This window comes from Sphingomonas sp. IC081 (assembly GCF_006874585.1).
Taxonomy (GTDB): domain Bacteria; phylum Pseudomonadota; class Alphaproteobacteria; order Sphingomonadales; family Sphingomonadaceae; genus Novosphingobium.
In genome coordinates, this window is the sequence record NZ_CP029761.1 from 754,568 (window position 1) to 1,204,492 (window position 449,925).

Annotated in this window: 405 protein-coding genes and 11 tRNA genes (2 of these 416 only partly in view); 213 read left to right on the forward strand and 203 right to left on the reverse strand. The window is 66.6% G+C overall.

Going from position 1 to position 449,925, the window contains the following annotated elements; all coding sequences use genetic code 11:
* Positions 1 to 703, reverse strand: the 5' portion of a protein-coding gene (locus tag DM450_RS03710; RefSeq protein ID WP_142632654.1) for an IS5 family transposase. Its footprint begins 131 nt before the window's first position; 703 of the gene's 834 nt are visible here — the first part of the coding sequence; it begins with the start codon at positions 701 to 703; the stop codon falls past the left edge of the window.
* A gap of 643 nt (positions 704 to 1,346) precedes the next feature.
* On the opposite strand from DM450_RS03710, the gene DM450_RS25700 reads away from it, so the two are divergent.
* From DM450_RS25700 to DM450_RS03735, 4 genes are all read left to right on the forward strand, one after another.
* Positions 1,347 to 2,135, forward strand: coding sequence for a hypothetical protein (locus DM450_RS25700; RefSeq protein WP_185928699.1), 789 nt, complete (start codon positions 1,347 to 1,349; stop codon positions 2,133 to 2,135).
* 93 nt (positions 2,136 to 2,228) lie between these two features.
* Positions 2,229 to 2,618 (forward strand): hypothetical protein, encoded by a 390-nt coding sequence (locus DM450_RS03725; protein WP_142632657.1) that lies wholly within the window; start codon positions 2,229 to 2,231, stop codon positions 2,616 to 2,618.
* 258 nt (positions 2,619 to 2,876) lie between these two features.
* Complete coding sequence (locus DM450_RS03730; protein WP_142632658.1) at positions 2,877 to 3,596, forward strand: TorF family putative porin; 720 nt, start codon at positions 2,877 to 2,879, stop codon at positions 3,594 to 3,596.
* A gap of 24 nt (positions 3,597 to 3,620) precedes the next feature.
* The gene (locus tag DM450_RS03735) at positions 3,621 to 5,768 is read left to right on the forward strand and encodes a methyl-accepting chemotaxis protein (protein WP_142632659.1); all 2,148 of its coding nucleotides are present in this window, start codon (positions 3,621 to 3,623) and stop codon (positions 5,766 to 5,768) included.
* A gap of 75 nt (positions 5,769 to 5,843) precedes the next feature.
* Here DM450_RS03735 and DM450_RS03740 read toward each other — a convergent pair whose 3' ends face one another.
* The 7 genes from DM450_RS03740 to DM450_RS03770 form a co-directional block, all read right to left on the reverse strand.
* Positions 5,844 to 8,048 carry a penicillin acylase family protein gene (locus tag DM450_RS03740; RefSeq protein WP_142632660.1) on the reverse strand — a complete coding sequence of 735 codons (2,205 nt, stop codon included), beginning with the start codon at positions 8,046 to 8,048 and terminating at the stop codon, positions 5,844 to 5,846.
* Positions 8,049 to 8,110: 62 nt separating this feature from the next.
* Entirely contained in the window at positions 8,111 to 9,895 is a 1,785-nt protein-coding gene (locus DM450_RS03745) for a methyl-accepting chemotaxis protein (RefSeq protein ID WP_260610152.1), read from the reverse strand.
* 99 nt (positions 9,896 to 9,994) lie between these two features.
* Positions 9,995 to 10,852, reverse strand: a complete 858-nt coding sequence (locus DM450_RS03750) for a CheR family methyltransferase (protein WP_142632661.1) — start codon at positions 10,850 to 10,852, stop codon at positions 9,995 to 9,997.
* On the reverse strand, positions 10,843 to 11,949 hold the full coding sequence (cheB, locus tag DM450_RS03755) for a chemotaxis-specific protein-glutamate methyltransferase CheB (protein ID WP_142632662.1): 1,107 nt from the start codon (positions 11,947 to 11,949) through the stop codon (positions 10,843 to 10,845). Before cheB ends, DM450_RS03750 begins: the two co-directional genes overlap by 10 nt.
* Before the next feature lie 11 nt (positions 11,950 to 11,960).
* Positions 11,961 to 12,326: a response regulator gene (locus DM450_RS03760; RefSeq protein WP_142632663.1), complete on the reverse strand. Its 366-nt coding sequence runs from the start codon at positions 12,324 to 12,326 to the stop codon at positions 11,961 to 11,963.
* A gap of 55 nt (positions 12,327 to 12,381) precedes the next feature.
* Positions 12,382 to 12,837: a chemotaxis protein CheW gene (locus tag DM450_RS03765; protein ID WP_142632664.1), complete on the reverse strand. Its 456-nt coding sequence runs from the start codon at positions 12,835 to 12,837 to the stop codon at positions 12,382 to 12,384.
* 2 nt (positions 12,838 to 12,839) lie between these two features.
* Positions 12,840 to 15,179, reverse strand: a complete 2,340-nt coding sequence (locus DM450_RS03770; RefSeq protein ID WP_142632665.1) for a chemotaxis protein CheA — start codon at positions 15,177 to 15,179, stop codon at positions 12,840 to 12,842.
* A gap of 239 nt (positions 15,180 to 15,418) precedes the next feature.
* On the opposite strand from DM450_RS03770, the gene DM450_RS26135 reads away from it, so the two are divergent.
* Both DM450_RS26135 and DM450_RS03780 read left to right on the forward strand, forming a co-directional pair.
* Entirely contained in the window at positions 15,419 to 15,736 is a 318-nt protein-coding gene (locus DM450_RS26135) for a hypothetical protein (RefSeq protein ID WP_242526210.1), read from the forward strand.
* Between the two features lie 125 nt (positions 15,737 to 15,861).
* The gene (locus tag DM450_RS03780) at positions 15,862 to 16,227 is read left to right on the forward strand and encodes a response regulator (RefSeq protein WP_142637458.1); all 366 of its coding nucleotides are present in this window, start codon (positions 15,862 to 15,864) and stop codon (positions 16,225 to 16,227) included.
* A gap of 46 nt (positions 16,228 to 16,273) precedes the next feature.
* On the opposite strand, the gene DM450_RS03785 is transcribed toward DM450_RS03780, so the two are convergent.
* Positions 16,274 to 17,197, reverse strand: a complete 924-nt coding sequence (locus tag DM450_RS03785; protein WP_142637460.1) for a formylglycine-generating enzyme family protein — start codon at positions 17,195 to 17,197, stop codon at positions 16,274 to 16,276.
* A gap of 158 nt (positions 17,198 to 17,355) precedes the next feature.
* Positions 17,356 to 18,678, reverse strand: a complete 1,323-nt coding sequence (gene rlmN, locus DM450_RS03790; protein ID WP_185928700.1) for a 23S rRNA (adenine(2503)-C(2))-methyltransferase RlmN — start codon at positions 18,676 to 18,678, stop codon at positions 17,356 to 17,358.
* Positions 18,679 to 18,954: 276 nt separating this feature from the next.
* On the opposite strand from rlmN, the gene DM450_RS03795 reads away from it, so the two are divergent.
* A complete protein-coding gene (locus tag DM450_RS03795; protein ID WP_142632666.1) occupies positions 18,955 to 19,623 on the forward strand; it encodes an outer membrane protein in 669 nt (222 codons plus the stop codon).
* Positions 19,624 to 19,675: 52 nt separating this feature from the next.
* On the opposite strand, the gene DM450_RS03800 is transcribed toward DM450_RS03795, so the two are convergent.
* The 3 genes from DM450_RS03800 to greB all read right to left on the reverse strand — a co-directional run bounded on the left by DM450_RS03800 (position 19,676) and on the right by greB (position 21,488).
* Entirely contained in the window at positions 19,676 to 20,200 is a 525-nt protein-coding gene (locus DM450_RS03800) for a hypothetical protein (RefSeq protein ID WP_242526209.1), read from the reverse strand.
* A gap of 42 nt (positions 20,201 to 20,242) precedes the next feature.
* On the reverse strand, positions 20,243 to 20,755 hold the full coding sequence (locus DM450_RS03805; protein ID WP_142632667.1) for a TPM domain-containing protein: 513 nt from the start codon (positions 20,753 to 20,755) through the stop codon (positions 20,243 to 20,245).
* 247 nt (positions 20,756 to 21,002) lie between these two features.
* A complete protein-coding gene (greB, locus tag DM450_RS03810; protein ID WP_142632668.1) occupies positions 21,003 to 21,488 on the reverse strand; it encodes a transcription elongation factor GreB in 486 nt (161 codons plus the stop codon).
* Between the two features lie 130 nt (positions 21,489 to 21,618).
* On the opposite strand from greB, the gene DM450_RS03815 reads away from it, so the two are divergent.
* On the forward strand, positions 21,619 to 22,983 hold the full coding sequence (locus DM450_RS03815) for a glycoside hydrolase family 27 protein (RefSeq protein WP_142632669.1): 1,365 nt from the start codon (positions 21,619 to 21,621) through the stop codon (positions 22,981 to 22,983).
* A 105-nt stretch (positions 22,984 to 23,088) separates the two neighbouring features.
* Here the strand turns inward: DM450_RS03815 and DM450_RS03820 are convergent, their stop codons facing one another.
* Complete coding sequence (locus tag DM450_RS03820) at positions 23,089 to 25,053, reverse strand: lytic transglycosylase domain-containing protein (RefSeq protein ID WP_142632670.1); 1,965 nt, start codon at positions 25,051 to 25,053, stop codon at positions 23,089 to 23,091.
* Positions 25,054 to 25,145: 92 nt separating this feature from the next.
* Between DM450_RS03820 and dapA the strand changes: the two genes are divergently transcribed.
* On the forward strand, positions 25,146 to 26,027 hold the full coding sequence (gene dapA / locus DM450_RS03825) for a 4-hydroxy-tetrahydrodipicolinate synthase (RefSeq protein WP_142632671.1): 882 nt from the start codon (positions 25,146 to 25,148) through the stop codon (positions 26,025 to 26,027).
* A gap of 141 nt (positions 26,028 to 26,168) precedes the next feature.
* Positions 26,169 to 26,756, forward strand: a complete 588-nt coding sequence (locus DM450_RS03830; RefSeq protein WP_142632672.1) for an energy transducer TonB — start codon at positions 26,169 to 26,171, stop codon at positions 26,754 to 26,756.
* 102 nt (positions 26,757 to 26,858) lie between these two features.
* On the opposite strand, the gene DM450_RS03835 is transcribed toward DM450_RS03830, so the two are convergent.
* Positions 26,859 to 28,865 carry a S9 family peptidase gene (locus DM450_RS03835; protein WP_142637466.1) on the reverse strand — a complete coding sequence of 669 codons (2,007 nt, stop codon included), beginning with the start codon at positions 28,863 to 28,865 and terminating at the stop codon, positions 26,859 to 26,861.
* A gap of 539 nt (positions 28,866 to 29,404) precedes the next feature.
* Between DM450_RS03835 and smpB the strand changes: the two genes are divergently transcribed.
* From smpB to recA, 4 genes are all read left to right on the forward strand, one after another.
* Positions 29,405 to 29,887 carry an SsrA-binding protein SmpB gene (smpB, locus tag DM450_RS03840; protein WP_142632673.1) on the forward strand — a complete coding sequence of 161 codons (483 nt, stop codon included), beginning with the start codon at positions 29,405 to 29,407 and terminating at the stop codon, positions 29,885 to 29,887.
* Positions 29,884 to 30,492 carry a DUF2062 domain-containing protein gene (locus DM450_RS03845; protein ID WP_142632674.1) on the forward strand — a complete coding sequence of 203 codons (609 nt, stop codon included), beginning with the start codon at positions 29,884 to 29,886 and terminating at the stop codon, positions 30,490 to 30,492. Before smpB ends, DM450_RS03845 begins: the two co-directional genes overlap by 4 nt.
* Positions 30,489 to 32,996: an ATP-binding protein gene (locus DM450_RS03850; protein WP_260610153.1), complete on the forward strand. Its 2,508-nt coding sequence runs from the start codon at positions 30,489 to 30,491 to the stop codon at positions 32,994 to 32,996. Before DM450_RS03845 ends, DM450_RS03850 begins: the two co-directional genes overlap by 4 nt.
* Positions 32,997 to 33,106: 110 nt before the next feature.
* The gene (recA, locus tag DM450_RS03855; RefSeq protein ID WP_142632675.1) at positions 33,107 to 34,183 is read left to right on the forward strand and encodes a recombinase RecA; all 1,077 of its coding nucleotides are present in this window, start codon (positions 33,107 to 33,109) and stop codon (positions 34,181 to 34,183) included.
* A 160-nt stretch (positions 34,184 to 34,343) separates the two neighbouring features.
* Here the strand turns inward: recA and DM450_RS03860 are convergent, their stop codons facing one another.
* Complete coding sequence (locus DM450_RS03860; protein ID WP_142632676.1) at positions 34,344 to 36,158, reverse strand: DUF885 domain-containing protein; 1,815 nt, start codon at positions 36,156 to 36,158, stop codon at positions 34,344 to 34,346.
* A 243-nt stretch (positions 36,159 to 36,401) separates the two neighbouring features.
* Between DM450_RS03860 and alaS the strand changes: the two genes are divergently transcribed.
* The 5 genes from alaS (at position 36,402) to DM450_RS03885 (ending at position 43,012) form a co-directional block, all read left to right on the forward strand.
* Positions 36,402 to 39,062 carry an alanine--tRNA ligase gene (gene alaS / locus DM450_RS03865; protein WP_142632677.1) on the forward strand — a complete coding sequence of 887 codons (2,661 nt, stop codon included), beginning with the start codon at positions 36,402 to 36,404 and terminating at the stop codon, positions 39,060 to 39,062.
* 131 nt (positions 39,063 to 39,193) lie between these two features.
* Positions 39,194 to 39,607 (forward strand): hypothetical protein, encoded by a 414-nt coding sequence (locus DM450_RS03870; RefSeq protein ID WP_142632678.1) that lies wholly within the window; start codon positions 39,194 to 39,196, stop codon positions 39,605 to 39,607.
* A complete protein-coding gene (locus tag DM450_RS03875; protein WP_142632679.1) occupies positions 39,604 to 40,545 on the forward strand; it encodes a glutaminase in 942 nt (313 codons plus the stop codon). The genes DM450_RS03870 and DM450_RS03875 overlap by 4 nt, the downstream gene beginning before the upstream one ends.
* An 80-nt stretch (positions 40,546 to 40,625) precedes the next feature.
* Positions 40,626 to 42,455, forward strand: coding sequence for a DUF885 family protein (locus tag DM450_RS03880; protein WP_260610155.1), 1,830 nt, complete (start codon positions 40,626 to 40,628; stop codon positions 42,453 to 42,455).
* A gap of 47 nt (positions 42,456 to 42,502) precedes the next feature.
* A complete protein-coding gene (locus DM450_RS03885; RefSeq protein WP_142632680.1) occupies positions 42,503 to 43,012 on the forward strand; it encodes a DNA-deoxyinosine glycosylase in 510 nt (169 codons plus the stop codon).
* Between the two features lie 603 nt (positions 43,013 to 43,615).
* On the opposite strand, the gene DM450_RS03890 is transcribed toward DM450_RS03885, so the two are convergent.
* From DM450_RS03890 to DM450_RS03900, 3 genes are all read right to left on the reverse strand, one after another.
* Positions 43,616 to 43,864, reverse strand: coding sequence for a hypothetical protein (locus DM450_RS03890; RefSeq protein ID WP_260610157.1), 249 nt, complete (start codon positions 43,862 to 43,864; stop codon positions 43,616 to 43,618).
* A 47-nt stretch (positions 43,865 to 43,911) separates the two neighbouring features.
* Positions 43,912 to 44,943, reverse strand: a complete 1,032-nt coding sequence (locus tag DM450_RS03895) for a hypothetical protein (protein WP_142632681.1) — start codon at positions 44,941 to 44,943, stop codon at positions 43,912 to 43,914.
* A 108-nt stretch (positions 44,944 to 45,051) separates the two neighbouring features.
* The gene (locus DM450_RS03900) at positions 45,052 to 46,833 is read right to left on the reverse strand and encodes a cation:proton antiporter (RefSeq protein WP_142632682.1); all 1,782 of its coding nucleotides are present in this window, start codon (positions 46,831 to 46,833) and stop codon (positions 45,052 to 45,054) included.
* A gap of 205 nt (positions 46,834 to 47,038) precedes the next feature.
* On the opposite strand from DM450_RS03900, the gene DM450_RS03905 reads away from it, so the two are divergent.
* On the forward strand, positions 47,039 to 47,836 hold the full coding sequence (locus DM450_RS03905) for an outer membrane protein assembly factor BamD (RefSeq protein ID WP_142632683.1): 798 nt from the start codon (positions 47,039 to 47,041) through the stop codon (positions 47,834 to 47,836).
* A 122-nt stretch (positions 47,837 to 47,958) separates the two neighbouring features.
* A complete protein-coding gene (gene recN, locus DM450_RS03910) occupies positions 47,959 to 49,656 on the forward strand; it encodes a DNA repair protein RecN (RefSeq protein ID WP_142632684.1) in 1,698 nt (565 codons plus the stop codon).
* 88 nt (positions 49,657 to 49,744) lie between these two features.
* On the opposite strand, the gene DM450_RS03915 is transcribed toward recN, so the two are convergent.
* The 3 genes from DM450_RS03915 to DM450_RS03920 form a co-directional block, all read right to left on the reverse strand.
* Entirely contained in the window at positions 49,745 to 51,922 is a 2,178-nt protein-coding gene (locus DM450_RS03915; protein WP_142632685.1) for a M3 family metallopeptidase, read from the reverse strand.
* A 331-nt stretch (positions 51,923 to 52,253) separates the two neighbouring features.
* Positions 52,254 to 52,415, reverse strand: coding sequence for a hypothetical protein (locus tag DM450_RS25705; RefSeq protein ID WP_185928701.1), 162 nt, complete (start codon positions 52,413 to 52,415; stop codon positions 52,254 to 52,256).
* Positions 52,416 to 52,478: 63 nt separating this feature from the next.
* Positions 52,479 to 52,898, reverse strand: coding sequence for an Rrf2 family transcriptional regulator (locus DM450_RS03920; protein ID WP_142632686.1), 420 nt, complete (start codon positions 52,896 to 52,898; stop codon positions 52,479 to 52,481).
* A gap of 100 nt (positions 52,899 to 52,998) precedes the next feature.
* On the opposite strand from DM450_RS03920, the gene DM450_RS03925 reads away from it, so the two are divergent.
* The 3 genes from DM450_RS03925 (at position 52,999) to DM450_RS03935 (ending at position 56,793) form a co-directional block, all read left to right on the forward strand.
* Positions 52,999 to 53,448 carry a globin domain-containing protein gene (locus tag DM450_RS03925; protein WP_142632687.1) on the forward strand — a complete coding sequence of 150 codons (450 nt, stop codon included), beginning with the start codon at positions 52,999 to 53,001 and terminating at the stop codon, positions 53,446 to 53,448.
* 208 nt (positions 53,449 to 53,656) lie between these two features.
* Positions 53,657 to 55,012: a surface lipoprotein assembly modifier gene (locus DM450_RS03930; protein WP_260610159.1), complete on the forward strand. Its 1,356-nt coding sequence runs from the start codon at positions 53,657 to 53,659 to the stop codon at positions 55,010 to 55,012.
* A gap of 53 nt (positions 55,013 to 55,065) precedes the next feature.
* A complete protein-coding gene (locus tag DM450_RS03935) occupies positions 55,066 to 56,793 on the forward strand; it encodes a transferrin-binding protein-like solute binding protein (protein WP_185928702.1) in 1,728 nt (575 codons plus the stop codon).
* A gap of 20 nt (positions 56,794 to 56,813) precedes the next feature.
* Here the strand turns inward: DM450_RS03935 and DM450_RS03940 are convergent, their stop codons facing one another.
* Positions 56,814 to 57,407 carry a septal ring lytic transglycosylase RlpA family protein gene (locus DM450_RS03940; RefSeq protein ID WP_142632690.1) on the reverse strand — a complete coding sequence of 198 codons (594 nt, stop codon included), beginning with the start codon at positions 57,405 to 57,407 and terminating at the stop codon, positions 56,814 to 56,816.
* Between the two features lie 153 nt (positions 57,408 to 57,560).
* On the opposite strand from DM450_RS03940, the gene DM450_RS03945 reads away from it, so the two are divergent.
* Positions 57,561 to 59,105, forward strand: coding sequence for an ABC1 kinase family protein (locus DM450_RS03945; protein ID WP_142632691.1), 1,545 nt, complete (start codon positions 57,561 to 57,563; stop codon positions 59,103 to 59,105).
* Between the two features lies 1 nt (position 59,106).
* Here the strand turns inward: DM450_RS03945 and DM450_RS03950 are convergent, their stop codons facing one another.
* Entirely contained in the window at positions 59,107 to 60,768 is a 1,662-nt protein-coding gene (locus DM450_RS03950; RefSeq protein WP_142632692.1) for a M28 family metallopeptidase, read from the reverse strand.
* 183 nt (positions 60,769 to 60,951) lie between these two features.
* Here DM450_RS03950 and DM450_RS03955 point away from each other — a divergent pair, with 183 nt between their 5' ends.
* Positions 60,952 to 62,028 (forward strand): sensor histidine kinase, encoded by a 1,077-nt coding sequence (locus DM450_RS03955; protein ID WP_185928703.1) that lies wholly within the window; start codon positions 60,952 to 60,954, stop codon positions 62,026 to 62,028.
* Positions 62,029 to 62,328: 300 nt separating this feature from the next.
* Here the strand turns inward: DM450_RS03955 and DM450_RS03960 are convergent, their stop codons facing one another.
* Together DM450_RS03960 and DM450_RS03965 are read right to left on the reverse strand one after the other, a co-directional pair.
* Complete coding sequence (locus tag DM450_RS03960) at positions 62,329 to 62,742, reverse strand: hypothetical protein (RefSeq protein ID WP_242526203.1); 414 nt, start codon at positions 62,740 to 62,742, stop codon at positions 62,329 to 62,331.
* Between the two features lie 450 nt (positions 62,743 to 63,192).
* Positions 63,193 to 63,609: a UrcA family protein gene (locus DM450_RS03965; RefSeq protein ID WP_185928704.1), complete on the reverse strand. Its 417-nt coding sequence runs from the start codon at positions 63,607 to 63,609 to the stop codon at positions 63,193 to 63,195.
* A gap of 518 nt (positions 63,610 to 64,127) precedes the next feature.
* Here DM450_RS03965 and uvrA point away from each other — a divergent pair.
* Positions 64,128 to 67,034, forward strand: a complete 2,907-nt coding sequence (gene uvrA, locus DM450_RS03970; RefSeq protein WP_142632695.1) for an excinuclease ABC subunit UvrA — start codon at positions 64,128 to 64,130, stop codon at positions 67,032 to 67,034.
* A gap of 10 nt (positions 67,035 to 67,044) precedes the next feature.
* On the forward strand, positions 67,045 to 67,617 hold the full coding sequence (locus DM450_RS03975) for a hypothetical protein (protein ID WP_142632696.1): 573 nt from the start codon (positions 67,045 to 67,047) through the stop codon (positions 67,615 to 67,617).
* Between the two features lie 173 nt (positions 67,618 to 67,790).
* Here the strand turns inward: DM450_RS03975 and DM450_RS03980 are convergent, their stop codons facing one another.
* The 9 genes from DM450_RS03980 to DM450_RS04020 all read right to left on the reverse strand — a co-directional run bounded on the left by DM450_RS03980 (position 67,791) and on the right by DM450_RS04020 (position 75,799).
* The gene (locus tag DM450_RS03980) at positions 67,791 to 68,372 is read right to left on the reverse strand and encodes a DUF6680 family protein (RefSeq protein ID WP_142632697.1); all 582 of its coding nucleotides are present in this window, start codon (positions 68,370 to 68,372) and stop codon (positions 67,791 to 67,793) included.
* Positions 68,373 to 68,390: 18 nt separating this feature from the next.
* On the reverse strand, positions 68,391 to 68,735 hold the full coding sequence (locus tag DM450_RS03985) for a hypothetical protein (protein WP_142632698.1): 345 nt from the start codon (positions 68,733 to 68,735) through the stop codon (positions 68,391 to 68,393).
* Between the two features lie 957 nt (positions 68,736 to 69,692).
* A complete protein-coding gene (locus DM450_RS03990; RefSeq protein ID WP_142632699.1) occupies positions 69,693 to 69,905 on the reverse strand; it encodes a hypothetical protein in 213 nt (70 codons plus the stop codon).
* Positions 69,906 to 70,113: 208 nt separating this feature from the next.
* Positions 70,114 to 70,656, reverse strand: a complete 543-nt coding sequence (locus tag DM450_RS03995; protein WP_260610163.1) for a septal ring lytic transglycosylase RlpA family protein — start codon at positions 70,654 to 70,656, stop codon at positions 70,114 to 70,116.
* A gap of 131 nt (positions 70,657 to 70,787) precedes the next feature.
* Complete coding sequence (locus DM450_RS04000; protein WP_142632700.1) at positions 70,788 to 72,008, reverse strand: argininosuccinate synthase; 1,221 nt, start codon at positions 72,006 to 72,008, stop codon at positions 70,788 to 70,790.
* A gap of 89 nt (positions 72,009 to 72,097) precedes the next feature.
* Complete coding sequence (locus DM450_RS04005; RefSeq protein ID WP_370584585.1) at positions 72,098 to 73,342, reverse strand: class I SAM-dependent methyltransferase; 1,245 nt, start codon at positions 73,340 to 73,342, stop codon at positions 72,098 to 72,100.
* 98 nt (positions 73,343 to 73,440) lie between these two features.
* Positions 73,441 to 74,196, reverse strand: coding sequence for an SDR family oxidoreductase (locus tag DM450_RS04010; RefSeq protein WP_142632702.1), 756 nt, complete (start codon positions 74,194 to 74,196; stop codon positions 73,441 to 73,443).
* 353 nt (positions 74,197 to 74,549) lie between these two features.
* Complete coding sequence (locus tag DM450_RS04015) at positions 74,550 to 74,837, reverse strand: glycine zipper 2TM domain-containing protein (RefSeq protein WP_142632703.1); 288 nt, start codon at positions 74,835 to 74,837, stop codon at positions 74,550 to 74,552.
* Positions 74,838 to 75,022: 185 nt separating this feature from the next.
* Positions 75,023 to 75,799 (reverse strand): hypothetical protein, encoded by a 777-nt coding sequence (locus DM450_RS04020; protein ID WP_260610164.1) that lies wholly within the window; start codon positions 75,797 to 75,799, stop codon positions 75,023 to 75,025.
* A gap of 249 nt (positions 75,800 to 76,048) precedes the next feature.
* Here DM450_RS04020 and ligA point away from each other — a divergent pair, with 249 nt between their 5' ends.
* Positions 76,049 to 78,208, forward strand: coding sequence for an NAD-dependent DNA ligase LigA (gene ligA / locus DM450_RS04025; RefSeq protein WP_142632704.1), 2,160 nt, complete (start codon positions 76,049 to 76,051; stop codon positions 78,206 to 78,208).
* A gap of 106 nt (positions 78,209 to 78,314) precedes the next feature.
* Here ligA and DM450_RS04030 read toward each other — a convergent pair whose 3' ends face one another.
* Positions 78,315 to 78,617, reverse strand: coding sequence for a DUF1153 domain-containing protein (locus tag DM450_RS04030; protein WP_142632705.1), 303 nt, complete (start codon positions 78,615 to 78,617; stop codon positions 78,315 to 78,317).
* A gap of 233 nt (positions 78,618 to 78,850) precedes the next feature.
* Between DM450_RS04030 and DM450_RS04035 the strand changes: the two genes are divergently transcribed.
* The gene (locus tag DM450_RS04035; RefSeq protein ID WP_260610165.1) at positions 78,851 to 79,126 is read left to right on the forward strand and encodes a PilZ domain-containing protein; all 276 of its coding nucleotides are present in this window, start codon (positions 78,851 to 78,853) and stop codon (positions 79,124 to 79,126) included.
* A gap of 40 nt (positions 79,127 to 79,166) precedes the next feature.
* On the opposite strand, the gene DM450_RS04040 is transcribed toward DM450_RS04035, so the two are convergent.
* From DM450_RS04040 to DM450_RS26140, 3 genes are read right to left on the reverse strand one after another with little or no spacing between them, the layout of a single operon-like run.
* Entirely contained in the window at positions 79,167 to 80,075 is a 909-nt protein-coding gene (locus tag DM450_RS04040; RefSeq protein ID WP_142632706.1) for a 50S ribosomal protein L11 methyltransferase, read from the reverse strand.
* Entirely contained in the window at positions 80,072 to 81,031 is a 960-nt protein-coding gene (gene bla / locus DM450_RS04045) for a subclass B3 metallo-beta-lactamase (RefSeq protein ID WP_142632707.1), read from the reverse strand. Before bla ends, DM450_RS04040 begins: the two co-directional genes overlap by 4 nt.
* Before the next feature lie 11 nt (positions 81,032 to 81,042).
* A complete protein-coding gene (locus tag DM450_RS26140) occupies positions 81,043 to 81,171 on the reverse strand; it encodes a hypothetical protein (protein WP_260610166.1) in 129 nt (42 codons plus the stop codon).
* Positions 81,172 to 81,279: 108 nt separating this feature from the next.
* Here DM450_RS26140 and sdhC point away from each other — a divergent pair, with 108 nt between their 5' ends.
* From sdhC to DM450_RS26455, 7 genes are all read left to right on the forward strand, one after another.
* Positions 81,280 to 81,675, forward strand: a complete 396-nt coding sequence (sdhC, locus tag DM450_RS04050) for a succinate dehydrogenase, cytochrome b556 subunit (protein ID WP_142632708.1) — start codon at positions 81,280 to 81,282, stop codon at positions 81,673 to 81,675.
* Between the two features lie 10 nt (positions 81,676 to 81,685).
* Positions 81,686 to 82,072 carry a succinate dehydrogenase, hydrophobic membrane anchor protein gene (sdhD, locus tag DM450_RS04055; protein WP_142632709.1) on the forward strand — a complete coding sequence of 129 codons (387 nt, stop codon included), beginning with the start codon at positions 81,686 to 81,688 and terminating at the stop codon, positions 82,070 to 82,072.
* A complete protein-coding gene (sdhA, locus tag DM450_RS04060) occupies positions 82,072 to 83,880 on the forward strand; it encodes a succinate dehydrogenase flavoprotein subunit (RefSeq protein ID WP_142632710.1) in 1,809 nt (602 codons plus the stop codon). Before sdhD ends, sdhA begins: the two co-directional genes overlap by 1 nt.
* 180 nt (positions 83,881 to 84,060) lie before the next feature.
* Complete coding sequence (locus DM450_RS04065) at positions 84,061 to 84,651, forward strand: HdeD family acid-resistance protein (RefSeq protein ID WP_142632711.1); 591 nt, start codon at positions 84,061 to 84,063, stop codon at positions 84,649 to 84,651.
* A 24-nt stretch (positions 84,652 to 84,675) separates the two neighbouring features.
* Positions 84,676 to 85,107, forward strand: coding sequence for a YidH family protein (locus DM450_RS04070; protein WP_142632712.1), 432 nt, complete (start codon positions 84,676 to 84,678; stop codon positions 85,105 to 85,107).
* A 65-nt stretch (positions 85,108 to 85,172) separates the two neighbouring features.
* Positions 85,173 to 85,568 carry a BlaI/MecI/CopY family transcriptional regulator gene (locus DM450_RS04075; RefSeq protein WP_142632713.1) on the forward strand — a complete coding sequence of 132 codons (396 nt, stop codon included), beginning with the start codon at positions 85,173 to 85,175 and terminating at the stop codon, positions 85,566 to 85,568.
* Positions 85,569 to 85,582: 14 nt separating this feature from the next.
* Positions 85,583 to 87,340 (forward strand): M56 family metallopeptidase, encoded by a 1,758-nt coding sequence (locus DM450_RS26455; RefSeq protein WP_142632714.1) that lies wholly within the window; start codon positions 85,583 to 85,585, stop codon positions 87,338 to 87,340.
* A 67-nt stretch (positions 87,341 to 87,407) separates the two neighbouring features.
* Here the strand turns inward: DM450_RS26455 and DM450_RS04085 are convergent, their stop codons facing one another.
* Entirely contained in the window at positions 87,408 to 88,091 is a 684-nt protein-coding gene (locus DM450_RS04085) for a hypothetical protein (protein ID WP_260610168.1), read from the reverse strand.
* A gap of 103 nt (positions 88,092 to 88,194) precedes the next feature.
* Positions 88,195 to 89,067 carry a neutral zinc metallopeptidase gene (locus tag DM450_RS04090; RefSeq protein ID WP_142632715.1) on the reverse strand — a complete coding sequence of 291 codons (873 nt, stop codon included), beginning with the start codon at positions 89,065 to 89,067 and terminating at the stop codon, positions 88,195 to 88,197.
* A gap of 274 nt (positions 89,068 to 89,341) precedes the next feature.
* Between DM450_RS04090 and DM450_RS04095 the strand changes: the two genes are divergently transcribed.
* From DM450_RS04095 to DM450_RS04110, 4 genes are all read left to right on the forward strand, one after another.
* Positions 89,342 to 90,949: a M28 family peptidase gene (locus DM450_RS04095; RefSeq protein ID WP_142632716.1), complete on the forward strand. Its 1,608-nt coding sequence runs from the start codon at positions 89,342 to 89,344 to the stop codon at positions 90,947 to 90,949.
* Between the two features lie 74 nt (positions 90,950 to 91,023).
* Positions 91,024 to 92,481, forward strand: a complete 1,458-nt coding sequence (gene guaB / locus DM450_RS04100; RefSeq protein WP_142632717.1) for an IMP dehydrogenase — start codon at positions 91,024 to 91,026, stop codon at positions 92,479 to 92,481.
* Positions 92,482 to 92,506: 25 nt separating this feature from the next.
* Positions 92,507 to 93,679: an RsmB/NOP family class I SAM-dependent RNA methyltransferase gene (locus DM450_RS04105; RefSeq protein WP_142632718.1), complete on the forward strand. Its 1,173-nt coding sequence runs from the start codon at positions 92,507 to 92,509 to the stop codon at positions 93,677 to 93,679.
* A gap of 13 nt (positions 93,680 to 93,692) precedes the next feature.
* A complete protein-coding gene (locus tag DM450_RS04110; protein WP_142632719.1) occupies positions 93,693 to 94,235 on the forward strand; it encodes a tetratricopeptide repeat protein in 543 nt (180 codons plus the stop codon).
* 151 nt (positions 94,236 to 94,386) lie between these two features.
* Here DM450_RS04110 and DM450_RS04115 read toward each other — a convergent pair whose 3' ends face one another.
* The gene (locus DM450_RS04115; RefSeq protein ID WP_142632720.1) at positions 94,387 to 94,869 is read right to left on the reverse strand and encodes an RNA pyrophosphohydrolase; all 483 of its coding nucleotides are present in this window, start codon (positions 94,867 to 94,869) and stop codon (positions 94,387 to 94,389) included.
* 256 nt (positions 94,870 to 95,125) lie between these two features.
* On the opposite strand from DM450_RS04115, the gene DM450_RS04120 reads away from it, so the two are divergent.
* The 3 genes from DM450_RS04120 (at position 95,126) to DM450_RS04130 (ending at position 99,196) form a co-directional block, all read left to right on the forward strand.
* Positions 95,126 to 97,081 (forward strand): 2-oxoacid:acceptor oxidoreductase subunit alpha, encoded by a 1,956-nt coding sequence (locus DM450_RS04120; RefSeq protein WP_142632721.1) that lies wholly within the window; start codon positions 95,126 to 95,128, stop codon positions 97,079 to 97,081.
* A 27-nt stretch (positions 97,082 to 97,108) separates the two neighbouring features.
* Positions 97,109 to 98,134 (forward strand): 2-oxoacid:ferredoxin oxidoreductase subunit beta, encoded by a 1,026-nt coding sequence (locus tag DM450_RS04125; protein WP_142632722.1) that lies wholly within the window; start codon positions 97,109 to 97,111, stop codon positions 98,132 to 98,134.
* 84 nt (positions 98,135 to 98,218) lie between these two features.
* The gene (locus DM450_RS04130; RefSeq protein WP_142632723.1) at positions 98,219 to 99,196 is read left to right on the forward strand and encodes a metal-dependent hydrolase; all 978 of its coding nucleotides are present in this window, start codon (positions 98,219 to 98,221) and stop codon (positions 99,194 to 99,196) included.
* On the opposite strand, the gene DM450_RS04135 is transcribed toward DM450_RS04130, so the two are convergent.
* Positions 99,165 to 99,881, reverse strand: coding sequence for a phosphatase PAP2 family protein (locus tag DM450_RS04135; protein WP_142632724.1), 717 nt, complete (start codon positions 99,879 to 99,881; stop codon positions 99,165 to 99,167). The genes DM450_RS04130 and DM450_RS04135 overlap by 32 nt on opposite strands.
* A 41-nt stretch (positions 99,882 to 99,922) precedes the next feature.
* Between DM450_RS04135 and DM450_RS04140 the strand changes: the two genes are divergently transcribed.
* Both DM450_RS04140 and DM450_RS04145 read left to right on the forward strand, forming a co-directional pair.
* A complete protein-coding gene (locus DM450_RS04140; protein ID WP_142637481.1) occupies positions 99,923 to 101,302 on the forward strand; it encodes a cryptochrome/photolyase family protein in 1,380 nt (459 codons plus the stop codon).
* 72 nt (positions 101,303 to 101,374) lie between these two features.
* On the forward strand, positions 101,375 to 102,667 hold the full coding sequence (locus tag DM450_RS04145; RefSeq protein ID WP_142632725.1) for an SAM-dependent methyltransferase: 1,293 nt from the start codon (positions 101,375 to 101,377) through the stop codon (positions 102,665 to 102,667).
* Between the two features lie 15 nt (positions 102,668 to 102,682).
* Here DM450_RS04145 and DM450_RS04150 read toward each other — a convergent pair whose 3' ends face one another.
* The 3 genes from DM450_RS04150 to purF all read right to left on the reverse strand — a co-directional run bounded on the left by DM450_RS04150 (position 102,683) and on the right by purF (position 105,291).
* Positions 102,683 to 103,021 carry a PilZ domain-containing protein gene (locus tag DM450_RS04150; RefSeq protein WP_142632726.1) on the reverse strand — a complete coding sequence of 113 codons (339 nt, stop codon included), beginning with the start codon at positions 103,019 to 103,021 and terminating at the stop codon, positions 102,683 to 102,685.
* Between the two features lie 93 nt (positions 103,022 to 103,114).
* The gene (locus DM450_RS04155; RefSeq protein ID WP_142637483.1) at positions 103,115 to 103,837 is read right to left on the reverse strand and encodes an SDR family NAD(P)-dependent oxidoreductase; all 723 of its coding nucleotides are present in this window, start codon (positions 103,835 to 103,837) and stop codon (positions 103,115 to 103,117) included.
* Between the two features lie 5 nt (positions 103,838 to 103,842).
* Entirely contained in the window at positions 103,843 to 105,291 is a 1,449-nt protein-coding gene (purF, locus tag DM450_RS04160) for an amidophosphoribosyltransferase (protein WP_142632727.1), read from the reverse strand.
* Positions 105,292 to 105,694: 403 nt separating this feature from the next.
* Between purF and DM450_RS04165 the strand changes: the two genes are divergently transcribed.
* The 4 genes from DM450_RS04165 (at position 105,695) to DM450_RS04180 (ending at position 108,482) form a co-directional block, all read left to right on the forward strand.
* Positions 105,695 to 106,936, forward strand: coding sequence for a lipoprotein-releasing ABC transporter permease subunit (locus DM450_RS04165; protein ID WP_142632728.1), 1,242 nt, complete (start codon positions 105,695 to 105,697; stop codon positions 106,934 to 106,936).
* On the forward strand, positions 106,929 to 107,603 hold the full coding sequence (locus DM450_RS04170; protein WP_142632729.1) for an ABC transporter ATP-binding protein: 675 nt from the start codon (positions 106,929 to 106,931) through the stop codon (positions 107,601 to 107,603). Before DM450_RS04165 ends, DM450_RS04170 begins: the two co-directional genes overlap by 8 nt.
* 92 nt (positions 107,604 to 107,695) lie before the next feature.
* Positions 107,696 to 107,980, forward strand: coding sequence for a hypothetical protein (locus DM450_RS04175; RefSeq protein ID WP_142632730.1), 285 nt, complete (start codon positions 107,696 to 107,698; stop codon positions 107,978 to 107,980).
* Positions 107,981 to 107,990: 10 nt separating this feature from the next.
* Positions 107,991 to 108,482 (forward strand): glutathione peroxidase, encoded by a 492-nt coding sequence (locus tag DM450_RS04180; protein WP_142632731.1) that lies wholly within the window; start codon positions 107,991 to 107,993, stop codon positions 108,480 to 108,482.
* Positions 108,483 to 108,549: 67 nt separating this feature from the next.
* Here the strand turns inward: DM450_RS04180 and DM450_RS04185 are convergent, their stop codons facing one another.
* Both DM450_RS04185 and DM450_RS04190 read right to left on the reverse strand, forming a co-directional pair.
* Complete coding sequence (locus DM450_RS04185) at positions 108,550 to 109,191, reverse strand: RcnB family protein (protein WP_142632732.1); 642 nt, start codon at positions 109,189 to 109,191, stop codon at positions 108,550 to 108,552.
* Entirely contained in the window at positions 109,192 to 109,449 is a 258-nt protein-coding gene (locus tag DM450_RS04190; RefSeq protein WP_142632733.1) for a hypothetical protein, read from the reverse strand.
* A 24-nt stretch (positions 109,450 to 109,473) separates the two neighbouring features.
* Here DM450_RS04190 and dnaE point away from each other — a divergent pair, with 24 nt between their 5' ends.
* Positions 109,474 to 113,076 (forward strand): DNA polymerase III subunit alpha, encoded by a 3,603-nt coding sequence (dnaE, locus tag DM450_RS04195; protein ID WP_142632734.1) that lies wholly within the window; start codon positions 109,474 to 109,476, stop codon positions 113,074 to 113,076.
* A 119-nt stretch (positions 113,077 to 113,195) separates the two neighbouring features.
* Complete coding sequence (locus DM450_RS04200; protein ID WP_142637485.1) at positions 113,196 to 114,794, forward strand: long-chain fatty acid--CoA ligase; 1,599 nt, start codon at positions 113,196 to 113,198, stop codon at positions 114,792 to 114,794.
* Between the two features lie 54 nt (positions 114,795 to 114,848).
* Here DM450_RS04200 and DM450_RS04205 read toward each other — a convergent pair whose 3' ends face one another.
* The gene (locus DM450_RS04205; protein ID WP_142632735.1) at positions 114,849 to 115,133 is read right to left on the reverse strand and encodes a hypothetical protein; all 285 of its coding nucleotides are present in this window, start codon (positions 115,131 to 115,133) and stop codon (positions 114,849 to 114,851) included.
* Positions 115,134 to 115,605: 472 nt separating this feature from the next.
* Positions 115,606 to 116,676: a PA0069 family radical SAM protein gene (locus DM450_RS04210; protein WP_142632736.1), complete on the reverse strand. Its 1,071-nt coding sequence runs from the start codon at positions 116,674 to 116,676 to the stop codon at positions 115,606 to 115,608.
* Positions 116,677 to 116,778: 102 nt separating this feature from the next.
* Here DM450_RS04210 and DM450_RS04215 point away from each other — a divergent pair, with 102 nt between their 5' ends.
* Together DM450_RS04215 and DM450_RS04220 are read left to right on the forward strand one after the other, a co-directional pair.
* Positions 116,779 to 117,387 (forward strand): TetR/AcrR family transcriptional regulator, encoded by a 609-nt coding sequence (locus DM450_RS04215; protein ID WP_142632737.1) that lies wholly within the window; start codon positions 116,779 to 116,781, stop codon positions 117,385 to 117,387.
* Between the two features lie 122 nt (positions 117,388 to 117,509).
* Positions 117,510 to 118,355 (forward strand): TauD/TfdA family dioxygenase, encoded by an 846-nt coding sequence (locus DM450_RS04220; RefSeq protein WP_142632738.1) that lies wholly within the window; start codon positions 117,510 to 117,512, stop codon positions 118,353 to 118,355.
* A gap of 185 nt (positions 118,356 to 118,540) precedes the next feature.
* Here DM450_RS04220 and DM450_RS04225 read toward each other — a convergent pair whose 3' ends face one another.
* The 4 genes from DM450_RS04225 to cpdR form a co-directional block, all read right to left on the reverse strand.
* Complete coding sequence (locus DM450_RS04225) at positions 118,541 to 119,764, reverse strand: NADP-dependent isocitrate dehydrogenase (RefSeq protein WP_142632739.1); 1,224 nt, start codon at positions 119,762 to 119,764, stop codon at positions 118,541 to 118,543.
* A gap of 132 nt (positions 119,765 to 119,896) precedes the next feature.
* On the reverse strand, positions 119,897 to 121,150 hold the full coding sequence (locus DM450_RS04230; RefSeq protein WP_185928705.1) for a DUF3422 family protein: 1,254 nt from the start codon (positions 121,148 to 121,150) through the stop codon (positions 119,897 to 119,899).
* A 206-nt stretch (positions 121,151 to 121,356) separates the two neighbouring features.
* Positions 121,357 to 121,431, reverse strand: a tRNA-Val gene (locus DM450_RS04235).
* Positions 121,432 to 121,580: 149 nt separating this feature from the next.
* Positions 121,581 to 121,955 carry a cell cycle two-component system response regulator CpdR gene (gene cpdR, locus DM450_RS04240; RefSeq protein WP_142637487.1) on the reverse strand — a complete coding sequence of 125 codons (375 nt, stop codon included), beginning with the start codon at positions 121,953 to 121,955 and terminating at the stop codon, positions 121,581 to 121,583.
* A gap of 167 nt (positions 121,956 to 122,122) precedes the next feature.
* Between cpdR and DM450_RS04245 the strand changes: the two genes are divergently transcribed.
* Entirely contained in the window at positions 122,123 to 123,061 is a 939-nt protein-coding gene (locus DM450_RS04245; RefSeq protein ID WP_142632741.1) for an N-formylglutamate amidohydrolase, read from the forward strand.
* A 416-nt stretch (positions 123,062 to 123,477) separates the two neighbouring features.
* Here the strand turns inward: DM450_RS04245 and DM450_RS04250 are convergent, their stop codons facing one another.
* Entirely contained in the window at positions 123,478 to 124,248 is a 771-nt protein-coding gene (locus DM450_RS04250) for a SapC family protein (RefSeq protein WP_142632742.1), read from the reverse strand.
* A gap of 129 nt (positions 124,249 to 124,377) precedes the next feature.
* On the reverse strand, positions 124,378 to 125,844 hold the full coding sequence (locus DM450_RS04255) for an FAD-binding oxidoreductase (protein WP_142637489.1): 1,467 nt from the start codon (positions 125,842 to 125,844) through the stop codon (positions 124,378 to 124,380).
* Positions 125,845 to 125,993: 149 nt separating this feature from the next.
* Between DM450_RS04255 and DM450_RS04260 the strand changes: the two genes are divergently transcribed.
* The 3 genes from DM450_RS04260 (at position 125,994) to DM450_RS04270 (ending at position 129,823) form a co-directional block, all read left to right on the forward strand.
* Positions 125,994 to 126,620, forward strand: coding sequence for a hypothetical protein (locus tag DM450_RS04260; protein ID WP_142632743.1), 627 nt, complete (start codon positions 125,994 to 125,996; stop codon positions 126,618 to 126,620).
* 183 nt (positions 126,621 to 126,803) lie between these two features.
* The gene (locus tag DM450_RS04265; RefSeq protein ID WP_142632744.1) at positions 126,804 to 128,255 is read left to right on the forward strand and encodes a DEAD/DEAH box helicase; all 1,452 of its coding nucleotides are present in this window, start codon (positions 126,804 to 126,806) and stop codon (positions 128,253 to 128,255) included.
* A gap of 104 nt (positions 128,256 to 128,359) precedes the next feature.
* Positions 128,360 to 129,823 carry a carboxylesterase/lipase family protein gene (locus DM450_RS04270; protein WP_260610173.1) on the forward strand — a complete coding sequence of 488 codons (1,464 nt, stop codon included), beginning with the start codon at positions 128,360 to 128,362 and terminating at the stop codon, positions 129,821 to 129,823.
* Here DM450_RS04270 and DM450_RS04275 read toward each other — a convergent pair.
* Positions 129,817 to 130,614: a sterol desaturase family protein gene (locus DM450_RS04275; protein WP_142632745.1), complete on the reverse strand. Its 798-nt coding sequence runs from the start codon at positions 130,612 to 130,614 to the stop codon at positions 129,817 to 129,819. The two genes, DM450_RS04270 and DM450_RS04275, sit on opposite strands and share 7 nt — an antisense overlap.
* A gap of 172 nt (positions 130,615 to 130,786) precedes the next feature.
* Between DM450_RS04275 and DM450_RS04280 the strand changes: the two genes are divergently transcribed.
* The gene (locus tag DM450_RS04280; RefSeq protein ID WP_142632746.1) at positions 130,787 to 131,371 is read left to right on the forward strand and encodes a methyltransferase family protein; all 585 of its coding nucleotides are present in this window, start codon (positions 130,787 to 130,789) and stop codon (positions 131,369 to 131,371) included.
* A gap of 7 nt (positions 131,372 to 131,378) precedes the next feature.
* Here DM450_RS04280 and DM450_RS04285 read toward each other — a convergent pair whose 3' ends face one another.
* Complete coding sequence (locus DM450_RS04285) at positions 131,379 to 133,685, reverse strand: ATP-dependent helicase (RefSeq protein ID WP_260610174.1); 2,307 nt, start codon at positions 133,683 to 133,685, stop codon at positions 131,379 to 131,381.
* A 146-nt stretch (positions 133,686 to 133,831) separates the two neighbouring features.
* Here DM450_RS04285 and DM450_RS04290 point away from each other — a divergent pair, with 146 nt between their 5' ends.
* Complete coding sequence (locus DM450_RS04290; protein ID WP_142632747.1) at positions 133,832 to 134,104, forward strand: hypothetical protein; 273 nt, start codon at positions 133,832 to 133,834, stop codon at positions 134,102 to 134,104.
* Positions 134,105 to 134,220: 116 nt separating this feature from the next.
* Here the strand turns inward: DM450_RS04290 and rsmD are convergent, their stop codons facing one another.
* On the reverse strand, positions 134,221 to 134,808 hold the full coding sequence (gene rsmD, locus DM450_RS04295) for a 16S rRNA (guanine(966)-N(2))-methyltransferase RsmD (protein ID WP_142632748.1): 588 nt from the start codon (positions 134,806 to 134,808) through the stop codon (positions 134,221 to 134,223).
* Positions 134,805 to 136,349, reverse strand: coding sequence for a pseudouridine synthase (locus DM450_RS25710; RefSeq protein ID WP_185928706.1), 1,545 nt, complete (start codon positions 136,347 to 136,349; stop codon positions 134,805 to 134,807). The genes rsmD and DM450_RS25710 overlap by 4 nt, the downstream gene beginning before the upstream one ends.
* Positions 136,350 to 136,460: 111 nt before the next feature.
* Here DM450_RS25710 and DM450_RS04305 point away from each other — a divergent pair, with 111 nt between their 5' ends.
* The gene (locus tag DM450_RS04305; protein WP_142632749.1) at positions 136,461 to 137,798 is read left to right on the forward strand and encodes an MFS transporter; all 1,338 of its coding nucleotides are present in this window, start codon (positions 136,461 to 136,463) and stop codon (positions 137,796 to 137,798) included.
* Positions 137,799 to 137,943: 145 nt separating this feature from the next.
* Positions 137,944 to 138,570: a hypothetical protein gene (locus DM450_RS04310; protein ID WP_142637495.1), complete on the forward strand. Its 627-nt coding sequence runs from the start codon at positions 137,944 to 137,946 to the stop codon at positions 138,568 to 138,570.
* A gap of 7 nt (positions 138,571 to 138,577) precedes the next feature.
* Here the strand turns inward: DM450_RS04310 and DM450_RS04315 are convergent, their stop codons facing one another.
* The 4 genes from DM450_RS04315 to trpB all read right to left on the reverse strand — a co-directional run bounded on the left by DM450_RS04315 (position 138,578) and on the right by trpB (position 142,270).
* Complete coding sequence (locus DM450_RS04315) at positions 138,578 to 139,873, reverse strand: bifunctional folylpolyglutamate synthase/dihydrofolate synthase (protein WP_142632750.1); 1,296 nt, start codon at positions 139,871 to 139,873, stop codon at positions 138,578 to 138,580.
* A 126-nt stretch (positions 139,874 to 139,999) separates the two neighbouring features.
* On the reverse strand, positions 140,000 to 140,776 hold the full coding sequence (gene trpA, locus DM450_RS04320) for a tryptophan synthase subunit alpha (protein ID WP_142632751.1): 777 nt from the start codon (positions 140,774 to 140,776) through the stop codon (positions 140,000 to 140,002).
* Positions 140,777 to 140,801: 25 nt separating this feature from the next.
* On the reverse strand, positions 140,802 to 141,014 hold the full coding sequence (locus tag DM450_RS04325; protein ID WP_142632752.1) for a hypothetical protein: 213 nt from the start codon (positions 141,012 to 141,014) through the stop codon (positions 140,802 to 140,804).
* Positions 141,014 to 142,270 (reverse strand): tryptophan synthase subunit beta, encoded by a 1,257-nt coding sequence (gene trpB, locus DM450_RS04330; protein WP_142637497.1) that lies wholly within the window; start codon positions 142,268 to 142,270, stop codon positions 141,014 to 141,016. Before trpB ends, DM450_RS04325 begins: the two co-directional genes overlap by 1 nt.
* Positions 142,271 to 142,526: 256 nt before the next feature.
* Here trpB and DM450_RS04335 point away from each other — a divergent pair, with 256 nt between their 5' ends.
* The gene (locus tag DM450_RS04335; protein ID WP_142632753.1) at positions 142,527 to 142,994 is read left to right on the forward strand and encodes an outer membrane protein; all 468 of its coding nucleotides are present in this window, start codon (positions 142,527 to 142,529) and stop codon (positions 142,992 to 142,994) included.
* Positions 142,995 to 143,166: 172 nt separating this feature from the next.
* Here the strand turns inward: DM450_RS04335 and DM450_RS04340 are convergent, their stop codons facing one another.
* The gene (locus tag DM450_RS04340) at positions 143,167 to 143,808 is read right to left on the reverse strand and encodes a phosphoribosylanthranilate isomerase (protein ID WP_142632754.1); all 642 of its coding nucleotides are present in this window, start codon (positions 143,806 to 143,808) and stop codon (positions 143,167 to 143,169) included.
* Between the two features lie 110 nt (positions 143,809 to 143,918).
* Here DM450_RS04340 and DM450_RS04345 point away from each other — a divergent pair, with 110 nt between their 5' ends.
* A complete protein-coding gene (locus DM450_RS04345; protein ID WP_242526194.1) occupies positions 143,919 to 144,278 on the forward strand; it encodes a DUF4019 domain-containing protein in 360 nt (119 codons plus the stop codon).
* Positions 144,279 to 144,475: 197 nt separating this feature from the next.
* Here the strand turns inward: DM450_RS04345 and DM450_RS04350 are convergent, their stop codons facing one another.
* From DM450_RS04350 to radC, 8 genes are all read right to left on the reverse strand, one after another.
* The gene (locus tag DM450_RS04350) at positions 144,476 to 145,231 is read right to left on the reverse strand and encodes an SIMPL domain-containing protein (protein WP_142632756.1); all 756 of its coding nucleotides are present in this window, start codon (positions 145,229 to 145,231) and stop codon (positions 144,476 to 144,478) included.
* A gap of 156 nt (positions 145,232 to 145,387) precedes the next feature.
* Positions 145,388 to 146,065, reverse strand: coding sequence for an orotidine-5'-phosphate decarboxylase (pyrF, locus tag DM450_RS04355; RefSeq protein ID WP_142632757.1), 678 nt, complete (start codon positions 146,063 to 146,065; stop codon positions 145,388 to 145,390).
* A 4-nt stretch (positions 146,066 to 146,069) separates the two neighbouring features.
* Complete coding sequence (locus DM450_RS04360) at positions 146,070 to 146,414, reverse strand: LapA family protein (protein WP_142632758.1); 345 nt, start codon at positions 146,412 to 146,414, stop codon at positions 146,070 to 146,072.
* Between the two features lie 101 nt (positions 146,415 to 146,515).
* The gene (gene purB, locus DM450_RS04365; protein WP_142632759.1) at positions 146,516 to 147,829 is read right to left on the reverse strand and encodes an adenylosuccinate lyase; all 1,314 of its coding nucleotides are present in this window, start codon (positions 147,827 to 147,829) and stop codon (positions 146,516 to 146,518) included.
* Positions 147,830 to 147,965: 136 nt separating this feature from the next.
* Positions 147,966 to 149,258, reverse strand: a complete 1,293-nt coding sequence (locus DM450_RS04370; protein WP_142632760.1) for a phospholipase A — start codon at positions 149,256 to 149,258, stop codon at positions 147,966 to 147,968.
* Positions 149,259 to 149,363: 105 nt separating this feature from the next.
* Entirely contained in the window at positions 149,364 to 150,455 is a 1,092-nt protein-coding gene (locus DM450_RS04375; protein ID WP_142632761.1) for an endonuclease/exonuclease/phosphatase family protein, read from the reverse strand.
* Between the two features lie 101 nt (positions 150,456 to 150,556).
* On the reverse strand, positions 150,557 to 151,318 hold the full coding sequence (locus DM450_RS04380; RefSeq protein ID WP_142632762.1) for an NRDE family protein: 762 nt from the start codon (positions 151,316 to 151,318) through the stop codon (positions 150,557 to 150,559).
* Positions 151,318 to 152,049, reverse strand: a complete 732-nt coding sequence (radC, locus tag DM450_RS04385) for a RadC family protein (RefSeq protein ID WP_142637500.1) — start codon at positions 152,047 to 152,049, stop codon at positions 151,318 to 151,320. The genes DM450_RS04380 and radC overlap by 1 nt, the downstream gene beginning before the upstream one ends.
* 147 nt (positions 152,050 to 152,196) lie before the next feature.
* Here radC and DM450_RS04390 point away from each other — a divergent pair, with 147 nt between their 5' ends.
* From DM450_RS04390 to purT, 10 genes are all read left to right on the forward strand, one after another.
* Positions 152,197 to 155,385, forward strand: coding sequence for a YdbH domain-containing protein (locus tag DM450_RS04390; RefSeq protein WP_260610176.1), 3,189 nt, complete (start codon positions 152,197 to 152,199; stop codon positions 155,383 to 155,385).
* Between the two features lie 47 nt (positions 155,386 to 155,432).
* On the forward strand, positions 155,433 to 155,669 hold the full coding sequence (locus DM450_RS04395) for a YnbE family lipoprotein (protein ID WP_260610177.1): 237 nt from the start codon (positions 155,433 to 155,435) through the stop codon (positions 155,667 to 155,669).
* Entirely contained in the window at positions 155,669 to 156,064 is a 396-nt protein-coding gene (locus DM450_RS04400; protein ID WP_142637504.1) for a YdbL family protein, read from the forward strand. The genes DM450_RS04395 and DM450_RS04400 overlap by 1 nt, the downstream gene beginning before the upstream one ends.
* A gap of 579 nt (positions 156,065 to 156,643) precedes the next feature.
* A complete protein-coding gene (locus DM450_RS04405; RefSeq protein WP_142632763.1) occupies positions 156,644 to 156,964 on the forward strand; it encodes an AtpZ/AtpI family protein in 321 nt (106 codons plus the stop codon).
* A 52-nt stretch (positions 156,965 to 157,016) separates the two neighbouring features.
* Positions 157,017 to 157,799 (forward strand): F0F1 ATP synthase subunit A, encoded by a 783-nt coding sequence (locus tag DM450_RS04410; RefSeq protein ID WP_142632764.1) that lies wholly within the window; start codon positions 157,017 to 157,019, stop codon positions 157,797 to 157,799.
* 42 nt (positions 157,800 to 157,841) lie between these two features.
* Positions 157,842 to 158,066: a F0F1 ATP synthase subunit C gene (locus DM450_RS04415; protein ID WP_142632765.1), complete on the forward strand. Its 225-nt coding sequence runs from the start codon at positions 157,842 to 157,844 to the stop codon at positions 158,064 to 158,066.
* A 105-nt stretch (positions 158,067 to 158,171) separates the two neighbouring features.
* The gene (locus tag DM450_RS04420) at positions 158,172 to 158,666 is read left to right on the forward strand and encodes an ATPase (protein ID WP_142632766.1); all 495 of its coding nucleotides are present in this window, start codon (positions 158,172 to 158,174) and stop codon (positions 158,664 to 158,666) included.
* Positions 158,659 to 159,261 carry a hypothetical protein gene (locus DM450_RS04425; protein WP_142632767.1) on the forward strand — a complete coding sequence of 201 codons (603 nt, stop codon included), beginning with the start codon at positions 158,659 to 158,661 and terminating at the stop codon, positions 159,259 to 159,261. The genes DM450_RS04420 and DM450_RS04425 overlap by 8 nt, the downstream gene beginning before the upstream one ends.
* A gap of 295 nt (positions 159,262 to 159,556) precedes the next feature.
* Entirely contained in the window at positions 159,557 to 160,915 is a 1,359-nt protein-coding gene (gene mgtE / locus DM450_RS04430; RefSeq protein WP_142632768.1) for a magnesium transporter, read from the forward strand.
* A 37-nt stretch (positions 160,916 to 160,952) separates the two neighbouring features.
* A complete protein-coding gene (gene purT / locus DM450_RS04435; protein ID WP_142632769.1) occupies positions 160,953 to 162,119 on the forward strand; it encodes a formate-dependent phosphoribosylglycinamide formyltransferase in 1,167 nt (388 codons plus the stop codon).
* 79 nt (positions 162,120 to 162,198) lie between these two features.
* On the opposite strand, the gene DM450_RS04440 is transcribed toward purT, so the two are convergent.
* From DM450_RS04440 to aroA, 6 genes are all read right to left on the reverse strand, one after another.
* Positions 162,199 to 162,747: a nucleoside 2-deoxyribosyltransferase domain-containing protein gene (locus DM450_RS04440; protein ID WP_260610179.1), complete on the reverse strand. Its 549-nt coding sequence runs from the start codon at positions 162,745 to 162,747 to the stop codon at positions 162,199 to 162,201.
* A gap of 5 nt (positions 162,748 to 162,752) precedes the next feature.
* On the reverse strand, positions 162,753 to 163,511 hold the full coding sequence (gene gloB, locus DM450_RS04445) for a hydroxyacylglutathione hydrolase (protein WP_142632770.1): 759 nt from the start codon (positions 163,509 to 163,511) through the stop codon (positions 162,753 to 162,755).
* A gap of 242 nt (positions 163,512 to 163,753) precedes the next feature.
* Entirely contained in the window at positions 163,754 to 165,469 is a 1,716-nt protein-coding gene (gene rpsA, locus DM450_RS04450) for a 30S ribosomal protein S1 (RefSeq protein ID WP_142632771.1), read from the reverse strand.
* A gap of 240 nt (positions 165,470 to 165,709) precedes the next feature.
* Positions 165,710 to 166,333, reverse strand: a complete 624-nt coding sequence (locus tag DM450_RS04455) for a (d)CMP kinase (protein ID WP_142632772.1) — start codon at positions 166,331 to 166,333, stop codon at positions 165,710 to 165,712.
* A gap of 67 nt (positions 166,334 to 166,400) precedes the next feature.
* On the reverse strand, positions 166,401 to 166,646 hold the full coding sequence (locus DM450_RS04460; protein WP_142632773.1) for a hypothetical protein: 246 nt from the start codon (positions 166,644 to 166,646) through the stop codon (positions 166,401 to 166,403).
* A 185-nt stretch (positions 166,647 to 166,831) separates the two neighbouring features.
* A complete protein-coding gene (gene aroA / locus DM450_RS04465) occupies positions 166,832 to 168,166 on the reverse strand; it encodes a 3-phosphoshikimate 1-carboxyvinyltransferase (protein ID WP_142637507.1) in 1,335 nt (444 codons plus the stop codon).
* Between the two features lie 204 nt (positions 168,167 to 168,370).
* Between aroA and DM450_RS04470 the strand changes: the two genes are divergently transcribed.
* The 9 genes from DM450_RS04470 to DM450_RS04510 all read left to right on the forward strand — a co-directional run bounded on the left by DM450_RS04470 (position 168,371) and on the right by DM450_RS04510 (position 174,037).
* A complete protein-coding gene (locus DM450_RS04470) occupies positions 168,371 to 168,691 on the forward strand; it encodes a TIGR02300 family protein (RefSeq protein WP_142632774.1) in 321 nt (106 codons plus the stop codon).
* 379 nt (positions 168,692 to 169,070) lie between these two features.
* Positions 169,071 to 169,146, forward strand: a tRNA-Ala gene (locus DM450_RS04475).
* A gap of 206 nt (positions 169,147 to 169,352) precedes the next feature.
* Positions 169,353 to 170,789 (forward strand): signal recognition particle protein, encoded by a 1,437-nt coding sequence (ffh, locus tag DM450_RS04480; RefSeq protein WP_142632775.1) that lies wholly within the window; start codon positions 169,353 to 169,355, stop codon positions 170,787 to 170,789.
* Between the two features lie 30 nt (positions 170,790 to 170,819).
* Positions 170,820 to 171,248: a 30S ribosomal protein S16 gene (rpsP, locus tag DM450_RS04485; protein WP_086493416.1), complete on the forward strand. Its 429-nt coding sequence runs from the start codon at positions 170,820 to 170,822 to the stop codon at positions 171,246 to 171,248.
* An 18-nt stretch (positions 171,249 to 171,266) separates the two neighbouring features.
* Positions 171,267 to 171,791, forward strand: coding sequence for a ribosome maturation factor RimM (gene rimM / locus DM450_RS04490; RefSeq protein WP_142632776.1), 525 nt, complete (start codon positions 171,267 to 171,269; stop codon positions 171,789 to 171,791).
* Positions 171,792 to 171,881: 90 nt separating this feature from the next.
* Positions 171,882 to 172,223, forward strand: coding sequence for a hypothetical protein (locus DM450_RS04495; RefSeq protein WP_142632777.1), 342 nt, complete (start codon positions 171,882 to 171,884; stop codon positions 172,221 to 172,223).
* Positions 172,220 to 172,966, forward strand: coding sequence for a tRNA (guanosine(37)-N1)-methyltransferase TrmD (trmD, locus tag DM450_RS04500; protein WP_142632778.1), 747 nt, complete (start codon positions 172,220 to 172,222; stop codon positions 172,964 to 172,966). The genes DM450_RS04495 and trmD overlap by 4 nt, the downstream gene beginning before the upstream one ends.
* Positions 172,963 to 173,331, forward strand: a complete 369-nt coding sequence (rplS, locus tag DM450_RS04505; protein WP_142632780.1) for a 50S ribosomal protein L19 — start codon at positions 172,963 to 172,965, stop codon at positions 173,329 to 173,331. Before trmD ends, rplS begins: the two co-directional genes overlap by 4 nt.
* Before the next feature lie 433 nt (positions 173,332 to 173,764).
* Positions 173,765 to 174,037: an HU family DNA-binding protein gene (locus tag DM450_RS04510; RefSeq protein ID WP_142632782.1), complete on the forward strand. Its 273-nt coding sequence runs from the start codon at positions 173,765 to 173,767 to the stop codon at positions 174,035 to 174,037.
* 140 nt (positions 174,038 to 174,177) lie between these two features.
* Here the strand turns inward: DM450_RS04510 and DM450_RS04515 are convergent, their stop codons facing one another.
* Positions 174,178 to 175,071 (reverse strand): hypothetical protein, encoded by an 894-nt coding sequence (locus DM450_RS04515; protein ID WP_260610182.1) that lies wholly within the window; start codon positions 175,069 to 175,071, stop codon positions 174,178 to 174,180.
* Positions 175,072 to 175,103: 32 nt separating this feature from the next.
* Positions 175,104 to 175,919 carry a TrmH family RNA methyltransferase gene (locus DM450_RS04520; RefSeq protein ID WP_142632784.1) on the reverse strand — a complete coding sequence of 272 codons (816 nt, stop codon included), beginning with the start codon at positions 175,917 to 175,919 and terminating at the stop codon, positions 175,104 to 175,106.
* A 173-nt stretch (positions 175,920 to 176,092) separates the two neighbouring features.
* On the opposite strand from DM450_RS04520, the gene DM450_RS04525 reads away from it, so the two are divergent.
* The 3 genes from DM450_RS04525 (at position 176,093) to DM450_RS04535 (ending at position 177,956) form a co-directional block, all read left to right on the forward strand.
* Positions 176,093 to 176,178: transfer RNA gene (locus tag DM450_RS04525), tRNA-Tyr, on the forward strand.
* Between the two features lie 192 nt (positions 176,179 to 176,370).
* Positions 176,371 to 177,120 (forward strand): phosphatidylserine decarboxylase, encoded by a 750-nt coding sequence (locus DM450_RS04530; RefSeq protein WP_142632786.1) that lies wholly within the window; start codon positions 176,371 to 176,373, stop codon positions 177,118 to 177,120.
* A 20-nt stretch (positions 177,121 to 177,140) separates the two neighbouring features.
* On the forward strand, positions 177,141 to 177,956 hold the full coding sequence (locus DM450_RS04535) for a phosphatidylcholine/phosphatidylserine synthase (protein WP_142637511.1): 816 nt from the start codon (positions 177,141 to 177,143) through the stop codon (positions 177,954 to 177,956).
* Here the strand turns inward: DM450_RS04535 and DM450_RS04540 are convergent.
* On the reverse strand, positions 177,886 to 178,158 hold the full coding sequence (locus tag DM450_RS04540) for a hypothetical protein (RefSeq protein WP_142632788.1): 273 nt from the start codon (positions 178,156 to 178,158) through the stop codon (positions 177,886 to 177,888). The genes DM450_RS04535 and DM450_RS04540 overlap by 71 nt on opposite strands.
* Positions 178,159 to 178,739: 581 nt before the next feature.
* On the opposite strand from DM450_RS04540, the gene rpsB reads away from it, so the two are divergent.
* Together rpsB and tsf are read left to right on the forward strand one after the other, a co-directional pair.
* Complete coding sequence (rpsB, locus tag DM450_RS04545; RefSeq protein ID WP_142632790.1) at positions 178,740 to 179,492, forward strand: 30S ribosomal protein S2; 753 nt, start codon at positions 178,740 to 178,742, stop codon at positions 179,490 to 179,492.
* Positions 179,493 to 179,637: 145 nt separating this feature from the next.
* Complete coding sequence (gene tsf, locus DM450_RS04550) at positions 179,638 to 180,561, forward strand: translation elongation factor Ts (protein WP_142632792.1); 924 nt, start codon at positions 179,638 to 179,640, stop codon at positions 180,559 to 180,561.
* A 90-nt stretch (positions 180,562 to 180,651) separates the two neighbouring features.
* Here tsf and DM450_RS04555 read toward each other — a convergent pair whose 3' ends face one another.
* On the reverse strand, positions 180,652 to 181,260 hold the full coding sequence (locus DM450_RS04555) for an NAD(P)-dependent oxidoreductase (RefSeq protein WP_185928707.1): 609 nt from the start codon (positions 181,258 to 181,260) through the stop codon (positions 180,652 to 180,654).
* 54 nt (positions 181,261 to 181,314) lie between these two features.
* Between DM450_RS04555 and DM450_RS04560 the strand changes: the two genes are divergently transcribed.
* The 11 genes from DM450_RS04560 (at position 181,315) to rpmE (ending at position 191,633) form a co-directional block, all read left to right on the forward strand.
* On the forward strand, positions 181,315 to 181,749 hold the full coding sequence (locus DM450_RS04560) for a winged helix-turn-helix transcriptional regulator (protein ID WP_142632796.1): 435 nt from the start codon (positions 181,315 to 181,317) through the stop codon (positions 181,747 to 181,749).
* A 278-nt stretch (positions 181,750 to 182,027) separates the two neighbouring features.
* On the forward strand, positions 182,028 to 182,750 hold the full coding sequence (gene pyrH / locus DM450_RS04565; protein ID WP_142632798.1) for a UMP kinase: 723 nt from the start codon (positions 182,028 to 182,030) through the stop codon (positions 182,748 to 182,750).
* Positions 182,751 to 182,753: 3 nt separating this feature from the next.
* A complete protein-coding gene (frr, locus tag DM450_RS04570; RefSeq protein WP_142632800.1) occupies positions 182,754 to 183,311 on the forward strand; it encodes a ribosome recycling factor in 558 nt (185 codons plus the stop codon).
* 35 nt (positions 183,312 to 183,346) lie between these two features.
* Positions 183,347 to 184,036, forward strand: a complete 690-nt coding sequence (gene uppS, locus DM450_RS04575; protein ID WP_142632802.1) for a polyprenyl diphosphate synthase — start codon at positions 183,347 to 183,349, stop codon at positions 184,034 to 184,036.
* Positions 184,023 to 184,796 carry a phosphatidate cytidylyltransferase gene (locus tag DM450_RS04580; RefSeq protein WP_142632804.1) on the forward strand — a complete coding sequence of 258 codons (774 nt, stop codon included), beginning with the start codon at positions 184,023 to 184,025 and terminating at the stop codon, positions 184,794 to 184,796. Before uppS ends, DM450_RS04580 begins: the two co-directional genes overlap by 14 nt.
* A gap of 7 nt (positions 184,797 to 184,803) precedes the next feature.
* Complete coding sequence (locus DM450_RS04585; RefSeq protein ID WP_142632806.1) at positions 184,804 to 185,964, forward strand: 1-deoxy-D-xylulose-5-phosphate reductoisomerase; 1,161 nt, start codon at positions 184,804 to 184,806, stop codon at positions 185,962 to 185,964.
* A gap of 48 nt (positions 185,965 to 186,012) precedes the next feature.
* On the forward strand, positions 186,013 to 187,398 hold the full coding sequence (gene rseP, locus DM450_RS04590) for an RIP metalloprotease RseP (protein WP_142632808.1): 1,386 nt from the start codon (positions 186,013 to 186,015) through the stop codon (positions 187,396 to 187,398).
* A 173-nt stretch (positions 187,399 to 187,571) separates the two neighbouring features.
* Positions 187,572 to 190,196, forward strand: a complete 2,625-nt coding sequence (gene bamA / locus DM450_RS04595; RefSeq protein WP_242526189.1) for an outer membrane protein assembly factor BamA — start codon at positions 187,572 to 187,574, stop codon at positions 190,194 to 190,196.
* On the forward strand, positions 190,196 to 190,801 hold the full coding sequence (locus DM450_RS04600; protein ID WP_142632812.1) for an OmpH family outer membrane protein: 606 nt from the start codon (positions 190,196 to 190,198) through the stop codon (positions 190,799 to 190,801). The genes bamA and DM450_RS04600 overlap by 1 nt, the downstream gene beginning before the upstream one ends.
* Positions 190,802 to 190,820: 19 nt before the next feature.
* Positions 190,821 to 191,273 carry a 3-hydroxyacyl-ACP dehydratase FabZ gene (gene fabZ / locus DM450_RS04605; protein WP_142632814.1) on the forward strand — a complete coding sequence of 151 codons (453 nt, stop codon included), beginning with the start codon at positions 190,821 to 190,823 and terminating at the stop codon, positions 191,271 to 191,273.
* A 132-nt stretch (positions 191,274 to 191,405) separates the two neighbouring features.
* Positions 191,406 to 191,633, forward strand: a complete 228-nt coding sequence (gene rpmE, locus DM450_RS04610) for a 50S ribosomal protein L31 (RefSeq protein ID WP_142632816.1) — start codon at positions 191,406 to 191,408, stop codon at positions 191,631 to 191,633.
* A 135-nt stretch (positions 191,634 to 191,768) separates the two neighbouring features.
* Here rpmE and DM450_RS04615 read toward each other — a convergent pair whose 3' ends face one another.
* Positions 191,769 to 192,137 carry a PilZ domain-containing protein gene (locus DM450_RS04615; RefSeq protein ID WP_142632818.1) on the reverse strand — a complete coding sequence of 123 codons (369 nt, stop codon included), beginning with the start codon at positions 192,135 to 192,137 and terminating at the stop codon, positions 191,769 to 191,771.
* Positions 192,138 to 192,387: 250 nt separating this feature from the next.
* Between DM450_RS04615 and DM450_RS04620 the strand changes: the two genes are divergently transcribed.
* Positions 192,388 to 192,924, forward strand: a complete 537-nt coding sequence (locus tag DM450_RS04620; protein ID WP_142632820.1) for a superoxide dismutase family protein — start codon at positions 192,388 to 192,390, stop codon at positions 192,922 to 192,924.
* Positions 192,925 to 192,959: 35 nt separating this feature from the next.
* Here the strand turns inward: DM450_RS04620 and DM450_RS04625 are convergent, their stop codons facing one another.
* Positions 192,960 to 193,592 carry a prolyl hydroxylase family protein gene (locus tag DM450_RS04625; RefSeq protein ID WP_142632822.1) on the reverse strand — a complete coding sequence of 211 codons (633 nt, stop codon included), beginning with the start codon at positions 193,590 to 193,592 and terminating at the stop codon, positions 192,960 to 192,962.
* A 199-nt stretch (positions 193,593 to 193,791) separates the two neighbouring features.
* Here DM450_RS04625 and DM450_RS04630 point away from each other — a divergent pair.
* The 9 genes from DM450_RS04630 (at position 193,792) to DM450_RS04665 (ending at position 201,084) form a co-directional block, all read left to right on the forward strand.
* Positions 193,792 to 193,868: transfer RNA gene (locus DM450_RS04630), tRNA-His, on the forward strand.
* Between the two features lie 122 nt (positions 193,869 to 193,990).
* Positions 193,991 to 194,719 (forward strand): heme ABC transporter permease CcmC, encoded by a 729-nt coding sequence (gene ccmC / locus DM450_RS04635; protein ID WP_142637513.1) that lies wholly within the window; start codon positions 193,991 to 193,993, stop codon positions 194,717 to 194,719.
* A 4-nt stretch (positions 194,720 to 194,723) separates the two neighbouring features.
* On the forward strand, positions 194,724 to 194,864 hold the full coding sequence (locus DM450_RS25715; protein ID WP_185928709.1) for a hypothetical protein: 141 nt from the start codon (positions 194,724 to 194,726) through the stop codon (positions 194,862 to 194,864).
* Positions 194,865 to 194,866: 2 nt separating this feature from the next.
* Positions 194,867 to 195,331, forward strand: coding sequence for a cytochrome c maturation protein CcmE (ccmE, locus tag DM450_RS04640; protein WP_142632824.1), 465 nt, complete (start codon positions 194,867 to 194,869; stop codon positions 195,329 to 195,331).
* A complete protein-coding gene (locus DM450_RS04645) occupies positions 195,328 to 197,292 on the forward strand; it encodes a heme lyase CcmF/NrfE family subunit (RefSeq protein WP_142632826.1) in 1,965 nt (654 codons plus the stop codon). Before ccmE ends, DM450_RS04645 begins: the two co-directional genes overlap by 4 nt.
* Positions 197,289 to 197,855 (forward strand): DsbE family thiol:disulfide interchange protein, encoded by a 567-nt coding sequence (locus tag DM450_RS04650; protein ID WP_142632828.1) that lies wholly within the window; start codon positions 197,289 to 197,291, stop codon positions 197,853 to 197,855. Before DM450_RS04645 ends, DM450_RS04650 begins: the two co-directional genes overlap by 4 nt.
* 56 nt (positions 197,856 to 197,911) lie before the next feature.
* On the forward strand, positions 197,912 to 198,274 hold the full coding sequence (locus DM450_RS04655; RefSeq protein ID WP_142637515.1) for a cytochrome c-type biogenesis protein: 363 nt from the start codon (positions 197,912 to 197,914) through the stop codon (positions 198,272 to 198,274).
* On the forward strand, positions 198,271 to 199,011 hold the full coding sequence (locus DM450_RS04660) for a tetratricopeptide repeat protein (protein ID WP_260610191.1): 741 nt from the start codon (positions 198,271 to 198,273) through the stop codon (positions 199,009 to 199,011). Before DM450_RS04655 ends, DM450_RS04660 begins: the two co-directional genes overlap by 4 nt.
* A gap of 117 nt (positions 199,012 to 199,128) precedes the next feature.
* A complete protein-coding gene (locus DM450_RS04665; RefSeq protein WP_142632830.1) occupies positions 199,129 to 201,084 on the forward strand; it encodes a potassium transporter Kup in 1,956 nt (651 codons plus the stop codon).
* A 128-nt stretch (positions 201,085 to 201,212) separates the two neighbouring features.
* Here the strand turns inward: DM450_RS04665 and DM450_RS04670 are convergent, their stop codons facing one another.
* The 7 genes from DM450_RS04670 to DM450_RS04700 form a co-directional block, all read right to left on the reverse strand.
* A complete protein-coding gene (locus DM450_RS04670; protein WP_142632832.1) occupies positions 201,213 to 201,929 on the reverse strand; it encodes an alpha/beta family hydrolase in 717 nt (238 codons plus the stop codon).
* A gap of 114 nt (positions 201,930 to 202,043) precedes the next feature.
* Complete coding sequence (locus tag DM450_RS04675; RefSeq protein WP_142632835.1) at positions 202,044 to 202,697, reverse strand: inner membrane-spanning protein YciB; 654 nt, start codon at positions 202,695 to 202,697, stop codon at positions 202,044 to 202,046.
* Positions 202,697 to 203,653 (reverse strand): signal recognition particle-docking protein FtsY, encoded by a 957-nt coding sequence (ftsY, locus tag DM450_RS04680; protein ID WP_142632837.1) that lies wholly within the window; start codon positions 203,651 to 203,653, stop codon positions 202,697 to 202,699. Before ftsY ends, DM450_RS04675 begins: the two co-directional genes overlap by 1 nt.
* The gene (locus DM450_RS04685) at positions 203,650 to 204,828 is read right to left on the reverse strand and encodes a MiaB/RimO family radical SAM methylthiotransferase (protein ID WP_142632839.1); all 1,179 of its coding nucleotides are present in this window, start codon (positions 204,826 to 204,828) and stop codon (positions 203,650 to 203,652) included. Before DM450_RS04685 ends, ftsY begins: the two co-directional genes overlap by 4 nt.
* On the reverse strand, positions 204,825 to 205,655 hold the full coding sequence (gene dapF, locus DM450_RS04690; RefSeq protein WP_142632841.1) for a diaminopimelate epimerase: 831 nt from the start codon (positions 205,653 to 205,655) through the stop codon (positions 204,825 to 204,827). The genes DM450_RS04685 and dapF overlap by 4 nt, the downstream gene beginning before the upstream one ends.
* Positions 205,656 to 205,702: 47 nt before the next feature.
* Positions 205,703 to 207,370 (reverse strand): putative bifunctional diguanylate cyclase/phosphodiesterase, encoded by a 1,668-nt coding sequence (locus DM450_RS04695; protein ID WP_260610194.1) that lies wholly within the window; start codon positions 207,368 to 207,370, stop codon positions 205,703 to 205,705.
* A gap of 209 nt (positions 207,371 to 207,579) precedes the next feature.
* On the reverse strand, positions 207,580 to 208,515 hold the full coding sequence (locus DM450_RS04700) for an isopenicillin N synthase family oxygenase (protein ID WP_142632845.1): 936 nt from the start codon (positions 208,513 to 208,515) through the stop codon (positions 207,580 to 207,582).
* Between the two features lie 145 nt (positions 208,516 to 208,660).
* Between DM450_RS04700 and DM450_RS04705 the strand changes: the two genes are divergently transcribed.
* The 3 genes from DM450_RS04705 (at position 208,661) to DM450_RS04715 (ending at position 209,771) form a co-directional block, all read left to right on the forward strand.
* The gene (locus tag DM450_RS04705; protein WP_142632847.1) at positions 208,661 to 209,074 is read left to right on the forward strand and encodes an EVE domain-containing protein; all 414 of its coding nucleotides are present in this window, start codon (positions 208,661 to 208,663) and stop codon (positions 209,072 to 209,074) included.
* A 111-nt stretch (positions 209,075 to 209,185) separates the two neighbouring features.
* A complete protein-coding gene (locus tag DM450_RS04710; protein ID WP_142632849.1) occupies positions 209,186 to 209,368 on the forward strand; it encodes a CsbD family protein in 183 nt (60 codons plus the stop codon).
* A gap of 175 nt (positions 209,369 to 209,543) precedes the next feature.
* A complete protein-coding gene (locus tag DM450_RS04715) occupies positions 209,544 to 209,771 on the forward strand; it encodes a hypothetical protein (RefSeq protein WP_142632851.1) in 228 nt (75 codons plus the stop codon).
* A 41-nt stretch (positions 209,772 to 209,812) separates the two neighbouring features.
* On the opposite strand, the gene DM450_RS04720 is transcribed toward DM450_RS04715, so the two are convergent.
* A complete protein-coding gene (locus DM450_RS04720) occupies positions 209,813 to 211,126 on the reverse strand; it encodes an MFS transporter (RefSeq protein ID WP_142632853.1) in 1,314 nt (437 codons plus the stop codon).
* Positions 211,127 to 211,364: 238 nt separating this feature from the next.
* Here DM450_RS04720 and pgsA point away from each other — a divergent pair, with 238 nt between their 5' ends.
* Positions 211,365 to 211,958, forward strand: coding sequence for a CDP-diacylglycerol--glycerol-3-phosphate 3-phosphatidyltransferase (gene pgsA / locus DM450_RS04725; protein WP_142632855.1), 594 nt, complete (start codon positions 211,365 to 211,367; stop codon positions 211,956 to 211,958).
* A 167-nt stretch (positions 211,959 to 212,125) separates the two neighbouring features.
* Positions 212,126 to 213,340: an MFS transporter gene (locus tag DM450_RS04730; protein WP_142632857.1), complete on the forward strand. Its 1,215-nt coding sequence runs from the start codon at positions 212,126 to 212,128 to the stop codon at positions 213,338 to 213,340.
* Here the strand turns inward: DM450_RS04730 and DM450_RS04735 are convergent.
* The 3 genes from DM450_RS04735 to DM450_RS04745 all read right to left on the reverse strand — a co-directional run bounded on the left by DM450_RS04735 (position 213,337) and on the right by DM450_RS04745 (position 217,010).
* Positions 213,337 to 214,233 carry a hydrogen peroxide-inducible genes activator gene (locus DM450_RS04735; protein WP_142632859.1) on the reverse strand — a complete coding sequence of 299 codons (897 nt, stop codon included), beginning with the start codon at positions 214,231 to 214,233 and terminating at the stop codon, positions 213,337 to 213,339. The two genes, DM450_RS04730 and DM450_RS04735, sit on opposite strands and share 4 nt — an antisense overlap.
* Before the next feature lie 73 nt (positions 214,234 to 214,306).
* Positions 214,307 to 215,500 carry a ribonuclease D gene (gene rnd, locus DM450_RS04740; protein ID WP_142632861.1) on the reverse strand — a complete coding sequence of 398 codons (1,194 nt, stop codon included), beginning with the start codon at positions 215,498 to 215,500 and terminating at the stop codon, positions 214,307 to 214,309.
* Positions 215,501 to 215,591: 91 nt separating this feature from the next.
* Positions 215,592 to 217,010 carry a hypothetical protein gene (locus DM450_RS04745; RefSeq protein WP_142632863.1) on the reverse strand — a complete coding sequence of 473 codons (1,419 nt, stop codon included), beginning with the start codon at positions 217,008 to 217,010 and terminating at the stop codon, positions 215,592 to 215,594.
* Positions 217,011 to 217,264: 254 nt separating this feature from the next.
* On the opposite strand from DM450_RS04745, the gene aspS reads away from it, so the two are divergent.
* The 4 genes from aspS (at position 217,265) to mltG (ending at position 221,950) form a co-directional block, all read left to right on the forward strand.
* A complete protein-coding gene (gene aspS, locus DM450_RS04750; RefSeq protein WP_142632865.1) occupies positions 217,265 to 219,055 on the forward strand; it encodes an aspartate--tRNA ligase in 1,791 nt (596 codons plus the stop codon).
* Between the two features lie 233 nt (positions 219,056 to 219,288).
* Positions 219,289 to 219,525, forward strand: coding sequence for an acyl carrier protein (locus DM450_RS04755; RefSeq protein WP_007013838.1), 237 nt, complete (start codon positions 219,289 to 219,291; stop codon positions 219,523 to 219,525).
* A 169-nt stretch (positions 219,526 to 219,694) separates the two neighbouring features.
* Positions 219,695 to 220,954: a beta-ketoacyl-ACP synthase II gene (gene fabF, locus DM450_RS04760; protein WP_142632867.1), complete on the forward strand. Its 1,260-nt coding sequence runs from the start codon at positions 219,695 to 219,697 to the stop codon at positions 220,952 to 220,954.
* Positions 220,955 to 220,975: 21 nt separating this feature from the next.
* Entirely contained in the window at positions 220,976 to 221,950 is a 975-nt protein-coding gene (gene mltG, locus DM450_RS04765) for an endolytic transglycosylase MltG (protein ID WP_142632869.1), read from the forward strand.
* A 136-nt stretch (positions 221,951 to 222,086) separates the two neighbouring features.
* On the opposite strand, the gene DM450_RS04770 is transcribed toward mltG, so the two are convergent.
* Positions 222,087 to 222,497 (reverse strand): sugar transporter, encoded by a 411-nt coding sequence (locus tag DM450_RS04770; RefSeq protein WP_142632871.1) that lies wholly within the window; start codon positions 222,495 to 222,497, stop codon positions 222,087 to 222,089.
* Positions 222,498 to 222,623: 126 nt separating this feature from the next.
* On the opposite strand from DM450_RS04770, the gene DM450_RS04775 reads away from it, so the two are divergent.
* From DM450_RS04775 to DM450_RS04785, 3 genes are all read left to right on the forward strand, one after another.
* Positions 222,624 to 223,166, forward strand: coding sequence for a 2'-5' RNA ligase family protein (locus DM450_RS04775; RefSeq protein WP_142632873.1), 543 nt, complete (start codon positions 222,624 to 222,626; stop codon positions 223,164 to 223,166).
* Between the two features lie 109 nt (positions 223,167 to 223,275).
* A tRNA-Met gene (locus DM450_RS04780) sits at positions 223,276 to 223,352 on the forward strand.
* 178 nt (positions 223,353 to 223,530) lie between these two features.
* On the forward strand, positions 223,531 to 224,727 hold the full coding sequence (locus tag DM450_RS04785) for a phage integrase central domain-containing protein (protein WP_260610199.1): 1,197 nt from the start codon (positions 223,531 to 223,533) through the stop codon (positions 224,725 to 224,727).
* Here the strand turns inward: DM450_RS04785 and DM450_RS04790 are convergent.
* The 4 genes from DM450_RS04790 to DM450_RS04800 all read right to left on the reverse strand — a co-directional run bounded on the left by DM450_RS04790 (position 224,643) and on the right by DM450_RS04800 (position 228,619).
* Positions 224,643 to 225,575: an IS5 family transposase gene (locus tag DM450_RS04790; RefSeq protein WP_142637381.1), complete on the reverse strand. Its 933-nt coding sequence runs from the start codon at positions 225,573 to 225,575 to the stop codon at positions 224,643 to 224,645. The genes DM450_RS04785 and DM450_RS04790 overlap by 85 nt on opposite strands.
* Before the next feature lie 47 nt (positions 225,576 to 225,622).
* The gene (locus tag DM450_RS25720) at positions 225,623 to 225,817 is read right to left on the reverse strand and encodes a hypothetical protein (RefSeq protein WP_185928712.1); all 195 of its coding nucleotides are present in this window, start codon (positions 225,815 to 225,817) and stop codon (positions 225,623 to 225,625) included.
* Positions 225,818 to 225,919: 102 nt separating this feature from the next.
* Complete coding sequence (locus DM450_RS04795; protein WP_260610200.1) at positions 225,920 to 226,786, reverse strand: hypothetical protein; 867 nt, start codon at positions 226,784 to 226,786, stop codon at positions 225,920 to 225,922.
* 144 nt (positions 226,787 to 226,930) lie between these two features.
* A complete protein-coding gene (locus tag DM450_RS04800; protein ID WP_142632875.1) occupies positions 226,931 to 228,619 on the reverse strand; it encodes a mechanosensitive ion channel family protein in 1,689 nt (562 codons plus the stop codon).
* Positions 228,620 to 228,935: 316 nt separating this feature from the next.
* Here DM450_RS04800 and DM450_RS04805 point away from each other — a divergent pair, with 316 nt between their 5' ends.
* The gene (locus tag DM450_RS04805) at positions 228,936 to 230,453 is read left to right on the forward strand and encodes an arylsulfatase (protein WP_142632877.1); all 1,518 of its coding nucleotides are present in this window, start codon (positions 228,936 to 228,938) and stop codon (positions 230,451 to 230,453) included.
* A 95-nt stretch (positions 230,454 to 230,548) separates the two neighbouring features.
* On the opposite strand, the gene DM450_RS04810 is transcribed toward DM450_RS04805, so the two are convergent.
* Together DM450_RS04810 and DM450_RS04815 are read right to left on the reverse strand one after the other, a co-directional pair.
* Positions 230,549 to 230,920, reverse strand: a complete 372-nt coding sequence (locus DM450_RS04810; protein ID WP_142632879.1) for an ArsR/SmtB family transcription factor — start codon at positions 230,918 to 230,920, stop codon at positions 230,549 to 230,551.
* Positions 230,917 to 231,576, reverse strand: coding sequence for a peroxiredoxin (locus DM450_RS04815; RefSeq protein ID WP_142632881.1), 660 nt, complete (start codon positions 231,574 to 231,576; stop codon positions 230,917 to 230,919). The genes DM450_RS04810 and DM450_RS04815 overlap by 4 nt, the downstream gene beginning before the upstream one ends.
* 79 nt (positions 231,577 to 231,655) lie before the next feature.
* Between DM450_RS04815 and DM450_RS04820 the strand changes: the two genes are divergently transcribed.
* The 5 genes from DM450_RS04820 to DM450_RS04840 are packed head-to-tail and all read left to right on the forward strand — an operon-like array spanning position 231,656 to position 235,870.
* A complete protein-coding gene (locus DM450_RS04820) occupies positions 231,656 to 232,597 on the forward strand; it encodes an MBL fold metallo-hydrolase (RefSeq protein ID WP_409529351.1) in 942 nt (313 codons plus the stop codon).
* A 29-nt stretch (positions 232,598 to 232,626) separates the two neighbouring features.
* Positions 232,627 to 233,079 carry a YeeE/YedE family protein gene (locus DM450_RS04825; protein WP_142632883.1) on the forward strand — a complete coding sequence of 151 codons (453 nt, stop codon included), beginning with the start codon at positions 232,627 to 232,629 and terminating at the stop codon, positions 233,077 to 233,079.
* On the forward strand, positions 233,073 to 233,492 hold the full coding sequence (locus tag DM450_RS04830) for a DUF6691 family protein (RefSeq protein WP_409529360.1): 420 nt from the start codon (positions 233,073 to 233,075) through the stop codon (positions 233,490 to 233,492). Before DM450_RS04825 ends, DM450_RS04830 begins: the two co-directional genes overlap by 7 nt.
* A 32-nt stretch (positions 233,493 to 233,524) precedes the next feature.
* A complete protein-coding gene (locus tag DM450_RS04835; protein ID WP_142632887.1) occupies positions 233,525 to 235,075 on the forward strand; it encodes a bifunctional protein tyrosine phosphatase family protein/NAD(P)/FAD-dependent oxidoreductase in 1,551 nt (516 codons plus the stop codon).
* Positions 235,076 to 235,090: 15 nt separating this feature from the next.
* Positions 235,091 to 235,870, forward strand: coding sequence for a sulfite exporter TauE/SafE family protein (locus DM450_RS04840; protein WP_142632889.1), 780 nt, complete (start codon positions 235,091 to 235,093; stop codon positions 235,868 to 235,870).
* Positions 235,871 to 235,926: 56 nt separating this feature from the next.
* On the opposite strand, the gene DM450_RS26155 is transcribed toward DM450_RS04840, so the two are convergent.
* Both DM450_RS26155 and DM450_RS04845 read right to left on the reverse strand, forming a co-directional pair.
* Complete coding sequence (locus tag DM450_RS26155; protein WP_255535844.1) at positions 235,927 to 236,058, reverse strand: hypothetical protein; 132 nt, start codon at positions 236,056 to 236,058, stop codon at positions 235,927 to 235,929.
* Positions 236,059 to 236,077: 19 nt separating this feature from the next.
* Positions 236,078 to 236,713: a hypothetical protein gene (locus tag DM450_RS04845; RefSeq protein ID WP_142632891.1), complete on the reverse strand. Its 636-nt coding sequence runs from the start codon at positions 236,711 to 236,713 to the stop codon at positions 236,078 to 236,080.
* A 206-nt stretch (positions 236,714 to 236,919) separates the two neighbouring features.
* Between DM450_RS04845 and DM450_RS04850 the strand changes: the two genes are divergently transcribed.
* Positions 236,920 to 237,606: a pentapeptide repeat-containing protein gene (locus DM450_RS04850; RefSeq protein WP_142632893.1), complete on the forward strand. Its 687-nt coding sequence runs from the start codon at positions 236,920 to 236,922 to the stop codon at positions 237,604 to 237,606.
* 30 nt (positions 237,607 to 237,636) lie between these two features.
* On the opposite strand, the gene DM450_RS04855 is transcribed toward DM450_RS04850, so the two are convergent.
* From DM450_RS04855 to DM450_RS04905, 11 genes are all read right to left on the reverse strand, one after another.
* On the reverse strand, positions 237,637 to 238,317 hold the full coding sequence (locus DM450_RS04855) for a Fe2+-dependent dioxygenase (protein WP_142632895.1): 681 nt from the start codon (positions 238,315 to 238,317) through the stop codon (positions 237,637 to 237,639).
* A 114-nt stretch (positions 238,318 to 238,431) separates the two neighbouring features.
* Positions 238,432 to 240,801, reverse strand: a complete 2,370-nt coding sequence (locus DM450_RS04860) for a TonB-dependent receptor (RefSeq protein ID WP_142632897.1) — start codon at positions 240,799 to 240,801, stop codon at positions 238,432 to 238,434.
* A gap of 350 nt (positions 240,802 to 241,151) precedes the next feature.
* On the reverse strand, positions 241,152 to 243,371 hold the full coding sequence (locus DM450_RS04865) for a TonB-dependent receptor (protein WP_142632899.1): 2,220 nt from the start codon (positions 243,369 to 243,371) through the stop codon (positions 241,152 to 241,154).
* 153 nt (positions 243,372 to 243,524) lie between these two features.
* Entirely contained in the window at positions 243,525 to 244,229 is a 705-nt protein-coding gene (locus DM450_RS04870) for a glutamine amidotransferase (protein WP_142632901.1), read from the reverse strand.
* Positions 244,230 to 244,246: 17 nt separating this feature from the next.
* Positions 244,247 to 244,420, reverse strand: a complete 174-nt coding sequence (locus DM450_RS04875) for a YezD family protein (RefSeq protein WP_142632903.1) — start codon at positions 244,418 to 244,420, stop codon at positions 244,247 to 244,249.
* Between the two features lie 11 nt (positions 244,421 to 244,431).
* Complete coding sequence (locus DM450_RS04880; RefSeq protein ID WP_260610202.1) at positions 244,432 to 245,385, reverse strand: sulfate/molybdate ABC transporter ATP-binding protein; 954 nt, start codon at positions 245,383 to 245,385, stop codon at positions 244,432 to 244,434.
* Positions 245,382 to 246,221, reverse strand: a complete 840-nt coding sequence (gene cysW, locus DM450_RS04885; RefSeq protein WP_142632907.1) for a sulfate ABC transporter permease subunit CysW — start codon at positions 246,219 to 246,221, stop codon at positions 245,382 to 245,384. The genes DM450_RS04880 and cysW overlap by 4 nt, the downstream gene beginning before the upstream one ends.
* Positions 246,218 to 247,069 carry a sulfate ABC transporter permease subunit CysT gene (gene cysT / locus DM450_RS04890; protein ID WP_142632909.1) on the reverse strand — a complete coding sequence of 284 codons (852 nt, stop codon included), beginning with the start codon at positions 247,067 to 247,069 and terminating at the stop codon, positions 246,218 to 246,220. Before cysT ends, cysW begins: the two co-directional genes overlap by 4 nt.
* 56 nt (positions 247,070 to 247,125) lie before the next feature.
* Positions 247,126 to 248,178 carry a sulfate ABC transporter substrate-binding protein gene (locus DM450_RS04895; protein ID WP_142632911.1) on the reverse strand — a complete coding sequence of 351 codons (1,053 nt, stop codon included), beginning with the start codon at positions 248,176 to 248,178 and terminating at the stop codon, positions 247,126 to 247,128.
* A gap of 198 nt (positions 248,179 to 248,376) precedes the next feature.
* Positions 248,377 to 249,342 carry an FAD:protein FMN transferase gene (locus tag DM450_RS04900; protein WP_260610203.1) on the reverse strand — a complete coding sequence of 322 codons (966 nt, stop codon included), beginning with the start codon at positions 249,340 to 249,342 and terminating at the stop codon, positions 248,377 to 248,379.
* The gene (locus DM450_RS04905) at positions 249,342 to 249,986 is read right to left on the reverse strand and encodes a PepSY-associated TM helix domain-containing protein (RefSeq protein ID WP_260610204.1); all 645 of its coding nucleotides are present in this window, start codon (positions 249,984 to 249,986) and stop codon (positions 249,342 to 249,344) included. Before DM450_RS04905 ends, DM450_RS04900 begins: the two co-directional genes overlap by 1 nt.
* Positions 249,987 to 250,461: 475 nt before the next feature.
* Between DM450_RS04905 and DM450_RS04910 the strand changes: the two genes are divergently transcribed.
* Complete coding sequence (locus tag DM450_RS04910; protein WP_242526401.1) at positions 250,462 to 251,163, forward strand: energy transducer TonB; 702 nt, start codon at positions 250,462 to 250,464, stop codon at positions 251,161 to 251,163.
* A gap of 57 nt (positions 251,164 to 251,220) precedes the next feature.
* The gene (locus DM450_RS04915) at positions 251,221 to 252,291 is read left to right on the forward strand and encodes an alpha-hydroxy acid oxidase (RefSeq protein WP_260610205.1); all 1,071 of its coding nucleotides are present in this window, start codon (positions 251,221 to 251,223) and stop codon (positions 252,289 to 252,291) included.
* Positions 252,292 to 252,333: 42 nt separating this feature from the next.
* On the opposite strand, the gene DM450_RS04920 is transcribed toward DM450_RS04915, so the two are convergent.
* From DM450_RS04920 to DM450_RS04945, 6 genes are all read right to left on the reverse strand, one after another.
* The gene (locus DM450_RS04920; protein ID WP_142632917.1) at positions 252,334 to 253,716 is read right to left on the reverse strand and encodes an amino acid permease; all 1,383 of its coding nucleotides are present in this window, start codon (positions 253,714 to 253,716) and stop codon (positions 252,334 to 252,336) included.
* A gap of 131 nt (positions 253,717 to 253,847) precedes the next feature.
* Positions 253,848 to 254,633: an SDR family oxidoreductase gene (locus DM450_RS04925; protein WP_142632919.1), complete on the reverse strand. Its 786-nt coding sequence runs from the start codon at positions 254,631 to 254,633 to the stop codon at positions 253,848 to 253,850.
* A gap of 15 nt (positions 254,634 to 254,648) precedes the next feature.
* A complete protein-coding gene (locus DM450_RS04930; RefSeq protein ID WP_142632921.1) occupies positions 254,649 to 255,431 on the reverse strand; it encodes an SDR family NAD(P)-dependent oxidoreductase in 783 nt (260 codons plus the stop codon).
* A complete protein-coding gene (locus DM450_RS04935; RefSeq protein ID WP_142632923.1) occupies positions 255,428 to 256,234 on the reverse strand; it encodes an NAD(P)-dependent oxidoreductase in 807 nt (268 codons plus the stop codon). Before DM450_RS04935 ends, DM450_RS04930 begins: the two co-directional genes overlap by 4 nt.
* Positions 256,227 to 257,009 (reverse strand): carboxymuconolactone decarboxylase family protein, encoded by a 783-nt coding sequence (locus DM450_RS04940; protein ID WP_142632925.1) that lies wholly within the window; start codon positions 257,007 to 257,009, stop codon positions 256,227 to 256,229. The genes DM450_RS04935 and DM450_RS04940 overlap by 8 nt, the downstream gene beginning before the upstream one ends.
* Before the next feature lie 11 nt (positions 257,010 to 257,020).
* On the reverse strand, positions 257,021 to 258,493 hold the full coding sequence (locus DM450_RS04945; RefSeq protein ID WP_142632927.1) for an aldehyde dehydrogenase: 1,473 nt from the start codon (positions 258,491 to 258,493) through the stop codon (positions 257,021 to 257,023).
* A gap of 157 nt (positions 258,494 to 258,650) precedes the next feature.
* Here DM450_RS04945 and DM450_RS04950 point away from each other — a divergent pair, with 157 nt between their 5' ends.
* The 4 genes from DM450_RS04950 (at position 258,651) to DM450_RS04965 (ending at position 262,419) form a co-directional block, all read left to right on the forward strand.
* Positions 258,651 to 259,358 (forward strand): FCD domain-containing protein, encoded by a 708-nt coding sequence (locus DM450_RS04950; protein ID WP_142632929.1) that lies wholly within the window; start codon positions 258,651 to 258,653, stop codon positions 259,356 to 259,358.
* A 176-nt stretch (positions 259,359 to 259,534) separates the two neighbouring features.
* Positions 259,535 to 259,846: a hypothetical protein gene (locus DM450_RS04955; protein WP_242526178.1), complete on the forward strand. Its 312-nt coding sequence runs from the start codon at positions 259,535 to 259,537 to the stop codon at positions 259,844 to 259,846.
* Positions 259,847 to 260,289: 443 nt separating this feature from the next.
* Positions 260,290 to 261,135 carry a hypothetical protein gene (locus tag DM450_RS04960; RefSeq protein WP_142632931.1) on the forward strand — a complete coding sequence of 282 codons (846 nt, stop codon included), beginning with the start codon at positions 260,290 to 260,292 and terminating at the stop codon, positions 261,133 to 261,135.
* Positions 261,136 to 261,408: 273 nt separating this feature from the next.
* The gene (locus DM450_RS04965; protein ID WP_142632933.1) at positions 261,409 to 262,419 is read left to right on the forward strand and encodes an endonuclease/exonuclease/phosphatase family protein; all 1,011 of its coding nucleotides are present in this window, start codon (positions 261,409 to 261,411) and stop codon (positions 262,417 to 262,419) included.
* A 2-nt stretch (positions 262,420 to 262,421) separates the two neighbouring features.
* Here the strand turns inward: DM450_RS04965 and DM450_RS04970 are convergent, their stop codons facing one another.
* A complete protein-coding gene (locus DM450_RS04970) occupies positions 262,422 to 263,549 on the reverse strand; it encodes an aminotransferase class V-fold PLP-dependent enzyme (RefSeq protein WP_142632935.1) in 1,128 nt (375 codons plus the stop codon).
* Positions 263,546 to 264,289, reverse strand: a complete 744-nt coding sequence (locus DM450_RS04975; protein WP_142632937.1) for a tryptophan 2,3-dioxygenase family protein — start codon at positions 264,287 to 264,289, stop codon at positions 263,546 to 263,548. The genes DM450_RS04970 and DM450_RS04975 overlap by 4 nt, the downstream gene beginning before the upstream one ends.
* Positions 264,290 to 264,427: 138 nt before the next feature.
* On the opposite strand from DM450_RS04975, the gene DM450_RS04980 reads away from it, so the two are divergent.
* Positions 264,428 to 264,889, forward strand: coding sequence for an Lrp/AsnC family transcriptional regulator (locus DM450_RS04980; RefSeq protein WP_142632939.1), 462 nt, complete (start codon positions 264,428 to 264,430; stop codon positions 264,887 to 264,889).
* Here the strand turns inward: DM450_RS04980 and DM450_RS04985 are convergent, their stop codons facing one another.
* The 9 genes from DM450_RS04985 to DM450_RS05025 form a co-directional block, all read right to left on the reverse strand.
* Positions 264,890 to 265,861: a glutathione S-transferase family protein gene (locus DM450_RS04985; protein ID WP_142632941.1), complete on the reverse strand. Its 972-nt coding sequence runs from the start codon at positions 265,859 to 265,861 to the stop codon at positions 264,890 to 264,892.
* Positions 265,862 to 266,167: 306 nt separating this feature from the next.
* Positions 266,168 to 269,374, reverse strand: a complete 3,207-nt coding sequence (locus DM450_RS04990) for an autotransporter outer membrane beta-barrel domain-containing protein (protein ID WP_142632943.1) — start codon at positions 269,372 to 269,374, stop codon at positions 266,168 to 266,170.
* 121 nt (positions 269,375 to 269,495) lie between these two features.
* The gene (locus DM450_RS04995) at positions 269,496 to 270,023 is read right to left on the reverse strand and encodes a hypothetical protein (RefSeq protein ID WP_142632945.1); all 528 of its coding nucleotides are present in this window, start codon (positions 270,021 to 270,023) and stop codon (positions 269,496 to 269,498) included.
* A gap of 366 nt (positions 270,024 to 270,389) precedes the next feature.
* Positions 270,390 to 272,798: a TonB-dependent receptor gene (locus DM450_RS05000; protein ID WP_142632947.1), complete on the reverse strand. Its 2,409-nt coding sequence runs from the start codon at positions 272,796 to 272,798 to the stop codon at positions 270,390 to 270,392.
* A 4-nt stretch (positions 272,799 to 272,802) separates the two neighbouring features.
* Entirely contained in the window at positions 272,803 to 273,744 is a 942-nt protein-coding gene (locus tag DM450_RS05005; protein WP_260610208.1) for a FecR family protein, read from the reverse strand.
* A gap of 38 nt (positions 273,745 to 273,782) precedes the next feature.
* Positions 273,783 to 274,307 carry an RNA polymerase sigma factor gene (locus tag DM450_RS05010; RefSeq protein ID WP_142632949.1) on the reverse strand — a complete coding sequence of 175 codons (525 nt, stop codon included), beginning with the start codon at positions 274,305 to 274,307 and terminating at the stop codon, positions 273,783 to 273,785.
* Positions 274,308 to 274,455: 148 nt separating this feature from the next.
* Positions 274,456 to 274,860, reverse strand: a complete 405-nt coding sequence (locus DM450_RS05015) for a DoxX family protein (RefSeq protein ID WP_142632951.1) — start codon at positions 274,858 to 274,860, stop codon at positions 274,456 to 274,458.
* 310 nt (positions 274,861 to 275,170) lie between these two features.
* Complete coding sequence (locus tag DM450_RS05020) at positions 275,171 to 275,635, reverse strand: helix-turn-helix domain-containing protein (protein ID WP_142632953.1); 465 nt, start codon at positions 275,633 to 275,635, stop codon at positions 275,171 to 275,173.
* 214 nt (positions 275,636 to 275,849) lie between these two features.
* Entirely contained in the window at positions 275,850 to 276,779 is a 930-nt protein-coding gene (locus tag DM450_RS05025; RefSeq protein ID WP_142632954.1) for a LysR family transcriptional regulator, read from the reverse strand.
* Between the two features lie 149 nt (positions 276,780 to 276,928).
* Between DM450_RS05025 and DM450_RS05030 the strand changes: the two genes are divergently transcribed.
* The 7 genes from DM450_RS05030 (at position 276,929) to DM450_RS05060 (ending at position 283,880) form a co-directional block, all read left to right on the forward strand.
* Positions 276,929 to 277,627, forward strand: coding sequence for a pirin family protein (locus DM450_RS05030; protein WP_142632956.1), 699 nt, complete (start codon positions 276,929 to 276,931; stop codon positions 277,625 to 277,627).
* 71 nt (positions 277,628 to 277,698) lie between these two features.
* Positions 277,699 to 278,595, forward strand: coding sequence for a pirin family protein (locus DM450_RS05035; protein WP_142632958.1), 897 nt, complete (start codon positions 277,699 to 277,701; stop codon positions 278,593 to 278,595).
* A gap of 11 nt (positions 278,596 to 278,606) precedes the next feature.
* Entirely contained in the window at positions 278,607 to 278,990 is a 384-nt protein-coding gene (locus DM450_RS05040; protein ID WP_142632959.1) for an OsmC family protein, read from the forward strand.
* Positions 278,991 to 279,039: 49 nt separating this feature from the next.
* Positions 279,040 to 279,372, forward strand: coding sequence for a hypothetical protein (locus tag DM450_RS05045; RefSeq protein ID WP_142632961.1), 333 nt, complete (start codon positions 279,040 to 279,042; stop codon positions 279,370 to 279,372).
* 256 nt (positions 279,373 to 279,628) lie between these two features.
* On the forward strand, positions 279,629 to 280,963 hold the full coding sequence (locus DM450_RS05050; RefSeq protein WP_142632963.1) for a dicarboxylate/amino acid:cation symporter: 1,335 nt from the start codon (positions 279,629 to 279,631) through the stop codon (positions 280,961 to 280,963).
* Between the two features lie 179 nt (positions 280,964 to 281,142).
* Positions 281,143 to 282,774 carry an NAD-dependent malic enzyme gene (locus tag DM450_RS05055; RefSeq protein ID WP_142632965.1) on the forward strand — a complete coding sequence of 544 codons (1,632 nt, stop codon included), beginning with the start codon at positions 281,143 to 281,145 and terminating at the stop codon, positions 282,772 to 282,774.
* 26 nt (positions 282,775 to 282,800) lie between these two features.
* Positions 282,801 to 283,880: an oxidoreductase gene (locus tag DM450_RS05060; RefSeq protein WP_142632967.1), complete on the forward strand. Its 1,080-nt coding sequence runs from the start codon at positions 282,801 to 282,803 to the stop codon at positions 283,878 to 283,880.
* Positions 283,881 to 284,076: 196 nt separating this feature from the next.
* Here the strand turns inward: DM450_RS05060 and hutU are convergent, their stop codons facing one another.
* From hutU to hutI, 4 genes are read right to left on the reverse strand one after another with little or no spacing between them, the layout of a single operon-like run.
* Positions 284,077 to 285,741, reverse strand: a complete 1,665-nt coding sequence (gene hutU, locus DM450_RS05065) for a urocanate hydratase (protein WP_142632969.1) — start codon at positions 285,739 to 285,741, stop codon at positions 284,077 to 284,079.
* Positions 285,742 to 285,757: 16 nt separating this feature from the next.
* Positions 285,758 to 286,558 carry an N-formylglutamate deformylase gene (hutG, locus tag DM450_RS05070; RefSeq protein WP_142632972.1) on the reverse strand — a complete coding sequence of 267 codons (801 nt, stop codon included), beginning with the start codon at positions 286,556 to 286,558 and terminating at the stop codon, positions 285,758 to 285,760.
* Positions 286,559 to 286,571: 13 nt separating this feature from the next.
* Positions 286,572 to 288,101, reverse strand: coding sequence for a histidine ammonia-lyase (hutH, locus tag DM450_RS05075; RefSeq protein ID WP_142632975.1), 1,530 nt, complete (start codon positions 288,099 to 288,101; stop codon positions 286,572 to 286,574).
* A complete protein-coding gene (gene hutI, locus DM450_RS05080) occupies positions 288,098 to 289,300 on the reverse strand; it encodes an imidazolonepropionase (RefSeq protein ID WP_142632977.1) in 1,203 nt (400 codons plus the stop codon). The genes hutH and hutI overlap by 4 nt, the downstream gene beginning before the upstream one ends.
* A 95-nt stretch (positions 289,301 to 289,395) precedes the next feature.
* Here hutI and DM450_RS05085 point away from each other — a divergent pair, with 95 nt between their 5' ends.
* The 3 genes from DM450_RS05085 (at position 289,396) to DM450_RS05095 (ending at position 293,118) form a co-directional block, all read left to right on the forward strand.
* Positions 289,396 to 290,787, forward strand: a complete 1,392-nt coding sequence (locus DM450_RS05085; RefSeq protein ID WP_142632980.1) for a formimidoylglutamate deiminase — start codon at positions 289,396 to 289,398, stop codon at positions 290,785 to 290,787.
* On the forward strand, positions 290,778 to 291,485 hold the full coding sequence (locus DM450_RS05090) for a UTRA domain-containing protein (RefSeq protein WP_142632983.1): 708 nt from the start codon (positions 290,778 to 290,780) through the stop codon (positions 291,483 to 291,485). The genes DM450_RS05085 and DM450_RS05090 overlap by 10 nt, the downstream gene beginning before the upstream one ends.
* 109 nt (positions 291,486 to 291,594) lie before the next feature.
* Positions 291,595 to 293,118 carry a tryptophan halogenase family protein gene (locus DM450_RS05095; protein ID WP_142632985.1) on the forward strand — a complete coding sequence of 508 codons (1,524 nt, stop codon included), beginning with the start codon at positions 291,595 to 291,597 and terminating at the stop codon, positions 293,116 to 293,118.
* Between the two features lie 17 nt (positions 293,119 to 293,135).
* On the opposite strand, the gene DM450_RS05100 is transcribed toward DM450_RS05095, so the two are convergent.
* The 5 genes from DM450_RS05100 to DM450_RS05120 all read right to left on the reverse strand — a co-directional run bounded on the left by DM450_RS05100 (position 293,136) and on the right by DM450_RS05120 (position 302,964).
* A complete protein-coding gene (locus DM450_RS05100) occupies positions 293,136 to 295,217 on the reverse strand; it encodes a DUF11 domain-containing protein (protein WP_221889453.1) in 2,082 nt (693 codons plus the stop codon).
* Complete coding sequence (locus tag DM450_RS05105; protein WP_260610211.1) at positions 295,214 to 300,310, reverse strand: hypothetical protein; 5,097 nt, start codon at positions 300,308 to 300,310, stop codon at positions 295,214 to 295,216. Before DM450_RS05105 ends, DM450_RS05100 begins: the two co-directional genes overlap by 4 nt.
* 55 nt (positions 300,311 to 300,365) lie before the next feature.
* Entirely contained in the window at positions 300,366 to 301,412 is a 1,047-nt protein-coding gene (locus DM450_RS05110; protein ID WP_142632988.1) for a DUF11 domain-containing protein, read from the reverse strand.
* Between the two features lie 80 nt (positions 301,413 to 301,492).
* A complete protein-coding gene (locus tag DM450_RS05115; protein WP_142632990.1) occupies positions 301,493 to 301,963 on the reverse strand; it encodes a hypothetical protein in 471 nt (156 codons plus the stop codon).
* A gap of 14 nt (positions 301,964 to 301,977) precedes the next feature.
* Positions 301,978 to 302,964: a DUF11 domain-containing protein gene (locus tag DM450_RS05120; RefSeq protein ID WP_142632993.1), complete on the reverse strand. Its 987-nt coding sequence runs from the start codon at positions 302,962 to 302,964 to the stop codon at positions 301,978 to 301,980.
* 174 nt (positions 302,965 to 303,138) lie between these two features.
* Between DM450_RS05120 and DM450_RS05125 the strand changes: the two genes are divergently transcribed.
* Positions 303,139 to 303,750 (forward strand): response regulator transcription factor, encoded by a 612-nt coding sequence (locus DM450_RS05125; protein ID WP_142632995.1) that lies wholly within the window; start codon positions 303,139 to 303,141, stop codon positions 303,748 to 303,750.
* A 21-nt stretch (positions 303,751 to 303,771) separates the two neighbouring features.
* Here the strand turns inward: DM450_RS05125 and DM450_RS25725 are convergent, their stop codons facing one another.
* The gene (locus DM450_RS25725) at positions 303,772 to 304,122 is read right to left on the reverse strand and encodes an Hpt domain-containing protein (protein WP_185928713.1); all 351 of its coding nucleotides are present in this window, start codon (positions 304,120 to 304,122) and stop codon (positions 303,772 to 303,774) included.
* 158 nt (positions 304,123 to 304,280) lie between these two features.
* Here DM450_RS25725 and DM450_RS05135 point away from each other — a divergent pair, with 158 nt between their 5' ends.
* A complete protein-coding gene (locus DM450_RS05135; RefSeq protein WP_142632999.1) occupies positions 304,281 to 307,607 on the forward strand; it encodes a CHASE domain-containing protein in 3,327 nt (1,108 codons plus the stop codon).
* Positions 307,608 to 307,679: 72 nt separating this feature from the next.
* On the opposite strand, the gene DM450_RS05140 is transcribed toward DM450_RS05135, so the two are convergent.
* Positions 307,680 to 308,573, reverse strand: coding sequence for a LysR family transcriptional regulator (locus tag DM450_RS05140; protein WP_142633001.1), 894 nt, complete (start codon positions 308,571 to 308,573; stop codon positions 307,680 to 307,682).
* A gap of 122 nt (positions 308,574 to 308,695) precedes the next feature.
* On the opposite strand from DM450_RS05140, the gene DM450_RS05145 reads away from it, so the two are divergent.
* The 7 genes from DM450_RS05145 to DM450_RS05175 all read left to right on the forward strand — a co-directional run bounded on the left by DM450_RS05145 (position 308,696) and on the right by DM450_RS05175 (position 316,456).
* Positions 308,696 to 309,751 (forward strand): NAD(P)-dependent alcohol dehydrogenase, encoded by a 1,056-nt coding sequence (locus DM450_RS05145; RefSeq protein WP_142633003.1) that lies wholly within the window; start codon positions 308,696 to 308,698, stop codon positions 309,749 to 309,751.
* A gap of 212 nt (positions 309,752 to 309,963) precedes the next feature.
* Positions 309,964 to 311,472: an efflux transporter outer membrane subunit gene (locus tag DM450_RS05150; protein ID WP_409529361.1), complete on the forward strand. Its 1,509-nt coding sequence runs from the start codon at positions 309,964 to 309,966 to the stop codon at positions 311,470 to 311,472.
* Positions 311,473 to 311,474: 2 nt separating this feature from the next.
* Positions 311,475 to 312,803: an efflux RND transporter periplasmic adaptor subunit gene (locus DM450_RS05155; RefSeq protein WP_142633005.1), complete on the forward strand. Its 1,329-nt coding sequence runs from the start codon at positions 311,475 to 311,477 to the stop codon at positions 312,801 to 312,803.
* A gap of 11 nt (positions 312,804 to 312,814) precedes the next feature.
* Positions 312,815 to 313,531 (forward strand): ABC transporter ATP-binding protein, encoded by a 717-nt coding sequence (locus DM450_RS05160; protein WP_142633007.1) that lies wholly within the window; start codon positions 312,815 to 312,817, stop codon positions 313,529 to 313,531.
* Positions 313,531 to 314,739, forward strand: coding sequence for an ABC transporter permease (locus DM450_RS05165; RefSeq protein ID WP_142633009.1), 1,209 nt, complete (start codon positions 313,531 to 313,533; stop codon positions 314,737 to 314,739). The genes DM450_RS05160 and DM450_RS05165 overlap by 1 nt, the downstream gene beginning before the upstream one ends.
* A gap of 50 nt (positions 314,740 to 314,789) precedes the next feature.
* Positions 314,790 to 315,539: an enoyl-ACP reductase FabI gene (gene fabI / locus DM450_RS05170; RefSeq protein WP_142633011.1), complete on the forward strand. Its 750-nt coding sequence runs from the start codon at positions 314,790 to 314,792 to the stop codon at positions 315,537 to 315,539.
* A 101-nt stretch (positions 315,540 to 315,640) separates the two neighbouring features.
* A complete protein-coding gene (locus tag DM450_RS05175) occupies positions 315,641 to 316,456 on the forward strand; it encodes a universal stress protein (RefSeq protein ID WP_185928714.1) in 816 nt (271 codons plus the stop codon).
* A gap of 3 nt (positions 316,457 to 316,459) precedes the next feature.
* On the opposite strand, the gene DM450_RS05180 is transcribed toward DM450_RS05175, so the two are convergent.
* Positions 316,460 to 319,138 carry an HAD-IC family P-type ATPase gene (locus DM450_RS05180; protein ID WP_142633015.1) on the reverse strand — a complete coding sequence of 893 codons (2,679 nt, stop codon included), beginning with the start codon at positions 319,136 to 319,138 and terminating at the stop codon, positions 316,460 to 316,462.
* Positions 319,139 to 319,431: 293 nt separating this feature from the next.
* Here DM450_RS05180 and DM450_RS05185 point away from each other — a divergent pair, with 293 nt between their 5' ends.
* The 13 genes from DM450_RS05185 to DM450_RS05245 all read left to right on the forward strand — a co-directional run bounded on the left by DM450_RS05185 (position 319,432) and on the right by DM450_RS05245 (position 340,287).
* Positions 319,432 to 320,439, forward strand: a complete 1,008-nt coding sequence (locus DM450_RS05185; protein WP_142633017.1) for a L,D-transpeptidase — start codon at positions 319,432 to 319,434, stop codon at positions 320,437 to 320,439.
* Positions 320,440 to 320,610: 171 nt separating this feature from the next.
* Entirely contained in the window at positions 320,611 to 321,621 is a 1,011-nt protein-coding gene (locus DM450_RS05190) for a 2-hydroxyacid dehydrogenase (protein WP_142633019.1), read from the forward strand.
* A gap of 3 nt (positions 321,622 to 321,624) precedes the next feature.
* Positions 321,625 to 323,133, forward strand: coding sequence for an L-lactate permease (locus DM450_RS05195; protein ID WP_142633021.1), 1,509 nt, complete (start codon positions 321,625 to 321,627; stop codon positions 323,131 to 323,133).
* A gap of 795 nt (positions 323,134 to 323,928) precedes the next feature.
* On the forward strand, positions 323,929 to 326,121 hold the full coding sequence (gene katG / locus DM450_RS05200; RefSeq protein WP_142633023.1) for a catalase/peroxidase HPI: 2,193 nt from the start codon (positions 323,929 to 323,931) through the stop codon (positions 326,119 to 326,121).
* A gap of 207 nt (positions 326,122 to 326,328) precedes the next feature.
* Positions 326,329 to 327,744 carry an adenosylhomocysteinase gene (gene ahcY, locus DM450_RS05205; protein WP_142633024.1) on the forward strand — a complete coding sequence of 472 codons (1,416 nt, stop codon included), beginning with the start codon at positions 326,329 to 326,331 and terminating at the stop codon, positions 327,742 to 327,744.
* A 286-nt stretch (positions 327,745 to 328,030) separates the two neighbouring features.
* The gene (locus tag DM450_RS05210) at positions 328,031 to 330,391 is read left to right on the forward strand and encodes a PAS domain-containing sensor histidine kinase (RefSeq protein ID WP_142633026.1); all 2,361 of its coding nucleotides are present in this window, start codon (positions 328,031 to 328,033) and stop codon (positions 330,389 to 330,391) included.
* Entirely contained in the window at positions 330,388 to 330,834 is a 447-nt protein-coding gene (tsaE, locus tag DM450_RS05215; protein WP_142633028.1) for a tRNA (adenosine(37)-N6)-threonylcarbamoyltransferase complex ATPase subunit type 1 TsaE, read from the forward strand. Before DM450_RS05210 ends, tsaE begins: the two co-directional genes overlap by 4 nt.
* Positions 330,831 to 331,829, forward strand: coding sequence for an aminoglycoside phosphotransferase family protein (locus DM450_RS05220; protein ID WP_185928715.1), 999 nt, complete (start codon positions 330,831 to 330,833; stop codon positions 331,827 to 331,829). The genes tsaE and DM450_RS05220 overlap by 4 nt, the downstream gene beginning before the upstream one ends.
* Positions 331,826 to 332,551, forward strand: coding sequence for a nucleotidyltransferase family protein (locus DM450_RS05225; protein ID WP_142633030.1), 726 nt, complete (start codon positions 331,826 to 331,828; stop codon positions 332,549 to 332,551). The genes DM450_RS05220 and DM450_RS05225 overlap by 4 nt, the downstream gene beginning before the upstream one ends.
* A complete protein-coding gene (gene addB / locus DM450_RS05230) occupies positions 332,544 to 335,573 on the forward strand; it encodes a double-strand break repair protein AddB (RefSeq protein ID WP_142633032.1) in 3,030 nt (1,009 codons plus the stop codon). The genes DM450_RS05225 and addB overlap by 8 nt, the downstream gene beginning before the upstream one ends.
* Positions 335,570 to 339,064 carry a double-strand break repair helicase AddA gene (gene addA, locus DM450_RS05235; protein ID WP_142633034.1) on the forward strand — a complete coding sequence of 1,165 codons (3,495 nt, stop codon included), beginning with the start codon at positions 335,570 to 335,572 and terminating at the stop codon, positions 339,062 to 339,064. The genes addB and addA overlap by 4 nt, the downstream gene beginning before the upstream one ends.
* Before the next feature lie 84 nt (positions 339,065 to 339,148).
* Complete coding sequence (gene trxA / locus DM450_RS05240) at positions 339,149 to 339,469, forward strand: thioredoxin (RefSeq protein WP_142633036.1); 321 nt, start codon at positions 339,149 to 339,151, stop codon at positions 339,467 to 339,469.
* Between the two features lie 230 nt (positions 339,470 to 339,699).
* Positions 339,700 to 340,287 (forward strand): hypothetical protein, encoded by a 588-nt coding sequence (locus tag DM450_RS05245; RefSeq protein ID WP_142633038.1) that lies wholly within the window; start codon positions 339,700 to 339,702, stop codon positions 340,285 to 340,287.
* Between the two features lie 14 nt (positions 340,288 to 340,301).
* Here the strand turns inward: DM450_RS05245 and DM450_RS05250 are convergent, their stop codons facing one another.
* From DM450_RS05250 to argJ, 4 genes are all read right to left on the reverse strand, one after another.
* A complete protein-coding gene (locus tag DM450_RS05250; protein ID WP_142633039.1) occupies positions 340,302 to 341,063 on the reverse strand; it encodes a hypothetical protein in 762 nt (253 codons plus the stop codon).
* Positions 341,064 to 341,388: 325 nt separating this feature from the next.
* Positions 341,389 to 342,201, reverse strand: a complete 813-nt coding sequence (locus DM450_RS05255; RefSeq protein ID WP_142633041.1) for an inositol monophosphatase family protein — start codon at positions 342,199 to 342,201, stop codon at positions 341,389 to 341,391.
* A 23-nt stretch (positions 342,202 to 342,224) separates the two neighbouring features.
* Complete coding sequence (locus DM450_RS05260) at positions 342,225 to 342,848, reverse strand: glutathione S-transferase family protein (protein WP_142633043.1); 624 nt, start codon at positions 342,846 to 342,848, stop codon at positions 342,225 to 342,227.
* Positions 342,849 to 342,850: 2 nt separating this feature from the next.
* Complete coding sequence (argJ, locus tag DM450_RS05265; protein ID WP_142633045.1) at positions 342,851 to 344,077, reverse strand: bifunctional glutamate N-acetyltransferase/amino-acid acetyltransferase ArgJ; 1,227 nt, start codon at positions 344,075 to 344,077, stop codon at positions 342,851 to 342,853.
* Positions 344,078 to 344,204: 127 nt separating this feature from the next.
* On the opposite strand from argJ, the gene DM450_RS05270 reads away from it, so the two are divergent.
* Both DM450_RS05270 and secA read left to right on the forward strand, forming a co-directional pair.
* Positions 344,205 to 344,483 carry a hypothetical protein gene (locus DM450_RS05270; protein ID WP_142633047.1) on the forward strand — a complete coding sequence of 93 codons (279 nt, stop codon included), beginning with the start codon at positions 344,205 to 344,207 and terminating at the stop codon, positions 344,481 to 344,483.
* A gap of 109 nt (positions 344,484 to 344,592) precedes the next feature.
* Entirely contained in the window at positions 344,593 to 347,331 is a 2,739-nt protein-coding gene (secA, locus tag DM450_RS05275; protein WP_142633049.1) for a preprotein translocase subunit SecA, read from the forward strand.
* 193 nt (positions 347,332 to 347,524) lie between these two features.
* Here the strand turns inward: secA and DM450_RS05280 are convergent.
* The 3 genes from DM450_RS05280 to DM450_RS05290 form a co-directional block, all read right to left on the reverse strand.
* Positions 347,525 to 347,599: transfer RNA gene (locus DM450_RS05280), tRNA-Asn, on the reverse strand.
* An 83-nt stretch (positions 347,600 to 347,682) separates the two neighbouring features.
* Positions 347,683 to 347,757, reverse strand: a tRNA-Asn gene (locus DM450_RS05285).
* 146 nt (positions 347,758 to 347,903) lie between these two features.
* Positions 347,904 to 348,683: an NAD kinase gene (locus DM450_RS05290; protein ID WP_142633051.1), complete on the reverse strand. Its 780-nt coding sequence runs from the start codon at positions 348,681 to 348,683 to the stop codon at positions 347,904 to 347,906.
* A gap of 149 nt (positions 348,684 to 348,832) precedes the next feature.
* Between DM450_RS05290 and DM450_RS05295 the strand changes: the two genes are divergently transcribed.
* Positions 348,833 to 350,158, forward strand: a complete 1,326-nt coding sequence (locus tag DM450_RS05295) for an EAL domain-containing protein (RefSeq protein ID WP_142633053.1) — start codon at positions 348,833 to 348,835, stop codon at positions 350,156 to 350,158.
* Between the two features lie 30 nt (positions 350,159 to 350,188).
* Here the strand turns inward: DM450_RS05295 and mfd are convergent, their stop codons facing one another.
* From mfd to DM450_RS05310, 3 genes are read right to left on the reverse strand one after another with little or no spacing between them, the layout of a single operon-like run.
* A complete protein-coding gene (gene mfd, locus DM450_RS05300; RefSeq protein ID WP_142633055.1) occupies positions 350,189 to 353,674 on the reverse strand; it encodes a transcription-repair coupling factor in 3,486 nt (1,161 codons plus the stop codon).
* A gap of 25 nt (positions 353,675 to 353,699) precedes the next feature.
* The gene (locus DM450_RS05305; protein WP_260610214.1) at positions 353,700 to 354,011 is read right to left on the reverse strand and encodes a succinate dehydrogenase assembly factor 2; all 312 of its coding nucleotides are present in this window, start codon (positions 354,009 to 354,011) and stop codon (positions 353,700 to 353,702) included.
* Positions 354,012 to 354,026: 15 nt separating this feature from the next.
* Complete coding sequence (locus DM450_RS05310) at positions 354,027 to 354,449, reverse strand: host attachment protein (protein ID WP_142633057.1); 423 nt, start codon at positions 354,447 to 354,449, stop codon at positions 354,027 to 354,029.
* A gap of 107 nt (positions 354,450 to 354,556) precedes the next feature.
* Between DM450_RS05310 and recG the strand changes: the two genes are divergently transcribed.
* Both recG and DM450_RS05320 read left to right on the forward strand, forming a co-directional pair.
* Positions 354,557 to 356,614, forward strand: a complete 2,058-nt coding sequence (recG, locus tag DM450_RS05315; protein WP_142633059.1) for an ATP-dependent DNA helicase RecG — start codon at positions 354,557 to 354,559, stop codon at positions 356,612 to 356,614.
* Positions 356,615 to 356,682: 68 nt separating this feature from the next.
* The gene (locus DM450_RS05320) at positions 356,683 to 356,988 is read left to right on the forward strand and encodes a helix-turn-helix domain-containing protein (RefSeq protein ID WP_142633061.1); all 306 of its coding nucleotides are present in this window, start codon (positions 356,683 to 356,685) and stop codon (positions 356,986 to 356,988) included.
* Between the two features lie 146 nt (positions 356,989 to 357,134).
* On the opposite strand, the gene DM450_RS05325 is transcribed toward DM450_RS05320, so the two are convergent.
* From DM450_RS05325 to DM450_RS05335, 3 genes are all read right to left on the reverse strand, one after another.
* Positions 357,135 to 357,211 (reverse strand) — tRNA-Pro (locus tag DM450_RS05325).
* 86 nt (positions 357,212 to 357,297) lie between these two features.
* On the reverse strand, positions 357,298 to 358,845 hold the full coding sequence (locus DM450_RS05330; RefSeq protein ID WP_142633063.1) for a methyl-accepting chemotaxis protein: 1,548 nt from the start codon (positions 358,843 to 358,845) through the stop codon (positions 357,298 to 357,300).
* Entirely contained in the window at positions 358,842 to 359,189 is a 348-nt protein-coding gene (locus DM450_RS05335; protein ID WP_142633065.1) for a hypothetical protein, read from the reverse strand. The genes DM450_RS05330 and DM450_RS05335 overlap by 4 nt, the downstream gene beginning before the upstream one ends.
* A 126-nt stretch (positions 359,190 to 359,315) precedes the next feature.
* Here DM450_RS05335 and thyA point away from each other — a divergent pair, with 126 nt between their 5' ends.
* The 5 genes from thyA to DM450_RS05360 all read left to right on the forward strand — a co-directional run bounded on the left by thyA (position 359,316) and on the right by DM450_RS05360 (position 364,724).
* Entirely contained in the window at positions 359,316 to 360,293 is a 978-nt protein-coding gene (thyA, locus tag DM450_RS05340; protein WP_142633067.1) for a thymidylate synthase, read from the forward strand.
* A gap of 155 nt (positions 360,294 to 360,448) precedes the next feature.
* Entirely contained in the window at positions 360,449 to 361,762 is a 1,314-nt protein-coding gene (locus tag DM450_RS05345) for a 3-methyl-2-oxobutanoate dehydrogenase (2-methylpropanoyl-transferring) subunit alpha (RefSeq protein WP_142633069.1), read from the forward strand.
* A gap of 5 nt (positions 361,763 to 361,767) precedes the next feature.
* Positions 361,768 to 362,820 (forward strand): alpha-ketoacid dehydrogenase subunit beta, encoded by a 1,053-nt coding sequence (locus DM450_RS05350; RefSeq protein WP_142637538.1) that lies wholly within the window; start codon positions 361,768 to 361,770, stop codon positions 362,818 to 362,820.
* 4 nt (positions 362,821 to 362,824) lie between these two features.
* Complete coding sequence (locus DM450_RS05355) at positions 362,825 to 364,123, forward strand: dihydrolipoamide acetyltransferase family protein (RefSeq protein ID WP_142633071.1); 1,299 nt, start codon at positions 362,825 to 362,827, stop codon at positions 364,121 to 364,123.
* A 16-nt stretch (positions 364,124 to 364,139) separates the two neighbouring features.
* Positions 364,140 to 364,724, forward strand: a complete 585-nt coding sequence (locus DM450_RS05360) for a YdeI family protein (protein WP_142633073.1) — start codon at positions 364,140 to 364,142, stop codon at positions 364,722 to 364,724.
* A gap of 7 nt (positions 364,725 to 364,731) precedes the next feature.
* On the opposite strand, the gene DM450_RS05365 is transcribed toward DM450_RS05360, so the two are convergent.
* Complete coding sequence (locus DM450_RS05365; protein ID WP_260610218.1) at positions 364,732 to 365,190, reverse strand: hypothetical protein; 459 nt, start codon at positions 365,188 to 365,190, stop codon at positions 364,732 to 364,734.
* Positions 365,191 to 365,432: 242 nt separating this feature from the next.
* Between DM450_RS05365 and DM450_RS05370 the strand changes: the two genes are divergently transcribed.
* Together DM450_RS05370 and DM450_RS05375 are read left to right on the forward strand one after the other, a co-directional pair.
* Positions 365,433 to 365,509: transfer RNA gene (locus DM450_RS05370), tRNA-Asp, on the forward strand.
* Between the two features lie 63 nt (positions 365,510 to 365,572).
* Positions 365,573 to 365,649 (forward strand) — tRNA-Asp (locus DM450_RS05375).
* 143 nt (positions 365,650 to 365,792) lie between these two features.
* Here the strand turns inward: DM450_RS05375 and DM450_RS05380 are convergent.
* From DM450_RS05380 to DM450_RS25730, 4 genes are all read right to left on the reverse strand, one after another.
* A complete protein-coding gene (locus DM450_RS05380) occupies positions 365,793 to 366,008 on the reverse strand; it encodes a DUF2842 domain-containing protein (protein ID WP_142633075.1) in 216 nt (71 codons plus the stop codon).
* 2 nt (positions 366,009 to 366,010) lie between these two features.
* Complete coding sequence (locus DM450_RS05385; protein WP_142633077.1) at positions 366,011 to 366,625, reverse strand: 5-formyltetrahydrofolate cyclo-ligase; 615 nt, start codon at positions 366,623 to 366,625, stop codon at positions 366,011 to 366,013.
* Between the two features lie 308 nt (positions 366,626 to 366,933).
* On the reverse strand, positions 366,934 to 367,299 hold the full coding sequence (locus DM450_RS05390) for a cell division protein ZapA (protein WP_142633079.1): 366 nt from the start codon (positions 367,297 to 367,299) through the stop codon (positions 366,934 to 366,936).
* On the reverse strand, positions 367,296 to 367,469 hold the full coding sequence (locus DM450_RS25730) for a hypothetical protein (RefSeq protein ID WP_185928716.1): 174 nt from the start codon (positions 367,467 to 367,469) through the stop codon (positions 367,296 to 367,298). Before DM450_RS25730 ends, DM450_RS05390 begins: the two co-directional genes overlap by 4 nt.
* 213 nt (positions 367,470 to 367,682) lie before the next feature.
* Here DM450_RS25730 and tkt point away from each other — a divergent pair, with 213 nt between their 5' ends.
* The 5 genes from tkt (at position 367,683) to DM450_RS05415 (ending at position 374,264) form a co-directional block, all read left to right on the forward strand.
* Complete coding sequence (gene tkt, locus DM450_RS05395) at positions 367,683 to 369,671, forward strand: transketolase (protein ID WP_142633081.1); 1,989 nt, start codon at positions 367,683 to 367,685, stop codon at positions 369,669 to 369,671.
* A gap of 16 nt (positions 369,672 to 369,687) precedes the next feature.
* A complete protein-coding gene (gap, locus tag DM450_RS05400) occupies positions 369,688 to 370,695 on the forward strand; it encodes a type I glyceraldehyde-3-phosphate dehydrogenase (protein ID WP_142633083.1) in 1,008 nt (335 codons plus the stop codon).
* Positions 370,696 to 370,962: 267 nt separating this feature from the next.
* Positions 370,963 to 372,162: a phosphoglycerate kinase gene (locus DM450_RS05405; RefSeq protein WP_142633085.1), complete on the forward strand. Its 1,200-nt coding sequence runs from the start codon at positions 370,963 to 370,965 to the stop codon at positions 372,160 to 372,162.
* A gap of 23 nt (positions 372,163 to 372,185) precedes the next feature.
* Positions 372,186 to 373,298: an acyltransferase gene (locus DM450_RS05410; RefSeq protein WP_142633087.1), complete on the forward strand. Its 1,113-nt coding sequence runs from the start codon at positions 372,186 to 372,188 to the stop codon at positions 373,296 to 373,298.
* Positions 373,299 to 373,352: 54 nt separating this feature from the next.
* On the forward strand, positions 373,353 to 374,264 hold the full coding sequence (locus DM450_RS05415; RefSeq protein ID WP_142633089.1) for a fructose bisphosphate aldolase: 912 nt from the start codon (positions 373,353 to 373,355) through the stop codon (positions 374,262 to 374,264).
* A 57-nt stretch (positions 374,265 to 374,321) separates the two neighbouring features.
* Here the strand turns inward: DM450_RS05415 and DM450_RS05420 are convergent, their stop codons facing one another.
* Entirely contained in the window at positions 374,322 to 374,915 is a 594-nt protein-coding gene (locus DM450_RS05420; RefSeq protein ID WP_260610430.1) for a hypothetical protein, read from the reverse strand.
* Positions 374,916 to 375,061: 146 nt separating this feature from the next.
* Between DM450_RS05420 and DM450_RS05425 the strand changes: the two genes are divergently transcribed.
* The gene (locus DM450_RS05425; protein ID WP_142633091.1) at positions 375,062 to 375,610 is read left to right on the forward strand and encodes a hypothetical protein; all 549 of its coding nucleotides are present in this window, start codon (positions 375,062 to 375,064) and stop codon (positions 375,608 to 375,610) included.
* Positions 375,611 to 375,637: 27 nt separating this feature from the next.
* Positions 375,638 to 376,276, forward strand: coding sequence for a thiamine phosphate synthase (thiE, locus tag DM450_RS05430; protein WP_142633093.1), 639 nt, complete (start codon positions 375,638 to 375,640; stop codon positions 376,274 to 376,276).
* Positions 376,277 to 376,421: 145 nt separating this feature from the next.
* On the opposite strand, the gene DM450_RS05435 is transcribed toward thiE, so the two are convergent.
* Genes DM450_RS05435 through npdG form a run of 4 tightly spaced genes read right to left on the reverse strand, consistent with a single transcriptional unit; the run spans position 376,422 to position 379,522 of the window.
* Positions 376,422 to 377,342, reverse strand: coding sequence for an LLM class F420-dependent oxidoreductase (locus tag DM450_RS05435; RefSeq protein WP_142633095.1), 921 nt, complete (start codon positions 377,340 to 377,342; stop codon positions 376,422 to 376,424).
* A 17-nt stretch (positions 377,343 to 377,359) separates the two neighbouring features.
* Positions 377,360 to 378,217 (reverse strand): SDR family NAD(P)-dependent oxidoreductase, encoded by an 858-nt coding sequence (locus DM450_RS05440; protein ID WP_142633097.1) that lies wholly within the window; start codon positions 378,215 to 378,217, stop codon positions 377,360 to 377,362.
* Between the two features lie 13 nt (positions 378,218 to 378,230).
* A complete protein-coding gene (gene cofC / locus DM450_RS05445; RefSeq protein ID WP_142633099.1) occupies positions 378,231 to 378,875 on the reverse strand; it encodes a 2-phospho-L-lactate guanylyltransferase in 645 nt (214 codons plus the stop codon).
* Complete coding sequence (npdG, locus tag DM450_RS05450; RefSeq protein ID WP_142633101.1) at positions 378,872 to 379,522, reverse strand: NADPH-dependent F420 reductase; 651 nt, start codon at positions 379,520 to 379,522, stop codon at positions 378,872 to 378,874. The genes cofC and npdG overlap by 4 nt, the downstream gene beginning before the upstream one ends.
* Positions 379,523 to 379,655: 133 nt before the next feature.
* Between npdG and cofE the strand changes: the two genes are divergently transcribed.
* The 3 genes from cofE to cofH are packed head-to-tail and all read left to right on the forward strand — an operon-like array spanning position 379,656 to position 383,676.
* On the forward strand, positions 379,656 to 380,390 hold the full coding sequence (gene cofE / locus DM450_RS05455) for a coenzyme F420-0:L-glutamate ligase (RefSeq protein ID WP_260610384.1): 735 nt from the start codon (positions 379,656 to 379,658) through the stop codon (positions 380,388 to 380,390).
* Positions 380,387 to 381,346 (forward strand): 2-phospho-L-lactate transferase, encoded by a 960-nt coding sequence (gene cofD / locus DM450_RS05460; RefSeq protein ID WP_142633105.1) that lies wholly within the window; start codon positions 380,387 to 380,389, stop codon positions 381,344 to 381,346. Before cofE ends, cofD begins: the two co-directional genes overlap by 4 nt.
* An 11-nt stretch (positions 381,347 to 381,357) precedes the next feature.
* Positions 381,358 to 383,676: a 5-amino-6-(D-ribitylamino)uracil--L-tyrosine 4-hydroxyphenyl transferase CofH gene (gene cofH, locus DM450_RS05465; protein WP_142633107.1), complete on the forward strand. Its 2,319-nt coding sequence runs from the start codon at positions 381,358 to 381,360 to the stop codon at positions 383,674 to 383,676.
* Positions 383,677 to 383,685: 9 nt separating this feature from the next.
* On the opposite strand, the gene DM450_RS05470 is transcribed toward cofH, so the two are convergent.
* The 3 genes from DM450_RS05470 to DM450_RS05480 all read right to left on the reverse strand — a co-directional run bounded on the left by DM450_RS05470 (position 383,686) and on the right by DM450_RS05480 (position 386,465).
* Positions 383,686 to 384,159: a VOC family protein gene (locus DM450_RS05470; RefSeq protein ID WP_142633109.1), complete on the reverse strand. Its 474-nt coding sequence runs from the start codon at positions 384,157 to 384,159 to the stop codon at positions 383,686 to 383,688.
* An 80-nt stretch (positions 384,160 to 384,239) separates the two neighbouring features.
* On the reverse strand, positions 384,240 to 385,421 hold the full coding sequence (locus DM450_RS05475) for a sulfotransferase (protein ID WP_185928717.1): 1,182 nt from the start codon (positions 385,419 to 385,421) through the stop codon (positions 384,240 to 384,242).
* 147 nt (positions 385,422 to 385,568) lie between these two features.
* Positions 385,569 to 386,465: a helix-turn-helix transcriptional regulator gene (locus tag DM450_RS05480; RefSeq protein WP_142633111.1), complete on the reverse strand. Its 897-nt coding sequence runs from the start codon at positions 386,463 to 386,465 to the stop codon at positions 385,569 to 385,571.
* Positions 386,466 to 386,635: 170 nt separating this feature from the next.
* On the opposite strand from DM450_RS05480, the gene DM450_RS05485 reads away from it, so the two are divergent.
* Genes DM450_RS05485 through DM450_RS05495 form a run of 3 tightly spaced genes read left to right on the forward strand, consistent with a single transcriptional unit; the run spans position 386,636 to position 389,706 of the window.
* Positions 386,636 to 387,427, forward strand: a complete 792-nt coding sequence (locus DM450_RS05485) for an SDR family NAD(P)-dependent oxidoreductase (protein ID WP_142633113.1) — start codon at positions 386,636 to 386,638, stop codon at positions 387,425 to 387,427.
* Between the two features lie 22 nt (positions 387,428 to 387,449).
* Positions 387,450 to 388,457: a zinc-dependent alcohol dehydrogenase gene (locus DM450_RS05490; RefSeq protein ID WP_142633115.1), complete on the forward strand. Its 1,008-nt coding sequence runs from the start codon at positions 387,450 to 387,452 to the stop codon at positions 388,455 to 388,457.
* Between the two features lies 1 nt (position 388,458).
* Positions 388,459 to 389,706: an MBL fold metallo-hydrolase gene (locus tag DM450_RS05495; protein ID WP_142633117.1), complete on the forward strand. Its 1,248-nt coding sequence runs from the start codon at positions 388,459 to 388,461 to the stop codon at positions 389,704 to 389,706.
* Between the two features lie 161 nt (positions 389,707 to 389,867).
* On the opposite strand, the gene DM450_RS05500 is transcribed toward DM450_RS05495, so the two are convergent.
* Positions 389,868 to 390,965 (reverse strand): helix-turn-helix transcriptional regulator, encoded by a 1,098-nt coding sequence (locus DM450_RS05500; RefSeq protein ID WP_142633119.1) that lies wholly within the window; start codon positions 390,963 to 390,965, stop codon positions 389,868 to 389,870.
* 79 nt (positions 390,966 to 391,044) lie between these two features.
* Here DM450_RS05500 and cysD point away from each other — a divergent pair, with 79 nt between their 5' ends.
* The 10 genes from cysD to DM450_RS05550 all read left to right on the forward strand — a co-directional run bounded on the left by cysD (position 391,045) and on the right by DM450_RS05550 (position 402,062).
* A complete protein-coding gene (gene cysD, locus DM450_RS05505) occupies positions 391,045 to 391,974 on the forward strand; it encodes a sulfate adenylyltransferase subunit CysD (RefSeq protein ID WP_409529352.1) in 930 nt (309 codons plus the stop codon).
* The gene (gene cysN, locus DM450_RS05510) at positions 391,974 to 393,932 is read left to right on the forward strand and encodes a sulfate adenylyltransferase subunit CysN (RefSeq protein ID WP_142633121.1); all 1,959 of its coding nucleotides are present in this window, start codon (positions 391,974 to 391,976) and stop codon (positions 393,930 to 393,932) included. The genes cysD and cysN overlap by 1 nt, the downstream gene beginning before the upstream one ends.
* Positions 393,932 to 394,681 (forward strand): 3'(2'),5'-bisphosphate nucleotidase CysQ, encoded by a 750-nt coding sequence (locus tag DM450_RS05515; protein WP_142633123.1) that lies wholly within the window; start codon positions 393,932 to 393,934, stop codon positions 394,679 to 394,681. Before cysN ends, DM450_RS05515 begins: the two co-directional genes overlap by 1 nt.
* A 74-nt stretch (positions 394,682 to 394,755) precedes the next feature.
* The gene (locus DM450_RS05520) at positions 394,756 to 395,424 is read left to right on the forward strand and encodes a TetR/AcrR family transcriptional regulator (protein WP_142633124.1); all 669 of its coding nucleotides are present in this window, start codon (positions 394,756 to 394,758) and stop codon (positions 395,422 to 395,424) included.
* Between the two features lie 150 nt (positions 395,425 to 395,574).
* Positions 395,575 to 396,558: an MDR family oxidoreductase gene (locus DM450_RS05525; protein WP_142633126.1), complete on the forward strand. Its 984-nt coding sequence runs from the start codon at positions 395,575 to 395,577 to the stop codon at positions 396,556 to 396,558.
* Between the two features lie 99 nt (positions 396,559 to 396,657).
* Positions 396,658 to 398,376, forward strand: a complete 1,719-nt coding sequence (locus DM450_RS05530; RefSeq protein WP_142633128.1) for a class I adenylate-forming enzyme family protein — start codon at positions 396,658 to 396,660, stop codon at positions 398,374 to 398,376.
* Positions 398,373 to 398,795 carry a nuclear transport factor 2 family protein gene (locus DM450_RS05535; protein WP_142633130.1) on the forward strand — a complete coding sequence of 141 codons (423 nt, stop codon included), beginning with the start codon at positions 398,373 to 398,375 and terminating at the stop codon, positions 398,793 to 398,795. Before DM450_RS05530 ends, DM450_RS05535 begins: the two co-directional genes overlap by 4 nt.
* A gap of 228 nt (positions 398,796 to 399,023) precedes the next feature.
* Positions 399,024 to 399,761, forward strand: a complete 738-nt coding sequence (locus DM450_RS05540; RefSeq protein WP_142633132.1) for an SDR family oxidoreductase — start codon at positions 399,024 to 399,026, stop codon at positions 399,759 to 399,761.
* A gap of 47 nt (positions 399,762 to 399,808) precedes the next feature.
* Entirely contained in the window at positions 399,809 to 401,290 is a 1,482-nt protein-coding gene (locus DM450_RS05545; RefSeq protein WP_142637548.1) for an aldehyde dehydrogenase family protein, read from the forward strand.
* Positions 401,259 to 402,062, forward strand: a complete 804-nt coding sequence (locus tag DM450_RS05550; RefSeq protein ID WP_185928718.1) for a TetR/AcrR family transcriptional regulator — start codon at positions 401,259 to 401,261, stop codon at positions 402,060 to 402,062. The genes DM450_RS05545 and DM450_RS05550 overlap by 32 nt, the downstream gene beginning before the upstream one ends.
* A gap of 177 nt (positions 402,063 to 402,239) precedes the next feature.
* Here the strand turns inward: DM450_RS05550 and DM450_RS05555 are convergent, their stop codons facing one another.
* Positions 402,240 to 403,058, reverse strand: a complete 819-nt coding sequence (locus DM450_RS05555; RefSeq protein WP_142633134.1) for an enoyl-CoA hydratase/isomerase family protein — start codon at positions 403,056 to 403,058, stop codon at positions 402,240 to 402,242.
* 26 nt (positions 403,059 to 403,084) lie between these two features.
* Positions 403,085 to 405,295, reverse strand: coding sequence for an acyl-CoA dehydrogenase family protein (locus DM450_RS05560; RefSeq protein ID WP_142633136.1), 2,211 nt, complete (start codon positions 405,293 to 405,295; stop codon positions 403,085 to 403,087).
* 218 nt (positions 405,296 to 405,513) lie between these two features.
* Between DM450_RS05560 and DM450_RS05565 the strand changes: the two genes are divergently transcribed.
* On the forward strand, positions 405,514 to 406,854 hold the full coding sequence (locus tag DM450_RS05565) for an amidohydrolase family protein (protein ID WP_142633138.1): 1,341 nt from the start codon (positions 405,514 to 405,516) through the stop codon (positions 406,852 to 406,854).
* Positions 406,855 to 406,923: 69 nt separating this feature from the next.
* Here DM450_RS05565 and DM450_RS05570 read toward each other — a convergent pair whose 3' ends face one another.
* Positions 406,924 to 407,727, reverse strand: coding sequence for a helix-turn-helix domain-containing protein (locus DM450_RS05570; protein ID WP_142633140.1), 804 nt, complete (start codon positions 407,725 to 407,727; stop codon positions 406,924 to 406,926).
* 318 nt (positions 407,728 to 408,045) lie between these two features.
* Between DM450_RS05570 and DM450_RS05575 the strand changes: the two genes are divergently transcribed.
* Positions 408,046 to 409,002 carry an enoyl-CoA hydratase/isomerase family protein gene (locus DM450_RS05575; protein WP_185928719.1) on the forward strand — a complete coding sequence of 319 codons (957 nt, stop codon included), beginning with the start codon at positions 408,046 to 408,048 and terminating at the stop codon, positions 409,000 to 409,002.
* On the opposite strand, the gene DM450_RS05580 is transcribed toward DM450_RS05575, so the two are convergent.
* Genes DM450_RS05580 through DM450_RS05600 form a run of 5 tightly spaced genes read right to left on the reverse strand, consistent with a single transcriptional unit; the run spans position 408,928 to position 414,618 of the window.
* The gene (locus DM450_RS05580) at positions 408,928 to 410,355 is read right to left on the reverse strand and encodes an amidohydrolase family protein (protein ID WP_142633143.1); all 1,428 of its coding nucleotides are present in this window, start codon (positions 410,353 to 410,355) and stop codon (positions 408,928 to 408,930) included. The two genes, DM450_RS05575 and DM450_RS05580, sit on opposite strands and share 75 nt — an antisense overlap.
* The gene (locus tag DM450_RS05585; protein ID WP_142633145.1) at positions 410,349 to 411,548 is read right to left on the reverse strand and encodes a CoA transferase; all 1,200 of its coding nucleotides are present in this window, start codon (positions 411,546 to 411,548) and stop codon (positions 410,349 to 410,351) included. Before DM450_RS05585 ends, DM450_RS05580 begins: the two co-directional genes overlap by 7 nt.
* The gene (locus tag DM450_RS05590) at positions 411,538 to 413,052 is read right to left on the reverse strand and encodes a class I adenylate-forming enzyme family protein (RefSeq protein WP_142633147.1); all 1,515 of its coding nucleotides are present in this window, start codon (positions 413,050 to 413,052) and stop codon (positions 411,538 to 411,540) included. Before DM450_RS05590 ends, DM450_RS05585 begins: the two co-directional genes overlap by 11 nt.
* A gap of 6 nt (positions 413,053 to 413,058) precedes the next feature.
* Positions 413,059 to 413,349, reverse strand: coding sequence for a hypothetical protein (locus DM450_RS05595; protein ID WP_142633149.1), 291 nt, complete (start codon positions 413,347 to 413,349; stop codon positions 413,059 to 413,061).
* A gap of 39 nt (positions 413,350 to 413,388) precedes the next feature.
* On the reverse strand, positions 413,389 to 414,618 hold the full coding sequence (locus tag DM450_RS05600) for a CaiB/BaiF CoA-transferase family protein (RefSeq protein WP_260610226.1): 1,230 nt from the start codon (positions 414,616 to 414,618) through the stop codon (positions 413,389 to 413,391).
* Between DM450_RS05600 and DM450_RS05605 the strand changes: the two genes are divergently transcribed.
* Positions 414,602 to 414,871, forward strand: a complete 270-nt coding sequence (locus DM450_RS05605; RefSeq protein ID WP_142633151.1) for a hypothetical protein — start codon at positions 414,602 to 414,604, stop codon at positions 414,869 to 414,871. The genes DM450_RS05600 and DM450_RS05605 overlap by 17 nt on opposite strands.
* A gap of 77 nt (positions 414,872 to 414,948) precedes the next feature.
* Entirely contained in the window at positions 414,949 to 415,266 is a 318-nt protein-coding gene (locus DM450_RS05610; protein ID WP_142633153.1) for a hypothetical protein, read from the forward strand.
* Positions 415,267 to 415,467: 201 nt separating this feature from the next.
* Here DM450_RS05610 and DM450_RS05615 read toward each other — a convergent pair whose 3' ends face one another.
* On the reverse strand, positions 415,468 to 415,956 hold the full coding sequence (locus DM450_RS05615; protein WP_142633155.1) for a MarR family winged helix-turn-helix transcriptional regulator: 489 nt from the start codon (positions 415,954 to 415,956) through the stop codon (positions 415,468 to 415,470).
* Positions 415,957 to 415,976: 20 nt separating this feature from the next.
* Positions 415,977 to 417,230, reverse strand: a complete 1,254-nt coding sequence (locus DM450_RS05620; protein WP_142633157.1) for an acetyl-CoA C-acetyltransferase — start codon at positions 417,228 to 417,230, stop codon at positions 415,977 to 415,979.
* A gap of 270 nt (positions 417,231 to 417,500) precedes the next feature.
* Here DM450_RS05620 and DM450_RS05625 point away from each other — a divergent pair, with 270 nt between their 5' ends.
* Positions 417,501 to 419,198 (forward strand): MFS transporter, encoded by a 1,698-nt coding sequence (locus DM450_RS05625; RefSeq protein WP_142633159.1) that lies wholly within the window; start codon positions 417,501 to 417,503, stop codon positions 419,196 to 419,198.
* Between the two features lie 71 nt (positions 419,199 to 419,269).
* Positions 419,270 to 420,307, forward strand: a complete 1,038-nt coding sequence (locus DM450_RS05630; protein WP_142633161.1) for a dihydrodipicolinate reductase — start codon at positions 419,270 to 419,272, stop codon at positions 420,305 to 420,307.
* Between the two features lies 1 nt (position 420,308).
* Here the strand turns inward: DM450_RS05630 and DM450_RS05635 are convergent, their stop codons facing one another.
* The 3 genes from DM450_RS05635 to DM450_RS05645 are packed head-to-tail and all read right to left on the reverse strand — an operon-like array spanning position 420,309 to position 426,119.
* Positions 420,309 to 421,718 carry an efflux transporter outer membrane subunit gene (locus tag DM450_RS05635; RefSeq protein ID WP_260610227.1) on the reverse strand — a complete coding sequence of 470 codons (1,410 nt, stop codon included), beginning with the start codon at positions 421,716 to 421,718 and terminating at the stop codon, positions 420,309 to 420,311.
* Positions 421,715 to 424,912: a multidrug efflux RND transporter permease subunit gene (locus DM450_RS05640; protein ID WP_142633163.1), complete on the reverse strand. Its 3,198-nt coding sequence runs from the start codon at positions 424,910 to 424,912 to the stop codon at positions 421,715 to 421,717. The genes DM450_RS05635 and DM450_RS05640 overlap by 4 nt, the downstream gene beginning before the upstream one ends.
* A gap of 7 nt (positions 424,913 to 424,919) precedes the next feature.
* Positions 424,920 to 426,119, reverse strand: coding sequence for an efflux RND transporter periplasmic adaptor subunit (locus tag DM450_RS05645; RefSeq protein ID WP_142633165.1), 1,200 nt, complete (start codon positions 426,117 to 426,119; stop codon positions 424,920 to 424,922).
* A 303-nt stretch (positions 426,120 to 426,422) separates the two neighbouring features.
* Here DM450_RS05645 and DM450_RS05650 point away from each other — a divergent pair, with 303 nt between their 5' ends.
* Positions 426,423 to 427,715 carry a sensor histidine kinase gene (locus tag DM450_RS05650; RefSeq protein WP_242526165.1) on the forward strand — a complete coding sequence of 431 codons (1,293 nt, stop codon included), beginning with the start codon at positions 426,423 to 426,425 and terminating at the stop codon, positions 427,713 to 427,715.
* 61 nt (positions 427,716 to 427,776) lie between these two features.
* Here the strand turns inward: DM450_RS05650 and DM450_RS05655 are convergent.
* From DM450_RS05655 to infA, 5 genes are all read right to left on the reverse strand, one after another.
* Positions 427,777 to 427,852, reverse strand: a tRNA-Phe gene (locus tag DM450_RS05655).
* A 99-nt stretch (positions 427,853 to 427,951) separates the two neighbouring features.
* A complete protein-coding gene (locus DM450_RS05660; RefSeq protein WP_142633168.1) occupies positions 427,952 to 428,146 on the reverse strand; it encodes a DNA gyrase inhibitor YacG in 195 nt (64 codons plus the stop codon).
* The gene (locus tag DM450_RS05665) at positions 428,143 to 429,117 is read right to left on the reverse strand and encodes a ribonuclease E/G (protein WP_142633170.1); all 975 of its coding nucleotides are present in this window, start codon (positions 429,115 to 429,117) and stop codon (positions 428,143 to 428,145) included. The genes DM450_RS05660 and DM450_RS05665 overlap by 4 nt, the downstream gene beginning before the upstream one ends.
* Positions 429,110 to 429,766 (reverse strand): Maf family protein, encoded by a 657-nt coding sequence (locus DM450_RS05670; RefSeq protein ID WP_142633172.1) that lies wholly within the window; start codon positions 429,764 to 429,766, stop codon positions 429,110 to 429,112. The genes DM450_RS05665 and DM450_RS05670 overlap by 8 nt, the downstream gene beginning before the upstream one ends.
* The gene (infA, locus tag DM450_RS05675; RefSeq protein WP_007014967.1) at positions 429,747 to 429,992 is read right to left on the reverse strand and encodes a translation initiation factor IF-1; all 246 of its coding nucleotides are present in this window, start codon (positions 429,990 to 429,992) and stop codon (positions 429,747 to 429,749) included. The genes DM450_RS05670 and infA overlap by 20 nt, the downstream gene beginning before the upstream one ends.
* A gap of 223 nt (positions 429,993 to 430,215) precedes the next feature.
* Between infA and DM450_RS05680 the strand changes: the two genes are divergently transcribed.
* The gene (locus DM450_RS05680; protein WP_185928720.1) at positions 430,216 to 432,825 is read left to right on the forward strand and encodes a TonB-dependent receptor; all 2,610 of its coding nucleotides are present in this window, start codon (positions 430,216 to 430,218) and stop codon (positions 432,823 to 432,825) included.
* A gap of 211 nt (positions 432,826 to 433,036) precedes the next feature.
* Positions 433,037 to 434,980, forward strand: a complete 1,944-nt coding sequence (gene uvrC, locus DM450_RS05685; protein ID WP_185928759.1) for an excinuclease ABC subunit UvrC — start codon at positions 433,037 to 433,039, stop codon at positions 434,978 to 434,980.
* Between the two features lie 4 nt (positions 434,981 to 434,984).
* Here uvrC and DM450_RS05690 read toward each other — a convergent pair whose 3' ends face one another.
* Positions 434,985 to 435,686 carry a hypothetical protein gene (locus tag DM450_RS05690; protein WP_142633174.1) on the reverse strand — a complete coding sequence of 234 codons (702 nt, stop codon included), beginning with the start codon at positions 435,684 to 435,686 and terminating at the stop codon, positions 434,985 to 434,987.
* Between the two features lie 212 nt (positions 435,687 to 435,898).
* On the opposite strand from DM450_RS05690, the gene DM450_RS05695 reads away from it, so the two are divergent.
* Positions 435,899 to 438,583 (forward strand): M1 family metallopeptidase, encoded by a 2,685-nt coding sequence (locus DM450_RS05695; RefSeq protein ID WP_142633176.1) that lies wholly within the window; start codon positions 435,899 to 435,901, stop codon positions 438,581 to 438,583.
* Between the two features lie 215 nt (positions 438,584 to 438,798).
* On the opposite strand, the gene DM450_RS05700 is transcribed toward DM450_RS05695, so the two are convergent.
* The 9 genes from DM450_RS05700 to DM450_RS05740 form a co-directional block, all read right to left on the reverse strand.
* Positions 438,799 to 439,647 (reverse strand): transcriptional regulator, encoded by an 849-nt coding sequence (locus tag DM450_RS05700; RefSeq protein WP_142633178.1) that lies wholly within the window; start codon positions 439,645 to 439,647, stop codon positions 438,799 to 438,801.
* Complete coding sequence (locus DM450_RS05705; RefSeq protein WP_142633180.1) at positions 439,644 to 440,783, reverse strand: GNAT family N-acetyltransferase; 1,140 nt, start codon at positions 440,781 to 440,783, stop codon at positions 439,644 to 439,646. The genes DM450_RS05700 and DM450_RS05705 overlap by 4 nt, the downstream gene beginning before the upstream one ends.
* 105 nt (positions 440,784 to 440,888) lie before the next feature.
* Complete coding sequence (locus DM450_RS05710; protein ID WP_142633181.1) at positions 440,889 to 442,982, reverse strand: sodium-translocating pyrophosphatase; 2,094 nt, start codon at positions 442,980 to 442,982, stop codon at positions 440,889 to 440,891.
* 280 nt (positions 442,983 to 443,262) lie between these two features.
* Positions 443,263 to 443,820 carry a hypothetical protein gene (locus tag DM450_RS05715; RefSeq protein WP_142633183.1) on the reverse strand — a complete coding sequence of 186 codons (558 nt, stop codon included), beginning with the start codon at positions 443,818 to 443,820 and terminating at the stop codon, positions 443,263 to 443,265.
* Between the two features lie 118 nt (positions 443,821 to 443,938).
* The gene (thiL, locus tag DM450_RS05720) at positions 443,939 to 444,898 is read right to left on the reverse strand and encodes a thiamine-phosphate kinase (protein WP_142633185.1); all 960 of its coding nucleotides are present in this window, start codon (positions 444,896 to 444,898) and stop codon (positions 443,939 to 443,941) included.
* 70 nt (positions 444,899 to 444,968) lie between these two features.
* Entirely contained in the window at positions 444,969 to 445,424 is a 456-nt protein-coding gene (gene nusB / locus DM450_RS05725) for a transcription antitermination factor NusB (protein WP_142633187.1), read from the reverse strand.
* Positions 445,421 to 446,710: a histidinol dehydrogenase gene (hisD, locus tag DM450_RS05730; RefSeq protein WP_142633189.1), complete on the reverse strand. Its 1,290-nt coding sequence runs from the start codon at positions 446,708 to 446,710 to the stop codon at positions 445,421 to 445,423. Before hisD ends, nusB begins: the two co-directional genes overlap by 4 nt.
* A complete protein-coding gene (gene hisG / locus DM450_RS05735; protein WP_142633191.1) occupies positions 446,710 to 447,366 on the reverse strand; it encodes an ATP phosphoribosyltransferase in 657 nt (218 codons plus the stop codon). Before hisG ends, hisD begins: the two co-directional genes overlap by 1 nt.
* Before the next feature lie 174 nt (positions 447,367 to 447,540).
* Positions 447,541 to 447,813, reverse strand: coding sequence for a BolA family protein (locus DM450_RS05740; protein ID WP_185928721.1), 273 nt, complete (start codon positions 447,811 to 447,813; stop codon positions 447,541 to 447,543).
* Between the two features lie 39 nt (positions 447,814 to 447,852).
* Between DM450_RS05740 and DM450_RS05745 the strand changes: the two genes are divergently transcribed.
* Positions 447,853 to 448,455, forward strand: a complete 603-nt coding sequence (locus DM450_RS05745; RefSeq protein ID WP_142633195.1) for a DnaJ domain-containing protein — start codon at positions 447,853 to 447,855, stop codon at positions 448,453 to 448,455.
* Here the strand turns inward: DM450_RS05745 and DM450_RS05750 are convergent, their stop codons facing one another.
* The 3 genes in view from DM450_RS05750 to DM450_RS05760 are tightly spaced (at most 22 nt apart) and all read right to left on the reverse strand, a layout consistent with a single transcriptional unit that may run on beyond the window.
* A complete protein-coding gene (locus tag DM450_RS05750) occupies positions 448,456 to 448,941 on the reverse strand; it encodes a GFA family protein (RefSeq protein WP_142633197.1) in 486 nt (161 codons plus the stop codon).
* Positions 448,938 to 449,396, reverse strand: coding sequence for an SRPBCC family protein (locus tag DM450_RS05755; RefSeq protein ID WP_142633199.1), 459 nt, complete (start codon positions 449,394 to 449,396; stop codon positions 448,938 to 448,940). The genes DM450_RS05750 and DM450_RS05755 overlap by 4 nt, the downstream gene beginning before the upstream one ends.
* A gap of 22 nt (positions 449,397 to 449,418) precedes the next feature.
* Positions 449,419 to 449,925, reverse strand: the 3' portion of a protein-coding gene (locus tag DM450_RS05760) for a glutathione S-transferase family protein (protein WP_142633201.1). It continues 159 nt past the right edge of the window; only the last 507 of its 666 coding nucleotides appear in the window; its start codon lies beyond the right edge, outside the window; it ends in the stop codon at positions 449,419 to 449,421.

The window sequence follows — 449,925 nt, forward strand, 5'->3', positions numbered from 1 at the left end:
ACGTGCGCTCGACGACCCAGCGGCGCGGGAGGACTTCGAAGCCCTCGGCCTTGTCGGAACGCTTGATGATCTCGATTACCCAATTCCCGACTTTGGCGAGTGCTCTCCTGAGCTTGTCTCCGGCGTAGCCACCATCGGCGAAGATATGGCGCAGCCAGGGGAAGCGCTGGCATATGCCTTTGAGCACGTCGACGGCGCCATCACGGTCCTGAATATCGGCGGTGTGCACGAGGATGGAGATCAGAAAACCGGAGGTGTCGGTCAGGATATGACGCTTGCGGCCTTTGACTTTCTTGCCCGCGTCATATCCACTCGGGCCGCCGCTTTCGGTCGTTTTCACGCTCTGGCTATCGATGATGCCCGCACTGGGAGAGGCTTCGCGCCCCTCGATCTCTCGCAGGTTCATGACCAGCAGCGTGTTCATCACCTCGAACAATCCCGCGTTACGCCAGGCGTAGAAATAGCGCCGAACCGTCGAGACCGGTGGAAAGCACTTGGGCAGCAGGCGCCAGGCACACCCGGCCGAAGCCAGATAGAGCAGCGCGTTGGCCACTTCGCGCATATTCGTGCTGCGCCGCCGACCGCCTTGCTTTGCCGGGGGAATGAACGGGGCCACCAGCGCCCACTCCTTATCCGTCATGTCGCTTGGATAACGCAGTCCCTTGCGGCTATGCTCCTCTCGAGCAATGCCAGTCCATGCCATTGATCACTCCATCTCTCGCAAGGACGGCGTGAATCATAACATGCTGGTATTGCTCAACAACTTTTGGATCGGGCTCTGAAACTGTCCACCATTGACCGCAGTGAATGGACTGTCCTGGCCAGGGGCAGGGGGTTTTCTATTTCATAACATCGAGATGCGCCCGAATGATACTTAGGTATTGGTGCGTATTGTGCTGTTAAATTGACCCATTTGACATCGGGGGCTTTCGGGAACAACTTATGCCTCGCAGTTTCGGGCTGTGCCAAGAAACAGGGCAAATCCAAAAATAGAATATTCGGAGTGTTATGTAATCACTCGGGATATTCATGTGCTCGGACACTCCGTGCCAGGGAAATTCGCACTTAATACACCATGCTGTGCGGCGCGTTTCGTGCTTGTCAGCTGGGGTGTAGGCGGTGCCTTACGACCCGGACACCCGGTGCCTTGAACACTCTCTGTGCCGTTTGATGGTTCTGATTTTCCGAATTTTTCGGAGCGGATCAGTGCGTCCAGTGGATATCAAGTGAGTTCTTTTCACCGCCCGGGAGGGCTTGGAATAGGGGTTACGGTCATGAAAAGGAACGTGCACTCGCACATTGTTGCAGTCTCGATAGTACTTGCGGCAACTGTATCGCCGCAGGTCATGGCTCAGACGACGACTTCAGAAAGCGGAAGTAATTCTGCAGCAAACTCTGGATCTTCGTCGGGAGCAACGTCGTCGAGCAATCCGACCAACATCAATGCGCCGGTTAACGAGCAGGGGAACCTGACCTCGACCAGTTCCTCGGGATCGAACGCCGTTTCCGGTTCCACGTCGGGCTCGAATTCGAACCAGACGCAGGGTCAGGAAGCCAACAACTCCCAGACGCAGGGGCAGATCCAGGGGCAGACGGCAACGTCGACGAACCAGCAAGGGGTTGCCGTCACGTTCAATTCGACCAACCATCGCACCCAGAAGGTCTACACCAACAACGCCGTGCCGCTGGCCGCATCGAGCAGCTTCAGCAGCGACTATTGCGGCGGCACGGCCAGTGGCGGTGCCAGTGCGGCGCCGATCGGCATCAGCATCGGCGGATCAGGTCCGGTCTTCGACAAGTCCTGCCAATCGCTGCGCCGCGCCGAAAAGTTCGGCATGGCTGCGGCCAATGCCTCCAACCTGGGGCAGCCGGAACTGGCAGGGCGGCTGATGTCGATGATGATCTGGTCGATCTGCACCTCCGATAGCGCCGGTCCCAAGCCCGACAAGTCCACCGCGCAGGCTTGTTCCGCGCTGGGCCTCATGGGCAGCGGCGTCTCGGAACAGGCCATGCCAGGGCCGGTGCCGGAAGCCGCCGTGCAGACGCCGGCGGGCTATCCCACGCCCGAGGCGGCATCGCGCCAGCCTGCGGACGCCACCGGCGATCCCCGTCTGAACGTGGCGATCGCCCGGTAAAAATCACCAAGTTTTCGCCTTTTTACAGTCCCATGGTGGGGCGCGGACTGTGAAACTCATTCTTTTTACGCCCCCTGAGAATGGAGAAGGATCATGATGAAGAAGGCTCTTGTTTCGGTCGTCGCCAGCATGGCTCTCGTTTCCCCGGCCATGGCGGCCCAGGCTGGTATCGCCGTTGGCGGCGCCACCTCCTCGTCCACCAGCGGTGCCAGCGCATCGAGCGTGGGCAGCAGCGGATCGCTGCTGTTCGGCACCACCACGCAGCAGTCCACTGCCGGTGCCAATTCGAACGGCTCGGGTGTTGCCGTGATCAACGGCAACAACACCGGCAGCGCCAGCAACCAGACCTCGACCACCGGTCAGCAGGGCAGCTCGACCTCGCTGGGCTTTGCCGGTTCGCAAAATGGCAACACGGCTGGCGCTTCGGGCGGCTCGTCGGCTTCGACCGGCCTGCTGGGCGGCTGGATCTTCGTTCTCCCCTGACCGCGAGACGGGAGCTTCGGCTCCCTGTCCGGGCCCATCCAGTAACCCCGGTTGGCCCGAAGGGTGCGGCGGACATTCGTGTCCGCCGCACTTTTCGCGTTTGCTGGCGGCTACATCGGCCCGGGCTATCGGCGGCGCGGACAAGTAGTGCGCACATTCGCAGCGGCTGCCGCGGCTGTTTCCGCCGCCTTCGGCGCGGGGAGGGGGAAGCCATCCTATAATGGCAAGGTCTGTCAACGTCCCGGGAAGAGGACTTTCATGCGTCTTGCCGTTCTTTCGGGGTTCGCCCCGATTGCCATGCTATTTTCCGCAATCGCCCCATCTCAAGCGCAGGCCCAGGAGGAAGTACCGGCCATCACCGTTTCCGGCGGTATCACGCTGATCAGTGACTACCGCTTTCGCGGCATATCGCTGACCGGCAAGGATCCCGCCGTGCAAGGCACCATCAACCTTTCGCACAAGAGCGGGGCCTACCTGGGTACCTGGTCGTCGTCGCTCGGCATGGGTGACCGCTACGGCCCGACCGAGGTCGACTTCTACGGCGGCTGGGCCGGTTCCGTCGCCAAGCGGACCAGCCTTGACGTTGCGCTGGCCTACTACAGCTATCCTGGCGGGGAAGGCAGCGGGAAGATCGAGTACTTCGAGACCACCGCCAAGCTGACTCATGACTTTGGCCTGCTGCGCGCCACGCTGGGCAGCGGCTACAGCTGGGACCAGGCCGCGCTCGGCGGCGATCATCTCTATCTTTACGGCGAGACGGCGGTCCCGGTTCCCGGCACGCCGATCACTTTCAAGGCCCATGGCGGCCGCAGCAAGGGCGCGATCAGCCCCAAGTCCGGCGGCTACTATGACTGGCAACTGGGCGCCGACGTCGCGCTCGGCAAGCTGACTTTCGGCCTGTCCTATATCGATACCGACCTCAGCCGCGGCGCGCAGGCCGACGGCGCCGCGCTGCTGTCCCTCAGCGCCGCATTCTGATCCCGTTTCCGCTGGAGCTTCATGATGACTGACCTGTTCAACCGCCTGCACATAGCGGGCAAGCTGATGACGGTCGCCGGCCTGGCGATCGCTGTCCTGCTGGTGCTCGGCTTCTCCGCCGTCGTGTTCGAGACCGGCACCGCCGTCGGCAAGCTTTCCGACGATGCCGCGATCGCCCAGGCCGATGCCGAGGGCAATCAGGTCAAGGCCGATATCGCCACGTTCGAGGCAACCGCGCGGGCGGAGGCCTCGGCGCTCGGCAAGATGCACGCTTCCGGCGCGCGCGATCGCGGCACTGCGCTGGCGGTTCTCAAGACCGACCTGCTCGAATCCAAGGCCGCTCTGGGTAGCTGGGTGATGATCGTGCCCGATCAGTGGGACGGTCCCGACGCGGGCAAGGGCGGACGTCCCGGCTCGTCGCCGAACGGCAACTTCACTCCTTATTGGGTGAAGAGCAACGGCGTTCTCACCCAGCAGCCCAACAACGAGGAGGGGGCATACGAAAAGCCCTACTTCAAGGCCGCCTTCGACAGCGGCAAGGGCGCCATCGTCGATCCTTATGCTTATGAACTCGACGGCAAGCAGGTGCTGATGACCTCGATCACCCAGCCGGTGCGCTCGGGCGACAAGGTGATCGGCGTTGCCGGTGTCGACATGGAACTGGGCTCGATCGCGGAGCGTCTCGGCGCGCTGAAGCCATTCGGCACGGGCCGGGTCATGCTGCTGTCGTCCTCGGCGATGTGGGTGTCGAACCCTGATGCCGCCTTGCTGGGCAAGGCCTATGAAGGCGCGGGGCTCGACGAAGTGAAGGCGGCGCTGGCATCGGGTGAGACCCGGGTCCTGCCGAACCTCGACGTTGCCGGCGTGCCGACCCGCCGCGTGGTTCGTCCGATCCATCTCGACAACCTCAACACCACCTGGGCGCTGGTGCTCGACGTTCCCGAGGCGACCGTGGCCGCTCCGGCGCGCACGATCGCCTGGCAACTGGTGCTGGGCGGCCTGGTCATCGTGGCCGCCGTGCTTGCCAGTCTGTTCTTTGCCGCCGGCGGCATCATCGGCCGTCCGATGGCGAGGCTGAGCGATGCGGTCGACCGCCTTGCCGGCGGTGAGAACTGCGCGATCCCCGAACTCGACCGTCAGGACGAGATCGGCACGATGGCGCGTGCTGCCGACGTGTTCCGCCAGGCTGCCGCCGACCGCGCCGAGGCCGACCACCGCGCTGCCGAAGAGCAGAAGATCGTCACCACCGCCATCGGCGCCGGGCTCGACGCACTGACGCGGGGCGATCTGACTGCCGAGATCACGGCGGCGTTCCCGGCCGGTTATGCCGCGCTCAAGGCCAACTTCAACGCCGCGCTCGGCGAACTGCGCCGGATGATCGGCGCCGTCGCGCTCAGCGCCGGGGGCATCCGTTCGGGCTCGATGGAAATCGCGCAGGCCTCCGAAGACCTGGCGCGCCGTACCGAAGCCAATGCCGCCAGCCTGGAAGAGACCTCGGCCGCGCTGGTGCAGATCGACCAGCGCCTCAAGGCCTCGGCCACGGCTTCGGCGCAGACCGTCAGCCGCGCCGACGAAGCCCTTGCGACCGTTACCAGCGGCCGTTCCGTCGCCGGGGAGGCCGTCGCAGCGATGGACCGTGTCAGCCGGAGCGCCAAGGGCATCGACCAGGTGATCGAGGGGGTCGACAAGATCGCCTTCCAGACCCGTGTTCTCGCCATGAATGCCGCGGTCGAGGCGGGCCGCGCCGGGGATGCCGGTCGCGGCTTCGCGGTGGTGGCCGATCTTGTCTCGGCGCTCGCGATGCGGGCCGAGGAAGAGGCCAAGCGTGCGCGTGACCAGCTTACCGTGACGCAGACCGACATCGTCACTGCGGTCGATGCGGTGCAGCGCGTCGATGGTGCCTTCGAGCATATCTCGGGCGGTGTCGGCGAAGTGCACAAGCTGCTCGGCCAGATGGCCGAGGACAACCAGGCGCAGTCCACCGCGATCAGCCAGATCAGCGTGGCGGTCTCGACCATGGACCAATCGACCCAGCAGAACGCGGCGATGGTGGAGGAAACCTCCGCCGCCGCCCGCAACCTGACGACCGAGGCGGGTTCGCTCAACGATCAGGCGGCGCGTTTCGATACCGGCGAGATGCGTGGCCCGACCCGGCTGGCCTACGTGGCCTGACGGGCGCCGAGCCAGTGTTCGGGTAAAAGAGAAGGCCCGCGGATCGCAAGGATCCGCGGGCCTTTTTGCATTGGCTCATTCGCCCGGCGTGTAGGCCCGGGTCACGTGTCCGCTGAGATCCTCGGGATAGAAGTAGACCGGCCGCAGCGCGCCGTCTGCATAGCGCTGGGCCTGATCGCGGAAATGCGGCGAGGCCGGATCGCCGCTCTCGCCGCCTGCACTCACGGCCCAGGCGCGCACCTTGGGACCGAATTCGACTACGGCGACAAAGCTGTTGCCGCTGGTGCCGTAATACTTCTTCGTGTTCGGATAGGGCTTGGCCCCGAACGAGGCGAGCGAGCCCCAGATTGCCGAGGTGAACGGCACCGGGATTGACGCCTGCGCATCGTCGAAATGAGGTTTGATGGCGGCGTCGAGGCGCTGGAAGCGATTGACCTCGCCCCAGGCCACTTGCCAGCCGCCGAAGTCCCGCGTCAGCCGCGCCGCCGCTTCGGACAGTGCGGCAAGGCGCTGTTCGGGGGTGGTGCGGCGGGCGATGTAGTCGGGCAGGTTGAGCCGGGCTTTCTTCGCATCGGCGTTGAACTTGCCGCCCAGCGTATCGCCCCAGAACACCGCCAGCGTGGTCTCCTTCGACTGGGCGCTCCAGCGGCAATCCCATGCCCGCAGCAGGGTGATCGGCGCGGCAAGGGCGGCTTTGAGCGGATCGCTGGCGGGAAGGGCGTCGTAATCGGCAGCAAGCTGCGGCAGCAGCACCGCGAAGGCGGGCAGGTGGCTGTCATAGGCGGCGGCGATCAGGCGCTGGGGCGTGAAGTCGTGCTTGCCGGTCAGCACTTCGTCGGCGTGGACGCCGCGATAGTTGGGACCGACCTGATCCATGTAGCGGGGAAAATCAGCCGCCTTGGGGCTGTCCGGCCCGGCTGCGTCCCAGGGCCAGTCATTGGTGTTGTGGACCCAGCCGACCTTGGGATCGAGCACGTTGGGCAGGGTCTTGACGGCGTGCAGGCCCTTCCAGTCGGTGGCCGGATCGGCGCCGTCGACCGGCTCGCGATAGTCGAAGCGATTGTCGCGCAGGGGAACGAACTGCGGGTGCAGGTAGGCGATCTCGCCCTTGGCGTCGGCCAGCAGGGTGTCGTTGGAGGAATTGGCCTGCGCCTCGGCGACCTTCATGTAGGAGGCAAGGTCGCTGGTCTTGGTGCGCAGCCAGCTTTGCTGAAGCGCCGGGATCGGCTTCCACATCAGCGCCTCGGCAATCCACTTGCCCTCCGCCTCCGCCACGATCGGGCCGTGGTGGGTGCGATAGGTGGTGAAGCTGCGCGCGGCCAGGGTGCCGTCCGCCTGGCGGAAGGAGAGCGTGACCTCGCGGGTTTCCACCGGGCGCAGTTCCTTGCCGTAGCGGTAGACGGTGCGGCCGTCCTTGCTCTCGATGGTCTCGGCGAACTGGTCGATGTTGTCGACGGTCGAGGAGGTGTGCATCCAGCCGATCTTCGGGTTGAAACCCTGATAGATGAAGAACTGGCCCCAGGTGGAGGCGCCATAGGCATTGAGCCCGGCATCGCTGGTCATCTGCAGTTCGGCGCGGAAATAGAAGCTGGTGTGCGGGTTGATCAGCAGCAGCGCATGGCCGTTGGCGGTGTTGGCCGGGGCGATGGCGATGCCGTTGGAGCCGCTCGGCTCCTTCACCAGCGCGCCGGTTTCCAGCGCGGTGCGGGGCACGCGGCGATGCTCATAGAAGCCCTGGAGCTGGGTCAGCGAGATCTGCTCGATGTCGCCGCCGATGCTGCCTTCGGTGAAGGAAAGCGCCATCCACGGCTCGAACCGGGTGAGCACCCTGGGTTTCACCGCGGCATGGGTGGCGAGGTAGTAGTTGAGCCCGTCCGCCCAGCTGTCCATCAGCGCGCGCAGCCATTGCGGGCTCTGGCGATACTGTGCCTTCAGGTCCTCGGGGTCGACGAAGAGGCGCTGGCGCAAGTCCTGCCAGATCGCGCTTTCACCTTCGGCTTCCGCCGTGCGGCCGAGCGCGGTGAGGTAATTGGCCTCGATGCGGGGAAAATCGTCTTCCGCCTGGGCATAGATCGCGCCGAACACCGCATCGGCGTCGCTCTTGCCGTGGACGTGGGCGATGCCCCAGTCATCGCGGGTGATCGTGACGCGCGCGGCCTCTGCCTTCCAGCGCGCCAGCTCCTGCGGAGTTGCGGCCTGAGCTGCGAAAGGAACGGTAAGCGCGGCGAGAATGGTGCCGGTAGCGAGAACCCTGCGAGCGGGGCGAAATTTGCGATCCATGCCTCTGAGCTATCGCCCGAAAGGCCGCCGGGCAAGCCTGTAGGGCAGGCCCGGCCCATTGCCTATTCGGCGGCTTCGACCTCGCGTTCCCAGTCGTGCTGGACGGGATAGGTCGAGATGCGTTCCTGCGGCATTTCCGGGCTGCGGATCGATCCGAGGAAGCGTTCGACCTGACTCTTCAGGATCGCGGCCTGTAGCTGGAGTTCGGTGGAGGAGGTGAGCACTTGCGAGGCGGCCGCGCCGGTCGCCAGCGAGGTCTCGCGCACGTCCTCCACGCGGCCCGTGACATCGTCGGTGCTGCGTGCGGCAAGGTCAATGCTGCGGGCCAGATCCTGTCCGGCCACCGATTGCTGGTCGACGGCGGCGGCGATGGAAACCGAAGTCGCCTCGAGCTGCGCGACGTCCTCGGCGATGGCGCGCAGCGCCGCGACGCTGCCGGTGGTCGAGGCCTGGATCTCGCCGATCTGCGCGGCCACTTCGTCGGTCGCCTTGCTGGTCTGCGCGGCCAGTTCCTTGACCTCGGCGGCGACGACCGCAAAGCCGCGCCCGGCCTCGCCCCCGCGCGCCGCCTCGATCGAGGCATTGAGTGCGAGCAGGTTGGTTCGCTGCGCGATCGAGTGGATCAGCTTGACGATCTGGCCGACCTGTTCGGCCGAGACGGCCAGCTTGGCTATCGTGGCATCGGCATTGGCAGTGGTCTCGCTGGCCTGCCGCGCCAGTTCGGCGGAGGTCGCGGCCTGACGGCTGATCTCGTGGATCGACATGGCGAACTCGTCGCTGGCGGCAGCGGCGGCGGTGACGCCGGCGGAGGCCTCACCCATCGCGGTGGAGACTTCGCTGGTGGTGGCGGCGGCGTGTTCGGCGGACTTTGCCATCGACGAGGCGGTCGTCTGCAACTGGCTGGAGGCGGAAGCGACGCCGGTGACGATCTCGCCCACGCTCTGTTCGAACTTCTCGGCGAGGTCGAGCACGATGCGCTTGCGCTGGTCGCGCGCCATCTCGCGTTCGCGGCGCAGGTCTTCCTGGCGGGCGATCTCGGCCTCGGCGGTGAGGGCAGCTTCCTTGCGCAGCTTGTCGAGGCGCAAGTAGCCGCGCCGGAAGGTTTCGAGCGAGCGGGCCATGTCGCCGATCTCGTTGACCTGATCGGTGCCGGGCACGTCGATCTCGCGGTCGCCCTCGGCCAGCTTGACCATGGCGTCGGCCATGTCGGCGAGCGGGCCGGTGATGTTGCGGCGGGTGGTGACGAGGGCAAAGACGCCGTTGAGCGCGGCGAGCAGGGCAAAGGCGAACATCGTCGCCTCGGTCCAGCCGATGAAGTGATCGCGGCTCTGCTCCACCGCCTGGGTGCGCTGGGCGAGCACGTCCTTGATCTGCGCGACCTGGCCCGAGATCGTGTTCATCGCCAGCGCCGGATCGGCGGCGGGGCCGGCGGCGGCAAGCTGGCCGTTGAATTCGTTCAGGGCGGGGGTGAGCCGGTCGAACAGCAGGTCGATGCCCGGATCGGCATTGTCCAGCGCGACGCGGGCCCGGGCCAGCTTGTCGCTGGCGGATTTTACCAGCGCCTTCGTGGCATTGGCGCGCAGGGTGTTGTCGCCTGCCGCATGGACGGCGTCGAGCTGCTGCATGGCCTGGGCGATGTCGCTCCAGGCATCGGCGGCGGCGAGGGCGGAATCGTGCAGCTTCGCGGTCAGCGCGGCATCGTCCTGCACTTTGGTCAGCGCCGCGCAGGCGAGACCTGCAATGACCACCGACATGGCCAGGAAGATGCAGATGATGATGCGGATCTTGGTGACGATCGACCGGCGCCAGAACCAGTCGCGCTTCGAAGCAGGAGCTTCTTCGCTCATTGCAGCTTTTCCCCTGAAGCGCCGCGGTCCTTTGCGAATGTTGCCGGACCTTGGCGAACCCATGGGGCAAATGCCTAGGCAGTTACGCTTAAATAAGACTTAAGCGGCGCGCGTGCGGCGCAGGCCCCGGGCGTGGCGGAAGAAGCCCGGCGCGCCGCGTTCGGGGGCGAGCCGGTCAGTCAGGCCATGCGTCGTCTCGCCCGCGCCCAGCATCAGCCAGCCATCGGGGGCGAGCACCGAGGCGATGCGGGCAAAGGCGCGCTCGCGCGTTTCCGCATCGAAGTAGAGCAGGACATTGCGGCACAGCACGATGTCGAAGGTCTGCATCTGGCCGCCGGGCAGCGGCGGCAGCGGATCGAGCAGGTTGTGCTCCTCGAAGCGGATCATCCGGCGCAGCCGCTCGCGCACGCGCCAGCCTTGCGCGGTCTCCTCGAACCAGGCGATCATCTCGCCCATGGCCAGGCCGCGCTGGACCTGGAACGGGGTGTAGCAGCCCTTGCGCGCAACCTCGATCACCGAGCCGGACACATCGGTGCCCAGGATCGAGATCGTCCAGCCTGCCCAGCGCGCTTCCTGGCTGGCCAGCAGCATCGCCAGCGTCAGCGGCTCCTGCCCGGTCGAGCAGCCGACCGACCAGATCGTCAGCGTGCGGGTCTCGGCGCGGGCCTGTGCGAGGGCGGGCAGGATCCGCTGGTCCAGCGTTTCGAAGAAGGCGCGGTCCCGGAAGAAGTAGGTCTCGTTGTTGAGCAGCGCCTCGACCATCTGGCGCGCAAGCGTGGTCTGGCGCGAGGGCGAGAAAGTGGCGACCAGCTGGTCCACGCTCTTGATGCCATATTCGCGGCAGAGGGCGGAAAGGGCGGAGCCGATGCGCCAGCGGCGGTTGTCGGGCAGTTCCTGTCCGGTGCGCGCCTTGAGCAGTTCGGCGAGCAGCCGTTCGGATGCGAGGCTCACTTGCATGGGAGCATTCCCGTCGCGGCGACCACCCGCTGGGCGAGTTGTTCGGGCGGCAGCACGGCGCTGGCGAGACCGGCCTCGGCGACGGCGCGCGGCATGCCCCAGACGGCAGAGCTGGCCTCGTCCTGCGCGAGGATGGTGCCGCCTGCCGCAACCAGCCGCGCGGCGCCGAGCACGCCGTCGCGGCCCATGCCGGACAGCACGATGCCGAGCGTGCGGTCGCCCGCGTGCTCGGCGAGCGAGGCCAGCATCGTGTCGAGCGAGGGCAGGCAGCCGCTGGGCGCCGGCGTGCGGTCGAGGCGGACAAGCAGCCTGTCGTCCTCGCGGCGCAAGGCCATATGCGCGTCGCCCGGAGCGATCAGCACGCAGCCGGGGCGCAGCGGCATGTCGTCTTCGGCGAGCAGCGTTTCGCAGCCTGAAGCGGCGCGGATCTGCCGGGCAAAATAGGGGATGATCGCCGGGGGCAGGTGCTGGGTGATGAGCACCGGCACGTGGGATTGTCGCGGCATGGCCGCGAACAGGCTGGCGAGCGCATGGACACCGCCGGTGGAGGCGCCGATGGCGATGACTTCGGCGGGTTTGCGGTTGAAGCTGGCGGCAGGGGCGCGGGGCGGCGGGGCTGCCACGATCGGGCGCGGGGCCTCGCTGGCGCGGGGCGAGGGTTGGCCCAATTCGCGGACCTTGGCGATCAGCATGTCGCGGTAGTCGCCGTGGAAGCCGCGCGCGGCGGGCTTGGGCAGGGTGTCCGTCGCGCCAAGCGCGAGCGCGGCCAGGGCATGTTCGCCGCCGTCGAGGGTGAGCGAGGAGACCACCAGGATACGCGCGCCGCGGGCACGCGCGATGATCCGGGGCAGGGCTTCGAGGCCGCCGATGCCGGGCATGTCGAGATCGAGCAGGATCACGTCGACGCGGTTGGCGGCAAGCACCTCCAGCGCAGCCTCGGCGCCATTGGCGGCGGCCACGACTTCCAGCCCGTCGGCGCCGCCGATCATGCGGGTGAGGGCGGTGCGCGCGACCAGCGAATCGTCGACGATCAGCAGGCGTACCGGGGGGAGAAGGCTGGGGCGAACCACGCGGCAGCGCAGGGACGTGGCGGGCATCGCGGCAGGGCTCAGGCGACGCCGACCAGTTGCAGTTTCATGTGCAGCGTTTCGTGGTCGAACGGCTTCATCACGTATTCGTCGGCCCCGGCCGCGATGGCGGCCTCGATATGCGCGGTGTCGCTTTCGGTGGTGCAGAACACCACCTTGGGCTGGTTGGCATGGCCGGTCCGGCGCAGCAGGCGCAGGAACTCGATCCCGCTCATCACCGGCATGTTCCAGTCGAGCAGGATCACGTCGGGCATCTGGCTTTCGCAGCGGACCATGGCTTCCTGTCCGTCGCAGGCCTCGCTGACGGTAAAGCCGAGCGCCTCCATCGACTGGCGCGAGAACTTGCGGATCATCCGCGAGTCGTCGACGATGAGGCAGGTTTTCATGGCTGGTTTCCTTGTCCCGGACTTGAGACCCTAGGTGTTTTACGTAACCAAGAACTTAAGCGGCCTCTGCGCCGGCGGAATTGTCAGCCGGACCGCCGGCGATCAGCGCGGCGACGTCGGCCACCAGCAGCGGCCCCAACGCCGTCTCGACCAGACCGTGCGACATTGCCGCCCAGTTGCCGTCCATCCGCGCGCGCACCGGTTCGGGTGTGCTCCAGGCCTCGGTCACGTCTTCCACTTCGTCCACGAGCAGCGCGTAGGAATGGCCTTCGTGCACGATCACCGCAGCGGGCGCGCCGGCCTCGATCCGGGCGCTGTCGCCAAGACCCAGCGCGCGGCGAGCGTCGATCACCGTCAGCACCCGGCTGCGCAGGCCCGAGAGCCCGGCGATGTGCGGCGGCGCACAGGGCACCGGCGTCAGCAGTTCCAGCGTGATGACCGACTGCACGTCACGCGAACGCAGCGCCGCGCGGCGACCGGCGAGAGTGACGACGACAAGCAGTTCCTTCATGGTCAGCCCCTCCCGGCATGGCGGCGCAGCGCGCCCATCAGGGCGGCCTGGTCGTAGCGGTAGATGCTGGCCTCGCTGCCGGTGCAGTCGGTCTCGTCCGGCTCGGTGCGCAGGCGAATGACCTCGCGGGCCGGGGAGGCCGCCTCATTACCGGCAAGGATGGCAAGATCGGCTTCCTCCGGCGCATCGTCGGCGATCACGCGGTAACCCGCGGCCTCGACCATCGGGCGCACGAAGTTCTGGATCCAGGCATCGCCAGCGGGCAGGCGGCAGACCGGCTGCACCGCGCGCGGCGGGCTGCCTGAATGGCGGGCGAAGAGTTGGTAGGGGGCGACGATCCGGGTCGCGACACCGTCGATCAGCACGATCGGGTCTTCGTCCTCGGCCCCGCCCGCAGCGATCACGGCGGCATCGACATCACGGATGTCCAGTGCCTCGGTGACGGCATAGGCCAGTTCGCGGTGGCCATCGGTAAGGCGCAGCAGCCGCAGGGTCTCGCCGGCCTCGCCCAGCGAGGCGAGCCCGGCGAGGGGCAGGATAGTCTCGCGGATGGTCACCAGCGTGCGTTTGCCCTCGATCGTCACGGCACTGCGCGCGACTTCCTCCAGCCGGTCGAGCACGCCCACCGGCATCGCGCGGCGGGTGCCGTCGAGCGCGTCGAACAGCAGCACCTGCATCGTGCGGCGGGGCAGGGCAGGTCCGCTATCGGGCAGCCGCGCGCGCCGTTCGAGCGCATCGACGGCCAGCCCGCCGACGCGGGCAAGACCGCTCACTTCGAGCAGCAGGATCGGATGGCCGTCGTCGGTCAGTGTCGTGCCGGCATAGAGGCCGGTGGCGATGATCGCGGGCGCGGCGGGCTTGATGACCAGTTCCTCGTGACCGAACACTTCGTCGACGATCAGCGCGAAGTAGCCGCCGCCGGCATGGCGCAGGACGATGACCGGGCGCGAGGCGTCGGCAGCCTTGTCCGAGAGCCGCAGCACCTTCGTAGCGGCAAGGCAGGGCAGGCGGCGGTCGCGGATGCGGGCCAGCATGGCGCCGCCCACTTCGTCGATCTCCAGCGTGCCTTCGGCCAGGTGGACGATCTCTTCTACCGAACTGCGCGGGATCGCGAAGCGCTGGCCGCCGATGCCGACGGTGACGGCGGGAATGATCGTCAGCGTCAGCGGCACGCGCATGGTGACGCGGGTGCCCGTGCCGGGCGTCGAATCGATCTCGATGGAGCCGCCGATGCGTTCGATGTTGGCGCGCACCACGTCCATGCCGACGCCGCGCCCGGAAATGGCGGTGACGGTTTCGGCGGTGGAAAGCCCGGCCTCGAACATCAGTTCGTAAGCCTGCGCGCGTGAGAGCTGTGCGGCTTCGGCCGGGCTGACGATACCGGCGGCGACGGCCTTTTCGACAAGGCGGGCCTCGTCGATGCCGCGGCCGTCGTCGACCACGTCGATCAGGATCTTGTTGCCGGTCTGGCGGGCGGAGACCGAAAGCCGTCCGACTTCGCTCTTGCCGATGGCGCGGCGGGTGGCGGCGCTTTCGAGGCCGTGGTCGATGGCATTGCGCACGATATGGGTGAGCGGGTCGCGGATGATCTCGACCATCTCGCGGTCGAGTTCGACCTCGTGGCCGGCAATCTCGACATGGGCCAGCTTGCCGAGTTCGCCGGTAAGATCGCGGACCATGCGCGGCAGGCCGGAAAACAGGCTCTCGATCCGCTGCATGCGGGTGCGGGTCATCGCGTCGCGCACCTCGGCGATGATTGCGGAGAGGCGCTCGAACGGTTCGTGGACTTGCGGTTCGACCACGCCTTCGCGCAGGCGGCGGGCGAGTTCGTTGCGCGCCAGCACCATGTCGGAGACGCCGCTCATCACCTTGTCGAGCAGTTCGACCGGGATGCGGATCGTGCGCTGGGGCTGGGCGGTGCGGGGGGTGTTCTGCGTAGCGGGAGCCGTCGGCGCGAGCGCGGTGACGGGGGCGACCGCGGGTTGCAGCGCGGCGGTCAGTGCCTCGTCACCGCCGTCGGGGAAGATCTCGCCCGCCTCGATGGCGTCCACCATGTCGCCGATGCGGTCGACCACGGCGAGCACCGCGCTGACGAGGGCGGCATCGGCGCCGCGCCGACCGGCGCGCACATCCGACAGCGCGTCCTCGGCCGCATGGCTCAGCGCGCCGAGGCGGGGCAGGTCGACGAAGCCGCAATTGCCCTTCACGGTGTGGACGAAGCGGAAGATCGAATCGAGGCGCGCGCGGTCGCCCGGATTCTCTTCCCAGGAAATCAGTTCGCCGCCCAGCGCTTCCAGCATTTCGCGGGTTTCGGCGACGAAGTCTTCGAGCAGTTCGTCCATATTGCCCCCAGTGCCCCTTGGCGTGCCCTTCGGCGTGCCCCTCGGCACCATACTTGGGGCTTATGCGGCGGAAGAAATTAACCAAGCGTATAGGGCCAGTGCATTCGTTCGAGCCCGGAAACGCGGGCCGGGGCGGCGAACCGGTGCGGTCCGGCCGGGACGGCGCGAGAGATTGGTAAAATTTCCTTTTCAGCAAGGATTTCCCCCTAGCTTGCCGGACAAGCGAAGGAGACCGTTCGTTGATCGAGATCGAAGTCCAGAACGAGACACGCCAGACGCAGGAGACCGTCCGGTTCGCCGCCGTGCCCCGCATCGGCGAGGGCGTGCGGCTGCAGGATCCCGATGGATTCTGGGTTTCCTACGATGTCGTCGACTTGTGGTACCAGAAAGCCGAGTTCGGCGAGATCTGGGTGCCGTTCATTCACGTGCGGATGACGCCTTCGGAAATCGTGCCCGAATCGCTTCCGCACCCGCCGGTACTGGCCGAGGACAAGCAGGAAGTGATCGAGACCGCCAAGAAGGTCGCCCGGATCCTGCAGGCCAACGAGAACGCATGAGCAGGGGAGTCAATGTCATGCTGGAAGGTCTGATCAAGCGCTCCCAGGGGTCGGCCCCGCGTGCAGTTGAATCGGCGCCTGCGCTCGAGGCACCTGCCGCTACCGAAGCACCACGGGCACCTGGCGTGCGGCGCGGGCTGATCGTCGACGATTCGCGGGTGATCCGCAAGGTCTCGCGCCGCATCCTGGAGGCGCTGGGCTACAGCGTGACCGAGGCCGAGAACGGCGAGGAAGCACTGGCCAAGTGTGTGCAGGCCATGCCCGACCTGATCCTGCTGGACTGGAACATGCCGCTCATGGGCGGCCTTGAATTCGTGACCGCCCTTCGCGGCATGCAGGCGGCCTGCCAGCCCAAGGTGGTGTTCTGCACCACCAATTCGGACAATGGCGATATCCGCAAGGGCATCGAGGCGGGCGCCGACGAATACGTCATCAAGCCGTTCGATCATCACACCCTGCACCGCAAGCTTCAGGGCATCGGCGCAGCGTGAGATCCGGTGCCGTGAAATTCGCCGGTGGCGAATGTTCCAACGGACTTCACGCCTGTGCGCGCACCACGCAGCGAAAGCCGATGTGGCTGGTGGCGGTGTCGATCATCTCGGGATGGCGGGCAGCCGGGCGGTAGCGCTGGCAGTAGTTCGCGGCGCAGAGGTGCGAACCGCCCTTCAGCACCTTGCGGCCGATGCGCACCTGCGGCTGCGCGGGGTCGAAGCTGTCCTTCAGCTTGCCGCCGCGCGGATTGCTGAGCGCGCAGCACGAGCCGCCTTTCTTGACCTCGGGACGCTCCGACCACCAGTCGCGCGTCCATTCCCAGGTGTTGCCGATCATGTCGTAGAGGCCGTAGCCGTTGGCGGGAAAGCTGCGCACCGGGGAGGTGCGTTCCCAGCCGTCGAGGCACTGGTTGGCGAAAGGGAACAGGCCCTGCCAGTAATTGGCGAGCATCTGCCCTTCGGGCGCCAGTTCGTCGCCCCAGGCAAATTCGGCGCCGTCCAGCCCGCCGCGCGCCGCGAATTCCCATTCCGCCTCGGTCGGCAGGTCCTTGCCTGCCCACCCGGCATAGGCCTCGGCATCGGCGTGGCTGACCTGGACGACGGGATGGTCCCAGAGGTCCAGCGTGTCGAGATCGCTGCCGGGGCCATGGGGATGACGCCAGGACGTGCCGAAATCGAAGCGCCACCAGTTGGCGGGATTGGCGGTGTCCACCGGTCCGCAGGTCTTGTGGAACACCAGCGATCCGGGCTGGGCCATTTCCGGGAGCATGCCCGGGTAGTCCCTGGGATCGGGCGCGATCTCGGCGACGGTGACATGGCCGGTCGCCTCCACGAAACGGGCGAACTGACGGTTGGTGACAGGCGTTTCGTCGATCCAGAAGGCATCGACCGACACGCGCCGCAGCGGTGCCTCTTCGGGGTAGAAACGCTCCGACCCCATGGTGAAGGTGCCGCCGGGCAGATGGATCATGCCGCGCAGGGCTTCGCTGCCTTGGGTCAGGGTTTCGGTCATTGCGGTTCTCTCCGGATGTCGCATCCGGTCTAGGGCCGCATCGAACTTACGCCAATCGCGTATTTCCGTTGCGGCCCCAAGCGAGGAACCGAGAGAGCCCGGAGACCGGCAGGCTCTCAGCCGAGCGCCACTTCCTTCTCGGCGTAGAGCCGTTCCAGTTCGGCGCGGCTCTTCTTTTCGGCGGCGGTCTTGAGCTGGCCGCAGGCGGCATCGATGTCGCGCCCGCGCGGGGTGCGCACCGGGGCCGAGATGCCGCCCTTGAACACGATGTCCGAGAACGCCTTGATCCGCTCCGGCGTCGAGCATTCGTACTGCGCGCCGGGCCAGGGGTTGAACGGGATCAGGTTGACCTTGGCGGGCAGGTTGAACTGCTTGAGCAGGCGCACCAGTTCGCGCGCGTCCTCGTCGCTGTCGTTCTTGTCCTTGAGCATCACGTATTCGAAGGTGATCCGGCGCGCGTTCGAGGCGCCCGGATAGTCGGCACAGGCCTGCAGCAGGTCCTCGATGCCGTACTTCTTGTTGATCGGCACGATCTCGTCGCGCACGTCCTTGGTCACCGCGTGGAGCGAGACGGCCAGGTTCACGCCGATTTCCTCGCCGCAGCGGGCCATCTGCGGGATCACGCCCGAGGTCGAGAGGGTGATGCGGCGCTTCGACAGGGCGAGGCCGTCCCCGTCCATGACCAGCTTCAGCGCGTCACGCACGTTGTCGAAATTGTAGAGCGGCTCGCCCATGCCCATCATCACGATGTTGGTGAGCAGGCGTCCGTCCGACGAGTAACCGCCGTCCTCGTCGTCGATCTCGGCGCCCCCGGATTCCGCACCGTCAACGCCGTCGCCGAAAGCGAAGTCCATGCGGCCCTTGGGCCATTCGCCCAGCGCGTCACGCGCCAGCATGACCTGGCCGACGATCTCGCCGACGGTCAGGTTGCGCACGAGGCGCATGGTGCCGGTGTGGCAGAAGCGGCAATTGAGCGTGCAGCCGACCTGCGAGGAGACGCAGAGGGTGCCGCGATCGGCGTCGGGGATGAACACCATCTCGAAATCGTGGGCGTCGGCGGTGCGCAGCAGCCACTTGCGGGTGCCGTCGCTGGAGTGCTGTGCCTCGACGATTTCGGGGCGGCCGATCACGAAACGCTCGGCCAGCCAGGGGCGCATGGTCTTGGCGATATCGGTCATCGCCTCGAACTCGGTCACGCCGCGGTGGTAGATCCAGTGGTAGACCTGCTTGGCGCGCAGCTTGGCGGCCTTGAGGTCCAGCCCGGCGCTTTCGAACAGGTCGGCAATGCGCTTCCTGGGCAGGCCCATGAGGTCGACGCGGCCGTCCTCGCGCGGGGTCACGCCTTCGACGATGCCGGGGCGCGGCACCGGAACGGGATCGATGTGCCCGGGGATCGGCATGGGGCCGGCCCCGGCGGAGCTGGAAATGGTGTCTGTCATGATTGCCGCGCCATATAGGGCAATTTGCGCGAAAGCGGAAGATACAGCGCAACACGATTGGCGGCAGGGGCGCGGCGGGGCGGTCGCGCGAACGCGCATGGCGCCCGGCCGGTTCCGCCCGGCCGACCCGCCACAGGCTCCGTCCATCGCACCAGTGTTGCTGAAAAACATCAATGATTTCGTTGTGTTATGTTCAGGAAACCGGCCCCGCCCGACAGGCATTTGACCAGTCCAGGCAGGCGAGACCTGCTCAAGAACAAGGACTGGAGTGACAACATGAAGAAGGCTCTTCTCTGCCTTACCTCGGGCGCAGCGATGATTTCGGTTCCGGCGATGGCGCAGGATGTCGCCCCCGTGCAGCCGTTCGAACAGTTCCACGTCGAGGCGCTGGCCGGTTACGATGTGACCCGCGCCGGTAGCAGCATCGACGACGATTCCAGCATCGACAACGACCAGTCGATCGACGGCCTGTCCTACGGCGTCGGCGCGGGCTACGATTTCCGCATGAACAACTTCGTCTTCGGTCCCGAGGCGGAAGTGACCTGGTCGACCGCCAAGACCAAGTTCGACAACGGCGATTTCGAAGGTTTCGGCATCGGCAACGTCAAGGCCAACCGCGACGTCTATGTCGGCGCGCGCCTCGGGTATGTCGTCGCGCCCAAGACGATGGTCTACGTCAAGGGCGGCTATACCAACGCCAAGTTCGACGTGCGCAATGCGGTCGGCACCGTCGATACCAAGCGTGACATCGATGCCGACGGCTGGCGGATCGGCGCCGGTGTCGAGCAGGCGATCAGCCACAACACTTTCGTGAAGCTGGAATACCGCTACTCGAACTACGGCAAGGGCGAGATCGACTATACCGGCGACATTCCCGACAGCCAGCGTTTCAACCTCGACCTTGACCGTCACCAGGTCATGGCCGGCGTCGGCGTGCGCTTCTGATCGTTGGCTGATGCCGGGAAAGGCGGTGGCTCCGGCTGCCGCCCTTTTCTGGCTATTGCGCCTTCGCGCAGCCGATCAGGGCGGCGTCCATCGCCGAAGCCGCGCCTGCCAGCGGCCAGGCGTTGACGAAGCGGTTGCCCTTCAGGTCGGTGGCGGTGACGGTCATGCGCGGGGCGGAGCGCATGGCCGCGACGATCGCGGCGTTGTCGCCCTCGTTGCGGGGCCATGCATCGCCGCCGCCGGCGATGAGCGGCCAGCGCTGCCCGCCGACATTGAGCGTGACGGTCGAGGGCTGCATGATCCGGCGCGAGAGGCGTACGTGCAACTGCCCGCGCGCCCCCCGGCGCGGCCAGGTGCCGATGGCGGCAAACGGCTGGTATTCACGCGCGGCCTGGCTGGGCTCGGCCATGGCGATGGCATAGCAGCGCGGCACCAGCGGATCGCGGAACGCGCCCCATGTGGCGTAGAGCCCCAGGCTCTCGCGTGCGCGCACGGGGGCCGAGCCGACAGCGCTGGCGGCGATGCAGGCGGCAAGCAGGGTGATGAGGCGGAACGGGCGACCGGATAGGCGTTTCATCGAGGCGCGCTCATGGCATGGTTTTGAAGGCATGCGAAGCGGTCAGTGCACCTGGCGGGAAAGGGCGGCGACACCTCTTTCAAGCCCTGCGCCAAAATCCCCGGCCCTGAAGCTGGGCAGCATGTCCCGGTCGATGATGGCCTGGCAGCGTTCGTCGGGAAGCTGTGCGGTCAGCCCGTCGCCCACGGCGATGCGCACCTTGCGTTCGTTGGGCGCGACCAGCACGACCACGCCGTCGTTGATGCCCTTGCGGCCGATGCCCCGGCGATTGCCCCATGCGCGGGCATAGGCGGCGATGTCCTTGCCGCCGAGCGACGGGGTCGTGACGACGACCATCTGGTGACGGGTTCGGTGTTCGAACGCCTTCAGGCTCTTGGCAAGACGCGCCTTGCTCGCCGGTGGCAGGACATGGGCCATGTCGCTCACGTAATCCCGCAGGTGGCTGGAAGCGGGCGCCGCGGCGGCACCGGCCGACATCGCCGCCGAGGGGTGCTGGCCGCCGGCAAGCAGGAGCGAAGCGCTGCAAAGCGCGATCAGTAACGGACGAACCCCCATGCACCGGTTCTGGCCGCGCGGCCGGGCCCGGGTCAAGCGGTTCACGCGACCTCGCGCAGGCCTTCGCCGACTTTCTTGCCATGCTTGCAATAGCCGTGGCCGTAGTCGCCCTTTTTACTGGGCCGGTCCTGCATGTCGATCACGCCCTCGGCAATCTCGCCGGTTTCCTGATTGCGCGGGTGGTCCGGGTGGGGGAATGGGCTGATGCCGCATCAAAATGCCTTGCAGGCATTTTGCAGACACACTCTCAGCCAGCCGGGTAGGTGATCTCCATCACTTCCCATTCCTTCTCGCCGGACGGCAGGCGCACCATGCGCAAGTCCCCCACCGCGGCGCCGCGCAGCGCCCGGGTCATGGGGGCGCTCCAGCCGATCAGGCCCTTTGCCGCATCCTGCTCGTCATCGCCGACGATGGTGACGGTCTTGTGGGTGTCGTCCTCGTCCGCGATCGTGACGGTGGCGCCGAAAAACACCTTGCCGCGTTCGGTCTGTTCGCGTGGATCGACCACGCGCAGGGCCTTCATGCGGCGGGCGAGGAAGGCGAGTTCGCGGTCGATCTCGCGCATCCGTTTGCGGCCGTAGAGATAGTCGCCGTTTTCGGAGCGATCGCCATTGCCGGCCGCCCACGAGACGATCTCGACGATCTCCGGCCGCTCCTTGCCAAGCAGATGGTCGTAGCGGGCGCGCAATTTCGCCATTCCGGCGGGCGTGATCGGAGGACCTGCGGGTTTCATCGCCAGAGCTTTATCGGGCGCGTTCGGTGCGGCCAAGGGGCAGGGGCGCTTCTCCACGGTCTTGCACTGCAGGAATTAGTCCGACAAAAAGAATGCAAGGCCATTTGGACCATCACGGATCGAGGACATCATGGAACTTTCACGCCGCTCCGCGCTCATTGCTGCCGCCGCAGCGCCGCTTGCCGGGATGGCGGCTCGCGCCGTCGCCGCTGAAGCTTCGGGTGCGCTTCCGACCGCGCCAGGAGCCGCACTGGCGCCGCGTCCGCCGATGGGCTGGAATTCGTGGAACAGCTTTGCCGGCACCATCACCGAGGCGCAGGCGCTCGAAACCGCGGCGATCATGCGCGACAGGCTGCTGCCCTTCGGCTACGACGTCTTCACCGTCGACATCCAGTGGTACGAGCCCGAGGCCAGGAGCTATACCTACAACGCCCATCCGGTGCCCGCGCTGGATGCCAACGGGCGGCTGATCCCGGCGCCCAACCGCTTTCCCTCCTCCAAGGGCGGCAAGGGTTTTGCACCCTTGGCGGCCAAGGTCCACGCGATGGGCATGAAGTTCGGCATCCACGTGATGCGCGGCATCGCGCGGCTGGCGGTGGAGCAGAACCTGCCGATCCTGGGCACGCCCTACCGCGCGCGCGACATTGCCGACACCAACAGCATCTGCCCGTGGAACCCGGACATGTACGGCGTCGACATGAGCAAGCCCGGCGCGCAGGCCTATTACGACAGCCTGTTCCGCCTCTATGCCTCGTGGGGCGTGGACTTCGTGAAGATGGACGACATGAGCCGTCCCTACGATGCCCATGCTCCGGAAATCGAGGCGGCCGCCAGCGCCATTGCGCGCTGCGGCCGGCCGATCGTGCTCAGCCTCTCGCCCGGCGAGACCCCGGTCCCGCGCGGGGCCGACGTGCGCAAGCATGCGCAGATGTGGCGGATTTCCGACGATTTCTGGGACGAATGGCCGCAGCTCCTGGCCCAGTTCACACGCTTGGAGAACTGGTCGCCGTTTGCCGGACCCGGCTCCTGGCCCGATGCCGACATGCTGCCGTTGGGCCGCATTGCCCTTGGCGACCGCGCCAGCCGCTTCACCCCGGACGAGCAGCAGACGCTGATGTCATTGTGGTCCATCGCCCGCTCGCCGCTGATCATGGGCGGGGATCTGCGCGGCATCGACGATGCGACCCTGGCGCTGCTCACCAACCGCGAGGTCCTGGCGGTGAACCAGCACAGCACCGCCAATCGCCCGCATTTCCTGGCCGACAACACCCGCGTCTGGTCGGCGCGGGCAGAGGGCAGCGAGGACCGCTATCTGGCGCTGTTCAACACCGGCGAGGCGCCGCTGGAGGTTGCCGTGCCCTTGCGCGAACTCGGCCTCAGCCGCGCGACGGTGCGCGATCTGTGGCAGGGCGCGGACCTTGGAGTGAGCGAGGGCCGGGTGCGCGTAAACCTGCGCCCGCACGCCTCCGCGCTCTACCGACTGAAAGCGGGTTGAACGGCCCCTAGGCGTACCAGAACAACCCTGAACCGACGCCGGGCTAAGTTTTTGTTTGTCGCATTTTCCGAGTCATCAGGTGATTCCACCTGATTGGAAAATGCTCTAGCCCGGCGTATTCTTGCCCATCATCCGGCTGAGCGGACGGCTGCTCTGCACACCCGATTTGTCCGGGTAAATCGCCTGATAGACGACCGCGTTCTCGAGCACGCGCTGGATGTAGTTCTTGGTCTCGTAGATCGGGATCTGCTCGATCCACGTCACCCAGTCGACCGAGCCCATGCGCGGATCGCCATTGGCGGCGAGCCGCTTGTTCACATTGCCCGCGCCTGCATTGTAGGCACCGATCGCCAGCGGGTAGGAGCCGCCGAAGTAATTGCGCATCCGCGCGAAGTAGGCATCGCCGAGCTGGATGTTGTAGCTCGCGTCGCTGACGAGACGGGCACTGTCGTAGGAGAGGCCGAGCTTGCCGGCCTGCTCGCGCGCGGTGGCCGGCATCAGCTGCATCAGCCCGCGCGCCCCGGCATGGCTGAGCGCGTTCTGCGCGAACTGGCTTTCCTGCCGGGTCAGGGCATGGACCATCGTCCAGTCCGCGCCCGGCGGCGTCGGGATCAGCGGATAGGCGATCTTGCCGAAATCGCCGTAGCCATCGGCATGGGCGCTCTGGCCGAGGATCACCGCGAGGTCACGCCGGCCGATCTCGCGCGCGAGGTCCGCGACCAGCACGTGGTCCGCCTCGCTCTGCGCCTGGTCGGAGATCTCCTTGTAGAACTGCACCCCGGTGCGCCAGTCGGCATCGCGGGCGACGTCGCGCACGGCCCGGGTGATCGGCTTTGCCATGAAGGCGCTGCGTTCGGCGGGCGTGGGCATGGCGCGCGGCTTGCTGTCCATGTCGGGCAGCGGACGGCCCAGCCGTTCGAGCGAGAGCTGGCCGTAGAAGTACTGCGGATAGGCGGCCGCCATCTCGAAATAGCGGCTGGCCCCGGCGCTGTCGCCCGCCTGCGCCAGCGCGCGTCCGGCCCAGTAGAAGCCCTTGGAGCGCGTGCCGGGCGTCTGCGCCGCGGCGCCGTAGCGATAGAACAGCGGCGCCGCGCGGCGGGCATCGCCCAGCGACCACAGCGCCTTGGTGCCGCCCAGCCAGACCAGCGTCGTGTAATCGTCGCGCAGGCGGTAGGAGAGCTTCGAGATGTCCGTCCCCGGCGCGAAGGCATCGTCGATCGAACCGGCGATGCGCACGGCGGCATCGGCCCCGGCCCCGCGCGCGGCGGTGAGCAGTTCGCGCACCCACTTTTCCGGTTCCGGCACCGGCTTCGACAGCGGCGGGCGGTTCGCCAGCAGGGCGATCTCGGCGGGCAGGTTGCCCGACTTTCGCGCCTGCACCGCACGGGCATAGACATAGCCCGGGTCCGCGTTCATCTGCGGCGTCAGCGTCAGCCCCATGGAGCCCGGCGCCGCGCCCTGCAGGATCGACAGCCGCTCCATGAACAGCGCTCGATTGGCGGGGGAGACGAAGGAAATCTGCCGCTCGGCCTGCGCGGTCTGGCCCTGCCACAGCAGCTCGTCCATGCGGGCGTCGTGATCGGCAGCCGAGAACCGGGCGCCGTAGAGCGACAGCAGCCGCGCCTCGTCATCGGGCGAAAGGCTGCCGCCGCGCCATGCCGCCAGCGCCTTCTGCGCGGCATCGGGGCGCTGCAGCGTCGCCAGCGCCACCGCATAGCGCCCGGCGGCCTCGTTCGAGAGCGGCGGGAACCGCGTGAAGAAGGCGGCGGTGGCATTGGCGTCGGCCGGATAGCGCTGCAGCGCCTGTTCGGCATAACCGCGAATGCGCTCTTCCAGCGGATAGCCCGGGAAGGTCATCAGGAAGCCGGAATAAGTGCCGAAATCGAGCTGGCTGCTGGCCGAAAGCTGCCGCCAGCGGTCGATCGACTGGTGCACGCTCATGTCGTGCGACTGCATCTGCTGCGCTTTGGCGAGATCCCATTCGCGCCCGTCCTGCGCGAGGGCGGGGCTTGAGAAAAGGGCCGTGGAAGCAAGCAGGATGAGGGGGGCGGCACGCTGCATGCTGGACATTTGGGGGAAAGGCTCCTTATCAGGCGCTGAACGTCGGGACCGGTTACCCGATGCCAGTCCGTCATTGATGACGATCAGCAGAGGTAAAGTCCATGTTCTCGGGGTCCATTCCTGCTCTTGTTACACCGTTTCGCGACGGAGCGTTCGATGAACAGGCTTTTCGGCGGCTGGTGGACTGGCAGATCGATTCGGGTTCCTCCGCGCTCGTGCCCTGCGGCACCACGGGTGAAAACTCGACGCTGTCGAACGCCGAACACCACCGCGTGATCGAGGTCTGCGTCGAGCAGGCGGCGGGCCGCGTGCCGGTGATCGCCGGCTGCGGCAGCAACGACACGATGAACGCGCTGCTGCACATGAACTTCTCGAAGAAGTGCGGCGCCTCGGCCGCGCTGCTGGTCGCGCCTTATTACAACCGTCCCAGCCAGGACGGGTTGCTGGCCCACTTCAGCTACCTGGCCGAGCACAACGACCTGCCGATCGTGCTCTACAACGTGCCGGGCCGCACGGTGACCGACCTGCTGCCCGAAACCGTGATCGAACTGGCGCGGCGCTTCCCCGATCGCATCATCGCCATCAAGGACGCCAGCGGCGACCTCAGCCGCGTGACCGACCACCGCATGGGCATCGGCAAGGACTTCTGCCAGCTTTCGGGGGACGACGAACTGGCCCTGCCGTTCAACGCGGCGGGCGGCGTCGGCTGCATTTCGGTGACCGCGAACGTCGCGCCCAGGCTCTGCGCCGAGTTCCAGGCCGCCTGCGCCGCCAACGACCTTGAAGAAGCGCGCCGCCTCAACGACCTGCTCTACCCGCTGCACTACGCCATGTTCGAGGACAGCTCGCCGGGGCCGTGCAAGTACGCGCTGGCGCAAGTCCACGACTGGATCGAGAACGAACTGCGCCTGCCGCTGGTGCCCTGCGGCGAGAAGGCCCGGGTGGCGGTGGACGAGGCACTGGTCCACGCCGGTCTGGTCTGAGCGGCGCGCCATTCGTTACAAGTCGGGACAGGCAAGGGGCGTCGGTGCGAACCGGCGCCCTCCTTGCATCTCCCGGCACCTGCGGTAGATTTCGTGCCGTAAGATACGTGTTCGAACCGGGTTCAGGTCATAGGGGGTCAGGTGTTCTTAATCGCGATGGCATTGGCGGCACAGCAGGCCAGTATCGAGGACGTGAAAGTCGATTTGCAGGCCTCGCCGCAGGCGACGGCGAGCGTGGCGGACGGCGTGGAAATTGTCCGCCTGGTGATCGCGCCGGATGGCCGCGCCGCCGGTTGCAGTGCGCGAATTCTGGGCGTCGGCCCGGTGGAGGACCGCGCGAATTGCAAGAAGCTGGCGAAGATGACGGCAACCCCGGCGATCGACCATAGGGGCTCGCGGGTCTACGGGGCCGTCGAATTCAGGCTCATCTGGGTGACCGATCGTCTCACCGGTTCGCGGGCTTCGCCGCCGGCGGGCGCGGCGGACCTCTACCTGCCGCTGCAGCGCATCCCCGACGGGCTGCGCCGCCGGGTTGTCGAGCTGCGGCTGGTGGTGGCGTCCGACGGCAAGGTGGAAAACTGCGAGACGGTGACCGGCAGCGGCCGTGCGGCCCTCGACAAGGCGGCCTGCGATGCCGCCGTCTCGGGCGGCGTGGCGCCCTTGAAGGACGCGTCCGGAACGCCGGTTCGCGGTGTCCAGAACCTTTCCATCGGCTTCGTGAAACAATAGACGGCAAAAGCCGCCCCGCCGGCAGGCCGCAACGATGCGCAGCCTGCCGGCGGGGTGTTGCGCGGGCCCGTTGATCCGCCGGCCCGTTAATCCGCCGGCCCGTCAATCCGCCGGGTTGTACTTCTGCACGAAACGCATCGTTTCCGAGAGCATGCGCTTGCGTGTCTCCTCGCGCGAGAGCCAGTGGTCCTCGCTGGCCAGCGTCACCATCTCGTAGGGCTTGCCCGCGTCCTTCAGGGCATCGGCCATGACCAGGCTCTGGCGATAGGGGACCACGGTGTCGTCCTTGCCATGGATCAGCAGCACCGGCGCGTCGGCCTTGGCGGCAAAGCGGCGCGGCGAGATAGCGTCAAAGCCCGAGGGATCGCCAAGCTGCTGGCGCAGCACCTTGCGGGTCATCTGCGAATCGCCGTCCTCGCGGATGTCGGTATCGTACATCAGCCTGACGTCGGCCACGCCCGCCACCGCCACGGCGCACTTGTAGAGCCCCTGTTGCAGCGTCACCCCCGCCAGCGCCGCATAGCCGCCATAGCTGGCGCCGACGATGCAGGCGCGCCGGGGGTCGGCGATGCCGCGCTTCACCAGTTCGGCAAGGCCGTCCGAGATGTCGGTCTGCATCTTGCGGCCCCACTGGCCGTCTCCGGCATGGCGGAAGGCATCGGTGCGGCCGGTCGAGCCGCGGAAATTGGGCTGGAACACCGCGTAGCCGCGTGACGCAAAGGCCTGCGCCCACCAGTCGAACCCGGGCTTGTCCTCGCTCGCCGGGCCGCCGTGGGGCAGGACGACGACCGGCAGGTTCCTGGCCGGGCGGCCCGGCGGCAGGGTCAGCACGCCGTCCATCTTGAGGCCGTCGGCGGCGGTATAGTCCACCATCGAGATCGGCCCGACCTGTTCGGGGGCGATCAGCGGGCGTTCGTCGCCGATCGGGCTGGCGCGGCGGGCGGCCACGTCGACGAGGTACCAGGTGCCGCTGTCCTGGTTGCCGCTGGTGCTCAGCAGCACTTTCGAGAAGTCCGGCGTCCAGTCCACCAGATGCGGATCACGCCCGGCGAAGGCCCTGAAGATCTTGTCGAGCGCGGTCTGCTTGGCAGGATCGTACATAACCGTCTTCGACACTTCGGCATCGATCCGGTAGCCGAGCAGGCGCGCGTTCGCGCGGTCGACGAAGATGCGCTCGATCTTGTCTTCGCCGAAGATCTCGTGCGCCTCGCCGCCCGCCAGCGGCACTTCGTACCAGTGCGAGGCGCCTTCGCTGTCGTCGATGGCGTAGATCGCGGTGGTGCCGTCCTTGCCGAAGCAGATCAGGCTGACGTGGCCGGTGGGGTCGATCCCGCGCGCCAGTTCCGCGCCCCTGGGCACGGTGATCTTCCAGACGCCCTTGTTCTCGTCGATGTCGAGCAGCACGGCGACCTGCCCGCTGCCGTCCACCAGCCAGTCACGCCAGTGATCCTCGGCCGGCGCGGGGGCGACCATGCGCGGGCGGTTGCTCCTGATGTCGACGGCGTAGAGCGTCGTGCGGCCATGGACAAAATGCGCCTCGGGGCCCGATGTCTCCAGCGCGATCCCGCCGAAGAAGCCCACCGTCTTGCCGTCGACCGTGCGGATGCCGTAGCGCCCGCGGGTGGTGTCGGCGATGCCGTTGGTCTTGCCGAACACCATGCCTGCCTTGCCGCCCTTGATCGGGATCAGGTAGGTCCCGGTCAGTTCGTACTTGGCCGCCGCGAACCCGTTGAGCGACACCGTGGAACTGGTGGTGAGCAGCATCGTCTCGTTGTCCGCCCATTCGATCGCGCGGACCTTGCCGGTGCCGGTCGAGGCGTTGAACAGCACGTCACCGTTGGCGTTGACCATGAGCAGCCGGCGCTGCCCGTCGACCTGGCTGATGCTGGCGATGTTGGTCCCGTCAGGCGACAGCGCGGCATCCTCGACCCTGGGCAGTTCGCCATAGGCGTCGAGCGGCGGCGGTGCGGAAACGGCAGGCTGGGCCGCGGGCTGGGCGGCAGGCGGTAATGCCGCGCTGCCGTCCGCGGCCAGCGCGGGCTGGGCGGCCAGAATCGGCGTGATGATCGAAGTGAGCGCCGCCAGCGCCCATCTGCCCCGTGTCGTCATTTTCAAGAATATTCCCCTGGCCGGACCTTGTTTCCGGATGGCCGCATTGTTTCCGCAAGCCGCCCGGAACAGCAAGCGCCCCAATTCGCGATTGCACGATTAGGTCGTAAACTCAGCAACGGCGCCATCGAGGCGCCCAAATGGCGAACAGCTCGGGCCGAAGTTGCCGCCGGGCGGGCTGGTTGCCCGTCCAAGGCAGCTTCGGTTCGAGATGGAAGCCATTTGGGCGTCCCTGCGGGATTTGACCAAAATGGCCCCGCGCTGCGTCGGGAAGTCTTGAAATATGGACATATTCCAGCGCCTTCCCTCCTGCCGCTGAGCCATTTTGCTTCAAACCTCGATGGCGCTGTTGCTGAGTTTACGACCTAAATAGCTGTTACAGGGCGACTTTTAGCGTTTCGGCGAGACCTGACAGTGATTTTCATCACGGCTGGGGCGGGATTTGCGGGGTCATCCATGGGCTTTACCGTCCGCACGGTCGCAAATCGCGCAAACGGGCGTTTCCTTTTGCCGCGTGAATCCCTAAATGCCGCTTCGATATGGCACGTCCGCAGCACCCCACATTCGACAAGAAGAAGTCCGTCGCCGAGAACCGCCGCGCGCGCTTCGAGTACCACATCGACGAGGTCTTCGAGGCCGGCATCGTCCTGACCGGTACCGAGGTGAAGTCGCTGCGCTTCGGCGAAGGCTCGATTGCCGAGGCCTATGCCGAGATCAGGGGCGGCGAGTGCTGGCTGGTCAATTCCAACGTGCCCGAATTCAGCCACGGCAACCGCTTCAACCATACGCCCAAGCGGCCCCGCAAGCTGCTGCTCAAGGAGCGCGAGATCGCCCGCCTGCAAGGCTCGGTGGAGCGCAAGGGCATGACCCTGGTGCCGCTCTCGGTCTATTTCAACGGACGCGGGCGCGCCAAGGTCGAACTGGCGCTGGCCAAGGGCAAGAACGCGGCCGACAAGCGCAATACGATCAAGGAGCGCGACTGGAAGCGGGAACAGGGCCGCATCCTGCGCGAGCACGGGTGAGCGCGCTGCTCCACCGCCTCGGCGCCTGGCTTCACCGCCAGATGCCGACGCACGCGCAGCTGGAGGCGAACCGCTTCACCGCGCCCTTCACGCGGCGCCCGGAACTGTTCCGCTTCACCCGCCGCTCGGTGCCGCGCGGGGTGGCGGTGGGCATGTTCATCGGCATCTTCGCGCTGATCCCGGGCGTCCAGATCGTCGGCGCGGCGCTGATGTGCGTGCCGCTGCGCGGCAATATCCCGCTCGCCGCCGCGATCACGTTCGTCTCCAATCCGGTGACGACCCTGCTCATCATCCTGCCGCTGGCCGTGGCGATCGGCAACAGCTTCGGTTACCATGCCGATATCGCGACCGTGGAGGTGATGGTGCGGGAAGGCGCAAGTCTGGCGCAGTGGCGGGGCTGGATGCTGTCGGACACCGCGCCGGCAGTGGTGATCGGCCTGTTCATCCAGTCGGTGGTCGCCGCCGTGGTCAGCTATTTCCTCACCATCTGGTTCTGGCGCTACTGGATCGGCCACAAGCACCGCGCCCGTCGCCACCGCTCGCTGTTCCGCGACGCCTTGCCGGAGGATGCGGCGGGCGAGGGTGACCGGGAAGGCATCGTATGACCGCAGGCCGGAAGCGCATCGGCGCAGGTTCCGGCATGCCGCGCAGCCCGCTCGGCGACGTGGGCGTGGTCGGCGCGGCGCTTGCGATCAGTGTCCTGCTGGTCTGGCTGGTGAGCGGGGACGGGCTGCTGGCGGCGGTGCTGGCCGGTGCCCTGCTGGTCTTTGCCGCGCTCGCCTGGTCGCTGGCGCGGCGCCGGGTGGCCGAGGCCGAAGTCGAGTTCGCGCTGCCCGACTGGTCGGTGACGGTCGCCGCGATCGACCGCGAGGATGTGGCCATCGCGCTGACCGATCGGGCAGGGCGGCTCACTTGCGCCAATTCCGCCTACGAAAGCTGGTTCGGGGTCGGCCACGATCCCTCGCGGCTGCCGATCGGCGAGGCGGCGAAGGAGCCGATCGCCGAACTCGTCCGCACCGTCTGGCGCGACGGACAGGCCAGCACCCTGGTGCGCGGCGGGATGGCGGGCTCGGGGGCAGGTGCGGGCACGGGGGCAGGTGCGGGCTCGGGCACGGGCGCGACCGAGGCCGACTGGCGCATCGACGTGCGCCGTGCGGGGCGCGGCGAGGATTTCCTGGTCTGGCGCATCCAGTCGGTCAACGCGGTCGATCTGGTCGGCGACGTCGCCCGCCAGATCGGCGGCAAGCTGGGCGAGGGGCTGGCCCGCTCGGGCATCTGCGCGGCGCTGGTCGATCCCGACGGCACGATCCGCGCCGCCAGCACCGGCTTCGCGCAGCGCGCGGCGGGTGATCCGCAGGCCGACCTGACCGGGCAGGACTTTGTGGCGATGCTCAGCCAGGAAGAGGGCGAGCGGATCGGCTGGGCCCGCGATGGCGGGCGCGGCGGGCCGCTGGTGCTCTATCACGTGCCGGTGGCCGATCCCGATCTTCCCGGCGAACCCGATCCCGATACGACGCCATCGCTGATGCTGGTGGTCGATGCCGCCCAGGGCATCGGCACGGGCAGCAGCAGCAGCGCGGCCTCGCCCCATCTCGAGGCGCTGATGAGCCAGCTGCCGCTGGGCCTCGCCATGGCCGACCGCGACGGCCGCCTGCTGTTCGCCAACCCCGCCTTCATGCGCGCGGCGGGGCGCGAGGGGCAGCATCCGCCGACTTATCCGATCGACCTGGTCACCCGCGAGGACAAGCGCGCGCTGTCCGAGGCGATCCGCCGTTATGCGCAGGGGCCCGCCGCTGCCGGCGACATCGCCGTGCGGCTGGCCGCGCTGCCCGAGGATCCGGTCTCGCTCAGCCTTGCCGGGGTGCGCGGCCTTGGCGAGGCGGCGGTGCTGCTGGGCCTGACCGACACTTCGGAGGAGACCCGCCTCAAGCGGCAGGTGGCGCAGGCCACCAAGATGCAGGCGGTGGGCCAGCTTGCCGGCGGCGTCGCGCATGACTTCAACAATGTGCTGACCGCGATCCTGGGCACCTGCGATCTCATGCTGATGCGCCATACGCCGGGCGATTCCGACTATGACGACATCCAGCAGATCCGCGCCAACTCCAACCGCGCCGCCTCGCTGACCCGCCAGCTGCTGGCCTTCTCGCGCCAGCAGACGCTGCGCCCCGAAGTGCTCCAGTTGCCGGACGTGGTGGCCGACGTCTCGCAGATGCTGCGCCGCCTGATCGGCGAGAAGATCCAGCTGGTGGTCACCCACGACCGCGATCTCGGGCCGGTGCGCGCCGACCCGACGCAGCTGGAACAGGTGATCGTCAACCTGGCCGTCAACGCCCGCGACGCCATGCAGATGAAGAAGGGCAGCGACGGCTCGGGCACGCTGACGCTGGCCACCCACCGGGTGACCACCACCGACGTGCGGGCGATGCGCAGCGAGATCATCCCGGCGGGCGACTATACCGCACTGATCGTGGAAGACACCGGCGGCGGCATCCCGCCCGAGCATCTCGGCAAGATCTTCGAGCCGTTCTTCACCACCAAGGAACAGGGCAAGGGTACCGGCCTCGGCCTTTCCACCGTCTACGGCATCGTCAAGCAGTCGGGCGGCTTCATCTTCGCGGAAAGCGAAGTGGGGCAGGGCACGCGCTTCGTGGTCTACCTGCCGGTCCATCACATGGCCCCGGGGGAGATCGCCTTGCCCGCCGCCAAGGACGAACCGGCGCCCAGCAAATGGGCGGGCGGCGGCTCGATCCTGCTGGTCGAGGACGAGGATCCGGTGCGGGTGGTCGCCGAACGCGCGCTGACTCGGCAGGGTTATCAGGTCACCTGCGCGCGCGACGGCGAGGAAGGCCTCGAGTGCGTGCAGCAGGGCGGGCGCTTCGATCTGGTCGTCTCCGATGTCGTCATGCCGACGCTGGACGGCCCGGCGATGGCGCGCGAGATCCGCAGAATCGCGCCGGGGCTGCCGGTGCTGTTCATGTCGGGCTATGCCGAGGAGCAATTGCGCAAGGAAATCGGCATCGCCAACGCCTGGTTCATGCCCAAGCCCTTCTCGGTTCAGCAGCTTTCCGAAAAAGTCGGGGATGTTCTGGCGCGAACGGCCTCTCATTAAAAAACGGAAAACTGCCAAAGTTCCCCTCTTGTTCTACGTGAACAAAAGCGATACATCCCCTCGCGTGACGTTGACCTTTCCGGTGATGCCGGTAGCAAAGGGGAAGTGAAATGGCTGCTCAGCTCAAGCTGATCCAGGAAGGCAAGGAAAAGGAAGCGATGGACCGTCAGAAGGCGCTCGAAGCCGCCCTCGCGCAGATCGACAAGGCATTCGGCAAGGGTTCGGCGATGAAGCTGGGCTCCAAGGAAGCGATGCAGGTCGAGGCGATCTCCACCGGTTCGCTCGGCCTCGACATCGCGCTTGGCGTCGGCGGCCTGCCGCGTGGCCGCGTGATCGAGATCTATGGCCCGGAAAGCTCGGGCAAGACCACGCTGGCGCTGCACTGCATCGCCGAAGCGCAGAAGATGGGCGGCACCGCCGCCTTCATCGACGCCGAACACGCGCTCGATCCGGTCTATGCCAAGAAGCTGGGCGTCAATATCGACGAACTGATCGTCTCGCAGCCCGATACCGGCGAGCAGGCGCTGGAAATCACCGATACGCTGGTCCGTTCGAACGCGATCGACGTGCTGGTGGTGGACTCGGTCGCCGCGCTGGTTCCCCGCGCCGAAATCGAAGGCGAGATGGGCGATAGCCACGTCGGCCTCCAGGCCCGCCTGATGAGCCAGTCGCTGCGCAAGCTGACCGGCTCGATCAGCCGCTCGCGCTGCCTGGTGATCTTCATCAACCAGCTGCGCATGAAGATCGGCGTGATGTACGGCAACCCGGAGACGACCACGGGCGGCAATGCGCTGAAGTTCTACGCCTCGGTCCGTCTCGACATCCGCCGCACCGGCGCGATCAAGGACCGCGACGAAGTGGTCGGCAACGCCACCCGCGTGAAGATCGTCAAGAACAAGGTCGCCCCGCCGTTCAAGCAGGTCGAATTCGACATCATGTACGGCGAAGGCGTCTCGAAGATCGGCGAGATTCTCGACCTCGGCGTCAAGGCCGGCATCGTCGAGAAGTCCGGCGCGTGGTTCAGCTACGATTCGATCCGCATCGGCCAGGGCCGCGAGAACGCGAAGACCTACCTCAAGCAGAACCCCGAAGTCTGCGACCGCCTCGAAAAGGCGATCCGCGCCCGCACCGAAGGCCTTGCCGAGGAAATGATGGTCGGTCCCTCGGCGGAAGACGACGCCGAATAAGCCCGGCGGTCTTCTCAGGCATGAAAATGCCCCGGTCCCGCAAGGGCCGGGGCATTTTCGTTTAAAAATTGGAGTTGAACGTAAAAATCACCGTCGCCCTCGCGAAGGCGGGGGCCCCGCTTCCTTCTCGCGACATCGCCGAAGAAAGCAGGGCAAGCACTCAGGCGTAACGCGAACGCACCAGCTTCTCGAGCACGGCGAGCGGCAGGGCGCCCTTCAGCAGCACCGAGTGGAACGCCCTGGGGTCCCACTTGTCGCCCGCCTTGGCGCGGGCCTCGTCGCGCAGCTTCACCCACATGGTATGGCCGATCTTGTAGCTGCAGGCCTGGCCCGGCCAGACGGTGTAGCGGTCGATCTCGCCCTGGCTGCGGCCGCGGGCGATGCCGGTGGTGGCGATCAGGAAGTCGGTCGCCTTCTCGCGGCTCCAGCGCTTGGCGTGCATGCCGGAATCGACGACGAGGCGGGTCGCGCGGAACAGCAGCGATTGCAGGTAGCCGACCTGGCCCAGCGGATCGCCGTCGAACATGCCCATCTCGTCGGCCAGCTGCTCCGAATAGAGCGCCCAGCCTTCGCTGTAGCCGCTGAAGCCGCCGCGGCGGCGGATCATCGGGATGTCCTGCGATTCGAGCGCGAGCATGACCTGCAGGTGATGGCCCGGCACCGCCTCGTGGTGCGTCAGCGTGGCGAGGCCGAACTTCGGCCGGTCGAAGGTATCGCGCAAGTTGATGTAGTAGATCGCCGGGCGTGAACCATCGAGCGAGGCGTTCTGGTAATAGCCGCCCGGGGCGCCGGCCTGAATGGCGGGCGGCACGCGGCGCACTTCCACCGGGGCCTTGGGCAGGACTGCGAACTGCTCGGGCAGGCGGGGCTGCATCTTGAGGATCTGCGCGTTGAGTTCGGCCAGCAGGGCGGCGCGGCCCTCGTCGGTATTGGGGAAAAGCTGGTCCGGCCGCTGGTTGAGCGCCACAAGCCGCTCGCCGACGGTGCCCTGGCTCATGCCCTGTGCCTTGAGGATACCGTCGATCCGGCCGCTGATCTCAGCCACCTGATCGAGACCCATCTGGTGGATCTCGTCCCCGCTGAGGCGCACCGTCGTTGCCGCTTCGGCGGCCGAGGCGTAATAGGCATCGCCATCGGGCAGGCGCCACACACCGGCCTCATGCGTGGCCTTGGCGCGCAGCTGGGTGACGAGCGCGCGCTGGCGGTCGAGCGCCGGGAACACCTTCTCTGCCACGACTTTCGCCGCATCGGCCGCGCGGTCCGCAGGCAGGCCCGCCTTGGCCAGCTTGGCGGCAAAGCCGGTGACAAGGCCGGTTTCGCCGGCCGGCTTGTCGCGCAGGGCGGCGAACTGCTTGAGCGCCGTGTCGAGGATATAGTCCGGCGCGAAGACACCGCGCGCGGCATCGGCGCCCTGGCGTTCGGTTTCCTGATCCAGAACGGTGGCGAAAGCGCCGAGGCGCGCCACATAGGCATCGGCGTCAGAGGCGTCCTTCACCCGGTGCTGGGTGTCGAGGAAGTCCGGCACGTCCTGATAGGCGCCGGAGAGCTGGCTGATCAGGTACGGCGCGAAGCGGCCGCCGCTGGAGCCGTAGGTGAAGGTCTCCTGCCCGGCGATCGAGCGTTCGAGCTGGTAGGTGACGACATCGTAGTCGAGCGCGGCATCCTCGCCGAGACCCGTGCGGCCGATCGCCTTGATCGAGGCCAGTTCCTGCCGCGAACGGGCAAGGTCCTTCGCGCTGTCGGCGGCACTGCGGCCGGAAAGCTGCGATTTCAGAGCCGCGTTCTTGCCGGTGTCGAGACCGAGGCGGGTCGCGCCTTCGGGGCTTTGCGTCAGGCGGTCATTGAAGATCGTGTCGAGCAGCGTGCGCAGTTTCTGGTCTGCGGGTTTGGCCGAAGCGGCGGCAAAGGCGGCGGACGGAAGCCCGGCGGCCAGTGCGGCCACGCTGGCCTGCCCCAGGAATGAGCGGCGATCCATGAAATTTCCCCTTGTTGAGGCGTGTCTTGACGGTGGTGCGACCCTTGTCGCGCGCACCCTAGGACGGGGCCGGGAGCAAAGGCAATCCTGAGGGTATACGATTTTGCGCCGCTTTCCGGGCGGCGCGCAAGGCCGCGCTCAGGGTGGCGTTCCCGCCACGGCGGGCGGGATATCGCAATTCCCGAACAGTCTGACTGCGGTATCCCGCTTGCCGAGCCTGCGCGGCTGCATTATCGGCGCCTCATGCACACGACCAACGAGATCCGCCGGTCCTTCCTCGACTACTTCGCCCAGAACGGCCATGAGGCCGTTCCGTCAGCGCCGCTCGTGCCGTACAACGACCCGACGCTGATGTTCGTGAACGCGGGCATGGTGCCGTTCAAGAACGTGTTCACGGGCCTTGAAACCCGTGCCACGCCGCGCGCCACCTCCTCGCAGAAGTGCGTCCGCGCCGGCGGCAAGCACAACGATCTCGACAACGTCGGCTACACCGCGCGCCACCACACCTTCTTCGAGATGCTGGGCAACTTCTCGTTCGGCGACTATTTCAAGGAACAGGCGATCACCCACGCCTGGACCCTGCTGACCAGGGAATGGGGCCTCCCGGTCGAGAAGCTGCTGGTCACCGTCTATCACACCGACGATGAAGCCTTCGACCTGTGGAAGAAGATCGCCGGCCTGCCGGAATCCAAGATCATCCGCATCCCCACCAAGGACAACTTCTGGGCGATGGGCGACGAGGGCCCGTGCGGCCCGTGCTCGGAGATCTTCTTCGACCACGGCGACCACATCTGGGGCGGCCCTCCGGGATCGCCGGAAGAGGACGGCGACCGCTTCATCGAGATCTGGAACCTCGTGTTCATGCAGTTCGAGCAGTCGGCCGGCGAGATCGTCGGCAACCTGCCCAAGCCCTCGATCGATACCGGCATGGGGCTGGAGCGCATCTCGGCGGTCATGCAGGGCGTGCATGACAACTACGACATCGACACCTTCAAGGCGCTGATCGCCGCGTCGGAAAGCCTGACCGGGGTTGCCGCCGAGGGCGACAGCCGCGCCAGCCACCGCGTCATCGCCGATCACTTGCGCTCGACCTCGTTCCTGCTGGCCGACGGCGTGCTGCCCTCGAACGAGGGCCGCGGCTACGTGCTGCGCCGCATCATGCGCCGCGCCATGCGCCACGCGCACCTGCTGGGCGCCAAGGAGCCGCTGATGCACCGTCTGGTGCCCGCGCTGGTGGCCGAGATGGGCCAGGCCTATCCGGAACTCGGCCGCGCCCAGCCGCTGATCCAGGAAACGCTGGAGCGCGAGGAAGTGCAGTTCCGCCGCACGCTGGCCAACGGCCTCAAGCTGCTCGACGAAGCCACCGGCACCATGGGCGAGGGCGGCGAGCTGCCGGGCGAAACCGCGTTCAAGCTCTACGATACCTACGGCTTCCCTTACGACCTCACCGAAGACGCGCTGCGTTCGCGCGGCATCGCGGTGGACCGTGCCGGTTTCGACGCGGCGATGGCGCAGCAGAAGGCTGCCGCGCGCGCCGCATGGAAGGGTTCGGGCCAGGCCGCCGACAGCGAAGTCTGGTTCGACATTGCCGAGCGCGAAGGTGCGAGCGAGTTCACCGGCTATACCTCTACCCTTGGCGAAGGCCAGGTGGTGGCGCTGGTGAAGGACGGCAAGGAAGTCGCCTCCGCCGCTGCCGGTGACGAAGTGACCGTGCTGACCAACCAGACGCCGTTCTACGGCGAATCGGGCGGTCAGGTCGGCGATGCCGGTACGATCACCACCAATGCGGGCCTGAAGATCGCGGTTGCCGATACGGCCAAGCCGCTGGGCCGCCTGCACGCGATGACCGGCACGGTCGAGGCGGGCACGATCAAGGTCGGCGATGCCGTCAACCTCACCGTCGATGTGGCGCGCCGCGATGCCGTGCGCGCCAACCACTCGGCGACGCACCTGCTGCATGCGGCGCTGCGCGGCCGTCTGGGCGGCCACGTCACCCAGAAGGGCTCGCTGGTCGCGGCCGAGCGGCTGCGCTTCGACTTCTCGCACCCGACCGCGCTCTCCGCCGAGGACATTGCCGCGATCGAGGCGGAAGTGAACGCCGAGATCCGCGCCAACGACCCCGTGCTCACCCGCCTGATGACGCCCGAAGACGCCATCGAGGCCGGCGCCATGGCGCTGTTCGGCGAGAAGTACGGCGATGAAGTGCGCGTGCTGTCGATGGGCACCACCTCGAAGGACGCCTCGGGCGAGCATACTTATTCGGTCGAGCTTTGCGGCGGCACCCACGTGCGCGCCACCGGCGACATCGGCATTTTCCGCATCGTTTCGGAAAGCGCGGTGTCCTCGGGCGTGCGCCGCATCGAGGCGCTGACCGGCGAAGGTGCGCGCCAGTGGCTGGTCGCCCGCGAGGACGCGCTCAAGAGCACCGCCAGCGTGCTGCGCACGACGCCGGAAGAAGTCGAGGCCCGCGTCACCGCGCTGATGGACGAGCGCAAGAAGCTGGAGCGTGAACTCGCCGAGGCGAAGAAGGCGCTGGCGCTGGGCGGCGGCTCGGCCAGGGCGGAAAACGCCGACGAGACGATCAACGGCGTGACCTTCTCCGGGCAGGTGCTCGAAGGGCTCGACCCCAAGGACCTGCGCGGCCTGCTCGATCAGGCCAAGCAGCGCATCGGCTCGGGCGTGGCGGCGATCGTCGCGGTCAACGAGGGCAAGGCGGCGATCGCCGCTGCCGTCACCGATGACCTCACCGGCACGATCAGCGCGGTCGAACTCGTGCGCAAGGGCGTGGAAGCGCTCGGCGGCAAGGGCGGCGGCGGCCGCGCCGACATGGCGCAGGGCGGCGGCCCCGACGGCGACAAGGCTGCCGAGGCCATCGCCGCGGTCAAGGCGGCGCTGGCGGGGTGAGCTTGCATATGCCGAGGCGTGGGCCGGGGCGAAATCGGCCCGGCGCGGCCCGCCCCGGCTTTCGCCCCGGCTTTCGCCTTGTCTTTGGCCTTGTCTTTTACGCTGCCTTCTTCTGCTCCGCGCCGCCCTGTGTGGCGGCGCAGGCGACCGCGTTTCCGGAAGGCATCTTCAGTTCGGTCCATGAATCGCGCGAGACCGGCGATCTTGGTGGGTTGGAGCTTCGGCTGTTTCGCAGTGACGAAAGGCTGATGGCCGAAGTCGTGCTGTGCGAGGGCTGGTGCAACGTGTCGCACATCGTGCCGGTCAGGCTTGTGGATGGGCGGTATCGGCTCCGGTTTGTCGAGCATTATGAAGGCTCGGGCGGCGGCGATGATCTCATTACCGAGGTTGAACTGCTACCGGCCGGGAACGCGTTTCGGGCACGGCTGTCATCGCCGGGGCAGGCGGAGGCATCGTCCTGGGATGACGCATTCCGGCTGCGTCCCCTGAAGCAGCCTTACGGCCTTGCCGTGGCGCATCACGGCGGCGAACCCGGTACCCCATGACCCCGATCCCCACCCTGATCGCCGGGATCGCCGAGGAACTGCGTTTTGCCGACAATCGCGGCAAGGTGGCGAACTATATCCCGCCGCTGGCCTTGGTGCCCGACACCCGGTTCGGGATCGCGGTGGTCATGGCCGACGGCACCGTGCACACCGCTGGGGATGCCGAGGAGCCGTTCTCGATCCAGTCGATCTCGAAAGTCTTTGCGCTGACGCTGGCGCTCGGCGCGGTGGGCGACCAGCTCTGGCAGCGGGTCGGGCGCGAGCCTTCGGGCAGTGCGTTCAACTCCATCGTCCAGCTCGAGACCGAGCACGGCATCCCGCGCAACCCCTTCATCAACGCGGGCGCCATCGTCGTGTGCGACGTGCTGCTCGGGCGGCTGCAGCCGCGCGAGGCGATCGGGCAGATGCTGCGATTCGTGCGCGAACTGGCGGGCGACGATACCATCGCCATCGACGAGACCGTGGCCCGCGCCGAGCAGGACAGCGGCTTCCGCAACAAGGCGCTGGCCAACTACATGCGCGCCTTCGGCAATATCGAGGGCGAGGTCGACCTGGTGCTGGGCACCTATTTCCACTTCTGCGCGCTCGCCATGTCGTGCCGCCAGCTGGCGATGGCGGGGCGCTTCCTGATGGGCGGCGGGGTGTCCGACGGTCACCGCGTCATCACCGAGAAGCGCGCGCGGCGCATCAATGCGCTGATGATGTCCTGCGGCCACTACGACAACTCGGGCGACTTCGCCTACCGCATCGGCCTGCCGGGCAAGTCGGGGGTGGGCGGCGGCATCCTCGCGGTGGCGCCGGGGATCGCCAGCATCGCGGTCTGGTCGCCCGGGCTCAACGCCAGCGGCAATTCGCAGCTTGGCCAGCTCGCGCTGGAGCGGCTGGTGCAGCGCACCGGCTGGTCGGTGTTCGAGCCGCGCGTTTCGGAAGGTCTGTAAAAAGCCGGGCGCCGCCCTTGCCAAGCCTTTGGCGAGATTGCAGGTTCCGCGCCATCTTTTGAGATCCCCGGGGGACTACCATGATCGATCGCATGTCTACCGCGCGCCGTGTGCGCGGCTCGCTGGCGCTGGCGCTGCTGCTTTGCACGAGCGGTCTGGCCACGAGCGCACTGGCCGCGCCTGCACAAGCCCAGACGCCCGTCGCCGCAGCGCCCTCCGCGGCGGAAACGCAGCTTCAGGCGGTGCTGGACGCGCACTGGACGTGGACGCTGACGATCAATCCCTTCCTTGCCTCGACGCTGGGCGACCACGGCGCCGACGGCAAGATGCCCGACATGAGCCTTGCCGCCGCCGACCGCAACGCGGCGCAGGAGCAGCGCTTCTACGACCAGCTCGCCGCCATTCCCGATGCGCAGCTGTCGGAAGGTGGCCGCACCAACAAGGGCGTGCTGATGCGCATGCTCAAGGACGACATCGACGGCAACCGCTTCGGCGAGCGGATGATGCTGTTCACCACCTATTCGAACTGGGCGCAGGGTTTTGCCGATCTGGCGAACTCGCTGCCGCTCAACGACAAGGCGGACTACCAGTCCTATCTCGACCGTCTTGCCCAGTTCCCCAGGTACAACGCGCAGGCGCTGGAGATCAGCAACCGCGCCATTGCGGAGGGCTATGTGCTGCCGTGCGCGGTGCTGGGCAATACCGCGCAGACGCTCTCCGGCCCGGTGGAGGGCAGGCCCGAGGACACCCGCTTCTACGCGCCCTTCACCCGCACCCGTCCGGCCTCGATCAGCGAGGCGGAGTGGAGCGCGATGCAGGCCCGTGCGGTCACCATCATCCGCGACACCCTGACGCCCGAATACCGGGGGCTGCGCAAGTGGTTCGAGGCGAAATACCAGCCCGCCTGCCGCAAGAACGACAGCGCCTCCACGCTGCCGCAGGGCAAGGAATGGTACGCGCTGCAGGCCCGCATCCACACCACCACCGACCTCACGCCCGACCAGATCCACCAGATCGGCCTCGACGAAGTGAAGCGCATCACCGCGCGCATGGACGCGGTGGCGGGCAAGGCGGGCTATGCCAACCGCGCCGATTTCATTCGCAAGATCCAGAGCGATCCGCAGTACTTCGCCAAGTCTCCCGAGGACCTGCTGGCGGTCGCCGCGCTGCAGGCCAAGCGCATCGACGGCATGATGCCGCGCTATTTCGGCAAGCTGCCGCGCCTGCCTTACGGCATCAAGCCGATCCCGGCCGAAACCGCCGAGGGCACGACCACCGCCTATTATTTCCCCGGCTCGCCCGAGGCGGGGATCGCGGGCAATTACTATGTCAACACCTCGAAGCTGGACCAGCGCCCGCTCTGGGAACTGCCCGCGCTCACCGCGCATGAGGCGGTGCCGGGGCACCACAACCAGATCGCGCTCCAGCAGGAGCAGGACCTGCCGCCGGTCCGCAAGTACGCGGCCGGTTTCACCGCCTTTGTCGAGGGCTGGGGCCTCTATTCCGAGTATCTCGGCGAGGAGATGGGCCTCTACGATACCAACGAGAAGATGATGGGCCGACTGTCCTACGAGTTGTGGCGCGCCTGCCGTCTGGTCGTGGATACCGGCATCCACGCCAAGGGCTGGGACAAGGCCCGCGCGGTCGCCTTCATGAAGGCCAACACCGCGCTGACCGACGCCAATATCGATGCCGAGGTGAACCGCTACATCTCCTGGCCGGGTCAGGCGCTGGGCTACAAGATCGGCGAGATCCGCATCCGCGAACTGCGCGGCAAGGCGGAAAAGGCGCTGGGCGACAAGTTCGACTTGCGCGCCTTCCACGATCTGGTGCTGTCGCAGGGGCCGGTGCCGCTCGACGTGCTCTCGGCCTCGGTCGACCGCTGGATCGCGGCGAAGAAGGCGGCGTGACGGAAAGGAGAGGGCGGGTCCAGACCCGCCCTTTGTGTTGAAAGGCCATGGCCGATACCCCGCTCAAGACCGCCTTTGCGCCGGTAACCGACGCGGATACCCGCGTGCTGCTGCTGGGCAGCCTGCCCGGCGAGAAATCGCTGGCGGCGGGCGAGTATTACGCCAATCGCGGCAATGCCTTCTGGTGGCTGCTGGGCGAAGTGCTGGGCGAACAGGACCTTGCCGCCGCCCCTTATGCCGAGCGGCTCGCGCGGCTGCTGCGCCGTCATGTCGGCCTGTGGGACGTGATCGAGAGCGCGCGGCGGCAGGGCAGTCTCGACACCGCCATTCGTGAGGCGACGCACCGCGATCTGGCCGCCTTCGCCGCAACGCTGCCGTCCCTGCGCCTGATCGGTTTCAACGGCGGCAAGGCGGCCAGGGACGGGCGGCGGCAGCTATCCGGTAGCGAAAGCCGCTGGGCGCTGCTCGACCTGCCGTCATCCAGCGGGGCCCATGCCAGTATGTCGAAAGCGGCCAAGCTGGCGGCGTGGCGGCAGATCGAGGGGTATTTGACTTAGGGCGAATGTGGTGTTTGGGGCGGCTTTTTGCGCCACCATTGCGGTTAACGGTATCCAGACGGGAGAGGCTTGGCTGGAGGAGCCTGCAACGAACATCGGCGCTCCGCGTCCTCAACCCGATTATAAGAACCTGCAGAATTACGTCGAAGCCTCCAGGTGCGTGGCTCAGACGGCTCCGCCATGTGTTGAATGGACCTGACAGCCAACCGAGAAGATTTTACCGTTCCTTCAAGGACTTTTTTGACCTCGATTTCAAGGGCGTAGGGAAACGTAAAATTTATGAAGCCCTTGCGTTCACGGACTTCGCCCCTGTGTTGACTGACGATACTTCCTACAATCTTTACGTCGTAACACTCCGCATGGGCATTGGCAGTTCCTGCGGCCAGAAGAAACGCCGCCAGCGGCGCGGCGGATGAAAAGCGGACTAGGGATAGCATCTTGGCAACGTACCCGACCTCATGTCCGTTTCGCATCCAAAATCGACATCGCCACCCGCTCAGGCTGGGCCTGTCAAAGCCCCCGGCGGGCGTGGCGCAGCGCCTCCCCATGTTTCGACAAGCTCGGCATGGGCGGGGTGACGGCAACGCACCCCATCCCGGCCGATCAATCGCCTGCTTTGCGGTCGGCATAGGGCTTCATCACTGCGTAGGCCGCATCCATCGCCTCCTGCGGCAGCGTTTCGAGGTAACGCAGCGCTTCCTTGTAGGTGAGGAACGGCTGGTCATCGACCACGACCGGCGTGGTGCGTCCATTGAAGATGCGGCGCAGCAGCCGTTTCTGGGTGCGCCCCAGCGTGCCGGGTTCGACGGGGGCTTCTGCCGGAGTTTCGGCGGGGTTTTCGTCTTCGCTCATCGTATGTTCCGAAAAAGGAGCGCCTCTGGACCAATTGGCCGGGCTTGTTAACGGGTTTCTTGGGAAAGGCGCGCGGCAAGCGCGGCATGGAAGGCGGCGGGATCGTCGACCCGGAAGGCGAGCGCGCGGATCGGCGGGCGTTCCCGCAGCAGGGGTTTTCGCGCGATGGGGCGGGCGAGGCGGACGATCACGTTGGGCCAGGCCAGCAGCGCCATGTTGCGCGTTGTGGCGGCTTTCACTTCCGCGGCGGTGACTTCGGATGCGAGCTGCGCGATCTCGGCAAAGGCGATGCGCTGCTCGGCCAGCACGCCGCTGCGGACCGTCAGGCCGTCCGCGGTCAGCAGGATCGGGCGCAGGCGCAGCGAGCGGATCAGGCCGACGAAATAAAGCAGCGCCACGATGCCCAGTTCCAGCAGCAGGTTGGCCACGCGCGGGCTCCACAGCCGCAGCACCACGTCCATCACGCCGATCTCGATCGCCTGCAGGGCCAGCAGCACGCCCATCATCGGCGCGAGATGGCGGTGGTAGGCAAAGGGCAGGGCGGCCGCAGGTACGTCCGGTTTTGCGCGCCAGCCGGTCAGCGCCAGGCGCAGCACGGTCACTTCGGCCATGGCCAGGCGCCATAGCGGCTCGGGCACGATCTGCATTGCCGCGCGGTGCCAGCGCTCGCCGGGAGCGCCGCCGCGCCATGCTTGCCCCGCGCGCAGCAGCGACCAGCCGGTGTGGAGCAGGACCGTCAGGATCAGCGCCACCCAGATCGCGGGCATCGCGCCAAGCCCCATGCGCACCGCAGGCGGCGCGCCGAGCAGGACCACCAGCGCCGCTGCCGCCAGCCGCGCCAGCACGGCTTGCCGCGAGGGGTGATGATCCGTGCTGCGCGCCATCAGCGAGAGCACCAGCGTATCGGCGGCGATCCACACGAACAGCAGCGCGGCGATGCGGGGGTGGCGCCAGGCAATTTCGCTGTGTCCGGCCAGTTTCGCCAGCGCTATGGCGAGGAGCGGAAACGCCAGCCATGCAAGATTCTGCGCAAGATTCTGCAAGGGCTTGTGTGCGGCTGCGGTCCTCATCGCTGGCATCGGCGTTCTCCTGAAAGTTCAGCGTCCGTTTGAAAAATGCCAAATGGGCATTTTGGGGAGAGGGCCGGAGCCGCTAAATTCGCGTTTCGCGAATTTTCAAACGGACTTTCAGGCCTTCTCCGCCTCGCGCAGTTGCCCCGACCGCAGCGCCGGTTTCTGCGCAAGGCCGCCCTGTTCCATGATCTGCTCGCGGAATTCGTCGCGCATTTCGTGGATCGAGGCGATCACCGGGCCCATCGCCACGCCGATCTCGACCAGCGCCGCCTCGGACAGTTGCAGCGAGCTTTCCAGCGTCTCGGGCACCGCATGGGTGGCGCCGGCGCGGTAGAGCACGCCGGCATGGTCGGTATCGCGGGCGCGGGCGATGATCGGCAGGTGCGGGAAATCGGCGCGCAGCTTGCGGACGATGCGCTGGGCGGAGACCGGCTCGTCCATCGTCACGATCACCGCCGCCGCGCTGGCGACGCCGAGGCGGAGCATGGCATCGCCGCGCGCGGCATCGGCAAAGGCGACGGTATAGCCCCGGCGGCGGCCCTCGGTGATGATGTCGGTATTGCTGTCCACCGCCAGATAGGGGCGGCCATGGCGGGTCAGCATGTCGGCGACGAGATGGCCGACGCGGCCGAAGCCGACGATCAGCGTCGGCGGCTTGTCGGGCGCCTCGACCGGCTGGTGCGGGGCCTCCACGCCTTCCACGCGCCGCGCCATGATCTTGCCGATCTTGGCGAGCGCCGGGGTGACGGTGAGGCCGAGCGCGGTGACGATCTGCCAGAACATCGCGGTGCCGGGCTGGATCAGCTGCGCCGCACCTGCCGCGCTCAGCACGATCAGCGTGGTTTCCGAAGGGCTCGACATCAGGATGCCGGTCTCCGCCGCCGTGCCGCGCCGCGCGCCCATCAGGCGCAGCAGCAGGCTGGTGACGATCGCCTTCAGCACGATCACCCCCGCCGTCGCGATCAGGATCGAGCCGAGGTTCTCCCACACCACCCACAAGTCGATCCGCATGCCCACGGTGATGAGGAACACGCCGAGGGCGAGGCCCTTGAACGGCTCGGTCATCTCCTCGACCTCGGTGTGGTACTCGGTCTCGGCGATCAGCAGCCCGGCGACCAGCGCGCCGACGATGGGCGAGAGGCCGGTCGCCGCCGTCGCCAGCGAGGCGAGGATGACCACCAGCAGGCTGGCGCTGAGGAACAGTTCCGGGCTCTTGGTGCGCGCCGCCTGCGCGAACAGCGGCGGCAGCAGGAAACGTCCCGCCACCAGCAACACTGCGACGACCCCGGTGCCCCAGACGAGGGTGTGGATGAGGCCGTCCATGCCCGCGCCCTTGGCATGGGGCGCCAGCGCGCCGAGCAGGAAGACGATGGGGACAAGGGCGATGTCCTCGAACAGCAGCATCGACAGCGCCGCGCGGCCGACCGGGGTGCCCGTATTGGTGATCTTGAGCACCAGCGCGGTGGAGGACAGCGCCAGCGCGAGGCCCAGCGCCATCGCGCCGGTCAGGCTCTGGCCCAGCGTGGCGAAGACGAAAGTCAGCGAACCGCAGATCAGCAGCAGTTCCAGCGAGCCCAGCCCGAACACGAATCGCCGCATCGCCCAGAGCCTTGCGAACGAGAGTTCGAGGCCGATCGAGAACAGCAGCAGGATGATGCCGAACTCGGCAAAGATCTCCAGCCCGTCGGGATCGGTGATCGTCACCCAGGACAGCCAGGGATGGTCGAACACCAGCCGGCCGAGCCCGAACGGCCCGACCAGCAGGCCGACAAGGATGAACCCGATCACCGGGGTGATGCGGTAGCGGTTGAACACGGGGATGACGATGCCCGCCGCGCCCAGGATGACGAGCGCGTCGGACATGACGGGGGAGGAAAGTGCGTTGGTACCGGCCATTGTCCATTCACTATGGCAGGGCCGCAGGCGCAGACAATGCGGTTGCCCGGATATATTTCCGGCCGCCGGCCCGCTCCCCCGCCCGCTGCCCGCTCGGTCCGCGAAATCCGCTGGTCGCGAATTTCCAGGCGGTCGCTCACGCCAAAGTGTAAAGGCGCGTAACTTCACTTGGCGTTCAGCAAAGCGCTGTCTATAGACCGGCCCCATGTTCGAACGCTCGCGCTTCAAGATCGCTCTCCTTGCCGCCGCTACCGGGGCTCTCGTTCTCACTGCCGGCTGTGCCGGGCGGGGGGGCAAGAACAAGGACACTGCCTATGTCGCGCGCGACGTCGACACGCTCTACGCCGCCGCGCAGGACCGCCTGAACAAGGGCCAGACCCGCGCCGCCGCCGCGCTGTTCGACGAAGTCGAGCGTCAGCATCCCTATTCGCCCTGGGCCCGCCGCGCCCAGCTGATGAGCGCTTTCAGCTATTACGCCTCGCGCGATTACAACAAGGCGATCCAGTCGGCGCAGCGCTTCCTCTCGATCCACCCGGGCAACAAGGACGCGCCTTACGCCTACTACCTCGTGGCGATCTCGTACTACGAGCAGATCAGCGACGTGACGCGCGACCAGAAGACCACCGAACAGGCCAAGCAGGCGCTGACCGACGTGATGCGCCGCTATCCGAACTCGCCTTATGCCTCGGACGCCAAGCTCAAGATCGACCTGGTGAACGATCACCTCGCCGGCAAGGAAATGACCATCGGCCGCTCCTACGAGGACAGCGGCAAGTGGCTGGCGGCAACGCTGCGCTTCCGCAATGTCGTCGACAATTTCCAGACCACCAGCCACACGCCCGAGGCGCTGTTCCGTCTGGTCGAGGGTTACCTCGCCCTCGGCATCCCGGACGAGGCGCAGAAGGCCGCGGCGGTGCTGGAAAACAACTACCCGCAGTCGAAGTGGTACCAGCGCGCCTATCGCCTGATGCGCCGCCACGCGCCGGGTAACCTCGCCGCCTGAGGCGGGATTCCCGCGAACCCGTTGGGCGCCGGTCGCTCCTGGGAGTGGCCGGTGTTTTCGTGTGCGGATGTGCGATAGGGGCGTGACGGGCGAAAATCTTTTCGCTAGAACGCAACGCGAACATGCTGACCCGGCTCGCCATTCGCAACATCGTGCTGATCGAAGCGCTCGACCTTGATTTCGGGCGCGGTCTCGGCGTTCTCACCGGTGAAACGGGGGCGGGCAAGTCGATCCTGCTCGACGCGCTGGGGCTTGTCATCGGCAACCGCGCCGACAGCGGCCTCGTCCGCGCCGGGGAGGACCGCGCCAGCGTCACCGCCAGTTTCGAGTTTGCGGCGCTGCCTGCCGCGGTGCGCGGCCTGCTCGACGAGGCGGACCTCGAGATCGAGCCGGGCGAACCGCTGATCCTCAAGCGCCAGCTCAAGGCCGACGGCGGCAGCCGCGCCTTCCTCAACGACCAGCCGGTCAGCGTTGCCCTGCTGCGCGAGATCGCCCCCGCGCTGGTCGAGATCCACGGCCAGCACGACGATCGCGGCCTCGTGAACCCCAGGGGCCACCGCGCGCTGCTGGACCGGTTCGCCGGCGGTGACGCGGCGGTCGTGGAAACGGCGTGGAAGACCTGGCGCAGCGCCCAGGGCGCGCTCGATGCCGCCCGCGCGCAAGTGGCCAAGGCGGCCGAGGACCAGGACCTGCTGCTGGCCCACCTTGCCGAACTCACCGCGCTGGCCCCGCAGGAGGGCGAGGAAGAGGAACTCGCCCATGCCCGTGCGGACATGCAGAAGGGCGAGAAGCTCACCGACGATCTCACCGCGCTCCAGCACTTGTGGAGCGGGTCCGATTCGGCGCTGGCGAAGCTGCGCACCGGCGCCCGGCGGCTCGACCGGATCGCCGGCGAGCATCCGCTGCTGGGCGATGCGCTTGCCGCGCTCGACCGCGCGGTGATCGAGGCGAGCGAGGCGGAGGACAAGCTCGAACGCGCGGCGGAGGCACTGGCGTTCGATCCCAACGAACTCGACCGGATCGAGACCCGGCTGTTCGATCTGCGCGCCGCGGCCCGCAAGCAGCTCTGCGCGGTGGACGAATTGCCCGCCAGGATGCGCGAGATGCGCGAGGCGCTCGACGCCATCGAGGGCGGCGAGGAGCATCTGGCCGGGCTCGAGGCGGCGGCGCAGAAGGCGGCGCTGGCGTACCGCAAGCACGCCGAGGCGCTGCACGACGTGCGCCGAGCGGCGGCGAAGCGGCTCGACAAGGCGGTCGCCGCCGAACTCGCCCCGCTCAAGCTCGATGCCGCGCGGTTCCAGACTTCGGTGGTCAAGCTGGGCGAGGACCGCTGGGGCGCGCACGGCATGGACGCGGTGGAATTCCTCATCAGCACCAACCCCGGGGCGGACTTCGCCCCGCTCGCCAAGATCGCCTCGGGCGGCGAGCTTTCGCGCTTCATCCTCGCGCTCAAGGTGGCGCTGGCCGAAGAAGGCGGCGCCGCCACGGTGATCTTCGACGAGATCGACCGCGGTGTCGGCGGCGCGGTGGCCGATGCCATCGGCGAGCGTCTGGCACGCCTGGCGAACGGCGGCGGGGCCGGCCGGGATGGCGAAGGGCAGGGCGGGCAGCTGCTGGCGGTCACCCACAGCCCGCAAGTCGCGGCGCGCGGTGACCGGCATTTCATGATCGCCAAGTCCTCGCAAGGCACGGTGACGCGTACGTCGGTGACCCCGCTCAGCGATGCCGAGCGGCAGGAAGAGATCGCCCGCATGCTCTCGGGCGCGGAAGTGACCGAGGAAGCGCGCGCGCAGGCAAACCGGCTGCTCGAACGCGCCTAGGGCGTTTCCCAATCAGGCGGGATCACCTGACGATTCGGAAAACCGCATGAAAAAACGGGCAGGTTCCGGCCTGGCCGTTTGTTCGTTCCTACTTCTGGCCGGCGGTCAGGCCGCGGGCTTCGAGCATCGGCTCGACGCTCGGGTCGTGGCCGGTGAAGTCGCGGTACATCACCGCAAAGTCCTTCGAGTGGCCCTGGCCAAGGAAGCTGGCGCGGATGTGGTCGCCATTGGCGCGGGTCATGCCGCCGTTCTTCACCACCCAGGCCCAGCCGTCGTGCGCCAGCACTTCGGTCCAGATGTAGGCGTAGTAGCCCGCCGCATAGCCGTTGTCCCAGATATGGCGGAAGTACGGGGTCTTGTAGCGCGGCGGGATGAGGTCGGTGCGCAGGCCGGTTTCGGCCAGCGCCTTGGCCTCGAAGGCCATCGGCGGCTGCGCGGCCTCCTCGGGCGTCAGCGTATGCCACGACATGTCGAGCATCGCCGAAGTCAGCGTCTCGCCCAGCGCCACGCTCTGGTTGAACTTGCCCGCCGCCTCGATCTTGTCGAGCAGGCCGTCCGGCAGCGGTGCGCCGGTCTGGTAGTGCCTGGCATAGTGCTGCAGCACTTGCGGCACGGTGGCGAAGTTCTCGTTGAACTGGCTGGGGAACTCCACGAAGTCGCGCGCGGTGCTGGTGCCCGAGAGCGAGGGGTACTTCTGGCTGGCGAAGAAGCCGTGGAGGGCGTGGCCGAATTCGTGGAACATCGTCGTCACGTTGTCCCAGCTGGCGAGCGGCGGCTGGCCGTCGGCAGGCGGGTCGATGTTCAGCGTGTTGACGATGACCGGCTTGTTGCCGGTGAGGTAGGACTGGTCGACGAAGTTGTTCATCCAGGCGCCGCCCTTCTTGTTGGGGCGCGAGAACGGGTCATAGTAGAACAGCGCCAGCGACGAGCCGTCCTTGTCGAACACTTCGTAGACACGCATCGAGGGGTGGTAGCCCGAAAGGTCGGTGCGGCGCTTGAAGGTGATGCCGTACGTCTGCGTGGCGGCGTAGAAAACGCCGTTTTCCAGCACGTTCCACACTTCGAAGTACGGCTTGATGGCGCTTTCGTCGAGGTCGTACTTCGCCTTGCGCACCTTCTCGGCGTAGTAGCTCCAGTCCCAGGGCTGGAGATCGCCGGTCACGCCGTCGGCCCTGGCGGCCGCGGTGAGCAGCGCCGCCTCGCTGTCCTGGCGGGCGCGCAGGGCGGGGACAAAGCCCTTCATGAAGTCCATCGCCTGCTTTGGCGAGGTGACCATGCTGCTGTACATCTGCAGCGTGGCGAAGTCGGGCTTGCCGAGCAGCCGGGCCTTCTTGGCGCGCGCCACCGCCAGCTGGCTGACGATGCCGGTGGTGTCGAACTGGTCGCCCGAGCTGGTACGGGTCACGCTGGCCTCGAACAGCTTCTTGCGCGCATCGCGGTTCTGAAGCTCGGTCAGCGCCGGCTGCTGGGTGAAGTTGAGCAGCGGGATCACGTACTTGCCGGGCTTGCCCAGATCGGCGGCACGCTTGGCGGCCGCGGCGATGGCGTCCGCGCTCATGCCCTTGAGTTCGGCGGCACTGTCAAACACCGCCGCATGGGCGGCGGTGCCGTTGGTCAGCGTCTGCGAGAACTTGGTCTCCAGCGTCGCGATTTCGAGGTTGAGCTCCTTGAGCTGCGCCTTCTGCGCGGGCGCCAGCAGCGCGCCGCGATTGACGAAGCGCGCGTACGTGGTGGACAGCAGCATCGCGTCCTCGCCCTTCAGCGCCTTGCCGGCGGCGCTGTCGTGCACCGCCTTGACGCGGGCGAACAGGGCGTCGTTGAGGTAGATGTCGTCGTTGAGCGCGGAAATCTGCGGGCTCAGCGCGGTTTCGGCGGCGTCCAGCGTGTCATTGGTATTGGCCGAGGTGAGCTGGCCGAACACGTTGGAGACGCGGTCGTACATGCCGCCGGCGCGTTCCATGGCAACGACGGTGTTCTGGAAGCTGGGCTTGGCCTTGCTACCGGCGATCGCGGCGATCTCGGCGCGCTTCTGGGCAATCGCGGCCTCGATGGCGGGCTGCCAGTCGCTGTCCTTGTACTGGGCGAAGTCCGGGGCGTGGAAGGGCAGGGTGCTCGGCTGCGCGAAGGGGCCGCTGTAGGCGGGGGCGGCAGCGGCGGCAGCATCCTTGGCCGGAGCATCCTTGGCAAGGGCAGTCATGGGCATGCCTCCAAGCAGGCCGGCGCCGAGTACGAGCGGGGCGGCGGCGGCCATAAGCCGGGTCTTCATCGATCAGTTCTCCTGACGGCGGCACCGGGCGGGGCGCGAGGGATCGCGCCGGGGGTGCGGGGTGCCGCGATTGGTCGGTGAACGGGTTGAAGCGCAGAAAACCGGGGCTTGCAAGCGCTTGCCGGGGTGGGCGCGCGTGATTGCGCAACATGCCATTCGGGCTTTTGCATATGCCAAGCATGGCAACGCCGGAGCGCAAGCTTGTTGCGCTCCGGCGCGTCGACGGTCACCCGTTCCTGTCATCAAGGCCCTGAAGCCAGGCGCCTTCATTCAGGACTTGCGCCGCCGCCGGGGGATCTCGGCCAGGTCGGTGCCTTGTGCGGGTGCGCCGTCAGTTCGGCCGGAAGCGACCGTTCGACCAGATCCGCATCGGGGCCTGTTCACCCTCGGTGCTCTGGCGCAGGCGGTCTTCACGCTGGCGGTCGAAAATGAGCGAGCCCGTACGCCGCGCAAAATGGCTGCGGCGAAACGGAATCTCGGCACCGATATTCATGGCATTCTCTCCTCTTTATCGTGAAACGCACGGGGATGCCGAAGGTTCCCGGTGAGGATTATTTCATGCGCGCGGCGTTAGCATGAACGGCAGGCGGGTGCCCGCGGCGGCATCGGCCAGCGTGTGGCGATCCAGTTCGGCGAGAAAAGCGCCGACCGCCTGACGCAGCAGGCCGGTCAGCCCGCAGGCCGCCTGCAGCAGGCAGTTGCCGCAATCGGCCGGCTGCAGATGGGGTTCGGTCAGCCGCACCACTTCGCCCAGCGTGATGTCCCCCGCCGCGCGGCCGAGGCGAAAGCCGCCGCCGCGCCCGCGCACCGTCTCCAGGAGGCCGGCATTGCCCAGCACATTCACCACTTTCATCGCATGGTTGCGCGAGATCGCATGGGCCTGCGCCACCTGGGCGATCGACAGCAGCTGCTCGGGATCCATCGCGGCATGGAGCAGGATGCGCAGGGCGTAGTCGGTATGCGCGGTGAGGCGCACGGGCTTCTCCTTAAATGATGCCCCCTATTTACATCTTTCTGCCGCCACGTATAGATGCATCCAGTTTGCATCTTTTAGCAGGACAAGGACGAGTCGGACCATGGCAGCTCCTCTCAGCGAAACCACGATCGCCACGATCAAGGCCACCGCGCCCGCGCTCCAGGAGCACGGCGTGACGATCACCACCCGCATGTACGAGCGATTGTTCCAGAACGAGGGCGTGCGCGCGATGTTCGACCAGGCCGCGCAGGAATCGGGCGAGCAGCCGCGCCGTCTCGCCGCCGCGATCCTTGGTTATGCGCAGAACGTCGACAAGCTGCAGAACCTTACCGGCGCGGTTGCCCGCATGGTCCAGCGCCATGTCGACACCGGCGTCAGGGCCGAGCACTATCCGCTGGTGGCCGAGGCGCTGCTGCCCGCGATCCGCGACGTGCTGGGCGAGGCGGCGAGCGACGAGGTGCTGGCCGCCTGGAGCGAGGCCTACTGGTTCCTGGCCGATATCCTGATCGGCAAGGAAGCCGAGCTTTATGCGGAGCAGGCAGCCCCATAACCGGGCGTGTAACCGGGGGCGTAACCGGGGCGCGTAACCGGGCGCGTTACCTGCCTCGGCGGAATGTAACGGTGACAATTGCTGTTGGCACCGCTGTATCCGGGGCCATTTTCCTGCATACATATGGACAAGTACTTGGTTTTTATCGTAATGCCCTGACAAACAGGGGTGCGATATTTCCATTCGACATTGGCTGGTTGCGGCGGTCTTGGCGGGCCTCGCAACCGGCGCGTGTGCGCAGGATCCGGGTGACGGGGCGGCAGCACCTGCCGATACCGGACCCGCGCGTGCCGCAGGGCTGGCGACCGGCCCGCAAGCCGCCACCGGAAACTTTTCCGCCGCGCAAGTCTTTGCGCTGGCTGACGAGGCGCGCGCGCGTGGGGACTTCGCCACGGCCGAGGCCGCCTACCGCGCGCTGACCCAGGACCCCGACCTCGAAATCCGCACCGAGGCGCGTTTCCGCCTGGCCATGATGCTGGGCGACCAGCAGCGCCGCTACGGCGACGCCGCGCTCGAACTCCGGCGGATTCTCGACGACAAGCCGGGCGCGGCGCGCGTGCGTCTCGAACTGGCGCGCATGCAGGCGCAGATGGGCAACCTGGCTGCCGCCCGCCGCGAACTGCGCGCCGCCTCGGCCTCGGGCCTGCCGCCCGAAGTCGAGCAGCTGGTCCGCTTCTACAGCCGCGCGCTCACCGCGAACAAGCCGTTTGGCGGCTCGGTCGAGTTTGCGCTGGCGCCCGACAGCAACATCAACCGCGCGACCCGGGGCGACAAGCTGGGCACCGTGATCGGCGATTTCACGCTCGACGAGGATGCCCAGGCCAGGTCCGGGCTCGGCGTCAACTTGCGCGGGCAGGGCTATGTCCGGCTGGGGCTGACCCGGGGCGCCGAACTGATGACGCGGCTGTCGACCAGCGCGACGCTCTACCGGCAAAGCCGCTTCGACGACATCTCGCTGGCGCTGCAGAGCGGGCCGCAGTTCACCTCGGGCCGCGATCTGGTGACGCTGTCGGCCGGGCCGACCTGGCGCTGGTACGGGCTCGATCCCTATTCGCTGGGCCTGGGCGGCACGGCGGCGATCCAGCACCCGATGGGCAAGCGCGGGCAACTGCGGGTCGAGGGCGGGGCCAGCCATGTCGACAACCGCCGCAATCCCTTGCAGACCGGCTGGGACTACACGCTCTCGGTCAGCCTCGACCGCGCCTTCTCGGCGCGGCTCGGCGGCGGCCTGCAGGTCTACGGGTTCCGCGAGGCGGTGCGCGATCCGGGCTACTCGCTGGCGAGCGGCGGCGTCTCGGCCTACCTGTTCCGCGAACTGGGCCGCACGACGCTGGTCGGCACCCTGGGCTACAGCCGGCTGGAAGCGGACGAGCGGCTGTTCCTCTATCCGAAACGGCGGATGGAGGATCGCTACTCGGCCAGCATCGCGGCGACCTTGCGCGCGCTCCACGTCGGCACTTTCGCGCCGCTGGTGCGCCTGCGCTGGGAGCGCAACCGCTCGACCATCGAAATCTACGACTACCGCCGCGTGGCTGCCGAATTCGGCATCACTTCGGCATTCTGATCGCAACAGGGGAAGAGTTCATGACGAGGGTGCGACCTCTTAAGCTTGCCACGATGACTTCGCTGACGACGCTGAGCCTGATGCTGGCCGCCTGCGGTGGCGGCGGCGGCGACGTCAACAGCACGCCGGCGCCCACTCCGGCGCCGACACCTACGCCCACTCCGGCGCCTACGCCCACGAACGAAGATCTCGTCGCTCCGCTTGTCAGCGAGAGTTTTACAAACAACGCGGCCACCGGCACTGGCAGCTATCCGTTGAACGGCGATGCACCGAAAGTGACGGCTGCTAAAGCCAGCCTCACTTTCGGGTATGACGCGAAGACCGGGGGGTATACGGTATCGACGGCGGGGAGATCACAGACTTTCACGAATGCGGATATCGATAACCAGAACGCCGATCAGGTTACCTACTCGCGCAAGAAGGGGGACACCCAAGACAGCCTTCTGCTGACGAAGCCCGGTACCTCGGGTGCCCTGAATTACCAATATGTCGGCTCCGGCTTCTGGGAGCGGACCCGACAGGACAGCAGCAAGGTCGACGGCACGATCGACGCTTTCACTTATGGCGTCGAAACCCCGGATGCGAACCTTCCGCGCAGTGGGGCCGGGACTTACGATGTCGTTCTATTGGGATCGGCGGGACTTACCTCCTACGCCGGGGCAGGCAATCTCTCGGTCGACTTCGGTTCCGGGCAGATGCTGGTCGATGTCGGGGTTAGCGAGAACTGGTCTGATGGCTCGTCCTGGTTCTATCCTTCAGCCTTCCGGGGATCCGGGGCAATGGCGTCGGGCAATGCGTTTAGCGGCAATTTCTCGCTTGCCACGACGACGGGCTTTAGCGGTACCTTCGATGGGCGCTTCTACGGACCCGAGAGCGAAGAAGTCGGCGCTGCCTTTTATGGTAAAGGCACGTCCGGAAATGGTGGGATTGTCGGGACCGTGATGGGGCGCAAGGGAACCACCGGGGTCAACACCAATCTCGTCAACCTGAACGTCAGTCAGGATTTTGTCCTCTATGCTGCGCAAATGTGGGTCCACGAGTCCACTGCCGATGGTACGTTGATGGGATATTCGTGGCCGGCTCGCGATGGTGCCGACCTGCGATACGAGGCGGATGGGCCTAGCTGGAGCTACTCCGATTCCTACGATCGTACGGTGCGCTTTCTGGCGAGCCAGGCGGCCACAAGTGCGGACGGACGCTTCACGACTTACGACAATGGCGCAGGTGCGTCTCTCAATCTCTATCGGGTCGGCTCGGCCAACCCCGAAATCAAGCTCACCTATGCGTCGTTCGGCTACTACCAACAAGCGAACCCCGATGGTGCCGTAAACGGATGGGGAACCTATCGAGAGTATTTCCACTTTGGGGTGCCCACCGTGTCGTTCCCGTCATCCGGCAGGGCGACGTACACGGCCACGCTTATCGGCATTGGCGCCAACACCACCGATGGGTTCGATCTGGGTGGCACTGCCCACATGTCGGTCGACTTTGGCAATGCTGCCTCCCCGGTCGGAACGCTGGACATCAGCGGCGTCAACCGCGCCAACGGTCGCATCGTCGATTTCGGAAGTTACGGCTTCTCGGCGACCCAGTTCGGGGCGAAGTTTACGGGTAACATCGAGTTTGATCGCTTCCGTGGCTCGGCCTGGCTCGACGGTTCATTTTACGGACCCGATGCTGCCGAGATGGCGGCGATGTTCGGCGGCGTGCAGGGGGTCGATCCCAATCATCCGCTCGACCCGGTCTATATGGCGGGGGCGTTCGGCGGCAAGCGCGACTGACGGGCATGGCTGATCCCGGTTCAGCGCGTGCCCACGCCGGGGCCGACACCCCGTTCGAACTGCGATTGCAGGTTCGCCAGTGTCTGCGGGCTGATCGGGGGTAGTTCCTGCGCCGCCTTGCCCTTGCGCAGGGCGGCGCGGTCCTTTTCGGGGGGCTCGACCAGGCGCACGCGCACGGCGGCCTTGCCCTTGCCGCGCACGCCGAGCGCCTCCGCCGCCCCGCGCGAGAGGTCGATCACGCGCGCGCTTTCGCCGAAAGGGCCGCGGTCGTTGATGCGCACCAGGATGCGGCGGCCGGTGTCGAGCGCGGTGACTTCGACATAACTCGGCAGCGGCAGGGTCTTGTGGGCGCCGGTGATCCAGCCCGGGCGGAAGCGTTCGCCATTGGCGGCGCGGTTGCCGGACTCGCTGCCGTACCAGGTCGCATAGCCGAGCACGTCGTAGCCCGGCTGGCGGGCGGGGGTGTAGGTGACGCCGCGCACCGTGTAGGGCGGGCCGACCCGCACCGGGGTGTCGCTGACCGGGCGGTAGCGGGCGCCGCCGCAGGCCGCCAGCGCCGAAATCAGGACTATCGCGAGGAGGGGCCTCAGCGCCCCGGTTAAACTGCCGCTCATGCGCGGGTTCCTAACCCCGCGCGGGGGGCGCTGTCCAATCGGCGTCCAATCGCTGTCCAATCGGCTGGGCGCCGGGGGAGGGCGGGCAGGCGGAGCGGGAGGCGGAACCGGGCGGGGCGGCCGCAGGTTGTCCACCGCGAAAAGGAGCGACGCATGTTCAAGTCGATAGCCGTGGCCGCGCGTGATCGGGGGCGGATGGCCGAAGTCTCGGCGGTGATCGTCCGGTTCGGCCTTGAGGCGCTGGCGATGCGGCTGGGTCTGGGGCCGGGACTGGGTCTGGGTCTGGGGCCGGGGCGGGGCGGCGGGGCCGCCGACGAGGGCGTGGAAGCGCGCGACCTGCCGGCCCGCACGCGCGCGGCGCTGGAGGCGCTCGGCCCGACTTACGTGAAGCTCGGCCAGATCCTCGCCACCCGGCGCGACTTGCTGCCCGATCCGTGGATCGCGGCTTTCGAGCAGCTCCAGAGCGATGCACCGCGCATTCCTTTCGCGATGCTGCGCGGCGACGTCGAGGCCGCGCTGGGCGGGCCGCCGGAAAGCGTCTTTGCGCATTTCGATCCTGAACCGCTGGCCGCCGCCTCGATCGCGCAGGTCCACCGCGCGCGGCTGGAGGATGGCACCGAGGTGGTCGTGAAGATCCGCCGCCCCGGCATTCGCGCGCGCATGGAGGCGGACCTGCGGCTGATGCGCCATCTTGCCGCCATCGCCGAGGCGCGCAGCGCGGCGGTGCGCCGGATGCGGCCCGCCGCGATGATCGAAGAGCTTGGCCGCGAAATCCTCGCCGAACTCGATTTTACGGGTGAGGGGCGCAATGCCGACCTGCTGCGCGCCGATCTTGCCGCGCTGGAGCGGGTCACGGTGCCGCGCATCCACTGGCAATGGACCGGCGAGCAGGTGCTGGTGATGGACTATGTCGAGGGTGTGCCGCCCCGCGATCCGGCGGCGCTCAGGGCGGCGGGCATCGACCCCGCGCGCATCGCCGCGCTCGGCGCGCAGCTGGTGCTGGAGATGGTGCTGGTGAGCGGCCGGTTCCATGCCGATCCGCATCCGGGGAACCTCTTATGCCTGCCCGGAGACGGGCTGGCGCTGCTCGATCTCGGTTCGGTGGGCTATGTCAGCCCGCGCCGCCAGCACGAGTTCCTGACCTTCATCCTTGCCTTGCGCAGCGGCGACCCCGGCGGCGTGGCGGACATGCTGGCGGCCTGGTCGCAGAGCGGCGAGGTCCCGCGTGAAAGGCTGCTTGCCGCTTCCGAGCGCCTCGTGGCGCGCCACGGCACGGGATCGCTGGTGCTCAGCGCGATGGTCGCGGACTTCTTCCCGCTGCTGCGGCAGCAGGGGCTGGTGCTGCCGCCCGACCTCGTGCTGATCTTCAAGGCGATGGTGACGATGGACGGGGTCTTGTCGGGCATCGCGCCGGACTTCGACTTGTCCGAGGCGCTGGAGCGGATGCGCGGCAAGCTCGTCGCCTCGCGCCTGCAGCGCCTTGCCGCGCCGGACAGGCTGGAGGCGGCATTGCTCGAACTTTCGCGCGTGGCGGAAGAAGTGCCGCGTTTCCTGCGCGCGGCCTCGGCGCGGCTGGAAGCCTCGCCGCAGCCTGCCCGGGATGAGGGCACGGCGGGGGCCGTGAAGCTGGCCGGATGGCTGGTCGGCGGCGCCGTGGTACTCCACGCCGCCGCCGACCTGCTGATCCACTGGACCTGAGTTATCGGCGAACCGCGTCCGACGTGTCGCGCGCGGCCTTGAACTCGGAGCCCGGCTTCCACTGCGGCCACTTGGCGGAACCTGCCAGTTCCTCGCCGATGGTGCGGATCAGTTCGACGTCCTGCACCGCGCCTTCCATCTTCCACTCGGGCGACCAGGCGTCGCAGGCCTGGTGGTAGCACTGGCCGGTATAGGCATCGATCCAGGCCTGCCCCGCCTTGACGCCGCCGTCCTTCAGGTCGGCCGCCCCGGCAAGGCCCATCATCAGCATGACCGGCACGCCGCGCTTGGCGAAGGAGAAGTGGTCGGCGCGGTAGAACAGCCCGCGCTCGGGCAGGCTCTCGACCGTCACGCGGCGGCCCTGGGTCGCGGCGACGCGCGCCATGTCGTCCTCCAGCGTGTCCTGGCCCTTGCCGATCACCGTCACGTCGTTCGCCGCGCCCGCGGTCTGGAGCACGTCGATGGTGAGGTTGGCGACGGTCTTTTCCATCGGGAACACCGGGTTGGCGGCGTAGTATTCGGAGCCGAGCAGCCCGCGCTCCTCCGCCGTCCAGGCCGCGAAGACCACCGTGCGCTGCGGCGCCGGCTCGCTTTTCATGACGCGGGCGATGTCGAGGATGCCGGCGATGCCGATGCCGTCGTCATTGGCGCCGGCGCGGTAGATGCGGCCCTGGGCGTCGGGCGCACCCTTGCCGTAGGCGTCCCAGTGGGCGCCGAACATCACCGTCTCGTCCTTGCGGGTGGTGCCGGGGATCTGCGCCAGCACGTTGTGGCTCATGACTTCCTCGTGGGCGACCGGGACCTCGGCATCGAAGGTCACGCCCTTGAGGTCCACCGGCCTGAAGTCCGGACGGCGCGCGGCGACCGAAAGCTTTGCAAGGTCCAGCCCGGCCGAGGCGAACAGACGCGTCGCCGCGTCGGCGGAGAGCCAGCCCTGCAGCGCCAGGCTGGTGAGCTTGTCCTTGCTGCGCACGATGTCGTAGTTCTCGCCGCCCGGACTGGTGACGACGTTCCAGCCATAGCCCGCACCCGCCGTGTCATGCACGATCAGCGCACCGATCGCGCCCTGCCGCGCGGCTTCCTCGAACTTGTAGGTCCAGCGGCCGTAGTAGGTCATCGTCCGGTCGCCGAACTTGCCGGCGGCGGGCTCGCCCTTCTTCGCGTAGAAGTCGGGATCGTTGATGAGGAAGACAACGACCTTGCCCTTGAGGTCCATGCCCTTGAAGTCGTCCCAGCCGCGCTCGGGCGCATGCACGCCGTAGCCGACAAAGACCACCGGCGCGCCGGCGATCCGGGCGGTATCCTCGGGGCGCAGGGTGGAGATGTAGATGTCCTTGGCGACCGTCACCGGCATCGGCCCCTTGGGCCCTGCGAAGGCGAGCGTCCTGGGCGCGCCCAGCTTGGTGTGCAGCAGCGGCACTTTCTGCACCCACTGGCCGTCCGGCCCGGCCGGCTGGAGGCCGATGTCCTGGAAGCGCGCGATCAGGTAGCCGATGGTGCGTTCCTCCCCAACGGTGCCCGGCGCGCGGCCCTCGAAGGTATCGGACGAGAGCGTCTTGACGTCGGCGACCATGCGGTCGGCATCGATGGCCTCGCGCGCGATGGCAGGGTGGCAGACAGAGGCGAGCAGCGCTGTGACGGGCGCAAGGAGGGATTTTTTCATGGCCCCCGCTTTTAGGCAGCGGGGCAGGGGAGGCAAGCCTGCTCTGGTCCGGCGCGGCGCCGGTGGAAGCAGGGGCGGGGAGGCGAAGCGAAGCGAAGCAGAATGTCTTGGACAAGCGACGGATTTTATCCGAAATGCTGTGAACTACCTTGGATCGCTAGGGAGAACAGAGATCCGCCTTTCATGACCGCCGCCCCTCTTGCGGGACTGCCTTGCGCATCGGCGGGCGAGCCGCATGCCGTCCCCGGCATGCGCGAGCAGGTTGCCGCCTTCGACTGGAGCACGACCCCGCTGGGTCCGCGTGAGGACTGGCCGGTCGAACTGCGTCTGGTGGTCCAGCAGATGCTCGATTCCCGTTTCCCCAAGGCGGTCATCTGGGGCGCCGGGCTGACGACGCTCTACAACGATGCCTTCGTGCCGATCCTGGGCGACAAGCCGGCCCCGCTCGGGCGCTCGTTTGCCGATATATGGTCCGAGGCATGGGAAATCATCGGCCCGATCGCCGATCGCGCCTTTGCCGGCGAGCCCACCTACATCGAGGATTTCCCGCTGGAGGTCGAGCGTTTCGGCTACCGCGAGCAGGCCTGGTTCACGTTCTGCTACAGTCCGCTCAGGCTGGCCGACGGTTCCATCGGCGGCATGCTCGACACCGTGGTCGAGACCACCGGCAAGATGCGCGCGCAGGCCGCGCTGGCGCTCGCCAACCAGGAACTGGGGCACCGCCTCAAGAACACGCTCGCCCTCGTCCAGGCGATCGCGCGCCAGAGCCTGCGCGGCTCGGCGGAGCCGGGGGCGCTGGACGCCTTTTCGTCGCGGCTGGCGGCGATGGGCAAGGCCCATGACGTCCTGATCCATCAGGACTGGTCGGAGGCCTCGCTGGAACAGGTGGTGCATTCCTCGATCGCGATGCATGTCGCCCGCGAGCGCGTGTCGATTGCCGGGCCGGAGTTGCAGATCGGCTCGCGTGCGGTGGTGGCGCTCACGCTCATGCTGCACGAACTGGCGACCAATGCGATCAAGTATGGCGCCCTGTCGAACGAGACGGGCCGCGTCGGCTTCTGGTGGGAGCTTGATGGCGAGAGCCTGACCCTGCACTGGCAGGAGCAAGGCGGCCCGCCGGTCTGCGCGCCGCAGCGCAAGGGCTTCGGTTCGCGGTTGATCGACATGGGATTCGGTTTCCGCAGCGCGGTCGAGCAGCGCTACGAGGCCGACGGGTTCAGCCTGAAGATCACGGCGCCGCTGAGCGAACTGGTGACGTGAGATGACCGTAGCTAGGTTAAGCGCCGCGCGGCGCCCGGGCGTTCCAAGCTGCTGATGCGTCAGCATCATCGCACCTTGGTATAAGGTACAAAAAAGCGGGCCGGACGCTGTGTCCGGCCCGCTTTTTCGCGAATTTCGCGGCACCGGCCCACTCCCCCACCCGACCACCCATCGGCAGTATTCTGTGGGTGGTCGGCCCCCTCAGCAAAAAGGTCCCCCGGACCTTTTTGTGTTCTTCGGGACGGGAGTGGGCTGGTGCCGCCCTCAAAATGCCCTTTAGGGCATTTTTCAAACAGTCTCTCAGCGGCAGCGCGAATAATTCCCCGCGCGGCAGGCGGCGACGTCGCGGCGCCACTGCGCGAGATCGGCCTCGTAGTCGCGGCGGGCCTGGGCATAGTCGCGCGACTGGCGGGCGTAGTCGGCCCGGCCGGACTGGTAGTCGCCTTCCTCGAAATCGCCGTCGTCATCGCCCGACTGGCGATAGGCCTTCCAGCCCTTGGCGTACTGTGCATCGCGCTGGCGCACGTAGGCGAGCTGGTCCTGGTTGAGCTTGCGGATGATGGCCCGGTCGCGGGCGATGGCCTCGGGCGTCATCGTCGGATCGCGCGGATCGTCGGCGAGCGCCGGGCTGGCGAATGCGGTGGCCAGCGTTGCCGCGGACACCATTGCGAAAGCCGGCGCGCCCAGTGCGCGCAGGAAAAGCGACCCCCTCATCATTGTACTCCGTCCCTGAAGGTGTTTGCGCGCATCTCTGGCGGTCTTCGCGGCGCCGCGCAAAGCCAATGCGACGAATTGCGCGGCGCGGAGACGGAGCGTGCCGAGCCTGCGGCGGGCTGCCGTGCTGCGGGGGAACCCGATACGGGGTGGGGCTGGGGGATGGCTGGGTGGGGGCTGGGTAGGGACGGGCGGCCGATGCGGTGCCGCGTCCTGACCGCTTTGGGCCCGGCCTGGCGGATTTGATTTCCGCGAATAATAATAGTGATAAACGTTAAAAATAGTTCGTTTCGCTCTATTTTTATAACTACACGCGCTTTTGCAAGTATGTTTCAGGTGATGTTGGTGGGTTTATTTCGGAAACGTTCTGAAATTGCGTGGGGGTGTATTTATGGATCACGCACCGGCCTCGCGCAAGCGGCGGGGCCGGTGCGAAATCCCACATTTTTCCTAGCGTTGCGCAAAGACGGCCAGGGAGCCGCCGCCGCTGCCGGCGAGCGCGAGGGTTTCGCCGCGTTCGCGGGCGGCCATGCGCTGGGCGAAGAGTTCGTCACGCGCTGCATAGGCGCGGCCGGTGGATTCGTCGCGGCAGCTGATCATGTTGCTGTATTCCGGAATATCACGGTAATCCGCGAAGCCGCAGACCTTCTTGACGGCGGAATCGAGGCGAACGGTCAGGCGATCGCGGCCGTACGGGCTGTCGAGATCGAGGTCGCCGTAGCGCACCACGACCCGCGGGACGTTCCGGTCGATCTGATGCTTGACGACCACCTCCTCGGCGGCTGCCGGCGGCGTGAGCGCGATCATGGAGGCCGCGGTCAGGGCGGTGGCGGCGGCCATGGCGAACGTGGAATGGATCTTGTGCATCTTGGGTACTCCTCCTGAGTGTGCAGCTCCCATCGCCCGCGAAGCCTCCCTGCTGCGCGAACCTGCAAACTGCCTGCGGCCCGGACGAATTCCGAAAAAAGCAAAGTTGTGCAGATGCTTGTTCCGCCGGCTCGATGGCTCGCCGGAAGGTACTGCATGGACTGCTGTTCGCCCGTGTTGCGACGATCCTGGCCAAGCGATTGTTATGCTGCCTTTACTTATTTTAACGAGGCAGAAAACACGGCAAAGCGTGAGTCGATACTATATTCGGGCAGGGACTCTATTATGCATCATCGCGGGGCTTTCAAGTCCGCAAACCCCCGGATCGGCAAACGGCATCCGTGCTTCGATGGAGTGCATTGAATCGCCGACGAATGACGCGGCGATAAATTTGCAGGCGCTTTGCGGCGGGGTGGGGCATGCGTTGATTTCCTCAAGCGCGTTCCCAAATGACGCCGGACCGGTCCTGCTGCGGCATGGCTTGCGTGTCGCGAACAAATCTGGAACATACCGCCCCCATGAGTCTCTCCCACATCACCGTCCGCGGCGCCCGTGAGCATAACCTCAAGGGTTTCGACATCGAACTCCCGCGCGAGAAGCTGATCGTCATCACCGGCCTGTCGGGTTCGGGGAAATCCAGCCTCGCGTTCGACACGATCTATGCCGAGGGCCAGCGCCGCTATGTCGAGAGCCTCTCGGCCTATGCGCGCCAGTTCCTGGAGATGATGCAGAAGCCCGACGTCGAGCATATCGACGGCCTCAGCCCGGCGATCTCGATCGAGCAGAAGACCACCAGCCGCAACCCGCGCTCGACGGTGGCGACGGTGACCGAGATCTGGGACTACATGCGCCTGCTCTGGGCGCGCGTGGGCATTCCCTATTCGCCCGCCACCGGCCTGCCGATCGAGGCGCAGACGGTTTCCAACATGGTCGACCGGGTGATGGAACTGCCCGAAGGCACCCGCGCCTACCTGCTCGCGCCGGTTGTACGCGGCCGCAAGGGTGAATACCGCAAGGAACTGGCCGAGTGGCAGAAGGCGGGCTACACCCGCGTGCGCATCGACGGCGAGCTCTACGCCATCGAGGACGCCCCCGCGCTCGACAAGAAGTACAAGCACGACATCGAGGTCGTGGTGGACCGCATCGCGGTCAAGGACGGCATCCAGACGCGCCTAGCCGACAGCTTCGAACAGGCGCTCAAGCTGGCCGAGGGGCTGGCCTACATCGACCTTGCGGACGGCGTCGTGCCGGGGCGCGAGGAAGAGGGTAAGGGCAAGAAGAACCTCAAGGGCGCCGGGCTTCCCGCCAATCGCATCGTGTTCAGCGAAAAGTTCGCCTGCCCGGTCAGCGGCTTCACCATCGAGGAGATCGAGCCGCGCCTGTTCTCGTTCAACGCCCCGCAGGGGGCCTGCCCGGCCTGCGACGGGCTGGGCGAGAAGCTGCTGTTCGACCCGCAGCTGGTTGTCCCGAACGAGCATCTCAGCCTCAAGCAGGGCGCCATCGTGCCCTGGGCCAAGTCGAACCCGCCTTCGCCTTATTACATGCAGGTGCTCTCCAGCCTGGCCGAGCACTTCGGGTTCGACCTCACCACGCCGTGGGACGCGCTGCAGACCGAGCTGAAGATCGTCATCCTCTACGGCACCGGGGGCAAGGCCGTGCCGCTGACGTTCAAGGACGGCAAGAAGGAATACACGGTCAACAAGCCGTTCGAGGGCGTGATCGGCAACCTCAACCGCCGCATGATCCAGACCGACTCTGCCTGGATGCGCGAGGAACTGTCCAAGTTCCAGACCGCGCAGCCCTGCGAGACCTGCGATGGCAAGCGCCTCAAGCCCGAGGCGCTGTCGGTGAAGATCGCGGGCAGCGACATTGCCGATGCCGCGCGCCTTTCGGTGGCGGACGGCTTCGCGTGGTTCGGTGCGCTGGAGGAGAAGCTCACCAGCCAGCAGCAGCAGATTGCCAGGGCCATCCTCAAGGAAATCAACGAGCGGCTCGGCTTCCTCAACAACGTCGGGCTCGACTACCTCAACCTCGACCGTACCAGCGGCACGCTGTCCGGCGGCGAGAGCCAGCGCATCCGCCTTGCCAGCCAGATCGGCTCGGGCCTCTCGGGCGTGCTCTATGTGCTCGACGAACCCTCGATCGGCCTCCACCAGCGCGACAACGACATGCTGCTGGAAACGCTCAAGCGTCTGCGCGACCTTGGCAACACCGTGATCGTTGTCGAGCATGACGAGGACGCGATCCGCACCGCCGACCATATCGTCGACCTTGGCCCCGGCGCCGGTGTCCACGGCGGGCAGGTGGTGGCCGAGGGCACGCTCAAGCAGGTGCTCAAGAGCAAGAACAGCCTCACCGCCCAGTACCTCAACGGCACCCGCAGGATCGAGGTGCCGATCACGCGCCGCAAGGGCAATGGCAAGCAGATCGTCGTCGAGAACGCCCGCGCCAACAACCTGAAGAACGTGACGGCGCAGTTCCCGCTCGGCACGTTCTGCTGCGTCACCGGCGTGTCCGGCTCGGGCAAGAGCTCGCTCACCATCGACACGCTGCAGGCGGGCGCCTCGCGCCAGCTCAACGGCGCGCGGGTGGTGGCGGGCGCGCATGACCGGATCACCGGGCTCGAACACTGCGACAAGGTGATCGAGATCGACCAGTCCCCCATCGGCCGCACCCCGCGCTCCAACCCCGCCACCTACACCGGCGCCTTCACCCAGATCCGCGACTGGTTCGCCGGGCTCCCCGAATCCGAAGCGCGCGGCTACAAGGCCGGGCGCTTCAGCTTCAACGTCAAGGGCGGCCGCTGCGAGGCGTGCCAGGGCGACGGCCTCATCAAGATCGAGATGCACTTCCTGCCCGACGTCTACGTCACCTGCGAGGAATGCCACGGCAAGCGCTACAACCGCGAAACGCTGGAAGTGAAGTTCAAGGGCCACTCCATCGCCGACGTGCTCGACATGACGATCGAGGACGCGGAGGAGTTCTTCAAGGCGGTGCCGCCGATCCGCGACAAGATGCACATGCTGAACGAGGTGGGCCTGGGCTACGTCAAGGTCGGCCAGCAGGCGACCACGCTGTCCGGCGGCGAGGCGCAGCGCGTCAAGCTCGCCAAGGAACTCGCCCGCCGCTCCACCGGCCAGACGCTCTACGTGCTGGACGAGCCGACCACCGGCCTCCACTTCGAGGACGTGCGCAAGCTGCTCGAAGTGCTCCACCGCCTTGTCGAGCAGGGCAATTCGGTGGTGGTGATCGAGCACAACCTCGACGTCATCAAGACCGCCGACTGGATCATCGACATGGGCCCGGAAGGCGGCGTGCGCGGCGGCGAGGTGATCGCGGCCGGTACGCCGGAGGATATTGTGAAGGTCAAGAAGTCCTTCACCGGGCACTATTTGAAGCCGCTGCTGGGAGGCGGGGCAAAGTGAGCAAGCCCAAGTGAGCGGGAGACGCGACGTTAACTCCGGCTATCGGCCCGAGTTCGTCGCTGCCCTCCAGCTTTTCGCGCGCGTCAGCGAGGCCATGCACCTGCGCGGCCTGCAAAGGCCCATTCTGGTCGGCGGGGCGGCGGCGGAACTATGGTCGCTCAGCGCGGTCACCACCGGCGACTTCGACATCTGCACCACCCGCCAGCCGGAACTCGAAGAGGAGATGGAGCGGGCGGGGCTCGTCCGCCCGCGCGGCGCGGGCGCCATGCTCAAGGGCTGGGTTCACCCGGAATTACGGCTCGGCTTCGAGGTCGTTGCCGAAGTGCCGATGGATGGCAACATCGAGCCTGCCCGCTTGCGCCTGATCCGGCCGGTCGGTGAAACGGCTTTGTTCCGCGTGATCAGCGTCGAAGACCTGATTGCGGATCGCATGGGCCAGTACGCCTCACGCAGCGCGCCGGACCGTATCGATCAGGCGCGTATTCTGCTATCCCTTCACCCCGATGCGGATCTGGACTATCTTGAACGTCGCATCCGTGAGGAAAGCATGGGCGATTATGGCGTCGAAGACATCATCGACTGAACCCGCAGAGACGGTCATGGACATGGCCGATCTCGGCGCGCGCCTTGCTGCCCGGCGGAAGGCCGCGGGCATACTCGACCTACCGCGTAATGCAGGGGCGGATCGCACAACTGCAAAACAGGCTCTGTTGGACGAAATCGTGAAGAGCGGCGCGGCTTGGTAGCTTATGCAAATTATATTTGTTTGGTGTCTAAGTTATTTGGCTTTGGGGGCCATATCGATTCGGTGATATTCGAATCTTCTATCTGATCTTCTTGTTGCCCTAAGAGTTGTTTCATAGCCGCTTCGCGTTGGAGGGACTTCATTTCTCGGTCTTGCGCCAGAGCGTTGGGGAAATAGATGCGACCAAAATCATCGAGGCGCAAAGTGTCCCCGAGGCCGAGTTCCTTTGTCATCTCCCTTAAAAGCTTTCTCATTCGTTCATCGACGACGTGTGCTTGCCAGGGCGATTGATTGAGGGATTGATATAGCTCCGCCCAAGATTCTCTAACTCTGACAGATTTGTTGAAAGCAACGTCTATTGAGTTCAAGGCGCGCACATTTTCTTCAGACGCCAATTCTGCGCGATTTTGCATTAACTGCGAGAAAACATTTAACTGGAAACGTCGTGATTCAGTTTCACTCTCGCCTTCTCGCCGTAGTTTTTCGGCCATTTTCGCCGCGGTTAACGGTGCTCTCCACGTCGCGACAGCTGCTGCGATCGCTGCTATTGCGCTCAAGCCCGCTGTAACTGTGCCAGTATCAATATCCCACATAATGCCCCCTGAAGTACACTAAATATCTCTGATCTTATTCATCTTTATATTGATTTGACCGAGTGGTGTTTCCAATTTGATGTAGTCGAGATTGAAATCTTGGGCGCCAAACTTGATTGGAATGTCGTAGGTCATTCCTGTCGGTCCAGCCGAAGCGCCTTGTATAACAGTTCTGCCACTTGGCACTTTAACAGTTACAACGCCGTCAATTGAGCCATCATCAGATGCTGTGTAGGTCCCATCAAATTGAACTCCGAGAGGGTCGGCGCCGACGATTTTTCCTCCAAAGAAAATGAACATCGCGAAGCCTTGTCCTTCGCTACCGGTCATGTAGCTCGCGTAAAATCCGTCCCATCCTGCCATAGTGTATCTCTTTTTGAGTAGCGGCGCGCGGAGTCACGCTGGCTTCGAATAGAGCGTATCACGTTATTACTCTTGGCTTAATAGTGGCGTCTCACTTTCCTACACCTCCCCCCATGCGATAAATGATCCGGTTCACCCCGGCGCGGCGGCGCCGGGGCTTTGGCTCCAGTCCTGGGGGTGAACCATGTCCGACCATTCAAACTCTTCGTATCCCACCGCTGCCGGGCGGGGGTGGATTCCGGGCTCTCGGGATATCGGGTTGCCGGGGGAGTCCTTTCCGCGCGGGCGGGGTGGGCGCCCGGCTGAGGGCGATCCCGGCTCTTGCCGGGACGACGGGGAGGGGCTTGGCGGCGCTGCCGGGCCGGGCGCTTCGGCTTTGCCGGGCGCAAGGGAAAGGTTCGGGGAGCGCGAGGGCGATAGTCCTCGCATCTTGACGTGTTCTTCTCCTGCGGGCGGCGGCGACCTCGCTCTCGACCGGACGTCGCAAGGGGCCGATCTCTCCTCCCGCAATGCGTGGACGGCGGAGCGCAAGGTGCGGTTCCTGCACCGGCTGGCGGAGAAGGGCGACGTGCGCTCGGCCTGCGCGGGGGTGGGGCTGTCGCGGCAGTCGGCCTATGTGCTGCGGCGGCGGGACGCTCTGTTTGCGCTCGGGTGGGATGCGGCGCTGGTGCTGGCGCGGCGGCATGTCGAGGAGGTGCTGGCGGTGCGGGCGCTCGACGGGGTGGAGGAGGCCGTGTTCTACCACGGCGAGCAGGTGGCGGTGCGGCGGCGCTTTGATGCGCGGCTGCTGCTCGCGCATCTGGCGCGGCTCGACCGGGCGGCGGCGGAGACGGCGGCGGGGGCGCATGCCGACCGGTTCGACGAAGTGCTGGCGCTGGTGGCGGGCGAGGTGCCGGAGGAGCTGGTGCTGCTCGGCGGCGAGGAGGAGGGCGCGGGTTTGCCGCCGGAGCGGTCGCGCTACGTGGCGGAGCTGGGCGCGGCGATGGCGGCGGCCGAGCGCGAGGCCTGGCTCGATGCGGTAGATGCCGGGGAGGAGGCCGGTGATGGGCCCGCGCCCGATCCCGAGGCGTGCCGCGCGCTGGCGGCGGGCGAGTGGGATGCGTGGCAGGGCCGGGCGGCGGCGCGGGTGGACGGGGTGCTGGCCGAAGCCTCGGCGCCGATGGAGTTCAAGTCCGCGAATGGGGCTGGACTATCTTGCGCAGGACCGTGTCAACTGTGTCAACCGGACGGCGCGGCGGGTGCGCGAAAAAATATCGGCGTCCGGGAACTCTATGCTGGTGGCGGTGTTTCTATGGGTGAAGGCCGGCGCGGTGCTTCCCCCACCCCCCTCCGTTACCGCGTCGGCCTAACCTTTTTCCAGATCAGGCAGGACGGGCGATCAGTCGTCTTCGAGGACGGCGAGTTCGACTTTCCCGGAGCCGGCGCGCGAGATGCCGATCTTGTCGGCGGCGGCCTTGCTGAGGTCGATCAGGCGGTTCGAGTGGAACGGGCCGCGGTCGTTGACGGTGACGATCACCGACTGGCCGTTGGCGGGATTGGTGACACGGACCTGCGAGCCGAGCGGCAGGGTGCGATGCGCGGCGGTGAGGCGGGCCGGGTCGAAACGCTCGCCGCTGGCGGTGCGGTTGCCGGCGAGTTCGCGGCCGTAGAAGCTGGCCATGCCCGAACCGATGGTCTCGAACTGCGGCTCTTCGGGCTCGATGGCGTCGGTAAGCGGCGTGGTCGCTACCGGTGCGACGGGCAGGGCGACCATGGCGGTCGGCGCCTTGATGGCCGCAACCGGCTCGGCGCCGGGCAGCGCGACCAGCCGGCCTTCGGCGATGGCCGAAGAGGCAGGAGCTGCGATGAGCGCCGCGGTCGCCAGAGCGAAGCCGATGCGCTTTGCGAGAGCCTTAGGCGGTTGGTTTTGCTTCCCCGTCATAGGCAGGGACTCCTACAGGCAGTTCGTCGCTGTGGGCACCCATGCAAAAGCGGCCCGTCGCACTTTGGCAACGGGCCGCCGGATGTCGTTAAGACGTTGAAAGGATTCGGAAGGCCGAATCCGGGGGGATCTTACTTGGAGTCGCGCTGGGCGAGCAGGCGCAGGCGCAGGGCGTTCAGCTTGATGAAACCGGCCGCGTCCTTCTGGTCGTAGGCGCCGGCATCGTCCTCGAACGTGACGTGGCGTTCGGAGTAGAGCGAGTCCGCCGACTTGCGGCCGACGACCGAGGCATTGCCCTTGTAGAGCTTGAGGCGGACGGTGCCGTTCACCCGCTGCTGCGAGTGATCGATGGCGGCCTGCAGCATCTCGCGCTCCGGTGCGAACCAGAAGCCGTTGTAGATGAGCTCCGCGTACTTCGGCATCAGCTCGTCCTTGAGGTGCGCGGCGCCGCGGTCGAGCGTGATCTGCTCGATGCCGCGGTGGGCACGGGCGTAGATCTCGCCGCCCGGCGTCTCGTACATGCCGCGCGACTTCATGCCGACGAAGCGGTTCTCGACGAGGTCGAGGCGGCCGATGCCGTGCTTGCGGCCAAGCTCGTTGAGCGCGGTGAGCAGCGAGGCGGGGCTCATCGCCACGCCGTTGAGCGCGACGCCGTCACCCTTCTCGAAGTCGATGGTGATGTATTCCGGCGCGTCCGGCGCGTCTTCCGGGTTGACGGTGCGCGAGTAGACGTAGTCGGGGGTCTCTTCCCACGGATCTTCCAGGACCTTGCCTTCGGACGAGGTGTGGAGGAGGTTGGCGTCGGTCGAGAACGGGCTTTCGCCGCGCTTGTCCTTGGGGACGGGGATCTGGTGCTGCTCGGCCCAGGCGATGAGCGAGGTGCGGCTGGTGAGGTCCCACTCGCGCCAGGGGGCGATGACCTTGATGCTGGGATCGAGCGCGTAGGCCGAGAGTTCGAAGCGGACCTGGTCGTTGCCCTTGCCGGTGGCGCCGTGGGCGACCGCGTCGGCGCCGGTCTCGTGGGCGATCTCGATCAGGCGCTTGGAGATCAGCGGGCGGGCGATCGAGGTGCCGAGGAGATAGTCGCCTTCATAGCGGGCGTTGGCGCGCATCATCGGGAAGACGAAGTCGCGCACGAATTCCTCGCGCAGGTCGTCGATGTAGATGTTCTCGTCCGGCAGGCCCATCAGCTTGGCCTTGGCGCGGGCGGGTTCGAGTTCCTCACCCTGGCCGAGGTCGGCGGTGAAGGTCACCACTTCGCAGTTGTAGGTGACCTGAAGCCACTTGAGGATGACGCTGGTGTCGAGGCCGCCGGAGTAGGCGAGGACGACCTTCTTGATGCTGTCGGACATGGGCGCGGGCTCCGCAGGAATGGGCATTGGATTCGGGACGCGCGCCTAACAGCACGCGCCCCCTTGCGCAATGAAGGAAAGGTATGGGTCTATGCGCCGAGCAGCGCGCCTTCCGCCGCCGCCATGTAGTCGCGCGTGAACGGCAGTGTCTTGCGGGTACGGGCATACTGGATCTGGTAGTTGCACATGCTGCCGCTTTCGAAGGCGGCGGTGGCGCCGGCGAGGTAGAAGATCCACATGCGGTAGAACCGCTCGTCCATCATCGCGATGATCGCCGCCTTGTTGGCAACGCAGCGCTTGTACCATTCACGCAAGGTGAAGGCGTAGTGGAGGCGCAGGTTCTCGACGTCGGTGGCGATCAGGCGGAACTTCTCGCTGGCTGCCACCGTCTCGCTGAGCGCCGGGATGTAGCCGCCGGGGAAGATGTACTTGCGGGTGAAGGCGTCGGTCGAGCCGGGCCCGCCCATGCGACCGATGGTGTGAAGCAGCATCACGCCGTCATCGGGCAGAAGCTGACCGCAGGCCTTGAAGAACTGCGCGAACTGCGCCTGCCCCACGTGCTCGAACATGCCGACCGAAACGATGCGGTCGAACTTCTCTCCGCGCGCTGCAAGGTCGCGGTAATCGACGAGCTGGAACGTGCACTTGTCCGCCACGCCCGCCTGCTCGGCGCGTTCGCGGGCAAGTTCGAGCTGCTCCTCGCTGAGCGTGATGCCCAGCACCGAGACATCTGCGTGCCTGGCGAGGTAGATCGCCATGCCGCCCCAGCCGCAGCCGATGTCGAGCACGCGTTGGCCCGGTTCGAGCGCAAGCTTGGCGGCGATATGCGCGAGCTTGGCGGTCTGTGCTTGCTCCAGCGTCATGCCTTCGGGATCGGGCCAGTAGGCGCAGGAATATTGCATGTGCTCGATATCGAGGAACAGCTTATAAAGCTCGTTGCCGATGTCGTAGTGGTGGGCGATGTTCTTCTTGGCGCTGGCGGCCTTGTTGATGCCGTCGACCAGCGTGACGAGCTTGCCGGTGACTTTTTTCAGCGCCGACTGTTCGTGCAGTTCGCCGCCCTTGTCCCACTTGGCATTGGCGCGCAGCAGTTCGACAAGCCCCATGATGTCGTCGCCTTCGACGACAAGCTTGCCGTCCATGTAGGCTTCCGCCGCGCCGAGGCGGGGGTCGGTGAGGATCTGGCGCTCGGCCTTGCTGTCGGTGAAGCGGATGCGCACATCCGGGAAGCCGGGAGTTGCCGTGCCGACACGCTTTACGCTGCCGTCGGGGCGGGTGAGTTCAAGCGTGCCCTGTCGGACGCCGCGTTCGAGGAAGCGATCGAGAATTCCCATTGCCATCAGCCGTTTGTGAAGGGCGCGGAGGCCCGGAACAAGAGGGTTTCACGTGCGAAGGTCGCAAGCGAAGGCGAGAAATCCGGCAGCTTCTCTCCCTACTGCCGGGCGAGAAACAGGACGTCGCGCGGCTGCGCGAGGAGGTGCTGGCCTGAATCTACAAATAGCGTCTCCCCGCTCGCCAGCCAGCCGCTGCCCAGGAACAGCGCGGCTTCGGCGACATCTTCCGGAGTGGTCTTGCGGTGGAGCAGGTTCATGCGGTGCGAAATTTCGGTTTCGGCCTCGCTCTGGTCGTGGCTGGCGAGGATGGCGCCCGGCGCAAGGGCGTAGATCCGGTCTTCCTCGCGCTCCCGCGCCATCGAGAGCATCGGCACCGTCGCGGCAAGGGCGTGCTTGCTCATCGTGTAGGAGAAGAAGTCCGGATTGGGATTGAGCAGCTTCTGGTCGGTGACGTGGATCACCCGGCGGCCATGCGGGCTGCGTGACTGGGCGAGGAAGGCCTGCGCCAGCCGTACCGGGGTGGCGGCATTCACCCGCATCGCCTTTTCGTATGTCGCGGGATCGAGCTTTTGCGCGGTGTCGAGGTCGAACATCCCGGCGCAGTTCACCAGCACGCGCCAGTCCGCCAGTCGCTCAGCCAGCTGCGCGACCATGGCCAGGGGCGCGCCCCAGTCATCCAGCTCGCAGCTGACGATCTCGGCGCTGGGCAGTTCGGCGGCGAGGTCCTCGGCCTGCGCGCGCGAGCGGCCATAGTGGATCACCACGTGCCAGCCCGCGGCGCCATAGGCACGGGCGATCGCCGCGCCGATCCGCTTGGCCCCGCCGGTGACGAGCATGGTTGGCCGTTCGCTCATGCCTGCACTCACCTGTCACCTTGCGGTTGACACAGTTGACACGGTTCAGGGGAAATTGCTGCCCCTCGATCGGCCCGGGCGGGACGGCGCTGGAGGGGCGATTGCCGGAGCATGAGGGGGAGGGGGCTTCGCGCGACCATTGCCGGCATAGGAGCATAGTCGGGCGGCTTAGGAAAGGCCCCTATGCACAGACGGATAGATTGGCTGGCGGCGTGGGAGGCCTGAGCTGGGGTGGGAAGGGGGCGGGGAGGGGCGCATGGGGCGCCGCTGTCCGGCATGGCGGCCCCCGGCAAGAAAAAAGGCGCGCCGCATGCAGCGGCGCGCCTTTTTGTGTCCGGCCATGCCGGCCGCGATCAGCGGCAGCGCGGGCGGCTGTTGTTGCGGTCGACCTCGCGGCCGAGCAGGGCGCCGGCGCCGGCGCCCAGGATCGTGCCGGTGGCGCGGTCGCCGCGGGTGTCGATGGCGCGGCCAACCAGTGCGCCGGCCACGCCGCCGACCAGCAGGCCGGTGGTGCCGTTCGACTTGCGGCAGCGGTAACGGCCGTCATTGCCGCGCCAGTAGCGGATACCGTTGTCGGTGTGGTGATATTCCGGGCCACGACCACGACCGCGTCCATGGGCTTCGGCGGCTTCGGTCAGCAGGCCGGTGGAAACCGTGAGGGTGGCCGAGAGTGGCTGCGATCAGTGCTTTACGCATTTGTGTCCTCCATGTGGCTTGTCTGTTGCGACCTGGAGGCGCTCTTTCCAGCCTGCGGTTCAACGCAGGATGAACAAAGCGTTGTACGGGCATTCAAGCGACAGGACGTGCTGCAGCGGCGGCGAGCTTCCTAGAATTCGTGCTGATAGGAAATGCCGATGCGTTTCCTGGTGCCGAAGCTGTTGTTCACGTAGCTGCCGCGCAGCGCCACCGTGTCCTGTTTGGTCAGGTGGTAGGACAGGCCGCCGCCTGCCGCGACGCCCGAATAGTCGTGCGTGCCGCGGGTATAGTTGGCGCCGGCCATCAGGGTCAGGCGCGGGGTCAGCGGCCGGATCGTGAACAGCCCGAGATAACCGCTGCTGCTGCTCATCGTCATGGGAATGCCGTCCTGCTGGTCGAGGTCGGTCACCGCGCCTTGCCGGCTATTGGTGTAAGTATAGCCGAACGGGACAAACACCAGCCACTTGCCGGTTTTCAGGCCGAGCTGGCTGAGCGGGACGAAGCCGCCGATCGAATAGCGGGTCTGCTTGACCCCGGTGTCGAGCTCGCTCCTGCCGGCCGTGAAGGTGACGATGGCAACCGGCAGGAGATAGGATGCGCCGAGCGACCATTGGCCCGACCTGGCGATCCTTGCATTGAATTTCAGCTTGGGGCCGATCGCCATCGAGCCGGACATGGAAAGCTCGTCCGCACAGGCGACACCCAGCTTGGTGGCGATCTTGGTGGGATCCTCGGCGGCCTTCTCGGCCTCCGGCGAAGGGGCGGGCCGGTCGTCCTGCGCTTCCTGCTGTTGCGATTCCTGCTCCTGGGCGAGTGCCGGGCACGCGCAGGCAAAGGTGGCGAGGGCTGCACCCAGCGCGGCGAGACGCCCCGGTGGCCGGCCTCGGGATACTATCTGCCTTCGCATCGACCGGCTTGTGCCTCCTCCCTGAGTTTACCGCCTGGCACCGGCAGGCAGAATGAGCAGGGGGAGCGAAGCGCCGCAACAGGGGGTATACCCGTGTTTTTCCGGGAATATCTACCTAGGTTGTAAACGGCTTCGGTCGCCGCGGGGGCGGGCGTGGTCTGCCTTCACCCGTCTTTCCCGGGGAGCGCTGCGAGCGTGAGGCGTGCTTCGCCTTGCCGTCCGGGGCGGGCTTGCGGCATAGGCTGGGCCATGACTGACACTCCCGATCTGTTTGCCCGGCCCGCGCTTCCGGGCGAGGCCGAAGCCGCCAACGAACTCATGCGTCTGGCGCGTCAGATCAACCGCGCCAACCGGCTCTATCATGCCGAGGACGCGCCCGAGATCGCGGATGCCGAATACGACGCGCTGGTGCGCCGCAATGCCGAGCTGGAAGCAGCCTACCCGCATCTGGTCAGGCCCGATTCGCCCGCGAACAAGGTCGGCCACGACGTCGCCGCCTCGCCGCTCGGCAAGGTGCGGCACGAGGTGCGCATGATGAGCCTCGACAATGCCTTCAGCGACGAGGAAGTGGAGGACTTCGTGGGCCGCGTGCGCCGGTTCCTCTCGCTCTCGGCAGACGAGCCGGTGCTGGTCACGGCGGAGGACAAGATCGACGGCCTCTCCTGCTCGCTGCGCTACGAGAACGGCAGGCTGGTGCGCGCCGCCACGCGCGGCGACGGGCAGGTGGGCGAGGACGTGACGCCCAACGTCGCCTACATCGCCGACATCGTGCAGGAACTGGTCGGCGACGACATTCCGGACGTGTTCGAGGTGCGCGGCGAAGTCTACATGGAAAAGGCCGCCTTCCACGCGCTCAACGAGACGCTGATGGCCGAGGCACGCGCCTTGGCCGAGGAAAAGGGCGAGCCGTTCGACGAGAGCAAGGTCCGCCAGTTCGCCAATCCGCGTAATGCTGCCGCCGGATCGCTGCGCCAGAAGGATGCCGCGGTGACCGCCAAGCGCCCCTTGCGCTTCTGGGCGCACGGCTGGGGCGCGGCCAGCCACGTGCCGGGGGCGAGCCAGCATGAGGTGATCCGCCGGATCGAAAGCTGGGGCCTGCCGGTCTCGCCGCAGTTCCGGCTCTGCCACTCGGTCGAGGACATGCTCGCCGCCTACCGCGCGATCCGCGACGGGCGGCCCGATCTTCCGTTCGAGATCGACGGCGTGGTCTACAAGATCGACCGCCTCGACTGGCAGCAGCGCCTCGGCTTTGTCGCCAAGGCGCCGCGCTGGGGCCTGGCGCACAAGTTCCCGGCGGAACGGGCGGAAACCACGCTGGAATCGATCGACATCCAGGTCGGCCGCACCGGCAAGCTGACGCCGGTGGGGCGGTTGAAGCCGGTGCTGGTGGGCGGCGTCACCGTTACCAACGTCACGCTCCACAACCGCGACGAGATCGGCCGCCTCGGCGTGCGTCCCGGCGATACCGTGGTGCTCCAGCGCGCGGGCGACGTGATCCCGCAGATCGTCGACAACCTGACCCGCGAGGTGGAGCGGCCGGTTTTCCCGTTCCCCGATCACTGTCCCGAGTGCGGCTCGGAAGCCGTGGCGGAGGAGGGCGAGGTCGACGTGCGCTGCACCGGCGGGCTGATCTGCCCGGCGCAGCGGACCGAGCGGCTCAAGCACTTCGTCAGCCGCGGCGCGCTCGACATAGAGGGGCTGGGCGAGAAGACCATCGACGAGTTCTTCGCGAAGGGCTGGCTCGAAAGCCCGGCGGACATCTTCCGTCTCCGCAAGCGGCGCGAGGAGATCCTCGCGCTGGACGGGTGGAAGGACAAGTCTGTGGATAATCTGTTGGCGGCGGTGGAAGCCAAGCGCCGTCCCGATGCCGCGCGGCTGCTGTTCGGGCTCGGCATCCGCCACGTCGGCGCGGTGACGGCGCGCGACCTGATGAAGCGGTTCGAGACACTGCCGGCGCTGCGCGCGATTGCCGAGCAGGCGCACGCAAAACAGGGCGAGGAAGCCGCGCAGGCGGGGAGTGATGCCTATTCCGAGCTGGTCTCGATCGACGGCATCGGCCCGGCGGTGGTCGAGGCGCTGGGTGATTTCTTCCACGAAGAGCACAACCGCGCGGTCTGGGGCGATCTGCTCTCCGAAGTATCGCCGCCGCCTTACGTGGTGGAAACGGTCGAGAGCGAAGTCGCGGGCAAGACCGTGGTCTTTACCGGCAAGCTGGAGACGATGAGCCGCGACGAGGCCAAGGCGCAGGCCGAACGGCTGGGCGCCAAGGCGGCGGGCTCGATCTCGGCCAAGACCGACATTCTGGTCGCCGGGCCGGGCGCGGGCTCGAAGCTGAAGAAGGCCGCCGACCTTGGCATCAGGGTCATCGATGAAGCGGAATGGGCCCGGATCGTCGAAGCCGCCGGCTGAGGGGTCGCAGTTTCAGCCGCCGGTTCTCGGACCGGGCCCATTGGTGGGCGCCGGAAGGGACACACCCAGTCTCGCCCGGCGCGATGGTGCCGCAGCACCAGCCCGTTCAGGAGAAGCGGGACTGGCGTTCGTGCACCTGACGGTAGTGCTGCACGCGGGTGGCGCGCAGCCCTGCCATTCCTTCGCGCTCGACGGCGCGCTGCCACGAGGCAAGTTCCTCGAGCGTGAGATCGTAGCGGTCGCAGGCCTCGGCGATCGTCAACAGGCCCCCATTGACGGCAGCCACGACTTCGGCCTTGCGGCGCGCGACCCAGCGTCGGGTATCGCGCGGCGGCAGGGCCTTGCGGTCGAGAGCTTCACCCAGGGGTCCCACGACGACCGCGGGGCGGTCGATTTCGGTACGAAGCATAGTTGGCCTCATGAGCTGTTGTCACCAGCCCCCCTTGAGGCTCAATTCTTGTTTGGAATCCTTAATTCCGTCTTGTTTTATGTGGTTAATTTTGTTTTTCGGTAAATCCGATACAGCGTTGAAATACGTACGGAAATCCGCCATGAAAAAGTTGACGAATTATTTACAGCGCGTTTACCTTTGTTAATTAGTCATCCGGTCATCAACGCGAGACCGACGAGGGAGGTGTCCTGGTGTTGCCCGCAGTCCACGCGGTTACCCCTTTTGCCACGGCCTTGGCCCGCCATATCTCGCCCGAAGGGTGTCAGCTCGTGATCGAGAGCAGCCTGCTGGAAAAGGGGCTGCGGCTGGTCATGGCGATGTCGGGCTTTGCCCGCGTCACCGGGACGGTGCGCTGGGTGGTGGGCGACCGGGTGGGTTTTGCCTTCGATGCGCCGATCGCGGGCGAGTTCATGCAGGCCATGAAGCTGGGGCCGCATGGTCCGGGGCTGGAGCTTTATCGGGCCTGAAAGATGCCCGCCGCGAGCACGTCCCGCGGCGGGATCCGGTTCATGCCTGCTTGCGGCGCGCGCGCATCCACAGGATCGACCAGTCGCCCTTCACCAGCCTTGCGGCGAGCCGCAGGCCGGCGCGGCGGCAGGCGCTGCGCACGGCGGCTTCCTGGGTTTCCAGCAGGCCCGCCAGCACGAGGCTGCCACCCGGCGCCAGCGCCTTGGCGAAGTGGGGGGCGAGGCTCACCAGCGGTCCGGCGAGGATGTTGGCCATGATGAGGTCGTAAGGACCGCGCGCTTCGAGCAGCGGGTGCTCCATGCCGTCGGCGATCGTCATCGCCAGTTCGCCCTGACGCGCGCCGAGCGGCACGCCGTTGGCCTCGGCATTGTCGGCGACGACGGTGGCGCAGACGGCGTCGATGTCGCTGGCGGTGGCCAGCGCGCGGGGCCAGAGCGTCATCGCCGCAAAGGCCAGCAGGCCGGTGCCGGTGCCGATGTCCGCATGGTTGCGCACGACAAGGCCCTGCGCCTTCATGTGGGTCAGCATCTCGAGGCAACCGGCGGTGGTGGCATGCTGGCCGGTGCCGAAGGCCTGGCTGGCGGGGATCACGAAATCGGTGACGCCGGGCGCGCTCAGCGCCGGATATTCAGGGGTATGCACGTAGAAACGCCCGGCGCGGATCGGTTCGAGGCCTTCCTGGCTGGCGACCAGCCAGTCGGTCTCGGGCAGTTCCTCGACGGTGAACTTCGGCGCGCCGCCGGTGAACAGCGCGGCGAGGGCGTCCTTGTCCGCCTTTTTCGGCTTGTGCGCGAGCCAGGCTTCGAGTTGCCAGTCGTCCGGCTTGTCCTCGGCGATCTCGCTGCCGGAGATGACGATGTCGGGATCCCAGTCGAAAGCGTCCTCATGGGCGAGCAGCGCACCCTCGATGACGGAGCGCGGTGCAAAGGCGGTGATTTTCCAGCTCACGAACGGGTCTCCTTCGCTTGCGAGCCGGCCTCTTGGGAAAGGCGCTGGTCGAAGCGGGTAGTGGCGGCGGCCGCATAGGCGCGGCAGGCGGTGGGATCGACCAGCGGGGCGGTACCCGCCAGGCGCGCGAACAGGTCGCTCGCGCCGGGATGCGGGGTGACCAGCAGGTCGCAGGGAAGTTCGGCGATTCGCGTGTAGCCCTGGCGGACGGCGGCGATGCGCTCGGGGTGATCGGTGAAGCGGTAGCCCTTGGCGGAGATCGCGCTGGCGCTGTCGGCATAGGCGATCGTCAGGCACTTGCCCTGATCGTCGCACGATTGCCAGGTCCAGCTGGTCGATCCGGCGGCATGGGCAAGGGTGGCGCGGGCGGTGAGGGTGATGTTGCCCAGCGTCAGTTTCTCGCCATCGGTCAGGCGCTTGTCGACATGAACGGCGGGGAAGGCGTCGAGCCCGCCGTACTGCGGATCGGCGGGATCGGCCTTGCCGCTTTCCAGCACCTGCGCGGCGGCGGGCAGGGCCGCCACTTTCGCGCCGATTGCGCGGCTAAGAGCGGCGAGGGCACCGGCATGGTCGAAATGCTCATGGCTGGAGAGGATCCAGCGCACGTCCTTGGGATCGAAACCCGCCGCCTTGATATTGGCGAGCACCAGCGGCGCCGCTTCCGGAATGCCGCCGTCGATCAGCACGTGGCCCGCTGCGCCGGTGATGAGGATCGCGCTGATGCCGCAGGTGCCGACATAATAGGTGTTGCCGTATAGCTGCGCAGGCGGTGCCGGATCGCCCCAGCCGTCATGGTCCTTGCAGGCCGCGACGAGCCTGGCGGGCGCCAGTGCCTGCCGTGCGAGTCGCGCCGAAGCGGTCTCGGCGGGGCGTTCGGAAGGCGCGGCTGTACCGGGCGCGGAGGAACAGGCCGCGAGCAGGAACGCGGGGGGCAGAAGGAAGGGAAGGCGATTCATCGACCTGCGCTTTAGGCCGGGCGGGCCGCCAAGGCCAGTGCGCCGGGGCTGGCCTTGGCGGCGGGGCGGTTGCGGTTCTCGATGTGCCGTTGATGGGCGGGGTGATGGGCGGGGCGGGGAGTCGCTTGTGTGCGATGCATCTGCGATGTGCTTCGCGGAACTTGCGCCAAGCCGTGATTTGTCTAAGGGGACTTCTCGACAGGGGCAGCTTGACGCTGCTGCAAAGGCAAAAGGGATTCGAAAGAGCCATGGCCAAAGACGGCACCAGGAACCGTCCGCTTTCGCCCCATCTCCAGATTTGGCGTTGGGGCCCACACATGTTCGTCTCGATTTTGCACCGCGTGACGGGCGATGGCATGGCGTTTGCCGGCCTCGGCCTGCTGCTGTGGTGGCTCGGGGCACTGGCCAGCGGACCCGAAGCTTACGCATTGCTCACCAAGTGCATGACCTCGCCGCTCGGCTATGTCGTGCTCGTGGGCATCTCCTGGGCGTTCTTCAGCCACATGATGAGCGGCCTGCGCCACTTCGTGCTCGACATCGGCGCCGGTTTCGAACTGAAGGCCAACAAGACCTTCTCGATCCTCGCCCCGATCATGGGTGTTGTCGTCACTGCCGCCTTCTGGGCGCTCCTGCTGCTTCGCTGAGGGACGGAACATGGGTAACGGAACTTCCATCGGCCGCGTGCGCGGCCTCGGCTCGGCCAAGACCGGCGTTCATCACTGGCTGCTGCAGCGCTTCACCGCCATCGGCAACCTGCTGACCGGCCTTTTCCTTGCCGCCTCCTTCGTGATGCTGCCGGACCTGACTTATGCGTCGGTCGTCGAATGGCTGGCCCGTCCGATCCCGGCCGTGGCGATGATCCTGCTGGTCGTCACCACGTTCTGGCACGCGCGCCTCGGCCTGCAGGTCCTCGTCGAGGACTATGTGCATGAGCACGCCAACAAGTTCGCCTGCATCGCGGCGCTGAACCTTGCCGCCTGCGGTGGCATCGCCTTCGGCGTCTTCTGCGTCATCCGCCTCGCGCTGGGAGCACACGCCTGATGTCCGCGCCTGCCTACAAGATCATCGACCATACCTATGACACCGTCGTTGTCGGCGCCGGTGGCTCGGGTCTGCGCGCCACCATGGGCTCGGCCGAAGCCGGCCTGAAGACCGCGTGCATCACCAAGGTCTTCCCGACCCGCTCGCACACCGTGGCGGCACAGGGCGGCATCGCCGCCTCGCTCTGCAACAACACGCCGGACCACTGGACCTGGCACATGTACGACACCGTCAAGGGGTCGGACTGGCTGGGCGACCAGGACGCCATCGAATACATGGTGCGCGAAGCCCCGGCCGCGGTCTATGAACTGGAGCACGCCGGCGTGCCCTTCAGCCGCAATGCCGACGGCACGATCTACCAGCGCCCGTTCGGCGGCCACATGCAGAACATGGGCGAAGGCCCGCCGGTGCAGCGCACTTGCGCCGCGGCGGACCGTACCGGCCACGCCATGCTGCACGCGCTCTATCAGCAGTCGCTGAAGTACGACGCGGACTTCTTCATCGAATACTTCGCCATCGACCTGATCATGGACGGCGGCAAGTGCGTCGGCGTGATCGCGCTGTGCATGGATGACGGTTCGATCCACCGCTTCCGCGCGCAGGCCGTGGTGCTGGCGACCGGCGGCTATGGCCGCAGCTACTTCACCGCCACTTCGGCCCATACCTGCACCGGCGACGGCGGCGGCATGGTCCTGCGCGCCGGCCTGCCCCTGCAGGACATGGAATTCGTGCAGTTCCACCCCACCGGCATCTACGGCGCGGGCGTGCTCATCACCGAAGGCGCGCGCGGCGAGGGCGGCTACCTCACCAACTCCGAAGGCGAGCGCTTCATGGAGCGTTACGCGCCTTCCGCGAAGGACCTCGCCTCGCGCGACGTCGTCTCGCGCTCGATGGCGCTGGAAATCCGCGAAGGCCGCGGCGTCGGCCCGCACAAGGACCACATCTACCTGCACCTCGATCACATCGATCCCAAGGTGCTGGGCGAGCGTCTGCCGGGCATCACCGAGAGCGGCAAGATCTTCGCGGGCGTCGACCTTACCCGCCAGCCGCTTCCTGTGGTTCCCACGGTTCACTACAACATGGGCGGCATTCCCTGTAACTACCACGGCGAAGTCGTCACCATCGGTGCCGACGGCAACCCGGACACGGTCGTCCCCGGCCTGTTCGCGGTGGGCGAGGCGGCCTGCGTCTCGGTCCACGGCGCCAACCGCCTGGGCTCGAACTCGCTGATCGACCTCGTGGTGTTTGGCCGTGCCACCGGCCACCGCCTCAAGGAAATCGTCAAGCCGGGCGCGGCGCAGCAGGAACTGCCGAAGGATTCGGCCGACCTCGCGCTGACCCGCCTCGACCACTTCCGCAACGCCAACGGCAGCACGCCGACGGCCGAAGTCCGCACCGAGATGCAGCGCACCATGTCGGCCCACGCCGCCGTGTTCCGCACCGATGAACTCATGGTCGAAGGCAAGGAAAAGCTCGCCAAGACCTACGAGCGCTTCCAGGACGTCAAGGTCACCGATCGCGGCCTGATCTGGAACTCGGATCTGGTCGAGACGATGGAACTCGACAACCTGATCTCGCAGGCCTCGGTCACGCTGCACGGCGCCCAGGCGCGCAAGGAAAGCCGCGGCGCCCACGCGCACGAGGGCTTCCCGAACCGCGACGATGCGAACTGGATGAAGCACACCGTGGGCTGGTTCAACGGCTGGGGCGGCAAGGGCGGCGAAATCCGTCTCGATTACCGTCCGGTCCACGAATACACGCTGACCGACGACGCACAGTACATCAAGCCCAAGGCCCGCGTGTACTGATCCTCGCGCCGGTATCGGCAAGACAAACAGGCGGCGCTCCGGAAACGGAGCGCCGCCTTTTGCTTTTTCGGGTTCCGAAATGACCGGCGGGCGCCGTATCGATTCAAGTATTTGCATTGCAACCGAAACCAACCCGTCGCATTACTTAGGTATTATCACGCGGGAACAGGAGTCGATTGCATGACGACCTCACAGACCGACCCGAGTGCCTTCACCGATCCGCTTGCCCCTCCCTATCTCGGCTCGCCGCCGCTCGGCTGGGGCTGGGTGCTCGCTTATGGGCTGCTGCTGATCGCGGTAGCGGTGGTGGTGATCGCCAATCCTCTGGTGGCGAGCTTCACGACCGGCCTGCTGATCGGCTTTGTCCTGTGCGTCTACGGCGTCGCCGCGATTGCGGCGGGCATCCATTCGCTGTCCACGCGTGCGCGCTGGACCGAGATCCTGCTCGGCGCGATCGGCCTGCTGGCAGGGCTCTACGTGCTGTTCAACCCGGTGGCCGGCGCGATCACGCTGGTCTGGGCGATCGGCGCCTGGCTGCTGATCTCCGGCGGGTTCGAGATCGCCTTTGCCCTCAAGGCCCGGCACGACAAGGGCTGGCGCCTGTTCCTCGGCGTGCTCGACCTGGTGCTGGGCGCGCTGCTGCTGGTGTCGAGCGTGCCGACCGCCATCGGTTTCCTCGCCATCATGGTCGCCATCAGCTTTTTCATGCGCGGCGTGTTCATGATCGCGGTCGCCTTCGGGCTTCGTAAACTGGGCAAGCTGGCGGGCTGATCCGCGCCGCACGGGAGACCTGCGATGGACGAGAAATCCGGCCAGGGCGAAAGCGCGGACGAACTGGCGGGCGAAATAGCCGGCAACGTCGCCAGGCAGACCGACACCGCCGACCGGCGCACCGTTCTTGCCGCCGACCGCACCATTCTCGCCGCCGAGCGAACCTATGCGGCCTGGGTGCGCACGGGGCTCGGCGCGCTGGCCTCGGGCATCGGGGCAAGGGCGCTGCTGCAGGGGCTGGTGGCCGAGTGGCTGGTCATGACCACCACCATGATGCTGCTGCTGTTCGCCGAGTTCTGCTTCGTGGCGGGGATCTGGCGCCAGCTGCGCCCGGTGCTGGCCCCGCCGGAAACCGATACGCCGCGTCTGCCCGGCTCGCTGCTGGTCACGTTCAACGGCTTTCTGGTCCTGCTGGGCGCGGCGGTGATGATCGGGATCCTGACGGGCAAGTCCTGAGGGGAGGGCGTGTGCGTTCATCCGGCGTTCATGTTTACAAACGTAGTCGATTACGTGTGTAAACGATGGAGGACGACGTGGCCGAAGAGCCCGACACGCCGGAACGGATCTCGGAAGCGGAACATGCGGTGATGGAGGCGCTGTGGCAGCGCAGTCCGCTCACCGCCACCGAAGTCTGCGAGCAGGTCTGCGCACCGCGCGGCTGGAGCCTGGCGACGGTGAAGACGCTGCTCTCGCGGCTGGTCGCCAAGCAGGCGGTCGCCACCGAGCCCGATGGCAAGCGTTTCCTCTATTCGCCGCGCATCGCCCGCGAGGCCTATGTCGGCACCGAAAGCCGCCGCCTGGTCGACCGCCTGTTCGGCGGCCGCGCCGCGCCGCTTTTTGCTCATCTTGCCGAGGCCGACGCGCTGAGCGAAGATGACATCGCGGAAATCGAAGCCCTGCTCAAAGCGCTCAAGTGAGGGGAGCTGACGTCATGATCGAGTGGCTGACCGATACGCTTGCAATGACCGCGCTGCTGATGGCGCTGATCCTGCTGGCCCGCCGTCCGGTGACGCGCTGGTTCGGGCCGGCCGCGGCCTATGCGCTCTGGGCGCTGCCGATGATCCGGCTGGTCCTGCCGCCGCTGGCCCTGCCACGCGGCCTGCTGCCGGAACTCTCCGTCGATATAGAGCCGATCACCGCGGCGGCGGGGCCGGCGCTGCCGCCGGTTGCCACCGCGGTCTCGCAGGTTTCGCCGCAGGCACTGCCGCTGGCTCAGCCGCTGGCTTCATCGCAGGCGGTGCCGACGATGGCGCCGGGCCTGGCCCCGGACCTGGCGCCGGACCCAGCCACTTTCGATGCGGGTCTGCTCAGCCATGTGCCCTGGGGCACGGTGCTGCTGGCGGTCTGGCTCGGCGGGGCGGTCTGTTTCCTGGCTTCGCGGATCTGGAACTACCAGGCGATGCGCCGGGACATCCTTGCCGAGGCGCGGGTTGTCGCGCGTTCCGGGGACATCCGCATCGTCGAGAGCCCGGCGGCGAGCGCGCCGCTGGCCTTCGGGGTGTTCGACAAGGTGGTGGCGCTGCCGCGCGGGTTCCTGGCTTCGGCGGATTCGGAAGCCTCGGACTTCGCGATCGCCCACGAACTCCAGCACCACGCGGGCAACGACCTGCTGGCGATCATGGCCCTGCAGCCGCTGTTTGCGCTGCACTGGTTCAATCCGCTCGGCTGGGCGGCCTGGCGGGCACTGCGGGCCGATCAGGAGGCCGCCTGCGACGCGCGGGTCATGGCCGGCTGCGGGCGCGAGATGCGCGCGCGCTATGGCCGGCTCATCGCCAGCTTCGCGGCAGGTAGCCGCCTCACGCTGGCAGCACCGATCGCGGGCGCTCTGGCAGGCGAGAAGCCGATCATCCTGCGCCTCAAGGCGCTGGCGCAGGCGGACGTCTCGCCGGCCCGGACCGTCGCGGCACGCGGTCTGTTTGCACTCGCCATCGTTTCGGTGCCGTTCACGGCGACGGTAACTTATGCGGCCATGGACAGGCCCGAGGTGCCCGACGCGCCCGCTACCCCCGCGCCTGCTATCCCAGCGCCTGCTGCCACGGCGGCGCCCGCGATCCGCGCGGTCGATCCGGACGCACCCGACCTCGCGCCCGAATTTGCGGCGCCGCCGGTTGCACCGCCGGTTCCGGCAGCACATACGGCCCATGCCGGGCCGGTCCACTACGCGCCAGCGGTTCCCTCGTCCGTGCCGCCGATGCCGCCAGTCCCGCCCGCCCCGCCGACCCCGCCGGAAGCGCTTGACTGGGCGGACTATGGTCGCAGCATCGCCCGTCACGTCGATGTCGCGGTCGCGCAGGCCATGCGCAGCGTGCCCGAAGTGCGCGAGACGGTCTCGTCGGACGGCAAGGTCCAGACCATTCGCATCGTCCGCAAGGACCAGGGCGGGCGTTCGCGCATCGAGCAGGAAATGACGCTCGACAGCCGGTGCCCGGCCGACAGCCGCCGCAGCGCGGCGCGTTCGAGCCGGGGCGGCAGGTCCGAGGTCACGGTGATCTGCACCGGCGCCCCGGAGCAGGCGATGAAGGAGGCCGCCAAGGCGGTCGCCTCGGCCCGCGACGCGGTTGCGGCAAACCGGCATCTTTCTGCCGAGATCCGCCGCGAGATCATGTCGCAGCTCGATGACGAAATGGCCCGTGCCCGTGCCGATCTTGCCCGCGAGCGGGCCGAGGCGGCCGCATCGCAGGACGACTGATCGCGTCGCCGGATGGCACGACAACAGGAAGAAAGGGGGAGGAAGGCGCGGCTTTTCCTCCCCTTTTCTATCGGCTGGCGCCGTCCTTCCGGTCGTCGTTGTCCTTCTTGTCCTTCGCGGCCTGGATCTCGTTCAGACGGGCCTGGACGATCGCGGGCGTTGCCGGGGAAGCGGGGTACTTGCAGCCCTTGGCATGGCCCATGCCCTTGAGGAAGGAGCGCCGAGCATAGCCGGCGCGCACCGCCGCCAGCACCGCGCGGTCATGCGCGCTGGCCCCGGAAATTTCGCGGATCAGGCCGCGAAAGGGAATGAACGAGCTGACCGCCCACTTGGCGATGCGGCCTGCATTGACCCCGTCCCGGTCTTCGGGCGGCAGGTCGACGTCGTCGCCGAGCACCTCATCGAGCTCTTCCACGGCTGCCGCATACTGGCTGCAGCTCCTGATGCCCTTGAGCGTGTAGGGCGCATCGATCGCGGCGACCAGCACCGGCGGGATGTCCTTCTTGTCGAGGTTGAGATCGGTCACCGGGGTCTTGGCGACGTCCACCGCGTCGGGGGTGGTGTCGGTGACCGGGCGCTGCCGCGCCGCAGCGGGGGCGGCGGCCAGCAGGGCGGCGCATGCCGTGGCAGCCAGGGCGGCGCGGGCAAGCGGCGCGCGGGTAAGGGGGGCGCGGGTAAGGGGGACGGGGGGGAGGGCCGCGGGGGTGCGGGCCGCGGGGGTGCGGGAAGGCGTGGTCCAGGCGTGACGCATGGTCTTCTCCTGTCGGCGGGAAGGGCGCGGCAGCCCATCGGCCCCGCGCGCAGACGCGCGGCAGCTGGCCCCGGAACGGTCGCACCCGCCCGAAATTATTGGATCATTCCATGGTCTTGAACGTATCGCAAGCGTCCTCGTTCCCACTTTCGAGACCTTGTTTCAGCCAATGCATGCGCTGCTCGCTCGACCCGTGGGTGAAGCTTTCCGGGCTTACGCGCTGCCCGGCATTCTTCATCAAGGTATCGTCACCGATGGCGCTGGCGGCGGTCATGCCTTCCTCCATGTCGCCGGGCTCGATCCGGGCCTTGTTCTTGCCTGCCCAGACCCCGGCATAGCAGTCCGCCTGAAGTTCCATGCGGACCTGCAGGGCGTTGGCCTGGGACGGGCTCTGCTGCTGGGCGCGGCGAACCTTGCCGTCGAGCCCGAGCAAGTGCTGGATATGATGCCCGTATTCATGGGCGACCACATAGTAGCGCGCGAAATCGCCCTTGGCGCCGAGCTTGTGGTCCATCTCGTCGTAGAAGCTGGTGTCGATGTAGATGCCCTGGTCGGCGGGGCAGTAGAACGGCCCCATGGCCGCCTGCGCAGCGCCGCAGCCGGAGCGGTCGCTGCCGTTGTAGAAGTGCAGTTCGGGCTGCTGGAAGGGCACGTTGGCCTGCCGGAACAACGGCTCCCAGGTCTGGTTCAGCGAACTGAGCGCATTGCACGCCTCGGTGGCATAGGCGTTCTGGCCGCAGATCTGCTGCGGGTTCTGCATCGGGGCGGTCTGGTCCGGGGCGCTCTGCTCGGGCACCTGCTGCTGGACGTTCTCGATGGTGCCGAGCATCTGCTGCGGGTCGATGCCGAACACGAACATGCCGATCAGCAGGATGACCAGCGTGCCGCAGCCCAGCTTGCCGCCGCCGCCGCCGGGAAAGCGGCTGCCGCCCTGCGAGACGCGGATATCGTCGGGGTTGAAATCGTCTAGCCGCATCCGTGTCCCTTTCGTGCAAACCGGGTATCAGAGCCGGAACCGCCGCCCGGGAGCGAGGCGGTCCCGAAACGAAATCCGTCTTTTCACGAATTTACGATCACGCTCTTAGTTCCAGCCTATGCGTCCGTTATGCTGCTGTTCAATCGAAAAGACTTAAGGCAGCGCCGGTTTGTGGTTCTTGCAGCACGGATTCGCGAAAAAGCGCCGTTGCCGCGGGTCTCGCAGCGAGATTTGCTAACCGCGCGGGGATTTCCGCCTTATAGGCTGCGGCACGATGAACAGGGGTTTGAAGGCGAACAGGGCCCGCGCGGCCGCGATCGGTGTCGCCGGAGCATTGGCTCTGGGGACCGTCCTGATGTGGTCGGGCAATGCCCAGTCGGCTTCCTCACGCGCGGATCAGGACATCATCGCCCGCCTGCGCGCGCAGATCGCCATCCTTGCCAGCGACGATTTCGACGGGCGCGAGCCGGGCACCGAGGGCGAGGCGAAGACGCTGCGCTATCTCGGCAAGCAGTGGTTCGACATGGGGCTGACCTCGGGCACCAACGATCCGGGCCACGAGTGGTTTGCGCCGGTCACCCTGGTGGCGCGCGATCCGGCCGCCTCGTCCGCGCAGTTCCAGCGCAAGGGCTGGCGCACCGTGCTGTCGCCGAGCGGGGTGCTGGTGCTGACTTCGGGCAAGCGCAGCCTGGTGCGCAACGTGCCGCTGCTGTTTGTCGGCAAGGGGCGCGGGCGCGACTATTCGCGCACCGAACTGGCGGGCCGCATCGCCGTTGTCCTTGACGGCGACACGCCCGACAGCCAGCGCCAGAACCAGTTGCTGGCGATGGGCGCCTCGGCGGTGCTCACCGTGCTCGACGGCGCGCGCAGCCTCGACGACGTGGCGGCGCGGCGCAAGCGCTCGGGTTATGCGCTGTCCGACGATGCCGTGGGCGGCGATCTCGAGGCCTTCATCACCCGCGATGCCATGGCGATGCTGCTCAAGGGCACCTCGCAGAGCCTGCCGGCGCTGGAGACGCAGGCCGCCAGCGCCGACTTCGCGCCGGTCCCGCTCGACCTCACCGCCTCGCTGGAAGCCACCACGCGCGAGACGACGATCCGCACCCACAATCTCATCGGCAAGCTGCCGGGGCGCCATCCCGAGGCGGGCGCGGTGCTGTTCCTGGCCCATTGGGACCATTTCGGCGATTGTGCCGCGCCGCCGGCCACCGACGTGATCTGCAACGGGGCGATCGACAATGCCAGCGGGGTCGCGACGCTGACCGAAGTGGCGCGCCGTCTCACGCGTGGGGGCCAGCTCGACCGCGACGTCTATTTCCTTGCCACCACCGGCGAGGAACTGGGCCTGCTCGGCGCCCATGCCTTTGCCGAGAACCCGCCGCTGCCGCTGCGCCAGATCGTTGCCGCCTTCAACATCGATTCCAACGCCATCGCCCCGCGCGGCACCCCGTTTGCCATCGTCGGGCGCGGCATGACCGGGCTCGATGCCACCATCACCCAGGTCGCCAGGGCCGAGAAGCTCAAGATTTCCGCCACCGAGGAAGGCAACGACTATGTCCGCCGCCAGGACGGCTGGGCCTTGATGCAGCACGATATTCCCGCTGTGCTGGTGTCCACGGCCTATGGTGACATGCCCCGCATGCGCGCCTTTTTCGAGGGCGACTATCACCGGCCGAGCGACGACCTGCAGCACATGTCCCATCCCATCGAGCTGGGCGGCGCGGCGGATGACGTGAAGCTGCTCTCGGCGCTGGGGCGCTGGTACGGCGATCTCAGGCGGGTTCCCGCCGATGGCGGCGCGAACGGGGGCGCCGCGCCGCAGAAGGCGGCGCCGCCGCTGCCCGCGACACCGCCGCCGGCCGTCTCGCCGGCGATAAAATGAGGCCTAGCACTATCGGCCCCACTTGATTACATGGGCCGCCACGATTCTCCCCTGACACGACAATGGTGGCGCACATGGACATTCCCCTCGGACTTACTTTCGATGACGTACTTCTGCGTCCTGCAAAGTCCGACATCGTCCCCACCCAGGCCGACACCCGCACGCGCCTGACGCGCGACATCTGCCTCAACATCCCGGTCATCTCCTCGGCCATGGATACCGTGACGGAAGCCGACATGGCGATCGTGATGGCCCAGCTCGGCGGCATCGGCGTGCTCCACCGCAACCTCACCATCGAGGAACAGTGCGCTGCCGTGCGTGCCGTGAAGCGCTTCGAGAGCGGCATGGTCGTCAACCCGATCACCATCACGCCCGACGCCACGCTGGGGGAAGCGCAGGCGATCATGCTCGCCAACAAGATCAGCGGCATTCCCGTGGTCGAGGCTTCGGGCAAGCTGGTCGGCATCCTCACCAACCGCGACGTGCGTTTCGCCGCCAACCCGGCCCAGCCGGTGCGTGAGCTGATGACGCACGAGAACCTCGCCACCGTGCAGCTGGGCGTCGATCAGGAAGAAGCGCGCCGCCTGCTGCACGCCCGCCGGATCGAGAAGCTGCTGGTGGTCGACAACGACTTCCGCTGCGTCGGCCTCATCACCGTAAAGGACATCGAGAAGGCCGTCACCTACCCCGACGCCACCAAGGACGCCGCCGGCCGCCTGCGCGTCGCCGCGGCGACCACCGTGGGCGACAAGGGCTTCGCCCGCACCGAGGCGCTGCTGGCGGCCGAGTGCGACGTGGTCGTCATCGACACCGCCCACGGCCATAACAAGGACGTGGCGCTGGCGGTCGAGCGCGTGAAGAAGCTGTCGAACTCGGCACAGGTCATCGCCGGCAACATCGCCACCGCCGAAGCGGCGCGCGCGCTGATCGACGCCGGTGCGGACTGCGTCAAGGTCGGCATCGGCCCGGGCTCGATCTGCACCACGCGCATCGTCGCCGGTGTCGGCGTGCCGCAGCTGACCGCGATCATGGATGCCGCCGAAGAGGCCGACAAGTCGGGCGTGCCGGTGATCGCCGACGGCGGTCTGCGCACTTCGGGTGACGCCGCCAAGGCGCTTGCCGCCGGTGCCTCGACCATCATGGTCGGCTCGATGCTGGCGGGTACCGAGGAAGCGCCGGGCGAGACCTTCCTCTACCAGGGCCGCGCCTACAAGTCGTACCGCGGCATGGGTTCGGTAGGCGCGATGGGCCGTGGTTCGGCCGACCGCTACTTCCAGGGCGACATCAAGGACCAGATGAAGCTGGTTCCCGAAGGCATCGAAGGCCAGGTCGCCTACAAGGGCCCGGCCAAGGACGTCATCCACCAGCTGGTCGGCGGCATCAAGGCGGCCATGGGCTACACTGGCTCGGCCACGGTCGACGACTTGCGCAAGAACGCCCAGTTCGTGCGCATCACCAATGCCGGCCTGCGCGAGAGCCACGTCCATGACGTGACCATCACGCGCGAGGCGCCGAACTACCCGACGCGCTGATTTCAGCGAGCCGGGGGGTGGGAGCATGACGCCGGGTGCGCGCGTTCAGGCAGCGATCGAGGTTCTGGATCTCGTGATCGCGGCGGCGCGCGCCAATGGTGCGCCTGCCGACCGGCTGATCGGGGACTGGTTCCGCACCCGCCGCTTTGCCGGCAGCAAGGACCGGCGCGCGATCCGTGAACTGACCTACCGTGCGATCCGGGCTTGCGGCGAAGTGCCCGAGACCGGCCGTGCGGCCATGCTGCGCGTTGCCGCCGAGGACCCGCAGATTGCGGCCCAGTTCGGCGGCACCGGCCATTCGCCCGCCACCATCGTTGCCGGTGAGCCGGTTGCCCCGGCCGGCCTTGCGCCGCGCTGGCTGGTCGAGCGATTCGCCAGGAGCGAGGTGGCCGAAGCGGATGCCATGGCGCTGCTCGACCGTGCGCCGCTCGATATTCGCGTCAATACGCTGCGCGGCGGGCGCGTGGAGCTGCCCGAGGGCGGAGAGCGGTCGCTGGCCGCGCAAGGTTGGCGCTATCCGCCCGAAACCAGCATCGAGCAGACCGACGCCTATGTCCACGGCGCCATCGAGGTGCAGGACACCGGCTCGCAGCTGACCTGCGAAGTGGTCGGCGCGCGTCCGGGCGAGACGGTGATCGATCTGTGCGCCGGGGCCGGGGGCAAGACCCTCGCGCTGGCCGCGGCGATGGAGAACGGTGGCACCCTGGTCGCCTGCGATGTCGACCGTGCGCGCCTGTCGCGCCTTGCCCCGCGTGCCGAGCGGGCCGGAGCGACCAATGTCGAGACCGTGCTGCTCGATCCCAACAAGGAAGCGCAGGCGCTCCAGCGTTTTGCCGGGCTGGCCGATGCCGTGCTGGTCGATGCGCCGTGCTCGGGCACCGGCACCTGGCGTCGTAATCCGGAAGCGCGCTGGCGGCTGACCGAGGCGCAACTGGCGCGCTATTCGGCGATCCAGTCGCGGCTGCTCGATGTGGCGGCCGGACTGGTGCGGCCCGGCGGGCGGCTGGTGTTTGTCACCTGTTCGTTGCTCGACGAGGAAGGGGCGGACCGGGCGGCGGCGTTCCTGCGCGGTCATCCCGGCTGGCAGGCGGACCTGCCGGAACTGCCGGCCGGCACCGCGCGCGGGGCGGGGCTGCGCCTTTCGCCGTGGCATGACGGCACCGACGGCTTTTTCGTCGCGCGCTTCCATCGGCTGTGATAGCGTCGGCGTCATGATGAGGACCAAGCCCTCGGCCAAGGACCTGTTGATGCGTTATACGCCTGTTGCGATTGCCCTTTCTCTAGTTGCTGCCGTTTCTTCCAGCGCGATCTTCTCGCAGCCTGCCGCAGCCCTCGATCCGCGTGCGGCCACCCTGCTCGGTGAAGGGCGGGCCGCGGTTGCCGCCGGTAACATCAACGGCGCCATCGATGCCTATGAAGCGGCGCTGACGGTGGCGCCGGGTAATGTCTCGGTGCTGCTGGCGCTGGCCGATGCCACGCGCCGTCAGGGGCTTCAGGGCAAGGCCTTGCATTATTACCGTGTGGCGCTGGTATCCGATCCGCGCAACCTGGAGGCGATCGCGGGTGAAGGCATCGCGCTGGCCGAAAAGGGTGCGACCGACAAGGCCGGACGCAATCTCGCCCGTTTGCAGACCTTGTGCGGCAAGGATTGCGCTCAGGCGCAGCAACTGGCGGCCGAGATCTCGAAGGCCGGGGCGCCGCGTGTCGTCAGCGCCGATGCGCTTGCGCCCAAGCCGGTGGTTTCGGAAAACTGATCCTTCGCAAGCTCAGGCCCTTCGACAGGCTGAGGATGAGCGCAAGGCGGTTTCAGGCACGCATAAAAACAGGCTCAGGACGAGTGGAACTGCATAAAGTCCGCTCATCCTGAGCCCTGTCGAAGGATCTCGGTCCAGCCTGAGGCGCGCCTCAGATCAGCGCGCGGAATTCTTCCAGGACGGCGCGGTAGACGCGCTTCTTGAAGGGGATGATGAGGTCGGGCAGCTGTTCGGCGTCGACCCACTTCCAGTCGTTGAATTCGGCCGGCTTGTGGGCTTCCAGATCGACGTCGTTGTCATTGCCGTCGTAGCGCAGCAGGAACCAGGTCTGGCGCTGGCCGCGATACTTGCCCTTCCACAGCTTGCCGATCAGGTCTTCGGGCAGGTCGTAGAGCAGTTCCTCGCGCGTGCGCGACAGCACGGTGACGTTGTGTTCGCGGACGCCGGTCTCTTCCCAAAGCTCGCGCAGGGCTGCGTCCTTGAGGTCTTCGCCGTCGTCGACGCCGCCCTGGGGCATCTGCCACCAGTCGCCTTCCTTGGTGTCGATTCGCTTGCCGACGAAGACCTTGCCGTCAGGATTGACCAGCATGACTCCGACACAGGGGCGGTAGGGCAGGGACGCGAAATCGTTCATCGTCGAGAGAAATTCCAGATTGTGGAGAAGGGGCGCGTCGGAAAGGTCTGATCGGGGATCGCCGTGTCGAAGCGCATGCCCGGCACAATGGCGCAAGGGCGCCGCCATTGCCAGCGCGATTTATGCTTACCTAAACGGAAACGGGCGCTTCCTTGCGGATTGCCGATGTTTTTCCGTTTTGTGTCTGCGGCAAGCGGGCATAGTCTGCGCTCAGGGAGAGACGGCGGCAGACCGGCCCTCCCGGCGGAGGACGGTGATGGCGACAATCTCATCGGTTACGGATTCGCAGGCGGGCCCGGGGAAGCAGGCGGCAGAGGCGGTGGTGGTCCGCTTTGCCGGTGATTCCGGCGACGGCATGCAACTCACCGGCGGGCAGTTCACGCTCTCCACCGCGCTTGCCGGAAACGATCTGGCGACATTTCCCGATTTTCCCGCTGAAATCCGCGCGCCGCAGGGCACGCTGTTCGGTGTCTCGGCGTTCCAGATCAACTTCGGCTCCAGCGAGATCACCACGGCGGGCGATGCGCCGGACGTGCTGGTGGCGATGAACCCGGCGGCGCTGAAGACCAACATCCAGGCGCTGAAGCCCGGTGGTCTCGTCATCGTCGACACCGGGGAGTTCAACAAGCGCAACCTCGAAAAGGCGAAGTACGAGGCCGATCCGGTGGAGGATGGCAGTCTCGCCCGGTGGGACGTGCTGGCCTTCGACATTTCCGCGCTGACGATGGAGGCGGTGAAGCCCTTCGGCCTCGGCAACAAGGAGGCGCTGCGCTGCAAGAACATGTGGACGCTGGGGCTGGCGCTGTGGATGTTCGACCGGGACCGGCAGCCGCTGGTGGACTGGTTGAACGCCAGGTTCGCGCAGCATCCGGTGCTGGCACAGGCCAATGTCGCCGCGCTCAATGCGGGGCACGCCTATGGCGAGACGGCGGAACTGGCGGGTCCCTTGCGCAAGCAGCATATCGATCCGGTGCCCGCCGAACCCGGCCTCTACCGCACGATCACCGGGGCTGAGGCCGTGTCGCTGGGGCTGGTGGCGGGGGCGCAGCTTGCGGACCTGCCGATGTTTTTCGGCGGCTATCCGATCACCCCGGCCTCGGCGATCCTGCACCATCTGGTGAAGATGAAGGAGTTCGGCGTCACCACCTTCCAGGCCGAGGACGAGATCGCCGCGATCTGCGCCGCCATCGGGGCCAGCTATGCGGGGCAACTGGGCGTCACGTCGTCCTCGGGCCCGGGTCTTGCGCTCAAGGGCGAGGCGATGGGGCTGGCGATCATGACCGAACTGCCGCTGGTCATCGTCAATTCGCAGCGCGGAGGGCCGTCGACCGGCCTGCCGACCAAGACCGAGCAGTCCGATCTCTATCAGGCGGTCTATGGCCGCAACGGCGATGCGCCGCTGCCGGTGATCGCGGCGCGCTCGCCCGCCGATGCCTTCGCATGCGCGATAGAGGCCTGCCGCATCGCCACGCAGTTCATGACGCCGGTGATCCTGCTGACCGATGGCTATATCGGCAATGCCTCCGAACCGTGGAAAGTGCCCGACCCGGCCACCTTCACCCCGTTCCCGGCGCATTTCCTTGAGGGTCCGAACGGCCCCGACGAGACGGTGCTGCCCTACAAGCGCGACGCGCGCGGGGTACGTCCGTGGATCAGGCCCGGTACGGAAGGGTTGATGCACCGCATCGGCGGCATCGAAAAGGCGCTGGGTTCCGGCAATATCGACTATTCGCCGACAGCCCATCAGGCGCAGACCGATGCCCGCAAGGCGCGGATCGACGGCGTGGCCAGGACCATCCCGGCGCAGGACGTATGCCTTGGCACGGACGGCGGCACGCTGGCGGTGGTCGGCTGGGGATCGACGTTCGGACCGATCCATCAGGCCGTGCGCCGCGCGCGCCGGCGGGGGCTGGACGTCAGCCATGTCCACGTTCGCCATGTCTGGCCCTTGCCCGAGAATCTCGGCGACCTGCTGGCGCGGTTCGACAAGGTGCTCGTGCCGGAAATGAACACCGGCCAGTTCAAGACCGTGCTGCGCGACCGGTTCCTGATCGATGCGGTGCCGCTGTCGAAGACCAGCGGCCAGCCCTTTGCCATCGCCGAGCTGGAAGAGGCGATAGGCAGGTTCTTCGACGGCATCCCCGACAACGAGGGCGGCGAGGTTCCCGTCAACGATACCCAGCTGCCCGCGCCCGAGAGCGAGCAGCCCTGAGTTTCTGGCTCAAGCCTGGAGACGATCATGAACGACATGACCCCCGTGACCACGCTGAAAGACTGGGAAACCGATCAGGAAGTACGCTGGTGCCCCGGCTGCGGCGACTATGCGATCCTGAAGGCGGTGCAGCGCACTTTGCCGATGCTCGGTGCCGATCCCAGGAACACCGTTTTCGTGTCCGGCATCGGCTGTTCGAGCCGCTTTCCCTACTATGTCGAAAGCTATGGCTTCCACACGATCCACGGCCGCGCGCCGGCGGTGGCGACCGGGATCAAGCTGGCCAACCCGGACCTCGACGTCTGGCTGGTGACGGGCGACGGCGATGGCATGTCGATTGGCGGCAACCACACGATGCACGTGCTGCGCCGGAACCTCGATTGCCAGATCCTCTTGTTCAACAACGAGATCTACGGCCTCACCAAAGGCCAGTATTCGCCGACGAGCCGGGTGGGTACGCCTTCGCCCACTTCCCCGGCGGGCTCGGTGGACCGCCCCGCCAGCCCCTGCGCCTTCGCGCTTGGCTCCGGCGCGCGGTTCGTGGCGCGGGGCTACGATGTGTCCAAGGACCTGCCCGACGTGCTGCAAGCCGCTTACCGGCATCGCGGCGCGGCCTTCGTCGAGATTTTCCAGAACTGCATCGTCTACAACAAGGACCGCTTCGACGACTTCACCGCCAAGGCGGTGGCGGCCGACAACCAGATTCAGCTCCGTCATGGCGAGCCGCTGCTCTTCGCGAAGGAAACCAAGGGTTTGGCGCTCGATCTTGAAACGCTTTCGCTGAAGGTGGTCGATGTGGTGGATGGGGACTGGCAGGCGGAGGGCGTGGCGGTTCACAATGTGCGCAACCGGGGCCTTGCGCATATGCTGGTGGAGATGCCCTTCGGGGCGTTCCCGATGGCGCTCGGCGTGATCTACGACGATCCGGCGCCGACGTTCGAAAGCGCCGTGGTGGAGGAACGCGCGCGGCTGACGGCGGGCAAGACCGCCGATCTCGCGAGGCTGCTGGGCAAGGGACAGACCTGGGTGGTGGAGGACAGGCCCGCAGAATAGCAAACGACGCTGGTCGAACGGCACCCCTTGCCGGACGGATAATCGCTTCCGATATGCCGCAGTCGATGCAAGACACTGCGGTTCATGGATAATCTTACACATAGTCTGGTCGGTTGGGCGCTCGGTGAAACCGGGCTGAAACACCGTACGCGCAAGGGGCTGGCGGCGCTGGTCCTGGCCGCCAACATGCCGGATATCGACGTATTCTTCGGCTGGTCGCCCTGGGCGCCGCTGGCGATGCACCGCGGTTTCACCCACGGGCTTGTGGGCGGTGTCCTGCTGATGCCGCCCTTGCTGGCGGGGCTGCTCTGGCTCTTAGACCGCTGGCAGCAGGGGCGGGGAGCGGTGTTCCGCAGCGGCTTGCCGATGCGGGCCGGCTGGTTGCTGGCGCTCTGCTATCTGGGCGCGCTGACCCATCCCTTGCTCGACTTGCAGAACGTCTATGCGATCCAGTTGCTCTCGCCGATGAGCGCGGAGTGGTTCCATACCGACGGCCTGTTCATCGTCTCGCCGTGGCTGCTGGCCATGCTGGGGGCCGGGATATGGGCAAGCCGGAGGCGGGCCAAACGGGGCGCGGCAAGGGCGGGGCGTCCTGCAAAGGCTGCCCTTGCCGGCGCATTGGGCTTCATTGCCGCCAACATCGGCATTTCGGTCCTCGCCGGCCATGCACCGTCGCAAGGCGCGCCTTATGCCGTGCCCGACCGTGTCTATGCCTCGCCCGAGCCGCTGGCGTTCTGGCGCCGCGACGTGATCTGGCGGCAGAACGGCCAGATCGGCTTCGGGCGTTACGATCCGATGCGGAGCCTGTTCACGCTGGTGGACAGCCAGCCGCCGGTTGCGGACAACATGGGCAGTGCGCCGGTGGCGAAAGCCGCGCATGCGACCCCGGAGGCGGAAAAATTCCTCGCGTGGTCGCAGCTCCCCATGGCGCGGATAGAACCGCATGGCTGCACCGCCAGGGTGACATTCGGCGATGCCCGTTTCACCGGGCCTGCGGTGCGGCGCGGCTTCAACACCTCGGTCGAGGTGCCTACGGGCGGTGCGGGATGTCGTGCTCCCTGATGTCTTCGGCGGTTTCCAGCATGACTTCGGCGGGGCGGTAGAGCACGGCGCTGGCGGTAAAGGCCCAGGCCGCGCCGCCCAGCCATCCGGCCATGACGTCGCTCGGCCAGTGAACGCCGAGCCAGACCCGGCTCCAGGCAATGGTCAGGCTGATCAGCACGGCGCCGGCAATCAGCGTGTGGCGCACGCCCGCGCGCGGGCTGAGCGCTGCGAAGGCGAGGGCCAGCGCGATATAGGTCGAGGCGGAATTGAAACTGTGGCCGCTGGGGAAGCTGGCGCCGCCCGCTTCGGTCAGGTGCGGCACGATTTCGGGGCGAGGGCGGCCGACCACCGCTTTGAGCAGTGTGTTGACGATGCTGCCGCTGATCACCGTCAGCGCCAGCAGCACGGCTTCCCTGCGGCAGCGCAGCCAGATCAGCGCCACGACGGCGAGGGTGGTGAACAGCGTGATCAGCAGGCTGCCGCCCATCGCGGTGAGATCGCGTACCCATTCCAGCAGCTTGACCGGGCCGAGCGGCCGGAGGTCTCCGGCCCGCCAGAACAGCAGGCCGATCCGGTCGAAATGCTGGGTGCGTCCGGTGGGAACCGCCCAGACGAACGCTGCGAAGCCGGCCCAGCAGAGCGTGGCGGCCATCGCGGCTTTGCGGGGATCGATGCGGTGGGGGGCTTTGGGTATCGTGTTCATGAGGCTAGGAAACCGTGATGACTGACAAGCGTTCCGGCACCATGAATACTCCCGTGATCGTCTGGCTGCGGCGCGACCTGCGCCTGTCAGACCAGCCTGCCATTGTCGAGGCCGCAAGCAAAGGGCCGGTGATTCCGGTCTATGTGCTGGACGACGAGACGCCGAAACACCGCCGCATGGGCGGCGCCTCGCGCTGGTGGCTGCACCATTCGCTCGCCAGCCTCGATGCTGCCTTGCGCGAGAAAGGAGCGCGGCTGATCCTGCGGCGGGGCAAGTGCGAGGACGTGCTGGCCGATCTCGTGAAGGAGACCGGCGCGGCCGAGGTCCATGCGCTCCACCACTACGAACCGTGGTGGCGCAATGCCGAGAAAGCGGTGGGCAAGGTGGCGGACCTGCATCTCCACCATGGCAACTACCTCGCGCCGCCGGGATCGGTGCTGAACGGCTCGGGCAATCCCTACCGCATCTATACGCCGTTCTGGCGGGCCTTGAACGAGCGCATGCCGCCGCACGATCCGCTGGAATGCCCGCAGAAGTTCGACGCGCCCGAGGCATGGCCGCGGTCCGACCGGCTGGAGGACTGGAACCTCCTGCCCAGCAAGCCCGACTGGGCTGGCGGCATGCGCGACATGTGGCAGCCGGGCGAGGAGGGCGCGCGCCAGCGGCTTGAGGACTTCGTCGAGGAGGCCGCGCGTTATGAAGCGCAGCGTAACCTGCCGTCGATCGAGGGCACCTCGTTCCTCTCGCCGCATCTGCACTTCGGCGAGATTTCGCCCGCGCAGATCTGGCATGCGGTGGCGGATGCGGGCGGTTCGGTCGGCACGTTCCTCGGCGAACTGGGCTGGCGCGACTATGCGCAGAACGTGCTGCTGATCCTGCCCGATTACGGCAGTCGCTCCGCCAAGGAGGACTTCTCGTTCCTGCAATGGCGCACGGGCAAAGGCGCCGAGGAAGACCTCAAGGCCTGGCAGCAGGGCAGGACCGGCTATCCCATCGTCGATGCCGGGATGCGCCAGCTCTGGCACACCGGCTGGATGCACAACCGGGTGCGGATGATCGCCGCCAGCTTCCTCATCAAGCACCTGCTGATCGACTGGCGCGAGGGCGAGCAGTGGTTCTGGGATACGCTGGTCGATGCCGATTACGGGTCCAACGCGGTGAACTGGCAGTGGAGCGCGGGCTCGGGCGTCGATGCACAGATGTTCGTGCGGATCATGGCGCCGCTCAGCCAGTCGGAGAAGTTCGATGCGGCCGCCTATATCCGCGAATGGGTACCTGAACTTGCCGATCTCCCCGACGGCGAGATCCACGATCCCGCACCGATGGTCCGTCCCAAGGGGTATCCGGCCAAGATCGTCGAACACCGAGACGGTCGCGAGCGGGCTCTGGCGGCCTGGCAGCACGTCAAGACAAGCGGCTAGGCGGAATGTGTCCACGCCGCCTAGTCCGTATGGGCAATTGCCCGGAGGCACCATAGGGTTCATACTTATGCGATGAACGCGCAGGCGCCCGCACGCGGAGAGGAGCTGGTCGACGGCGGCCGTGCCATCGGCGCGGGGCCGCAGTGGCTGGCAAAGGTGTGGTCGGGCGGCGTCGCCAAGGTGCTGGACCGGATCGATGCCGGTCTGGCGCGCGGTTCGATCGAGACCAGGCTGCCTTCGGGCGAGACCCGGCTGCTCGGTGGCCGGGAGCCCGGGTTCGCGGCCCATGTCGAGATCCGCAACTGGCGGGCGCTGCTGCGGCTGGCAACGGCAGGCTCGGTCGGCTGGTATCAGGCCTGGGAGGCGGGCGAGTGGGACAGCCCCGATCCCGTGGCGATCTTTGCCCTGTTCATGAACAATGCCTTGAGCCTGGGCAACACGGCCCGCGCGCACGGCCCCTGGCGGCTGGTGAGCCGGTTCGTGCACTGGCTGCATCGCAACAGCCGCTCGGGATCCTTGCGCAACATCCACGCGCACTACGATCTCGGCAACGATTTCTACGAGGCCTGGCTGGGCGGCACGATGCTCTATTCGAGCGCGATCTACCCGCGCGAGGGCGGGCGGCCCAATGCCCTTTCGCAGTTCGTGACGCCGCTGGACGCGGCGCAGTCCACCAAGATCGCGGCGATGGCGGAGCGGCTGGCGCTGGAGGCGGGACAGAGCGTATTGGAGATCGGTTGCGGTTGGGGCACGCTGGCGGCGTTTCTGGCCGAAAGCAAATGCGTTTCGGTGGAGGCGATCAGCCTGTCTGACCAGCAGCTTGCCTATGCCCGGGCGCGCTGGGCGCCGGGCAAGGGCGGCGTGACATTCCGCAAGCAGGACTATCGCGACGTCAGCGGGCAGTACGACGCCATCGCCTCGGTGGAGATGGTGGAGGCGGTGGGGCGCCAATACTGGCCCGATTTCCTCGACTGCATCGCCCGCAACCTCAAGCCGGGCGGGCGGGCGGCGATCCAGTTCATCGCCATGGATGAGCGAATCTTCGAGCCTTATGCGCGCAGTGCCGACTTCATCCAGACCTTCATCTTCCCCGGCGGCATGCTCATCAAGGAACCCGAGTTCCAGCGCCTTGCGGCCGAACGCGGGCTATCGTGGGAGAAGCGTCATGGCTTCGCGCGGGACTATGCGCGCACGCTTCGCGAATGGCGCGACAATTTCGACGCGGCGGTCGCGGCGGGGCGGCTGCCGCCCGGCTTCGACGACCGCTTCATCCGCCTCTGGCGTTTCTACCTGATGTATTGCGAGGGCGGGTTCCTGGGCGGCGGCATCGACGTTGCGCAGGTCACCCTGGTGAAGCGCGGGTAGAGGAAAAGCGCGCGCTCAGCTTCCCGAGCCGCTCCAGCGGGCAAGGATGGTCTCGAGGATGATCGGGCTGAGCAACTGTTCGAAGGAGCAGCCGACCAGCCCGTCCTGCCACCAGACCACGCGACTGGGCAGCGATTCCATGCCGGGCAGGGTCAGCCAGCAATAGGTACCGGGATGCAGGCGGCTGATCGCGGTGGCCGAGAAGCCGGAGAGCGAGAGATCGCGCACCGCGGTCTGGTAACCCTTGGTGCCCGAGGCGCGAAAGCCGGCCGGGATGGCGATCCGCACGCGCGGCGCGCTGCGGTCTTCCTGGGCGGCGACTTCGTAGCGTTGCGGCGGCTGTGTCCTGATCATCGTGGCGGTACCCGTCCCGTTGGAACGGCGCCCCTGCTTGGGGGCAAGGGGCGCCGTCCGGACGAAAGATCGCGCCGCGCGGTTACCGCCGGGTTACGAGGTCTGGTTAACGTCTTCGTGGTGTCCGCTCTCGAAGGGTTCGCCAAGCAGCGCCACGAGGCGCGCGGCAACGACTTGCGGCGGCTTGACCGAGGCAGGGGCCTCGCCCGGATAGGCGCGGGCGCGCATCGCGGTGCGGGTGGCGCCGGGATTGACCACGGCAACGCGCACTTTTGAGGTGTTGCGGGTTTCCTCGGCATAACATTCGAGCAGCATGTCGCTGGCGGCCTTGGACGCGGCATAGGCGCCCCAGAAGGCACGCGGCTTGCTGGCGACGGTGCTGGTCATGCCGATCACGCGGGCATCCTGGCTCTTGCGCAGCAGCGGATCGAAGTTGGCGATCAGCGCCTGCGTGGCGAGGACATTGGTGGTGAGCGCCTTGTTGAAGGCGCGCTGGTCGATGTCGGCCACACTGGTCAGTTCGGGCAGGATCGCCGCGTTGACGACGAGGATGTCGAGCTTGCCCCAGCGCTGCGAGACGGCGGTGGCGAGGCGGGCGATGCCGTCGGGCTCCACCAGGTCGACCGGCGCGATGGTGGCCGCGCCGCCCGACTGGTAGATCTGTTCCTCGATTCCCTCGAGCGCCTTGGTATCGCGCCCGGTCAGCAGCACGTGCGCGCCGGCCTGCGCCAGCGCGATGGCCGTGGCCGCACCGATGCCGCGGCTCGAACCGGTGACAAGCGCCACCTGTCCGTCGAACGGCTTTGCCCCCGCCACTTCGCTCACGCCGCGGTCAGCTCGGTGCTGAAACGGTCGGTGAAGTCGGTCAGCTTGGTCGGATATTCGCCCGAGAAGCAGGCGTCGCAGAACTGCGGGCACTTCTTGATGCGCTTTTCCTCGCCGACCGCGCGGTAGAGACCGTCGATCGAGACGAAGGCCAGGCTGTCGGCCTTGATGAAGTCCGCCATGGCCTGGATGTCCATGTTGGCGGCCAGCAGCTTCGAACGCTCCGGCGTGTCGACGCCGTAGAAGCACGAATGCTCGGTCGGCGGGCTGGCGATGCGCATGTGCACTTCGGCAGCGCCGGCGTCGCGCATCATCTCGACGATCTTCATCGAGGTGGTGCCGCGCACGATCGAATCGTCGATCAGGATGATCTTCTTGCCTTCGACGACCGCGCGGTTGGCGTTGTGCTTGCGCTTCACGTCGGCATGGCGGGCCGCGTCACCCGGCTGGATGAAAGTGCGGCCGACATAGTGCGAACGCACGATGCCCAGCTCGAAGGGAATGCCCGATTGCTGGGCATAACCGATGGCGGCGGGCACGCCGCTGTCGGGAACCGGGATCACGACGTCGGCGGCGGCAGGCGCTTCCTTGGCCAGTTCCATGCCGATCTGCTTGCGTACGCCGTAGACCGAGCGGCCATCCATCACCGAGTCGGGACGGCTGAAGTAGACGTGCTCGAAGATGCAGGGGCGCGGGGCCGGGTTGCCGAAGGGGCGGTGGCTGGAGATCGTGCCCTTGTGGTCGACCTGGACCATCTCACCCGGCTCGATCGAGCGGATGAATTCGGCGCCGATCACGTCGAAGGCCACGGTTTCCGAGGCAAACACGGTGGCATCGCCGATGCGGCCCATGACCAGCGGACGGATGCCCAGCGGATCGCGGCAGGCGATCATGCCTTCCGCGGTCATGCAGATCAGCGAATAGGCGCCTTCCACCATGCGCAGCGCGTCGACGAAACGATCGAGCAGCGTGGGGTAGCGGCTGGTGGCGACGAGGTGGATGATCACCTCGGTGTCCGAGGTCGACTGGAAGATCGAACCCTTCGACACCAGATCGCGCTTCAGCGTCATCGCGTTGGAGATGTTGCCGTTGTGGGCGATCGCGAAACCGCCGTCGGCAAGGTCGGCAAAGAGCGGCTGCACGTTGCGCAGGCCCGAACCGCCGGTGGTGGCGTAACGCACGTGGCCCGAGGCCATGGTGCCGGGCAGGGTATCGAGCTCGCGCTGCGAGAACACCTGCGCCACGTGGCCGAGGCCGCGGTAGGAGTGGAACTCCTGGCCCGAGAAGCTGGTGATGCCCACCGCTTCCTGCCCGCGATGCTGGAGCGAGTGAAGCCCGGCGGCAGCGATATTCGCCGCCTCACGAGCACCGATTACGCCGAAGATGCCGCACTCTTCGCGCAGCTTGTCCCCGTCGGCGTCAAGGAAGGGGTTAGTCAGGTTCATGGGTGTTTTTTCCGGCCCGGTGGCACGTCAGTGGCTGGCGCGCATTTGGATCGGATCGGGCGGAAATGCAAGGGGAGAAGCCAGCATCTTGGCAAGGCGCCCGGATGGCAGGGCTCTGGGGGCGCTTCGCCACGGGCTCGTGCAGGCTGATGCACCGTCCGGATGACCGGATGATGACAGCGGGGGAGCCCGTTTCGGGGCGAATCATCCCCGGCGGCGAGCGGCAGGCGATGCGGGAACCCTCCGGCGCTTCACGTATTGTTCAGCCACGCAGATCCACCCCGGCACCGGCTTGCGGTCCCGCTGGCCCGTGCGCTGAACAGTGCGTTTACCCGTGCGCTTGCCAGTATCGGCGCATAGCCTTAATGCCGCCTCATCCCTCGATCTCAGACGGACCCGTCGCTTGATCCTTTCCCCTTTCGAATGGACCATTGCCAAGCGCTACATGCTGCCCGGAAAGGGCGAGCGCTTCATCGCACTGGTTGCCGGCATCAGCCTTGTCGCCGTCATGCTCGGCGTCGCCGCGCTGGTCATCGTCATGAGCGTCATGAACGGTTTCCGCGCCGAACTCTTCGACAAGATCGTCGGCCTCAACGGCCATGCGATCGTCCAGGGCTACGGCGGGCGCATCGACAACTGGCAGGGCGTGCTCAAGGACGTCCGGGATACGCCCGGCGTCGTGCGCGCCTCGCCGCTGATCGAGCAGCCGCTCATGACCACCTTCAACGGACGGGTCGAGGGCGTGCAGGTGCGCGGCAATACCGCCGAGGACATCGCCCGGCTCAAGGACAAGGTGAAGGACGGCAGCCTTGCCGCCCTGCGGCCCGGCAGCGATACGGTGGCGATCGGCACCGAGCTTGCCAAGAATCTCGGCGCGCAAGTGGGGGACACGATCACCGTGATCAACCCGTTCGGCCGTTCCACCCCGTTCGGCACGGTGCCGCGTCAGGTCGCCTACCGGGTCGGCGCGATCTTCGAGATCGGCATCTACGATTATGACAGCGGCTTTGTGGTCATGCCGATGCAGGATGCGCAGACGCTGCTGCTGACCGGCGATACCGTGGGCATGATCGAGGTGACCACCACCGATCCCGACCGCGTCGAGACGATCCTGGCCCCGGTCCAGCGCAAGCTGGCCGGCCGCGCCGTGATCACCGACTGGAAGACCCTCAACGCCTCGCTGTTCGAGGCGCTGGCGGTGGAGCGGGTGGCGATGTTCGTGGTGCTCTCGATCATCGTGCTGGTGGCGGTGTTCAACATCCTGTCCTCGCTGATCATGCTGGTGCGCGCCAAGACCCGCGACATCGCGATCCTGCGCACGATGGGGGCGACGCGTCGCTCGCTGCTGAAGGTCTTCGTGACGACGGGCTTCTGCATCGGCGCGCTGGGGACGGTGGCCGGCGTGATCATCGGCTTCATCTTCCTCCATTTCCGCCAGCCCATCGTCCATGGGGTGGAGATCGTCACCGGCCAGAACCTTTGGGATCCCTCGATCCGCTTCCTGACCGAACTGCCGTCGCGTTCGGACCCGGTGGAGATCGCGGTGATCTGCGTGATGGCGCTGGTCTTCAGTTTCCTTGCCACGCTCTACCCGGCCTACAAGGCGGCGAGCACCGATCCCGTGCAGGTCCTGCGTTATGAATGATCCGGTAGTTCGCCTCAAGGCGCTGACCCGCAGCTTCGAGCAGGGCGGCGTCACCATCGACGTGCTGCGCGGCGTCGATCTCGACGTCCAGCCCGGCGAGATCGTGGCGCTGCTGGGCCCCTCGGGCTCGGGCAAGTCGACGATGCTCCAGGCCATCGGCCTTCTGGAAGGCGGTTTCGGCGGGCTCATCGAGATCGCCGGCATCAACGCCTCGAAGCTCGGCAAGGACGAGCGCGCGGCGGTGCGGCGCGATCACATCGGCTTTGTCTACCAGTTCCACCACCTGCTGCCCGATTTCAACGCGATCGAGAACGTGGTGCTGCCGCAGCTCATCACCGGCAAGCCGCGCGCGGAGTGCGAGGAGCGGGCGAAGGAACTGCTGGGCGCGCTGGGCCTCGGCCAGCGCCTCGATCACCGGCCGAGCAAGCTTTCCGGCGGCGAGCAGCAGCGCGTGGCGGTCGCCCGCGCTTTGGCCAATCGCCCGCGCCTGGTGCTGGCGGACGAGCCCACCGGCAATCTCGACGAGGCGACCGCGGACAAGGTCTTTGCGCAGTTCCTCGAACTCGTGCGCGGGCAGGGCAGCGCGGCGCTGGTCGCCACCCACAACGAGCGGCTGGCAGCGGCGATGGACCGCGTGGTGCGGCTCCATGAGGGCGTACTGGCCTGAGGGAACCGGCAAGCGCATCGCTCGTTGAATTCCGTGATTTCGCATACCAGATACAGTAGAACAGCAGATACTTGAGGAAAGGATCGCAGGACATGAGCGACATTCCGTCCACCATCCGGGCAGAGAGCGCCGGACCCGAACGGTTCCATTGGGAAGACTCGGCGGAACTGCACAAGTGCGCGGACGGCGGCGGCCTGTTCCACAACCTCAAGGTCATTCGCCGGGGCAGCGTGTCCGAACTCGTGCGGTTCGTGATGAGCCTGCCCGAGGACGAGCAGGACGACTACGCGATCCAGAAGGACGGCGACCGCACTTTCCGCATCGGCGAGATCCGCGCGCTGTCCCGCCGCGCCGACTTTCCTGCCACCGGCGCGTGAGTTCGCCGGCTTGAGCAAGGATCCGCGCACGATCGCCGACTTCACCGCGGCCCTGCCCAGCGGCGAGACGGTCAGTCTTGCCGACCGGGCGGGCAAGGTGCTGCTTGTCGTCAATACCGCCAGCAAGTGCGGGTTCACGCCGCAGTACGCGGGGCTGGAGCAACTCTGGCGCATGCACGGGGCACAGGGTTTCGAGGTCATCGCTTTTCCCTGCAACCAGTTCGGCGGCCAGGAACCGGGTGATGCCGACGAAATCGCCGGCTTCTGCGAGGTGAACTTCGGCCTCTCCTTCCCGCTGATGGGCAAGGTGGAGGTCAACGGGGACAATGCGCCGCCGCTCTGGCAATGGCTCAAGGCCGAGGCGCCGGGGGTGCTGGGCAGCAAGTCGATCAAGTGGAACTTCACCAAGTTCCTGATCGGCCGCGACGGCAAGGTCGTGCGCCGCTATGCGCCGACCGACAAGCCCGAGACCATCGAGCAGGACATCGTCAAGCTGCTCTGATCCGCCCGCATGGGCGCGATCGGCAAAAGGGGCGCGGCCGCCATGGCCGCGCCCCTTTTCCGTCGGCTCAATAGAAGGCGCCGTAGATCACGTCGACGACGGCGCGGGTGCGACGGTCGACCAGCAGCAGGTCGGGGCCATAGCGTACCCAGTAGTAGCCCGGAGGCGGCGGTCCGACGCCGATCATCGCGTAGTTCTGGAACAGGTAGGTCGAGGACAGGAAGATCGCGGGCAGGATCATGTGAACATGCCAGCGGCGATAGCCGTAGCCGCGGGGATAGCGGTACGGCGGCGCATGCATGGGCCGGAACGTGCTCGGGCGGCCCATGCCGGGGCGGTGCGGCTGATGGACGGCCGGCGGGCGGCCGTGGTCCGGCGGCGGACGGTGGCTGCTGCCGCCGTGCCCGTTGCCGTGCCCGTTGCCATGACCGTTGTCCGGGGGGCGATGGGCGTTGCCGCCGCCACTGGGCGGGCGTTGGTTGTTACCACCCCCGCCACCCGGCGGGCGCTGGTTGTTGCCGCCGCCCGAGGGCGGACGGGTCACGTTTCCGCCACCGCCGCTCGGCGGGCGGTTGGCATTGCCGCCTCCGCCCGGTGGCCGCGATGCTCCGGGGCGCTGGTGCTGCTGCGCCAGTGCCGCGAATTCGTCGGGCAGCAGTCCGTCCGGCGCCAGCAGCAGGGGGATGAGGGCAAGATAGGCGTACCTCATTCAGAGTTCTCCCAGTACGGCCATGACAATCCGGCGATCTTCGGAGCGATCCGCATTCGTGGCCCGTCGAGGTTGGACATCGCGCAAGCGGGGCAAACCGGACTCGATGAAGTTTTTCGGGACGATGCTCCTGTTTTCAGTCGCTTTCAAGGCTCGGCTGACGATCCTGTCCGGGTTGCCGGGGCGTCCGTCCGCACGTCTGTCCACGGGCTTATCCCCAGCCCCCATGTTGATCGCGCGGCCCTCTTGATCGCGCATGGGGGCAGCGCCTAAATTCCCGCGATGGCCTATGCACCCTTTGTCCCGCTGCGCATCTTTTCGAGCTTCACGATGCTGGACGGGGCAATCGATCCCAAGGCCGCGGCCAAGCTGGCGAAGGAGCGCAAGTTCCCTGCCGCCGCGATCTGCGACCGCAACGGTCTTTACGGCGCGCCGATGTATGCCGGTGCCTGCAAGGGCGTGGGCGTGCAGCCGATCGTCGGCACGTTCCTCGCCATCGGCCGTCCCGGCGCCGTCGCGCAGGGGCAGGAGCGGCCGATCGACTGGCTGGCTCTGTTGGCGCAGAACGAGGCGGGCTGGCTCAACTTGTGCGATCTGGTCAGCCGCGCGCATCTTGACCGTCCGCTCGAACTCGACGCCCATGTCGAACTCGAAAGCCTGCGCGGTCATACCGACGGCCTGATCTGCCTGACCGGCGGCGACGAGGGCGCGCTGGCGCGGCTCTACGCGGCGGGCAAGGCCGAGGCGGCGGAACGCTATTGCGACACCCTGCAATCGCTGTTTGGCGACCGTCTCTACATCGAGATCACCCGCACCGGCGAGGCCGTGGAGGACGAGAGCGAGGAAGACCTGATCGCGCTCGCCTATGAACGCGACATCCCGCTGGTCGGCACCAACCCGGCGCAATATGCCGAGGCCAAGTTCCACCCGGCGCATGATGCACTGCTCTGCATCGCCAACTCGACGCAGGTCGACGCCGCCGACCGTCCGCGTTCCTCCTCGGAACGCTGGGTCAAGCCGGTCGAGATGATGCAGGAGCTGTTCGCGGATCTGCCCGAGGCGCTGGCGAACACGCTCGTCGTCGCGCAGCGCTGTGCCTACATGCCGCCGCGCCGCAAGCCGCTGCTGCCCAGCCTCGCCGGTGACCTCGAGGGCGAGGCGCGGATGCTGGCGGACAATTCGCGCGCGGGCCTTGCCCGCCGTCTCGCGCCGTACTGGCCGGACGTGACCGAGGCGGAACTCGACGCCGCCATGGCGCTCCAGGGCGAGGAGCGCGAGGCCGCCTACAAGGAACTCGCCCAACGCGGCGTCACCGAGGATTTCCTCGACTACGCCAGGCGCCTCGATTTCGAGGTGCAGATCATCGTCGGCATGGGTTTCCCCGGCTACTTCCTGATCGTGGCCGACTTCATCAAGTGGGCCAAGGACAACGACATTCCAGTGGGGCCGGGCCGTGGTTCGGGCGCCGGCTCGCTGGTCGCCTGGGCGCTCACCGTCACTGACCTCGATCCGCTCAAGCTGGGCCTGCTGTTCGAACGCTTCCTGAACCCGGAACGCGTCTCGATGCCGGACTTCGATATCGACTTCTGCGAAACCCGGCGCGGCGAGGTGATCCGCTACGTCCAGCGCAAGTACGGTGACGATCACGTGGCGCAGATCATCACGTTCGGCAAGATGAAGGCCCGCGCGGTGCTGCGCGACTGCGGGCGCATCCTGCAGATGGGCTACGGCCGCGTCGACAGCCTCTGCAAGATGGTGCCCAACCATCCGACCGATCCCTGGACGCTGACCGAGGCGCTGCACGGCCGCAAGAAGCACGGCGTCACGTCCGATCCGCCGGTCGCCGAATTCCGCCGCGAATACGATGTCGACCATGAGGTGAAGCGCCTCGTTGACCTCGCCGTGCAGCTCGAAGGCCTGCCGCGCAACTCGTCCACCCACGCGGCGGGCGTGGTGATCGGCGATCGTCCGCTGGCGCAGCTGGTGCCGCTCTACCGCGATCCGCGCTCGGACATGCCGGTGACGCAGTTCGACATGAAGTCGGTGGAAGACACCGGCCTCGTGAAGTTCGACTTCCTCGGCCTCAAGACTCTCTCGGTGCTCAAGAAGGCCTGCGACCTGCTGGCCCGGCGCGGGATCACCATCAACCTGTCGACGCTCGGCTGGGACGATCCGGCGGTCTACGAACTGCTCAAGCGCGGCGATACGGTCGGCGTGTTCCAGCTCGAATCGGAAGGCATGCGCCGCACGCTGGCGGCGGTGAAGCCGACCAACTTCGGCGACATCATCGCGCTCGTCTCGCTCTACCGCCCGGGCCCGATGGACAACATTCCGCTGTTCGGCAGGCGCAAGAACGGGCTGGAATCGATCGAATACCCGCACGACAAGCTGGCGGGCATCCTGGGCGAGACATACGGGATCTTCGTCTACCAGGAACAGGTCATGCAGGCCGCGCAGATCCTGGCGGGCTACTCGCTGGGCGACGCCGACCTTCTGCGCCGCGCGATGGGCAAGAAGGTCCAGGCGGAAATGGACAAGCAGCGCCAGCGCTTCGTCGATGGCTGCAAGGACGTGTCCGGCATCGATGCGGCCAAGGCCAACGAACTGTTCGACTTGATCGACAAGTTCGCCGGCTACGGCTTCAACAAGTCGCACGCCGCCGCCTACGCGCTGCTCGCCTACCACACCGCCTGGTTCAAGGCGCATTACCCGCACGAATTCTACGCCGCCTCGATGTGCTTCGACATGCACCAGTCGGAAAAGCTGGCGATTTTCGTGGACGACGCGCGCCGCAATGGCATCGAACTGGCCCCGCCCGACATCAACATGTCCGAGGCCGAGTTCTGCGTCGAGGAAACGCATGACAGCCACGCGGTGCGTTACGCGCTCGCAGGCATCCGCAATGTCGGCGAGAAGGCGATGGAGGCGATCGTTGCCGAGCGCGAGGCGAACGGCAAGTTCGTCAGCCTCGACGACGTGTTCCGCCGTGCGCCTGCCGGATCGATGAACCGCCGCCAATTGGAAAGCCTCGCCGCGGCAGGCGGGTTCGATGCCCTCGAGCCCAACCGCGCCAAGGTGCTTGCCAATGCGGATACCCTGCTGGCCGAGGCGGACCGGTCCTCGCGCGAGCGCAATTCGGACCAGAACAGCCTGTTCGGCGGCGACGACCATGTCGAGCAGGACCTGCGTCTCGTCGATGCCCAGCCCTGGAGCCGCATGGACCAGATGGCCAAGGAGCGCGAGACGTTCGGCTTCTACTTCGCGGCCCATCCGGTCGAGCAGTACCGCGCGGTGGCATCGGCCAACGGCGCGCGGACTTTCTCCAGCCTGATGGCGGGCGGCAGCGGCGGCGGCCGGGCCGGGGCTGTCATGGCGGCGATGGTCGAGAACGTGCAGAAGCGAAAGACCAAGCGGGGCAAAGACTTCGTCATGGTCGACTACTCGGATTCGTCGGGCAACTTCTCGGCCTGCTGCTTCGAGGAAAGCATGGTCGAGAGCTTCGTGAAATGGGGCAAGGAGAGCGCCTGCGTGTTGCTCACCGTCGAGCTGGACAGCCCCAATCCCGACGAGCCGCCGCGCGTGACCGTGCGCGGGGCACGCCCGCTTGCCGAAGTGAAGGCGGATGCGCGCATGTTCCTGACCCTCGACATCGACCGCATCGAGGCGGTGCAGGAACTGGCCATGCTGGTGCGCACCGGCGCGCCCGGCTGCGGCGAGATCATGGCGACACTGCATCTGGGCGGCGGCAAGACGCAGAAAGTGCGCCTTGGCCGTGATTTTGCGCTGGATGGCGATTTTGCCGAGCACCTTGCCAGCGTCGCGGGGCTGTCCAACATCTCGCTCGTCGCCCGGCGCGGTCCCGAGGGGCTGCGGCAGGCGGCGTAAGAGTGCGCGGAATCCCGGATTGATACAGGGCTGTCGGAATTTTCCGCCGGGCCGAGGCGCGCATGTCTTGCGTCCTGCGAATGAACGTTCATACCTTCGCAGCATAGCGGGAGATGGCTATGCCGGGAGACATGCAGGACTGGGAACTGCGGGTATCGGGTTTGCTCGATCACGCGGCGTTTCAGCATGGACCGCGCGAGATCGTGACGCGCTGGGCGGATGGCTCGCAGTCCCGCACCAGCTGGGCCGGGGTGCGCCATGATGCGCTGAGAATGGTGCAGGCGCTGCGGCGGATGGACGTCTATCCGGGCGAGCGGGTGGCGACGCTGGCGATGAACCACGGGCGCCATCTGGCCGCCTGGTTCGGCGCCACCGGCGCGGGCTGTGTGCTCCATACCCTCAACCCGCGCCTGTTCGACGAGCAACTCGCCTGGATCGTCAATCACGCCGAGGATACGGTGCTGATCTATGACGCGGCGTTTCGCCCGCTGGTCGAGCGGATCCTGCCGTCTTGCCCGACCATCCGGCGCACCATCTGTTTCGACGCGCGGTCCTGGGGGCCGGACTTCGAGGACTGGCTGGCGGCCGAGGACGGCGAGGCGGACTGGACCTCCGGCTGCGAACTGGCGCCCTGCATGCTATGCTACACCAGCGGCACGACGGGCGATCCCAAGGGGGTGCTCTATTCCCATCGCTCGCAGGTCCTGCATACGCTGGCGATGATCGCGCCTTCGGCGCTCGACCTGGCGCCGCGATCGGTGGTCCTGCCGGTGGTGCCGATGTTCCATGCCAACAACTGGGGCCTGCCCTGGGCCTGCGCGGCGACCGGCGCCAAGATGGTCTGGAGCCAGACCAACGAGGCCGAGGCGCTGTGCGCGCTCATGGACCAGGAATTGGTGACGCATGTCGCGGGCGTGCCGGCGGTATGGTTTGCGATGTTCGAGCATCTTGACCGCACCGGTGCGGCGCTGCCGCCGATCCGGCAGGCGCTGTCGGGGGGATCGGCGGTGCCGCGCAGTGTCGTCGAGCGGCTGATGCGCGCGGGCGTTCGTGTGGCGCAGGCCTGGGGAATGACCGAGACCTCGCCCATCGCCACCGTCGCCTATGAGCCTGCCGGGTGGGATGACATGTCCTTCGACGAACAGGTCACCTGCAAGAGCAGCCAGGGACGGCCGCTCTACGGGGTCGAAGTGCGGGTGGTCGGCCTGGAGGGGCAGGGCGCTCCCCTGCCGCACGACGGGATCTCCGCCGGGGCGTTGCAAGTGCGCGGGCCGTGGACGGTGAAGCGCTATTTTCGCGCCGAGGACGATGCGGTGGATCATGACCAGTGGTTCGATACCGGCGATGTCGCCACCATCGCCCCCGACGGCACCCTGCATCTGACCGACCGGACCAAGGACCTCATCAAGTCGGGCGGGGAGTGGATCAGTTCGGTCGAGCTGGAAAACGCCGCGGTCGGCCATCCCGAGGTCATCGAGGCGGCGGCGATCGGCGTGCCCCATCCGCGCTGGGACGAAAGGCCGCTGCTGGTCGCCGTGCGCAAGCCGGGCAGCGTGCTTGGCGCGCAAGACTTGCGGAACTATCTCGCCGGGAAAGTGGCGCGGTGGTGGCTGCCGGATGCCATCGAGTTTGTCGGCAACCTGCCTCATACCGGCAGCGGAAAGCTCGACAAGAAGGCGCTGCGCCTGCTTTTTGCCGATTACACGCTGCCGGTCTGAGAACTTGTGCCCGGGAAATGCGCGTCTCGCGCGTTTTCAAACGGGCTCAGATGCTTACTTGTCCTTGTTGGCGAGGTCGCCGGCGGCACTCTCGGCCGCGTCGCCAACCTTGTCGGCGGCTTTGCCGATGTCGTTTGCCGCATTGGTCACGGCATTGTCGCGCAGGGCCTCGCTCTCGTTCTGGCGGCTGAACAGGTAGAGCCCGCCGACGACGGCGACGAGCAGGACGAGCGCCATGACGATGCCGGTCCCGCCGGACGATCCGCGCTCTCGGATCACGGTGGTGGTGTGGGTGGGGGTTTCCGGCCTGCGCTCGGTTTCGACTATCCTCTCGTCCATTGCGGTTCTCCTGTCCTGTCTTGTCAGTGACTGTCGATGGAGAGGGGAACACGCGGGAGGCGCTTCGGTTTCATCAGTCACGGTATTCCCGCCGGCGTTTCATCCCCAATGCCGCGCCTCTCTCGGTAAAATCCTCGCTTATCAGCATCATGGTCTGCGGGCAGTCCCCGATGGCCATGGCGCAGCGGCGTTTATGCGTTTACGGCTTAGGCGGCGCGGACAAATTCCGCGTTGCCACGGCTGGAGACAAAAGCCGTCAATTCCAGAAGGCGAGGCGCAGGAGTATGTCGATACTTCCAGCCGAGCCGACGCCGAAGGGACGGCTTTTGCCTCCAGCCCCTTAGGGGTTGCCCTGCAAGCTGCGCCAGCAGCGTTGCTCCGCCTTGAAAGAGGCCCGCTCTTCCTGCGGCTTCGCGCCTTGCTGGCGCAGCTTGCAGGGCAACCGTGGCAATGCGGAATTTGTCCGCGCCGCCTAGAACAGCGCGAGTTGTCCGTCGCGGCTGGGAGGCCGGAATTGTGAGCAGTCCAGCGCGACCTGGGGTTTGCCGAAGCCCAGGCGCCGCATCGTGATGGCGAAGCGTTGCCGGAACACTTGTGCCCAGACGCCCTCGGGGCGGAAGCGGGAAAAGAACGCGGGATCGTTGTCGCGCCCCGCGCGCATGGCCTGGATGGTTGCCATGACCTTGCCGGCGCGGTCCGGGAAATGCGTCTGGAGCCATTCGCGGAACAGCGGCGCGACTTCGTGGGGCAGGCGCACGATGATCCATGAGGCGCTGCGGATTCCTTGCGCGGCGGCGGCTTCGAGGATCTCCTCGATGTGGTGGTCGGTGATTGCCGGGATCACCGGCGCTACCGAGACATGCGTGGGCACCCCGGCCGCCGCCAGCTTGCCCAGCGCGGCAAGGCGCTTGGCCGGAGCCGCCGCGCGCGGCTCCAGCAGGCGCGACAGGGCCGGGTCCATGCTGGTCACCGATATTGCGACATGGGTCAGGTTGTGCCGCGCCAGTTCGGCCAGCAGGTCGAGATCGTGCAACACGCGGTCGGACTTTGTGGTGATCGTTACCGGATGGCGCACTTCCAGGCAGAGTTCGAGGATCTGCCGGGTAATCCGGTAACGCGCCTCGATCGGCTGGTAGGGATCGGTGTTGGTGCCCATGGCGATCGGGGCAGGGCGGTAACCCGGCTTTGCCAGCGTTTCGCGCAGCAGCCTTGCCGCCTGCGGTTTCACGAAAAGCCTGGTTTCGAAATCGAGGCCGGGGGACAGGTCGTGATAGGCATGGGTCGGCCGGGCAAAGCAATAGATGCAGCCGTGCTCGCAGCCATTGTAGGCATTGATCGAACGGTCGAACGGCACGTCGGGAGACGTGTTGAACGACAGGATGGTGCGCGGGCTCAGTTCGCTCACCTGCGTGCGCAGCGGTGCGGGCTCGCCGTCGACCTCGCGCGAGGCGTCAAGCCAGTCGCCATCGGCCTCCCGCCGGGGAAGATTGAAGCGGGTGCTGGCCTGCCCGGAGACGGCGCCTCTGCCCTTGTGGATCTGCATTCGGGCATTTTGAACATAACAAGAACAAAAGGCAAGCGAGTCGGGCTTGGTTGATCTCTCGCGCGGCACGCCTTAGGCAATCCGATCTTGTATGGAGGTCGAATGGCAGGCGCGGAGCAGAAGTCGGGTGGACGCAGGATCGGGGCGGAGACCTCGGCCACACGGGCACGCATCGTCGAGGCTACCGTCGACCTGATCCGCGACGAGGGCTATGCCGCCGCCAGCACCCGCCGCGTTGCGGCCCGTGCGGGGCTCAAGCCTTCGCTGGTGCACTACTATTTCCCGACCACCGACGACCTGCTGCTGGAAGTGTGCCGTCAGGGCGCGGCGGACAGCGATGCCATGATCGCGCAGGCGCTGGCGAGCGAGGATCCGGTGCGCGCACTCTGGGGCTTTTTTGTCGACACCAGTCGCACCGCGATGTCGCTCGAATTCATGGCGCTGGCCAACCACCGCCCGGCCGTGCGCGAGAAGATGGCCGAGCACAGTGTCGCCATGCGCCAGCGGCAGGTGGAGATCATCGAGCAGCTGTTCGGCGATCGGCTCAAGGTTCTGGACGGCTTCGATCCGGCCGGCCTCGCGGTCATGCTGGCGGGTATCGGCCGCTGCATCGTCATGGAGGAAAACCTGGGCGTCACCGCCGGACACGCGCAGGCGAGGGCGACGGTGGAATCCTGGCTCGACCGGCTGGAGGCGAAGGCGCTCGCCTGATCACGCACCGGCGATTGATTGCAGGCGCAATCCGCGAGGAATTTGAACAGGCGTTCAGTCCGTGGTACCACCCTCTTCAAGCATGGCTTCGGCGATGAAGCGGACAATGGAGAGTGTGCACGATGTCGCTCGCGACAAAGACGGAGTTCAAGGCCGAGGCGATCAAGCCGAAGATCGGCAGCCGCGTTCTCAACAGCCGGGAAGAACTGCTTTCGGGCGAATTCGCGGCCGAGATCCGCGAACTGCTGGAAGCGCGCGGGGTGCTGGTGTTCCCGCAGGTGAACTTCACCGACGAGGAGCAGGTGGCCTTCACCAAGACGCTCGGCACCTTCGCGCCGGAGCGCAAGGGCGGCGAGGAAGTGATCTCGAAGATCACCCTCGACGCCCGGGAAAACCCGATGGCGGCCGAGTACCTCAAGGGCTCGCTCTACTGGCACATCGACGGCACCCGCAACGACGTGCCGATCCTGGCCTCGCTGCTCTCCTGCCGGGTGCCGAGCCCCAAGGGCACCGGCAACACCGGTTTTGCCAACACTTACGCGGCGTTCGACGATCTGCCGGAAGACAAGAAGGCCGAATACGAGCAGTACCGCGTCGTGCATGGCCCCTGGGCCAGCCTGTTCTACTATGAAGCCGAACCCAGCCTCGCCAAGCTGCAGGGCTATGCCCAGATCGGCGAACAGGAACTGCCGCTGGTGTGGAAGCACCAGTCCGGCCGCAAGAGCCTCGTCATCGGTTGCACGGCGGCACAGGTGATCGGCAAGTCGGCGCTCGACAGCGCGATGATCATCCATGGTCTGCGCGAATGGGCGACGGGTGAAGAGTTCACCTACAGCCACGAATGGGAAGTCGGCGATCTCGTCATGTGGGACAACACCGGCACGATGCACCGCGCCGAGGCCTATGACCCGACGTGCGGCCGCATGATGCACCGCACCAAGCTCGAAGGCGAAGAACCTTTCGAATAAGGCGAAGAGGCGGAAAGGCGCTGGGGGCGCGGTTCAGCCAGACTTAGAGACTTGCAGGACCAGACTTGCAGGGCTCGCCGGACTTCGGTTCGGCGGGCCTTTTCGTGGGCCGAACTGGCCAAAGAAAAACCCCCCGCCTTGCGGCGGAGGGTCTTGCTTGAACCGAGGTCCGGTCAGGCGGAGGCTCAGCCCCAGCTTGCCATCTTGGCTTCGAGGTTCTTCACGATTTCCTCGAAGAACTGCTCGGTGGTCATCCAGTTCTGGTCCGGGCCGATCAGCAGCGCGAGGTCCTTGGTCATCTTGCCGCTTTCGACGGTTTCGATGCAGACCTGTTCCAGCGTCTCGGCGAACTTCACCACTTCCGGGGTCTCGTCGAACTTGCCGCGATAGGCGATGCCGCGGGTCCAGGCGAAGATCGAGGCGATCGGGTTGGTCGAGGTCGCCTTGCCCTGCTGGTGCTGGCGGTAGTGACGGGTCACGGTGCCGTGGGCGGCTTCCGCTTCAACGGTCTTGCCGTCGGGCGAGAGCAGGACCGAGGTCATCAGGCCGAGCGAGCCGAAGCCCTGGGCAACGGTGTCCGACTGCACGTCGCCGTCGTAGTTCTTGCAGGCCCAGACGAACTTGCCCGACCACTTGAGCGCCGAGGCGACCATGTCGTCGATCAGGCGGTGTTCGTAGACGATCTTGGCTTCGGCGAACTTTTCCTTGAAGCCTTCGGTGTCGAACACTTCCTGGAACAGGTCCTTGAAGCGGCCGTCATAGGCCTTGAGGATGGTGTTCTTGGTCGAGAGGTACACCGGCCAGCCGAGGTTGAGGCCGTAGTTGAACGAGGCGCGTGCGAAGTCGCGGATCGATTCGTCGAGGTTGTACATCGCCATGGCGACGCCCGGAGCCGGGAAGTCGAACACGTCGAGGTCGATCTTGTCGCCGTTCTCGCCGTCCCACACCAGGCGCAGCTTGCCGGCGCCCGGGATCAGGGTGTCGGTGGCCTTGTACTGGTCGCCGAAAGCGTGACGGCCGACGACGATCGGGTCGGTCCAGCCCGGAACCAGACGGGGCACGTTCGAGATCACGATCGGCTCGCGGAACACGACGCCGCCCAGGATGTTGCGGATGGTGCCGTTGGGCGACTTCCACATCTTCTTGAGGTCGAATTCGGTGACGCGCGCTTCGTCAGGCGTGATGGTGGCGCACTTGACGGCCACACCGCATTCCTTGGTGGCGTTGGCGGCGTCGATGGTGATCTGGTCGTTGGTCTCGTCGCGCTTCTGCACCGAGAGGTCGTAGTACTTGAGATCGATGTCGAGGTAGGGGAGGATCAGCCGTTCGCGGATCCATTCCCAGATGATCCGCGTCATTTCATCGCCGTCCATCTCGACGATGGGATTCTTGACCTTGATTTTCGCCATTCGTGAAACTCCCCTGGGGATGAGATTTGGGGGTCTCTTAGGCAGCAGCGAAGCGCTTAGCAAGGCAGGTATCGGCCCGGCGACGCGCAATGCGCGGCAGTCGGCTTGCGCGGTACGGCATGGTCGGTCGTCTCATGCCTTCCCGTGATCGTCGTGCGCGGCGTGGGCCTTGCGAACGCGGTGGGTGGTCCAGGCGACGATGGCCACGACGAAAGGCACGCTGATGCCGGTTGCCAGTTCGTAGTTCGGCCAGTGCCATGCCGCGTGCGAGGCCTTGGCGAGATAACCGACGAGGCTCACCGCATAATAGGAAATCGCCGCCACGGAGAGGCCTTCGACCGTCTGCTGGAGCCTGAGCTGCATGGCATTTCGCCGGTCGAGCGAGGCGAGCAGGTCGCGGTTCTGGGCGGCGATCTCGGTATCGATCCGCGTGCGCAGCAATTCGGCGGTCCAGGTGACGCGCCCGGCAAGATCGTCGAGGCGCTGGACAAAGCTGGCGCAGGTCTGGACGGCGGGATGGAGGCGGCGCTGGGTGAAGCCGACGAGCGTGGGGCCGCCGTTGACCGCGCTGACCGCCAGCGTGCGCACGCGGTCGTCGCAGATCGCGGCGTAGGCGGCGGTGGCGCTCATCCGGTAGCGGGTCGTCGCCGCGATCTGGGCAATGCGCGAGCCGAGTTCGCCGATGGCGTGGAGCAGTTGCTCGCGCGGGCGGGCCTCGCGGTCGATGTCACCGCTGAGCTGGGCCAGGTCTTCCTCGATGCGGCGCAGCTCCGGGCCGTGTTTCTGGGCTTCGGGCAGGCCGAGCAGGGCGAGCTTGCGGTAGTTGCCCAGTTCCAGCAGCGATTGCACGAGCGCCGGGATCCGGCGGGTGTCGTCGTCGCGCATGGCGATGAACATGCGGCCGAAACCGCCGTGGAGGCGGAAGTCGGACCAGATCCGGGCGCGGCCTTCCTGCACGTCGCAGACGACCAGGTCGTTGGCGTCGAACCAGGCCTCGAGATGTTCGGGGTGGGTGCCGGGCATGCCGGCGCGGCCGATGGCAAGGAAGCTGGAGCGGATGATGGCGCCCGGCATGCGGTCCAGCCAGGGCGCGACGAAGGGAGCAAAGGCTTCCTCGTCGAAAGGCGCGTCGAACTGGCCGGGGACGATGAAGTTGTAGGTCGCGAACTCGCTGTGGCGTTCCCACACGAGCGTCGCGCCGCCGAGATCGACAACCGCGTGACGGGCCGCTCCGGCACCGAAATGGGCGGCGGCCGCCTCGAGTTCGGCATCGCTGGCGAGCAGGACGATCTGCATGAGCCGGGCCGGCGCGGTGAAGGGCGGCAGCTTGCGGCTGTGCATCTCGGCGGTGAGGCTGGCGCGCTCCGGCCGGCTGCGCTGGGCCATCTTTGTGCGTATCTCGTCGAACAAGGCTGGTTCATTCCCCACGGTGATTCGGCCGATGGCCGGGCGGGCCCGGCGCGGCATGCACAATAGAGCGAAGATGGGGGCTGGGGAGGCCTGATTCGCCCTGTGGTCGGGGCGATTGTTCCGAAGATGCTACAGGCAAAGAAAAACCCCGCGAAATCCGAAGATTTCCGGGGTTTCTCGAATGGTGGGCGTAGCAAGGATTGAACTTGCGACCCCTACGATGTCAACATAGTGCTCTACCACTGAGCTATACGCCCACACCATTCGGTTGGTCCGTGGCGGCGTTTGCAGCGCCGCTCGGTGGAGTGGGCCTCTAACGGTGACCCTTCCGGTTGGCAAGGCGCTTTTTCAAAAAAGTTCGCCGCGGGATTTTTCAGGCTGTGGAAGACCTGTGGATGAAGAGGCGTTAAAGCTGCGCGTGTTCGGACAGGCCGAAGATGCGCTGCACTTCCATCACGATGTCGCGCAGATGGAAGGGCTTCGAAAGCACCTTGGCGTGCGGGGCTTCACGGCTGGCGCGCAGGGTCACGGCGGCAAAACCGGTGATGAACATGACCTTGGTGCTGGGCGAGACTTCTGCGCAGCGCTGCGCCAGTTCGATGCCGTCCATTTCCGGCATGACGATGTCCGAAAGCAGCAGGTCGAAATGTTCGCGTTCCAGCAAGGGCAGGGCGGTGGTGCCGCGATCGACGTCGGTAACGTGGTAGCCGGCATTCTGCAGTGCCCGCGCCAGATATGTACGCATTGCCTGATCGTCTTCGGCAAGCAGGATGCGGATCATCGGTGTCATGTCCTGAGTCGTTGGCCCGAAATTGGCGGTTCCCAGCTTATCACACTGGTTAAGGCCTCCGGCATAGCGCCTAACGGGTTAAAATTCTCGCCTTGAATACGCGGTGACCGGTTACGGGACGCTTTGACACGCGGGGGCTAACGGGCCAGCGTCGATCCATGATTGCAGGCAAGGGCGAGAGCGATTCGCAGAGGCATTCGGGAGGATCGATTCCGGGGGCTCCGGGGATCCCGGCCTATAGTTTCGAGGCGCCCGACCCTTCGGTGATCCCGGTGCTGATCGCCGCTCCGCATGGCGGGCGGGCCTATCCGCGCGCGCTGCTGGACGATTTGCGGCATCCCGATTCGGTTGCCCTGCGGCTCGAGGACCGTTACGTCGACCGGCTGGCGCAGGCTGTTGCGCGGGAAACCGGGGCGGGTCTGCTGATGGCGCAGGCGCCGCGCGCGATGATCGATCTCAACCGGGCGCCGGACGATGTCGACTGGGACATGTTCGCGCGGTCCTCGCGTCCCGAATCGATCGGTCTGCCGAGCCGGCGTGCGCGCAGCGGGCTGGGTCTCATTCCGCGGCGCCTGCCCGGGGTGGGGGAGCTGTGGCGGCGGCGGCACGAAAGCGCCGATCTGGCCGCTCGGATCGAGGGTATTCACCGGCCCTATCACGAGGCGCTGGCTGCGGCTCTGGCCTCGCTGCGGGATCGGTGGGGCGTGGCCCTGCTGGTCGATCTCCATTCGATGCCGCCCCTGCAGGCGCGTCCGGGCATGGAGGCGCCGCATTTTGTGGTGGGAGACCGGTTCGGAACCACCTGCCATGGCAGCCTGGTGGCCTGTGCGTTTTCCTGGTTCGCGGCGAATCGCCAGCTTGCCGCGCACAATCGCCCTTATGCGGGCGGTTATGTGCTGGAACGTCATGCGGCGCCGGCGGCGGGGATCCATGCCCTGCAGCTGGAAGTCGATCGGCGGTGCTATCTCGATTCGCGGCTGTCGGAGCCGGGAGAAGGCATGGGGCAGACGGTGGACCTGCTGGCAGGACTGGTGCGCCGGCTGGCGGCTGCCGTCAGCGAACTGGCCGGAAAGGGCTGGGCCCAGGCGGCCGAGTGAGCGTGGCGCCTGAAGGTGCTTGCGTGATGATCTAGGGCACGAGTTGCCCGGATGTGGCTGCGTCTATCGCCCCGGCAATGGCGCTGGGCCGGTGTGGAGCGTGCCGGAAGCCTTGGTGCTGGGAGGGCCGCGATTTCGGCCAATAAAAAACCACCTCGCGCGGTGCGCGAGGTGGCCAAGGTTCAGGGAGGAGGTGCACGATGTGCACCAGCCCGACCGGGCCATGAGGGTAGCGCCGATCAGGTGCACCCAACATAGCAAGACCTTGGCGACATTCAACCCTTAGAATGAAGCAAAGTGTAACAGCTTTGCAAGCCTGTGGAGAAGAGTTGATGCAGAATGGGGTGAGAGTGTGACAAAAATGTCAAAAAACTCTCACCCCTTCATGTGTCTGCGACCTGAAACAGGCCGCTGAATCAGGCGTTTACGGGAATCTGCGGGCCCTTGCCCTGGGCAACCTGGCGGCCGAAGATGTCACGCACGAGATCCAGCGAGAACAGGTGTGCGTAGATCAGCGGCAGCATGCCGTTCTGGTTCCACTGGCGCAGCACGTCGCCGCGCACTTCGCGCAGCTTCGATTCGTCGACCATCTGGAAGCCGCGATACGTGAAGGGCTGGCCGGTGCCGATGTCGATGTTCAGCTCGCCTTCCATCAGCAGGTTGTGCTTCTGGAGCTCGGCCATGAAGTTGGCGGTCTTGGTGCCGGCGATCTCGAAGTTCTCGCAGAACTTGAGCATGTTGGTGGTCGCTTCGGTGGGCTGGCCATCCGCGAACAGGGCTTCGCCTTCTTCCAGTTCGCCGACGAGATCGCTCGAGGGATCGACGCAGAGCGACAGCTCTTCGCTGTCCGGGCGCAGGCGGGCGAGCATGAAGGGGTAGCGGCGCGCATAGGCCGGGATGTAGACCGGCTGATCGACCGAACCTTCATCGTCGACAAAGACGTTCACGCCGTCGTTCATGCCCATGAGGATCAGCGGAACCGGATTCTCGCCCGAGGTGAAGATGATCGGGTAGTTGCGCTGGGCCTGCGGAAATTCCTCGACGGTGAGCGGCACCGAGTTGACGCCGACCAGCCAGGTCGCCTTGTTGGTCGAACGGGTCTTCCAGCTGGCGTGCTGCTGCGAATTGAGCGGCACGAGGTCCTTGTAGAACAGGGGCAGGGCAGGATTCTGCGGCGCGGTGGCCATTGCGATACTCTCCGCAAGTCTGGGAAATTTCCAAGAGCGTGGCTTTAGAAGCCCGAAAGCACGGGCGCAAGCGCGCTTCCGGGGCAAAACGGGGATATCCGGCGAGTCGGGGCAGGTGCCCCGCTGCGGTCAGATCAGCTTGCCGGGATTCATCAGGCCCCGCGGGTCGAGGGCCTGCTTCACCGCGCGCAGAACCGAAAGCGCGACCGGATCGCCCAGGCGTGCCAGTTCGTCCTTCTTGAGCTGGCCGATGCCGTGCTCGGCCGAGATTGATCCGCCCCATTCCGTAACAAGATCATGGACATAACGGCTGATTTCCTTGCCCGTTCCGGCCTGCCAGGCGGCCCCGTCGGTCACGCTGGGGGCGATCACGTGGTAGTGGACGTTGCCGTCTCCGAGATGACCGAAGGCGATCGCCTCGGTTCCGGGCCATTTGGCCTCGATCATCGGCGCGGTGGTCTCCACGAAGTCGGGCATCTTCTCGACCGGCACCGAAATGTCGTGCTGGACCGCGGGGCCGCGCGCGCGTTCGGCGGGGGAGATCGATTCGCGGATCAGCCACATGGCTTCGGCCTGGGCTTCGTTGGCGGACATCGCGGCGTCTTCCAGCAGTTCGGCCTCGAAAGCGTCGGCCATCATCGTCTCGCAGCGTTCGCGCAGGGTGTCGGCGCCGGTGCGATCGGCCACCACTTCGATCAGGACGTGCCAGCCATGCCTGCCTTCGAGCGGGGCGCGGGCGTCGGGCAGATAGTCCAGCACCGCCTCGAGGCAGGCCTGCGGCAGCACTTCGAAGCCTTCGAGCGCATCGCCCGCGGCAGCCTCGCAATGCAGCAGCAGCTTGCGCGCCATACCCAGCGTGGGCACGCCCGCCCAGACCACCACGCGCTCGGCCACCGCGGGCGAGAGGGCGAGGGTGGCGGCGGTGACGATGCCCATCGTGCCTTCGGAGCCGATGAAGACCTGCTTGAGATCGAAGCCGCGATTGTCCTTCTTGAGCGGGGTGAGCATCGAGAACACCTGCCCGTCCGGAAGTACGGCCTCCAGTCCCAGCACCAGCGCCCGCATCGAGCCATGGCGCAGGACCTGGGTGCCGCCGGCATTGGTAGCGATCAATCCGCCGACGGTTGCCGAACCCTTGCCGCCGAGCGAGAGCGGGAAGCGCAGGCCCTTGGCTTCGGCGGTCTCGTGCAGGGTCTGGAGCACGAATCCGGCTTCGCAGGTGATCTGGCGGGCCTCGACGTCAAACTGGCGCACCGCAGTCATGCGGCGCAGCGAGAGCAGCAGGGCCTCGCCGCTGTCGTCGGGCGTGGCGCCGCCCGACATGCCGCTGTTGCCGCCCTGGGGGACGATGGCGATGCCGTGCTGCGCGCAGAGCGCCACCACGGCGGCGACTTCCTGCGTGGTGGCGGGCGAGGCGAGGGCGAGGGCCTTGCCGGTATAACGCCCGCGCCAGTCGGTCAGCCAGGGTTCCAGCAGGTCCGGGTCGACAGTGAAGCCGCGGGGGCCAAGCAATTCGGCGGCTTCTTCAAGGAAGCGCGTGGAGGCGGCGGATCGGGCGGCGGATCGGGGGGCGGAGCTGTCGGTGAGCGTCGTCATGCCGGCGATATGGCACAGCCCATTGCCGGTTTCACCCAATTTGCGTCGTCAGGATGCTTGCCGTTTGGGTTAAGCGGTGGTTCAAGCTCTTGCCCTAAGGGAGGGGGACGGTCCGGTCCGCCTGGGCTGTTCGGGGATCTGCTCTTTCGATGAATCTTGCGTCCATTCTGCTCTATCCGTTCATGCTGCTGTTGCCGGCGGCAGGGGGCGGCGATTCGGGCAAGGCGGATGCGGGCAAGTCGGATCGCGGCGTGGTGCAGGATCCGATGCGCGCCGATGCCGGGGCCGCGCCCGGCTATGCGGTGCCCGAGGATGCCTGGCCGGACGAACGCTCCGATTCCGCGGCGCGGGGGATCATCTCGGTCTTCGCGTTCCAGCACCCGGAGCCGGAGGATGCCTGGCAGGTGCGCATCGAACAGCGCATGACCATCCGCATCACCCCGCGTGCCCAGTTGCCGGTCGATCCGGATGGCCCGATGGACCGCGACCCGCGGCCGCGTTTCACCGAGCGCAAGATCGGCAAGTGCCTGCCGATCGCGGGGATCGCCGGGGTGGAGCCGGACGGCCAGCACAATCTCCTGCTGTTCATGCGCGATCGCCGGATCATCAGCGCGGAACTCGAACGCTCCTGCCGGGCGGGCTCGTTCTATTCGGGTTTCCTGCTCTCCCGCTCGCCGGACGGCCAGCTCTGCGTCGAGCGCGATTCGCTGCTTTCGCGCAGCGGATCGAACTGCAAGCTGGTGCGCATCCGCCAGATGGTGGCGTCCGGTCGCTGACCCCGGGCATGCACGAAGGCGGCGAATCAGGCCTCTGCGCGGATTTCCTTGACTTTCGGGGGCATTCGCGCCTAGGGCCCGCGCAGATATACGTTGGACACGCGAAGGGGCTCGCCCCGTACTCACTCGCGATACTCGGCGGATATCCTTGTTTCCCTGAACTCCGGATAAACCATTCTGCCTATGAGCTTTGCCGATCTCGGCCTGTCTGACGAATTGCTGCACGCGGTTGAAACCGCGGGTTACAGCGAGCCGACTCCGATCCAGGCGCAAGCCATCCCGCCGGTCCTCATGATGAAGGACATCATCGGCATCGCGCAGACCGGGACGGGCAAGACCGCCAGCTTCGTGCTGCCGATGATCGACATCCTTGCTCACGGCCGCCGCCGCGCGCTGATGCCGCGCTCGCTGATCCTGGAGCCGACTCGCGAACTGGCGGCCCAGGTCGCCGAGAATTTCGAGAAGTACGGCAAGAACCACGATCTCAAGATGGCGCTGCTGATCGGCGGCGTGCAGATGGGCGACCAGGTCAAGGCCCTGCAGGACGGTGTCGACGTGCTGATCGCCACGCCGGGCCGCCTGATGGACCTGTTCGAGCGCGGCAAGATCCTGCTCACGGGCTGCGAATTGCTGGTGATCGACGAGGCCGACCGCATGCTCGACATGGGCTTCATCCCCGACATCGAGACGATCTGCTCGAAGCTGCCGACCAACCGCCAGACGCTGCTGTTCTCGGCAACGATGCCGCCGGTCATCAAGAAGCTGGCGGATCGTTTCCTGTCGAACCCCAAGTACATCGAAGTCGCGCGTCCGGCCTCGACCAACACCAACATCGCCCAGCACAAGGTCACGGTCTCCTCGCGCAAGAAGCGCGACGTGCTGCGCCATCTGTTGCGCACCGACAACGTGTCCACCGCGATCATCTTCGCCAACCGTAAGACGACCGTGCGTGAACTGGCCAAGAGCCTGAAACGCCATGGCTTTGCGGCCGGCGAAATCCACGGCGACATGGACCAGCCGGCCCGTCTGGCCGAGTTGCAGCGCTTCAAGGACGGGGTGGTCAACATCCTCGTCGCCTCCGACGTTGCCGCGCGCGGTCTCGACGTGAAGGGCGTGAGCCACGTGTTCAACTTCGATACGCCCTGGCATCCGGACGACTACGTCCACCGCATTGGCCGTACCGGCCGCGGCGGCGCCACGGGCCGTGCCTTCACGCTGGTCGCGCCGGAAGATGCCGAAGCGATCGAGGGCGTCGAGAAACTCACCGGCGGCAAGATCCCGCTGTTCGACGTGACGCTCGACGATGCGGAATCGGCTCCGGCGCGCGGCGCCGAGCGTGACGACAAGCCGCGCCGCGAAAAGCGCGAGCGTCCCGAACGTGCCGAGCGCAGCGAACGCCGTCCTGCGCGGGAACGTGCACCGGAAAAGGCGTCCGGGCGGGGCGCGGAACGCGAGGTGGAGCGTGAGGCTCGGCCAGCAGTCGAAGCCAAGCCGGTTCGCGAAGCCATGCCGGTGCGCGATGCCAAGCCCGTGCGCGGCGATGCCCGCCGCTCTCGCCGCCGCGAGGAAGAACCCGCGGATATGGGCTGGAACGGGCCGATCCCGGAATTCCTCGGCGTTTCCGCGCTGGCCTGACACGATACGACGGGGAGCCATCTGGCTCCCCGTTTTCGTTTGGCTATAAGGGCTTGTGAGTGGTTCGGGCGTTGGCTCCCGAGCGGCAACAAGGAGCGGCGTTGATGCGAGCTGAGCGTCTTGGGGGAATGAGGCGGGCGCTGGCCGTTTCGCTGGGTCTGGGGATGGCGATCGGCCTGGGGACGGGCTGTGCGGCTACGGCCGATCCCGGGGCGTTGGTGCATGAGGAAAACGGCGCGCTTCAGGGCCATGCCGAAGGCGGCGTGATCAGCTGGAAGGGCATCCCCTTCGCCGCGCCGCCAGTGGGCAACTTGCGCTGGCGGGCGCCGCAGCCGGCGGCTTCGTGGCAGGGCGTGCGCGATGCGGGCGAATATGGCCATGACTGCATGCAGAAGCCGTTCGACGGCGATGCCGCGCCGCTCGGCACGCCGCCTGCGGAAGACTGCCTCTACGCCAACGTCTGGCGCCCGGAGCGGGCCGGGGGCAAGCTGCCGGTGGTGGTGTGGATCTATGGCGGCGGCTTCGTCAATGGCGGGGCCTCGCCGCCGACGTATTCGGGGGCCGAACTCGCGCGGCAGGGCGTGCTGTTCTTCAGCTTCAACTACCGGGTCGGCCGGTTCGGCACGTTTGCCCATCCGGCGTTGACGCAGGCGCAGGAGGATGGCGGCCTGCTCGGCAATTACGGCTATCTCGACCAGATCGCGGCGCTTTCCTGGGTCCAGCGCAATATCGAGGCGTTCGGCGGCGATCCCGACAACGTGACGATCGTGGGCGAGAGCGCGGGCGGCATGTCGGTGCACAATCTCGTCACGTCGCCGCTGGCGAACGGGCTGTTCGACAAGGCGGTGGTGATGTCGGGCGGTGACGGGCAGATGCTGGTCGATGCCGATCTTGCATCGGCGGAGGCGGCGGGGCTGCGCTTTGCGGCAGGCAAGGGCATTGCCGCAGACGATCCCGAAAGCCTTGCGAAACTACGGGCACTTCCGGGCGATGCCGTGGTCGATGGGCTGAACCTGGCGGCGCTGTTCGCGCCGTCGAGCGCGCCGCGCACCTTTGCAAGCCCGTTCGCGGATGGCCGCATCGCCGTCGATCAGCGCAAGGCGTACGCTTCCGGCACGTTCCATCAGGTGCCGATGATCATCGGCGCGACAAGCGATGACATCGGCGGCGTTGCCGGCGGGATGATCGCGGGTGCACGCCAGTTGTCGGGCCTGATTGCCGAACAGGGCGTGCCGGTCTGGGAATATCGCTTCGGTTATGTCGCCAGCTCACTGCCGCAGGACGGCAAGGGCGCGGGCCATGCGACCGACATTCCCTATTTTCTCGGCACCGTGGCGATCAAGTATGGTGCGGGGGCGAGCGATCGGGATGCCGGCATGGCGCGGATCGCCAGCGGCTATCTGGTGAACTTCGCGAAGACGGGCGATCCCAACGGTGCGGACCTGCCGGTCTGGCAGCCGCGTTCACGGCAGGGCGAGGCGATCCTCGATCTTGCCCCGGATGGCACGGCGGCAAACATTCCCGATCCTCTGCTGCCGCAGATCGACGCCGCATCGCAGGGTCAGTGAGCGCTTTCGGCCACGGCGCCGCCGCTATCCGATCGTAGCTCGGGCTGCGCACGGAACGGCGCGGCGAGGTGGTCGACGAAGTTTTCCGGCGGCGCCTGTTCGACGCCGAAGCGGGAAGGGCGCTCGGCTTCGGGGCGATAGGCCGTGCCGAACAGCTTGTCCCAGATCACCAGTTGCGAACCGAAATTGCTGTCATAGGCGTGCTCTTCGTCGGCATGGTGCCAGTGGTGCACGCGCGGCGGCGTGAACACGGCGTCGAGCGGCCCGAACGAGAGCCGGGTATCGGCATGCAGCAGGTTCGCGTGCAGCGTGTAGAACCCCATGTAGATCGCCACGGCCGTGGGCGAGAAGGCGGCGATGCACATCGGCAGCGCCATGGCGGTGGCAAAGACGATCTGTTCGACCGGATGGACGCGGGCGGTGGCCAGCCAGTCGAGGTGCGGGCTGGAATGGTGGATGCGGTGAAAGCGCCAGAGCAAGGGCGAGGCGTGGAAGCTGCGGTGCGCGCACCAGATGATGAAGTCGCAGACCAGCAGCAAAATGATCGCCTGCAGCCAGACCGGAATCGTCCCGGACAGATGCACGAGCGGGTCGAAGGGCGCGATCAGCGCCAGCAGCAGCATGGCGCCGAACCGGATCATGAGCGTGCCCACCGTTGCATGGAGAATGTCCGCGACTACCCCCGCGCGGGTGCGGCGATCGGGGCCGCGTGCGGGCAGCAGCCACTCGAGCGGGACGAGCAGCAGCGCGACGAAGAACAGGGGCCGCAGGACGGCAAGGATTTCATGCATCAGGATGAGGCCCGTCGAAAGGAACTGGCGGCGATCCTAGGGCATCATGGTTTCCCGATCCTAAACGCCTGGCAATGAGTTGGGCGCTGGTCGCCGCTTAAATGCCTGTTTACCAATGTGGCGCTAGCTGTTCCGTGTGCCCGGCCGTTGCGGCGGGGGACGGGGGACTTCGATGACTTTGCCTCGCCTGCTTCATCTTGCCGAATGCGCGTTCATGATCCTGCTGGCCTACATGGTGGTCTGGCGCCTGCTTCCGGCCATGCCGCAGCACCCGCAGCTGGTGGTGTTCCTGGTGGCCGAATTGCTTGGCGTGGTGCTGATCCTGCTGCAGCGGCCCGGCGACGTGGCGACCGGGGTCAAGCCGGTGCTGGTGGGTTTCGGCGGTACGGCGGCGGGCCTGCTGATCGTACCCAGGGGTGTCCAGCTGGTGCCGGATCTGGCCTCGACCTCGATGATCCTGGGCGGCGTTGCCCTGTCGATCCTCGCCAAGCTGTCGCTGCGCCGCAGCTTCGGGGTGGTGGCGGCCAATCGCGGCGTGTACCGTCTGGTGCGCCATCCGATGTACATGGCCTACATCATCAACCACATCGGCTATCTGATGCTCTATCTTTCGGCCTGGAACCTGGCGGTCTATGCGCTGGCGTGGATCCTGCTGTGGATGCGCACGGACGAGGAGGAGAAGGTCCTGCGCGCCGATCCGGCTTACCGTGCATATGCCGAGAAGGTTCGTTCGCGGTTGATCCCGGGGCTCGTCTGAGCCGGCTTCAGACGTCGCTGGCAGGCTTCACGAAGCTGTCGAGCACACGCTTGGCGCCGGCCTGTTCGAAGTCGATCTCCAGCTTGTTGCCTTCCTGCCCGGTGACCTTGCCGTAGCCGAACTTCTCGTGGAACACGCGGGCGCCGACTTCGATGTCGGTGCGCGGTTTCGAGGCGAAGCTGGCGGCGCTGCGGGTCGATTCGGCGATGCGGCGCGGCTTGGGATCGTAGTCCTGCGCCGCGGCGCGCTGCCAGCCGGGCCCGCGCGTCATCGTGCGGGCAGGCTGCGCGCGGGCGACTTCGGCGAAGGGATCGGCATGTTCGCTCCACTGCGCCCTCCACAGCGAAGCGCCGCCCGATAGCGTGGTTTCGCTGTCGACGTGATCCTCGGGCAGTTCGGCAATGAAGCGCGAGGGGATGGAACTGGTCCACTGGCCATAGATGCGCCGATTGGCGGCGTGGAGGATCGTGCACTTGCGCCGTGCCCGCGTGATCGCGACGTAGGCAAGCCGGCGCTCTTCCTCGAGGCTGGCGAGGCCGCCTTCGTCCATCGAGCGCTGCGAGGGGAACACGCCTTCCTCCCAGCCCGGCAGGAACACGTTGTCGAATTCCAGCCCCTTGGCGGCGTGCATGGTCATGATCGTGACCTTCTCCTCGTCCGAGGCGGCCTCGTTGTCCATCACCAGGCTCACGTGTTCGAGGAAATCGCCGAGGCTTTCATACTCTTCCATGGCGCGCGCGAGTTCGACGAGGTTTTCCAGCCGTCCGTTCGCCTCGGGCGTCTTTTCCGCCTGCAGCGCGTCGGTATAGCCGCTCTCGTCGAGCACGGTGCGCATGAGGTCGGCCGGGTTCTCGGTGGCGGAAAGATCGCGCCAGCGGGCGAAGTCGCGCATCAGCGAGAGGAAGGTGTTGCGGGCGCGGGCGGGCAGTTCGTCGGTATCGGCGATTTCGATCGCGGCCATGGCGAGCGGAATCGCGCGCCGGCGGGCAAGCGTGTGCAGCGCCTCCAGCGCCTTGGCCCCGAGACCGCGCTTGGGGGCGTTGTAGATGCGCTCGAAGGCAAGGTCGTCCGCCGGCTGGGCGATGACGCGCAAGTAGGCGAGGGCGTCGCGGATTTCGGCGCGCTCGTAGAAGCGGAAGCCGCCGACGATGCGGTACTTCATGCCGATCGCGATGAAGCGGTCCTCGAACTCGCGCGTCTGGTACTGCGCGCGCACGAGGATGGCGATCTGGTCGAGCGCGGCGCCTTCGCGTTCCAGCCGCTCGATCTCGTCGCCGACACGGCGGGCTTCCTCGGGGGCGTCCCAGACACCGATCACGCGCACCTTGTCGCCCGCGTGGCGCTCGGTCCACAGCGTCTTGCCGAGGCGCTGGGTATTCTCGCCGATCAGGCCCGAGGCGGCGGCAAGGATCTGCGGGGTGGAGCGGTAGTTCTGCTCCAGCCGGATCACTTTCGCGCCGGGGAAGTCCTTCTCGAACTTGAGGATATTGGCCACTTCCGCGCCGCGCCAGGAGTAGATCGACTGGTCGTCATCGCCCACCACGCAGATGTTCTTGCGGACTTGCGCGATGAGGCGCAGCCAGAGGTACTGGACCTGGTTGGTGTCCTGATACTCGTCCACCATCACGTATTTGAAGCGCTGCTGGTATTGCTCCAGCACTTCGCGGTGGGTGCGCAGGATGTTGAGCATGTGCAGCAGAAGATCGCCGAAATCGCAGGCGTTCAGCGTCTTCAGGCGGTCCTGATAGAGTTGGTAGAACTTCTGCCCGCGCCCGTTGGCGTAGGATTCGTTCTCTCCGGCATCGAGATCGGCGGGGTTGAGGCCGCGGTTCTTCCAGCGATCGATGCAACCGGCGAGCTGGCGCGCGGGCCAGCGCTTCTCATCAATCCCTTCGGCCTGGATCAGCTGCTTCAGCACGCGCAGCTGATCGTCGGTGTCGATGATCGTGAAATTGGGCTGGAGGCCGACCAGTTCGGCGTGGCGGCGCAGCATCTTGGCGGCAATCGCGTGGAAAGTGCCGAGCCAGGGCATGCCCTCGACCGCCGGGCCGATCAACTGGCCGACACGCTCGCGCATTTCGCGCGCGGCGCGGTTGGTGAAGGTGACGCAGAGGATCTCGCTTGGCCAGGCCAGGCGGCTGCGCACCAGATGCGCCAGCCTGCGGGTGAGCGCCGCCGTCTTGCCGGTACCGGCACCCGCCAGCATCAGCACCGGGCCCTCGGTGGTCAGAACTGCCTCGCGCTGGGGCGGGTTCAGCCCGTCGATGAGCGGGTCGGAAGAGGCGTCGGGCACGGGGGATTGCAGATCGTTCACCCGTGAACATCTAGAGAACGGGGGCGGGGCGTGCAAGGCCGCTTCGCCGGGCCTGGAGAACAATCCCCGCCGGTTTGCCGGGAACCGAAGCGCAGGGCACGCATTGTCACGATGAGCGTGCGGCTGTCATCCATGGAGAAGTCCGGATGTTTCATCGCTCCATCGTGGTGCTGGCCGCAGCGGCCGCCCTCATTCCCACCGCAGGTTCGGCTCTGGCTGCCTCGCCGCATCACCGGGCGGGCGCCTCGGTCCGCGAATCCCGCGTCTATCCCTCCGAAGTGACGGTAGACGGGCAGAGCTACAAGGTCTGCTCGAAGACCGTCGTCGATAGCTGCATCAACCCCCGGCAGGCAGGCCTGCACTTCGGCAACAGGCCGATGGCGGACTGGCCCGGGCAGCCTGCCAGCATGAAAAAGTGACCGAGCGTGGTATGGAAAAGTAACCGCCGATGATGGCTAAAGGTAACCAAACGCAAAAGGGGTGCCTTGCGGTCGGCAAAGGCACCCCTTGAAGTATGGAAATGTAACCTGAAGCGTCAGGCCGGGACGCGGCGCAGGATATGCAGCCGGGCCTTGCCGACATCGCGTGTGGATTCCACTTCGAAGCCCTTGATCGCGAACGTCTCGTCGCGGCCGGTTTCGATGCAGACCCAGGTCTGCTCGCCGATCCAGCCGAGGCGGTTGAGCTTGTCGACCGCCACGGCACCGGCGCCGGTGTCGTAAGGTGGATCGAGCAGGACGAGGTCCAGCGTGTCCTTGGCCGGGCCAAGCGACAGGGCCGAGCTTGCGCGCACGTCGGTCTGCCCCTGCGCGCGCAGATTGGCGATGTTGGTGCGGATCGCCCGGATCGCGCCGGGGTCCTGGTCGACGAACAGGCAGTGCGCGGCGCCGCGCGAAAGCGCCTCGAGGCCGAGTGCGCCCGATCCGGCAAAGAGATCGGCCACTTTCAGCCCCTCGAACGTCCCGAGGCGGCTTGCCAGCATCGAGAACAGCGTCTCGCGGGTGCGGTCCGCGGTCGGGCGCGTGGCATCGCCTTCGGGCGCGGCCAGCTTGCGGCCGCGCCATTCACCCGCGACGATGCGCAGGCCGGTCCGTACATTGCCCCGGGCATTGGCAGGCTTCATGCCTTGGCGTCCGGCAGCGTGCGGCGGAAGTTCTCGAGTTCCCGGGGCGAGACTTCCACGACCATGCCCTTGGGCAGGTCGAGCAGGCGGAACGGTCCGTAGGAAATGCGGATCAGGCGGCTGACCTGCAGTCCGAGGTGCTCCAGAACGCGGCGCACTTCGCGGTTCTTGCCTTCGGTCAGGGTCATCTCGACCCACTGGTTGCGCCCGGTGCGGCGCTCCATGTTGGCGTCGATCTTGCCGTAGACAACGCCTTCGATCTCGATGCCTTCGATGAGGTCCTCGAGCTGGGCCTGCGAAATATCGCCGAAGGTGCGGGCGCGGTAGGTGCGCGGCACGCCGGTGGCGGGCAGTTCGAGCTGGCGCTTGAACTCGCCGTCGTTGGTCAGCAGCAGCAGGCCCTCGGTGTTGAGGTCGAGGCGGCCGATCGGCATCACGCGGCCCGAATCATCGGGCAGCGCATTGCGCAGCGCGGTGTAGATCGTCGGGCGGCCCATCGGGTCGCGCTCGGCGGTGATGAGGCCGGAGGGCTTGTGGAAGATGAAGAGGCGGGTTTCCTCGGCATCGCGCACGGGATTGCCGTCGACCGTCACGCCGCGCAGGTTCGGCAGCACGGTGGAGGGGGTTTCGATCAGATCTTCACCAAGGCGCACGCGGCCTTCGATGATCAGCCGCTCGGCCTCGCGGCGGCTGGCGACACCGGCACGGGCGAGCAGCTTGGCGATGCGTTCGCCTTCGCGTACGGGCATGCCCGGGGTCTTGGCCGTGGGCGCAGCGGCGCGCGGTGCGGCGCGAACGGGGCGGGGGCGGCGTTCTTCACGGGGGCGGTCGTCGCGGTCGCGTTCTTCCCGTGCACGCTCTTCGCGGGGCCGATCGTTGGCGAAACGGTCCTTGCCGAAGCGATCACCGGCAAAACGGTCGCTGCGGGGGCGCTCGCCGCCGTCCCGGCTGCCGTAGGGCTTGCCGCCGAAGGTCTTGCGGTCATCGTCCTTGCGCGGACCTCGGCCGAAGGCTGGGCGTTCGCTGCGCGCGCCTTGCGGCGTATCGCGGCGATCGTCGCGGTTGCGGTTGCTCCAGGGGCGTTCGTTGCTGCCATAGTCGCCGGCATCGCGATCGCTGCGCGCGTTGCCGCCATAGGGCTTGCCGCCATAGGGCTTGGCGCCGTCATCCTTGCGCGGACCCCGCCCATAAGCAGGCCGGTCGCCGCGCTGGCCGTCACGCGTGAAGCCGCCGCGATCCTCGCGGCCGCGATCCTCGCGGCCGCGGTCGCCGGAAGGCTTGCTGCCATATGGCTTTGCATCCTCGGGCTTGCGGGGGCCGCGATGGAAGGTGGGCTTGTCGCCGCGCCGGTCTTCACGCCCGGTGCTGTAGGTGCCGTCGCCATACCGGCTTTCACCGCGGGCGCCGCGATCGCGTGGGGCATCGCCCCGGGAGTTGCCGCCACGCGGACCGCTGCGGAAAGAACCGTCGCGCGAAGAGCCATCACGCGAACCACCGCCGCCACGCTTCGGGCCGCCGGATTTGAAAGGAGGTTTGGACATTTGCCCGCCCATACCTGTTGATCGTCGCTTCATCCAGCCTTCCCTTGCGCCAAGGGCGCGTTAGGGTGCGGCAAATCAGCATATTCGCGTGTCGAAACCGGAGATCACTGCGTGGACGCCCAAAGTATCGAACAACGTCGCGGCGTCTGGGATGCGGTCAAACCCTATGTTGAGAAAGAATCGCTGGCCGCGTTCGCGCTGGGGCTGTCCTCCGGTTTCCCCTATGCGATGATCGGCGCGACGCTCACCACGCGCCTCGCGCAGGACGGCATCGACAAGAAGACGGTCACGGCCTTCACGCTCGCCTTCCTCGTCTACAACCTCAAGGTCTTCTGGGCCTGGATCATCGACGGCGTGCGCCTGCCGGTGCTGGGCAGCATGGGCCAGCGCGTCTCGTGGATGATGGTCTGCGGGCTGTTCGTGATCGCGGCGGTGCTGAACCTCGCCTTTGTCGATCCTGCCGCCGACATTTCCGCGACCGTGATCGCCGCCATCTTGGTGGGCGTGGCCGGCGCCAGTTTCGATATCGTGATCGACGCCTACCGCATCGAGACGCTCAAGCCTTACCAGCTCGGCACCGGATCGGGCATGAGCCAGTACGGCTGGCGTATCGGTTCGGCCGGCGCCGGCGCGCTGGCGCTGGTGGTCTCGGCCCGCCATGGCTGGAGCGCGGGCTATGCCGCCTGCGCTTTCTTCGCGCTTCCCGCGATGCTGACGGCGATGGTCCTTGGCGAGCCGATGCGCCGCAAGGTCGTGGTCGAGAAGCGCGGCGTGGTGGAAGTGTGGAACTCCATCGCCGGGCCGTTTGCCGAGTTCTTCCGCCGGAATGGCGCGGTGCTGGTGCTGACCTTCATCCTGGTCCACAAGATCGGCGACACGCTGGCGAACCTGACCTTCCGCCTGCTGTTCGACGACCTTAAGTTCTCGAACGACGAGATTGCGCTTTATGACGTGGGTCTTGGTTTCTGGGCCTACCTGATCGGCGTGTTCATCGGCGGGGTGGCTTTCGCGAAGATGGGCCTCAAGCGTTCGGTGCTGATCTCGCTGATCCTGATGGGCGCCTCCAACCTCAGCTTTGCGGCGCTGGCGGCGGCCGGGCACAGCAACTGGGGCATGGCGGGCGCGATCGGTTTCGAGAACATCGCGTCGGGTTATGGCGGCGTGGTGGTGATCGCCTATTTCTCGGCGCTGTGCGATCTTCGCTATACCGCCGCGCAATACGCGCTGATCTCGGCTGCGGCGAGCGTGGTTGGCCGTCTGCTTACCGGCACGACGGCGGGCGCGCTGATCGAGGCGATGGGCTACGTGAACTTCTATCTGCTGACGACGGTTGCCTCGCTGCCGGGCATCGTGCTGTTCTGGTGGATGTGCCGCACCGGCCTCGTCGATCAGGCGATGGGCACGGCGGGCGAGGACAGGGCGGAGCTGGAGGCGGACCAGTCTTCCTGACAGTATGAAAATCGGGCGGGTGCGCGGCTGACCATTCGGGAGAAAGTGTTTGATGTTACGAACGATCTTCCTTGCACTGGCCAGGCTGCGGCGGGGGGCATTGCTTCCCGCGCTGGGCCTGGCGATCGTCGCGCCGGTTCAGGTGATGGCGGAGACGCCGCGCGATATTCTGACGGCTGCCGCGTTCAAGACCGACGACAAGGCCCGCGCGCTGCAATTGATCGGCAGCGCCATCACCGCGGCGGACCGGGCGCTTGCCGTCCATCCGGGAGACCGCGAGGCGGCGCTGCAACGCGGCGTCGCCATCGGTTATCGGGGCAAGCTGACCCACAGCCGGACGGACGTGCGCGCCTCGCTGGACGTGTTCCAGAAGCTCCTGGCACAGAACCCGCGCGATGCCGAAGTGCAGATGGCGATAGCGGCCTGGCACCTCGGCGCGGTGGATGAACTCGGCGGCTTCCTGGCGCGGACGGCGCTGGGGGCAAAGAAGGACCAGGGCCTTTCGGCCTTGACCCGTGCCGTCGATCTGGGCGGCAACCGGGCGTTCTATCCGGGGCTGGCGGCCCTGATGCAGATCCGCAGCGATCATGGCTCCGTGGCCGCGACGCGCCGGTTTGCCGAGGCCGCCGCTGCCGGTCAGACGCCGACGCCGCTGGATGCGATCCTCAAGCGTGCGGCCATCTCCATGCTGCCCGCCTTGCGCGCGAACGACGGCAAGGCGGCTGCGGCGCTGGCGCTCAAGTTGCTGCCCTTCGGGAAATTGCCCGGGTAAGCGTGGATCAGTCGGGAATTTCCGCGTTCGCCTCCAGCACCACGCCGGAGAGATAGAGCGATCCGGCGATCAGGACCGGCAGACCGTCGCCGGGCAGGGCGGCCAATGCCGCCGCGACGCTTTCGGCCGCGCGGGCAGAGGGGCCGAAACTGGCCGGGCCGTGGCAGTCATGCCCGGGAACCGGCACGGCATGAATGCTGGCGATGCTTGCTGCGAGCGGGGCGGTGAGGGCGCGCGGGTCCTTGTTGGCGAGCATCCCGATCACGAGATGGAGCCGCTGGCCCGCGAAATGGCGGGCGATGGCAAGTCCCGCATCGGGGTTGTGGCCGCCGTCCAGCCAGACCTCGCGGGCGCCGGCATGGTGCGTCAGCGGGCCGTCGCCGAGGTGCTGGAGGCGGGCGGGCCATTTCGCGTTGCGGATGCCCTCGGCCATGGCTTCGGGGGAGACGGTGACGCGGTCCTGATGGCGCAGGATGGCGACGGCCAGCGCGGCGTTCTCGGCCTGATGCGTGCCGGGAAGGGGGGGCAGCGGCAGGGTGAGTTCGCCGTGACGGTCGGAATAGTCGATCACCTCGCCAACGGTCGCATCCCAGTCGCGCCCGCGCATGTGGAGCGGCGCACCGGCGGTGAGCGCGGCGCGCTCGATCTCGAGCGTGGCGCTTTCCGGATAGCTCAGCGTGACGAGCGGGGCCGGACCGCGCACGATGCCTGCCTTTTCGAAGGCGATGCGGGCCAGCGGGGCTTCCGGTGCGCCTGCTTCGGGGCGCAGCAGGAAGGCTTCATGGTCGATGCCGAGGGTGACGATGCCGCAGGCGGCCGGATGGTCGAGGACATTGGTGGCATCGAGCCGCCCGCCGAGGCCGACCTCGATCACGCAGGCATCCGCCGGTTCGCGGGCAAAGGCGAGGAAGATCGCCGCCGTCGTCACCTCGAAGAAGCTGGGGCCGAGGTCTTCGCCCGCGTCGAGCACTTCGCGCAGCAGGTCGGCCAGCATTTCGTCGGAGATGAGCTTGCCGCCAAGGCGGATACGCTCGTTGTAGCGTACCAGATGCGGCTTGGTGGCCGAATGGACCTTGAGGCCCTGTGCTTCCAGCATGAAGCGCAGGTACGTGCAGGTCGATCCCTTGCCGTTGGTTCCGGCGACATGGAACGTCGGCGGCAGGCGCCTGTGCGGATTGCCGAGCCGGTCGAGCAGCGCGTGGATCGTCTCCAGCCCGAGACGGCCCTGCGGGATCGAGAGCGCGGCGAGGCGGTCAAGCTGGGCCTGGACGCGCGGGTCTGCGGAGGTGGCGAAGTCTTTCATGGCACCCGTCCGGAAAAGCACATCGCGGCAAGCCCTGAAGGCTGCCGCGATGCATGGGATTGCTGTGTCGTCACGCTTTGCGCAATGACGAAATTGGGGACGAAATTGGGGACGAAATTTAGCGGATCAGCGCTCGGCGTGGACCGCTTCGGCCAGCGCCGCGGTCAGCGCGCGCAGATGGGCGGGCGCTTCGGTGCCGTGCTGCTTGACCAGATCGACCAGTGCCGAGCCGACGACCACGCCGTCCGCCACTTTGGCGATCTGGCTGGCCTGTTCGGGCGTGCGCACGCCGAAACCGACCGCGACGGGGATCGTGCTGGCGGCCTTGAGCCTGGCCACGGCGTCCTCGATCGAGCCCTGCGCGGCCTGCTGCATGCCGGTCACACCGGCGACAGAGACGTAGTAGAGGAACCCCGAGGAGCCATTGAGAACGGCCGGAAGGCGCGCCGCATCGGTGGTGGGGGTGGCAAGGCGGATCAGCGAGACGTTCTTGCCGCGCAGCGCCGGACCGAGCTCGGCATCTTCCTCGGGCGGGATGTCGACGCAGATCACGCCGTCGACGCCGGCCCTGGCGCATTCGTCCGCGAACCACTCGCCGCCGCGGGCGATCATCGGGTTCGCATAGCCCATCAGCACCAGCGGAACCTGCGGATGGCGGGCGCGGAATTCGCTCGCCATGCGGAACACGTCGGCGGTCCTGGTGCCCGCGTCGAGGCTGCGGATGTTGGCTTCCTGGATTGCCGGGCCGTCGGCCATCGGATCGGTGAACGGCATGCCGAGTTCGATCACGTCGGCGCCGCCTTCGACCAGTGCGTCGAGATTGGCGGCGGTGTCGCCGTCACCCCCGGTGATGAAGCAGACGAGCGCGGGGCCTTTGGCGAATGCGGTTTCGAAGCGGGTCATCGTGAGAGCAATCGTTCCTTTGAGGTCACTCGGACCATCCTGCTTTGGGCTTGGGCCACCGACGATCGAAAATGCTATTGCCGGCCGTTACCGTCAGTGAAGCAAGTGCGCCGCAGATTGCTGCGCTCCATTCGCTCATGAAATCTGGAAACAGCGATTTCAGCGGCCAGACCACGGCGAAATAGACGAATAGGAAAGTGGCAAAAAACGACAGTAGTTTTGCCACTTTACGCTTCATCAGAGTTCCACGCCCAGCGCTTCGGCGACGGTGAAGATGTCCTTGTCGCCGCGGCCGGAGAGGTTGACCACGAGCAGCTTGTCTTCGTCCATCTGAGCCGTCAGCTGCGGCAGCGCGGCAAGGGCGTGGGCGCTTTCGAGGGCCGGGATGATGCCTTCCAGTTCGCAGCAGAGCTGGAAGGCCTCCAGCGCCTGATCGTCGTTGATCGGCACGTATTTCACCCGGCCGCTTTCATGCAGCCACGAGTGTTCCGGCCCGAGCCCCGGATAGTCGAGACCGGCCGAGATCGAGTGCGCCTCGGTGATCTGGCCGTCCTCGTCCTGCAGCAGGTAGGTCTTGTTGCCGTGGAGGATGCCGGGCTTGCCGCCGGTCAGCGAGGCGGCGTGCTTGTCGGTGTCGACGCCGTGGCCGCCCGCCTCGATGCCGGTCATCGCAACTTCGGGATCGTCGAGGAAGGGGTGGAACAGGCCGATCGCGTTCGATCCGCCGCCCACCGGGGCCACCAGCATGTCGGGCAGGCGGCCTTCCTTTTCCAGCATCTGTTCACGGGTTTCCTTGCCGATGATCGACTGGAAATCGCGCACCAGCTCCGGATAGGGGTGCGGGCCGGCGGCGGTGCCGATGATGTAGAAGGTGTCGTGGACGTTGGCGACCCAGTGGCGCAGCGCGTCGTTCATCGAGTCCTTCAGCGACTGCGAACCGCTTTCGCAGGAGACGACTTCGGCGCCCAGCAGCTTCATGCGGAACACGTTGGGCTTCTGGCGCTCGATGTCCTTGGCGCCCATGAAGATCTTGCAGGGCAGGCCGAATCGCGCGGCGACGGTGGCGGTGGCGACGCCGTGCTGGCCCGCGCCGGTCTCGGCGATGATCTTGGTCTTGCCCATGCGGATGGCGAGCAGGATCTGGCCGATGCAGTTGTTGATCTTGTGCGCGCCGGTGTGGTTCAGCTCTTCGCGCTTGAAGTAGATCTTCGGGCCGCGCTTTTCGCCATTGGGGCCGACGGGGGCCTTGGCGCGGAAATAGTCGGTCATGCGCGGGGCGAAATAGAGCGGGCTCGGGCGGCCGACGAAATCCTTCATCAGCGCATCGAATTGAGCCCAGAACGCGGGGTCCTGCTGTGCTTTCCGGTATTCCTTCTCGAGATCGAGAATGAGCGGCATCAGCGTTTCGGCGACGTAGCGACCGCCGAACTGGCCGAAGTGGCCGGTCTCGTCGGGCAGGGCGCGGAAGCTGTTCACAGGCGCGTGCGTGGTCATGATCGGGGCGATTGGCAGAGCGCGGCGGCCAAGTCCAGCGCCTTCGCCGATAATCGTTTGCATGGGGACGAACCGCCTGAATTCAATTGCAAATGACGCAACAGTGCAAACGTTAATGGCAATATAGTGTCTGAAAGTGGCAGTTTCATGACGTTTCAGGGCAATTATGAATTATTTCGTTCATCTGAGCGAAAGGAAAGGAAGCGCAGCGGGCGGCTCCCCGGTGAGGGCCGGGGAAAATACTGGAGAAAATACAATGCGTATCGCACTCGTTTCGCTGGCTGCCGTTGCAGCCGCAGCCGTCGCCACCCCCGCTCTGGCCAATGAAGCGCGCGTCGAAGCCCGCACCGGCATCATCTGGGACGGCAGCGACAGCGAAGCAGTCGCAGGCGTCGCAGTCGGCTACGACTACGACCTGGGCAGCAAGTTCTTCGTGGGCGTTGAAGGTTCGGCCGACAAGGTGCTGACCAGCGACACCCGCGTTTCGTGGGGCGCCGGTGGCCGCGTCGGCTACAAGATCACCCCGACCACCAAGCTCTATGCCAACTCGACCTGGCAGTCGAAGTTCGCCAAGTACGGCAACAGCGCCGTTGCTGTCGGCGGCGGCGTCGAGCAGGCTCTCGACAACCGCTTCTACGCCAAGGCTGAATACAAGCACCTGCTCGTGGGCGACAACACCCCCGATGCAGACGTCGGCCTCGTCGGCGTTGGCGTGAAGTTCTGATCTGGCTGCTTCCGGCCCGGTTTCGCCACCGAGGCGTCGGGCCGGAGGCACCTGAGCGGAATCGCTCCACCGCGAGCGTAAGCCAGGGAAGGGCGGCCCATGAGGGGGCCGCCCTTTCTTGTTTGGGCTGCCTTCAAGCGGGGGCGCTTGCCCCCAGTTCGGGGGCGTAAACTTAATTGCTACGCACTGCGCGGGCGAAGGCGTGGATCCGGTCGTGGTCCTTGATGCCCGGCGCGCTCTCTACGCCCGAAGAGGTGTCCACCAGCGGCGTTCCGGTGAGGCGCACGGCTTCGGCTACGTTATCGGGCGTCAATCCGCCCGCAAGGCCCCATGGCACCGGGCCTTTCCAGCCCGCGACCAGCTTCCAGTCGAAGCTGAGGCCCATCCCGCCGGGCAGCGTGCCCTTGGGCGTCTTGGCATCGAACAGCACCAGATCGACTGCACCGGCATAGGCAGCGGCCTTGGCGGCATCTTCCGCCGTGGCGACGGAGAGCGCCTTCCACACCGCCACACCGTAGCGCGCGCGCAATTCGGCGGCTCGCTGCGGCGTTTCGCTGCCGTGAAGCTGGAAGGTGTCGAGCCGGGCGCTGGCCACGGCCTGCGCGATCGCGGCGTCATCGGCATCGACAAACAGGCCGACGCGGCCGATTCGCCCTTCCGCACGCTCCGCCAGCTGTGCGGCCTGCGCGGGCGTGACGTTGCGGGGACTCTTCGGGAAAAACACGAAGCCGGCATGATCGGCGCGCGCGCGGATCGCTGCCTCGAGCGCCTCGCTGGTGCTGATCCCGCAGATCTTGATTGCCGCTGTTGGCATTGGATTTTCTGGCCTAGATTGCGGCCCTGACATGCAGGGGACCGATGATGAAGCGAATTGGCCGCTATCTAATGCCATTTGCCGCTGCCGCAATGCTGGCGGGGTGCGGCATGAAGGAGTCGTTCGCGGACGCGCAGATGGAGGTGGCCAGGTTCCACCGCGCGCTTGACGCCGGACGGTCTCAGGAAATCTGGAAGGCCGCCGATCCCGACTTCCGCAAGGCGACCCAGCCGGCGCAGTTCGGCATGCTGATCGATGCGGTGCACCGCAAGCTGGGCAAAGTCCGTTCAAGCAAGCAGGTCGGCTGGAACACCAATGCCACCACCGGCGGCACGTTCGTGAGCCTCACCATGCAGACAACGTTCGAGCACGGCAGCGGGGTCGAGCAGTTTGTCTATCGCAAGGGGGACGGCGGACACATGGCGCTGGTCGGCTACAACATCCAGTCGCAGGACATGATGATGAACTGACCGTTTGGTCCGAAAAATGCCCGTGGGGCATTTTTAGCGCGGCACCGGCCCTCTCCCCCACCCGACCACCCATGAGAATACCCTGTCGGGTGGTCGGCCCCCTCAGCGGAAAGGTCCCCCGGACCTTTTCGTCTTCTTCGGGACGGGAGAGGGCCGGTGCCGCAAAATTCGCCTTCAGCGAATTTTCAAGCGAACTTTTACTGCCCGAGTTCGAACTGGACGGTGACGTTCACCGACATCTGCAGTTCACCGGCGGCAACCGGCGGCGCGGAGGCGAGCGAGGCCATTTCCGCCTTGCGGGCGTACATCACCGGCATCGGCGCATAGCCGCCGCTCTCGCTGATCGAGACGATCCGCACGACCCGTAGCCCGGCGGCGCGGGCATAGAGGTCGGCACGGGCGCGCGCGGTCCGGATCGCGTCGGTACGGGCCTCGTCCTGCGCGGCTTCGGGCTGCGACAGCGTGAAGTCGGGGCCGTTCACCTGATTGGCGCCCGCGGTCACCAGCGCGTCGATCACCTTGCCGGTGTCTGCCAATTTACGTTGACGCACGGTGACGGTGTTGGTCGCCTGGTAGCCGACGATTGCGCGTGGCTCGCCCGAGAAGCTGCCGTCGGGCTGGCGCCTGGGTTCGGCATAGACCGGATTGAGGCTGAGGTTGGTGGTCTGGATGTCCTTGTCCGCCACGCCGGCCTTCTTCAGCGCGGCGATCACGCGGGCCATGGCCTGTGAATTGGCGCCCATCGCCTCGCTGGCGGTCGTGCCCTGCGAGGTGACGCCGGCCGAATAGCTCGCCATGTCCGGGGTGCGGGTGGTCGCGCCCTCGGCATTGACGGTGAGCAGGGTGTGTCCGGCTTCGATTGCGGGAACGCTCTGCTGCGCCATGGCGGCAGGGGCGCTGGCCAGCGCCAGGGCGGCAAAGGCGGTCGCGGCAAGCAGTCGGGGGGAATTCATCAGTCGCACTCTCCATCCATCATGATCGGGCCATCAGGACCGGATCAACGGTCTGCCGCCCGGGAGGTTGCGCGGCGCTGAACCGTGCATTTCCGGGGGATGAACGGAGAGACGGAGCCGGGCGGCGTCAGCCTTGGCCCGGCCCGGGAATTTGCGTCAGAGCGTGGCCTCGATGGCGCGGGCGGCGGCCAGCGGGTCTTCGGCGCGGCTGATTGGGCGGCCGATCACCAGCACGCTGGCGCCGTCGTCGCGGGCCTGGCGCGGGGTGACGATGCGCTTCTGGTCGCCGTTGCCGGCATTGTGCGGGCGCAGGCCGGGGACGACAAAGTAGCCGTCCTTCCACTGCTTGTGCACCGCGCCGACTTCGTGGCCGGAGCAGACGATGCCGTCGAGACCGGACGAGTGCGCCAGTTCGGCAAGGCGCAGGGCCTGCGCGTGGGGCTGGTCGTTGACGCCGATCGAGGCGAGGTCGTCACCGTCGAGGCTGGTCAGCACGGTCACCGCCACGACCTTGCAGTTCTCGCCCGCGGCGGCCTTGGCGTCTTCCATCATCGCGCGGCCACCGGCGGCGTGGATGGTGACGATCGAGGGCTGCAGCACGTGGATCGCCTGCATCGCGCCGGCCACCGTGTTGGGAATGTCGTGCAGCTTGAGGTCGAGGAAGATCGGCAGGCCCAGCTTGTGCAGTTCGTGCACGCCGTGGTGGCCATGGGCGCAGAAGAATTCGAGCCCCAGCTTGATCCCGCCGATGTGCCCGGCGACCTTGCGGGCCAGCGCTTCGGCAGCGTCGAGGCGGGGCAGGTCGAGCGCGAGGTAGACGGGATTGTGGTTCATGGGATCAGACTTCCGGCGTAGGGTCGAGGGAGGGATCTAGGGTGTGGGCGGCTTCGGGCACGCTGGCAGGCGCCGTCATCGAGGGCATCGAACTGGCGCGCAGCGAGTTCTCCAGCGTGGCGATGCGGCGGCCCAGCCGCCAGCGCACCGCACGCAGGTAGAGCCACACCGGCAGCATGCCGAGGCCGAAGAACAACAGGGCGACAAAACCGACCGGCCATTCGAAGTGAACGTAGTTGCCGTCGTCGAGCGGCCAGAAATTGACCGGTACCTTGGCCCAGTTCATGGCGATGAAGGCGACAAGGATCGCGGTCAGGGCAATCCACAGCACGGTGCGGATGATATTCATGCTTCCTCCGGCAATTCCTGCAGCTGGTTCTGCAAGTCTGGTCGCGCCAATCGCGCAATGCTAAGCGCGATTGGCGGCCATGGGAAGTGTCGGCCGGGAGCTTAGTTCCCGAAAACGCGCGCGAAGATCGTGTCGACCTGCTTGAAGTGGTAATCGAGGTTGAACTTCTCCTCGATCACTTCGACCGGCAGGGCGGCCGTGACTTCCTCGTCGGCCTTGAGCAGTTCGAGCAGCGAGAGCTGGCCGTCCGATTCCCAGACCTTCATCGCGTTGCGCTGCACCAGGCGGTACGACTGGTCGCGCGTCAGGCCGGCCTGGGTCAGCGCCAGCAGCACGCGCTGCGAGTGGACGAGGCCGCCCATGCGGTCGAGGTTCTTCTGCATGCGCTCGGGATAGACGAGCAGCTTGTCGATCACGCCGGTGAGGCGGGCCAGCGCGAAGTCGAGGGTGATCGTCGCGTCCGGGCCGATGAAGCGCTCGACCGAGGAGTGCGAGATGTCGCGCTCGTGCCAGAGCGCCACGTTTTCCATCGCCGGGGTCACCGACGAGCGGACGACGCGGGCGAGGCCGGTGAGGTTTTCGGTGAGCACCGGGTTGCGCTTGTGCGGCATCGCCGAGGAGCCCTTCTGGCCCGGCGAGAAGTATTCTTCCGCTTCCAGCACTTCGGTGCGCTGCAGGTGGCGCACTTCGATGGCGAGGCGTTCGATCGAGCTGGCGATCACGCCCAGCACCGCGAAGAACATGGCGTGGCGGTCGCGCGGGATGACCTGCGTGGAGACCGGCTCCACTTCGAGGCCCATCTTGTCGGCGACGTACTGTTCCACCGCCGGGTCGACGTTGGCGAAGGTGCCCACCGCGCCCGAGATCGCACAGGTGGCGACTTCCTCGCGGGCGGCGATCAGGCGCTTCTTGCAGCGCGCAAATTCGGCATAGGCTTCGGCCATCTTGAGGCCGAAAGTCACCGGCTCGGCATGGATGCCGTGGCTGCGGCCGATGGTGGGGGTGTACTTGTGCTCCTCGGCGCGGCGCTTGATCGCGGCGAGCAGGGCATCAAGGTCTTCCAGCAGGATGTCGGCGGCCTTGACCAGCTGGACGTTGAGCGTGGTGTCGAGCACGTCGGAGCTGGTCATGCCCTGGTGCATGAAGCGCGCTTCGGGGCCGACCTGCTGGGCCACCCAGTCGAGGAAGGCGATGACGTCGTGCTTGGTCACGGCTTCGATGGCATCGATCGCGGCGACGTCGATCCGGGGGTTGGTGCCCCACCAGTCCCAGAGCGCCTGGCCGGCGCTGGCGGGCACGGTGCCCATCTCGCCCATCTTCACGGCGGCGTGGGCCTCGATCTCGAACCAGATGCGGTAACGGGCTTCGGGCTCCCAGATCGCGGTCATCGTGGGGCGGGCGTAGCGGGGTACCATGTTCGACTCCTTTGGCTGACGCGGGTGCCGCTAGGCGCGGTAGGCCCCAAAGGCAAGGATTATGGCAGCGCTCATGGCAGCGGCGATGGCTGGCAGGCGGGCGTGGACGCCGCAAATCGCCTTTTGACGAGGGCCCCTAGCGCACCAGCGCCACCCCGAGGCGCAGGCGGGTGGTGCGGCGGTTGTAGTCGAGCAGGTTCTCGCCGTAGCCGACAAAGCCCTGGCCGAAGAGATAGAAGTCCGGCCCGCCGCCGAGCAGGCGGCGCAGCGGGTAGGAGAGTTCCCCGCTGGTCGATCCCTTGCCGCTGGAGAAGCTGAAGCGGGTGAGCGAGGAGAAACGCCAGCCGTTCTCCCGACCGATCTGGAACGAGATGCCGCTGTTGCCGCGGTAGCGCCGGATGTCCGGGTTGTCGGAAAGATCGCCGACGAACAGCCAGACGCGCGGCTGCACGGTCAGGCGCAAGTCGTCGGCCAGCGTGAACGCGGCCATTGGCGCGAGGTAGATGGTGTTCATGCTGCGCGAATCGTCGCCGTCGCGGCCGTTCGATTCGTGGCGCACGCCGACCTGGGCGCTCAGCGTGGCCTTGTCGGAAAGCACCTTGGGCGCGGAGACGTAGAAGGCTTCGGGCTGGAAATCGATGTTGCGGAAGGGCGAGGAATTGGCGCCCAGATCCCAGAACATGCGCTGGGTATAGGCAAAGTAGAGCCCGTCGGCGAGCGCGCGGCCCCCTTCGTGGGCGCGGCTGCCGAACAGCTGGTACTTGAAGCTGAGCTGCAGGCGTGCGTCGCTGTTGGTGCCGGGGCCATAGACCGCATACGTCGGCTCGTAGGCGGAAAGGTTGCCGATATAGGCGTTGCCGACCGTGCGGTCGCTGGGCGGCGGCGTCGGCGGAAGCGGCATGGCGGCAGGCGGGGGCGGAGGAGCGGCGAGCGCCACATCCGGGCCGGGGTGCCAGGGCGGGCCGCCTTCAGGGGCCGGATTCGGGGCCGGATTCGGGGCGGGAGATTGCACCGCGAGCGATACGGCCTGTCCGCCCCAGCCGGGCACCGAGAGCTGGGCGCTTTCCGCAAGGCTGCCGCCGGCCAGCCGGTACCGGACGGTGGTGAAGCGGCCGGGGGCGACCGCCACCGATGCCGGCGCCGATGCCTCGCGCTGCAAGGTGACGGTGCGGCCTTCCCCGAAGGCGCCGGGCCGCGTCACCCGCGCCTCGACCACCGCGGGCAGGCTGGCCTCGGCGGCGGCCGCGCCGGTGTTGAGCAGCCGCACGTCGAGCAGGGCGCCGCCCTCGCTGTCGGTCTCGGCATGGCCGATCAGCACTTCGATCGTGGCGGGAAGCGCCGACTGAGCCCGCACTGCCTGGGGGATTGCGGTGCCGGACAGAATGATGGGCAGGGCGAAGGCCGGGAGGAAGCGAGGTGAACCAGTCATGCGGAGGGGGCGACCTTCCGGTGCGGATAAACAAGCTAGGCGGGATCGCACCTGTTCTTCGCCGCCTCCTGCAAGATACCGATTTCTTTCGGGATTGCGAGCGTATCAACCCGTAGGCGGTGATGCCGCCGGCACCGGGCAGGCGGGGCTGCGGGTCAGCGCGGCCTTCCAGCGCAGTTCGTAGGTCACCATGAACCCGTCGTGGTCGGACAGCACCGGACTGTCCGGGCTGCCGTCGAACAGGGCTTCCACCCTGACCGGGCGGATCTTCACCGCATCGCCGCTCCAGAGGAACTGGAGGTCCTGCGTATCCATCCAGGGCTCGTCGCCGTCCCATGACATCTTCACCTCGCAGCCCGAATCGGGCGACGCGCAGATGCGGTGGACAAGGCCGAGCGACTGGTAGCGGGAAAAGTTCTCCCAGCGCGGCTCGGAGCGGCGCATGTTGAAATCGCCGCCGAACACCAGCGGCAGGCCGTCGTCGTGGGTCTCGTCGATGAAGCGCGAGGCTTCCTGCGCCTGCCGGTCATGCGCGGCAAGGTTGCGCGCGGCCGGCGCCCCCGAGGCCCCGCGCGAGTTCATGTGGGTGTCGTAGACGTCGATCGGCGTGGGCACGCCGGGAATGGCGATGCGGGCCATGGCGATGCCCTTGTTGGACAGGCAGTCGAACCCCGCGCAGGAACGGCGGCCATAGGCGCGGCGGCTGTAGTTGACGATGGGCCAGCGCGAGGCGATCGCCAGCCCGCTGCCATAGAGGTGGATGCCGATCTCGCCGCGCTTCAGGCTGGAGCGGCCGGGCAGGAACCTGCGGGTCGATCCCCGCGCGCCGGTGGTGCGGCGCGGGCCGGACGTGATCGCCGGATAGCCCGCGGCCGCGACCGCGCGCTTGGCGGCATCGCTGAACATTTCCTGGAACAGCACGATGTCGGGGCCGCTCCCGGCCTCGCGCATGGCGGAGAGGCGGCGGCCGATCCGTTCGAGGGAGGGGCGCCTGCCGGTGCGGGCGGGCCAGCCGAGGCCCTCGATATTGTAGGTCAGCACGGTGATGTGGGTCGAGGCGAAGGCGCCGTCCGGCGATCGGGACAAGTGCGGGGGCAGGGTCTGCGCGCAAGGCACGTGGGCCACGGGCGGCGGCAGGGTGGAGCAGCCCGTCGCCAGCAGCAGGGGGAGGAGGGAGAGGCGGGCGAGACCGGGCATGCGGGTGGGGGATCCTGCTGTCGGGGCGGTCGGGGCTAAGTCGTGAGTGGAGCGCGATCGTTCCGGACAACCGGGGACGATACGGGGGTTTCCAAAGATAACTAGGCGATTTGTAGGTTTGTGGCGGGGAGCGGGCCGGGCCATGCGAAGGACAGCGCCACTTCGCCGGTCACGCTGCCGTCCGGGGCGAAGCTGCGCTCGACGATCCGGCCTTGTCCACCGGCAGACAAGGCCAGCACCGTGCTGCACCGGGTGCCGTAGACGAAATCGCGGATGAAGACCGGGGCAAAGCGCGGCTCCGGCCCGTCCTGCGGGCGGGCGATGCGGCGATCCGGGTGCTCCGACCGCAGGGCGGCGAACAGCGCCGCGAAGTCCTGTCCGCCGCTGGACAGCCACGCGGCCAGGGCCGTCTGGACCGCGCGGGTCTTGGGCCAGGGCACGTCGAAGCCGCCGTTCGAGAGGCCGTGGATGCCGGGGGCGAGGGGGCGCGATTCGGTCCTGGGATGATTGGTGAGGAAGCGCGCCTCGCTGCCCGCCACGTCGACGAGGTTGAACGGGTTCATCGTCGCCACCGGCTCGGGCGTGCGGCCCTGCAGCAGGTCGGTGACCAGAATGCCCCGCGAAGGACGTCCGGGCTGCGCGCCTTCGGGCACCCGGTAATTGGTGACGAGGGCAAAGCGGCCCGCCTCGCTCAGCCCCATCCAGGTGCCGTGGCCGACGAGGTCCCGCCCGGCGACGATGCCCGAGCCATCGTCCCAGCGCGCCAGCGGGGCGCTGGCGCGGGCGTGGAACTCGTCCCGGTTGCCGATGACAACCAGTGGCCAGTCGGGATGCGCCTTCCAGGCAAGAGCGGCGACACACATCAGATCAGGCCCTTGGCTTTCAGGCTGACATGCCCCTCGCGCCCGATCACCACGTGGTCGTGGACCACGATGCCGAGCAGGCGGCCGGCCTCGGCGATGCGGTTGGTCACGTCGATGTCGGCGCGGCTGGGCTGGGGCGAGCCGCTGGGGTGGTTGTGCACGAGGATGAGCCCGGTGGCGCCGAGGTCGAGCGCGCGGCGGATCACCTCGCGCGGGTGGATGGCGGCCTCGTCGATCGAGCCTTCGCCGACCATCTCGTCGAGAATCAGCATGTTCTTGGCGTTGAGATACAGCACGCGCACGCGTTCGCGGGTGAGGTGGGCCATGTCGATGGTGAGATAGTCCACCAGCACCTGCCACGATCCGATCACCGGCGCCTCGCGCAGCCGCTGGCGGGCGAGGCGGGTGGCGGCGACGGTGACGATCTTCAGCGCGACGGCGCTGGCCTCGCCCATGCCGGGATGGGCGGCCAGCGTGCGCGCGTCGGCCTGGAGCACGCCCGCGAGCGATCCGAATCGCTGCAGCAGGCTGCGCGCGAGCGGTTTCATGTCGCGCCGGGGAACGGCCTGCATCAGCAGGAGTTCTATCACCTCGTGATCCGCCAGAGCTTCCCCGCCGCCCTCGACCAGCCGCTTGCGCAGCCGCGCGCGGTGCCCGCTGGGGTCGTTGCCCGCGTCCTTTGGCCCGGTGGTGGCCGTCGGTTCATCGAAGAGACTGTCGTGGTCGGGCATAAGCTCTGCGAACAATTGCCTTTCCCGGCGCAGACGCGCAAGTGAACGATCTGAATGTCCGAGGTGCGAGACCTGACCGACCCCCCGGCGGAAGCTGACCGCCCCTCCCGTGCCGCCCCACGTTCCCGGCCGCGTGCCCGCAGGCGCATGGTCGCGACAAGTGCGCTTGGCGTGGTGACCCTCCTCGCGCTCGGCGCAGGCACCGCCTGGATCCTGCGCAAGGACATTGCCGAGAACGTGATCGGCAGCGAGCTGAAGAAGCTCGGCCTGCCCGCACGCTACGAGATCGTCACGATCTCGCCTTCGGAGCAGGTGGTACGCAATCTCGTGATCGGCGATCCGCGCCGCCCCGACCTCACCGTCGAGGAAGTGCGGGTGGCGACGCGGGTGGTCTGGGGCTGGCCGGGCATCGGCCGCATCACGCTGGTCCGCCCGCGCCTCTACGGACGCTATCACGGCGGCAGGCTCAGCCTGGGCGCGCTCGACAAGGCGCTTTCATCGGGTGGGGCCGCCGACAAGGACCATCCGCTGCCCGACTACGACATCGGCCTGGTCGACGGCCGCGCGCTGATCGACAGCGACTATGGCCGCGTGGCCGCCAAGCTCGACGGGATCGGCCCCTTGCGTGGCGGTTTCGAAGGGCGGCTGGCGGTCGTCGCGCCGGACCTTGCGGTGGCGGGATGCCGGGCGGCGCAGGCCACGCTTTACGGCAGGCTGCGGGTCGGCGGCGAGAAGCCGTCTTTCACCGGTCCGCTGCGGCTCGGCCGGCTCGACTGTCCTGCGCAGGACATCCACCTTGCGAAATCGGCGCTGCAGTTCGACGGCACGCTCGATTCGCGGCTCGACGGCGCCGAGGGAAGGCTGGGCCTCGAAGGCGGCGCGCTGCGGCTGGCGCAGAACCGGCTTGGGGGGCTAACCGCTTCCAGCCGCTTCACTTTCCGCAAGCAGGCGCTGACCGCGACGTACAAGGTCGCGGCGCGCGGGATCGTCACCCCGCAGGCCGGCGTGCAGGCCTTGTCGCTCGATGGACAGGTGCGCAGCGATCCCGGCCTGAAAAACGTCGATGTCGAGGCCGACCTGGCGGGGCGCGGCGTGGTGCCGGGGGCCATGGCCGACCGCGCGCTGGCGGACCTTGCCAGAAGCGGCGAGGGCACGCTGGTCGCCCCGCTGACCAACCGCATCCGCGCCGCGCTGGGGCGCGAGGCACGCGGCTCGACGCTTGATGCCCATGTGATTCTGCGCCGCGACGCGCGGCAGTGGAGCCTGGTTGTCCCGCGCGGGAACTGGCGCGGCACCAGCGGCGCTTCGCTGCTGGCGCTGTCGCGCGTGCAAGGGGTGTTCGGGGCGGCGGGCAAGGGTCGTCCCGTCTTCACCGGCAATTTCGCCAGCAGCGGGCAGGGGCTGCCGCGCGTCTCCGGTCGCATGGAAAGCACTGCGAACGGCCGATTGGCGCTGAGCGTCAGCATGCCGGAATACCGGGCCGACGATGCGCGGCTGGGCGCTGCGAGCATGGCCTTGCCGCACCTTCTGGTGAGCCAGGCCGCCGACGGCGCGATGACGTTCGGCGGCGAGGCGCGCCTGTCCGGCGCCTTGCCGGGCGGACGGGCCGACGGGCTGGTGCTGCCGATCGAGGGACGCTGGGCGGCCGATGGTGCGCTGGCGCTCTGGCCGGGCTGTACCACGGTGGCCTTCGAGCGTCTGGCGCTGGCCAATCTGACACTGGACCGGCGCCGCCTGCCGGTCTGTCCCGCGCGGGGCAAGCCGATCCTGGCGCTTGGCGCCGGCGGCGGCATGGCGATCACGGCGGGTGTCCCCGCGCTCGACCTGACCGGACGGCTGGGCGGCACCCGCATCCGCCTGACCAGCGGTGCGGTGGGGTATGCGCAAGTGCCCGGCAGGCCCGGGGCGCTTGCGGCGCGGGGCATCGATGTCGAGCTTGGCACCGCCGAGGCGCCTTCGCGCTTCCGCATCGCCCGGCTCGGCGCCCGGGTCGGCAAGGACATCGCCGGAACCTTCGACGAAAGCGACGTGATGCTGGCCGCGGTGCCGATGGACCTGCGGCAAACCGGTGGACAATGGCGCTACGCGGGCGGCGTGCTGAGCCTTGAGGGCGCCCATTTCACCCTGGTCGACCGCCAGCAGGCACCGCGTTTCGAACCGCTGGTCGCCCGTGATGCCACGCTGCGGCTGGCGAACGGTGTCATCACCGCCAACGCCCTGCTGCGCGAGCCGAAGAGCGACCGGGCGATCGTGCGCGCCGACATCGTCCACGATCTCAACCGGACCCGTGGCCACGCCGATCTGGCGGTCGACGACCTGCGTTTCGACGACAAGCTGCAGGCAGGCACGCTTTCGGCGATGATGGTGGGTGTCGTCTCGAACCTCGAGGGGACGGTCAAGGGAACCGGGCGGATCGACTGGGCGGCGGACAAGGTGACCAGCCACGGCCGGTTTTCCACCGGTGGACTGGACTTTGCGGCGGCGTTCGGTCCGGTGAAGGGCCTGTCCGGCGATGTCGTCTTTACCGACTTGCTGGGCATGGTGACGGCGCCGAACCAGACGCTCCGGCTCGCCTCGGTCAATCCCGGCATCGAAGTGACCGATGGCACGCTGTCGTTCCAGATGGAACCGAACTACCTGCTGCGCATCAATGGCGCGCGCTGGCCGTTCATGGACGGCACGCTGGCGCTGGAGCCGGCGACGATGACCATCGGCGCGGCGGAAACGCGCCGCTACACGCTCACCGTCAAGGGGCTCAACGCGGCGACTTTCGTGCAGCACCTCGAAGTCGGCAATATCAATGCCTCGGGCGTGTTCGACGGCGAAGTGCCGCTGGTGTTCGACGAGAACGGCGGGCACATCGACAACGGTTTCCTGCGCTCGCGGGTGCCGGGGGGCAATGTCAGCTATATCGGCGCGCTGACCTACAAGGACCTCTCGGCGATGGGCAATTTTGCCTTCTCGGCGCTGAAATCGGTCGATTACAAGCAGATGGAGATCGGTCTTGATGGATCGCTGGCGGGCGATATCCTTACCCGGATCAGCTTTGACGGGCTGAGCCAGGGGGCAGGGGCTTCCAAGAACTTCGTGACCAAACAAGTGGCGAAGCTGCCGATCCACTTCATCGTCAATGTGAAAGCGCCGTTCATGAGCCTGTTCGGCAACATGCGCTCGTTGTACGACCCCACCTTCATCAAGGATCCGCGCATCATCAGTGCCGAGGCCGCGCTTCAGGCGCAGGCAAAAGCCGCCGCAGGCATCCCTGCAGCCGCCCGAACAACGACTGATCCTGCACAACACACCATTCAGCCTTCAGACAGCGAGAGAAAACCATGATTGGCCCGCAATTGACCGGAAGCGATCCGGCTGCGACAAACCCGGCGATGCCAAAGATCGCCTCCTCGTTTGCGCAGTTCGCCGCAGTCCGGTCCGGCAGGCGCGCCGTTTGCGCCGCGACGATGGTGGCGGGTCTCGTGCCGATGCTGTCCGGGTGCATCCAGGTGACCGCACCCGACAAGCCGATCGTGATCGAGCTCAATGTCAACATCCGACAGGAAGTGATCTATCAGCTTTCCGCCGACGCGGAAAAGACGATCAAGGACAACGAAGGCGTATTCTGATGACCAAGACCCGTTTCCGCATTACCGTCGCCCTGATGGGCGCAGCCGCGCTGGTTCTCGGCGCAGCAGGTGTCGCCGTGGCGCAGGAAGCCCGTGATCCGGCCTATGCCGCCGCCCGCTCGTCCGGGCAGGTGGGTGAGCAGCGCGATGGCTATCTCGGCGTGGTCGGTAGCCAATCCGCTGCCGTGCAGGCGATGGTGCGCGACCTCAACAACAAGCGCCGCGCGATCTACACCGAAAAGGCCGCCGGCAAGGGCACGATCGAGGAATATGCCTTCGCCACCGCCTGCCGCCTGATCGCCCAGACCGCCCCCGGGGAAAAGTACCAGGCGCCCGACGGCTCCTGGCAGACCCGCACGGCAGCGGCCCCGCAGCGCGATCCGCGCTGCCCGTAATCGCGCTGCCCTCCATCGGGTTCATTCCGGGCCGGTGCCGCCGAGAGGTGGTGCCGGCCCGGTTTTTTGTCCGGACTGACGTCCGGAGGCGGCACCAGCCCACTCCCCCACCCTACCACCCATCAGGATACACTCGTGGGTGGTAGGGTGGGGGCGTGGGCTGGTGCCGCAAGCTCGTCACGGAGGTGACGAGCGCACCTAACAAAAAACTCCCGGCCGGTGCCGCGGAGAGGGCGGTGCTTTGATCGTCTGGTCCCGTCTCGCTTGTGAACGTCTCGCTTGTGAAACACTCTCTCGCCCGTTCGACAGGGCTGTGACCGCTCTCTGACGGGATTGATTCGCAAATGGTCGTGGAGGAACTCTCTCACGCATCGCCCTTGCGCTTTTCCTTTTCCTGACGAATGCTGTGTCTGCGCGGGTACTTGGGTTGGCCGGGGCGGCGCGCCAGGGCGTGTGAACAAGAGGCGTGGTCAGCGCCCGGCCAAGGTTGACTCGGGATAAGCCCCACCCTAAGGGGGCGGCGCCCTCGGCGGGGAGCCGTTGAACGCGTCAATCGTCCTTTATGGAGGAGGACCTGACATGAGCGACGAGCCACCTGCACGAGACTCCGTTGGCGAGGATGCGCGCCTGGAACGGCTCGACGAAAGGCTGAAAGCCCTTCGCGAGCGTGAAGAGCAGCGCAACAAGCCCAACGCAGGCACGGAAACGGACGATTCCTATCGCGCCGGCAACCGTGTTCTGGCCGATCTTCTCGGCGGGGTCATCGGCGGCCTGTTCATCGGCTGGGTGATCGATCACTTCGCCGGAACATCGCCCTGGGGTCTGTTGGTGATGTTGTTCCTAGGAATCTTCGTCGCCTTCAGGAATATCATACGGAATTCGAACCAGCGCCCGGATTGACCCATAAGGGGTGGATTGGGCGCTGTCGTTCATAGGCGACAGGGATATTCGCGTGGCTGCCGAAGCAAAGGTCGATCCGATGCACCAGTTCCAGCTCGAAACGCTGGCCGGTGCCCATTGGAACATTGCCGGATACAACATCGCCTTTACCAACAGCGCGCTGTGGATGGCGATTGCTACCGTTGCGCTGATCGTCTTCGTTGCCGGCGGCACGAAGCGTCAGCTCGTGCCGGGCCGCTGGCAGATGGCTGTCGAGACCTTCACCGGTTTCATCGACGGCATGCTGGCCGCCAACGTCGGCAAGAACGGCAAGAAGTACGTCCCGTACATCTTCTCGCTGTTCATGTTCATTCTCTTCGCGAACTTCCTCGGTCTGCTGCCGCTCGGCGTGCTGGGCCTGCACCCCTTCACCTTCACCAGCCACTTCTCGGCGACCGGTGTCCTGGCGGTGCTTTCGTTCGCGATCGTCATCATCGTGGGCTTTGCCAAGCACAAGCTGCACTTCTTCTCGCTCTTCGTGCCGCACGGTACGCCGGTCGTGATGATCCCGCTGATCTTCGTGGTCGAGCTGATCTCCTTCCTCGTGCGCCCGTTCAGCCTCGGTCTGCGACTCTTCGTCGCGATGATGGCCGGCCACGTGCTTCTTGAAGTGCTTTCGAGCTTCGTGATCAGCTCGGGCAACGCCGGTATCGGCCTCTTTGCCATTGCCGGTCTGCCCAGCTTCATCCTGATGGTCGGCATCTGCGCTCTCGAGCTGCTGGTCGCCGGCATCCAGGCCTACGTTTTCGCCCTTCTCACCTGCGTCTATCTTAATGACGCCGAGAACCTTCACTGATTTTCAGTCTCTTATCAGACTTTTCCAAAGGGAGTTTTTGTAATGGAAGCAGATGCTGCAAAGCTGCTTGGTGCCGGTCTCGCCGCTATCGGTTGCGGTCTCGCCTCGATCGGCGTGGGTAACGTCTTCGCGAAGTTCCTCGAAGGCGCGCTGCGCAACCCCGGCGCTGCCGACGCCCAGCAGGGCCGTCTGTTCATCGGCTTCGCGGGCGCCGAACTTCTCGGCCTGCTCTCGTTCGTCGTTGCCGCGCTGCTGATCTTCGCCTGATCGCACTAGCGCACTGATCCGATCCGGCCGCGCGAACCCTTTGGTGCCGCGGCCGGGCCACCGGATGCAAGATTTTTACCGGCTACCTCGGGACAGGGCTGACACATGCCTCAGATCGCACAGCTAGGCGAATACTACGCCAGCCAGATCTTCTGGATGCTGATCTTCTTCGCCATCACCTTCTTCGTCGTCGGACGCGGCATGGTGCCCAAGGTGATGGATACGGTCGCCTCGCGCGACAAGCAGATTGCCGAGGACCTCGCCACCGCCGAAAAGCTGCGCGAAAGCGCCGACGCGGAAGAGGAAGCCTGGCGCACGCGTGAAAACGCGAACCGCGCGCAGGCCCAGGACCTCATCGCTTCGGCCCGCGCCAAGGCCGGTGCCGCCACCGCAGAGCGTCTCAGCGCCGCGCAGATCGGCATCGACGCCGACCTCGCCGCCGCGGAAAAGCGCATCGACGAAGCGCGCCTTGCGGCTGCTGCCGAGATCGAGGGCGTTGCCGCCGAAGCCGCTCGCGACATCGTCAGCCGCGTCGCCGGCATCTCGCTCGACGAGACCGCCGCCCGCGCCGCCGTGAAGGAGAGCCTGGCTCATGGCTGAGAACACCGCCGCTGAACAGGGCGCCGCACCGGTCGCCCAGGAAGCCGCTCACGAGGCTGGCGCTCACGAGGCTGGCGCCGCCCAGGCGCACGTTGCGGTCGAGCACGCCGAACCCGAACTGCTGGGCTTTGCCCCGCCGGTCGCGGTGGTCAGCGCCTCGATGCTCGTGCTCATCCTGATCATGATCTGGAAGGGCGTTCCCAAGCTCATCTCGGGCGGTCTCGATTCGAGCATTGCCCAGATCAAGGCGCACCTCGAAGAGGCCAAGACCCTGCGCGCCGAGGCGGAAGCCCTGCGCAAGGAATATGCCGACAAGATCGCGAACGCCGAAAAGGACGCCGCGGCCATGCTCGAGCATGCCCATCACGAAGCCGAAGCGATCGTCGCCAAGGCCGAGGCCGACACCACCGAACTGATCGCCCGCCGTCACAAGATGGTGGAAGAGAAGATCTCGGCGCTGGAACTGGCCACGATCAACGACCTGCGCCGCAAGGCCGCTGCCGCTGCCGCACTGGCCGCCGGCGACCTGATCAAGGCCAACCACTCGGCCGATGCCGACAAGGCGCTGGTCGACAAGGCGATCGCGGGGATCTGATCCCGCCGAGCCTTTCGGTTACCGAACAAGAAAAGCCTCCGTGTCCTGCACGGGGGCTTTTTTGGTATTCCGATCCGTGTGTTGCGTTGAGTTGATGGCTTGAGCGCGCCTGGGTGGTTGACCTCGGCGCGGTTTGGGATCAGAGGGGCGCCCGCACGGCCACTCGTGCCGCGCAAGTTTCAGGAAGCGAGGACATGTCAAGCGACAGTTCCAGTAGGACCGCACGCCCCAAGGGCGCTGGCTAGTTCTCGCTGGCCATCGTCCGCCCGGGTCGTGCGGACGAAAGGTTTTGAAGATGATGAACGACCTGCTCGCCGGCGTGACGACCGGCCCCCGGCCCGTGAAGCGCGGGCTCTACATTGCCGATATCGTCGAGATGCTGGAGGCGCTGACGCCTGCAGAGGCGGCCGCCAAGCTGGGCCGCATGGCGGACGTGCGCGCCGTGGCCGCGCTCGACCGGCCCGAGTTTTCCGCTGCGAGCGAGGTGCTGGCGTTGCTGCCGTTCCCGCGCGCGGTACGGCTTGTCTCCCAGATGGCGGAAGACCGCGCGGCCGATGTGCTGGCGGCGATGGACGAGGGCGTTGCCGCGCGTTTCCTCGCCGCACTGGCGCCCGATGTGCGCAGTTCGCTTGCCAGCCTGCTGGCCTGGCCGGAGGACAGCGCGGGCGGCATGATGACGACCGAGTTCGTCGCCGCGCCCGCCTCGGCCACCGTGGGCGATGTGCTCAGGCTCATCCGCACGGTCGAGCGCAGCCGCGAGACGGTCTATTCGGTGTTCCTCGTCGACAAGGCGGGCCGCCTCGAGGCGACGATCTCGTTGCGCCGCCTGATCGCCGCCGAACCCGACGATCCCGCGCTCGATCTCGGACGCGACCGCGAACCCGTGGTTGTCGCGCCCGATACCGACCGCGAGGAAGTGGCGAACCTGATCCGCCGTCACGACCTGCTGGCGCTGCCGGTGGTGGACGAGCAGGGCCGTCCCATCGGCATCGTCACCGTGGACGACGTGCTCGACGCGCTGGTCGCGGAGCATACCGAGGACGTGCAGAAGTTCGGCGGCGTGGAGGCGCTCGACAAGCCCTACCTCGAAACCGGCTTCTTCGCGATGATCCGCAAGCGGGCGGGGTGGCTCAGCGTGTTGTTCCTTTCCGAAATGCTGACTGCGAGCGCCATGCAGCACTTCGAGGACGAACTGGCGCGCGCGGTGGTGCTGACGCTGTTCATCCCGCTGATCATGAGTTCGGGCGGCAACAGCGGCAGCCAGGCGACTTCGCTGATCATCCGCGCGCTCGCCGTCGGGCAGGTGCGCCTGCGCGACTGGTGGCGGGTGGCGCTGCGCGAACTGCCGGCGGGCATGGTGCTGGGCGGTATCCTCGGCGTGGTCGGCTTCGTCCGCATCGCCCTGTGGCAGCAGCTCGGTTTCTACGACTACGGCGCGCACTGGGTACTGATCGCCACCACCGTGTCGGCGGGGCTGGTGGGCATCGTCACGTTCGGGTCGCTGGCGGGCTCGATGCTGCCCTTTGCGCTGCAACGCCTCGGCTTCGACCCGGCGAGCGCGTCGGCGCCGTTCGTGGCGACGCTGGTCGATGTCACGGGTCTGGTGATCTATTTCACCATTGCGCTTGCGATTCTCTCCGGAACGCTGCTCTAGCATTCCCGCAAAACCCCCATCGAAAGGACTGGCCGTCATGGCATATACCGCGAAGATCCTGCTGCTCGGCTCGGGCGAGCTGGGGCGCGAATTCGTCATTTCGGCCAAGCGCCTGGGCTGCGAAGTGATCGCCTGCGACGCCTATGAAGGCGCGCCGGCGATGCAGCTGGCGGACGGCTTCGAGGTCTTCTCGATGCTCGACGGCGAGCGCCTGCGCGCCGCGATCGAGAAGCACAAGCCGGACTTCATCGTCCCCGAGGTCGAGGCGATCCGCACCGAAGTGCTGGCCGAAGTGGAGGCGGAAGGCTTCTGCGTGGTGCCCTCCGCGCGCGCCACGCAGATGACCATGAACCGCGATGCCATCCGCGAAGTGGCCGCCGTCGAACTGGGCCTGCGCACCTCGCGCTATCGCTACGCCGAAAGTCTCGATGAAGTGCTGGCCGGCGCGCAGCACACGGGGCTGCCCTGCGTGATCAAGCCGGTCATGTCGTCCTCGGGCAAGGGCCAGAGCACGGTGCGCGACGCCGCCGATCTGGAGAAGGCGTGGAACTATGCCGTCGCCAACATGCGCGGTGACCGCAAGCGGGTGATCGTCGAGGAATTTGTCGCCTTCGACTACGAGATCACGCTGCTCACCGTACGCAGCCGCGAGGGCGTGTCGTTCTGCCCGGCCATCGGCCACCGGCAGGAGCGCGGCGACTATCAGGAATCCTGGCAGCCCACCCCGATGGCGCCGGCCGCCATTGCCGCCGCGCAGAACATGGCGCGCAAGGTGGTGGACGATCTGGGCGGCTACGGCCTGTTCGGTGTCGAGTTCTTCGTGAAGGGCGAGGAAGTGATCTTCTCGGAACTCTCGCCGCGTCCGCACGATACCGGCATGGTCACGCTGATCTCGCAGAACTTCTCCGAGTTCGACCTCCATGCACGGGCGATCCTTGGCCTGCCGATCCCCGAGGTCGCGCTGCATGGCCCCAGTGCCTCGGCGGTGATCCTGGCTGACCGGGACAGCGAGAATTTCGCTTTCGAGGGGCTTGCCGATGCCCTGGCGACGCCGGGCGGCGCGGTCGACCTGCGCCTCTTCGCCAAGCCCGTGACGCGCCCCTATCGCCGTATGGGCGTTGCACTGGCGCTGGCCGGGGACAGCGATGCGGCGCGCCGGGTCGCGGCCGAGGCTGCGGGCAAGGTGCGGCTCGTTTACAAGTGAGGTCGAGGCCCGGGGCCTGACCGTATCGTCGCCCCTGCCACGGCGGGGGCGACCGGTTTCCCGAAGTGACCGGTCGCGGTTACTTTTTCCAACCGTGAACGCGCTGACGCACCGCCTTCAGCAGTTCGTCGATCGTCGCCACTTGGGTGACGCCATAGCGCGCGGCGGTGATGTCGACGTTGCCCTTGCGCCAGAAGCCCTCGGGGCAGAGCACGATAAGCTTGCCCCCGCGCGCATGGAGGCCGAGTTCGAGCAGGCTCACCGGGCTCTGCGTGCCGGGGGCGAGGTACATGACAATGACGTCGGCGCTTTCCAGCGCGGCGAGTTCCCATTCGACCTGACGGCGGAATTCCGGCTCGCTCGCCTCGGGCTTCCATGCCGGGTTCCAGTCGGGCCGGCGCGGGTTGAGGATCACCACGTTCTCGCCCGACAGCGCCGCGATCAGATCGGCCTGCCAGTCGGTGGCGCTGCCCATGTCGATGCTGCCGCCCAGGAACACGCGCGGCACGTCATGCGCGGCGGACAGGGGCTGCGGAGAAGTGACGATCATGCTGGATGCCATGGCCGGAGCGGCGCTCGCCAGCAGGGCGGCGAGCGCGAGGAGAGGGGCGGACTTGCGCAAGGTCATGGGGATCAGAACGTGTTCTTGGCTTCGCGCAGCGCGGCGAAGGTTGTCACCGCATCATGGCCCCCCCAGCGCGCCTGCAAGGCCGGATCGTCGGCGCGCAGGAACGGGTTGGTCAGCAGTTCGCGGCCCAATTTGGCGGGCACGGTCGGCATGCCGACGGCGCGGGCGCGGGTGATGTCCTCGGCATAAGCGGCGAGTTCGGCGTTGTCCGGGTCGGCATGGAGCGCGAACCTGGCGTTCGCGGCGGTGTACTCGTGCGCGCAGTAGAGCAGGGTATCGGCGGGGAGCGCCTTGATGCGCAGGAGGCTTTCCCAGAACTGCGGCGCGGTGCCCTCGAACATGCGGCCGCAGCCGAGCGCAAAGACCGAATCGCCCACGAAAGCGATTCTTGGCTCGGGCAGCCAGTAGGCGCAGTGGCCGAGCGTATGGCCGCCGACGTCGAGCACTTGCGCGGTCCAGTCGCCGATCTTCACCGTATCGCCCTGATCGACGCGGCGGTCGACGCCCGCGATCTTGCCGGCATCGCCTTCGGGCGCGGTGATCGTGCAGCCGGTCGCCGCCTTGATGGCGCCGTTGCCGCCTGCGTGGTCCGGGTGCCAGTGGGTGTTCCAGATCTGGGTGATCCGCCAGCCCTTGGCGGCGGCCTGCTTCAGATATTCATCGGCGTCCGGCGTATCGATGCACACGGTCTCGCCGCTGGCGGAATCGTGCAGCAGATAGCCGTAGTTGTCGCTGAGGCAGGGGAACTGATGGATTTCGAGCATGGGGTCTCTCCTTGGAGGCCTATGTAGCGAATGACGCCCAAAGCAAAAGCCCGCCCGGATTTCTCCGGACGGGCCTTTACTGTTTCACCTCGCGGTGAAGCTCGACTGTTCGGGCGGGGAGGCCGTCACGGGAGTAAATCCCGTGACGTCAGACGGGCTGTGCCCGCTGGCCGGCCTTCGCCCCGAGCGGAATGCAGGCTGCCATTTCCGATGCAAATGTCGCCTGCATTCCTGGGCTCGGCTTACGAACGGTTCTTGAGAGCTTCGCCGAGGATGTCGCCGAGCGAAGCGCCCGAGTCCGACGAACCGTACTGTTCGACAGCTTCCTTTTCTTCGTGAAGCTGGCGAGCCTTGACCGAGAAGGTCGGCTTCTTCGAACGGTCGAAACCGGTGACCATGGCGTCCAGCTTCTGGCCGACCTGGAAGCGGTCGGGGCGCTGTTCGTCGCGGTCGCGGCCGAGGTCCGAACGCTTGATGAAGCCGGTGGCGCCATCGTCGCCAGCCTGGACTTCCAGGCCGCCGTCGCGAACTTCGAGAACGGTGACGGTGACGACTTCGTTGCGGCGCAGCGAGCTGCCGCCGGCCGAAGCGGCAACGCCGCCAGCTGCCGGAGCACCACGCTCAAGCTGCTTCATGCCGAGGCTGATGCGTTCCTTCTCGACGTCGACGTCGAGCACAACGGCCGAAACCTGCTCGCCCTTGCGGTGCAGAGCCAGCGCGTCCTCGCCCGAGATGCCCCAGGCGATGTCCGACATGTGAACCATGCCGTCCACGTCGCCGTCGAGGCCGATGAACAGACCGAATTCGGTCGCGTTCTTGACTTCGCCTTCGACGGTCGAACCGACGGGGTGCTTCTCGGCGAAGGCTTCCCAGGGGTTCTGCTGAGCCTGCTTGAGGCCGAGCGAGATGCGGCGCTTGTCCGAATCGACTTCGAGAACGACCACTTCGACTTCCTGCGAGGTCGAGACGATCTTGCCGGGGTGGACGTTCTTCTTGGTCCAGGACATTTCCGAAACGTGGACAAGGCCCTCGATGCCGGCTTCCAGTTCCACGAACGCACCGTATTCGGTGATGTTGGTGACGGTGCCGGTGAGCTTGGCGCCCACGGGGTACTTGACGGCGGCGCCTTCCCACGGATCGCTTTCCAGCTGCTTCATGCCGAGGCTGATGCGCTGGGTGTCCTGGTTGATGCGGATGATCTGCACCTTCACGGTGTCGCCGATGGCGATCACTTCGCTCGGGTGGTTGACGCGCTTGTAGCTCATGTCGGTGACATGGAGCAGGCCGTCGATGCCGCCGAGGTCAACGAACGCACCGTAGTCGGTGATGTTCTTGACGACGCCTTCGATGACCTGGCCTTCGCTCAGCTTGTCGATCAGCTCGCTGCGCTGTTCGGCGCGCGTTTCTTCGAGGACGGCGCGACGCGACACGACGATGTTGCCGCGGCGACGGTCCATCTTCAGGATCTGGAAGGGCTGCGGCACGTCCATCAGCGGGGTGACGTCGCGCACGGGGCGGATGTCGACCTGCGAGCCGGGGAGGAACGCAACGGCGCCGTCGAGGTCGACGGTGAAGCCGCCCTTGACGCGGCCGAAGATCACGCCTTCGACGCGCTTGCCTTCACCGAATTCGTTCTCGAGCTTGTCCCAGGCGGCTTCGCGGCGTGCGCGGTCGCGCGACAGCATCGCTTCACCGTCGGCGTTCTCGACGCGGTCGACGTAAACTTCGACTTCGTCACCGACCTTGAGACCGTGCTCGCCTTCACCGCGGGCGAATTCGCGCAGGGCAACGCGGCCCTCGCTCTTCAGGCCCACGTCGATGACGGCCTTGTCGTTTTCGATGGCAGTGACGGTACCCTTGACCACGCGGCCTTCGAAGCCGTCATCGGCGACACCGCCGAGCTGATCGTCAAGCATCTTCGCGAAATCGTCGCGAGTCGGATTGGCAGAAGTAGCCATTAAAGGTTTAATCCTGTTTAGTTTTTTCCGGCCTGGCGGTTTGATCCGCCGGTCTTTCCTCCGCGTTTCGCACCATGCGAAACCCGGGCCAAAAGGGCCGAACCGCCGTGGGGGCCGAATGCCGTCCACGGCGTCTGTCGAACCAGGCGGTTCTCCAGACCGGCGGCCCCTACGCGCATGGGGGGTGAAATGCAAGGAAATAGGCGGATGCGGCGCGGTTTCGTCGTATCCGAAAGGCGCTTAATCGACCCGGAGCGCATCCACGGCGGCGATGGCCGCGGCGATGGCTTCCTCGCGCTTCAGTTCCGAGGTGTCGATCTCGATGGCGTCGGCAGCGGCGATCAGCGGCGCGTCCTTGCGCCCCCGGTCGCGCTCATCGCGGGCGGCCAGGTCGGCGGTGATCGCCTCCAGGGTAACGTCGCGGCCATGCGCCTGCATTTCGAGGAAGCGGCGCTGGGCGCGGGCTTCGACCGAGGCGACGACAAACAGCTTGGCCTCGGCTTCCGGGGCGATCACGGTGCCGATGTCGCGCCCGTCGAGCACGGCGCCGCCGGGCTGGACCGCGAAGGCGTGCTGGCGTTCGTAGAGCGCCTGGCGCACCGCGGGGTGGACCGAGACCCGGCTTGCCAGGCCGCCACTGGCTTCGGAGCGCAGTTCTGGGTCTTCCAGCAGGCCTTCGGGGAAAGTGCAGGCGGCAAGGGCATCGACGGGATCGTCGGGGTTGCCGCCATCGAGGAAGCACTGGCGGCCGACCGCGCGGTAGAGCAGGCCGGTGTCGAGGTGGGGCAGTCCGAAATGGTGGGCGAGGGCCTTGGCGATAGTGCCTTTGCCCGATGCGGTGGGTCCGTCTACGGCGATAATCATCGCGCGGTCATGGCGGCTTGGCAGGCGAGTGGCAAGAGTGGCGGCAATAGCGGCGTCAAGAACGGGTTCAGGGCTCCGGGCTGGTCAGTTCCGGGCTGTCGGGGCCGTAGAGGTCGATCAGTTCCTGCTCGAAACGCCCTGAATCGCGCGCCAGCCAGGCCAGCATGACCACCGCGATACCGATGCTGGCGCCGACCAGCGGCAGGATCAGGGTCAATGCCGCAAGCAAGGGCAGGGGCAGGGCGCCGAGCCATCGGCGCAGGCTGTGATGCCGGTGGATCGGCGCTGCACGACAGGTCCGAATCGATGTCATGATGGCCTCCCTTCACCGATAGGCTAGGCCCGCGAACCTTGTCGAATGGTAACCAGATGGCTCGGGGGACAGGGTGCGGCCTGCCGAAAAGGGTGTCTCGCGGGAGACTGTCTCGCGGAAGACTGTCTCCCGGTGGACTGCGCCCCCGGTGGGCTATGTTGGCACTGTCCACCGGAGGAAAGGCTTTATCCCGCGAGGCTGGCCAGCAGCGCCTCGAAGTTGGGGAAGCTGGTGGCAATCGGGCGGGTGTCGTCCACTTCCACGCCGCCGCTGCTGACAAGCCCGGCGATCGCCATCGACATGGCGATGCGGTGGTCGAGATGGGTGGTGACCTGCGCGCCCGCCGCGGTGCCGGGCAGCGGGGCGCCGCCGGTGCCGGTGATGACAAGGCCGTCCTCGCGCTCCTCGATCTTTGCGCCGGCCAGCGTCAGCGCGGCGGCCATGGCGGCGAGGCGGTCCGATTCCTTCACGCGCAGTTCGTCGAGTCCGCTGGTGACGGTGACGCCCTCGGCCAGCGAGGCGGCGACAAAGAGGACGGGGAACTCGTCGATCATGGCAGGCGCGATGGCGGGATCGACGGTGATGCCCTTGAGCGCGGAGTGCCTGACCAGCAGGTCGGCCACCGGCTCGCCGCCGACTTCGCGTTCGCTCAGGAACTCGATCTGGCCGCCCATCTGGCGGAGCACTTCGACAAGGCCTGCGCGAGTGGGGTTGAGGCCGACGTTCTCGATCACCACTTCGCTGCCCGGCGTCACCAGCGCGGCAACGATGAAGAAGGCGGCCGAGGAGGGGTCGCCCGGCACGTCGATCACCTGGGGCTTGAGTTCAGCCTCGCCCTTGATGGTGATGATGCGGGTGCCGTCCGCCTCCACGGTGACGGTAAGGTCGGCGCCGAAGCCCTTGAGCATGCGTTCGGAATGGTCGCGGGTCGGCACCGGCTCGATCACGGTGGTGGTGCCGGGCGTGTTGAGGCCGGCCAGCAGGATGGCGCTTTTCACCTGCGCGGAAGCGACCGGGAGGCGGTAAGTGATCGGCACGGCCGGCGCGGCGCCGCGCACGATCAGCGGCAGGCGGCCACCCTCGCTGGCTTCGAAGCTGGCGCCCATTTCCGAAAGCGGATCGATCACCCGGCCCATCGGGCGCTTGGAGAGCGAGGCGTCGCCGGTGAAGCTGACTTCGATCGGGTGGCTGGCGACAAGGCCCATCAGCAGGCGGGTCGAAGTGCCGGAATTGCCCATGTCGAGCGGGCCCTCGGGCTGGAGCAGGGCGCCGACGCCGACGCCGTTCACCCGCCATTCGCCCCCGGACTCGCTGTCGCCAATGCGTTCCACACTGGCGCCCATCGCCCGCATGGCGGCGGCGGTGGCCAGCACGTCCTCGCCTTCCAGCAGGCCGGTCACGCGGGTTTCGCCGACCGCCAGCGCGCCCAGCATGATCGAGCGGTGGCTGATCGACTTGTCGCCCGGCACGCGAATCCTGCCCTTGAGCGGCCCTGCGGGCAGGAAACGGCGGGGGCGCATGGGGGTGGTGCTGTCGTGGCTCACGGGCGTGCTTCTTTCCGATTGGCGGGGCGCAAAATCGCCGGGCTTTTGACAGCGGCTGCGGCCTATGGCAAGGCGCGCGCCCTGATGTGGCCGGGACGCTTGATTTTGCGCGCCGGCCCTCCCATCAAGACACGGAATTCTCGCCCGTACTCTTCGGGCGCGCAGTAATGAGGACATTTCATGGCAAAGCCTGAGTGGGGCGCCAAGCACGGCTGCCCGAAATGCGGCACCCGCTTCTACGACCTGGGCAAGGATGACCCGGTTACCTGCATCGAGTGCGGCCATTCGTGGCACCCGGAACCGGTGCTGAAGTCCAAGCAGCCGATTCCCTATGAGGAAATCCAGAAGAAGGAAGCCGTCGAGACCGAGGATGCGGATCTCGCCGACGACGATCTGGACATCGACGACGACGGCGATTCGCCGGACAACGACGTCGACCTCGGCGGTGACGACGATCTCGGCATCGGCGCCGGCGACGACGACGGCGACCGCGACGAGTAAGGCTCGGCCAGTAATCTCGGGCCGATCTGTTTCAGGAAAGGGCGCGGCGCTTCGGTGGCCGCGCCCTTTCTCGTTTCTGCGGCGATTGCCTCCGATCCCTTTGCGGGAATCACGCTCAACCCGCTCAGGCTGAGCGTGTCGAAGTCCCCGGCGGCGCCGCGCCGGGCCTCCATCGTTTGGCAGGCTCAGGATGAGCGGGGGTGGATGGGGAGGGGGCGCGGGCCGCTTTTTCGGCCGCCGTTCAAAAAATGACAGGTCGGTGAAAATTTCCTCTTGCCAGCCCGGAGAACCCCATCTAGAGGGCGGCCTCCCAAGCGGACGCACACGCTGCCGCAGCGGGATCGGATCAAACCTCCCAGGTCGATCCGGTGAAGTGAATGGGGCCTTAGCTCAGCTGGGAGAGCGCCTGCATGGCATGCAGGAGGTCAGCGGTTCGATCCCGCTAGGCTCCACCATTTCTTCCGAAACAGCCTTTCAAATTTATCTTTGCCGGGCTATTTCGACATATCAGTTTCGCGGGAACGCGATACGCTGGCCGACGAGGTTTCGTCCGCCGGCGTTTTTCGCATAAGGTTTCCGTCACGCCGGTCAGCGAGGTTTCGCCCACCGGCGTTTTTGGCGTTCTGGCTGACCCAGCGGTCGGTCAAAAGTGGAGTTAGGCATGTTCGACAGCCTTTCGGATCGTCTTGGTGGCGTTTTCGACAAGCTGCGTGGCCGCGGCGCGCTCAAGGAGCAGGACGTTCGCGATGCCATGCGCGAAGTGCGCATCGCGCTGCTCGAAGCCGATGTCGCGCTCCCCGTCGTGCGCCGCTTCATCGATCAAGTCACTGAAAAGGCTGTCGGCCAGTCGGTCCTGAAGTCGGTCACGCCCGGCCAGCAGGTCGTCAAGATCGTCAATGACGCACTGATCGAGATGCTCGGCGGTGACCAGACCGCCGAACTCGATCTGGAAGCGGTTCCGCCCGTCGTCATCATGATGGTCGGTCTGCAGGGCTCGGGCAAGACCACCAGCACCGCCAAGATCGCCCGCCTCCTCAAGGAGAAGCAGGGCAAGAAGGTCATGATGGCCTCGCTGGACGTCAACCGTCCGGCGGCGCAGGAACAGCTTCGTGTCCTGGGTGAGCAGGTGGGCGTCGCCACCCTGCCGATCATCGCCGGCCAGCAGCCGACCGAGATCGCCACCCGCGCGATGCAGTCCGCCCGCCTTCAGGCCGTGGACGTGCTGCTGCTCGACACCGCCGGCCGTCTCCACGTCGACACGCAGCTGATGGACGAGATGAAGGCGGTTGCCGCCATCTCTACCCCGCGTGAAACGCTGCTAGTGGTCGACTCGCTGACGGGTCAGGACGCGGTCAACGTCGCGCAGTCGTTCGCCGGCGAAGTCGACCTGACCGGCGTCGTGCTCACCCGTATGGACGGTGATGCGCGCGGCGGTGCGGCGCTGTCGATGCGGGCCGTCACCGGCAAGCCGATCAAGTTCGCGGGCACCGGCGAAAAGATGGAGGCCCTCGAGGTCTTCCACCCCAGCCGCGTCGCCAACCGCATCCTCGGCATGGGCGATATCGTCTCGATCGTCGAAAAGGCGGCCGAAGCGGTCAAGGTCGAGGAAGCCGAAGCGCTGGCCAAGCGCATGGAGCAGGGCAAGTTCGACATGAACGACCTGCGCATGCAGCTCAGCCAGATGCAGAAGATGGGCGGCCTTGGCGCGCTGGCCGGCATGATGCCGGGCATGAAGAAGGCCAAGGCGGCGATGCAGGCCTCGGGTATGGACGACCGCGTGCTGCTGCGCATGGATGCGATCATCGGTTCGATGACGCCGAAGGAGCGCGCCAATCCCGCGCTGCTCAACGCCAAGCGCAAGATCCGCGTCGCCAACGGTTCGGGCACCAATGTCCAGGACGTCAACAAGCTGCTGAAAATGCACCTCGAGATGTCCAAGGCCATGAAGCAGATCAAGAAGATGGGCGGCCTCAAGGGGCTGGCCGCGATGTTCGGCAAGGGCGGTCTCGATGCTGCCATGCCGGGACTGGGCGGCGGTAGCGCCGGCGGTATGCCCGGCCTGGGTGGGCCGGATCTCAGCAAGTTTCTTAAGAAGTAATTTTTGAAGATTTGAAGGAAAGGTAGAACAATGTCCGTTTCGATCCGTCTGTCGCGCGGTGGCGCGAAGAAGCGTCCTTACTACAAGATCGTCGTCTCCAACTCGCGCGCTCCGCGCGACGGCAAGTATCTTGAGCAGGTCGGCACCTACAACCCGATCCTCGCCAAGGACGACGAAAACCGCGTCCGTCTGGTCGAAGACCGCGTGCGTTACTGGCTCGGCGTTGGCGCCCAGCCGACCGACCGCGTTGCCCGCCTGCTCGACAAGGCCGGCATCAAGGAACGCGCCGCTACCGTGAACGCCAAGAAGGGCGAGCCGGGCCAGAAGGCCAAGGACCGCGCTGAAGAAAAGGCTGAAAAGCTGCGCGAAGCTGAAGAAGCTGCCGCGGCTGCTGCTGCCGCTCCGGCCGCTGAAGAAGCGCCTGCTGAAGCAGCCGCTGAGGAATCGACCGAAGCCTAAGCTTCAGGTTAGATCCAGATGGCTGGTCAAGACCGCCCCGTCACGCTTGCTGCCATCACTGGCGCGCACGGCGTGACGGGCGAGGTTCGCCTCAAGCTGTTCGGTGAAGGCGTGGCGGCGCTCAAGCGCTACCGCGCCTTCAACGAGTCAATGGGCAGGGATTCCACTCTGACGCTCGTCAAGCTGCGCGATGACGGCAAGGGCGGTGCGATTGCGCGTTTCGAGGAAGTGCCGGATCGCACGGCTGCCGAGAAGCTGCGCGGCACCGCGCTCACCGTCCCGCGCGCGTCGATGCCGGAACTGGAGGAGGGCGAGTATTATCACGCCGACCTCCTGGGCCTGCGCGCCGTTTCCGACGCGGGTGACGACCTCGGCACCTGCATCGGGGTCGAGAACTTCGGCGCCGGCGACGTGATCGAGATCGAGCGTCCGGTAGGCGAGGATGGAAAACGGCGCCGTTTCATGGTGCCGATGACCACCGCCGCCGTTCCCGAGTGGGATCACGAACGCATTGTCGTCAACGCGGCTTTTGCGGAAGAATAAAGGAAAGGCCGCCCTTCGGGGCGGCCTTTCTTGCATCGCTCGGCGGTCCGGCGCGCTGGCGGGGCGGCTCGCCCGGGATCGGGAGCTTCCATGATCTATCTGCTTGGCCTGCTTTTCTTTTTGTTCCCGGTCTTGTCTGCCGGGGTGCTGCTGCGCTGGCGCAAGGAGTGGTCGCGGCGCCGGATCGTGCTGGTGTCGGCCTCGCCGCTGGCTGCCCTGATCGCGGTGCCATGCCTGCTCGTGTTTGTGCTGACGTTCACCTCGACGCCGCGGCAATGCGTGATCGACCGGTGCGACGAGGATCGGGATACCGCCCTTGGCGGCCTGCGGATCGCGCTGGCCGGTTTTGTCGGAGGGGTGTTGACAGCGGGGGGCACAGTCTATCTGGCACGGCGCAACGCGCCCGTACCCGAAGCAGACATATTCACATGACTTTCAACGCCACCGTCCTCACCCTCTACCCGGAGATGTTCCCCGGCACGCTTGGCATCAGCCTTGCGGGCAGGGCGCTTGCCGAAGGCAAGTGGGCCATGAACCCGGTCCACATCCGCGACTTCACCACCGACAGGCACCGCACCGTCGACGATACGCCGGCCGGCGGCGGTGCCGGGATGGTGCTCAAGGTCGACGTCCTGGCCGCCGCCATCGACCATGCCCGCACGATCAATCCCGACGCGCCGATCATCGCCATGACCCCGCGCGGCAAGCCGATCTCGCAGGCGCGTGTGCGCGAATTGGCACAAGGGCCGGGCGTCACCATCCTGTGCGGCCGCTTCGAGGGTTTTGACGAGCGCATCTTCGAAGGGCGCCAGGTGGAGGAGATGTCGGTCGGCGACGCGGTGCTTTCGGGCGGCGAACCGGCGGCGATCCTGCTGCTTGACGCTTGCATTCGGCTGCTTCCCGGCGTAATGGGCGCCGCTTCCAGCGGGACCGAGGAATCGTTCGAGGACGGTCTTCTCGAATACCCGCAATTTACCCGACCCACCGAGTGGGAAGGGCGCACGATCCCTGAAGTGCTGCGATCGGGGGATCATGCGAAGATCGCCGCCTGGCGGAAACGGCAGGCGGAGGAAGATACACGGTCACGCAGGCCGGACCTTTGGGAACGTCGCAGTGACGTTCGGGGCCAGTCTGCCTCTGGTGCGCGGCGCAAAAACGAGGACTTAGGTTCATGAACCTGATTCAGCAGATCGAGGCCGAGGAAATTGCCAAGGCCGCCAAGGATATCCCGACCTTCCGTCCGGGCGACACCGTCCGCGTCGGCGTGAAGGTGGTTGAAGGCACCCGTACCCGCGTCCAGGCGTACGAAGGCGTGTGCATCGCGCGTTCGAACCGTGGCATGGGTTCGAACTTCACCGTCCGCAAGATGAGCTTCGGTGAAGGCGTCGAGCGCGTATTCCCGCTCTACTCGCCGAACATCGATTCGATCACGGTTGTCCGTCGCGGCGTCGTGCGTCGTGCGAAGCTGTACTACCTGCGTGGTCGTACCGGCAAGCGCGCCCGTATCGCCGAGCGCCGGGTCAACGAACCCAAGGCGTAAGCCCGGGCGATATGACCGGCTCTTCGGGGCCGGGCAGCTTGAGAGGCGGCTCGATCCATCGAGCCGCCTTTTTTGCGTCTGGCGCAAACGTGTCTTTACCGCAGCGGCGCTTTGTCGATTAGCCGATGCAGCTAGCTGATTTCATGTGGCGAATCGCAAGATGCCCGGTGGAGATCGGATTTTGGCACCGTTGCGAATCGCGTCCTGACCACCCGGTTCGGCGGGCCGGGGCAGGGGCATTGCGGCGTCTTCGTCGCGGGATTGACCAAAACGTCAACTGAGAGGCGGAAAAACACGATAAACAGGGCGTTTTCGGCCTGTTTAGGCTTTGACAGCGTCCTGAAAAACGGCTCAATTCCGTCGCCATTCAGAGGCGAATCCAGTTCTATCCCATCGCATCCTATTTCCACTGAAAGGTTAGGGGGTACCCATAATGAACAAGAACGATCTTATCGGCGCGGTCGCAGACTCGAGCGGCCTGACCCGCAGCGACGCTACCAAGGCTGTTGAAAGCGTTTTCGACGCCATCACCGGCGCGCTGAAGAAGGGTGACGAAGTGCGCCTGGTCGGTTTCGGCACGTTCTCGGTCGCCAAGCGCAAGGCTTCGACCGGCCGTAACCCGCGCACCGGCGAGCCGATGGAAATCAAGGCTTCGGCCCAGCCGAAGTTCAAGGCCGGCAAGGGCCTCAAGGACGCTGTCAACTAAGCAGCGCTCCGGCAGCCTGTCGCGCCTCGCAGGCTGAAGACATTACGCCGCGCCAACCATCGGGTTGGCGCGGCGTTTTTGCGTTCGGGGAGGGGGAGATGGAAAAGGGCACCTTGGCAGCGTCCCTTTCCCTTGCGGGGTTACGGCTTCAGCTTCACCAGCGCGGTGGGCGCTGCCGGTGTGCGCGGATTGACCGCCCAGACCAGCCTGCGCCCCCCGGGGGCGGCTTGCGGGCCTTCGTCCGTGTTGTTGGCAAGGATCTCGCCATCGGTGAGCACGGTGAACGTGCCGTCGGCCTCGCTCGGGCCATCGGCAGACCCCGTGCTGCTGCTGCCGTTGCTGCTGCTGTCGCCCATTCCGGCGAGCATGGCGCCCATCATGCCGTCCGCGCCCTTGGACGGACCGAAGCCGGGGGCATCCATCCGCACGCTGCCGTCCTGACGCAGCGAAAGCTGCACGAAAGGATTGGCCATCGCCAGCCCTTCGATGGTGGGGAAGGCAAAATCGTGGTCGAGCCTGCCCTGGATGGCGAAGTCGACATCGAAACGCCCGTCGCCCTTGTAGACCACCTTGTTCCAGCCGACCTGCCGGCGCAGCTTGGCGGCGACGTCCTCGCCCGCGCGCGGGTCGTTGGGGTCGATGCCGCCGAGCAGCGCCTTTGCCGCCTGCGCGTCGCTCTTGGCCTTCTGCGCGCGCGACTCCTCCCACGACCTCTTCTGCTTGGCGAGTTCGTCCCCGGTGCAGGGGCGCTCGTCGTAGTTGTCGTCGTGGCAGGCATCCGGCGTGAAGCCCGCCTCCTTCGCCTTTTGCAGCGGGATCATCACGATCTCGCCACTATAGGCGAAGCGGAAGCTGCGATCGTTCCGCAGGTCCAGCTGCGCGGTGAACTTGCCCGGCACGAAGATGCAGGCCGCCACCAGCAAGGCCAGTCCGGCAACCGCCAGCCCGGCAACGATGCGCCGGGCTGGATTGCGGGATGCCTCGGGAGAGGGCGCCGGAGAGCGGGGACGGGATGAAATGTCGCACGAAGTCATGTCGTCTCCCGGATTGCGCGAACCACGGTGCCTCAGGCCTCGGGGCGGGTTGCCACGGCGTAGAGGGCGATGGCGGCCGCGTTCGAGACATTGAGGCTTTCCATGGCCTCGCTGATCGGCAGCTTGGCGATGGCGTCGCAGTGCTGGACGATATTGTGGCGCATGCCGTCGCCTTCGGCACCAAGCACGAGCGCGACCGGACCGGCGGGCAGGGCTTCGCCCAGGGTTGTCTCGGTGCCGCCGTCAAGGCCGATGCGCCAGTAACCGGCCTCGGCGATCTCCTCGAGCGCACGGGCGAGGTTCACCACGCGGACCCAGGGCAGCACTTCGAGCGCGCCCGAGGCGCTTTTGGCCAGCGTGCCCGATTCGGGCGGGGCATGGCGGTCCTGGGTGACGATGGCGCAGGCATTGAACGCGACGGCCGAGCGCATGATGGCACCGACGTTGTGCGGGTCGGTCACCTGGTCGAGCACGACGACCGGGCGCGAGGGATCACCGTCGAGAACGTCGTCGATGAAGATGTCGTCGAGCGGCTCGCATTCGAGCACGAGGCCCTGGTGCGGCGCGTCACGGGCGACGAGTCGGGCGAGATCGGCGGGCTGTGCCCACTCCACCGGGAAATCGGTGGGCAGTTCGCCGTCGAGAGATTCGACGCCTTCGCGAGTTGCCCACAGCTTTCTATGTTTGCGATCGGGGTTCTTGAGGGCCGCCTCCACCGCATGACGGCCCCAAAGGCGGACCATTCCGGTGCTTGCGCGACCGCTGCCGCGTCCGTTCTTCATCCGGCCAGCGCGCCCGCGCAGCGCCTTTCCGGGCTTTGCGCCGTCCCGGTCGCTACGATTGCTCATGAAAATATCCTTTTTGAAAAAATCTGTGCCGCTCCTGCCAGTACCCCCATTGACAGGCAAGGCCAGGTTCTACATAGGCGCCCTCCTCGGCAGCGAGGCACTGGCAACGGCGCTTCGAAACACTGCGGGTTCCGCTCCTCAGGGAACGGTTTTCCGCCGCCAGCAACTGGTGTGGACAGGTGGCCGAGTGGTTAAAGGCAGCAGACTGTAAATCTGCCCGTGCAAGCGTACGCTGGTTCGAATCCAGCCCTGTCCACCACCAGTCGCTCATCGCATAGAGCATTCCCTTCGGGGCCTCCCAAAGCAATGATTATTGTGGCTGTTCCGGCATCGGCCTGGCCATGCCCGGATCCGGCGCCTTGTCCGTTTCGGACGGCAGGTTCCTGTTTTGCCGGATTTTCCGAATCGGCAGGTGTTTCCACCGGGGGCGTAAATGCTTTAGAGGGGCAACATGCCTGGAGATATTCTCGATAATCAGGGACGCGGCGAAGCGTCCTGGAGCTGGCCCTCGGTTCATCCCGAAGGTCGCAAGTTCGGTGCCATTGCCGGAGCTATCGCGCTCGTGGGGTGGATCGCGCTCGGGCCGCTTGTCGGTCTGCCGCTGGTCCTGCTCACGTACTGCGTGCTGGCCTTCTTCCGCGATCCCGTGCGTGTCACGCCGCAGGACGATCGTTTCATCGTGGCGCCTGCCGACGGCCTCGTGACGCTGATCGGCAAGGTGCCGCCGCCGCGCGAACTGACCGTCGAGGACGGCAGCGGGGCGGAGCCGCTCTCGACCGAGCCGGTGACGCGCATCTCGATCTTCATGAGCGTGTTCGACGTGCACATCAATCGTGCGCCGATTGGCGGCACGGTGCGCCGGGTGATCTACATCCCGGGCAAGTTCCTCAACGCCGACCTCGACAAGGCGAGTGAAGAGAACGAGCGCCAGCACATCCTGATCGAGCGCGGCGACGGCCAGCGCATCTGCTTCACGCAGATCGCCGGGTTGGTGGCACGCCGGATCGTGCCTTTCGTGAAGCCGGGCGACATCATCGCCGCGGGCCAGCGCATCGGCCTCATTCGCTTCGGCAGCCGCGTGGACGTCTATCTGCCCGCCGGAACCGAACCCAAGGTGCTGATGGGCCAGCGTATCGTTGCCGGTGAAACCATTCTTGCCGAAATCGGCGCCGCCCCGGTGATCGAGGGCATTTCGCAGTGACCGAGGAGTCCGGTGACTTCATGGCGGAACGGCTGAGTTCGCGCCGCCGGCTTGCCGCCGGGCTCTCGATGCGGGTCTTTGTTCCCAACGCGATCACCGCCGCTGCGCTCTGTTCGGGGCTGACGGGTATCCGTTTTGCCATCGGCGGCGACTACGAACGGGCGGTGCAGGCGGTGATCCTGGCGGGCGTGCTCGACGGGATCGACGGCCGCGCCGCGCGCATGCTCAAGGCGCAGACCCGTTTCGGCGCGGAACTCGACAGTCTCGCCGATTCGATCTCGTTCGGCGTGGCGCCGGCGCTGATCGTCTATCTCTGGACCCTGCATCAGGTCCCCAGCCTGGGCTGGATCGCCGCGCTGGCGTTTGCCATCTGCTGCGTGCTGCGTCTGGCGCGGTTCAATTCGCGGATGGATCAGCTGGACCAGCCCCACAAGGCGGCCGGTTTCCTGACCGGGGTTCCGGCGCCGCTCGGCGCCGGGCTCGGCTTCCTGCCGCTCTATCTGTGGATCGCCAGCGGCCAGCCCATCTTTGCCAACCCGGTGCTGGTGGGCGTGTGGATGGTGCTGATGGCCTTCCTGATGATTTCCAACCTGCCGACGCTCAGCTGGGCGCGGATGCGTCCGCCGCCGAGTCTGCGCCTTGGTGTCCTGGCCGTGGTCGGGCTTACTGTCGCGGCGCTGCTGGTCGAGCCGTGGTGGACGCTCGCGGCGATCACCATCGTCTATCTGGCGCTGATCCCGCTGGGCATCTCGGTCTATCTCAAGGTCAGGCGGCAAGCTCGCCGTTCGGCCATTCCAGTCCCGGGCGCTGCAGCGCCTGAAGTCGGCGACGCATAACGCGTTCGCGGCGGAGCGCGGAAAGTGTCGGCACCGGTACGCGTTCCACCATTGCCCAATTGATCGTGAGCACTTCGGGGCAGGCGGCGAGCCGTGCCTTGAGCGAAAGCGCGCTGTGCCCATAGCGGCGCAGCGTGGCGGTGATCGCGAAAGCCGAAGCCAGCGCGGTGAGGGCGAAGAGGCAGGCAGCAAATGCAGTCATGTCCAATCCTTTCGAGCCATCGGCGCTGATCTGGCCGGGGGTAGCCGCTTGTGGAAAACCGACTCATGTTCTAACAATGTTCCGTCTGGCTATCTGTTCTCTTTTTGTTCAAATTGAGTCAAGGCCAAAATGCAGGTCCGGCTAACGTTCTTGAACTTCCAGCGTTTTAGCGGCGCGCGGGCGCTGCCGGACGCGGGGTCCAGCGCAAGACAAACACTGTCTCGCGATGGAACACTCTCGCCGGGCCCCGAAGGACAGATCCCTGAACGGTGTGCAGGGCGGGGCAATCGGCTTGTCACCCTGTGGAAAACCTGTGGGCGATCTGTGGTTTCCCCGGCGGTGCGATCCTGCGATCGGTGGTTTTGCGGCCACGCCGGGCCGAGCGTTGCGATTGGGGCTGGATTTAACGGGCGAAGAGGACTAAGGGCGGCCCCGCTCGAAGCAGGGATCGAATTCGCGATCCTCGCGCGATTCGGGCAATCCACATGGAAAGCGCACATACCGGTGCTTTGACGGCCAAGGTCCTCGGACAGCCGCCAGGTTCCTGCTTTCCAGAGGTTCGAACCGGAAGGAATTCTATTATGGCGGCACCTGTCGTCACCATGCAGCAGCTCATCGAAGCCGGCGCCCACTTCGGCCACCAGACCCACCGCTGGAACCCGCGCATGAAGCCGTACATCTTCGGCGCGCGCAACGGCATCCACATCATCGACCTCTCGCAGACCGTGCCGCTCTTCGCGCGCGCTCTCGAGTTCGTGCAGGCCACTGTCCAGGCCGGTGGCAAGGTGCTGTTCGTCGGCACGAAGCGTCAGGCTCAGGAGCCGATCGCCCAGGCCGCCCGCGCTTGCGGTCAGCACTACGTCAACCACCGCTGGCTGGGCGGCATGCTCACCAACTGGAAGACCATCTCGGGTTCGATCAAGCGCTTCAAGGCTCTTGAAGAGCAGCTTTCGGGCGACACCGCCGGTCTCACCAAGAAGGAAGTCCTGCAGCTGACCCGCGAGCGTGACAAGCTTGAGCTGTCGCTCGGCGGTATCCGCGACATGGGCGGCATCCCGGACGTGATGTTCGTGATCGACGCCAACAAGGAAGCGCTGGCGATCAAGGAAGCCAACGTCCTCGGCATCCCCGTCATCGCCGTGCTCGACACCAACGTCGACCCCAACGGCATCGCGTTCCCGATCCCGGGCAACGACGACGCCAGCCGCGCCGTGCGCCTGTACTGCGACGCGATCGCCCAGGCTGCCACCAAGGGCGGCCGTGACGCGCTCGTCCAGAGCGGTGCCGACATCGGCGCCATGGACGTGCCGGTCGAGGAAGCTGTCGAGGCCTGATAGGTCCGGCGACGACTTTTCGTCATGGAATTGTCGCGCGCCGGGTCCAATGGGCCTGGCGCGCGTTCCATTTCCGGGTCGCCGTGCGATCCGGGCAATTTGAAGGCCAGGAAACTGGTCAGACCCAAGCAAGAGGATTTGAGCGATGGCTTACACCGCCGCTGACGTGAAGAACCTGCGCGAGCGCACCGGCGCCGGCATGATGGACTGCAAGAAGGCCCTCGACGAAACCGGTGGCGATCTCGAAGCCGCCGTCGACGCGCTGCGCGCGCGCGGTCTGGCCGCTGCCGCCAAGAAGTCGAGCCGCACCGCGGCTGAAGGCCTCGTCGGCGTTGCCGTGACCGGCACCAAGGGCGTTGCCGTCGAAGTGAACTCGGAAACCGACTTCGTCGCGAAGAACGACCAGTTCCAGGACTTCGTGCGCAAGACCACCGAAGTCGCTCTCGGCGTTGCCGGCGACGACGTCGAAGCCCTCAAGGCTGCTGCCTACCCGACCGGCGGCACCGTCGGCGACGCGCTGACCAACAACGTCGCGACCATCGGCGAGAACCAGCAGGTTCGCCGCATGAAGACCGTCGAAGTGGCCCAGGGCCTCGTCGTTCCCTACATGCACAATGCTGCCGCGCCGAACCTCGGCAAGATCGGCGTGCTTGTCGCTCTCGAATCGGAAGCTTCGGCTGACGTTCTCGAAGCGCTCGGCAAGCAGATCGCGATGCACATCGCCGCTGCCTTCCCGCTGGCGCTCAACGCCGACGGTCTCGACGCCGAGCTGATCGCTCGCGAGCGCAAGATCGCCGAAGAAAAGGCTGCCGAATCGGGCAAGCCCGAAGCCGTGCAGGCCAAGATGGTCGATGGCGCGATCGCCAAGTACGCCAAGGACAACGCGCTGCTCTCGCAGGTCTTTGTCATGGACAACAAGACCCCGATCCAGCAGGTCGTCGACCAGGCCGGCAAGGACGCCGGTGCCAAGATCGTGCTGAAGGACTACGTCCGCTTCCAGCTCGGCGAAGGCATCGAGAAGGAAGTCACCGACTTCGCGGCCGAAGTGGCTGCTGCCGTCGCCGGCTGATCCTTCGGGCTTTTCCTTTACGGATGCCGAACAAGAAAAGGGCCGGGGAGCTTTGGCTTCCCGGCCCTTTTTCCATGTCTGTTTCCGGCTTCAGTAGGCTGCCGTGAAGCGCGCGCGGCTGTGCTTGTGGGCTTCGAGTTCGTCGACCATGGCGATGGCGTAGTCGGCGAAGCTGATCTTGCTCTCGCCGGCATCGTCGGTGACCAGCTGGTCGGTGCCGGGGCGGTAGGTTCCGGTGCGCGGGCCTTCGAAGATCAGCGCGGCGGGGGAGAAGAAGGTCCAGTCGACGTCGGCGGTCTGGCGCAGCACGTCGAGGAAGGTGATGCCGCCCATCGCCGCAGCCTTCCACTCTTCGGGAAATTCGGGATCGTCGATGATGCGCACGCCCGGTGCGACTTCGAGGCTGGCGGCGCCGCCGGTGACGAGCAGGCGCGGCACGCCTGCCTTGCGCAGGGCGGCGAGCAGGGTTTCGGCGGGCACATCGAAGTGCAGGGCGCTGATGACGGCATCCTGGCCGGCGATGAGGGCAGCGAGCGCTTCCGGGTCGGAGGCATCACCCGCCTTGGCGGTGACGCCGTCGAGGGCGGCAATCTTGTCCGGGTTGCGGGCGATCGCGAGGATCTGATGGCCGCGCGCGGCGGCTTCCTTGACGATCTCCGATCCGGCGCGGCCGCTGGCGCCGAGGACTGCAATCTTCATATCGATTCTCCACTAGGTATCCAATGGTGACCAAGTGTGATATTGAGTGCGCCTATGCAAGAAGGCACCTTGATCGCACCGGGTTACTCCGAGGAAACCGCGCCGCTCCGCGCGCCGGATGTCTACGCCGCCAATTGCCCGACGCGGCAGTTGCTTGACCGTGTGGCCGACAAGTGGAGCGTGTTGATCCTGCTCACGCTCGGCAATGGCGAGATGCGCTTCAATGCGCTGAAGCGGCGGATCGACGGGATTTCGCAGAAGATGCTGAGCCAGACCTTGCGCTCGCTGGAGCGCGATGGGCTGGTGCTGCGCGCGGTCGTGCCCAGCGTTCCGGTGACGGTGAGTTATGCGATCAGCCCGCTGGGCAGGGAACTGCTGGGCGCGCTGCAGGCGATGATCGACTGGGCCGAGGCGCGCATGGGCATGGTGGCGCAGGCGCAGCGCGATTACGACGCACGCGAGCGCGAACTGTCCGCCAACTGGAATTGAGGGCATTGCGGCAGGGGCGGGTGGAGGCTGCGACACGCTCATCCACAGGCGTAAGAGCCCGTTTGGAAATTCGCGAAAAGCGAATTTCGCGGCACCAGCCCGCTCCCCCACCCGACCACCCACAGGATACTGCCAATGGGCGGTCGGGTGGGGGAGCGGGCTGGTGCCGTCCTTAAAATGCCCTTTCGGGCATTTTTCAAACAGCCTCTAAGCCCTTGGCAATTTCCTTGCGCGCTCCTAAAGCCGGGGCCGACCAGCCCCCGAGGAGAAGTGCGGCCATGAACTCGACCCCCTATAAACGCGTCCTTCTCAAGTTGTCGGGTGAAGTTCTCATGGGGAGCCAGCAGTTCGGGATCGATTCCGATTTCGTTGCCGAGCTTGCCAAGGAAGTGAAGGCGGCCAAGGAAACCGGCCTCGAGATCTGCCTCGTCATCGGCGGTGGCAACATCTTCCGCGGCATGGCCGGCGCCGCGCGCGGCATGGACCGTGCGCAGGCCGATTACATGGGCATGCTGGCCACCGTGATGAACGCGCTCGCGATGCAGAATGCGCTGGAGCAGCTTGGCGTGGAAACCCGCGTGCAGTCGGCCGTGCAGATGGACCAGGTCTGCGAGCCGGTGATCCGCCGCCGCGCCGAGCGCCATCTCGAGAAGGGCCGCGTGGTGATCTTTGCCGCCGGTGTCGGCGCGCCTTACTTCACCACCGATTCGGGTGCCGCGCTGCGTGCCGCCGAAATGCGCTGCGACGCGCTGCTCAAGGGCACCAGCGTCGACGGCGTCTACGACAGCGACCCCAAGAAGAATCCCGACGCCAAGCGTTACGATACTGTCGATTACGACACTGTCCTGGCCGATAACTTGCAGGTCATGGACGCATCCGCCGTTGCGCTTTGCCGCGACAACAATATTCCGATCGTTGTCTTCTCGATCCGCGAGCAGGGCAATCTTGCCAAGGTCCTCGCGGGCGAGAGCACCAAGACGATCGTCCAGAAAGGAGCCTGATCCATGGCCAAGTACGACAAGGGCGACCTCGAGCGCCGCATGAAGGGCGCGATCGACGCGCTCAAGCACGACCTTTCGGGTCTGCGCACCGGCCGCGCCAACACCGCGCTGCTCGAGCCGATCATGGTCACCGTCTACGGTGCCAACACCCCGATCACCCAGGTCGCCACCATCTCGGCGCCCGAACCGCGCATGCTGTCGGTCCAGGTCTGGGACAAGTCGAACATCGGTCCCGTCGAAAAGGCGATCCGTTCGGCGGGCCTCGGCCTCAACCCGATCAACGACGGCAATACGCTGCGCCTGCCGATCCCCGACCTCACCGAGGAACGCCGCAAGGAACTCGCCAAGCTCGCCAGCTCCTATGCCGAGAAGGCCCGCGTCGCCGTGCGCAACGTGCGCCGTGACGGGATCGAGAACCTGAAGGCCGACGAGAAGAAGAAGGAAATCTCGGAAGACGAGCGCAAGCGCGGCGAAACCGAAGTCCAGAAGCTGACCGACGACATCATCAAGCAGCTCGATGAGGAATTCGGCCGCAAGGAGAAGGAAATCCTCGGCAAGTGAGGCCTTGCGGTCTTTCCGAGAGGATTGTCTGACGAATGGCGAAGAGTGAACCTGCTGCCGTACGCCACGTTGCCATCATCATGGATGGCAACGGCCGCTGGGCGAAGAAGCGCCACCTGCCGCGTGCGCTGGGCCACCAGCGCGGCGTGGAGGCGGTGCGCCGCGTCGTGCGCGGAGCCCGCGAACTGGGGCTGGAGGCACTGACGCTCTACGCCTTCTCCACGGAGAACTGGCGCCGTCCGGAAGAAGAGGTCTCCGACCTCATGAGCCTGATGAAGCGCTTCATCCTGTCCGACCTCGACGAGTTCGCGGCGGCGGGCGTACGCCTCAAGATCATCGGCGATTACAAGGCCTTCAAGCCGGAACTCGTCGAACTGGTCGAAGGCGCGATGGCGCGCACGGCGGGCAACACGGGGACAACCCTTGCCGTTGCGCTCAACTATGGTTCGCAGGACGAGATCGCCCGCGCCGCCACCAGGGCGGCGGCCAAGGGGGCGATCACGCCCGAGACGATCGCGGCGGAGCTCGACACCGCAGACCTGCCGCCGCTCGACCTGCTGATCCGCACATCGGGCGAAGTGCGCCTCTCGAACTTCCTGCTCTGGCAGGCGGCTTATGCCGAGATGATCTTCACCGACGTGCTCTGGCCCGACTTCAATGTCGATCACTTGCGCGCGGCGCTCGAGGAATTCGCGCAGCGGGAGCGGCGTTATGGCGGCCGCTGATCCTGCCCGGAAAAAATCCGACATCGGTGTCCGCACGGTCTCGGCGGTGGTCATGCTGGCGGTGGCCGGTTCCGCGCTGTGGCTGGGCGGCCCGGTGTGGATGGCGTTTGTCGGCGTGGTTTCGCTCGGGGTGCTGTGGGAGTGGGTCAAGCTCTCGCGCGCGGCGATGGCTAACCCTGCCGCACGCGGCCTCATGAACTTTGCGGGCATGTTCTATGTCGGCGTCGGCGCGGCGATGCTGCTGTTCCTGCGCAATCCGGCTTTCAGCTTCGCGCCGGTGCTGACCGTGCTGCTGACGGTGATCGGTGTCGATGTCGGTGCCTACTTCGCCGGGCGCACGCTGGGCGGTCCCAAGATCGCGCCGGCCATCAGCCCGTCCAAGACCTGGTCGGGGCTGCTCGGCGGCGTGCTCGGCGCGACGCTGGTGCTGTTCGGCGCCGCGCGGCTCTGGCAGGAAGGGCTGGCCTCGGTCCTGGTGCAGGGCAATGCCGCCGACGGGCCTTCGTGCTTCGGTGCCCAGCCGTGCTGGTATCTGACGGCCCACGCCGTGCCGCTGTTCGCCCAGTGCCTGATGACGGGCATTTTCGTGGCGGTCTGCGCGCAGGCGGGCGATTTCTTCGAAAGCTGGCTCAAGCGCCGTGCGGGCGTGAAGGATTCGGGTAATTTCATTCCCGGTCATGGTGGTTTCTTCGACCGTGTCGACGGCCTTCTGGCAGTCCTTTTCCTGCTCGCCCTCATGATTGCGTTCCAGCCAAGGTAACGGTGCGATGACCGCGCAACGCTCGATCTGCATTCTCGGGGCCACCGGCTCCATCGGCGCCTCGACGCTCGACCTCGTGCGCCGCAATCCGGCGGACTGGCGGGTTACCGTACTCACCGCCCACTCCAACGTTGACGAACTGGCGAAACTGGCGCGCGAATTTGCCGTCGATCTTGCCGTCGTTGCCGACGAGGCGTACTTGCCGGCGCTGCGCGAGGCGCTCGGCGGGTCTGGCATCGAGGTCGCGGGCGGGGCGCCGGCGCTGGTCGAGGCGGCGGCGCGCGGCGCCGACATGACGGTTGCGGCCATCGTCGGCTGTGCGGGCCTGGCGCCGACCATGGCCGCCATCGAGCAGGGCAGGGTGATCGCGCTTGCCAACAAGGAAGCGCTGGTTTCCGCCGGCGAAGTGATGATGGCGGCCGTCGTCCGTCACGGCGCGACGTTGCTGCCGATCGATTCCGAACACAACGCGATCTTCCAGTGCCTGCAGGGCAACGACATCGCGCAGGTGCGCTCCATCACGCTGACCGCCAGCGGCGGTCCGTTCCGTGACTGGTCCTGGGAGCAGCTCCAGGCCGCGACCCCGGCGCAGGCGGTGAAGCATCCCAACTGGGACATGGGCGCCAAGATCAGCGTCGATTCGGCGACGATGTTCAACAAGGGCCTCGAACTGATCGAGGCGCACTATCTCTTCCCGGTCGGGCTCGACCGGTTGCGCATCATCGTCCACCCGCAGTCCGTGGTCCATTCGATGGTCGAATACCGTGACGGGTCGACCCTGGCGCAACTCGGACCGTCCGACATGCGTGTGCCGATCGCCTCGGCGCTCGCCTGGCCGACCCGCATGGACACGCCCTGCGCGCCGCTCGATCTTGCCGCGATCGGGGAGCTGACCTTCCGCCAGCCCGACGAAAATCGTTTCCCGGCAACACGTCTGGCGCGCGGCGCGGCCGAAGCCGGCGGGGCGATCCCGGCCGTGCTCAACGCCGCCAACGAGGTGGCGGTCGCCGCCTTCCTGGCAGGTCAGATCCCGTTCACGCGGATTGCCGCAGATGTCGAGCATGTGCTGGGCGCCTATGCGCCGCCGGCGCCCGCCAGCCTCGACGACGTGCTGGCGGTTGACGCGGAGGCCCGCGCAAGGGCAAGCATGGTGACGGGACCTGCGTGAGCCGATCGTCGGCGACTTCACGTCTAGGCCCTATGGAGTGTGCCTGAATTGACCGGATCGCCCAATCTGCTGACGACGATCTTCGCGTTCCTGCTTTTGCTGGGTCCCCTGGTGCTGGTGCACGAGCTGGGCCATTACCTCGTGGGCCGGCTGTTCGGGGTGAAGGCCAATGCCTTTTCCATCGGCTTCGGCAAGGAACTGGCGGGCTGGACCGATCGCCGTGGCACCCGCTGGAAGCTGTCGGCCCTGCCGCTGGGCGGCTATGTGCAGTTCGCGGGCGACATGAACCCGGCCTCGGCGCCAAGCGCGGCCGAGGATGGCCTGACGGCCCAGGAGCGTGCGCGCACCTTCCATGTGAAGCCGCTGTGGCAGCGCGCGCTGATCGTGCTGGCCGGGCCGCTCACCAATTTCCTCGTGGCGGTGCTGATCATCGCCGCCTTCTATGCCGCTTACGGCAAGGCGGTGGCCGTGCCCGAAGTCGCGGACTTCCTGCCCGGCTCGCCGGCGCAGTCGGCGGGGGTGGAGGTCGGTGACCGCATCGTCGCGGTCGATGGCCGTCATGTCGACAGCCTGACCGACGTGCCGCAACTGGTCATTCCCTTCCCCGGCCGTACCATCACCCTGACGGTCCTGCGCGAAGGGCGCGAGGTCAGCCTGCCGGTTCGCCTCGGCGATCGCACGGAAACCGACCGGTTCGGCAACCAGTCGCGGGTCGGCGAGCTCGGCATCAACTTCTTCGTTCCGAAAATCGGTGCATTCTTCGGCGATTCCGCCGCCCAGAAGGCGGGGCTGAAAGTCGGCGATCGCATCGTCGCGGTCGGCGACCATGCCGTGCGCAGTTTCGACGAGATCCCCCCGCTGGTGGAGAACCAGGCTGGACGCCAGGTCATGGTGACTGTCATGCGCGCGGGCGAGGCCCATGTCGTGCCGGTTACGCTGGGCGAAATGGCGGCGGTCGATGCCCAGGGCAAGCCGGTGCGGGTCGGCGTGCTGGGCATTCGCCCGGACACCGGCACGCGCGTGCCGGTCGGCGTGATCGAGGCGGTGGGCCTGGGCGTGGGCAACTGCATCGATACCATGCACCTGATGGTCTCGGGGATCGGCCAGATCTTCTCGGGCGAGCGCTCGGTCAAGGAGTTCGGCGGGCCGATCAAGATCGCCAAGTATTCGGGCGAGCAGTTCAGCCTCGGCTGGGAGGCGTTTGTCTCCTTTGCGGCGCTTATCTCGATTAACTTGGCATTCATCAACCTCCTGCCAATCCCGGGCCTGGACGGAGGACATCTGGCATTTTACGCGGCCGAAATGGTTCGCCGCAAGCCGCTGGATGTGCGCAGTCAGGAATGGGCGATCCGCACCGGGGTGGCATTCGTGCTGGCCTTGATGCTGTTCGTCACGGTCAACGATCTGGCTTCGCTCCCGATTTTCGGGGGATAGCCTGGAGAAATCTTCTCAGATCACATTTCTGCCGGGATTGACTGCTTGATTGGGCGACGTCCATCGGGCAGACGGGCGCGATTGCCCGCCGGGGAGGCGGGTAGCCTGGCGGATCACTCTGTAGAGCCTCGCGTAAGCGCATACGGGAACTTGCTTGAATGATGGGATGGGAAATGGGTCGCAGCATTGACGCTCGCCGTGCTCCTCAGCTTGCCGCAATGCTGCTGGGCACCACGATCCTTGCTGGCGTGCCCGCCGCGGCCTTTGCGCAGAGCGCTGCCGCTGCCAATGCTCCTGCCGCCGCGCCGGTCGCGGCCGAGGCGGCCACGCCGATCCAGACGATCCAGGTCGTCGGGGCCGAGCGTCTGGAGCCGCAGACGGTGTTGTCGTACATCAAGCTGCGGGTCGGCCAGCCTTATACCAAGGCTGCTGCGGACGGCGCGCTGAAGGATCTTTACGCCACCGAACTGTTCGCCGACGCGCAGATCGCCAACGACAACGGTGTGGTGACCATCACGGTCAAGGAAAACCCCGTCGTCAACCGCATCATCCTTGAGGGCAACAAGCGCATCAAGGACGACAAGATCATGCCGGAGATCAAGGTCGCCCCGCGCCAGATCTTCACGCGATCCAAGATCCGCGCCGACGTCGCCCGCATCATCGAGCTGTACAAGCGCCAGGGCCGCTATGCCGCGACCGTCGAGCCGAAGATGGTCATGCTTGACCAGAACCGCGTCGACATCGTCTTCGAGATCACCGAGGGCGACAAGTCCAAGGTCCGTCAGATCAACATCATCGGCAACGAGCACTTCTCGGACGGTGACCTGCGCTCGCAGATGGTCACCAAGCAGGCCCGCTTCAGCCGCGTGTTCTCCTCGAACACGACTTACGATCCCGATCGCATGGCGTTCGACCAGCAGAAGCTGCGCCAGTTCTACCTGACCCAGGGCTACGCCGACTTCCGCGTGGTTTCGGCCGTGGCCGAACTGACGCCGGACAAGAAGGACTTCATCATCACTTACGTGGTGGAGGAAGGGAAGCGCTACAAGTTCGGCGACGTCAAGGTCGAGAGCCAGCTGCGCGACTTCGACGGCGACAAGCTGGCGAAGAACCTCGCGATCCACAAGGGTGACTGGTACAACGCCAAGCTCGTCGAAGATACCATCGAGGGCCTGAACGACACCGCCGGTGCCTTCGGTTACGCCTTCGCCGACGTGCGTCCGCAGTACAGCCGCGACAAGGACGACCTCACCATGGGGTTGACCTTCGTGATCCAGGAGGCGCCGCGCGTCTATGTCGAGCGGATCGACATCAACGGCAACACGCTGACCCAGGACAAGGTCGTGCGCCGCGAATTCCGTCTGGCGGAAGGCGATGCGTTCAACTCGCTGCAGGTCAAGCGTTCGACCAACCGCATCAAGTCGCTCGGTTACTTCCAGGAGAAGTTCGAGGTCGAGCAGAAGCCCGGCAGCGCCGACGACCGTGTCGTGCTCGAAGCCAACGTCGAGGAAAAGCCGACCGGCCAGCTCCAGCTCTCGGCCGGTTTCTCGAGCCTCGAGCGCTTCATCTTCCAGGCCTCGATCCAGCAGCGCAACTTCCGCGGGCGCGGCCAGACGATCGGCCTTTCGGGCAGCTATTCCTCCTATTCGAAGTCGGTCGAGGCGAACTTCGTCGAGCCCTATCTGTTCGACAAGAACGTCTCGCTGGGCCTCGACATCTATCGCCGCGACTACAACAGCTTCAACTACATCAATTCCAATCGCAATACGAACTACTCGCAGACCACCACGGGCTTCCAGGTCCGCGCCGGTGTGCCGCTGACCGAGTATCTGACGGCGATTGCCCGCTACACGCTCAATTACGACGACGTGTCGGTCGACAAGTCGACCTACTATTCGTACCGCGTCGATCCCAGCGTCTACCAGTGCGACCCGCTCTATGCCGGGCGCTACCTGTGCGACGCGCTGGGCAAGCGTCTCAGCTCGATCCTCGGCGGCTCGATCATCTATGACACGCTCGACAACCGCGTGCGCCCGACGCGTGGCCAGACGGCCTCGATCAACGTCGACGTGGCGGGCCTGGGCGGCGATGTGAAGTACGCACGCGTGGTCGCCAAGGCGGCCAAGTACTGGCCGCTGGGCAAGGGCTTCATCTTCTCGCTGTCGAGCGAGGGCGGCGCGATCACCGGTTGGGGCGGCGACGACGTGCGCCTGACCGACCGCTTCTACCTTGGCGAACCGCAGATCCGCGGTTTCGGCATCCGCGGCGTCGGCCCGCGCGTGACCCGCCAGTACTTCACGCCCAACGAAGACGGCACCGTCACCAACGGCACCAAGTCTGACGACGCGGTCGGCGGCAAGTACTACTACATGAACCGTGCCGAACTCGAGATTCCGCTTGGCTCGGGCGCGCGCGAAATGGGCCTGCGTCCGTCGATCTTCGTGGATGCCGGTGCGGTCTGGGGCAGCAATTTCAAGAAGTCGGACCTTACCGACTGCTCGAATGGCTGTATCCCGACCTACTACGTGCGCAATTCGGATGGCACGAACTCCTCCTCCACCACGACGAGCGCGACGGATTCGTCGACTGGTTTGGCCAATACGCCGACTGGCGATTATGCCTACAACTTCACCGAAACCTTCGCGGGTGATTCCTGGCATCCGCGTGTTGCGGTTGGTTTCGGCGTGAACTGGAACTCGCCGTTCGGGCCGTTCCGCATCGACATCTCGAAGGTGCTCCTCAAGGAGACCGGCGACAACACCAAGACCTTCACATTCAACGTGGGAACGCAATTCTGATGACCAAGATTCTCAAGTCCGCCGCGCTGGCCTCGGGTCTGGCTCTTGCCGCTCTGGCTTCGCCGGCGTTCGCACAGGCCGTTCCGGCCTCGAAGGTCGCCGTTGTCGACCTCGACCGCATCGCCAAGGAATGCAACGCCTGCCGCACCGCCAACCAGGCCCTGCAGGGCCAGGTCCAGGCTTTCGAAGCCCGCCGCAACCAGCTTGCCGGCACGCTGCAGCCCGAAGCCCAGGGTCTCGAGACCGCCGTCAAGGCGCTGAACGGCAAGCAGCCTGACGCCGCCCTTCAGGGCCGCATCCAGGCCTACCAGCAGAAGGAACAGCAGGCCGGTCAGGAACTGCAGGGCCAGCAGGTGCAGATCCAGCGCAACCAGGCCTATGTCGGCCAGCAGATCCAGCAGGCGCTGGCGGGCCTCTACAAGCCGGCGATGAGCAAGCGCGGTGCCAACGTACTGGTCGAAGTCGGCCAGACCCTGGCCTATGATCCGACCCTCGACATCACCAACGACGTGCTGACCGCCCTCAACGGCGCGCTCACCACGATCAACACCACCGCTCCGGCGCCGCAGCAGGCTCCGCAGCAGCCCGCCACCTCGGGCCGCTGAGAGCAGGGCGGGCAGAGCGATGAGCGAACCGACTGAATTCGTGTACGATACCGCGAAGATCCTGGCGGCGCTGCCGCATCGCTACCCGATGCTGCTGGTCGACCGTGTGGTCTCGTTCGACGAGAACGAGATCCACGCGGTCAAGGCCGTGAGCTTCAACGAGGACTTCTTCCAGGGCCACTTCCCTGGCCGTCCGATCATGCCCGGCGTCCTCCAGATCGAGGCGCTGGCGCAGGCGGCGGGCATCCTTGCCATCGAATCGCTCGGGCTCGCCGGTACCGGCAAGCTCGTCTATTTCATGGCGATCGAGGAAGCGAAGTTCCGCAATCCGGTAACCCCGGGCAACCTGCTCGACCTGCGTGCCGGCTTCGTCCAGAAGCGCAGCCGCGTCTGCAAGTTCTGGGGCAAGGCGTCGATCGGCGACAAGGTGACCTGCGAGGTCAACTTCACCGCGATGATCGCCGACGCCTGATCGGGCGAGGGAGAAGGGCGCGGCTTTCCGGCGCACCGTCCTTCGCCCTTGCATTTTCGAGGCTCCCGCTGTAAGGGCGCCGCTTTCCCAGCAGGCCGGTCGGAACCGGCCACATGCGAAGAGAGATACGACATGAAGGCCGATACGCATCCCGACTACCACATGATCACCGTCCAGATGACCGACGGCACCACCTTCCAGACCCGCTCGACCTGGGGCTCGGAAGGCGACACGCTGGTTCTGGACATCGATCCGACCTCGCACCCGGCCTGGACCGGCGGCAAGGCCCAGCTTCAGGACGGCGGCCGCGTGGCCCAGTTCAACAAGCGTTTCGGCGGCCTCACGCTCAAGAAGAACTGAGCGCGAAGCAAGCTTCACGAACACGAAGAAGGCGGTCCTCACGGGCCGCCTTTTTTGTTGTCCGGTGTGGGTTAAGCCCGCGCGGCGCCTGAGCGTTCCAAGCTGCTGATGCGGCAGCATCACTGCGGCTTGGTATCACGCCCCGAGATCGATCAGCACGTTCCATTCGGCCGCGTCGCCGGGCACGGCCCGCAGGAATTCCATGCCTGCCGCCTCGCCCCCCGAAGGGCCGCGGCGGACCCAGCGCACCACGGCCTTGAGCGGCGGACGCGGGCCGATCCCGATGCTGACGAAGCTGCCTTGCCGCAGCACGCCGGCGGGGCCGGTCACGCAGCAGCCGTGCAGCGAGACATCGGCCAGCCGGACGTCCAGCCGTTCGGCCGGGGAGGTCTGCAGCCATGCGGCGAAACTGGTGGTGTGGCGTTCTTCGCGGCGTCGTTCATCGCAGGCGCTTTGCTGCTGCATCTGCGCGGTGGAATAGAGCCGTGCGAGCGGGGCGTTCATGCCGTTCTGTCCATTTGTATCGTGCGACCGATCTGTGTTTGCCGGGAGTGTGGCAGAGGTTCGTTAACGTCGGATCACCGCGCCCCACCGTTCGTCTCCCGCGGCATGCAATTGTTTGTTGCGAATGATTTGCAGGCAATTGCCTTTCCGGCCGCGAAGCCTAGTCTGGGCCAGCGGCATGAGCGCGCGGGGTCGGCCCCGGCGCCCGGCCGGGAGAAGGGTCCGCTCAGGATCGCGAAGGAGAATGTCCATGGTTCGTACATCCCGTCTTGTCCTAGCGCTGGGCGCTTCCTTGCTGGCTGCTCCGGGGTTTGCGGCCGATGCGCCGCTTCCGGTGCTGCGCGCCGAGGTTGTTGGCGCCGACGGTACACCGCTTGGCACGGTTTCGGTGCAGCAGACACCTGCGGGCGTGCTGGTGACCACCGATCTCAAGGGGCTGCCGGAGGGTGACCATGGCTTCCACTTCCATGAAAAGGGCCTGTGCGACGCGGCGGGCAAGTTCGCCTCGGCCGGTGGCCACTTCACGGCGGGCGATCCGGTCCACGGCCTGATGTCGATGGGCGGCCCGCATGGGGGTGACATGCCCAACCAGCATGTCGGACCCGACGGCGTGCTGAAGGTGCAGGTACTCAACACCGGGGTCACCATTGCGCCGGGGAGCAAGTCGATCGTCGATGCCGATGGCACGGCGCTGGTGATCCACGCCAATGCGGACGACTACACCAGCCAGCCGGCGGGCAACGCCGGCGGCCGGATCGCCTGTGCGGTGCTCAGCGCGCCCAAGTGAGCGATGGGGGAGGGGCTTGCCCCCTCCCGCTCGCGTCAACCCCAGGGGCGTTCGCGGTACCACTGGGTGATGACGTACTTGTGCCCCTTGCGCACTTTCATCGCGTGATGGAGCGTGGCGGCGTTGAGGCTGCCGTCGGCCCGGCGGTTGTTCCAGGCGACCAGCTTGCCGCGTTCGGGCTGGATCAGCTTGTCGATCACCTTGAAGCGCGTCGCGCCGCCCGCCTCGACGTCGTTCAGGTAGATCATGAAGGTCCAGGTCCGCTGGCCGGATACCGTGCAATACTGCGCGTAGTCCGAGTTGTTCGGCTCGAAGTAGTCGGTATGGGCCTTGAACTCCTGGCCGATCTCGTAGCGCTGGCCCTGGATCGGCTCGGCATGGGCAAGGTCGATCCCCGAGGCTGCGGCTAGCTTCTGGGCAAGGGCCGCCACGGCGGGAACATCGCGCGCGAGATCGCAGGTCGAACTCGTGCGGAAGACATCGTCGCCATTGTAGTTGGCGATCGTCGAGGGGCGATGTTCCGCCTCGATCATGGCCACGAGCGTTTCGCATTCGGCGGCGGTGAGAAACTGGCGCTTCACGAACAGGTCGAGTCGCGTGGAGGGGAAGCGCTGCATGCCGGGAATGGCGAGCAGGATGTCGGAAGATGATTCGCCGGGAGCCTTCATGGCGGTGACCCTAGCGAGGCGAGGGTGACCGGAAAATTGCAGGACTTGCGGGCTCTGCCGATTTTTTGTGGGCGCATGTGCATTTTTGCTTTGCAAGGAGCCTCAGCTTGTGCAAATGGCGCGCCTCCGAACGGGACGATGCACTGCACGCCGGTCGGTAACTTCGAAGCCAGCCACGAGTGCCGGTTTCGATTGTGTGGCGATTGTAGCTCAGTTGGTTAGAGCGCCGGTTTGTGGTACCGGAGGTCGTGGGTTCGAACCCCATCAATCGCCCCATTCTCTCCCTTGAACACCCCTGCGATAAATAGCCGCCCTGTCGATCTCGGCGGTTGAAAAGGCTGGCGCTTTTGCCGTCGTCCCTTGCTCCTTTCGCCCCGCGCGATAGAAGCGTGGCCGACATGCACGGCTTTGCAAATCCCGCCCGTTTCCTGCGCATCGCCCGTTGGCTGATGCCGCTCTGCATGGGCGGCGGCGCCGTCCTCGCGCTGGCCGCGCTGGGTTGGGGCCTGTTCTTCGGTCCGGCCGAGCGCCTCCAGGGCGAGACCGTGCGGATCGTCTATCTTCACGTCCCCGCAGCATGGCTCGGCATGGCCGGATGGATGGGCATCGCCGCGGCCAGTTTCACCGAACTCGTCTGGCGTCATCCGCTCGCAGGCATCGCCGCGCGCGCCTGCGCGGTGCCGGGCGCGGTGTTCACTGCGGTCTGCCTCATCACCGGTTCGCTCTGGGGGCGTCCGGCATGGGGCACCTGGTGGGTGTGGGACGGGCGGCTGACCTCGATGCTGGTGCTGCTGTTCCTCTATTTCGGCTGGATGGCGCTTTCGCAGGCAAGCGAGGCTGCCGAGGGCGGCCAGAGCAAGGCACCGGCGATCTTTGGCCTGGTCGGCGCGGTGAATATCCCGATCATCCATTATTCGGTGATCTGGTGGCAGAGCCAGCATCAGGCGCCGTCGATCTCGCTGGGCAAGTCGGCCATGGCGGGCGCGTTCCTCTATCCGCTGCTTGCCGCCACGCTGGGCTTCACGCTGCTGTTCGCAGGCGTCGTGCTGGCACGGATGCGGGCGATTCTCGCGCATCAGCAGGCCGAGGCCCGGCTGCGGCGCAAGGCGCTTTCGGAAGGATATTGACGCGATGCGCGAGGCGATGGACCCCTGGACCTTCGTGGTCGCCGCCTATGCGGTGGGCCTGGGCGCGGCAGCGGCAATGGTCGCCTGGTCGCTGATTACCATGAAGCGCGCCGAGAAGCGCCGGGACGAGGCGAGGAAACGCTGAACATGACCGTGGGAACCGCGATCAAGGCCAAGCACCAGCGACTGGTATTGCTGGTCATCGCGCTGGTCGTGCTGGTGGCGGCGGCGCTGCTGGCGGCCTGGGCGCTGCGCAACCAGGCGAGCTATTTCTACGTGCCGAGCGACATTGTCGCCAATCCGCCCGAGGAGACGCGCGGCGTGCGCCTGGGCGGCATGGTCGAGCGCGGATCGCTGCGTACCGAGGCGGACGGCGTGACCATCACCTTCATCGTCGGCGACGGCAAGGCGCGGGTGCCGGTGACCTTCAAGGGCATTGTCCCCTCGCTGTTCGTCGAGGGGTCGGGCGTCGTGGCCGAAGGGCACATGGGCGTCGACGGCACGTTCGTGGCCGACAATCTCCTCGCCAAGCATGACGAGAACTATGTCCCGCGCCAGATGCAGGACATGAGCAAGGACCAGGCCCAGCAAGTGATGCGCGAGACCAAATGATCGCCGAACTCGGACTTGCCGCGCTCTGGCTGGCGGCGGCACTGGCAGGGTTGCAGCTCATCGCGGGCGCGCTGGCGCTGACGCCGCGCGGGGCCTCGCTCGCGGGGGTGGTGCGCCCGGTGGCGGTGGTGCAGGGACTGCTCGCGCTGCTGGCTTTCGCCGCCCTGATCTATCTCTTTGCCGTCACTGACCTGTCGGTGAAGCTGGTGGCGATGAACTCGCATTCGCTCAAGCCGCTGGTGTTCCGCGTGGCCGGGGCCTGGGGCAACCATGAGGGCTCGATGCTGCTCTGGGTCACGGTGATGGGGCTCGCCGGCGGCCTTGTCGCGCTGGTCGAGCGGCGGCTGCCGGAGCCGACGATGCTGGCGACGCTGGCGGGGCAGGCCTTTGTCAGCCTGGGTTTCTATGCCTTCCTGCTGATCGCCTCCAACCCGTTCGAGCGCCTTTCGCCGGTGCCGCAGGAGGGCAACGGGCTCAATCCGCTGCTGCAGGATCTTGGCCTCGCCTTCCATCCGCCGACGCTTTACCTCGGTTATGTCGGGCTTTCGATCGCCTTCAGCTTCGCGGTCGGCGCGCTGGTCACGCGTGAGGTCGGGCCGGCGTTTGCCAAGGCCATGCGGCCCTGGGTGCTGGGGGCGTGGATATTCCTCACCATCGGCATCACCGCGGGATCCTACTGGGCCTATTACGAGCTGGGCTGGGGCGGCTGGTGGTTCTGGGACCCGGTCGAGAACGCCTCGCTGATGCCCTGGCTGGCGGCCACCGCGCTGCTCCATTCGGTCAGCGTGCTGGCCTCGCGCGATGCGCTGCGGGCCTGGACGGTGATGCTGGGGGTGATTGCCTTCTCGATGTCGATGATCGGCACTTTCCTGGTGCGTTCCGGCATTCTCACCAGTGTCCATGCCTTTGCGGTGGACCCGCAGCGCGGCAGTTTCATCCTCGCCCTGCTGGCGATCAACATCGGCGGCGCGCTGACGCTGTTCGGCCTGCGTGCCTCCTCCGTTACCGAAGGCGAGCGCTTTGCCCTGACCAGCCGCGAAGGCGCGCTGGTGTTCAACAATGTCATGCTCTCCGCGATCCTGGGCATCGTCCTGTTTGGCACGCTCTATCCGCTGCTGGCCGAGGCGATGGGCGCCAAGGTCTCGGTCGGGCCGCCCTATTTCAATCCGATGGGCGCACTCTTTGCGGTGCCGATGCTGGTGGTGCTGGCGATCGGGCCCTTGCTGCGCTGGCGGCGGGACAGTTTCCGGCGGATCGGCAAGGAAATGGTGATCCCGGCCATGCTGGTGATCGCGGGCGTGCTGGCGATGGTGCTGGTGGGCGGCGTCTCGCTGCTGGCGACACTGGGCTTCGCGTTGGCGCTGGGGCTGGCCTGGGCCAGCGTGCTGCCGCTCAGGGGGCGTAACCTGCGGCGCACGCCGCTGCCGATCTGGGGCATGGTCACGGCGCATCTCGGCATTGCCGTCTCGCTGCTGGGGATGAGCTGCGAGAGCGCGTTCTCTATCGAGAAGCTGGTGGCCATCCGAACCGGAGAGGCGACCGAGGTCGGCCCCTGGCAAGTCAAGCTCGATGCGATCGAGCCGGTGGCGGGGCCGAACTGGACCGCGCTCGAGGCGCGTCTGCTGGTGCGCTACGGCGACAAGGGCCGCGTCCTCGCGCTCACGCCGCAGGCGCGCAGTTTCTGGGCACCACCCCAGCAGACCAGCGAATCGGCGCTGCTGACGCGCTGGAACGGGCAGCTCTATACCGTGCTGGGCGGCGAGGCGGACCGGGGGCGCTGGCAACTGCGCCTGTGGTGGAAGCCGTTCGTCACGCTGATCTGGCTGGGGGGCCTGATGATCGCCCTGGGCGGCTTGCTGGCCTTGATCGGGCGTGTCGCCGCCGACATCCGGCGCATCGTCGCCCGCGACAAGATCGAATATCGGCGCGAACGTCAGGGCCGCGCAGGGAGGTACTCATGAGCAGCCAAACCTCTCCCGGTGGCAAACCCCGCGCGCCGCGCTGGGCGATCTGGCTGCCGCTGGCGCTGTTTGCAGGCTTTGTCGTGCTCGTCTCGGTGCAATTGCGCAATCCGGCGGATACCAATGTCGCCAGCACGTTGATCGGCAAGCCGATGCCCGCGTTCAGCCTGCCGCCCGCCTTGCCGGGGCGCCCCGGGCTGGACAGCAAGGCATTTGCGGACGGCAAGCCGCACCTCGTCAACATCTTCGCGTCCTGGTGCATCCCCTGCGGGGTCGAGGCGCCGCAACTGGCCGCGCTGGCCAAGGCGGGCGTGCCGATCGAGGGTATCTCCGTGCGCGACCGCACCGAGGACCTCCAGGCTTTCCTGAAGCGTAATGGCGATCCTTATCGCCGCATCGGCGCCGACGATGACGGCAAGGTCCAGCTTGCGCTCGGTTCCTCGGGCGTGCCGGAGACTTACGTGATCGATGGCAGGGGCGTGATCCGCTACCAGCACATCGGCGAGATCCGCGCCGATCAGGTGCCGATGATCCTCGAAAAGCTGACGGAGGCCGCACGGTGAGGCGCCTGCTTGCCATTCTGCTGACGGCGTTCGCGCTCTGCGCGGCCCCGCCGGTCATGGCGCAGGAGGAGCAGTCCACCGCGCCTTATGCCTATCGCCAGCTGGACGATCCGGCCAAGGAGCAGGAAGCACAGGCGCTGATGGTTTCGCTGCGCTGCCTGCAGTGCCAGAGCCAGTCGATCGCCGATTCGGATGCGCCGATCGCCGGATCGATGCGCAGTCTCGTGCGTGAACGCATCGCCGCAGGGGAGGATCCCGAGGCGATTCGCGCCTGGCTGGTCGAGCGTTACGGTGATTACGTGAGCTACGCTCCGCGCGTGACCACGCTGACCTGGCCGCTGTTCGCGGTGCCGCTCGCGCTGCTGGCGCTGGCGGGGCTGCTGCTGCGCGGCCGGTTCCGCAAGGGAGGTCAGGCATGACCTGGGTTCTTGTGGCCGTGCTGGCACTGGCCGTTTTCGCGCTGGCCGTCTTTGTCTTCAAGGTTCCCAAGGGCGGGCGCGAGGCGGTGGCCGCCGCGCTGGCGCTGGGTATCGCGGGTTATGCCGCGCAGGGCACGCCCGCGCAGCCCGGTGCGCCCAAGGATGCCGAGGAAGGGCGCTCGGGCGAACTTGGCGAATTCTTCGCGCAGGCGCGCGCCACTTTCAGTTCGAGCGTGCTGCCGCCGAGCGACCGCTGGGTGATGATCGCCGACGGGCTGGCCCGGCACGGCGAATATGCCGATGCCGCCGAAGTGCTGCGCGGCACCGTCGAGAACGAACCGGCCGAGCCTGCCCGGGATCCCGATGTCCGCGCCTATCGTTCGGATGCCTGGCTTTCGCTGGGCAACGCGCTGGTGGCCCATGCCGAAGGCCAGCTGACCCCGGCGGCGGCCTATGCCTATCGCCGGGCCGCCAGGTCCGATCCCGAGGCGGCCGGTCCGCCGTTCTTCCTGGGCCTGGCGCTGGCGCAGAGCGGCAAGCTCGCCGAAGGCCGCGCGCTCTGGGCGGATTTGCTGGCCCGCGCGCCCAAGGATGTGAAATGGCGCCCGATTCTCGCCCAGCAACTGGCCCGACTGGACGCTTTCATCGCCGCGCAGGGCGGCGGTGTCGGCGGCGGCGGGGCAGGACAGCCCCGTTCCGAATCGCCGAATTCCGCCACTCCCGTCACGTCACGGTGAACGACCGACTAAGTATCGTTGCCTGCTCCTTGGCATGCTGCTAACGGCGGGCGCTTGTCGCGGCATGACATCGTTATCCGGTGTCATTACCCGACAAGGCCATTACGGGGCGCTGGAATGAGTGTTGCAAGTTCGGATACCGCTGAGGTCCCGACAGTGATCGATCCGGCTACAGGCCGGAAAACGCCTGCCGGGGGGCATGGCTCCGGAAATATCACCAAGCTGGCGCTCGGCGCCGTCGGGGTCGTCTTCGGCGATATCGGCACGAGCCCGCTTTACGCGTTTCGCGAAACCTTCGTCGGCCCGCATCCGCTGGCGATCGACGAATTGCACATCCTCGGCGTCGTCAGCCTGATCTTCTGGTCGATGACGCTGGTCGTGTCGGTCCAGTACGTCGGCATCCTGATGCGGGCGGACAACAAGGGGCAGGGCGGCAGCCTTGCGCTCGTCGCGCTGATCTCGGGCGTGATCCGCAAGTCGCGCTGGGGCCCGCTGGTGGTGCTGCTGGGTGTCTTCGCGACCTCGCTGTTCTACGGCGATTCGATGATCACCCCTGCCGTCTCGGTGCTCTCCGCGGTCGAGGGCCTGACCGTCGTGCAGAGCGACCTTGCGCCTTTCGTGCTGCCGATCGCGCTGGTGCTGCTGGTGGCGCTGTTTGTCATCCAGAAGAGCGGGACGGCCAAAGTCGGCGCGCTGTTCGCGCCGGTCATGGTGGTCTATTTCACGGTGCTGGCGGTGCTGGGCATCTACCATCTGGTGCAGCTGCCCCATGTGCTGGTGGCGCTGAACCCGTGGTACGCGATCCAGTTCTTCATGACCGACAAGGTGCTGGGTTTCCTCGCACTGGGTTCGGTGGTGCTGGCGGTGACCGGTGCGGAGGCGCTCTATTCGGACATGGGGCACTTCGGCCGCGGTCCGCTGCGTCTCTCGTGGTTCGGCTTCGTGATGCCGTGCCTGCTGATCAACTATTTCGGCCAGGCGGCGATGATCCTGGGTCTCGACGATGCGTCGGCGGCCGAGGCGATGGAGAACCCGTTCTTCCACCTCGCCCCTGAAAGCCTGCGCCTGCCACTGGTGATCCTGGCGACCTGCGCCACCTTCATCGCCAGCCAGGCGGTGATCTCGGGCGCGTTCTCGATCACCCACCAGGCCATGCAGCTGGGCTTCATTCCTCGCCTTTCGACCCGCCACACCAGCGAGCACGAAGTCGGCCAGATCTACATTCCCTTCGTCAACTGGGCGCTGATGACCGGCGTGATCGTGCTGGTCCTGGTGTTCCAGAACTCGTCGAACCTCGCCTCGGCCTACGGCATCGCGGTGACCGGGGCGATGCTGATCGACACCTGCCTGATGAGCGTGCTCCTGATCGTGCTGTGGCGCTGGAAGCTGTGGCAGGCGATCCCGGTGATCGTCACCTTCTTTGTGGTCGACGGCGCCTACTTCGCGGCCAACGCCACCAAGATCAAGGATGGCGGCTGGTTCCCGCTGATGATCGGCGGCATCGCCTTCACCTTGCTGACGACGTGGAACAAGGGCCGCCGCCTGATGCGCGAGCGCATGACCGAGGCGGCGCTGCCGCTCAACGTCTTTGCCAAGAGCGCGCATGGCTCGGCCGCACGCGTGCCGGGCACGGCGATCTTCATGGCCTCGACCAACGCCGGCGTGCCTTCGGCGCTGCTGCACAACATCAAGCACAACAAAGTGCTGCATGAGCGTGTGGTGGTGCTGACGGTAGAGGTGCAGGACGTGCCCTATGTCGAGCCCTCGGAGCGTTATTCGATGACCGAGCTGGGCCAGGGTTTCTACCGCATGACGCTGCGCTACGGCTTCATGGAGGAGACCGACGTGCCGGCCGCGCTCGCCCATAACGAGATCTGCGGCGGGCCGTTCGAGATGATGAAGACCAGCTTCTTCCTCTCGCGTCAGACCCTGGTGCCTTCCTCCAAGCCCGGCATGGCGATCTGGCGCGAAAAGCTCTTCGCGTGGATGATGCGCAATGCGGCGAGCGCCATGGAGTTCTTCCGCCTGCCGACCAACCGCGTGGTGGAACTGGGCAGCCAGCTGGAGATCTGACCAACCGGCTATGCTGGGGCATGGTCCGTGCACGTTGCATGTCTCATGCCCCATATCTCATGCCTCATGCCCCGTCGTCATTCGCATCGCTTATGTCGGCATATCGCGAAATGTGGCCGGGAAACGCGTCAGGCCGTGCGGGCGGCAGTTCCATCGAGGAGCGCTCGCAATGTACTCAAGGCGCGTTCGAATTCGCTGTTTTCCAGCCGGTCGCAATCGTGATCGCAGGCAAGCATCGTGATCCGGGCGTGGCTGGGCAGCCTGTCCTTCAGCGCTATGGGGTCATTGCCGTAGGGATCCCGGTCGCCCTGCAGCAGCAGCATGGGTTTGCTCACGCCGGGCAGATGCTGTGTGCGGTACGCTTCGGGCGGATTGTCGGGGTGTTTGAATGGGTAGCCGAAGCAGGCAATCGCGCCGATCGCAGGATGCTCGGCGATGCGTGTGGCCGCTATGCCGCCCGCGGAGTGGGTGATCAGTGCGATCGAGCCTCTGGCCATCCTGTCCAGCAGCAAGCCGAGTTCACGCGCCTCATTGGCGATAATGCCGTGCCGGATGGCGTAGCCGTGATCCAGGCGATGACGGTCACCGGCGATCAGCGCCAGTCGCAAGGCCAAGCGCGCGGCGCGGCGTAGACGCTGAAATCTACCGCGATTCGACGTGCTGACGGCCGGGCAGCGGCGATCGATCCATACGGTCATGCGGTCGTAGGAGGTGCGGTAGTTCGATTCGAACCAATGCAGCGCATAGCCTTCGCTATGGAGGCAGTTGACCATGCTTCGGATCGCGTCGGATTCCCGTGCCTTGTTGGTGCGGCCGACGATGACGATGGTATCGATGGTCTGCATGAGGTCCCGCTGGCGCTCTGCGGCTCCCGGGCCGTGCATGGACGGCCTGATGGAACGGCGGCGGCATTATGCTCGCCGCCTCAGGGCCGCTGGCATGGGCATCTGCCGTGCACTTCAGTCGTGCGGCGGGTTCTCGATCACTTCTTCCTTTGCCGCCTCGCCCATGCCGTGCTTCAGCACCATCGGCAGCTGCGAGAAGGTGAAGACGAAGGACAGCACGGTGAAGCCCCAGAGCTTGGCCTGAAGCCAGGCCTCGAAGCTGACGGTGAAGACCAGTGCGGTGTTGAGCACCGCCAGGAACAGGAAGAACCACGCCCAGTTGCGCGAAAGCTTGAGCCAGCCTTCGTCGCTGAGACCCTCGAAGGCGGACTGGAGCAGGACTTTCAGCATCGGCTTGCCGCGCATGAGGCCGAAGAACAGCACGCCCGCGAACATCAGGTAGACGGCGGTGGGCTTGATCTGGATCCAGAAGGCATCGTGGAACACCACGGTGAGGGCGCCGAAGCCGACGATCAGCACCGTCGTCAGCCAGAGCATCGGCGAGATATGGCCAAGCCGCCATTTCGACAGGCCCAGCGCGATCACGGTCGCCACCATGAAGGCCATCGTGCCCTTGATGACGGCGGTGACGGTCGCCACCGGATTGGCATCTCCCGGCGGCGAGAAATGCTTGTAGGCGAGGAAAAAGACCAGCAGCGGGCCAAAATCGACGACGAGGTTCACCCAGCTCGACTTCGGCTTCCGGGGAGCGGCGGATTCGGTGGTCATCAGGCGATCCCGGCAATCACGCGGGCCAGCAGGTCCGGGTTGAAGGGGCGCAAGTCGTCGATCTTCTCGCCGACGCCGATGGCGTGGATCGGCAGGCCATACTGCTCGGCCGCCGCGACGAGGACGCCGCCGCGCGCGGTGCCGTCCAGCTTGGTCATGATCAGGCCGGAAACGCCCGCCACTTCCTTGAAGATCTCGATCTGCGAGAGCGCGTTCTGGCCGTTGGTGGCGTCGAGCACCAGTACCACGTCGTGCGGCGCCTCGGGATTGAGGCGGCCGAGCACGCGGCGGATCTTGGACAGTTCGTCCATCAGTTCGCGCTTGTTCTGCAGGCGCCCGGCGGTGTCGACGATCAGCGCGTCGATGCCCTGTTCTGTCGCGGCCTTGACCGCGTCGAACACGATCGAGGCCGGGTCGCCGCCCTCGGGACCCTTGACCAGCGGAATGCCCAGGCGGTCCGCCCAGACGCCGAGCTGGCCGATGGCGGCTGCGCGGAAGGTGTCACCGGCGGCGAGCATGACCGAATAGTCCTGCTCCTGGAACAAGTGCGCGAGCTTGGCGATCGTGGTGGTCTTGCCCGATCCGTTGACGCCGATGACCAGGATCACCTGCGGGCGCGGGAAGGCGACGACGTCGAGCGGCTTGGCCACCGGACGCAGGATCTCGGCGATCTCGCGGGCGACCACTTCCATGATCGCGCGTTCGTCGGCATCCCTCTCGAAGCGTTCGGCGGCAAGACGCGCGCGGATGCGGGCGGCGGCGCGGGGGCCGAGGTCCGACATGATCAGCGCATCCTCGATATCGTCGAGCTGCGCTTCGTCGAGCGTGGTCTTGCCGACGATGCCGGACAGGTTCTCGCTCAGGCGTTCGGTGGTCTTGCGAAAACCGCCGAACAGGCGGTCGGACCAGTCGCGTTCAGCCCCCAGTGTTTCAGGGTTCTGGCCGTCGGTACTCATGCTTCCAGTATTCCTTCGACTACCCTTGCGGGCGTGACGCGGACCAGCGTGCCGGCCGGAACGGACTCGGGCACGCGGACCTTCGCGTAGTTCTGCGCATGGCCGGTGCCGCCTCTTTCGGCAAGCACCGATAGCGGCTGGCCGACAAGACCGGCAAGCCAGCGCGCGCGGGTTTCGGCAATCGCCTCGCGCAGTTCGGCGGCGCGGCGGCGGATGGTGGCGCCGTCCACCGCAGGCATGCGTGCGGCGGGGGTGCCGGGGCGCGGCGAATAGGGGAAGACGTGGCCATGCACCACATCGAGTTCGCGCACGATGGAGAGGTTGGCGGCGTGGGCCTCCTCGCTCTCGGTCGGGAAGCCGGCGATGAGGTCGGCGCCGATCGCGATGTCCGGGCGGCGGGCCTTGAGGTCGCTGACCAGCGTCACGGCATCGGCGCGGCTGTGGCGTCGCTTCATGCGCTTGAGGATCAGGTCGTCGCCGTGCTGGAGCGAGAGGTGGACATGCGGCATCAGCCGCGCTTCATCGGCAAGCAAGCCGAACAGCCTGTCGTCCACTTCCGCGCCGTCGATCGAGGAAAGGCGCAGGCGGGGCAGGGCAGGGAAGCGGGCGAGGATCGCCTCGCAGAGCGCGCCGAGGCGCGGCGAGCCGTCGAGATCGCCGCCCCACGAGGTGAGGTCGACGCCGGTGAGCACGACTTCCTGCACGCCCTTGTCGGCATGGACGGCGATGTCGGCCAGCACTTCGTCCACCGAGCAGGAGCGGCTGGGGCCGCGCCCTTGCGGGATCACGCAGAAGGTGCAGGCATGGTCGCAGCCGTTCTGCACTTGCACGAAGCCGCGCGTATAGGCGCGGTGCTGGCGCACGGGCGGCGCGGCAGGCACGTTCCAGGCGCGCGGGTCCAGCTTGGCGGTATTGGCGACGATGCCGTCCACTTCCGGCATCGCACAGAGCATCTCGCGCTCGACTTCCGCCGCGCAGCCGGTGACGATGAGGCGCGCGTCCGGCCGTTCCTTGCGCGCACGGCGGATCGCCTGCCGGGTCTGGCGTACCGCTTCTGCCGTGACCGCGCAGGAATTGACGACAACGAGGTCTTCTGCGCCGCCAAGCAGGCCGCGCAGGGTTTCGCTTTCGGAGATATTGAGGCGGCAGCCGAGCGAGTGGACTTCGACGGTCAAGCGGGGACCTTGTCTCGAATTCCGTAGTCGGCGGTTTCGAACGAACCGCGGAACGATTCGGTGGCCGGGCCGGTCATCACGATTACGTCGTCCGCACGCCATTCGATGGCCAGCGGGCCGCCGGGCAGGGTGACGGTGACCTTGCGGTCGACCAGGCCGCGCTTCATCGCGCCGATGGCGGTTGCGCAGGCACCGGTGCCGCAGGCGCGGGTAAGTCCGGCGCCGCGTTCCCATACGCGCAAGGTGATGGCATCGCGCGCGTTCACGGCAGCGACGTTGACGTTCACCCGCTCGGGGAAGATCGGGTCGTTCTCGACCAGCGGGCCGAGGCGGGCCATGTCGATGCGGTACGGATCCTCGACGAAGAAGATCGCATGCGGATTGCCGACGTTGACGGCGATGGGATTGACCAGCTCTTCCCAGGCGACCGGCATGGCGTGGGTATCCATCGCATAGCCGAGCGGGATGTCCTGCCAGCCGAAGCGCGGCTTGCCCATCTCGACGGAAATGCCGGTGTCGGTGGGCGTGGTCGAGACGATGCCGCCGAGTGTCTCGATCGTGGCGGGGCGACCATGGAGCAGGCCGACCGCACGCGTGGCATTGCCGCAGGCTTCCACCTGGCTGCCGTCGGCATTGAAGATCAGCATCTGGAAGTCGCCGAGGTCGGACGGGGCCAGCACGATCAGCTGGTCGCAGCCGATGCCGGTGTGGCGGTCCGCCAGCGCCGCGGCAAAGGCTGCGTCGATCGGCGGCAGTGCGCCGGTGCGTCCATCGAGCACGACAAAGTCGTTGCCGAGCCCATGCATCTTGGTGAAGTCGATCCGCATGGGCGCGATGTATGCGTTCGGCGCCCTCAGGTCCAGTCTTGAGGGCGCTATCCGATGCTGGCCTTGGGCACCTGCTGGGCGATCGAGAACACTTCCTGCGCCACGTCGCCGTTGGCAACGATGCCGATCGTGCCCAGCCATTCGGCCAGCTCCGCGGCAGGGCGAGGGCGCCCGTAAAGATAGCCCTGGCCCTTGATCTTGTCGTACTTCAGCAAATGTTCGAGCACGTCGCCGGTCTCGATGCCCTCGGCGGTGATCGGCAGGTCCATGCCCTTGCCGAGCATGGCGATGGCATGGACGATGGCGGCGCTGTCCTTGTTCTCGGCAATGCTGGACACGAACGAGCGGTCGATCTTGATGCGGTCGAACGGCAGGCTGCGCAGCTGCGCCAGCGAACTGTAGCCGGTGCCGAAATCGTCGAGGCTGATCGTGATGCCCTGGTTCTTGAGGCTGGTGATCAGCGAGCGGACTTGCGCCAGGTTCTGGTGCAGGCACGATTCGGTGATCTCGATCTCCAGCCGGTGTGGCGGGAAATTGGCTTCCAGCAGGATCTTGAGCAGCTTCTGCGCAAACCAGGGATCGCGCAGCTGGATCGGCGAGATGTTGACCGCCAGCGTCAGTTTCTGGTCCCATGCCTTGGCGTCTTCCAGGGCCTGGGCGATCACGCTTTCGGAAAGCTCGGCGATCACGCCGATTTCCTCGGCGATGGGGATGAAGATGTCGGGCGAGACGATGCCGAACTGGGGAGAATCCCAGCGCGCGAGCATTTCGAAGCCGGTCAGTTCGCCGGTCTGCAGGTCGATCTGCTGCTCGTAGAACGGCACGAATTCGCCGCGCGCCACGCCCTTGCGGATGCCGTATTCGAGTTCGTTGCGGAAACGCATCTCGTCGGCCATCGGCGCTTCGAACCAGAAGTAGCTGTTCCGGCCCTGGCGCTTGGAGTGGTACATGGCGATGTCCGCCATTTCGAGCAGGGTGCGGGCATCGGGCAGGGTGCCTCCGCGCGCGTGGCTGTCGCTGCGGGCGAGGCCGATCGAGGCGGTGACCTCGATGCTGATGGCGTTGATCGTTGCGCTCTGGGCGATGGCTTCGACCAGCGAGGCGGCAATGCCGTCGATGCGGTCGGGCCGATTGCGGTCGAACTCCACGGCAACGGCGAACTCGTCGCCGCCGATGCGGCTGACCAGCGCCTTCGAGGGCAGACAGCCGGTGATGCGCTTGGCGCATTCCTGCAGCAGCCGGTCGCCGGTATTGTGTCCGTTGAAGTCGTTGACCTGCTTGAAATTGTCGAGGTCGATCATGATCAGCGTCACCGCGCGGTCGCCGGTGAGCGCGGCCTGGCGGACCATCGTGTCGACGGCGTCGTTGAAGCTGCGGCGGTTGAGGAATCCGGTCAGCGGATCGGTTTCGGCCAGGCGCCGGGCCTGGCGCTCGGCTTTCTTGCGCAGCTGGATCTCTTCGCAGAGTTGGCGATAGCGGCTCCACCCGAAGATGATGATCGCCACGTTGAGCAGGAAGGCGTTGAGGATGAAATTGTCGGGGCCGGGGCCGTGGCCGAGCAGTGACTTGACGACGTCGGGGCCGACTTCACTGCCGGTGGCGATGAAGAGAAGGATCGCGGCCGTGACGATGCCGAGCGCGATGATGTCGATCTGGCGGTCGCCATCGAAATCATCGCCGGCGTTATCCGGCTGTGCGACCAATGCAATCTTCACGGGATGTGTCCCCCCAGAACGGCTACCCATGGCCGGGGGATATCCGGTGGGGTTGAAGTTTTGGTTAAATTTTTCAACCCGGACGATCAGACAAAAGCCGTAAAACGGCGATGTCCGGCTGAAAGTTCCCGGTCACGTCCGTTTTGCGTGACCCAGGGCCGGAGTGCCCCGGGGAGACGCCTTGGCGACGTTCCCCCGGGGCACCGGTTTCAGGCCTTGAGGCCGATCTCGCGCAGGCGTTCCTGCAGATAGTCGTCGGCGGTGATGCTCACCGGGTAGCGGTCGGGGTTTTCCGGGGTGATGCACTGTTCCAGCGTCTTGAACGGGAAGTCGCTGCGCAAGTGCAGGAAGAAGGGCATCGAGTAACGGCTGTGCGCGGCGCGCGCGCCTTCGGGATTGCGTACGCGGTGCGTGGTCGAGGGCAGCACGTGGTTGGTCAGGCGCTGGAGCATGTCGCCGATGTTGATGACCACGGCGCCTTCGGGCGGGGCAACCGACAGCCACTCGCCGTTCTTGCCGAGCAGTTCGAGCCCGGCTTCCTGGGCACCGAGCAGCAGGGTGATGAGGTTGATGTCCTCATGCGCGCCGGCACGGATGGCGCCGCCCGCGCCTTCGCCCACCGGCGGGTAGTGCAGCAGGCGCATGACCGAGTTGCCGTCGTCGATGGCCGGATCGAACCAGCGTGCGTCGAGGCCGAGGTCGACCGCGATGGCGGAGAGGATTTCGGCACCGGCCTTGTCGAACTGGGCATAGAGTTCGGTGAAGGTTTCCTGGAAGCCTTCGATCTCGCTGGGCCAGATGTTCGGCGGCATCGAGGCGGCCAGCGGCGAGCCTGCGGGCAGGTCGCGGCCGACGTGCCAGAATTCCTTGAGGTCCTTCTCGGTCGCGCCCTTGGCGACTTCGGTGCGGAACGGGGTGTAGCCACGTGCGCCGCCCTGGCCTGCGATGAAGTACTGGCGCTTCGTTTCGTCGGGCAGCGCAAAGAAGCGGGCGGTCAGGTCCCAGGCGCGGTCGATCAGCGCCTGGTCGATGCCGTGGTCGCGGACCATGGCAAAACCGAAGGTGCGGAAGCTCTCGCCGATGCGCGCGGCAAATTCGGCGCGGTCGGATTCGAGGCTGAGGACGGGAATCTGGGCAAGGTTCATCATGGTCTTCCAAACAGGATTCGGTCGAAGTGCTTGAAGATCAACGACTGGCACGGGCCGAATCACTGGTGTTGTCTTCGCGGCTGCTATTGCTATGCCGCCCCATAAAAGTTTCTGTCCCAAATCAAAATTCGAAAGGCTCGCGATGGCGAAGCGCTACTGGCTGATGAAGTCCGAACCCGATGCCTACGGCTGGGCCGACCTCGTCAAGGAAGGCGAGGGCACCTGGGATGGTGTGCGCAACCACCGTGCGGCCAACAACCTGCGCGCCATGGAAGTGGGCGACGAGGCGTTCTTCTACCATTCCAACATCGGCAAGGAGATCGTCGGCATCGCCGTCATCAGCGTGTCGGGGCTAACCGATCCCAGCGATGCGGAAGGCAAGTGGGCGGCGGTCAAGGTCAAGCCGGTGCGCAAGCTGCGCCGTCCGGTGACGCTGGCGCAGATCAAGGCCGATCCCCGGCTTGCCGAAATGGAGATGATCCGGCTCTCGCGCCTGTCGGTGGCGGAAGTGACGGCTGAGGAATGGGACTATATCCTGGCGCTCTCCGAACGCTGAACGCGGCAGGGGCACGGTTCGGCGCAGCGGCGGCAACCGTGCCGCAGGCCATGCGCTTTTCCCTTCGTGAACGCGGCGATAGTCCGCCGCGCCAGACCAAGGAGAACAGCCATGGGACAGCTCAAGGACACCATCAAGGGCCTCGGCAACGAGATCGCCGGTAACGCCAAGCAGGTCGCGGGCGATGTCCGCAATGACCCGGCGCAGAAGGCCGAGGGCAAGGTCCAGGAAAAGAAGGGCGAGCTTCAGCAGGGCCTCGGCAAGGTCAAGGGCGCGCTTGGCGACCGTGTCTGACCGGTCGACCCTTCATCGACGTTCGAAAGGGCTGCCGAAAGGTGGCCCTTTATTTTTGAGAAGTGATTGAATGTTAAAGGTTTGAAAGCGCGATTTGCGGCGCATTCGTCCCGATTTGGGATGTCCCGTTTCGGGCGTCTGGCAAGACGGTAAACAAAGTCTTAATCTTGCCGCCATGAGACGATTGCAACGCCGCACGCTTGTGCTCACCAGCGAGTCCGCCCGGCATCCGTTCCGGCGCACGCTTTCACCCCGCGTCTTCGTGGCCGCGCTCCCGGCCGATGTCGAGGCGGCTGAAAACGAGCAGGCGCGCCGTGCCTGGCGCCTCAGCGGCGCTGATTGGCGCGGCTTCCTTTCCGCCTATTGCGCTTCGCTGGTCGCGATCGCGGTCTTCATCGCCTGAGTGCAGGGCTGACTGCTGGCGAAGGGGGGCGTGCCGCGCGGTCAGGCCGTGTGCGCCGACTTCTCGGCGCGGAACAACAGGTAACCGAGCCAGGCCGAGGCGCCGCAGGCAACCGCCACGACCATCATCTGCTGCACCACCGGCAGTCCCAGCCAGGTCATCGCGCCGGTCACCAATGCGCCGACCACCATCGCGCCGGAATTGACGATATTGTTCGCGGCAATCGTCCGCGCCGTCAGCGACTTGTCGACGAAGGTCGTCAGGAAGGCATAGAGCGGCACGACAAACATGCCGCCGCAGATCGCGATGCCCAGCAGCGTGCCGAGCAGGGCGAGAGCCAGCGGCTGGACCAGGAACGTGCTGACGTTCATCAGCGGGTCCGTGGCCAGATGGCCCGGCCAGATCGCGCAGACTTCCTGGAACGCGATCAGGAAGGCGCCCATGCCGATCACCGAGATCGGCGACCAGCGCGCCGAAACGGTGCCCTTGAGCAGGGCATTGATCGCCATTGAACCGATCGCCACGCCCACCGAGAAGATCACCAGGAACAGGCTGGCCACTTCCTTGCTGGCATTGAGGATGTTCTTGGTCAGCGGCGGGAACTGGATGAAGAGCACCGTGCCGATCGCCCAGAAGAAGCTGATCGAGCAGACCGCGAGGAACACGCGGCGGTCGCTGAGCGTGGTGCTGACGAGCCGGATCGAGGCGCGCAGGACATGGAAGTCGAGTGGTTCGGGCGTGCACATCGGCGGGGCGGAAGGCACCTTGCGGCCGGCGACATAGCCGAGGATGGCGACGATCACGACCATGATCGCAGCGTGATCAACGCTGATCCACCCGGCGACGATGGTGCCCGCAAGCACCGCGATGTAGGTTCCCGCCTCGACAAGGCCCGTGCCCGAAAGCACTTCGCCCTCGCGCAGGTGCTGGGGCAGGATCGCGTACTTGATCGGTCCGAAGAAGGTGGAGTGCACGCCCATCGCGAAGAGCGCGAGCAGCATCAGCGGAATCGCCAGCGCGTCGAGCGCGACATGTTGCCAGGCCAGCGCAAGACCGGTGCCGCCCACGACCATGATCGCGATTTCGCAGGCCTTGATGACGCGAATGATCTTCGCCTTGTCTCGCATGTCGGCGAGTTGGCCGGCGAGCGCGGAGAGCAGGAAGAACGGGATCACGAAAATGCCCGAGGCCAGCGCGCTGAAACGGGCTTCGGCGGCCTCGGAGTTGTAGACCCCATAGACCACGAAAAGCACCATGGCGTTCTTGAACAGGTTGTCGTTGAACGCCCCGAGCAACTGGGTGACGAACAGAGGCAGGAAACGCCTCGCGCGGATGAGTTTGGTCGTCGTGGTCATGTCGTTGGAAAAATCGGCGGCCTCACTCTTCGTGCCGGGACACTTAATGCCACAGGGCGAGCGCACAAGCCCTGATCGGCATTTTCTTGGGTGCGGCGGGTGCATGGCGGCGGTGACGCAGGGGAGGAAGCCCTCTCCGCGACAATTCGCATTCCCGCGATTTTGTCCGAAAAACCGAAGACTCTTGAGTCACTCTTCCATTCTCAAACGCGCACATCGCCGCTATGGCTGTGCGGCGATGCTTACCTTGCCGAATATCCTCACGCTCTCCCGCATTGTCGCGATGCCGCTTCTGGCCTTCCTGCTGTGGTGGCCGAAATGGGAATTTGGCTATGGCCTTGCTTTCGCGCTCTACTGCCTGATGGGCATTACCGACTATTTCGACGGCTATCTCGCCCGGTCGAGCGGGGCGGTGTCCAAGCTCGGCGTGTTCCTCGATCCGATCGCCGACAAGATCATGATCGCGGCGGTGATCCTCGTGCTGACCGCGCAGGGCGTCCTGACCGGCCCTTACGTGGGCGACATGCATGTCATCGCCGGGCTGATCATTCTCGTGCGCGAGATCGCGGTCTCGGGGCTGCGGGAATTCCTCGGCGGATTGCAGGTCTCGGTGCCGGTCAGCAGGCTCGCCAAGTGGAAGACCACGTTCCAGATGATCTCGCTCGGCGCGCTGATTCTCGGCGCCGCGATGCCTTGGTGGAACCTCGATCTCGGCGCGCTGGTGATCAACGTGCCGCACACGGTGGGGCTGACCACCTTGTGGGGCGCGGCCGTGCTGACGCTGATCACCGGCTGGGATTACTTGCGGGTCGGCCTCAAGCACATGGATTGAGCGCGGCGATCGAGCCCGGCGACCAAGGGCGGCGGGGTCCTCGAGGCAGGCGCGATGGCCCGCGTCTGGTTGCAAAAAACGCTAACCCGAGTGCGCTTGTTGCGTTTGGCTCAAGCGTTCGCCTGCGTCAGGTGCCTGCGCAGTCGGGGGACATCGCTATCGCAAGGATGAATCCCATCACCGCCTCTCGTCGCCTGCTTGCCGCCCAGTTCCGCAATCCCAATCCGAAGCCTCGGAAATTCGGGCGCGCGCTGGTGTTTGCGCTGGCGGCCTCGGCGGGGCTGACGGTCGCCAACATCTATTACGGCCAGCCCATGCTCGGCCTGATGGAGCGTGACGTTCCTGGCGCCGCGATCACCTACGTGCCGACCGCCACGCAGCTCGGCTACGCGGCGGGCCTCATGCTGCTGGTTCCCCTCGGCGATCTGGTCGAGCGCAAGCGGCTGATCGTCCTCCAGTGCATTGCCCTGGCGATCGGGCTGGCGCTGGTCGCGATTGCGCCGAGCGGGGCGATGGTGCTGGCGGCATCGCTGGTGGTCGGCCTGCTGGCCTCGGTGGCGCAGCAGATCGTGCCGCTTGCGGCCAATCTCGCGCCGGAGGACAAGCGCGGCTCGGTGGTCGGAACGGTCATGGCCGGGCTGCTCTGCGGCATCCTCCTGAGCCGCACCCTGGCCGGGTTCGTGGGCGCCGAGTTCGGCTGGCGGGCGATGTTCGCACTGGCGGTGCCGCTGGCGCTGGGAACTGCCGGACTGCTGGCCTGGCAATTGCCGCGCAGTCAGCCCAAGCCTGCGGGCATGGGCTATGGCGGGCTGCTGGTCTCGCTCTGGGGGCTGTGGCGCGAATTTCCCGCGCTGCGCCTCGCCACCTTCACCCAGTGCACCCAGTTCGGCGTGTTCAGCGTGTTCTGGACGATCCTCGCACTGCATTTGCAGGAGCCGCGCTTCGGGCTCGGGTCGGAAGTGGCCGGGCTGTTCGGCATCCTCGGCGCTGCCGGGGTGCTGGCCGCGCCGATCGCCGGCCGGATCGCCGACCGCCGCGGGCCGCACATGGTGATCGTGGCGGCAAGCGCGTTCACGCTGGCTTCCTGGCTGATCTTTGCATTCTGGACTTCGATCGCCGGGCTGGTGATCGGTGTCCTGGTGCTCGACTTCGCGATCCAGGCCAGCCAGATTTCCAACCAGAGCATCATCTATGCCCTGCGTCCTGAAGCGCGTTCGCGCATCAACACCGTCTACATGGGCACGATGTTCCTGGCCGGGGCGGTGAGTTCGGGGGCGGCGACGGTGGTCTGGCACCACTGGGGCTGGAACGGGGTGACGATGCTGGGCATCGCCATCGCTTCGGTCGGCATGGCGCTGCAGGGGCTGCGCCGCCGGGGCTAACCGGCGCGCAGTTCGTCCGCGAGCAGTCGGAATTCTTCCGCGCGCGGCGAATTCCGGCGCCAGACCAGCGCGATCTCGCGGTTGGCGTGGGGGGAATTGAGCGGGCGGGCGACCACATTGGTGCCGTTCAGGATACCGGCATCGATGGCCATTTCCGGCAGCATCGTCAGGCCGAGCCCGTTGTCGACCATCTGCACCAGGGTGTGCAGGCTGGTGCCGATCATCGTCGCCGAAGCGCGCAGTTCCGGGCGGTTGCAGGCCGCCAGCGCGTGGTCTTTCAGGCAGTGCCCGTCTTCCAGCAGCAGCAGGCGATGCTCGTCGATGATGTCGGGGCCGACTTCCTCGGGTGGGTTGCGCGGATCGTCATTGGGAAAAGCGACGTAGAAGGCGTCGAGCTCGATGGTCTCCTTCTCCACTTCGCCGGTGGCGTAGGGCAGGGCGAGCAGCACGCAGTCGGCGCGGCCGTGGTGGAGCGATTCGATGGCGGCCTGGCTGGGTTCCTCGCGCAGGAACAGCTTGAGGTTCGGGCGCTCGCGGCGCAGGCGCGGCAGCATGCGGGGGAGCAGGAACGGCGCGATCGTCGGGATCACGCTCATGCGCACTTCGCCCGAGAGCGGCTTTCCGCTCGACTGCACGAGATCCGACAGTTCCTCGGTCTCGCGCAGGATGCGGTGGGCTTTTTCGACTACGGCATTGCCCAGCGGGGTGAAGCGTACCGCCCGCTTGGTACGTTCGACCAGCGTGACGCCGAGCAGGGCCTCCAGATCGCGCAGGCCCGCCGAAAGCGTGGACTGCGAGACGAAGCAGGCATCCGCGGCACGGCCGAAATGGCCATGCTCATGAAGCGAGACAAGGTACTGAAGCTGCTTGAGCGTGGGCTGATAGACGGTCACGCGCGGGCTATCGCACGAAGAGGGGCGCTTCGCCAACCATTTGCGCGCGATCCGTGAATTGAGGGCAGGCCGGTCACTCGGTGACCGGCACCTCTTCCGCATCCTCGACACGAGTCATCTTCAGCTTGCCGTCGACGACCGCGAAGGCGAGCTTGCCCTCCACGAGGTCGAGGGCATCATGGCCGAAGACTTCGTAGCGCCAGCCTTCCAGGATCGGCAGGTTCTTGCGCACGCCGGCGGCCAGCAGTTCGAGGTCCTCGCTGCGCGCCAGCAGGCGGGCGGCCACGTCGATCTCGCGCGCGCGGATCTTGAGCAGCAGCTTGAGCAGGTCCGCCACCAGCGAGCCTTCCTTGCCGAGCGGCGCACCGCGCGGGGCGCGCGGCGGCATCTCGTCATCGGTCAGCGGCTGCGACTTGGCGATGGTGTTCATCAGGCGCTTGCCGATGTCGTTGTCCTTCCAGCCCTGCGAGAGGCCGCGCACCTTGGCAAGGTCCGACTGCTGCTTGGGCGGGTGGCTGGCGAGGTCGGCCAGTGTCTCGTCGCGGGCGATGCGGCCGCGCGGGATGTTCTTGCCCTGCGCCTCGATCTCGCGCCATTCGGCGATGGCCTTGAGGCGGCCGAGCATGGCGGCGTTGCGGCCGGCGGCCTTGATGCGCTTCCACGCCTCGGTGGGGTCGTTGCGGTAGTTGGCCGGATCGGCCAGCTTTTCCATTTCCTGGTCAAGCCACTGGCCGCGCCCGGTCTTCATCAGGCGCTTGAGGATCTTGGGGAAGATCTTGGCCAGATGGGTGACGTCGCCGATGGCGTATTCGATCTGGCGTTCGGTCAGCGGGCGGCGCGACCAGTCGGTGAAGCGGGCGCCCTTGTCGATGGTCAGGCCCTGCCACGATTCGACCAGGTTCGAATAGCCGATCTGCTCCGACTGGCTGATCGCCATCATCGCGATCTGCGTGTCGAAGATCGGATGCGGGGTGCGGCCGGTGAAGTTGTAGATGATCTCGACGTCCTGGCCGCCGGCGTGGAAGACCTTGAGCACGTCCTCGTTGTCGGTCAGCAGGTCGAGCAGCGGAGACAGGTCGAGCCCGTCCGCCTTCGGATCGACGGCGGCGGCTTCCTCGGTATTGGCGATCTGCACGAGGCAGAGTTCGGGCCAATAGGTGTTCTCGCGCATGAACTCGGTATCCACCGTCACGAAATCCGATTTCGCGAGGCGTTCGCACAGAGCGGCGAGCTCTTCCGTCTTTGTAATAAGCGGGTGAATGATCATTGCGACTGCGGCGTTACGCCGAACCGGGCGGGGGATCAATCTCCCCGACCGGTCCGACTCCCAGTTTTGTCGGAGAAATCCGGCGACGATGCTATTTTTTGCCGAACAGGCGTTCGAGCAGGCTGCTGACCAGGCTGGCCGGGCGCTCTTCCTCGATCGCGATGGTCTCGCGGTCGACGAAGCGGCGGCGCAGCTGGGTGCCGGTGACGTGGATGCCCGGCGGCGGCAGGTGCAGCGCTTCCTCGTCCTCCTGAACCGGCATCGCTTCGCGTGCGGGTTCGAGAACCGGAAGGGGCGCGGTCGCAGGCGTGGCGGTCGCCGCCATGCGCAGGCCGTCGAGCGCGGCATAGTCGGTTGCGGCGTCGGTTGCGGCCAGCTCCGCCGTTTCCTCGCTTTCGAGGTCATGGTGCTGTGTTTCGGCGGGCCAGTCGTCGAAGCCGGCAGCCTCGAAATCGGCCGCGCCAAAGTCGATCCGTTCCTGTGCCTGCGGGTACTGGCGGAACACGCTGCCGGGCAGTTCATCGGCGGAAGGGGGCTGCCCGGGGGCGCCGAACAGCGGCGGCGCGGTCTCGGTCGATGCCTCCTCTTGCGCCAGCGGCGGTGCAAAAGGCGCGCGGCCGGTATCGAAGATCGGCGCCGGGAGTTCGGTGGGCTGCAGATCGGACGGCGTCAGGTCCGATGAGGGCAGGTCCAAAGAGGGCAGGTGTGGGGGCGGCGCGGGCATCGCGGCAAGATGCGCGCCGAGGTCCAGCGGGCGGCGCTCCAGCACGGCGCCGATCCCGCGGGCGGCGGGCGCCGGTCCGGTCGATACGAAGCCATCGCGCGCACTCGCGGCCGGGGCCTCGAACCAGGGGTAGGCCTCGTTGCTGCCCACCAGCACCGCCATGGCGCGGGGAAGTCCCTCTGCGGCAACCTTGTCGCGCACGGCCTGGTGGATCAGTACGGCGAGATAGCAGGCACCGACCACGAAGCCGCGCTGTTCCTCGGGTGTTGCGCTGCCGCTGCGGCAATGGTTCTCAAGCGCGGCGATCACGGCGTTGAGATCGTCGAGCCCGGCTACTCGCAAGGTGTCGTCGAGGTCCTCGAAAGCCCCCTGCCAGGCATTGGTCGTGCCGGTATAGCCGGCGCAGAGTCCGTCGCGATCGGCGTGGGAGAAGCCCCAGGCCTGGTCGGTATAATATGTGGTCTCGAATGCGAGAGTGGGGGCGCCGCCGAAACCCGCCTGCATTCCGCAGACATCGATGCCGATCGCGGTGATCGGATCGCCGGGGCTGTCGAGTTCGCCGATCCGTTCGATCAGGCGGTCCCAGCCGGTGACTTCGAGTTCCGACGCGGCAATGAACCGGAAGCGCGCGGGCAGGGGCTGTCCCTCGCCGCACAAGTAGCCAAGTTCGGCCTTGAGCGCGCGGGCGGCCTGATCGGCGTCGCCGGCGCGCAGCATGGACTCGATCGCGAGGCGGAATTGGCTTTCCGGCCTGCCGTCGACCGTGACGTCCGCAAGCATTGTCATTCTCCATGAGACCCTTTGATGCGGGGATAGCTCCGCAATGGTTGATACCGGGTTACCGCGGCCGCTATGTCTGGCGCGCGCGCTTGCGGCAGCGGCTGCGCATGCGGGGCAAAAGTGCGTCAAAGGCGGGGTGGAGCGTGTCCAGGGCCGGGCGGGGCGCGCGAATGCAAATCCCCATCTGGAAATAATCCGGCCACTCGACTAGGGGGCACGGCTTGCAACCTGTTTCAGATCAAGAGAAGCGCGAGCCCGCCATGACTCATCCCTATCGCTCCCACACCTGCGGCGCCCTGACCGCTGCCGAGGTCGGCCAGGCCGTCCGCCTCTCGGGCTGGGTGCATCGCAAGCGCGATCACGGCGGCGTGCTCTTCGTCGATCTGCGCGATCACTACGGCATCACCCAGATCGTCACCGACAGCGACAGCCCGGCGCTGGCCGTGCTCGATTCGCTGCGTGTCGAATCGGTGGTCACCATCGAGGGCGAAGTGAAGGCCCGCAGCGCCTCCACCGTGAACCCGAACCTGCCGACCGGCGAGATCGAGGTCTACGCCCGCGCCGTGACCGTCCAGGCGAAGGCCGAGGAACTGCCGATGCCGGTCGCCGGCGAGCAGGAATATCCCGAGGATATCCGCCTGCGCTATCGTTTTCTCGACCTGCGCCGCGAGACGCTGCACGCCAACATCGTCAAGCGCACCAAGATCATCTCGGACATGCGCCGCAAGATGGAAGGCATCGGCTTCACCGAATACGCGACGCCGATCCTGACTGCCTCGTCGCCCGAAGGCGCGCGCGACTTCCTGGTGCCCAGCCGCATCCACGCCGGCAAGTTCTACGCGCTGCCGCAGGCGCCGCAGCAGTACAAGCAGCTGCTGATGGTCGCCGGTTTCGACCGCTACTTCCAGATCGCCCCCTGCTTCCGCGACGAGGACCCGCGCGCCGACCGTCTGCCGGGCGAGTTCTACCAGCTCGACCTCGAAATGAGCTTCGTGACCCAGGAAGAGATCTGGGAAACCATGGAGCCGGTGCTCCAGAGCGTGTTCGCCGATTTCGCCGAAGGCAAGCCGGTCACCCCGGCAGGCAGCTTCCGCCGCATTCCGCACGCCCAGTCGATGCTGGATTACGGTTCGGACAAGCCCGATCTGCGCAACCCGCTGATCATCAAGGACGTGACCGAGCACTTTGTCGAATCGGGCTTTGGCATCTTTGCGGGCATTGTCGCGAACGGCGGCGTGATCCGCGCGATCCCGGCTCCGGGTGCGGGCGCGGGCAGCCGCAAGTTCTTCGACGACATGAACGTCTGGGCGCGCGGTGAAGGCTATTCGGGCCTTGGTTATATCAACATCAAGGACGGCGTCCCCGGCGGCCCGATCGCCAAGAACCACGGCGAGGAAAAGACCGCCGCGCTGATCGAGGCGCTGGGCCTTGGCCCGAACGACGGCGTGTTCTTCGCCGCCGGCAAGGAAGAGCAGGCCGCCAAGCTGGCAGGGCTCGCCCGTATCCGCACCGGCGAGCAGCTCGACCTGATCGACAAGGACCGCTTCGAGCTGTGCTGGATCGTCGACTTCCCGTTCTACGAATGGGACGAGGACAACAAGAAGGTCGACTTCGCGCACAACCCGTTCTCGATGCCGCAGGGCGGCATGGAAGCGCTGGAAGGCCAGGACCCGCTGACGATCAAGGCGTACCAGTACGACCTCGTCTGCAACGGTTTCGAAATCGCCTCGGGCTCGATCCGTAACCAGTCGCCGGAACTGATGGTCAAGGCCTTCGAGATGGTCGGCCTGACCAAGGCTGACGTCGAGGAGCGCTTCGGCGGTCTCTACCGCGCCTTCCAGTACGGCGCCCCGCCGCACGGCGGCATGGCGGCCGGTGTCGATCGCATCGTGATGCTGCTTTGCGGCGCGCAGAACCTGCGTGAAGTGGCGCTGTTCCCGATGAACCAGCGCGCCGAAGACCTGCTGATGGGCGCGCCGACCCCGGCCGAGCCCAAGCAGCTGCGCGAACTGCACATGCGTGTAGTGGAGCCGCAGAAGCCGGCGGCCTGACAGCAGGCTGTTTGCCTCCAAAAGAAGACCCCGGTTTTCCGGGGTCTTTTTCGCCGAGGCGGCTGAAGAATGGGCGATATGGGCTGGAAAAGCCCGGCGCAGGTCGATAAGGACGCCTGCGATGCCTCGCGCGACGGCACCAACTTGCGCGCGAGGCTTGCCAGCGCCCCGCCCAATCATTAGGGCGGCTGGCGAGATACAATACTGACCGATTTTTGAAGGGGTCTATTCACATGAGCGATACCGCCGATCGGGTTAAGAAGATCGTCGTCGAGCACCTCGGCGTGGAAGCCGACAAGGTCACCGAAGAAGCAAGCTTCATCGACGATCTGGGCGCTGACTCGCTCGACATCGTCGAGCTGGTCATGGCGTTCGAAGAAGAATTCGGCGTCGAGATCCCGGACGATGCGGCTGAAAAGATCAGCACCGTCTCCGATGCGATCAAGTACATCGAAGAGAACAAGGGCTGATCCGGCCTTCGGTCACAATGGCGTCTCCGGTCTCGGCCGGGGCGCCTTGTGTCCACTCACGGATTGAAATCGACAGGCTCGACCTCTAAGGGGGCGGGCCTGTTGCCGTTTCTGCCGGTGGAGTTTCCAGCGGTGCAACCACGGCCTATTTGAGTTTTGGAGAGCGTGAATGCGTCGCGTCGTCGTAACCGGTCTTGGTCTGGTCACCCCGCTCGGGGCTGATGTCGAGACCACCTGGGCCAACATCCTTGCTAGCAAGAGCGGTGCGGGTCCGATCACCAAGTTCGATGCTTCGGACCAGAAGTGCCAGATCGCCTGCGAAGTGAAGCCGGCCGATCATGAGTACGGGTTCGATGCCGGCAAGCGCGTTGATCACAAGATCCAGCGCCAGGTCGATCCCTTCATCGTCTTCGGCATCGATGCCGCTGGCCAGGCGCTCGAGGACGCCGGTCTCACCGACATGAGCGAGGAAGACAAGCTCATGGCGGGCTGCTCGATCGGTTCGGGCATCGGCGGTCTGCCGGGCATCGAAAGCGAATCGCTGGTTCTGGCCGAAAAGGGCCCCGGCCGCGTCTCGCCGCACTTCGTCCACGGCCGCCTGATCAACCTGATCTCGGGCCAGGTCTCGATCAAGTACGGCCTCAAGGGGCCGAACCACGCGGTCGTCACCGCCTGCTCGACCGGCGCCCACTCGATCGGCGATGCCGCACGCATGATCAAGGACGGCGATGCCGACATCATGCTTGCGGGCGGCGCCGAATCGACTGTCTGCCCGATCGGCATTGCCGGTTTCGCGCAGGCCCGCGCGCTCAACTGCAGCTACAACGACCGCCCTGAACAGGCGAGCCGCCCTTACGACAAGGATCGTGACGGCTTCGTCATGGGCGAGGGCGCCGGCGTTCTTGTCCTCGAGGAATACGAGCACGCCAAGGCCCGCGGCGCGAAGATCTACTGCGAAGTGATCGGCTACGGCCTTTCGGGCGATGCCTTCCACGTCACCGCTCCGCATCCAGACGGCGACGGTGCCTACCGCTCGATGCAGATGGCGCTGAAGAAGGCGGGCATGACCCCGGCCGACATCGACTACATCAACGCCCACGGCACTTCGACCATGGCCGACACCATCGAACTGGGCGCCGTGCGCCGCCTGTTCGGCGATGCCATCGGCTCGGTGTCGATGAGCTCGACCAAGTCGGCCATCGGCCACCTGCTCGGCGGTGCCGGCGCGGTCGAATCGATCTTCTGCATCCTGGCGATGCGTGACCAGATCGTGCCGCCCACGCTCAATCTCGACACCCCGGACGAGGGCTGCGAGGGCGTCGACCTGGTTCCCCACGTCGCGCGCAAGCGTGAGGTGCGCGCGGTGCTGAACAACTCGTTCGGCTTCGGCGGCACCAACGCCAGCCTGGTGATGCGCAAGATCGACTGATCGCGAAAGGCTGAAGAGGCGATGATGTCGCGGCGCAACTGGTTTATCGTCGCGGCCATCGGCCTGTCGGCGGTGATCGCCCTCTGGTCCTTCGTGGGCGGCTGGTACGGTTCCGGCCCGCTCGCGAAGGACACCCATTTCATTGTTCCCAACGGGGCGAGCCTCGCCTCGGTGGCAGAGCGGCTGGAAAAACAGGGCGCGATCCGCTCTGCCAGCGGCTTTGCGCTGCGCGCCCGCGTGTTCGGCGGCGGCGGCGCGATCAAGGCGGGCGAGTTCGCCATTCCCGCCCACGCCAGTTCCTCGCGCATCCTGGCGATCATCTCCAGCGACGATGTGATCCGCCGCTTCGTCACCGTGCCGGAGGGCATGCCCTCGATCATGGTGCAGGAACGCTTGATGGCGCAGAGCGGTCTGACCGGCGACGTCGCCGTGCCGGACGAAGGCTCGATCCTCCCGGACAGCTACGCCTTCGGCAAGGGTGAAAGCCGTGAGGACGTGCTGCGCCGCATGCAGGCGGCCATGCGGCGGACGCTGGCCGAACTTTGGGACAAGCGCGACCAGGGTCTGGTGGTGAAGACGCCCGGGCAGGCCGTCATTCTTGCCTCGATCGTCGAGAAGGAAACCGGCAAGCCCTCCGAGCGGACGATGGTGGCCGGGCTCTATTCCAACCGCCTGCGCATCGGCATGCCGCTGCAGGCCGATCCTACGATCATCTACCCGATCACCCGGGGCAAGCCGCTCGGCCGCCGGATCCTCCAGTCGGAGATCCGCGCCGTCAACGACTACAATACCTACTCGATGCCCGGCCTGCCCAAGTACCCGATCACCAACCCGGGCAAGGCCTCTATCGAGGCGGTGCTGCACCCGGCCAAGACCGGCGCGCTCTACATGGTTGCCGATGGGACCGGTGGCCACGCTTTTGCCTCGACGCTGGCCGAGCACAACGAGAACGTGAAGAAGTGGTTCGCGATCCGCCGCGCGCGCGGCGAGATCTGAGGTCGCGATAAACGGGCAGGGGCGGTCAGGCGCGGACGGGCGCGGACGGGCGCGGACAAGGGGGGGGGGGGGCGTGGCGCCCGCTGCCCGCCCCGGGCCGTTTGCCAAGGGCCCGCGCCAATGCCCTGGGCCTGCGTCAATGCAACGTGCCGTCGGCCCGCTTGCGGCGTGCATACGTGACCGATGCGATCGCGATCGCCAGGATCATCAGCGGAAAGATCGCCGAAGCCGGTCCCTTGGCGCCCAGCATCCCGAAATCGAGGAAGCTCCAGCCGAACTGCACGATCACGCCCGCCAGCGACAGCGCAAAGAAGGCCCAGGCGCTTCCGCGTCGCATCAGCAGCAGGAGCGCGCCCAGGGTTCCGCTCCATACCGCGATCGCATAGGCGCCCCAGGCCCAGGCGGGCATCTGCATCAAGGCCTGGGCGGCGACCGGATCGGTTCGGGCCAGTTCGTCGAGATCGGTGCTGGCCTGCATGAAATAGGCGGCGTCGCCCAGCAGGTTCCACACCAGGATGCCGGAGGCGATGATCCAGAACCTGCGCATGTTGCTCTCCCCAGGTGCACCACCATAGGATAGGGCGATCCTGCCGCATGGACTGCCCGCTGACAATCCGCTCGTGGTGGGAGTGGGAATCGCCCGCTATCGAGGCGGGGTGAGACGGGAGCAGGCATGAACAGAGCGGGTGAGATCCTGGCAAGCGAGCGCCGACCCGGTGCGCCGTTGCTGGTTACGGCGGAACTGCCCGCCGACGTGCTGGGCTGGGCCGATGGCCTGCGCCGGGCACATTATCCTCCGGAGCGCAACCGCCTGCGGGCGCACGTCACGCTGTTTCACGCCTTGCCGCCGTCCGTGGAGGCCGAACTCATAGCGATTCTCGGCGAGCTAGCGCGCTCGGCACCGCCGCCTGCACGGATTTCAGGGCTGATGAAGCTGGAACGCGGCACGGCGCTGGCGGTTCACAGCCCGGCGATGGAAGACCTGCATGCGCGGATCGCCGATCGCATGCACGGCCTGCTCACGGTTCAGGACAGCCGTCCGCTGCGATTGCATGTGACGGTGCAGAACAAGGTCTCCTCGGCGCAGGCGCAGGCCTTGCAGGCCCGATTGCAGGCGGAACTGGCGCCCGTTTCGTTTCGGTTCCGGGGCTTCGGGCTCTACGCGTGGGAGGAGGGGCTCTGGCGGGAAATTCGCATCGTAAAATTTCGCGGCTAAAGTGCTTTTTGGGTGTTGACCGCGGGCAACCTTCCCCTTAGAGGCACGCACCTGCCCGGGGCGCTCCCCGCGGCACCATGCAGAGCCACCTATGCGGTGGCCTTGGTATGGCGGAGTAGCTCAGCTGGTTAGAGCAGCGGAATCATAATCCGCGTGTCGGGGGTTCGAGTCCCTCCTCCGCTACCATTCCTTGATCCGGAAGCTTCCACTAGCTTCCGCATTTTTCCGAAAATCGAAAGAAAAGCAGAGGTTTGCGGGTGATTCGCGTCCGCATGCGCCCATGGTCTTCCACATGCAGCCGGATTTGGTGTGGGGGTATTTTGGGGGTATTTTCGCGGAGTATCGGAAAGGAGCGATACCCCCAATGCCTCTCACGGAGATTCAGGCCCGAAATTCCAAGCCACGCGAGCGCGCCTACAAGATGGCCGACGGGGAGGGCTTGTTCCTGTTCGTACAGCCGAACGGGTCAAAGTTATGGCGGATGAAGTACCGCTTTGCGGGCAAGGAGAAGTTGCTCTCCTTCGGCGCTTACCCAGATCTCGGGATAGCTGCCGCGCGCGACAAGCGCACAGCCGCAAAGGCGTTGCTAGCCGAGGGCAAGGATCCAATGAAATCCAAGGGAGAAGTGATCTCGCAGGAAGGAGCCACCTTCTTCGAGGTCGCAAAGCGCTGGCATGAAAATCGAAAGAGCGCGTTGAATGCCGCGCATGCCGAACGCGTCTGGTCGCGCATGGAAAGGGACGTCTTTCCAGTCATCGGCGAGAAACTCGTGAATGAAATCACGGCACCCGACGTCCTGGCCATGATCCGCAAGATCGAAGCAAGAGGCGCGCTCGATATCAGCCGGCGTGCGAAACAAGGGGTGGGGCAAGTCTTCCAGTTTGCGATCGCGTGTGGCTTGGCAACGAACGATCCGACGACACATTTGCGCGGGGCTCTAAAGCCGCGACCAAGAGTGAAGCATATGAGCCGGCTGCCGCTCAGCGAGTTGCCCGCGTTCATCGAGAAGCTGCATGCCTACCAGGAAGAGGGCGAACGGCGGTCCGCGATCACCCGTGATGCAGTTCTCTTTGCACTCCTGACTTGGGTTCGAACCAAGGAACTCCGGTTCGCCGCCAAATCCGAGTTTGAAGACCTGGGCGGCAAATCGCCCGTCTGGCGCATACCAGCCGAGCGAATGAAGATGGGACGAGAGCATTTGGTACCCCTCTCGCAGCAGGCAACGCACATCGCGAAATCCATGATAGCAGCAGCGCCTGGCGAGTTTCTCTTCCCGGGCAACGGCCCGAACAAGCCGCTTTCAGAGAACACAATGATCTACGCGCTCTATCGCCTCGGATACCACAGCCGCCAAACCGTACACGGCTTCAGGGGCTTGGCGAGCACCTGGGCCAATGAGCAGTTGGTCGAGTTCGGTATGCCGCGGCTTTGTTGCATAACGCGTGACAGGCGTAAAATTATGATTACTTGTAATTATTATGCGACCCGTACGGTGTTGGGCGTTCCGATTTGCGAGAAGCGATTGAGGATTGCAGCACGGACTTTGAGCTCGGTTATCTGACGCTCAAAGGTGCGCGCGGCGACGCGCGGACCGAGCAACTTGAAGCAGTGCATCTTGGTCTCGACCAGGCTGCGTCGATGGTAGCCGCTCCATTTCTTCCAAATTGCCCTGCCCAGGCGTTTCATCGCGCGCAACGTCTCGTTGCGGGCCTCGACGCCGGGGCCGTCCTCGGTCCATGCCTTGCCGTTGCGGCGAACCGGGATGACCGGGTCGGCACCGCGCGCATCGATGGCCGCGTGGCAACCTCTGGTGTCATAGGCACCGTCGCCGCCGACGGTGACAATGGTCTCATCCTCGGGGATCTGCGCCAACAGATCGGGCAGCGTCTGGCCATCGCCGACGGCATTGCTTGTGACCTCGATCGCTCGGATATCGAAGGTTTCCGCGTCGATGCCGATGTGCACCTTGCGCCACTGGCGGCGGTAAGAAACGCCGTGTTTCCTCGCTTTCCATTCCCCCTCACCGATCATCTTGATCCCGGTGCTGTCGACCAGCAGGTGCAGGCCTCCCGCGCTGGCGCGCGCGCCCAGATCAACCGACAAACTCTTCTGGCGCCGGCACAGCGTCGTATAATCCGGTGCCGGCCAGTCCAGACCCGCCATCCTTAGCAGGCTCTCGACCAGACCCGTCACCTGCCGCAGCGGGAGTTGGAACAACCCTTTCAGCGTCAGGCAGAACTCGATCGCCCGGTCCGAAAACCGCAGCGGCCGACCAGGCCGACCATCGGGCGCCGCAAACCAGTCCATCCCTGGGTCGAACCACACATCCAGCGAGCCTCGCCGCCGGAGCGCTGCATTATATTCGGGCCAATTGGTCGTGCGATACTTCGGCGGGGTCGGTCTGGGCATCCGGCCCATCTATGACATCCGATTCCTCAAGGGAATCCATCACCTTGTTATGCAACAAAGCCCCTGCTGGGTGGTCCCAACCCGGGAGACCGCGCCGCGCTGGCGCTGGCGGCATCGAGCCGCCATCCGGGTGCGGCCATCGCCATTGCCAGCCATGCGCTGACCGATTCCACCCTGGTTCCGGCGGCGGTCCTGCTGTCGATGGTGGTCTCGACGATCATCGGCATTCCGCTGATGCGCATGCTGGACCGGGCCGAGCCGTCCGCCTGAACATCGCATAGAGCGGGCAAAAGGAAAGGCCTCCCTCCCCGGCGATCCGCCGGGGAGGGAGGCCTTCCTGTTTCTCAGAACGAGGCTTGCAGCACTACCGCCGGTCCGTTCAGCTTGTAGCGGACGCGGCCGCTCCATGCGTCCTTGTCGATGCCCACCCGGTAGTCGACGTAACGATAGGCGATGCCGAGCGAGAGATTCTTGAGGATGCTGTAGTTCACACCCGCCTGCGCATTGATCAGCCGGCCGTCGTACTGGTCGATCTTCAGCGAGAGGTAATCGATGCGCGCGCTCGCCTCGAGGCGGGGCGCGATGCGATAGGTGCCGAAGAGGCCCACGGTCGGGATCGGGGCGAGGAAGTCCTTGCGGCGCTGTTCGGCCTGGACGGATCCTTCACCCACGTTGACCTCGCCGGACAGGGCCAGGTTGAAGCGCGTGGCGTGCAGACCGATCGCGGCGCCGAGTTCGAGGTTGTCCTGCTGGACAAAGGCATATCCCACCGTCAGGCGATAGATGTCGCTGTCGAAGCTGCTGTCGAGCTGGGCCGAGGCGGGATAGACGGTGTCGTCGAAGGTGATGTCGCGCTGCAGGGCGATCGAACCGCTGCGCTTCAGCTTGAAGAAATCGAAACCGACAATCACATGGCCGAAGCGCGCGCCCGCGCTGACGGCGGGCAGAACGTCCCGCTTGTCGAGGTCCAGGTCCTTCTCGAAGTCGATATCGGTGCCGACCGTCTCGGCCGTCTTGGAGGAGACCCGGACATTCGTGTCCACGCTTGGGTAATAACTCTGTGCGGAAATCCAGTAGTCGTTGTCCAGTGTCTGCGCCTCGCAGAGGGCGGGCGCCCAGGTGAGGCCGAGCAGCACGGCCGCTGCCGCCAGTCCTCCATGAGCGCTTGGATGAGCCGTACGTTCCTGCCTTCTCGGCGCAGCTATGTTCATGAAAGGCTCCCTGTTTTCCGACCTTGCGGATAATCGCGCGACACTGGACCGCCCCGTCTGCCGGTAATGGGAAAACACCATGGAGGTCGTCCTTCGCACGTTGGTCGACTGGTGAAATGTACAGCCACGACGGGCGGTAATTTATCAGGGTTTTCCCGGATTTGGCGTCGGGGGAAATCCGGGAAAACCCGATGCGGCGCGGGCACTGTCCGGCTCCATGGTCAGGCGGCGGCCGGGAACGGCGATTTCCAGCCCTTCGTGCTCGAATGCTCGCAATACCGCCAGCATCAGGGCTTCCTGACGCAGGAAGCCTTCCGAATGGCTGGGGCAGCGCAAGTGGGCGTGAATTTCGATCTCGAAACAGCCGTCGGTGAAGCCCAGTAGCCGGATGGGGCAGATGCTGGGAATATAATGCGGATCCTCGGTCAGGGTGCTGCGCAGCACCTCAAGCGCGCGGGCGAGGCCCTCCGCTCCGGCGGAATAGGATACGCCCACTTTCTGGCTGACGAAAAAGCGGTCGCGCTTTTCCAGGTTTTCGATCTTGCTGTCGGAAAGCTGGCTGTTGGGGATCGTCAGGATCGTACGGTCGCGGGTGCGGATGCGGGTGGAGCGCAGGCCGATTTCGTCCACCCGGCCGACCTCACCGTCGATGCGGCACAGGTCCCCGACCTGGACCGGCCGGTCCAGCAGCAAGGCAATGCCGCCGATGAGGTCCTCCACCGCCTGCCGGGCGCCCAGGGCGAAGGCAAGACCGCCGATCCCGAGCGCGGCGAGGCCCGCGGTGACGTCGATGCCGAAAGTCGCCAGGAATGCGGCGATGGCGATGGCCAGTATGAGCAGGCGGATCGATCGGATGATGAAGCCGGTCATGCCGATGCGCTGGGCATGGCCGGTGGCGCGGAAGCGGTCGGAAATGAAATCGCCAGCGACGGCGACCAGCCGCCAGGCCAGCCATGTCGCACCGGCCCAGACGACGATGCCGGACAGCCGGGCAATGGCCGCGCGTTCGGCAAGGCCCATGCCCAGCGGTTCGGCAATGGTGGAGATCGTCTGGTAGATCGCCATCAGCGTGGCCGGCGGAACCATGGCATAGATGATCGCGGCGACCGGGTGCGGCTTGCCGTCCTCCGACTGCTGCGCAAGGCGGTGGTAGAGGATCCTGAACAGCAGGACCACGGCTGCAAAGATCGTCAGCCCCACGCCCAGCAGCAGGACCCAGCTGGACAGCGGCGCGCCCAGAACGACCAGCTTGCGCTGGCTTTCGTCGACCGGACTTTCTTCGGTTGCGGGCGGTGGCGGCGGCTCGGCGGCGAGTGCCTGCGCCAGCGTTTGCGCCGATACGCGCCAGATCTTGCGGCCTTCGTCGTCCTCGGTGCGTCTGGCGATGATCGGGATCTCTTCGCCGCCCGCTGTCAGGTTGCCGATCTTTTCCTCGTCGGGAGGCAGGCCGTCGTCGAGCGCGCCTTCCGCGGCGAGTGGCAGCGCCAGCCGCTGCGCGATGGACCCGGCCTTGTCCAGCAGCAGGCGGAATTGCCGCGCTTGCTCGGCGGCCTGTTCGGGCGAGGCCTTGCCGGTCTCGATGCCGGTCTCGATGTAACGGGCGAGCAGAGCATCGTCCTGTGCGCCGATCGCGGCCATCATGCCGATCTGCATGTTGCGCGGATTCTCGCGCTCCAGCGGATCGGACGGGGGCGAGGCGGTTTCGGTGGGTTCGTCTTTCGGCTTGTCTTCGGCCAGGGCCTGGGCGCCGGACAGGCCCAGCAGCCCCGCAGCAAGGGCGAGCCGGATCGACTTGCCCCAGGTTGTCTTTCGATTGTCGGTCCCAAATCCCATGCCTGATGACTCGCGAAATCGTCAGGGTTGCTCCGCCCATCGTCCATTCGATGCCTGCCGTGCGGCAGTTGGCGGCGCGCCTGCTCCATGGCCTGCGCGGGGGCGGGCGGCTTCGGCTGCGAACCCGTTTTTCGCGCTAGGAGGCGAAAACTATCCGCCTGAAAGCCATCGGTATATTGCGGATTTACCCGCGCGCGGGATGTGGCTGAACGAGGGGGCGAGTGGGGGAAGAATCCCCCTTCCATCGGGGTAAATGCCGATACCGGCCTTGGCGATGAAGCCCCAGTTTCCTCCAACCCATTCCACGGAGGAAGCAATGCCGGCGAAGAGACCCAATATCCTCGTAATCTGGGGTGACGACATCGGTTGGCAGAACATCAGTGCCTATGGCCTCGGCACGATGGGCTACACCACGCCCAATATCGACAGCATCGGCTATGCCGGGATTCGGTTCACCGACCACTATGCCCAGCCCTCGTGCACTGCGGGGCGCGCCTCGTTCATCACCGGCCAGTACCCGATCCGTTCGGGCATGGTGACGGTCGGCCAGCCGGGCGAGCCGCTGGGCCTTCAGCCTGCCTCGCCCTGCCTTGCGGAAGTGATGAAGGCAGCGGGCTACCGCACCGGCCACTTCGGCAAGAGCCACCTTGGCGATCGCAACGAGCACTTGCCGACCAACCATGGTTTCGACGAGTTCTTCGGCAACCTCTACCACCTCAACGTGTCGGAAGAGGACGAGCAGCGCGACTACCAGAACTTCGCCAAGGCCTATTCCGGTAGCCTGGAAGAGTACGAGAAGAAGTTCGGCGCCCGCGGCGTGATCCATTCCTGGGCCACCGATGTCGACGATCCCACCGAGGATCCGCGTTTCGGCAAGGTGGGCAAGCAGAAGATCGTCGACACCGGCCCGCTCCACCAGGAACGCATGCACGAGATCGACGAGAAGGAATTCATTCCGCCCGCGCTCGAGTTCATGAAGAACGCCAAGGATGCCGACGAGCCCTTCTTCGTCTGGCTCAACACCAGCCGCATGCACCTCTACACCCGCCTCAACGACAAGTGGCGTTACGCGGCCGAGAAGTATACCTCGGAGAGCGATCTGCATGGCTCGGGCATGATGCAGCACGACCATGACATCGGCATCGTGCTGGACTTCCTCAAGGAAAACGGCCTCGAGGAAGATACCATCGTCTGGTACTCGACGGACAACGGCCCCGAGCATTCGTCCTGGCCGCATGGCGCCACCACCCCGTGGCGCGGCGAGAAGATGACCACCTACGAAGGCGGCGTTCGCGTGATCTCGATGCTCAAGTGGCCGGGCGTGATCGAGCCGCTGCAGCTCAAGAACGGCATCCAGTGCCACCAGGACATGTTCACCACGCTCGCGGTGGCTGCCGGTGTCGAGGACGTCAACGAGAAGGTACTGGCGGAAAAGCAGCAGTACATCGACGGCGTCAACAACCTTCCCTACTGGAAGGGCGATGCCGAGGACTCGGCACGCAACCACGTGTTCCACTACAATGAATCCAAGCTCACCGCGATGCGCATGGGGCCGTGGAAGTGGCACTTCTCGACCGCCGAGGACTACTACGGCACGATCACCGGCCGCTCCAAGCCGCTGGTCTTCAACATCCGCATGGATCCCTTCGAAAGCTACGATAGCTCGGATTCCTACGGTCACCTGATCCAGAAGGTGTCGTGGCAGACCGGGCCGATGGGCGAGATGATGAAGGAGCATCTCATGACGCTCGCCAAGTACCCGCCGGTGCAGGGCGGCAAGAGCTTCGACATGTCCAACGTGGTCGAACAGTTCATGAGCAAGGGTCACGACTGACCGCGTGATCCGATGACGTTGCGGGGGCCGGGCACCATGATCGGTGCACGGCCCTCAAGCGCATGTGCGGCCTGGGCCGTTTATGCGTCTACGGCCTAGCCAAGCCGCGCGAACATCGCGGCACCGCCGAGGTTCGCGGGGGGCGAAGCGTCGGGCCGGGCCTCCGTCCGGGCCATTTGGCCCTCGGGCATCAGCAGGAACTTGAGGCTGGTGCAAAGCGCATCGAGCGCGGCGGGGGCGACCGAGTAGAACACCAGCCGTGCCTCGCGCCGGGTGGCGACAAGGCCTGCCTGTCGCAGCACGGACAGTTGCTGCGACAGGGCTGGCTGGCCGATGCCGGTCCTTGTCTCGATTTCACCGACATTGCATTCGCCCTGTCCGAGGCAGCCGAGGATCGCATAGCGCAGCGGATGGGCGATGGCCTTGAGCAGCTCGATCGTGGCGGGTTCCGGTCCGGTCACGGTCATCCTCGCGTCTCTTCGAGGAACCAGCGGGTGGGTTCCTCTGCCGCGAACACGCTGTCGAGCGTCGGGTCAGGCCGGATAAGCAGGGCTTCGCCGGGTTGCCAGCCTTCGGGCGGGAACCCGCTGCCGGCGTCCGCGGCCTGCAGGGCGGCCACCACCCGCAGGATCTCCGCCACCGAACGTCCGATCTCGACGGGGTACGTGATGATCGCGCGCACCACCTGCCGGGGATCGATCACGAAGACGCTGCGGACCGCCCCGGCATCATGCGCATCGCGTGCCACCATGCCGTAAGCCTGGCCGACCACCAGTGTCGGATCCTCGACGATCGGAAAGCGCACTTCGATGCCGAAGCGGTCGCGGATGGCGCGCACCCATGCAAAGTGCGAATATAAGCTGTCGACCGAGAGCGCGAGCAGGTCGCAGTCCAGCTCCGCGAAACGGCCTGCCGCCTTGGCGAAGGCGATGAATTCCGAGGTGCAGACCGGCGTGAAGTCCGCCGGATGCGAGAAGAACACCAGCCAGCGGCCCGCATAGGCCACCATTTCGACCGGGCCGGCGGTGGAGCGGGCGTGGAAGTTGGGCGCCCGGTCGCCGATGCGAAGGGCGGTCGCGGTCGTCGGGGTCGGCGGTGCGAGAGCGGTATCGAGGTCGTCCATGCAGCGAGCCTATCCGCACCGGCGACTTGACGCAAGAAACATTCATAATTACATAAAGTGGCAACTAAGGAGATGAGTCGTGATCGAGTCCGTTCCTGCTGATCCCGCGCTGAGGGAGGGCGGTGTGCTTGTCGAGGCGGCCCGGCGCGGCGATGCTCCGCGCCCGGAGATTGCCGCATTCTTTGACGAGTCCACCTATACGGTGACTTACGTGGTGCATGATGCCGCGACGCGAGAGGCGGCCGTGATCGATTCTATGCTGGATTTCGATGCGGCATCCGGGCGCACGCGCCATGCCTCGGCGGAACGCGTGGTCGACTACATTACTTGCAATAATCTGAAATTATCGTGGCTGCTGGAAACGCATGCCCATGCCGATCATATCTCGGCCGCCCCATATCTGCAGCAGCGGCTGGGCGGGCGGATTGCCATCGGAGCCGAGATCGTGCGCGTGCAGCAGGTTTTCGGAACCTTGTTCAACGCCGATGGCGACTTCGTGCGGGATGGTTCGCAGTTCGATCATCTCTTCACCGACGGCGAATCTTTCCGGATCGGCGGGCTGGAGGCCATGGCGCTCCACGTGCCCGGCCACACGCCTGCAGACATGGCCTATGTGATCGGTGACGCCGTGTTTGTTGGCGATACCCTGTTCATGCCGGACTATGGCACCGCCCGCGCCGACTTTCCCGGTGGCGATGCCGGCCAGCTCTATCGTTCGATCCGGCGCCTGCTTTCGCTCCCCGCGGAGACACGCCTGTTCCTGTGCCATGACTACAAGGCGCCGGGGCGGGATGCTTACGCCTGGGAAACCACGGTCGCGGCGCAGCGCAAGGGAAACGTCCATGTCCATGACGGGGTCTCGCAGGAGGCCTTTGTCGCCATGCGCACGGCGCGCGATGCCGGACTGTCGATGCCGGCGCTGATCCTTCCCGCAGTGCAGGTGAACATGCGCGCGGGGCATTTTCCGGCGCCGGAGGCCAATGGGGTCACGTATCTCAAGCTGCCGGTCAATGCGGTCTGATTGCCCTGGGCACTGACGGGAGACTTGCGATGATCCCTATGTTTTCCGAGATATTTCCCCATGCCGCGCCGCTGCGCGGGCTTGCCGGCGGCGGTCTTATCGGGCTGGCCGCCGCGATCATGCTGCTTGGCAACGGGCGCATCGCCGGTGTCAGCGGGCTGCTCGGTCGCACGTTGGCGCTGGGCGGCGGCACACCCTGGTCGATCGCGGCATCGTTCATTGCGGGCTTGCCTTTGGGCGCCTTGCTGCTGTCCATGCTCCTGGGGCCGGTTCCGGCGCATTTCCCGCCATCGCTGGCGTTGCTCGGCGTGGCTGGCCTCATCACCGGGATCGGCACAAGGCTGGGAAGCGGCTGTACCAGTGGCCACGGCGTCTGCGGCATGTCGCGACTTTCGCCGCGTTCGCTGCTCGCCACCGCGACATTCATGGCCAGCGGTATGGCCACGGTCGCGCTGGTCAATCTCGCGGGAGCAGGCTGGTGAGCGCGCGACCGCTCCTTGCTCTGCTGTCGGGCACGCTGTTCGGTGCCGGCCTTGCGCTTTCGGGCATGATGGACCCTTCGCGGGTACGCGGGTTCCTCGATGTCGGCGGGGCCTGGGATCCGACGCTGGCCTTTGTCATGGGCGGAGCGCTCATCGTGATGGCGCTGGCCTGGGGGCTGCAGAGGCGCATGCTCAAGCCGGTGGCGGCCGAGCGCTTCGAGCTGCCCGGAACACGCCTCATCGATGCCCGCCTCGTGGGCGGTGCCGCACTGTTCGGGATCGGCTGGGGGCTCGGCGGGCTGTGTCCCGGACCGGCTCTCGCCTCGCTGGCGCTGAACCCGCTGCCTGCAGCCGTTTTTGTCACCGGCATGGTGCTCGGCATGATTGCCCTGCGCCTGTTCGATCGGGCCTGACGCTCTCCGTTACCTCAAGGAACAAGCCCCCCATGCAGATCCGCACACTGTCCCCCGACCTTTCCATCTGCGACCAGCCCCGGCCCGAGGATATGGCGCGCATCGCCGAACTGGGGTTCAGGGCGGTGATCGGCAATCGCCCGGATGGCGAGGAGGCAGGCCAGCCAACCTGGGCCGAACTTGCCGCCGCCGCCGCGCAGGCCGGACTTGCGGCGCGGCATCTGCCGATCGGCGGTCAGGTGAGCGCAGCCGATCAGGCCGAGGCATTCGCGCGGGCTCTTGGCGAGATGCCGGGGCCGGTACTGGCCTGGTGCCGCAGCGGCAACCGCGCGGAGCAGGTCGCGCGGCTGGCGCTCGGCTTCCGGCATGAACGGCATCACCGCGTGGTGGTCGTCGGCGGGGGCTCGGCGGGAATCGCCACCATCGCCTCGTTGCTCAAGCGCCGCAAGGGCCTGGATATCGCTGTCGTCGAGCCGCGCGAGGAGCACTATTACCAGCCGGGCTGGACGATGGTCGGTGGCGGCGTGTTCAAGCCGCGCGACACCGTGCGGCCTACCGGCAAGATCATGCCGAAGGGCGCGCACTGGCTTCATGCGGGCTGCATCGGCTTTGACCCCGATCGCAAGGCGATCCTGCTCGATGACGGGACCCGGCTGACCTACGAAGTGCTGATCGTTGCCATGGGCAATCGGCTGGCATGGGAAGCCGTCGACGGTCTGGAGGCTGCACTCGGCCAGTTCGGGGTGACCTCGAACTACCGCTACGATCTGGCGCCTTACACCTGGGAACTGGTGCGGGCGATGCGCGGGGGAAGGGCGCTGTTCACGCAGCCGCCGATGCCGATCAAGTGCGCGGGTGCGCCGCAAAAGGCCATGTACCTCTCGTGCAGCGAGTGGCGCCGCAGCGGCGTGCTGGGCGGCATCGAGGTGGAATTCCACAATGCCGGGACTGCGCTGTTCGGTGTGGCCGATTATGTGCCGGCGCTGATGGAGGCGGTGCACGGCTACGGCATCGACCTGAGGTTCGGTTCCAACCTCGTTGCGGTCGATGGCCCGGCGCGGGAAGCGACGTTCCGCACCGCCGAGGGCGAGGTCACCCGCCGCTTCGACATGCTGCATGCGGTTCCCCCGCAAGCGGCCAACGCGATTGTTGCGGCCAGTCCGCTCGCCGATGCTGGCGGTTATGCGCAAGTCGATCCTGCGACATTGCGCCACGTGCGTTATCCGGAGATCTTTGCATTGGGCGATGGTTGCAACACCGCCAATGCCAAGACCGCCGCAGCCGCGCGCAAGCAGGCCCCGGTCGTGGCGGTCAACGCACTGGCGGTTCTCGACGGCGAGGCGCCGCTTGCCGGATACGACGGCTACGGCTCGTGCCCGCTGACGGTAGACCGCGGCCATATCGTCCTTGCCGAATTCGCTTACGGCGGCAAGCTCGCGCCAACGTTGCCGACCTGGCTGATCGAGGGCAAGCGGCCTTCGCGCCTGGCCTGGCATCTCAAGGCGGACGCACTTCCGGCGATCTACTGGCACGGTATGCTCAAGGGCCGCGAATGGCTCGTGCAGCCGGTACCGCTGCAGTAGTTCGGGGAGCCTGCCATGCTGGACATGCTTCATCTCGCGCTCGGCATGGTGTCGGGCGCGCTGGTCGGATTTACCCTGGGCCTCGTTGGCGGCGGCGGTTCGATCCTTGCGGTGCCGCTGATGGTCTACCTCGTCGGTGTGCCCAGTCCGCACGTGGCCATCGGCACCAGTGCGCTGGCCGTTGCCGCCAATGCTGCCAGCGGATTGCTGCAACATGCGCGTGCGGGCACGGTAAAATGGCGCTGCGGCGGGTTATACGCGGTGGCGGGCGTGCTCGGTGCCTTTGCCGGATCGACGCTGGGCAAGGCGATCGACGGGCAGAAGCTGCTCTTCGCCTTTGCCCTGCTGATGGTTGTCGTCGGCGTCCTGATGCTGCGGGGGCGCGGCAATCCCGGTGTTCCCGGCGCTCAGTGCAACCGCGAAAATGCCCCCAAAGTCCTTGCATTCGGCCTTGGAACCGGAGCCTTTTCGGGCTTCTTCGGGATCGGTGGAGGTTTCCTGATCGTGCCGGGGCTGGTCGCCTCTACCCGTATGCCGATGATCAACGCGGTGGGTACCAGTCTTGTCGCGGTGACGGCGTTCGGACTGACGACGGCGTTCAACTATGCGCTGTCCGGCCTCGTTGACTGGACGCTGGCGGCGGTGTTCATTGCCGGAGGCGTGCTGGGCGGTCTCGGCGGCACTGTGCTCGCCAGGCGCCTGTCGGGCAGCGGGGCGCTTACAGTGGTGTTTTCCGCGCTGATCTTTGTCGTGGCGGCCTACACGCTCTATCGCAGCGGTGGCTGGGCAGGGTGACGGTGCCGTTTACGAGTTTACGATCTAGGCCAGAACGGCGGACGCCGGATTTCCCGTCAGGCGATTTTCCGGCTTCGCGCCCTTACCATGGCGGCCCGTCTGGTGGTGACGGCCATGCGTCCGAACATCAGCAGGACCATCGCGGTGCCGGTGATGAGAGCTTCGAGCGTCAGCAGATCTGCTTGCATGGCGTGCCCCTCGGTCAGATCAGGAGCGACGAGCTCCCGATTCCCTGAAAATGCTATCATTGCGTGACGTGGTTTCACAGGTAATTCGTTCAGCGGCAGGACCGGCGCCCGTGTCATTTCCGGACATGTCGCCGCGGCGCGCCAGTGCATCGACGAGGACATCGCCCAGCGATCGGTAGAATCCGCATAGCGCCCGGATCGTCGTTTCATCGAGCTGGCAGGGGCCGTTGCCGCCCCATGTTTCCGGCAGGTCAGCGGCACGGCGCAGATCCTGGCGGAGGCGCTCCTTGCAGAACGTCCCGAACGGGCGCCGCAGCGCCGCGGCGGCCCGCTGCGCGGCGATCAGCCGAGGTTCGGCGCCGAGGTCCAGTCCGAACAGCCGTTCGGCCGTGCGCAGCCGGCGCAAGGTGCTCGTCTCGCGCAGGGCTTTGGGGGCTTCGGGCTGCGGAACCCCGGCAGCGGAGAGAATGTCGGCAATAAGATGGCTCAGGAAGCCATCGAGTTCGCGCAGGCGATTGCTGTTCAGGCGCGCCAGTACCGCAGAGCCCTGCCGGGAGACCGTGCCGGGCAGGGCTGCATGCGCGGTCCAGAACGCGCAGCCGGTCGACAGGGTTCGATGCGATGTGGAAATCGCGTCAGAAGACGCGGCAGGCACGGCCTGGCGGGATGGCGGGGAGGGTCGCAATCGCTCGATGTCGGTGACGCCTTGTGAATTCGCCAAAGTCTGTGGGACGCGGAAAGCATCCTGCCGGCTTGCCCTGCGCCTAACACAGCATTATCCGGTGGGCTAGGCGGCCGGGACAAGTTCCGCACTGCATCGGGGGCGTTGTGTCGCTACGGCGCGGTGTTCATAGAGGCGGGATGAACGATCCGGCGGAAAGCAGCGCAACGATTTGTGGCCTCGAGATCAGGCGGGCCGATCTCGCAGAGCCTGCCGGCGGGCGTGTGCTGGTGGAGTGCACGCTGGATGAAGGCGATTTCCATGATCTCGACTTGAGCGAGGTGGTGTTCAAGCGCTGCTCGCTGCGCCGTGCCCGCTTCGACGGGGCGCGGCTTGGCGGGGGCCAGTTTCTCCAGTGCCGCGGCGGTGAAGCCTCGTTTGTCGGGGCCGACCTCGACGAAGCCGTCGTGACGGGCGGCGATTTCAACAATGCCTCGTTCCGGCGTGCGAAGCTCACTTCGGCGCGTTTGCAGCGCTGCAAGCTGACGGGCGCGGACTTCACCGATGCCGGCATGCTGGGCGTCGTGCTGGAGGAGGCGCTGCTGGCTTATGCCCGTCTGCCCGGCATGGCGTTCCGCAAAAGCACGTTCCGGCAGGTCGATTTTTCCGAGGCCGATCTGCGCAAGTGCGATTTCCGGATGGCGGTGTTCGAGGATTCCTCGCTGCGCAATGCCTCGCTCGACGGCTGCCGCTTCGAGCAGGCCGACTTGCGCGGCGCTGACCTTGGCGGCGTGGAACTGATGGACGCGCGGTTGTTTCGCGGTGCGGTCATTTCGCGTGTGCAGGCCGCCGAGTTATTGTCGCAGCTGGGACTTCGGGTTCTGTGAGCAAGCGGCCTGCCGATGCCGGCTGGGTTTTCAGGTCACCGACCACTGTCGCAGCAGGTTGTGGTAGACCTGTGTCAGCGTATCGATGGAACCATGTTCGGGATGGTCGGTTGCCACCGACTGGATGGCGCCGTCGAGTTCGAGCAGCAGCCGCCGTCGTTCGGGGGAGGCGACAAAGCTCTGGGTCCAGAAGAACGAGACGAAGCGTACGCCGCGCGTGACCGGGGTGACGCGGTGCAGGCTGCTGCCGGGGTAGACGATCATGTGGCCGGCCGGCAGCTTGACCGTGTGGGTGCCGAACATGTCTTCGATCACCAGTTCGCCGCCGTCGTATTCGTCGGGATCGCTGAGGAAGAGGGTGCTCGAGACATCGCTGCGCAGATGCTCGCCGGTGCCGGGGATCGGGAAAATCGCGTTGTCGACGTGATTGCCGTAGTGGCCGCGTCCGTCATAGCGCGAGAAGCGCGGTTGCAGCACACGCTGGGGCAGGGCGGCGGCGATGAACAGCGGGGTCTGGTAAAGACGCGTCTGCACGCGCTCGGCCAGTTCCCTGGCCAGCGGATGGTCCAGCGGGAGCTGTTCGTTGTCCTTGACGCGGGCAGCGCGGTGCCCGGCCGTGGCGCGCCCGTCCGCCCAGTCCGCCGTTTCGAGGGCGGCGCGCAGTTCGCGCACTTCTTCGGGGCGGAACAGTTCCGGAATTTCGATGACCATGCAGCGTCTCTTGCCCAATAATCGGGGCCTGACAATGATCGCGGTCAAGAATTGCCGCGAAAGAAACCCGGCGGACGCACTGGAGAGGGCATCCGCCGGGCCGTTGGGAGAAGGTTACATCTTCGCGGTCAGGGTCAGCACCGCCGAACGCGCATCGCCCGGGGTCGCCCAGCCGTTGTTGCGGACGCGCTGGAAGTAGAGCTTGTCGCCGATGTTCTTGACGTTGAGCTGCGCCGAGAGGTTCGGCGTGAACTCGTACGAGAGATAGGCGTTGTGGATCAGGTAGTCGTCCGAGCGATAGACGACCGCCGAGGTCGCCGTGGGGGTATTGAGCGCGAACGAGCCCTGGTAGGTGGCGCTATAACCGATCGTCAGGCCGAATGGCAGGCGATAGGTGGTGAACAGGCTGGCCGAATTCTTCGGCGTCTGCGTCAGGTCCGAACCGCCGCCGGGGTTGGGAACGGCCACCGTGTTGGTGCAGGTGCCCTGGCCGGGATTGGCAAGGCAGAAGTCCGACACCGACTGCACCAGCTTGCTCTTGAGGTAGGTGTAGTTGGCGGTGACCGACCAGTTCGGCGTGATCTTGCCGGTTGCCCCGAGGGCAATGCCGTCAACGCGCGAATGCCCGTCAAGCTGCTGGTCGACTACCGTCGGGTCGTTCGAGGCAACGGCGTACTTGTCGCGCTCGTTGCGGAAGGCCGAGGCGGTGAGCAGCAGTCCGCCGTCGAACAGTTCGGCCTTGGCGCCGATCTCGTAGTTCGTCGCGGTTTCCGGGGAAATGTTGCAGGTCGCCGCCGTGCACGAGCCGTTGACCGAGGCCTTCGACGGGGTGCGCGAGTTGCCGTAGGCGGCATAGAGGCTGACGGTCTCGACCGGCTTGTAGACAAGGCCGACGCGGTAGGAGAACAGCGTGTCGGCGTTCTTGAACTGCGTGCCCGGGGTCACTACCCCCAGCGTTGCGGGCACCGCCGAGATCGTGTCGCTGCGATAGGTGCCGCTGTTGCGCTCGATGCGGGCGCCGGCGTTCAGTTCGAACTTGCCCAGCTTCATCGTGTCGAACAGGTAGGCGGCGACATTGGTCTGCTCGCCCATCTGGTGGGCCGTGCGGATGAAGTTCAGCGCGCCGGTGTAGACGTTGCTGCCATAGGTGAAGCCCGCAGGGCCGGTGATGACGGCATTCGGGTTGTCGATATTCATCAGCGGGTAGGCCGTGTAATAGGCGGTGCCGTCCGCATTGCGCAGCGAGCTGCCCGAGAACAGGTCGTACTTTTCCCAGGTCGCGGCGGCGCCGACGTCGACGGTGTGCTCGATCGCGCCGGTGTTGAACTTCGCCGTCAGGTCGACCTGATCGAACAACAGCTGGTTGCCGCTGTCACGCGTGTTGCCGCGCGGGCCGGAGGGCAGGTAGTAACCGGCCGGAACCGTGGCGGGGCAGGCGGCACCCGCGGGCGTGACGCCGCTCGACAGGCAATAGGTGCCCTGGGGCGGATCGACGCGCGAGAACTGCGTCACGTCCTGCCAGCGCGCCAGGTTGCGGATCGACACCGCGTCGCTGAAATCATGCTCGAAGGTTGCGGTCAGCTGGTCGACGTTGATCTTCTGTTTGTCGACGTTGCGATAGCCGAAGTAGTCGCTGCGATGCACGCCCGGCACCATGCCGGCGTTCGTGGCGGTCTGGTAATAGGGCAGGCCGTACTGCGGAATATTGGTGTCCTCCTGGTGGAGGTACTGGAGCGTCAGGCGGGTCGGGCCGTCGATGCCGATGGTGACCGAGGGGGCGAGGCCCCAGCGCTTGTAGTCCTCGACATCGCGGCCGGGCACGTCGTTGCGGTGCCACATCGCATTGAGGCGGACGGCGACGAGGTCGTTGACGCGCTTGTTGAGGTCGGCGGTGGCGCGATAATAATTGTCGGTGCCAACCCCGCCGGTGACAATCATCTCGTCATCCGCCTTGGGGCGCTTGGTGACGAGATTGATGTTGCCGCCCACCGAGCCTGCGCCGGACATTACCGAGTTCGCGCCGTTGGTCACTTCGATCTGTTCGAGGTTGAACGGGTCGGAACGGGTGTACTGGGCGCTGTCGCGCACGCCGTCGACGGTGATGTCGTTGTTGGCGCTGTAGCCGCGGAAATTGATGCTGTCGCCATAACCGCCGCCGCCTTCGCCGGCACCGAAGGTGATGCCCGGGACGGTCGAGAGGACATCGCGCAGGGTCAGCAGGTTCTGCTGTTCGATCACTTCCTTGCCAAGCACGGTGATCGTCTGCGGCGTATCTCGGACCGGGCGCGTGCGCTTGGGGGACTCCAGCGTGCGGCCGGGCTGCGTGTCGATCGCGGTATCGCTGACGGTCACGCCGCCAAGCACCTGCCCGTTATCGGATGGCGCCGTATCGGCGTGGGCCAGCGCGGGCACCAATGCGGGCGCAAGGCAGGTAAGCGCCAGAAATGAGCGGCGCGCAGCCGCCGGCGAAGGCTTCTTGGACATGATTCCCCTCGTGGTGTTCGAAGTTCCCTGAGGGCGTGCTGTTAATGAGAGTCATTCTCATTCGCAAGATGAGATTGCAGGGATGATGCTGAAATATTTCAGGACGGGACGGCCGCTATGCGGCGTGGACCCGTCCCGGCCCGGCGGCGACGCTTGCGGCACCGGCGATCCAGCAGATCAGGATCCCCGGCGGCGGGTGTCGGTGATGGGACGCTACCACGGCGGTTTTCCGTGCAGGACGGAGAGGCGGCTGCGGCAGGCTTGTTCCAAGCTGTCCAGCACGTCAGGTGTTGATCGGCACGAGGGGGCGCTGCGGATCGTACGCCCTCTCGTGCCTTATCGTGCCAGTCTCAGTACTTGACGCCGAGCGTCACGCCGTAGGTGGCGGGCGCTGCCCAGACGCTGCCGATGCCGAGCGAAGCGTAGTTGACCGCTGAACGGTAGCGATGGTCGGTCACGTTCTCGCCGAACACGGCGACCGAGTATTTCTCGCTGGCGTCGGTCCATTCCGCGCGCAGGCCCAGCAGGGCATAGCCCTTCTGCCTGAACTGTTCGGCGATGCCGAAATAGAACGAGGACGTGTAGTAGAGATTGCTCGACAGGTTGAGCCGTCCTTCCGCCAGGTCGATGCCGTAGGAGGCGGCGATGTTGCCGGTGAATTCCGGCGTGCGCTGCATCTTGAAGCCGCTGGCGTTGGTCGTTGTCTCGAACAGGAAGCCGCTATCGCCGAACTGGTAGTAGGGCGCGTTGGGGAACGACTTGTAGCGCGCATGGGTCCATGCCGCGCCGGCCGAGACGGTGAAATCCGAAGTCACGCGGGCGCTGACCTGGCCTTCGATGCCGTAGATCTCGGAACTGGCGGCATTGGTGATCCGTGCGGTCCCGGCCTGGAAGCTGGAGACCTGCAGGTTCTTGTAGTCGTAATAGAAGCCCGAGAGTTCGGCGGTGATGCCGTTCCGGGCATACTTGTAGCCCAGTTCATAGGCATTGATCGTCTCCGGCTTCACCTGCCGGTAGGAATAGCCGCCGACATTGAGCAGCCCCGCCTTGTAGCCCTGGGTGAACGAGGCATAGAGGCTGGAGGAATCGTCCGGCTTGAAGCGGATCACGAAGCGCGGGGTGACCCGGTCGTTGGTGAGCTTGGGTACGTAGAACCTGGTGTAGAGCGGCACATCGGCGGGGAAGGGCACGGCATTGCCGTTCGCATCCTCGTAGACCGAGGCGGTCAATGCGCGTTCGAAGAAGGCCTGATCGACCCAGTCGTGGCTATAGCGCGCGCCGGCGGTGACGAAGAGCTGCGGGGTGATCTCGTAGGTCGCGTCGCCGAATACGGCGATCGCCTGCGAGAGCGTGCCGGATTCGCCGTTCTTGACGAAGGGAGCGGTGCCCAGCTTCGCCTCGGTCGGCCAGGAATCGCGGTTGCGGAAGTAGTAGACGCCGGTGGTCCATTGCAGGCGCGAGCCGGCCTTGGAGTTGAGCAGCAGTTCCTGCGTGAAGGTCTTGCTGTTGGAGCCGATGCCGATGGTGAAGATCGGCAGTGCGGTAGCGTCAAGATCCTGCACGCTGTTCACCCGCTCGTTGCGCAGCTGCGTGTAGGAGGTGAGGTTGGCGAATCCGAGGTCGGCCTTGATCGTGCCCTGGACCACATCGGTGTTGGTTTTTGCGCCGATGCCGTCGCCCGGCTGAAGCGCCACTTCGTTTGGCTTGGTCGCGTAATAGCCGGTCGGCGTGTATTGATAGACCCAGCGGGTGCCGTCGCCATCGACGAAGGCATTGTGCATCAGCGCGGAGGGATCGTCGCTCTGCGAATGGGTATAGCGCAGCACTGCGCTGACGTCGGGCGAGATTTCCACTTTCAGGCCGGTGCGGACCGACCAGCGGTTATACTTGCCGATCTGGTCGTTGCCGTCGACGATGTTGGTCTGGAAGCCGTCGCCGCGCCGGTAGAGGCCCTCGACGTCGAGCGCGACGCCCTTGGCAAGCGCGCCGGTGGCATAGGCCTGTGCTTCCACGGTGTCGAAGCGGCCATAGGAAACGCGCATCTCGCCGCCCGGCGTCTCGCTGGGATCGGCCGTGGTGACGAGGATCGCGCCGCCGGTGGTGTTGCGCCCGAACAGCGTGCCTTGCGGCCCCTTGAGGACCTGCACGGACTGTACCTTGAGCAGCTGGAAGTCGGTGGCGGCGGCGCTCGGCAGGAAGAAGCCGTCGACATACGTGGCGACGTTGGGGCCGCCGCCCGAAGTGGCGATGGCGGTGCCGACGCCGCGAATGGTCGGCTGGGTGTAGACGCCGGACTTGTCGAAGCGCAGTGCCGGCACGACCTTGGCCATGTCGGACAACTGGCGCACTCCGGCATCGTCGAGGGTCTTGTCACTCAGCGTGGTGATGGTGATCGGCACGTCGAGCGAGCGTTCGGAACGGCGCTGCGCGGTGACGACGATCTCGCCGACCGGTGATTGTTCGGCGGTTGCCGGCGCCTTCGCCGTATCCTGCGCCAGAGCCGGGTTGGTCAGCAGCGTGCTGGCAAGCACGCCCATTGATGCTGCGCAGCGCAGCATGACAGTCGACATGTAGTCCTCCCTCGATCGTCCTGACCGGCCTTCTCGGTTCGGGCCGGACCGCGACAATCGCACCCAAATGCTTGAGAACGAAGTTCCCTTGCTGCCATATCGTCATGGCGGTGTTGGGGGGAGGAGTGTGCGGAGCGCGCGGGAAGTGCGGGGTTAGCGCAGGCCCTTCAGCCACTCGCCGATCATCGCCCGTCCGGCAGCGACGGCAACGGGACCGTGTTCGGCATGGGCGGCGCGCAGTGCGGTTTCGCTGCCGCCTGCCTCGACGACGGCTTCGGGCCATTGCTCCATCCAGGCGTCGAAGCGCGGGTCCATGCCCATCTCGGCGTGGAACTGGAGTGCGAGGATATTGCTGCCGCGCCGGAAGGCCTGATGGTCGTAGACATGGCTGGATGCCAACAACTCGACATTGCCCGGCAGGGTGAAGGTATCGCCGTGCCAGTGCAGCACCGGGACCCCGGCGATATGGCGTAGCGGGCTGTCCACGATATGGTCATGCACGCGGACGGGGTGGAAGCCCACTTCCTTGGAAGGGCCCGGATAGACGTCCGCACCCATGGCCGCGGCGATCATCTGCGCGCCGAAGCAGACGCCGAGCGTTGGCCGGTCCGCTTCGAGGCGGCGGGCAAGGCGGCGCATCTGGCAGGCAATCCAGGGATGCGCCTCCTGCTCGTAGACCCCCATGGGCCCGCCCATCATGATCAGCAGGTCGGGCTCGGCCAGATCGAGCGAGGCAAAGGCCGGGTCGGTCACATCGATGCGATCGACCAGGTAGCCGTGATCCTCGATCGGCTGGCGAAACCCGGCCACACCTTCGTGCGGCACATGGCGGATGATCAGGGCGTTCTTTTGCGGCATGGGGAAAGGGCTGGGGCCTACTGGAAGCGCTTCTTCTCGGTGACGTCGATCTGCACCACGCGGCCGTCGTGCACGGTCAGCGCGATATTGCCGTATCGCAGGTTCTCGAGCGCGTCACGCACGGTGGCGATGTTGTCCTCCAACTGGCGCTGGGCGGCGGAGGTCGGTTCGGGAGACGGACTGCTTGTCATCGGAAAGCTCCTCAGCTTGCGAAAGTGAGCGAACGGCGAGCGGCGATAAATACCGTTTCGCCGATGGCGGGAGGCTGGCGATCGCTCGAAAGGTCGAGTTCGACGATCGTGTCATTGCCGGCGAGGCGCCCTTCCACGCGCCACACCGCGCCCTTGCGGAACACGTTGTCGACCGCGATCGCCTCTCCCCCTTCGGTGACGATATCGAGATCGTGTGGGCGCACATGGCGGCCATCGGGAAAGCGGTTGGTTTCGCCTACGAAATGCGAGACGAAAGCGGTTGCCGGCTTCATGTAGACTTCCTCCGGCGTGCCGATCTGGTCGATCCGGCCGTGGTCCATCACCACCACCCGGTCGGCGAGTTCGAGCGCCTCTTCCTGGTCGTGGGTGACAAAGATCGAGGTCAGGCCCATCTGCTTGTGGAGATCGCGCAGCCAGCGGCGCAGATCCTTGCGGACCTTGGCGTCGAGGGCACCGAAGGGTTCATCAAGCAATAGCAGGCTCGGTTCGATGGCGAGCGCGCGGGCCAGTGCCACGCGCTGGCGCTGGCCGCCCGAAAGCTGTCCGGGATAGCGTCCACCGAGCCCTTCGAGCTGGACGATGCGCAGAAGCTCCTCGGCGCGGGCCTTGATCTCGGACTTCGACGGGCGGTGCCTGGCCTTGCGCACATTGAGGCCGAAGGCGACGTTGTCGGCCACCGTCATGTGCTTGAACAGGGCGTATTGCTGGAACACGAAGCCGACGTTGCGCTTGCCGACCGGGATGTCGGAGACGTCCTCGCCGTCGAAGAAGACATGGCCCTCATCCTGGAATTCGAGGCCCGCGATGATGCGCAGCAGCGTGGTCTTGCCTGAACCCGAGGGGCCGAGCAGGGCGATGAACTCGCCGGGCTGGATCTCGAGGTCGATGCCGTGGAGCGCGGCGTAGTCGCCAAAGCGCTTGGTGATGTTTTCAACGCGGATCAATGTCTTGCTCCCGAGTGGAGATCGAAGCGCCATTCCAGCACGGTCTTGAGGACGAGCGTGACGAGGGCGAGCGCGGCCAAGAGCGAGGCGACCGCGAAAGCTCCGACAAAATCGTATTCGTTGTAGAGAATCTCGACATGGAGCGGCATCGTGTTGGTCTCGCCCCGGATATGCCCGGAGACGACCGAGACCGCGCCGAATTCGCCCATGGCGCGCGCGTTGCACAGGAGCACGCCGTAGAGCAGGCCCCAGCGGATGTTGGGCAGGGTGACGTGCCAGAAGGTCTGCCAGCCACTGGCGCCGAGCGAGACGGCGGCTTCCTCGTCATCCTTGCCCTGTTCCATCATCAGCGGGATCAGTTCGCGGGCGACAAAGGGGAAAGTGATGAACACGGTCGCCAGCACGATGCCGGGCACCGCGAAGATGATCTTGAGGCCGTGTTCCGTCAGCCACGGCCCCAGCAGGCCCTGCGCGCCGAACAGCAGCACGAAGATCAGGCCCGAGACCACCGGCGAGACCGAAAGCGGCAGGTCGATCAGTGTCAGCAGCAGGTTCTTGCCGGGGAAGCTGAACTTGGTGATCGCCCAGCTTGCGGTGATGCCGAAGGCCAGGTTGAGCGGCACGCTGATCGCGGCGATGAACAGGGTCAGCCGGATCGCCGCCAGTGCGTCGGGGTTGGAGACGGCGTCGAGGAAGGGCGCGATGCCCTGCTTCAGCGCCTCGCTGAACACGGCGATGAGCGGCAGCAGCAGGAAGAAGGCAAGGAATGCCAGTGCCAGCAGGATCAGCACGATCTGCGTGGCGCGGCTTTCGGTTCCGACGGAGCGCTGTGTCATGCGCCGAGCCTCCTGCGCCGGGCCGACTGCAAGGCATTGAGCGCGAACAGCACGGCAAAGGAAATCAGCATCATCACCATGGCGATCGCGGTGGCGCCGTCGTAGGCGTATTGTTCAAGCTGGGTGACGATCAGCAGCGGGGCGATCTCGGTCTTGCCGGGCATGTTGCCCGAGATGAAGATGACCGAGCCATATTCACCCACGCCGCGGGCAAAGGCCATGGCGGCGCCAGTGAACAGGGCAGGCATGATCGCCGGGAAGATCACCCGGAAGAAGGTCTGGAAGCGGTTGGCGCCGAGCGTTGCCGAGGCTTCCTCGACGTCCTTGCCGAGGTCCGCCAGCACCGGTTCGACCGAACGGACCACGAAGGGCAGGCCGATGAAGACCAGCGCCACGGTGATGCCGGTGGCGGTGAAGGCCACCTTGATGCCCAGCGGATCGAGATATTGTCCGACCCAGCCGCTTGGTGCGTAAAGCGCGGTGAGCGCGATGCCGGCAACTGCGGTGGGCAGCGCGAAGGGCAGGTCCACCAGTGCGCCGACCACGCCCTTGCCGGGGAACCGGTAACGCACCAGCACCCAGGCGACGAGCAGGCCGAACACGGCATTGACCAGCGCGGCGGCGGCGGCGGTGCCGAAGCTCAGCCGGTAGGCGGCCAGCGCGCGGGGGGAAAAGCCGACTTCGAGGAAGGCATGCCAGCCCATGCCCGCCGATTTCAGGAACAGCGTCGAAAGCGGGATCAGCACGATCAGCGAGAGCCAGGCGAGGCTGAACCCGAAAGTCAGCCCGAAGCCGGGCAGTACCGATGGCGTGCGCCATCCGTACTTGCGCGAAGCAATTGAAGTCATCTGCAGTGGCCTGCTCGATTGGGGGCGCGCCGGTGCGGGAGCCCGGCGCCGCCGGTTTACTTCTTGGTGTAGATCCGGTCGAAGGCGCCCCCGTCGTCGAAGTACGCTTTCTGGGCCTTGGTCCATCCGCCGAAGTCCTTGTCGATGGTCACCAGGTCGATCTTGGGGAACTGGCTGGCGAATTGTGCGGCGATCTTGGGATCGCTCGGCCGGTAGAAGTTGCGGGCGATGGCGACCTGCGCCTCGGGCGAGTAGAGATATTCAAGGTAAGCCTTTGAAACCTCTTCAGTTCCGTGACGCTTGGCATTGGCGGCCACCACCGCGACCGGCGGCTCGGCGAGGATCGAGATCGACGGATTGACGATTTCGAACTTGCCTGCACCCAGCTTCTTCTCGGCCAGCAGCGCCTCGTTTTCCCAGGCCAGCAACACGTCGCCGATCCCGCGTTCGACGAAGGTCGTCGTCGCGCCGCGGGCGCCGCTGTCGAGCACCGGGACATGGGTGAAGAGCTGCTTCACGTAAGCCTCGCCGGCCGCTTCCGAACCGCCGCCCGCCTTGCGGCCATAGGCCCAGGCGGCGAGGAAGTTCCAGCGCGCGCCGCCGCTGGTCTTGGGGTTGGGAGTGATGACTTCGACGCCCGGCTTTACCAGATCGCCCCAGTCATGAATGCCTTTGGGATTGCCCTTGCGCACGAGGAACACGATCGTCGAAGTGTAGGGCGAGCTGTTGTCGGGCAGCGCCTTCTGCCAGTCTGCCGGGAGCAGCTTGGCCTTGCTCGAAATCACGTCGATGTCATAGGCGAGCGCCAGTGTGGCGACGTCGGCCTCAAGCCCGTCGATGATCGCGCGGCTCTGCTTGCCTGAGCCGCCGTGGCTCATGCGGAAGGTGACGTCCTGCCCGGTCTTCTTTTTCCAGTACGTGGCGAAGGCAGGGTTGATCGCCTGATGGAGTTCGCGCGTGGGATCGTAGGAGACATTGGTGATCTCGACGCTGTTGCCGGACTTGCCGGCGCCCGAACAGCCCGCCAGCGAGGCGGTCAGCGCGGCCCCTGCAACCGCTGCAAGGAACAGGCGGCGGGCATAGTGGGGGCGATAGTTCCCGTCATTCATCTTCGAGTCTCCCGTGAATGTCGCCGACCTAAACTCAAGTCATTTGGTTGACATTAGAGTTCTTGTTGCAGCCTGACAAGCTGGGCTTTGTGCAGGGGCAATCCGCTGTCCGGGGCAGGCGTTCCTCGAGCGAGGCAGAAGCGTCATGACGGCGCGCCGATACGGGCGCGGCGTGCGACAAGACCGTTTGGGAAAGGGTTAGTCTGCCAGCATGGCATGAAGCGCCGGGGACAGCGTTTCGGTCTGCGCCGTCACGAAACGGGCGGCCAGTCCGCGCTCGGCGGCAAGGCGCGGTCCGGCGACCGGGCCCAGTACCGTCAGCGCCGAGGCCCAGGCGTCGGCCAGCATGGCACTGGCGGCCACGACGCTGACTGACACGAGGCCGTTTTCGGTCGGCCTGCCGCTGCGCGGATCGATCGTGTGTTCGCCGCGGCGATAGGTGCCCGAGGTGGCGACGGCGATGCCGTGGAGTGCGAGGCGCAGCGGCCGGGCGCAGGCGTTGCCGGGCGGCGTTTCGAGGTCGACCCACCAGGGTTCGCCGTCAGGGCGCACGCCGCGGCCGACGAGTTCACCGCCGATCTCGACAAGGACGTGGCGCAGGCCCATTTCGCGCAGAAGGTCGGCCACGGCGTCGACCGCATAGCCCTTGGCAATGCCCGAGAAGTCGAGCGCGAGGCCGCCCGGCTGGCGCAAGCGGCGGTTCGCCGCGTCCCAGGCGAGGCGCGACCAGCCGGATACTGCGCGGGCTGCGGCGAGCCTATCTGCATCAGGCGCGGGGCAGGGGCCGGGTGGTCCATAGCCCCAGAGGTCGACCAGATGGCCGATGGCGGGGTCAAAAGCACCGCCACTGGCCTCGGCCACGGTGAGGGCGGTCTCGATCACCGCTGCAAAATCGGGGGGCAGCAGGGTCCAGCTTGCCTCCTCCGCGCGGTTGAACCGACAGAGCAGCGATTCCGCTTCCCAGTGGCTCATCTCGGCGAGGATGCGCTCAAGGCGTCTCTCGACAGCTGCGCGGATCGCCGCATCGTCGGTGCCGTGCGGAGAGGCGAAGCGCAGGCTCCACGTGGTGCCCATGGTACGGCCGTCGAGCCGGCCTAGCGGAATCGCGGGGTCGCATTCGGCAAAGGCATGGGCATCGATATGCGCAGGCAGTGCGATCCGCATCAGTGGACAAAGATCATCGCGAGCACGGCCGGCAGCGCGATGCCGGCGATGACGATCGGCCATGTCGAGCGGCGGTGGCGGGCATGGACCTGCAGCAGGAACAGGCCGGTGATCGTGAACAGCAGGCAGGCGACGGCGAACAGGTCGATGAACCAGAACCATGCCGAACCGGAATTGCGGCCCTTGTGCAGGTCGTTGAGGTAGGAGATCCAGCCTCGGTCGGTCACTTCGGCACTCACTTTGCCGGTCGCGCGGTCGATGCTGACCCAGGCGTCGCCGCCGGGGCGGGGCAGGGCGACGTAGACTTCCGCATCGGACCATTCGCCGGGCTTGCCGGCGGCATCGAGGCCGACTGCATTGCGCACCGCTTCGGCCACCGGGGCGGGGAGCGGCGCGTCGTCCGACTTTGCGGTCAGTGCGCGCAGCACTGAGGGTTCGAGCCGGGCACTGCGCTCGGTGACGACGGGCTCAGCCGGAATCGAGGCGGCGTGGTTGAGGGTGATGCCGGTGACGGCAAAGAACAGCATAACCGCCAGCGAGATCGCCGCGCTGATCCAGTGCCAGGAGTGCAACTGCTTGACCCACCAGTTACGCCACTTGCGCGACTTCTTGCGGGGCAGGGTCTTGGTCTCGGAAGGGTTCACGAAAAAGTCCGGCAGGAGAGTGAAAGTGCAAGCTGTTGCGAGGCATTAGCAGAATCGCCCTTAACACAAGCCGGCGATTGCGCCAGAGCATTAATGCGTTTTGGCGAAGATGGGGCGGCGATGGAAGCATCGTTGCCGCATTGGCCTGTGGGCGCCAGGGTGCCCCGGATGAGGGCGGCGGCAATGGTCACGGCCGTGCCTGGTGCCTGTGGCGGCAATTTGCATGACTGTACGGCGCGCTGCAGCGATTTGCACGGAGGGGACAAGGAAAGCATCTCGACGCGCCGACTTGTTACAGCTATGAGAATGCCTCGCAATAGCCGGGGCGGGGCCGCCGTCCCAATGGGGATTACCCAAGTTGACTGGATTGGCTTCAATTCCGCAATCGGGCCTGCTCATGCGCTCCGATCCCGTTGTTTCCGTGCTCGATCATGGGCCGGGCACAACAACGGAGGAGCGCGGATTGGTGATCGCGATGCCGCAGGTTTCCGCGGGTTCCTGGCAGTCGGCAGGTCGCTATGGTGAAAACAGCAGGCCGAATTTCACCGCGATCGGGGCTTCGGTTGCCGTCGTCGCCGGGCTCATGGCAACGATCATCTCGATGAATGTCGTGAGCTTCCAGAAGCAGCCGCACCAGCGCATCGTCGTCGCCAATCTCGAGTCGCCGCCGCCCCCGCCGCCCCCACGGCAGGAGGTGAAGCCGGTGCCGGTGGTGCCGCCGCCAGCCTCGCCGATCGTGGCGCCGCCGCCGCCGATCGTGCTGGTCGACAATCCGCCGCCTGTCGCCACCTCGCCGGTGCCGGTTCCCGCCCCTGCCGTGTCGGCCGTGGCTTCGGCCCCGGTAACGTCGACCAACGCGGCGCCTGCCGCTCCGGCACCGGCGCCCCGTGTGGAGAATGCCGGCGATCTTTCCTCGAAGATGATCTCGGCCACGCCGCCGCGCTATCCGCTCGATTCGCGCCGCAAGCGCGAGCAGGGCACGGTGGTGCTGGCCGTCATGCTGGGGCTCGACGGAACGGTTTCGGATATCTCGATCTCGAAGAGCAGCGGGTTCGAGCGTCTCGACCATGCGGCACTTTCGGCCGTGCGTCGCTGGCGCTGGTCGCCCACGCGGCGGGACGGCGCGCCGGTGATGGTGCGCGGACTGGTCGAGATTCCCTTCGTCCTCCAGACCTGACAGCGCCGGGAGCCGGACCTGACCCACCTGCCGCCGCTCACCGCGATCCCCGCGGACTTGCGCTCGCTTGCCGATTACGAGCGGCGAGCCAGGGATCATTTTGCCCCCGATGCCTGGGAGCATGTCCAGTCGGGCGCCGACGCCGGACTGACGCTGGCCGACAACCACGCGCAGTTCGATGCCTTGCGTTTCGTGCCGCGCATGCTGCGGGATCTGACCGGCGGCACGACGGCGCTGGAGCTGCTGGGCCATCGCCATGCCGCGCCGATCCTGCTGGCGCCGGTGGCCTATCACCGCCTTGCCCATCCGGCCGGCGAACTGGCTTCGATCCAGGCCGCGACCGCGCTTGATACGACGATGGTGGTCAGCACTCTTGCCAGCATCACGCTGGAGGAGATCGCCCAGGCAGCGCGCGGCGCTGCGCACGAACTGGCGCGCGACCTGTCACCGCTCTGGTTCCAGCTCTATTTCCAGCCCGACCGGGCGCACAGTCTCGAACTGGTGCGCCGAGCCGAGGCGGCGGGTTATCAGGTCCTGATGGTCACGGTCGATGCCGCGATCAAGCGCTCCGAATTCGCGCTTCCGGCCGGGGTGTCGGCGGCGAACCTTGCCGCCTTCCCGCGCACGATCCAGCGCGCGCAGGCGGCGGGCGGGCAGATCGTGTTCGGCACGCCGCTGGCCGATGCCGCGCCGACCTGGGACGATATTGCCTGGCTGCGCGGGCAGACGCAGTTGCCGGTCGTCATCAAGGGGCTGCTGTCGCCCGAGGATGCGCGAGAGGCGGTGCTGCTGGGGATGGACGGGATCGTCGTCTCCAACCACGGCGGGCGGGTGCTCGACGGGCTGATTACGCCGATGGCGGCCTTGCCCGCGATGGCGGCGGCGGTCGAAGGAAAGGTGCCGCTCCTGCTCGACGGCGGGGTCCGGCGGGGGACGGACGTCCTGAAGGCACTGGCGCTCGGTGCGAGCGCGGTGCTGATCGGGCGTCCCCAGCTTCATGCGCTGGCGGTGGCGGGGATGCCGGGGGTTGCGCACATGCTGCATATGTTGCGCGCGGAATTGGAACTGGCGATGGCGCAGGCCGGATGCCGGGAACTCTCGCAGATTGGCGCGGGCTTACTGGCCTGACCGGCAGCGGGCGACGTGCCCGCTGCCGGTCGGCATGGCGTTTCAGGCGGCCTTTGCGCGCAGGGTTCCGGCAACCGCGTAAAGCACGAATCCGATCACGTTCCACACCACGAAGAACTCGATCGTGCGCAGTTGCAGGCTGGTGAAGAGGTAGGCGCAGCCCAGGATCGTGGCGGGGCCGACCAGCCACACCAGCGGGGTCACGAAAGGCCGCTCCAGTTCGGGCGAGCGGCGACGCAGCACCATCACTGCGATGGCAGTGGCGATGAAGGCCGCGAGCGTGCCCGCGTTGGCCAGCGAGGCGATCTCGTCGAGCGGCATCAGGCCGGAAATCACCGCCGCGACCAGGCCGGTCAGCACGGTGACGGTGACCGGAACGCCGCGCTTGTTCACCGTGGAGAGGCGCCGCGGCAGCAGTCCGTCGCGGGCCATGGCGAAGAATACGCGGCTCTGGCCGAACATGAAGACCATGATGACCGTGGGCATGGCGATGACCGCAGCCATGCCGATCAGTGCGGCGGCGGCGGGGTGGTTCAGGCTCTTGAGCACATAGGCCAGCGGTTCGGGGCTCGGCGCAAAGAGCGTGAAGGGCACGGCGCCAAGGGCTGCCGCGGCGACGCCGACATAGACCAGCGTGCAGATCACCATAGAACCGACGATGCCGATGGTGAGGTCCCGCTTGGGGTTCTTGGATTCCTCGGCGGCGGTAGAGATCGCGTCGAAGCCGTAGAACGCGAAGAAGATGATCGCGGCCGCGCCCATCACGCCGAACTTCTTGCCGTCGATATCGGCGGCGCCATAGCCGAACGGGGCGAAGGGCTGGAAGTGGGCAAGGTCGAACGAGGGCAGGGCGAGCGCCACAAAGGCGGCCAGCGCGACCATCTTAACGATGACGAGGATGAAGTTCAGCGTTGCGCTTTCGCGCGTGCCGGCCAGGAGCACGCCGGTGACGGCCAGGGCGATGAAGATCGCGGGAACGTCGATCATGCCGCCTGCCAGCAGCGTGTCCGGCACGCCCCAGCCAGCCTGGCGGATAAGGCCGGAGGCATAACCCGACCAGCCGACCGAAACCGCCGAGCAGACCAGCGTATATTCGAGGATCAGGCTCCAGCCGATCACCCAGGCGAGCGCTTCGCCGACCGCGACGTAGGAATAGGTGTAGGCGCTGCCTGCCTGCGGCGTGAGGCTGGCCATTTCGGCGTAGCACAGCGCCGCGCAGGCGCAGACCGCACCGGCAATCGCGAAGGAGAGTACCACCGCGGGACCGGCAAGACCCGCCGCCACGCCGGTCAGCGTGTAGATGCCGGTGCCGATGATGGCGCCGACGCCCAGTGCCATCAAATGCGGCCAGCCGAGCGACTTTTTCAGTCCGCTGGCATGATGCCCGCCCGGAACGAGCGGCTTGCGCCGGGTCATGAAGTTCATCGCTCTTGCCTCTCACCGTGATTTTTGACCGGCGGCAGGCAGCAGGATTTGCCGAGGAACGCAAGATATGATTGCGTCCCTCGTGCAAATTGTTGCGCGCAGGACCGTATTTATTGCGCGGATTTCGAGTCTTATGGCCGCAGCACCCAGCCGCCGTCGACGTGGATGGTCTGCCCGGTGATCCACTGGCCCGCCGGTGAGCACAGCAGCAGGGCAGTGCCGACCAGTTCGTCGGGGGTGCCGCGCGGGCGCATGGCGCAGGTCATCTCGAGGAACTTGATGAACGGCGAATCGTCGGGGACAAGCATCTTGCCCGCGTCCGAGGTGACATTGCCCGGGGCGATGGCGTTGCAGGTGATCCCGGCCTTGCCGAATTGCTTGGCGAGCGTGGTGGTCAGGCCGACGAGCGCGAGCTTGGTGATGCCGTAGAGGCCGGTTGCCGGGAAGGCGCCGCCCGACGTCTGGTTGATGATGCGCCCGCCGCCGCGTTCACGCATGGACGGGATCACCGCCCGGGCGCAGAGCAGCGCGCCGTTGAGGTTCACCGCAAAGGCCTTGTTCCAGGCGTCGAGGCTGACGGTCTCGCAGTTGTCGTAGGAGACATCGACCATCAGCGCGGCGTTGTTGACGAGAATGTCGACGCCGCCGAACGCCGCTATCGCCGCCGCGGCCATGGCCAGCGTGGAGGCCTCGTCGGCAACGTCGACGCGCACGCCGATCGCCTTTCCTCCGGCTGCGACGATTTCCTCGGCCACGGCCCTGGCGCCGTCTTCGTTGAGGTCGGCGACGACGACCGAGGCGCCGGCACCGGCGAGGCCCAGCGCATAGGCCCGGCCGATGGAGTTGCCGCGTCCACCGGCACCGGTGACGACCGCGACCTTGTCGTCGAGGCGGAACTGATCGAGTGTAAAGGTCATTTCGTGAAATCCTTGTCAGCCGGCGGTGATGCCGGCGTCGAGCGTGATGCAGGCGCCGTGGAAGCCGCGTCCGGCGGGCGAGGCGAGCAGGACGATGGTGTCGGCCACGTCCTCCACCTCGACCTGGCCGCGCATGCCGGAGAAGCGCTTGAGCAGTTCGAAGTCGCAGTTCTCTGGCGGGGCGAAGTTGCTGATGATGTTGGTAATCATGCCGCCGGGGGCGACGGCGTTGATGCGGATGGGCTGCTTCTGGAATTCCATGGCCATGGCCTTGGTCATCCCCAGCAGACCCCACTTGCTGGCGCAGTAGGCGGCGGCATAGGCCTCGCCGATGTAGGAGGCGCAGGAGGTGACGTTGACGATGGCGCCGCCACCCTCGGCATCGCTTGCGAGCAGGTGCGGGATCGCCGCTTGCGAGAGGAAGAACGGCGCGTTGAGATTGACATCGATGGTGCGCTCGTACTGCACCTGCGGCATCTGCGGGGTGTTGGCGAGGTAGATCAGCCCCGCGACGTTGCACAGCGCATCGAGACGGCCGAACTTTTGGAGCGCGTGGGCAACGACCGCGTGGCAGGCCTCCGGGCTGGAAAGATCGGCAACCTCGCTGCCCGCCGCGCGGCCGCTCGGGGCGAGCAGGGCGATGGTCTCGGCAAGACCGGCCTCGTTGATGTCGACCAGCCAGAGGTCGGCGCCCGCTTCGGCGAGCTTGAGCGCGGTCATCCGGCCGAGGCCGGAAGCCGCGCCGGTGACGATCGCGGCCCTTCCGGCCATGGCGAGGTTCTTGAAGATCACGCTCATGGCGTCGGTTCCGTCTCGTTGAGGGCCGCGTGAAGGAAGGGATCGGCGGCCTGCGCCAGTGCATTGCCGGTAGAGGTTATGGCGCCAAGCAGGTCCACGTCCTTGCGCAGCAGCTTGCCGCCGTGGGCGAAAGCCGTGGGTGCGGGCAGGCGGGCGTAGACTTCGAAGCCAAAGCTGCGGCCGCTGGAATGCCTGACCAGGTCGGCCAGCGCTCCCCGCTCGATGCCGAGTTTCTCGCCCAGCGACAGCGCGGCGTGGGCAAGACCCATGTTCGCCGCCATCAGCGCGTTGTTGACGATCTTGGCGCGCTGTCCGGCGCCGACCGGACCCAGCAGCACGATCTTGCCGGCAAAACTCTCAAGCGCGGGCAGGGCCTTGTCGTAGGCCTCGGCACTGCCGCCGCACATGACGGTGAGCGTGCCTGCCGCCGCGCCCGCGCCGCCGCCGCTGACGGGCGCGTCGAGCAGCAGGACGCCGCGCGCCGCCGCCGTCTCGGCGAGGCGTTCGCATGTCTGCGGCAGCACCGTCGAATGGATCACCAGCACGCTGCCAGGCGCCATGGCCGGGATCAGCTTGGCCGCGACGGTCTCGACCCCGGCATCATCGACGACGCAAAGTCCCACAAGGTCGCAAGCGGCGCCGAGTTCGGCAACACTGCCCGCGCGCACGGCGCCCTTGGCAACGAGATCGTCCGCCGCCTCGGGCCGTCTGGCCCAGACGGTGAGCGGAAAGCCTGCCGAGAGCATGCGTTCGGCCATCGGCGCGCCTTGCGAGCCAAGGCCGATGAAACCTGTCCTAACCATGCCAGGGGAGCCCTTCCTGCACTTTGCGGATCATTTCGAGGACGACCATCTGCATGCGCGAGGCTTTGGGCCAGCCCGCGTGCGTGCCGTATTGCAGGCAGAATTCGAGCATTTCGTCGGGCTTGCAGTTGCCGCTCGCCATGGCGGCGTGGATGTGGCTCTTGATCGGGATGTCGGCCCCGGATTCGCAGACCCCCACCAGCGTGATCCAGCGGCGCGAGGGCTCGTCGAGGCCGCGGCGGCGCCACATCTCGCCGAACACGAAGTTGTTGATGCCCAGCAGATAAGGCGTGGCCGGTGGGCCGGGCGGGAACGTCATGACCTTGGCGAATTCGTCATGGCCCTGCTGGATACGCAGATCCGGGTCCCAGGGCTCGGCGCGGATCGGCGGCACTGCGGCAGGAGGAAGGCCCAGTTCGGCAGCCACGCGGCTCACCGAACGGTCTAGCCGTCCGCCGTTGCCCCAGCCCGAATAGACCGCGAGGTGAAGCGCCGCCTCGCGCAGTTCGGCCAGTGCCAGTTCGTTCGAGGTCAGCGCGCCGCGCACGAAATCGTCTAGCTCGCGGTCCTCGAGGCCGCAGATCGCCGCGCTTGCCATGGCGACAAGGAAGCGCGCGCGGCGGGGCAGGCCGGGGCGTGTCCAGACTTCGGCAAAGACGAAGTCACGCCACGATTCCTCAAGCAGCGTGGTCGGGGCATCGGCCGCGCGGCCGGTCGCCTCGGCCGCGGTGGCAAGGCCGCGCGCGCTGCGCTCGGCCGGGTCGAGAAGCGTCATGTCCTCTCTCCTCAGTCCTGAAGGTTGACCCAGACGTTGCGTACCTGCTGGAACTCGCGCAGGCCCTCGATCCCGCCGAGGCGGCCGTGTCCGGAGTGTTTCATGCCGCCGAAGGGCACGCAGGGGGTCATCGCCTCGCCCGAACCGTTGACCTGCACCTGCCCTGCCATCATCTGCCCGGCGACGCGGTGGCCGCGGGCAAGATCGGTGGTGTGGACATAGGCGCCGAGGCCGTAGTCGCTGTCGTTGGCAAGCTGGATGGCCTCGTCCTCGCCGTCGAACGGGGTGACGACAAGGACCGGGCCGAACACCTCATTCCGGGCGATCTCGCTGCTCGGGTCGACGCCGGCGAGAACGGTGATCGGGTAGAAATAGCCCTCGGCGTGATCGCCTTCCATTCGCGCGCCGCCGCAGAGCGCTTCGGCACCGGCGGCAACGCCGCGCTGCACCATGCCGTCGATGCGTTCGAGCGCGGTTTGCGAGATGACGGGCCCCATGAAGGTGTCCAGCGCAAAGGGATCGCCGACCTTCACGTGCGCGGCCATGGCTTTCAGCATCTGGAGGTAGGGTTCGTAGACCGCGCGCTCGACCAGCAGGCGCGTGCCGTTGACGCAGCCCTGTCCGTTGGCGCTGACCGCGCCCGAGAGGCCGCGCCTGGCGGCGGCCTGCAGGTTGGCGTCGGCAAAGACCATGACCGCCGACTTGCCGCCGAGTTCGAGCCCGACGGGCTTCAGGCTTTGGGATGCGCTGGCGAGGATCTTCCTTGCGGTGGCGCCGCTGCCGATGAATTCGATCTTGTCGATGCCGGGATGGCTGACCATCGCCGCGCCGACGTCCGGCCCGCCGGTGACGAGGTTGACCACGCCTGCCGGGAAACCGGCCTCGTGGACCGCTTCCATCAGCTTCATCAGCGACCAGGGGGCGAGTTCGGGCGCCTTGAGTACCACGCAGTTGCCTGCCGCCAGCGCTGGGGCCATGACCATGGTGGCGGCGAACAGCGGGCCGTTCCAGGGCACGATGATACCGACGGTGCCGTAAGGCTCGTACATCACGTAATCGAGCGCGGGGCCGCCCCAGGTGGAGACGGTGCGGCCGTCGACCTTGTCGGCCATGCCGCCGTAATAGCGGAACTTCTGCGCGGCGTCCTGGCTCATGTGGCCGCCCGCGATCAGGATCGAGCCGTTTTCGGCGGTGAGCAGCGGGCTCATTTCCGCGGCCTTGCCCTCGATCACGGCGGCAAGGCGGAACATCAGGTCGCGCCGCTTGTCGCCCGCAAGCGCGCGCCATGCGGGCTGCGCGGCCTTGGCGGCGGCAACGGCGCGGTCGACGTCGGCGGGGCTGGCGAGACGGATCTCGCGGGTGACGCGGCCGGTGCCGGGGTAGACGTGCGCCCAGTCGGCACCGCTGCCGGCACGCGCGCGTTCCTCGCCAATGACCAGTGAAATCTCGGGAAATGCCGAGATGTCAGGATGTTGGAAGCCCATCCTCGTTTCAATCCTCTCCAGTGGGGCGCTTGCTGCCGCTCGGTTGTGGATGGAGAGTATGGAGGCAAATATACGCGGTCAATTGACTTGAATTTGCCGAAAACGTCGTGAAAATGCCGATAATTTTGCAATAATGTGCTTATTATCGGAGTGATGGATGGAGCGCACACCGGGGCGAAAAAAGGGCACCAATCTGGTTGCCCGCACTACCGAGACTTTGCGCGAACGGATCTTTGCCGAGGCGCCGGGGGTGTTGCTGGGCGGGTTGCATGAACTGGCGCGGGATCTTGCGGTGGGCATCGTCACGCTCCAGCAGGCTGCGCGGGTGCTGGAGCACGAAGGCCTGCTGGAAGTGCGGCGCGGTCCCGGCGGGGGCTACTACGGTGCACGGCCCGATGCGGCGGCGCTGGAACGCGCGCTTTCGTCCTACATGCGGATGAATCCGGCGGGCTATGCGGAGGCGCTCGACATGACGTCGCTGCTGTTCACCGAACTGGCGACGGCGGCGGCGCGATGCAGCGATCCGACCCTGCGAGGGCGGCTCCGCGCCATGGGGGATGATGCGGCCCACTATTCCACGATGGCCGAGTTCGGGCAGTTCGAGGAAGCCTTTCAGGAACTGCTGTTCCAGATGGTGCGCCGTCCGCTGTTCGAGATGCTGACGCGGGTCACCCTGAATCATGCCGCGCGCCGCGACGGCGCGGTCGTCGGGGTTTCCGGCATCGGGGTGGAGACCTGGCGCGAGGGACGCTTGCGGATCATCGCCGCGATCCTGGCGGGCGATGCCGATCTCGCTCGCTTCGAGGCCAATCGGCAGAACCGGGCGGTGGTGATGGGCGGGACGAGGCCGACGCGAATCGGGTGATTCGAATCCGGGAGGCGAAAAGACTGCTCCGAAGGAGGGCGTGGTCAAATCGGTCCGGCGCTAGATCCTACATCCAATTGGGGAAAAATTCTTTGCGCCATCTCAAAATATAGCATTCTTCCCTAAGGGGAATCAGTTAAGATCGTGCGTGCAACTTAACAGGGGTTTCCTGCCTTATGTCGAAAGATGCACGCATCTATTCCATTGATGGTGGCGCGATTGCGGCACAATCGGACGCAAAAAGCTTGACCGAACAACTTGATGACATCCTGCGGATGCTTCGGGAGGAATTCCCCGAGGCTGCGGCGATCAGTCTTGATTTCAACGGCAAGCTGCATGTCCACATCGATGTTCGCAAGGGGGAGGATGTCCCGCTGCTCGAAGCGCGGCTGTCCTTGCTCGACCCGGGCCTGTTCACGCACATTTCGCGTGGGGCAACGCCGGGTCATCCGTTTTCCCATCGCATCAGCGCAGTGATAAACCGCTGATGGGTTCGGCCGGGCAGGATCCTCGGCCCAAGACATAGGAAAGCACCGCGCGAGACGGTGCCTGAAGGTTCAGGGACAGCACGCAGAGGTGTCATCTTCCTGGCGGGAAGGTGAGAGGATGCCTGCAGGCGATCGCACCCGATCGCACCCGTTTGCAAGACACTCCGGCAGACCGCTGGCCTCGGTTGAGGGCCCGGTTGCGCCGCGACGCAACAATGTCGCCAAACCATAATCAAACGGTGATCATTCCGTCATCCACGCCGCCTACGGCGTTTCGCCATTGGCGGCAGCGCGCAGATCCTGCCGCGTCTCAACCTGTTCCTGGAGGGACGAAACTTGACCGACGAGCCGGTGAGACTTTATTCTGGCGCCATGCGCGATTGGAGTGTTCCGAACGACTGCTACGGCCGCACGATCTTCGGCGGCCTGCAGGCCCGTTACTGATGGCGCCGCTGCTTTTGCTGGCCGCTGCGCTCTCCGCCCCCGCCGCAAGCGAGCCGTCTGCGCTTGCGGCCACCGAACTGCGCCGCCTGCCGGCCGAGGAGGCGCGGCAGGGGGCGACTGCCAGCCACGGCCGGGTCTATGCCATCGGCAATCATGAGATCGGTCGCTACGATGCGCGCAGCGGCAAGCGGGTGGCCGCCTGGTCGGGCAATCCGGTCCGCTATCCGCACATCAATTCCTGCGAAGTCGACGGCCGCGAACTGGTCTGTGCGGCATCCAACTATCCGCAAGTGCCGATGCGCAGCGAAGTGCTGTGGTTCGATGCGAAGACGCTGAAGGTCCTGCGCAGCCAGTCGCTCGGCCATGGTCACGGCTCGCTCACCTGGCTGAGCCGCCACGACGGCGCCTGGTATGCCTGTTACGCGAATTACGACGCCAAGGGCGGCGAGCCGGGGCGGGATCATCGCTTCACCACGCTGGTCCGGCTCGACGACAGGCTCGCCGAAACCGGGGCATGGACCTTCCCGCAGAGCGTGCTGGAACGCTTTGCGCCGCGCAGTTCCTCCGGCGGTTCGTGGGGGCAGGACGGGTTGCTCTACGTGACCGGGCATGATCGGTCCGAGGCCTATGCGATGCGGCTTCCCGCGAAGGGCAGCGTGCTGGAGCATGTGGCCACCATCGCCCTGCCGACTGGCGGCCAGGCGGTGGGCTGGGAGCAGGGCGCCAAGGGGCCAGACCGCGTGCTCTGGTCGATCGAGCGCAAGACCTCGCAAGTGGTAGCCAGCAGGATGCCGGTCGTCATGCCCGGCGGGAATTCCGGCGTGGCAGTGGTGTCGCCAAGATAGAATCGGCTTGGATCGTTAAAGATCGCCATCTCGCCAGCCGGGGCTCCGGATTGGCGCTACGGGCGGCGTCTTGGATTGCGTGGCCATGCCGCAAGGGCTGAAACCGAACTGACGCAGCTTCATCGTCGCCGTGTCAGGCCGGTTGCCTGGGCGCGCGGGCGGGCGGAAACCCGAAAGGGAGCGACAATGACGGATGGATCGGAAGCAGCGGGCGCACCAATCAGGGGCAGGCCGCATGAGCGGCGGCGTGTACGCATGGCGGGGGCGGGCTGCATGGCCCTGATGCTGGCGGGCCTGTTTGCAGGTCTGTTCGACGGTCAGCCTGCCACGGCGGTGACTGCGCCGGTTCCGGCGGTACCCGTCTCGCCGGCGGCAGTGCGGCCGGGTGATCTTTCGGTCATGACCTACAACGTGAAGGGCCTGCCCTGGCCGCTCGCCAGTGGGCGGCCGGCGGCGCTGGCAGCGATTGCAGAGCGATTGGCGGGGCTGCGCCGGGAGGGCCTTCAGCCGCATGTCGTGGTCCTTCAGGAAGCCTTCATTCCCGAGGCCAAGGCGATCGGCCGGCTGGCGGGCTATCCTTACGTCATCGAGGGGCCGCAGTCGCGCCAAGGACCGTCACTGGCACGCTCGCTCTGGCGCGAATGGCATCTGGGCGAGGGAGCGCCGGCGCAAGTCGACAGCGGGTTGGTGCTGCTGTCCGACCTGCCGGTCCGCAAGGTCGAGCGCGCCGCGTTCCCCGCAGAGGATTGTGCCGGCTACGATTGCCTGGCCGCCAAGGGGGTGCTGATCGCCGATCTTGCTCTGCCGCGCGGTCGCACCGTGCGAGTGGCGACGACCCATCTCAATTGCCGCAAGGCGTCGGGCACCTCGAACGGTCGCAGCGATGCCGCGTTCGGACGGCAGGCGGCATTCCTCGGGGCGATGCTGGCGCGGCTGCGGGCCGACGGGGTGCCTACGGTGCTGGCGGGCGACTTCAACCAGGGCCAGCGGGCAGACCGTATCGCGATGCTGCACGGCGCGCTCGATGGCGTGCCCGGCGCCGAGCGTCTCGATGCGCTGAGCCGCCGCTTTGTCGCCGATCCTGAAGGCATGGCCCGGCTTTCCGGCGCCGAGTGGATCCGCGAGCGGGCGCGTGACTTGCAGTTCGTGTTTGACGGCGGCGCCGCGCGGCTGGTGCCGACCCGGGTGGACGTGCCGTTCGGTCCGCGGGCCGACGGCACGATGCTGTCCGATCACATCGGCTACACCGTGCACTATGCGTTGCAGCCCACGAACAGGACGTGACGTCAGCGGGCGGGGGTGATGGCCGCTCCCGCCTGCTTGACGAAGCGGGCGAGCGCGCGTGCTTGCGCCTCGGTGTTCCAGGCATGGAACGAGGCGCGCAGCACGTTGCCGCGAAAATCGTGCGCGTAGTCGGCGGTCTTGAGGATTTCCGAGAGAGCCTGCGGATCGTCGCAGGCAAGGCAGAGGGTGCCGCCCCGGTTCGACCAGCCAAGCGATTGCCCGCACTCGTCCTCGAAGGCGGCGATGCAGGCGCGGTTGTTGGCGAGGATCTGCTCCTGTCCGATCGACCGAACGGTGCGAATGCCCTGGGCGGCCAATGCAAAGGGGGCGATCGAGGGGGTGCCGCCCTGGAAGCGGCGCGCGTCGGGGGCATAGCGGAAGTCGCGGATGTCGAAAGCGAAGGGATTTTCGTGCGAAAACCAGCCGACGTCGAGCGGGGCCAGCGCCGGGATCAGGGTTTCACGGATATGGAGGTAGCCCGCGCCGGGCCCGCCGCAGAGCCATTTCACGCAGGATCCGATCACGGCATCCACGCCCCAGTGGGCAGGCGAAAGCGGCAGGAGTCCGGCGGACTGGGCGGCATCGACGATACTGACGGCGCCGTGACGGCGGGCCAGCGCCGCGATCTCGGCCAGCGGCGCGACGAGGCCGGTGTTCGAATGGACATGCATCGCGATCACCGCGGCGACCGCACCGTCGCAGTAGCGTTCCCATGTCGCCGGATTGGACGGGTCTTCACAGGCGGGAATGAAGCGGGGGGTGATGCCGAGCCGCGCCAGTGGCGCCAGCACGAAACCGATCGTCGGGAACGCCTGTTCGCTCAGCAGTACCACCTTCTTGCCGGGCGAGAGGTCGAGGCCCGAAAGCAGCGTGAACAGGGCGGCCGAAACGCTGGTCTGCGGGGCGACGCTGGCCGGCTCGACGCCGAGCAGGGCGGCGACCTGCTCGCGGAAGCCGTCGATCGTCTCCAGCCAAAGCAGCCAGGCATCGCCGCCTGCCTGCCGCCAGGGCGCCAGCATGTGCGTGTCCAGCGCGGCGGCGGCGGCGCGGGGCTGGCAGCCGACCGAGTGGGCCAGCAGGTAGGCGCCGTTTTCGGCCGGAACGTGGAACAGGTCGCGCAGGTCGCTCATGCGGCTTTGGTGCCGATGCTGGCGCGTACGCGGCCGTAGTCCTGGCCCCAGTCGTCGGTCATTTCCACCCGCACGTCCCACAGCGCGGGGAAGAAACGGTGCCTGGCGCCTGCCTGCAGGAGATCGACAGAACGACCCTTAAGCGATGCAGAACCCATGCCTATCGACCGATGGATCAGGAAAATGTGGTGCCAGCGGAACTTGCCGAAGAGTTCGTCGAGTTCGATCAGCGCTTCGGCCAGGACATAGGCCTCGTCATGGGCAAAACCCTGGTCGTAGATCTCGCGCACGGTGCGTCCGGCGCCCGAGACATAGGCCTTGTCGAAGCTGTGCCACAGCTCGGGAATGATGCGCAGCAGGATGCGGAAGCCGGGCGATTCCTGACCGCTGCCGTTGCCGAGCTGGAGGCGGATTTCCTGGTATTCGCGCGGCGACATCGTTTCCAGCAGGTCGAGCTGGGCAATCATCATGCGCATCAGCCGGTGGCAGCGGCCGAGCAGGGTATTGGCCTGGAGGGCGCGCCCCGCGGCAATGCATTCGTCGATGTCGAGCACGGTCGCCGCCATCAGCTTCATCCACAGTTCCTCGACCTGGTGGACGATCTGGAACTGGAGCTCGTCGGCATTGCACAGCGCGTCCCACGGTTTCTGGCAGGCGAGCAGGCTGTCAGTCTTGAGATAGACTTCGTAATCCAGCGCGGCAGGCGCGGCGAGCTGTTCGTATACCTTGGCGCGATCCATGATCTCTCCCCTTGGTTGCTGATTGTCGGGAGGACGATAGCACCGATGCTTCGAAACATTGGTCTTGATTGGACGGTGATTGCGGGGATCCGGGGAACAGATTAGAGACTTGGGGAAATTCTGTAGGACATTCGTTTCATGCCCGATCTCGATTCCGCCGACATGCGTCTGCTGCGCGCGCTCGAACATGACGCGCGGCTCTCGTTCGCCAGCCTCGGCGAGGCGGCGGGCATGTCCAAGACGCCGACATGGAAGCGTGTGCAGGCGATGGAAAAGGCCGGTGTCATCGCCGGGTACCGCGCGGTGATCGATCCGGCCGGGATCGGCCTGTCGACCAGCGCCTTTGTCCATGTCTCGATCGCGTTCGACCGGCACGAGGCGTTCGAGCAGGCGGTGCAGGACGAACCCGCCGTGCTCGCCTGCCACGCGACGGTGGGGGATTTCGACTATCTCCTGCAGGTCGCCACCGCCGGGGTTCCCGAGCTTGACGACCTGCTGCGCAACCGCCTGCGCCGCCTGCCGGGCGTGCGCCACTTCACCACGACGCTGGCGATGCGCGATGTGAAGCCGCGCGCCTACCTGACCGACGCGGCGGGCTGATCAGCCGCGCCCTTGCGGCGTCTCCAGATCGAGCTGCGGTCCCGCCGGCACGATCCCGGTCGGATTGATGCTGCGGTGGCTTTCGTAATAGTGGCCCTTGATGTGCTGGAAGTTGACCGTCCCCGCCACGCCGGGCGTCTGGTAGATGGCGCGCAGATAGGCCTGCAGCGCGGGATAGTCCGCGATCCGGCGCAAGTTGCATTTGAAGTGGCCGACATAGACCGCATCGAAGCGGATCAGCGTGGTGAACAGGCGGATGTCGGCCTCGGTCATGGTATCGCCGACCAGCCAGGGCTGGCGGGACAGGCGGTCCTCCAGCCAGTCGAGGCTCTCGAACAATTGGCCGAAGGCTTCCTCGTAGGCCTCTTGCGAGGTCGCGAAACCGGCCTTGTAGACGCCGTTGTTGACGGTGTCGTAGACCCGCGCGTTCACCGCATCGATCTCTGCGCGCAGGGCTTCGGGATAGAAGTCTCCCGCCCGCGCGCCGAGGCCGTCGAAGGCCGCGCCCAACATGCGGATGATCTCGGCGGATTCGTTGCTGACTATGGTTCCGGTCTGCTTGTCCCACAGGATCGGCACCGTCACCCGGCCGGTATAGTGCGGGTCGGCCTTGACGTAGACTTCGTGGAGGTTGGCCGCGTGGTTCACGCTGTCGGCAATGACGCCGGGGGCGGGATCGAACGTCCAGCCGCGTTCGAGCATCAGCCAGTTGACCACCGAGACGTCGATCATCGCCTCCAGCCCCTTGAGCGCGCGGACGATCAGCGTGCGGTGGGCCCAGGGGCAGGCGAGGCTGACGTAGAGGTGATAGCGCCCCGCCTCGGCCTTGAAGCCGCGGCCGCCTTCGTGGATCGGGGCGCCGTCCGCGGTTACCCAGTCGCGGAACGCGGAATCCTTGCGCACGAACCGGCCGCCGGTCGATTTCGTGTCGTACCAGACGTCGTGCCAGACGCCGTCGACCAGCTTACCCATTGTTCTGCCTCGATTCTCTATTGGATCCAGTGAGTATCGGGCATCAGGGCTTGTTCGTAAACCGGTGTGAGTCTGTTTGAAAATCCGCCGTGGGCGGATTTTGGCGGCACCGGCCCGCTCCCCCACCCGACCACCCAACGATTGTACCTTAGTGGGTGGTCGGGTGGGGGAGCGGGCCGGTGCCGCGGCGAAAATGCCACATGGCATTTTCACAAACAGGATGCGGCGCGCCGGGAGAGAGGCGGGAAGGGCGGGGGGGAGCCGCTCTGCCCGGCGCGCCGCAGGCGGTCCGGAACGGCGAAAGGCTTACCAGCCGATCGCCACCGAACCGCGCAGGGCAAGGTTGGTGTGGCCGTGGCGATCCTCGGCCGAGAGTTCGCCGCCGAGAGTGAGGCCCACGGTGCCGCCGATGGCGCGCAGGCGGGCGTACCAGCCGCTCGTCGCGTCGTCGCCGGTGAGGCGGAAGTCCTGCCCGCCGTCGAAGTGGGCGGTGGTCGCTCCCACGCCGCCGCTGACCACTTCGCGCCAGCCGCCTTCGGTTTCCATGCGGAACCAGTTGTCGTCACGGCCCTTGGCGCCCATGAAATCGATGCCCACGGTCATGCCGCCGTTGACGCCGAGTTCGTCGCTGGTGCGCGAGGCGACCGTGAGGTCGAGCGCCTTGCCGCCGCCGGTTTCGGTGTAGCCGTCTTCCTTGAGGCGGATGTAGTCCACCGAGACGCCTGGGCGGAAGTAGAAGTACTTGCCGCCGCCTTCCCACGAGGCGCCGCCCGCGAAGGTGACGAAGTTGCCGTTCCAGCTGCCCTCGATCGCGCGGTTGATCGTCGCGGCGTCCGCCACGCCGACGAACTTGCGCTCGCTGTCATAGCTCGCACGGCCGATCGAGCCGCGGGCATAGGCGGCCACCGGGCCGCTTTCGTGGCGCCAGTGACCGGCCAGTTCCCACGAGTTCGACTTGATCTCGCTGGCCGCGCCGCGCGTGTAGCGGTTCCACAGGTAGGCGAGGGTACCGCCGAAGTAGCCGATATTCGTGGCATATTCCGCGCTGAGCGACATCGCGTAGCCCTGCAGGTTGTAGGCGGCGCTGGCGCCCGTGCCCTTGTCGCTGCCCCAGAACGAGAGGTTCGCGCGGGTGACCAGGCGGGAATCGCCAAAGACCGGGCCCTGCGGGTCCTGAAGCTGGCGGGTCAGCGTGCGCACGCCCATCGAGATGCCCTCGAAGGCGCCGCCGGCATGGTCGGGCAGCATCTCGCTCACATGTTCGCGGAAGGCATCGCCGCTGGTATCGCCGAGGAACACCTTCTCGATGTCGTCATCCTTGGCGAGCGCGGCGAAGATCGCGTCATAGGCGGTGGACTGCGAGCGGTTGAGGCCCAGTTCCTGCACGGTGCGGCGGGCGACGTCGACAACGATCACGTTGGCCGGGGCGTCCTCGTCGAGCGTGGCCTTGAACATGAAGGGTACGAGGTCGGTCGCGGTTTCCAGCTTGTCGCGGCCGGTCAGCGAACCGGCGGTGAGGACGGTATAGTTGCCTTCGGCGGTGGTGACGTCGGCAAGCCGCAGCGAGAGCTTGGCGCCCTCCGCGAAGGCGGCGTTGCCCGCGACGGTGAGCGCCGTGCCTTGACCCGCCGCCTTGTCGAGCGTGACCGCCAGAACGCCCTTGGCACCCACCTCCAGCGAGGCGATCGAGGCCGGTTTGTTGACGTCCAGGGTGCCGCCGGTGACCTTGACGGCAAGGCCGCTGGAATTGGCCAGCGCGCCCGAGAACACGGCGCTGTCGGCCAGCGTCAGGCTATCGGCGCCGCCGCCGAAATCGGCCGTGCCGGTAAAGTGGGAGGTGCCGGCAAGGCGCATCGCGTCGGTGCCCGAGCCGAAAGTGACCTTGCCGGTCTGCACCGCGTCGCCCGAAAGCGCGAGGGTATCGTTGCCGCCGCCGAAAGTGACGTTGCCGGTCACGGTGCCGTCGGCAATCGTGAAGGTGTCGTTGCCGGAGCCGAGGCGCACGTCGCCGGTGATGGCCGGCGCGGTGTAGGTGGCGGCGACTTCGGTCTGGCGGATGGTCACGTCCGAGGTAGTGCCCGACAGGTCGATGGCGATGTTGCGCCCCGTGTCCGCCTTGGCGCCGGTGGCCGAGATGGTGCCGCTGTTCTCGATCAGCGTGAGCGTGCCGGAGGCATCGCGGATGGCAACCGCGGTGCCGTTCTCGCCGGTCGCCGCCTTGATCGTGCCGGAGTTGCGCAGCGCGGGCAGGCTGGCGCCGGCTTCGATCTTCACGGCGGTGGCGAGCGAGGCGGCGGTGTTGCCGCTGGCGGCGGAGATGGTGCCGCCGTTCTGGAGCTGCGGCGTCGATGCGCCGGCGCCGAGGCGGATCGCGGTGGCGGCGGCGTCCTTGGAATTGCCGGAGACCGTGCCGGTCACGCCGATGCCGTTGGCGATGGTGACGTTGCCACCCAGACCGCCGATGGCAAGGCCGTTGCCGTCGACGCCGGTGTAGACGCCGTCACCCAGCACCGAGCCTTCGATCTGGAGGCCGAAGCCGCTGGCGGTGCCGGCAACCGGCCCGATCGCCACGTCGCGGCCCGCCGCGCCGATCACCATGGCCGGGGCCTTGCCGTAGGAGGCGATCTTGGCGGTGCCTTCCTTGGCGTCGTCGATGCCGTCGCCATCCTCGTCGGCCTTGTTGGGATCGCTGTCTTTGGGCGGCACGGCGAGCACGATGCCGCCGGTGACATTGCCGCCGATGACCAGCGCCGAGCCGCCTTGCAGCAGATCGTCGGCATCGAGCTTCGAAGGATCGGCGGGGGCGGCGGTGTAGCGATAACCGGTCGAGGCGACAGTGCCCTGGATCACCATCGCGCCGGTCACGTCGCCGCCGAAGCGGGCGGCCACGGCGTTGGCGCCCTGCGCCGAGACCGATCCTGCAAGGCGCACGTTGCCGTTGATCGCGCCGGTCTCGACGCCGACGGTGTTGTCGCCCAGCACGCTGGTGGTGCCGTCATGCAGGAAGGCGCCGTTCAGGGTGCCGCCGATGCGGATGCCGGCGGAATTGTTGCCCTTGACGGTGATCGTGCCGCTCTGGGTGAGCTTGCCGGTGTGATCGCCCTCGATCCTGATGCCGGTGCGGTTCGCGCCGAGCGCGAAGGGGCCGTCGAGGTCGCCGTCCTTGTCGGTGTCGGTCGGCGTGTAGGTCTCGTCTATGGTGATGGTGCCGGTGTTGACGATGTCGCCGCTGGTCCCGGCCAGCGCGCGGATGCCGGTGGCGCCGTCCGCATTGCTGATCGACAGGGTGCCGGCATTGGCGACGGCATTGTTGCTGTCCATCGTGATCGCGGTGCCCGAAGTGAGCACGACCGAGCCGTCCTTGGTCACATTGATCGCATCGGCGGCGCCGCTCTTGATGGTCGAGGTGAGGAGGGGGGCGGTCTTCTTGGTCGTCACGTCTTCCGCGTGAGCGGCATTGGCGGCGGCGGCGACGGCCAGCAGCGCGGTGGAAGCAAGCAGGTAGCGAGGCATCTTCGTCCCTTCAGATCGATCTCGAAGGGGAAGACGGAGGCCTTGCCGGGCGGCCTTGGAAAAAGTTGGGGGCGGGGGCAGGGGGAGGGCTGCTTACGGCCCATGGCGGACATTGCGGCGTCTAATAACTTTCGCAGTTCGGAGCTGGAAGAGTCTTTGCAGACAACATCTTTCGAACCCATATTTTAGAGCTGAAGAGTCCCAAATGCCCCTGCCGTTCGGGGCTGCGTTGGCCTATAAATTCAACCTCAAAGGCATGGATGGGATAGCAGTTCCCGCCCTTGGCGTATCCATTGTAATCTGGTTTTGGGTCGATGGTCGCTGGATCGTACATAAGCCAAGCAGCATCGCGGTACGACGGTCGCGTTCTGGGCACTGATGTAACGCCCTCAAGAAATGTAGAGCCCTCAAATTCGTAAAGCCAAATGCCTTTGAAGCGCCTCGGCTTTTCAAACCGATAGCAAGCAGGGCTGATGTCGTATTCGATGGTGCCATCCTTGTACGTGGCGCAAGGCTCGCCAAAAACCAGCGCAACCGGGATCGAAGTCCGGACGCTGTCTTTCAAATGCATATAATTGAAAGGATTGCCTAACCACGGCCAGAAGATCGCAATCACCAAACACATAGTGATGACAAGAGCGATCCTCATTCTCTTTTCCATTCAAGTAATCTAACGGTCCGGTCATTCCCGTCAACGTCCGCTTCCCACCCAAAATCGTCGTCCCCGCGAAGGCGGGACCCGGCTTTTCCCTTCAAGGGTGGAGGTGTGCCTCCAGATCGCGGGGCCCCCGCCTTCGCAGGGGCGACGGGCATGGGACGGGCAACTTTCCACTGAGGCACGACATCTCAGCCAGCATGGCCATGGTTAGTTCACCTTGCCCTCTCCACCCGCTCAGGCTGAGCCTGCCGAAGCCCCCTGAGGCGCGGCGCGAGGCTTCCCATCCTTCGACAAGCTCGGGATGAGCGGGCTGGGTGGGGCGATGTGTAGTTTGCGGGGCGATGTTTCCAAGCCCGCCTAGAACTTCGCGTCGAAGCCCAGCCGTACCGTGCGCGGCCGCAGCGGCGTCACCTGTTCGCGCCCGGTCGCCAGCGGGGTGCCCAGCGCGAAGCGGTTGCCGCGCGTGTCGGCGAGGTTGGTGACGCTCAGCGTCACGCCGTGACCGGCATTGCCGAGCCGCACATCGAAGCCGCTGTCGAAGTAGTTGCCCTGCAGCATGCCGAGGTCCGGCCCGATGCCGAGGCGCGACTTGCCGAGGTAGCTCGCCCAGGCATTGCCGGTGAGGGCAAGGTCCTCGCTCACCTCGCGGTTCCAGGTCAGCGCGGCGCGTCCGGCGAAGCGGGCGATGTTGGGCACCTGCATCGCCAGCGCTTCCACGGTGCTGGCGGCAAAGGCGTATTTCAGCGTGCCTTCGTAGTCGGGCTTGTCGATCCGGCTGTGGTTGAACGCCGCGCCCGCCTCGAAGCGCAGGCCTTGCACGATCCGCACGCCGCCCGAAAGGCTGGCCGACCAGACGCGGCCGTTGCCGATGTTGGCGGTGCTGGGCAGGCCGGCGCTGTCGGTGAAGTCGGCCTGGATGTCACGCCAGCGGGTGTAGGAGAGGCTGAGCGCCAGATCGAACGGGCTGACCCCCGCGCGGCCATGGCGGGCGCCGATCTCGGCCGTGCCGGTGCGGTCGTTGCGGAAGCGGCGCACGTAGTCGCTCTCGATCGCGAAGCCGCCGGGGCGGAAGCCCTGCTGGTAGCGGAAGTAGAGCTGGTCCTCGGGCGAGAACTCGGCATGGAGCGCGAGCGAGGGCAGGAAGGCGGTGAAGGTGCGCCGCGCCGTCACCCCGCGCGCGGCGAGCACGACGGCCATCTGGTCGCTCACGTCCTCGCCGTTGCCGCCGAGCCGGGCACGGGTGAAGCGCCCGCCCGCGGTGGCGGTGAAGGGGCCGGTCAGGTGCAGGCTGGCTTCGCCGTAGAGCGTGAATTCGCCGACGGTATTGCGCACGCCGGTGGCGGAACTGCGCGCGGCGAGTGCCTCGAAATCGCGCGTCAGCCGGGTGCGGTTGTGCGTGTAGCTGGCGCCGAGCAACCAGCCGAAACCGTGGCTCTGGGGCTGCCAGATGCGGGTTTCGTGCGCGAACATGCGGGTGGCGTTGGCTTGCTCGAACAGGCGCGCCGGGCCGTCCGGCTCGCTGGCGTCATAGCGTTCGTGGAGGTTCTGCCGCACCGCGCCGGTGGTCGAGCGCAGTTCCAGCCCGCCGATCCGGCCCGAGAGCACCACTTGCCCCAGCGCATAGTCCGCGTTCGAGCCCTCGCGCACGCGGGCGGAACTTTCCAGCGCCTTGCCGTCGCGGTCGGCATACTGGCTGTCGTCGGCCTCGGTGGACTGGGCGAGGCCGATCACGTCCACCGTCCACTCCGGCGCCAGCTTCACCCGCAGCGCCGCCCGTCCGCCGATGAGGTCGGTGCGGTTGACGTTCTTGCGGTCCATCAGCGGCTTGTCGATGTAGCCGCCGTAGCTGGCGGTATCGAGCGTGGCGCGAAAGGCGGCGACGTCTTCCACCACCGGCAGGTTGACGGTGGCGCTGAGGTCGGCCGAAGGCGCGCCGTGCTGCGTCACCGCGCCGCCCATCATGATCGCGCCGCCGGTACGCGCCAGCTCCGGCGCATTGGGGACGAGGCGGATGATCCCGCCCAGCGATCCGGCACCGTAGAGCGTGCCTTGCGGACCTTCCAGAACCTCGACGCGGGCAAGGTCCGAGAGGCGCAGGTCGGGATCGGGGGCATTGTAGGTCAGGCGCATGTCGCCGAGATACTGGCCCACGGTCGCCTGGGTCGGGCCGGTGAAGCTGGAATCGGCGATGCCGCGGATGAACAGCTTGTTGCGCCCGCTGCCAAGGTGGGTGGAGGCGACCGTGGCAAGGCGGCGGACGATCTTCTCGCTGCCGCCGATGCCGCCGCTCTCCAGCGTGTCGCCGCCGATCACGGTGACCTGCGCGGGGATCTGCTCCAGCCGGAGGTCGCGCTTGCTGGCGGTGACGATGATCGGCGGATGGGGCGCATCCGGGATGCGGATGGCGACGGGGGCGGCATTGGCGGGCGGTTCGGCCACCACGCGCCCTTTGGGCGGCAGGGCTTCGAGCCGCCAGGCCGCCTTGCCGACCGGAACCGCACGGGCGCGGGCCGCGCGGGCCAGACGCGCCACGGCGTCGCGCGCGCGCATCCGGCCGCGCAGGGCCGGGATATGCCGCCGGGCCAGCGCGGGATCGGCGATGACGATGCTGGTTCCGGTCTGGCGGGCGAGATCGCTGGCGGCGGTGCCGGCCTCGCCCTCGCGCGTGGTCACCATCCCGGCGTCGTCGTCGGCGGCCCGCGCCGGCGCGCCGAGCGGCAGTTGCAGGACCATCGCGGCCGTCAGCAGGAGAGGCGCGCGGCGCATCGGGTCAGGGCTTGCCGATCATCCAGCGGTCGCCCTCGCGGCGCACGTCGAGGCCGAGCAGGGCGCCGATCATCTGCGGATCGTCGCGCACCGGGGTGACGAGGATGCTGCCCGAAATCGCCATATCGGCGCCGGGGCGGGCGGCAAAGGCGATGCCGGTCGCGCGGCTGAGGCGGTCGGCGACCTCGCGCAAGGGGGCGGCGTTGAAGGTCAGCCGGCCTTCGCGCCATTCGCCGACTTGCGAGGGCGCGACTTTGCCGAGGGTGACCGCGCCCGCCTCGGCCACCAGCCGGTCGCCGGGGGCAAGGCGCAGGTTCTCGGCCCCGGGATTGTAGCCGACCGCGCCTTCGGCAACGCCGACACTGAGGTGCGCGCCCTCGCGGGAGACGTCGAACACGGTGCCGAGGTCGATCAGCGTGGCATCGCCCGCCTCGACATGGAACGGGCGCGCGGCATCGTGGCGCACGGTGAACAGCGCCTGTCCCTTGTCGAGCACGGCGTAGCGGGCGTCCTTGTGATCGAGCTGGATCACCGTGCCGCCGGCAAGATCGACGCGGGTGCCGGCTTCCAGATCGAGCGTGCGCATCTGCCCCGGCGCGGTCTCGACCGTGTAGAGATCGCGCGACGAGGCCTGCCACACCCAGATACTGCCGATGACGGCGAGCGACGCGGCCACGGCGCCGCCCAGCCAGAGGCGGCGGGGCGCGGCGGGTATTTCGTCGTCGTTGGCGGCGGGGCTGGCGGGCTGGGGTGCCTGCGCCGCAAGTTCCGCGGCTTCCGCCGCCGCTGCGCTGACCGCGTCATAGGCGCGGGCATGGGCCGGGTCGGCCTCAAGCCACTGCATGAAGCCATCCCAGTCCTCGAAACCGGGGTCGCCGGTCAGCACTGCCCACCGGGCCGCGGAATCGCGGATCGCATCGTCGCGCATCGTATCCTTACCTGTCATCGCGCGGACCTCCTGCAGCGATGACGGAGACAAACGGCTCAAGCCTCATCGCGGCGTTCCTTCCATTCGCCGAGCGCGCGATAGGCGATGCGCAAGTCGCTTTCCACCGTGCTGAGGCTGACGCCGAGTTCCGAGGCGACCTCGCGCTGCGCCACGCCGTCGATGCGGTGGCGGCGAAAGGCGCTGGCGGCACGCGGGCCGAGCCGGTCGAGCACGCGCAGGACCGCGGCGGCTTCCTGTGCGGCGGCGGCGCGGCGCTCCGGCGAGGGTTCGGCGGACACGCCGGCAAGATCGGAGTGCACCTCGGTCCAGTCGCGGTCGCGCTTGTCGGCCTGGCGCTGCGAGCGGTAGCGGTCGATCATCAGCAGGTCGGCCATGCGCATCAGGTAGGGCAGGGGGGAGGCGACCGGGCCGGGAGTGGTCGCCTGGATGCGCAGCCAGACTTCGTGCAGCAGGTCCTCCGCCGCATCGCCTGCGCCGCGAGCGCGCAAAAAGCGCAGCAACGCATCGCGGTGTGCAAGGAAGGCGGCTTCGAGGCCGGCACCGGGGGAGGGCGAAGTCACGGAAATGGCTGGGTCGGTTCTTGTAGTCGCGGCGCTTCAGATAGACGTTCGCGGCGCTGAGGGGAAGAAGTCGTTTTGCTGCAAGTACGCAGGAAAAAGGCGGCTCCTTTCGAAGCCGCCTGCTCGCGTTACTTGTGATGGTGTGAAATCAGTCGCGGCTCTTGCCGAAGGCGACGATCTGCAGCAGGCCGCCGGCCATCGCCACGTTCTTGAAGAAGTGGATGAACTGGTTCTGGTCGGCGAGGTCGTTGTGGAAGAAGGCCGCGGTGACCAGGCTGAAGACCGCCAGCACTGCCGCCACGGTGCGGACCCGGTAACCCGAGATCAGCACGAGGCCGCCGATCACTTCGACCACCACTGCGCCCGCCAGCGCTGCGGCGGGGAGGGGCAGGCCGGCCGAGGCGATATAGGCCATCGTCGCTGTGGGGGCGGCCAGCTTCGAGAGGCCGGAAAGGATGAAGATCGCCGCGATCAGCACGCGGCCGACCAGCGGCAGGTGGCGCACGAGCGTGGTTTCGGTGGCGGCGGTTGCGGTCTGGGTAGCAGTGTTCATGGCATGATTCCCTGTGTGTTCGGTTGGAGCAGGGCCGGCCATTCGTCGCACCGGCGCCTCTTGATGGGCAGAAGATGGTGCGGTTCGGCGATTTCGAAAATGCTTATAAAGTCATCTCGATTGTTCGATAATATAGAATAGTACGAGGGAGAAAAGGGACCGGCAGCGCGACGGGGGGGGGGGGCTGCCGGTCCCGAGGTGTTCGGAAGATGGCCGGGGCCGGGTCCGAACGGGGTCTTGGCGCGCTTGATGCCAGGACCGTAAGAACAACAAGTCTGCGCGGCGGGCGGAGGCCGCTGCCGTAAAGGGTTCAGGCCGCCGTGCGGGCCAGCCGGTCGATCCGCCAGGCCCGCGGGGTGGTGCCCACGGCCTTGCGGAACAGCCGCGTCAGGTGCGCCTGGTCGGTCAGCCCGCAAGCGCAGGCGATCTGCGAGAGCGAGTCCCGGGTTTCCATCATGAGCCGCTGCGCGCGGTTGATGCGCCGGCGGATCAGGTAGCTGTGCGGCGGTTCGCCGACGCTCGACTTGAAGGCGCGGCTGAAATGGCCGGTGCTCAGGCGCACCAGCGCGGCGAGATCGTCGCAGCCGAGCGGGGCGGCGAGGTTTTCGTCGACGTGGCGGATCACCTTGCGCAACTGCCATTCGGCCAGACCGCCCCGGGCCAGCGGTTCGGAGCCGGGTGCCCCGGACGATGGGAAGGCCGGAACTCTTGCGGCGATGGCGGTTTCAAGACCTTCCGGTCCGGCCTGGCCGGGGGAGGGAAGCGGTTGAAGCATGGGGGATTACTCCAGTCTCTGCTTGCCGGATTACAGTGGATTGATCCGGGAAAACGAAGTGATTCGCCAGTGCTTTGTTTGTACTTCAATTGCTACGATTGATTTTCACTTTAAAAACAACTTTTAATTAACGCGAATTTTACCATCCTCTTCGGCGCTCTTCCGCGGGAATGTTTGGGAGGCGCCCTTCGGGCATTTTCGAACAAACGGACTCTCAGATATCGGGCAGTTCGGCGCTCGACGGGTCCAGCGCGCTTTGTGCGACGAAGCGGTCGATCAGCCAGGCCGCGGCGGGGCCGGGCGGGGTGTCGCGCCGCCAGATGCCGGCGAACCGGTAGATGCCGCCCGGCTGGTCGGGCATGCTGAGGCGGATCAGGGTGCCGGCGACCAGGTCGGGCTCGATCATCGGCAGCGGCATGTTGCCCCAGCCGATGCCCTCGCGCAGCAGCGCGTGCTTGGAGCCAAGGTCGGCGAGGCGCCAGGTCTTGGGGCTCATCACCGCGAAGTCGCGGCCTTCGGTGAAGCGCGAGCGGTCCGACAGCACCAGCTGCGTATAGTCGCGCCCCGCCCCCGGCGCGATCTCGGTCATGCGGCCGAGCGGATGGTCGGGCGCGGCGACCGGGACCATGGCGACCGATCCCATCGAGACGCTTTCCAGCCCCTCGACCCCGGCAAACAGCGGGCCGGACAGGCCGATCGCGGCGGTGCCGTCGAGCACCATGGCGGTCACCGCGCCGAGCGCCTCGACATGGAGGCGCAGCTGCACGGTGGGAAACTCGGCGGCAAAGGCGCGCAGGATCACGCCGAGCCGCTCGGCCGGGTACATGACGTCGACAGCGAGATCGACTTCGGCCTCCAGACCGTCGAGCAGGCCTTTGACTTTGGCACGCAGCCCGTCGATCCCCTCTGCAACGCCGCGCGCCTCGGCGAGAACCGCGCGGCCGGCGACGGTCAGCTGCGGCTTGCGGGTGCCTTCGCGGTCGAACAGCATCAACCCCAGTTGCGCCTCGAGGTTGGAAATCCCATAACTGATCACCGAAACCGCGCGGTTCAGCTTGCGCGCCGCGCCCGCGAAGCTGCCGGTGTCCACCACGGCAAGGAAGATGCGAAGCTGGTCGAAGGTGGGCGTGCCCGGGTTGCTCACGAAATTACCGCTCCGCTTTTCAACTTGGTGGAATAGTACGGTCGATTTTATCCATCTGATCTGGAAAGATCGCAAGGGCTATATGGGTCTTCGACGAGGCGGACACCGGATTTGACCGGTATCCCCGCCAAGACAGGAGATTTAGGACCATGATCGAACTTCGCCCCTTCGACAGCCTCGGCGGCGCCAACCACGGCTGGCTCGACGCCAAGCACCACTTCTCGTTCGCCGGCTACCACGATCCGGCCCGCGTCCACTGGGGCAACTTGCGCGTCTGGAACGACGACGTGATTGCGCCCAAGACCGGCTTCCCGCCGCACCCGCACCGCGACATGGAAATCATCACCTATGTCCGTGAAGGCGCGATCACTCACCAGGACAACCTGGGCAACAAGGGCCGCACCGAGGCCGGCGACGTCCAGGTGATGAGCGCGGGCACCGGGATCCAGCACTCGGAATACAACATGGAAGACGTCGAAACCCGCATCTTCCAGATCTGGATCATCCCCACCCGCAACGGCGAACGGCCGAGCTGGGGCTCGCGTCCCTTCCCCAAGGGCGAGCGTTCGGGCCAGTTCGTGACGCTGGCTTCCGGCTACGAGAACGACAACGATGCCCTGCCGATCCGCACCGACGCCAAGGTCGTGGCGGCCACGCTGAAGGCTGGCGAGACCGCCGAATACCCGCTGGGCAAGGACCGCAAGGCCTACCTCGTTCCGGCCACCGGCGCGGTGCAGTTGGGTGACGTTCGCGTCAACGCCCGTGACGGCGCCGCGATCAGCGATCTCGACGTGCTGCGGGTGACCGCGATCGAGGACAGCGAAATCGTCCTCGTCGACGCCGCCTGATAACAAAAGCCTGATAACAAAAGGGGCGGGCGCCCACGGGTGCCCGCCCTGCCTTTTACGGAGAGCCGATCATGTCCGTGCATTCTTCCGATGTCGAAGGCGTTGACCTCGTCATCCTTCCCTCGGTCCGCGACCTTGGCGATGGCTTTAAGGTCCGCCGCGCGCTGCCGGTCGCGCAGCGCCGCATGGTCGGCCCCTTCATCTTTTTCGACCAGATGGGCGAGGCGGTGTTCAAGTCGGGCGAAGGCCTCGACGTGCGGCCCCACCCGCACATCGGTCTTTCCACGCTCACCTATCTGATCGAGGGCGAGATCCTGCACCGGGATTCGCTGGGCTCGGTCCAGCCGATCCTCCCCGGAGAGGTCAACTGGATGACCGCGGGCAGCGGCATCGTCCATTCCGAGCGCACCTCGCCGGAAAACCGCGCCAGGGGCGGCAAGCTGTTCGGGTTGCAGACCTGGGTGGCGCTGCCGAAGGAGCACGAGGAAATCGGCGCCTCCTTCGCGCACCACAAGGCGGACGAGATGCCCGTCAGCGAAGATGCCGGTACGCGCTTCACGCTGATCGCCGGTACGTCCGACGGCATGACCTCGCCGCTGAAGACCTATTCGGACATGATCTATGCCGACATCGTGATGCTGGACGGGGCGCGCTATCAGCTCAAGGCCGAGCATGTCGAGCGGGCGGTCTACGTCGTCAGCGGGGCGGTGGAAGTCGTCGGCCAGAACGGCACGTTCGGCGAGGGCGAACTGGTGGTCTTCCAGCCCGGCGCCGAACTGGTGCTGCGCGCCAAGGGGCACACTCGGTTGATGCTGCTCGGCGGTGAGCCGCTGCCCGAACAGCGCCATATCTTCTGGAACTTCGTGTCCTCGTCCAAGGATCGCCTCGAACAGGCGAAGGAGGACTGGAAGGCCCAGCGTTTCCCCGCCGTGCCCGGCGAACCCGACTTCATTCCGCTTCCTGCCTGAAAGGCCCGGCCATGACCCAAGCAACCGCCACCATCGGCCAGACCCCCTGGCGCACCGAAATCGTGGTGGGTGGTCACGCCATCACCGCCGACGAACCTGCTTCGCTCGGCGGGCAGGGCCTGGGCCCGGCGCCTTACGACCTGCTGCTCGCCAGCCTCGGCGCCTGCACCGCGATCACGCTGAAGATGTACGCCGCGCGCAAGGGCTGGGAGTTCGGCGATCTGACCGTCGATCTCGCGCTCAAGGGCGGGAAGGGCGATCTGCACATTGCCCGCACGCTGACCATCACCGGGCTGGATGACGATCAGAAGGCCCGCCTTGCCGACATAGCCGAGCGCACTCCGGTTACACTGACGCTGAAAAATGGCCTGCCGATCGAGACGCGGCTGGCGTGATGGCGATGAGAATTGCGAGCAATCGCACCATACCCTAAAGCATCGCGTGATGCTGATACCTGATGATGGAATGGAGCGACTGGGCCGCGGAGAGCCGCTGCCGGATGCAATGCAGGGGCGCTGGGTTGACGTTGACGATCCATCCGGCGTCTTGGTTGTCAGTGGCGGCGAGGTTACCTGCTTCGGGCAGGTAGTCGCTTATGATTACAAGATTATCGATAGCGGTGGCGGTGCGCTTACGGTGAGCCTGAAGGTCGACAAGGAAGCCGATGACGAGGCATTCCAGCAAGCGAACATTACCGAACTGGTGATCACGCCGGAGGGTGAGTTTCACGCTTATAATGTCAGCTTCGCGAGCCAGTTCGTTCCATCAGCAGTCTGAATTTCTTCGGTTCCATCCGGCAGTTGCCAACCGCCCATCCGCTCAGCCTGAGCTTGTCGAAGGCCCCGGAGGCTGGGCGCGACGCAAGCACTCATCGGTAGGTTCCGTGTGAGTGGCGTTTGATGAAGAATCATGCGTTTGAAGCCGCCATCCTCGCGCAAAAACCGCTTGGAACCGGCCCGCAAATCGCACAGGGTCCGGCGATGGCCGCGCCTTTCGGGGGATGCGCGGCGCCAAGGAGCACAAGACGGGTCCCATGCATATCGCTTCATCCGAGCCGGGTGAACGTGCCAAGCCGCAGCGCTGGTACAGCCACCTCTATTTCCAGGTTCTCGTCGCCATCGCGCTGGGCGTTTTGATCGGCCATTTCCGCCCCGATGCGGGCGAGGCGCTGAAGCCGCTGGGCGATGCCTTCATCAAGCTGGTGAAGATGGTGATCGCGCCGGTCATCTTCCTCACCATCACCACCGGTATCGCGGCGATGCGCGACCTGAAATCGGTGGGCCGCGTGGCTGCCAAGGCCTTTGCCTACTTCCTGTTCTTCTCCAGCCTGGCGCTGGTGGTCGGCCTGATCGTCGCCAACGTGGTGCGGCCGGGGCACGGGCTCAACATCGATCCCGCGACGCTCGATGCCTCCAAGGTCGCGCTCTATTCGGAAAAGGCGCACGAGACCTCGCTCACCGGTTTCCTGATGGCGATGATCCCCGAGACGTTCCTCTCCTCGATGACCGAGGGGAACATCCTGCAGGTCCTTGTCGTCGCGATCCTGTTCGGTGTCTCGCTCGCCATGCTGGGCGATCGCGGCGCTCCGGCGCTGTCGCTGCTGGAAACGATCTCGCTGGTCTTCTTCAAGCTGGTGTCGATCGTCATGAAAGCCGCGCCGATCGGTGCGTTTGGCGCCATGGCCTTCACCATCGGCAAGTACGGCGTGGAAAGCCTTGCGAACCTCGCGGGGCTGGTGGCGACCTTCTACCTGACTTCGGCGCTGTTCGTTTTTGTGGTGCTGGGCACGGTGGCGCGTCTGTGCGGGTTCTCGATCTTTGCGCTGGTCGCCTACCTCAAGACCGAACTCTTGCTGGTGCTGGGCACTTCCTCCTCCGAAAGCGCGCTGCCGCTGCTGATGGAGAAGCTGGAGCGCGCGGGCTGCCCGCGCCCGGTGGTAGGGCTCGTCGTGCCCACCGGCTACAGCTTCAACCTCGACGGCACCAATATCTACATGACGCTGGCCGCGCTGTTCATCGCGCAGGCCTGCAACGTCCACCTCTCGCTGGGTGAGGAACTGCTGCTGTTGGGCGTTGCCATGCTCTCGTCCAAGGGCGCGGCGGGGGTGACCGGCGCGGGCTTCATCACGCTCGCGGCCACGCTCTCCATCGTGCCTTCGGTGCCGGTGGCGGGCATGGCGCTGATCCTGGGCGTCGACCGTTTCATGTCCGAATGCCGCAGCCTGACGAACTTCATCGGCAATGCCGTGGCGACGGTGGTGGTTTCGCGCTGGGAGCGCGCGATCGACATGGAGCGCTTCCGCGCGGTCATCGGCATTCGCGGCGAGGGCCATTCTGAAGCGGCACCGCCGGCGGTCGGTGCCGGGTAACCGTCGGTGCATTAATTGCAATCGTCGCGGCGTGACACGGCATCGTCTGCGGTCTATCGCTCAGCCGCGAGCCCGTGCCGTTCCCCCCATCTCCCAGGGAGGACAGTTCCCATCGCGCCGCCGTCCGGCGGCGCCGTCCTTCGCGGCCGGGCATCTGGAAGTTTGAGGAAAGGTCGCCGATGTCCCCCACCCGCCACGCCGCAGCCCGCGCGCTGCTCTCCGATCCGCTGACCAACAAGGGCACCGCCTTCACCGAGGAGGAGCGCGACGAGTTCGGCCTGCACGGGCTGCTGCCGCCGCATGTCGGCACGCTGGACAGCCAGATCGAGCGCCGCCGCAACGCCCTGGAGGACAAGGAAAGCGACTTCCAGCGCTACGCCTTCCTGCGCGAGCTTCAGGACTCGAACGAAGTGCTGTTCCACGCACTGGTGCAGAGCGACCTGCCGCGCATGCTGCCGCTGGTCTACACGCCGACCGTGGGCGAGGGCTGCGAGCGTTTCAGCGAGATCTACCGCCGCCCGCGCGGCCTGTTCCTCAGCTATTCCAACCGCCATCGCATTGCCGATATTCTCTCCGATCCGGCCTATGACCGCGTGAAGGTGATCGTCGTCAGCGATGGCGAGCGTATCCTCGGCCTTGGCGATCAGGGCGCCGGCGGCATGGGCATCCCCATCGGCAAGCTGGCGCTTTACACCGCCTGCGCGGGCATTCACCCGGCCGAAGTGCTGCCGATCCTGCTCGACCTCGGCACCGACAACCATGCGCTGCGCGAAGACCCGCTCTACATCGGCTACCGGGCGCCCCGCGTGCGCGGCAAGGACTACGACGATTTTGTCGAGGCCTTTGTCGCCGCCGTGAACGACCGCTTCCCCGGCGTGCTGCTGCAGTGGGAGGACTTCGCGGGCAAGAACGCCTACGACCTGCTGGTGCGCTACCGCGACCGCCTGCTGAGCTTCAACGACGACATCCAGGGCACGGCCGCCACCGCCGTCGGCACGCTGCTTTCGGCGATCCGCAAGACCGGCGTGCCGATCACCGAGCAGCGCGTGGTGCTGTTCGGCGCGGGCGCGGCGGGCAGCGGGGTTGCCGAGATGCTGGTGCAGGCCATGCAGCTCGAAGGCCTCGGCGAAGCCGATGCGCGCGCGAAGATCTGGGCGGTCGACCGTGACGGCCTGATCCTCTCCGACGTTCCGCGCATGCCGCCGCAGCAGGTGAAGCTGGCGCACGATCCCGCCGATATTGCCGGCTGGAACCTCTCGGGCAGCAACATGATCACGCTGCAGGACACCATCGCCAACGTGAAGCCCACCGTGCTGATCGGCACCTCGGGCCAGAAGGCGGCTTTCGACGAGCGGGCGATCCGCACCATGGCCGAGCATGTCGAACGCCCGGTGGTGTTCCCGCTTTCCAACCCGATCTCGCGCGCCGAAGCCCACCCGGCCGATGTGCTGGAATGGACCGGCGGCAAGGCCATCGTCGGCACCGGCAGCCCCTTCGGCATTGCCGGGGTGACGCAGGTCAACAACGTCTACGTCTTCCCCGGCATCGGCCTCGGCGCGCTGGCGAGCGGGGCGACCACGGTCAGCGACGGCATGTTCATGGCCGCCGCGCGCCGTCTCGGTGAACTGCATGAGGGGGACGAGGGCCTGCTGCCGCCGGTCACCGCGCTGCGCGAAGTGGCGCTGGAAATCGCCGTTGCCGTCGTCGAACAGGCGGTGGCGGAAGGCCTCGCCACGGCCGAGCCCGAAGCGCTCACCCGCGAGAGCATCGCGGCGAGCATGTGGAAGGCCGAATACGCCCCGGTCGAGTAAGCGCGGTGGGCGAGGCGCATGAGCGCGTGAGGGTCGGCCTGATCGGCTACGGCTATGCCGGGGCGACCTTCCATGCGCCGCTGATTGCGGCGGTGCCCGGGCTCTCGTTCGGCGCTTTTGTGTCGAGCAGGCCCGCGCCGATCCTGGAACGCTACCCGGAGGCGACGATCCACGCAGAGGCCGAGGCGCTGCTGGCCGATCCGGCCATCGATCTTGTCGTCATCGCCGCGCCCAACTCCATGCATTTCCCGCTGGCGGCAGCGGCGATGCGGGCGGGCAAGCATGTCGTCGTCGACAAGCCCTTCACGCTGGACCTTGCCGAAGCGCGCGCCCTGATCGCCCTTTCGCAGGAAACCGGGCGTAACCTGACGGTGTTCCACAACCGCCGCTGGGACAGCGACTTTGCCACCGTGCGCAAGGCCATCGCTGACGGACTGGTGGGCGATCCCGTCCACCTTGAAACCCGTTTCGACCGCTTCCGCCCGCAGGTTCGCGACCGCTGGCGCGAGAACGCCGGGCCGGGGGCGGGCGTGTGGTTCGATCTGGGGCCGCACCTTGCCGATCACGCGCTGCTGCTGATGGGCCTGCCGGAGCGGGTGACAGCCTCGCTCGCGCTCCAGCGCGAAGGCGCGCAGGCCGATGACTGGGCCCATGTCGTGCTCGAATTCGGCGGCAAGCGGGCGATCCTTCACGCCTCGATGCTGGTATCGGGCGGCTCGCCGCGCTTCGTGGTCCACGGCACCGGCGGCAGCGCGGTGAAGCAGGGCATGGACATGCAGGAGAGCCAGCTTGTCGCAGGCATGACGCCCGGCGCCGAGGGCTGGGGCGAAGACCCCGATCCGCTCGTGCTGCACAGGGCCGGAAACGCTCCGCGCAGCATTCCCGCCGAGCGCGGCGATCAGCGCGAGTTCTACCGCCTCGTGGCCGAAGCGGCGCAGGGCAGGGCGGCGAACCCGGTGCCGCCGATCCAGTCACTGGCGGTGATGGCGGTTATCGAGGCGGCGCAGCAATCGGCTGCGGAAGGCCGCTGCGTGGAACTGCCGCTGACCGAGGCAGAGCGGCGGGCATGGGCTGAAAGCTGGCGCGATCCGCCCGAAGGGCATTAAAAAAGAAGTCCTGGGGGATGATCCCCCAGACCCGCGAAACGTCTTCGTTGCGTCTTGCCTATCTGTTGTGCGCTGATTGCGAACAAGCTTCTTGATAGCCTGCGGCAGCAAGGGGCGCGCAACGGCTATCGGTGCACAACGAAGACGGTAATGGGGGTGCAGGGGGCGATGGCCCCCTGCCTTTACTCTTCGTTCTTCAAAGAATCCCCGGCAGATCCAGACCCTTCTCCCGCGCACAATCCCGCGCGATCTCGTACCCGGCATCGGCGTGACGCATCACGCCCGTCGCCGGGTCGTTCCACAGCACGCGCTCCAGACGCTTCGCCGCCGCTTCGGTGCCGTCGGCAACGATCACCATGCCCGAATGCTGCGAATAGCCCATGCCGACGCCGCCGCCGTGGTGCAGCGAAACCCATGTGGCGCCGCTCGCGGTGTTGAGCAGCGCGTTGAGCAGCGGCCAGTCCGAAACCGCGTCCGAACCGTCACGCATGGCCTCGGTCTCGCGGTTGGGCGAGGCGACCGAGCCGCTGTCGAGGTGATCGCGGCCGATCACGACCGGGGCCTTGAGTTCGCCGTTCGCCACCATCTCGTTGAAGGCGAGGCCGAGGCGATGACGGTCACCCAGCCCGACCCAGCAGATGCGCGCGGGCAGGCCCTGGAACTGGATCTTCTCGCGCGCCATGTCGAGCCAGTTGTGCAGGTGCGCGTGGTCGGGCAGCAGTTCCTTCACCTTGGCGTCGGTCTTGTAGATGTCCTCGGGGTCGCCGGAAAGCGCGGCCCAGCGGAACGGCCCCACGCCGCGGCAGAACAGCGGGCGGATATAGGCGGGCACGAAGCCGGGGAAGTCGAACGCGTTCTCGACGCCTTCGTCCTTCGCCATCTGGCGGATGTTATTGCCATAGTCGGTGGTGGGCACGCCCGCCGCCTGGAAGTCGAGCATGGCCCGCACGTGGACCGCCATGGAGGCCTTGGCCGCCCTGGCGACGGCTTCGGGCTCACGCTCGCGGCGCTCGATCCATTCGGCAACGGTCCAGCCTGCCGGGAGATAGCCGTTGACGGGATCGTGGGCGGAAGTCTGGTCGGTCAGCAGGTCGGGACGGATGCCGCGCGCGTAGATTTCGGGCAGCAACTCCGCGGCATTGCCGAGCAGGCCGACCGAGACCGGCTTCCTGTCGGCATTGGCCTTCGCGATGATCGCCATGGCTTCGTCGATGGTCTTGGCGGCGACGTCGAGGTAGCCGGTGCGCAGGCGCATTTCGATGCGGCTGGGCTGGCATTCGATGGCAAGGCACGAGGCGCCCGCCATCACCGCTGCCAGCGGCTGCGCGCCGCCCATGCCGCCAAGGCCGGCGGTCAGCAGCCACTTGCCCGAAAGGTCGCCATCGTAGTGCTGGCGGCCCATCTCGACGAACGTTTCGTAGGTGCCCTGAACGATGCCCTGCGTGCCGATGTAGATCCACGATCCGGCGGTCATCTGGCCGTACATGGCAAGGCCGCGCTTATCGAGTTCGTTGAAGTGTTCCCAGTTCGCCCATTCCGGCACGAGGTTGGAATTGGCGATCAGCACGCGCGGCGCATCGGCATGGGTGCGGAACACCCCGACCGGCTTGCCGGACTGGACCAGCAGCGTCTCGTCATCGTTCAGGCGGCGCAGGGTCTCGACGATCTTGTCGTAGCTTTCCCAGTCGCGCGCGGCGCGGCCGATGCCGCCGTAGACCACCAGTTCCTCCGGCCGTTCGGCCACGTCGGGGTGGAGGTTGTTCATCAGCATGCGCAAGGGGGCTTCGGTGAGCCACGATTTCGCGGAAAGTTCGGTGCCGGTCGCAGGCTTGATGACGCGGCTGTTGTCGAGGCGGGTCATTGTGTGTTTCCTCAGGTCAGGATTGCGCGAAGGCGATGGCGGCCTTCAGCACGTCTTGCAGGATCGGGGTGAGGGCGGCGGCACGGGCCGCCGAATAGGGCAGGGGCCAGTTGGCTTCGTCCGGCACTTCGGGCTCGTCCATGTAGCCGCGAATGGCGAGTTCCATCTGGATCGCATGGACGCCGCCGGCAGGCTCTCCGTAGTGCCGCGTGGTCCAGCCGCCACGGAAGCGGCCGTCGAGAACGTGGGGGAGGCCGCTCGCCTTGCAGACTTCCACCACGGCGGCGGAAAGCGCCGGATCGCAGGTCTGGCCAAGGTTGGTGCCGATGTTGAACTGCGGCAATTCGCCGTCGAATAGGCGCGGCACGTGGCTGCGGATCGAGTGCGCGTCGTAGACCACGACTTTGCCGTGAAGCGCGCGCAGCCGCGCGATCTCGGCACGGAGCGCGGCGTGGTACGGATCGAACCAGAGCGCGCGGCGGCGGGCGATCTCGGCCTCATCCGGGCCTTCGGCCTTGTAGAGCGGCTCCCCGTCGAACGTGGTCGTCGGGCAGAGTTCCGTCGTCGCCTGCCCGGGATAGAGCGAGGCGCCCGAAGGATCGCGGTTGAGGTCGATCACGCTGCGCGAAACGCGTGCAGCAATCGTCGTTGCGCCAAGCGCGCGGGCGAAGGCGTAGAGATCGTCCACCCACCAGTCGGCATCGCGCCGGGCCAGCCATTCCGAGCGGAACAGCGGGCCGACGTCGGCCAGATCGGTGCCGACATGCGGAAAGGCGACGATCAGCGGCGCCTGCCCATGGTGAAGGACGAAGCTCATCAGGCCCCTCCCGTCAAGCGACGCCGGGCAGCAGGTCGCCGCCGATGTCGACCAGCGCGCCCGAGCGGATCAGCGCATTCGCCGCTTCCATGTCGGGGTGGAAGTGGCGGTCTTCCTCCAGCGTCGGCACCTGCGCGCGCAGGCTTTCGCGGGCCTGTTCCAGCACCTTGCTCGATGCCAGCGGGGCGTGGAAATCGATGCCCTGCACGGCGGCGAGCAGTTCGATGCCCAGGACCGCGTCGGCATTGGCGACCATGCCGATCAGGCGGCGCGCGCCGTGGGCGGCCATCGAGACGTGGTCTTCCTGGTTGGCCGAAGTCGGGATCGAATCGACCGATGCCGGATAGGCCTTCTGCTTGTTTTCGGAGACCAGCGCGGCGGCCGTGACCTGCGGGATCATGAAGCCCGAATTGAGGCCGGGGCGCGGTGTCAGGAAGGCGGGCAGGCCGGACAGCGCCGGGTCCACCAGCATCGCCACGCGGCGCTCGGAGATCGAGCCGATCTCGCAGACGGCCAGCGCGATCATGTCGGCGGCGAAGGCGACCGGCTCGGCGTGGAAGTTGCCGCCGGAGAGCGCTTCGTCCGCTTCCGGGAAGATCAGCGGGTTGTCGGAAACGCCGTTGGCCTCGATCTCCAGCGTCGTGGCCGCCTGGCGCAGCACGTCGAGCGCGGCGCCCATGACCTGCGGCTGGCAGCGCAGGCAGTACGGGTCCTGCACGCGGGCGTCGTTCTCAAGATGGCTGGCGCGGATCGCGGAGCCCTGCATCAGCGCGCGCAGGGCGTCCGCCACCTCGATCTGGCCGGGATGGCGGCGCAGGGCGTGGATGCGGCGGTCGAACGGGGTGTCGGAACCCTTGGCGGCCTCGGTCGAGAGGGCTCCGGTCACGAGTGCGGACTGGAACAGGCGCTCCGCCTCGAACAGTCCGGCAAGGGCATTGGCGGTCGAGAACTGGGTGCCGTTGAGGAGGGCGAGGCCTTCCTTGGCGCCGAGTTCCACCGGGGCGAGACCGGCCTGCGCCAGCGCTTCTGCAGCGGGCAGGCGCTTGTCGCCGACAAAGATCTCGCCGACGCCGATCATCGTCGCGGCCATGTGCGAAAGCGGGGCAAGGTCGCCGCTGGCGCCGACCGAACCTTGCGAGGGCACGACCGGCGTCAGGCCCTTGGCCAGCATCGCTTCGAGCAGTTCCACCGTCTCGACGCGCACGCCCGAGGCGCCTTGCGCGAGGCTGGCGAGCTTCAGCGCCATCATCAGGCGGATCACCGAGACGGGCGAAGGCTCACCGGTGCCGGCAGCGTGGCTGAGCACGATGTTGCGCTGCAGCGCGGCGAGATCCTCGTCCCCGATGCGCACGCTCGCCAGCTTTCCGAAGCCGGTGTTGATGCCGTAGACCGGCTGGCCCTTGGCAAGAATGCGGGCGACGGCGGCGGCGCTTTCGGCAATCACCGGCATGCACGCGGGATCTAGCTTCACGCCGGCGCCGCGATAGATCGCGCGCCAATCCCTGAGGCTCACGGTGCCGGGGGTTAGCAGCACTTCGTTCATTGACCACTCCAGATGCGGGCATGGAGCGGATTGAGCCCCATGCGATAGACAAGTTCGGATGGATGCTGGACATCCCAGATCGCCAGATCGCAGCGCGTGCCGGCTTCCAGCGTGCCGCGGTCGGCAAGACCGAGCGCGCGGGCGGCATTGCGGGTGACGCCGGCCAGGCATTCATCGACGGTCAGGCGGAACAGCGTCGCGCCCATGTTCATCGTCAGCAGCAGCGAGGTGAGCGGCGAGGTGCCCGGGTTGCAGTCGGTCGCCAGCGCGATCGGCACAGCGGCGGCGCGCAGTTGCGCAATCGGCGGCAGCACGGTCTCGCGCGTGAAGTAATAGGCGCCGGGCAGCAAGGTGGCGACAGTGCCGGAAGCGGCCATGGCGGCAATTCCCGCATCATCGAGATGTTCGAGATGATCGGCGGAAAGCGCGCCGAACCGCGCGGCGAGCGCTGCGCCGTGGAGGTTCGAAAGCTGTTCCGAATGAAGCTTTACCGGCAACCCGTGGGCGCGGGCGGCGGCGAACAGGCGCTCGGTTTGCTGCGCGGAAAAGCCGATGCCTTCGCAGAAGGCGTCCACCGCGTCGGCAAGGCCCTCGCGGGTCACTTCGGGCAGCATGACCTTGCAGATATGCTCGATGTAGCCATCGGCATCGCCTGCGAATTCGGGCGGGAGGGCGTGGGCGCCGAGGAACGTGGTGGCGATGGCAACCGGCCGCTCGCGGCCCAGCCGCCGCGCGGCGCGCAGCATCCTGAGTTCGCTGGCAAGGTCGAGGCCATAACCGGACTTCACTTCGACGGTGGTCGCGCCTTCGCCGATCAGCGCGTCAAGACGGGGCAGGGCGCTGGCGACAAGGTCGTCCTCGCTGGCGGCGCGCGTGGCCGTCATGGTGGAGACGATGCCGCCGCCGGCACGGGCGATTTCCTCGTAGCTGGCGCCCGCCAGCCGCAGTTCGAACTCGCGCGCGCGGTTGCCGGCATGGATGAGGTGGGTGTGGCAATCGACAAGGCCGGGGGTGATCCAGCGGCCCTCGCAGTCGATGATCCGTTTCGCATCGAGGGCCGGAGCCTCCGCGACGGGCCCGGCGTAGACGATCTTGCCGTCCCTCGCCGCGATCAGGCCGCGCTCGATCACGCCGATACCCTCCGCTTGCGGGGCCATCGTGGCGAGGCGGGTGTTGGTCCAGATCGTGTCGCAGAGCATCGGGGGGCAGTCTCTCCGGGCGGGTCTCTCTGGCGCGTCTTATTGCATCGGCCCGCTTTAATGTATAGACAAAAAGCCATCCAAGGGAGCGTCCGATGCCTCAACTCCAGCCGCGTCAGTCTTTTACGATCCATGCGGGGCATGCGTTTATCGAGTCCGGGTGCGAGTCCGGTTGGGCGCGGGATGTGCGCTTTACGGTCGTTCATGGGCGGATCGCGCGGATCGAATCGGGTGCCCAGCCGGACGCAGGGGACGAACGTCACGCCTGTCTGGTTCCCGGCATTCCCAACCTCCACAGCCACGCCTTCCAGCGCGGCATGGCCGGCCTTGCCGAGCAGCGCGGGAATAGCGACGACAGCTTCTGGACCTGGCGCGAGGTCATGTACCGTTTCCTTGACCGCATGACGCCCGAGGACCTCCATGCCATCGCCGCGCTGGCGGCGATGGAGATGCTGGAGAGCGGCTTCACGCGGCTTGGCGAGTTTCACTACTTGCACCATGATGCCGACGGGCACGCCTATGCCGATCCCGCACGCATGGGCGCGGCGATAGCCGAGGCGGCGGCGGAGACCGGCATCGGGTTGACGCTGCTGCCGGTGTTCTATGCCCATTCCGGCTTCGGCGCGCTGGCGCCGAACCAAGGGCAGCGCCGGTTCCTTCACGATCTCGACGGTTTCGCACGCCTGCTGGAAGGCGCCCGCGCGGCGGTTGCCGGACTGGACGAGGCGGTGGTCGGCCTCGCGCCGCACAGCCTGCGCGCCGTGTCCCCGGAGGAACTGCTGCATCTGCAGGCGATGGCGGGGCAGGGCCCGATCCATATCCACATCGCCGAACAGATGAAGGAAGTGGAGGACTGCCTCGCCTGGAGCGGCCAGCGCCCGGTCGAATGGTTGCTCGATCACGCGGAAGTGGATCGCCGCTGGTGCATGGTCCACGCCACCCACATGACGCATGAGGAAACCACGCGGCTTGCGCGCAGCGGCGCGGCGGCCGGGCTCTGCCCGATTACCGAGGCCAATCTGGGCGACGGCCTGTTCCCGATGGCGGACTGGCTCGCCGCCGGGGGCGCTTACGGCATCGGCAGCGATTCCAACGTGCTGATCGACGCGACCGAGGAAATGCGCCTGCTCGAATACGGGCAGCGGCTGTTCACGCGCAGGCGCAACCTGCTGGCTGACGCTGCAACCATTTCGACAGGCGAGGCGATCTGGCGTGCCGCGCTGAACGGCGGCGCGCAGGCGCTGGGCGTCGAGGCCGGGCTGAAGCAGGGCAATGCCTTCGATGCGGTTTCGCTGGACCTCGATCATCCCTCGCTCTGCGGGCGGGGCGCGGAGCGCGTGCTTGACGGGCTCGTCTTCGCCTCGGGCCGTGCGGGCATCGATTGCGTCTGGCGCTTTGGGAAACAGGTGGTTAGCTCTGGCCGCCACCACGCACGCGACGGGATCGTCCGACGCTATCGGAAGACCCTGGACCGACTCTGCGCATGACCCTTTCCGAACGTATCCGCCACGATTTCGAGAGCCGCATCCTTGCCGGCACGCTCGCCCCCGGCGAACGCCTGCCGACCGAGCAGGACTTGATGGAACGCTACGGCTGCGCGCGGATGACGGTGAACAAGGCGCTTTCCGCGCTCGCCGCCGCCGGACTGGTCGAGCGGCGGCGCAAGGCGGGCACGTTTGTCGCCCGGCCGCGCGTGCATTCGATGGCGATGGACATTCCCGACCTTGGCGCCGAAATCGCCGCGCGCGGGCAGGCCTATCGTTTTGAACTTGCGCGCCGCAAGCTGGTACGCGCCGCCGATGCGGCGGTGAAGTGGGATGTGGGCGGCGAAGTGCCGCTGCTGGAGCTTTCGGGCATCCACTTCGCCGACGATGCGCCGATGGCCTGGGAGCACCGCTTCGTGAACGCCGCTGCGGTGCCGGAGATCGTCGAGGCCGGGTTCTCCTCGCCCGGCGGCTGGCTGCTGGAACACGTGCCCTGGACCGAGGCCGATGCCCGGATCACCGCGGCTGCCGCCACCGGCGCGGAAGCCAGGGCGCTGGCCGTCGCCAGCGGGGCGCCGTGCCTCAGCATCGAGCGGCGGACCTGGCGCGGCTCCGAGCCGATCACCTATGTGCGCCAGCTGTTTCTGGCCGGAGCCTATGAACTGAACGCCCATTTCGGGCCCTCGGCTGGCGCCCGCTGACCATTCCTTGTGTCTGGGCCTCAGGAATTTTCCATAGTCGCCTGAATGGTTTAGGCATGCAAGAAGGGCGGTTTGGCGGAATGAATCGGGGGCGGGGTTGAAGGGCGGCATGGATGAGGGGGCTCTGCGCTCGCTGGTGATCGTGGGCGGCGGCATGGCCGGATGGACGGCGGCGAGCATGATCGCGCGCAAGTTCCGCCCCGGTCCCTTGCGGATCACGGTGATCGAAAGCGAGGATGACGGCAGAGCCGACCTCCCCGCCAATCTCCTCGATGGTTCGGCGACACCGCTCATGCGCAAGTTCAACGCCGCGCTGGGCATCGAGGAGAACCGCTTCCTTGCCCAGAGCAGCGGCACCTTCCGGCTCGGCACCGAGTTTCGCGACTGGCGCGAGGCGGGCAACGTCCATTTCCATGGGTACGGCGACTATGGCGAGGCGATCGACGGCATCGCCCCCCACCACTTCTGGCTGCGCCTGCGCGCCGGTGGCGACACCGCGCCGATCGACGACTGGTCGCTGGCCTATGCTGCCGCCAGCCGCGGCCGTTTTGCGGTTCCGGCGGGGGACGGTGCCCGCTTTCGCCATGGCTACCATTTCGATGCCGCGCAGCATGTCCGTTTCCTGCGCGCCTATGCAGAACGCTGCGGGGTGGAACGGATCGACGGAGGGGTCGTCGACGCTGCGCTGGAGGGCGCCGAAGGCCACATTGCCGCCGTCACGCTGGCCGACGGCCGTGTGGTCGACGGCGAATTCTTCATCGATTGCACCGGCTTCGAGGGGCTGCTGATCGAGCAAGTGCTCCAGACCGGCTACGAGGACTGGTCGCATTGGCTGCCCTGCGACAGCGCCGTGCTGGCGCCGGGCAAGCGGTCGGGCGCGCTGCCGCCCCATGCGGTGTCCCTCGCGCGGGAGGCGGGCTGGCTGGGGCAGGCAGCACTCCAGCACCGCGACGACTGGGGCTATTTCTATTCGAGCCGGTTCAGCGATGACGACCGGGCCCGCGAGGAGCTGCTCGCGGCGATGACCGGCGAACCCCTTGCCCCGCCGCGCCTGCTGCGTTTCACCAGCGGCCACCGGCGCAAGTTCTGGAACCGCAATTGCCTGGCGCTGGGGCAGGCCGCCGGGTTCATGGAGCCGCTGGCGGCGACCGCGCTGCATCTCCTCCAGTCCATGGTGCTGCGTTTTGTCGAGTTCTTTCCCGACGTCGACTTTGCTCCGGCGATTGCGGCGGAGTTCAACCGGCTCACGCTCGGCGAGTACGAGCGGATCCGGGATTTCCTGACCCTGCACTATTTCCCCAGCCGCCGCCCGGAACCGCTCTGGCACTATTGCCGGAACATGGACCTGCCCGACACGCTGGTGCACCGGCTGGAGGTCTGGAAGGCGGCGGCGCGGGTCACCACCGAGGCGCAGGAGTGCTTTCAGGAGGCGGACTGGGTGGCGATCCTGCTCGGCAACGGCATCGTGCCGCGCCGGGTCGATCCGATCGCGGCGCGGATCGATCCGGGCAAGGTGGCGATGGGCATGAAGGCCCGCCGCGACGCCGTGGTGCGCACGGCCCATGCGATGCCGACCCATGCCCACTACGTCGAACGCAACTGCACGCCGGAAACGTCGGTGGCCCGAACCTGACGGGGCGTGAAGGCCGGTCAGTTCACCGTCGCATCGAAGCGGATCGCGAAGCTGGCGCCCGCCGCCAGCGTCGGTGCGCTCGCCTGGACGATACCCGAGGCATAGGACCCGCCGTAGGGATCGCTTTCGTCGCTGCCGGCGGCATTGTCGTCCTCCGGCGTGGCGGCGCCGGCGCAGTCGCTGCCCGATGCGATGCTGCCCGCGACGTAGGTGAGCGCGGCGGGGATCGGGTCGGTGGCGGTGACGCTCGTGGCGGCGCTGCTGCCGGTATTGGCGACAAGGATGCAATAGCGCACCGTCGCGCCGGGGATCGCCTTGGGATTGCCGGTGCCGCTCACCGGATCGCCGAGGACCCAGCTGGTCTTGGTGACGGCCAGTGTGGTGCTGGGGCGGCAGAAGGTGATGTCGTGCAGCGCGATGGCCTGCTGGCCGGGGTCGCCGGGGGCGAGGGCGTGGTTGCCGTAGTGGATGACGATGGTGTCGACCGGCTGCGCGAAGGTGACGGTGATGTTGCCGTCGCTGCTGCCGTCGTCGCTCAGGCCGTCGCCATAGGCGCTATTGCCGATCACGTAGTTGGTCACGCCGTTGGTCAGCGTGGGGGTGACGGTGGTCCCGTTGTAGCGGCCCTCCACGGTGACCCTGTCGGCGAACTGGCCGGAATAGTAATCGACGTCGAAGATCCTGAACTGCGCGCCGGGCAGGGCGGTGGGCAGGGTGATCGTGGTTGTCGCTTCGGCGCTGACGCTGGGCATGTTGACCATCTCGAACAGCGCATAGTCGCTGAGGCCGCCGTTGACGACGTTCTGGCGCACCGGCGACTGGCCGCCATACGTCGAACTGCTGAGCCAGGTGCCCTGATTGGCGAGCGCGAAGCTGATCGTGCCGAGCGTGTCGAGGGCATAGGAATTGGCGGTGCTGCCGGTGGTCCAGGCGCGGTTGCTCCAGTCGAACACCACGGTTCCCGCCGCGCAGGTGAGCGCAGGCGGCGTGCCCGCCACGCGGCTGCCGGTGACGGTCAGCGCGGCGCTGGCATAGTCGTCCTCGCCGGTCGCGCCGTTGCCGGGGGTGGAGTCCGGGTCGCTCTGGTCGCTGGCGGTGATCTGCGCCGTGTTGGTGAGCGTGGCACCGGCGCTGGCATTGACGGTGCCGGTGATGTCGATGGTGACGCTGGCACCGGGCGCGAGCGATCCCACCGTCCACACCCCGGTCGCGGCATTGAAGCTGCCGGTGCCGTTCGCGGAGACATAGGTGAAGCCGTCCGGCAGCGTGTCGGTGACGGTCACGCTGGTGGCGGTGTCGGTGGAGGTGGCGGCGTTGCTCACTGTCAGCCGGAAGGTCGCCAGGCTGCCCGCCGTCGGGCTGCTGGTGAGCCATGCATTCGCCAGTGAAAGGTCGGCGCCTTTGGCATCGAAAGCGAGGCCGGACAGCGCGATGGACTGCGGGTTGGGGTTGGCGGTGCCGGACACGGTGGCGCTGCTGTAGACGATGCGGATGCGCTTCACCGCCTGGGAGCCGAAGTCGAAGGCGATGTTGCCGCTGGGCGAGGTCGTGGCTGACTGGGCGGTGCCGTTCCACCCGTTGGTGTCGGTGCTGACGGCGCTTCCGGCCGTCCCGTAGGAAGTGCCTGCCGCGCTCACGAAGGTGCCATTGCCGGTGTCGTAATAGACGGCAACGGCGTCGCGGTTGTAGGTGTTGCCGTTGCCCGTCTCGCGGTCCACGTCGGCCAGCGTGAAGGCGAGGCCGGTCACGCTGCGGCCCAGCGTGATGTCGATGGTGATCCGGTTGTTCGCATCGAAGCGCGATGCATCGAAGTCCAGCAGCAAGGCCGGACTGACGCCGCCGATCGAACTGGTGTTGTAAACCACATGGCCGTTGTAGCCCGCGGCGACGGCGAAAGTGCCCGCGCCGCCGGTCGTGATGCTCCAACCGGTGCTGACGGCGGTGCCGTCGCTGGCGGTGATCGACGCCGATGTGCCGACCGATCCGCCATTGGACAGGCCAAGGCTCGACCATGTAGCGGTCGCGCTCTGTGCCTGTGCGTTGGTGGCGGCCAGCAGCGCAGCCAATGCGGTGAAGAGGGCGATAAGACGCGCCGTCATCGGCTCAGCCCCAAAAAGCCGAGGCTGTCCTTGTCGAACTTGGCGCGCAGGACGGCGAACAGGCCCTTGCCGGTGCTGCGCGCCGCCGAATAGTCGCGGTCGCGGAAGCCGGTCAGGTTGTAGCCGATGGTCACGAGCATGTCCCGCGCGGGCACCAGGCTGATCTGCGGGCCGATGGCGAAGCGGGTGGTGTGTTCGGTGAAGGCGCGGCGCACCGTGGCGCTGCCGCCGAGCGAGACCCGTTCGCCGATGCCGATGCCCAGATCGAGCCCGGCGACGGCGGTGAAGCCCGCCAGATCGAAAGCTGCATACCGGTCAAAGCTGTAGCGCCCCCCCACGAACAGGCCCAGTTCCATGCGGTGGACCATGCTTTTCCCTACAGTGCCTTTAACCAAATTTGCGTTAACCGAACCGAGCGGCGACCAGTTGGTGGAGAGGCTGGCGAGCAGGCGGCGCGCGGTCGCATTGTCGCTGGCGGAAAGCGCGCTGTTGCCCGCCGCATCGGCGTTGCCGCCGGTGCCCACGACCGTTCGGTCGCTGCGGTATTCCAGCTTGGCAAGCGCGGCGAAGGGCGATTCCGCCGGACGGTGGGCAAGCGAGAGGGCGGCGTCGGTCACTTCGCTCACGGTGCCGTCCTGCGCTTTCGCATGGGTCCAGGTCAAGCCGGAGCCGACCACGCTGCCTTCGCCCAGTTGCCGGATCGCGCCGAAGGTCAGGCCCTTGCGGTCGGTCACTTCGCCGCCGCGCCATTCGGCGCGGGCCGTGACCGACCAGCGCTCATGCCGCCAGGCCGCGCCGAAGGTGAGGGCAGTGAAATCCTCGAACAGCAGGGCGTCGGAGGTGCTGATCTGGCCGCCGCTGGTGACCGGCTGGAACCTGTTGACGATCTTCGCAGCCGATACCCCGCCCACCGTGCGATTGCCGTCGACAGTGGCGTCCAGCGTCAGGCTCTGGGTCACCGGCAGGCTCTGGGCAAGGCCATAAGCCGCGTAAGCGCGCTGGCCGTATTCGCCGATGTCCTGAAAACCCATGCCGCCCGAGAGGCGCGCATTGCTCCATGCGGCGGTCTCGATCCCGCCCTTCAGCGTGCGCGCGTCGATGGCATTGCCCCGTGCGATCTCGTAGCTGGCGGCGGCGCGGATGTCCTGCGTCACCGCGTAGCGCAGGCCGAGCCGGTGCCGGGTGGGCAGGTCCACCGAGTCCGTGCCGGCGAGCGGCAGGCTGGAATCGGCGGAGAGTTCCAGCCGGTTGCCCATGAGGCGGCGGGTCGCGCCGAATTCCAGCACGGCGGAGTTGCCGGTGCTGCCGTCCGCGAGATGATCGGCAAGCGCCGTCACGCCCGCGCGCAGGTCGGTCTGGCCGTTCCGCCAGTTCACTTGTGTCTTCACGGCGTCGCGGCGGGCGTCGTCGGTCAGGCTCTCGTCGTGCCAGAGGCTGGCGGTGAGGCTGAGCCCTTGGCCAAGCGTGTAGCGGCTGTCGATCCCGAACTTGCGGCGGCCGCGCTCGGCAAGGGCCTGCTGGTTGGTGCCATAGTCGGCATCGACCGTGCGGGCATAGGCCAGCATGTCCAGCTTGCCGCTGTGGTGCTCCACTTCGACCAGCCAGGCCTGCGAGGTCCGGGCGTTCGCGCGGCTGGCGCCGAGTTCCGCGCGCAGCTGCGAGCGGGCGCCCAGCTGCAGGCGGGCATCGAGAGCGCCGATCTGCGTATGCGTATCGCCGTCGCGGTCGGAGATGGCCGAGGCGCCGAGACGCAGCGCGCCGTCCGCCAGCGTCACGTCGCCGCGCAGGCCCGCGTTCCACTGGCCATGGTCGAGATTGCTGTCCACTTCGTAGTCGATGACGATGAAGCGCGGGTTGAGCTCGGAATCGCGGCTGAGCACGGGTTCCTTGAACGTGATCGTGCCGGTGAGCAGGTCCACGTCGTAGTCGAGGTAGCGCGTCAGCGGCGTGCTCTCCACCACCCGTTCGGAGCGGAAGCGGTCGCGTACCACCAGCGTCACCGTCTCGCTGCTGGCGACGATGGCCTTCGACGAGAGGCTGTAGGGGCCGGAAATGCCCGCGCCCTGGATTTCGTCATGGCGGTGGCTGGTCTCGATCTTCGCTGCAAAGCCCTGAGCATGGAACGCGCCCCGCCGCCCTTCCGCCTTGGCGCCGGTGGCGGTGCGGACGTAGCGGGCCAGCTGGGTCTGGTCGAAGCCCGTGTCGATATCGCCGTAGATCGCATAGAACGCGCGGCTTTCGATGCGCACGTAGAGCTTGTCGCGGCTGGCGGCGTCGAAGCGGCGGGTCGAGCCGTCGGCGAAGACGGTGTAGTAGGCCTTGGGATCGATGGTGCCCAGCAGCACCTGATCGTCGCGCTGTTTGGCGCTGTCGTAGGCGGCGGTGACAAGCAAGCTGCCGAGCACGCGGCCCTTGGCATAGAACGCGGTGCGCGCGTGCCTGCCAAGGTCGCTGCCTGACGTGCCGCTGTGCTGCATGGCGTCGGCGATGGACTGCGAACCCACGGCGCCTTCGGCAAGGCCCACCAGTGTCCATTTCTGGTCGCCGGGAACCACCCAGCCTTCAAGGTCCTGCGTGCTTGTCACTTCGCCGTCCGCGAACGTGAAGGTCAGGTGCAGCGGGCCGGAGACCATGGTGGGCGCGAGTTCGACCATGGCAAGGCCCTGATCGCCCGCGACCGTCCAGGTGGGGGACGTGCTGCCGGACCCGCTGAGCTGGCGCTGCTGCATCCGCGCGATGGCGGCGGCGCTTTCGTAGGGCGCGTTGATCGAGAGCGCGCCGGAAACGCCCGCGCGCACCGGGTTGCCCTTGCGGTCGGTCAGGCGCAGCGCGATCACCGGGCGCGAGTGGCCATCGGCGACCAGGTGGGACCGCTCGCGCAGGATCTGCGCATGGGCGGGTGCGGCGGCAAAATGCACGTCGCGGGCAAGCTCCGTGGCCACCGAGCCATCGGCATTGCGCACGGTGGCGGCCAGATGCGTGACCTCCCCGTCCAGCGGCACGCCGCGCCAGATGCTGACGGCATAGCGGCCATCGGCGGAGGTCTTGACGCCGTCGAAACTGAGCGCCGGGACCGGCTTGCCACCGGCGGTGAGGTCCACCTTCTGGCCGCTCTTGTGGCGGATCACCACGCGAATGGCCGGTGCGCGCGGGTTGTGGTCGGGCGCGGGGAACAGGAAGTCGATCGGGCCGTCGCCCATCGCCAGCCAGTCGGCGCCCGCGCCTGCGGCCCTGGCATCGTCGAGCACCGGGGCACCGTCTGGAGCGGGCTCGGCCGGCACCGGCGCCGTGAGATCGACCGCCGCGCGCAGGGCATTGGCGGGCACCACGGCATGGAAATCGGCGGTGACGAGGCTGCCACCCTGACCGATGGCAAACAGCGAGTTTGCCTTGCCCGCATTGCGGACCGAGCTTCGGCAATCGACGAATCGGCCACCTGCGGGCAGGGTATCGGGCTCCGCCTGCACGACATGGGTGCCGGGCACGAGGCCCTCGAAGTGGAAGCGGCCATCGGCGTCGGTCACGGCAAAGCTGCCGTCCTCCAGCATCACCCGCACGCCCGCAATGCCCTGCCGGCCGGAGGTCACGGTGCAGTCCCCGGCGCTGACGCGGCCGATCACGGTCATGCGCGCGGCGATGGTGTCCTTCTCGATCTTCACCACGGCGCTGGCCTTTTCGACGTCGCCGAGCAGGTCGGTGGTCTGGGCGAGGTTCACCGCTTGTCCGGCCGGTGCATCGCCGCGCACGCTCATCGCGTAGACGACCGTGCGGGTGCCCCCGGCGGGGATCGCGGCCAGGTTGATGGCGAGGCGGCTGCCGTCATCGGCGATGGTGACCGCACCGTCCTCCGGCCTTGCGCCGTCGACGCGGATCGAGGACTTGCGCAGCCGCAGCCACGCGGACGGCGTGTCGACCAGCACCACGCCGGACTTGGCGCGGCTGGCATCCGGATTGCGCACGGTGACGGTGTAGAACACCACGTCGCCCGGGCTGGCGCTGGCGCGCGAGGCGGTCTTGGTGAGCGAAACGGCGCTTTCGGCGCGGTCCACGGGAATGTCGATACGCACCGGGGCGGGGGTGTCCAGCGTGACCACGCCGCCGAACGAGGCATCCTCGATCACCATCGTCTCGCCGTCCGGGCGGACATAGGCGCCCAGCACCGCGCGGGCGACGGCGGAGGGCGCATGGTAGCCGTCCGGCGGGGTGATCTTCAGCCGGTAGCGGCCGAGCGGGGCCAGCGGAAAGCGGTACTCGCCCGCGGGCATCGCATAGCTGTTGCCCGCACCGTCCGTCACCGGCTCGCCGGAGACCACCGTGGAGGGCCAGGCGGTGACGCCGTCGTCGGCATAGACCCTGGCGGGCTGGCCGGTATCGGCATCGACGAGGGTGATCGTCGCACCGGACAGGGCGGTGCCGTTCTGGCTGTCGAACACCATGCCGTAAGGGTCGGCGAGGACCGAGACTTCGGTGCTGGCGATGGTCTGGTGGGTGGCGGGCGAACGGTAGGCGATCAGGATCGTGTCGTCATTGGCGACGCTGAGCTTGCAGTCGCTGGCCCTGGGTGCGGGCGGGATCGCGCTGGTCGGGATCGAGCCTGCGAAGATGCCGGTATCCGTGCCGGTCTCGAAGATGGTGATCTCTTCCTGGTCGCCTTGCGAGGTGGTGAGCGCCACAACGATGGCATCGACGGCGGCGGCATCGCGATTGGCGCTGGGCGCCTCGATGCGGATCACCATGTCCTCGCCGATGTGGAACGATCGGGCGCTGGCGATGGCGGTGAGCGTAGCGGCGCCGCTTGTCCCGGCAGAGCCTGGCGACAGCGCCGCGCCGTCGCAGGTCGAGGCGGCGAGCGGGGTGGAAAGCGGGGACGAGGAGACCGAGCGATAGGTCTGGATGGTTGCCGCGCTGGGCACGACGTCGAACGTGACCGCATTGGACTGGCCGACGCGCTCCTGTCCGTCCTGGGTCCAGTAGGCCGCCGCGATGTTGGAGACGGTGGCGGCGCGGACGGGCGGCGCGGGCTGGACGAGGGCAAGCGAGAGCAGCGCCCCGAAGGACGCTGCTGCCCGCCTGAAGATCGTTCCGTATCGCACCCGGCTGCCCGCCCGTCCTGCCTGCCCGTCCTGCCTGTCCGTGATCCGGTCGCCGTCAGTTGATCGTGGCCCGGAACACCAGCGTACGGGTGACGCCCGCCGCGATGTCCGCCAGCGTGCCGGTCACCGTGTTGCTGGCGAACGTGCCGCCCGAGGTGCCGTCGGCGTTGCAGGTGCTGCCGGTGACGGTGCCGTTGAGCAGGATCGAACTGGCGACATAGGTCACGTTCGCGGGCAGGGGGTCGTTCACCGCGATATTGGTGGCGACGGCGCTGCCGGTCGCATTGGCGACGGAGATGCAATATTCGATGGTGGCGCCCGGAATGGCCTTGGGATTGCTCGTCCCGCTGACCGGATCGCTGACCACGCGGCTGGTCTTGAGCACGGAGAGCGCGGCGGCGCTGACCTTGAAATCGTCCTTGGCCGAGAAGGCGCCGTCATTGGCCGCATCGCTGGCACCCGCGCCGTCCGCCAGCACGGTGTCGACACCGCTGGTGTTGGTCGAGCTGGTCGTCAGTGCCGCGCCTTGCGAGCCCGAGGTGCCGCCCGCCTTGGCGGTGGCGGTCAGCACCACCGAGGCGATGTCGCCGGTGACCTGGGTGGAGGGGATGTCCATCACCACGAAGACGGTCCTGGCCGCGTCCGCCGCCAGTTCGTCGAGGTAGGTGACCTGGGTGTCGGCCGAGGTGAACACGCCGTCGCCGTTGTCGAGGTAGATCTTGACGTTGGCGCCGTCGAAATTGTCGCTGCCGCCCCAGGCCGCGCTGCCGCCCGAAAGCTGGGCCGCGGTCAGCGCGAAGTCGAGCGTGTCGTTCGACAGGTTGGTGACCTTGAAGGTGCTCACCGCCTGGACCTGGCCGGGCGAGACGACGGTCGCCGCGCTGCCGACTTCGGTGACCGAGACGTTGACCTTGCGGTCGACCGTGAAAGTGTCGGACGCGGTCTTTGCGGTCTGCGCGACCCCGCCGACCTGATAGCCCACCGTAACGGTGTTCTGGATGGTGGCGCCGGCCGTGGTGCCTGTTGCGAAGGCGGGGCTGGAGCCGAGCGCGACGAGCGCAAGCGAGCTCGCCGCACCCAGCAGCGTGCTGGTGCGTGTCATGAACGAAGTTCCTTCAGGTATCTTGGACCGCGCCTGTTACCGCCCGCGACCCGTGGCGGAATTGTGCCGGGTCAGCGGAGTCAGCGGACCACGGCGTGATACTCCAGCGCGCCGGAGCCGCGGGGCGCGAGATGCGCCAGCGTCCAGCGGATATGCGTGACGTCCTCAAGCTGCGCGGCGCGGCGCATTCCCGCAGCATCGGCAACCGTCAGCGCGGCGAGCTTTCCGAAAGTCCTGCCGCCGTCGACCGAGACCTCGCAGCCGGCTTCCTCCGCCGCAAGGCGCACCGGCGCGGGCAGCGGATTGGTGACCACGAAATTGTCGACCGGCTTGTCGCCGTCGTTGCTGTAGCGCGTGGTGAAGAGCAGGCGGTCCCCCGGCACGACGGTTGTCGGCGCCGCGAGCACGGTCTTGCCGGTGCCGTTTGCGGTCACGGTCCTTTCCACCTGGACGTCGCCCTTGAGCGAGACAGGCTCGGCTGCCGATGCGGCGCCGGACAGCGCAAGGCCGAAAGCAAGAGCAGAGAGCGAGGCGGGCAGGTGGCGGTTCATCGCTTGGGTGACCCTTACTGGATGGTGACGTTGAAAGTGACGGTATGGGTGGAGCCGGCGGCGGCGGTGCCGACCAGCACGTCGATGCCGCTGGACGAGGCCTTGCCGGCGTCGCCGTCGGCCGCATCGGTAAGCGCGGCGGCATCGAGCTTGAGCGTGCCGGCGGTGTAGCTGGTGCCGGCCGGGATCACGTCGGTAAGGCGCAGGTCGCCGATCGAACCGCTGCCGCCGATGGTGGCGACCAGCGTGTAGGTCACGCTGGCGCCGGGGACCGGCTGGCTGCCGCCGAAGGGGTCGGCGATGGCGGCGGACTTCACCAGCGCCACGGTGGCGACCGAGGCGACCAGCGATCCGTCGGCATCGGCATCGGCGCCCGAAGCGCCGACCACCGCATCGCCGCCGCCCTGACCCTTGCCCGCATAAGCCGTGCCCGGCGTGCCGCTGCCGGTGACGGCGCGGGCGGCGAGGTTGACCTTGCTGGTCTCGGCATCGGTCATGCCGCCGGGCCCGGTGACGACGACAAAGACGGTGAGCGACTTGTCCTGATCGATCGAGGGTGTCGCCGCGCCGGACGCCAGCACGGTATCGACGCCCGCGTCGTAAACGCCGTTGCCGTTGCTGTCCCAGGCGATGGCGGTGACCGCGGCGGTGAACGGGTTGCCGGAAACGGCCGGATTGGCGGTAAGGTGGAAGGCCTCGGGGCCATTGCCGGTGTTGGTGAGCTGGTAGGCCAGCACCGCGCTGCCACCGGCGATCGAGACCGGCGCGCTGTCCCGGGAGGCCAGCGCCACATCGAGCAGTTCGTCGACCTTCACGGTGACCGTGTTCGAATCCACCGTCCGGGTCGTCCCGCCGGCCGAGAAGCTGGCCGAGGCGGTGTTCTCGATCAGGGTGCCCGCCGCGACGCTGGCGGCCTGCGCCTGCGGGCATAGTGCAGGCGCGGCCAGCACGGCGGCCGTGGCGGCAAGGCGGGTTGCGATACGGGTTTGCGCGTAGGTCATGTCCCGGTTGGTGAACCGGTCTGGTTAGCGAACAGTTTACCCTGATTTGAGTTCATCCCAAGGTATGCAAACGGGAGAAATTGGATCATACTTTGGGATGTGGGATTTGTTTTTCTGGCGGATTCTCGAGGATATGCGGGCACTTGCGCCATTGGTGGGGATAGGGGGGAACACGTGATTCGACGTCTGATTATTGCCGATGACCATCCGATCTGCGTCTCGGCGTTAACTTCGGCGGTTAACGCGGTTGATGAGGGGATCCTCGTTTCGACCACCGACACGCTTTCCGGCGTGCGGGATCTGATCGCGCAAGGGCCGTTCGACGCGCTGCTGCTCGACCTCGCGCTGAAGGACAGCCAGGGGCTGGCCAACCTCGTCGCGGTTCAGGCCGCCGCGCCCAAGCTGCCGGTGCTGGTGGTGAGCGGCAATGCCGCGGCCGACCTTCCGGCCCGTGCGGCCATGCTGGGCGCGCGCGGCTTCCTCAACAAGACGGCGCCGCTGGCCGAGATGAAGTCGGCGATCGCCGTCATCCTCGAAGGCGGTACCTGGTTCCCGCTGCGCGAGGAGCCTGCCGATTCGCTGGCCGACAAGCTCTCGCCCGCGCAGATGCGGGTCATGGCGGAACTGGCGCAGGGCAAGTCGAACAAGCTGATCGCCTACAGCCTCGGCCTTACCGAGCCGACCATCAAGTCGCATCTTTCGGCGATCTACCGGGCGATCGGCGTACACAACCGCTCGCAGGCGCTGCTGGCGCTGCGGCAGGGGCTCGACGAGGCGGCGGCCTAGGCGCCGCCGGTTGCCGTGAGGCTAATCGGGGAAGCGGTGGGCGATCCACTCGGCGGTCTGGCGGGCGGCGTCCAGCAGGGGCGGCAGCACGGCCTCTGCCGGGATGGGGGACGCCGCCTTCTCGATCCCCTCGGCGGCGCGGGCCAGCCGGGTTGCCGACATGTTGCCGGCGGCGCCCTTGAAGCCGTGGGCCAGGCGGCGGGCGTGGTCTTCGTCGCCGCCGGTCAGCGCGGCGGCGATGGCGCGTGCCTCATCCATCGCACAGGCCCCGAAAGCCCGGAGAATCGGCACCATCCGCGCTTCGCCCAGAGCCTCGAAGGAACGCGCGAGTTCCTCTTCGTCAACAAGCGGGGGGGCGGCGGTCTCCTTCATGTGCGAACTCCGGCAGGGGGGACAGGGCAGCAAGGCACGCACCATGGCGTGCGGAAGCGGCCTGTCGACGGTCGCGGGCATGTTACTCGGGGAAAACCGGAGGGCAACCTTCGCTTTGCGCGTGCGGCATCGGCGGGGACCACGATAGGGATGGCGGGATGACACCGCCTGCCTGGAACCTGCTGAAACGGCGCCTTGCGCCCGATACCGATGCCGGAACCGATACCGGAACCGATACCGCAGGCCAGCCGTCCCGCCGCGAGTCATGGTCGATCTGGCTGGGGCGTGTCGCGGTCCTGGCGGCGGTCTATGCGCTGGGCGGGGCGATCGGCCTCGATCTGGCGATCCCCCCCGGCTACGCGACGGTCGTCTGGCCCGCTTCGGGGCTTGCGCTCGCGGGACTGCTGGGCTGGGGGCGGCGACACTGGCCGGCGGTCTGGCTGGGCTCCTTCGCGATCAATGCCTACCATGCCCTTGGCGGTTCGGCGGGCGAGATCTCGATCGGCCATGCGCTGCTCAACGGCACCGTGTTCGGCGCCGGGGCGAGCCTGCAGGCGGTTGTCGCGGCCAGCGCCGCGCGGCGCTGGTTCGTCTCGGGCATCGACCTCGGGACCCCGCGCCGTCTTGCCGCGTTCCTGGGGGCCGTGCTGCTGGCGCCCTGCCTGATTTCCGCCTCCGTCGGCACGGTGATGCTGGCTCTGGGCACGGGCATCGATCTGACGCTGGCGCTGCGCAACTGGTACACCTGGTACGGCGGTGACGTGCTGGGCATCTCGGCGGTGCTGCCGACGCTGCTGTTCTCGCCGATCTCGCCGGTGCCGCTGCGCTGGCGCGGGCGGGTGCTGCGCGGGGTCACGGCGCTGGTGGCGATCTGCCTGGCGCTGGCCACCGGGGCGACCTTCGTCCTGTGGAAGCACAGCGTGGAGCAGCAGTACGGGCGCGCCCAGGCCAGCTTCTTTGCCATCACCACCGAGACCGAGCGGGCGCTCGACCGCCGGTTCGAGATCTATTCGCAGGCGCTTGGCGCCGCGGCGGGCCTGCTGGCGGTGGACCCGGCGATGACCGAGCGGCGCTGGGAGGCCTATGTCGGCGCGACCGGACTGGAACAGCACCTGCCCGGGCTCCTCGGCATCGGCACGATCGAGGCGATGTCCTCGTCCGACCTCGACCGGCTGGTGCGCGAGATGGAGCGCGCGGGCGATCCCCCGCTCGATGTCCATCCCTTGACCGGGCGCGACTGGCATTACGTGGTCACGCTCGTCGCGCCTTTCGAGCGCAACAAGCGCATCTACGGGCTGGACCTAGGGTTCGATCCGAACCGCCGCGCGGCGATGGCGCGCGCCCGCCGGATCGGCCAGACGGTGTTGACGCCGCAGATCGGCCTGCTGCAGAAGGATCGGCCCAGCCCCGGCTACCTGCTGCTGCTGCCGCTCGGCGCGCGGCCGCACGGCCATGACGAGAAAGTGCCGGGCTTCCGCTGGGCCTATGCGCCGATCGAGATCGACCACATATTTGCCGGACTGACCACCGGGCAGGGGCAGGACTTCACGCTGGAGGTCTTCGAAGGCGACACCACCGATCCGGCGCGCCGCATCTACGCCACCGGCGCGGGGACCGAGGATGCCGCCGATCCGCTGTTCCGGCGCACTGCCCGCGTCACCGTCTCCGGGCGGCAATGGACCTTGCGCTGGGCCAGCCTGGAGCCTTTCGAGACGCGGGCGATGTCGAACGAGCCGCTCAGCGTGCTGCTGGGCGGCGGGCTGGTCACGGTGCTGCTGGGGCTCCTGCTCAGCCACTTCGTGCGGCGCGAGGCGACGATCTCGCGCGAGGTGGACATGGCCACCGGCGAACTGGCCCGGGTCGCCGAGGAGCGGCGCCTCGCGGTGGAGGATCTCAACGAGAGCAACCGCCTCTTGCTGCTGGCGGAGGCAACCATGCATGTCGGCCACTGGCAGCTCGATTTCGTGACCGGGCAGGTGCTCTGGTCCGACGAATTGTTCCACATCCACGGCCTGCCTCCGGGACCGTCGCCGAGCCCTGCCGAAGTGCTCGAATTCTACGTGCCGGAGGACCGGGCGATCGTGGTGGCGGCCATCGATGCGGCGCGCAAGTATGGGGCGCCGTGCCGGTTTGCCGCCTGCGTGCGCCGCGCGGACGGGGCGCTGCGCCATGTCGAGATCGTCGCCCATGTCGAGCCTGCCGAGGATGGCAGCCCCGGCGGGCTGTTCGGCGTCCTGGCCGATCGCACCGAGGAAGTGGAACTGCGCAACGAACTCCTGCGCACGCGTGACGAGGCCCGTGCCGCGGCCGACGCCAAGAGCGCGTTCCTGGCCAACATGAGCCACGACATCCGCACGCCGATGAACGCGGTGCTGGGGTTCGCGGAAATGCTGCACGGCGCCGACCTGCCGCTGGAACAGCATCGGCAGGTCGGGATCATCCTCGATTCCGGCCGCAACATGATGAGCCTGCTCAACGACATCCTCGACCTTTCGAAAATCGAGGCCGGGCGCATGGAACTGGTCGAGCGCAGTTTCGACGTTCATGCCCTGCTCGGCGGGGCGATCGAGCTGTTCCGCCAGTCGGCGGCGGAACGCGGCATCGCGCTGGGCCTCGATCTCGATCCGGCGGTGCCGCAGTGGATCCGCGGCGACAAGGTGCGCATCCGCCAGATCCTCGACAACCTGCTCAGCAATGCGGTCAAGTTCACCGGCAAGGGGCAGGTCATGCTGGCGGCGCGGGTCCAGCGCGGCAAGGGCGCGGCGCGGCTGGCGATCTCGGTGAGCGATACCGGCATCGGCATCGCCGCGGACCGGCAGCAGCATATCTTCGACGGCTTCACCCAGGCCGATGCCTCGATCCATGAGCGGTTCGGCGGCACCGGACTGGGCCTCGCGATCTGCGCGCGGCTGGCGGCGCTGATGGGCGGCACCGTCGCGGTGGAGAGCGTGACCGGGCACGGCTCCACTTTCACGCTGCGCCTGCCGCTGCGGCCCGCGCGGGCGCGCACGGAAGGGGTGGAGGAGGCGGCCTGGGGAGAGGAACCGGATCGCCCGCTGGCGCTCGCCGGCCGGGTGCTGGTGGCGGAAGACAATCATATCAACCGCATGGTCGTGGCGGCCATGCTCGACCGGCTGGGCATCGATCATGTCTTTGCGGGCGACGGCGAGGAGGCGATTGCCGCCGTCAAGGCCGCGCGGGCGGCGGGCGAGCCCTTCGCGATGGTGCTGATGGACATCCAGATGCCGCGCATGGGCGGCCACGATGCGGCGCGGGCCTTGCGCCGGGCGGGCATCGATGCCGAGGAACTGCCGATCGTCGGCCTTTCCGCCAATGCCTTCCCCGAGGATACCGTGGCCGCGCTCGAGGCCGGGATGCAGGCCCATCTCACCAAGCCGCTGCGACTGGAAGCGCTGGCCGCCGTGCTGGCTGAGTTTGCCGGCGAGCCGGAAGGCGGCGAAACGGACCCGGGGCAGGCCGATTGATGAACCGCGATCATGGCCGGGGCGGGCCCCGGCCCCGGCCCCGGCCCTAGCACCGGGGCCGGCACTGCGAGATCAGCCGCGCCAGCGCAGTGCGTCGACCAGCAGGCGGAAGGCGGCGGAGGACTGGCGGCGGCTCGGATAATAGAGGTGGTAGCCGGGGAAGGGCTGGCACCAGTCTTCCAGCAGCGGCACCAGTTCGCCACGCTCGACATAAGGGCGCGAATAGGATTCCATCATGATCGCGATGCCGGTGCCGTCGAGCGCGGCGCGCAGGATCATCGGCATCGAGTTGAACGTCAGCTGCCCGTCGACCCGCACGTTGAGCGCGCGGCCATCCTTCTCGAACTCCCAGGCATAGAGGTTGCCGCGCGTGCGGAAGCGCAAGTTAATGCACTGGTGCGCGGCGAGATCGTGCGGGGTTTCCGGCCTTCCCTGGCGGGCGAGATAGGCGGGCGAGGCGACCGGCACCAGCCGCATCTCGGGGCCGATGCAGACCGCGATCATGTCCCGCGCAACCGATTCGCCAAGCCGGATGCCCGCGTCGAAACGGTCCGCGACGATGTCCGACAGGCCGGAATCGACGCTCACTTCGACATTGATGTCCGGGTAGCGCTCGAGAAAGGGTTTCAGCGAGGGCCAGAGCAGTTCGTGCGCCGCCTGTTCGGTGGTGGTGAGGCGGATGGTGCCCGCCGGACGTTCGCGCAGTTCGCTGATCGAGGCGAGGCTGAGGCCGATTTCCTCCATCGCCGGGCGCAGGCTGGCGAGCAGCCGCTCGCCCGCTTCGGTGGGCGCCACGCTGCGGGTGGTGCGGGCCAGCAGCCGCACGCCGAGGCGGGCCTCGAGGCGGCGGATCGTGTGGCTCAGCGCCGATTGCGAGGAATCGAGCTTGGCCGCCGCGCGGGTGAAGCTGCCCTCGTCGGCGACGGCGATGAAGGCAATCAGGTCGGCCATGTGTTCGCGTTGCATTAATGAGCCTGTATCATGACTGCATTGCAATTTCCTCTGGTTTTCGTGCGCGGCTCGCACGCCTATATGGCACTATGCTGCATCGCGGCATTCCTTCCTCCCGACCAAGGATCTCTCTTCAGATGAAGACCATCGGCTACGCAGCCCAGTCTCCCGAGACCCCGCTTGCGCCCTATGCTTTCGAACGCCGCGAACTGCGCGGCAACGACGTTGCCATCGAGATCCAGTACTGCGGCGTCTGCCACTCGGACCTCCATACCGCCCGCAACGACTGGGGCGGCACCGTCTATCCGATCGTGCCCGGGCACGAGATCGTCGGCCGCGTCACCGCCGTCGGCCCCGAGGTTTCGCGCCATGCGGTGGGCGATACCGTTGCCATCGGCTGCCTCGTCGACAGCTGCGGCCACTGCGACCAGTGCGAGCAGGACCACGAGAACTACTGCCGCAACGGCTGGGTCGGCACCTACAACGGCCGCGACAAGGTGACCGGTGACGTCACCCAGGGCGGTTATGCCCGCGACATCGTCGTGCGCGAGGAATTCGTGCTGCGCATGCCCGAGGGCCTTGACGTCGCCAAGGCGGCACCGCTGCTCTGCGCGGGCATCACCACGTATTCGCCGCTGCGCGAATGGAACGTGGGCGAAGGCACCCGCGTCGGCGTGATCGGCCTTGGCGGTCTTGGCCACATGGCGGTGAAGCTCGCCGCGGCGATGGGCGCGGACGTGACCGTGTTCAGCCGTTCGCCCGGCAAGGAAGCCGACGCGCTGGAACTGGGCGCCGCGCGCGTGCTGATCTCCAGCGACGAGACGGCGCTGAAGGCGGCTGCCAGCAGCTTCGACTTCATCATCGACACGGTGCCGGTCAAGCACGACCTCAACCCCTATCTGCCGCTGCTCGACGTCGACGGCAGCCTGGTGCTGGTCGGCCAGATCGGTCCGGTCGACGAACCGATCACCACGCCGCTGGTCTTCGGCCGTCGTCGCATTGCCGGCTCGCTGATCGGCGGCATCGCCGAGACCCAGGAAATGCTCGACTTCTGCGCCGAGAAGAACATCCTTCCCGAAGTCGAGATGATCCGCATGGACGAGATCAACCATGCCTACGAACGCATGGAGCGTTCCGACGTGCACTACCGCTTCGTGATCGACATGAGCACGCTGGAAGGCGCTGCTGCCTGATCGGGTCGCACTGCCTGGAGATGAAATGGCCGGTGGGACGTACCACCGGCCATTTCCGCAGCGGCGCCGGATCCTCCCGGTTCCTGTTCATACGGTTTCTTACCTCTTGACCTGAAAGGCAAAACAGGGACATCTTCGGGCGCCTCCAATGCGACTGGTGGAGTTCCGTGATCTTGCGAGCCGCAATCGTCCGTATCCTGGCGTGCCCGCTCATCCCGCCCCAAGCGCTGGCCCCGTCCCTGGTCTTGTGCCTGCTTTCCGGCTGTGCCGCCGGGCCGGACTATGTACCGAGCAGCGCGGCGCAACTGGGGGTGCCGGACCAGTGGTCGGTCACCGCCCCGCCCGGCGGTGAGGATCTGACCGCCTGGTGGCGCAAGTTCGACGATCCCGTACTCACCCAGCTGGTGGAGCAGGCTGCCGGTGCCAACCTCGATCTGGCACAGGCGCAGGCCCGCTTGCGGCAGGCGCGCGAGGCGCTGGTCATCAGCCGCGCGGCCCTGCTGCCGTCGCTGTCGGGCTCGGGCAGTGTCAACCGCACCGAAACGCTGAAAGGCGGCGGCACCACGCTGACCTTGCCGGACGGCACCGTCACCACCACCGGAGGCGGCGGCAGCACCAGCTTCACCCTCGGGCTCGATGCCAGTTACCAGCTTGACCTGTTCGGCGGCAATCGCCGCGCGGTGGAGGCGAGCAGGGCGCAGTTCGAAGGCGCCGGTTTCGACTATGCGGCCACGCTGCTGACGGTGGAAAGCGAACTTGCGCGCAACTACGTGCTGGCGCGGGGCTATCAGGCGCAGATCGCCAACGCCCGGGCCAGCCTCGCGATCCAGGACGAGAACCTCGAGATCGCCCGCTGGCGGGTGATGGCAGGGCTGGTCTCCTCGCTCGACGAGCAGCAGGCGCGCTCCAGCCGGGCGCAGGCGGCGGCGGCGATCCCGTCGCTGGAGCAGCAATACAACGCCGCCGTCTCGCGCATCGGCGTGCTCACCGGGCAGGCGCCGGGCGCGGTGAAGCCGCTGCTGGAAACGGTTCGGCGGATCCCGCGCGGGCCGGACATGGTGGGGCCGGACGGGGTTGGCGTCGGCATTCCCGCCAATGTCCTGCGCCAGCGGCCCGACGTGCGTGCGGCCGAGCGCAACCTTGCCGCCACCACCGCGCAGATCGGCGTGGCCAGGGCGCAGCTCTATCCGCAGCTCACCATCTCCGGTAGCCTCGACACCAATGCGCGCAGTTTCAGCGGGCTGTTCGACACGATCACCGGCGGCCTGTTCGGCGGGATCAGCCAGGCGATCTTCAACGGCGGGCGACTGAACGCGCAGGTCCGTTCGAACGAGGCGGCGGCGCAGGGCGCCTTCGCGGCCTACAAGTCCTCGGTGCTGACCGCGCTGGAGGATGTCGAGAATGCCGTGGTTGCGCTGCGGAGTGCCGAAACGCGCGAGAAGGAACTGGCCGAGGCGCTGGATGCGGCCAGCAGTTCGGCGCTGCTGGCGCGCATGCAGTACCGCTCGGGCCTTACCGATTTCACCACCCTCAATACCCAGGAAGCCGCGCTGGTTTCGGCCCGCAACGGGCTGGTGCAGGCCCATGCCGACCGGGCGAACGCCCTGGTGGCGCTTTACGACGCGCTGGGCGGCGGCTGGGACGCGCGGCAGGACTACACCACGCTCGCGGGCCGTCCGGCCGTTGCGCGGCAGGGCACCAAGGCACAGGAAACCGACTGAGCATGGCCGACGAAACCCTCGACGAATTCCTCGGCGCGGACAAGCGGGCGCTGTGGCAGCGCAAATGGGCGGTCTGGACGGCGCTGGCGGTGCTGGTCGTGCTGGCCTTGCTGCTCTCGCAGTGTTTTCGGGGCGCCGAGAAGACGGCCTATGCCACGACCCGGGCCGAGAAGGGGCGTCTGGTGACGACGGTCTCCGCCACCGGCAAGCTGGCGCCGACCAACCAGGTGACGGTCGGCTCGCAGCTTTCCGGCCTCGTGGTCAAGGTGCTGGTCGACGTCAACGACCGGGTGAAGAAAGGGCAGGTTCTGGCCGAGATCGATCCCGAGCAGATCGAGGACCAGATCCGGCAGTACACCGCGCAAGTGAACGCCAATCTGGCGCAAGTGGCGCAGAACAAGGCGACCCTGGCGGAATCGCAGGCGCAGCTGGCGCGGCTGGAGGAAGTCTCGCGGCTGTCGGGCGGCAAGGTGCCGTCGAAGACCGAATTGCAGGCGGGCCGCGCCGACGTCCAGCGCGCGGCGGCGGCGGTGAAGACGGCCGAGGCCAATGTCGCGGCCGCCCGTGCGACGCTGGCGCAGAGCCAGACCCAGCGCTCGCGCGCGCTGATCGTCTCGCCGGTCTCGGGCGTGGTGCTCGCGCGCGAGGTCGATCCGGGCCAGACGGTCGCCTCCTCGTTCAACACGCCGACGCTCTTCGTGATCGCCGAAGACCTCAGCAGCATGAAACTGGAAGTGGCGATCGACGAGGCGGACGTCGGCACGGTGAAGGAAGGGCAGGCGGCGACCTTCACGGTCGATGCCTTCCCCGGCGATTCCTTCCCGGCGAAGATCACGCGCGTGGAAATCGGCTCGAACCTCACGGTATCCTCGGCGACATCGTCGAGCTCGACTGCCACGACCAGCAGTTCCAGCGGGCAGGTGGTGTCCTATGCCGCCGATCTCTCGGTCGCCAATGCCGATTTCCGGCTGCGTCCGGGCATGACCGCGACGGCGGAAATCGTCACCTCGGACAAGACCGGGGTGCTGCTGATCCCCAATGCCGCGCTCTCCTTCACGCCGCAGAGCGCGGGCGCGGGCGGCAAGTCGGGCGGCGTCACCTCGGCGATCGGTTTCCGTCCGCCCCGGCGCGGCGGCGGCGGCGCCAGCAAGAGCGCGACGCTCGAACGCGGCTCGCGGCGCACGATCTACGTGCTGGGTGCCGATGGCACGCCGCAGGCGGTGGAGATCGTGATGGGCTCCAGCAACGGCCAGCAGACCGAAGTGACCGGCGGCTCGCTCCGGCCGGGCATGGAAGTCATCACCGGGCAACTCGCGCCGGGCGGCAGCTGAGAGGCGCGGCGGTGTCCCGGCCGATCATTGCCCTGAGCGGGATCACCAAGGTCTTCGGCACCGGTGAAACCGCGTTCCGGGCGCTCAAGGGGGTCGATCTCGACGTCGCCGCCGGGGACTTCGTGGCGGTGATGGGGCCGTCGGGCTCGGGCAAGTCGACGATGATGAACATCCTGGGCTGCCTCGATGTGGCAAGCGGCGGGCAATACCTGTTCCATGGCCACCACGTGGAGACGCTCGACCGCGACCAGCGTGCCCTGCTGCGCCGCAAGCATCTCGGCTTCGTGTTCCAGGGCTTCAACCTGCTGGCGCGCACGTCGGCGCTGGAGAACGTGGAGCTGCCGCTGCTCTATCGCGGCGATGCCAGGCAGGACCGGCGCAAGATGGCGATGGAGGCGCTGGACCGGGTGGGCCTGGCCGACTGGGCGCACCATACGCCGGGCGAACTGTCCGGCGGGCAGCAGCAGCGCGTCGCGATTGCCCGGGCCATCGTCACCAATCCCGCGGTGCTGCTGGCGGACGAACCCACCGGCAACCTCGACAGCCAGCGTTCGGTGGAGATCATGGAGTTCCTGTCCACGCTCAACCGCAATTCCGGGATCACCGTGCTGATGGTCACGCACGAGCCCGACATGGCCGAATACGCGCGGCGGATCGTCCACTTCAAGGACGGGCTGATCGACCGGATCGAGCAGGGCGCGGCGGCCGAGAGCGGAGTGGCCGGCTGATGCTGGGCACGATCTTCCTGCTCGCGCTGCGCTCGATCCGCCGCCACGTGCTGCGTTCGCTGCTGACGATGCTGGGCATCGTCATCGGCGTGGGCGCGGTGGTCTCGATGGTGACCTTGGGCAAGGCGACGACGGCAGCGGTGACCCAGCAGATCGCGGCGCTGGGCACCAATATCCTTCAGGTCCGCCCCGGTCAGGGCTTCGGGCGCGGCGGCGGCGGCACCACCCCGCGCGATTTCGAACTGGCCGACATCGCCGCGATCCGCCAGCAGGTGGGCGGGGTGACCGCGGCGGCGCCGTCCGTCTCGTCGAGCGCGACGGCGATCTACGAGGGGGCCAACTGGTCCACCACGATCAATGGCACCACTGCGGACTACTTCCGGATCTCGCCCTGGCCCTTGCAGGAAGGGCGGCTGTTCTCGCCGGACGAGGAAAGCGCCGGCAAGGCGGTGTGCATCATCGGCACGACGGTGGCGAAGAACCTGTTCGGCAATGCCGATCCGGTCGGCAGGCGGTTCCGCCTCGGCAATGTCAGCTGCGACGTGATCGCGCTGCTCAGCACCAAGGGGCAGGCCGGGTTCGGCGGCGATCAGGACGATACCGTGATCATGCCGCTCAAGACCGTGCAGCGGCGTTATCTCGGCACCACCACGGTGCGCACGATCCTGGTGGGCATCGACGACCACTATTCCAGCGAGCAGGTGCAATCCACGCTCGCCAACCTGCTGCGCGAACGGCGGCGGATCACCGCGGGCAAGGAAGACGATTTCAACATCTTCGACACCAAGCAGATTTCCGATACGCTGACCCAGACCACCTCGATGCTGACCAGCATCGTTGCGGCGGTTGCGGCGATCAGCCTGGTGGTCGGCGGCATCGGCATCATGAACATCATGCTGGTCTCGGTGACCGAGCGCACGCGCGAGATCGGCATCCGTCTCGCCATCGGCGCGGTGGCGAGCGAGGTGCTGATGCAGTTCCTGGTCGAGGCCATCGTGCTCTCGTGCCTGGGCGGGCTGATCGGGCTGGTGCTGGCGCAGGTCGTGGTGGCCATCGCGGTGCCGCTGATGAACGTGCCGTGGATCTTCGAACCCGCCGTCAACCTCGGTGCCTTTGCGGTTTCGGCGGCGATCGGGGTGATCTTCGGTTATTTCCCGGCCCGCCGCGCGGCGAGCCTCAATCCAATCGACGCGCTTCGGCACGAGTAGCGCAAGGGGCGCGACGAACGGGCGGTACTGGCGGAAAGAAGGGGCGGCTTATGCGTGGATTGATCGTGGGCATGGCGAACGACCAGTCGCTGGCCTGGGGCTGTGCGGAAGTCCTGCGCGAGGCGGGGGCGGAACTTGCCATCACCTACCAGAACGACAAGGCCCGGCGCTTTGTCGAGCCGCTGGCCCAGGAACTCGAGGCGCCGATCTTCACGCCGCTCGACGTTACCGACCCGGCGCAGGTCGAGGCCCTGTTTGCCGAGATCGCCGCGCGTTGGGGCGGGCTCGATTTCCTGCTCCATTCGATCGCCTATGCCCCCAAGGACGACCTGCACGGGCGGGTGGTGGACAGCTCCGCCGAAGGCTTTCGCACCGCGATGGACGTTTCCTGCCATTCGCTGATCCGGCTGGCGCGCCATGCCGAGCCGCTGATGGCGGGCGGCGGATCGATCCTGACGATGAGTTTCTACGGTTCCGAAAAGGTGGTGCCGGGCTACGGCATCATGGGGCCGGTCAAGGCCGCGCTGGAGGCGAGCGTGCGTTATCTCGCTGATGAACTGGGCGCGCAGGGCATTCGCGTCAACGCGCTCTCGACCGGGCCGGTGCGCACGCGGGCGGCCTCGGGTCTCTCGCACCTTGACGAACTGATCCGCCTCGCCTCCGACAAGGCGCCGCTGCACCAGCTGGTGACGGTCGAGCAGATCGGCCAGATGGCGGCGTTCCTGCTGGGCCCGAGGGCGCGCTTCGTGACCGGGCAGACGATCTACGTCGACAGCGGCTACAACGTCGTCGGGGGCTAGGCGGAATGTGTCCGCGCCGCCTGGGGCGTAAGTGCGGCCTTGCCTGCCGCGCCGGACAGGTGTCTGATTGCGAGGTCGAATTTGATAGGAGTGGTGCCGAGATGACGTCCCCGATCCTGGTCGCAACCGATCTTAGCGCGCGGAGCGACCGCGCGGTCGACCGTGCCTTCGAACTGGGGCGCGATCTCGGCCTGGTGGTCGAAGTGGTGCACGTGCGCAAGGACGAGGGGCACGACGGCGTGTCGGATGTCGCCTTGCAGCAACGTGTCCGTGAAATCCTGCCGCCGGGCGGCGCCGCGGCCGACGTGCTGGTCCCCGAAGGCTCGCCGCCGGGCACCATCGCCCGTATCGCCAAAGAGCGCGGGGCGCAGCTGATCGTGGCCGGCGTCGCCCGGTTCAACCAGATTTCGGACTATTTCCTCGGCACCGCGATCGACTACCTGCTGCGCCATGCCGAAGTGCCGGTGCTGGTGGTCAAGCAGCGCCCGCGCGGGCTCTATCGCCGCATTCTTGTGCCGAGCGACTTCTCGCCCGCCTCGAAGCAGGCGATCCTTACCGCCGCGCGGCTCATTCCCGATGCGGCGATCCGGGTCGTGCACGTGTTCCACATCGGTTTCGAAAGCTGGGGCGTGGCCGACCATGTGCGCGAGGAAACGCTAGCCCGCGCGCAAAGCGGCCTCGCCGAATTTCTGGCCTCGGACGACCTGGCGCCCTTTGCCGGACGGATCGAGGGGGTGCTGGCAAGCGGCGAGGCCGAGGCGGCGGTTGGCCGGGCGATCGAGGATTACGACGCCGATCTGGTCGTGCTGGGAACCCAGGGCGGCGGCGCGCTGCGGCAATTGACCGGCGGCAGCCGCGCCAATTCGCTGCTTGCCTGGATCAGGCCGGATACGCTGATGGTACGGCTGCCGGGCTGAGTTTCAGGCCAGTTCCTCGAACCAGCCGAGCTTTCGCATCAGCGCCTTCTCGGCTTCGAGCAGGAAAAACATCGCGGCGCCGATTGCCAGCATCGCCGCGCCGTCGCGGATCGAGAGCGGGGCGGTATCGAACACCGCCTGCAAGGGCGGCGCATAAGTGAAGGCAAGCTGCGCGATGACCGCGCCGCCCACCGCGATCAGCACCGCGCGGGTGCCTTGCAGGCCGGCGTGGCTCAAGGATCGCATGTGCATGTAGCGGACGTTGAACAAGTAGAAGATCTCGGCGATCACCAGCATGTTGACGACCATCGTGCGCGCTTCGCGCAGGCTGTCCCCGGCCCATTGCGCGCCGAAGAACACGGCCAGCAGCACGGCGGCGAACAGCACCGAGACCAGCAGCACCCGCCAGAGCAGGAAGGCCGAGAGCAGCGGCGCATCGCGGCGGCGGGGCGGGCGCGCCATGATCCCCGGTTCCGGCGGTTCGAAGGCGAGGACGAGGCCCAGCGTCACCGTCATCACCAGGTTGATCCAGAGGATCTGCGTGGCGGTCATCGGCAGGGCAAAACCAAGGAGGATGGCCAGGATCACCGCGATGCCCTCGCCGCCGTTGGTCGGCAGGGTCCAGGCGATGACCTTGCGGATATTGTCGTAGACGGTGCGTCCCTCGCGCACGGCAGCGACGATCGAGGCGAAGTTGTCGTCGAGCAGCACCATTTCCGCCGCCTCGCGCGCGGCCTGGGTGCCGGAAAGGCCCATCGCGGTGCCGACGTCGGCCTGCTTGAGCGAGGGCGCGTCGTTCACCCCGTCGCCGGTCATGGCGACGATGGCGCCGCGCGCTTGCTGCGCGCGGACGATGCGCAGCTTGTGTTCGGGGCTGGCGCGGGCAAAGACGGCGGTGCGGGGCACCGCCTCGGCCAGTTCCGCGTCGCTCATCGCCTCGATCTGGGTGCCGGTGAGAGCGCGGGGGGCATCGGCCAGCGCCAGCTGGCGGGCGATGGCGAGCGCGGTTCCGGCATGATCGCCGGTGATCATCCTGACCGCGATCCCGGCGGAGCGGCACTCGGCGATCGCCCGTCGTGCCTCCTCGCGCGGGGGATCGATGAAGCCCATGAGGCCCAGCATCGTTGCCCCTTGCAGCAGGCCGAAATCCAGCTTTTCGGTGGCCGGGGGTAGTTCGCGCATGGCAAAGCCCAGCACCCGCTCGCCTTCGTCGGCGGCGCGCGTCGTGCCCAGTTCCCAGGCCTCGGCATCCTCGCGGCTGGCGCCCAGCGCCAGGACCGCTTCGGGGGCGCCCTTGATGAAGACCAGGCTGCGTCCGGCGGCGTTACGGCATAGCGTTGCCATCAGCCGGTGGCTGGCGTCGAAGGGGATTTCGTCGACGCGGCGCCATTCGCCGCGCAGATGCGCCTCGTCGATCCCGGTCTTGCGGGCGAGGGCGATGAGCGCGCCTTCCATCGGGTCGCCGGTGACGGTCCAGATGCCGTCGGCCTGCCGCAAGTGGGCGTCGTTGCACAGCACGCCGCAGCGCACGATGTCGGCGGCAGTGGCGATGGCGGCGGCATCGTCGCGGCCGCCGCGGCAGGTGATGGCCCCTTCGGGCAGGTAGCCGCTGCCCTCGACCCGCAGTTCGTGCAAGCCGGTCATGACCCGGCTGACCATCATCTCGTTGCGGGTGAGCGTGCCGGTCTTGTCGGTGCAGATCACCGAAGTCGCGCCCAGCGTCTCGACCGCGGGCAGTTTGCGGATCACCGCCTTGCGCGCGGCCATGCGCTGCACGCCGATGGCAAGGGTGATGGTGATGACCGCAGGCAGGCCCTCGGGAATGGCGCCGACCGCCAGCGCCACGACCGCGATCAGCGCATCCACCCAGTCGAAGCCGCGCACCAGCACGGCGAAGGCGAACAGCGCGGCGGCGCCGAGCGAGATCGCCGCGGTCAGCCTGGCGGCGAAGCTGTCGATCTGGCGCAGCAAGGGCGTGGCGAGGCTGGGCACGGACTGGAGCAGGGTGTTTATCCGGCCGATCTCGGTGGCGGTGCCGGTGGCGACAACCACGCCGGTGGCCTGACCGCGCGCGACGAGCGTGCCGGAATAGGCCATGGCCGAACGCTCGGCGAGCGGGGCATCGGCGGCGACCGGGAGCTCGCCTTTTTCGGCGGCGACCGATTCCCCGGTGAGCGCGGCTTCCTCGATCGCGAGGGCGCGCACGCGGATCAGCCGCAGGTCCGCCGGCACCCGGTCTCCGGCATCGAGCATGACCACGTCGCCGGGCACCAGCGTGGCCGCATCGACGCTTTCGCGAAGGCCGCCGCGCACGACATGGGCCTTGTCCGAAATCAGGCTCTCCATGCCGGACAAGGCCTTTTCCGCGCGGCCTTCCTGGATGAAGCCGACCACCGCGTTGACGACCACCACGGCCACGATCACCAGCGCGTCGACCGCGTGTTGAAGCAGCAGCGCGGCCAGGGCCGAGGCCAGCAGGAAATAGATCAGCGCGTTGTGGAACTGCGCCAGGAAACGCAGCAACGGGCTGCGTCCGCGCGGGGCGGGCAGGCTGTTGGGGCCATGGGCCTTCAGCCGCAGCGCGGCTTCGGTTTCGCTGAGGCCCTGCGGCGCGGTATCGAGGAAGGCCAGTGCCTCTGCCGTGGCCAGGGCATGCCAGTCGCGGAGCGGTTCAGTCTGCATCGATCCTCCGGGGCGCGGGGTCGCAATTCGGCGTGTGGCGGCCTTGGCCACGCGGACGTGATGCCGGAGAACAGATCCTCCGGTGGATGTCGTTGTTGCAGCAATTTGATTTAATGTAATGAAATAGATCGGAATTGGAGATACGGCAAGCCAATATGCCCGGTGATCGCAGGCGGCCGTTTCAGGTATTCGGCGGCAGTGTCTATTCGGGTAAACCCGGATGGTAATCCTGCGTTATTCAGGTCACTGCCGGAATTGTCGCGGTATTGTGCGAAAAGGCTGCAGGGGGTCCGATGAAGGCAGGATTGGGGCTGGCGCTTGGTGCGTCGCTGGTGATGGGCGCGGCATGCGGGATGGACCCGGCCCTGGCGCAAGGCGCCAAGGCGACGTCGCCGCCGGAGTTCGCGCGCCGGATCGAGCAGCTGAAGCCCGGTGAATGGGTATGGGCACCCGATGTCGCGCCTGAGGGGCCGGTGCTGGTCTATGTCGACCTCTCCAGGCAGGTGGCGCTGGTCTATCGCAACGGCGTGCGCATCGCGGCCACCACCGTGTCCAGCGGCAAGGATGGCTATGCCACGCCCACCGGCGTCTTCACCATTCTCCAGAAGGATGCCGACCATCGTTCGAGCACCTACAACAACGCGCCGATGCCGTTCCAGCAGCGGCTGACCTGGGACGGGGTGGCGCTCCATGCCGGCGGCCTTCCGGGCTATCCGGAGAGCCATGGCTGCGTGCACTTGCCCTACCAGTTCGCGCGCGAGCTGTTCGCGGTGACAAAGCTGGGCGTGACCGTCGTGGTCGAGGGGGATGCCGCCAGCCACGTGCGGACCAGCGACAACAGCCTGCTCTCGCCCTTCAACGACAAGGGGCAGAAGACCGGACATGTCCCGCTTGCCGGGGGGCAGCAGTACCGCTGGCAGCCCGAGCTGGCGCGTTCCGGCCCGCTCTCGATCATCGTTTCCCGGCTCGACGGGCGGGTCGTGGTGCTGCGCGGCGGCACCGAGATCGGCCGCAGCGTGGTGGAGGTCGACGCGGCCGATCACGGCAGCCACGTCATCACCATGGTCATGCGCGGCGGCCAGCCGCACTGGGTCTATGTCGGCCTGCCGGGGCACACTTCCGAGGACGGGGTGGAAGTGGATGAAGCCGCGCTCAACCGCCTGCGCCTGCCGCGCGGGTTCTACGACAAGCTGAAGACCGCGCTCACGCCGGGGGCGACGATTCTCGTCACCGATTCGCGCGTGGGCGACGCGCCGCTGGAACATCTGACCGTCATCGATGCGGTAAAACCGGCGCCCTGAACCGGGCTTTGGACCGGCGGATACCGTGCATGACCCATCGTGCGGCGAAGGGGGTGTCGAATCGTCCCGCCGCTGGCACAGGTGGTCGATCAACGACGACAGCGGCGATCAGGTGCGGCAACCCTGGTCGCCGCTCTCGATGGAATTCCTCGAACGACCAGGAGGACTTGCTTGAAAATCGCCGTTTTCAGCACGAGGCCCTACGACCGTGAGTTTCTCGATCATGCCAACGAGGCGGCGGGCGGGCGTCATGCCTTTTCGTGGTACGAGGCGCGCCTCAATGCCAACACCGCCAACCTGGCGCGCGGGCATGACTGCGTCTGTGCTTTCGTCAACGACCAGCTTGGCGCCGAAGTGCTGGAGATCCTGGCCGGGCAGGGCACCCGGCTGATCGCGCTGCGCAGCGCCGGCTTCAACAACGTCGACCTGGAAGCGGCGCGGCGGCTGGGTCTCTCGATCGGTCGGGTCCCTGCCTATTCGCCCGACGCCATCGCCGAGCATGCGGTGGCGCTGATCCTTTCGCTCAACCGCAAGATCCACAAGGCCTATGCCCGTGTGCGCGAGGGCAACTTCGCGCTGGAAGGGCTGCTGGGGTTCGATCTCAAGGGCAAGGTCGCAGGGGTGATCGGCACCGGCCGGATCGGCATCAATGTGGCGCGCATCCTCAAGGGGTTCGGCTGCGAGGTGCTGGCCAGCGATCCCTTCGAGACGCCCGAACTGACGCAGATCGGCGGGCGCTACGTCCCGCGCGAGGAGCTGCTGGCGCGCTGCGACATCATCTCGCTGCATTGCCCGCTCACCCCCGATACCCATCACCTGATCGGCCGCGAGGCGATCCGCACGATGAAACCCGGCGTCATGCTCATCAACACCAGTCGCGGCGCGGTGATGGATGCGCGTGCGGTGATCGCCGGACTCAAGAGCGGACGGGTCGGCTACGTCGGGCTCGACGTCTACGAGGAAGAGGAAGACCTGTTCTTCGAGGACTTGTCCGAACAGGTGATCCGCGACGATGTCTTCGTGCGCCTGATGACGTTCCCGAACGTGCTCATCACCGGCCATCAGGGCTTCTTCACGCGCGAGGCGATGACCGCGATCGCCGGGACGACCCTGGCCAATATTGGCGCCTTCGAGGAGACCGGCACGCCGCTCCATCCGGTGCCGGTCGAGCGTCGGGGCTGACCCTTGGCGGCCCTCGCGATCCTGCCGATCGCGCTGCTCGTGGTCCTGATGACGGGGCTGCGCTGGTCGGCCGCGGCAGCCGGATCGCTGGCGGCGGTGATCGCCGCGATCGTGGCGGTGGTGGGTTTCCAGTTCGGCGAGACTCCCGCCGATCTTGCCGGGCCGGTGCTGGAAGCGGGGTTCACCGCCGCGACAATCCTGTGGATCATCTTTCCCGCACTTTCGATCCACGAATACCAGACCCGCATCGGCGCCACGGCCGTGATCGGCGAATGGCTGGCGTCGATTTCGCGCGATCCGGCCGCGACGGCGCTGCTGCTGGGCTGGTTCTTCGCGATGTTCCTCGAAGGCGCCTCGGGTTTCGGCACGCCCATCGCGATTGTCGCGCCGATGCTGGTGGCCCTGGGCGTGCCGCCCGCGCGCGCGGTCCTGGTGGCCTTGCTGGGCCATGTCGCGGGGGTCTCGTTCGGTGCGGTGGGCGCGCCGATGGTGCCGCTGCTCGAGGCCGGTCTGTTCGACGCGCGGCGGCTGAGCCTTGAGATCCTGGTGCTGCATGCCTGCCTTGGCTGGATGTTCGCCCAGCTTGTCGTGACTTATGCCATCGGCGGCGGGGCACAGGGCCTCTTCGCGGGAAGGGCGACGGTCGCGGCCCGGCGCACGGCGCTGATGGCGGCGGTGTGCTTTTTCGCGGCGGCGGCGCTGGTTGCGGCGCTGGCGGGGGCGGAACTCCCGACGCTGGGCGGCGCATTGCTGGGCGGCGGGCTGTTTGCCGCCTGGCTGCGGCGTGGAAGTGGGGGGACGCTGCGATCGGGGCCGGCCGGACGCGAGGTTGTCATCGCCGGCTTGCCCTATGTCGTGCTGGTGGCGCTCATCCTGGTGAGCCGTCTGGTGCCGCCCTTGCAGGCCGCCTTGCGGACGTGCCGCATCGAATGGAGCTATGGTCACGGTTTTGGCGAGGTGATGCTGCCGCTCTATCATCCCGGCACGATGCTGTTGCTGGCGTTCCTCTGCACGGCGCTGGCCCACCGCGCCGCGCCAAGGCAGGTCGGTGCATCGATGCTGGCGGCGCTGCGGCGGCTGCCGCAAGTCGGAATTGCGCTTGTAGCGGTGCTGACGCTGGCGCGCTTCATGGTTCACGGCGGCATGATCGATGCGCTTGCAGTGGGCGCGACCACGCTGTTCGGGCGGGCCTGGCCACTGGCGGTGCCGCTGGTGGGGGCGCTGGGGTCGTTCGTCACCGGGTCGGGAACGGCCTCGAACATCATCTTCGCCAATTTCCAGATTGCCGCTGCCGACGCGGTGCGGCTGCCGCACGGCCTGGCGCTTGCGGGGCAGAGCGTGGGCGCGGCGGTGGGCAACATCATGGCCCCGCACAACATCGTCGCCGGGACCGCGACGGTCGGACTGGTCGGGCGGGAGGGGGAGACACTGGCGCGCACGGTGCCGGTCTGCCTTGCCTACGTGGCGCTGGCCGGGGGGCTGGTGTTCACGGTGCAGGCGTTGCTGCCCTAGGTCATAGACGTATAAACGGCCGCCGCTGAGGGCAACCCCTGCGGCCGTGGCTGCGCGGAATTTGCCGATGCCGTCCGGATCACCGATTTTTCGTTTTCCCAAGTCATTTGATGAATTTATCGATCCTGCATTTGTACCTGTTGCCGAGCGTGGTGTGGCAATTTTGGCCGAATTGTCCGAGCCGAGGCAATTTCGAGTGCATGATTGTGCAACGTCTATTGAACGACTTGTCGCAGCAATGTAACATTTTCGGGCGAAAGCGATCTCGGATCGAATTCGTCTTTCGCCGGATGGGGCCGTGCCGACAGGCTTGGTCCCCGCCGTCCGAAATGGGAGTGTGCCGTGAAGTCCTGAAGCGTCGGGGTCGTTCACGTCACCGATTTTCCGCCTCCTGTCCCAAGTCACCACCGAGCGCGTCGGGAGGCGGAAAATACCCGTCTGTGGGCCGGTTATGCTGCGCGCAGCATGGTCATTGGTTTTGCTGCGAACAATGATCGGAAATTCGCATCGGCTGCGGGAATCGGCGCCCTTGAACGCGCGGGGGAATCTGGCACTCTGCACGGCGTCCGCAGGCGCTTCCGGGAGCTAACCCATGGTATGGGTTCTCAGGATTTCCGAGGGTCTTTATCCAGGTCGAGACAGTTCCTGTCGGCGGCGTCGCGGCTGTCGGCCTGGACGGGCCTGCGTCCCTTACGCGCAACACCCGAAAGACCCGCCTGGCGGGTGAGTTTCCCCCAATCGCCCGGCCCCATGACTTTCAATGGCCGGGACGCGGATCACAAGAGGAGAGAATCCATGGACGCGAAGACCAGTGGTTGCCCGATGCACGGCGAACCCGTGCGATCGCTGCTCGGGCGCACCAACCGGGACTGGTGGCCCAACCAGCTGCGGCTCGACATCCTCCAGCAGGGCGGCACCAGCCCCAGCCCGATGGACCCCGATTTCGATTACGGCGAGGCGTTCCAGTCGCTCGACCTTGCGGCGGTGAAGGCGGACCTCACCGCGCTGATGACCGACAGCCAGCCCTGGTGGCCGGCCGACTACGGGCACTACGGACCCTTCTTCATCCGCATGGCCTGGCACAGCGCGGGCACATATCGCATCGGTGACGGGCGCGGCGGCGGCGGTGCCGGCGACCAGCGCTTCGCGCCGCTCAACTCCTGGCCGGACAACGCCAATCTCGACAAGGCGCGCCGCCTGCTCTGGCCGATCAAGCAGAAGTACGGCGCCAGCCTGTCCTGGGCGGACCTGCTGATCCTCACCGGCAACGTGGCGTTCGAATCGATGGGCGCGCCGGTGCTCGGCTTTGGCGGCGGGCGCGAGGATATCTATTCGCCCGAGATCGACGTCTACTGGGGCACCGAGGAGCACTGGGTCGGGCAGGGCGCCGAAACGCGCATCCAGCCGGACAAGGACATCGCGCTCGAAAACCCGCTGGCGGCAATCCAGATGGGCCTGATCTACGTCAACCCGGAAGGCCCCGGCGGCAATCCCGATCCGCTCGGCTCGGCGCGCGACGTGCGCGAGACGTTTGCCCGCATGGGCATGGACGATGTCGAGACGGCGGCGCTCACCGTCGGCGGGCATACTTTCGGCAAGTGCCACGGCGCGGGCGATGCGGCGCTGGTCGGCGCCGAGCCGGAAGGCGCGGACATTGCGCTGCAGGGCCTCGGCTGGGCGAGCGGACATGAGAGCGGCTTCGGCGATCACACGATCACCTCCGGCATCGAGGGTGCCTGGACGCCCACGCCCACCCGCTGGGACATGAGCTACCTGCACATGCTGCTCGATTACGACTACGAACTGGTGCATAGCCCGGCCGGCGCACAGCAGTGGCAGCCGATCGGCCAGAAGCCCGAGGACATGGCCCCCGGTGCGCACAGCCCCGAACGGCGCGTGCCGACGCTGATGACCACGGCGGACATGGCCTTCAAGGAAGACCCGGAATACCGCAAGATCCTCGAACGCTTCCGCGCCGAACCGGCGTGGTTCGAGGACCAGTTCGCCAAGGCCTGGTTCAAGCTCTGCCACCGCGACATGGGGCCCAAGGCGCGTTACCTCGGCAGCGAGGTTCCGGCGGAGGACTTCCTCTGGCAGGACCCGCTGCCCGGCGCGCAAGGTCCGGCAATCGGCGCTGCGGACGTGGCCGCGCTGAAGCAGAGGATCGCCGCTTCGGGGCTTACCGTGGCCGAACTGGTGGCAACCGCATGGGCTTCGGCGGTCACCTTCCGCCAGTCGGACTACCGCGGCGGTGCCAATGGCGCGCGTATCCGCCTGGCGCCGCAGAAGGACTGGGAGGTCAACGAACCGGCCCGGCTCGCCAGGGTTCTGGGCGTCTACGAGGAGATCAGGGCCGGGTTCGGCGGGGCCGTGTCGATGGCCGACCTCATCGTGCTCGGCGGCAGCGTCGGCATCGAGAAGGCGGCGGCGGATGCGGGGAGCGCGGTTGAAGTGCCGTTCACTCCGGGCCGCGTCGATGCCTCGCAGGAGCAGACCGACGAGCATGGCTTTGCCGTGCTGGAGCCGCGCGCGGACGGTTTCCGCAATTACCTCCAGGTGCCCTACAACGTGCCGACCGAGGAGCTGCTGCTCGACCGTGCGCAGCTGCTGGGCCTCAGCGCCCCGCAGATGACGGTGCTGGTGGGCGGCCTGCGGGTGCTGGGCGCAAACTTCGGCGGCTCGAAGGACGGCGTCCTTACCGCGCGCGAAGGCCAGCTCACCAACGACTTCTTCGTCAACCTGCTCGACATGAATACCGCCTGGAAGCAGGTCGACGACGAGGCGGACGAGAAGTTCGTCGGCTCCGACCGGGCCAGCGGGCAGCCGAAGTGGACGGCAACCCGGACCGACCTGGTGTTCGGCTCCAATTCACAGCTTCGCGCGCTCAGCGAAGTCTATGCGGCGGCGGACGCGGGCGGGAAGTTCGTGCGCGACTTCGTGGCCGCGTGGGTGAAGGTGATGAACGCCGATCGCTTCGACCTCGCGTAGAGCGCGCCAGGCCGAAGCCGGGAAGGGCGGGGGCGCGTGTTCTCCCGCCCGTTTTCCCGTGCTCCGGCGGGATCTACCGAAGCGCATATAAAGATATCTTTATATTTGCGTCGGGCAAAGCGAACGGGTAGGGACGGCACCATTGCGGCGCCCTACGCCATTCCGGCGCAGGGGCCGTAGAGCAAACACTTCCAGGAGTTCGCGCCCGTGGCCACGACCACCGCCCCCGACTACGCCATCGCCGATATCTCGCTCGCCGACTTCGGCCGCACCGAGATCGCCATCGCCGAAACCGAAATGCCCGGCCTGATGGCGCTGCGCGAGGAATACGGCGCTGCCCAGCCGCTCAAGGGTGCGCGCATCACCGGCTCGCTGCACATGACGATCCAGACCGCCGTGCTGATCGAGACGCTGGTCGCGCTCGGCGCCGAAGTGCGCTGGGCCACCTGCAACATCTTCTCGACGCAGGACCATGCCGCCGCCGCCATCGCCGCGCAGGACATCCCCGTCTACGCCATCAAGGGCGAAAGCCTGGCCGAATACTGGGACTACGTCGGCCGCATCTTCGACTGGTCGAGCGAGGGCAACCCCGACCTCACCTGCAACATGATCCTCGACGACGGCGGCGATGCCACCATGTTTGCGCTCTGGGGCGCCCGCGTCGAAGCCGGTGAACCGCTGTTCGAACCCTCGAACGCCGAGGAAATCGAGTTCGTGCGCGCGCTCAACGCCTTCCTCAAGGCCAAGCCGGGTTACCTCTCGCGCACCGTCAACGCCATCAAGGGCGTCTCGGAAGAGACCACCACCGGCGTGCACCGCCTCTACCACCTCGCCAAGGACGGCAAGCTGCCGTTCCCCGCGATCAACGTGAACGATTCGGTCACCAAGTCGAAGTTCGACAACCTCTACGGCTGCAAGGAATCGCTGGTCGACGCGATCCGCCGCGCCACCGACGTGATGCTGGCCGGCAAGGTCGCCTGCGTTGCCGGTTTCGGCGACGTCGGCAAGGGCTCGGCCGCGTCGCTGCGCAACGGCGGCGCCCGCGTGATGGTCACCGAGATCGACCCGATCTGCGCCCTTCAGGCCGCCATGGAAGGCTATGAAGTCGTCACCATGGAAGACGCCGTGAAGCGCTGCGACATCTTCGTCACCGCCACCGGCAACGAAGCCGTCATCACCGGCGAGCACATGGAGCAGATGAAGGACAAGGCCATCGTCTGCAACATTGGCCACTTCGACAGCGAGATCCAGATCTCGGCGCTCGACAACTACGACTGGAAGGAAGTGAAGGCCGGTACCGACCTCGTCACCTTCCCGGACGGCAAGCAGATCATCGTGCTCGCCAAGGGCCGTCTGGTGAACCTGGGCTGCGCCACCGGCCACCCCAGCTTCGTGATGTCGGCAAGCTTCACCAACCAGACGCTCGCGCAGATCGAACTGTTCACCAAGAACGAGCAGTACGAGAACCGCGTCTACGTGCTGCCCAAGCACCTCGACGAGAAGGTCGCCGCGCTGCACCTCGAAAAGCTGGGCGTGAAGCTCACCAAGCTTTCGAAGAAGCAGGCCGACTACATCGGCGTGCCGGAAGTGGGCCCGTTCAAGGCGGACCACTACCGCTACTGATTTGTTTGGTCGGGAATGCCCCTCCGGGCATTCCCGATGCGGCACCGGCCCACTCCCCCACCCGACCACCCGTCAGGATACACTCGTGGGTGGTCGGCCCCCTCAGCAAAAAGGTCCCCCGGACCTTTTTGTGTTCTTCGGGACGGGAGTGGGTCGGTGCCGCTAAAATTCGCCTTTGGCGAATTCTCGAACAAAGCCAAATCCGCGAACAACATGGGGAGAGTACCGGCACTGCGGTACTCTCCCCATTGTCTTTGCGGCGCCGGGACAGCATAGCCGGGGGTGAATGGATCACGAACGCTTCGTACCTCTCGTAATCGGGTTGCTTCTTGCCGCATGGATGCTGGCGGCGGCCTGGGCGGTGCTTTCCGCCAGAGGCCGCCAGAAGCGCGCGGAAGCGCAGCTTCGTTCCGCCCGGCGGCTGGCCCGCATGGTCGAGGAATCGCCGGCGATCCCGCTGCTCGTGCGTTCCGACGGCCGCATCGAGGGGCCGCCGCGCGTTGCCCAGTGGCTGGGTTTTGATGCGGTTCCCCAGTTCCTGTCCGAACTCGACGGCGGCGACCGCGGTATTCCTTCCGACAAGCTCGCCGAACTGACCGAGGCGGTGCGCCGCACCCAGAAGAGCGCCGCGCCCTTCCGCATGGTCGTCACCCCGCGCAATTCGGCACGTTCGCTGGCGCTGCGCGGGCATCTTGCCGATCCGCAGGTCTCGCCCGGCGGCGCGGCGCTGGTCTGGCTTTTCGACTTTTCCGACAGCGAGGGTGAACTTGTCCGCCTGCGCGACGAGGCGGCGCGCGCGCGGGGTGACTTCACCGCGCTGGTCTCGCTGATCGAGGCGGCGCCGATGCCGATGTGGTTCCGCCGCCCGGACGGCGAACTGCAACTGGTGAACTCGGCCTATGTCACCGCGGTCGGCGGCGAGAGCGCGCAAGGCGTGGTGGCGGCCGGCACCGAACTGGTCGAGAACGTCGACGGCGTCAGCCCGGCGCAAGTCGCGCGGATCGCCGCGCAGAAGGGCGCGCCGATCCAGCGCATCGTCTCCACCACGATCGACGGCCAGCGCCGGGCGATGCGGGTCAGCGACTTGCCGCTGGGGGATGACGGGGTTGCCGGTTACGCGGTGGACATCGAAGACCTCGAGGAAATGTCGCGCTCGTTCCGCGCCTTCCGCGATGCGCAGCGGGCCCTGCTGGACCAGTTGTCCGCCGGTGTCGCCCAGTTCGATGCCCGCAAGCGCCTGAGCTTTGCCAACCAGCCGTTCCAGCGCCTGTTCAAGCTGGAGCCGAAAGTGCTGCAGGACCCGCCGGTGTTCGAACGCCTGCTCGATGCCGCGCGTGATGCCCAGCGGGTTCCCGAAGTGCGCGACTTCCCGGCATGGCGGCGCGAGAAGGGCGCCTGGTTCGCCTCCAGCGAGAGCCATGAGGAAGCCTGGACGCTGTCCGACGGTACGCACCTGCGTATCGTCGCCCAGCCGCTGCCCGACGGCGGCCTGCTGCTGATCGCGGAAGACCGCACCGAACAGCTGCGTCTTTCGGCGGTGCGCGACACGCTGCTGCGCACGCGCACGGCGATGTTCGACAGCCTCTACGAATCGGTTGCGGTCTTTGCGCCCGATGGCCGCGTGCAGCTGTGGAACCGCCGCTTTGCCGCCGACTGGGGCATGGAGAGCGATTTCCTCGATACCCACCCGCACGTCGAGGCCTTGCTCAAGAAGATCGCGCCGCGGCTCATGCGTCCGGTCGAGGCCGAAGCGATCGGTGTGGCCGTGCGTGCCGCCGCGCTGGACCGTACGCAGAAGGGCGGGCGCATCGCGCTCGCCGACGGCAGGATGCTCGAATATGCGGGCGTGCCGCTGCCCGACGGCAACGGCCTGCTGGCCGTGCTCGACATCACCGATTCGCAGAAGGCCGAAGCGGCGCTGCGCGAAAGCAACGAGGCGCTGATCGAGGCGGATGCGATCAAGACCCGCTTCCTCGCCAAGATCAGCTACGAACTGCGCACCCCGCTCACCTCGATCGGCGGGTTTGCCGAATTGCTGGAAGCGGGCGTCGGCGGCGAGCTCAATCCCGGCGGGCAGGAATACGTGGCGGCGATCATCGCCTCGGTCGACCAGCTGGGCGAGCACATCGACAGCCTGCTCGACCTGTCGCAGAGCGAGGCCGGGCTGCTGCCGCTCAAGAAGGAAGAGATCGACCCGATGCCCTTCATCCGCTCGGTGGTGGAGGAACGGGCCGGGCGTCTGGAACGCGCCGGGCTGGTGCTCGACTTGCGGGCCGACGGGCTGCTGCGGCCGTTCCCGGGCGACCGCCGGCGTCTGGCGCGGGCGGTCGGCCATCTGGTCGACAACGCCATTGCCGCCTCGCCGCGCGGACAGCGCATTCTCGTGCAGATGGCACGGCGCAAGTCGCCCGAAGGTGAGGGCGTGGTACAGATCCTCGTGCAGGATCGCGGGCAGGGCATGGACAATCGCAGTCTCGCCCTCGCGCTCGACGGCATGAAGCAGAGCGCCGACGGCAAGTCGGTGGAGCGCAGCCAGGGGCTCGGCCTGCCGCTGGCGCGCCAGCTGGTCGAGGCGCACGGCGGTGCGCTGCGGCTCGTTTCCGAACGCGGCAAGGGGACCAGCGCGCTGGTGGAGCTTCCCGAATGAAGATTGCGCTTCCCGATCTTGCGGCGATGGACCGGCTTGGCCGCGCCATTGCCGAGGCCTTGCGGCCGGACGACGTCGTTGCGCTGGAAGGCGGCCTCGGCGCGGGCAAGACCACGCTCGCCCGCGCGATCATCGCCGGTCTCGGGCATGAGGGCGAAGTGCCTTCGCCCAGTTTCGCGATCATCGAGGTCTACGATCCGCCTGCGGTCCGCCTGCCGCTGGTCCATGCCGATTTCTACCGCCTGGCCCATCCTTCCGAGGCGGACGAGATCGGTCTCGACGACTACCGGCAGGGCGCTGCACTCATCGCCGAGTGGCCCGATCACGCCGGCGGGTTCACCCATGAGCCGGGCTGCCTCTCGATTACGCTGGAAGTTGCGGAAGAGGGCAGGATCGCCATTGTCGAAGCGGGGGCGGATTGGGTAGGGCGAATCCCGCAATGACCACGATTCCCGCCGATCTTCCCAAGGGCCTCGCGCCCTTCCTTGCCGATGCCGGATGGCAGGGCGCCACTGTCGAGCCGCTGGCCGGCGATGCGTCGTTCCGCCGCTACTTCCGCGTGCGCGGGGCGCATGGCGAATGCGCGATGCTGATGGACGCCCCGCCGCCGACCGAGGACCCGCAGCCGTTCCTGCGCGCGGCACGCTGGCTCGATGCCAACGGCATGCGCAGCCCGCGGATCCTGGCCGAGCAGGCCGAGCGCGGGCTGGTGCTGATGGAAGACTTCGGCGATGCGCGCATGCGTGACTACATCGACCAGTGGCCGGACGACGAACGCGCGATCTACAAGGGCGCGATCGACACGCTGGTGCAGCTCCACAAGCTGCCGCCCGGGCCGTTCCTCGATTATTCGATGAGCGAGTACCAGCGCGAGGTGCGCCTGTTCCTCGAATGGTATGCGCCCGCGCAGAACCTCTCGGTCGATGCCGCCGGTTTCACCGCCGCGTGGGAAAGCGTGCTGGGCGAGATGCTGCCCCGCCAGCGTCCCGGCGTCACCGTGCTGCGCGACTATCACGCCGAGAACATCATGCTGCTCGGCGCGCTCGAAAAGCAGGGGCTGCTGGACTTCCAGGACGCGCTGATCGGCCACCCGGCCTATGATCTCGTCTCGCTGCTGCAGGATGCCCGCCGCGACGTTTCGCCCGAGCTGGAGGCCGAGATGTTCGACCATTACCTGCGCGCGACCGGGGTCGATCCCGAGACGTTCCTGGCCGATTACGCCCGCCTCGGCGCGCAGCGCAACACCAAGATCGTCGGCATCTTCGTGCGCCTGTTCAAGCGTGACGGCAAGCCGCGCTACCTCGACCTGATTCCGCGCGTATGGGCGCAGCTGGAGCGGGATCTTGCCCATCCGGCGCTGGAGCCGGTGGCCCGCTGGTTCGATGCCAACGTGCCCGACGAACTGCGCGCCGCCAATGGCGGGAGCCTTGCGGCATGAACCGGGGCCCGCTCGCCAGCGATACCGCGATGGTGCTGGCCGCCGGCATCGGCAAGCGCATGCGCCCGCTCACCGCCACCCAGCCCAAGCCGCTGGTGCGGGTGGCGGGCAAGTCGCTGATCGACCATACACTCGACAAGCTGGACACGGCCGGGATCGAGAAGGCGGTGGTCAACGTCCACTACCTTGCAGACGCGCTGGAAGGACACTTCAAGGCGCGTCACCAGGGACCGCGGGTGACCGTTTCGGACGAGCGCGCGCAGCTTCTCGAAACCGGCGGCGGCATGGTCAAGGCCGCGCCCTTGCTGCCCGAGACGTTCTTCTGCCTCAACAGCGACAATATCTGGCTCGACGGTCCGGAGGACGTGTTCCACGAACTCTCGCGCGCCTGGGACGAGGAACGCATGGACGCGCTGCTGCTGGTGGTGCCGCATCCGCAGGCGATGCACCACAGGGGCGCCGGCGACTTCCATCTCGATGCCGTGGGCCGTGTCTCGCGCCGCAAGCCGGGCCACGTCGCGCCGTTCATCTACATGGGCATCCAGCTGGTATCGAAGCGTTTGCTGCGCGATGCGCCGGAAGGGCCGTTCTCCACCAACCTGCTGTGGAGCCGCGCGATCGAGGAAGGCCGTCTCTACGGCATTACCCATACCGGCCTATGGTTCGAAGTGGGTGAACCGGCGGCGATCCGTCCCACCGAGGAATGGCTGACCCGTGCCTGAGAGGGCGGGGCCGAAAGTCTATTCGATTGCAGCCCATCGCGGTTTCGCGGACGCCCTCGTGGCGGGTCTGGCGCCGCGTTACGGGCAGGGCGAGCTTGGCCTTGCCCGGCTGACCCTGCTGCTGCCCAGCCGCCGCGCCGTGCGCACGGTGACCGAGGCTTTCGTGCGCCATGCGGGCAGCGTCGAGACGCCCGGCCTGCTGCTGCCGCGCATGGTGGTGGTGGGCGATCTCGACCTTGACGAGACGCTGGGACCGCTGCTCGACCCGCTGGGCGCGGCGGACATCGCGCCGGCTGCCGATCCCACCCGCCGCTGGCTGCGGCTGGCCCATTACTTGCGCGAAGTCGACGGCGATGCGGCGGGCAAGGGCGCGGCGCTGCTGCGCCGTGCGTGGGAGCTGGGCCGGACGATGGACCGCCTGCTGGTCGAGGGGATCGCCCCGCTCGACCTGATGAGCGAGCGGGTGATCGGCGTGGTCGGCGAACTCGCCAGCCACTGGACCGACAACACCCGTACTTTCCTGAAAGTGCAGCAATACTGGCTGGCGGAACTGGCGGCGCGCGGCGAGATCGACGCGCCGGAGCGGCGCAACCAGCTGTTCGAGCATGCCGCCCGCGAATGGCGCCTGGCGCCTCCGGTCTTCCCGATCGTCGCGGCGGGCGTCACCAGCGCCTCGCCCGCGCTGGCGAAATTGCTGCGGGTGGTGAGCGAACTGCCCGAGGGCAGCGTGGTGCTGCCCGATTTCGACCTCGCGCTGCCGCAGGACGTCTGGGAGGAACTCGGCACCGCCGGCAATCCGGCCGGGCCGGAGGACCCGCCGTTCGGGCCCCATGACGCGGTGACGCACCCGCAATATCACCTCAAGCTGCTGCTGAACCGCATGGGCATCGCCCGCGAGGAAGTGACGGCGTGGCACCGCTCCGGTCCCGGCGCCTCGCCGCCGTCGCGCAGCACGGTGATCTCCAACCTGTTCCTGCCGCCGCAGGCCTCGACGGCGTGGGTGGGGCTGGAGGCGGAACGGCGCCGCCTGCCCGGCGTGCGCCTGATGGAAAGCGCGCATCCCGAGCAGGAAGCGCAGGCCATCGCCATTCTCGTGCGGCAGGCGCTGGAAGTGCCCGAGCGGCGCGTGGCGGTCATCACCCCCGATCGCGGGCTGGCCGCGCGCGTCGTCGCGCACCTCACCCGCTGGGACATCGCCGCCGACGATACCGCGGGCCTGCCGCTGTCGCAGACCGCCGCGGGCCGCCTGATGCTGCTTCTGGCCGAAGTCATGGCCGATCAGGCGGCGCCGGTACCGCTGATCGCGCTGCTGGTGCATCCCCTTGCCGGTGCCGGGGAAGGCCGTGCGGCCTGGCTGGAATCGGCGCGCAAGCTGGACCGGGGCCTGCGCGGACCGCGCCCCGGCGGCGGCCTTGCCGCGCTGGCGGAAATCGCCGAGGCGCGCAAGATCGGCGCATGGTGGGGCGAGGTCGAGGCGGTGCTGGCGCCGCTGCTGGCACTCGATCAAGGCGAACCGCTCGACACGATGCTGGGCACGCTCGCCGATGCTGCCGAACGGCTCTGCGGCGAGGCGATCTGGTCCGGCGCGGACGGACGTTCGCTCAGTGCCATGGTGGAGGAACTGCGCGCCGCTGCCGCCTCGGCCGGAACGCTGTTCGATCCGCGCGAGCTCCACGCCATGCTGCGCGATGTGATGGACCGTGCTGCCGTGCGCCCGCCCTGGGGCGGCCACCCGCGCGTCTCGATCTACGGCCTGCTGGAAGCGCGCATGAGCCGCGCCGATCTGGTCATCTGCGGCGGACTGGTGGAGGGCACCTGGCCGGCCGCTCCCGCGCAGGACGCGCTGCTGCCGCCCGCCGTGCTGCGCGCGCTGGGGGTGCCGGGCGCCGACTTCCGCATCGGCCTTGCTGCGCACGACCTTGCCGCAGCATTGGGCGCGCCCGAAGTGGTGCTCAGCTGGGCCTTGCGCGATGCCGGCGGCCCGGTGATCCCCTCGCGCTTCGTGCTGCGCGTCAAGGCGCTGATGGGCGCGGATGAGGCCAAGCGCCATGTCGAGACCGAGGCGCTGCGCCTTGCGCGCATGATCGACGACGCAACCCCGGTTCCCGCGCATCCTCGCCCGCAGCCGATGCCGAGCGCCGGGCAGCGCCGGGTGGACCTTTCGGTCACCGGGCTCGACCGTCTGCGCGGCGATCCTTACGAATTCTACGCCAATGCCATCCTCGGCCTCTCGCGCCTCGATGCGCTGGACGCGGAGCCGAGCGCGGCGTGGAAGGGCGAAGTCGCGCATCTCGTGATGGAGCGCTGGCACCGCGCGGGCGAGCCGGTCGACGGATTGCACACGATCGCGCAGCAAGTCCTGGTGGAGAAGAACGCGCACCCGCTGATGCGTGCGCTGTGGTGGCCGCGTCTTTCCGCCGCGCTCGATACGTTCCGCGATCTCGTGCTGGCGCACAAGACCCACGGCCGCCGCGTCATCGCCACGGAAGCGAAGGGCGACATGGACTATCGCGGCATCAGGGTCCACGGCCGGGCCGACCGTATCGACCGGCTGGCGGACGGCAAGCTGGCGGTGGTGGACTACAAGACCGGGTCGCCGCCGACGACGCGCCGCGTGGAAGAGGGTTTTGCGCTGCAGCTTGGCCTGGTCGCGATGATTGCCGAGGCGCGCGGCTTCAAGGATCTGGACGACAGGGTGATCGAGGGCGAGGCTGAGGCCTTTGAATACTGGTCGATGGCCAAGAACAAGGACACCATCGGTTACACCACCACCCCGCTCAAGGAAGGCAGCAAGCGCACCGGCGTGCTGCCGGACGAGTTCATGCCGCATACCGAGGACTACCTGAACGATGCGCTCGACCGCTGGATCCTCGGCACCGAGGCGTTCACCGCAAGGCTCAATCCGGAACTGGGTTCCTACGCCGATTACGACCAGCTGATGCGGCTGGATGAGTGGATCACCTCGCTGGGCGGGCGTTCGGAACCCAAGGATTCCGAGCCCAGGACGGGAGACGGCGCATGAGCGGCCCGGCAACCGTCCATCCGCTGCACGGCAACCAGATGCGCGCGGTCGATCCGCGTGACAGCGTCTGGCTTTCGGCATCGGCGGGCACCGGCAAGACGCAGGTCCTCTCCTCGCGCGTGCTGCGGCTCTTGCTGCAGGAGGGCGTTTCGCCTTCGCAGGTGCTGTGCCTCACCTTCACCAAGGCCGGCGCCACCGAAATGGCCGCGCGCATCAACGGCACGCTGGCCGAATGGGTGCGGCTGGAAGAGACGCAGCTGTTCCTGCGCCTCGATGCCATCGGCGCGCCGACCGATCCCGAAACGATGGCGCGGGCGCGCACGCTGTTTGCCGCCGTGCTCGATTGCCCCGGCGGGGGCTTGCGGATCGATACCATCCACGCCTTCTCGCAGTGGCTGCTGGCGACGTTCCCGCTGGAGGCGGGGCTGGTTCCCGGCACCCGCCCGATGGAGGACCGCGAACGCACCTTGCTGGCGCGGCAGGTGCTGGCCGACCTGCTGGTGGAGGCGGAAGAGGCCGCGCTGGGCGACACGCATTTGCTGCGCGCCATCGCGCAGCTTTCGCTGCGGCACGGCCCGGACTCGGTGATGGACTTCCTGCTGCGCTGCGCGTCGGCGCGGGAGGCGTGGTTCGGGCCGGGCTCGTGGCAGGCGGGCGACATGCGGGGTCATGTGCTGCGCCTGCTGGGGCTGCCCGCCGATGCCGGCGGGGACATGCTGGCATCCATGTGTGCGGACGACCAGTTCGACGTCCGCTCGCTGCGCCGCTGCTGCGAAGTGCTGGCCGAGTGGAACACCGCCACCGCGCACAAGGCGACCGACGTGCTGGTGCCCTGGCTCATGCATTCGCCCGCCAAGCGCGCGGAGCAGGTGGAAGACCTCTACGGGGCGCTGTTCACCAAGGACGATGCGGTCCGCAGCGCCAGGAACCTTGGAAAGTTCGAGCCCGATTACGAAGGCTATGCCTCGCGCGTGGGCGAGTGTCTGGTTCGCATCCGCGAGGTGAAGGCACTGCTGGGGCTGGCCGACCGGCTGGTGCCCGCGCTGCGCCTTGGCCGCGCTTTCGCGATCGCCTGGGACGAGGCGAAGCAGCGCGAAGGCCTGATCGACTTCGACGACCAGATCCGCCGCGCCGCCGACCTCTTGCGCGGGCAGGCTTCGGCCGACTGGATCCGCTACAAGCTGGACCGCCGCTTCGACCACATCCTGGTCGACGAGGCGCAGGATACCAATGCCGCGCAGTGGGACATCGTCTTTGCCATGGCGGAGGAGTTCTGGGCCGGGGAGGGCCAGCGGAGCGAACTCTTGCGCACGCTCTTCGTGGTGGGCGATTACAAGCAGGCGATCTTCCGCTTCCAGGGCACCAGCCCGGAAAACTTCCGCCGTGCGGCAGAGCGCGTGCGCGCCATGATGGACCAGGCGGCGGACAATGCCGACATGCTGCGCAGCGCGGCCGCGCCGCGGCGCCTCGTCGAACTCGGGCTCGACCGCAGCTTCCGCACCGCGCAGAAAGTCCTCGATTTCGTGGACGAGGCCATCGGCGGCATCGGCCACGGCAATTTCGGGCTCGACCGTCCGGCAGAACGTCACGTCGGGCAGGAGCGTCCCGGCTATGTCGCGCTGTGGCAGCCGGTGGCCGAGGAAGTGGAGGAGGAAGACCCCCTCGACACCGACGACGCCGACGGTGCGCAGCCCAACTGGCTTTCGCGCCCGGATCGCCAGATGGCGGAGCGCATCGCCCGTCAGGTGCGCGAATGGCTCGATGAAAGCGGCCCCGGTTTCGCGCTCCACAAGGGCAAGCCGCGCCGCGCCGGGGCGGGTGACATCATGGTCCTGGTGCGCCAGCGCAAGGAACTGGCCGGGCTGATCGTCGCGCGGCTCCATGCGGCGGGTGTGCCGGTGGCGGGCGTCGACCGTCTGCGTCTGGGCGCGCCGCTGGCGGTGAAGGACCTGATTGCCGCGCTGCGCTTTGCGGTGCAGCCGCTGGACGACCTGACGCTGGCCAGCCTGCTCGTCTCGCCGCTGGTGGGCTGGAGCCAGGAGCAATTGCTGCGCTTCGGGCACCGGGCGAAGGGCGTGCGCCTGTGGGATCACTTGCGCACCCAGTCCGGCCCCGAAATCGGCGTGGTCATGGAACAATTGGGCGAACTGCTCGCCAAGGCCGACTATGCGCCGCCGCAGGCCATGCTGCACTGGCTCTTGGTCGGGCCATGGCAGGCGCGGCGCAAGCTGGTGGCGCGGCTGGGCAGCGAGGCCAACGACCCGATCGACGAACTGGTCAACGCCGCGCAGGCCTATGTCATGACCGACACGCCCAGCCTTGCCGGTTTCCTCGCATGGTTCGATGCGGGCGACGGCGAGCTGAAGCGCGAGGCGGATGCCGCGCAGGGGCTTGTCCGCGTGATGACCGCGCATGGATCGAAGGGCCTGCAGGCGCCCATCGTCATCCTCGCCGACGCCACCGGCAATCCCGAGGCGGCGCGCGAGCGCGGTTTCGAACTTGCCGACCCGCGCGAGGCACGCCGCAAGGTGCCGCTGCCGCCGCTGTCGAAGGACGAGAAGGCGGGGCGCATCGCCGCGCAGATCGCCGAAAACCGCGAGGGGGACGAACAGGAACACTGGCGCCTGCTCTACGTCGCCATGACCCGCGCCGAGGAAGCGCTGTTTGTCGGCGGCGCGCTGGGCAAGCGCGACAAGGACGGCCCGGCCGAGAAAAGCTGGTTCGCCCGCCTGCGCAGCCTGTTCGAGGACGGGGCTGAGGTGGAGGATGCGATCTGGGGCACGCGCTGCGATTACGGCACGCCGCCCGCGCCCTTGCCGGCCCAAGTCCGCTCGGTGCAGCTGCCGCTGCGTGAGCCGCTGCCGCGCTGGCTGGAGCGTGTCGCCCCAGCCGAACCGCGCCCGCCGCGCCCGCTGGCGCCGTCTGCTTTGGGCGAGGAGGATGCGCCCGATCCGCCGTTCCCGCCGGGTGCGGGCCGCGATGCCCTGCGGCGCGGTACGCTGGTGCACAAGCTGCTCGAACGCCTGCCGCAAGTCGCTGCCGACATGCGCGAGGAGGCGGGCTGGCAATGGCTTGCCCGCAATGCCGCCGATCTTGCCGAAGAGGTGCGCCAGGCGATGCTGGACAGCGCGCTGGCGGTGCTCGGCAATCCCGATTGGGCCGACCTGTTCGGGCCCCGCAGCCTTGCCGAAGTGCCGGTGGCGGCGGTCGTCGGCGGGCAGGTGGTGGCGGGCACGATCGACCGTCTGGTGGTCGAGCCCACCCGCGTGCGGCTGGTCGATTACAAGACCGCGCGCCGTCCGCCCGAACGTCTGGAGCAGGTGCCGAGAGGCGTGCTGCGGCAGATGGCGGCCTATGCCGCTGCGCTGGAAGTGGCGTTCCCGGGACGCGCGGTGGAAGTCGCCTTGCTCTACACTTCCGTTCCGCGCCTGATCGAAGTACCGTCCGCGACATTGGCGGCGCACAAGCCCGACTTTGCACAGGTCCAGTAAAGCTATGTGCGCCGGGGCGTTGCCTCCCGGCGATTCCTCCCTAGATTGCGATCAACCCGAGATACCCCCGAGGAGTTCAAGTTCATGGCAACCATTGCCGTTACCGACGCCAGCTTCGAAGACGACGTCCTGAAGTCCGACAAGCCCGTTCTCGTCGATTTCTGGGCCGACTGGTGCGGCCCCTGCAAGATGATCGGCCCCGCTCTCGAAGAGATCAGCGACGAGCTGTCCGAGAAGGTCACCATCGCCAAGATGGACATCATGGCCAACACCGGCATCCCCGCCGAGATCGGCGTGAAGTCGATCCCGCTGATGGTGCTGTTCAAGGACGGCAAGCCGGTCGCCCAGAAGCTGGGTGCGGCGCCCAAGAGCGCGCTCAAGGGCTGGCTCGAAGGCGAACTCTGAGAATTCACGGGGGCCGTTGTTGCCCCGGATGAATGAGAACCCTCTCCACCTGCGCGGTGGAGGGGGTTTTTCTTTGTCCTCTGCATTTATCGTGGGAGCTGCCAGGGCGTTGCATTTCTTGGTATTTCTTCCATAATCCCAAGCTGTTCGCCCGCAGCGACTTATCCTTGCGGATGCTGACTGGCAGAGGGCTTGCCATGCATTGGTTGCGCGCGGTTCCGGTTTTCCTGATGGCGACTTCTGTGTGGTCCACGCAGGCGCAGGGCGGCGCCGATCCGCAGGATATCATTGTCGAGGGCACGCGCGAGCAGAGGACGATGCAGGGCGGGGATTGGCTCGTCACGATTTCGCGGTCCTATCGCATCGGCAAAAGTCTCGACGGGGGTGACACGGCGATGGCCGTGGGCAAGGACCGCGAGTGGCACTTCTGCCTTGCCGATACGCAAGTGGAGGACTTCGTGCGCCTGCTGGTGGGCGAGGGGCGCTCCCAGGCTGCGGGAACGACGCAGTGCCGTCCGCTGAAGATGCGTCTGGGCCAGGGACAATTGCAGGCGACGCAGACCTGCCAGGGTGGCTATGCCAGTTCGAAGGATGCGAACACGGGCAGGGTGACCCGCTTCCAGACGCGGCTGATGATGTACGTTTCGGGAAATTACGGCGGCTCGGCGCTGAAGCTCGATTTCGAGAACCGCAGGGAGCCGTTGATGAACCTGCCGGATGCCCCGGGAATAGGCCAGCAAAGGACACCGCCGGACATCATGCGCTGGTCGGTGAAGGGCGAGAGAGCAGGGGCTTGTTCGCTCGGCAAGGCTCGGTAGCCGGCCACCCGACTTCAGAATTGGGCGGCAAGCACAAGGCCGAGACGGGAGTCATGGTGCGCGGACTGCGCCAGGGCACCCCCGAGTCCGGCTGCGCGGGTGCCGAGACGGGAATCCAGCCCGACCCAGATACTGCCTCCGGCGCTGTCGTTGTCGTTGCCCTGCAGCTTCATGCGCCAGGAGGCCTTCAAACCGCGCGCGGCAGGCGGTTCGCCGTTCGAGAAATGCAGCAGATCGCTTTCGAGCGAGCGGCCGCCCCAGCCGCCTTGCCTGAAAGCGCCGATCGAGAACGACCACGTTCGCGCATGCTCCCAGGCCAGTTGTGCACCGGCAAATCCGGTCAGGGTCTTGGCCGGAAGGACCACGGCATCGTCGGTGCGGCGGCTGGTGCGACCGGCGACGGCGGTGAAGCGCAGGGTGTCGTGGTCGCCCAGCGCATGCCACGCGCTGGCGCTGAAATGTCGGGTGCGGAACCGGGCGGTGTCATGGTCGTCGATCAGCCTTGCGGGAAGCGCGAGGGACAGCGGATCGTAGGATCGGACGGCGACGGCTTCCAGTCGCCATCCGGCGTTGCCGTCGTCGCGGTCGACGACTTCCACCTTGCTCTGATCGGGCGCGGCGAGGTCCGAAAGCGACCATGCCACGGCAGGCGGAAGATACTGCCAGCCCGCTTCGCCCCAGCTCTTTTCTGAATGCGCCAGGGCCGGACTGGGCGCCAGGCACGGGGTCATCGCAAGAATGACACAGGAAATGCCCGCCACGCCCGATGTCGTCATCGTCGTTCTCCCATCCCCGTCCCGTTGAGGGAACGGTTCGAAGACGCCGGAGGGCCGGGGAATCCGCCGGTGGGGGTATGGGGCAAGCGGAGGCCCGCGCTTTCACGGGCATGCGTGCGGGGCGGCTCGCATCTGGCGATTTTCCTACATCGCGGCGATCTGGCATGATCGTGCGCGACAAATGCTCTTTGAAATCGTGGGAAAATCGCTCGCCATCAGGCCGCAAGGTGACAGTTGGCGCAAGGTGACGGTTTTTCCTCAGGACCGTGTCAACAGTGTCAACCGGCGTGTCACCTTGTGCCAAAGTATGACGCTGAAGCTGGCCTTATTCGGGCAGGGCCGCGAGCCGGGCGGCGAGGTCGTCGAACAGCGCCGGGCTGGAGGCACCGATCAGGCCCTTGCGGCCGATCTCGTCGACCCGGTAGGCGCTGCCGTCGGGGCGGGCGCACTTGCCGCCGGCCTCGTTGAGGAACAGGGCGCCCGCCGCATGGTCCCATGGCAGGGTACGCTCGAAGATCGCCACGTCGTTCTGGCCGAGCGCGAGGCGGGGATACTGTTCGGCGGCGCAGCGCGGGATGTCGACCATGCGGTAGTGCGGGGCGACTTCGCTGCGCAGCTGCTCGCGGCGGGATTCCTGCGTGAAGATCAGCGAGATCGCCGCGACCGGCGGCTGCTCTCCGGTGGCGCGGGCGGTGAGGCGTTCCCCGTCCACCCAGGCGCCGCCGCCCGCCGAGGCGTGGCAGAACCGGCCGGTCAGGCAGTCGAGAATCCAGCCGCCCAGCGTCTCGCCCTTGTCGGCCAGCGCGATGAGCATGCCGAAGGGGGCCTTGCCGGATGCGAAGTTGTTGGTGCCGTCGAGCGGGTCGACGATCCAGCAGAGCCGGTCCTTGAGCTTGAGCAGTTCGTTCTCGTCGGCGAAAGTGGCTTCCTCGCCGACGACGGCCGCCTCGGGCAGCAGGGCGGCGAGGCGCTCGGCAAGGATCGCCTCGCTCTCGCGGTCGGCCACGGTGACGACGTCGTTCGCCGCCTTGCTGACGATCTGTTCGGCGGACAGCGACTGGTAGTGGCGCAGGATCACATCGCGAGACACCTCGCGCATGATCGTTTCGACTGCAGAGTTGAGCGAAGGGGTGATCATGCAGGAGGCCTTTGACGGGAGGATCAGGTAAGCGGGATCATGACCTGCTGGGCATAACCCTTGCGCTCGCGGATGCGGGCGTACCATTCGGCCACCGCGGGGAATTCCGGCTTCTCGAACGGCAGGCTGAACCAGGTGTAGGCATAGACGCCCATGGGAATGTCGCCGATGCCGAACTGGCCGCCGGAGAGCCAGGGCTTTTCGGAAAGGTAACGTTCCAGCACCGCGAGGTGGGCGGCGCAGGCCTTCACGTCCCGCTCGATGGCGGGCATGTCCCACTGGTCCTGCGGGGTGCGGGCCATCGACAGGAACGGGAGGCGCTGGGCATCGGCATACGTGATCTGCCAGTCCATCCAGCGGTCGGCCAGCGCGCGGTCGATGGGGTCGCGCTGGAACCAGCGCTCACCGCCGTACTCGGCCGCCATGTAGCGCAGGATCGCGTTCGATTCCCACAGCGAGAGCTTGCCGTCCTCGATCATCGGCACCAGCCGGTTCGGGTTCTTGGCGAGGTACTCGTCGGTATAGCCGAACTTGCCGCCGATATCGTGACGCACGTAATTCAGGCCAAGTTCCTCGGCGAACCAGGCAACCTTCTTGACGTTGTGGGAGTTGAGGCGCCCCCAGATCGTGAACACGGGTGCGGGCACGCTCAGCTCCTGTAATCGGCGTTGATCGAGATGTAGCCGTGCGTGAGGTCGCAGGTCCACACGGTGGCCGCGCCTTCGCCAAGGCCCAGATCGACCTCGATGGTGACGTCCTGCCCCTTGAGGTGGGCGGCAACGGGGGCCTCGTCATAGTCGGCGAGCGGCAGGCCCTCGCGCGCGGCCCAGGTGCCGCCGAAGCCGATCGAGAGCTTGTCGCGGTCGGCCGGTTCGCCCGCCTTGCCCACGGCCATGACCACGCGGCCCCAGTTGGCGTCTTCGCCGGCAATGGCGGTCTTCACCAGCGGCGAGTTGGCGATGGCCATGCCGACCAGCCTCGCGCTTTCGTCCGAGACCGCGCCGGAGACGGCAACCTCGATGAACTTCTGCGCGCCTTCGCCGTCGCGCACGACGAGGTGGGCGAGCTGGCGGCAGACGTCATGGATCGCGGCGGCAAAGGCATGGGCGCCGGGCGAGGCGATCGAGGCAAGCGGCGCGTTGCCGGCCTTGCCGGTGGCGAAGGCCAGCACGGTGTCGCTGGTGGAGGTGTCCGAATCGACGGTGATGCACGAGAACGTGCGGAAGTTCGCGGCGGCGAGGCATTCCTGCAGGAAGGCAGGCTCCACGGCGGCATCGGTGAAGATGTAGCCGAGCATCGTCGCCATGTCCGGTGCGATCATGCCCGAGCCCTTGATGACGGCGGCGAGCGTGACCTTGGTGTCGCCGATCATTGCCGTGGCCGTCGCGCCCTTGGCGAAAGTATCGGTGGTGGAAATGGTGTTGGCCATGTCTTCCCACGAGCAGGGCTGGGCGGTGAGGGCCTTCTCCACGCCTTCGCGGGCCTTGTCCTTGGGCAGCGGCACCCCGATCACGCCGGTGGAGGAGACAAAGACCTGCTCACGCGGACAGCCGATATGGGCGGAGACCTGATCCATGATCTGCTCCACCGCCTCGCGGCCCCGGTAGCCGGTGAAGGCATTGGAATTGCCCGCATTGACCACCAGTGCGCGGGCATGACCCTGCTTCACGTTGACGCGGCCCAGTTCCACTTCGCTGGAGCAGCACAGGTTCCTGGTGAACACGCCCGCGACGGCAGTGCCCTCGTCCAGTTCCACGTACGTGAGGTCGCACCGGCCCCAGTCCTTGTACCCTGCGCGCACGACGTGCGGGGTGACGCCGGCGATCGGCGGCATGGCGGGGAAGGGCGAGGCGAGCGGTGAGGTGGGATAGGCCATGGCGGGTGCGTAGCGCGTGGGTGCGGCAGGTCAAGAGTCGTGGTGCATGCGGGCATACGTGTGTAAACTCGGGGCAGGGCGTTCTCTGGTGTGGACATGGCGCCGAGGCGCCCTTATCTGATCCGCCATGGCAAATCGCCTGATCCTCACCCTGCTGGCCCTGCTGACGGGCCTTGCCGCGCAGATCGGCCCTGCCGAGGCGCGTGCGTCGCAGGTGGCGAGCCTGCAGGTGGTGCTGACCGAGGCTGCCGTGGCCGCCAAGGCGCCGCGTGCGCCGGTTGCCCTTGCGCGCTTGCCCGAGCCGGGCCTGCGCAATGCCCGCCGCCATGCCCCGCCGCTTGTCGCGGTGCCGGTTTCGCTGGCGGTGCCTTCGGTCCTGACCGGGATAGACCGCGCGCGCGAGTAAGCGCGCCGACCTTTCGCATCCTCGCGAAGCTATTTTCTGCGCTCTGCCACGAGGCGGAGGCGCACATGTCCGTCATTCACGATATCCAAGTAAAACAGGGATTCCCGCCATGTTCGGCGCACTCGCCAAGTCCATTTTCGGTTCGTCCAACGACCGCTACGTCAAGTCGCTCGACAAGGTCGTTGCCCAGATCGCCGGGTTCGAGCCCGTTCTCGAAGCCATGAGCGACGAGGAACTGGCCGCGCAGACGCCCAAGTTCCGCGAAATGCTCGCGAATGGCAGCACGCTCGACAAGATCCTGCCCGAAGCCTTCGCCACCGTGCGCGAGGCTTCGAAGCGCGTGTTCGGCATGCGCCACTTCGACGTGCAGCTGATCGGCGGCATCGTCCTCCACCGCGGCGAAATCGCGGAAATGCGCACCGGTGAGGGCAAGACCCTGGTGGCGACTACCGCCACCTACCTCAACGCCATCGAGGGCAAGGGCGTCCACGTCGTCACCGTCAACGACTATCTCGCTCGCCGCGACGCCGAGCAGATGGGCAAGCTGCACAACTTCCTCGGCCTCACCATCGGCGTGATTGTCCCCAATCTCAACGAATGGGAGCGCCGTGATGCCTATGCCGCTGACATCACCTACGGCACCAACAACGAGTTCGGTTTCGACTACCTGCGCGACAACATGAAGCACGAGCGCAGCCAGATGGTGCAGCGCCCCTTCAACTTTGCGATCGTCGACGAAGTCGATTCGATCCTGATCGACGAAGCGCGTACCCCGCTGATCATCTCGGGTCCGACCGACGACAAGTCGGAACTCTACCTTCAGGTCGATGCTGTCGTGAAGCAGTTTGTCCCCGAGGACTACGAGACCGACGAGAAGACCAAGAACATCAGCCTGACCGAAGACGGCGTCGAGAAGGCCGAGCGCATGCTCGAGGCCGCAGGGCTGCTGGTCGGCTCGAACCTCTACGACGTCGAGAACACCCAGGTCGTCCACCACCTCGACCAGAGCCTCAAGGCCGTGGTCATGTTCAAGCGTGACACCGATTACATCGTCAAGGACGGCAAGGTCGTCATCATCGACGAATTCACCGGCCGCATGATGGACGGTCGCCGCTGGTCGAACGGTCTGCACCAGGCGGTCGAGGCCAAGGAAGGCGTCAAGATCGAGCCCGAGAACCAGACGCTCGCCTCGATCACCTTCCAGAACTACTTCCGCATGTACCCGAAGCTTTCGGGCATGACCGGCACGGCTGCCACCGAGGCGGCCGAGTTCTACGACATCTACAAGATGAACGTCGTCACCATCCCGACCAATGTGCCGATCCAGCGCATCGACGAGGAAGACGAGTTCTACAAGAACACGCTCGACAAGTTCGGCGCCATCGCCAAGCTGATCCGCGAGAAGCACGAGATCGGCCAGCCGGTGCTTGTCGGCACGGTGTCGATCGAGAAGTCGGAACTGCTCTCGGACTTCCTCAACAAGGAAGGCGTCAAGCACTCGGTCCTCAATGCCCGTTTCCACGAGATGGAAGCCCACATCGTTGCCCAGGCGGGCAGTCTTGGCGCGGTGACGATTGCCACCAACATGGCGGGCCGCGGCACCGACATCCAGCTGGGTGGCAACGTCGAGTTCCGCGTCGAGGACGAGCTGCGCGACATGCCCGAGGGGCCGGAGCGTGACGAGGCGATTGCCCGCATCAAGGCGGAAGTGGCCGAGCAGAAGCGCCTGGTGCTCGCCGCCGGCGGTCTCTGCGTGATCGGTACCGAGCGCCACGAAAGCCGCCGCATCGACAACCAGCTGCGCGGCCGTTCGGGCCGTCAGGGCGACCCGGGCCTGTCGAAGTTCTACCTCTGCCTCGAGGACGACCTGCTGCGCATCTTCGGTCCGGACACGCTGTTCGCCAAGATGATGAACAGCAACCTGGCCGATGGCGAGGCGATTGGCTCCAAGTGGCTGTCGAAGGCGATCGAGACCGCGCAGAAGAAGGTCGAGGCGCGCAACTACGAAGTGCGCAAGCAGGTCGTCGAGTACGACGACGTGATGAACGACCAGCGCAAGGTGATCTACGAGCAGCGCTCGGACATCATGGACGCCGAGACGGTGGACGATGTCGTGATCGACATGCGCACCGATACGGTGAACTCCATTGTTGCCGATGCCTGCCCGCAGGGTTCCTACCCCGAGCACTGGAACGTCGAGGGTCTCAAGGCCAAGGCGGCCGAGATCCTTGCGCTCGACGTACCTGTCGAGGCGTGGATCGAAGAGGACGGCGTCGATCCCGAACTCGTCGAGGAGCGCATTGCCGCCATGGCCGACGCGCACATGGCCGAGAAGATGGCGAACGACGATCCGGCGATCTGGCGCCAGGTCGAGAAGTCGATCCTGCTCGACCGCATCGACCACTACTGGAAGGAGCATCTCGCTACCCTCGACGCGCTGCGTCAGGTGGTGTTCCTGCGCGCCTATGCCCAGAAGACGCCGATCAACGAATACAAGACCGAAGCCTTCGGTCTGTTCGAGCGCATGCTGGACACGATCCGCGAGGACGTGACGCGCATCCTGGCGGTCAGCCAGTTGCAGATCCCGGAGCCGGTGCAGCTTCCCGAACTGCCGGACTTCCTGACCGGCCATATCGATCCGCTGACCGGCATCGACAATTCGAACGACGGCGATGGCTCGGCGATGGTGCCCGAACTGTTCGGGTCGCTGGCCGGCAGCCCGCAGGCGGGTGTCGGCCTTGGTGGCGCGGGCGAGAACCCCTATGCCGACCTGCCGCTCAGCCGCAATGCACTGTGCCCTTGCGGCTCGGGCCAGAAGTACAAGCACTGCCACGGCGCACTGGCCTGAGTAGGACGAGGTGGCCGGGAGCGTTTCTCTCGGCCTTCTTCGAGCATCGAGAGGGCTGCGGCGGAAGCTGCGGCCCTTTTTCTTTGGCCGATGCTTGTGCCGGGCACCCTTGTGAACGGCGGGCACGCAAAAACGCGTGCTGACCTGGCAGGTCGGCATGGGACGAAGGGCTGGCGATGTCTGGTTGGAAAGGTGGCTCCCCGAGTAGGATTCGAACCTACGGCCATTCGATTAACAGTCGAATGCTCTACCGCTGAGCTATCGGGGAACAGCCTGGTCGGTGTTTCCACCGGCGGGCGGAAGAGTTGCTTTCGGCATCTTTCGATACCGCTTCGAACCCTTCAAAAGAAGTGGCTCCCCGAGTAGGATTCGAACCTACGGCCATTCGATTAACAGTCGAATGCTCTACCGCTGAGCTATCGGGGACCGGCCTGTCAGTGTTTCCACCGCTGGGCAGGGGTGCGCCTATAACAGTGCCGTAGGGATTGGCAACCCTGACTTTGACCAAAATGCGGCGAAAATTTTTCCACAGGTGATGGTTCGGTGCCGGGAGGCGCGGAATTGCTGTGATTTCAGACCTGGAACTGCTCGGCGAAGATACGTTCTTCCAGCGTGAATCCGGGGTCGAACAGCAGTGTCAGTTCCTTTTCGTAGGTCGCGCGGATTCGCACCGACTTCACGTCGCGCACTTCCTTCTGGTCGGCCACGGCGGCGACGGGGCGCTTTTCGGACTCGTTGACGTGGAATTCGACCTCGGCGCTTTCGGGCAGGATCGCGCCTTTCCAGCGGCGCGGGCGGAAGGGGCTGAGCGGCGTCAGCGCCAGCATCGGGGCACCGAGCGGCAGGATCGGGCCATCGGCGGAGAGATTGTAGGCGGTGGAGCCGACCGGCGTTGCCACCAGCACCCCGTCGCCCACCAGTTCCTCCATCCGCACGCGCCCGTTGATGCGCACTTCCAGCTTGGCGGTCTGGCGGGTTTCGCGCAGCAGCGAGACTTCGTTGATGGCGTAATACTTGTACTCACGTCCGTCGTTGCTGACCGCGTACATGCGCAGCGGGGTCACGGGCACGCGGTGCGCTTCCATCACCCTATGGATGATCGGGATATGGTCGTGCGGCCCGTTCATCAGGAAACCCACCGTTCCCAGGTTCATGCCGTAGACCGGCTTGATGCGGTCGCGGTCGAGCATCTCGTGGAGGACGTGCAGCAGGAAGCCGTCGCCGCCCAGCACCACGAAGACATCGGCTTCTTCCGGGCTTACCCAGCCATGGGCATCGCGCAAGGCGTCTGCGCCTTCCTGTGCCTTGGCGCTGTCCGAAACGATGAGGGCCAGCCGGGGTTCGTCGCTCATTCTTCATTTCCTTGAGGCGGTCATGCTGCGCCTCGGTGCCGCGGTCGGCGAGGCGTGACCGTGACGCCTTCGTCACTTCGTCGGACCTTTCGAATTTTGAACGCTTTTGCAAGGGGCTTGCGTTATGGGGGTGGGGTTAGGAAAGGCGCATGGTTTTGAGCAGGGAAGGGGTGCCGGCAGAACTGGCACGCGGTCTTGAGGATAGATTGACCGGAATTCCGGGGCTTGATGCCGTGCGCGAACGGATCGCCGCCTGGCGCCAGGCGAGCGAGAATGGGCCGGGTGCACATATCCATGCGATGCTGCTCGGCCTGCGCCGGCTCGATGCCATCAACATGGCCTATGGCGCGGCTGCGGGTGACGGGGCGCTGGAAGAAGTGGCGAGCCGCATCGCGCATTTCGCGAACGAGGAACTCGACGGTCACTGGCTGCTGGCGCGTGCCGGGGGCGGTTCCTTCGTGCTGGTCGCCAATGAGGCATGCAGCCGGGAGCGCTGGCAACTGGTTGCCGATCAGCTGGCCGAGGCGGTGTCGCGCCCCATCGCGGTGCCCTCGGGAGTCTTGCGCCTGTCGCCGCGCATCGCCTTGATTCGCGCGCTGGCCGACGAAGGCGTGGATTCGATGCTGGACCGGCTCGGCCACGCGCTGGAATCCGCGCGCGACCAGCAAGGCACGCGGCTTGCCTGGGCCGAGGGCGAAGCAACCCCGCCCGGCCATTCGGCTGCGCAGCTTGAGGCCGATCTGCTGGGCGCGATCGACCGCGACGAGATCGAGATCCTGTTCCAGCCGCAGTTCAGCCTCGAGGACGACCGGCTGACCGGGGCGGAAGCCCTGGCACGCTGGAAGCATCCGCGCCTGGGGCGGATCGGTGCGGGCGGCCTTTTTGCCATTGCCGAGCGGGCCGACCACGTGGCGCCGCTCTCCCGTCACATCGCCGCCAAGGCGCTGGAAGCGGCGGGCAACTGGCCCAAGGCCTTGCGCTTGTCGATCAATGTCACGCCGGCGGACCTCGCCTTCGGCAATTACGTGCGCCAGATGCTGGACCTTGTCCGCGCGAGCGGGTTTCCGCCGCGCAGGCTGACGCTGGAAGTGACCGAACAGGCCCTGATCGGCGATATCTCGCAGGCTGCGCAGATCCTGGCGGAATTCTCGGCGCAGGGCATCCGCATCGCATTGGATGACTTCGGGGCGGGCTTCTGCAACTTCCGCTATCTCAAGGTCCTGCCGATCCACTACCTCAAGCTCGATCGCTCGATGATCGACGGCATCACCACCGACAAGCGCGACGTGGCGGTGCTGCGTGCCATCGTTGCGATGGCCAAGGCGCTGGACCTTCAGGTCATCGCCGAGGGCATCGAGGAAGAGGCCCAGCGCCAGGTCGCCGCGCGCGAGGGCTGTGCCTATTATCAGGGGTTCCTGCGCGCGCAGCCGATGAGCACCGCGATGTTTGACAGGCTGGCCCGCACGGCGGGATAGCGGCGCCTATTTCTTGCGCGCTGCCGTCGCTTATCCCTTCCGCGCCACCGCCGCGAGGCCCTTGGTCAATTGCAGCAACCCGTTGAGGCGGCTCTTGGGATCGCCCCAGGCGCGTTGCAGCACCAGCTTGTTGTCCGGCCGCAGCTTGACCGCGCCCTGAAGCCGCTCGGCATAGGCGATCAGGCCCATGGGGTTCGGGAAGCTGTCGTTGTGGAAGCTGACCAGCGTGCCGCGCGGGCCGACGTCGATCTTGGCGATATGCGCCTCGATCGCCTGCCGCTTGATCTGGATAAGCTGGACGAGGTTCGACGTGGCGCTCGGCAGCGGTCCGAAGCGGTCGATCATTTCGGCCGAGAGCGATTCGATCTCGTCCTTGCTGTCCGCATCGTTGAGGCGGCGATAGAGCGCCATGCGCACGGCCAGATCGGGAACGTAGTCCTCCGGGATCATGATCGGCGCTTCCACCGTGATCTGCGGAGACAGGCCCGAGGTATCCTTCTCCAGCCCGACGCCGCCCGCGCGGGCCTCGAGGATCGCGTCCTCCAGCATCGACTGGTAGAGTTCGAAGCCAACCTCGCGGATATGGCCGGACTGCTCATCACCCAGCAGGTTGCCCGCGCCGCGAATGTCGAGATCGTGGCTGGCAAGCTGGAAGCCGGCACCCAGCGAATCGAGATCGCTCAATACCTTGAGGCGCTTTTCGGCCACTTCCGAGAGCGCGCGGCCCGCCGGTGTCGTGAGATAGGCATAGGCGCGGAGTTTCGATCGGCCCACGCGTCCGCGCAGTTGGTAAAGCTGGGCGAGGCCGAAGCGGTCGGCGCGGTGGATGATGATCGTGTTGGCGCGCGGAATGTCGATGCCGCTCTCGACGATGGTGGTCGACAGCAGGACTTCGTACTTGCCCTCGTAGAAGGCGCTCATGCGCTCTTCCACTTCGCCTGCGCTCATCTGGCCGTGGGCGGAGATGACCTTCACTTCGGGCACGCTCTTGGCGAGCCATTCCTCGACTTCGGCCATGTCCGAGATGCGCGGCACGACGATGAAGCTCTGGCCGCCGCGATGGTGTTCGCGCAGCAGCGCCTCGCGCATCACCATCTCGTCCCATTCCATCACGTAGGTACGCACGGCGAGGCGGTCGACCGGCGGGGTCTGGATGGTGGAAAGTTCGCGCAGGCCGGACATTGCCATTTGCAGCGTGCGCGGGATCGGCGTGGCGGTGAGCGTCAGCACGTGCACGTCGGTGCGAAGCTGCTTCAGGCGCTCCTTGTGATTGACGCCGAAGCGCTGTTCCTCGTCGACGATGACGAGGCCGAGGCGCTTGAAATTGACCGTTTTCGAGAGGATCGCGTGGGTGCCGCAGACCACGTCCATGGTGCCTGCGGTAAGGCCCTCGCGGGTGGCCTTGGCTTCCTTCTCGGGCACGAGGCGCGACAGGCGGCCCACTTCCAGCGGGAAGCCGTTGAAGCGTTCGGCAAAGCTCGCATAGTGCTGGCGTGCGAGCAGGGTGGTCGGCGCGACGACGGCAACCTGCTGGCCCGCCATGGCGGCGACGAAGGCGGCACGCAAAGCCACTTCGGTCTTGCCGAAGCCGACATCGCCGCAGACGAGGCGGTCCATCGGCTTGCCTTCGGCGAGATCGCCGAGCACGTCGTCGATGGCGTGTTCCTGGTCCTCGGTTTCCTGCCAGGGGAAACGGTCCACGAACTGGTCGTAGCTCGACTTTTCGGGCAGCAGCGCCGGGGCAACGCGCAGGGCACGCGCGGCCGCGGTCTTCATCAGTTCACCCGCGATTTCACGGATGCGTTCCTTCAGCCTGGCGCGGCGCTTCTGCCATGCCTCGCCGCCCAGCTTGTCGAGCGGAACGCCTTCCGCCTCGCTGCCGTAGCGCGAGAGGACGTCGAGGTTTTCGACCGGGATGTAGAGCTTGTCGCCGCCCGCATAGGTCAGCATCACGCAGTCGTGCGGGCTCTTGCCGACCGGGATCGACTGCAGGCCTTCGTAGCGGCCGATGCCGTGGTCCATGTGGACGATCAGGTCGCCGGGCGTCAGCGCCGCCAGTTCGGCGAGGAAGGCGTCGGAATCCTTCTTCTTTTTCTTCCGGCGGACAAGGCGGTCGCCCAGGATGTCCTGCTCGGTGACGACTTCGACCGCATCGTTGGAGAAGCCGGTCTCCAGCGGCAGCACCAGCGCGGCGGAGCGGCCCTGAACGGCAAGGCCGAGGGCTTCTTGCCATGTCTCGGCCAGCTTGGGCTCGGGTCCCTGTGCCTCACCCAGGATGGAGACCAGACGGGCGCGGCTACCGGTGGAATAGGCGGCGAGGATCGCCTTGCGGCCGGTCTTGGCGACGGCGTGGAGGTGCTTGGCGGCAGCCTCATAGGCATTGTCGCCGCGGGCGCGCTCGGGCGTGAAGTCGCGGGCATTGCCGAAGCCGAAGTCGATAACCTTGGTGCTTTCCGGCTGCGCGAAAGGATCGGCGCGGTGGACCGGGAAGGCGGCCACGGCCTGCTCGAATTCCTCGCGGCCCAGGTAGAGCGCGTCGATCGCGAGCGGGCGGTACGATCCCGCCTTCTGGCCCGAGGTTTCGAGGCGGGCCTTGTGATAGTCCGCAATGTCGGTGAAGCGCTCGTCGGCGGCGCCGAGCGCCGGGCTGTCGATCACCAGCAGGTCGTCGTTCGAAAGGTGATCGAACAGCGTGACCAGACGGTCTTCGAATAGCGGCAGCCAGTGTTCCATGCCGGCAAGCCGGCGGCCGTCGCTGACCGCCTGATAGAGCGGGTCCGCCGTGGCATTGGCGCCGAACATCTCGCGGTAGCGGCTGCGGAAGCGCTTGACGCTGTCCTCGTCGATCAGCGCCTCGCTGGCGGGGAGCAGCAGGTGTTCGGGGACGGTGCCGGTGGAGCGCTGGGTGCCGGTATCGAACAGGCGCAGCGTTTCCAGCTCGTCGCCGAAGAAGTCGAGCCGCAGGCCGCCTTCAAGCCCCGAAGGCACGATATCGAAGATCGAGCCGCGCACGGCGAACTCGCCTGCGTCGATCGCGGTGTCGCTGCGCTGGTAGCCCTGACGGCGCAGCAGCGCGATCAGGCTTTCATGGCCGATTTCCGCGCCAGGCTTGAGCAGGCGCACCGATTCGCGAATGCGGAACGGCGTGAGCACGCGCTGGAGCGCGGCATTGGCGGTGGTGACGAGAAGCTGCGGGCCGGTGCGCTTGAGCTGGAGCCGGTGCAGCGCGGCCAGACGGCGGGCACTGACCGAAAGGGCAGGGCTGGCGCGGTCGTAGGGCAGGCAGTCCCACGCGGGGAATTCAACGACATCCAGTTCCGGCGCGAAGAACTGCGCGGCTTCGGCAACGGCGCGCATGGCGCTTTCGTTGTCGGCGATGAACACCGCCCGGCCTCCGGAACTCTTGCTTGCCACGGCGCGGGCAAGGTCCGCCATGACCAGAGGCTGGGCCCCGCGCGTGACCGAGGCGAGGGTAAGCGGCGAGGTAGCCGAGACAATGCGTTGGAAATCGGCCATGCCGCAGTCAGTCTGCCTTATGAAATCAGCGCGGAATATCGACGTAATCGAGCTTCATCATGCGGTCCATCAAGGCACCGCGATATTCCTCGGGAATGCTCTGGGTGCCGAGCGCCCATGCCATGATGTCGACGTCTTCTTCCTCGATCATCGTTTCGAAGAGGTCGATCTCGGCGTCGGACCACTCTGCGTGGAATTTGTCGAAGAAGCAGCCGATCATGTAATCGGCCTCGCGCGTGCCGCGATGCCAGGCGCGGAACTTGAGGCGGGCGAGCCGTGCCTGCTTTTGGGGCGTGAGTTCGGTCATGCCCGCGCCGTTACGATACGGCGCGGGCATGAGCAAGGTTTTGGGTTAGCGCTGGATCACCTTGATGATCTCGCTGACGGGTCTGCCGGTCAGCGTCTTGGGCACTTCGGCCCGCAGCGAGGCTTTCAGTTCCTTGTGGTAGTGCCTTCGCATCTCACCAAGGGAGCGCGGATCGGCGACGATGACCAGTTCGGCGATTTCCCCTTCCAGTACCTGCTGGTTGAGCCATCCGGTCACGGCGGCGACATGGGCGCTCTCGTCGTGCGAGTCGTTGCTGCCGTCGCCGGTGCGGGCCTGATGGCGCCTTGGCGCGTCGCTGCGGCGGGCGCCGGCGCTGAAGTTGGTGGCCTCCAGCGCGGGGGGCTCCATGGCCGTCAGCCGCGGGGCGGCCTCGGCGCCCGAATTGCGGTAGAGTTCGAAGTTCTCGCCGTCGACGATTGCGAAAACGGTTCCGCGGGACATCCGCATGAATGGCTCTCCTGTGCAGTTGGGTTCACCAAGGCAACGGGTCTGTCCGCAAATCCGTTCCCCATCGGTCTGGTGAAACGCGCCGCACTCGCGCTAAGAGGCTGCTCATGCGGCCCGAAGCTCTGAATTGCCTGTTTGTCGAAACCGATGCCCTCGACGGCGTGGGCCCCAAGCTCAAGCGCCCGCTCGAAAAGCTGGGCCTCACGCGGCTGCGGGATCTTGTCTATCACTTGCCCGATCGTTTCGTGGAGCGGCGCGCGGTCACCCATCTGGACGAGGCCAACGTCGGCGAGAACGTCATCGTCCAGTTGACGGTGCGCGAGCATCGCGCCTCGTCCGGGCGCGGGCCGTTCCGGGTGGTGACCGAAGACGCGCTCGGCAACATTTGCTCGATCACTTATTTCGGCCGCGCCTCCTACACCGCGAAAAAGCAGCTTCCGGTGGGCGAGACGCGCTGGGTGGCCGGTCGGCTCGACCAGTACGGCCAGATGCTCCAGATGGTGCACCCCGAACATGTTTCGGAGGACAGCGCCGCGCCGGTAGGGCAGCTGTGCGAGGCGGTCTATCCGCTGTCTGAAGGACTGACGCAGGGGCGCGTGGGCGGTCTGGTCCAGCAGGCGCTCAAGGTCCTGCCGGAATTGGCGGAATGGATCGAGCCCAGTCTCTACGACAAGATGAAGTGGCCTGCCTGGCGCGAGGCGGTGATGGAGGCGCATCGCGGCGTCAACGGGCCCGCGCGCGACCGCCTGGCCTATGACGAATTGCTGGCCAACGCGCTGGCGCTGATGCTGGTGCGCGAGAGCAATCGCCGCCAGTCGGGCACGCCGCTGAAAGGCGACGGTTCGCTGCGTGCCAAGCTCAAGCTGCCTTTCGCGCTGACCGGCGCGCAGAAGCGCTCGATCGACGAGATCGAGGGCGATGTTGCGCAGCAGGCACCGATGCTGCGCTTGCTGCAGGGCGATGTCGGTGCGGGCAAGACGGTCGTCGCGCTCAACGCGATGCTGATCGCGGTGGAGGCGGGGGCGCAGGCCGCCCTGCTGGCACCAACCGAAATCCTTGCCCGCCAGCACTATGAGACGCTCGCGCGGATGCTGCAGGGCACGGGCGTCGAGATTGCGCTGCTAACCGGGCGCGACAAGGGCAAGGCGCGCGAGGCGATCCTCATGGGGCTGATCGGTGGCTCCATAGATATCGTCGTGGGCACCCATGCGATTTTCCAGGACACGGTGTCCTATCGCAATCTCGCGCTGGTGGTGATCGACGAGCAGCACCGTTTTGGCGTTGGCCAGCGGCTGATGCTCGCCCGCAAGGGGCGGCGCACGCCGCATACGCTGGCGATGACCGCGACACCGATCCCGCGCACGCTGACTTTGGCACAATACGGCGAGATGGAAGTCTCCAAGCTCGACGAATTGCCTCCGGGGCGCCAGGCGATTGACACCCGCGTCGTCTCGGTGGAGCGCATGGGCGACGTCGTCGGTGCCATCGCCCGCCATATCGAGACCGGGCAGCAGGCCTATTGGGTCTGTCCGATGGTGAGTGAAAGCGAGAACGACGATCTGGCTGCTGCCGAGGCGCGTTATGCGACGCTGAAGGAGCGATTCGGCGATACGGTCGTGCTTGTCCATGGGCAGTTGAAGCCGGAGGCGAAGGACGCGGGCATGGAGCGCTTTGCCAGTGGCGAGGCTTCGGTGCTGGTGGCGACGACGGTGATCGAGGTTGGTGTTGACGTGCCCAACGCCACGTTGATGGTGATCGAGCAGGCGGAGCGTTTCGGTCTTGCCCAGCTTCACCAGTTGCGCGGACGCGTGGGGCGCGGCAGCGAGAAATCGACATGCCTGCTGCTACGGGGGCAGCAGCTGAGTGAAACCGCCCGTCAGCGTCTTGCCCTGATGCGCGAGACGCAGGACGGCTTCCGACTGGCGGAAGAGGATCTGCAGCTGCGCGGCGGCGGCGAACTGCTGGGCACGCGGCAGTCGGGCGACACGCCGTTCCGCATTGCCAGCCTTGAGCAGATCACCAAGCTGTTGCCGCTGGCCCATGATGACGCGCGGCTGCTGATCGAGCGTGACGGCGGCCTCACCGGTCCGCGCGGCGAGGCGGCACGGCTGCTGCTCTATCTGTTCGAGCGGGATTGGGGTGTGCAGCTTCTGCGAGGCGGTTGAGCGCCTCTCTCCATAAAGCGGGGGACGCCGCAATTGACTTGCTTGCGCCGCCCTGTGATGGCCGTGGCATGCCCCAGAAACCGGATATCCAGCTCGCCATTTTTGCCCAGGCAGTCGACGCGGTCGGCGGACAGCGCGTGATGGCGCGCTACATGGGCGTTTCCGAAAAGGAAGTGCGCGATTTCCTCTCCGGCGACGTGGCGCTGGATCGCAATGCATTGCGCTCGGCCTCGCAGGGGCTGATCAAGCAGGCCGACATGTGTCGCCGGCTCGAACGCAAGCTGTCCCCGGCCTTTGTCGAGAACATGACCGACAAGCAGCTGGAGGGGCTTACATTGCCCGATGGACGGCCCGAGAACCACAAGCAGGGTTGATCCGGCACAAGCCGCAATATCGAGGGGCGGAGGCTTGGATGGAGCCTTCGCCTTTTTCTTTGCGTGCGGGATTCGTTGCCTGTGCCGCAGATAGCAAAAAACCCAGCGTTTCCGCTGGGTCTCTATGCCTCACCCGAAGGTGAAAATGGTCGGGGAAAGAGGATTCGAACCTCCGGCCCCTGCCTCCCGAAGACAGTGCTCTACCAGGCTGAGCTATTCCCCGACCGGAGGGCGTTCCGAAGAGCGCCCGGGGCAGGAGCGCGCCTATATAGGGCGACTCTCAGGGTGGCAAGTGTAGAAAATTGCTTTTTATGCTGCATGGCGCACCGAGGGTGTGGACAACTTTTGCAAGGAGCCGGTCGCGCTCCCGGAAACGCGGAAATGCGCGACGATGCGCGCCAGGTTTTCCGCTTCGCTGGAAAGATTGCGTGCGGCGGCGGTTCCTTGCTCGACCATTGCGGCGTTCTGCTGCGTTGCCGAATCAAGGCCGCCGACGCGTTCGTTGATTCGTCCGATGTCGGTCGCCTGTTCCATCGACACCTGGGCGATCCGGGCGAGAGCCTCGTCGATTTCTGCAATGGCGCTGACGATGGTCATCAGCGATTCGCCCGATTGGCCTACCAGCTTCACGCCCGAGGCGACTTGCTGTGTGGAGGCGCCGATCAGCGCCTTGATCTGGTTGGCGGCATCGGCAGACCTCTGGGCCAGGGCGCGCACTTCCGTCGCCACCACGGCAAAACCCTTGCCCGCCTCGCCGGCACGGGCGGCCTCGACGCCGGCATTGAGGGCCAGCAGGTTGGTCTGGAAGGCGATGCCGTCGATCAGGGCGATGATCTGGCTGATCTCGTTGGCGGAGCTTTCGATCTCGCCCATCGTCATGACGGCGTCCTCGACGATTGCGGCGCCGCTCATCGCGTCGTTGCGGGCCTTGGCCACGCCCGCCTGGAGCTCGCGGGCGCTGGAGGCATTGTCCTGAACCGTGGTGTTGAGCGCGCGCAGGGTCGTGGCGATGTCCTCGACCGTCGCGGCCTGCCGTTCGGTGCGCAGGGCAAGGTCGTCGGTGGCGGAGCGGATCTCGAGTGATCCGGTCTCGATCTGGCGGGCCGATTCGCCCACCCCGCGCACGATGCCGTCGAGGTCTTCCGCAGCGGAATTGAAGTAGCCGCGCAATTCCTCGTAGCTGGCGGGAAAGGTCTGGGCCAGCCGCAGCGAAAGGTCGCCGGCTGCAAGCGAACGAAGCCCGTCGCCAATGCTGTCGATCACGCTCCTTTGCTCGTCGGCCGCTGCGGCCCGTTCCTGTTCAGCCGCATGCTGGAGCGCTTCTCGCGCTTCGTGTGCCGCAGCCTGGTCGATCACCAGCTTTTCAAGCCGGATGGCGACCATGACCAGCACCAGCGTTTCGGCGATGACGATCGCCGCGTGAAGGACAACCCGGCCGAATTCGCCGCCATTGGTGAAGACGAGCGAAGGCGCGATGAAATTGGTCAGCAGGTGATGGACCGCGGTTATGGCTGCAGACAGCAAAATGGGCCGCCAGTCGGCGAGAATCGCCAACATGGCGATCGTCGCGAAAAACAGCATGTGGAGGTCGATCATCCATTCGTGACCGGACCATTGCCACAGCAGGATGGCCGGATAGAGCGGCAAGGTCAGGCCGAGGGCCAGGCGGCTCTGCGGCCCGCTTTCGCTGCGCAGTACCAGCCAGGTAGGCGCGAGTGTCACCAGCACGGCAGCAACAGGCGGGGCGAGGCCGCTCTGTGCGAACAGAGTGCCGCCCAGCGTTATCAGCACGCCGATCCAGCATACCAGGACGAGCCCCTGGGCTCCTTTGCGACGCAGTTCTTCCAGTTCATTCATGGTCGGAGATTCGGTTCTTTTTGGAGGGAGTGCCCACAAAGGGCTTCGGGAACGGAAATCAGGAGGGCGCCTTGCCGCAGGGCGGCGAGCGTGGCGCGCGCAGAGGGTACGCGGACGAAGACGCTGCCGGGCCAGGGGCCACGGGCGATCACGCCTGCACGCACGTCATGCGCCCATTGGAACGGGGCGGCACTGCCATTGCCGGGGGAGACGTAAAGTGCGATCCCGCCTCTGGCCGGTGTCAGTGCGAAGCAAACGGTCGCAACGGCGACGAGGCCTTGAAGGGTCAGCACGCCTTTTGCCGCGGTCTTGCTCTTGGCGCGGGGGCTGGCGGTGTTTGTCATGGCATCAATTATAGAGCCGCAGTCCTGCCTAGCTGCGAAGATGACCATAAGGTAAAGCACAAGGGTGAGGGCGGCTCGGGCGAAGCTGCTCTTTCCCTTGCGGCTCGGGGGAGGTAGGTCAGGGGCATGACCGACAGCCTGATCGAAGCCGCCAGAATCGACCCGTCCCGCGCAGCCTCGGGGCGGCACTGGGAATGGCAGTATCTCGACCTTATGCGCCGCATCTGGGAGCAGGGTGACGAACGGGTGGACCGTACCGGCGTGGGCACCCGCTCGGTCTTCGGGGCGACCATTCGCTTCGATCTGTCGGGCGGGCTGATGCCGCTGCTCACGACCAAGCGTGTCTACTGGAAGACTGCGAGCCGCGAGATGCTGTGGTTTCTGACGGGTGACACCAACATCCGCTCGCTCTGTGCGCAGGGCGTGGAAATCTGGACCGACTGGCCGCTCGACCGTTACCGCAAGGCGACGGGTGAGGAGATTGCCCGAGCCGATTTCTCCCGCCGCATCGTCGAGGATGAGGGCTTCGCGGCAGAATGGGGCGATCTCGGTCCGGTCTATGGCAAGCAATGGGTCGACTGGCCGGTCTACGAGCCTACCGGCGACGGACTCTACAAGAAGCGTGAGCACGGCGTGAACCAGGTCGCGCAAGTGATCGAGAGCCTCAAGAGCAATCCCGGCAGCCGCCGCCACATCATCGAGGGCTGGAACGTTGCCGAACTGGACACGATGGCGCTGCCGCCGTGCCACAAGACCTATCAGTTCCACGTTGCCGAGGGCCGGCTGTCATGCATTCTCTATCAGCGCAGCTGCGATCTTGGTCTCGGCTTCGCCTTCAACATGTGGTCACTGGCGCTGCTGACGCGCATGTTTGCGCAGCAGTGCAACCTTGAACCGGGTGAGGCCGTTTGGATGGGTGGTGATGTCCATCTCTATCTCAACCACGCCAGCCTCGTCGAAGAGCAGCTGTCGCGTCAGCCCTCGGGCGAGGCGCGGCTGGATATCGTGCGCAAGCCCGATTCGATCTTCGACTATCGGATCGAGGATTTCGCGGTTTCCGGTTATGCTCCGCAGGCCCACATCGCCGCGCCTGTCGCGGTGTGACGGGCCTTTGGGGCGGCCAATCGACTCTGTATTGACATTACCCTTGGTTGAAATATTGTGACCTGACTGTGGAATTTTGAAACTCTCCGTTAACCGTTGTTTTCGGCGTAGTTTCGCTCTCCACGGCCCGATTCAATGCGGGAGAGGAAACAAAAATGGCTTCAGGCCCGACACGTACAGGTCCCACGCGTACAGGTAAGTCGCGCGGCAATCTGCCGCCCCTTGATCTTTATGTCCCCGAGCCGAAGTTCCGGCCCGGCGATCCGGTCGACTATTCGCATCTGGAAATTCCTGCCGCCGGCAAGCTGGCACGCCCCGACGAGGGGTGCGCCGCCAGCGAGACATGGCCGCTGACGCTCGACCTGATCCGCGTTCTGGATGAGAACGACGCGGCGGTGGGTGCGTGGAACCCCAATCTCGATCCCGAGACCCTGCGCCGCATGCTGGCTTCGATGGCGCTCACCCGCGCTTTCGACGATCGCATGTATCGCGGCCAGCGACAGGGCAAGACCAGCTTCTACATGAAGTCCACGGGCGAGGAGGCGGTCTCGATCGCCTGCGCCCATGCGCTGGCCTTCGACGACATGGTGTTCCCCAGCTATCGCCAGCAGGGCATCCTGATCGCGCGCGGCTATCCGCTGGTGGAGATGGTCAACCAGATCTACTCCAACCGCGCGGACCCTCTGAAGGGCCGCCAGCTGCCGATCATGTATTCGGCCAAGGACTACGGGTTCTTCTCGATTTCCGGCAACCTCGCCACACAGTTCCCGCAGGCGGTGGGCTGGGCGATGGCCAGCGCGATCAAGGGCGATACCCGCATCGCCACCAGCTTCGTGGGCGAAGGCTCCAGCGCGGAAGGCGATTTCCACGCAGCAATGACGTTCGCGGCGGTCTACAACGCGCCGGTCGTGCTCAATGTCGTCAACAACCAGTGGGCGATTTCCAGCTTCTCGGGCTTCGCCGGGGCGGAGCGCACCACCTTTGCGGCGCGCGCCGCCGGTTACGGCATCGCCGGCCTGCGGGTGGACGGCAACGACATCCTGGCGGTCTATGCCGCGATGGAATGGGCCGCCAACCGTGCCCGCTCCAACCAGGGGCCGACGCTGATCGAGCACTTCACCTATCGCGCCGAGGGGCACTCCACCTCGGACGATCCCACGGCCTATCGCTCCGCGCATGAGCGTGAGGAATGGCCGCTGGGCGATCCGATCATGCGCCTGAAGAAGCATCTGATCGGGCTTGGCGAATGGTCCGAGGAGCGGCATGCCGAGATGGACCGCGACGCCGCCGAGCAAGTGAAGGCCGCCACCAAGGAGGCCGAGAAGAACGGCATTCTGGGCCACGGCCTGCACCATCCGTTCCACACCATGTTCGAGGACGTCTTCGAGGAACTGCCCTGGCACCTTGAAGAGCAGGCGGAGCAGGCGATCCGTGAGCGGCAGAGCAAGTTCCCGGATTGGAAGGACTGATCATGATGATTGAAGAAGATTCGGTCAGCCTCCACGACGCGCCGACCCGCCAGATGAACATGATCGAGGCGATCAACGACGCGCTCGATATCATGATGGCGCGCGATCCCGATGTGGTGACCTTCGGTGAAGACGTCGGCTATTTCGGCGGCGTGTTCCGCGCGACGGCCAATCTCCAGAAGAAGTACGGCCGCAACCGCGTGTTCGATACCCCGATCAACGAATGCGGCATCATCGGCGCTGCCGTGGGTATGGCCGCATACGGCCTGCGCCCGGTGCCGGAGATCCAGTTCGCGGACTATATCTATCCGGGCATGGACCAGCTCGTCTCCGAAGCGGCGCGTCTGCGCTATCGTTCGGCGGCGGAGTTCATCGCGCCGATCACCGTGCGCTCGCCGTTCGGCGGCGGCATTTTCGGCGGCCAGACCCACAGTCAGAGCCCGGAAGCGCTGTTCACGCACGTTTCCGGCCTGAAGACGGTGATCCCGGCCAGCCCCTACGACGCCAAGGGCCTGCTGATCGCTGCCATCGAAGACAACGATCCGGTGATCTTCTTCGAGCCCAAGCGCATCTATAACGGCCCGTTCGACGGCTATTACGATCGCCCGTCGAAGACGTGGAAGGGCCACCCGCTCGGCATGGTGCCGGAAGGGTACTATTCGATCCCGCTGGGCAAGGCACGGATCGTGCAGGAAGGTTCGGCGCTGACGGTGGTGACGTATGGCACCATGGTTCACGTGGCCGAGGCGGTGCTGGCCGAAAAGGGTGTCGACGCCGAGATCATCGACTTGCGCACGCTGGTCCCGCTTGACCTGGGGGCTGTGGAAAAGTCCGTGGAAAAGACTGGGCGTTGCCTGGTGATACACGAGGCGACCCGCACCTCCGGCTTTGGCGCGGAACTGGTGACGCTGGTTCAGGAACGCTGCTTCTATCACCTGGAAGCGCCCGTCGAGCGTGTGACCGGCTTCGATACGCCGTACCCGCACAGCCTTGAGTGGGCCTATTTCCCCGGTCCCGTCCGCATTGGCGAGGCGGTCGATCGTCTGTTGAAGGATTGATTTGATGGGACGCTATACTTTCAGGCTCCCCGACATCGGCGAGGGCATTGCCGAGGCAGAGATCGTCGCCTGGCACGTCAAGATCGGCGATCGGATCGAGGAAGACGACCGCGTTGCGGACATGATGACCGACAAGGCAACGGTCGAGATGGAAAGCCCGGTTTCGGGCGTGGTGGTCGAAGTCGCCGGTGAGGCGGGTGACATCATCGCTATCGGATCGCCGCTGGTGGTGATCGAGGTCGAAGGCGCGGGCAATGGGGTCGACGGGGCCAGTGCGCCCAAGGGCGAGCCCGAGGTGGCCAGTGCTTCGACAAGCTCGGCACGAGCGGAGGTTGTGGAGGCTGCCCCAGCGCCTGAACCTGAAGCTGTGCTCCCCAAACCCGCACAGGCTGAGCTTGTCGAAGCCCGCGCGCCAACGCCCGCCACGCATGCCAAGGTCATGGCCAGCCCCGCCGTCCGCAAGCGCGCGTCGGATCTGGGCATCAATCTGGCCGAAGTCCGCCCTGCGGAAGACGGCCGCGTGCGCCATGGCGATCTCGATGCCTTCCTGTCCTACAACGCTGCGGGCGGTTTCCAGCCCGCCGGCAGCAAGGGTAAGGACGAACAGGTCCGCGTGATCGGCCTGCGCCGCCGCATTGCCGAGAACATGGCTGCGTCCAAGCGCCAGATCCCGCACTTCGCCTATGTCGAGGAATTCGACGTGACGGCGCTGGAGGAAACCCGTGCGCAGCTCAACGCTGGGCGAGGAGATCGTCCCAAGCTGACGATGCTGCCGTTCCTGATCGCGGCGATCTGCAAGCTGCTGCCCAAGTATCCGATGCTCAACGCGCATTACGATGACGAGGCGGGTGTAGTGACGCGCTACGGCTCGGTCCATCTGGGCATGGCCGCGCAGACCCCGGCGGGCCTGATGGTTCCGGTGATCCGCGATGCGCAGGACCGTAACCTGTGGCAGCTCGCTACCGAGATCGGCCGCCTTGCCAATGCGGCGCGCGATGGTTCGGCCAAGTCGTCGGAGCTTTCGGGCTCGACGATCACGGTCACCTCGCTCGGGCCGATGGGCGGTGTCGCCACGACTCCGGTCATCAATCGTCCCGAAGTCGCCATCATCGGCCCGAATCGCATCGTCGAACGGCCAATGTTCGTGAAGGGCGCCGATGGCGTGGAGCGCATCGAGAAGCGCAAGATCATGAATATCTCGATGTCGTGCGACCACCGTGTGGTAGACGGTTGGGACGCAGCAAGCTTCGCGCAGGACCTCAAGAAGCTGATCGAGGCCCCGGCGCTGATTCTGGCGGGATAAGATAGAGAGGGCATTCATGGGCAAAGATCCGCGCGTCGACGACTATATCGAAAAGGCCGCGGACTTTGCCCGCCCGATCCTCACTCATTTGCGCGATCTCACCCACCGCGCGCTGCCCGGGGCCGAAGAGGCCATCAAATGGGGCATGCCGCACTTTCTGGTAAAGGGTAAGAATGTCGCCGGGATGGCGGCGTTCAAGGCGCATTGCACCTTCGTCATCCATGGAGACGGGCGGCAGGGCGATGCCATGGGCCAGTTCGGTCGCATCACTGCCGTCGGCGATCTGCCGGGCGAAGGCGAACTCATCGAAAAATTGCAGGCGGCCGAGGCGAGGGTGCTCGAAACGGGCACGGCGCTGAAGCCTGCCGCGCCGCGTGCGCCCAAGGCGGAGATTCCGATGCCGGACGATTTCGCGTCGGTGTTGGCGACTGCTCCGGCCGCGCAGGGGCACTACGACGCCTTCTCGCCGTCACAGCGGCGCGAATATCTGGAATGGATCACCGAGGCCAAGACAGAGGCGACGCGCGCCAAGCGCATGGCTCAGGCCGTCGAGTGGCTTTCCGAAGGCAAGCGCCGCAACTGGAAGTACGAGCGCTGCTGAGCCTGAATCAGCGCACGATGCCGCTGTAGGTGATCTGCCCGCGTCCGCGCGCCGCGCTCTGCGGCGGGATGCGCCAGCGAACATGCGTGACGTCTTCGGGGGTGGCGAGGCGATTGCCGATCCTCAGCGCGCCGATACGGCCCCATGAGCGGCCGCCGTCCACCGAGACTTCCTGCATGTCTTCCGCGCTCTGCTGATAGGCGAGGGTGGTGGGCACGGGATTGGTGATGACAAAGCCGCCGGTTCCGGCGGCGCGGACCCATGTAACGATCGTCACGACTCTATCACCGCGCGCAAGGCGGCTCGCGGGTTCCAGGCGGCGCGAGGCGGCCGAGCCGCTGCGTTCCACATAGACGGCGCTGTCGGTGGCCACGGCGGGCCCTGTGCGCAGTTCTGCCTGCGCAGCACTGGTGGTGAACGTGCCGGCTGCAAGCGCAAGCGACATGGCGAGATGGATTGCTTTCACCCGAAAACCCCCTGCGATGTTCCGCGCCGTTTCCGCGTGGACGGGGTGTTTTCTGCGATTCCAGTCGCCAACATATGGTTAACGCCGGTTGTCCGGGCTGTCGCTCAGATGGGGTAAGGTCGGACCGGCCAGATTTTTCGGGGGTGTGGATAAAAACTTTTCAATCTTCGGGTCATTCCCGTTGACAGGGTGGGTGCCCTGCCATAGAGGCGCGGCTCCCAAGCGGACGCAAACGCAAGAACGCGGGTGTAGCTCAGTTGGTTAGAGTGCCGGCCTGTCACGCCGGAGGTCGCGGGTTCGAGCCCCGTCACTCGCGCCACTTGGGAAAATGCTGGTAATCCAGCGACTTGAGGTAGTCTAAAAACCTCGCATACATTGCTGCGCGGGTGTAGCTCAGTTGGTTAGAGTGCCGGCCTGTCACGCCGGAGGTCGCGGGTTCGAGCCCCGTCACTCGCGCCATTTCCTTTACGGGAAGTGGTAAGGCAATGAAACGAAAAAGGCCGGGTTCACGCCCGGCCTTTTCTTTTGTCCGGCGCAGGCGTGCCGTTCCTGATTTGTCGAATCGGCTGGCTGCTCAGGGCAAAAATAAAAGCGCTGGGGAATCACCCCCAGCGCCCGGTTTCCATCCAGATCAGGAACCGCTTGAGCGGTAGCAGCCAGACCACTCCCAGAACCACGTAGACGGGCGTCTGAAGCAAAGGGTGCCATCCTTCGATCACCGGGGCCAGATAGCGTGCAATCAGCACGCCATAGGCGATCAGGGCGGCAAATAGCCCCAACACGCCCAGCGGGATTCGCAGGGTTGGAGTCTCGCGCAAGTTCAGATCGCTCCCTCGTATATTCTCGTCGGCGTCACCACGGCATCGAGGATGCGGTCGTGCGCTTCGATGGGAAGGGTGTCGGCGAGTTGGCAGTCCCATGCAAGCCCGATTGCCGGAACGTCCGGGTTGGCATCGAGCCAGCGATCGTAATGGCCGCCGCCCTGGCCCAGTCGGTGCCCCTCGGCAGTGAAGGCGAGCAGCGGCACGATGGCGATGGCGGGGGTGACGGGCGCTGCGTCTGCCGGTGGTTGCAGCGCACCCCAGGGGCCGATGGCAAGCTGTTCTTCGTCGAAGGGATTTGCCCAGAGGCGGAACTCCATCGGCGCATCGCGCGATTCGAACCAGGGCAGGGCGATCTTGCGGTCGTTCTCCGACAGCCAGCGCGCCCAGCCAAAGGCCGGTGCCTCGTCGCCTACGGGAGCATAGAGACCGATGGTCAGCCCCTCGGGCATCATTTCCGCGACGGGGGCGGGCGGGCGGTTCAGCATCAGCGCGCGCAGTTGCTGCGGAAGCGAGGCGACGTGCTCCGTGCGCGCGGCACGATGCTTCTTGCGCAGAGCGGCCTTTTCGGCTGCGGGAGAGAGAGGGAGTGACGAATCCACCGGTGGTCCCATTCCTGGCATTCGGAGCCGCACGGTATCATCTGCGGCTGCGTTGGGCATGTTGGAATTCCGGCACGGCCAGCTTCGGGCCCATGCTGGAAGGGCGAGGCTAAATCCCTCAAGAAAAGGGAGTGATCACGGAAGAGGGGGTGACGGGCCCACCATAGGGTCGTTTGCCTAGAAATCCTCTGACGCCTCGACGTCAGGTGGGGACCATGTGTTCCGGACCAGGGTCCGGGCAGGGACAGTCCCCTTGGATTTGCTTATAGCCTCAGGGATTTTCGAACGGCTCGTGCCGGGCAGTTCCCGTCACCGTCTAATTAGGGGCTCTCTTGCGCTTCCTCAAGGAGGCTTGCGAGATTTTCGATGCTATCGGCAATTTTCGCCAGCCGCTCGAGCATTTCCGGGGGCAGGGAGGCATTTTCCTCGCTGGCAGCAGGTGCCGGGGGTGATGTCAGGGGTGGCGCGGGAGGCGGTGCGGCGTCTTGTTCGCGCAGGTTATGCACTTCGTCGGCCAGCATGATGGCTGCAAACAGCAGCATGCGCGTCTCGGTCTGGCCGACGGCGCCGGCTGCGGCTGCCTTCTCGTCGATCAGGCGGCCGAGATGCTCGACATGGCCTTCCTGACCGTCCGCGCAGGCCAGCGTGAAGCTGCGACCGCCGATGGTGAGATTGACGTTGCTCATGCCTCGCGCCGCGCCAGCAATGCATCGATTTCGCCGAGGGCATCCTCAACCAGCACCCGCAGGCGGCGATCGCGACTGCGCTGTTCCACGGTTTCCGGAATGGCCTTGTCGAGACGGGACAACGCCGACTCGATCCGTTCGACGATCTGAACGATCGGTACCTCTTTCATGGCTTACGGTTACCGCGAAACTGCAAAAAGGCAAGAATTTGGCACAGCTTGGCGACTAATGCTTCGACGAGTGGAAGAGATTGTGCCACCACGCGAATTGCCTGGGCCCGGATCTGCGGTGTTTGGCTGCGGTGAACTTGACGCCCGCAGGCCTCAGCCTAAAGGGGGTCGGCAAGCCGAATCGTTCCTTTTTCCGTTTACCGGAGCCACCCGATGACCCTTGCTGCCGACCGTCTCGCGCCGATGGCCAACGCCATTCGCGCGCTTTCCATGGACGCGGTCCAGGCCGCCAACAGCGGCCACCCCGGCATGCCGATGGGCATGGCCGATGTTGCCACCGTCCTGTTCTCCAAGTTTCTCAAGTTCGATCCCGCAGCGCCCAAGTGGGCCGACCGCGACCGCTTCGTGCTGTCGGCCGGTCACGGTTCGATGCTGATCTACTCGCTGCTTCACCTGACCGGCTATGCCAGCCCGACGATGGACGACATTCGCAATTTCCGTCAGTTGGGCTCGGTCTGCGCCGGTCACCCGGAAAACTTCCTGATCGAAGGCGTGGAATGCACCACCGGTCCGCTCGGCCAGGGCCTGGCCATGGCGGTCGGCATGGCGATGGCGGAGCGCCAGCTCAACGCCACTTTCGGTGACGATCTGGTCGACCACAAGACCTGGGTCATCGCCGGCGACGGCTGCCTCATGGAAGGCATCAACCACGAGGCCATCGGTCTTGCCGGCACGCTCAAGCTGGGCCGCCTCAAGGTCCTGTGGGACGACAACAAGATCACCATCGACGGCGACACCTCGCTTTCGACCAGCGAAGACATCCCGGCGCGCTACCGCGCTTCGGGCTGGGACGTGTTCGAATGCGACGGCCATGACTTCGCCGACATCGAACGCGCGCTGGCTCAGGCTGCCGCTTCGGACAAGCCGACGCTGGTCGCCTGCAAGACCGTGATCGGCAAGGGTGCCCCCAACAAGCAGGGCGGCCATGACGTCCACGGCGCCGCGCTGGGCGAGGCCGAAGTGGCCGCTGCCCGTGAATACCTGGGCTGGACTTCGGCTCCCTTCGAAATCCCGGCGGAAATCCTCGCCGACTGGCGTTCGCTCGGGCAGGCCGGCGCCAAGGCCCATGCCGAATGGTTCGTGCGCCTCGGCGCTTCGGACAAGGCGGACGAATTCACCCGCCGCATGGCCGGTGAACTGCCGGAAGGCGATGCGATCCGCGCCAAGCTGGCCGAATGGCTGGAAGGCGACGCCACCGTCGCAACCCGCAAGGCTTCGGAAAACTGGCTGAACGTGCTGGCCCCGGCGATCCCCGAGATGATCGGCGGTTCGGCCGACCTTACCGGTTCGAACAACACCAAGGCCAAGTGCCAGGAACCGTTCACCCCGGACAACTTCGGCGGCCGCTATGTCTATTACGGCATCCGTGAGTTCGGCATGGCCGCGGCCATGAACGGCATGGCGCTGCACGGCGGCGTGATCCCCTACGGCGGCACCTTCCTGATCTTCTCGGATTACTGCCGCAATGCGATCCGTCTCTCGGCGCTGCAGCAGACCCGTGCGATCTACGTGCTGACCCACGATTCGATCGGCCTCGGCGAAGACGGCCCGACCCACCAGCCGGTCGAGCACGTCATGTCGATGCGCCTGATCCCGAACCTCTACGTGTTCCGTCCGGCCGACGTCATCGAGACGGCGGAATGCTGGAACGTGGCCCTGGAATCGCAGGATACGCCTTCGGTGCTGGCGCTTACCCGCCAGAACCTGCCGCAGCTGCGCAAGACCGGCGACATGCTTTCGGCGCGCGGCGCCTATACGCTTCGCCACGCCGAAGCGGATCGCAAGGTGATCCTGATCGCTACCGGTTCGGAAGTCGAGCTGGCGGTCAAGGTCCGTGCCGAGCTGGAATCGCAGGGCATCGGCGCCGACGTCGTCTCGATGCCGTGCATGGAGCTCTTCGCCGCCCAGGACGAAGCCTATCAGCACGAAGTCCTGCCCCATGATGCGTCGATCCTGAAGGTCTCGATCGAGGCCGGCACGACCATGGGCTGGGAACGCTACACCGCACAGAGCCGCAACGGCGGCCTGAACATCGGTCTCGACCGCTTCGGCGCCTCGGCCCCGGCCAAGGACCTCTTCGCTCGCTTCGGCTTCACCGTCGAGGCGATCGTCCCGAAGATCCTCAACAAGCTTAGCGTGTAAACAGGAGAATTTACCAATGGCGACCAAGGTTGCGATCAACGGTTTCGGACGTATCGGGCGCAATGTCGCTCGCGCCATTCTCGAACGCACCGACCATGACCTCGAGCTGGTGTCGATCAACGACCTGGCCGATGCTCAGGCCAATGCCCTCCTGTTCAAGCGTGACAGCGTCCACGGTACCTTCGAAGGCACCGTGGAAGTCGACGGCACCGATCTCGTCGTGAACGGCAAGCGCATCCACGTGACGGCGGAGCGCGATCCGGCGAACCTGCCGCACGCCGCGCAGGGCATCGATATCGTGCTCGAATGCACCGGCTTCTTCACCGACAAGGCGAGCGCCGGCAAGCACATCGACGCGGGCGCGAAGCGCGTGCTCGTCTCGGCTCCGGCCAAGGGCGTGGACCTCACCGTCGTCTACGGCGTGAACCACAAGGAACTGACCGCCGATCACGTCGTCGTGTCGAACGCCTCGTGCACCACCAACTGCCTGGCGCCTTTCGCCAAGGTACTGAACGAGAAGATCGGTATCGAGCGCGGTCTGATGACCACGATCCACTCGTACACCAACGACCAGAAGATCCTCGACCAGATCCACAAGGATCCGCGCCGCGCCCGCGCCGCCGCGATGAACATGATCCCCACCAGCACCGGCGCCGCCGTGGCCGTGGGGCTCGTGCTTCCCGACCTCAAGGGCAAGCTCGACGGTTCGTCGATCCGCGTGCCGACCCCGAACGTCTCGGTCGTCGACCTGACCTTCGTGCCCAAGCGCGACACCACCGCCGAGGAAGTCAACGCGCTGCTCAAGGAAGCGGCCGAAGGCGAACTCAAGGGCGTGCTCGGTTACACCGAAGAGCCGCTGGTTTCGATCGACTTCAACCACGACGCGCACTCATCGACCATCGACAGCCTTGAGACTGCCGTTCTGGAAGGCAAGCTGGTCCGCGTCCTGTCGTGGTACGACAACGAGTGGGGCTTCTCCAACCGCATGATCGACACCGCTGGTGTCATGGCTGGCCTGCTCTGAGGGCTTGATGGCGGTGGATCGCCCCGTCGGCGTCAAACGCGGTGTAAGAACCGCGTTGATCCGATGGTGGGCGGTTCGCCCCCACCACTGTCGCCGCGGAAGTCCGTTATGGGACTTTCGCGGCGCAGTGCATCCGGCACGATCGTCCGGCGCCCGCTTTGGGGCGGCGTCATGGCGGTACGGGCCGCATAGACTGCGAACAAGATATTCTGACGGCGCGCTTGCTGCGGCGCGTGCTGCCGTGGGCGACGAGACAAGGACCGAACGATGAGCGCTTTCAAGACCCTTGATGACCTTGGTGACGTGGCCGGAAAGGTCGCGCTGGTGCGCGTCGATTTCAACGTGCCGATGAGCGATGGCGTCGTCACCGACGATACCCGCATTCGCGCCGCCGCGCCGACGATCCTGCAGCTCGCCGAGAAGGGCGCCAAGGTCCTCCTGCTCGCCCACTTTGGCCGCCCCAAGGGTGAGCGCGTGCCCAGCATGTCGCTGTCGATGGTGGTCGGCGCGGTCGAGAAGGTGCTCGGCAAGGAAGTGATGTTTGTGCCGGAAGTGGCGGGCGACGTGGTCAAGCAGGCCGTCGGCATCCTGCGCGCGGGCGACATCGCGATCCTCGAGAACACCCGATTCTGGAAGGGTGAGGAAAAGAACGAGGCCGAACTTGCCGCCGCGATTGCCGCCAACGGCGACTTCTACGTCAACGACGCCTTCTCCGCTGCCCACCGCGCCCACGCCAGCACCGAGGGCCTCGCCCGCGTGCTGCCCGCCTATGCCGGCCGTTCGATGCAGGCTGAGCTGGAGGCGCTGGAAAAGGCGCTCGGCGCGCCGGAAAAGCCGGTCGCGGCCGTAGTCGGCGGCGCCAAGGTCTCGTCTAAGCTCGACGTGCTCAAGCACCTCGTCACCCAGGTCGATCACCTGATCATCGGCGGCGGTATGGCTAATACTTTCCTGGCCGCCAAGGGCGTGGACGTGGGCAAGTCGCTCTGCGAGCATGACCTGACCGGGACCGCGAACGAGATTCTCGATACCGCCGATCAGTCGGGCTGCACCGTGCACCTGCCCTATGAAGTGGTGGTGTCGAAGGAATTCGCCGCCAATCCGCCCAGCCTGCGCACCTGCAACGTCCACGAAGTGGCTGCCGACGAAATGATCCTCGACGTCGGCCCGCTTGCGGTCGAGGCTCTTGGCGACGTGCTCAAGACCTGCCGCACGGTGGTGTGGAATGGCCCGCTCGGTGCCTTCGAGACGGTGCCGTTCGATGCCGCCACCGTGGCTCTGGCCAAGACCGCGGCCGCGCTGACCCGTGAAGGCTCGCTGACCTCGGTGGCTGGTGGCGGCGATACCGTTGCCGCGCTTCACCATGCGGGCGTGGCGGAAGACTTCTCGTATATCTCCACGGCCGGTGGTGCCTTCCTGGAGTGGATGGAAGGTCGCGAACTGCCCGGCGTGGCAGCGCTCGAAGCCTGATAGGATAGGGCGGGGCGGCGCGCATGAACGGACCTGCTTCGGTTTCCGACGCTGCCCGGGCCTGGCAAGGCCCGCGCCCGCCTTGGCACGGCCGCTATGTAACGCTCGACGGCATGCGCGGGATTGCCGCCCTTGCCGTCGCGCTGTTTCATTTCAACATCTCGCAGGCCCCGCACGGCTACGTCGCGGTGGACTTCTTCTTTGCGCTTTCGGGCTTCGTGCTTGCCACCAGCTACCTGCCGCGCTGGCAGGCGGGCATGGGCACCGGCGAGTTCATGCTGAAGCGCCTCGTGCGGCTCTATCCGCTGTTCCTCGTCGGCGTGGTGCTGACAACGACGGTGGGCCTCGCGCGCCTCTACAGCGGCGGCGATACCTCGCTGAGCCTCAGGACGATCCTCGTCAGCACCGGCATCAACGCCGCCATGTTGCCGTCGCCGCTGACCAACACGCTGTTTCCGCTGAACGTGCCTGCCTGGTCGCTGTTCTACGAACTGGTCGCCAATTTCGCGATGATCGTGCTGCTGTTCCGCCTGCCGCGCATCGGCATCGCGGTGGTCTGCGCGCTTTCGGCCTGGTGGTTCGTGCCGGCGGTGCTCGAGAACGGATCGGGCAATATCGGCGCGGTCTGGCACGAATGGCCGATCGCGCTTGCCCGCACGCTCTATTCGTTCGGGATCGGCATGCTGATCGCCCGGATGCCGCAGCCCGAACATCGTCCCTCATCGTGGGTGGGCGTGGCTTGTCTCGTTGCCATCGCCGCGATGTTGATGGCGGATCCGCATTTCCTGTCGACCACGGCCTACGACCTTGCCTGTGCGCTGCTGATCTCGCCGCTGCTGGTCTGGTGCGGTTCGCGTGTCGAGCCCTCGCGCCGCTTCGCGCGCGCCGCCTGGTTCGTGGGCGAGGTATCCTTTGCGCTCTACGCGGTGCACTGGGCGGTGATCGAGCCGATGCGTTACTTCAAGGACGATCTGCATTATAACGCTGTGCTAATGGCATTTGTCTTTCTCGGTGCGTGCCTTGCCATCGCCTGGCTCTGCGTACGCTGGATCGACGTGCCGGCGCGCACTCTGCTGGGCGGCATCCTGCGCCGCCGCGAGAAGGCGCAGCGTCTGCGTCACGCCGCGCTGCCTTAGGGCGCGCAACCGTTTCGCTCCGGCTCGCCGGGGCAAATCTAGGAGGAGAAACCCATGGAATTTTCTGAGATGACGGCCAAGATCGCCGGCGGACACGGCTTCATTGCCGCGCTTGACCAGAGCGGCGGTTCGACCCCGAAGGCGCTCAAGGGCTACGGCATCGAGGAAGGCGCCTGGTCGACCGAAGAAGAGATGTTCGGCCTGATCCACCAGATGCGCGCCCGCATCATCTCGTCGCCGGTGTTCACCGGTGAAAAGGTTCTCGGCGCGATCCTGTTCGAACGCACCATGGACGGTGAAGTGAACGGCGTTCCCACCCCCCAGGCACTGATCGCCAAGGGCGTGGTGCCGTTCATCAAGGTCGACAAGGGCCTTGAGGACGAGGTGAACGGCGTGCAACTCATGAAGCCGATGCCGACCCTTGATGCGCTGCTGGAGCGTTCGAAGGCGCTGGGCGTGTTCGGCACCAAGGAGCGTTCGGTGATCAACTCGGCCAATGCCGAGGGCATCGCCGCCGTCGTCAGGCAGCAGTTCGAGATCGGCAAGCAGGTGCTCTCGCATGGCATGATGCCGATCGTCGAGCCCGAGGTGAACATCAAGAGCGCCACCCGCGCCGAGTGTGACCAGATCCTGCTCGCCGAGCTTCTCAAGAACCTCGATGAACTGCCCGAAGGGCAGCAGGTCATGCTCAAGCTCTCGCTGCCGATCGTGCCCGGCACGTTCGATCCGCTGGTCACCCACCCCAAGGTGCTGCGCGTCGTTGCGCTTTCGGGCGGCTACGAACGTCCCGAGGCCTGCGTCGAACTGGCGAAGAACAAGGGCATCATCGCCAGCTTCAGCCGCGCGCTGCTGCAGGACCTGCGCGCGCAGATGAGCGATGCCGAATTCGATGCCGCGCTCGGCGAAGCGATCGACGAGATCTTCAAGGGCTCGACCCAGAAGGCGGACGCCGCTGCGGCAGTCTGATCGTCCGGATCACGCGAAAGGACAGGGCGGTGCCGCAAGGCGCCGCCCTTTCTCGTTTCAGAGGCCGCCCATGAAGCGGAAACCGAACTGGTAGGCGAGCGGGGCCGGCTTGGAGCCTGCAACCGGCGTCGGACTTGCGGCCAGCAAGGTCAGGCTGCCGTCGGCGACTTGCACAGGCTGTCCGAGCGTCATGTCGATCTTGTGCGAACCCGAGCCGAGATCGATGCGTACGCGAAGCCTCAGGCGCCCGGCCTGGATGCACTGCACAGCTTGCGGACAGCGGCTATCCTCGATCAGTGAGAGTGGGGTGACCCTTGGGCCATCGACGGAAACCGTCTCGCCGATGCGGGTATAGGCGAGGGGCGGGCCGTTGTAGGGACGCGAGGCGGGCAATTCGCCGGCGGGCTGTGCGAGCGGCGGAGTGGCCTGCTCGGGCATGGACGCCGGTGGCTGCGCGGGGGCAGGCGGCGGGGGCACATCGGGAGGCGCCGGGCGATAAGACGAAGGCGGTACCTGCATTGGCGCGGACGGAGGCATTCCGGCGCCTTCGGGGATGATCCGGCAACCGCTCATCGCCAGGGCCAGCGCGGTGAGCGCCAGGGTCTGTGCGAGTGCGGAGGAAAGGGCGGGCGGCGGGGCGCGTCGTTTCATGTTCCTCCCTTATAGCTTGAAGCAGCCCCGGGTTCCGGGTGCGTGCCGGCGAAACCTATCGGCAGCGCCTGAACCTCTCCCGAACGAAACGGGCTTTGCCTGCCGCACCGGGGCGGGTAGGGATGGGCGCGGCAAGTGGTATGACGATGAAAATTCTCAAGTCCTGGCGGGGCGTCGATGGTTGGCTCAAGCTGTGGATCGCCTATCTGGCGGCGAGTTACATCCTTCCGTCGCTGCTGCCCATGTCCGTCCGGCAGGTGGTATTGCCGCCCGTTTTCTGTGCCCTGCTGGCGACAAGCGTGATCGCGCGGCTACGGCCCCGGCTCGATCCGATGTTGCGGCGCGCGCTCGCCTTGCTGGTCGCGGAAGCGGCATGGATCGGCTTTGATGCGGGGCTGGCAGGAGGCGTGCCGCCTGCAACCGTGATCGGCATCCTGGCAGCGCTCGTCTTTGCGGGCTGCCTTGTCTGGCGTCCTTCGAGAATGCTGCTGGGCATGCTGGTCGGCGCGGTCGGCGCAGCGGCGTTCGAGACGATCTATCTGGCGGTGAGCGCGGCCGACTGGAACCTCGAGACCGCAACCGAGGCGCTTCATGCGACGATGCGCCTCGCGATCCTGGTGTTTGCCCATGCCGCGCTGACGGGCTGCAATCGTGAGGCCGAGGATGCCTTGTTCGAAGACGAAGTCTTTTCCTGAGCCTCGCGAACGGCTAGGTGCGCGCTTATGGAAGAGATTGAACGCGAACCGACGCAGCTTTACCTGATTTCGCCGCTCGATGTGACCGGCGCTTTCCCCGAACGCCTGGCCCGCGCGCTCGATGCCGCGCCGGTGGCGGCGTTCCAGTTTCGCGTCAAGGACGTGGACCAGCACGAGGCGGCGCGCCTTGCCGAGCCGCTGCAGAAGATTTGCGGCGATCGCGACGTGGCCTTCATCGTCAACGATTCCACCAGCCTCGCCAAGCGCCTCGGTGCGGACGGCGTGCATCTGGGGCAGGAGGACGGCTCGGTCGAGGAAGCGCGCAAGGCGCTCGGCCGTGACGCGCAGATCGGCATGACCTGCAACAACAGCCGCCATCTTGCGATGGACGCGGGCGAAGAGGGCGCGGACTACGTGGCTTTCGGTGCCTATTTTCCCACGACCACCAAGGACGTGAAGCACATGGCGGGGCTCGACCTGCTGGAATGGTGGCAGTCGATCTTCGAAATTCCCTGCGTTGCCATCGGCGGTATCACGCCCGGAAACTGCGCGCCGCTGGTGAAGGCCGGAGCCGATTTCCTTGCGGTGTCGGGTGCGGTGTGGAACGGCGATGAGGCCGCAGCGGTCAAGGCTTTCCACGAGGCGATGACCGGGGCGATGGCCTGAGGTCTGCGCGGGCGTTTGGCACAGCCCCGAACCAGTAGGCCGAACCGGCAGAATGGATCGGTTCAACTAAACCCCGTCATCCCCGCCTTCGCGGGGGCGACGAGATGGTATTGTTTAAGATCGTGGTCGACCGCGATCTGACCCATCAAAAATCAATCTTCGCGATCACATCCTCCCCGAACTTCAGCGCCAGATCGCAATATTCCGCGCGTGTATCGGCATGGACCGTTGCCCCGGCGCCATGGATGCCAAGCGACTTGAGGTGCGCGAAGTGGTCCAGCGCTTCCGGCGCGCTCCAGCCCTCTTTGATCGAATAGGTGGACGAGGCGATGACCTTCGGCGGCTCCGCACGGCCGATCTTCTCGGCATGGGCGTGCATGTAGGCGATGGCCTCGCTGATGTCTTCGTCACCCTCCAGATTGGCGGTGCGGGCGGTGTCGGTCACCGACTTGGGCACAAAGAACGGGTGCCAGGCATCGCCCATCTCCGCTGCCCGGCGCAGCGCGCGCCGCGAATTGCCGCCGACCAGAAGCGGGGGGTGCGGCTTCTGCACCGGCGTCGGCAGCATGCGATTGCCCCGCGCGGTGTATCCGCTGCCCTCGAATGTGAAGTCCTCGCCCGTCCAGGCCAGCTTCATCGCCGTGATGTACTCGTCCATGAGGTCGTTGCGGCTGTCGAAATCGACGCCCAGCGCCTTGTATTCCGCCTTCATGTACCCGGCGCCAAGGCCCAGAACCACGCGGCCATTGGTGAAGTGGTCCAGCGACGAGACCCCGCGCGCCACCACGAAGGGATTGCGGTACGGCAGTACCAGAATGTTGGTCTGCAGCCGCAGCCTGGTGGTCACTGCGCCCAGCATCGACAGCATCACGAACGGATCCTGCGCGTAGTGTCCGCCCGCATCCAGCCAGCGTGCCGAGGGAACAGGGTGATCGGTGACGGTGCCGGCGTGGAAGCCCGCCTTCTCGACCGTGCGGGCAATCTCGTGCACGGCCTCCATGGTGCCGAATTCCTCCGGCCTGTCGATCCGGTCGAAAGGCAGGCTGGTGCTGAGCGTGAAGGTCATGGCGTGCGGTCTCTCGTTCAATCGGTGGGTTCGGGCGGCAGCACCCAGTTTTCATCGCTGTTGCGCACCCATCCGCCGGATGCCCAGGTGCCGCCGTCGACCGGGATGATCGTGCCGGTGACGTATGTGGCCATTTCGGAGGCGAGGAACACGGCGACGCGGCCGCATTCCTCGTCGACGCCTGCACGGCCGAGCGGGATGCGGCGGCGGATCGCCTCTTCCTGCGCAGGCGAGGGGCGATGCCAGAGCAGCGGATCGACCGGCCCGGTGAACTGGCCGCGCGTGCCCGGTGTTACCGTATAGTCGGGCGCGATGGCGTTCACACGGATGCCGTGGTGGGCAAGCTCCACCGCCAGCGTACGGGTGAGGTTGTTGATCCCGGCCTTGCACGCGGCGTAGACCGCGTAGCCCGGCGCCGCGCGCGACGCCTCGATGCTGGTGACGTTGATGATTGAACCTCCACGCCCACTTTCGATCATGATCGGCAGCGCGGCCTGCGTGGCGGCAAGGTTGGAGACGAGGTTGAGATCGATATGGCGGCGCCAGTTCTTCTCGGTGAGGTCCGCGAAGGGCCGCCGGGACACGCCGCCGACGTTGTTCGCCAGCACGTCAAGCCGCCCGAAATGGCGCGCCGCCTCGGTAACGGCATCCTGCACGAAATCGGCGTCCATGGCATTTCCGGCGATGCACAGCGCCTTGCGCCCGCGCGCCTCGATCAGTTCGGCGACCTGGTCGCAGCGTTCGGGGATAGCCTCAAGGATCGCGATGTCTGCACCCATATCGGCCATGCAGAGCGCGATCGCTCGCCCGATCCCGCCGCCGCCACCGGTGACGAACACGACTTTCCCCGACAGGTCGATGACCGAGGCATCCACACCCGTTCTCCCTTCAACCGGGCCGTTTTCGGCCTCCCGGGCGTGGCCAACCGTCGATCGCCGGGTTGTAGACGCGCCTCAAAACGCGAACAGCATCAGCGAGATCGAGAGGGTCGTCTATATCTTTCTCCAGTCCGCAGGAGAGGATCGTCTCCACGGTAAGGCCGCGATTTATCGCTTGTTCGCAATGGGTTGAGAAGCTGTCCTGACCAAAGGAGAAAGGAAACCAGATGCTTGCCGGCAATGGCAGGGACAGCGCGTTGGTGCCGGTGCGATGACGGTCCGGGGCGATTCCCAGAGCATCGTGCGGCAGATCTACGAGCCGTTCGATGTCAGCGGCGGTGATGCACGGCAGGTCTGCCGGCAGCACCAGGATACGTTCCGGTCCCGCTGCGGTGATGGCCGATACCGTGCTTTCCAGCGCTCCGTTGAGGTCGGGGCCCGGATCGTCGAAACGCAGTACCCCGCTACCCAGATTGGGCCGCGCCGGACCCAATACGCAGACGCGCTGGATTGCCCGGCAGCCGCGCAGGGTATCAAGCACATGGCGCAACATGCCTGAAACCAGTGCCTCGCGCTCGTCAGGATCGAGCGCGGAGGCCAGCCGGGTCTTTCCCATGCCTGGCGCCTTGACCGGGATGAGCGCCCAGCAGCTCACGGCACTTCGGGCGCTGCGGTGAGGTTGGTGAAGCGTATTCCGGCCCCGTCGGCCTTGTAGGTCTTGTTCATGTAGATGAGGATCGAGGTCAGCGCCTCCGCCGCCGCCGAATTGGCCAGGCCGCCGCCGGAAAGCCCGCGCAGGCCCATGCCCGGGCACAAGTCCACAACGGTCTGGCGCGCCTCCACATCGTCCGAGAAGACCAGCACGTCGCAGTCAATGGCGTGATCGCTGTCGAGATGGTGGGCAGAGACGTTGTGGAACGCGGTGACGAGGCGGGCATCCGGCCCCAGATGTTCGCGGGCCTGCATCGCGGCGCTGCCCTCTGCAGGAAGCTGCACGCGCATGACTTTGGGCGGCACCAGCGGCACGGTGGTGTCGACGACCACGGCCGAGCCGATCACGCTCGCGATCTGGCGCAGCGTATCGCCTTGAGAAGCATGGGGCACGGTGACGATCACCACGTCCTTGCCCTGCGCGGCCTCGCCATTCTCGGCATAGCCTGCCGCCCCGAGTTCCTCGGCCGCCGCACGGGCCTTCTCCGCCGTGCGGGATCCGATCGTCACCTGATGCCCCGCCTTGACGAGCCTTCGGGCAATGCCCTTGCCCAGCGCGCCGGTCCCGCCGATCACCGCTATCGCTGCCATCAGATCATCTCCCCTGCGAATTCTTGGTCGTTGTCATTGTCGTTCCCGGTGCGGCAGCTTTAGACACGGTGGTTCGGGAGGGCCGATGAAGCGAAATCCAGAACTGACCGTGCGACCGCTGACGGGGCTACCTATGTTCGCTGCCGGAATGTCGATTGCGCAAGCGATATGCGCGAGCCTCGCAGGCGAAGGTGACCGGTTACGCGATGGCGATATCTTGGTGGTTGCGCAGAAGATCGTCTCCAAGGTGGAGGGCCGCACGCGCGATCTTGTGGCGCTCATGACTTCTGAGGAAGCGCATGAACTTGCTCGCGCAACTGGCCGTGATCCCGAGATGATGCAGGCAATACTAGAGGAGAGTTCCCAGGTCCTGCGCTGCACTCCGGCGGCCGTGATCGCGGCGCATCGCACCGGGCACGTGCTGGCCAATGCCGGGATCGACGCATCGAACGTGGAAGGCGGAGAGGCTGGCCGTGTGCTGCTCTGGCCGCTCGAACCCGATGCCTCGGCGCGGGCGCTGCGGGGCGAACTTCAGAAAGCGTGTAAAGTTCGGATCGGCGTGGTGGTCGCGGATTCGATGGGGCGGGCCTGGCGGATCGGCACCTTGGGCCATGCCATCGGCTGCGCGGGGCTGACCGTGCTGGAAGACCGCCGTGGTCGCGGGCAGGATCTTTACGGCCGCACGCTTCAGGCCACGGTGATCGGCATTGCGGACTCGGTTGCCGCCATGGCAGCGCTGGCGATGGGTGAAGGCGCGGAAGGCACTCCGGTCGCGCTGGTGCGCGGCTGCGAGCGTTGGGTGACGGAAGCAGACGGCCCCGGCGCGGTAAGCGGGCTTCGGCCTATCGAGCAGGATATGTTCCGATGAGCGGCCAAAAACAGCAAGCGGGGCACGTACTCGCGCTTTCGGGCGGCGTTGGCGGGGCGAAGCTGGCGGCTGGACTCGCTGCAGTCATGGCGCCGGCAGATCTCACGATCGTCGTCAATACTGGAGACGATTTCGAGCATCTCGGCCTAACTATATGTCCTGACATGGATTCCGTGACTTATGCGCTCGCCGGTCTCAACGACACGCAGCGCGGTTGGGGCGTGAAGGACGAGACGTGGCAGACCATGGCCATGCTCCGCGCGCTGGGCGAGGAGGGGTGGTTCAACCTTGGCGACCGCGACATGGCGATGCACATTGCGCGGTCATGGCGGCTGCGCGCAGGTGAGACGCTTTCTGAAGTGACGGCGCGGCTGACGCACGAACTCGGGATCGCCCATACGGTTGTGCCGATGAGCGACGATCCGGTGCGCACGCAGGTGCTTACGGAGGCAGGCTGGACAGACTTTCAGCGCTGGTTCGTGGGGGATCAATGCGTTCCGGTGGTTTCTGATGTACGTTTCGAGGGTGCGGCGGGGGCTAAACCCTCGTCCGGATTTGCTGACGCACTGGCACGGGAAGACCTTGCCGCCATCGTCGTCTGCCCGTCCAACCCGTTCCTCAGTGTCGATCCGATCCTTGCCGTCGACGGCGTGCGCGCTGCGCTGGCGGCGCGGCGGGTGCCGCTGATCGCAGTCTCGCCGATTGTCGGCGGAACCTCGGTGAAAGGTCCGCTGGCCAAGATGCTGGCCGAGCGCGGGCAGGCGGTGAGCAATGCGGCTATCGCTCATCACTACAGCGATCTTCTCGACCACCTCTTGATCGATCATGCCGATGAGGCCGATGTCTCTGGTTTGCAGGCACGGGGCCTCACGGTCACCGTGACGACGACAATGATGCGCGAAGCCGCCGACAGGGAAAGGCTCGCGAAGGAGGTGCTTGCCCTCGCAGGCATCTGAAGGGTGAGCAGATGCAGGATGATAGCCACACGCTGAAGGCATGGCTGCTGGCGGCTCCGTTGGAGGACGTCACCGCGCGGGCAAGGGCGCGGCGCGAGGCAAACGGTCCGGCGCGGATGACTTATTCGCCCAAGGTCTTCATCCCGCTGACGCGCCTTTGCATGGACGTCTGCCACTACTGCACGTTCGCGACGACGCCGTCGCGGCTCGAGGCGCCCTACCTCACGCCTGAGGAAGTGCTGGACATAGCCCGCGCCGGGGCCGCGGCGGGGTGCCGGGAGGCGCTGTTCACGCTGGGCGATGCCCCGGAGCGCCGGTATGCGGCCGCGCGGGACTGGCTGGCGGAGCGGGGCTTCGCGCGCACCGTGGACTATGTGCGCCACTGCGCCGAACTGGTGCTGAAGGAAACCGGCCTGCTGCCGCACGTCAACGCCGGTGTGCTGGAGGAAGAGGACTACCGGATGCTGCGCCCGGTCGCGGCTTCGGTGGGGCTGATGCTGGAAAGCACGTCGGAGCGGCTGCTGGAAAAGGGCATGTGCCACCATGGCTCGCCTGACAAGGTGCCGGCGCTGCGGCTCGCCTCGCTGGCAGCGGCAGGCCGCGCGCGGGTGCCGATGACCAGCGGCGTGCTGATCGGCATTGGCGAGACGGCGGAAGAACGGATCGATGCGCTTCTCGCTTTGCGTGATCTGCACCGCGAGCATGGCCATTTGCAGGAAGTGATCGTCCAGAACTTCTGCCCCAAGCCAGGCACGAAGATGGCCCGCGCGCCGGAAGTGAGCGAGGCGGATTTCCTGCGCGTGGTCGCCGCCGCGCGCATCCTGCTGCCGGACGAAGTCTCGGTACAGGCGCCGCCCAATCTGAATGACGAGCGGCTTGTCGAACTGATCGACGCCGGGATCGACGATTGGGGAGGGATTTCTCCGGTAACGCTCGATCATGTGAACCCGGAAGCGCCCTGGCCGGAAGTGGAGCGGCTGCGTGCGATCTGCGCGACCAAGGGCCTGCCGCTGGTCGAGCGCCTGACGGTCTATCCGCGCTTCGTGATGAGCGAGGACCGTTCATGGCTCGATCCGGCGATCCGGCCAGCCGTGCTACGCCATGCCGATGCCGAGGGGCTGGCGCGCGACAGCGTCTGGAGCCCCGGTCTGGCCGATCAGCATGCACCGGGCAGTGTTCGCGCTCCATTGGGGCAGTTCCATGCCGGGCCGGTGGCAGCGTCGCTCCATCGTATTCTTGATCGCGCGGCGAGCGGGGTGACGCTGAGCGAGTACGAGATCGTTGCCCTTTTCGCCACGCGCGGCGCGGCAGCGCAGGCGGTGATCGCCGCGGCCGACGCCCTGCGCGCCGAAGTCAGCGGCGATACCGTGACGTACGTCGTCAATCGCAACATCAACTACACCAACATCTGCACGCACACTTGCTCGTTCTGCGCCTTCTCGAAGACCAGCAGCAAGGCGGGTTTCCGTGACAAGCCCTACAATCTCGACTTGTCGGAAGTCGCGGGCCGCGCGCGCGAAGCGGTGGAGCGCGGGGCGACCGAAGTCTGTCTGCAAGGGGGCATCCACCCGAGCTATACCGGCGAAACCTACCTTTCGATCCTGCGCGAAGTGAAAGCGGCGTGCCCGGACCTTCATGTCCATGCCTTCTCCCCGCTGGAAGTAAGCCAGGGGGCGCGTACGCTGGGCATGCCGGTGCGGGACTATCTGGCGATGCTGAAGGATGCAGGGCTGGGCTCGCTGCCCGGTACGGCGGCCGAGATCCTCTGCGACGACATTCGCGAGCAGATCTGCCCGGGCAAGCTGACCACGCAGGAATGGCTGGATGTGGTCGGCACCGCGCATGCTGTCGGCCTGCCGACGACGTCCACGGTGATGTTCGGTCACCTCGAAGGCATCGGGCACTGGGCGCGGCACCTGCTGGCGCTGCGCAATCTCCAGCTCGAAACCGGCGGCATCACCGAATTCGTGCCGCTGCCGCTCGTGCACATGGAAGCGCCCTTCTACCGGCGTGGACAGTGCCGCAAGGGGCCGACCTGGCGCGAGGCGGTAATGATGCACGCGGTGGCGCGTCTGGCGCTGAATGGGGCGATCAACTCGATCCAGTGCTCCTGGGTGAAACTGGGCATGGACGGGGCCGCCGCCGTGCTGGCAGCGGGCGCCAACGACCTTGGCGGTGTGCTGATGGATGAAAGCATCAGCCGCGCCGCAGGGGCAGCACACGGGCAGGGGGTGACGATCGCGGAACTGCGCACGGCGGCGGAAAGCGTGGGGCGCACATTGAAGCAGCGTACCACGCTTTACGGCGAAGTGGCATTGGAAGCTGTTTGAACCGGGACCTTACATGGCCTTGATCTGCTGCCACATGGCTTCGGGCATCCAGGTGTATTCGATGTAGTGCCCGAAGACCTTGCGGGCATCGAGGTAGAGGAACTTCAGCGCGTCCGGATTGTCGTCAGGTTCGCGCTCCATGGCGATGGGAAACTCCTGGCTGTCGACCCGTTTGCGAAAGTCCGGCCAGTCGTCCACCCCAAAGCAGATATGGTGGAAGCGCAGCGCTCCACCGTTCGACTGGCAACCTGCGTAGATGCCCACTTCGTCGATCTCGTTTTCGATCAGTTCGATCTGGAGTTCGCCGATCCAGATGAAGCAGATCCGCCCCTTCTGGCGCTTCAGGCCCTGCGGCGTGAGCACTTGCTGGTCCACCGGGATGATCACCGGTTCACGGACGAGCCCGCGCCCGCGGAACAGGTCGATTCCGGCTTCAAGATTGTCGCAGACGTAGGCGTTCTGGTAATGGCGGCCTTCAAGCATCGGTCTCTCCTGAAGTCTTGCGCAAGCCCCTGGACCCGTCGCCCCGGCGAGGGCGACGGGTCTGGAAGGAGCTCGCCGTCTCAGCCCTCGCGGGCGACGTCGTAGCGCGAAAGATAGCGTTCGAAGAGCGGTTCGAGTTCGGCCTTGTCGATGCCGTACTGGGCCAGCTTGTATTCGTGCTTGCCGAACTTGTCCTGCGGGTTGTCGTCCACCCACTGCTGGATCCCGGCCTCGGCCTCGGCGGTCCATTCGTCGCCCAGTTGCCGGTAGACCTTTTTCATGGTGCCGATCGGATCGGCCGTCATATCGGCGTAGTGGACGTCGATAATCTTGTCCTCGCCATGCCTGTCACGGAAATCCATGATCCGGTTGGCGTGCTCGGCGGCCTGCCAGGTGTAGTTTTCCTTGAGCCACGCGGTATCCGGCTTGCCCATGTGTGCCATGTGGCTGAGCGAGATGATCGAGCAGAGCGAACCGGTGGCGGTGAAGGGATCGCGGTGCGCCCAGAGCACGCGGGCGTCGGGATAGACCTTGAAGATCGTCTCCAGCCATAGCGCATGGCTGGGCTTCTTCACGTTCCACACGCCGCCGGCGTTCTGCTGGAGCACTTGCAGGAACTTCTTGTGGTATTCGTAGGCGCTGGTCATGTCGCAGGAGAAGATGAATTCCTTGTAGCCCGGCAGCTTGCCCTTGGAATCGATCATCAGTGTCTTGAAGTCGTGCGCCATGAAGAACACGCACTCGTTCGGATAGACGGCCGAGCCGCGATAGTACTTGCCCATCGCCGGATTGGCCTCGAGCATCGCCTTTTCCTGCGCCAGACGGGCCTGCGCGCGCGGATCGGTGGTGAGCAGTTCCTTCGAGGCGACCGGCGGGACCGGATCGTCGATTTCCCAGGTCAGCGGCGAGCGGCGCGCCGGGTCGGCGGCGAGCAGGTTCGAGAGCAGCGTGGTGCCGGTGCGCGGCACGCCCATCACGAAGACCGGCTTTTCGACCGGGCGACTGAGCAATTCAGGGTTCTGGCGCAGGTAGTCGGAGATCTTCAGGCGGCCGCGCAGATAGTGCACGATGTCCGCCTTCGCGCGGGCTATACCGCCCTCGGTATATTGACCGCGCGCGATGCCGGCGTTGAAATCGCCCACAAGAACGTCGAAGCCTTCGCGCCATGTGTCGTTGTCGAAGGTGTGGATGCCGGTCTCGTTCATCGCCTGTTCGACGAGTGCATCACCGACGAGTTTGTCCATCGTGAGGTGTTCGGTCATTTCGTGATCCTCTTTCCCGTGTCTCGGCGCGGGCCGCTGCGGCGACCTCATCGCCATGAGATAGCCAGCGGGAGAGCCGCCTTGGCAATGCGGCTGACATGACGGATCAGGACGTAATGTCGAATATTGGCCAAGACCCGCCGCCCCTCATGCTGCGGCGGAGGCCATCGAGGACAAGGCGCGCGCCTGCCGCTGGCGGAACGTGCTGGGGCTGGCGCCCACTGCACGGCGAAACGCGAACGTGAAGCTGGAGGGGGAGGCAAAGCCCATGGCGAAGGCGACCGTCTTCACGCTTTCGCCTTCCATCAACAGGCGTTTGGCGGCTTCCATCCGGCGCTGTTCGATATAGTCGCCGATCGAGCAGGCGCGGCTGACGCGAAAGCCGCGGGTCAACTGACGCACGGAGAGCCCGCACATGTCGGCCAGATCCTTGAGCGACGGGGAAGTGAGGTCGCTGGCCAGCCGTTCCTCGATCAGGCGCAGCCGCCAGCCGGAAAGGCCGCCGGTCATCGGCCTTTCGGCAACTTCGAGGCCGTAGCGCCCGAGCTCGATGGCCAGTTCGCCGCCCAGCAGTTCCAGCATGCGCTGCGCGGCAAGGCCGGGGTGGCGCACTTCGGCGGTGATGCGGAACAGCAGCGCCCGCACATGCGCGCTGCCGATGTCGAGCGCTGCGGCGAGGTGCGCATCGTCCCACGGCAGTTCTCGGCCGAGCAGGTCGTGCACCAACGCGGCGTCGATGGTGCAGACCAGGGAGGCTTGCCGGCCGCTGCCGCCGCGAATGTAGAGCGCCTCTCCGGGGGGGATCGCAAAGATGTCGCCCAGACGTTCGAACCGGTGCGGGCCCCAGCGCTCGCGATAGCCGCCGCGCGAGTCCAGCGGGCGCGGGGTCAGGCACATGTTGACATGATAGCCCGAGCCGAGGGCATGGCGCGTGTCGGTCGGTTCGGGAATGTCGAACCGCACGATCTGCGCGGTGATTCCGGCTGCGGAAAGTTCCGCGTCGACAATCATCGTCGGCGAATGGGCAAGTTGCGTTTCGGGCATGGCAGGCTCTCCGGGGCGTGTCGGGTCGCTGGCCCGAATTCGTGTCCCTGATGCTTGGATAGGGCCCGAACTCTACGATTGCCACACTTGCGGGACAAGCCGCCCACGGGAAACATCGCGCCAACGAAAGTACCGGCAGGAAAGTCGGTGGAGGGATCGAGGAGAGAATGATGGCCAAGGGCCTTTTTGACTGCACGGGCAAGGTGACGGTGGTGACCGGCGGCAACGGCGGTATCGGCTTCGGCTTCGCCATGGGCGTGGCCAAGATGGGCGGCGATCTGGCGATCTGGGCGCGCAACGCGGAAAAGAGCGCGAAGGCCAAGGCCGAACTGGAAGCGGCCGGCGCGGGCAGGGTGATCGCCTATCAGGTCGACGTTTCGGAAGAAGCCAACATCAAGGCCGGTTACGAGCAGGTGATGGCCGATTTCGGCCGGGTGGACTGCGTGTTCGCCAACTCCGGTGCAAGCCCGCGCTACAACTCGGCCTTCGAGATGCCGACCGAGCATTGGTACGAATTCCAGAAGACCGCGCTGGACGGTGCGTTCTTCACGCTGCGTGAAGGCGCGCGGTTGATGAAGGAGCGCGTGGAGGCGGGAGACCAAAGCGGCGGCAGCCTTGTCGCCTGTGGTTCGCTCTCGCTGTTCCAGGGTCTGCCGGGCAAGATGGAATATGCCGCATCGAAGGCGGCGGTGGCGGCGGCGATCCGCTGTCTGGCCATCGAGCTGGCTCCGCTGGGCATTCGCGCCAACGTCGTGGCGCCGGGCCTCGTCATCACGCCGATGATGGGCGAGGGCGCCCGCGCCGATGCCGTGGCCGCGCATTTCGCGCCGACGATCCCGATGAAGCGCACCGGCTATCCGGCCGACTTCGAGGGCATCGGCGCCTATCTTTGCTCGGACGCAAGTTCGTTCATGACCGGCGAGACGGTCACGATCGACGGCGGCTACATGGTGCGCCCGTAAGCGGGGCTTGGGGAGAGACGTGATGGAATTGCTCAAGATCCATGGGCAAGGCGACGTTCGCCTCGATGCCTACGAACGTCCGGCGGCCGGGCCGAAGGACGTGGTCGTCAGGATGAAGTCGGTTGGCATCTGCGGATCGGACCTGTCCTACATCAAGATGGGCGGCATTCCGCCGGGCGTGGAGACCGCGCTGGGCCATGAAGGCGCGGGCGAGGTGATGGAAGTCGGCGCCGAAGTCGCCGGGATCGCGGTGGGCGATGCCGTCATCGTCAACCCGATGATGACGCCCAGCAACATCGGTTCGGGCGGCCCGGAAGGCGCGTTCACGCAGGAACTGCTGGTGCGCGAGGCGCGCCTCGGCGATTCCATCCTGCCGATCCCCGAGGGCATTTCCTACGACGTGGCCGCGATGTGCGAGCCGCTGGCCGTGGCCATGCACGGCGTCAACCGCGCCGATGTGAAGCCGGGTGACAAGGTCGTCGTGTTCGGCTGCGGGCCGATCGGGCTTGGCATGTTGCTCTGGCTGGTCGATCGCGGCGTGACCGATGTCGTCGCGCTGGACCTTTCCGAAGAGCGTCTGGAACGCGCGCGGGCGCTGGGCGTGCAGGCTGCGCTCGATCCCACGAAGGTCGATCTGCGGGCGGAACTGGCGAAACTGCACGGCGAAGTGCCCAGCTACGGCCGCGTGGGCGTGGGCACCGATGCCTTCATCGACGCGGCGGGCGCGCCCAACATCCTGACCGATGTGATCATGATGGCCAAGCTGCATGCCAGGCTGGTCATCACCGCCGCCTACATGCGGCCCATCGAGTTCCCGGTCGGCCGCATGCTGACCAGCGAGATGACGATCACCACGGCGGTCGGCTATCCCACCGAAATGCCTGAAGTTGTCGCCGCCATGCCCCGCCTGAAGGACAAGATCGCGCCGATGATCAGCCACAAGCTGCCGTTCAGCGAAATCATGAAGGGCCTGGAAATTGCCGCCACGCCGCAGTCCGCCAAAGTCATGATCGGGATCGAGGAGGCTTGAGATGGCCGATATGAAGGATGCCGGTCCGAAGCTGGCGGGCCTGGTCCGCTCGGGTGACGAGCAGGCCGAGGCTATCGCGGTCACCGATTTCGTGTTTCAGGCGAACGATATCTCGAACGCCTATCTCGTGACGACGTCCGAGGGCGACGTCATGATCAACACCGGCTTCATGGACAATGCAGAGCGCACCAAGCGCTTGCTGACCCCGCATCGCACCGGGCCGCTGGCCTTTATCATCCTGACGCAGAGCCATGCGGACCACTTCGGCGGCGTGCCGGAATTCCTGGAGCAGGGCACGCAGGTCGTCGGCGGGCCGGGCTTCAATGAAGCGCTTTCGGACATGATGGACCTCCAGCCCTTCTTCGGGCCAAGGAGCGGGAAGCTCTGGGGGGCGACGCTGAAGCGCGGCGGTTCGCCCAAGCCGGCCCCGCACGTGGTTCCCGACATCCTCGTCGACCGCCGCCTGACCATCGATCTTGGCGGGCGGACGTTCGAACTGATCTCCACGCCCGAGGGCGAGACCGTCGATGCGCTGACGGTCTGGCTGCCCAAGGAGAAGATCGCCTTTACCGGCAATGTCTTCGGGCCGGTCTGGCTGTCGATGCCGTTCCTCAACACCTTGCGCGGAGACAAGCCGCGTCTGGTGCGCAACTACTTGAAGTCGCTGGAGACGATCCGCGACCTTGGGGCCGAGATCGTTGTTACCGGCCACGGCGAGGCCATTCGCGGAGCCGAGCGCATCCGTGCCGATCTCGACAGGATGCACGCGGCGGTAAGCTACGTGCGCGACTATACGCTGGAAGGCATGAAGGCGGGCAAGGACGTGCACAGGCTGATGCGCGAATTCGTCTGGCCCGAGGGGCTGGAGATCGGCGAATTCCACGGCAAGGCAGCCTGGGCGGTCAAGTCGATCTGGCGCGAGTACGCGGGGTGGCTGCACTATGAGGACGGTACGACGGCGCTCTACGGCGTGCCGCGTTCCAGTGTGGATGGCGATCTGGTCGAACTGGCTGGCGGCGCGGTCAAGCTGGCGGAACGGGCGCAGGCGAAGCTCGATGCGGGCGCTCCGCTGGAGGCCGTGCATCTGACCGATATTGCCCTCAGCGCGGAGCCGGACAATGCGGCGGTTCTCACCGTGCGCAAGGCGGCGCATGAGGCTCTGCTGGCGGCTTCGGGCGGCAAGAACCTGTCCGAGACGATGTGGCTGCGTTCGGAGATTGGCGCGATGGAGGCCAAGCTCGGGGATTGATCCCAGCACCCCGTCGTCCCCGCGAAGGCGGGGACCCCGCTTGTTCTTCCGGCCTCGCGCTAGGGTGCAAAAAGGAAGCGGGGCCCCCGCCTGCGCGGGGGCGACGAAGTTTTTGGGTTTGAGGTTGGGTTTGGGTTCGCGGCGTCGTGCGGGCGCGTGTTTTACGCCATCACCGCGCTGCTCTCGTAAACCAGCCGCACGAGTTCCGCTTGCCCGCGCACGCCCAGCTTGGCGTAGAGCCGCTTGGAATAGTTGCGCGCCGTTTCCAGGGTCAGGCCCATGCGCTCCGCCGCTTCGGCGATGGAGTGGCCGTCCGCCAGCGCCATTGCCAGTTCCGCCTCTCGCCGGGGCAGGTCGAAGACGGCTGCCAGTCGTTCGGCGCTCTGATCCGAATGCGGGCGGGGCAGGGTGCAGAGCGCCAGGATCGCCGGTGCCGCGAGGGCCTGCGCATTCTCGGCGGGCATCAGCAAGGCCTCGATATGCGGGTTGTCCCGCAGCAGCAGCGGCCGTGCGGACAGCGCAGGGGCCTGGGTCATTTCTGCCGCGATGGCCGCCAGCTTGCGCTCGGCGGCAAGGTCGAGGCCCAGCACGCGTTCGCCCGGGCGCAGCACCGCGCCGCAGTGCATTTGCCAGAATTCCGCCAGCGCGCGATCGGCCGCCACGATGCGCGCTTCGGCATCCAGAAGCATCCAGCCCTTGCCGGTGCGCTCCAGCCCCATGGCGTTGATCCGCGCTGAAAGCCGGTCACGGTCCATCGCCACGAGATTCTCGACCGCGATGGCCACGTAAGGCGCCAGGCTGGAGAGCAGGGCGCTGTCGGCGGCGGTGCACTCGCGCGCGCGCGCCATCAGCAGCCATGCGCTGTAGCGCTCGCCGCCGGCGATCCGCACCACGCGCTCGTCGCCGATTCCGAGCTTCGCCATGCGCCGGTTGCGATCCGCGCGCGCCACGGGGTCGTGGTCGATCATCTCCCCGATCGAATAGACCCGCCCCGGCCGCAGGCTGTCGTAGAGGTAGCGGTCAAGGTCGAACGGCCCCTGCTGTTCCGACTCGCGGGCGCGTTTGCGCAAGTCGATTCCGGCATGGCTTTCGACGATGGTGCCATGCGGACCATCGCCCATGCGAAGGATCAGGCTGACGTAGTCGGCCTGGGTGCGACGACGCAATCTTTCCAGAAATGTCGCAAAGCGCGGATCTTCGGCATTTCCCTGAAAGAGCGGGATCAGGAGATCGGTCTCGTCGTTGCTGGTAAGAGCCATGCCCTCCCATATGGGAGGTTCGCGGAAATGTCATCCCTGCGATTCGGATCGGGACAGTTTGAAACCCAGCCGAACGGGCGTGAGCCCAAGGGCAGAGGAAGACCTGATGAAAACACTCACGCATCTGGAGCGTCTCGAAGCCGAGAGCATCCACATCATCCGCGAAGTCGTTGCCGAGGCCGAAAAGCCGGTGATGCTCTATTCGGTCGGCAAGGACAGCGCGGTGATGCTGCACCTTGCCCGCAAGGCGTTCTATCCCTCGCCGCCGCCGTTCCCGCTGCTCCATGTCGATACGACGTGGAAGTTCAAGGCGATGTACGAGCTGCGCGACAAGATGGCGCGCGAGAGCGGCATGGAGCTGCTGGTCTACCAGAACCCCGAGGCGGTCGAGAAGGGCATCAACCCGTTCGACCACGGCGCGCTCCACACCGACATGTGGAAGACCGAAGGCCTGAAGCAGGCGCTGGACAAGTACGGCTTCGACGCGGCCTTCGGCGGCGCCCGCCGCGACGAGGAAAAGAGCCGCGCCAAGGAGCGCATCTTCTCGTTCCGCACCTCCTCGCACGGCTGGGACCCGAAGAACCAGCGCCCGGAGCTGTGGAACCTCTACAATGCCAGGAAGGCGCGCGGCGAGTCGATCCGCGTCTTCCCGATCTCCAACTGGACCGAGCTGGACATCTGGCAGTACATCCACCTGAACGACATCCCCATCGTGCCGCTCTACTTCGCCGAAAAGCGCCCGACCGTTGAGCGTGACGGCATGCTGCTGATGGTGGACGACGAGCGCTTCCCGCTGAAGGACGGCGAGGTTCCGGTCGAACGCTCGATCCGTTTCCGCACGCTCGGCTGCTACCCGCTGACCGGCGCGGTGGAGAGCGAGGCAAAGACGCTTCCCGACGTGATCCAGGAGACCCTGCTCACCACCACATCCGAGCGGCAGGGCCGCGCCATCGACAAGGACGCTGGCGGTGCCGGCATGGAAGTCAAGAAGCAGCAGGGGTACTTCTGATGGGACAGAGCGACACTGAAACGGTGCAGAACGACACCAAGGAAGCTGTCTACGTCACCGACAAGCTGATTGCCGAGGACATCGACGCCTATCTCGTCCAGCACGAGCACAAGACGATGCTCCGCTTCATCACCTGCGGCAGCGTCGACGATGGCAAGTCCACCCTGATCGGGCGCCTGCTCTACGATTCGAAGATGATCTTCGAGGACCAGCTCGACGCGCTGCAGTCGGATTCCAAGAAGGTCGGCACGCAGGGGCAGGAGATCGACTTCGCGCTGTTGGTCGACGGTCTTGCCGCAGAGCGCGAGCAGGGCATCACCATCGACGTGGCCTATCGCTTCTTCAACACCGAGAAGCGCAAGTTCATCGTTGCCGACTGCCCGGGCCACGAACAGTACACCCGTAACATGGTCACCGGCGCTTCCACCGCCGACCTTGCGGTGATCCTGATCGATGCGCGCAAGGGCGTGCTGGTGCAGACGCGCCGCCACTCGTACCTGTGCCACCTGATCGGCATCAAGAACATCGTCCTGGCCGTGAACAAGATGGACCTGGTGGATTACAGCCAGGAGGTCTTCGACAAGATCCTGGCGGACTATACCGAGTTCGCGCAGTCGATCGGCATCGAGAGCTTCACCGCGCTGCCGATCTCGGGCTTCAAGGGCGACAACATCACCACGCTCTCGGACAAGACCCCGTGGTACAAGGCGCCAGCCTACGCCGGTGTCCCGCTGGTCGAGCATCTGGAGACGGTGGAGGTTCTCTCCTCGGTCGATGCCGACAAGCCGCTGCGCCTGCCGGTGCAGTGGGTGAACCGTCCGAACCTCGATTTCCGCGGGTTCTCGGGCCTGATCGCCACCGGTTCGGTGAAGGCGGGCGACAAGATCCGCGTCCTGCCCTCGGGCAAGACCAGCACGATCACGCGCGTCGTCACTTTCGACGGCGATCTGGAAGAAGCGGTCGCCGGCCAGTCGGTTACCGTCTGCTTCGCGGACGAGATCGACTGCTCGCGCGGGTCGGTGATCTCGGTTGCCGACAATCCGCCGCAGACCGCCGATCAGTTCGAGGCGACCTTCGTGTGGATGGCGGACGAGGCCATGGTGCCCGGCCGCGCCTACTGGCTGAAGATCGGCACCCAGATGGTGTCGGCCACGGTCCAGGAGCCGAAGTACGAAGTCAACGTCAACACGATGGAGAAGCTGGCGGCCAAGACGCTGGAGCTGAACGCCATCGGCGTGGCGGAACTGACCACCGACAAGCAGATCGTCTTCGAGCCTTATGCCGACAACCGCACGCTCGGCGGCTTCATCCTGATCGACAAGATGACCAACGCCACGGTGGCGGCGGGCATGATCCACTTCTCGCTGCGCCGTTCGCAGAACGTGCACTGGCAGGCCGTGGACATCGATCGCAAGCAGCACGCCGGCCTCAAGAACCAGCGCCCGGCGGTGCTGTGGTTCACCGGCCTCTCGGGCTCGGGCAAGTCGACCATCGCCAACCTTTTCGAGAAGAAGCTGCACCGGATGAACCGGCACACCTTCCTGCTCGACGGCGACAACGTGCGCCACGGGCTCAATAAGGACCTGGGCTTCACCGAGGCCGACCGCATCGAGAACATCCGCCGCGTGGGCGAAGTCTCCAAGCTGATGACCGACGCGGGCCTGATCGTCATCACCGCCTTCATCTCGCCGTTCCAGGCGGACCGCGAGATGGTGCGTTCGATGCTGCCGGAAGGCGAGTTCTTCGAAGTGTTCATCGACACGCCGCTCAAGGTGGCCGAGGCGCGCGACGTCAAGGGTCTCTACAAGAAGGCGCGTTCGGGCGAGCTGAAGAACTTCACGGGTATCGACAGCCCTTATGAAGCGCCGCGGAACCCCGAAATCCGCATCGACACCACGGCGATCTCGCCCGAAGAGGCCGCGAACCTGATCGTCGACACGCTGTTGGGAGACGCCTGATGCGCCACGAGGGTAGCCTCACCGACGGCGACCTGGCCGCGCACCTGGCCGAAGTGGCGGGCAAGATCCTGCTCGACGTGCGCAGCTCCGGCCTGTTCTCGGGCAAGGCGCTGGGCAAGGCGGGGGACCAGACCGCCAACCAGTTCCTCTGCCACGCCCTTCGCGAGCAGCGGCCCGAGGACGGGCTGCTCTCCGAAGAGGAGAAGGACAATGCCGAGCGTCTGAGCAAGCAGCGGGTGTGGATCGTCGACCCGGTCGACGGCACCCGCGAATATGGCGAGGAGCGTGCCGACTGGGCGGTCCATGTCGGCATGGCGGTGGACGGCGCGCCGGTGCTGGGCGCCGTGGCGCTGCCGGGCGCCGGGCTTGTCCTGCGCTCCGACCAGCCGGGCGAGGTTCCGCCCGCGCCGGAAACGCTGCGCATGGTCGTCAGCCGCACGCGTCCCGCCAAGGAAGCGACCGGGGTGGCCGAGGCTATCGGCGCCGAACTGGTCCCGATGGGATCGGCCGGGGCCAAGGCCATGGCGATCCTGCTGGGGGATGCGGACATCTACCTCCACTCCGGCGGCCAGTACGAGTGGGACAGCTGCGCCCCTGCCGCCGTGGCGCAGGGCTGGGGCCTCCACGTCTCGCGCATCGATGGCAGCCCGCTGGTCTACAACCGGGAGGACGTCTATATGCCCGACCTGCTGATCTGCCGGAAAGAACATGCCGAACTGGTCCTCGAAAAGGTGAAAGCCTTCCTCTGAGGACAAGCTGATCAACATTGTCGATTAATAAGCACGCCGCTATGCTCGCCCGTTCAATCAGGGAAGGGGCGGGCATGGAGGTGAAAACACGGCGCAGGACGCGCGATCCGGTCGCGACGCGCGCCGTCATTCTGGATGCGGCGGCCAATCTGCTCGCCAAGGACGGGCCCGAGGGCGTCAGCCTTTCCGCCGTTGCCCATCTCGCTGCCGTCAATCGCGGCACCGCCTACCAGCATTTCGAAACCCGCGAGAAGCTGATCGAGGCGACCATCCAGTGGGTGTCCGACAAGCTGTTCCATGCCGTTTTCGGCGATCCGCAAACCGTGGGCGAGCGCCGGGTCGAGGAAGTGGACGTGGTGTCGCTGACCGAGCGGCTGGCCGATTTCGCGATGGAAAATCCCGACATCTGCCGCGTCTGGCTGCAGCAGGTGCTGGCCTCTCCCGATCCCTCGCAGGACCCGTTCTGGCGGGAATATTGCGGATCGCTGGGGCGCTTTGCCGGCACCGCTCTGGCCGAACCGGGCATCGATTTCGAGGTCTATTCAGTGATGAACCTTGCGGGCGTGTTCTTCTGGCCGATCCTCGCCCGCGCCCATGCCGCCGACGAGGGCGAGCGGCGCGAACTGTCGCGGCGCTATTCGCGCGAGATCCTGCGGCTGTCGATGTACGGCACGATGCGCGCCAAGGCTTTCCCGAAAGTGGCGGACCTGCTGGCGGCGCACGGGGTTTCGCCCGGAGGATAGGGCGCGGCTGATACCCCGTCCGTGATGCCGCTTCGCCAAGGCGATGGCATGGGGCGGCGGCATTGACGCAGCGGCGCATATTCCCTTTCAACCAGGGCCTGCCCAAGCCCGCATCGCCGGGTCCCAGCGTGACCCTTGAGGGAGTATGCCATGTTTTCCGCTATCGTGATCGACAAGACCGATGAGGGCCAGACGGTCACTCTCCAGCAGCTTGACGAAAGCGCGCTGCCCGAGGGCGATGTCGCCATCGACGTCGCGTTCTCGACGCTCAATTTCAAGGACGGCCTTGCCGTCACCGGCGCCTCGCCGGTCGTGCGCAAGTTCCCGATGGTGCCGGGGATCGACCTTGTCGGCACCGTTACGCAAAGCAGCCATGGCGACTGGAAGGCGGGCGATACCGTCGTGCTCAACGGCTGGGGCGTGGGCGAGGGCCACTGGGGCGGGTTGTCGCAGAAGGCCAGGCTGAAGGGTGACTGGCTGGTGCCGCTGCCTTCGGCCTTCTCGCCGCGGCAGGCCATGGCGATCGGCACGGCCGGTTATACCGCCGCGCTCTGCGTCGATGCGCTGGTGGACTGGGGCGTGACCCCGGATCAGGGCGAGATCCTCGTCACCGGCGCCACCGGCGGGGTCGGCTCGGTTGCCATCGCCATCCTCAAGAAGCTGGGCTATTCGGTCGCCGCGCTCACCGGCAAGCCGGGCGAGGCGGACTACCTGAAATCGCTGGGCGCGGAAACGATCATCGACCGCGCCGAACTCGCCGAAAAGGGCAAGCCGCTCCAGAAGGAGCGCTGGGCGGGCGTGGTCGACACCGCGGGCAGCCACACGCTGGCCAATGCCATCGCGCAGACCAGGTACGGCGGCGCGGTGGCCGCTTGCGGTCTGGCGCAGGGCTTCGATCTGCCCTCGACCGTCATGCCCTTCATCCTGCGCGGCGTTTCGCTGCTCGGCATCGACAGCGTCATGGCCCCCAAGGCCAAGCGCCTGAAGGCCTGGGACCGTCTGGCCAGGGATCTCGATCCGGCGGCGCTGGAAACCATCGGCCAGACCATCGGCCTCGGCGATGCCATCGAGGCTGCGCGCAAGTTCATGTCCGGAGAGGTCACCGGCCGTTACATCGTTGACGTGAACGCCTGATGCAGCCGGCGCGGCGGGCGGTTTGAGGGAGCCGCCCGCCGCGCCAGAGCATCATTGGGAGAAAGGGCGACACGGCCCTGCAAGGATGGCGAGGAAGGCATGGTCGAAGTCACGCAGGGTCTGTCCATTGCGCGCGGAATTCCGCTGGCGGAAGAGCAGGGCATCGGCCCGCTGACGCTGGGCGGGTTCCTCCGCGAGGTCACGCAGCGCCACGGCCCGGCAGAGGCCGCGGTGATCCATCTGGACGGCCGGGTCGAGCGCTGGACGTACGACGACCTCTGGGCCCGTTCGATGGACGTCGCCCGCGCGCTCGTTGCCTGCGGGGTCGGCAAGGGCACCCGGGTCGGGGTTCTGGCGACCAATCGCCTCGAATTCCTCTCCAGCGTCTTCGGCACCGCGCTGGCGGGCGGCGTGGCGATGACGGTCAGCACCTTCTTCACCCCTGCGGAACTGGAAACCGTGCTGCAGATGGGTGGCTGTTCGGTGCTGCTGCTCGAACGCCGCGTGCTCAAGAAGGATTTCGCGCAGACCCTCGTCGATCTCGAACCGCAGATCGGCTCGGCCAGGCCCGGCGCAGTCGCCTCCACCAGGTTCCCCTTCCTGCGCCATCTCGCCGTGATCGACAGCGACGAAGGCCTCGGCGCGATCGAGGGCTGGCAAACGTTCCTCGCGCGCGGAGAAAGCGTCGATCCGGTGCTGGTCGACGCTGCCGCCGCCACGGTCCAGCCGAGCGATCCCGGCGTGCTGTTCTTTTCCTCGGGTTCCACCGGCAAGGCCAAGGGCATCCTTTCGGCCCATCGCGGCGTCTGCCTGCAGCTCTGGCGCTGGCCGCAGTGGTACGCGGTTCAGGAGCCGCCGCGCACCTGGTCGGCCAACGGCTTCTTCTGGTCCGGCAACTTCGCGATGGCGCTGGGCGGCACGCTCGGTTCGGGCGGTTCGCTGGTGCTCCAGCGCTGGTTCGATGCCGGGGAGGCGCTGGCGCTGATGGAGGCGGAGCGGGCGACGATGATCCTCGCCTGGCCGCACCAGTGGGCCCAGCTGATCGCCGCGCCCAATTACGAGACGGTCGACCTATCGTCGATGGTCTACCTCGATGCGCTGACGCCTTGCGCCCGGCATCCCACGATTTCCACCACCTGGCGCGAACCGGCGCAGGCCTTCGGCAATACCGAGACGTTCACGCTGATCTCCGTCTTCCCCTCGGGCACCCGCGAGGACGTGGCGGGAAAGTCGCACGGGCTGCCCACTGCCGGCGCCACGATCAAGATCGTCGATCCCATGACCGGCGCCACGATGCCGCTGGGCGAGCGCGGCGAGATCGCCGTCAAGGGGCCGACGCTGATGCTCGGCTATCTTGGCGTGCCGCTCGACGAGACGCTCGACGAGGATGGTTTCCTGCGCACGGCGGATGGCGGTTATCTCGACGCGGCGGGGCGGCTGTTCTGGGAAGGCCGCCTCAACGACATCATCAAGACCGGCGGCGCCAACGTCTCCCCGCTGGAGATCGACGACGTGATCCGCGCCCATCCCGAAGTGAAGATGGTGCAGACCGTCGGCGTGCCGGACGAGCTGCTGGGCGAACTGGTGGTCTCCTGCGTGGTCCCGGTGGAGGGCGTGCGCCCCGATGCCGGATCGATCCGTGATTTCGCCAGGGAAAAGCTCGCCAGCTACAAAGTGCCGCGCAAGGTGCTGTTCGTGGCCGAGGGCGACCTCAAGACCACCGGCAGTGCCAAGATCAAGACGGCGGACCTGCGCAAGCTGGCCGCCGAGCGGCTGGACGCGGAAACCACAACGGGGTTGAGGGGACGAACAGCGTGACACAGGTGCCGCGTTTCGAGGACTGGCTGGAGATCTGCAATCTCAAGGCGCGCTATTGCCGCCTGCTCGATACCAAGGACTGGGACGGCTGGGCCGCGCTGTTCACCGAGGATTGCGAGGTCGACACGCGCCCCGCCGGGGGTACGCTGGAGCAGGGGCGCGATACATTTGTCGCGATGGTCCGCCGCTCGCTGGCCGATGCGAAGACCGCGCACCAGGTCCACTCGCCCGAGATCACCTTTCACGGCGACAGCGCCGACGTGGTCTGGGCCATGCAGGACCGCGTGGTGAAGGACAGCTTTGCGCTGACCGGGTACGGCCATTATCACGAGACCTGCGTGCGTGCTGCCGATGGCTGGAAGATCGCGAAGCAGACGCTCTCGCGGCTGATCGTCGACATGGATATGACCCAGCGCTGAGTGCCTGCCGCCGGGGCGCTTGCTGGACCGGTCTTTCGGCGAACCGGCGCTGCCGATCGGCGTGATCCGGCCTCAGTGGCAGGTTCTCGGCGTGCCGCCCGGTATCGCGGGGACGGTCCTGCCCAAGCATCGTGGCCGCGATAGGCGGCGCCTTGCGCAAGGGTTAGAGTTCAGGAAATCGTGCCGGACAAGGACCGGCACTCGAAAGCCGTAAGAGCGGGAGGATGCGTGGGTAAGACGATCGTGATCACTGGCGCCGGGGCGGGCCTCGGCCGCGCGCTGGCAAGGCGTTTCGCCGGTGAAGGGGAGACCGTGATCCTGCTGGGGCGCACGCTGTCCAAGGTGCAGGAACTGGCGGACGAGATCGGCCCCGCGGCCATGGCGGTGGAGTGCGACGTGGCCAGCGCCGATTCCGTGCGTCAGGCCTTCGCCGCGATTGCGCAAAAGCACCCGAAGATCGATGTGCTGATCAACAATGCGGCGGTCTACGAACCGTTCACGGTGGCCGAGGCGAGCGACGCGCAGATCGACGGTATCATCGCCACCAATCTCAATGGCCCGATCTACTGCTGCCGCGCCGCCATCCCGATGATGGAAAAGGGCGGGCAGATCATCAACGTGGGCAGCGAATCCGTCGCCGTGCCGTTCGTGATGCTCTCGCTCTACCAGTGCACCAAGGCGGGTCTCGAACGCTTTACCGAAGCGCTGGTGGAAGAACTGGAGCCTGCCGGCATCCGCGTCACCACCGTGCGCGCCGGGCCGATGTACGAAGCGGGCAAGGCTGCGCCGGGCTGGAATCCCGATGCCGCCATGCGTTTCCATCAGGGCTGCGCGGCCAATGGCATCGACCTGCGCGCGCGGCCGATCTCGCAGACCGAGAACGTCACCGGGGTGTTCCGCTCGGTCATCGATCTGCCGCCCGACGTGCGCGTGCTCCACGTTTCAGTGGGAGCGCGCCGTCCATGAGCGACGCCCAAACCCTGCAAGACGCCATTCCCGCCAAGGATCACACGATGACCACTCTTCCCGACGCCCAGCTCTATATCGACGGCCAGTTGCGGGGCGCCAGCGACGGCGGCACCTTCGAGGTGATCAGCCCCTGGACCGGCGAGGCGATCGGCAAGGCCGCCGATGCCACCGCCGATGACGTGAACGCGGCCATCGCCGCCGCCCGCCGCGCTTTCGACGAGACCGACTGGGCCACCAACGCCGAAAAGCGCGTGGCTCTGGTCAAAAAGTACCGCGAGTTGTTCGAAGCGGCCCGTCCGCGTCTTGGCGAACTGGCGATCAACGAGGCCGGCGCGGCGCAGGGGGCGGTCAGCCGGGCCCATGTCGGCATGGCTCTCGACGGCTGGGACGACTACATGGCCGTGTTCGACAAGCTGGAATGGGAAAAGGACTACGGCGAGAAGCCGGCCTTCGGCATGGTTCACAAGCGCATCGGTGTGCGTGAACCCGTCGGCGTGGTGGGCGCGATCACGCCGTGGAACGTGCCGCTCTACGTGAACATCGGCAAGATCGTTGCCGCGCTGCTCGCCGGTTGCACCGTGATCCTGAAGCCCGCGCCCGATACGCCCGGAATGGGCGCGATCTTTGGCGAACTGGCCAGGGAAGCGGGCTTCCCCGACGGCGTCATCAATGTGGTGTTCGGCGCCGATCCGGCGCTGGCGGGCGAAATGCTGGTCACCGATCCACGCGTGGACCTGATCTCGTTCACCGGCTCCACCGGCGTCGGCAAGCGCATCATGGAGCAGGGGGCGGCGACGCTGAAGCGCGTGTTCCTCGAACTCGGCGGCAAGTCGGCCAAGATCGTGCTCGACGATGCACCGAACTTCGCGATGGAAGTGGGCATGGCGATGCTGGTGTTCCATGCCGGGCAGGGCTGCGCCGTGCAGTCGCGCCTGCTGGTGCCGCGCAGCCGTTACGAGGAAGCCAAGGCCATCCTCAAGGGCGCCTACGGCAACTTCGGCGACAACTGGGGCGATATCGCGAACCCGGCGCACATCATGGGCCCGGTGATCTCGAAGCGTCAGATGGAGCGGGTGAAGAGCTACATCGATCTCGGGCAGGAAGAGGGCGCCACGCTGCTGGCCGGCGGCAACATCCGCCCCGACAAGGGCGGCGGCTATTTTGTGGAGCCGACCTGCTTCGTGGACGTTACCAATGACATGCGCATTGCCCAGGAAGAGATTTTCGGCCCCGTGCTGGTCGTCATCCCCTACGAGGACGACGAGGATGCCGTGCGCATTGCCAACCAGAGTTCCTATGGCCTATCCGGCGGTGTCAGCTCGGGTGATCTGAACCGGGCGATCAATATTGCCAAGCGTGTGCGCACCGGCTCGATGAGCGTCAACAACGGCATGTGCATCGCCGGCGACATTCCCTTCGGTGGCTACAAGGCCAGCGGCATGGGACGCGAATGGGGTCTGGAAGGCATTGAAGAGTTCACCGACGTCAAGATCCTTGCCTGGCCCGTCGGCCAGGCTGCGGCCTGACGCAGACGGCTCGGACGAGGCTTTTCTGGGAAGCGACACCGGAGAAGAGAACGGCGGCGAGGACACCGGAGCCCCGGCGGTCCCGCCGCATCTCGCCGCCGCCGTCACCGACGCTTCGGCGGCGGTCAGCCATAACCTCCACGGGCAGAAACTGGGCCGCAAGGGGCGCGTTACGCGTGAGCGCATCCTTGCCGCCACCATCGAGCTTGTCGAGAAGACCGACGAGCCGGTGACGCTGGGGGCCGTGGCGAGGTCGGTCGGGATCGGCATGACGTCGATCTACAACTACTTCACCGACTTCACCGAACTGCTGCTCGCCGTGCTGGAGCCGGTGATGGGTTCGGCGCAGGACGAGTATTTCGTGCTGGCCCGCGACCAGTGGCCGGACGCGGAGCTCAATGCCCGGGCCATGGACTTCGTGCGCGCCTATCACGCGTTCTGGGCCAAGCACACCGGCCTGCTGCACTTGCGTAACTCACTGGCGGACCAGTTCGACGTGCGCATCATGCACCAGCGCGTGAACTCGACCCGGCCGCTGATCGGCCTGTTCGTGGCACAGATGGACCCGCGCGGGGCGCTGGGCGACACGGCGGTGCTGATGGCGACGACGCTGATGACGGGTATCGAACGCTCGATCACGCTGGCGACCGACAGGCGCTTGCGGCGTATCCTCGGCACGCTGCCGGGGCGGCGCGAGGAAAGCCTGCTGGAGGTCAACGCGCGGCTGATGGAACTGGCGATCCGCGACATGCGGGAGCGGGCGGCGGGGTGAGGCGCCGTTAACAACCTCGCTTCCATGCACAAACCCCATTTCGTCATCCCCGCGAAGGCGGGGATCCCGCTTGTTCTTCTGGCGTGGCGCAAAGAAAGCGGGGCCCCCGCCTTCGCGGGGGCGACGAGCGTTTGTGTCTAGGTTCGGGGTGACCGGAGGGAAACCTCCAGCCCGCCCCTACTTCTTCTTCCCGCCCACGCCTTTCAGGTATTCTTCCATGCCGCGGATGTAGTCCGGGTTGAGCATGAGTGCGCTGTTGGCCATGCGCTCGATGTGGCGGGCGCTGTCGCGGCCCACTTCGGCGCTGAGTTCGATGGCGACCTTGGCCGCGCCCATCTGCTCGGGATTCTGTTTCGCGAGGTGGCGGCAGAACGCCATGACGTCCGCCTCGAAGGTCTCGTCCTCATAGACCTGATGGACCAGCCCCATGGTCAGGGCCATGTCCGCCGGGGCAGGCTTGTTCGCCATGATCAGCCAGCGCGCCCAGTGCGGCCCGCAGATGCGCGTCAGGCGCGAGACGCCGCCCGATGCGGGGAGCACGCCGAACAGCCCTTCGGGAAAGGCGTAGGACGCGCTTCTGGCGGCAAGGCGGAAATCGCACGAGAGGCTCATTTCCAGCCCGCCGCCCACGCACATGGCATGGTGCGCGACGACAAAGGGTTTCTCGATATGCTCGATCTCGTCCCACAGCTGCTGCATGTTGTTGAGATTGAGCCGGTGGTTCTCGCGAATGCCGCGCGCGCTGCCGCCGGTCGACGCGGGCGAGACGATGTTCTGGTTGCCGCCCCGCAAGTCCGCGCCGGAACTGAAGTAGCGCCCGGCCGAGCGGATCAGCATGACCTTCAGTTCGGGTGTCTCGCGAAAGCGCAGCACCGCCTCGGTCAGCAGGTCCATCATCTGCCGGCTGATCGCGTTGAGCTTGTCGGGCCGGTTGAGCGTGGCGATCAGGATGCCGTCCACGTCTTGGGTGAGCAGGTGCGGTGCTTCTTCGGTCATCGTATTCTCCCCCTCCGTTGCGCGCCTCAATTGCGGGACCGCGGCAGGCCGAGGCCCTTTTCGGCGATCATCGAACGGTGCACCTGGCTGGTGCCGCCGTAAATGGTCGTCCCGTGGGCATGGCGATAGGCGAGGTTGATGGCATTGGCCGCGCCCTTGCGCTTGGACAGCGAGTAGGGCGCCGTCAGGTCGAGCAGGTCGCGGGAATCGGTGATGAACAGTTCGGACGAGAACATCTTCGCCATCGGGCCATAGGCGCCGTTGCCCTTGCCGTGGACCTGCGTCCAGTTGGCGCGATAGGCGATCAGTTCGGAGGCCAGCACATTGGCGTAAGTGCGCGCCAGCCGCGCCTGCGCCTTGGCCGTTTCGATCAGCCTGCCGCCGCCAGCCACGGGGATTTCCTCGCAGAGTTCCACCGCGTTCTCCAGCATCGCGCGCTGCACTTTCGCAAAGCCGCCGCCGTGTTCGAGTTCGAGGCTGGCCGCCATGGTCCGCCCGCCCGCGTTGATCTCGCCCAGGCGCCAGCTGTCGGGGATGCGCACGTTGTCGTAGAAGGTGATGTTGGTGCGCTCGTCCATGAAAGTGTGGACGCCCTGCACGGTGACGCCTTCGGCCTTGAGCGGCACGATGAACATGGTGAGCCCCTTGTGCTTGGGCGCGTCCGGGTCGGTGCGGCAAAGCATCAGCACATAGTCGGTCAGGTTGGCGCCGCTGGTCCACATCTTGGTGCCGTCGATCCGCCACGACCCGTCCTCAAGCTGGGTCGCCTTGCACTGCGCGGCAAAGACGTCCGAACCGCAGCCCGGTTCCGAATAGCCGAGCGAGCAGATCGCCTCGCCCGCCATCACTCGGGACAGCACGTCGCGCTTCAGGTCCTCGCTGCCGAAGCGGTGCATGATCAGCGCCACCATCTGCGAGACATTGGCGACCGGGTTGCTCCAGCCCTCCTCCTCGAAGGCCGAGCGCGCGGCAGTGACGGCGTAGGGGCTGAGGCCGCGCCCGCCGACGTCCTTGGGAAGCTGGAGGTAGGCAAGGTTCGCCTCGACCAGCTGCTTGTGGATGACCGGGTTATGGCCTTCCCACGAAAAGTGGAACTTCTCGCGCTGTTCGTCGGTGACGTTCCTGGCGAAGAATTCGCGGATTTCCTGCTGGATCGCGCGGGCATCCTCGCCCAGATCGAACTCGACGGGGACGTCGCCGACATCGGGCAGGCTGGCCTGCTCGCCCGCGTAGAGGCGGCGACCGGCTTCGGCGAGCCAGTCCTCGGGATCGCCGGCCACCAGCGGCCAGGCCTTGGCGCGCAAGTTGTAGAGGTGGACGTCATGCTCGGTGGTGAGGCCGATGCCGCCGAAGGTCTGCACGGCGTGGCGCACGGTGCGTCCTGCGGCGCCGGCGGCGTACCATGCCGATAGCGAAACCTGGGCTCCTGCCGCCGGGTCGCCATCGGCGATCGCGCGCATGGCCTGCCAGGCAAGGAACTTGGCGGAATCGATTTCGCAGATCAGGTCCGCCATCGGGTGCGAGAGCGCCTGGAACGTGCCGATGAACACGCCGAAGGCCTTGCGTTCCCCGGCATATTCCGCCGCCATCGTCAGCGCGGCACGGGCAAGGCCGGACAGCGCCAGCGCCATCAGCACCTTCCATTCCTCGAGCCCGGCTGCGAAGAGCGCCAGCGCGTCTTCGCCGCTGGCCAGAACGGTTGTCGGCAAGGCACCGAGATCAAGCTCCGCAATCGCCGTGGTGGCAAGCGTCGGCTCCGCGATCCGCGCTTCGGCGGGCACCGTGACCAGCACCACCTCGTTACCCCTGCGCGCGGCGACCGCATCGGCCACGAGGCCGCCCGCGACCCATTGCCGGGGGAATTCGGCCACGTCCTGCATGGCAATCGTGACGACGGCCTCGCCGCCGAGCGCCGCGGCCAGCAGGTCTTCCTGACCGCCCAGCAGGCCGAGCAGGCGGGTGGCCACCAGCGCTTCGGCCAGCGGGCCGGAGGCGAGCGTGCGCCCGGCTTCCTCCATCAGCAGGCCGGCATCGAACAGGCCAAGGCCCATGCCGTCGGCCTCTTCGGGAACGCGCATGGCAAAGGCGCCAAGCTCGGCAAGGCCGGTCCACAGGGCGTGGTCGAAACCGCCGCTTTCCTGCGCCTTGCGTACGCGTGCCATGCTCGAATTCTCGTCGAGGAAGCGCGCGAACGTATCGCGCATCATGACCTGTTCGTCGGTGAGGTCGAAGTTCATTTCAGGCTTTCCCCGGGGGTTCTTGGTTTTCGTGTTTCCTCGTCAACATCATACCTCGCCGCCCCGTTCAATCGCCTCGGGTACGCAATCGCGGGCGCGATAGCTCGGCGTCGCTGCTGGCAGGGCCGGGAGGGGAGGCGTAGCGTCCCGGTCCAAGGCGCCACGAACGATGCGCCCGCCGGGGACCGTCCGGCCCGGCAACGGATGGGAGTGCCGACATGGAAATGAACGACATGGTGCTGATCAGCGTCGACGATCACATCAGCGAGCCGCCCGACCTGTTCCGGAACCATCTTTCCGGCGCTGCGCTGGAATCCGCGCCCAGGCTGATCCAGGACGAGAACGGCAAGGACTTGTGGGTCTACCAGGGCCAGAAGTTCCCTTCGGTGGGCCTCAACGCCGTGGTCGGCCGTCCTTTCGAGGAGTACGGCATGGAGCCGACCTCGCTCGATCAGCTGCGCGCCGGTTGTTATGACGTGCATGAGCGTATCAAGGACATGGACGTCAACGGCATCGCCGCCTCGCTCAACTTCGGCTCGGTGTTCGACTTCGCCGGTGGCCGCCTTCACCGCGTGCCCGACCGCGATCTCGCGAAAGTCCACGTCAGCGCCTACAACGACTGGCATATCGACGAATGGTGCGGCGCCTATCCGGAGCGCTTCATTCCCTGCGCGATCCTGCCGACCTGGGACATGGACGCGACCATCGCCGAGCTTAAGCGCGTCTCCGCCAAGGGCTGCCACACCGTCTCGATCAGCGAGAACCCCACCTGCCAGGGCCTGCCGAGCATCCACAACGCCTATTGGGACCCGTTCTACAAGGCGATCAACGATCTCGACATGACGATCTGCCTGCACATCGGCGGCGGCAATCCGGCGCCCCATGCCTCGATGGAAACGCCGATCGAGGCGTGGATCTCGACGATGCCGATGTCGATCGCCTATGCCGCCTCGGACTGGCTCCAGCTGGAGGCGCTGCACCGGTATCCGGACATGCGCATCGCGCTGTCGGAAGGTTCGATCGGCTGGGTGCCCTACTTCACGGAGCGGGCGGACTTCTCGAACTGGCGGCACAAGGCCTGGACCAACTCGCGCTTCCAGAAAATGAAGCCCAGCGAGATGTTCAGGCGGCATTTCCTCAATTGCTTCATCGACGATGCCTTCGGCCTCCAGAACATCCAGTTCATCGGCGAGGACAACATCGCCTACGAGTGCGACTATCCGCATTCCGACACGCTCTGGCCGGAAGTGCCCGAGCATCTCTGGCCTTCGATCAAGCACCTGACCGAAACGCAGATCGACAAGATCACGCACGGGAATGCGATGCGCTGGTTCCGGTTCGATCCCTTCCAGCACCATGCCCGCGCCGAGCTGACCGTCGGCGCGCTGCGGCAGCGGGCGGAGGCGGAAGGCGTCGATACCAGCGCCAAGTCTTCCGCCGGTGAACGTCCGGTGGAGGAGGGGGATACCCGGCCGGTCACTTCGGGCGACATCATGAAGATGTTCATGCGCCACGAAGATACCGACCGCACCGCGCGCATGCACCGGCAGGAGGCCTGATCGCCGCCGGTAACAGCAGAAAGGCCCCGCGAGCGTACTCGCGGGGCCTTTTCGGGTGGCTGCGCCCGGTCAGGCTGCGTGGGGCAGTTGTTCCGGTTCGGCGAGCACGACGGGATCCGGCAGGCACTTGCGCATCGCGTCGCTGAGCGACTGGAGCAGGGCTTCCGGGTTCACCTTGTCGTCCTTGCCGTAGATCAGGCTGATGACGAGCGGGTGGCCGTCGGGCTGGCGCGGGACAAGGCCGCAGAGCGATTCCGCGCCGCTGCCGAAGCCCGCCGGGCCGAACACGTAACGCGGATCGCGGCAGCTATCGATGCGGGCCATCATGTCGGCAAAGGCGAACTTGTTGAGTTCGCTGGCTTCCGCATTGAGGCGGCGCACCATGCCTTCGCAGCGCTGGCGGGCCACGGTCGAGAGCATCAGCAGGCCGGCGGCGTTCTGGGCCAGCGGTTCCTTGATGCCGCCCGAAAGCTCCCGCGTGGCGGCAAGGGCGCGCGGGCCGTGGCGCCAGTTGACGATCTGGACGTCGAGCCCGACCATGGCATGGAGCGCGACCGAAAGGCCGGTCTGGGCGACCAGGCGGTCCATCAGGCGCACGATGCGGCCGTCGCGCACCAGCTCGGGCTGGCCCGAGGTGCCGATCAGCGCGGCGCGCGGCGTCAGGCTGTAGGCGCGCGAGTAAGGGTCCTTGTGAAGCAGGCCGAGCTCGACCAGGCTGGAGAGCAGTTCCGACGTGCTCGACTGCGGGCGGTTGTAGCGGCGCACGATGTCCATGACGGTGGCTTCACGGTGCGCATCGTCGAAATATTCGAGCACTTCGATCACGCGGCGTGCGATCTTGGCCTTGTTCGATGACGTGGTCTTTCCAGGCATGAGGTCTCTCCTCCCTCAAGTGTGGTGTGATGAACTCACTTCTCTCCCGAGTCGGATCCCTGAAAACTGAGTCTGACTCGTTTTTTGCTAAGCTTGGTTATCATTGCTTGTGGAAGGCCGCAAGGGGCTTCGCGCAGACGATAAGTTGCGCGCAGGGGCGCTCTCTCGAAATATCCCGAAATCCCGCAGATTCCGGCGGTTTCCGGCGATCGGCGCATCGCCGAGCCGTGTTTGCGGCGGGGCAGGCTGGTCATGACGCGCAATGCTCGTCATGCTCCGGTGCGACCAGGTATTTGTGCGGGAGGGAAAAGTTCGAGGATGCAGGTGGAGGGACTGACATTCGCCGGAGCCGGGCTGTACGATTCGGCGGTGCAGTCCGGCGCGCCGATCGCTTTTGTAGATCTGTCGCGCGAAGCCGGGGACCTGCCAGACATGCTCCTGCCGCCATGTCCGGTGATCGGGATCGGCGCACGCGAGCATCCGCTGGCATCGCGGCTCGATGCCTGTCTCGAACCGCGCTTCGATGCGGCGCAGCTGGTGGATGCCGCCTCGGCCCAGCCGCTCGCCGCGGCCGTCGTCGCCCAGTTGCTGCGGCTTCTCCCGTCGCTTTCGATCGATGACGGGCTGACGGCGGAATCGCTTGCCTATGCAACCTTGCAGGGCAGCGAGGCGCATCGCCGCTGGATCGGCGCGCGGGTCACCCCGGACAGTCCGGCCGCGGCGGGGCGGGTCGTGCTGGCGCGCGGCGGCGACGTGATGACGGTGACGCTCGATCGTCCCGCCGCGGGCAATGCCATCGACCGCACCATGCGCGACGAACTGCGCGAGGCTTTCGTGCTCGCGGGCATCGACAGGAGCATTTCCCGCATCGTGCTGCGGGGCAATGGCAAGGCCTTCTGCCTTGGCGCGGATCTTGGCGAGTTCGGCACGACCCGCGATCCCGCCGAGGCCCATCGCCTTCGCGGGCTGACCCTTCCGGCCAGGGAGGCGGCCCGCTGCCGCGACCGTTTCGAAGTCCGGATCGACGGGGCCTGCATCGGCGCGGGGCTGGAGATCGCGGCGTTTGCCGCCCATGTCGCGGCGACGCGGCGTTCGTGGTTCCAGCTTCCCGAACTGGCGATGGGCATTCTTCCGGGGGCGGGCGGCTGCGTCTCGCTCAGCCGCCGGATCGGGCGGCAGCGCGCCTTGCTGATGATCCTGTCAGGTCGGCGCTTCGCAGCGCGCGAGGCGCTCGAATGGGGGCTCGTCGACGCTCTGGTGGACGATCCGGCCTGACACGACCGTGAGGCGGACGTCCGCGCTGCTCAGCCGCGTGCGGGCCTCGTGCCAGGGGCGGCCGAGCAGGCACAGGTCGGCGGCTTCGCCCACGGTCACCCGTCGCTGGCGGGAAAGGTCCATCGGATCGGCGAGGTAGAGTGCCAGCGCGTCCTCGGGAGAGAGCGCCTCGTCCGGCGTGAAGGGGGTGCCTGCAAGCGTGCTGCGCAGCACGGCGGCGCGGATCGCCTGCCAGGGATCGCCGCTGCCGTAAGGCGCGTCGCTTCCCCCCGCCAGCGTGATGCCCGCCCGCCGCAGCGAGGCCAGCCGGTAGAGGTTCTTGTGGTGATGCGGCTCGACGTCGCGCAAGTAGCGATCGCCGTTCCGGTGAACGAAGTGCGGCTGCACGCAGGCCTGCAGGTCCAGCGCGGCCATGCGCGCCGCGAGATCGGCGGGAACGATCGAGGCATGTTCGATCCGGTCGCCTCGCCGGGCACCCGCGGTTTCGAACAGGGCCAGCGTGAAGACCAGTTCCACTTCGGTCACGCAGTGCACGGCAACGCCGCGTCCCTGGGCGTGGGCCTGGGCGATCCAGGCGCATGCCGCGTCGAAGTCGGGCAATGCGGCTTCGTGCAGGTGGAGCTTTGCAGGCCCCAGCCGCCAGCCGCTGCAGGGCGCATCCGCCAGCGACAGCCCGCCCGCCACTACGAGCCTCTGCGTAAGCTGTCCGGCGCTGATTTCGCAGGCAAAATGGCGCGCGATCAGCGGGTCGTTGCGGGGGGACATATCGGTCACGCCGGTGAGCCCGAAACGCGCGAGATCGTGGCTGATTGCCGCGAGGCCCGGCGGCGCGGCGGCCAGCGCGCCTTGCAGCCAGGCATCCTCGTCGAACAGGCGGCCGGTGAAACGGCCGCCGATCCGCTCAAGCCCGGGCGGCGGGGTGCTGGACGCCAGCAAGGCGTCCAGCGCGGCGCTGTTCAGCAGCCACATGCGGCCGGTGCGATGTTGCAGGCGGACAGGGCGATCCGGCACCATGCGATCGAGCGCCGCCGCATCGGGCAATTCGCCGTCCAGCACGCTTTCGCAGAGCCCGAAACCGCGAAGCCAGCCGGTGCCGGGACGCGAGAGGGCGCGGGCGAGGTCATCGCGGTCCCGGATCGCGGGCGGGCCGCATTCGACCGAGGCCGCACGCACCGCGAGCGCCGCCAGGTGGATGTGATGATCGTGCAGGCCGGGCAGCAAGGCACCGCCGCGCGCCTCGACAACCGCTTCGCCCGGGCGCGGGGCGAGATCGCCGATGGCGGCGATGATACCGCCGTCGATGCGCAGGTCGCCGGTGCCGTGCCGGTGGATCGCGGCGCCGCGGATCAGCATGGCGCAAGCGCGGGCAGATAGCCTGCGGTGTCGGCGCCGAGCGGGCGTACGGGGGCGCGCAGGGCGCGGCGCTGCAGCGCCGGGAAGGGGCGTCCGGGCGCAGTGCCCCAGGCGCGCAGTTCCGCTTCGAGCCGCGGCGCGTCGAAGGCGCGTTCCTCGGCCAGTGCCATGGCGGTTATCGCGCTCATCGACAGGCCGATGCGCTGCGCCTCCCCGCGGCGCAAGGCGTGCAGCACCGCGCCCGCGCCGATGATCCCGGTGAGCGGGTCGGCGATCGCGTCGCCGACGTAGCCGGGCGTCCCGCAGGCTTGCGCCAGCGCGCGGGAGAGGCCCCCGGCAACGCCGCAGTCATTGCCGATGCCCACCCAGTTGGCCGCTTCCCCGCTGGCGCCGTGGCCGGTGACGGACAGCCACACCAGCCCCGGCACTTCGCCCACCAGCGCCTGCGCGTCGATCCCGAGATGCCGCAGGGCGCGCGGGCGCGCACTCTCGATGACGACGTCGGCGCGGCGGATGAGGGCGACCAGCCGGGCCTTTTCGGCGTCGCTGGCAAAGTCGACCAGCACGCTGGCCTTGCCCTGGTTGATGAGATCGAAAGTTGCCGGATCGTCGCGGCGGATGAGGTCGGGGCGGGAGCGGCTTTCGACTTTCACCACCTCCATTCCCGCCTGCCAGAGCAGGTGCCCGGCGAGCGGCCCGGCCCAGATGGCGGACATGTCGATCACCAGGGGGCGATGGCCGGGGGCCCTGTCGCGGTGCGGGCCGCGCGCGATCACCTCGATGGCAGGCGAGACCGGCTGTTCGTCGAGCAGGGCTACCGGCAGCCCCAGCAGCCGTCCGGTTTCGAGCAGCGCGGCGCCGTCGCTGCGCCGCACGGCCGCAGCAATCGCGGCAGGGTCGCCCGCGTCGAGGTCGGCATCGCCGAACAGTGCGGGCAGGAGGTCGCGGTCGATCTCGCGGATCAGCGTGAGGGCAAACCAGTTGCCGTCACGCGTCGGCAGCAGGCGGCTGCCGCCAAGCCCTGCGGAGACCTTTCCGGCGATGCGATAGCGGCCATGGGCGGCGCGTTCGCCCAGCAGGGTCGAGCCGGAAAGACGGGGCAGGCCGAAATCGCGGGCGAGCGCATCCAGTTGCCGGTCGGCCCAGCGAGCCAGCGGGATCGCCGGGCCGCGCGCTGAACCCTCAGTCGGCAAGGACGTCCTTGACCTTGCGGCGCAGCAACTTGCCCATCTCGTTGTAGGGCAGCTCGGCGACGAAGACGACCTTCTCCGGCACCCGCGAGGATCGCAGGCGGGCGCGGACAAGGTCCTTCAGCTCGGTTGCGCAGGGCGACGCGTGACCTTCGCGGGTGACGATCGCAACGCCCACGGTCTCGCCCCATTCGACCGACGGGATCGCGCAGGCACAGGCATCGGCGATCGCCGGGTGCGTCAGCAGGACGTCCTCGATCTCGCCCGGCGACATGTTCTCGCCGCCGCGCACGATCACGTCGTCCGCGCGCCCGGAGAGGAACAGGTAGCCATGCTCGTCGATGAAACCGGCATCGCGGGTGGGGAACCAGCCCTCGGCGTCGAGCGCGCTCTTTTCCTTGTATTCGCCCGAGACCTGCTCGCCGCGCACGTAGATTTCGCCGGGTTCTCCGGGGCCGAGCACCTCGCCGTTGTCGCCGCGGATCTCGATCTCCACGGTCGGGATCGGCTTGCCGAGCGAGGTGAGGCGGGCGCGGACCTGCGGGTCGCCCGAGGCCAGCGCCTCGCGGTGGTCCTCGGGGCCGAGCAGGGCGATGGTCGAGCTGGTTTCGGTGAGGCCATAGGCATTGGTAAAGCCCGCCTCGGGGAAACGTTCGAGCGCCTTCTGGATCACTTCGATCGGCATCTTGCCGCCACCATAGGCGACGGCGCGCAGTGAGGAAACGTCGCCGCTCGCGCCTTTTTCCATCGCATCGATGATCCGTGCGAGCATGGTGGGCACGACAAAGGCGTTGGTGACGGTTTCCGCCGCGACCAGCGATAACCAGCCCTCGGGCGAGAATGCCGGCAGCATCACGATCTTGCGCAGCGCATAGATCGAGGAGAGCAGCGCCGAGATCCCCGCGATATGATAGGGCGGCACCACCACGAGCGCGGCGTCGGCCTCGTCCGCCGAACCGAACTCGACGGTGCCCAGGATATAGCCGAGCAGGTTGGAATGGCGCAGGATCGCGGCCTTCGGCGCGGCGGTGGTGCCGCTGGTGAAGAGCTGGATCGCGATGCCGCTCCCGGATTCATCGCCCCCCGGATCGTATTCACGCGCTTCGTCGGCGGGCACGGTTTCCTGCGCCTTGAGCACGAACTCCCCGCGCGAGAACACGGTGTGGCCCTGGTCGGCGGCGACGCGCAGGATGCGTTCCTCGTCGCCGATCACCAGCGCCGGGGCGATGCGGCCGAGCAGGGCGGCGAGATCGGCATCGGGCAGGCGGTAGTTGAGCGGGCAATAGGGCACGCCGGCCAGCGCGGCCCCGAACACCGCGATCACCGCCGCTTCGCTGCTCTCGTCGAGCAGGGCCACATAGTCGGCCTCGCTCTGGCGGATCAGTTCGAACGCGCCGCGCGCGGCAGCGAGCAGGTCGCCATAAGTCCAGCGCCGTCCGTCGCAGACGAGCGCGACGCGGTCCGGCGCGGTCTCCGCCGCCATTTCCAGAAGAAGCGCGATGTTCATGGGGCGTCAGTCCGAGGCGGGCAGGGGCTTGGCGTCCTTGACGACCAGCGCGACGCCGCCGACCGCAAGCGAGCCCTTGCCCGGCTTCACGCAAAGCAGTTCGTACTTGCCGTCACTGTCGACGTAGCGCTTGCCCATCAGGGTGCCGGCCGAGAAATCGGCGGCGAGCGGCGCGGCATCGGCGGGCCTGGCCTCGCCCATCGGCGCGCCGCCGCATTCGATCGTGCCGTCGGCGCAGCGGATCACCATGACTTCGGTGTCGCAGGCAGCGCTCTTGAGACGGGTTCCAGGCTTCATGTATTCGGTCCTTGCTTGGTATGTCGTGCGGTCGGGCGATCAGGCGATCGCGCCCTTGGCCTTGAGGTCCTCGATGCGGTCCCAGTCCACGCCCATTTCCATGAGCACGATCTCGGTGTGCTCCGAGGCCTGCGGCGAACGCGTGGTTTCCAGGGCCTCGCCGTTGAACTGCACCGGACCGCGCACCAGCTTGAGCGGCGCGCCGCCATCGGCGGCCTCGACCTCGACCACGGTGTCGTTGGCGATGGCCTGCTCGTCCTCGGCCAGTTCGAGCAGGGTGAGGATCGGCGCCCACTGGCCTTTCATGGTCTTGAGGTGTTCGCGCCAGTAGGCGAAGGGCTTTTCGGCAAAGGCCTCGACCAGGATGGCGCTGGCGGCCTCGGCGTTCTCGATCAGGCTGAGGACGTCGGCAAAGCGCGGATCGTCGGCGGCCTCGGGGCGTCCGACATGCTCGAACGTGTCGCGGATCAGGCCGGTCGGGCTTACCATGCAGAAGTTGATGGTGCGCTTGTCGGCCGTCCAGAAGTTGCCCATGAACGGGTTCTTGGCGCTGCCGCCCGAGGTCGGCATGGCGTTGCGCGAGACAACGCCGGTTTCCAGCACTTGCGCGATGTTCGCGCCAGAGGCCCAGGCGGCCGTGCTCATCAGCGAGACGTCGAGTTCGGTGGCCTCGCCGGTCTTCTCGCGGTGGAAGAGGGCTGCGGAAATACCGCCGGCGATGAACATGCCGCCGATGGAATCGCCGAATGCGGGCATGCCCTGCGACAGCGGCCCGGGCAGTTCCGGCGGGGTCATGCAGTCGGCAATGCCGCTGCGCGACCAGAATGCGGTGCCGTCGAACCCGCCCTTTTCCCGCTCGGGTCCCTTGTCGCCCCAGGCGCTGCCGCGCGCATAGATGATCTGCGGGTTGGCGGCGCGGATGTGCTTGACGTCGAAGCGGTTCTTCTGGCGGACCTGCGGCAGGTAGTTGGTGAGGAACACGTCGCACTGCCGGGCCAGTTCGTAGAGCAGTTCCTGGCCTTCCGTGGTGGACAGGTCGATGCCGACGCTGCGCTTGCCGCGGTTGGGGTGTTCGAACAAGGTGTGACGCAGCGGGTCGAGCTTGACCCCGCCCATGTTGAGGAAGCCGCGCTGGGTGTCGCCGCGCACGGGGTGTTCGATCTTGATGACGTCCGCGCCCCAGTCGGCCAGGATCGCACCGGCCGCGGGGGTGAACGTGAACTGCGCCACTTCGAGGACGCGCACGCCCTGCATGACCTTTGTCGGCATCAGACAGTCCCTGTTTCTTGTCTTCTCGGTTCCGGCGCGAACCGGCGCTTTTGAGCCGCTCGCACCGCTTGCCATCGATGTGCGCGCAAAGGTCACCGGGAGCAACACCACCGCCATCGCGGCGACGATCATCGGCCGGATTCGCCGGTGCGATCTGTTGCATGTTGCACTGCGGCAGATGGGCGAACCCATGAAACGGCGCGGGAGCGATGGTTGCGAAAAATGTTTTAGCGGTTGCGGCAATCGCAATTGACACCTAGGCAGGCAATTACTAACCTAGGTGAGTAAATAGCGGGGATGGACCCGCTCCAAGCACTCGGAGAGTTACCCATGAAGAAGTTCGTTGCCCTTGCCGCCGTCGCTTCGCTTGCCTCGTTCGCTGTCGTTCCGGCTGCCTTCGCCGAAACCACCCAGTCGGTTCGCGCCGTCACCGAGGAAGCGGCCGCTCCGGTCGACCTGAGCGCCGGCAAGATGCTCTATGCCGCCAACGGCACCCGCATCGCCCCGATCTACCGCGTTGCCGCCGACGGCAACCCGCAGGTGATCCTCAACGGCCGCCTCATCACCGTTCCGGCCAACAGCCTGACCGATGCGCAGGGCAAGATCACCACTTCGCTGACCAAGAAGGACCTCGCCTCGGCGAAGTGATACCAGCCGGCGTTGACCTTGACTCATCGCAGGTCGGTCAAGCCCGCGCGGCGCCCGAGCGTTCCAGGCTGCTGATGCGTCAGCATCACCGCAGCCTGGAACAAGCCTTCGGTCCGTTCGGGACACAGAAAAGGGCGGCACCGCGGTGCCGCCCTTTTCTGTGCGTCCAAGCAGGAGGGAAGGAGGGGAGGAGGAAAGGCCTCAGCCGCGGCTGACGTTGTCGTAGATGCGGTTGAGATAGTCCCGCATCTGTTCGACTTCCGCGTCCGAAAAGCCGGCGAACATCCGGCCCTCGGCTTCGGCGGCGATCAACCCGAGCTTTTCGAGCAGCGGATGCGCGGCATCGGTGACGTAGACCGAACGCGCGCGGCGGTCGTCCCGGCGGTCGCGCCGTTCGAGCAGGCCGTCGGCGCAGAGGCGGTCGATCAGGCGGCCGGCGGAGGCCTCCGACATCTCCAGATATTCGGCGACGGTGCGCTGGGTCGATCCGGGATAGCGCGCAACCACCGCGATCATCGCCCATTGCGAGCGGGTGACGTTGAGTTCGGTGACGAGCCGGTCGAAATTGTTGCGCTGCAGGCGGGCGATCACCGTCAAGCGCAGGCTCACCTGGCGGCGCGGGCTCTCGGTCTTGTCGTTGAGGACATTGCCCAGTTTGCCCGTCAGTTTGTCTTCCGCCTCGGTTGCCACATGTATCTCCTTGTAATGACTTAAATTCGCTCGATGATCACGGCAGGGGCCATACCGCCCGCCGCGCACATCGTCACCAGTCCATAACGCCCGCCGCTGCGTTCCAGTTCGTCGAGCGCGGTGCCGATCAGGATCGCCCCGGTCGCGCCGATCGGGTGGCCCAGCGCGATCGAGCCGCCATTGGGGTTCACCTTGGCGCGGTCGAGATCGAGATCGCGGATGAGTTTCTCGACCACGACGGCAAACGCCTCGTTCACCTCCCAGACGTCGATCTGGTCCTTGGTAAGACCCGCCTTGGCGAGCACCTTCCTTGCCGCCGGGACCGGGCCGTTGAGCATCAGGGTCGGGCAGTCGCCGGTCTCGGCCATGGCGACGATGCGCGCGCGCGGCTTGAGGCCATGCTTCTCGGCATAGTCCTTCGAGGCGAGCAGGATCGCCGAGGCGCCGTCGACCACGCCCGAGGAAATGCCGACGTGGTGGACCGGCTTGACGTCGAGGTCCGGGTAGACCTGGTGGACGAGTTCCAGATAGGTCTTGCCGCCGGGGGCGGAGGGCATGGCGTAGAACATCTCGAACGCGGGCTTGAGCTGGGCGAGGCTTTCGGCGGTGGTGTCGGGGCGGGGATATTCCTCGTGGTCGAGGATCACGTTGCCGTCATCGTCCTTCACCGCGATGGTGGACCGCGCGAAGCGGCCCTCGGCGATGGCAAGGGCGGCGCGGCGCTGGCTTTCGGCGCCGAGCGCTTCCAGTTCCGCGCGGCTGATGCCCTCCATTGCCGCGATTGCATCGGCGGCAACGCCCTGGTTGGTCTGCGGGTGCTTGGCCTGGAGGCGGGGATTGCCCGCGCCCATGCCGGCGCTGCCGAGCCCGGCCTCGCGCATCTTCATGCCGTGGGCATTGGCGTAGGAGAGCATGTCCATGCCGCCCGCCACCATCAGGTCCGACATGCCCGACATGATCATCGCGGCGGCGAGGTTGGTGGCGGTGATGCTCGATCCGCAGAAGCGGTTGAGCGTGACGCCGCCTGCCTTGACGTCATACCCCGCATCGAGCGCGGCCATGCGGCCGATGTCGCCGCCTTGCAGGCCGATGGCTGCGGACACGCCCCAGATTACGTCGTCGACGTCGGCGGTGTCGAAGCCGTTGCGCTCCTTCAGGGCGGCCAGCACGGTGGCCGACAAATGCTCGGGGTGCATCTGCGAAAGGGCTCCCTTGCCCATCTTGCCGATGCTGCGCGGGGTGCGCACGGTGTCGATGATCCAGGCTTCGCTCACGGTCGGATCTCCTCAATGTCCCGGGCAGGCGCGCGATCTGTCGAGGCGCCTTTTGCCGAGGTCATGCTGGCAGGTCCGGGGAATTGCAATTGGAGGGGGGTGTCCTATCGCAGCGGCGATTGCTTTCAGATGAAAGCATATCGGATTTCGTGCCTGCCGCGTCAACCTCTCCGGCCAGGCGATGGATCGCGCGGGCGCAGTGGCTGTGCTTGACGCTGACCGCGCCGCGGACACAGTCAGGAGCCAAGGGGCAGGACGAAGGGAAAGAGCGTGTCGGACAACAGCGCGCCGAACGGGGAAGAGGGCGCTTCATCGCCGGAGAACGGTTCGCCGGGCGGTGCCTTCGCCCCCTTGCGCGAGCGAACCTTCCGCCGGATCTGGACGGCCAGCCTGTTCTCCAATTTCGGCCAGCTTTTCCTGGGTGTCGGGGCGGCCTGGGAAATGACCAGGCTCACCAGTTCGGCCGAAATGGTGGCGCTGGTGCAGAGCGCGATGATGCTGCCGCTGGTGGTGGTCACGCTCCCGGCAGGCGCCATTGCCGACATGTTCGACCGCCGCCGCATCGCCATGAGCGGGCTTGCCTTCAGCGCGGTCTGCGCCGCGATGCTGGCGGCGATCGCTTTCCTCGATCTGGTGACGGGCACGATGCTGCTGCTGTTCTGTGCGCTGATCGGTGCCGGCGTGGCGCTCTATTCGCCGTCGTGGCAGGCCTCGATCCCGGAGCAGGTCTCGCGCGGGCACTTGCCGGCCGCGGTGGCGCTGGGGACGATCAGCTACAATGTCGCGCGCAGTTTCGGCCCGGCGCTGGGCGGATTGATCGTGGTTGCCTATGGCGCGCGCGCGGTTTTCGGGATGACCGCGTTGCTCTATCTGCCGCTGTTCTTCGCGTTTTTCCTCTGGCAGCGACGGCACGTGCCATCGCGCCTGCCGCCCGAGCGCATGGACCGCGCGATGCTGGGCGGGGCGCGTTACGCGCTGCACGCCCCGGCGATCCGGACCGCGCTGCTGCGGGTCTTCGCGTTCGGCCTGTCGACCGCGACCGCTTCGGCGCTGGCGCCGCTGATCGCGCGCGACATGCTGCGCGGCGATGCGGCGACCTATGGCCTGCTGCTTGGCGCGCAGGGGGTGGGGGCGGTGACGGGGGCGCTGTTCGTCAGCCGCATTCGCGAGATGATCTCCACCGAATGGGCGGTGCGCCTGTTCGCCATCGGCACCGGCGCGGCGCTTGCCGTCATCGGCTTCAGCCACGAGGCCATGCTGACGTGCGCGGCTTTTCTGGTGGTCGGCGCCTGCAACATCCTGACCATCGCGATGATCAACGTGACCGTGCAGCTTTCCGCCCCGCGCTGGGTGACGGCGCGGGCGCTGTCGCTGTTTTCCTCGGCGATCACGGCCGGGATCGGCATCGGCGCATGGGTCTGGGGGCAGGTCGCGCAGCAGACCGGGGTGGGCCATGCCTTGCTGGTGTCCGGCATGGCGGTCGGCGCGACGGCCCTGCTCGGTCTTGTCCTGCCGATTGCGCGCGAGGGGGCGAGCGGAACTTCGGAAATTCCGCTGGGCAATGAGCCCGAGGTCGGCATGGCGCTGACCTTGCGGTCCGGTCCGGTGGTGATCGAGGTCGACTACGACGTCGATCCCGCCCACGCGCGGGACTTCTATGCGGCGATGATGAAGATGCAGTCGATGCGCAAGCGCAACGGCGGTTTCGCCTGGTCCATCGCCCGCGACATCGCCGATCCCGCGCTCTGGACCGAGCGGTATCATTGCCCCACCTGGGGCGATTACCTGCGGCTGCGCGATCGCTTCACCGAGGCCGATCTGGCGGTGCAGGCCGCCGCCGATGCCTTCCACCGGCGGGGGGAGGGAAGCCGGGTGCGGCGCCAGCTGGAACGGCCGTTCGGATCGGTGCGCTGGAAGGCGGAATCCTACGATCCCCGGCAGGAAACGACGGGCTGGATCGCGCCCTGAGCGTTCCCATCCGGGGATTGTCGCAGCCGTGAGGGGCAGGCGAAATGACGCAAGGACCGGGAGAGAAGCGAATGCAGGACAGGATCTGGCGCGTGGTGCAATGGGCCACGGGCAACATTGGCAGCCGCGCGCTGCGCACGGTGATCGAGCATCCGCGCATGGAGCTGGTGGGCCTGTGGGTCTCCTCGCCCGGCAAGATCGGCAAGGATGCCGGCGCGCTTTGCGGGCTGCCGGCAACCGGGGTGACGGCGACCGGTTCGCTGGAGGACATCGTCAGGCTCGATGCCGACTGCGTGCTCTACATGCGGCAGGGCACCGACTGGGACGAGCTTTGCGCGCTGCTGGAATCGGGCAAGAACGTTGTCACCACGCGCGGTGACTTCCACAATCCGCGGCTGATGGACAAGGACCTGCGCGCCCGCATCGAGGCGGCCTGCGCCAGGGGCGGCGTCTCGATCTATTCCACCGGATCGAGCCCGGGCTTCGTCACCGAGGCGCTGGCCATTCCCTTGCTCTCGCTGGAGCGCCGCCACGGCGTGCTGACCATCGACGAAGATGCCGACGTCTCCAGTCGCGATTCGCCCGAGATGCTGTTCCAGGTCATGGGCTTCGGGGCCGAAATGGCGCCGTTCGACCAGCGCCGGGCCGAGCATCTGAAAGGCGATTTCGGCAGCTCGCTCTCGCAGGTGGCCGATGCCATGGGGCTGGAGATCGATGCGGTGGAGGCGTTCGGCGAGCTCTCGGCCACGCGCAAGGACCTGACCATCGCCGCAGGGACCGTGCCGGCGGGGACGGTCGGGGCGATGCGCACGACGATCACCTGTCTGCACAAGGGCGAGCCGGTCATGCGGTTTCGCGCCAACTGGTACGTCACCACCGATATCGAGCAGGACTGGGATCTGCGGGAATCGGGCTGGCGGGTCACGACCGGCGGCGATGCGCCGGTGCGCATGGAGATCACCTTCCCGGTCGCGCCCGAGGACTATGCGGCCTTCACGCCGGGGCTCACCGCGCACCGCCCGGTCAATGCGATCCCGGCCGTCTGTGCCGCGCCGCCGGGGATCAGGACGACCGTGGACCTGCCACAGATCGTCCCGATCTTCGCCTGACTTACGGCTGGGCGGGTGCGGTCGCCTGATCGCCGCCGAGCACGCGGTAGAGCGTCACGCGGTTGCTGGCGACGGCGAGGCGCACCGCGATTTCCTGCTTGCGCGCGGTGTAGAGGCTGCGCTGCGCGTCGAGGTTGTCGAGCGAGCTGGAGATGCCCTGCTTGTAGCTGGCCTCGGTCAGCTTCGCAGTGTCGCTGGCGGCGTTCGAATAGGCGCTGGCGGCGCGCAGGCGCTCGTCCAGGGTGCCCTGATCGGCAAGGGCATCGGCCACTTCGCTGAACGCGGTCTGGATCGACTTCTCGTAAGTCGCCAGCGCCGCATCGCGCCTGGCTTTCGAGACGTCGACATTGGCCGCCTTGCCGCCGGCGTTGAAGATCGTCCAGCTGGCATCCGCGCCTGCCGTTGCCGAGAACGCGCCCTTGTCGAACAGCGAGGACAGCGCGCCGCTGGCAAAGCCGAGCAGGCCGGTGATCGAGATCGAGGGGAACAGCTGCGCCCGCGCCACGCCGATGTCGGCATTGGCGGCGCGCAGGGCGTATTCGGCTTCCACCACGTCCGGACGGCGGAGCAGGACTTGCGAGCTGGTGCCCGCGGGCAGGACGGCGAGCGAGGCGTTGACCTCGTCGATGCCGCCCGGCAGCAGGCTCTGGTCGAAATCGGCGCCGACCAGCAGGCGGATCGCGTTGATGTCCTGCGCCAGCGCGGTCTTCTGTGCGGCGAGGTCGCCCCTGGCGGTTTCGAGGACCTGTTCCGCTTGCCGAAGGTCCGTGCGCGGGGCGATGCCGCCCTTGAGGCGGGCACCGGTCAGCGTGACCGAGCGTTCGGCATTGGCCGCCGTTGCCTCGGCAATCTTCAGCAGATCGCTATCGGCACCGTAGTTGGCCCAGGCCTGCGCGAGATCGGCGACAAGGCCGAGGCGCACGGTGCGGGCATCGGCTTCGGTCGAGACGGCGGTATCGCGCTGGGCCTGCGTGGCGCTCGCGTACTTGCCGAAGAAATCCAGTTCGAAGCTGGAAATGCCGCCCTGCAGCGACAGCGCGGTGCTGTCGCCCGAACCGTTCACTTGCGTGCGGGTGCCCGATCCGGTCACGCCGAGCGCGGGGATCTGGTCGGCGCGGGTGACGCGCACTTGCGCCCGTGCCGCTGCCACATTGGCCGCCGCGACGCGCAAGTCGCGGTTGTTGAGGAGGGCCTGCTCGACCAGCTTCTGCAGGCGCGGGTCGCGGAAGATTTCCGAATAGGACACCAGCGGCAGGTTTGCCTCACTCTGCGCGAGATAGGCGTCACCCACCGGCCAGGAGGCCGGGGCGGGAAGCTCTGGCTGCACGTACTTGGGGGCCATCGAACAGGCGGCAAGCGCCAGCGCGGGCAGGGTGAGCGCCATGCGCTTCAGCATGCGGGCGCGGATCATGCGGCGTCTCCCTTGGCGGCGCGGCGATTGCGAAGATAGCGGTGGGCAACGGCCAGGCCTTCGCGGACACTGCGACGAACGATGACGAAGAACAGCGGGATAAAGAAGATCGCCAGCAGCGTTGCCGTCAGCATGCCGCCGACGACGGCGGTGCCGATGGCGATGCGGCTGTTGGCGCCGGCTCCGCTGGCGACGGCAAGCGGAAGCACGCCGAAGATGAAGGCGAAGCTGGTCATCAGGATCGGACGCAGGCGGATGCGCGCGGCTTCGAGCGCCGCCTCGATCACGCGCTTGCCCTGCTTTTCGGCCTGTTCGGCAAACTCGATCATCAGGATCGCGTTCTTGGCGGCAAGGCCCATCGTCGTCAGCAGGCCGATCTGCAGGTAGACGTCGTTCTCCAGTCCGCGCAGCGTCACCGCGAGGATCGCGCCCAGCAGGCCGAGCGGGATGATCAGGATCACCGCGATCGGGATCGACCAGCTCTCGTAGAGCGCGGCAAGGCAGAGGAACACCACCAGCAGCGACAGCGCGTAAAGGATCGGTCCCTGGCCCGAGGAGAGGCGCTCCTGATAGGACGAGCCGGACCAGGCCACGGCGGTGCCCGGGATCTGGCTGGCGAGGTCTTCCATGATCTGCATCGCCGTGCCCGAACTGACGCCCGAGGCGGGAGTGCCCGAGAATTCGTAGGCCTGCAGGCCGTTGAAGCGCGACGAGGTACTGGGCGCGGTCGACCAGCTGATCGACGAGAAGGCCGAGAACGGCGCCATCTGCCCGTCGGTGCCGCGCACGAACCAGCGCGACAGGTCTTCGGGGCGCGAGCGGAACTGCGCATCGCCCTGGACGTAGACACGCTTGACGCGGCCCTTGTCGAGGAAGTCGTTCACGTAAGTGCCGCCCCAGGCCGTCTGCAGCGTGGAGTTGGCGTTCGCGGCGGTCAGTCCGTAAGTGGTCAAGGCGCGCGTGTTCATCGCCACCTTGAGCGTGGATACGTCCGGAAGGTCGCTGAGGCGCACGTTGGTGAGGCGGCTGTCCTCGCCCGCCTTGGCCAGCAGTTCGTCACGGGCCTGCTGGAACTGCGCGCGGGTCATGCCGGAGCGGTTCTGCAGTTCCATGGTGAAGCCCGCGGACGAGCCGAGGCCGCGGATGGCGCCGGGTACGAGCGTGAAGACCTGGGCGTCGCGCAGCCCGCGGAACGCGCCGTTGGCGCGCTGGACGATGGCGGCCGCGGTGTTCTTCGCGCCGGGGCGCTCTTCCCAGTCGACCAGGGTGATGAAGGCGGAGCCGGTGTTCTGGCCCGATGCGCCCATGCCGCCGCCCGAGAGCGACAGCATCGTCGCGATATTGTGCTTCTCGTAAGTCTGGAAATAGGTCTCGATCTGCTTCTGCACTTCTTCCGTGCGGGTGCGCGGCGAGCCTGCCGGCAGGCGCCACTGCACCATGATCGTGCCCTGGTCCTCGTTCGGCAGGAAGCCGGTCGGCAGGCGCTGGAACAGCATGAAGGTGGCAACGCAGGCGATCGCGAAGAGGGCAAGCCAGCGCCACTTGTGCTGCACCACACGCTCGACGCGGCGGGCATAGGCATCGGTCATGCGCTCGAAGCCGGTATTGAACCCGGTGTGGAAGCGGTGCCAGAGGCGGCCCAGCCAGGGCAGGTGGCGGTCCACCCAGGTGGGTTCCTCTTCGCCCTGGGTCTTGGGCTTGAGCAGGGTGGCGGTCAGCGCCGGGCTCAGGATCAGGGCCACCAGCACCGAGAGCACCATGGCAACGACGATCGTCAGCGAGAACTGGCGGTAGATGACGCCGGTCGATCCGCCGAAGAAGGCCATCGGCAGGAACACCGCCGACAGCACCAGCGCGATGGCGACCAGCGCGACCTGGATTTCCTGCATCGACAGGATCGTCGCCTGCCGGGGCGTCATGCCCGGGTTTTCCTCAAGCAGTCGCTCGACGTTCTCGACCACGACGATGGCATCGTCGACCAGCAGGCCGATCGCCAGCACCAGGCCGAACAGCGTGAGCGTGTTGATCGAGAATCCGGCGACGTAGAACACCGCAAAGGTGCCCAGCAGCACGACCGGAACCGCGATCGCGGGGATCAGCGTGGCGCGCCAGCTTTGCAGGAACACGAACATCACGATCACGACCAGCACGATCGCCTCGAACAGCGACTTCTCGACTTCGGCCACCGAGAGCTTGATGAACGCGGTGGAATCGCTGCCGTAAGTGTAGTCGAGGCCGTCCGGCATGCCCTTGGCGAGATCGACCATGGCCGACTTGACCCGCTCCGCCGTCGCCAGCGCGTCGGCGCCGGGCGAGAGCGAGATCGAGATGCCGGCGCCGGGATGGCCGTTGATGCGCATGATGGTGCTGTAGTTCTCCGCGCCGATCTCGACACGGGCGACATCGCCGATGGTCACGCTGGAGCCGTCGGTGTTGGTCTTGAGCACGATGGCGCGGAACTGGTCGGCCGTCTGCAGGCGCGAACCGGCGGTGACGATGGCGTCGATCGACTGGTCCTGCGGCGCGGGAAGGCCGCCGATCTCGCCCGCGGCAACTTCGGTGTTCTGCGCGGTGATGGCCGAGGTCACGTCGCTGGGCATCAGCGAAACCGCCGCCAGCTTGTTGGGGTCGAGCCAGATGCGCATCGCGTGCGGGGCGCCGAACACGTTGACGTCGCCGACACCCTCGATACGCGAGAGCGGATCCTGGATGTTCGAGGTCAGGTAGTCGGAAACGTCCTGGTTGGAACGGCCGTTGCTCTTGTCGTAGACGCCGACCATCAAGAGCTGGTCGGGGTTCGACTTGGTAACCGTCACGCCCTGGTTTTGCACTGCCTGCGGCAGGCGCGAGAGCGCGGACTGGACCTTGTTCTGGACCTGGACCTGGGCGATGTCGGGATCGGTGCCCTTGGCGAAGACCGCGCTGATCGTGGCCTGTCCGCGGTTCGAGGACTGCGACGAGAAGTAGAGCAGGCCGTCGATGCCGGTCAGCTGCTGCTCGATCACCTGGGTGACGCTGTTCTCGATCGTTTCCGCCGAGGCGCCGTTGTAGGTCGCGCGGATGTTGACCTGGGCCGGGGCGATGTCGGGGTACTGCTCGTTGGGCAGGAAGGCGAGGGCGCCGAGCCCCGCCATCATCACGATGATGGCAAGGACCCATGCGAAGATCGGCCTGTCGATGAAGATGCGCGACATGGGAGGATCAGTGGCCCTTGGCTGCGCCGGGCTTGCCGGACTGGGGCTTCACTTCCTGCGGCGCGGTGGACAGCACGGCCTTGATCTCGGCGCCCTGCTTGAGGCCGTTGAGACCCTGGACGATCACCTTGTCGCCGCGCTGCAGGCCCGAGGTCACGACCGAGTTGGGCCCGTTCGTCCGGTTGGTCTCGATCTTGCGGCGGGCCGCCTTGCCGTCGGCGCCGACCACCATGACGTAAGCCGAGCCGTCGAAATCGCGCTGCACGGCGTTCTGCGGCACGAGGAAGGCATTGGGGTCGTTGGCCTGGTCGAACACCGCCGAGACGAACATGCCGGGAAGCAGCAGGCCGTCGGGGTTCGGGAACTCGGCGCGCAGGGTCACGGTGCCGGTGCCTTCGTCCACGGTCACTTCGGAGAAGCGCACGGTGCCGGGCAGCGCGTACTGGCTGCCGTCATCGAAGGTGAGGTGCACGGTGGTGCTGCCGGGGATGACGCCGCCGGCCGCCAGCTTGCGGCGCAGCGCGGTGATTTCGGCGGCGGACTGCTGCATGTCGACGTAGATCGGGTCCATGCGCTGGATCACCGCGAGCGGATCGGTCTGGCTGGCGCTGGCAAGCGCGCCGACGGTGATCAGCGAGCGACCGATGCGGCCGCTGATCGGCGCCGGCACGGTGGTGAAGCGCAAGTTGATCTTCGCGGTGTCGAGCGTGGCGGCGTTCTGCGCGATCGAGGCATTGGCCGAGCGCGCGGTTGCCAGTGCATCGGCGTAGTCCTGCTTGGCGACGGCCTCCATGTCGGCCAGCGGCTTGTAGCGCTGGGCCTTGGCGCCGGCCGCCTCGGCCGTGGCGCGGGCACTGGCGAGATCGGCCGATGCCTGGTTCACCGCGGCGCGGTAGAGGCTGGGGTCGATCTGGTAGAGCGGCTGCCCTGCCTTCACGAGGGTGCCCTCGGTGAAGAAGCGCTTGACGATCACGCCGGTGACCTGCGGGCGCACTTCGCTGGTCTCGTAGGCCACGGTGCGGCCGCTGAGCGTCACCGCGACGGGCACGGTCGAGGGCTGGGCGACGATGTAGCCGACTTGCGTGGGCGGGCGCTTGTCATCCTTCTTTTCGCCCGAGCAACTGACCAGCAGCGAGGCGATGACCAGCGACAGCGCGGTCCGGCGGAAGGGAAGGGCGGAAAGAGGGGCTGGAATCGTCAAAGGCATGGTCGATTTCAAGTTGCGCACCCGATCACGGAAAAGTGCGCGAGCTATCGAGGCAATCGGCGACGACCGCAAGCCGGCATTTCGCAAGTGCGACAATTTGTGACCGAATGCCGTTTTATGCAATTGCATCGCCGCCGTCGCGGATTTTTGCTCTAAAACGGGGAGGTGACGGGCCATGTCAAAACGTTGCTGCCCTTGCGCGGGCCATTGACGCGCGTGCATGCGGGTGAGAGCCCGAGGCAAGGCGCTGCCCCCGCGCAGGCGGAACGATGGAGCATGGCGCCGCCGAGAAGAGAGGTGAGAGTGCCGCATTTCCGTTCGCCCCGCCTGGCCGTGCAGGCCGCGTCGTTGCTGCTCCTGCTCGGGCTGGTGCAGCTGGGGGGCAGCATCGCCTTCTATCAGGCCATCGACCGCCAGACGCTGCGCGAGGATCACGCGCGGCGCATCGCCGAATTGCTGGTGGTGAGCGACCGGCTGCACCGTCTCGATGCCCGGCGAACGGCCGAAGTGATGTCGACGCGGCATCTCGATGCGCGGGTCGATGCCGCGCCTGCGGTGCCCCGCATGGGGCAGGGGCGGACGCTGCAGCTGATTGCGGGGCAGGTCGTGCACTGGGAGCCGGGGCTGGCGACGCGGCCGCTGCATCTTGCCTTCGCGGACAAGCGCGGAGGCGGGCGCGATCTGGTGGGCTCGATTCGCCTTGCCGACGGGCAGTGGCTGAACTTCCGTTCGCGTGATTTCGGGGCGATGTGGCCGATCGCCCTGAGGGCGACGATCCTGACCTTCTTCACCGCGCTGGCCTGTCTTGCGGTGGGTCTGCTCTTGCTGCGCCTGCTGACGCGGCCGCTCAGGCGCCTGGCGCTGGCCGCCGATGCCATCGGGCATGGCCAGCGCGTGGAGATCGACGAGCGCGGTCCCGAGGACCTGCAGAACCTCGCCCATGCCATGAACGTGATGCAGGAGCGCATCGCCCGGCTGCTCGAGGATCAGGCGCGCTCGTTCGAGGCGATCAGCCATGACTTGCGCACGCCGCTGGCGCGCCAGCGGGTTGCGGTGGATCTTATCGACGACCGCGAGATCTCCGAGATCGTGGCGGGCAGCATCGATGAGATGGAGGGGTTGCTGGCCTCGCTTCAGGGCTATCTGCGTGCCCAGCATCTGGCCAGCGAGGCCGAGGCGGTCGATCTCGCGGCGCTGACCGGCGCGCTCGCGGCGCCTTATGCGGGGCGGGTCCATGTGCTGGGGCCGGAGACGGCCATTGCAACCACTTATGCGGAGCCGGTTCGCCTGGCGCTGGCGGCGCTGGTGGAGAATGCCGTGCGTTATGGCGGCGAGGCGGATGTGCGGATCGGCCGGATGTCCGGCGCATGGGAGATCGAGGTCGAGGATTCCGGCCCCGGCATTCCCGCGGCGCACTTCGAGGACGTGCTGACGCCGTTCTTCCGTCTCGACGAGGCGCGCAGCCGCGATACGCCGGGATTCGGCCTGGGCATTCCCACCGCGCACCGCTTGATGATGCGGTTTGGCGGCAAGCTGTCCTTCGTGGAGCGGGCGGAAGGCGGCCTGAGGGCGACCCTGACCATACCCGAGGCTTGAAAGGGCGCTGCGAAATTTCAGGGAGCGGAAAAGGAAAAGGCACCACTTCCTGCTGAGGAAGTGGTGCCCGGGGACGGGATCGAACCGCCGACACCATGATTTTCAGTCATGTGCTCTACCAACTGAGCTACCCGGGCATCCCTGGTCCGGTGCGGTGCCGAAGCTTCCGTACCGTGTCGGTGGCGGGCCTATGGCGAAGGCAGCGGGCCTTGGCAACCTTAAAATGACATCGGGTCTCAATCGTCCTGTGGAAAAATATTCGGCCGCGACAGTTCCGGCAGATCCGGGTCGGCGGGCTGGCCGGGCAGGGCATAGCCGTCGTCGAGCCATTTCAGGAGGTCGCGGTCGCGGCAGCCCTTGGAGCAGAACGGAGTGTGCTCTTCGCTGCGCGGATTGCCGCAGATCGGGCACTTGCGGGTCTTGGTGGTCATGACGTGATCGCCTGCGCGAATCCGCCGGTGAGCGCAAGCGCGGCGTCCTCGTGCCATTGCAGCGCGCGGCCGGTGCGGCGGGCGAGTTCGGCCTCCCACTGCGGCAGGACTTTTGCCCGCACACGCGGATGGGCGGTGAGCAGGAGCGTGCCCGGCTGCGTGACGCGCTCGGCCTGGCGCAGCAGCAGGCGGGCGCAGGCGCCGGCGGGATCGTGGTGCAGGCGGTGGAGAATCGAGGGGCGTTCCAGCCGGGCGATGATCTGCACGAAGCCGAAGCCGTTCATTGCCGTGGACTGGTGCGGCCAGTGGTCGAGCGCCTCGGCCAGCGCCTGGTCAACGGCCTTGCGCTCGTCCTTGCGCTCCAGCGTCGGGAAATCGATGCCGATCGATCCGCCAAGGTCGAACTGTTCCAGCGCGCGGGCGATTGCCGGCACTGCCGCGCGGGCAAGCGCGGCAGGGGGCAGGGTGCCGTCGATGTCGATGAGCGTCATCGCCGGGGTCGGGATGACCAGCAGTGCGCCGCCGTCGAACAGGACTTCGCCCGAGAAGGCCTCGGCGAAGAGTTCGGGCCAGGGATCTTCGGCAAAGGCGCGCAGACGGCGTACCGCCATGCCGCCTGCGCGCAGCGATTCGCCGAGCGAGGGGGCCGGGCGCGGGTCCAGTTCGCTGGGCCGCGCCTGGGCGCGCTTGAGACGGCCGGTCTCGGCCATCGCGGAGCGGGTGACGATCAGCCGGATCGGTGCGCCTTCACTGGCATCGGCGGGCAGTCCGTCGACCAGGGCTTCCTCGCCCGAGGGGAAGCGGGCGGTGCCGCGCTTCGCCCCCTTGCTGCGGCTGATAAGCACGGCATCGGCCACTTCGCCGGACCTCAGGCCGGTGTGCCATTCCAGCCGGGCGGCCAGAACGGTGCCGTTATCGACGAGGACCGCGCGGGTCTCGCCGATCCCGTCCTCGACCAGCCATTCAGCCAATGGCGAAGCCGGCTGCCTTGAGCAGCGCGCGCGTTTCGAACAGGGGGAGGCCGACGACGCCGGAATGGCTGCCGGAAATCCAGGTGATCAGCCCTTCGGCGCTGCCCTGGATGGCATAACCGCCTGCCTTGCCGTGCCACTCGCCGCCGGCGATATAGGCCTCGACCTCATCCTTCGAGAGCGCCTTGAAGCAGACGATCGTTTCGGACAGCCGCTCGCGCAGGGTGCCGTCGGGGGATCTGAGGGCAATGGCGGAAAGCACGCGGTGACGGCGGCCCGAGAGCAGCGCGAGGCATTCGCGCGCGGTCTTCTCGTCCTCGGCCTTGGGCAGCACGCGGCGTCCGCAGGCCACAACCGTGTCGCCTGCCAGGATATGCATGTCGTCCGCAGTCACCGCGAGCGCCTTTTCGCGCGCCATGCGGCGGGCGTAGGCGCGCGGATGTTCGCGCGCGTCATGCGTCTCGTCGATGTCGGCGGCGACGACGGCGTGCGGTGTCACGCCAAGCCGTCCGATCAGTTCGCGGCGACGCGGGCTCGCCGAGGCAAGCAGCAGGCGCGGTCCGCCTGAAGCGTCGTTCACCGAAACGGGGCCAGCCGAAACGATAGCGTCCCCTTCAGGGGACGCGGCATCAGTACTGACCGGGGCCACCGCGACCAGGCATGAAGCGGTAGGTGATACGGCCCTTGGTAAGGTCGTAAGGGGTCAGTTCGACGAGGACCTCGTCACCGACGAGCACGCGGATGCGGTTCTTGCGCATCTTGCCGGCGGTGTGGCCCAGGATCTCGTGGCCATTTTCGAGCTCGACGCGGAACATCGCGTTGGGAAGCAGTTCGACCACACGGCCGCGCATTTCGAGAAGTTCTTCTTTCGCCATCGGCGATCAATATCCGTAAGCTAGCTTTGTCGTTGGGGCGCGACATAGCCACGACTCGCCGAAAATGGAAGCCTTGGCGAACATTCGGTTGAATTGACCGGATTTCACCTTCTGGCAGCGGCCTTGCGACAAAATGTTACCGCAGGTCGGCTTGCGGCCGTTTCGCACTCGCGGCATCTGCCCTGCGGGGGATAGCGACCCTGTCTTTTGGCGGAGATCCGAGTTGCGTAGTGTTCATACGATCGCCTTTGCGGCGGGCGTCAGCCTGTCGGCGATGGCTCCTGTCCTGGCCCATGCGCAGGACGGGCCGGTGGCAGCCACCGGCAGGCTGAGCACGGTGCATGACGATGCGGCGGAAGCGTCCGGCGGCGCCGGGAGCGCGCCGGCCAGTTCCGCAGCGCCGAAACCGGATCCGGAAGCGGAGCCGAATGCGCAAGGCACGGTGACGATCGTGCCCACCACGCGCGGCAAGGACATCGTCGTCACCGCGGCGCGGGTCGCGGGGCAGCTCGATGTGCCGCAGCAGCCGATCCAGACCTTCGACGAGGACGACATTGCCGCGTACGGCGTCAACTCGATCAGCGAACTGATCGATGCGATCTCGCCGCAGACCGGCAGCGGCCGCGGGCGGGGAAGCGGCGGGCCGGTGATGCTGGTCAACGGCCAGCGCATCACCAGCTTCCGCGAGATGCGCGACATTCCGCCCGAGGCGATCCGCCGCCTGGAAGTCCTGCCCGAGGAGGTCGCCCTGCGTTTCGGGTATGCCGCCAACCAGCGGGTGGTGAACATCATCCTCAAGAAGAAGTTCGACGCCGCGACCGCCGCCGGGGAATACAACCGCCCGACGCGCGGGGGCTATGACAATTACGAATTGCAGACCGGGCTGTTCAAGGTGGCCGGGCCGCGCCTTTACAATGTCACCGCAAAATATAGCGATACCTCGATGCTCACCGAGGACGAGCGGGGCGTCACGCAGGCCGAGGGCAGCGTTCCCACCGTCGCGGGGGATCCCAGCCCGGCGCACTATCGCAGCCTTGCGGCAGCCGATTCCGAATTCACGCTGAACGGCACCATGACACAGGGCATCGGCAAGGACGGGCTCGACGGTTCGTTCACCACCAACGGCACCTTCACGCATTCGGTCACCAACAGCTGGTCGGGGCTCGATACGGTCACGCTGGTGCAGGACGGCGATTCGGCGATCCGTGCCTTGCCCGATCCGCTGGCGACACGGGTGGAGACCAACCAGTTTCAGGCCGGGCTTGGCTATAGCCGCATGCTCGGCACCTGGAATTTCAACGTGACCAACGATGCCGGCTACACGATCACCCAGACCGATACCGACCGGCGCCGGGATACCTCGGGTCTGGTCGCGGCGGCGGCGGCGGGCGATCTGGCCATCGACGGGGCCCTGCCTTTCGTGCCCGGTGCCGGTGTGGACGAAGCGCGCAACCGCACGACGACATTGTCCTCGATGGCGACGCTTTCGGGCCGTCCGTTCGCGATGCCGGCGGGCGATGCCAACCTGACCTTCAAGGGCGGCTACGACTATACGCATAGCAATAGCGAGAACACGGCTTCCGATGTGGGCCGGATCGGCCTGACGCGCGGGGACCTCTCGGGCCTCGTCAATCTCGCGCTGCCGCTGACCAGCCGCAGCCGCGATACGCTGGGGGCGGTGGGCGACATCACGCTGAACCTCAGCGGCGGGCTCGATCACCTCTCGGACTTCGGCACGCTCTACAACTGGAGCGCGGGCGTGACCTGGGCGCCGACCGACAGGCTGAGCTTCCAGGCGAGCTATATCGTCGAGGAGGCGGCGCCCACGCTCACCCAGCTGGGCGCGCCGATCGTGCAGACCTACAACGTCTCGGTCTACGACTTCACCCAGAACCGCACGGCGCTGGTGACGGTGACGAGCGGCGGCAATCCCGATCTGGTCAAGGAAAAGCAGCGCGACATCAAGCTGGGCGCGACCTGGCAACTGCCGTTCCTGCAGCGCTCCAACCTGATGGTGGAGTACTTCCACAACCGATCGAACGACGTCTCCGAGGCCTTCCCGATGCTGACCCCGGCGGTGGAATCCGCCTTCGCGGGCCGGGTGACCCGTGATGCCGACGGCAACCTGATCGCGCTGGACCGCCGTGCGGTGACGTTCGATCAGGAAACCAGTTCGCGCATCCGCTGGGGGCTCAATCTCTCGGGCAGCATCGGCGCGCAAGGGCAGGGCGGTCCGGGCGGGCCTCCTTCGGGGGGACCGGGCGGTGCCGGTGCCGGAGCTCGTGGCCCCGGCGGTCCGGGCGGCTCCGGCGGGCCGCCGCCGATGATGGGCGGTGGTCGCGGGCCGCAGGGTACGCGCTGGAACCTGTCGATCTACCACACCTGGCGCTTTACCGACCGGGTGCGGATCGCCGAGGGTGTGCCCGAACTCGACCAGCTGAACGGCGAGGCGCTGACGGCGGGCGGCGTGCCGCGCCATGTCATCGAGGCCGAGGGTGGCCTGTTCTCCAACGGCTACGGTTTCCGCCTGAAGGCCGAGTGGGATGCGCCCAGCACGGTGGACGGCACCGGCGCGCCGGGCAGCACCGACTTGCGCTTCGGCAGCACGTTCGTGGCCAACCTGCGCATCTTCGCCGACCTCGGCCGCAAGGAAGAGCTGGTGAAGAAAGTGCCGTTCCTCAAGGGCATGCGCGTGTCGTTCGTGGCCGACAACCTGCTCGATTCGCGCCAGAAGGTCACCGACGACAATGGCCTGACGCCGATCGCCTACCAGCGCGCCTATCGCAGCCCGCAAGGCCGCGTGATCGGCATCGACGTGCGCAAGATGTTCTGAGTACTTGTCTGAAAATCCGCCATGGGCGGATTTTGCGGCACCGGCCCGCTCCCCACCCGACCTCCCACAACAGTGTATCCTGGATGGGAGGTCGGGTGGGGGAGCGGGCCGGTGCCGCATCAAAAATGCCCCACGGGCATTTTTCAAACGGACTCTGGATTGATCCGTGCCGGGGCTACCCGATCCGGCACGGATACCCTATCTGGCGGGCATGGCGCGAACACCTGCCGGAACTCCCGAACACCCCAAGGGCACCGCACGCTTCAACGAGGAGCAGGCGACCTCGGCCCTGCGCGGCTCAGACCAGCCCGACCTGATGAAAGGCGTGGAAGCGATCCGCGAGGTCGTGCGCACGCTGCCCGCCAAGCCCGGCGTCTACCGCATGCAGGACGCGCGCGGCGACGTGCTCTACGTCGGCAAGGCCCGTGTGCTGCGCAACCGCGTGACCAATTACACGCAGTGGGAACGCCTGCCGATCCGCCTGCAGCGCATGGTCAGCCAGACGCGCAGCATGACCATCGTCACCACCAATTCCGAGGCCGAGGCACTGCTGCTGGAAGCGCAGCTGATCAAGCGTTTCCGCCCCGCCTACAACGTGCTGCTGCGCGACGACAAGTCGTTCCCCTTCATCCTGCTGCGCGCCGAGCATGACTTCCCGCGCATCATGAAGCATCGCGGCGCGCGCAAGATGAAGGGCAATTATTACGGCCCCTTCGCCAGTGCCGGATCGGTCAACACCACGATCAACGCGCTGCAGAAGCTGTTCCTGCTGCGCTCCTGCACCGACAGTTTCTTCGCGCGGCGCGACCGGCCCTGCCTGCTCTACCAGATCAAGCGCTGTTCGGCCCCTTGCGTCGGCCGGATCGACGAGGCGGGTTACGGCGAACTCGTCAAGGAGGCCAAGGACTTCCTCGGCGGCAAGTCCAGCGCGGTGCAGAAGAAGATCGAGAGCCAGATGGCCGAAGCCGCCGAAGCGCTGGACTTCGAGCGCGCCGCCATGCTGCGCGACCGTCTGCGCGCGGCGACGTTCATCCAGGGCAGTCAGGCGATCAATGCCGAGGGCATGGACAGCGCCGACATTTTCGCGATGGCGGCCAGGAACGGCCAGATCGGCGTGCAGGCCTTCTTCATTCGCGGCGGCCAGAACTGGGGGCACCGCGCGTTTTTCCCGAGCCACACCGAGGGACTGTCGGAAGAAGAGGTGTTCCAGAGCTTTCTCGCCCAGTTCTACGAGGAAGTGCCGCCCGCGCGCACGATCCTGGTCGACCGTGAACTGCCCGAGGCCGAACTCATGGCCGAGGCGTTCCGCGAACTGGCGGGCGGCAAGGTCGAGATCTCCGTCCCCCAGCGCGGCAACCGCCGCCGGCTGATGGACCAGGCCCTGCGCAATGCGGTCGAGGCGCTCGACCGGCGCATGGCCGAACGCGGATCGCAGGCGAAGATCTGGCGCGAGATGGCCGAATTCCTAGAACTGCCGGACCTGCCGCAGCGCGTGGAAGTCTACGACAACTCGCACATTCAGGGCAGCAAGGCGGTCGGCGCGATGGTGGTGGCGGGGCCGGAGGGTTTCCTCACCAGCCAGTACCGCAAGTTCAACATCCGCGAGGCGCAGTCGAACGACGACTTTGCGATGATGCGCGAAGTCATGACCCGCCGCTTCGGCCGTGTTCAGGAGGAAGACCCCGAGCGCGAAAGCGGGACATGGCCCGATCTCGTGCTGATCGACGGCGGCAAGGGGCAGATGAGCGCGGTGAAGGACGCGCTGGAGGAACTCGGCATCGAGGACGTCAACCTCATCGCCATCGCCAAGGGCCCCAACCACGGGCGCGAGGGGCGCGAGGTGTTCCACTTCCCCGACGGGCGCGAGAAGATGCTGCCGGTGAACTCACCGCTGCTGTTCCATCTCCAGCGCCTGCGCGACGAGGTTCACCGCTTCGTGATCGGTGCGCACCGCGCCAAGCGCAGCCGCGCGATCACCGCCAGCCCGCTGGACGAGATCCCCGGCATCGGCCCGGCGCGCAAGCGTGCCCTGCTGCTGCACTTCGGCACGGCGGGCAAAGTGCGTGCCGCCAGTCTGGAAGACCTCCAGCGCGCGCCCGGCGTCAGCGCGGCGGTGGCGCAGACGATCTACGATTTCTATCACCCGGGCGGGTGAGGCATCACTTGCACTTTTCGTGGGTGCCGATGTCGCGCACGTCGCTGGCCTTGCCGTCCGCGGTGGTCATCTGCACGCACTGGGCGGATTCCCGGCGATACCAGATCGTGTAGGAGGTATTGCCGCTCTGGAAGGCGTCGACATTGGCGAAGCCGCGATTGCGCAGTTCGCTGTCGGCCGTGGAGGCGCGCCAGCCGTTGAGGTCGGACACGGTGACGGCGCCGTTTCCGTTGCCTGAGGGGCTGTCGGTGCTCTTCTTGGCGTCCGACTTGTGCGAAGCGGACGCTGCGAGGGCGGCGATCAGCGCGGCACCGGCGACGACGGCCACCGCGGTTCCCGTGCCCGAACCGGACTTCTTGCCGCAATCCTTGGCCGAGGCATCGTCGATGGCGCGAATGCGTCCGTCGCGGGTCTTCACGTCCACGCAGCGGTCGTGCTTGCTGTTCCACCAGAAGGCGTGGCGGTTCTTGTCCCCGGCGTAACCGGTCTGGAAACGATAACCGCGATCGCGCAGTTCGCGTTCCGCCGAACTCGCCCGCATGCCGACCAGATCATAGAGGCCGGAGCCGTCTCTCGCGGCGCCGGGGGTGGCCATGGCGGAGGCCGACAGGGCAAGGACGATGCCCCATGTGCGGGTGAAAACGCGGGTGGATGGCGGGCGGGTCGTGGCAGGCCGTTTGGCGGCATCGCGATGGAACTGGGTCATGGAAGCCTCCGAGTCGCACTTCGGAAGTGTGAAAAATCGCACAAAAGCGAGGGGATGTCGCGCGCCGCCTTCAATACCAAGGTATGATTCCCATCGACAAACGACATGGCATCAGGGTGGTTCGCAGGCGGACTTCGGGCTAACACGCGCGCATGACTGGCGCGGCGTCCTGCCTGCGCAAACCGTACCCGAATTCTCGGAGCCTCCCTTTCATGCGTCCTACCCTGCGTAACCTTGCCACGGCCGGTGCCGTGATTGCCTTTGCCGTTTCCGCCCATGCATTTGCCGCCAGCGCGCCGGCTGCTCCAGTTGCCGCAACCCTCGCCCCGCTGCCCGAAACCGTGCCGAGCGACCTGCCGCGCAACGCCCGTCCGACGCATTACCGCATCGAAGTGACGCCCGACGCGCAGGCGCTGACCTTCACCGGCAAGGTCTCGATCGACGTCACTGTCTTTTCCGCCACCGACGCGCTGACTCTGCACGGCAACGGCCTTGCGGTTTCGAGTGCTGCGCTCGTCGGTGCCGACGGCAAGCCGGTCGCCCTGACCACCACGGCCGACGAGGCCGCGCAGACCCTGCGCTTTGCCGCCCCCAAGGCCATCGCGCCGGGGCAGTACCGCCTCGACGTGGCCTATGCGGGCAAGATCGGCACGCAGCCCTCGGGCCTCTTCGCGCTCGACTATCCCGACAAGCGCACCGGCAAGGAAGTGCGCGGCCTGTTCACCCAGTTCGAGGCCCCCGACGCCCGCCGCTTCGTGCCGAGCTTCGACGAGCCCAGCTACAAGGCGACCTTCGACGTTTCGGCCATCGTTCCGGCCGACCGCATGGCGCTCGGCAACATGCCGGTGAAGGGGCAGGAAATGCTCGCCGGCGGCCTCAAGCGCGTGACGTTCGCGACGACGCCGAAGATGAGTTCCTACCTGCTGTTCTTCGGCATGGGCGATTTCGAACGCTCGTCGCAAAAGGCGGCGGACGGCGTCGACGTCGGCATCGTCGCGCCTGCGGGCAGCGGCGCGCAGGCCGATTATGCGCGCGAGGGCCTGGCCCAGATCCTGCCGTGGTTCGATGACTACTTCGGCGTCAAGTTCCCGCTGCCCAAGCTGGACAACATCGCCGCCCCCGGCACCTCGCAGTTCTTCGGTGCGATGGAGAACTGGGGCGCGATCATGACCTTCGAGCGTATCCTGCTGCTCGATCCCAAGACCACCAGCCCCGCGGGCAAGCAGAGCATCTACAGCGTGCAGGCGCACGAGACCGCGCACCAGTGGTTCGGCGATCTGGTGACGATGGCCTGGTGGGACGACATCTGGCTGAACGAGGGTTTTGCCAGCTGGTTTGCCGCCAAGGCGACCGATCACTTCAATCCGGACTGGAACTGGAAGCTGGGCGCCGTCGACGGCCGCGAAGGCGCGATGGCGCTCGACGCGCTGCCCACCACCCACCCGGTGGTGCAGAAGGTCCGCACCGTTTCGGAAATGGAGCAGGCCTTCGATTCGATCACCTACCAGAAGGGGCAGGCGGTCATCTCGATGCTGGAGGACTACGTCGGGCCCGACACCTGGCGTGACGGCATGCGCCTCTACATGAAGCGCCACGCCTACTCCAACACCTCCAGCCGCGATCTCTGGGCGGCGATGGAAGCTGCCGGCGGCAAGGACGTGGACCGCATCGCCGAGGCCTTCACCCACACGCCGGGCGTGCCGCTGCTGCGCGTCAACGCGGTGTCGTGCCAGAACGGCCAGACCCGCCTCGACCTGACGCAGGATGCCTTCTCGCTCGACCCCGCCGCACGCGGCACGACCGCGCCCGTCTGGCCGATGCCGCTGCTGGTGCGTGTCGGCGATGCCGCGCCCGCCCGTCACCTGATGGCGCAGCGCAGCGAAAGCATGACCCTGGCCGGTTGCGGCCCGGTCCTCGTCAATGCAGGGCAGCTCGGCTACTACCGCACGCTCTATCCGGCCCCGGCGATCAAGGCGCTGGTCGCCGCGTTCGGCAAGCTGGCCCCGATCGACCAGTACGGCCTTGCCCGCGACAACCTCTCGCTGGCGCTGGCGGGGTATCAGGACATGGCGGTCGGCCTCGACTTCCTCTCGGCCTTCTCGCCTAATGCCGACGCCGTGCTGTCGGGTAACGTCGCGGCGCGCTGGCAGGCGGTCTACGGCCTGCTCGACGGCGATGCCGCGAAACCGGCCCGCACGGCGCTGGGCACACGCATCTCGAAGATCTGGTCGCCGCGTCTCGGCAAGCTGGGCTTCGACGGCACTGCCGGCGAGCCGCTGGTCGATACCGAACTGCGCGCGCAGCTGATCGAGACGCTGGGCGCGGTGGGTGATGCCAAGGTCGTGGCCGAAGCGCGCCGCCGCCTTCAGGGCCTGACGACGAACCCGCAGTCGCTCGACGGCCCGCTCAAGGGCACCTGGCTCTCGGTCGCCGCCGCCAACGCCAACCGCGCCGACTGGGAACTGCTGCGCAAGCAGGCCGCCGGCGCCACCAGCTTTGTCGAGCGCCAGATGTACTACTCGAACCTCGGCCTCGCCAAGGACGACGCGCTGGCCGGGGAATCGCTGGCCTTCGCGATCTCCGGCACGCCGGATGCCACCAGCGCCTCGCAGATCATCACCTCGGTCGCCCGCGCGCACCCGGAAATGGCCTTCGACTTCGTGCGCGCCAATCAGGCCAAGGTCGACGCGCTGATCGAACACTCGGGCCGCGCACGCTTCTTTGCCCGCATCGTCGCCTCGAGCACCGATGCCGCGATGGTCGGCAAGATCGAAGCCTATGCCGCCACGCTTCCGGCCGACGAGGCCAAGCCGGTGGTGCAGGCGCTGACCGCGCTCAAGGAACGTCTCGCCAACCGTCCGCGTCAGCGCGAGCAGGTGGCTAAGTGGGTCAAGTGAGTAGGGGGAAGGGTAAAAGCAGGGGAGCATAGCCCCCCTGCACCCCCATTACCGTCTTCGTTGCGCCTCGCCTATCGGTTGTGCGCTCCTTGCAGCCGGAGGCTATTTGTCTCCCGGCTCTCAGTGAGCGCAAGACGGATAGGCAGGGCGCAACATAGACATTCTGCGGGTCTGGGGGATCTCCCGAGCTTGTCGAAGGGCCCCAGGACTTTCTCTTATTTCTTGAACTTGCGCAGCACCCGCCAGGCCAGTGCCTTGGCGCGATTGCGCGCCGGCCAGCGCCCCGGCGCCTTGGGTTTGAGGCCCAACTTCCGCAGCACCCCGTTGAACGCCCGGGCGTCCGCTTCGGCAAAGCTCCATTCCGAACGCCACGTGATCGAGAGCGAAACCGAAGGTTCGGTGCCGTTCCGCACAAAATGCGGCGCCATCACCGGCACGAACACGGCCTCGCCCGAACCCAGCGCGAATTCGCGGCCGCCTTCCAGCAGTTCGTCCCGCCATTTCAGCTCGCGGCCGCCCCCGGTGTGGTAGGTTTCGTGCACTTCATCGGGCGCGAAGCGGGCGTTTCCGGCGGGGAACTGGGTCATGACCTTGTGGCCGCGCACTTGCAGCAGGATGTTGTGCTCGGGGTCGAAGTGATAGGGCGTGACGCCGCCTGCCGAGGTGACGAAGATGAAGCCTTGCAGCTTCATCATGACGCCGGTCTTTTCCTCGATCATCGGGCGCAGTTCGGCGAGCAGGTCTTCGAGCAGGCGGGCGTAGTCGGGGTGCTGCTCGATATTCTTGATGACGGCCCAGGAGTTGGTCGTCTCGATCTCGCGGATGGTGCGGCCGATGCGGATGCCGGTGGGCGCGGGCTTGCCGTCGATGCCGAGGGGCTGGTTGCCGAAGTTGTACTCGACCGAACTGGCGGGCACGGTTTCCGCCAGCGCGGCGAGCGCTTCGAGGTCCAGCAAGGGGTGGCTGGTCAGCGTATGCGGCAGCTTGTGCGGCGCTTCGGGGTAGCTTGCGGCAAACAGCGCGCGCGCCGGAGCACCGAAGACGGGAAGGGCGGGGGCGTTCATCCAGTGGTTCCAGCGGGATTGCGGGCGAGTTCGGCGGACATGAAGCGCTGGAACAGCGCACGGCGCACCGGCCCGCCGATGGCAATGGAGAGGCGGCCAAGCACGCGGCGCTCGCGCCAGAGGTGGTCGATCATCGGGTGATCCTGCGCCGCGCAGCTGTCGGTCCAGGCGATGTCGGCGCGGGCAAGCACGTCGAGGTATTCGCGCTGAAGCAGGACGCCGGGTGAAAAGCGGCCGAAGCTCTCGTCAAACGCGGTCTTGAACGAGAAGGCGCCGGGCGGGGTGAGGAATGTGGCCAGCATGGCGATCGGCTTGCCGTCGAGCCGCAGGGCGAGCCGTTCCAGCCGGGCACCGGCGGCGGCGCCGGACAGCGCCTCGCGAAACAGCGTCCGCGTCGTCTCCAGGCTGGCGAGCGCGGACCCGGCATTGCCTTTCCAGCCTGCCGCTTCGAGCGCCAGAAATTCGTCGATCCAGCCCTGAAGCCCGTCGCTGCCGCCGAGCCGTTCGACCGTGACCTCGCCGCATTCGCCGAGGCGGTTCCACTGGCGGCGGATTTCCTTGCGCTTCTTCCCGGAAAGCGAGGCTTCCAGGTAGGCATCGGGCGAAAGGTCGGAGCGAAGGAGGGCGCGTTCCTCGCGGTGGACGATGGCGGCGGTACGGTTGCCGAGTGCGTCCTCGAGGCCGCGATGGACCGGCCCGCCCAGCGGGATCGCCCGCAAGTGCAGGAACATAGCGCTGCGCGCCGAGCCGTCGGCCCATGCGAGCAGCGCGCGCCAGAAGGCCTGCTCTGCGCCGCGTTCGATCAATGGGGTGCCCAGGAAGGCGTTGGCGTGCAGCCAGCCTGCCATGTTCGGCACCGGCCAGCGGTAATAGTGGCGGCTGCGCACGATAGGCAGCAGGCCCGCGAGGCGGCCATCGCGTTCGAAACGGAGCATCTCCACGCATTCCCCGCTGGCGAGGTGGCGCAGCGAGGGCAGCAGGTACCAGCTTTCGTAGAACGGATTGGCCTCGCTGGCGCGCCGGGCCAGGGCATCCCATGCACGCACGTCGCTCGCCAGCTCCCGCAATGGCACGGCGGCAATGGTGCCGCAGTGGCCGGGCGCGTCCTCGTGGACCGGGGGGCTGGTCGTGAGCATGGAGGGCGTTCTAGCGCCTCGGTTTCAAGGAAAGCCTAACGCAGTGCCGGAAAAGGCAAATCCCACGGCGGATCGCTCCGCCGGGGGATTGCTGCAACCGGGAGGTCAACCCGCCGCCAGTGCTGCGAGCAACAGCAGGGCGACGATATTGGTGATCTTGATCATCGGGTTCACCGCAGGTCCGGCGGTGTCCTTGTACGGATCGCCCACGGTATCGCCGGTGACCGCGGCCTTGTGGGCCTCGGAACCCTTGCCGCCGTGGTGGCCGTCTTCGATGAACTTCTTGGCATTGTCCCAGGCACCGCCGCCCGAGGTCATCGAGAGCGCCACGAACAACCCGCCGACGATCACCCCCAGCAGCAGTGCGCCGAGGGCGGCAAAGCCGTTCTCCACCCCCGCCACGAACGAGATCGCGAAATAGACCGCGATCGGCGTCAGCACCGGCAGCAGCGAGGGCACGATCATCTCCTTGATCGCCGCCTTGGTCACGAGGTCCACGGTGCGGGCATAGTCCGGCTTGGTTTCGTAGGTCATGATACCGGGATTGGCCTTGAACTGCTCGCGCACGTCCTTGACCACGTCGCCCGCCGCGCGGCCCACCGCCGTCATGCCCATGGCCCCGAACAGGTAGGGCAGCAGCGCGCCGAGCAGCAGCCCGACGATGACGTAGGGATTCTCCAGGCTGAAATCGACGTCGAGATCGGGGAAGAACTCGCGCAGGTCCGTGGTGTAGGCCGCGAACAGCACCAGCGCGGCAAGCCCCGCCGAGCCGATGGCATAGCCCTTGGTCACCGCCTTGGTGGTGTTGCCCACGGCGTCCAGCGCGTCGGTCTTCTCGCGCACACTGTCGTCCAGCCCGGCCATTTCGGCGATGCCGCCGGCATTGTCGGTAACGGGACCGTAAGCGTCCAGCGCCACCACCATGCCCGCCAGTGCCAGCATCGACGTTGCCGCATAGGCGATGCCGAGCAGGCCGGCCATCTGATAGGCGATGATGATACCCGCCACGATCACCACGGTAGGCAGCGCGGTCGCCTCTAGGCTGATGGCGAGGCCCTGGATGACATTGGTGCCGTGTCCGGTCTCCGATGCCTTGGCGATCGAGCGGACCGGCCGGTAGCCGGTGCCGGTGTAGTATTCGGTGATCCAGATGATCAGCCCGGTGATGACAAGGCCGACCAGCGCGCAGTGGAACAGCGACTTGCCGGAGAAGCCGGTGGTGCCGATCTCGGCGCCGATATCGCCCAGCGCGTAATCGATCGCCCACCAGATCGCCGGGATCGACAGGACCGCGGTGACCAGGAAACCCTTGTACATGGCCCCCATGATGTTCTGCGATCCGCCGAGGCGCACGAAGTAGGTGCCGATGATCGAGGTGACGATGCAGACGCCGCCGATCAGCAGCGGCAGCGCCATCAGGCCTTCGAAATTGGCAATGCCCTTCATCAGCAGCGCGGTCAGCACCATCGTGGCGCCGACGGTGACGACATAGGTCTCGAACAGGTCGGCGGCCATGCCGGCGCAGTCGCCCACATTGTCGCCCACGTTGTCGGCAATGACGGCGGGGTTGCGCGGGTCATCCTCGGGGATGCCCGCTTCCACCTTGCCGACGAGGTCGGCGCCCACATCGGCGGCCTTGGTGAAGATGCCGCCGCCAAGACGCGCGAAGATCGAGATGAGCGAGGCGCCGAAGGCGAGGGCGGTCAGCGCCTGCACAACGGTGCGATCCTCACCGCCGACGGTGTGGCCGCCGGGGCCGGTCAGATACCAGTAGAACACCGCGATCGCGAGCAGCGCGAGGCCTGCGACGAGCATCCCGGTGATGGCGCCCGCGCGGAAGGCCAGCGTCAGCCCCGCTTGCAAGCCGGTCTGCGCGGCGGCGGCGGTGCGCACGTTGGAGCGGACCGAGATGTTCATGCCGATGAACCCGGCGACGCCTGAAAGGATCGCGCCGATGACAAAGCCGATGGCCGAGATATGCCCCAGCGTCAGCGAAATGATGATGGCAACGACGATGCCGACGACGGCGATGGTCGAATATTGCCGCTTGAGGTAGGCCTGCGCGCCTTCCTGAATGGCGGCGGCGATCTCCTGCATCTTGTCGGACCCGGCCGGAGCGCCGAGAACCTGTCTGCTGGTAATGAAGCCATAGAGAATGGCCAGAAGCCCCAGGATAATTGCGATCGTGACTGGATTCACAAAACGCCCCCTTTTCCCACGCGAACATTCGCTATTTTCGACGGTTTTTCCCGTTCTGCACGTAAAGGGCTATAGACAAGGAGGATTACTGGCAAGCGCCTTCATCCGAAGTCGATTTTGTCGGGAGGAACTTGGCGGGAATGCGGACCTTCGTCCCGCCCATACTGCTCATCCTGAGCCTGTCGAAGGATGGGGAGCCGTGGTGCCGACCCAGGGGGCTTCGACAGGCTCAGCCTGAGCGGGTGGGGAGGTCTGATTTGGGTGGGAAGCTGCCATCCCCTTACGGCTGATCAAACGCATTAACTAGGCGGGCGTTAGGACATGCGTGCGGGGCTAATTCAAGCTTCACGATCTCGCGTCGGCCATAGGCCGGACTGACAACAAACGAAACTCGCACACGAGAATCTGCGCGGACTGGGCCTTCCGCTGTCGAGACGGCGTGAAATGCCGGGCGCACTTCACCGGCACCATAGTTGAACACGCGGCCATCGACGCTCCACTCTTCGTTCCCTGCGGTAGACTTCGTTCCTTGAGGAGAGCCTGGACGAAAATAATCCAAGCAGCCTTCAGCAACCTGAACTTTTCCTGCAACGACGGCATTGCGAATTTCTATTGTGTCGCGAACATCGGTCGCAATAACGTAGGTGCAGATAGCTACCCATGCGACTGCAAATATAGGTAGAGAGCGACGCCAGCGCCGACGTCTTCTGACAGCCAACCATGCCAACGTGACGAGAATTACGGCAGCGAAGACAAAGATCGCAATAAACCAATATGCGGGTTGGATGAGGTTCGGTTGCCGAATTAGATCAAAGACGGTCTGAAACGTAGGGTTCATGGGTCGAGGCTACGCATAGGCTCAGACGTCTGCAATGGGGCGTACCTGGAACGGTAGCTTAAAAACGGCAATCGCTAGGAGCGGTCATCGCAATCGCCGCCGCGCAAGTATGCCGGGCCTAATGCTGATAACCCAGCCGATCCGGCAGCGAGATCGGCGAACCCTTCCATTCCAGAACGATGCCGCTGCCTTCGGAAACCGTACCGATGGCGTGGATTTGCGTATCCAGCCCCTTGGCTGCGGCGCGCAAATAGGCGCTGTTCACCGGCGGGGCGGTGAACAGCAGGACGTAGTCGTCTCCCGCCGTCATCGCGGCGATGCGCTGTTCGACATTGTCCCCGGCGACAGCGCGATAGGCGCCTGAAAGCGGGACTTCGGAGGCATCGAAATGGATGGCGACGCCGCTGGCATCGGCCATGCGCCGCGCGTCGATCAGCAGGCCGTCCGATACGTCCATCATCGCGCTGGTGAGCGGGGCGAGCGCGGCGCCCAGCGCCGGTTCGGGCATTGGGCGGCGATAGCGGTCGATCAGCCAGTCATGGTCGGGGCTGACGTCCTTCACCCGGTCCGACAGCAGCGCCAGGCCGAGGCCGGAATCGCCCAGCGTGCCGCTGCACCAGACCACATCGCCCGCCTGCGCGCCGCTGCGGGAGGGCACCGGCACGTCTTCGATGCCCCGGCCGATGGCGGTGAGCGAGAAGCTGCGCGCCGAACCGCGCGGCATGCGCACGGTGTCGCCGCCCAGCAGCGGCAGGCGGAAATGGCGGCAGGCCTGATCCATGCCGCCGAGAAAGGCGCGGTCCCACTCGTCCTCGCCCAATGCGTGGGACTTGAGGCAGCCCAATGGCTCGGCGCCCTTGGCGGCAAGGTCCGACGCGTTCACCGCCACCAGTTTCCAGGCGATGCTTTCGGGCGAGTCGTCGGGCAGGAAGTGGATGCCCTCGACCAGCGTGTCCATCGTCAGGACCAGCTTTTCGCCGCCGATTTCGAGCACGGCGGCATCGTCCGCAAGGCCGCGCGCGGCCGGGCTGACGGCAATGGCGCGCAGGGCTTCGATGAAGGCGAATTCGCGGGTCATGGAAATGACAATGGGCCCGGCAGGGCCCATTGTCGAGATCGGGTGTGGGCGCCGATGCTGCGCAAAAAGCTCAGCGAACGGCCTTGGCGACGGCATCAAGCACGCCGTTGACGAACTTCGCCTCGCGCGCGTCGAAGAAGGCGTGGGCGACGTCGAGATATTCGCCGATCGCCGCGCCGGTCGGCACGTCGGGGCGGGCCAGCAGTTCGTAAACGCCGGCGCGCAGGATCTGCAGCATGGTCTTGTCGAGACGGGCGAGCGACCAGCCTTCGGCGAGCTTGCCGGAGAGCAGTTCGTCGATCTCGTCGCGGCGGGCGATCACGCCCTTCACCACGTCGTCGAAGAAGGCGACTTCGGCCTTGGCGTACTGTTCCTCGTCGATTTCCGCGCCAAGCCGGTGGCGGTGGAATTCGTCGAGCAGGATGGCCTGCGCGGTGCCTTCCATCTCGAACTGGTAGAGGGCCTGGACGGCGGCAAGGCGGGCGGCCGAGCGGGCCTGCTTGGAATTGGGCTGGGGATTGCTCATTGGGAAAGTCTCACGGAAATGGAGCGCGCGTGCGCGGGAAGCCCTTCGGCATCGGCAAGGGCAACGGCGGCGGGGCCAATGGCCTCAAGCGCCGCAGAATCGAGCTGGATGAAGCTGGTGCGCTTCATGAAATCAAGGACCGAAAGGCCCGAGGCGAACCGCGCGCGGCGCCCGGTGGGCAGCACGTGGTTGGGACCGGCGACGTAATCGCCCACCGCTTCGGGGGTCATGCGGCCCAGGAACACCGATCCGGCGTGGCGGATCCGGCGGAACAGGCTTTCGGGATCGTCGGTGGCGATCTCGACATGTTCGGCGGCAAGCGCATCGGCCAGCGCCGGAGCCTCGTCGAAGCTCTCGACGACGACGATGACGCCGTAGTCGTTCCACGACTGGCGCGCGGTCGCCTCGGTGGCGAGGGCGGAGAGTTCGACCTCCACCGCCTCGGCCACGGCGTCCGCGTAGGCGGCATCGTCGGTGATGAGGATCGACTGCGAGGTCGGATCGTGCTCCGCCTGGCTCAGCAGGTCGGCGGCGATGCGGCGTGGTTCGTTCTTCGCATCCGCGATGACGAGAATTTCGCTGGGCCCGGCCACCATGTCGATGCCGACAACGCCGTAGAGCTGGCGCTTGGCTTCGGCCACCCAGGCATTGCCGGGGCCGGTGATGACGTCGACGGGCGCGATCCGCTCGGTGCCATAGGCCAGCGCGCCGACGGCATGGGCGCCGCCCACGCGCCAGACTTCGTCGACACCGGCAAGATGCGCGGCAGCAAGGACAAGCGCATTGACTTCGCCCTTGGGGGTCGGCGTGACGACCACGAGACGCTCGACGCCCGCGACTTTGGCGGGGATCGCGTTCATCAGCATCGAGGAAGGATAGGCCGCGCGGCCGCCCGGCACATAGAGCCCGGCGGCGTCGACCGCGCGCCACACGGCACCGAGGCGCACACCGGCGGCATCGGTATAGTCGCGGTTCTCGGGAAGCTGGGCGCCGTGATAAGCGCGGATGCGCTCCGCCGCGAGTTCGAGCGCCTCGCGCAGTTCGGGCTTGAGAGCCTCGAACGCGGCGCGGCAGGTTTCGGCGTCGATGCGCCAGCCGGTCTGGTCGAGATCGTGGCCGTCGAACCGCGCGGTGTAATCGGCCAGCGCCGCGTCACCGCGCTCCCGCACGGCGGCAAGGATGTCGGCGACGTCACGCGCGACATCGGTGGCGCTCTCGCGGCGGTCGGCAACGACGCGCCGGAAGGCTTCGGCGAAGCCCGCGTCCTGGCTGTAGAGACGCTGCATCAGGCGGCGACCTTGCGTTCGGCGACGAGTGCGCGGAAGGCATCGACCAGTGCGGCGACACGCTCGTCGGTCTTGAGGGCGGCGCGGTTGACGATCAGGCGCGCGGAAATGTCGAGGATGCGGCTCGTCTCGACGAGGCCGTTTTCCTTGAGGGTGCGGCCCGTGGAGACGAGATCGACGATGCGGCTCGACAGGCCGAGCGAAGGCGCCAGTTCCATCGCGCCGTTCAGCTTCACCACTTCGGCCTGCACGCCGAGCTTCTCGTAGTGCTTGCGCGTCAGGTTCGGATACTTGCTGGCCACCCGCAAGTGCGACGGCAGGGCGCCGCCCTGTTCGCCTTCGCGCTCGGCAACCGAGAGGCGGCAGTGGCCGATATCGAGATCAACCGGGGCGTAGAGATCGGGGTAGGCGAACTCTTCCACCACGTCGGAACCGACGATGCCGACTTGCGCCGCGCCATGAGCCACGAAGGTCGCGACGTCGAACGCGCGCACGCGGATCAGGCGCATGTCGCTGTTCTCGCACGCAAAAGAGAGCGCGCGCGACTTCTTGTCGTGGAACTCCGCCTCGGGCACCACGCCGGCGTGCGCCATCAGCGGCAGCGCTTCGTCGAGGATTCGGCCCTTAGGCACGGCAAAGATCAAGGGTGTCGGCATGGTGCGCGCATGTAGGCTGGGAGCGCGAAAAGGGCAACCGGCGATAAAACCGGTGCGCGTCGGTTTGGAAAATGCCCGTTGGACGCTCTTGTGGCCGGTACCAGCCCGCTCCCCAATCTGGTCACCTGATAGGGGACCGAGCGGGAGCGGGCTGGTACCGCCAAATCCAAGTGCTTACTCTCCCGGCGCGCGGGCCTTGATGGCGACGGCGTGGACGCGGTTGCCGGGAATGTCGCCCAGCGCGGCGTTGACGAGGCGCTGGCGCTGGAGGCGCGAGACACCGGCAAAGGCAGGGCTTTCGATCGCAATCGTGAAGTGCGATTCGCCGCTGCCGTCATCACCGGAATGGCCGCGGTGCGTGGCGGAATCGTTGATCACGTCAAGCTGCGTGGGGGCGAAGGCGGCGACCAGCAGTTGCCGCATTTCCTGTTCGAGTGGTCCGTTCATGGCTTCCATTTAGGCGCTCGATCCCCCATCTGGAAGCCGGTGAGACATTCTAGATTTCATGGAAGGGTCGAATCCGGCGGGCGCGTGTGCAGTTGGCCGGGGTGCGACGAGGCGGGCGAGTTCCGCGCGCCGGGCGGGCGCACGCCCAGTTTCGACGGGCCGGGCGACTATCGCTGGTTCTGCCTCGACCATGTGCGCGAGTTCAATTCGGGATACGACTATTTCGACGGCATGAGCGCGGAAGAGATCTTCCGGGCGCAGTCGCCGCTGCATGGCTGGGAGACGCAGACGCGCGCGTTCCGGCCCGATGCGGGGGTGGACGGGGCGCCGAAATGGGCCGATTTCGCCGATCCGCTGGATGCGATCAGCGGGCGGGCAAGGGCGCATATGCGTCAGCGTCAGGCCGACATGAAGGCGGACATGCACCCGCAAAACGCCCGTTTCACGCCGGACGAGCGCCGTGCGCTGGGGGTGCTGGGGCTGGACGGCAGCATTGATCGCAAGACTTTGCGCCTGCGCTACACGCGGCTGCTGCGCCAGTATCACCCGGACCACAACGGCGGTGATCATGGCCACGCAAGCAGGCTGCAATCGGTGGTCGAGGCCTATCAGCTGCTCAACAAGGCCAGCGCCTTCACCTGATCAGCCGCTGCGCAGGACTTTCCAGCGGGCCGCCGCATTGTCGCCGTAGATCCGCACCACGTCCTTGCCGGAATAGAACACTTCGTACTGTTCGGCCCGTTCGGGGAGCACGACCCATGGTTGCCTGCTCCCCGTGAAGATATGCACGTCGGGCGGGAAGGCATCGGGATGGTCGAGCGTGCCGACGCGGACGTAAGCGGCCCTGTCGCCCGCGCCGCCGTAGTGGCTCCAGAGCGCGACCTTGCAGGCGGGGCAGCGCAGGATCGCCTGCCCCTTGCCGCTGAGCGACGGCGTCTCGATGCGTTCCGGCGCGGTCTTGCCGACCAGTTCCACCCGGTCCGCCTCGATCACCGCGTTGAGGGCGCAGGCACTGCCGGTTTCGCGCTGGCACCAGCGGCAATGGCAGCAGTGGACAACGATGGGGTCGTCCAGCAGCCGGTAGCGGACCTGGCCGCAGGTGCAGCCGCCCTCGGCGCCCTCGCTCAAGAGACTTTGCCTTCGCAGATTTCGGCAAGCTGATCGGCGCAGGCCGACCAGCCCTGTGCGAAGCCCATGTCCGCGTGCTGCTGCATGGTTTCGGCGTTCCAGTGGCGGGCGCGGGCGGTGTAGCGGGTGCCGCTGCCTTCGGGTTCGACTTCCCAGATGCCGATCATGAAGGGGCCGGATGGCTGGAACTCGCCGGTCACGGCGTCGGTCGTGACGAAACGGCGGCCTTCGTCGTAGGCGAGATAGATACCGTTCTGCGGCGCGACTTCGCCTTCGGGGCCGTACATCGTCATGCGGCAGACGCCGCCGGGGCGCTTGTCCTGCTCGTCCACTTCGACGCGCCAGGGCCGGGGGCACCACCATTCTTCCTGCCGGTTGGCGAGAACGTCCCAGACTTCGGCGACAGGCGCGTCGATATGGCGGGTGATCGACAGTTCGTGGTTGGTCGCGCTCACGGGCATCTCTCCGAATGTGGTGTCAGTCGCGGTCGGGCGCTCCGAGCGGGAAGTAGGAGCGGTACGGGCGGGCATCGTCCACGCAGCGCGCAACCGGGGGCAGGGCCAGCAGATGCGCACGCCATTGCCGCAGGCGGGGCAGTTCTTCGGGGATCGGGTGGACCCAGTCGGCATAGAACAGCGAAGGCGCCGCCGCGCATTCGATCAGCGTGACATGGTCCATTGCCGGATAGAACTGCAGCCAGCCTTCCAGCCAGGCGTAGCTGCGTTCGAGCCGGCCACGCGCTTCGGTGCAGCGGGCCATGTCCGGCGCATCGGGCGAGCGGATATGTTCGTCCACGACCACCTGCATCACGTTCATCACGTAATTGTCGAAGACCCGATCGAGCATGCGGATCGCGGTGGCGGCGTCGGGGTCTTCCGGGATCAGCGTGCCTGCGCCGATATGATGGCGGTCGAGATATTCGAGGATCGACGTCGTTTCGAAGAGCAGGTTCTCGCCATCGCGCAGCACCGGGAACTTGCCTTG

What these genes read in the sequence shown, in the direction of transcription:
- DM450_RS05040 (WP_142632959.1), top strand. Translation starts at nt 278,607, where the DNA reads ATGACCCAAGCAACCGCCACCATCGGCCAGACCCCCTGGCGCACCGAA.
- rplS (WP_142632780.1), top strand. Translation starts at nt 172,963, where the DNA reads ATGAACCTGATTCAGCAGATCGAGGCCGAGGAAATTGCCAAGGCCGCC.
- DM450_RS05575 (WP_185928719.1), top strand. Translation starts at nt 408,046, where the DNA reads ATGCAGGTGGAGGGACTGACATTCGCCGGAGCCGGGCTGTACGATTCG.
- DM450_RS04270 (WP_260610173.1), top strand. Translation starts at nt 128,360, where the DNA reads ATGCGAGCTGAGCGTCTTGGGGGAATGAGGCGGGCGCTGGCCGTTTCG.
- DM450_RS04870 (WP_142632901.1), bottom strand. Translation starts at nt 244,229, where the DNA reads ATGCCGCAAAAGAACGCCCTGATCATCCGCCATGTGCCGCACGAAGGT.
- DM450_RS26140 (WP_260610166.1), bottom strand. Translation starts at nt 81,171, where the DNA reads ATGCATCGCACACAAGCGACTCCCCGCCCCGCCCATCACCCCGCCCAT.
- DM450_RS05715 (WP_142633183.1), bottom strand. Translation starts at nt 443,820, where the DNA reads ATGAACCCTACGTTTCAGACCGTCTTTGATCTAATTCGGCAACCGAAC.
- DM450_RS04710 (WP_142632849.1), top strand. Translation starts at nt 209,186, where the DNA reads ATGGGACAGCTCAAGGACACCATCAAGGGCCTCGGCAACGAGATCGCC.
- DM450_RS04440 (WP_260610179.1), bottom strand. Translation starts at nt 162,747, where the DNA reads ATGACCTTGCGCAAGTCCGCCCCTCTCCTCGCGCTCGCCGCCCTGCTG.
- DM450_RS04000 (WP_142632700.1), bottom strand. Translation starts at nt 72,008, where the DNA reads ATGTCCGACAGCATCAAGAAGGTCGTCCTCGCCTACTCCGGCGGCCTC.
- DM450_RS04745 (WP_142632863.1), bottom strand. Translation starts at nt 217,010, where the DNA reads ATGACAATGCTTGCGGACGTCACGGTCGACGGCAGGCCGGAAAGCCAA.
- DM450_RS04220 (WP_142632738.1), top strand. Translation starts at nt 117,510, where the DNA reads ATGTCGCTCGCGACAAAGACGGAGTTCAAGGCCGAGGCGATCAAGCCG.
- DM450_RS04615 (WP_142632818.1), bottom strand. Translation starts at nt 192,137, where the DNA reads ATGAACGCCCCGCTCGCACGGCTCTATTCCACCGCGCAGATGCAGCAG.
- DM450_RS05270 (WP_142633047.1), top strand. Translation starts at nt 344,205, where the DNA reads ATGGCAAATCGCCTGATCCTCACCCTGCTGGCCCTGCTGACGGGCCTT.
- DM450_RS04510 (WP_142632782.1), top strand. Translation starts at nt 173,765, where the DNA reads ATGAACAAGAACGATCTTATCGGCGCGGTCGCAGACTCGAGCGGCCTG.
- DM450_RS04990 (WP_142632943.1), bottom strand. Translation starts at nt 269,374, where the DNA reads ATGCCTCGCTACCTGCTTGCTTCCACCGCGCTGCTGGCCGTCGCCGCC.
- DM450_RS05545 (WP_142637548.1), top strand. Translation starts at nt 399,809, where the DNA reads ATGACCACTCTTCCCGACGCCCAGCTCTATATCGACGGCCAGTTGCGG.
- DM450_RS04290 (WP_142632747.1), top strand. Translation starts at nt 133,832, where the DNA reads ATGTTTCATCGCTCCATCGTGGTGCTGGCCGCAGCGGCCGCCCTCATT.
- DM450_RS04960 (WP_142632931.1), top strand. Translation starts at nt 260,290, where the DNA reads ATGGCGCCGCTGCTTTTGCTGGCCGCTGCGCTCTCCGCCCCCGCCGCA.
- trpB (WP_142637497.1), bottom strand. Translation starts at nt 142,270, where the DNA reads ATGACCACGCACGCGCCTGTGAACAGCTTCCGCGCCCTGCCCGACGAG.
- DM450_RS04540 (WP_142632788.1), bottom strand. Translation starts at nt 178,158, where the DNA reads ATGACTGCATTTGCTGCCTGCCTCTTCGCCCTCACCGCGCTGGCTTCG.
- DM450_RS05225 (WP_142633030.1), top strand. Translation starts at nt 331,826, where the DNA reads ATGAACCGGGGCCCGCTCGCCAGCGATACCGCGATGGTGCTGGCCGCC.
- frr (WP_142632800.1), top strand. Translation starts at nt 182,754, where the DNA reads ATGGCCAAGTACGACAAGGGCGACCTCGAGCGCCGCATGAAGGGCGCG.
- DM450_RS04940 (WP_142632925.1), bottom strand. Translation starts at nt 257,009, where the DNA reads ATGACGCTTCTCGACCCGGCCGAGCGCAGCGCGCGCGGCCTTGCCACC.
- secA (WP_142633049.1), top strand. Translation starts at nt 344,593, where the DNA reads ATGTTCGGCGCACTCGCCAAGTCCATTTTCGGTTCGTCCAACGACCGC.
- DM450_RS05255 (WP_142633041.1), bottom strand. Translation starts at nt 342,201, where the DNA reads ATGATCACCCCTTCGCTCAACTCTGCAGTCGAAACGATCATGCGCGAG.
- DM450_RS05110 (WP_142632988.1), bottom strand. Translation starts at nt 301,412, where the DNA reads ATGACACGCACCAGCACGCTGCTGGGTGCGGCGAGCTCGCTTGCGCTC.
- DM450_RS05000 (WP_142632947.1), bottom strand. Translation starts at nt 272,798, where the DNA reads ATGCGCCGCGCGCCTCTCCTGCTGACGGCCGCGATGGTCCTGCAACTG.
- thiL (WP_142633185.1), bottom strand. Translation starts at nt 444,898, where the DNA reads ATGACCCGCGAATTCGCCTTCATCGAAGCCCTGCGCGCCATTGCCGTC.
- DM450_RS04950 (WP_142632929.1), top strand. Translation starts at nt 258,651, where the DNA reads ATGGAGCGCACACCGGGGCGAAAAAAGGGCACCAATCTGGTTGCCCGC.
- DM450_RS05485 (WP_142633113.1), top strand. Translation starts at nt 386,636, where the DNA reads ATGGCCAAGGGCCTTTTTGACTGCACGGGCAAGGTGACGGTGGTGACC.
- DM450_RS26455 (WP_142632714.1), top strand. Translation starts at nt 85,583, where the DNA reads ATGATCGAGTGGCTGACCGATACGCTTGCAATGACCGCGCTGCTGATG.
- DM450_RS05555 (WP_142633134.1), bottom strand. Translation starts at nt 403,058, where the DNA reads ATGACCGAAGAAGCACCGCACCTGCTCACCCAAGACGTGGACGGCATC.
- DM450_RS05560 (WP_142633136.1), bottom strand. Translation starts at nt 405,295, where the DNA reads ATGAACTTCGACCTCACCGACGAACAGGTCATGATGCGCGATACGTTC.
- DM450_RS03895 (WP_142632681.1), bottom strand. Translation starts at nt 44,943, where the DNA reads ATGCCAGCGATGAGGACCGCAGCCGCACACAAGCCCTTGCAGAATCTT.
- DM450_RS03750 (WP_142632661.1), bottom strand. Translation starts at nt 10,852, where the DNA reads ATGCAAGTGAGCCTCGCATCCGAACGGCTGCTCGCCGAACTGCTCAAG.
- DM450_RS04085 (WP_260610168.1), bottom strand. Translation starts at nt 88,091, where the DNA reads ATGCGTCACGCCTGGACCACGCCTTCCCGCACCCCCGCGGCCCGCACC.
- DM450_RS04225 (WP_142632739.1), bottom strand. Translation starts at nt 119,764, where the DNA reads ATGGCGAAAATCAAGGTCAAGAATCCCATCGTCGAGATGGACGGCGAT.
- DM450_RS04095 (WP_142632716.1), top strand. Translation starts at nt 89,342, where the DNA reads ATGAACAGGGGTTTGAAGGCGAACAGGGCCCGCGCGGCCGCGATCGGT.
- DM450_RS05350 (WP_142637538.1), top strand. Translation starts at nt 361,768, where the DNA reads ATGATTGAAGAAGATTCGGTCAGCCTCCACGACGCGCCGACCCGCCAG.
- DM450_RS04200 (WP_142637485.1), top strand. Translation starts at nt 113,196, where the DNA reads ATGCCGGGAGACATGCAGGACTGGGAACTGCGGGTATCGGGTTTGCTC.
- DM450_RS04975 (WP_142632937.1), bottom strand. Translation starts at nt 264,289, where the DNA reads ATGGATCGCGCCAAGGTATACGAACAGCTCGCCGCGCCTGCCGCGCTG.
- DM450_RS04730 (WP_142632857.1), top strand. Translation starts at nt 212,126, where the DNA reads ATGAATCCCATCACCGCCTCTCGTCGCCTGCTTGCCGCCCAGTTCCGC.
- DM450_RS04900 (WP_260610203.1), bottom strand. Translation starts at nt 249,342, where the DNA reads ATGCGGATCGCACTGCCTGCGCATATCGATGCCCATGCCTTTGCCGAA.
- DM450_RS05635 (WP_260610227.1), bottom strand. Translation starts at nt 421,718, where the DNA reads ATGATCCGCGCCCGCATGCTGAAGCGCATGGCGCTCACCCTGCCCGCG.
- DM450_RS04925 (WP_142632919.1), bottom strand. Translation starts at nt 254,633, where the DNA reads ATGACCTTTACACTCGATCAGTTCCGCCTCGACGACAAGGTCGCGGTC.
- DM450_RS04275 (WP_142632745.1), bottom strand. Translation starts at nt 130,614, where the DNA reads ATGCATGAAATCCTTGCCGTCCTGCGGCCCCTGTTCTTCGTCGCGCTG.
- DM450_RS03725 (WP_142632657.1), top strand. Translation starts at nt 2,229, where the DNA reads ATGATGAAGAAGGCTCTTGTTTCGGTCGTCGCCAGCATGGCTCTCGTT.
- DM450_RS04670 (WP_142632832.1), bottom strand. Translation starts at nt 201,929, where the DNA reads ATGCAGACCATCGATACCATCGTCATCGTCGGCCGCACCAACAAGGCA.
- DM450_RS04935 (WP_142632923.1), bottom strand. Translation starts at nt 256,234, where the DNA reads ATGGTTAGGACAGGTTTCATCGGCCTTGGCTCGCAAGGCGCGCCGATG.
- DM450_RS05425 (WP_142633091.1), top strand. Translation starts at nt 375,062, where the DNA reads ATGAAAATTCTCAAGTCCTGGCGGGGCGTCGATGGTTGGCTCAAGCTG.
- DM450_RS05035 (WP_142632958.1), top strand. Translation starts at nt 277,699, where the DNA reads ATGTCCGTGCATTCTTCCGATGTCGAAGGCGTTGACCTCGTCATCCTT.
- ligA (WP_142632704.1), top strand. Translation starts at nt 76,049, where the DNA reads ATGACTGACACTCCCGATCTGTTTGCCCGGCCCGCGCTTCCGGGCGAG.
- mgtE (WP_142632768.1), top strand. Translation starts at nt 159,557, where the DNA reads ATGATGAACGACCTGCTCGCCGGCGTGACGACCGGCCCCCGGCCCGTG.
- DM450_RS03995 (WP_260610163.1), bottom strand. Translation starts at nt 70,656, where the DNA reads ATGACGGGGAAGCAAAACCAACCGCCTAAGGCTCTCGCAAAGCGCATC.
- alaS (WP_142632677.1), top strand. Translation starts at nt 36,402, where the DNA reads ATGCACACGACCAACGAGATCCGCCGGTCCTTCCTCGACTACTTCGCC.
- rpsB (WP_142632790.1), top strand. Translation starts at nt 178,740, where the DNA reads ATGGCGGCACCTGTCGTCACCATGCAGCAGCTCATCGAAGCCGGCGCC.
- DM450_RS03955 (WP_185928703.1), top strand. Translation starts at nt 60,952, where the DNA reads ATGACCGCCGCCCCTCTTGCGGGACTGCCTTGCGCATCGGCGGGCGAG.
- DM450_RS05590 (WP_142633147.1), bottom strand. Translation starts at nt 413,052, where the DNA reads ATGAACATCGCGCTTCTTCTGGAAATGGCGGCGGAGACCGCGCCGGAC.
- cysN (WP_142633121.1), top strand. Translation starts at nt 391,974, where the DNA reads ATGGGACAGAGCGACACTGAAACGGTGCAGAACGACACCAAGGAAGCT.
- DM450_RS04245 (WP_142632741.1), top strand. Translation starts at nt 122,123, where the DNA reads ATGATTGCAGGCAAGGGCGAGAGCGATTCGCAGAGGCATTCGGGAGGA.
- DM450_RS03935 (WP_185928702.1), top strand. Translation starts at nt 55,066, where the DNA reads ATGACTTCGCTGACGACGCTGAGCCTGATGCTGGCCGCCTGCGGTGGC.
- addA (WP_142633034.1), top strand. Translation starts at nt 335,570, where the DNA reads ATGAGCGGCCCGGCAACCGTCCATCCGCTGCACGGCAACCAGATGCGC.
- DM450_RS05530 (WP_142633128.1), top strand. Translation starts at nt 396,658, where the DNA reads ATGGTCGAAGTCACGCAGGGTCTGTCCATTGCGCGCGGAATTCCGCTG.
- DM450_RS05180 (WP_142633015.1), bottom strand. Translation starts at nt 319,138, where the DNA reads ATGCAGACTGAACCGCTCCGCGACTGGCATGCCCTGGCCACGGCAGAG.
- DM450_RS05500 (WP_142633119.1), bottom strand. Translation starts at nt 390,965, where the DNA reads ATGGCTCTTACCAGCAACGACGAGACCGATCTCCTGATCCCGCTCTTT.
- DM450_RS04805 (WP_142632877.1), top strand. Translation starts at nt 228,936, where the DNA reads ATGCCGGCGAAGAGACCCAATATCCTCGTAATCTGGGGTGACGACATC.
- DM450_RS04325 (WP_142632752.1), bottom strand. Translation starts at nt 141,014, where the DNA reads ATGAAGCGTAAAGTGGCAAAACTACTGTCGTTTTTTGCCACTTTCCTA.
- DM450_RS05020 (WP_142632953.1), bottom strand. Translation starts at nt 275,635, where the DNA reads ATGCTTCAACCGCTTCCCTCCCCCGGCCAGGCCGGACCGGAAGGTCTT.
- rimM (WP_142632776.1), top strand. Translation starts at nt 171,267, where the DNA reads ATGGCTGGTCAAGACCGCCCCGTCACGCTTGCTGCCATCACTGGCGCG.
- DM450_RS04020 (WP_260610164.1), bottom strand. Translation starts at nt 75,799, where the DNA reads ATGCGAAGGCAGATAGTATCCCGAGGCCGGCCACCGGGGCGTCTCGCC.
- DM450_RS05115 (WP_142632990.1), bottom strand. Translation starts at nt 301,963, where the DNA reads ATGAACCGCCACCTGCCCGCCTCGCTCTCTGCTCTTGCTTTCGGCCTT.
- DM450_RS04855 (WP_142632895.1), bottom strand. Translation starts at nt 238,317, where the DNA reads ATGGTCATCGAAATTCCGGAACTGTTCCGCCCCGAAGAAGTGCGCGAA.
- purF (WP_142632727.1), bottom strand. Translation starts at nt 105,291, where the DNA reads ATGAACCTGACTAACCCCTTCCTTGACGCCGACGGGGACAAGCTGCGC.
- DM450_RS03800 (WP_242526209.1), bottom strand. Translation starts at nt 20,200, where the DNA reads ATGAAACGCCTATCCGGTCGCCCGTTCCGCCTCATCACCCTGCTTGCC.
- DM450_RS05345 (WP_142633069.1), top strand. Translation starts at nt 360,449, where the DNA reads ATGGCTTCAGGCCCGACACGTACAGGTCCCACGCGTACAGGTAAGTCG.
- radC (WP_142637500.1), bottom strand. Translation starts at nt 152,049, where the DNA reads ATGCCCGACCACGACAGTCTCTTCGATGAACCGACGGCCACCACCGGG.
- DM450_RS04580 (WP_142632804.1), top strand. Translation starts at nt 184,023, where the DNA reads ATGGCGGCCGCTGATCCTGCCCGGAAAAAATCCGACATCGGTGTCCGC.
- DM450_RS04980 (WP_142632939.1), top strand. Translation starts at nt 264,428, where the DNA reads ATGCCCGATCTCGATTCCGCCGACATGCGTCTGCTGCGCGCGCTCGAA.
- DM450_RS03985 (WP_142632698.1), bottom strand. Translation starts at nt 68,735, where the DNA reads ATGGCAGGATGGGACGGATTTTACGCGAGCTACATGACCGGTAGCGAA.
- DM450_RS04185 (WP_142632732.1), bottom strand. Translation starts at nt 109,191, where the DNA reads ATGAGGTACGCCTATCTTGCCCTCATCCCCCTGCTGCTGGCGCCGGAC.
- DM450_RS04250 (WP_142632742.1), bottom strand. Translation starts at nt 124,248, where the DNA reads ATGGCCACCGCGCCGCAGAATCCTGCCCTGCCCCTGTTCTACAAGGAC.
- cofD (WP_142633105.1), top strand. Translation starts at nt 380,387, where the DNA reads ATGAGCGGCCAAAAACAGCAAGCGGGGCACGTACTCGCGCTTTCGGGC.
- DM450_RS05030 (WP_142632956.1), top strand. Translation starts at nt 276,929, where the DNA reads ATGATCGAACTTCGCCCCTTCGACAGCCTCGGCGGCGCCAACCACGGC.
- DM450_RS04495 (WP_142632777.1), top strand. Translation starts at nt 171,882, where the DNA reads ATGATCTATCTGCTTGGCCTGCTTTTCTTTTTGTTCCCGGTCTTGTCT.
- DM450_RS03835 (WP_142637466.1), bottom strand. Translation starts at nt 28,865, where the DNA reads ATGACGACACGGGGCAGATGGGCGCTGGCGGCGCTCACTTCGATCATC.
- DM450_RS04140 (WP_142637481.1), top strand. Translation starts at nt 99,923, where the DNA reads ATGAATACTCCCGTGATCGTCTGGCTGCGGCGCGACCTGCGCCTGTCA.
- DM450_RS05085 (WP_142632980.1), top strand. Translation starts at nt 289,396, where the DNA reads ATGCCTCAACTCCAGCCGCGTCAGTCTTTTACGATCCATGCGGGGCAT.
- rpmE (WP_142632816.1), top strand. Translation starts at nt 191,406, where the DNA reads ATGAAGGCCGATACGCATCCCGACTACCACATGATCACCGTCCAGATG.
- DM450_RS03820 (WP_142632670.1), bottom strand. Translation starts at nt 25,053, where the DNA reads ATGTCCAGCATGCAGCGTGCCGCCCCCCTCATCCTGCTTGCTTCCACG.
- DM450_RS25720 (WP_185928712.1), bottom strand. Translation starts at nt 225,817, where the DNA reads ATGCGCATCAGCGGAATGCCGATGATCGTCGAGACCACCATCGACAGC.
- hisG (WP_142633191.1), bottom strand. Translation starts at nt 447,366, where the DNA reads ATGCCGACACCCTTGATCTTTGCCGTGCCTAAGGGCCGAATCCTCGAC.
- DM450_RS04375 (WP_142632761.1), bottom strand. Translation starts at nt 150,455, where the DNA reads ATGCCCGGTCTCGCCCGCCTCTCCCTCCTCCCCCTGCTGCTGGCGACG.
- DM450_RS04395 (WP_260610177.1), top strand. Translation starts at nt 155,433, where the DNA reads ATGCCAAAGATCGCCTCCTCGTTTGCGCAGTTCGCCGCAGTCCGGTCC.
- DM450_RS05220 (WP_185928715.1), top strand. Translation starts at nt 330,831, where the DNA reads ATGACCACGATTCCCGCCGATCTTCCCAAGGGCCTCGCGCCCTTCCTT.
- DM450_RS05740 (WP_185928721.1), bottom strand. Translation starts at nt 447,813, where the DNA reads ATGAACGGACCACTCGAACAGGAAATGCGGCAACTGCTGGTCGCCGCC.
- DM450_RS03850 (WP_260610153.1), top strand. Translation starts at nt 30,489, where the DNA reads ATGACCGCAGGCCGGAAGCGCATCGGCGCAGGTTCCGGCATGCCGCGC.
- DM450_RS04715 (WP_142632851.1), top strand. Translation starts at nt 209,544, where the DNA reads ATGAGACGATTGCAACGCCGCACGCTTGTGCTCACCAGCGAGTCCGCC.
- sdhC (WP_142632708.1), top strand. Translation starts at nt 81,280, where the DNA reads ATGGCCAAAGACGGCACCAGGAACCGTCCGCTTTCGCCCCATCTCCAG.
- gap (WP_142633083.1), top strand. Translation starts at nt 369,688, where the DNA reads ATGGCGACCAAGGTTGCGATCAACGGTTTCGGACGTATCGGGCGCAAT.
- DM450_RS04255 (WP_142637489.1), bottom strand. Translation starts at nt 125,844, where the DNA reads ATGACGACGCTCACCGACAGCTCCGCCCCCCGATCCGCCGCCCGATCC.
- DM450_RS04125 (WP_142632722.1), top strand. Translation starts at nt 97,109, where the DNA reads ATGAACGACATGACCCCCGTGACCACGCTGAAAGACTGGGAAACCGAT.
- DM450_RS04995 (WP_142632945.1), bottom strand. Translation starts at nt 270,023, where the DNA reads ATGAGGATCGCTCTTGTCATCACTATGTGTTTGGTGATTGCGATCTTC.
- DM450_RS03905 (WP_142632683.1), top strand. Translation starts at nt 47,039, where the DNA reads ATGTTCGAACGCTCGCGCTTCAAGATCGCTCTCCTTGCCGCCGCTACC.
- DM450_RS04370 (WP_142632760.1), bottom strand. Translation starts at nt 149,258, where the DNA reads ATGACTGGTTCACCTCGCTTCCTCCCGGCCTTCGCCCTGCCCATCATT.
- DM450_RS04170 (WP_142632729.1), top strand. Translation starts at nt 106,929, where the DNA reads ATGAATGATCCGGTAGTTCGCCTCAAGGCGCTGACCCGCAGCTTCGAG.
- DM450_RS03940 (WP_142632690.1), bottom strand. Translation starts at nt 57,407, where the DNA reads ATGAGCGGCAGTTTAACCGGGGCGCTGAGGCCCCTCCTCGCGATAGTC.
- DM450_RS05595 (WP_142633149.1), bottom strand. Translation starts at nt 413,349, where the DNA reads ATGAAGCCTGGAACCCGTCTCAAGAGCGCTGCCTGCGACACCGAAGTC.
- DM450_RS03795 (WP_142632666.1), top strand. Translation starts at nt 18,955, where the DNA reads ATGAAGAAGGCTCTTCTCTGCCTTACCTCGGGCGCAGCGATGATTTCG.
- DM450_RS04455 (WP_142632772.1), bottom strand. Translation starts at nt 166,333, where the DNA reads ATGATTATCGCCGTAGACGGACCCACCGCATCGGGCAAAGGCACTATC.
- DM450_RS05435 (WP_142633095.1), bottom strand. Translation starts at nt 377,342, where the DNA reads ATGACCTTCACGCTCAGCACCAGCCTGCCTTTCGACCGGATCGACAGG.
- aroA (WP_142637507.1), bottom strand. Translation starts at nt 168,166, where the DNA reads ATGCGCCCCCGCCGTTTCCTGCCCGCAGGGCCGCTCAAGGGCAGGATT.
- pgsA (WP_142632855.1), top strand. Translation starts at nt 211,365, where the DNA reads ATGCTTACCTTGCCGAATATCCTCACGCTCTCCCGCATTGTCGCGATG.
- DM450_RS03815 (WP_142632669.1), top strand. Translation starts at nt 21,619, where the DNA reads ATGGAACTTTCACGCCGCTCCGCGCTCATTGCTGCCGCCGCAGCGCCG.
- hutH (WP_142632975.1), bottom strand. Translation starts at nt 288,101, where the DNA reads ATGAACGAAGTGCTGCTAACCCCCGGCACCGTGAGCCTCAGGGATTGG.
- DM450_RS25730 (WP_185928716.1), bottom strand. Translation starts at nt 367,469, where the DNA reads ATGAAAGAGGTACCGATCGTTCAGATCGTCGAACGGATCGAGTCGGCG.
- DM450_RS05525 (WP_142633126.1), top strand. Translation starts at nt 395,575, where the DNA reads ATGTTTTCCGCTATCGTGATCGACAAGACCGATGAGGGCCAGACGGTC.
- DM450_RS04600 (WP_142632812.1), top strand. Translation starts at nt 190,196, where the DNA reads ATGACCAAGATTCTCAAGTCCGCCGCGCTGGCCTCGGGTCTGGCTCTT.
- DM450_RS05645 (WP_142633165.1), bottom strand. Translation starts at nt 426,119, where the DNA reads ATGCCTTTGACGATTCCAGCCCCTCTTTCCGCCCTTCCCTTCCGCCGG.
- DM450_RS05605 (WP_142633151.1), top strand. Translation starts at nt 414,602, where the DNA reads ATGACCTTTGTCGGCATCAGACAGTCCCTGTTTCTTGTCTTCTCGGTT.
- pyrF (WP_142632757.1), bottom strand. Translation starts at nt 146,065, where the DNA reads ATGAACCACAATCCCGTCTACCTCGCGCTCGACCTGCCCCGCCTCGAC.
- DM450_RS05295 (WP_142633053.1), top strand. Translation starts at nt 348,833, where the DNA reads ATGGTTTTGAGCAGGGAAGGGGTGCCGGCAGAACTGGCACGCGGTCTT.
- DM450_RS05515 (WP_142633123.1), top strand. Translation starts at nt 393,932, where the DNA reads ATGCGCCACGAGGGTAGCCTCACCGACGGCGACCTGGCCGCGCACCTG.
- DM450_RS04660 (WP_260610191.1), top strand. Translation starts at nt 198,271, where the DNA reads ATGACCTGGGTTCTTGTGGCCGTGCTGGCACTGGCCGTTTTCGCGCTG.
- npdG (WP_142633101.1), bottom strand. Translation starts at nt 379,522, where the DNA reads ATGGCAGCGATAGCGGTGATCGGCGGGACCGGCGCGCTGGGCAAGGGC.
- mltG (WP_142632869.1), top strand. Translation starts at nt 220,976, where the DNA reads ATGATGTCGCGGCGCAACTGGTTTATCGTCGCGGCCATCGGCCTGTCG.
- DM450_RS04620 (WP_142632820.1), top strand. Translation starts at nt 192,388, where the DNA reads ATGGTTCGTACATCCCGTCTTGTCCTAGCGCTGGGCGCTTCCTTGCTG.
- DM450_RS04190 (WP_142632733.1), bottom strand. Translation starts at nt 109,449, where the DNA reads ATGCGCGATCAAGAGGGCCGCGCGATCAACATGGGGGCTGGGGATAAG.
- DM450_RS25725 (WP_185928713.1), bottom strand. Translation starts at nt 304,122, where the DNA reads ATGAAGGAGACCGCCGCCCCCCCGCTTGTTGACGAAGAGGAACTCGCG.
- DM450_RS05145 (WP_142633003.1), top strand. Translation starts at nt 308,696, where the DNA reads ATGAAGACCATCGGCTACGCAGCCCAGTCTCCCGAGACCCCGCTTGCG.
- purB (WP_142632759.1), bottom strand. Translation starts at nt 147,829, where the DNA reads ATGGTACCCCGCTACGCCCGCCCCACGATGACCGCGATCTGGGAGCCC.
- gloB (WP_142632770.1), bottom strand. Translation starts at nt 163,511, where the DNA reads ATGCTCGAAATCCATCAGTTCCCCTGCCTCAGCGACAACTACGGCTAT.
- DM450_RS04930 (WP_142632921.1), bottom strand. Translation starts at nt 255,431, where the DNA reads ATGAGCGTGATCTTCAAGAACCTCGCCATGGCCGGAAGGGCCGCGATC.
- DM450_RS03875 (WP_142632679.1), top strand. Translation starts at nt 39,604, where the DNA reads ATGACCCCGATCCCCACCCTGATCGCCGGGATCGCCGAGGAACTGCGT.
- DM450_RS05140 (WP_142633001.1), bottom strand. Translation starts at nt 308,573, where the DNA reads ATGCAACGCGAACACATGGCCGACCTGATTGCCTTCATCGCCGTCGCC.
- DM450_RS04105 (WP_142632718.1), top strand. Translation starts at nt 92,507, where the DNA reads ATGACGCCGGGTGCGCGCGTTCAGGCAGCGATCGAGGTTCTGGATCTC.
- DM450_RS04920 (WP_142632917.1), bottom strand. Translation starts at nt 253,716, where the DNA reads ATGAACTTCATGACCCGGCGCAAGCCGCTCGTTCCGGGCGGGCATCAT.
- DM450_RS04850 (WP_142632893.1), top strand. Translation starts at nt 236,920, where the DNA reads ATGAACGATCCGGCGGAAAGCAGCGCAACGATTTGTGGCCTCGAGATC.
- DM450_RS03890 (WP_260610157.1), bottom strand. Translation starts at nt 43,864, where the DNA reads ATGAGCGAAGACGAAAACCCCGCCGAAACTCCGGCAGAAGCCCCCGTC.
- DM450_RS03760 (WP_142632663.1), bottom strand. Translation starts at nt 12,326, where the DNA reads ATGAAAACCTGCCTCATCGTCGACGACTCGCGGATGATCCGCAAGTTC.
- DM450_RS04985 (WP_142632941.1), bottom strand. Translation starts at nt 265,861, where the DNA reads ATGGGTAAGCTGGTCGACGGCGTCTGGCACGACGTCTGGTACGACACG.
- DM450_RS04810 (WP_142632879.1), bottom strand. Translation starts at nt 230,920, where the DNA reads ATGACCGTGACCGGACCGGAACCCGCCACGATCGAGCTGCTCAAGGCC.
- DM450_RS04795 (WP_260610200.1), bottom strand. Translation starts at nt 226,786, where the DNA reads ATGAACATAGCTGCGCCGAGAAGGCAGGAACGTACGGCTCATCCAAGC.
- DM450_RS04720 (WP_142632853.1), bottom strand. Translation starts at nt 211,126, where the DNA reads ATGACCACGACGACCAAACTCATCCGCGCGAGGCGTTTCCTGCCTCTG.
- bla (WP_142632707.1), bottom strand. Translation starts at nt 81,031, where the DNA reads ATGAATCGCCTTCCCTTCCTTCTGCCCCCCGCGTTCCTGCTCGCGGCC.
- cofE (WP_260610384.1), top strand. Translation starts at nt 379,656, where the DNA reads ATGTTCGCTGCCGGAATGTCGATTGCGCAAGCGATATGCGCGAGCCTC.
- DM450_RS25715 (WP_185928709.1), top strand. Translation starts at nt 194,724, where the DNA reads ATGCGCGAGGCGATGGACCCCTGGACCTTCGTGGTCGCCGCCTATGCG.
- DM450_RS04535 (WP_142637511.1), top strand. Translation starts at nt 177,141, where the DNA reads ATGGCGGAACGGCTGAGTTCGCGCCGCCGGCTTGCCGCCGGGCTCTCG.
- DM450_RS03965 (WP_185928704.1), bottom strand. Translation starts at nt 63,609, where the DNA reads ATGCACAAGATCCATTCCACGTTCGCCATGGCCGCCGCCACCGCCCTG.
- DM450_RS05580 (WP_142633143.1), bottom strand. Translation starts at nt 410,355, where the DNA reads ATGCTGATCCGCGGCGCCGCGATCCACCGGCACGGCACCGGCGACCTG.
- dapA (WP_142632671.1), top strand. Translation starts at nt 25,146, where the DNA reads ATGTTCTCGGGGTCCATTCCTGCTCTTGTTACACCGTTTCGCGACGGA.
- DM450_RS05055 (WP_142632965.1), top strand. Translation starts at nt 281,143, where the DNA reads ATGTCCCCCACCCGCCACGCCGCAGCCCGCGCGCTGCTCTCCGATCCG.
- DM450_RS05490 (WP_142633115.1), top strand. Translation starts at nt 387,450, where the DNA reads ATGGAATTGCTCAAGATCCATGGGCAAGGCGACGTTCGCCTCGATGCC.
- DM450_RS04655 (WP_142637515.1), top strand. Translation starts at nt 197,912, where the DNA reads ATGGCGCAGGAGGAGCAGTCCACCGCGCCTTATGCCTATCGCCAGCTG.
- rpsP (WP_086493416.1), top strand. Translation starts at nt 170,820, where the DNA reads ATGTCCGTTTCGATCCGTCTGTCGCGCGGTGGCGCGAAGAAGCGTCCT.
- DM450_RS05480 (WP_142633111.1), bottom strand. Translation starts at nt 386,465, where the DNA reads ATGCCCGAAACGCAACTTGCCCATTCGCCGACGATGATTGTCGACGCG.
- cpdR (WP_142637487.1), bottom strand. Translation starts at nt 121,955, where the DNA reads ATGATCCGCATCCTGCTTGCCGAAGACGATCAGGCAATGCGTACATAT.
- cheB (WP_142632662.1), bottom strand. Translation starts at nt 11,949, where the DNA reads ATGCCCGCCACGTCCCTGCGCTGCCGCGTGGTTCGCCCCAGCCTTCTC.
- tkt (WP_142633081.1), top strand. Translation starts at nt 367,683, where the DNA reads ATGACCCTTGCTGCCGACCGTCTCGCGCCGATGGCCAACGCCATTCGC.
- DM450_RS03900 (WP_142632682.1), bottom strand. Translation starts at nt 46,833, where the DNA reads ATGGCCGGTACCAACGCACTTTCCTCCCCCGTCATGTCCGACGCGCTC.
- greB (WP_142632668.1), bottom strand. Translation starts at nt 21,488, where the DNA reads ATGAAACCCGCAGGTCCTCCGATCACGCCCGCCGGAATGGCGAAATTG.
- trmD (WP_142632778.1), top strand. Translation starts at nt 172,220, where the DNA reads ATGACTTTCAACGCCACCGTCCTCACCCTCTACCCGGAGATGTTCCCC.
- rsmD (WP_142632748.1), bottom strand. Translation starts at nt 134,808, where the DNA reads ATGAAGCCTGCCAATGCCCGGGGCAATGTACGGACCGGCCTGCGCATC.
- mfd (WP_142633055.1), bottom strand. Translation starts at nt 353,674, where the DNA reads ATGGCCGATTTCCAACGCATTGTCTCGGCTACCTCGCCGCTTACCCTC.
- dnaE (WP_142632734.1), top strand. Translation starts at nt 109,474, where the DNA reads ATGGCCTATGCACCCTTTGTCCCGCTGCGCATCTTTTCGAGCTTCACG.
- trxA (WP_142633036.1), top strand. Translation starts at nt 339,149, where the DNA reads ATGGCAACCATTGCCGTTACCGACGCCAGCTTCGAAGACGACGTCCTG.
- DM450_RS03770 (WP_142632665.1), bottom strand. Translation starts at nt 15,179, where the DNA reads ATGGACGAACTGCTCGAAGACTTCGTCGCCGAAACCCGCGAAATGCTG.
- DM450_RS04010 (WP_142632702.1), bottom strand. Translation starts at nt 74,196, where the DNA reads ATGAGCGAACGGCCAACCATGCTCGTCACCGGCGGGGCCAAGCGGATC.
- DM450_RS05175 (WP_185928714.1), top strand. Translation starts at nt 315,641, where the DNA reads ATGACGTCCCCGATCCTGGTCGCAACCGATCTTAGCGCGCGGAGCGAC.
- DM450_RS04895 (WP_142632911.1), bottom strand. Translation starts at nt 248,178, where the DNA reads ATGAATGACGGGAACTATCGCCCCCACTATGCCCGCCGCCTGTTCCTT.
- DM450_RS04400 (WP_142637504.1), top strand. Translation starts at nt 155,669, where the DNA reads ATGACCAAGACCCGTTTCCGCATTACCGTCGCCCTGATGGGCGCAGCC.
- cofH (WP_142633107.1), top strand. Translation starts at nt 381,358, where the DNA reads ATGCAGGATGATAGCCACACGCTGAAGGCATGGCTGCTGGCGGCTCCG.
- DM450_RS04065 (WP_142632711.1), top strand. Translation starts at nt 84,061, where the DNA reads ATGACGACCTCACAGACCGACCCGAGTGCCTTCACCGATCCGCTTGCC.
- DM450_RS03740 (WP_142632660.1), bottom strand. Translation starts at nt 8,048, where the DNA reads ATGGATCGCAAATTTCGCCCCGCTCGCAGGGTTCTCGCTACCGGCACC.
- DM450_RS04875 (WP_142632903.1), bottom strand. Translation starts at nt 244,420, where the DNA reads ATGACAAGCAGTCCGTCTCCCGAACCGACCTCCGCCGCCCAGCGCCAG.
- DM450_RS04520 (WP_142632784.1), bottom strand. Translation starts at nt 175,919, where the DNA reads ATGAGCAATCGTAGCGACCGGGACGGCGCAAAGCCCGGAAAGGCGCTG.
- DM450_RS04075 (WP_142632713.1), top strand. Translation starts at nt 85,173, where the DNA reads ATGGAGGACGACGTGGCCGAAGAGCCCGACACGCCGGAACGGATCTCG.
- DM450_RS05610 (WP_142633153.1), top strand. Translation starts at nt 414,949, where the DNA reads ATGAAGAAGTTCGTTGCCCTTGCCGCCGTCGCTTCGCTTGCCTCGTTC.
- thyA (WP_142633067.1), top strand. Translation starts at nt 359,316, where the DNA reads ATGACCGACAGCCTGATCGAAGCCGCCAGAATCGACCCGTCCCGCGCA.
- rlmN (WP_185928700.1), bottom strand. Translation starts at nt 18,678, where the DNA reads ATGACAGACACCATTTCCAGCTCCGCCGGGGCCGGCCCCATGCCGATC.
- DM450_RS04130 (WP_142632723.1), top strand. Translation starts at nt 98,219, where the DNA reads ATGGATAATCTTACACATAGTCTGGTCGGTTGGGCGCTCGGTGAAACC.
- DM450_RS04815 (WP_142632881.1), bottom strand. Translation starts at nt 231,576, where the DNA reads ATGGACGACCTCGATACCGCTCTCGCACCGCCGACCCCGACGACCGCG.
- DM450_RS04215 (WP_142632737.1), top strand. Translation starts at nt 116,779, where the DNA reads ATGGCAGGCGCGGAGCAGAAGTCGGGTGGACGCAGGATCGGGGCGGAG.
- DM450_RS05320 (WP_142633061.1), top strand. Translation starts at nt 356,683, where the DNA reads ATGCCCCAGAAACCGGATATCCAGCTCGCCATTTTTGCCCAGGCAGTC.
- smpB (WP_142632673.1), top strand. Translation starts at nt 29,405, where the DNA reads ATGGCACGTCCGCAGCACCCCACATTCGACAAGAAGAAGTCCGTCGCC.
- DM450_RS05310 (WP_142633057.1), bottom strand. Translation starts at nt 354,449, where the DNA reads ATGCGGATGTCCCGCGGAACCGTTTTCGCAATCGTCGACGGCGAGAAC.
- fabI (WP_142633011.1), top strand. Translation starts at nt 314,790, where the DNA reads ATGCGTGGATTGATCGTGGGCATGGCGAACGACCAGTCGCTGGCCTGG.
- DM450_RS25700 (WP_185928699.1), top strand. Translation starts at nt 1,347, where the DNA reads ATGGCTCAGACGACGACTTCAGAAAGCGGAAGTAATTCTGCAGCAAAC.
- DM450_RS05660 (WP_142633168.1), bottom strand. Translation starts at nt 428,146, where the DNA reads ATGACCACCAAGACCCGCAAGTGCCCGATCTGCGGCAATCCGCGCAGC.
- hutG (WP_142632972.1), bottom strand. Translation starts at nt 286,558, where the DNA reads ATGAGCTTCGTCCTTCACCATGGGCAGGCGCCGCTGATCGTCGCCTTT.
- DM450_RS05095 (WP_142632985.1), top strand. Translation starts at nt 291,595, where the DNA reads ATGGATGAGGGGGCTCTGCGCTCGCTGGTGATCGTGGGCGGCGGCATG.
- DM450_RS04120 (WP_142632721.1), top strand. Translation starts at nt 95,126, where the DNA reads ATGGCGACAATCTCATCGGTTACGGATTCGCAGGCGGGCCCGGGGAAG.
- tsaE (WP_142633028.1), top strand. Translation starts at nt 330,388, where the DNA reads ATGAAGATTGCGCTTCCCGATCTTGCGGCGATGGACCGGCTTGGCCGC.
- DM450_RS04340 (WP_142632754.1), bottom strand. Translation starts at nt 143,808, where the DNA reads ATGCCAACAGCGGCAATCAAGATCTGCGGGATCAGCACCAGCGAGGCG.
- ccmC (WP_142637513.1), top strand. Translation starts at nt 193,991, where the DNA reads ATGCACGGCTTTGCAAATCCCGCCCGTTTCCTGCGCATCGCCCGTTGG.
- fabZ (WP_142632814.1), top strand. Translation starts at nt 190,821, where the DNA reads ATGAGCGAACCGACTGAATTCGTGTACGATACCGCGAAGATCCTGGCG.
- DM450_RS05050 (WP_142632963.1), top strand. Translation starts at nt 279,629, where the DNA reads ATGCATATCGCTTCATCCGAGCCGGGTGAACGTGCCAAGCCGCAGCGC.
- uvrA (WP_142632695.1), top strand. Translation starts at nt 64,128, where the DNA reads ATGAGTCTCTCCCACATCACCGTCCGCGGCGCCCGTGAGCATAACCTC.
- DM450_RS05420 (WP_260610430.1), bottom strand. Translation starts at nt 374,915, where the DNA reads ATGAAACGACGCGCCCCGCCGCCCGCCCTTTCCTCCGCACTCGCACAG.
- DM450_RS05565 (WP_142633138.1), top strand. Translation starts at nt 405,514, where the DNA reads ATGGAAATGAACGACATGGTGCTGATCAGCGTCGACGATCACATCAGC.
- DM450_RS05475 (WP_185928717.1), bottom strand. Translation starts at nt 385,421, where the DNA reads ATGACCGAACACCTCACGATGGACAAACTCGTCGGTGATGCACTCGTC.
- nusB (WP_142633187.1), bottom strand. Translation starts at nt 445,424, where the DNA reads ATGAGCAATCCCCAGCCCAATTCCAAGCAGGCCCGCTCGGCCGCCCGC.
- katG (WP_142633023.1), top strand. Translation starts at nt 323,929, where the DNA reads ATGGACGCGAAGACCAGTGGTTGCCCGATGCACGGCGAACCCGTGCGA.
- DM450_RS04945 (WP_142632927.1), bottom strand. Translation starts at nt 258,493, where the DNA reads ATGGGCTTCCAACATCCTGACATCTCGGCATTTCCCGAGATTTCACTG.
- DM450_RS04425 (WP_142632767.1), top strand. Translation starts at nt 158,659, where the DNA reads ATGGCTGAGAACACCGCCGCTGAACAGGGCGCCGCACCGGTCGCCCAG.
- aspS (WP_142632865.1), top strand. Translation starts at nt 217,265, where the DNA reads ATGACTCATCCCTATCGCTCCCACACCTGCGGCGCCCTGACCGCTGCC.
- DM450_RS04090 (WP_142632715.1), bottom strand. Translation starts at nt 89,067, where the DNA reads ATGCGGCTAGACGATTTCAACCCCGACGATATCCGCGTCTCGCAGGGC.
- DM450_RS05640 (WP_142633163.1), bottom strand. Translation starts at nt 424,912, where the DNA reads ATGTCGCGCATCTTCATCGACAGGCCGATCTTCGCATGGGTCCTTGCC.
- DM450_RS04770 (WP_142632871.1), bottom strand. Translation starts at nt 222,497, where the DNA reads ATGCGCAGGTTCTGGATCATCGCCTCCGGCATCCTGGTGTGGAACCTG.
- DM450_RS04405 (WP_142632763.1), top strand. Translation starts at nt 156,644, where the DNA reads ATGAGCGACGAGCCACCTGCACGAGACTCCGTTGGCGAGGATGCGCGC.
- DM450_RS04515 (WP_260610182.1), bottom strand. Translation starts at nt 175,071, where the DNA reads ATGACTTCGTGCGACATTTCATCCCGTCCCCGCTCTCCGGCGCCCTCT.
- DM450_RS05120 (WP_142632993.1), bottom strand. Translation starts at nt 302,964, where the DNA reads ATGACCTACGCGCAAACCCGTATCGCAACCCGCCTTGCCGCCACGGCC.
- DM450_RS05410 (WP_142633087.1), top strand. Translation starts at nt 372,186, where the DNA reads ATGAACGGACCTGCTTCGGTTTCCGACGCTGCCCGGGCCTGGCAAGGC.
- DM450_RS05250 (WP_142633039.1), bottom strand. Translation starts at nt 341,063, where the DNA reads ATGACGACATCGGGCGTGGCGGGCATTTCCTGTGTCATTCTTGCGATG.
- DM450_RS04840 (WP_142632889.1), top strand. Translation starts at nt 235,091, where the DNA reads ATGCTGGACATGCTTCATCTCGCGCTCGGCATGGTGTCGGGCGCGCTG.
- DM450_RS03925 (WP_142632687.1), top strand. Translation starts at nt 52,999, where the DNA reads ATGGCAGCTCCTCTCAGCGAAACCACGATCGCCACGATCAAGGCCACC.
- DM450_RS05700 (WP_142633178.1), bottom strand. Translation starts at nt 439,647, where the DNA reads ATGAACGCCCCCGCCCTTCCCGTCTTCGGTGCTCCGGCGCGCGCGCTG.
- DM450_RS04205 (WP_142632735.1), bottom strand. Translation starts at nt 115,133, where the DNA reads ATGGACGAGAGGATAGTCGAAACCGAGCGCAGGCCGGAAACCCCCACC.
- DM450_RS04860 (WP_142632897.1), bottom strand. Translation starts at nt 240,801, where the DNA reads ATGTCCAAGAAGCCTTCGCCGGCGGCTGCGCGCCGCTCATTTCTGGCG.
- DM450_RS05165 (WP_142633009.1), top strand. Translation starts at nt 313,531, where the DNA reads ATGCTGGGCACGATCTTCCTGCTCGCGCTGCGCTCGATCCGCCGCCAC.
- infA (WP_007014967.1), bottom strand. Translation starts at nt 429,992, where the DNA reads ATGGCGAAAGAAGAACTTCTCGAAATGCGCGGCCGTGTGGTCGAACTG.
- pyrH (WP_142632798.1), top strand. Translation starts at nt 182,028, where the DNA reads ATGAACTCGACCCCCTATAAACGCGTCCTTCTCAAGTTGTCGGGTGAA.
- DM450_RS04380 (WP_142632762.1), bottom strand. Translation starts at nt 151,318, where the DNA reads ATGTGTGTCGCCGCTCTTGCCTGGAAGGCGCATCCCGACTGGCCACTG.
- DM450_RS04115 (WP_142632720.1), bottom strand. Translation starts at nt 94,869, where the DNA reads ATGAACGATTTCGCGTCCCTGCCCTACCGCCCCTGTGTCGGAGTCATG.
- sdhD (WP_142632709.1), top strand. Translation starts at nt 81,686, where the DNA reads ATGGGTAACGGAACTTCCATCGGCCGCGTGCGCGGCCTCGGCTCGGCC.
- DM450_RS04280 (WP_142632746.1), top strand. Translation starts at nt 130,787, where the DNA reads ATGACTTTGCCTCGCCTGCTTCATCTTGCCGAATGCGCGTTCATGATC.
- DM450_RS05185 (WP_142633017.1), top strand. Translation starts at nt 319,432, where the DNA reads ATGAAGGCAGGATTGGGGCTGGCGCTTGGTGCGTCGCTGGTGATGGGC.
- DM450_RS03960 (WP_242526203.1), bottom strand. Translation starts at nt 62,742, where the DNA reads ATGAGGGGGTCGCTTTTCCTGCGCGCACTGGGCGCGCCGGCTTTCGCA.
- DM450_RS05470 (WP_142633109.1), bottom strand. Translation starts at nt 384,159, where the DNA reads ATGCTTGAAGGCCGCCATTACCAGAACGCCTACGTCTGCGACAATCTT.
- DM450_RS03730 (WP_142632658.1), top strand. Translation starts at nt 2,877, where the DNA reads ATGCGTCTTGCCGTTCTTTCGGGGTTCGCCCCGATTGCCATGCTATTT.
- DM450_RS04970 (WP_142632935.1), bottom strand. Translation starts at nt 263,549, where the DNA reads ATGAGCGACCTGCGCGACCTGTTCCACGTTCCGGCCGAAAACGGCGCC.
- DM450_RS04315 (WP_142632750.1), bottom strand. Translation starts at nt 139,873, where the DNA reads ATGAAAGACTTCGCCACCTCCGCAGACCCGCGCGTCCAGGCCCAGCTT.
- trpA (WP_142632751.1), bottom strand. Translation starts at nt 140,776, where the DNA reads ATGACCCGCTTCGAAACCGCATTCGCCAAAGGCCCCGCGCTCGTCTGC.
- ccmE (WP_142632824.1), top strand. Translation starts at nt 194,867, where the DNA reads ATGACCGTGGGAACCGCGATCAAGGCCAAGCACCAGCGACTGGTATTG.
- fabF (WP_142632867.1), top strand. Translation starts at nt 219,695, where the DNA reads ATGCGTCGCGTCGTCGTAACCGGTCTTGGTCTGGTCACCCCGCTCGGG.
- DM450_RS04665 (WP_142632830.1), top strand. Translation starts at nt 199,129, where the DNA reads ATGAGTGTTGCAAGTTCGGATACCGCTGAGGTCCCGACAGTGATCGAT.
- DM450_RS04350 (WP_142632756.1), bottom strand. Translation starts at nt 145,231, where the DNA reads ATGAATTCCCCCCGACTGCTTGCCGCGACCGCCTTTGCCGCCCTGGCG.
- DM450_RS04865 (WP_142632899.1), bottom strand. Translation starts at nt 243,371, where the DNA reads ATGTCGACTGTCATGCTGCGCTGCGCAGCATCAATGGGCGTGCTTGCC.
- DM450_RS04360 (WP_142632758.1), bottom strand. Translation starts at nt 146,414, where the DNA reads ATGAATATCATCCGCACCGTGCTGTGGATTGCCCTGACCGCGATCCTT.
- DM450_RS05415 (WP_142633089.1), top strand. Translation starts at nt 373,353, where the DNA reads ATGGAATTTTCTGAGATGACGGCCAAGATCGCCGGCGGACACGGCTTC.
- DM450_RS25705 (WP_185928701.1), bottom strand. Translation starts at nt 52,415, where the DNA reads ATGAATATCGGTGCCGAGATTCCGTTTCGCCGCAGCCATTTTGCGCGG.
- sdhA (WP_142632710.1), top strand. Translation starts at nt 82,072, where the DNA reads ATGTCCGCGCCTGCCTACAAGATCATCGACCATACCTATGACACCGTC.
- DM450_RS04675 (WP_142632835.1), bottom strand. Translation starts at nt 202,697, where the DNA reads ATGACCACCGAATCCGCCGCTCCCCGGAAGCCGAAGTCGAGCTGGGTG.
- recG (WP_142633059.1), top strand. Translation starts at nt 354,557, where the DNA reads ATGCGGCCCGAAGCTCTGAATTGCCTGTTTGTCGAAACCGATGCCCTC.
- DM450_RS04955 (WP_242526178.1), top strand. Translation starts at nt 259,535, where the DNA reads ATGTCGAAAGATGCACGCATCTATTCCATTGATGGTGGCGCGATTGCG.
- DM450_RS04625 (WP_142632822.1), bottom strand. Translation starts at nt 193,592, where the DNA reads ATGAAGGCTCCCGGCGAATCATCTTCCGACATCCTGCTCGCCATTCCC.
- DM450_RS05390 (WP_142633079.1), bottom strand. Translation starts at nt 367,299, where the DNA reads ATGAGCAACGTCAATCTCACCATCGGCGGTCGCAGCTTCACGCTGGCC.
- DM450_RS04700 (WP_142632845.1), bottom strand. Translation starts at nt 208,515, where the DNA reads ATGAACCTTGCCCAGATTCCCGTCCTCAGCCTCGAATCCGACCGCGCC.
- DM450_RS05045 (WP_142632961.1), top strand. Translation starts at nt 279,040, where the DNA reads ATGCTGATACCTGATGATGGAATGGAGCGACTGGGCCGCGGAGAGCCG.
- DM450_RS04150 (WP_142632726.1), bottom strand. Translation starts at nt 103,021, where the DNA reads ATGATCAGGACACAGCCGCCGCAACGCTACGAAGTCGCCGCCCAGGAA.
- cysT (WP_142632909.1), bottom strand. Translation starts at nt 247,069, where the DNA reads ATGACTTCAATTGCTTCGCGCAAGTACGGATGGCGCACGCCATCGGTA.
- DM450_RS04260 (WP_142632743.1), top strand. Translation starts at nt 125,994, where the DNA reads ATGAATCTTGCGTCCATTCTGCTCTATCCGTTCATGCTGCTGTTGCCG.
- DM450_RS05495 (WP_142633117.1), top strand. Translation starts at nt 388,459, where the DNA reads ATGGCCGATATGAAGGATGCCGGTCCGAAGCTGGCGGGCCTGGTCCGC.
- DM450_RS05705 (WP_142633180.1), bottom strand. Translation starts at nt 440,783, where the DNA reads ATGCTCACGACCAGCCCCCCGGTCCACGAGGACGCGCCCGGCCACTGC.
- DM450_RS05335 (WP_142633065.1), bottom strand. Translation starts at nt 359,189, where the DNA reads ATGACAAACACCGCCAGCCCCCGCGCCAAGAGCAAGACCGCGGCAAAA.
- DM450_RS04790 (WP_142637381.1), bottom strand. Translation starts at nt 225,575, where the DNA reads ATGCCCAGACCGACCCCGCCGAAGTATCGCACGACCAATTGGCCCGAA.
- DM450_RS04005 (WP_370584585.1), bottom strand. Translation starts at nt 73,342, where the DNA reads ATGGGAATTCTCGATCGCTTCCTCGAACGCGGCGTCCGACAGGGCACG.
- DM450_RS05360 (WP_142633073.1), top strand. Translation starts at nt 364,140, where the DNA reads ATGGGCAAAGATCCGCGCGTCGACGACTATATCGAAAAGGCCGCGGAC.
- hisD (WP_142633189.1), bottom strand. Translation starts at nt 446,710, where the DNA reads ATGCAGCGTCTCTACAGCCAGGACGCGGGCTTCGCCGAAGCCTTCCGG.
- DM450_RS26155 (WP_255535844.1), bottom strand. Translation starts at nt 236,058, where the DNA reads ATGCAAGCAGATCTGCTGACGCTCGAAGCTCTCATCACCGGCACCGCG.
- DM450_RS04755 (WP_007013838.1), top strand. Translation starts at nt 219,289, where the DNA reads ATGAGCGATACCGCCGATCGGGTTAAGAAGATCGTCGTCGAGCACCTC.
- DM450_RS04910 (WP_242526401.1), top strand. Translation starts at nt 250,462, where the DNA reads ATGCCGCAGGTTTCCGCGGGTTCCTGGCAGTCGGCAGGTCGCTATGGT.
- DM450_RS04560 (WP_142632796.1), top strand. Translation starts at nt 181,315, where the DNA reads ATGCAAGAAGGCACCTTGATCGCACCGGGTTACTCCGAGGAAACCGCG.
- DM450_RS03805 (WP_142632667.1), bottom strand. Translation starts at nt 20,755, where the DNA reads ATGGGGGTTCGTCCGTTACTGATCGCGCTTTGCAGCGCTTCGCTCCTG.
- DM450_RS04705 (WP_142632847.1), top strand. Translation starts at nt 208,661, where the DNA reads ATGGCGAAGCGCTACTGGCTGATGAAGTCCGAACCCGATGCCTACGGC.
- DM450_RS04230 (WP_185928705.1), bottom strand. Translation starts at nt 121,150, where the DNA reads ATGGCCCAGCGCAGCCGGCCGGAGCGCGCCAGCCTCACCGCCGAGATG.
- DM450_RS25710 (WP_185928706.1), bottom strand. Translation starts at nt 136,349, where the DNA reads ATGTCCAAACCTCCTTTCAAATCCGGCGGCCCGAAGCGTGGCGGCGGT.
- DM450_RS03860 (WP_142632676.1), bottom strand. Translation starts at nt 36,158, where the DNA reads ATGGATCGCCGCTCATTCCTGGGGCAGGCCAGCGTGGCCGCACTGGCC.
- DM450_RS04390 (WP_260610176.1), top strand. Translation starts at nt 152,197, where the DNA reads ATGGTCGCGACAAGTGCGCTTGGCGTGGTGACCCTCCTCGCGCTCGGC.
- DM450_RS05100 (WP_221889453.1), bottom strand. Translation starts at nt 295,217, where the DNA reads ATGACGGCGCGTCTTATCGCCCTCTTCACCGCATTGGCTGCGCTGCTG.
- guaB (WP_142632717.1), top strand. Translation starts at nt 91,024, where the DNA reads ATGGACATTCCCCTCGGACTTACTTTCGATGACGTACTTCTGCGTCCT.
- DM450_RS04175 (WP_142632730.1), top strand. Translation starts at nt 107,696, where the DNA reads ATGAGCGACATTCCGTCCACCATCCGGGCAGAGAGCGCCGGACCCGAA.
- DM450_RS04070 (WP_142632712.1), top strand. Translation starts at nt 84,676, where the DNA reads ATGGACGAGAAATCCGGCCAGGGCGAAAGCGCGGACGAACTGGCGGGC.
- DM450_RS03745 (WP_260610152.1), bottom strand. Translation starts at nt 9,895, where the DNA reads ATGAGCGAAGAAGCTCCTGCTTCGAAGCGCGACTGGTTCTGGCGCCGG.
- DM450_RS05600 (WP_260610226.1), bottom strand. Translation starts at nt 414,618, where the DNA reads ATGCCGACAAAGGTCATGCAGGGCGTGCGCGTCCTCGAAGTGGCGCAG.
- hutI (WP_142632977.1), bottom strand. Translation starts at nt 289,300, where the DNA reads ATGCTCTGCGACACGATCTGGACCAACACCCGCCTCGCCACGATGGCC.
- DM450_RS04785 (WP_260610199.1), top strand. Translation starts at nt 223,531, where the DNA reads ATGCCTCTCACGGAGATTCAGGCCCGAAATTCCAAGCCACGCGAGCGC.
- cysW (WP_142632907.1), bottom strand. Translation starts at nt 246,221, where the DNA reads ATGACACAGCGCTCCGTCGGAACCGAAAGCCGCGCCACGCAGATCGTG.
- DM450_RS04775 (WP_142632873.1), top strand. Translation starts at nt 222,624, where the DNA reads ATGAACAGAGCGGGTGAGATCCTGGCAAGCGAGCGCCGACCCGGTGCG.
- recA (WP_142632675.1), top strand. Translation starts at nt 33,107, where the DNA reads ATGGCTGCTCAGCTCAAGCTGATCCAGGAAGGCAAGGAAAAGGAAGCG.
- DM450_RS05155 (WP_142633005.1), top strand. Translation starts at nt 311,475, where the DNA reads ATGGCCGACGAAACCCTCGACGAATTCCTCGGCGCGGACAAGCGGGCG.
- DM450_RS03885 (WP_142632680.1), top strand. Translation starts at nt 42,503, where the DNA reads ATGGCCGATACCCCGCTCAAGACCGCCTTTGCGCCGGTAACCGACGCG.
- DM450_RS05245 (WP_142633038.1), top strand. Translation starts at nt 339,700, where the DNA reads ATGGCGACTTCTGTGTGGTCCACGCAGGCGCAGGGCGGCGCCGATCCG.
- uvrC (WP_185928759.1), top strand. Translation starts at nt 433,037, where the DNA reads ATGGCGCGAACACCTGCCGGAACTCCCGAACACCCCAAGGGCACCGCA.
- DM450_RS05210 (WP_142633026.1), top strand. Translation starts at nt 328,031, where the DNA reads ATGGATCACGAACGCTTCGTACCTCTCGTAATCGGGTTGCTTCTTGCC.
- DM450_RS04135 (WP_142632724.1), bottom strand. Translation starts at nt 99,881, where the DNA reads ATGAACACGATACCCAAAGCCCCCCACCGCATCGATCCCCGCAAAGCC.
- DM450_RS04310 (WP_142637495.1), top strand. Translation starts at nt 137,944, where the DNA reads ATGGCGGAGACGCCGCGCGATATTCTGACGGCTGCCGCGTTCAAGACC.
- DM450_RS04415 (WP_142632765.1), top strand. Translation starts at nt 157,842, where the DNA reads ATGGAAGCAGATGCTGCAAAGCTGCTTGGTGCCGGTCTCGCCGCTATC.
- DM450_RS04460 (WP_142632773.1), bottom strand. Translation starts at nt 166,646, where the DNA reads ATGACATCGATTCGGACCTGTCGTGCAGCGCCGATCCACCGGCATCAC.
- DM450_RS05695 (WP_142633176.1), top strand. Translation starts at nt 435,899, where the DNA reads ATGCGTCCTACCCTGCGTAACCTTGCCACGGCCGGTGCCGTGATTGCC.
- uppS (WP_142632802.1), top strand. Translation starts at nt 183,347, where the DNA reads ATGGCGAAGAGTGAACCTGCTGCCGTACGCCACGTTGCCATCATCATG.
- rpsA (WP_142632771.1), bottom strand. Translation starts at nt 165,469, where the DNA reads ATGGCTACTTCTGCCAATCCGACTCGCGACGATTTCGCGAAGATGCTT.
- DM450_RS04030 (WP_142632705.1), bottom strand. Translation starts at nt 78,617, where the DNA reads ATGCTTCGTACCGAAATCGACCGCCCCGCGGTCGTCGTGGGACCCCTG.
- DM450_RS03765 (WP_142632664.1), bottom strand. Translation starts at nt 12,837, where the DNA reads ATGAAGGAACTGCTTGTCGTCGTCACTCTCGCCGGTCGCCGCGCGGCG.
- DM450_RS04110 (WP_142632719.1), top strand. Translation starts at nt 93,693, where the DNA reads ATGATGAGGACCAAGCCCTCGGCCAAGGACCTGTTGATGCGTTATACG.
- DM450_RS04420 (WP_142632766.1), top strand. Translation starts at nt 158,172, where the DNA reads ATGCCTCAGATCGCACAGCTAGGCGAATACTACGCCAGCCAGATCTTC.
- DM450_RS04470 (WP_142632774.1), top strand. Translation starts at nt 168,371, where the DNA reads ATGGCAAAGCCTGAGTGGGGCGCCAAGCACGGCTGCCCGAAATGCGGC.
- DM450_RS04555 (WP_185928707.1), bottom strand. Translation starts at nt 181,260, where the DNA reads ATGAAGATTGCAGTCCTCGGCGCCAGCGGCCGCGCCGGATCGGAGATC.
- DM450_RS04650 (WP_142632828.1), top strand. Translation starts at nt 197,289, where the DNA reads ATGAGCAGCCAAACCTCTCCCGGTGGCAAACCCCGCGCGCCGCGCTGG.
- tsf (WP_142632792.1), top strand. Translation starts at nt 179,638, where the DNA reads ATGGCTTACACCGCCGCTGACGTGAAGAACCTGCGCGAGCGCACCGGC.
- DM450_RS04530 (WP_142632786.1), top strand. Translation starts at nt 176,371, where the DNA reads ATGCCTGGAGATATTCTCGATAATCAGGGACGCGGCGAAGCGTCCTGG.
- DM450_RS04645 (WP_142632826.1), top strand. Translation starts at nt 195,328, where the DNA reads ATGATCGCCGAACTCGGACTTGCCGCGCTCTGGCTGGCGGCGGCACTG.
- ftsY (WP_142632837.1), bottom strand. Translation starts at nt 203,653, where the DNA reads ATGAGTACCGACGGCCAGAACCCTGAAACACTGGGGGCTGAACGCGAC.
- DM450_RS05520 (WP_142633124.1), top strand. Translation starts at nt 394,756, where the DNA reads ATGGAGGTGAAAACACGGCGCAGGACGCGCGATCCGGTCGCGACGCGC.
- DM450_RS04965 (WP_142632933.1), top strand. Translation starts at nt 261,409, where the DNA reads ATGGCCCTGATGCTGGCGGGCCTGTTTGCAGGTCTGTTCGACGGTCAG.
- DM450_RS05135 (WP_142632999.1), top strand. Translation starts at nt 304,281, where the DNA reads ATGACACCGCCTGCCTGGAACCTGCTGAAACGGCGCCTTGCGCCCGAT.
- purT (WP_142632769.1), top strand. Translation starts at nt 160,953, where the DNA reads ATGGCATATACCGCGAAGATCCTGCTGCTCGGCTCGGGCGAGCTGGGG.
- DM450_RS03735 (WP_142632659.1), top strand. Translation starts at nt 3,621, where the DNA reads ATGACTGACCTGTTCAACCGCCTGCACATAGCGGGCAAGCTGATGACG.
- DM450_RS03950 (WP_142632692.1), bottom strand. Translation starts at nt 60,768, where the DNA reads ATGAAAAAATCCCTCCTTGCGCCCGTCACAGCGCTGCTCGCCTCTGTC.
- DM450_RS03945 (WP_142632691.1), top strand. Translation starts at nt 57,561, where the DNA reads ATGTTCAAGTCGATAGCCGTGGCCGCGCGTGATCGGGGGCGGATGGCC.
- recN (WP_142632684.1), top strand. Translation starts at nt 47,959, where the DNA reads ATGCTGACCCGGCTCGCCATTCGCAACATCGTGCTGATCGAAGCGCTC.
- DM450_RS05005 (WP_260610208.1), bottom strand. Translation starts at nt 273,744, where the DNA reads ATGACAGGTAAGGATACGATGCGCGACGATGCGATCCGCGATTCCGCG.
- DM450_RS04345 (WP_242526194.1), top strand. Translation starts at nt 143,919, where the DNA reads ATGAAGGAGTCGTTCGCGGACGCGCAGATGGAGGTGGCCAGGTTCCAC.
- hutU (WP_142632969.1), bottom strand. Translation starts at nt 285,741, where the DNA reads ATGACCCGCCTCGACAACAGCCGCGTCATCAAGCCTGCGACCGGCACC.
- DM450_RS03785 (WP_142637460.1), bottom strand. Translation starts at nt 17,197, where the DNA reads ATGATCCATCTGCCCGGCGGCACCTTCACCATGGGGTCGGAGCGTTTC.
- DM450_RS05570 (WP_142633140.1), bottom strand. Translation starts at nt 407,727, where the DNA reads ATGCCTGGAAAGACCACGTCATCGAACAAGGCCAAGATCGCACGCCGC.
- DM450_RS04210 (WP_142632736.1), bottom strand. Translation starts at nt 116,676, where the DNA reads ATGCAGATCCACAAGGGCAGAGGCGCCGTCTCCGGGCAGGCCAGCACC.
- DM450_RS05355 (WP_142633071.1), top strand. Translation starts at nt 362,825, where the DNA reads ATGGGACGCTATACTTTCAGGCTCCCCGACATCGGCGAGGGCATTGCC.
- bamA (WP_242526189.1), top strand. Translation starts at nt 187,572, where the DNA reads ATGGGTCGCAGCATTGACGCTCGCCGTGCTCCTCAGCTTGCCGCAATG.
- DM450_RS05330 (WP_142633063.1), bottom strand. Translation starts at nt 358,845, where the DNA reads ATGAATGAACTGGAAGAACTGCGTCGCAAAGGAGCCCAGGGGCTCGTC.
- DM450_RS05290 (WP_142633051.1), bottom strand. Translation starts at nt 348,683, where the DNA reads ATGAGCGACGAACCCCGGCTGGCCCTCATCGTTTCGGACAGCGCCAAG.
- DM450_RS05405 (WP_142633085.1), top strand. Translation starts at nt 370,963, where the DNA reads ATGAGCGCTTTCAAGACCCTTGATGACCTTGGTGACGTGGCCGGAAAG.
- DM450_RS04825 (WP_142632883.1), top strand. Translation starts at nt 232,627, where the DNA reads ATGATCCCTATGTTTTCCGAGATATTTCCCCATGCCGCGCCGCTGCGC.
- DM450_RS03980 (WP_142632697.1), bottom strand. Translation starts at nt 68,372, where the DNA reads ATGTGGGATATTGATACTGGCACAGTTACAGCGGGCTTGAGCGCAATA.
- DM450_RS03915 (WP_142632685.1), bottom strand. Translation starts at nt 51,922, where the DNA reads ATGAAGACCCGGCTTATGGCCGCCGCCGCCCCGCTCGTACTCGGCGCC.
- argJ (WP_142633045.1), bottom strand. Translation starts at nt 344,077, where the DNA reads ATGGCCTATCCCACCTCACCGCTCGCCTCGCCCTTCCCCGCCATGCCG.
- rnd (WP_142632861.1), bottom strand. Translation starts at nt 215,500, where the DNA reads ATGATCATTCACCCGCTTATTACAAAGACGGAAGAGCTCGCCGCTCTG.
- DM450_RS04265 (WP_142632744.1), top strand. Translation starts at nt 126,804, where the DNA reads ATGAGCTTTGCCGATCTCGGCCTGTCTGACGAATTGCTGCACGCGGTT.
- DM450_RS05305 (WP_260610214.1), bottom strand. Translation starts at nt 354,011, where the DNA reads ATGCCCGCGCCGTATCGTAACGGCGCGGGCATGACCGAACTCACGCCC.
- DM450_RS05630 (WP_142633161.1), top strand. Translation starts at nt 419,270, where the DNA reads ATGCAGGACAGGATCTGGCGCGTGGTGCAATGGGCCACGGGCAACATT.
- DM450_RS04145 (WP_142632725.1), top strand. Translation starts at nt 101,375, where the DNA reads ATGAACGCGCAGGCGCCCGCACGCGGAGAGGAGCTGGTCGACGGCGGC.
- DM450_RS04835 (WP_142632887.1), top strand. Translation starts at nt 233,525, where the DNA reads ATGCAGATCCGCACACTGTCCCCCGACCTTTCCATCTGCGACCAGCCC.
- DM450_RS05385 (WP_142633077.1), bottom strand. Translation starts at nt 366,625, where the DNA reads ATGGGACCACCGGTGGATTCGTCACTCCCTCTCTCTCCCGCAGCCGAA.
- thiE (WP_142633093.1), top strand. Translation starts at nt 375,638, where the DNA reads ATGGAAGAGATTGAACGCGAACCGACGCAGCTTTACCTGATTTCGCCG.
- DM450_RS05015 (WP_142632951.1), bottom strand. Translation starts at nt 274,860, where the DNA reads ATGAACACTGCTACCCAGACCGCAACCGCCGCCACCGAAACCACGCTC.
- dapF (WP_142632841.1), bottom strand. Translation starts at nt 205,655, where the DNA reads ATGCGGATCGACTTCACCAAGATGCATGGGCTCGGCAACGACTTTGTC.
- DM450_RS03880 (WP_260610155.1), top strand. Translation starts at nt 40,626, where the DNA reads ATGATCGATCGCATGTCTACCGCGCGCCGTGTGCGCGGCTCGCTGGCG.
- DM450_RS04800 (WP_142632875.1), bottom strand. Translation starts at nt 228,619, where the DNA reads ATGGGATTTGGGACCGACAATCGAAAGACAACCTGGGGCAAGTCGATC.
- ffh (WP_142632775.1), top strand. Translation starts at nt 169,353, where the DNA reads ATGTTCGACAGCCTTTCGGATCGTCTTGGTGGCGTTTTCGACAAGCTG.
- DM450_RS04335 (WP_142632753.1), top strand. Translation starts at nt 142,527, where the DNA reads ATGCGTATCGCACTCGTTTCGCTGGCTGCCGTTGCAGCCGCAGCCGTC.
- DM450_RS04585 (WP_142632806.1), top strand. Translation starts at nt 184,804, where the DNA reads ATGACCGCGCAACGCTCGATCTGCATTCTCGGGGCCACCGGCTCCATC.
- DM450_RS05690 (WP_142633174.1), bottom strand. Translation starts at nt 435,686, where the DNA reads ATGACCCAGTTCCATCGCGATGCCGCCAAACGGCCTGCCACGACCCGC.